Below are 453000 nucleotides of genomic sequence, written 5' to 3'. Positions count from 1 at the left end.
GGCAGTTCGTGGTAGCCCCGTCTACGGCCGTCCCACAATGTCGACACTCACATAGCAGTTCCTGGCTTCTGAGTAGCCCTCGAAGCCACCCCATCACGCCGACTCTCCCGTAACCCGGCGTCGGTGTGTGTCTGCATCCAAACGGTGTGGTGATACTCCGCCCGTCCGGGCGTACTCGTTCAAAATCGCTCCACACGCCCTACAGGAAATTTCCCCGCCCTCGACGAGAATTCCCCCTGTACATCGTGGACAGGTATGCGCAGTAATTTTGTTCCCAGTGTCTTCGTCGACGTTTCGGCCAGTGATGCTGTCTTGTTGATTCATGGGTTCAGCGAGACACATCGAAGATGTGCCCCGCACCCCACAGGGGCACAATATACACGCAGGCGAAGCGGCCAGCAATCCACACACTGGCTCACAACCGCCGTCTACGGCCGTGTGTGAACGAATCCGAGTGTGTAGACATATCGGGATGGCTGGCTTCGCTAAACTCGACATGAAGGTGTCATGAAGGGGTCATGAACTATTCGAACGGGAGAGTTTCAGGCGAACGACAACGAAGTAGCTGCGACACTGGCCTACGAATTGCAAAACGTGCGGGCCGTCGGACACACCATCATTGACTGCTCTCAGTGGCCTCGATGATGTCGATATCCATCAGTTGGTGGAGTGGTGGCTTGTCAAAATTGGCTGTATCACAGGTGACAAACGTCGCACCACACTCGCGTGCAGTTGCGGCGTGGAGAAGGTCAGCCAGAGCAAGGCTGCAATCTTGCTTGGCAAGCGAATTCTCCAAGAGAACCGCCTCGATTGCGACACTCTCGGTCAGCGGTAAGACACGTTGTATCCGTTGGGTAAGTGCATGTTGGTGCTGGTGGACCGCAGACTGTGAGGAGTAGTACCGGAGGTACTCAAACATCACCGTGGCCGGTATCACCCATGGTTCGGATGCATTGTCTTTTAGATAACCGATTACGTTGGTGTCCGGGTCCGGACGTGCGAATTTCGCGACGACACTGTTGTCTAGGCACAACATCGTCAGCGACGGCTGTTCTCTTCGAGCGACTCGGACAACTCCTCGTGTGTCTGTGTCATATGTTCTCCAATTCCCTCATCCGCGAACCCGGCCATCGCTTCAACGTCGTCCGGTGTCCGCGTCACCGCTAACCGGTCCAGTAGCTCGTCAAACGTCTCATCATCGCGTTTCACCGCCTCAAGCTTCTGCTTTGTCTCCTCAGAGATACGAATGGATGTGCTCATGCGAATACATTGTATGCAGGGCGTAGTAGATGTTACGCCTGTCTTCTGACTGGCCGATTCAACAGCTACGACTCAGCGCCCTCGACTCACCTGCCCTTCCTGCCGAGAAATATAGCCACGTTCTTCGATGTCATCTGCAGCCTCCCTGCAAAGCGACATAAGAACGAGCTCTGGCACACCCTGTGTCGCCTGTCTCACAAGCCATTGTTCAAGTCCTCTCTCTCTGCCCCATTAACCTCGCCATCCAAGTCCATCACTCACCCTCCGGCGTTTTGATGATGAGTTCCGAGCGGTCATCAGCCCACCGAGAAAGCATTGCTGTGAGATACTCCCGTGCCTCCCTCGGAGAGAACACCTCTCGATCACAGAGGTCTCCGACCACCCGTTTCAACGCTCGAAACTCACCTTGGGCGTACCCATCACCGACTGGCTCGCCGTTGTACCACCGCACGGTCCTGAGTGCGCCATTACCGATGGTCGGCTCTCCGGAGATTCGCTGGCAGTCATATTGTAACCCAAACCAGTGCGTGCGATAGGCTGTTACCTCGAAGTCACTATCAACGACGTACAGCGCCTCGTGATGCAGATAGTCCAGGTACTCCGTAAGCACTGATTCAAGCGAGATGGCAAGCGCCAGTGGATCGTGATCAATGTCTGTTGGAGCTACTCCAGACTCTCCAACTAATCGACTCACCGTTTCATCGTCGTACGATTCAATGAGCGCCTCGAAGAGGCGCTGGGCGTTCTCACTTGCTTCCTCGCCACCGAAGGGTGTCTCCCGAGTGACTTGACGTTTCAACCGGAGGTGCAATCCACCCCAGTGGGTGTAATGGATGTTGTACAGACTGTCGGGTCGTTCGTATGCAATGAGTGCTCTGTGTCCCATATCGAATCTGCGAGACTGGAATGCCCCGCACCCCTCAGGGGCGAAAATATACGCTGTGTTGTACCCAGACACCGCCACATTCGGCGTAGACGGCCACAGCGGATGTGTGTGAGTGTGCAAAGATTGTTCGGGTGTCGTCATGTCGGCGCTGATTTCGGACTCGAAAACACGGGAACTGATCGTCACGCTGGAGCCAACATTGGTGACTCCGGAGGTGGTCCACGACGAAATCAGGTCTTACGAAGACCTCATCGTGGAAAAGCCTGGGATGGAAAGAGACCGAGTACAGCAGTTTATCGAGCTGCTGTTTTCGTATATTGAGACGGTTCCAGCCAGTGCTTTCTATCAGCATATCGGCGAAGCAGAGGATAAACTGGGCGAAACCGACCCGGATGATGTGCTCTACCTAGCCTGTGCACTCGGGACTGAGGCCAGCATCTGGAGTGATGACAGAGACTTTGAAGACCAGGATCTTGTTCCTGTATTCACCACTAGTGACGTGATTGACTCCTTCGATACGCTCTGAAAGGCTCTACTCTGCACATACTCGAAAAAAGAAAGCCGCCCTTTGGCCTATTCGTCCGAGTCTTCAAGCACGGTCAGTTGTGACCGGCCAGTGAGTGCAACTGACACCTGTCCCTGATACCAGCTTTTTGCCACGCTTCGTATCCGCACACACTCGCCTTCTCGAACTTTCGGTTGGCTGGATTTTCGCCACACTGTGAACTTGACCGTGCCCGTCTCGTCCTCCAGCAAGCCCACTTGAGCTATTGCACTGTGTGATGGCTCCCACAGCGTGACTACTTCACCCTCTATGTCCACCGCTGAACGATCCACCTCACCAACCACCCCAATTGGAATCACCTGTCCGGGTGCTTTGCTGAGCACCTCGAAGATCGTCAGTACCGCTTCCATCATATCAACGCCCTCGACCACCCGCTGTGCCACCAACCGACTGATTGCCGCCCGTGACCACCCCGGTAGCTCGCCTGCTACCCGTGCCGCTTCACGATTCACCTCGCCCAACTGCGCCCGTTCTAATTGTGCTCTTGGGTCCTCCCTGTCCGGGTCTGCCCACGGATTCACGCTTCCTGCTCGCTTCGCAAATGCGTCTCGCCGTTCGGCACTCCCGCGTTGTGCCACCCTTCGAGTTCTTGCTTCTCGATCCGACTCCTGCCCTCTATCGTATCGCTGGTGAGTCCGCCTAATTTCTGCCTCTCTTGCCGCCAGGCGTTCCTCTGCTTCGAGTGTGAGTCCCGTGGTTTGTGCATCCGGGTGATTCGTATCCACCTTCGCCTGGATTTCTTGTCTGACCGAGGGTCGTCCCTCGAACGTGTCTGTGACGACGTCTGCCTCGAATTCCGTCTCGACCACGTCCGCTTGCACATCGAGATCGACTGTTTTAGCGCCCTGTTCTTCCGAAAACTTACCACTGTGTACGTTCTTACCGGATATTGGAGTTCCTACTCCGAAGGCGCTCACCGCGCCGACAACCGCGACTCCACTCGCGGTTTTTCATCACACAACTTCTAACAGAGACGTCACAACTGTGCGCCGCTCGCGCCTTCGTGAGCGCCCATAGGGCGCGAGCGGCGCACCCGTAGTCCAGAACAACCAGCGACGCGCGCCGAGTGGCCGGTGCGAGCGGCCAGGGGAGTTAGTCTGGTGGCGAGTGAAACGAGCCATCCGACTAACCCGCTGGCACCGAAGAGGTGAGCGATGCGGGGACCGACTGGAACGGAGGTCCCCGGTACACCGGCCAGAAGAGGCGAGCGGGGCGGGCCTGGCGTGTCCCGTTCAAACCACGCCTGAGAGCTCGCACAACCACCGTGGGTGGGAATGAAAGGGGCCGGCCGCTCCGGGAAGACGGCCGACGTAAGCACTGGAACGAACGTAGTGAGTGAAGCGCGCAGCGAGGCCCTCGACTGGAGCGGTCGGGGGCTTTCAAGAACTCTAACCGCCTGCAAGAACCACTACCTCGACACTCCATACTTACGAAGACCCACTCTACGCCCACCCGTCCTGCTCACAACAGTACTACGGCAAACAGAAAATAAATAAGCAGACTCAACCCGTCCTGAAGCGCAGTCGCAAGTGGGCCACTCCCAAGGGCAGGATCAACACCCACGACGATGAACCCAATCGGGATGAGCGATGCCAGTGCTGTCGCGACTGTACTCGAGACGAACAACGACAACCCGACGACCAGACCTATCGAGACTGACCCACCAATACCGACGGCTCCAATCCCACCAAGGATACCCAACACGCCCCCGACCACAACACCCACTCCCAACTCCCGTCTGAGATAGATCCCATACTCAACCTCACGCAGCGCAAACGCCCTGATCGCAATCGCTTCTGATTGTGTCCCCACGGAATCAGCAATGTAGGCAATGACGGGCAGGAAAAACGCGAGTGCAATCGTCTCACGCATCGTTGCTTCGAACTGACTCGAAACCACACTGAGGCACAACCCGGCCACCAGGCCAAACAGTAACCACGGAATCCGACTGACGACTGCATCACGAACACGCTCCGAAGCGATGTCGCCGATGGGCTCGCCAGTGTGGCGAACCCCTGCTTTGTGCAGCACGTCTTCGAGATGTTCCTGATGCATGGTGTCGATGATGGACTGGGCGGTGACGGCCCCGACGAATTATCCATCACCCTCGACAACTGGGAGTTCCGTTCGGTCTGTCTCAATAGCCATCAAAACGGCTTCTTCCCGGTCAGCAGTGGGATGCAATACTGCACTGGCTGGTTCCATCACAGCCCCAACAGACGTCGCGTTCATCGACTGCAGCAAGTCGGTGGTATCGAGATAGCCAACGAGTGTCCGTGCTTCGCCCACAGTCTCACAGACGTAGATCGTCGCCGTGCTGTCCCACGCCTTCCCACGCAGCTGTGCACGGACCGCAGACGGCGTCGCCTCGGGCTGGCAGGTGGGAACTGTCGTGGATGTTATTCCCCCGATTGTGGTTTCGTCCGTGGTGAGTGACATATGGGGTACTGACACACGCTGGTCGGATAACGGCGCTCACCGGGTACGAGTGCATCCGTATGAGTGCCCGTTGCTCCAAGAATCAACGCTCGTGATATTGCTCATTTTAGCACACACTCAGCCAACTGGGACTGGCCCCATCATTGAGAGCGCTCTGTCTAGTCTTGAATCTTCACACACGCCCCTAGAGCCCGCAAGAAGGGGGTTAGTGGGTATTGCGTAGCGTGTGTGAACGGACTGTTTCGACGTAGAGTGCTGAATCGCAGATTCGAGAGATTGCACAGAGAGCGCGTCTGGTGCGCGGATATGGCTGATTCACGGAGGCACATCTGGGTGTGAGATGGGAAATCTGCAGAGGAATAGATAGCCAACGCGAAAACCGCAAGACGGCGAGCGTGTGTGAGAGTGTGGGGCCACGATGTGACAAAGAGAGATGGTGTCGATGTCTCGGTATGCAGCCAGCGAATCAGCACACTGGAGGTCCAACGTACCTGTCTATGGGCGAATCCCCTCTTCGATGGCCCCCGCAGGGGACGGCGACGGTCTCTACACACACTTTTCGAATATTCGCTATACAACCCTTCTTGCGGCTGAATTCGACAGGTGTGAAAACTAGCCGAAACAGGGGACACTACCGAGAGGTCGAAAATACGCCTTTCTGCTAGTGGTGTCTACTGTGAGTAATCCCTCTCGGGCGGCCGCGCGATGACCTACGTCCCGGCGATCCGCCACCACCCGACCAACAAGGTCGCCATGACCGGCTACCAGGTCGAGGGGACGCCCGGCCGCTCGCTACTGGAGACCGGTAGCACCGAACTGGACGGCCGTGTGATGCCCGTCAGCGCCCAGGTCGAGCAGTACGACTTCTCGGCCCACGCCGACCGTGAAGGGCTCCTGTCGTTCCTGTCGTCCTACCGGGACACCCCAGTGATCGTCAACCACGACGACCGCTGTGGGGCCTTCGCCGAGGAACTCCGGGCGGACGGCTACGATGCGCAGGCGCCCGACCTCGGTGCCGTGATTCCCTGTTGAAACAGGAAACCCGTCACGGGCCAGTACCCCGACCCTGGCCCGTCCCGTGCAGTATCGACACCGAGTCCATCGGGCGTGTGGTTTTATACAGTACGGGACACTCAAATGACATGAGTGGGGACGACGATGATCCACAACGCCCGCCATCGCCGCGCCTCCCGTGGCACTGAACGGCAGACGAACCCTGGACGGGACAATGCCCACTGAAGTGGCGTCGGGCGCCGACTGCGACGTGCCGGTCGCACATCTCGCCGCCTTCGTCCTCGTGACCCTCGCCGTGAGTGGCGGGGTCGCTGCCGCGACGATCGTCGAGACGGTGTCGAGCGTGACGACGATCCCGATCATGCTTGCGCCCGCACTGCTGGCCATCGTTCTCCGGCAGATCCAGGGCTACTCCGTCCGGCGAACGGTCGTCGGGTCGCTCCGCGGGGCGACCGCCAGGTCGGTGGCGTTCGCGGTCGGCTTTCCAGTCGCCTTCATCGCGCTCGCTGCCGTTGTTGCGCTCTCGACGGGGCTCGGGACGTACAACCCGGGTGGCGGCGAATTCAGCTACGTCGGGCCAGTGGTCCTCTTCCCGGTGTTCTTGCTCTTCGCGGGGATCCTTAGCTACGGGGAGGAACTGGGCCGGCGGGGGTATCTCCTGCCGGCACTCACCGAGCGAGTCGGCCCGATCGTGGCCACCGTCATCGTGGGTATCGTCTGGGCGCTGTATCACTTCCCGGCGCTGTACTTCGGCGCACGGGCGACCGGTCTCGGCGACCCGGTGACGACCGCGGTCATCCAGATGGGGGCGGTGCTGGCCGTCGCCGCGTTCCCGTTCTCGTACGCCTATTACCTCTCGGAGGGGAGTGTCCTCCCACCGGTGGTACTCCACCTGACGTGGAACCTCCTCAACCCGTTCGTGCTCGGGAACGTCTATACGAACGTCGAGGGGTTCATCGCTGGACAGGTGATTTTGATCAGCGGCGAAGGGCTACTCGGACTGGCTATCGGCATCCCGACGCTTGCCGTGGTCGCGCTCCTCATCCGCCAGCGACGGTTCTTCGGGACAGCGCCCCGCCCCGAGGGGTAGTCCGTCCCCATCCCGAGTTCGCGACGGGCTCTCGGTCCGTTCTCGATACCTACCGGGACACCCCGGTGATCGTCAACTACGGCGACCGCTGTGAGGACTTCGCGACGGAACTGCGCGCGGACGGGTACGACGCGAGCGCGCCGTCCCTCGGCGACACGGTTTCCCTCTAGTCCCGCTCTTTGAGCCACTCGTCGAGCAGGTCACGGACCGCCGCGTCGCGGTTCTCGCGGTGGTCTTTGAACGCCTTCTCGTCGATCGCGTCCAGCAACTCCTCGTCGAGTTCGAGTTCGACCGCTTCCAGGTCGAGGTGCGCCTCGCTCATCGGGTTCGATGGGACGAGCCCGACCCGTTTATACTCTCGTCAGACGGGCGTCGGCCACCGGTGTGACGGGTCAGTGCAGCGTCCCGTCGCGGGCTTCGACATCGGCCGCAAAGAGGGCGTAGCCAACCTCGTCCACCCGGAACCCCGTTTCGGCGGCGATCTCACGGATCGGCTCGATCATCGTCACGTAATCCGCGGCGTCGAAGCTCTCCTTGCGCCCGTCGAGATAGTCCAGGCGGTCCAGCGAGGCCCACACGCGGGTGTCGACGACGGCGTGGCACTCGGGGTCCAGCGCGGTCACCACCGCCGAGGCCGTCGGTGCTTTGAACCCGGCGAGCCCGGAGAGGAGTTGGAGCTTCGAGAAGTCCCCGGCGACCGCGACGACGTTCTCGGTCACCTCCCGACAGCGGTCTTCGGGGTTTTTCTCGACGTGGTAGGCGCTGCGGGTCGAACTCGCGTAGGCGATGTCGTACAACTGCTGGCGGGTGAGATACCCCTGCTCGCGGTAGCTCTGGCCCACCTCATCGAGCCAGGCGGGGTCCAGTCCCTGCGTGTCGGCGTAGTCGGCAAGCGCCGACCGGACGTACTCCGTCAGGTCCATGGCCGACGGTCGGTGGCGCTCCCCGGTGAACGTTCCGTTCGGGCGAAACCCCTTCGTCGGACCCCGGCCAACCGCCGGCATGGACCGGACACACCTCGACTTCGATCGCTACTTCGAGGTCGTCATGGAGACCGACGAGGCACAGGTCGCCGAGATGACCGTCGACCCCGGACGGGCCGTCGGCGGGCCGGAGAACTACCACACCGACAGCGACCAGTGGCTGTTCGTCGTCTCGGGGACCGGCGTCGTCACGGTCGACGGCACGGACCAGCGCATCGAACCGGGTGACCTGCTGCGGATTGAGGCGGGCGAGCGCCACGGTATCGAGAACGACGGCGACGAGCCCCTGGAGACGCTGAACGTCTACACGCCCCCGCGATAGCCGCCGCCGTCGCTCGACACGGCTCGCCCGCGCCGACCGACAGGGGTGGTCCCGCCCGAGCGCGGACGGCACCGTTTTTTGTCGTCCGGGAGCTACCGCCGACGATGTCATCACTCCGGTCGCTGCTGGTGCCCCACGGGTACGACGCGGTCGCGGCGTGGGCCGTCACGCTCGGCCTGGTCGCCGCGGTCGGACAGTTCCTGGCGTCGGGTGAACCGGACTGGGCGGTGTTTACGGCCCTGCTGGTCGCCGTCGCCGTCGTCGTCCCGGCGGCGACGAGGGACCCAGCTATCACGATCCCGGCCGAACTGCTCGCCGTCGCCGCCCTTCCGGTGGCCGTCCGGGCGGCCGGCGCGCTCCCACAGGCGACGCCGTTCGTCGCCGCGGCCGCGCTCGCCTTGCTCGTCGCCGTCGTGCTGGACGCGTTCACCTCGCTCTCGATGACCCCGCGGTTCGGAGCCGTCTTCGTCGTCGTCACGACGATGGCCGCCGCCGGCGTGTGGGCGGTCGGGGCGTGGGCCGCCGACACGCTCGCCGGGACCGCCTTCGTCGCCGGCAAGACCGAACTGATGTGGGATCTGGTCGTCGCCACCGCGGTCGGCGTCGGCGCGGGGCTCGTCCTCGACGGCTACTTCCACGTCTCGGACCGGATCGACCGGCTCCGGGACGCCGTCGGCGGGGGCGTCGACACCGACGACACCGGCCGGGACCTCCCCGGCGAGTCGCGCCACCACACGGTGGCCGTCCGGGCGCTCCAACTGCTACTTGCCGCCATCGCCGCGGTCGCCGTACTCCGGGGCGAGACGACACTCGTGGTCAACAGCGCCGGGCCGCTGGCGATCACCTTCCTGCCCGCGCTGTTCCGCCGGGAGTACGACTACGCGATGGACACCGGCCTCGTCCTGTGGATCACGCTGGCGGCGACGCTACACGCCGTCGGCGCGTTCGGCCTCTACGAGGCGGTGGGGTGGTACGACAGCCTGGCCCACACGCTGTCGGCCAGCATCGTCGCCGGCGTCGGCTACGCCCTGGCCCGGAGCGTGGAGGGCCACACCCACGCGGTGACGTTCACCCCGGGGTTCCGGGCCGTCTTCGTCGTCCTGTTCGTGCTGGCGGTCGGCGTCGGCTGGGAGATCCTGGAGTTCGCAAGCAGCGGGCTCGCGACGCTGGTCGGCGGCGATGCGGTGCTGGCCCAGTACGGCACGACCGACATCGTCAACGACCTCGTGTTCAACACGGTCGGGGCCGTCCTCGTGGCCGTCTGGGCCAGTTCCCACTTCGAGGGCATCGCCGAGCGGCTGACCGGCAGCGTCGACGTGCTGGTCCGGGGCGGGGACTGAGCCGCCTAGGCGCTGTCACCCGGTCGTCGGCTACTCCACGCCGGCCCGTTCGTCCTCGGGGTCCTGGATGTCGCCGACGAGTTCCTCTAAGGTGTCGGTGACGGTGACGACGCCGACGACCTCGCCGCCCTCCATGACCAGAGCCAGTTCCTGTCGCTCGGCCTGGAACCGGTCGATGGCGTCGCTGACGGTCGTGTCGGCGGCCATCGTCATCGGTGGCGACGCGACCGCTTCGAGGTCGACGCCGTCGAGGAGGCCGGTGTCCTCGGCCAGGTCCTCGCGCTTTCGGACCAGCGCGGGGACGTAGACGATCCCCAGGAACTCCTCGAAGTCCTCGCCGATCAGCGGGAATCGCGTGTGGGGCGTCTCGGCCAGTTTCCGGGCGTTCGTCTCGTCGTCGTCGGCCGTCGACAGCGCGACGATCTCCTCGCGGGGGACCATCACGTCACGGATCTGCTGGTCGCCGACCTGAAACGCCGCCAGGATCTCTTCGCGCCGTTCCTCGGGGAGGTCGCCGCGTTCGAGGATGGAACTGAGTTCGGTCCGCAACTCCGCGCGGGACTCGAAGCTCTCGACTTCGGTTTCGAGCCAGGCGCCGGACATCTCGACGCCGAACAGTCCCAGCGTCCACTTGGCGACGGTGTCGCCGACGGAGATCAGCGGCGAGATGAGCTTCGCGAACCAGTACAGCGGGGCCGCGCCGTGCCGGCAGACGAACCGCGAGCGCTCGACGCCCAGGTAGGTCGGGGTCTGCTCGCCGTGGGTCAGGTGGACGAGGTTGATGATGACGAAGGCGATGGCCGCGCCGAGCCCGACGCCGGCCAGCCGGGAGCCCTCGAACAGCGGCGCGAAGATGGCCGCCAGCGCGGGCTCGGCGACGATCCCGACCGCGATCGAGGAGGCGGTGATCCCCACCTGACAGCTCGTCAGGTAGATCTCCAGATCGTTGGTCATCTCCCAGGCACGTTCCAGAGCCGCACTGCCGTCGACGAACTCGTCCTCGGTGAACTGGCGGGCACGGGTCAGCGCGAACTCGATGGCGACGAAGAAGCCGTTCGCGAGGATGAGTGCGATCCCGGCCAGTAGTCTGGCGGCGATCTCGACTGTCGGCATGGAGTGGGCGGCCGTGGCTGTTTGCATGGGCTGGGCGGCCGTACTCGACGGGCGGTGTAAAAACGTGGGGCTACGCGCTCACGTCGAACTCGACGCCGGTCAGCTCCTCGGAGACGCTCCACAGCTCCGCGGCGTCGTCCTCGTCCCGGGAGGCCTCGTTTGACTGCTGGAACTCCGGGGCACCGCGCATCCCCAGCAGGCCGTCTGGACCGACGTACTCGCCGCCGATGATCCCGTCGGCCGTCGCGGCGTACAGCATCGGCAACGCACCCTGCTTGGCGGACTGCCCCAGCAGTGCGTTGGCGACTTTCATCCCGGCCAGTCGGACGTTCGACCCCATCTCCTGTGGCCCCCGGAACTGGAGGTTCGTGTCCGCGTACCCCGGATGGCAGGCCACGCTGCGGACATCGTCGACGCCGTTGTCGTCGATCCGGTCCTGGAGTTCGTAGGCGAACAGGAGGTTCGCCAGTTTGCTCCGGCCGTAGGCCGCCCACCTCCCGTAGGAACGCTCGGACATGAGATCCGAGAAGTCCATCTCGCCCATCTCGTGAGCGCCGCTGGACTGGGTGACGACCCGCGCCTCGCCGTCGCTGGCCCGTAGCGCCGGCCAGAGGCGGGCGGTCAGGGCGAAGTGTCCGAGGTGGTTCACCCCCAGTTGCGTCTCGAAGCCGTCCTCGGTCTCCTGGCGGGGAATCGCCATCACGCCGGCGTTGTTACAGAGGATGTCGACGCCGCCGTACTCGTCCCGGACGCCCTCCGTGAACCCCGCGACGCTGGACAGCGACGCCAGATCACACTGCCGGACATCGAGGTCGGCGTCGGCGATCGACCGCCGGATCTCCGCGGCGGCGTCCTCGCCCCGGTCGACGCTCCGGCAGGCCATCACGACCGTCGCGCCCTTGCGGGCGAACGCTTTGGTTCCCTCGAAGCCGAGTCCACTGTTGGCGCCTGTCACCACGACGGTATCCCCGTCGAGCGACGGCATCTCCGCGACTGACCAGTCTCCCATCACCCCCGCTAGTGGCTCGACCTACAGAAGGGCATCGCCACTGCCTTTTCCCGTCGAGCCCCTACGGTCGCCCATGAGTGCCACCGCGATCACGGTCTACACGCGCGAGAACTGCGATCTCTGTGAGGAAGCCATCGACACGATCGAACGCGTGGCCGCGGAGACGGAGACGGCGGTCGATCTGGAACTGGTCGATGTTGACGAGGACCCCGAGCTACAGGACGAATACGGCGAGAAAGTCCCCCACGTCCTCGTCGACGGGTCGCCCGCGTTCACCTACGTCGTCCGGGAAGACGACCTGCGCGAGCGACTGGCCTGACGACGACGCTCACGCATCGCCGACGAGTCGCTGTCGCGCTTGCTCGGCCCGCGTCTCGGTCGCGTAGGTCAGCCTGAGTCGGCCGTCCCACTCGCCGTTCGCGATGTCGGTCGCCAGTTCCGGTGCGATGTCGTAGCGCCGGTCTGCCTCGGCGTGGACCAGTTCGAACTCGCCCGGCGACTCGGTGACGCCGGCCGACCGGAACGTCTCGGCTACGTCCCGACGGGCCGTGTCGGCGAGCGTGACGGTGAAGCCCGGCGCGTTCCGCCGGAGTTCGACGGGACCGACCGACTCGATAGCCGCGCCGGTAAACAGCACCTGCTCCGTCTCGGGGCCCTGCAGGCGGACGGTGAAGCGCTCGGTTGCCGCCGACGCGGGGGTGTCCTGCCCGTTCTCGGTTTCCGTGGAGCCGCCGGCCGACGGTGCCCCGTCCGAACCGACGACGTTACAGCCCGCGACGGCACTCGCGGCCGCCACGCCGGCGAGCCCGAGGACGCTCCGTCTATCGAGGGGCATATTTCTCGATGACAGACGGCGGGAAATATAGCTGTCCCCTTCCGATCAGGCTAGTCGGCGTTACCGACGCTCGTGACCCCGTTCGACGGCCGCTCCCAGTTCCCGCGTCGCCGTCTGTGGGTCCTCGGCGCCCGTGATGGCGGTGATGACGGCCACGCCGTCGGCCCCCGCCGCGGCCACGTCGGCGGCGTTGTCGGCGGTGATCCCGCCGATACCGACCACCGGGATGTCGACGGCCGTGGCGATCTCGGCGAGGCGGTCGGTGCCGATGGCGTACTCGTCGTCTTCGATGTCGTCCTTCGAGCCGGTGGCGTACACCGCCCCCACGCCCAGGTAGTCCGCGCCGGCCCGCTCGGCCTCGCGAGCGTCCTCGACGAACGAGACCGACCGGCCGACGACGGCGTCCTCGCCCAGCAGTCCGCGGGCGACCGGCACCGGCAGGTCCGAGTCGCCCAGGTGGACGCCGTCTGCGTCGACCGCCTGGGCGATGTCGACCCTGTCGTTGACGACGAAGGTGACGCCGGCCTCGCGGGTCAGCGTCCGGAGCCGTCGCCCCAGTTCGTAGCGCTCGCGGGCCGAACGGTCCTTCTCGCGCAGTTGGACGACGCCCACACCGCCCGCGATGGCTTCCTCGACGATCGCTGTCGTCGTTCGGCCCGCGGACAGTGACGCCTGTGTCACCAGATACACGCCCCAGTCGACCATGACAGAGTGTCGAAGCCGCCGCCTGCTGAGTCTTGCGTTCGCGGCTCAGTTCGCGACCGTGCCGTCGGTCTCGCCGCTCTCCCTCACTGCCGGGGACAGCCGCCAGCCCGCGACGCCCGCGGCGACCAGCAACAGCCCGCCCAGAACGAGCAGGTACGGCTCGGCGCCGAAGACGATCCGCCCGGCCGGGTCACCGATCGGGAGGACGCCCGTGTAGATGCCGCTTGCGGGGTCGCCGAGGTGGTGAAGGACCGCACGGATCGGATAGAACAGGACGATCCCACCGATCAGCGCCGGGATCGCGGCCGCCTGGCGCCACCGCGTCGCCAGCGCCGCCCCGACCAGCCCGACGCCGGACAGCCGTGCGAGCAGTCGCTCCTCGTGGTTGAGCGAGTGGAGCAAGCGGGGCTGCCCAGGGGACCGTCCCCATCTCGTGTCGATCGTGAACTCGTACATCGGTCTGGCGTGCAGTAACTCCGTGTGGATCCCGACGAGGACTGTCAGCAGACCCGCGGCGGCGAGTCCGACCGGGAGGAACCGGGCTCGGTCCATGACGTACGGTACGTTACACTCGGTCGACAAAAGTGTTGCACCCGGCCCGAACGTTCCTATACCGGCGGGGCCTACCTCCGGTATGGTCCTCGGACTCACCCTCTCGTTCGTGGTCGGCCTGCTCGTCGGCGGGCTGGCGATCCACGTCGGCGCGTCCCTGATCGTCGGATCGAGCAGCTACAGTAAGGCGCTGATAACCGCCGCTGTCGCCTGGTTCGCGTGGGCGGTCGTCTCGCTGTTCGTCGGCTGGCTCCCGCTTTTGGGTCCGGTCGTTGGCCTGCTCGTCTACGTCGGCGTCATCAACGTCCAGTACGACGCCGGGTGGCTGAAAGCGGGCGCCGTCGCGTTCGTGGCGTGGGTGACCTCGTTGCTCGCGCTGGCCCTGCTCCGGACGCTCTCGCTGGGCGTCGAGGTCGTCGGCGTCCCCGGTGTGTAAGGACAAATAATTACACCACTGGCGCCCTCTTGGCGTCCATGTGGAACTTCCGCGTCACGACGATCTGGGGTATCCCGATCAAGGTCAACATCTCGTTGCTGATCTTCCTGCCGGTGCTGGCCTGGCTCATCTCAAGCACCGCACAGATCGAGGTGTATGCGGCGATCGTCTCCGGGCTCTCCGGGACACAACTGGATCTGGCCCGGTTGCAGGCCGGTTCGACGCCGTGGCTCATCGGCGCAGCGGCCGCGGTGGGGCTGTTCGCCAGCGTCGCCCTCCACGAACTGGGCCACTCCTACGCCGCGATGCGGTACGGCCTGGAGACCGAATCGATCACACTGTGGATCCTCGGTGGCCTGGCCAGTTTCAAGACCATGCCCCGGGAGTGGAACCGCGAGTTCTGGATCGCCGTCGCCGGCCCGATCACGAGCATCCTCGTCGGCCTGGCCTGCTACGGCGCCCTGCTGGCCCTGCCGGCCAGCGCCACTGTGACGCTCTTCGTCGTCGGCTGGCTGGCGGTCACGAACGTCGTCCTGGCGGTGTTCAACATGCTCCCGGCGTTCCCGATGGACGGCGGGCGCGTCCTACGGGCCTTGCTCGCTCGCAACCGGCCCTACGCCTCGGCGACCCGGATCGCCGCCCGCATCGGTACCGGCTTCGCCGTCCTCTTCGCCGTCGTGGGCGTGCTCTCCTTCTCGCCGCTCTTGCTCCTGCTCGCGCTGTTCATCTACGGGGCCGCGACCGGCGAGTCCCGCACGGTCGCGCTGGCGGACCTGCTGGCGGGGCTCACTGTCGGCGACGTGGCCCGGCCGGCGACGGCGACCATCGAGGCCGACGCCCGCGTCGAGGAACTCGTCGACCGGATGTTCGCCGACCGCACGACCGAGTTCACCGTCACCGACGGTGGCGAAGTCGTCGGTGTCGTCACCGTCCGTGACTTCCGTGCGCTCTCGCAGGCCGAACGGCAGGCCGACACCGTCGCGGACCTGATGGAAACCGACCTCCCGCGGTTCGAGGAGACGATGGAAGCGTTCGACGCGCTCGTGGCCTTAGACACCGGCGGCGCCAGTGCCGCGCTCGTCGACGGCCCCTCCGGAACCCGCGTCGTCTCCCGGGAGGACTTCAGTTCGGCCATGGAGATGCGCCGGCTCGTCGGCGAGTCCGGGCCGTTCTGAGTCACCCCTCGATCTCGCGGGTGACCGCCACGGAGCCCGACAGCTCCCGGCCGGCCGGCGGACCCAGGGTGATCGACTCCTCGTCGAACCGCCGTTTCACGCGCCGTCGGAAGTCCGACTCAACGTCGGCGACATCGCCGCGTGCGGGGTCGTCGATCCAGAACTCGGCGCGGATCCTGACGTTGTCCGGCCCGAGTTCGACGATCCGGGTCGTCGGCGGAGGGTCCGCGATGACTCGATCGTGGTTCGTCGCCGCCTGCTGGAGTTCGAGCAACGCCTGCTCCGTGTCCTCGTCGTAGGCGACGACGGCCTCCTCCGTGACCCGGTAGCTGTCGCGGCCGAACGGCCGGGTCAGGGCGTTTGTCGTCAGTTCCGTGTTCGGGACGGTGACCGTCTCGTTGTTGGGCGTCCTGATCCGTGTCACGCGGAAGTCGACCGCCTCGACGTGACCCTCGCCACCGGGCCAGCCGATCCAGTCGCCGACGTTGAAGTCGGGATCGGCGACCAGGAAGAGCCCGCTGATCAGCGAGCCAAAGACCTCCTGGCCGGCCACGCCCAGCGTGAACGTCAGGGCCGCGACCAGGATCGCCGAGTCGGTGGTCAACAGGAACCCCGCCTGCCCGGCGGCGACGAGCCCGAGAAACACCGCAATGCCGACGGCGGCGACCTGGAGGTACGTCTCCGTCGCACTGACGAGCGTCGGGTTGTTACGGTTTCGGCTCCGGACGATCCGGACGACCAGCGGAACGACGACCAGCCGCGCGAGCAGCGTGACCGCGACCGTGACGGCGACGAACGTCGCCACGTCCGACACCAGTTGACTGTACGGTTCGACGGCGGACCAGTCCGGTGGGGTGAGTTGCCAGCGCACGTCCCAACCTCACTGCCGGTCGACAAAAACCCGCGTCCGGGCGGTCGGACCGACCGGCTCGCTCGCGTCGCCTCTGGGTGATAGGAACGTTTTTGTTCCCGTTGTGACGAGATACTGATATGCTGCCCTCCCTCCAGCTAGGCGTTCCAGGCGGTGCCGAAATCGTCATCCTCCTGTTGATCTTCGGGATACTACTGGTCGTCCCGTTGATCGTCTCCGCGTTGATCTACCGGGACGCGAACGATCGAAACAGCAGCCACGCGCTCGCGTGGGCGAGTGGCTCGTTCTTCGGGGCGTTCCTCGGTGGGTTCTTCGGCGGCGTCGTCGTCTGGGCCCTCTATCTCGTCGTTCGCGACGAGATCGGGCCCGCGGGGCCGTGAAAACCGGCGCCCGATCGCCGTCCGGATCACACTGATTCTGGGGCCGTCGTGGGCTACCGGCGCAACCCTCGGAGCCGGTCGGCGCCGCCGGCCACGACGGCGACGACACCGACCAGTGTCAGCCCGAGGTGGAGCTCCCCGAACCAGAACGGCGTCCAGGGGGCGACCGACTGCAGGCTCACGAGCAGCAGCGACAGCCCGGGCACGCCGCCACCGCCCGCCTCCTCGATGTCGCCGTCTGCGGTGTAGCGCTGTGCGCCCACGCGCTCGCCCTCGGGGAGCCGCTCGGCCTCGTAAGCGATTGGCGTGTCGTCGGGGGTCTGACGGCTCCAGACGACCGTCCCGTTGGGCGTCACCTCGAAGATGCGCTTGTTCAGCGTGTCGGTCACGAGCGTGTTGCCGTTCTCCAGGCGGTCGGCGTCACGGGGCCAGTGCAGCGGGACGCCGCCGGCCCGCGAGAGCGTCCAGGCGGGCTCCCACTCGCCGTCGACCTTGTGGAGTTCGACCACGCGGTCGTTGTCCGAGTCCGCGACGAGGACGGCGTCGGGACCGAGCCACTGGGGGTTGTGCTGGTGGTTCAACACCGCGGGGTCGCCACAGCGGATGTCGCCGTCGCCGTCGAAGTCTTTGAGCTGGGAGTCTCTGACCATACAGCTGTCGTCGCTGCCGCCGTCGTCCTCGTTGACGACCTCGACGACGCCTTCGCCGCGCTCGACGAGGACCAACTGGTTCGCGTTGCGCACGGAGACGAGGTAGTGTGTCTCGTTGACCGCGTCGACATCGTTGATGTGGAGCCAGTCACGCCTGGTCACGTCCGGGGGCGCGTCGTAGAACTCCGAGGCGTTCCACTGCCAGGTGATCGCCCCGTCCCGGACGGTGAAGATCCGCTCGTGTTCCATGTCCGAGAGGAGATACTCGCCCGAATCGAGCCGCTCGACATCGTGGGTCTCGCTGTTCGTGGCGTAGCGGACGGGGAAGGCGAACTCCTCGACGGTTGCGGGGCCGCCCTCCGCGTCGGGGTCGATGATCCGGTAGCCGGTCTTCGTACAGGGCGGGTCGTAGGGCGCACACCCCTCCTCGTACCCGGAGTGCATGAACCCAGCCATCACCCGGCCGTCCGGCAGTCGTGTCACGTCGAAGTAGCTGTCGGCGTCGTCGATTCGCCAGGTGATCTCGCTGCCGGTGAGCAGGTAGACGCTCCCGTCGGCGTGCCAGCCGGTGTCGCCTCCCTGGGAACCGACGAGTGTCTGCTGCTGTGAGCCGTCGCCGACGTTCGTGTCGGGGGCGGTCGCGGCGCCGACCGCGACCGTCCCGAGGACGAGGACGAGGCCGACGACGATCAGGGCGGTACTGCGTATGCCACGGTCCATCACGCCACTCTCCGCCGACGGCGAAAAAAAGCCTTCCGAGACCGACCGTCGGTAGCTACAAACCCCGTGGGAACACATCCAGGGACACATGCAGTCCGGGTTCGTCGAGTGGTTCGCCGATATCGTCGGCACAGACCCGCTCCTGGCGGGACTCGTCGGCGGCGTGGTCATCGCCACGTTGAACCTTCTGGGCGCGTCGCTGGTGTTGGTCTGGCGCAACCCCTCCCAGCAGGCGATGGATACGGCGCTTGGCGGTGCCGCCGGCGTGATGCTCGCTGCGGCGTTTACGAGTCTCATCATCCCGGGCATCGAGGAGTACTCCGCGGGGAACCCGGTCCCGACGCTGATCGGTGTCGGCCTGGGCGCGCTATTTCTCGACCAGGGCGATCGCCTCGTCCCGCACGCCCACTACCTCCTGACCGGGAGTCGTCGGACCGACGCCGCCGAACCGAGCGAGTCGGTCCCGGTCGTCGACGAGCGCCTGGCCGGCGTCGTCCTGTTCGTCCTCGCGATCACGCTCCACAACATGCCCGAAGGGTTGGCGGTCGGCGTCGGCTTCGGCGCCGCCGGCGGCGATCCGGCCAGACTCGGCAGCGCCCTCTCGCTGATGCTCGCCATCGGTATCCAGAACATCCCCGAGGGGCTGGCGGTGTCGGTCGCGGCGATCAACGCCGGCCTCGACCGGCGGGCCTACGCGGTCTTTGCCGGCGTTCGAGCGGGCGTCGTCGAGATTCCGCTGGCGGTGCTTGGTGCCGTCGCCGTCAGTTTCGTCGAACCGCTTCTCCCCTACGCGATGGGGTTTGCCGCCGGCGCGATGCTGTTTGTCATCTCCGACGAGATCATCCCCGAGACCCACACGAGCGGCCACGAGCGGGTGGCGACGCTCGGGCTGATGGTCGGCGTGATCGTGATGTTGTACCTCGATATCTCGCTGGCCGGCTGATACGCTGCGGTGTCAGCCGTCGTACGGCCAGTTGGGGTCTCTGGGCTGTCCGTCGGGCGCTTCGCAGTCCGCGACGGCCTCGGGCGTACACGCCCCGTGTTCGCGGAAGTTCTCGCGGGCGGTCGACAGCGAGACGTGGTTGGTGTCGCTGACGTACTCCTCATCGCTGAACTGCAACGGATCGTCGAGCCAGTGACAGACCGGACAGACCTCGTACGAGCCGGGCTGGCCCTCGGGGAGCGTCTTGTACCCACAACACGGGCAATAGCCCAGTTCGCGCGCGGCGGGGTTGCCGGGTGTGTCGGTCGACATGCGCCGTGGTATGTGTGGTCACACCAAAGAACTGTCGACCGTTCACTCCGCCTGTGCGTCCTCGACCTTGCCGGCGTATCGCTCCAGTTCCCCGGCCAGTTCACGGGCCTGTGCGGCCGAGAGGGTCACTTTGTCGGCGTGGGGCTCGACCGCGTCGAGGTCGGTGTTGTCCATCTCCAACTGGAGTTCGACGTGGTCGGGGTCTTTCCGCGGTGCCGTGACGTTCAACACCGCGAGCGCGTCCTCGTCGAAGCCGTGGCCCTCGACGGTACCGTCGAGCAGGTCGAAGGTCGTGTACGCGTTGACCTTCAGGATGCGGTCTACCATACCCTCCGTTCGGCCCTGGCTGGCAAAACCCCTGTGTTGGGCGGTCGTCGCCGGCCCCGTCACTCCGGTGGCTCGAACCCCACGAGGGCGGCGTCCTCGCGCGCTCGCTCGATGGCGGCGTCGAGATCGAACTCCCGGACGAGGTCGCCGTCCCGAACGAGCGGCTCCATGAGCGACTCGGCGTCCGCGGGGGCGTCCCGGTCGGCCAGCCCGACGTGGTGGCCGCCGTCGGGGGTGCGGTAGACGCTCTTCGTCCCGGTGAGCTTCCCGCGCTTTGCCGCCGGGTCGCCGTCGACCTCGACGATGTCCAGCGCGAAGTCCAGCGGCTCGGCGTTCGAGACGTAGCTGCCGACGCCGAAGCCGTCGGCCACGTCACGCAGGTCCCGCAGTTCCGCGGGACCGAGCCCACCGGAGACGAAGATGTCGACATCTTCGTGGCCGTAGGCGTCGAGCGTCCAGCGGACCTCCCTGACGATGTGTCGGAAGTCCCCGCGCCGGGAGCCGGTCGTATCCAGGCGTACCCCGTCTAACTCCTCGACGGCCTCGGCCGCCCGCAGCGCCTCGTCGACCTCGTCGCTGTAGGTGTCGGTCAGGGCGATGCGGGGCGTCTCCTCGGGGACGGCCTCGTCGAAGGCCTGCCAGGCGGCTTCCTGGTTCCCACGGCCGAAACAGATGAGTAGCGCGTGGGGCATCGTCCCGCCGGCCGCCCGACCGAGCACGTCGCCGGCCGCGACGTTGGAGAACCCGTCGAGCCCGCCCAGCAGCGCCGACCGCTCGACCATCGCCCCCAGCGACGGGTGGACGTGCCGAGATCCGAAAGACAGCACCGTCGAGTCGGGCGCGGCGTGTCTGGCCGCCAGCGCCCGGGTGGCGACGCCGGTCGGGTGCGAGAGGAAACCCAGCAGGGCGGTCTCCAGCCGGCAGAACTCCCGGTAGGATCCCTCGATGCGCATGACCGGACCGCCGTCGAACAGCTGTCCCTCCGGGAGCGCGTCGACATCGACCGCCCGATCGGCCAGCAGCCTGGCGGCGTCGGGAACCCCGGCGAGCAGGTCCCAGCGCCCCGTCGCGAACTGGCTGGCGGTCACCTCCGCGACCACGTCGGGGTTTCTGCCCGCGTGTTCGAGGGCCTCCATCGTCCGGTCGAAGTACGCGTCCGTCGCCCGTCCCGAGTGGATCGCCTCGGGAGAGACGATGTCGAAATCGTCCGTCATACCCCGCCTTCGGACGGACTCCGGAAAAAGAACCACGGTCGGGCCCGGAGAGCCCGCTATCGCTCGGCGGCCGTCGGGGCCACGTCGAGGGCGTCGACGAGCGCCTCGCTGAGTGTGCTCTTCCGGTGGTTCACCTGCAGGTGGACGTAGAGGTCCTGTTCTCCGTATTCGCCGCGATCACACAGGGGACACGTCGTTGTCGCGTCGGGACGGTCGGCGGCCGTGGGGTCGGACAGTGCGGACATCTACGCGTGACGTGACACCGAGTCTATAAGAACGTGTGTATGTGGGCTACTGACTGGTCTGCTGACATCATGTGTCTATTGAGACGCCTTCCCCGGACTCGTCGCCCGTCGATCGGTCGGCTCGGGGCAGGGTGAGGGTCACGACGGTGCCGCGTGGCTCGTTCTCGGCGAAGTCGAGCGAGCCACCGAGGTTCCGGAGGATCCAGCTGACCTCCCACAGCCCCAGTCCGCTCGTGTGTTCGAGCTGTGAGCGGTCGCGTTCGTCCTGGAGGAGCTCGGCCTCACGCTGTGGGATTCCGGGGCCGTCGTCGGCGATCCGCAGCGTGACGTACTCGCCGTCGTCGGTGGTCCCGGCGGTGATCTCGACGGTCGGGTCGGGGTCGTCGTTGTGGACGACGGCGTTCTCAAGCACGTTCCCGATGGCGACCGGAACCGCGTCGTTGACCCTGACCGGCGGGACCGCGCCCAGGTCGACGGTCACCGACACGTCGGGGTGGTCGTCGCGGAGCGCCTCGACCTGCTCGGCGACCATGGTCGACAGCGTCTCGGTGTAGGAGTCGTACTCGCCCGAGACGACCCGTTCGACCTCGCGGGTCTGCTCGCTGATCCGCTGGAGGTCGCTGATGGCCGTCTGTATCCGCTTGGCGAGCGACTCCCGGTCGCCGTCGAGGTCCGCTTCGAGCACCTCTGCGGTGCCGTAGGCGACATCCATCCGGTTGCGGATGTCGTGACGGAGCGTCCGGGAGAGGACCTGGAGCCGCTCCCGGCGCTGGTTCCGGTCGGTCACGTCGACGTAGTAGGCGTACTCCTCTTCGGGGTTGTCGTCGGCAGCCGGCGCGGTCACCCGGACGAACTCCCGCTGGCCGTAGTCGGTGTCGAGCGTGACCTCCATCTCTGTCCAGTCGAGGTCGCTGTCGCTGGTCTGTGGCGCGACCGACTGTTCGGTGCCGTCGACCCGTTCTGGCTCCTCGTCCGGCGGCCGCAGCGCCGCCCGGAGGTCCCGGCCGGCCAGTTCCGCCTCGGTGAACCCGAACACTTCCTCGAACGCCGGGTTCGCCATCTCCAGGCGGGGCTCCTCGTCCTCGAAGCGGACGGCGATCACCGGGTTCGGGACGTTCTCGAACAGCGCCGCGAACTTGTCGCGCTGGCGCTCGACCGCGCGACGCTGGTCGATCCGCTCGGCGTCGTACCGACCGAGTCCCAGCCCCGCAAGTAGCGTCAGCCCGCCCGCGGCGACCACGACCAGAAACGGCTTGAACTGTGACTGCAGCGACTGCGTCCCGACGACGACCGCCAACACGACGAGCGTCGCGGCGGCCGCGACCCCGAACCACCGCCCCATCTGCCGGACCTGGAGGTCGGTTGCGGCCCGCCACAGCCAGACGGCACTCCAGCACAGCGCCAGGCTGATCGACAGCGACAGCGAGTTCTCGACCAGCGTGGTCCACAGCGGGTCGCCCTGCCGGACCGCGTCGACGTAGATGTCACTCGCGCCCAGCGACGCGACGGCGAGGCCGCTCGCCCCGACGATCCCGCTGGTGCCGAGCCGACGTGTTCCTGTTTTCACGCCCTCAGCTCCCGACCCATGGTACTCGCTCCGGGGAGATGCATACACTCCGCTTCGAGGCGAGCCGATAAAAACCGCACTCCCATACAGTTTGGCCGTTCACCCGGCCGGCGCGTGGATCTCGCCCAGGTCCTCGACGGTCGGGCCGTTGACGATCCGGACGGTGTCGCCCCGGCGGACGACGTGGAACGCGTCGGCGAAGGGGCTGGACTCGGGGACGACGTAGACGTTCGCCCGGGGCTGGGTCGCGCCGTGTTCCTCGACCAGTGCGGCCCGGTAGGCCCGGGCGAACTCGCGGGCGTCCTCCTCCGTGTCCCAACTGCTGCGCCAGACGTAGCCGCCGTCCCCGTCACCGTCGCCGTCGTGGTACGGGACGACGGTGTCACCGCCCCAGCCGACCGAGGGGGCGCTGTCGTAGCTGTAGCGGTCGGCGTCGGTCTGGTTGTTGTGATACATCGTCGCGAAGATCGAGGCCTCGCCGACGGTATCGGCCACCGGGTCGTGGTCGAACCGCTGCCACTCGCCGTTCGAGCGGTCACGGACGGTGACGTTCACCGGGTCCTCGTCGGGGTAGGCCTCGGGGTGGAGCACCTGCTCGGAGCTGTCGGGGTACTCCGAGTAGACCGCGTTCACCGCCTCCCAGCCGCCCGCCTCCCGGCGCGCGTCGACGAAGCGCGGCCCTGTGGCGTAGGGCTGGATGATGACGGTGAACAGCCCCTCGTTGATACTGCTGCCACCGCCGCCACTGGACCCCTCGCGCTCGGGGCGGTCCATACAGTTCCAGCCGTCGCCACAGCGGCGCTCGTACAGCGCTTCGACGTAGTTGGCGTCGCCCTCGACGATGCCGTCCCGGGCCAGTTGGGTGTCCTGGGTCTCGGCCGACCCGTTCAGCCCGAACTGCTGGTCTTGCAGCGCGTGGACGAGTTCGTGGGCCAGGGTCCGCCGGTCGACCGCGGGCGTCTCGCTCGGGCTGACGACGACGATTTGGTCCCGGCTGGGCGAGTAGAAGCCCTGTACCGCCGTCGAGAGCGTGTCGTCGATGGCCTCGCTGCTCCCGCTGTCCTCGCCGATGAGCAACAGCGACTCCCAGACCTGGTCGTTCCAGGGGTCCCGGGGCGGGCCGGCACTGCTGCCGTTGCCGCTGCTGCGGTTCCGGTACTCGGCCCGGGAGATCACTTCGACCGGCACCGGCTCCTCGAACTCTAGCCCGCGAATCCGCTCGACCCGGGCCATCGTCCTGGCGGTGACCGCCTCCAGTTCGCTCTCGTTGAGGCCGTCGTCGGTCGTCACCGACACCGGATCGTCGTACCAGTAGCCGTCCTCCCAGCCGATCGCGTCCTGGCCGGTCGGCGTCTCGGGGTGGGACGGCCCGCCGATCGGTCCGGGGAGTGTCGGCGCGCTACAGCCCGCCAGCACGAGCGCCAGCGCCACGAGCAGCTCCCTACGCATCGTGGACCTCGTCGAGTTCGGCCGCGGTCGGCGCGTTCACGACGGTCACGGTCCGGCCGTCGACCCGGACCGCGACGGCGTCGGCGAAGGGGCTGTCCGCGGCGAGGACCCAGGTCCCCTCGGCCCGCTCGGTCCCGCCCCAGTGGGCCAGGGCGCCCTCCCAGGCGGTGGCGAACTCACGGGCGTCCCGGTCGGTGTCCCAGACCGTCTTCCAGACGTAGGCCGTCTCCGTCCCGTCGCTGTAGACGTGCATCCGACCGCCGGCCCACCCGTCGGTGGCCGGCAGGTCGTAGTTGTACGGGTCCGACGAGTCGACCGAGCCGTCGTCCTCGAAGTTGATCACGTCCTGTGGGGCGACGGCGCTCGACTCGTTGTAGTCGTCGGTCAGGGTGTAGGCCAGCGACGCGGCGATGGCCGAGGGACCGACGACGGCGTAGTCCGGACGGTCCCGGTCGGTGGAGGGACGGACCCGGTCCCAGTCCCCGGTGGTCCGGTCCGCGAGGTCGACCGGTTCGCGCTCCCAGTCGGGGTACTCGCTCGGGGCGATCACTTCGCGGGCGCCGTCGGGGCGGTCGTCGTAGGCGTCGTCGACCGCGGCCCACCCGCCACGGTCGCGCAGGTCGTTCACGAGGCCGGGACCGTCGCTGTAGGGGAAATACAGCATGAAGTTGATGCCGAAGTGGCGGTCCCCGCCGCCGCCACCGCCGCCACCGCCGCCGGCCAGACAGTCCCACTGCTCGCCACAGCGGGCGTCGTAGGCCTGTTCGACGGCCGTCGCGTCGCCCTCGATCAGGCCGTTTCGCCCCTGGACCCCGTCGCGGGTCCGCGCGTCGCTGGCCAGCCCGAACTGCTGGTCTTGCAGCGCGTGGACGAGTTCGTGGGCCAGCGTCAGTTCGTCGATCGTCGGCGTCTCGGAGTCGGTCACGAGGACGATCTCGTCGCGGCCGCCGCTGTAGAACCCGAGGACGCTCTCGCCGAGCGTGCTGTCCTGGACGGCGATCGACCCACGGTCCTCGCCGACCAACAGCAGCGCCTCGAACTTCGCGTTGTCGAACCGCCGGAGTGCCGGGCCAGGCGACCCGCCGCCGCTGCGGTTGCGGTACTCGGCCCGCGAGACGAGGCCGACCGGGACGGTGGTGTCGAACTCCAGGCGCCGGACGACCTCGACGCGGGCCATCGATCGGGCGACGACGGCCGCGCGCTCGCTCTCGTTGAGGCCGTCCTCGGTGGTCACCGGCAGCGACTCGTTGTGCCAGTAGCCGTTCTCCCAGCCCAGCCGGTCGGTCTGTGGGTCCGGTGGCGCGTCGCCGGCGACCACCGGCTGTGCCGTCGACTCGGTGTCGGTCGCCGGGGTGGCCGCGGCGTCCCCGCCGGTGCTCGCACTCGCGTCCAGACTATCGTGGCCACCGGTCGAACCGGGCGCCTGACAGCCAGTGAGGGCCAGTACCACACAGAGGGCGAGGACGGCGAGGCGTCGCATCTACCCGTCTAAGGGGGAGGGCGGTGAAAAGTGACACGCTACCACGACCACAACTGTTGGGAGGGAGGCGCCCCTACCGTCGCGTATGCAGTTCGATCCAGCCGACACGGCCCTGATCGTGGTCGACATGCAGAACGGCTTCTGTCACCCCGAGGGGAGCCTCTACGCCCCCGACAGCGAGGCCGCGATCGAGCCCGTGACCGACCTGATCGACCGGGCGGGCGCGGCCGGCGCCGCCGTGGTCCTGACCCGTGATGTCCACCCGCCCGAGCAGTTCGCTGACGCCCACTACTACGACGAGTTCGAGCGCTGGGGCGAACACGTCGTCGAAGGCTCCTGGGAGGCTGACCTCGTCGAAGCACTCGATCCCGAGGCCGCGGAGCTGGTCGTCGAGAAACACACCTACGACGCCTTCTACGAGACCCAACTGGAGGGGTGGCTCGACGCCCACGGGATCGACGACCTGGTGATCTGCGGGACGCTGGCGAACGTCTGCGTGCTACATACAGCTTCCAGCGCCGGCCTGCGGGACTTCCGGCCGGTGCTCGTCGAGGACGCAGTCGGCTTCATCGAGCAGGACCACCGGGAGTACGCCCTCGAACACGCCGACTGGCTGTTCGGCGAGGTCACCGACCGCGCCGCTGTCGGCTTCGAGTGATCACCGGTCCGGGCGGACGCCGAGCCCGATCCCGACCGCCGCACAGCCGAGCGCGACCAGGCCGCCGGCGAGCAGCGTCTGCTCGTAGCCGGCGCGACCCCCGCGACGGCGAACACCGCCGGCCCGACCGTCGCGCCCAGCGAGATGACGCTCGTCCGGACGCCGAAGACGCCGGCGCGGTAGCGGGCCGGCGCCAGACTCCCGATCAGCCCGTCGATCGACGGGAGCGTGAGGCCCTGGCCGGCGCCGACGACCAGTCCGGCGAGAGCGACGGTAAGCGGCGTCGGGGCCAGCGCGGTCCCGACAAGCCCGACACCGTAACAGGCGAAGCCGATGACGACGAGACGCTGTGGCGCGGCGAACTGGACGAGCCGGCCGTTGGCGGCGGCGACGACCGCCGTCGCGACGGCGCCGGCGCTCAGCACCGCGCCGATCCGGGCCGCCGGCAGGCCGAACGCGCCGGTCAGGCGGAACGGCACCGCCGTCAACAACCCGCCGAACAACAGGGCGTAGCCCGCGAAGGAGGCGCCAAAGAGGACCGCCACGTTCTCGGGGAGCGACCCGAGCGCGTTCCGGAGGTAGGCCAGTCCGCCCTCGCGCTCGCCCGTCGACGGCGGCTCGGCGAGGTGCCACCAGGCCAGCAGCGCCACGGGCACGCCGGCGGCGTACAGCCAGAACGGGCGCCGCCAGGCGCTCTCGCCGAGGACGCCACCGACCAGGGGGTACACCGCCGCGCCGACGGAGATGGCGGCGGCGTTGACCCCCAGCGCCGCGTTGCGCTGTGGCCCCTCGAAGGCGTCGCCGAGCAGGGTCACCGCGACGCTGAGGACGCCGCTGGCGCCGACCCCCTGGATCGCCCGGAGCACCAGGACGGCACCCAGCCGGTCCGCCGAGACGACGGCGACGCCACAGCCGGCGGTGACGAGCAGGCTCCCGACGAGGATCGGCCGGCGGCCGTACCGGTCGGCCAGCGCCCCGGCGACCGGCGCGAGGACGACGCCGGGCAGCGTGTAGACGGTGATGACCAGGCTCGCACGCCCGTCGGTGACGGCGAACTCCCGGCCGATGGCCGGCAGGAGCGGACTGACGAGCGTGACGCCGAGGACGGCGGTGAGCGTGCTCGCGAGCGCGAGCTGTAGCACCGACGACTCCCACGGAATCCGTCCCTGTCTCGCGGTCACAGCCGACTGTCCGACCCGGGCGGTATAGCTCCCACGGCTCGGGGCCGCCTGGAACGGGAGACTTACGGGCGTACCCGGCCGAGAGGGGCGTATGCTCATCCGTTCAGCCACGCTCCCCGACGGCAGCCAGCGCGATGTCCGGGTCAGCGGCGACTCGATCGCCGCGGTCGGCCGCGACCTCGAACCGGGCGACGACCGCGTCCTCGACGCTGCGGGGAAGCGCCTCTTCCCGGGCGCGATCGACGTACACGTCCACTTCCGGCAGCCGGGCTACCCGCACAAGGAGACCTGGGAGACAGGCTCCCGGGCCGCGGCGGCCGGCGGGGTCACCACGGTGGTCGACCAGCCAAACACCGACCCGCCGACGGTCGACGGGGCCGCCTTCGACCAGAAAGCGGAGTTCGCCGCCGACTCGCTGATCGACTGGGGGATCAACGGCGGCGTCACCGCCGACTGGGACCCCGACTCGCTGCTCGCCCGGCGCCTGTTCGCCCTTGGCGAGGTGTTCCTCGCGGACTCGACGGGCGACATGGGGATCGATACGGACCTGTTCGCCGAGGCCGTCGACGCCGCCACCGAGGCCGGCGTGCCCGTCACCGTCCACGCCGAGGACGCCACGAAGTTCAACGAGGACGCCCGGGCCCGCGACGACGCCGACGCCTGGAGCGCCTACCGGACCGCCGAGGCCGAGGCCGCCGCCGTCGAGCGGGCCTGTGCCATCGCACGCGACCGGGACGCCCGAATCCACATCGCCCACACGTCGACCCCGGAGGGCATCGACATCGCCAGCGAGGCCGGGATGACCACCGAGGTGACGCCCCATCACCTCCTGTTGTCCCGGAAAGACCTGGACGAACTCGGCACGCTCGGCCGGATGAACCCGCCGCTGCGCCGGGAGTCGCGCCGCCGGAAGGTGTACGAGCGGGTCGCCGACGGGACCGTCGACATGATCGCGACGGACCACGCGCCCCACACCCGCGCCGAGAAGGACGCGAGCATCTGGGACGCCCCGTCTGGCGTCCCCGGCGTCGAGACGATGCTCCCGCTCCTGCTGGCGGAGGCGCGCGATCCGGACACGCCGCTGTCCTACGAGCGAGTCCGTGACCTGACCGCGGCCACCCCCGCGGCGGTCTTCGACGTGCCACAGAAGGGCGCGATCGAACCCGGCCGGGACGCCGACCTCGTGCTCGTCGACACCACCGAGACGACCGAGATCGGTGGCGAGGCCCTCCAGACGGACTGTGGCTGGACGCCCTTCGAGGGGTTCGAGGGGATCTTCCCCGAGTGGACGATGGTCCGCGGGACGGTCGTCTACGACGCCGACGCCGCCGACCCGTTTGGTGCCCACGACGGCCAGAACGTCCGGGACGCCGACGGCGAACTGCTATAGGCCGCCCGAGCGGGGTGTACGAAAGGTTAGTGAAACTTCATATCGGCGCAGTTCGTACCCGCTGTATGCCACGCTGTGAGAACTGCGACAGGGAGTTCGCGCACACGGACGACCTCGACCACGAGGAGGCCAGCGAGTTCGAACTCGACGACAGCGACGACGGGCCGCCGCGCATCACGATCGGCACCGGGCTCCACGATGTCTGGCGCTGCAAGGGCTGTGGGAAAGTACTGGGCGTTCGCTGACTACCCCGCCCGCTCTAACCGCGTCACCGGAACCGACCAGACGAGCCCGAAGACGGCCCTGTAACAGACGATGCCGGTCCCGAACCCGACGAGCGCCGCGGCGGCGACCAGCGCGACGCTGCGCGGGACGACCACGACGAGGCTGGCGCCGAAGACGCCCAGTCCGAGCAGTGCCGCCAGCGCGACGACTTCGGGGTAGATTCCGGGGACCGAGTCGTGTTCGACGGCGTACAGCGACAGGACCGTCCCCACGAGAAAGAGTCCGGCAATCGTCATCGGGAACGGGCCGAGCAACTGCCCGCCGCCTTCCAAGAGTCCGACGACGAGGACGCCCAGGCCGGCCAGCCCGTCGGTCTTGAGAACCCGCCGTCGGGCCGCCGCCCTGTCGGTGTCGTCGGGGTCGTTCGACGCTGCCGGACGGTTCATACTGCACTACTCGGTAGGCCCCCTCATTAGTCTCGCCCCTGGGGACCACCGAACGGACCCCTCACTGCTCCGTTCCCGGTTCGAACTCCGTTCCACACTCGGGACAGCACACCTCGTCGTGGCGCAGCGCCGCCGAGTGTTCCTGGACCTCCCGCATCACCTCGGAGATGCGGTCTTCGGCTTCGAGTTCCTCCTCGACGGCCAGGTCGACGCCCTCGACCTCCAGCAGGAACTTCGCCACTTCGGTGGCCTCGTACATCACGTCGTCGAGCTCCTCGGCGGTGAAGAAGTCCGACATCGCGCCGTAGAGGAACGTCGCACCCGACTTCCGGACTTTCTCCTCGAAGGCCGCCCGCGCCTGGTTGACCGCCTGTGGCGTGTAGGTGTCGGTCATGAACGGGACGAGTTCGGGGAGGTTCTCGCCGATCTTGGTCATCTCGACGCCCGTCTCGGTCCGGAAGTCCGCACACAGGCGGGCGATGGCCCACTCGCGGGCGGTGACGTAGGTCCGGTCCCGGAGGAAGTCGTTGGCCCGGTCGTAGGTACCGCCCTCGATCTTCTTGAACCGGTCGTACTTCCGTACGTCGGGTGGGACCTCGGGGTCCGATACCTCGCTGTCGGCGTCCGTCGCCACCTCCGTGTCGTCTGCCGGTTCCGGCTCGGCTCCGTCCGGCGGTTCGCCCTCTGTCATAGACGACTCTGCGTGGCCGGGGCGAAAAAGCGTGTCGCCCGTGTCAGGTGGCTTTTTGGGCGGCGGCGGCGATGTGTGGATATGAAAGTACTGCTCGGCGTCGGCGGCAGCCAGCTGTCGTACCACGCGCTCGACGAGACGGTCCAGCGAGCGAACGAGACCGGCGACGACCTGACGATCGCTATCTTCGACAACGAGGAGGTCGACACGGACGCCGCTGCGATCGAACAGCGGGTCGAGGAGACGCTCGCCGAGGCGGGGTTCGAAGCGGAGATCCGCCACGTCGAGGGCGACTCGCCCGGCAGTTGGCTCGTCGGGACCGCCGAGAGCGAGGACTTCGACCGGATCGTCCTCGGGGGCGGCGAGCGCTCGACGCAAGGGAAGATCCAGCTGGGCTCGATCGTCGAGTTCGTCCTGTTGAACGCCCAGACCCCGGTCACGCTGGTTCGATGACGACCGAGTATCCCGACGAGCCGGCCGGCGAGTTCCCCGCACCGCCACGGACGGTCACGGACCGTGAGGACCGCGAGATCGACCTCCGCGCCGCCGACGAGGGCGACCGCGAGCAACTGGTCGAGATGTACCTCGACTTCGACCCGGCGGACCGCGCTCAGGGCATCCCCCCGATCAAGGAACACGCCATCGAGCGGTGGCTCGATACGATCCTCGACGAGGAGTGTGTCAACGTCGTCGCGCTCAACGACGGCGTCGCCGCCGGCCACGCGACGCTCGTCCCCGACAACGAGGGCGATTACGAACTCGCGATCTTCGTCCTCCAGGCGTTCCAGGGCAGCGGTATCGGGACGGTCCTCTTAGAGACGCTGCTTGGCCAGGGACAGACAGAGGGGATCGAGCACGTGTGGCTCACCGTCGAGCGCTGGAACGACCCCGCCATCGCGCTCTACCGGAAGATGGGGTTCGAGACCCAAAACGCCGAGAGCTTCGAGATCGAGATGGCGATTCGGCTGCTCTAGACGGAGAGGACCGGCTGGCTGGCGTACTCGATGACGTACAGGGCCGCGCGGCCGACCGCCTCCTGTTCGCCGTGCTCGCGCGGGACGACGATGAAATCCGCGCCGATGTCCTCCGAGACATCGAGGACGACACTCCCCGGTGTCTGCATGAGCCTGGTCTGTGAGAAGGCGGTCGCGGTCGAGGTTTCGAGCGAGCCGCCGGGGTGGTGCTCGTCGAACGACCGGCGGATCTCGTCGGTGAACTCGCGGTGTTCGCTGGCGACGGCGTCGGGGTCGACACGCTCGGTGTCGATGTCCCGGCGCAGTCGCTCGTCGAGGACGAACAGGAGGTGGAGGTCGGCGTCGTACCGCTCGGCGACGGCGACGGCGTACTCGGCCGCTCGCTCGGACCGGTCGCTGCCGTCGACCGGGACGAGCACGAGATCGATGTCCATCACGCTCTCCTGTGGACCGGTGGAGCCAAAAAGCCACCGAGGAAGGGGCGGATTTTTGGTCGTGCCCGCGGTACGACGGGGTATGTTCGACACGGTGGTCGTCGCGACGGACGGATCGGGCAGTGCCGAGCGGGCCGTCGAGGCCGCACTGGACCTGGCTGCGCGCTTCGACGCCACCGTCCACGGCCTGTACGTCGTCGACGAGTCCGAGGTCGAGGCCACCCCCGAGGAGGTCCGAGACGCCTTGGAACGGGCGCTGGCGACGACCGGCGGGCGCGCGCTGGCGTTCATCCGCGAAGCCGCGGCCGCCGAGAGCGACGAGGAACTGGTCACTGCGGTCCGGCAGGGGGACCCGGCGACCGAGATCTGCCAGTACGCGACCGAACACGACGCCGATGTCATCGCCACCGGGACCCGCGGCCGGCACGGCGAACACGGCTTTCTCCTGGGGAGTGTCGCCGAGGCCATCGTCCGCCGGGCTGAGATGCCGGTCCTGACGGTCCGGCAACTGGAGGGCGACGCCAACCCGGACCGGACCGAAGTGTGACCGCGGCCGGACCGCGGGGTTCATTGGCGGGGGGCCGCATGGACGCCCATGGACGATTGGCTCATCGACGACGACCGCCTCTCCGTAGCCCGCAAGTCTGTCCTCCCCGGTGAGGGGTTCTTCGTTCCCGACTCGTTCGAGGAGGAACAGGCCGAGGCCGAGGCCGCGGAGACGCTCGCCGGCGCCGGGGTCGTCGTCGTCGCCGACCCCGACGCCGACGGACTCGCCTGTACCGCTCTGATCCGTGAGGCCCACGGCGAGGGCGCACTGCTCCCCGCAGGCCCGCACGAACTCGACGAGGCACTGGCCTGGACCGCCGAGTACGCCGACCCCGACGCGACCGTCTACGTCTGTGACCTCTGTCCCGACAGCGAGGACGACCTGGCGGCTATCGCGGACCTGACCGCCCGCGCCGAGCGGGTCGTCTGGTTCGACCACCACCAGTGGGACGACGACCTGGGCGCGCTGGTCGACGACGCGGGCGTCGAGCGGACCGTCGGGGACAGCGAGGAGGTCTGTACCGCCGACGTGGCCCTGGCGGAACTCGACCACGACTTCGGCGAGCGCTGGGCGGACCTGGCGGCGGTCACCCGCGACCACGATCTCTGGATCCGCGAGGACGAGCGCAGCGACGACCTGGCCGACTTCTCGTACTGGTCGGACCCCGAGGAGTACATCGAGGCCATCCAGGCCCACGGCGCCGACCTCTCGCCGGAGGTCCAGGAGTTCCTCGCCGAGAAACGCATCGAGAAGGAGGCGCTCATCGAGAAGGCCGTCGACCGCGCCGAACTCCGCGAGGTCGGCGAGTGGACCGTCGGCGTCACCTACGGCCGCTGTTCGCAGAACGAGGTCGCCGAGGCGCTGCGCGAGCAGGGCGCCGACGCCGCCGTCGTCGTCAAACCCGCCGGCTCCGCCTCGATCCGCGGGACCGAGACCTTCGAGCGCGCCCACGAGGTCGCCGCCCAGGTCAACGGCGGCGGCCACCCCAAGGCCGCCGGCTGCAAGCCCGACATCTACGACGACATGATGGACTACGCCCACCACTGGACGACCCACGGGGCGGTGGCGAAACAGGCGATCGTGGACGCGTTCAAGCGGCTACCTGAGGAGGACGACGAAGGCATCGATACCGACCGGTAGTTACCGCCAGTGGTGGGCCGTCCCCGGTCGACAACGCTGATACGTCCGGCGGCGGTACACCCGGGCAGTTCCATGGCCGGCGCCCTCCCCCCGTGGCTTCCCGACCGTTCGACCGCGACCGCCGAACTCGCTCGGGCCGCCCTCGTCGCCGTGACGCTCGCGGTCCTCGGCGAGTCGATCCGATTCGCTGCCGCCGCCGGACTCGGCTTCCTGGGACTCAAACTGCTGACCGACGTGACCGAGGCGATCGTCGGCGACTACGCCGACAACGCACTGTTGGGCCTGTTCGTCCTAGCGGCGACTGCCTACGCGGTCACGCTGACGACGCCGCTCTGGCTGCCGCTCGTCGGGGCGCTCCTGGGGGGATGGCTCCTGCTCGACGGCGTCCAGCATCTCCGCCACGGCGTCTCCCGGGCCGAGGTCGGCACCGCGACCGACCACGACGGGGGCCTCCTCACAGGGTTCGTCCGGGCGCTGCTCGCGCGGCTGCTCGAACCGCTTCGGCTCTGACTATCCGTCGACGACCCACTTGTCGCTGTAGCGCTCGCCACAGGCACACACCGCGTAGGCGTGGACGACATCGCCCTCGGCGTAGAGGCCGCCGACCTCCTCGTTCTGTTCCTCGGCGAACGCGAAGACGAACTTCGTCGTGTGGTTCTGTTCGGGTTCCTCGTCGGCGACCGGACAGGTCGCGCCGGTCAGGTCGTCGTGGATGTCGCCCTCGGTGCCCATCGCCGCCTGTGCCAGTCCCATCGGATCGATGCCGGTCGCGGACTTGAACGCGCTGCGGCCGTCGTCACCGGGCAACACGAGGACGTGGCCGTCCTCGACGCGCTCGGCGTACTCCGCCAGCGCGCCGGGGTTCGACACCGCGTCCTCGTGGAGAAAGAAGAGTACGTCCTCGGGCCGCTCGCCGGCGAGAAACTCGGTCCGTTTGCTCATGGGGGTCCGGAGTCGTCCGCGGGACAAAAGCCCCCCGCTCCCGGTCGCCGATCCCCTCTAGCTTTTTGCTACCGGTTATCGAACCATCACGTATGGTGACACACCACCCACAGAAAGGGGTCGAACTGTACCGCGAGGACGAGGCGTTCGTCGTGCTCGTCGACCTGCCCGGGTTCGACCGCGAGGATGTCGAGCTCCGGTGGCGCGACCGCCGTCTCCACGTCGAGGCGATCCACCGGGAGCCGGGGGAGCGCACGAAGGTGTTCCACCGCTCGCTGGGGCTCCCGCGACCGGTCCGGGACGACGAGATCACGGCGACGCTCGCCGACGGCGTGCTCGAAGTCCGGCTTCCGATCGCGGACCGCGAGCGGGACGGCCGGCGGATCGACATCGGCTGATCGGCCACACAGTTTTCAGCCGGCCGTCCGAGACACCGACCATGCCCGAGTACGCCGACGCCGTGACCGACCTCGTCCACGAACCGACTCAGACCGACAGCCCGGGACTCGACCTGACCGTCACCGAGGTGTACGACGTGATCGAGCCGGGTCGTGTCGACTTCGGCGGCGGCGAACTGGAGCCCGCCGGCCTGACGCCGCACGACCGCCACAAGCGAAACCCCGACGACGACTACGAGTGGTGGCAACTCCGGGAAGGACAGTACCTGATCGAGTACAACGAGTCCCTGGTCGACGGCGTGACGGCTACGCTCCAGCCTCGGACTGAGATCGTCGAACGCGGCGGGAGCCACCCCACGTTGCAGGTCGGGTCGCTCCCCCGGGTACCGCTGTCGGTCGGCGGCGCTGGCCTCCTGCTGAAAGAGAACGCCCGCGTGAGTACGGTCGTCGATGTCGAGAAGGGGGACTAGTCGTCGGCGACGACGCTGTCGGTGCTGATCCGACTGTCCGAGGCCGACGGTCCGTCGTCGCTGGCTCCCGAGAGCTCGTCGGCCGCGCGGTAGAGCTCGTCCGCGACGCGCTTTTGATTCTCGCCGAGCCGGCGCGTCGACTCCTCTAAGTCCTGTACTGCCCGGTTGAGGCTCGACAGTTCGCGGCTCCAGGAGTCCATCGATCCGCTGAGTGTCGCCATGCTGTTCTCGAAGTCGCTTCGTTCGTCGTCGGGGCCGCCGGCGCGAGTCGTCGTCATCGTACATATACGAATGCGCCTCACGCGCCTCGCTTCACCACCTAACGAGTTAGGTTATTGGCTGGGCCGTCGGTGTGTCGCCCTCTCACAGGCCCGGACGACGCTTCGATGCGCTTTTGAAGCGCGATTGATTTGACTCCGGTATGGCTGAATTCACTGTCGCCGTCTCCGACCCAGAGAGCGGCCACACGTACCAGATCGACGTGGACGGACAGGACGCGAACCGGTTCATCGGCCGCGAACTCGGCGAAGAAGTCGACGGCGCCGCCGTCGGCCTCGACGGCTACTCGCTGGAACTGACCGGCGGCTCGGACACGGCCGGGCGACCGATGCGCTCGGACGTTCGAGGTGCCGCGACCAAGACCATCCTCTCGGACGGCGGCGTCGGCTTCGAGCCGACCACCGAGGGCGAGCGCAAGCGCATCACCGTCCGCGGCCGCGAGGTCAGCGACGAGACCCGACAGATCAACGCACAGATCGTCGCCCGCGGCAGCGAGGATGTCGACGCGCTGCTGGGCGACGAGTAACGAGTGTCCGATCGGATCCCCAGCGATCACGACGCCGTCGAGACACACCGCGTCTCCGTCGAGTCGATCGGCCGGACCGACCGGCCCCGCGTCCCGCTGCCGGACGCGGTCGACCTCCGCGAGGGAGACGTAGTCGGACTCGCGCTCGACGGCGACCGGTACTACGCCCTGGTCGAGACGACCTTCGAGGGGGACCTCGTCGTCACGCGGGCCGGTGACAACCGCCGGGTCGCCCGCGAGGGCGACGGCACGAACCGCCTCGCCGAGTGGATCGCCGACGGGACCGTCTCCTACGGCGGCAGCGCCCACTTCGACGTGGTGACTGCCGGCGAGGAGTACGGCCTGCGGACGCCCGGGCGACGCACCGTCTACACCGTCACCGGCGGCCCGGACGACTCGCTGTCGGACATCGCCAGCGATCTCGACGGCTGAACCCGACCTGTGGAGTGTCTCCCGATTCTCCAGAATGATACTCGCGCGTAACGCTCAATATCCGTCCGGTCGTTACTTCCGACATCGACTGACATGTCGGAATCAGTGATCGCGGACTTCGTCGCCAAATTCAACTCCGAGGTCGCCAGCCGGGGCGACCCGATCCGGGGGCGGGTGGTCCTCTCGCAGAAGCGCCTCGTCCTGGCGGCCAGCGAGAACGACAAGCTGACGATCTCGCTGGACTCGATCTTCGACATCGCGATCGGCCAGGTGCCACCGGACCTGGGGAACTTCTTCGACTCGACGGTGACCGTCGCGTTCGAGCGCAACGGCAAGCGACTCGTCGCCGCGATCGAGGCCGACAACGACAAGATCGAGAAGTTCGGCACCGTCCTGTTCAAGGCGATCGTCAACGGCACCGAGACGACGGTCAAAGAACGGGCCCGGGTCGGCGGGCGCGTCTCCGACGAGCCGTTCCGTTCGGCGCGGCTGTTCTTGACCCCCGGCACTGTCGAGTTCCGTCGGGACGGGGAGACCTTCGCCGTCGATCTGGAGACGGTGACGGACTTCGACCGGACCAGCCGCGAGATCAACGGCTCCTCGCGGCCGGTACTGGTCGTCCGGCACATGCAGGACGGGCAGGCGATCACCACGCTCGCGGCGATCCCCTCGGCCCGGAAGATGTCGATCCTCGGGCGATACCTCCGCCGGGAGTACTCCGAACTCATGGAGGAACTCCAGAAGGTCGAACTCACCAGAGACAAGAAGGAGGTGCTGGTCGCGATGTACTCGACGGGCGACATGGGCGGGATGCCCCTCGCCAGCATCCTCGGGAAGGACTCCTCGCAGGTGTCGATGGTGCTGCAAGACCTGGACAGCGACGGGCTCGTCCAGGACGGCGACGACGGGCCGACGCTCACGCCCAAGGGCAAGGTGGTCGCCAGCCGCCACCTCGAAGACGTGAACGCCTGAAAACGTGGTGCGCGCCCCGGTCGGGGCCGATCAGTCGTCTGTCGTTACACTCGTGGCCGAGTCGGCGCCACACTCCGGACACTGGAACCAGTACGAGTCCGCCTCGGCGTCGGACCGGAAGCGGTGGCCGCAGTCGTCGCACTCGTACTGTGGCTGTTCCCCTGTGAGACCGACCGTCTCCTTGACTGACTCGAGTACGGACATCGTTGCACCCACACGTTGCCGAGGACCGCTGTTATAAGTACAGCCGACGCTTCAGCCCACGAAACTGCCGATCTCGCCGTCCGTAGTTTGCTCCCGCTCGCCCACGCGAAATCTGCCCGTAACCGGCGCCGAACGCGACGGCCCGAGAGCCCTGTCGGCCGTTTCAGCCCGTGAAGCCGCGCGCGGAGACGGCTCAGAACCACGAGAGGGCGTCGGCACTCGTCGGGGGAACATTCAGGACCGCTCGTTGCGCTCGTCCCAGGCGTCGGCCTCCCGGTCGACGAACTCCCGGCGCAGTTCGAGGTTCACCGCGAAGCCGGCGCCGTCCAGTTCCAGACAGACCCGTTCGAGGTTGGTCTCGTAGACCTTGTAGTGGTTCCCGTCCTCGTCGACGCGGGTGGCCTCGGTCAGGAGGTCGTACTCCTGACACACATCGACCCGCCGGTAGATCGTCGGCTCGGAGGCGTCAAGTCCGTCGGCCAACTGCTGGACGGACACCGGTTCGAGGTTCGCCGCCGCCAGCACGCGCCGGACCGCCTCGCTGCCCAGCACGTCGAAGATCGTCTCCGGGTCCCAGTCTCTGTCCACGGTGGAGGCACACAGGGCCAGCCACAAAAGCGCGTGGCCGGTCACTCCCGGCGAGCGCGCTCGATCCGGCGATCCAGTGGCGGGTGGACGGCCAGCACACCGGCGAGTCGGCCCGCGTGGGTCGTGACGACGCCCCGCCGGGCCAGCGTTTCGAGCGCGTCGGCCAGTCCCGGACCGAACCCCGGGCGACCGCGTCGGCGTCCGCCGTCCACTCTGTCCGCCGGAGGACGGCAAGCGCGACCAGGCCGTAGGGAACGGCGAGCGCGAGCGCCGGGCCGACCAGTCCGGGCGCGAACTCCGCGACGGCCAGTAGCGGGGTAACTGCCCCCGCGAGCAGGCCGTACCGCAGCGTGACGTGGTGGTGGCGGTGGTGGCCGACCTCGTGGGCGACGACGCCCCGGAGTTGTGCCGCGTCGAGCCTGTCGAACAGCGCCGCCGTGACGAAGACGTACCGCGGACCGGGCGCGACGCCGGCCGCCACCGCGGTGCCGACGTGGCTCCAGTCGTCGACGATCAACAGGCCGATGCCCTCGGGGAGCGCCGGCGCGACGGCCCCGCGTTCTGTCTCGGTCGGTCGTCGCGTCCGGAGCGAGAACGCCAGCCAGGCCGGCGTGGCGACGGTCGCGAGGCCGCCGGCGACGACGGCCGTCCCGACGCGGACCCAGCCGCCGGGGAGCAACGCCACGAGCGCGACGGCCGAGAGGGCCAGCCGAAGCCGGCGACGCCACGCTCCAGTTCGAACCGCAGCGCGGCCCGGTAGGTGAGCGGGAGGCGGCCGACGCGTCGCTGGACCGACAGCGTCGCCAGCCGCGCCCCCACGAGCGCCGGCACCAGGGGGACGACGAGCGCCAGTGCCGTCCCGGCGACCGCCACGGCCGGCCGACCGAGCCACGGGACCGGCCCGACGAGTCCCGCCTCGATGCCCGCCGGCACGTCCAGCCACAGCGCGACGGCGGCCCCGCTTCCCCAGCCCAGCGCCGCGGCTGCGCGGCGCTGTCGACGCAGGGCTGTCGCTCCCGTGGTTCCCTCGTCGCCCGGGTCGGCGGGGTCCCGGAAGCGGACCACGAGCGGGGCCAGCAGCGCGGTCAGGACGGGCAGCAGCGCGGCGACGGCGTCCACGTTCGGCGTCTCGGCCGGCCGGGACATAGGCCTTGCCGGCGGCCATAGAAACGCCTTTGCCGTCGCGGTCCCGCCCTGTGGACGTGTCACGCCGAGCCGACAGTGAGCCGACGGTCGCGGTCGCGGAGGTGTTGCCGGAGTTCGCCGACGCCTTCCCCTTCGAGCGGTTCAACGAGATGCAGTCGGCGGCGCTGCCGGCCCTGCTGAACCACGACGACAACGTGGTCGTCAGCGCGCCCACCGCCAGCGGCAAGACCGCGCTCGCCGAGATCGCGATCTGTCGGACCCTCGCCGCGGGCGGGACCGCTCTCTTCCTGGCCCCGCTGCGCGCGCTCACCAACGAGAAAGAGAGCGAGTGGGAACGGTTCGAGGACCTGGGGTACTCGGTGTACGTCGTCACCGGCGAGCGGGACCTCAATCCCCGCCGGGCCGAGCGGGCCGACGTGCTGGTGATGACCCCCGAGAAGGCCGACTCGGCGACCCGGAAACACGACTCCCGGCGCTACCAGTTCATCACCGACGTGGACTGCTGTGTCATCGACGAGGTCCACCTGCTGGACTCGGACCGCCGCGGCGCCGTCCTGGAGGTGACCGTCTCGCGGCTCCGGCGGCTCTGTAGCCCCCGCGTGGTCGCGCTGTCGGCGACGATGTCGAACATCGACGACGTGGCCGACTGGCTCGACGCGGGCGAGGCGACGACCTTCGCCTTCGGCGACGACTACCGGCCGGTGCCGCTGAACGCCGACGTGAAGACCTACACCCACGGCGAGAACGCCTTCGCCGACAAGTACCGGCGGCTCTACCGGGCGCTCGACCTGGCCGAGCCACACATCCGCGAGGAGGGCCAGGCGCTCGTGTTCGTCTCCTCGCGCCAGGACACCGTCCAGGCCGCAAAGAAGGCCCGCGACGAACTCACCGAGCGGGACATCCCGATGGGTGCACGGGGGGACTACGACTTCCACAACGACGCCGCCGACCTCTCGAACGACACCCTGCGCCAGTCGGTGCTCGACGGCGTCGGCTTCCACCACGCCGGGCTGGCCCGCGAGGACAAGAACCGCGTCGAGGAGTGGTTCAAGCAGGGGAAGATCCAGCTGCTGTTCTCGACTTCGACGCTTGCCTGGGGCGTGAACCTCCCGGCCCGCTGTGTCGTCATCCGGGACACCAAGCTCCACGACCCCCTGGAGGGCGAGGTCGACATGAGCCCGCTCGACATCCTCCAGATGCTCGGCCGGGCGGGCCGGCCGGGCTACGACGACCGCGGGTACGCCTGGGTCGTCTGTGATCGCTCGGACGCCGACAAGTACCGGCGCCTGCTCCGGGACGGCAAGGAGATCGAGTCACGACTGGCGGCGGAACTGGACGCCCACCTCAACGCCGAGATCGCGCTGGGAACGATCCGGGATGTCGACGACGTGATGGACTGGCTCTCGACGACCTTTTACTACGCCCGCGCCCAGTCCGCGCCCGACGAGTACGCCGCCGGCAGCGACCTCCGCGAGCGGGTCAGCACCACGCTCTCGGACCTCGTGGCGGACGGCTTCGTCGAGCAGGACGGTCTCTCGGTCGAACCGACCCGGCTGGGACAGTTGGCCTCGAAGTTCTACCTCCGGCTCTCGACCGCGCGGCGCTTCGCCGATCTGGCCGAGCGCTGCGAGGCACAGGCCGGCTCCGGCGGGGACCCGATCGACGCCGACGACGTGCTCCGGGCGGTCGCCGGGTCAACGGAGTTCGACAGCGTCAGCGCCCGCTCGGACGAGGAAGACGCCGTCAACGCGGTGCTTGGCTCGACTGCCGAGGACCTCGCCGCCGGCCAGCGGAAGGTCCTCGCGATCCTCCGGTCGGGGATGACCGGGACGACCCCCTCGGAACTGAAGAGCGACGCCTGGGTGATCCGCCAGAACGCGCTGCGCCTGCTGGCGGCGCTGCGGGCGTTCCTGGACGCGCTCGCCCCCGGTCGGTTCGCGAACCTCGCCTGCCGGGTCGAGGCCCGCGTCGAGAACGGCATCAGCGGGGACGCGGTCGGCCTGACCGCCATCGACGGCGTCGGGCAGGGTCGCGCCCGTTCACTGGCTGCCGAGGGGTTGCGGACACCCGCAGACGTGGTCGAGGCGGGCGTCGACGGCGTGGCGGCGGCGGGTGTCTCGGCCGGCGTCGCCGAGCAGGTCGTCGCCAACGCCCGCGAGTTGCCCGCCGTCACGGTCGAGTGGGGGCCTTCCCCGAAGAGATCGCCGCCGGCGACCGGGCGATGCGGGAGGTCACCGTCGCCAACGACGGCGGCGACGCACGCGCGGCCCTGCGTGTGACGGTCAACGGCCGCGAGATGACGGCCAAACCCTCCTACCTCGGCGAGGCGACGCTGCCCGTCGCCGTCTTCGGCGCCGACGCGGACGAACTGCGCTTCACCGTCGAGGTCGCCTTCCCCGACCTCCCGCTCGCGCCGATCACCGACAACCGGACCGTCACCGTCCGGTAACCTGTCCTCGGCTCCCGTTCGGAGACGACGGCGACAGCGAGCCGGATAAAACATCTGAAAACGTCTGTGGCTGTCTTGGCCGGTACTCGCCTCGCGTTGAAACGGGATGAAACAACGGTGGTGAGCGTACACTCACTCGAACTGGCGAGAAGCGTCGACCGCTTATATTGGGGTGTGGACGGATGGGCTGAGTGAGGAGGAATCCGATGTCCAGCGTGTCCCCCCACGGCTCCCCAGCAGACCGCGCCCCCGACACCAGTGCCATCAGATCCATGACCGTCCGTCCGGTCCGCTTTCTGGCGTTCTGGACGGGCGTGCTCGCACCCCTGGCCTACCCCCCACTGCTGTTGGGCCAGGTCGACGGACATTCGGTCCTCCTCGCAGGTGTCGTGCTCGCCAACGTGGTTGGCCTCCTCCTTGGCCGGCGCTACGGCGACACCGCCTGAGCCTGCCGCTCCCCAACCAACCCACCGCTCACCGACGCCGTTTCGATCCGCGTGTGTCCGCCCCCGACACACGCTCCCTGTTCTACTCCCCCAGGAGCACCGCACGCAGCTCGGCCGCGTCGCCGGCCACGTGATCGACCATCGAGAGGTCCGTCTCGTCGCCGTCCCCGCGGAACCCGACCGTGGTCATCCCGGCGCCGACGGCCGCCCGCGCGCCCGCGGTCGAGTCCTCGACCGCCCAGCTCTCGCTCGGATCGACCCCCAGCTCGGTCGCCCCCCGCTCGTAGATGTCCGGCTCGGGCTTTCCCGGCCCGTCGATCTCTTCGGCGCTGACCGAGGTGTCGAACTGCCCGAGCAGGTCGAACCGCTCGTCGATCAACTCGATCCAGTCCCGGGGTGCCGAGGTCGTCAGCGCAAGCGCGACGCCGGCCTCGCGCAGTTCGGACAGGAGATCGTGTGCGCCGGGCAGGAGCGTCGCGTGTTCGCCGTAGATCCGCTCACCGGCCTCCTCGAACAGCCCTTCGAACTCCTCGCGGGAGATCACAACGTCGTACTCCGCCGCGAGATCGGGGTACACTTCCCTGAAGTTGCGGCCGGTGATGTCCGAGACCGGGATGTCGTCGTCCGGCGCTGCCGTCGGGAGGATGTGGTCGCGCTCGATGCTGACCCAGTGGTCTTCGGACTGGACGAGCACGCCGTCCATGTCGAAACAGACCGCGGGCGGTGTGACTGTCATTGTCTCTGGTCCGCACCCCGGGGGTTTCTCTGTTGTGGCTCGGCCGAGGGTTTAGGTACCGGGACGGGACCAGGCCGGGCCATGCACGACGGAACGCGTGTGATGGCCGGCCAGTGTACGACCGTCTTCGAGGGCTCGCGCGAGCGCGAACAGCGTGGCGACGTGCTGGTGGTGGTCAAACCCGACAACACCGTCCTCGTCCACGACGCCGGGGGGTACCAGCCGGTCGCCTGGCTCACCAGGGCCGAGAGCGTCGCCGTCGAGGACGGTACGGTCACCGCCCGGGACGGCGACGAACTCCTCCGTGTGGTCGCCCACGAGGAACACGGCAGCGCCCGGTTCCCGGCCTCGGACGCCGGCGTCCCGGTCGCGGACTGTCCGGACTGTGCCGGCACGCTCGTCAGGACCCGTGGAACTGTCGCCTGCACCGCGTGTTCGCGCAGCCACGGGGTCCCCAGCGACGCCGCGGTCACCGACGGCCGCTGTAGCGACTGCGGGCTGCCGACGATCCGTGTCGAACGCGGCGACGCCTTCGAGGTGTGTCTCGACCGGAACTGCGAGTCCATCGACGACCGGGTGACCGAGGCCTTCGACCGCCGGTGGGACTGTCCGGACTGCGGGAGCGACCTTCGCATCCTCCGGCGGGGCGGCCTGCTCGCGGGCTGTGAGGACTACCCGGACTGTGACACCGGCTTCTCGGTCCCCAGTGGCCTGATCGTCGACACCTGTGACTGCGGGCTCCCGGTGTTCGAGACGGCCGGCGGAGTGCGCTGTCTCGATAGCACGTGTCGGGCGGGGGGCGGGTGAGCACAGCGGGCGAAGCCGCAGGGGCTTTGCCACGGCGGCCGTCACTCCGGGTATGGAGCTGACGCTATCGGACGGCCTCGTCCGGGCCGGCCAGCGCGCCCGCGAGCGGTTCTACGACGCCAGCGGCTACGGCCGCGTCGAGAACGGCGGCGATCTCGCGCTCGCGCCGGTCGAGGCGGCTCACCTGTTGTACCGGGGCGACATCGACAGCGTCGACGGGATGGATGTCCGGTCGCTGCTGGCCTCCGCCGCGGTGTCGGAAGTCGCCTTCTTCGTCTACAAGGACCTGCGGGACCGTGGATTCTACCTCACGCCCGCACGCGAGGGCTGGGTCGACGACCCCGAGGGGATCGACTTCGTCGTCTACCCCCGCGGGAAGGGTCCCTGGGACGACGCCGTCGAGTACCGCGTCCGGGTCGTCGGCGAGCGCGACACCGTCCCCGCGACCGACCTGGGCGACTGCGTGCTGGCTGTCGTCGACGAGGAGAGCGAGATCACGTATCTGGAGACCGACAGCCAGGATGTCGGCGGGACGAGTGCGGCCGCCGTCCCGGCCGTCGCGGGCGACCTGCTGGCCGAGCGGGTGCTGTGCTGGGAGCCCCCGTCGGCGCTGTACGAACGGGCCTTCTACGGCCAGCGCCTCGACGACGACGGCGCGGTCCAACTCTCGCTGGTCGAGGCGGCGTATCTCGCTCACGAAGGGACACTCTCCGTCGACGGCGGCGCGGACGCCGTCGTCGAACGCGGGCGCGAGGTCGAGGGCGAGCGGTTCGACCGGCGGCTGACGGTGTACTCGACTCTCCGGGACGCCGGCGTCGTCCCCAAGACCGGGTTCAAGTTCGGCGCCGACTTCCGCACCTACGCCGATGTCGACTCCGTCGACGACCTGGGCCACTCCGAACTACTCGTTCGGGTGTTGCCCGCGGACCACCGGTTCGAACCCCGCGACCTGGCGCTGGACGTTCGGCTGGCCCACGGCGTGCGCAAGCGGATGGTGTTCGCGCTGGTCGGCGACGAGGTCGAGTGGTTATCGGTCGCGCGGCTGACGCCCTGACGTGGACCCGGAAGGCATAAGACCGTGTTCGCGCATGACACCGGTATGGTGTCCACTTCCGTCGACGGCTGGCGCTGGCGTCACCGGGAAGTGGACAGTCTCGCGGTCCCCGTCCGGTGGGCGTAACCCGCCGGCGAGGCCGGCGATGCTCCCTCCGCTTTCTCGGCCGCGGTTTCGAGCGCACACTGACCCGACACACGACACATGAGGCGAGATTCACACACCGGCGACGAACCGACCGACGAACAGCCCCCGACAGCGGGACCCGACTCGAACGAGAGGCTTCGTGCCGACGGAGGCACCGACGCCGCCGGCGCCGACGACGTGCGCCTCGATCCCTGGGGCTCCTCGACCATCGCGGACTACCGCAAACTGTTCGAGCAGTTCGGGATCGAGGAGTTCGACGAGGTGTTGCCGGCGGTCCCGAACCCCCACTACCTGATGCGTCGTGGCGTCATCTTCGGCCACCGGGACTACCGCCCGGTCGCCGACGCCATGCGCGAGGGCGAGCCGTTCGCGGCCCTCTCGGGCTTCATGCCGACCGGCGACCCCCACATCGGCCACAAGATGGTGTTCGACGAGATCATCTGGCACCAACAGCAGGGCGGGGACGCCTACGGCCTCATCGCCGACCTCGAAGCTCACGCCGCCCGCGGGCTGACCTGGGAGGAGATCGACGAACACGCCCGCAGCTACGTCCTCTCCTTGCTCGCGCTGGGATTCGACCCGGAGGAAGGTGAACTGTACCGTCAGTCCGAGAACCGCCAGTTGCAGGACCTGGCGTTCGAACTCGGCGCCGAGGCCAACGCCTCCGAACTCCAGGCCATCTACGACTTCGACGGCGAGACGAACATCTCCTACATGCAGTCGGTCGTCACCCAGATGGCCGACATCCTCTACCCGCAACTGGAGGAACCGAAACCGACGGTCATCCCCGTCGGCCCGGACCAGGACCCCCACATGCGTCTGGCGCGGGACCTGGCCGCGCGGATGCGCTACTTCGGCGTCACGGAGGCGTTCGCGAGTTTCGAGGCCCGACCCGCCGAGCGCCCCCTGCTCCGGCAGGCCTACGACGCCCGCGCGGAGTACGCCGAGGACTCGGACCGACCCAGGTGCGTCGAGGCCGCCGACTGGCTCCGCGAGACCGAACCCGCGCCGGCCGAGGCCCGCGAGTCGGCCGTCGAGAAATTGGACAACGCCGGGAAGGAACCGCTGCGCCCGCGGACCCGGATCTACGACCGCAACGCGACCGACGAGGCCTTCGAGGCCCTGATCGAGGCCGTCTCCGGCGAGAAACGGGTCTACGACGAGCACATCGACGCCTTCGACCTGGACCGGACCGCCGCCGAGGAACTGGCCCGCGAGGTCGAACTCGACAACGGCGGCTACGGCTTCGTCGCGCCGTCGTCGATCTACCACCGCTTCATGACCGGCCTGACCGGCGGGAAGATGTCCTCCTCGATCCCGGCCTCCCACATCTCCCTGCTGGACGACCCGGAGGACGGCTACGACAAGGTCAAATCGGCGACGACGGGTGGCCGTTCGACCGCCGAGGAACAGCGCGAGAAGGGCGGGAAGGCCGACGAATGTCCGGTGTACGAGCTGTACGCCTATCTGCTGGCCGGCGAGGACGACGAGTTCGCCGAGGAGGTCTACGAGGAGTGTGTCGGCGGCGAACGGCTCTGTGGCGGCTGTAAGGAACAGGCTGCCGAACTGATGGAACAGTTCCTCGAAGACCACCAGGAGAAACGCGCGGAGTGGGAAGCCCGACTCGACGAACTCGACATCGAGTTCGACTCGGACCGCAAGCGCGCCTGAGAGCGGCGCTGGATGGGGTCACAACCCTTTTCTTTGCCCGTCACAATCGCTCCCATATGGCACCCGAATCCCACCGCGCCGGCGCCGTTCGCCAGCCACCTCGCCGTCCGGGGTTCGGCTTCTTCTTCGCCGCCTGACGGGTGGCGGAGTTCGGGGCTGCTTGATCGCACGCCCGGACGAAACCACCCGAGGAACGCGCGCCTCGCGTGAAGTGAGAACCGTTAACTGAGCGACCCGCGGTTATCCCCACAAGACCGAGACACCCGTATGAAACGACCACAGGCACAGGTGGCCGTCCTGCAGGCCGCCGACGCACAGGAGGACCGACGAATCGACGACGTGGCCGAGGCGGCCGACCTGCAACCGCAGGCGGCCACACGCGCCGCGTTCGAACTGGAGGCCGACGGCCTGGTCGCCGTGAGCGAGGAGACCGTCGCCCACTACGAACTGACCGAGGAGGGCGACCGCTACGTCCGCGAGAGCCTGCCCGAACAGGACCTCTACGCGGCCGCGATCGACGCCGGCGCCGACGAGGGGCCCGTCCAGATGGGACAGGTCATCGGCGCCTCGGGGCTGGAGGGCGGCGCCGTCGACATCGCACTGTCGAACTACGCCCGCAAGGGGTACGGCCAGATCGATAGCGGCGAGATCACCGCCGACGCCGATGTCTCGCCGGGCAAGGACCCCGAGATGTACGCGCTGGAGGCCGTCGCCGACGGTCGCGTCGCCGACGCCGACGACGACGCGCTGGATCAACTGGAACGGCGCGGTCTCGTGACGGTCACCGAGGAGACGATCCGCTCGGTTCGGTTGACCGACGACGGCGTCACCGCCCTGATGGAGGGCGTCGAGGTCGCCGAGACGGTCGACCAGCTCACCCCCGAACTGCTCACGAGCGGCGAGTGGGAGGAGGTGGAGTTCACCGAGTACAACGTCGCGGCCGACGCCGACGACGTTCCCCACGGCAAGGAACACATCCTCCGCCAGACCGCAAACCGCGTGAAAGACACGCTGGTCGGCATGGGCTTTCAGGAGATGGAAGGCCCGCACGTCGACGCGCAGTTCTGGATCAACGACTGCCTGTTCATGCCCCAGGACCACCCCGCCCGGACCCACTGGGACCAGTTCGCGCTGGAACGGCCCGACGAGATCCACGAACTGCCCGAAGACCTGGTCGAGCGGGTCCGTTCGGCCCACAAGGAAGGTGTCGGCCCCGACGGCGAGGGGTACCACTCTCCCTGGGAGGAAGACGTTGCCCGCGGACTGGATCTGCGGGGCCACACCACCTCGCTGTCGATGCGCTATCTCTCGGGCCACGAGGTCGGGGAACTGGAGCCGCCCGAGCGGTACTTCAGCGTCGAGAAGGTGTACCGGAACGACACGCTCGACCCGACCCACCTGCTCGAGTTCTTCCAGATCGAGGGGTGGGTCATGGCCGAGGACCTCTCCGTGCGGGACCTGATGGGGACGTTCACGGAGTTCTACGAGCAGTTCGGCATCACCGACCTGGAGTTCAAACCCCACTACAACCCCTACACCGAACCGAGCTTCGAACTGTTCGGGACCCACCCCGAGACCGGCGAGATCGTCGAGGTCGGCAACTCCGGGATCTTCCGGGACGAGGTGCTCGAACCGCTGGGCGTCGACTGCGACGTGATGGCGTGGGGACTCTCGCTGGAACGACTACTGATGCTCATCTACGGCTTCGAAGACATCCGGGACGTTCACGGGACGCTGTGTGATCTCGAACTGCTCCGCGAGACGGAGGTGATGCACTGATGCCCGTCGTCGATGTCGACCCCGACGAACTGCGACACCTGACCGGCCACGAGGAGAAAGACGACGACGAACTGCGCTCGGACCTGTTCGACCTGGGCCTGGAGTTCGAGGGCCTGACCGAGGACGAGGAGTTCCAACTGGAGTTCGCCCCCGACCGTCTCGACCGCCTCTCGGTCGAGGGCGTCGCCCGCTCGTTGCGGTACCACTACGGCGACGACCGCGGCGTCTACGTCCCCTCGACCAACAGCGCCGAGTGGACGATCGAGGTCGAGGACCAGCCCGCAGGACGGCCCTACGTCACCGGCGCCGTCGTCCGCGGCCTGGACATGGGCGAGGACGCCCTGGAGTCGCTGATCCAGGTCCAGGAGAAGCTCCACGCGACGATGGGGCGCAAGCGCGCGAAAGGCGCCATCGGCGTCCACGACCTGACGATGCTCAAAGGCGCGGCCGCCACCGAGGGCACGGGCAAGTCTATCACCTACACGAGCGTCGACCCCGACGAGGCGACGTTCGTCCCGCTCGATGCCGACCAGGAGATGACGCCCAACGAGGTCATCGCGGACCACGAGACGGGCCAGACATACGGCGATCTGGTGGCCGACTTCGACCGCGTGCCCGCGATCTACGACTCCATCGGGCTGTTCTCGTTCCCGCCGGTCATCAACGGCCGCCGGACCGAGGTCAGCGAGAACTCCCGGGACCTGTTCATCGAGATGACTGGGACCGACCAGTGGACGATCGACCACATGCTGAACATCGTCTGTTACGCGCTGGAGGCCCGCGGCGGGACCGTCGAGCGCGTCGCCGTCGAGTACGGCGCGGACGCTCCCGGCGAGTACGCCGGCCACACGCTGGAGCGACCGGACTTCGATACCCGGACGAAGACGGTCACGCACGCCCGCATCGAGAGCATCCTCGGTGTCTCCTTAGAAGAGCGCGAGGTGATCGACTACGCCGAGCGGGCTGGCCTGGACGCCCAAGAGACCCGCGACGACGGCGAACTGGCTTACGAGGTCGAGATTCCACCCTACCGCGTCGACGTGCTTCACCCGCTGGACCTGATCGACGACATCGGGCGGGCGCTTGGCTTCAACAGCCTCGAACCCACGTATCCCGACGTGTCGACGGTCGGCGGCCGCCACGACCGCTCCCGGCTGGAAGACGCTGCCCGGGACGCGCTCGTCGGCCTGGGCTTCGAGGACCTGCTGAACTTCCACATGACCAACGAGGAAGAGAACTTCGAGCGGATGGGGCTGGCCCCGGAGGGGGCAGCCGAAAATGCGAGCGGTGATAACCGCGAGCAGCACGTCGCCCCGGACGACGACTGTCTCGGCGCTGCCGACCCGGTCACGATCCAGGAGCCCTACAGCGAGGACTACACCATCCTCCGGACGTGGGCGCTGCCGTCGCTCATGATGGTCCTAGAGAACAATACCCACCGGCGCTACCCCCAGGACCTCGCGGAGATCGGGCTGGCCGCCCACGTCGACGACGACGTGAACACGGGCGCCGCCGAACGCCACACGGTCGCTGGCGTCCTCGCGCGCACGGACGCCTCCTACGAGGACGCGAAGGCCCGTCTGCAGGCGCTGGCCGACTCGTTCGACGCCGAGCTTTCGACGCCGCCGACCAGCCACCCGTCGTTCATCGCCGGTCGGGCCGCCGAGGTCGTTCTCGACGGTGAGGCCGCCGGCGTGATCGGCGAACTCCACCCGAAAGTGCTCGTCGAACACGACCTGGAACTGCCGGTGGCAGCCTTCGAGTTCCGACTGGACGCACTGGAGTAAGCCCGCGAGCGGCCCGACCAGCGCCCTCTCATTCCTCGCCGGGATAGACGTACGCTACGTCGCCTGGGTGGTCGGTCTCGTCGACCTCGACGACGACGGTCGAGGACAGTTTGTTGAACAGCCGGAGCCCCTCCTTCTCGAAGGCGAGCCAGCCGACGAGACAGTCGATCGGTAACAGGAACGCCTTCCCGAAACTCTCGACCGCGGCCGTCCCGTAGTCGATCTCGTCACCGCGTTCGTCCGTGACGGCGATGTCCATGACGAGTTTGCCGGCCGACTGGCCCCCCGATCCCTCGAGCGCCGTCCAGTAGAGGAACAGCGCGATGCCGTTCAGTCCCGCGACGGGCGACGCGGCGAGGCTCCCGGTCAACAGCGAGACGACACTGGCGAGTTCACCTATGACGGCGATAGCGGCGCCCACGACGATGACATCGACGAGCCAGGCGAGAAATCTGTCCGTCCACGACGCGATGTAGAGGGTGCGAGTTTCTGTGTCCATGCCACAGGGGACACCCGCCTCGTGTTTTACTGTTCGGCGTTACAGGTCTGCCCCGACCGCGTCCTCGACGCTGTCGAATCCGTCCTCGTCGAGCAGTTCCAGCAGTCCCTCGTTGATCTCGCGCGCGACGGACGGGCCACGGTAGACGAGGCCGGTGTACAACTGCACGAGCGAGGCGCCGGCGCGGATCTTCCGGTAGGCTCCTTCGGCCGTCGAGACACCGCCGACGCCGATCACGGGGACATCGACGCGCTCGGCGACGAACCGGACCATCCGGGTCGACTCGCCCTCGATGGGCTTGCCAGAGAGCCCGCCCTGCTCGCTCGCGTTGGGCGATCGGAGGCTCGCCGGCCGGTCGGTCGTGGTGTTGGTCGCGACGACACCGTCAAGCCCCAGTTCGGTGACCAGATCGAGTGCGTCCTCGACGGCCGGCTCCGGGAGGTCCGGCGAGAGCTTCACGAGCAGGGGACCGGCGCCGGCGTCCTGGAGTTCGCCGAGGATCGCCGCCATCGCGTCGCGGTTCTGGAGCTCCTCGAAGCCCTCGGAGTTGGGACAGGAGACGTTGACGACGAAGAAGTCGCCGCCGTCGGCGACCCGCTCGTACGTGTAGCGGTAGTCGGCCGGGGCCTCCGTTGTTCCGACGTGTTCGCTCTTGGCGATGTTGACGCCGACCGGAAACGGCGCGTCGGTCCGGGCCAGCCGCTCGCCGATCACGTCGGCACCGTCGTTGTTCAGCCCCATCCGGTTGATGATCCCCTCGTCTTCCCGGAGGCGGAACATCCTGGGGCGGGCGTTCCCGGTCTGTGGCTCGGCCGTGACCCCGCCGACCTCGGCGAAGCCAAAGCCAAGCGCGGCAAGCACAGCAGGCACCGTGGCGTTCTTGTCGAACCCCGCAGCGACACCGACCGGGTTGTCGAAGGTCTCACCGAACGCCTTGACCCGGAGCCGCGGGTCGGTCACGGTGTAGTAGCGTGCCAGCAGCTTCGTGAGCGGCGTGCCGTCGACAGCCTCCAGCAGTCGGTGGACGCCCGTGTTGGCCGTCTCTGCCGGGAGCGAGAACAACGCCGGTTTGGCGATATCGTACAGTCTCATTGGGGGTGTGTTACTACCGTCTCGGAACGATCGATCCGCGACGGTGTGTCAGAAATCGTGTTCAACGTCTTCGGGGTCTGCCTTCTGAATGATGATCTTGTTGTCGCGCACGCGTACGAACACTTCGTCGCCGATCTCCATTCCGGCGACTGCGAGTTCGTCCTCGTGGATGTTGATGTGAACGTTGTGGTATTCGCCGTCTTCGTCTTTGGCGCCACTCGGACTGAGCTTCTTCTTTCGCACCATCGCGCTATCCTATTCCGTGCATCACCGCAGGATGCACTTAAGTCTACCGTGCGGCCGCCGCCACGTCGCCGATCGGCCGCCGTAGCGCGACGATTTCGCCGGACTGGACGGTCCCGCCACGGACCAGTATATAAAACCACCGCGGTAGGGAGGCGGAATACGGGGGTATATTTATGTTCTGCCATGTGCTGAATTGACATGGAGTGGCGAAATCATGGCACGTGACAGTGACAAGCGCAACTTCGCGCTGCGCGAGGACGGTGACGAATCGAGCGTCTTCTCAGGCGGAACACCCCGACAGGCTGCACTGAAGGCTGCCCGTCGGCTCGACCCGGCCGACAGCGAGGCGTCGGCCGACCGCCAGGAGATTCGACTACGGGAGAAAGGAACGCACAAGGTCCACATCTACGAGGCCTGGGCGTGGCGGGAGGAGGCTCCGGACGACAAGCCCGATTGGATGCCCGGTAACATCACGAAGGGTAACGTCTCCAAGCAGGGCGTCGATCACCTCGACGATATCTGACGCCAGGACGACCGGCTTTTTCCGGCCTGTCCCGTCGCTTACCGTCCTCGTAGGTTTCCCCCTCGCAATCCGTCTCTCCGTGCGCGTGTCTCGATACAGCGGCCCATGGAATCGCATGACGTAGCGGGTGTAGTTCGACGGGGTTAAGTGTGACACCGTCCTCGGAAGAAATACGAAGGCGGCGCGGGGCACTGCCCCGACGCCCCCAGCCTCCATCCGATGCCCTTAAGTGTAACAGGGTGTTCGGAATGGATGCACACGACGCTCGGTCGGACGCGACAGGTTCCGACCGACCCGGGCCGAGGCGATGCGGTTCGCCGAACAAACTCGAAGCCTTTATGAAGGCTTCGAGCGAACATACAGGTCCGGAGTAAATGAGGATTCCACCCCTGCGGTCCGCCGTCAAGATGGGATCTGATGTTAGCCCTGATAGTTCGGTGACACTCGGTCGTCGAGTGTCCTCGAACACCCTTCGATAGCGACCACACCCTTTATGGGTGTGATCCCGCCTAACCCCCCGGCCTCGTGCCGGGATACATTCCGGTTGATCCTGCCGGAGGCCATTGCTATCGGAGTCCGACTTAGCCATGCTAGTTGCGCGGGTTTAGCCCCGCAGCATATAGCTCAGTAACACGTGGCCAAACTACCCTATGGACAGGAATAACCTCGGGAAACTGAGGCTAATACCTGATACAGCTCTCATGCTGGAGTTGCAGAGAGCTGGAAACGCTCCGGCGCCATAGGATGTGGCTGCGGCCGATTAGGTAGATGGTGGGGTAACGGCCCACCATGCCTATAATCGGTACGGGTCATGAGAGTGAGAGCCCGGAGACGGTATCTGAGACAAGATACCGGGCCCTACGGGGCGCAGCAGGCGCGAAACCTTTACACTGCACGACAGTGCGATAAGGGGACTCCGAGTGCGAGGGCATATAGCCCTCGCTTTTCTGTACCGTAGGGTGGTACAGGAACAAGGACTGGGCAAGACCGGTGCCAGCCGCCGCGGTAATACCGGCAGTCCGAGTGATGGCCGATATTATTGGGCCTAAAGCGTCCGTAGCCGGCCGGACAAGTCCGTTGGGAAATCGACGCGCTCAACGCGTCGGCGTCCAGCGGAAACTGTCCGGCTTGGGGCCAGAAGATCTGAGGGGTACGTCCGGGGTAGGAGTGAAATCCCGTAATCCTGGACGGACCACCGGTGGCGAAAGCGCCTCAGAAAGATGGACCCGACGGTGAGGGACGAAAGCTAGGGTCTCGAACCGGATTAGATACCCGGGTAGTCCTAGCCGTAAACAATGCTCACTAGGTGTGACGCAGGCTACGAGCCTGCGTTGTGCCCTAGGGAAGCCGAGAAGTGAGCCGCCTGGGAAGTACGTCCGCAAGGATGAAACTTAAAGGAATTGGCGGGGGAGCACTACAACCGGAGGAGCCTGCGGTTTAATTGGACTCAACGCCGGACATCTCACCGGCCCCGACAGTAGTAATGACGGTCAGGTTGACGACTTTACCCGACGCTACTGAGAGGAGGTGCATGGCCGCCGTCAGCTCGTACCGTGAGGCGTCCTGTTAAGTCAGGCAACGAGCGAGACCCGCACTTCTAGTTGCCAGCAACACCCTTGTGGTGGTTGGGTACACTAGGAGGACTGCCGCTGCTAAAGCGGAGGAAGGAACGGGCAACGGTAGGTCAGTATGCCCCGAATGGGCCGGGCAACACGCGGGCTACAATGGCCGGGACAATGTGATGCCACGCCGAGAGGCGGAGCTAATCACCTAAACCTGGTCGTAGTTCGGATTGCGGGCTGAAACTCGCCCGCATGAAGCTGGATTCGGTAGTAATCGCGTGTCATAAGCGCGCGGTGAATACGTCCCTGCTCCTTGCACACACCGCCCGTCAAAGCACCCGAGTGAGGTCCGGATGAGGCCACCATGCGGTGGTCGAATCTGGGCTTCGCAAGGGGGCTTAAGTCGTAACAAGGTAGCCGTAGGGGAATCTGCGGCTGGATCACCTCCTACTGACCGGGACTGGGGCTTTGCCCCAGCCCACCTTTCACGGGTTGTTCGAGGTCGTCGGCGACCGAGCACCTAAGAACTATCAGGGCTAACGACTGCAGCACCTGTCGGGCCCATAGCTCAGCGGCAGAGCACCGCCTTTGCAAGGCGGACGCCCTGGGTTCAAATCCCAGTGGGTCCATACGACGTGCCGGGTTCGAACCGTGCCCCTTAAGTGTGGGACGGCGCTCGAATCTGGTACGACGACTGATGCACCAATCCGGGTCAAACCGCGATTGGGAAGGGTCGATTCGCCTACCATCTCCACCTTGGGGGCGAGTATGAAACCGTGTGTACGTGCGATCCAGGCGTCCACTGGACTCGTTCAGTTCTAACTAACGAGTCACAACGACGTTGGCTACTATGCCAGCTGATGGATAGCTCGGCTCGAGAGCTGAAGAAGGACGTGCCAAGCTGCGATAAGCCTGAGGGAGCCGCACGGAGGCGAAGAACTCAGGATCTCCGAATGAGAATCTCCTCGCAATTGCCACGCGCAATGAGGAACCCCGAGAACTGAAACATCTCAGTATCGGGAGGAACAAAAAACGCAACGTGATGTCGTCAGTAACCGCGAGTGAACGCGATACAGCCCAAACCGAAGCCCTCACGGGCAATGTGGTGTGTGGGCCAACTCTCAGCATCCGACCATCTCACAGAAGTCCCTTGGAACAGGGCGTGATACAGGGTGACAACCCCGTACGTGAGATCAGTACGATGTGCGTTGGTTCCAGAGTAGCGGGGGTTGGAAATCCCTCGCGAATCTCGCAGGCATCGACTGCGAAGGCTAAACACTCCTCGAGACCGATAGCGGACAAGTAGTGTGAACGAACGCTGCAAAGTATCCTCCGAAGGGAGGTGAAATAGAGCTTGAACCCAGTTGGCGATCGAGCGATGGGGCATACAAGGTCCTGTCCAGAATGACCGCGGGGCGACCCGCCAGTAAGACGGACAGGAAGCCGATGTTCCATCGTACGTTTTGAAAAACGAGCCAGGGAGTGTGTCTGTATGGCGAGTCTAACCGGAGTATCCGGGGAGGCACAGGGAAACCGACATGGCCGCAGCTTACGCGAGGGCCGCCGTCTTCAAGGGCGGGGAGCCACACGGACACGACCCGAATCCGGACGATCTACGCATGGACAAGGTGAAGCGTGCCGAAAGGCACGTGGAAGCCTGTTAGAGTTGGTGTCCTACAATACCCTCTCGTGATCTATGTGTAGGGGTGAAAGGCCCATCGAGTCCGGCAACAGCTGGTTCCAATCGAAACATGTCGAAGCATGACCTTCACCGAGGTAGTCGGTGGGGTAGAGCGACCGATTGGCGTGCTCCACTCCGAGAGGAGTGGACGCGCCTGTCAAACTCCAAACCCACCGACGCCGTCGACGTGAGGATTCCGGTGCGCGGGGTAAGCCTGTGTACCAGGAGGGGAACAACCCAGAGATAGGTTAAGGTCCCCAAGTGTGGATTAAGTGTAATCCTCTGAAGGTGGTCTCGAGCCCTAGACAGCCGGGAGGTGAGCTTAGAAGCAGCTACCCTCTAAGAAAAGCGTAACAGCTTACCGGCCGAGGTTTGAGGCGCCCAAAATGATCGGGACTCAAATCCACCACCGAGACCTGTCCGTGCCTCTTACGAGGCAATCGAGTAGATTGGCGCTCTCATTGGATGGAAGCAGGGGTGAGAACTCCTGTGGACCGATGAGTGACGAAAATCCTGGCCATAGTAGCAGCGATAGTCGGGTGTGAACCCCGACGGCCTAATGGATAAGGGTTCCTCAGCACTGCTGATCAGCTGAGGGTTAGCCGGTCCTAAGTCATCCCGTAACTCGACGATGACAAAATGGGAAACGGGTTAATATTCCCGTGCCACCACACAGTGAAACCGACGCCCTGGGGTCGACCACGCCGGGCTTTCGCCCGGTCGAACCGTCCAACTCCGTGGAAGCCGTAACGGCACGAAGCGGACGAACGGCGGGATAGGGCAACGTGGTTCAACCTGGGGCCCGTGAAAAGGGAGTGTGGTGTCCGTACCGAGAACCGACACAGGTGTCCATGGCGGCGAAAGCCAAGGCCTGTCGGGATCAACCGACGTTAGGGAATTCGGCAAGTTAGTCCCGTAAGTTCGCGATAAGGGATACCTGCTCGGGAAACGAGCAGGTCGCAGTGACTCGGAAGCTCGGACTGTCTAGTAACAACATAGGTGACCGCAAATGCGCAAGCACTCGTACGGTCACTGAATCCTGCCCAGTGCGGGTATCTGAACACCTCGTACAAGAGGACGAAGGACCCGTCAACGGCGGGGGTAACTATGACCCTCTTAAGGTAGCGTAGTACCTTGCCGCATCAGTAGCGGCTTGCATGAATGGATTAACCAGAGCTTCACTGTCCCAACGTTGGGCCCGGTGAACTGTACATTCCAGTGCGGAGTCTGGAGACACCCAGGGGGAAGCGAAGACCCTATGGAGCTTTACTGCAGGCTGTCGCTGGGACGTGGTCGCCGATGTGCAGCATAGGTAGGAGACACTACACAGGTACTTGCGCTTAGCAAGCCACCGAGTCAACAGTGAAATACTACCCGTCGGTGACTGCGACCCTCACTCCGGGAGGAGGACACCGGTAGCCGGGCAGTTTGACTGGGGCGGTACGCGCTCGAAAAGATATCGAGCGCGCCCTAAGATCATCTCAGCCGGGACAGAGACCCGGCGAAGAGTGCAAGAGCAAAAGATGATTTGACAGTGTTCTTCCCAACGAGGAACGCTGACGCGAAAGCGTGGTCTAGCGAACCAATTAGCCTGCTTGATGCGGGCAATTGATGACAGAAAAGCTACCCTAGGGATAACAGAGTCGTCACTCGCAAGAGCACATATCGACCGAGTGGCTTGCTACCTCGATGTCGGTTCCCTCCATCCTGCCCGTGCAGAAGCGGGCAAGGGTGAGGTTGTTCGCCTATTAAAGGAGGTCGTGAGCTGGGTTTAGACCGTCGTGAGACAGGTCGGCTGCTATCTACTGGGTGTGTTATGGTGTCTGACAGGAACGATCGTATAGTACGAGAGGAACTACGATTGGTGGCCACTGGTGTACCGGTTGTTCGAGAGAGCACTGCCGGGCAGCCACGCCACACGGGGTAAGAGCTGAACGCATCTAAGCTCGAAACCCACCTGGAAAAGAGACACCGCCGAGAGTCCTCGTAGAAGACGAGGTAAATAGACTCGGGGTGTGCGCGTCGAGGTAACGAGACGTTGAGCCCGCGAGCACTAACCACTCGAAGCCATAATCATACGCACTGTGACTCAGAAGTCACCAACAATCGTTGGTAGACTGAACGAGTCCAGGCGCAAACTGGATCGCACGTACGAAAATCAGACCGACCGAGACAGGTAATTTCACGGTTCGACTCCGTGACTCGGCGTTAGGCGGCCATAGCGGCGGGGTTGCCTCCCGTACCCATCCCGAACACGGAAGATAAGCCCGCCAGCGTTCCGGGGAGTACTGGAGTGCGCGAGCCTCTGGGAAACGCGGTTCGCCGCCACCATTCATACCTTCATTCAGCCCTTCGAAGAGCGTCACCGCTCTTCGAGGGGCTTTTCGTCGTTCAGGAGTGGCAACACTCCCCCGATCCTCGACGCGCAGCGCGCCCGCGACCTCGCCGGTCGCACCATACTGAGCGAATCCGCTAGCCTTAAGCGGCGGACTCCAGTAGTACGGGTTGCGCCAAGGTGGCAGAGTCTGGCCTAACGCAGCGGCCTGCAGAGCCGCCCATCGCCGGTTCAAATCCGGCCCTTGGCTCTCACACGTTTCCCTAAAGCCCAAGACGGCTATGTCTTGGCACCGCTTTCTTTTGACAGCGGCATATCGGAAATACGATAAAATGTCTCGACCGAATACTCTCGTCCCGGCTAAGAACGGTACCGTCATCGACGATTTTCAAGCGCGTCGAGCGCACGTCTGAACTGCTCCTCGTTGACCGGTGGTTCGGACATCGCCTGTGCTTCGAGTGCGCCGGCGTATTGTTCGAATTCGCCGTCGCTTGGGTCGGCCGCGAGCACGCAGTCGACGTACCCATCGAGGGCAGACCGCAACGCCTTCGCGTAGTGGTCGTATGCGGCGTCGATGCGGGCGTGGTTGTCGTCAATTCCCTCGAACAGTGCACGGTAGACGGTTGCGGCCGCCCGGTAGCGCTTACGCTCACGGTACTGCTCGGCCAACTCGAAGAAGTGCGAGAAGTCGATTGCGTCCGTGACCACTGGATAGTTCGCCGTGTGCTGGTCGAACAACCCCTCGATTTCATTACGGTACGCTTCGACCGACTTGCCCCCGTCACCGAATCGTGCGAGGAACTGCTCACGCAGGTCCGGGTTTTCGGCGAGTGCATCGCGCACGAATGCACGTAGGTCGTCAGACGAGAGATCTCCGATCACTCGGTCGACACGCTCGCTCTCGTCTTGGGGCGGATCGGCGGCGATGTCTAGCAGCACCGCGACGACATGTTTGCATTCGCCCGCTCCTTCGTAGGGACACGTACACCGCGCATCGATGGAGCCCTCGCCCAAGTTGACAGTCACATCGTACAGACTCGACCCTCGAACTGCGGCTGTAATCACGTCGTCAAACCGTCCGATTCGTTGAATGCGTCCTTCGTCGCGGTAGTCCAGCCCGCGTTCGAACACCGCGTCAGTACAGATCTCCCGAATTTTCGCGTTGTCGAGATTCATGGCCATGGAACAGTCGCCTGCTCTTGTCCGTTCCCGGTTCTATTCGTCTAGTAGTTCGGTGACGCTCTGGACCGGAGCGTAGTATCCGCGCTCGTTCCGCCAGGTTTCGAGCCACTCGTCTGCAGTTTCGCTGTCGATGTGGTCGCGTTTGATGCCGAGGACGAGGTGGCCGATTGATCCGGTGACCGGAACGTCCAGTTCGGACGCAAGACGGCGTGCTGCAAGATCGTCAGTGGCGACGGTCCCGTCGTGTTCGACGGCTCCCCGCAGTGCTTCCGTTTCTCCTGGATCGAGTCGTTCACGAAGTTTTACTCCGCTCGTTTCGGGTGGCGTGTCACTGACTGGCAGTCCTTCGTCGAACGCCTCGACAGCGCTGGTCAGATACTCGTGGCCGAAATCGGCTCCTTGTTCGATCTCGTCACGGACTGCGGGTGCCACGACTGGCGCTTCGAGTATGTCGACGAGAAATTCGATCGAGTTCGTACTGGCGTAATTACTGATGACTGTTGCGTCGAGGAAAACAGGTTGCGGGTATCCGCCCGGCATCTATTCGTCAAGGTCGAGTGCAACGTCGATCTCCTGCCGGAGCTGGTCGTCAGTGCGCGGTCCATAGATGGACGTGAAGCCAGCATCCTCCAGCACTTCTTCGAACTCCCACCGGGACAGTCCGGCCGCTTTTGCAGCACGTCCCAGCGAGATATCGCCGAGAACGTACCGGCCCACCGCGGTCGCCAGCTCGTCCGGGGGCTCACTACTGGAGGAGGCCATCGTACCTAACCATCGGGTCCACGGACCTAATAATCTATCGTGGGATGGGGGATTCATCGACTCGACGGGTCACCGTCCCCGTAGCAGTCGAAGACGGAAACGCTGATTTACTCGTCATCTGGGGTAACTTGGAGACAATTCACTTTGTGTGGCCGCTCATCATATTTAAAACACTGTCTTAATTCGGGCCCTTGGCTCTTTGGTCCGAGCAACGTGAGGACGGCAAGCCAGTCGGCCGTGATTTGAAGGCCGATCGCACGCGACGAGTTCCAGAGAGTACGTCTTCCGCCGGGCAAACCTGGGGGGTCGTTTCTCGGGGCGCCCGGAAGCCGATCACTGGCCGGTCACGTTGACTCGGTGGGTCGCGACGTGGAGGTACTCCAGTCGCGAGACCTCGGTCGACAGCGGGAGCGATTCGCCTTCGAGCGCTTTGTCGAAGTGGATCGAGCCGTACTGACCGAGCGTCAGGTCGCCGGTGATAACCGCACCGTAGATGTCACCCTGCATGGCGTAGGTGGTGCCGCTGCCGGTCGGACCGGCGGGCGTGTAGATGATGCCGTCGAACGTCACGCCGGGGCCAGTCACGACAGTGTGTGTGTCTTTCGGGCCGAGTATCTGGAGCCGCCGGGATGCCTGATCGGGGATGTGGACCCGCGAGGACTTCCCGACGAAGACATCCGCACTGGTCGAACCGAGGCCCGTCGGCGAGACGGTCCGTTCGGTGTCGCCTTCGACGAGGAGGCGGACACGCCCGTTTCCTTTGACCGTGATGTTCCCACCGGACGATCCCCGCTTCCGAACAGCGACCCAGTCCTTGACGGCGATAACGACGTTCCCGGCCGTGGTGTTCACCACGAGCGTCTCGCCGTCGACATCGAGCGTGTCGACGTAGTATCGTCCGGGGCCGAGTTCCCCGGAACCGGTGAGCCTGTCGTTGGTGATGAGGGGGGTTTCGTCGTTGTCGTTGGTCGCCTCGATCGTCGCGACCTGTTGATAGACGTACCCGTCGATGGGATCGATCGACGCGATACCGTTGATCTGTTCGGTCGACCCGGTCACGGTGCCGCCGTTGGTGTATCCGGTCGTCCAGGAGACGTTGCCGTCGATCGATGCGGCGCTGCTCTCCACGCCGACGTACCCGCCCGAACGGACATCGGCACTGATGTCGGCGTTCCCGGTGAGATTTACGTCTCCGGCTGCTTCGACGGTGCCGTCGGAACTCCGTGAAACCGCGTACCTCCCTCGCGACGAGTTGTAGCTGTCGACGTACGCACCGGTCCCGGCCAGTTCCAGTTTGCCCGGGCCGGACGTGGCGATGACGCCGTTCCGAGGGGTGATGACTTCCGGAAGTGCCAGGAAGGTCGCTGTCACCGCCTCGTCGGGATGGTCGTAGCGGACGCGGGCGTCGGTCTCGCGCTCGAAGTACTGCCCCCAGGCGTCGTAGTACCGGCTCCGGACGGTGACGACGACCTTCGCGTCACCGAGCCGGTTTTCGAAGCCGGCCGAGGCGTTCGGGAACGAACGAAGCGGTGGGCCGCCGTCGGTGACGGTGACCTCGCTGTGGACGTGTTCGGTCGATCGGAGCTGGACGATCGGTAACGTCAGCGTCGTCCCGGTGTAGTGAAACTCCGGGCGGGCGATCGGCACGGAGCCGTCACCGTCACGTCGCCAGACGCCGCCGCCCTGGTAGGCAACTTCGGTCCGACCGTCTTCGTAGACGACGGCCCCGAGCGAGCGGTTGGCGATCTCGGTGGTCGTCCCGGTGATGATGTCGACGTGTTCGATACGGAGGGACCCCCGATCCGCGTGTGCGCCGAGGCGGCCGCCGGTTCCGGTGAGTCCGAGGTCGAGGCGTCGGGCCGTCGCCGCACCCAGGGCGACGCTGCTGGCGGCCGAGTCGAGGCTCGTGAGCGACTGCTCGGCCTGTGCGATCCCGACCGCCCGCTCGCTGTCCTGCAGCGGCCCACTCCCGAACGCGACGACGACTGTCGTGCCCAGCACTACCAGCACGAGCAGCAAGACGACGGCGACGACTTCGGAGACGCCACGCTGGCCGGGACCGTTGAACCGGGTGATCGCGACGATGTCTGGTGGTGCCATTGGGACGAGTGATCGTCAGGCTTCGAGGGTCCCGAGTATCGCCGACTGATCGGTGTCGGGTGACTCGTAGACGATGCGGACGACCTCGCCGTCGGAGACGCCCGTAGCGGCGACCCAGCGATCACCGCTCGTGAGTTCGCTGTCCGCGAGCGCGCTCCCGGGGGGGATTGTCGAGGCGCTGCCGGTCGTCGTCACCGAGACGCGTTCGATCGCGATACTGTCACCGCCGTCGTGGGCCACGGTCACGTTGTCCCCGTCGGTGACGGACACCGAGAGGCTGGCCTGTGGCATCGTGGCGCTGCGGGTCTGGCCCAGGCCGAGGACGGCGCTCGCGATGACTGTCGCGAGGATGACGGTCACGGCGACCATGAGGATGACGCCGATGACCGGGCTGACCGCGTCGTCGTCCGTGAACAGGTTGGTTGCGTTCATAGTTGACTATCCCAACGGCCACGAGTGTCCCACCGCGACCACCCGACCCGCTGGTGTTGTGGAACACACTCCCCGAGAGCGACATTGTTATCCGTCTCCTGAATCCCCCGCCCGTGGCGAGAATCGACGGACTCGGTGTGATCGATCGGTGGGGCGACTGTGAGGACGGTTCCGACGGCCGGACGGTGTCTCGGACCGGAAGAGAGTCACTACCCGACCGGTCGATCCGGGGCGACCACGGGCCGGAGCCGTCGCGACTGGGGTAAGCCTGGGGGTAACAATACCGGTGCCGCGACAGTGATTCACTCGTCCGCGGTCGCGACGGCCGGTGACAGGACCGCCGACACCAGCGAACCATGACCAGGAGTCTGCCAACTGGAATCGACGTGCTCGACCGGAAGCTGAACGGCGGCATCCCGCCCGGGCGGGTCGTCGCCCTCTCGGCGTCGCCGACGAGCCAGTCCGAACTGTTCCTCTACGAGGTCGCGTCGGTCCAGGAGACCGTCTACGCGACGACCGAGCGCTCGGTCGAAGCGGTCGAGGAGACGTTGGCGGGGCTCGGGACGGAACGACGGACTGTCGAGGTTCGTGGCGTCGGCGACGATCCGTTGACGACGCTGCGGCGATTGCTCGACGATGTCGACGACCGGACGGCGTTCGTCGTCGACCCGGTCTTGCCGCTCGAACGGCAGTCCGGACCGGCGGCGTATCGCGCGTTCCTCAACGACCTGACCGATCGGATGATCGAGACCGGAAGCATCGCCGTCCTCCACTGCCTGGACCGTCGGACCCTCCCCGAGAACCGTGACACGACGGAGTACATGGCCGACATCGTCTTCGACCTCTCGACGGAGCTCCGGGGCGACTCCCTGGAGAACCGGTTGCTCGTTCCGAAGTTCCGGGGCGGGCGCGCGCTCGAAGAGACGATCAAACTCAACCTGGCGGCCGATGTCACGATCGACATCAGCCGCAAGATCGCCTGAGCGGTCGCCCCACATCCGTGTTCCGATCCCCCTGTTAGCGACTGTCTTCCGTCTGCACGCCCCGGTTTCGGCGTGGTTCAGGCGGTGCGTTACAATGGTCGGATCTCCACAGAGAGATAGACGATGCGACCGAACAGACGGGCAGTGGTGACCGGTCGTCGTGGGGGCGACCGGCACTGCAGACCGGTGTGGTGTGGAGCACGCACACAGCAAGCGGCCACCGCGGGCAGGACAGTTTCGGCACCGCTCGTTCCTCCCGGGGACGAGCGCCGGCCGGTCCTGTTTGGGAGGGAACACCGATGAGTGAACGGACGGCCTCGCCGCCCTCCGAGCAGGACCTCGACGGTCCCCGGGACGCCGTTACCGTCGGCGAGTACACCTGGGCCGACTACCGGGCCGAGTACGGCGACGCGAGCGACGCCGAGTCGGAATCGACCGCCGGCGGGTTTTTCGACCGGTCCGGGCCGTCCGGCACGGCCGCGCCCGCGGCGACACTCGGGTTCGATCCGGCCGATATCGGGGCCGTCATCGCCGAGGCGACCCGTCGCGGGGAGCGGGCGGCGGCGCTCGTCGACCAGCGAAGCGTCACCGTCACCCCGGAGCTCGACGAGGACGCGTTCTTCCGGACCGAGGCGGGCGAGCCGACCCTCGTCGACCGCTACGACCTGGAGAAGACGGTCCCGATGGCGAAAAAGCGCCACTTCACCGAGGTCGAGCGCTACTGGGTCGACAAGCCCTACGCGTTCGTCGTCATCTTCCACTCACAGCGGGAAAACGAGAAGAAGTACTACGTCGTCGACCCCTACCTCAACGACATCGAAACACGCCTCGTCGAGTACCTCGCCGGGAAGCTCCGGACGGCGATCACGTACTCCGACGAGGACATCGTCGTCGAGGGGATGGACGCCGACCGACGAGCGGTCATCGAGACGAAGGTCTCGCAGTTCATCGACCGGTACAACCTCCGGGAGAGCGACAGCGGGGGGCTGATCGCCAGGCTCAGACGGTCGCTGACCCGGAGCGAGGACGCCGTCGGCGCGGACGACACCGCCGGCGGGACGACGCGCCCGGAACCGGCCGTCATCGCCGAGGACGCCGGCACGCTCTCGGAGTCACAGATCGAGACGCTGCTGTACGAACTCAAGCGTGACTTCGTCGGCTACGAGCGCGTCGACCCGATCAAACACGACATCAACGTCGAGGACATCTCCTGTGACGGCTACGACGCGCCGGTGTTCGTCTACCACACCGACTACGAGCAACTGATCACGAACGTCTCTCACGGCACCGACGAACTGGACGACTTCGTGGTCAAACTCGCCCAGCGGTCGGGCAAGGGGATCTCGAAGCGCCAGCCCCAGGTCGATACGACGCTGCCGGACGGCTCGCGCGCCCAGTTGACGCTGGGGCGGGAAGTCTCGGACCACGGGACGAACTACACCATCCGGCAGTTCAAGGACATCCCGTTTACCCCGGTCGATCTGATCAACTGGCACACCTTCAGCCTGGACGAGATGGCGTTCCTCTGGCTCTGTATCGAGAACAACAAGAGCCTCGTGTTCGCCGGGGGGACCGCCTCGGGCAAGACGACGAGTCTGAACGCCGTCTCGCTGTTCATCCCGTCGAACTCCAAGATCGTCTCGATCGAGGACACCCGCGAGGTGGAACTCCCCCAGCGCAACTGGGTCGCCAGTGTCACGCGTCCCTCCTTTACCCAGGACGGAACCGGCGACATCAGCGAGTTCGAACTGCTGGAGGCCGCACTGCGCCAGCGCCCCGACTACATCGTGATGGGCGAGGTGCGGGGCGAGGAGGGTCGGACCCTCTTCCAGGTGATGTCGACGGGCCACACCACCTACACCACGTTCCACGCCGACTCGGTCGGCGAGGTAATAAAACGGTTCACGACCGACCCGATCAACGTCTCGAAGACGCTGTTTACGGCGCTGGATCTCGTCTCGGTCCAGACCCAGACCCGCATCCGCGGGCGCAAGGTCCGCCGGAACAAGACCCTGACCGAGATCACCGACTACGACTCCGAGAACGACGAGATCAGCGTCCAGGACGTGTTCCAGTGGGAACCGGAATCCGACACGTTCCGCGAGTTGGGTCCGTCGTCGAAACTCGACGAGATCGCCTTCGACCGGGGCTGGTCCGACCAGCGCCTGGAGACGGAGCTGTTCAAGCGCCGGACGATCCTCGCGTACCTCATCCACAACGGACTCAACGACTACGCGCAGGTCGCTGCGACGGTCCAGGCGTTCATCAAGGACCCCGAGACGGTGTTGACGCTGGTCGCCAACGGCCAGCTGAAAGCCTCCCTGGAGAACCTCAAGTCGATGGAGAGCGTCGTCATCGATGTCGACGAGCACAAAGAAGAGAGCGTCCCGCGGCCCGAACCGACCGACGCGGTCCGGGAGGAGACCGAGCGGATCCTCGATCGGGCGGCAGAGACGCTGCTCGCGGAGTACCGCGGGACCCAGCCCGACAGTCTCGTCTCGACGCTCGCGTCGGTCGGCCGGGACGGCGAACTGATCGTCGCACCGACCGACGGCGAGCGGGCGATCGGAGCGCTGGGGGCCGACGCCGACGGTGCGGCGACCGACGGCGGCAGGACCCGGATCGAAGGGGGAGAGGATGAGTCTCGGGACGAGTGAGGGGGCGGTAGCCGGCTACCGACGCCACTCCGAGCAGCTCCGGGACCTGTTCTACCCCCTCTACGACTGGCTGTTCAGCGAAGACAGCGCGTTCGTCGTCGACCTGGACGAGACGCTCTCTGCGGCCCGGATCAACGTCGCTGTCGACCTGTATCTCACCGGGACGTTGGCGCTTGGGGTCGCCGTCGGGGTCGCCCTCTGGCTATGTGGCAGCGTCGCCACGCTCGTGGTCGTCGAACTCGGCCTCGTCGATGTCGGGACGGTGCTCGGGGTCCGGCTCCCGAACGAGACAGTCCAGTCCTGGCTGGCGGCGCTGCGGGTGCCGCTGCTGGTCCTGTTCAGCGGTTTCGGCTTCGGCCTCCTCGGGCTGGTGTCGGTGTTCTGTACGGCCGTGGCCTACCCCTACTCGCTGGCCGCACAGCGCCGGCGGGAGATCGACATGCTGCTCTCCGATGCCGTCTCGTACATGTACGCGCTGTCGGTCGGCGGGATGAGCCAACTGGAGATCCTGGAGGCGATGGCCGAGGCCGAGGACACCTACGGCGAGGTGGCCCGCGAGTTCCGGACCATCATGCAGGAGACGACGTACTTCGATACGGACTACCGGACCGCGATCCGGAACCGGTCGGTCGAGACGCCAAGCGACGACTTCGGGCAGTTCCTCACCGACATGCTCTCGATCATCAACAGCGGCGGGAGCATGAACGACTTCCTCGAAGACAAGAAGGACCTCCACTTCCGGACGACCAAGGAGGAACAACAGCGAACCCTGGAGACGCTGGAACTGTTCGGTGAGATGTACATCACGCTGTCGCTGTTCCCGCTGTTGCTCGTCATCATCCTGGTCATCATGCAACTGATGGGCCAGAGCAACGCGGTGATGCTGTTCGGGACGGTCTACCTGCTCATCCCGCTGACGGGCGTGGGCTTTCTCGTCCTGGTCTCGACGGTGAAACAGGACGCCGTCGGCAGCGGCTACCTCGAACCCGACCGCGGCTCGACCTGGGTCGAGAACGACTCCGCGACGCCGCTCAAACTGGGGCTGATCCGGAAGTTCACCGGGCGCTACCGCGTCTTCGATCGGATCAAACACCACCAGGAGATCCACGAGACGGTGAAGCTGCTCTCGGGGCCACACCACTTCTTCCGGGAGAACCCGGTGTACACGCTGTGGGTGACGGGGCCGGTCGCGCTGGCGTATCTCGGGTTCGCGATCCTGACCGGCATGGTCCCGGTGACCTGGGCCGGGATGGTCGACCAGCCGGTGTGGTCGACGGTCAACTACGCCTACGTCCCGCTGTTCGTGACCTGCCTCCCGCTCGCCGTGTTCCGGGAGTGGAACGTCCGCTCCCGCCGGGCGGTGTTGACGAACCTCTCGGAGAACCTGCGGAAACTCGCCAGCGCGAACGCGACCGGACTGACGCTCACCGAATCGATCCGGATGGTCGCGGAGACCTCGTCGGACCGGCTTGCGGCGGAGTTTGGCACCATCTACGCCAAGAGCCGCTACGGGATGGACCTGACCGACTCGCTGATCGTCTTCAACAACAAGTACCACATTCCCCGGCTGGCACGGACGGTCACGCTCGTCTCGAAGGCCTACGAAACCTCCAACGAGATCTCGACGGTCCTCTCGACGGCGGCACAGGCAACCGAGGCCCAGGACGACATCGCTCGCGAGCGCAAGTCCCGCTCCCGGATGCAGGTGGCGGTCATCCTGATGACGTTCCTGACGCTGCTTGGCGTGATGGCGATCCTCAAGACCCAGTTCATCGATGTCATGGCGAAGCTCACCGAACAGACCGGGGGCGCGGCCAGTCAGACCGGCTTCGGCGGCGCGATCGACCTGGGCGAACTCTCACTGCTGTTCTTCCACGCCGTGACCATCCAGGCGATCCTCTCGGGGCTGATCTGTGGGTACATCCGGGACGCGAGTGTCCTCTCGGGGGTCAAGTACGTCGTCGGGCTGTTGAGTCTCGCACTCACCGTCTGGGTGATGGTGGGATGATCGACAGGGGGCGTGGCCAGACGATGCTCGATTTCGCCGTCGCCGTCGGGCTGTTCCTGCTGACCGTCGCGTTCGTCGTGGCGTTCGTCCCGCAGGTGACCGCGCCGTACCAGGAGCAAGCCCACCCCGCGGTCGCCCAGCGAGTCGCCGGTGGTGTCGCGGACAACCTCCTGGCGGGCGACGCACCGTCCGTCCTCGACGAGGACTGCACGGTGGCGTTTTTCGCACAGAGCGGGGCCGCCGGCTGTCCGTTCGACACGACGGCGCCGCTGACCGAGCAGGTCGGGGTCGGTCCGCGGCACCGGCTCAACCTCTCGCTCCAGCGCAACGTCTCCGGGGACGCCACGCTGGAGGTCCTCTGTGGGAACGGTGGGGCCGTCGGCCCGTGTGGCACCGATCCGCTTCGGGTCGGGCCGGCACCGCCGGCGGACCGCTCGCTCACGACGACCCGACGGGCGGTCGCGGTCGGCGGGACGGACGCGGTGCTGGAGGTGACGGTCTGGTGACGACGCCGCGTGCTCAGGCGTTCACGCTGGAGGCGGTCATCGCGTCCCTGATCGTCCTCGGGGGGCTCCTGTTTACCTTTCAGGTCGCCGGCGTCACCGCGCTCGGGACGAGTACGGCCAGCCCGCAGGTCAGCACGCAGCTCTCGGGTGTCGCCACCGGAACGCTCGACGCCGCGGCCGCCAACGGGACGATATCGCCGACGCTTCGGTACTGGGGTGACGCCCCAAGCGGGTTCCACGGCGCGGCCGCTATCGAGGGCTACTACGTCGCTGCGGCGCCCCCGACGGCCTTCGGTGCGTTGCTGGAGCGCCGGCTCGGCGACCGGAACGCCGCGTACAACGTCGGGATCGCCTACGTCGACGCCGACGGGGTGATCCGGGAACGCCCGCTGGTCCGGTCGGGGACACCGACCGACGACGCCGTCCGAGCCGCGGTGACGGTCACGCTCTACGACGACGACCCGCTCCTGTTTGCCAACGGGACGGCGACCGACGACACGCTCGGGAACACGTCGTTCTACGCGCCCGACGCTTCGCCGTCGAGTCACGTCTACAACGTCGTCCGCGTGGAGGTGGTCGCGTGGCGCGTGTAGCCGACCGCGGCCAGCTCCTCCTGGCGGCCGCGTTCGGGCTGGCGATCGTCCTCGTCGCGCTCGCGCTGGTAGTCAACTCTGTCGTCTACACGGGGACGCTGGCGACCACCGACGGGGTCGGGAGCGACGAGCGGGCGGCGACGCGGTACCACCACGGCGCAGTCACGGGGACACGCGGCCTCATCGCGACGGTGAACGACCGGTCCCACGCGTCCCACGCCACGCTCACCCGCAACCTCAGTACCGGGGTGACACAGTGGGACGCGCTGGCCGGGAAACAGTACGCGCTGGAGGGCGCGGCGACGAACGCGACCCTGTCCGCGACGACCAACGAAACCCGGATCGGACAGGACGATCCGACCCGGGCGCTGACCGACCGGAGCGGCGCGGCCAACTGGACGGTCGCCGCGTCGGTCCCGGCGATCTACCGACAGCGCTACACCGTCTCCCGGAGCAGCCTCACGGCCGTCCCTCCCGGAACCGACTGTCGGGCGACCGGGGACTGTTTCGCGGTCGTCGTCGACAACGGCACCGACACCTGGCGGCTGTTCGCCGCGACCTCGCCGAGCGGGACCGACATCGCGGTGGAGATCGTCGACCCGAACGGCGCGACGACGACCTGTTCGGTCGCCGCGTCGACGGCGACGATCGACCTCACGAACGGGACGCTCGCGGGCACCGCCTGCCCGGCGCTCGATGTCACGGCCGCGCTCGACGGTCCCTACACGATCACCCACCGCCGTGGCGACCGCGCCCGTGGAAGCTACCGTCTCGTCGTCGAAGGGATCGTCCCCGCGGGCACCGCCTTCGACAACGACGACGCGCCGTACGCCCGGCCCGGCGTCGCCGCGGTGACCGTCCGGGTCCGGTACCGGACCGCCGATCTGACGTACGAGACCGACACGCGCGTGCTCCGGGGTGGGCTCGATGGCTGACCGGGGCGTCTCGACGGCGCTGAACTACGTGTTGGCGCTCGCCGTCGTCGCGCTCCTGGTCAGCGGTCTGTTCGTCGGGATGAGCGGCTTCGCCGAGGAGCGCCGCGATGGGGCCGTCCGGACGGAGCTCTCGGTGGTCGGCAACCGACTCGCGACGGAACTCGGGACGGCCGAACGGCTGGCGCTGACCGGCGACGCCCGCACCGTCCGAGTGGGCGTCGCCCTCCCCGCCCGGGTCTCCGGGACCGACTACGCCGTCGCCATCTCCCGGACCGCGCCCGAACAGTACGTGCTCGTCCTCCGCGCCCCGGCGGCCGACGTGTCGGCGACCGTCCGACTGCGGAGCCGGGTCCGAGTCCGTCCGACTACCGTCGGCGGTGGTGACCTCCGCGTCGTCTACGACGGCGCGACCGACCGCCTGGAGGTGACCGATGGCTGACCGCGGCCAGAGCGAGGCCGTCGGCTTCGCGACGGTGTTCGGGATCGTCCTCCTGACGCTGACGGTCGTCGCGGCCGGCGGCGTGGCCGGACTGGAAGACGTTCGGTCCCACCAGCAGCTGTCGAACACGCAGCGCTCGTTCGCGGTCCTGGCGGACAACGCCGACGCCGTCGCCGCGGGCGCACCCAGTCGGGCGACACAGATGCGACTCGGCGGCGGGACGCTCGCGATCGGCGACACCGTCGAGATCGCCGTCTCGGGGACGGCCGTGGGCAACGCCAGCCGAAGCTTCAGCCACACCGAGACGTACGAGCCGCTGGTCTACAGTCTCGGGGACAGCCAGGTCGGCTACTCCAGCGGCGCGCTCGTCCGCGCCGAGCGTGACGGGGCCGTCCTCTTTCGGGAGCCGGCGTTCGTCCTGACCAACGAGACCGTGCTGTTGCCGTTGCTCTCGACGACCCACACCGACCGGACGGCGGTCGGTGGCTCGTCCACCCTTGTCCGGACCGTCCGAACCGACCGCGAACTCGTTCGGGCGAACCGGTCCACCTACGACGTGACTGTCTCGGTGACCTCGCCACGCGCCGCGGCGTGGGAAGACTGGCTGGCGGACCGTACCGCGACGACGTGCTCACGAACCGGTTCGACCGTGACCTGCACGCTCCGCACCCAGCGACTGTTCGTCTCGGTCGATCACGTCGCCGTCTCGTTCGGGTAGCTACTCGATTTCAAGCGAGCCGCTGTCGCCGTCGCCACCGTCCTCGTCCCACTCCAGTTCGAACTCGACGCTCAGTTCGCCGGGGCCGTCGACCGGTCCCTCTCGTTCGGCTTTGACCTCGAAGGTCGGACTGGCCGGCGGATCCATCGTCACTTCCTCGCCGCCGGCTCGGAGCGTTATGCTCTCGCCCGCGTCGAGGTTGTCCGCGACGGTCCGCAGGAGGGTGGCGATCTCCGACCGCGACTGGCTCCGCTCGGATTTGAACAGCACTTCCTCTGGCATATGGCAACTGATACGTCGGGGTTCGGGATAAACCCACCCGTCGGGCGTCGTTCGCGCTCAGCCCAGCAGATCGAGGTCGTCGGCGACGCGGTCGACGAGGTGATCGAGCACGTCGGGATCGACCTGTGCAACGGACTCGCCGTCGTGGAACTGCTCGTTGTGGCTCCGGACGGACTCCTCGACATCCTCGAACGCGATCCGGGTTCGGGTGTTGCACTCCGCACAGATGACCGGAATCTCCGGCAGGTCGTCCTCAGTCGCCATTTACGCACTCTTCGGGAAGGAGTCGCAAATAATGACTGGTTCCCGGCCGTGGCGGGCACGCGCGCCCGCCGTCGGGGACGCGGGCCGACGAGACGGCGTCGGCCGGTCTCTGCGGGGTCGACGGGCAACAGAAAAGTAATCGTTAAACGGCACGCAGTCTCACCGTCCGAACATGCAACGACGAGCCGCGGCGGCATACTTCGTGTTCTTCCTCGTCGTCAGTGTCGCGGCGTACGCGTACATTGGCGTCGCGGAGAGCCAGCGGCCGGAGGTGGCACTCGATGCAGAGGCCGAACTGACAAACGGCAGTACGTTCACTGCCGGCGAGACGACCTACTCCGCCTCGAACATCCACATGTCCGGTGGCGGCGGTGGCGGCCACGGCGGTGGCGGCGGATCGATGGTCGCCGACCTCGCGTGGACGAACCAATCGAACAGGTACACAGCGACGTTAGAGAACGGGTCGACGACGACCTACCAGAACGAGTCGTACCTCGTCCTGACGGACAACGAATCCGGGACGGTCACGCTGCGCGAGGCGTTCAACGTCACGCAACTGCTCAGTGAGGACCCCGCAGTCGAGGACAGCCTGGCGACCCAGAACGGCACCAACTACGTCGTCTATCGGAACAACAGCACGCTCCGCCCGCTGGCGGAGTGGCTGCCGGAACCCGACACCGCCGAGTTCCAGACCGGCGACACCTACCCCTACACGACCGACAGCGGGACCCAGCAGACGACCGTCGCGACCGTCGAATCCGGCACGGCGACCCTCGAGTGGATCGCTCCCGAGGACCGCTCGGTCGAACTCAGCGAAGGCGGCAACGTCACGCTTGACGACGGGCGGTACTTCGCACACTTCCCGGATCAGAGCACGGTTCAGTTAGTGCCGATCGACCAGTACGACGCCTACGAGGAGGACCTCGCACGGCAGGACTACTTCCACGAGCGCACGAACGGCCTCTGGGGCATCTCGATCCTCTCGGGTATCGGGGCCGTGCTCGTCCTCGGAATGGCCTACCTCCCGGTCCGGGGCTGATCCGACGGCCGCGACTGCCTCGGTATCGACCCGCAGAAACGCCGCTATTCTTCGACGGCGAAGCTCACGTAGAGGATTCCGGCACCGATGCCGGCCATCAGGAGCGCGCCGACGATCTGGACGATCGCGACGAGCAGCGTCTGTGCCGTCGCCCACGGTGCGCCGATGATCGTCCCGAGCGCGGCGAGGACGAGAAAGGCACCCACCGCGGCGCCGAGTGGCTTGAGCGGGCTGTCGAAGGTATCCTGAAGCGCGTTCATGTTCTGGTACTGGACAGTGTGGGTCCTAAATGGTCCGGTCTCGGTTCGGCCGTCGGTCGGGGCGGTCGACTGTTCCGTTCGTCGCCGAAGCGGGCCGGAGAGAGTTGCACCGGAGCCAGCCGTGTTCGCTTCGCTGCGCGTGCCGTCCAGGGTTCACCTCTCTCCATAGCGCACTTGCTGCTCGCGGCAAAATGCCACGGGCCGGGAGGGAGTTGAACCACGGAAAGACGACGGTCTCGCTCCGCTCGACCCGACGACTTTCCTGTTTCAACTCCTTCCTGCCGGTTCGCTCACCGATTCCTGGTGCTCATCGGTTCGCTGCACGGGCCGGGAGGGAGTTGAACCCCCGACCATCTGGTTAAAAGCCAGACGCTCTGCCTAACTGAGCTACCGGCCCTCGAACCAACCTGGGGGGAGCGTCGGCTAAGGGCTTACGGTCCGCCGTCGAGCAGTGACTCGATCGCCTCGCTTGCGAGGGCGCCCGGATCGGTCGCGTCGAGGGCGGCCTGTCGCCGGAGTTTGCAGTACGCGTCGACATCGATGTCGACGGTCATCTGCCCGAGCGCGTATCCCTCGGCGGCGAGCGCGTCGGCGACGGACGCGCCCTCGTTGACCGTGCTGGCGACCGTCCGGATCTGACGCACGGTCAGGTCGTGGTCGAGCGCGGCCCAGGCAAGCAGCAGGCGGGCCTCGCCGGAGACTCGCGCGATGTGTTTCGCCGCCGTCGGCGCGATCTTCCCTTTCGCGACCTGGACGCGGACCGACCGCGGGAGGTCGTGGACCCGGGACCACTTCCGGATGAACGAGACCGTCGCGCCGTCGCCCGCGCGCTCGGCGGCGGCCTTGTACGACCCCTCGCCACGGACAAGCGCCGCACAGGCGGCGGCGCCACGGAGGATGTAGACGTTGTCGGCGGCACCGGCGGTGTTCTGTGCGAACCGCCCGACGACATCGGCCGCGAGTTCGAGGCTCTCCGGGTCGTCGGGATCGAACTCGACGGCCTCGTGGGCGTGTTGACCGGTGAACTGCGGGTCGCCGCGGATGACTGGCTTCCCGACGGGAGACTCCCGGTCTGTCGACGGTTGATCGGACCGCTCTGGCATCGTCCTCCAGTTCGGCCCGGGGCCACAAAAGTATCTCGTAGGGGTCAGTCGTCGCCGGCTGCCGCTTCGCGCTGTTCGCTCATGTGCTCCCAGATCTCGGTGCACCCGCATCCGTCCTCGACATCGTCGAGGTGGTCAGTCGTCGGTTCTTCGACTTCTCGCTCGGCGTCGGCCTCGTCGGTCGTTTGGTTTGCGTTCGTCATCGTTGTGAGCGGGCGATGACCGGTCGGGCCATCCACCCGTGTCGCTATCGACGTATAGAACAGCCACTCTCATAAACCCGCTCTCCCCTGTAATCCCTTCCCTGGCTGCGGTCTGGGGGCAAAAATATCCGCTTCCTCCGACGGCACACCCGTCCCGGTAGTGCATGTGGTCGATCCACACGTACCGACAGACGGGACGGGGATCGATCCGATGCCGGTGAAACTTGCGAACGCCGATGCCCTCAGGTACGACCCCGATCTAATGAGATGTAATGACGACCGACGTTCACCAGCTCGACGACGGGGCCTGGATCTCGGTGAACGACTCCCGGGAAGTGAACGTCTCGGACCTGTGGCTGCTGGCGGAAAGTGACTTCTGTGGGTGTGAGACGACCGATTTCCTCGCCGAGGGGTTCGTGAAAGTCGGCGTCGACCACCCGAACATCGAGGCTCGGATCGCCGGACAGTGTATCGCGTGTGGCGCGAGCGGCGTCACGGACTGGCTCGTCGTCGGCCGCGTCGTCGATCCCGATTCGGGCGAGTTCTACGGTGTCGTCCACGATAGCGTGCATTTCCCGGCGAAACACACCCGAAATGCCCGCGAGCGAGAATAAGCAATAAGATCCTGTTTCACCGAGTGGGGGAGACGGTTGACGGCAAGACGGGGCGTATAAGGCTGGCACTCTAGGACGGTACACAACCAGCCATGCCGAGCAAGGTAGAGAACTGGAAGGACGAGATCTACGGTAACGAGATCCGCGAGCACCTCATGGAGTTCGCGGAGGAAGGGTGGGAGGCCATCCCGGAAGACGAACACGACGCGTGGTTCGAGCGGTTCAAGTGGTGGGGGCTGTACCACCAGCGCTCGGGCCAGGAGTCGTATTTCATGATGCGTATCGGGACACCGAACGGCGTCATCGAACCCGGACAACTGGAGGTCATCGGCGAGATCGCCCGCGACTACGCGACCGGGCCGGCCGACAACCCCGAGTTCGGCGAGGCCTACTGTGACTGGACGACCCGGCAGTCGATCCAGCTGCACTGGATCAAACTGGAGGACATCCCGGAGATCTTCGAGAAGCTCGAAGCCGTCGGGCTCTCGACTCAGCAGGCCTGTGGTGACTCCTGGCGCAACATCGTCGGCTGTCCCGTCGCCGGCAAGGACAAACACGAACACATCGACGCCTGGCCGGTCGCCGAGGACCTCCACGAGACGTTCAAGGGCAACGACGACTACGCCAACCTCCCGCGCAAGTGGAAGGTCGCCGTCACCGGCTGTGACGAGGGCTGTGGCCAGGGCGACATCAACGACCTCGCCTTCGAGCCCGCCGAGAAAGACGGCGAGATCGGGTTCAACGTCCGCGTCGGCGGTGGCCTCTCCCGGAAGGAGCCCCGCCTCGCGCGTGGACTCGACGTGTGGGTTCCCCCGGAACAGGCCGCCGATGTCGCCCACGGGATGTCCGCGCTGTTCCGCGAACACGGCGACCGCGAGGACCGCTTCAACGCCCGCATCAAGTTCCTCGTCGACGAGTGGGGGCCCGAGAAGATGCGCCAGGTCCTCCAGGACGACTTCGTCGACTTCGAACTGGAGACCGCCGGCGAGGACATGCGCGACCAGTACACCTACAACTCCGGCGGCAACGAGGGCCACGACGACCACGTCGGCGTCCACGAGCAGGACGACGGCAACTACTACGTCGGCCTGAACGTCCTGGTCGGCCGGATGGGCGCACAGGACACGATCGAACTGGCCGAACTCGCCGACGAGTACGGCTCCGGCGAGGTCCGCCTGACCCAGCGCCAGAACGTCATCATCATGGACGTGCCCGAGGAGAACCTCGACGACCTCACGAGCGAGGCGCTGCTCTCGGACTACTCGCCCGAGCCCTCGCCGTTCATGCGTGGCTCGATCGCCTGTACGGGCACGGAGTACTGCTCGCTGTCGATCGTCGAGACGAAGAACCGCCAGGTCCGCTACGCGCGCTGGCTGCGCGACAACGTCGAACTGCCCGCGGACCACGAGGACTTCCACATCCACCTCTCGGGCTGTACCGCCTCCTGTGCCCAGCCACAGATCGCCGATGTCTCCCTGCGGGGCATGAAGACCCGCAAGGACGGCGAACCGGTCGAAGCCCTGGACATCGGCCTGGGCGGCGGCCTCGGCGAGGACCCGCGCTTTGCTGACTGGGTGGAGATGCGCGTCCCCGCCGACGAGGTGCCCGGTGCGATCCAGAACCTCGTGAGCAACTTCAAAGACCTGCGCGAGGACGGCGAGACGTTCCGTGACTTCGTGGAGGCCCGCGACGAGGACACTCTCGCGGATCTGGTCGAACCCGAGGAGACCGACTACCACGACCCGTACATGCACAACACGAAGACGACGTGGTACCCATACGCCGAGGACGATGAAATGGACGCCTCGCCCGCGCCGACCGACGGCCAGGGCGAGCCGCTCCCCTCCGACGACTGAGGACTCGCCGCTCGGCAGTTCGATTTTTGCGCCTGCCTCGGCTTTCCGGCCGTGACGGGAGACGGCACAAGACCCATCAGTGACGCGCCGGCAGGCGGAGACGTGCGCCACATCCCCGACCCCGACGCCGGCGGCCCCGGCCTTCGGCCGGTCGTTGCTGTGGCCCTCGGTATCGCCCTCCTGACGGTGGCCGTCGCTGTCGTCGTGACTGGCGGTGGCTCCGTCGCCGACGAGTCGAACGTCTCTGTCACCGCGACCGCGACGCCGGTCGAGACTCTCCCGGCGAACGCGACGGTCCACCGCCACGCGTCCTTCGAACTCGCCACGCCGGTCCACCGGGCGGTCACCCGGGCCGGCGAGCACAACGCCGAAGCCAGCACGACGGCCACCGTCGAGGATATCGAGACCGTCCGACTCCCCGAGGACGCCGACCGAACCACCTACTACGTCCGCTCGGACCGCTCGACCGACCCCGACGAAGAGCTGTTTCAGGTGACCGTCGAGCGGACTGGCTCGTAACACAGCGAAACCGACGTTTGGTGTACAGTCGGCCGGGAGCGCGCTCCGTCGCGCGACCTGGGGAAGGGCAGGGCTTGCTCACGAGTCCGGCGAGCGAAGCGAGCCGGTTCACGCGAATCGCGCCGCGATTCGCGCCTTTTTCGCCCACGTTTTTGCAAGCGGGGGTCGCTCCGCGACCCCCGCAGCAAAAAGGTGGTTGGTAAGCGTTATTGGCCGCTGTCGGCTAGGGACTCTTGGCAGAGGGAGGCCGGCCCCCGTGTCGCGAGACATGAGGAAAGTCCCCCCACCGTCCAGCAGGTGACCGGGCGCAAGCCCGGGGCGGGAGACCGTCGGCACTGGAACAGCAACGACACGTCGTCGCCGGACCGATGAGGTGTGCGAATCCCGAACGACAGCGGGGTCCTGCCCCACTGGAAGCGAGGGAGAGGTAACCCACCGAGGGCCAACGTTGGCCGCCGGACGGCGCCCGACGCCGGCGACGGACCGATGGAACGGCGAATCCTCACCGGTGCAAGGCCGCGTCGACAGGTAGCTGGACACCGCGGAGACGCTGGACGCGGCCGCTGAGCCGAATGCCGGCCCGAACAGAAGGGGGCTTACTCCCCTCAGCCGACTTTCATAACCGACTAATACGCACGACCGCAGTAGTGGAACGATGAACAGCGCAGTCGCGAGTGCGGTCCTGGCGCTCGTCGTCCTGACGGCCGGCTGTAGCGGTGTGGGCGACCTCCAGCAGTCGGGGCTGGTCGGCGACGCCGAGCACCCCCTCGCCGGGGAGACGGTCACCGTCGTCGTCGACGGGACACCGCGCGAGCGGGCGGTGACCGCCGCTGCGGCCCAGTACTGGAACGGGGCCGGCCAGCAGTACGTCGAGTTCAACGTCACACTCGACGTGGTCGCGGGCGACGGGAGCGAGCGGGACCCCGACGTGGTCGTCACGTACACGGAGTCGGTGACCGACTGCGGTGACGACGAGTTCTCGGCCGGGTGCGCCCCGCGGCCCAACGCGTCGACGGGACTCGAACGGCCCGCGGACATCGAGGTCCAGCGCGGCCTCTCGAACGAGTCGACGCTGCTGGTCGCGAAACACGAGTTCGGCCACCTGCTCGGGCTCCGCCACGACGACGAGCCCCAGTCGGTGATGTACCACGAACGCGACCTCTGGACCCGGGACCGACCGAACGCCAGCGAGCGCGCGCTCCCCTGGGACGACCCCGCACTCACCGTCGCCGTCCGGAACGGCTCGCTACCGGCCGAGGACCGCGTCGCCTACCGGCAAGAGGTCCAGTACGCGCTCGCGTACTTCGACGAGGGGGCCGACGGGGCGGTCCCTTCGAACCTCTCGCTCCAGTTCGTGGCGGACCCGTCGGCGGCCGACATCGTCGTCACGCCGGTCACGGACTCCGCGTGCCGGGACACGCGGGGATCGTGTTCGACGGTTCAGGGAACCGATCCCGACGAGGACGGCGCCATCGAGACGTACAGACGCGTCGAGATCGAGACACAGGGTGTCGATACTGACGCGGTCAGCTGGCACGTAGCCCGGCAGCTCGCACAGGCGGTCGGCGTCGCTGGCGACGAATTGCCCGCCGCACTGACGACCCGCGATCCCGAACAGCGCCGCGGACAGTGGCACGGGTAGGTCGATGGGTACAAGCCGTCGCCGCGTCCAGCTACCCGTATGAACGCCGACGACCTCGTCGAAGCAGTCCGTGACGACCAACAGACAGAGCTCTCGCGGCTGGGCTCCTCGAAGATGCTGTACGCCGACACCCGCGGTGAGATGGAGCCCGAGACGGTCACCGCCGCCGCCGCCGCCCGCGAACAGGCCGCCCACGAGACGTTCGACGCGTGGAGCGAGGACGCCGACGCTCCGTCGGTGTTCGCCGACGCCGCGGCCGGCGCCGCGGACCGACTCGAGGCGACCGACGCCGAGCCCGCCGACCGCGAGTTCGCCGTCTACGGCGTCCTCGCCGACTTCGACGGGACCGTCGAGCGACTCGGCGGACTCCTCGGCTGGACACTCGTCGACAAGAAGGTCAAGGAACAGCTCACCGGCTTCTTCACGGGGCAAGCCGACCCACAGACCGCCAGCACCTACCGGAGCGCCGGCAGCGATATCGAGGCGTTGCGCGCCGACGCCGGCGACGCCCTGGAGACGGTCTGTGAGAGCGACGCCGACTGGGACGCCGCCGAGACGGCTGCGATCGCGGTCGTCGAAGCGGCCTACGAGGAGTACTTCGAGACGCTTGAAGAACTGGGCGTCAACCCGAAGCCGGTCTGCTAAGCACACGCTAACTATCTGCCGTCGGTCCGACACTCGGACCATGCCCAAACACCACTACCGGTGTCACATCTGTGGCCGGGACTTCGACGGCTTCGAGGGACTGCGAACGCACACCGAGCGGCGACACGCCGACGGCAACGAGAAGTGGTGGCTGGTCGTCGAGGACCCCGACGACCTGCCGTTCGACGTACAGGAGCCCTAGTCCTCGGTGGCCGGCGACTCGCGGTTCCCGGGGCCACTGGGGAAGTAGAACTCCCGGTCGTCGCCGGTCTTGAACCGGCTCAACACGTCCCCGAGCGGGACGGCGTAGCGTCGGAGCGTGTCGGCCTGCTGGGTCACCTCGGTGAGTTCTGCAGCCTGTTCCTCGGCGGCGCCGGCGACCGTCTCGGCCTCGGCGGTCGTCTGCTCGCTGACCGACGACACCTCCGAGACCGTCGTCGCTACCTCGCGGAGACTCTCCAGTGGCGCCTCGAACGCCAGTTCGTCGTGGCGCTCGCTCTCGGCTTCGAGCCGCTGTGCCACGTCGTCGATCTCCTCGGAGATCGCCTGGAGTTGCTCCTGCTGGCGGTTGGCGTCGATCGAGACCGTCTGGATCGACTCGGCGATCTGTTCGGAGGCGTCCTGGAGGCTGTGAGCGCTGGCCTCGACGGTCTTGCCGGTCTCGGCCACCTCGTCGGCAAAGCGGGTCAACTGGCCGGTCGTCTTCTCCAGTTCGTTGATCATCTCGTTGAAGCCGCCGGCGATCCGGTCCATGGCGTCGTTCTCGCCGTTCTGTTCGAGTCGGACGGTGAGATCGCCCTCGGCACACCGAGCCAGCGTCTCGGAGTACTCGTCGGCGCGTTCCTGGAGGTAGTCGTTCATCGCGACGGCTTCCGCCCGGGAGACTTCGGCCTTCTTGCGGGCCTGCTCGGCCTCGTCGATCTGGGCTTTCAGGGACGACCGCATCTCGTCGAAGGCACCGGTGAGCCGGCCGATCTCGTCGGCTCGGGTGCGTCGCAGCGTGATATCCAGGTCGCCGGCTCTCATCCGCTCGGCCTTCTCGGTGAGTTCCGTCAGCGCGGTGCTGGTCCGCCGGCCGAACAGCAGTGTCGCCGACCCGAGGACGAGTAGCGGGACGAGGATCAGCCCGGCGATGGTCGTGGCGAGCTGGTCACGCAGGGCGTAGGCGTTCGCCTTCGGAACGTGGGTGACGACCGTCCAGTCGGTCCCCTCGACGGGCGCGTACCCCAGGACCGAGTCGGACCGCTGTCGGAACCCGGCGGTGTCGCTTCCCAGCGCCTGTTCGGGGACCGTCACGTCGTCGTGGGCCTGGCCGTAGACGAGCGACCCGAAGCCGTTGTGGACCGTCGTGAACGCGCCGTCGGTCGTCTGGTGGAAGCCCCCACGTACCGACAGCGCCGCCTCCACGACGACGACGTGTTCGGTGTTCCGCGGTGGCGCGCTGATGAACGCGACCACAGTCTCGTTGGTCGACGACTCGTAGGGCGTGTCTCCGACGACGACGTTCGAGATCGTGTCTGTCTCGTTGTCGATATCACCGCTCCGGGTCGCCCACGGCACCCCGCGGGCTCGCAGGTTCGTCCCCTCGGTCCCCGGGGTCGTACTCGCCATCACGGTCGCGTTACTGATCTTCACGTAGTGGATGGCGACGATATCCGAGCGTGCGTTTTGCAGACGGTTCAGCAGGTAGCTCCCGACTTCGTCTCTGTCGCCGCGCTGGAACGGTGCGGCCTCCGAGACCGTCCGCGTCTGATGTCGAAGCCCGTCGACCCACCCTTCGAGGCCGTCCGCCTGGAGCTGTGCAGTCGAGGCGGTCTGCTGTTGGACCTGTCGGTCGAGTGTTCCGGTCGCGCTCGTCGCGAAGAACGCCCCGACGCCCGCTGTCACCACCATCGCGACGACGACGAGCGCCACGTATTTGCGGACGAACCGACGGCGGATGACCGTCGGTAAGAGTCCGGTGCTGCCGCCGTCGTTATCTGTTTGTGACATGTGAAAACCGTCCGCAGTCTCGGTGATAAATCCCGTTCGTATATACGATGTATAGATTATCAGCCGCGCACATAGCGGTATATACCGGTCCGTGTCGTCGAGCCAACCACGCCGCTCAAGTCTGTCGGGCCCGACACTCGGGTAATGAGCGACGCCGGAGGCCCCCTCTCGATCGACCGGCCCGACGTAGACCGCCAGTTCAGCGTCGACGCACCCTTCGACCCCGCCGGCGATCAGCCCGAGGCCATCGAACAACTGGCCGAGGGGTTCCAGCAGGGGATGGACAAACAGACCCTGCTGGGTGTCACGGGATCGGGGAAGACGAACACCGTCTCCTGGCTGATCGAGGAGATCCAGAAACCGACGCTGGTCATCGCCCACAACAAGACGCTGGCAGCGCAACTGTACGAGGAGTTCCGGAACCTCTTCCCGGACAACGCCGTCGAGTACTTCGTCAGCTACTACGACTACTACCAACCGGAAGCGTACGTCGAGCAGACGGACACGTTCATCGACAAGGACGCCTCGATCAACGACGAGATCGATCGCCTGCGCCACTCGGCGACCCGGTCGCTGCTGACCCGGGACGACGTGATCGTCGTCGCGAGTGTCTCGGCCATCTACGGGCTGGGTGACCCGCGCAACTACGTCGACATGTCCCTCTCGCTTTCGGTCGGTCAGCGGATCGACCGCGACGAGGTGCTGGCCCGGCTGGTGGACCTGAACTACGAGCGCAACGACGTGGACTTCACGCAGGGGACCTTCCGCGTGCGCGGGGACACCCTCGAAATCTACCCGATGTACGGCCGCTACGCCGTCCGCGTGGAGTTCTGGGGCGACGAGATCGATCGGATGCTGAAGGTCGATCCGCTGGAAGGGGAGGTCGTGAGCGAGGACCCCGCGGCCCTGCTCCACCCGGCCGAACACTACTCGATCCCCGAACAGCGCCTCGAACGAGCCATCGAGGAGATCCGGGAACTGCTCGACGACCGTATCCGTTACTTCGAGCGCCAGGGCGACCACGTCGCCGCCCAGCGCATCGAGGAGCGGACCACCTTCGACATCGAGATGATGGAGGAGACCGGTTACTGCTCGGGGATCGAGAACTACTCGGTCCACCTCTCGGACCGGGAGAGCGGGGAGGCGCCCTACACACTGCTGGACTACTTCCCCGAAGAGTTCCTCACGGTGGTCGACGAGTCTCACCAGACGCTCCCGCAGATCCGCGGGCAGTTCGCGGGCGACAAATCGCGCAAGGAGAGCCTCGTCGAGAACGGCTTCCGCTTGCCGACGGCCTTCGACAACCGGCCGCTGACCTTCGAGGAGTTCGAGGACAAGACCGACCGGACGCTGTACGTCTCGGCGACGCCCGGCGACTACGAGCGCGAGGAGAGCGCACGGATCGTCGAACAGATCGTCCGCCCGACCCACCTGGTCGACCCGAAAGTGGAGGTCGCCGACGCCAGCGGCCAGGTCGAGGACCTGTTAGACCGGATCGACGAGCGGACCGACCGCGACGAGCGGGTGCTCGTGACGACCCTGACCAAACGGATGGCCGAGGACCTCACGGAGTATCTGGAGGAGGCCGGCGTTGACGTGGCCTACATGCACGACGAGACCGACACCCTCGAACGCCACGAACTCATCCGCTCGCTGCGCCTGGGTGAGATCGACGTACTCGTCGGGATCAACCTCCTCCGTGAAGGCCTGGACATCCCCGAGGTATCGCTCGTGGCGATCCTGGACGCCGACCAGGAGGGATTCTTGCGCTCGGAGACGACGCTCGTCCAGACGATGGGGCGGGCGGCCCGCAACGTCAACGGCGAGGTGGTGCTGTACGCAGACGACACCAGTTCGGCGATGGCCTCGGCGATCGAGGAGACCCAGCGTCGCCGGGGGATCCAACAGGAGTACAACCGGGAGCACGGCTTCGAACCGACGACCATCGAGAAGGAGATCGGCGAGACGAACCTCCCGGGCAGCGAGACCGACACCAGCGACGTGGCCGGCGACGGCCCCGAGGACGCCGAAGCGGCCGCCCGGCAGGTCGACCGCCTCGAAGAACGCATGGAGGAGGCCGCGAACAACCTGGAGTTCGAACTGGCCGCCGACATCCGGGACCGGATCCGCGAACTCCGCGAGGAGTTCGACCTGGCCGGCGGCGAGGACGACGACGGCGGCGTGCCGGCGCCCGGCCCCGAGTTCTGAGCGGGGGTATCGACAGCCGAATCCGGGGAACTGTTTTCCGCGTCCGTGACAATTTCCGTCCAAGTCACGCTTCCCGTGACACTCCCATGGACCTCGACGTGACACGCCGCCTCTCGCCCGCCGGACTCGTCGTCGCAGCGCTTGGCTTCCTCCTGACACGCTTTACCGTCACGCTGGCCGTCGCGGACGATCCGATGCAGTTCGTTCTGGCCGGCGTCGGCCCGCTGGTCCTCGGCCTCGGGCTGTCGGCGTTCGGGATCGCGCTGACGGTCGGCGAGTTCGACCGGTCGTTCGTCCGCTCGGTCGCTCTGTGGTGTCTCGCCGGGACCGCCGGGATGTTCGTCCTCGTCGCTTTGACCCTCGTAGGCAACAGTGGAATGGCCGCGATGGCGTCGACCCAGTCACAGACGTACCTCTCGAACTTCCTCATCGGCGGGAGCGTCGGCGGCGCGCTGACGGGTGTCTACGCCGGGCGGGTGACCCGCCAGCAACGGGACCTCCAGCAACAGGCCGCCAGACTGGACATGGTCAACCGCATCCTCCGTGACCGGGTGTTGAACGCGCTGACGGTCATCCGTGGTCGATCGGAGGTCGCACGGGGTCGTGAGGACGTGCCCGCCGACCAGACGCTCGGGGTCATCAGCGACCGCTCGGACGCGGTCCAGACGACCGTCGAGAACATGAAACACATCACCCGGAACGGCCAGTCGACGGGAGCGCTGGACCCAGTTGCGGTCGGCCCCGTAGTCGAGCGCGCCGTCCAGAGCGTCGAGCGCGAGTACCCGGCCGCGGAGTACGACTGTTCGCTCGACGCCGGCGCCGACATCTCCGTCCTGGCCAATTCGATGCTCTCGGCTGTCGTCGAACACCTCGTCGAAAACGCTGTGGTCTACAGCGACGCGGCGACGCCCCGCGTCTCGGTGTCGCTGTCGGCCACCGACCGGACAGTTCGACTCGCCGTGGCCGACAACGGTCCCGGGCTTCCCGAGCGCCAGCGGGACCTGCTCGAACGCGGCGCAGTCGGCCAGTACGAGGACCGCTCGACCGGGTTCGGCCTCGATCTAGTCCGCCTGCTCGTCGACAGTTACGGCGGGACGACGGACGCGACTGTCACGGAGGAGGGAACCACCGTCGAGATCACGCTCCCGCGGGTGACCGACAGCGACGAGCGCCCCGCTCTCGGCGACGAGACGGTGTACGGGATCCCGTCCCGCCGGATCGTCGTCGCGGTCGCCGCGTCGCTGTCGGCAGGCGCCGTGATGGCGGTCCCGCTGCAGGTTCTCGCCGGGAGCGTCCCCGTCATCGGCGCGCTGTACGGCGTCGAGAACCTCTGGATCGGGTGGATCACCCACGGGTTCCACAGCGTCGTCTTCGGGCTCGTCTACGCGGCGCTCGTGGTGGGCATCCCGTCCTCGTACGGCGGCCGAACCCGGTACGTCGGGGTCGCGGTCGTCTGGTCGGTGCTGTTGTGGCTCGTGGCGGCCGGCCTCGTGATGCCGCTGTGGCTCTCGGCGCTCGGGATCGAGACGCAGTTCCCGAACCTCACGCTCGCGTCGCTCGTCGGCCACTTACTCTGGGGGCTCTCGCTCTCCGGGTTCTACTGGTTCGGGACACAGCGGCTCATGGCGTCGGGCTGATCACCAGTCCAGTGAGCCGCCGCTCTGGTACTCGGTGACCTGTGTCTCGAAGAAGTTCTTCTCCTTGTTGAGGTCGACGGCCTCGCTCATCCAGGGGAACGGGTTGTCCGTCCCGTAGCTGGGATCGAGGTCGAGCTGTCCCAGCCGGCGGTCGGCGATGTACTCGACGTACTCGGCGAACTGGGCCGGGCTCATTCCCAGTACGTCCTCGGGACAGGCCTCCCTGGCGTAGAGCTGTTCGAGGTCGACGGCCCGTTCGATCAGGTCCCGGACCTCGCGGTCGAACTCGTCGGTCCAGGCGTCGGGGTGTTCCCGCCGGATCGCATCGATCAGGTCGACGCCGAAGCCGACGTGCAGCGACTCGTCACGCATGATGTACTCGAACTGCTGGCCGATGCCGACCATCTTCCCCTGGCGTTTCAACGCGAGCATCATCGCGAAGCCGGCGTAGAAGAAGATCCCCTCCATGATGACGTAAAAGCCCACCAGATCCCGCAGGAGGGCACGAACGTCGGCGGTAGTCTCCAGCCGGAAGGAGTCGTCGTCCAGGCGCTTCGTGAGGTCGACGACGAACTCGTCTTTCTCGGCGATCGAGGGGACTCGATCGTACATGCCATAGAGGTACTCGGGCTCGAACCCCAGCGAGTCACAGCAGTAGATGAACGTGTCCGTGTGGATCGCCTCCTCGTAGGCCTGGCGCAGGAGGTACTGGCGACACTCGGGTGCGGTGACGTACTCGTACAGCGCCAGGACGATGTTGTTCGCGGTCAGGGACTCGGCCGTCGAGAAGAACCCGAGGTTCCACTCCACGAGCTGTTTCTCGGCGTCGGTCAGTGTGCCGTCGGACCACTGGGTGATGTCGTCCTGCATCGGGATCTCGCTCGGCACCCAGTTGTTGGCGACACCGTCCTCGTAGTACTGACGCGCCCAGTCGTAGTCGATCGGCAGTATCTTGTTCGGATCGTGCTCGGTGTCGTGGTTCAGGAGTGGCATCTGTGTAGTGGTGTCGCTGTCGTCACTGGCAGGCGTCACAGGTCGGGTCCTCGACACGGGCGAGATCGTCGCTCTCGCTCGCCCCGGTCGAGCCCGTCTCGCGGTGCTGTGTCCGCCCGTACTCGCGCATGTCGATGGTCGACTTCTCGATCTGGGAGGCCCCCAGCGTGCGGAGGTAGTAGGTCGTCTTCAGCCCCAGTTCCCAGGCGGTCGTGTAGACTTCGTCCAGTAGCGAGCCGTCCGTGCTGGGGAAGAAGACGTTGTGCGAGACCGACTGGTCGATCCACTGGCCCCGGTGGGCCGTCAGCCGAAGCTGGTGGCGCGGGTCGATTTCGAAGGCGCTCCGGTACAGCTCGCGGGTCTCCTCGGGGATCGCGTCGATATCCTGGATGGCGCCGTCCTCGACTTTGACGCGGTCGCGTAGCTCCTCGTCCCACAGCCCCGCCTCACGGAGGTCGGCGACGAGGCGGTCGTTGACGACGGTGAAGTCCCCGCTCATGTTCGACTTCACGTAGAGGTTCGAGTAGATCGGCTCGATAGAGGGGGTCGTGCCGTTGATCGTCGAGATCGTCGCCGTCGGCGCGACCGCCATCGTGTTGGAGTTGCGCATCCCGTGGGTCTCGACGTGGTCGCGGACGCGGTCCCAGTCCAGGGTCTCCGAACGGTCCGTCGGAATCTCCCGACCGCGCTCTGCTTCCAGCAGGTCGACGGTGTCGTGCGGGAGGAGTCCCCGGTCCCATTTGCTGCCCTCGTAGGTCTCGTAGGGCTCGCGTTCTTTCGCCAGCCGTGAGCTGTTCAAGATTGCGTGGTAGGAGACGAACTCCTGCCACCGGTTGGCGGCCTCGACGGCGTCCTCGGTGGCCATCGGCGTCCCCACCTCCATGAGCGCCTCGTGAAAGCCCATCACGCCGAGCCCGACCGGCCGATGACGCATGTTCGAGTACTCGGCTTCCTCGGTCGGGTAGAAACACAGGTCGACGACGTTGTCGAGCATCCGCATCGCCGTCTCGATGGTCTCGGCGAGTCGCTCGCGGTCGAGCCTCGCGGTCGATTCCGACCGCTCGGTCTCCGTGGAACTCCGTTCCGCGCTCTCCCCGTCTTCGACGTGGGTCGCGAGGTTGACGCTGCCGAGGTTGCAGACGGCGTGTTCCTCCTGGCTCGTGTTCAGCGTGATCTCCGTACAGAGGTTCGAGGAGTGGACGGTCCCGACGTGGTCCTGTGGCGAGCGGACGTTACAGGGGTCTTTGAACGTCAGCCAGGGGTGGCCGGTCTCGAAGAGGCGTGTCAGCGTCTGGCGCCACAGTTCGGTGGCGTCGACCCGCTCGTACTGACGCAGTTCCCCCGCATCGGCCTGGGCCTCGTAGGCCTCGTAGCGCTCCGCGAACGCCTGGCCGTAGGTGTCGTGGAGGTCGGGCACCTCGTCGGGGCTGAACAGCGTCCACTGCTCGTCGTTCGCGACCCGCTCCATGAACAGATCCGGGATCCAGGCGGCGGTGTTCATATCGTGGGTTCGGCGGCGCTCGTCGCCGGTGTTTCGCCGCAGATCGATGAAATCCGGGAAATCGAGGTGCCAGCAGGCCAGGTACGCACACGCGGCCCCGCGGCGCTTCCCCGAGCGGTTGATCGCGGCGGTCACGTCGTTCGAGATTTTCAGAAACGGCACCGTCCCGGTGGACTCGACGCCCGTCGACCGGATGAGCGACCCCGCCGCCCGGAGGTTCGTCCAGTCGTTGCCCAGGCCGCCGCTCCACTTCGAGAGCTGTGCGTGGTGTTTGTACGCCTCGAAGATACCCTCGAGATCGTCCTCGACGGTCGTCAGGTAACACGAGGAGAGTTGTGGGTGGGTCGTCCCGCTGTGAAACAGCGTCGGTGAGGAGGGCGTAAACTCCAGCTTCGAGAGGACGGCGTAGAACTCCTCGGCACGACGCTGGGGGTTGTCTTCCTCCAGCGCGAGTCCCATCGCGACGCGCATCCAGAACGCCTGTGGCAGTTCCAGCGGTTCGTCGTCGGTGGTCGTCAGGAAGTACCGCTGGGCCAGCGTCTCCATGGCCATGTACTCGAACTGCCCGTCCCGGTCGGGGACCAGCGTCTCCGCCAGCGCGTCGAGGTCGAACCGCTCTGTCATCCGTTCGTCGAGGAGATCTATCTCGACGCCCCGCCGGATGTTCTCGACGAAGGTCTCCCGATAAGCGTCGGCGAGTTCTCCACCCTGCAGGTCCTCGCCGATGACGGTCTCGTAGTAGCGCTGTCTGAACACACGTGCGGCGATCCGTTTGTACTCCGGAGCGCGTTCGATCCGTGCGGTCAGCGACTGGAGGACGGCTTCGTAGATCTCCTCGCGGCCGGCGCCGGCGTAGAGGTTCCGCTCGATCTCCGATCGGAGTGTCTCGATCGTCTCGTCGGTCAGTACGGCTTCGCTGTCGGTCCGTGCCCGGTCGAGGATCGATCGGACACGGTCGGTCGTCGTCGATTGCGTACTCATGGTCTGTGGCTGGCGACAGCCGTGGCTGGCCGTGGTCGTCACTGGGACCCGCTCGTGGCCTCGAACCGCCGGATATCGCCGTACCCTGCGCTGTTCGACGCGACTGTAATAAAACTACCCCAACTAACTTTGTATAGGACAAACGAGTTTGTATTGGGCGGCCGAGAGTGATCTGGTGTCGGGGAGGTCCGGGGACCACAACCTCGGAGGGCGAAAATGATGTGTGCCTTCTATTCAAGAATATCTTGAGAATATAAATTCAACTTACCGGGGTCTATTTATTTGTCCACTTACATTTGTGCTCTCGTCGGTGTTGAGCATCCACTCCATCCCGCCGCAGAATCTCAGGCATCCGAGACAGATACGGCTCACGGAGAGCCCAGTGTTTCCGAGCGAGGTGTACCCTATTGTTAGATGTCTCCGTTTCGGATGTCCGCTATGCGCTGTCGATCGTAGAGCCGCTCATCACGGGCGAATTCATCGGGGAATAGCTGCTTTGCGGCGCGCTCAGTCTTCGAGAGGTTGATAATCGGCCCCTGATACATTCCACCCGCCGGGTAGACATCGCCATTCTGGACCGCCGTGAGCTGGCTTGCCGTGTTATGGTCCTGTAAGAACGCAAGATACGTTTCCCGGAAATCCGAGTGCGTCCACTGTTTGTCGGTGTAGAACATCAATATCTCCGGGTCGATCTCTAGAAGCGGTTCGTAGTCGATGGAGCCGCGATCCGACGTGAAACTCTTGATGTTCGAGCCCTCAAAAGCGTCGCTCACCCCGAGGTCGTGCCAGTGTTTGTATGCCGTCGTGTCACCGAGTCGGTACGGATAAAACTTCTCCGGCTCGGTTGAGGCCGGGGACAGGAGCCCGATTGCTGGACGCTCGCTCTTGGGTGGCAGTCGGTCCTGTATCTCTGTAACGGTCTCGTCGTGTAGCGTTCGGAGTGCCTCGAAGCGGTCCGTTCGCTGGAACACCTCGGCGACCTTCTCGGTCGCCTCGTATAGCGAGTAGTACGGGTAGCTCTCGTGCCAGGAGTAGGTTGAGAAACTCGTGTTCCCGCAGAACGGCGCGACCCGCTCGCTCATCTCGTCAACATCCGAACGCTCCCAGTTTGGAATGAGGTTTATCATGTAGTTCGGATCGATGAAGTGGATCCCCGCATCGATTTCAAGGAAGAGTTCCTTCGAGATGCCGTCCTGCCAGAGAGAGACCATATCCTCTTTGCTCGTTGAGAGGCCGGGGATATCCTCGTAGTGCCACGTTCGGTACTCGCCGGTGAGAACGACGGCGCTTGGTTTGTCCATCCCGAGGGCCACACCCATGTCGGCCCAACTCGCGTTCTCAGCGACCCACGTTTTCGGAACCGCGTCGAACGACACCTCGCCCACCGGCTCAATCGTCACCGAGTAGGAGCTATCTTCGGTCGTCGTAGTCTCCGTCGCTGTCTTCGTTGGTGTCTCTGTTGAGCTGGCCGTTCCAGAGCCACCGTCGCTGTCACCAGTACAGCCGGCGAGCAGCCCACCGCCGACGACTGCCCCGCCGTACTTGATGTAATCACGCCGCGTCGGTGCCTTGTGTTCGCTGGATTCGTCCGCCATACGTTTTAGGCCAGCCTAAATATAGAAAACAGTTACGAAGTTTAGGCCAACCGAATCCCTCAGCAGGGGGCTTCGCAGAGTGGACAATCGGACGCTATCCGGGAACGCGAGCCCGCAGTGCGGACACTCCCGTCGTCGAGCAAGGTCATTACCTCAACCACGTTGCCGCTCTCATCTCGGACCGACTTGACCATACCGACTCACGCTGGAGCTGACCCGGACTGCTCATCAGCCTGACCCCGCTGTCCTCGTCGGTCAGGAATATTAAATGGGGAGTAGTGAGTTCCTCGAAGACCTTCGGTCGCGTGGGCTACGTTTTGGACCGCCCGTAGTGCACGCTTACGGGCCTCAGCATCAGCCGCACCGAACCAGTCGAATCACACCACTATTTCCCTCATGCGTGCCTTAGCGAAGGAGATAGATCAAGTGGCCTGGTGGCTGGTCTGGTTTTCTCATCGGAGCAGCTGGTATGTGAGTCGCTTGCACGACTAGTCGCTTCAATCCAGTGGTTCTTCGCTGGCCTGCGAAACCCCTACTGAGCACTCCTTCGACGAACGTGGATGGTTCAGACGAGACCGTGGCCACTTCCATCCCGCCGATACAAGCGAGAATCGATGTCGGAGACGTTGGACCCGCTTTCGGATCGTGCCTGCCGGATGACCCACGCGTACAAGACCGGAATTGAGCTCAGCGAAACAATACGGGATGGGGCGTGTCTCCGGGCGGCTGTGAGTGAAGCCACTCTCTACACAGAGCATCTTGAAGACGGCTATCCGGAGTGGCACCCTGCACCCGATTCGTTTCGGGGGATGCTCCGGCTGTTCATCTATCGGGAGATGACGGACGACAGTTACCGGACCCTCGAAACGTACCAGGAACTCGCTGAACCGTTCGGGTTAGATCACGTTCCCGACGAGGCAGTGCTCTCTCGTACGTGGTGGAACCGATTCGACGAAGGGGGCCGAGAGTACGTGACCGTCGCGGCGCATTTCGTCGTCAAGGAGATTCATGATCACGGTCCCGCAGTCCCCGCGGTGCGCCCGAAAGAGGAGGTCACCGACTCGAACTCGGAGTCGACCGACGACGATGAGCAGGACGAGTCTGGGAGCAATGAGTTCTCAGACGAGCAGATTCGCCGGACGACACGCCTCGCACGGGACCACGCCTTCGACGGATTCGACTCTGGCCGAGCGCAGAACGCCTCCTACGAAGATACGCAGTTCTTCGAGCTCCAGACGTTCATGGGAATGGTCGGCTGTGGTACCGCGCAGGGTGCTGTACGGTTTCAGTTCAGACAGGGTAAGGAGTACGGTCCGCATGGAGACACGCATCTGCGGGCAGTCAAGCAATTCGAGCCAGAAGCGCTGATCGAGGGCTTCGATAAGGCGAGTGACCGGTTGCTCTCGGCTATCGCCTCGGAGGCATCGTTTCAGCGTCCGGTCACTGCAGCAATCGACATCACGACGATCCCGTACTACGGCGACCTAGAGGGAATGTCGATGGTCAGTGGGATGCAGGGCGAGGAAGAACGGGCATTCAAATTTGCGACGCTCTCGATTGTCGGCGAGAACATCCCACTGGTGCTCGCTGTGGAGCCAATTCGGGAGAGTTCAGCGTGGGATAGGAATCCGCCGAATCAGGTTCACCGTGTCGTCCGGCGACTCGTGACACGAGCGAAAGAATACGTCCCTGTAGAGACCGTGCTGTGTGACCGCGAGTTCGATTCCAAGAACGTCTACCAGACGCTCTCGAATCTCGGCGTAAACTATCTCATCCCGAAGCGGATCAACAGCACTGAGCGCAAGGTCATCGAGACGATGGATGCCGATGGGCAAGGCGTGGCGGTTGAATCGGCGTCCGTTCATCTCGAATCGGGCAGTCACTCGATGCAGTTCCTCTACGTCCCGTCGACAAATGGTGAGGGAACGACTGTCTTCGCAACGAATCTCCGCGTCGGCCCAGAGGAAGCCGAGTCGTTCTGTCGGCGGTACAGCCGCCGCTGGCAGATCGAGAACGAGTACAAGTCGATCAAGAACGATTTCCTCGCGAAGACCTCATCGAAGGACTACAGAGTGAGATTGTTCTACTTCGTGTTCGCGGTCTTGCTCTACAACATTTGGCGACTCACGGACTTCCTGCTGAAAGCGGGTGTTGACGGCGAGATGGACTATGCCCATGTGTTGACTGCGGGTGAGTGTGTGGAACTGATCGCCTCGGCGTTAATCCCGCCCGACTGACCGGTCGCTTCCCTGCCGGGTTCGCCACCTGAGAGTGGCAACGCTATCCAGCAACGCCAGAATCCTGCAGATTTTGGACGTTCTCTTGGCAGTTTGAACCATGACAGTTCAAAATTGGTTCTCTATTGGTGAATAGAACACGAATCGACGGCGACTGGGCCCAAAACTGGCCTATCCTCCGAAACTGTGCAGGGACGCCGCGACGGATTTGATATCGCGGCATACAATTTATCGATGATTTGGGCGCAGTTTCTCTCGATCGACGACGATCGGGCCGAAACGGCCTCTAATCGTCGATCTCGCCGCTATCGCCGTCCATGCCTGCGAGTGGCCCTCCCTCATGCCCAAACGCTTCTGTGGCTGGCAGTCGAGCGGCCGACATGGTCGCCGACGGTACCGTCGCTGTCGACGGGAGCACGATCCACTATCTCGAAGCGGGCGACGACGCCGCGCAGACGGTCGTCCTGCTTCACGGGGGCATCATCGACGCTGCAGGGGTCACCTGGCCGCCGGTCATCGACCGGCTCGCTACCGACTATCACGTCGTCGCGCCGGACCTGCTGGGGTACGGCGAGAGCGACGTCCCACCCGGCCCGTACTCGATCGGGCGACACGCGACGGTCGTCGGTGACTTTCTCGACGAACTCGGCTTGGACGGCGTCACGCTCGTCGGCCACTCCATGGGCGGGGGCGTCGCCATCCAACTCGCGCTCGATCGGCCCTCCCTCGTCGAGACGCTCGTGCCGATCGACGCCTACGGCCTCGGTACCGACCTGCCGAACGGCCGCCTCTCGTATCTCCTCGCACAGGTTCAGGTGTTCAACCGGGTCGCTATCGCACTGTTCCGGCACAGTAGGCGGTTCACCAGGGCCAGCCTCGACGGTATCGTCCACGACCTCGACGCGCTGCCGGCCGACGCCGTCGACGCGGTCTACGAGGAGGTACAGCGGCCGACGGCCGGCGCGGCCTTCCGGCGCTTCCGCGAGGCAGAGGTCACCAGTTCGGGCTACCGGACGACCTTCCTCGACCGGTTCGAGGAGGTGGCGGTTCCGGTCAGGCTCGCCCACGGCGTACACGACGACCTGTTCCCCCTCGCGTGGGCACAGCGGGCGGCCGACCGGATCCCCGACGCGTCGCTGTGCGTGTTCGAGGACTGTGCTCACTGGGCCCCACGTGAGAATCCAGATGCCGTCGCCGAGCACGTTCTATCCGCCGTCGACGGACAGTAGCGCCTTCGTTCGCGCCGTCTACCGGCGAGTCGGGTATCCCGCGATCGCCAGGTGATAAACCGATAACGGATATACAGAACCCGTTTCCGCCCCATTGATGGTGTCGGGCGACGTCGTCACTCACCGGACCCAACGGAGTCAGTGTCGAGGACGAAGAGCGGGTCGCGTCGAGAGGCGTACTCCCCTTCCTCGACGTGGTCGAACATCTCGACGTCTCTCACCACTGCTTGCCCGTCGAACAACCGCTGGAGGTACGTCCGGTAGAGCCGTACGCTGCGGCTGGGGTCGATCGGGCGCTGCGCTGGAACGTACATGTCCCCCGGCGGTTCGTAGAACAACCGACTCGTCCGCTGTGCGACGTGTTTCAGCATCCGGGTTGCTGGCTCGACACCGTACGCACGGAGCCAGTGGTGCTGGACAGTCAACAGCAACGTGAGGTCCGTCGCCGGGAGGTCGTCAACCGTCTCGGGTGTCACCCGATGGTGTCGAAATCGTACGTTCTCGTCGTCACCGAATGTCGCCTCCGCGCGTTCGTACCGGGCTTCGGTCGCCTCCACTCCGGTCGCTTCGAGCCCGCATTCGGCGACGGCCTTCGTGAAGTACCCTTCCGCACAGCCGATATCGAGCGCGGTGCGATGCTGACTCTCGACGTACTGTTCGAGGAACGCCCACCGGGCTTCGTTGTCGACCCGGAGTGGACAGTAGGGGTCTGTGGAGTGGCGGTCGTCGCACATCAGTGTCGAACTGCGTCGAGACGGTTGTTCATCTCCGCTTCGATGCTGGCCGCGAGTTCGTCTGTCGGTTCGTCCGTCGACGCGGCGATCTTGTCGACGAAGCCCACCGTGCCGAGGTATCGGACCGCGTCGTAGATCTCCCGTCGGTCGTCGAGTCCGGGTGGCAGTGATCCGGAACGGCGTCGGTAGCCGTCGTGGAGTGCGCTCACCAGTCGTTCGTCGTCGATTCCGCGCGATTCGAGTAACTGGTCCCGTGCTCTGTGAAGCTCTCGTGCCGGGTCGCCGACGTGTGCGAGTTCCCAGTCGACGAAGCCGATTGCCGCTCGGCTCCGGAAGATGTTCGGCATCGCTGGGTCCCCGTGAACCAGTACCGCCGGTGCGCGGTCGAGTCGTTCGCTGTGTGCCTCGACGACATCGATTACCGCGTCGAAATACTGCTCGAATCGGTTCGCGGAGGCTATCTCTCTGGTCATCTCTATCCGGTCGACGAGAACGTCGCTCCAGGCCCCGGTGTCGAGGACGAGTCCGTCGGCGTCACCCGCAACGATGTGGCCGTGGCGGTCGAACTGTCGGTCGTTGACCGTCGCCAGCGCCGCGCCGATCTGCTCCAGCGCCCGCCGCCGTTCTGGTCGCTCCAACTGGTCCCACTGTGGTGCAAGTCCCTGTTGGCTCATCGGTGCCGTCACGAGATACGGGTGGGGGGCGCTGTCTGCACTCGCGACCACCGGCGGGACCGTCACGTCGCAGTGTCTCCGGACGTAGTCGAGGACGGCGCGCTCCCGGGCGACCCGCGACCCGTCACCGTCGGCCGCGAGTTTCAGGAACACCTGCTCACCGTCGGCAAACATCACACGCACGGTCTCGTTCAGGTCGTTCCAGGACGGCCCCGCCTGTGTCACTGTCTCGACCTCCCGTGTCGGAAACGCGTCGGCCAGGGCTGCATCGACTGTCATCGGCTCTCCTCCCTCCCGGCAGCGTGTGCCCTGCCGGGACACGGTCGGCGCTGGTCTGTGTTCGCTACGACGATAGCTATCGACTGTTGGTGTAGATGTGTCTCGAGCATCCATAGTATTGGATCCCACGTGTGCCTGGACGTACCGAGACGGGCGTCTCTCTGACCACGTAGTCGGTGACGCGGTCCGCGGACTGTTCCGAGATGTCTCTACGAAGAGCGTGGCTGGGGACCGGATCCCGTCTCGAGTGCCCGCCAGCGCGAGCAGACCGCCTTGTCCGCTCACACCGTACGGTCGTCGGCTAAGTGAGCATCCAGCGGACAATTCGTCGGACCCGGCACAAATAGCTTGATATATATCCGAACACCAACCGTGGCACGGTGTCTGCGTGAGCAGTCGCCCGAATCCCCGCCGTGGCCGACTAGTCGTCTGCCGGCGATGTCACAGTCGGCGTCGTCACGCTCGTCGCCGCTTCCTCGGTGGTCCACTCGAGGTCGCCGTCGTAGTGGAACGCGCGGTGCTCCTGCTCGGGGTCGACGACCGTCAGCGAGAGCCAGCCGTTGTCCAGTAGCTCTGCGACCTCGTCGTTCTCCGCGAGGATGTCGGTCACGCGCTCGACGGGCGCGTGGATCACGGTCGAGAGGCGAAGGGGCTGGTGGTACGGTTCGTCGTCGGCGGCGTGGACCGACTGCAGCGGGAGGCCGGTCAGCAGGTCACCGCCGTTGCCCTGATAGACGCCGACGTTCCCGACCGGGTTCTGCGTGACCTTCGAGCCGCTCCCGTAGACGGCCGGATCGACCGTCGAAAAGTAGTACTGGGTGTTGATCCACTGGGTGACGACCATCGGGCCGGCCATGATCGCTTCGAGGTCGTCGCCGGCGGGGTCGGTCGCCCAGTCGTAGGAGTGGAGGAACGAGCGGCCGTCGAGATCCAGGTTCTCGGTGAGGGCACGGGGACCGATCACGAACCCGGCGTTGCCGGCCAGTCCCCACTCCGGGCGAGTCTCGGCCCAGTCGGCGGCGCGGCGCTCGGTCTCGCGGACGCTGTCGTCCGCGTCGGTCCGCTCTGCGGTCGCCGTCGACTGTGCGGTGTCGAGGTCCGCTTCGAGCTGTTCGAGGTCGGCTGCGTGGCTCTCGGGGACCGACCCGTCGTACAGCGTCACCTCGTCGGTGGTCGTGTTGTGCTCGCCGGCGACGAAGACGGTGTCCTCGGGGATGTCGAACCCGCGCTCGCGGAGGTCGGCCTTGACGGCCCCGTCGTTGCAGATGGCCGCCAGCACGCGGGAGCTCGGACCGCCGGGGTTGCCGGCACAGGCGCCACAGTCCAGACTCGACTCGAAGGGGTTGTTCGCGGTCTCGCTGGCGTGGCCGGCGAAGACCACGACGCGGGCGAACTGCTCCCAGCCCATCAGGTCGAACGCCGTCTCGGCGTACTCGACTTTCTCCTCGTGGGTGAGCCCCTCGCGGAGCGCCGCGACCGCGTCCGGGTTGTAGTCGACCGTCGGCGCACAGAACTCGTGGTCTTCTGGCGCGTCGTCCACAGTGTCGATGGCGTCGGCGACGCGAGCGGGCAGGAGCGTCCGGGCCGCCAGCGCGGCCCCGTAGCCCGCCCCGGCGCTCTCGACGAAACTGAACGCCGTCGCGGCGTTGGACTTCAGTTTCTTGAGGACCTTCTGGCCGGCGCCGACGGTGTGTTGCTGGTGGTCGTGTGCGTGCTGTTTCGCGTCTTCGCCCGTGCTCGGCCGGTCCGCGATACGGTGCTCTGCGTCGGCGATCGGCGGGCAGGCGTCGACGGCCACGTCGGCGTCGTACCCCTCGTAGCGCATCGGCACGCCGAAGAAGCCGGCGTAGCCGTGGGTCTCGTAGTCGCCCGTCGCCTCGATGTGGCGGCGGACGACCTCCGAGCGCGTGTCGATACAGAAGACGAACTGGGCGTCCGGACGGCCGTCGTCGGAGTCCCGGGCGGCGCTCTCGTCGGCGACAGCCTCGACCAGTTCGCCGCGGTAGGTCCCCTCCCAGGCGCTCAGCCACGCCTCGGCTATCGCGATCGTGTCGTCGTCGTCGGTGGCGTCGTCCTCGGTCGGCGGTTCCAGCGGCGCGTCGAACGCCTCGACCAGCGCCAGGCGGGCGGCGAGATAGCCCGCGAGCGTGATCGGGTACGACGACTGCCACTCGCCGCCGTCGGCCGCGCGCTGCTTGACGTAGCCGGTCCAGCCGGGGAGCGCGGTCAGGTGGTACTCGAACAGGTCCTCCCACTCGCCCGGCGGGATCGTCCCCAGCAGGTGGTGGAGCGCGTCGATCGGCTCGTCGGGGAGAGCCGCGATGGTGTCGGTCTCCGGAATCTCGCCGTCGTGCTGTGCGGCCGCGTGGAAGGCGGCGAAGAACCCCTGTTCACGGTCGGGCATCGGCCACGTCGCCTGACCCTCGTCGAGGAAGGCGGCGAGCCACTTCGTCAGTACGGCGTCGACGCGGTCGGTCGGCGTCTCCTCGGCGGTCTCGGCGTCGTCCGACGGTGCCTCACGCATGCGGTCGAGCGTGGCCTCCGGATCGGTTTCACAGCCGTGTTCGGCCAGCGCGTCGGTCAGGAGTTCCGTGTCGATCCGGCCGTCCGCCAACGCCGCCTCGAACACGTCGGGGTCGGGGTAGCCGTCGCCGCCGAAGCGGTCGGCCCCCTTCCGGACGGCTTCGGGGAACGGTTCGTCCTCGAACCCCGCCAGGGGGTTGGCGGTCACGAACGAGTGAAGCGGCCACGCACGGCCGACGGGGGCTGCTGCACGCTCGATACTCTCACGAATCGCTGGGTCAGTACTCATTGTAGTCCTCCGTGTCGGTCAGCAGGGTACCGGCTGCGGGCTGTGCGGCGTTGACGAGCGCGACGTACAGGCGCGTGCTGCGCTCGTAGACACCGGTGTCGACGGCGACGTACGCCAGCGCGAACGCGGCGGCGAGGACGCCGTGGACGGCGGTCAGTTCGGTCGGGGGCGATCCGAGCGGAAGCGGTGCCAGGACGGCCGTGACGGCGGTGTACGCCCCGGCGTAGACGGTGATCCCGGCCAGGAAGACCAGCGGGGCGACGACGTACCGGACCGTCGTCGGGAGCCCGCGGTGGCCGACGGCGGTCCGGGTCGCGTGCAGGGTCGTCAGCGAGACCAGGCCGGCCAGCAGGAGGCCGGTGTCGAAGCTCGTCCCTTTCCCGGTGAGGACCGCGAACAGCGCGCCGCCGGCGACGGCGGTCACGGCGGTCACGATCAGGCCGACGGCGCTGGGGTCGGCCGCCGTCCCCGTCTTCGCGGGCGCGGTCTGCTCGACCTGCTCGCCCGAGGAGAGGAACTGGTAGGCCTTGTAGAACCCGTGCAGGATCAGGTGCGTGATCGCGGCGCCGAAAAAGCCCAGGCCGGCCTGGAGGAGCATAAAGCCCATCTGGCCCACCGTCGAGCAGCCCAGTTTCCGCTTGATATCCGTCTGGACGGTCTTCAGGAGTTTCCCGAGTAACGCGCTCGTGGCGCCGACGACCGCGATCCCGAGCATGACGGTCGGGTCGAGCGTGACGACGGGCGCGAACCGGACCAGCAGGACGCCGCCGGCGTTGACGAACCCGGCGTGCATCAGCGCCGACGCGGGCGTCGGTGCGGTCATCGACGAGAGGAGCCAGGAGTGAAACGGGACCAGTGCCGACTGGATCATCGCCGCACCCACCAGCGCCACCACCGCGACGACCCAGGGGACCGTCGGGACGGTGTCGACGGCGGTCACGATCTCCGAGACGGCCGTCTCGCCCGTCGCCCAGGACAGCACGCCCAGCGCGACCGCCAGCAAAGCGGTGCTGGCGAGGAAGTACCGGCGGGCGAGCGTCGCCGCGGCCTGTGCCTGTGGCCAGCCGTCGACGTAGCCGATGAGCGACGCCATCGCCAGCCCCATCGCCAGCCAGGCGACCCCGAACAGGGCGACGTGGTCGGCGGCGACGAGCACCATCACCGCGAGCGTGAAGCCGAAGACACGGGTGAAAAACCGCGTCAGGTCCTTGCTCCCGGCCATGTAGCGCCGGGAGTAGCTGTGGACGATACCGCTGAAGAAGGTCACGACGACCCACAGCAACACCGTCAGTCCGTCGACGGCGACCACGCCACCGAACTCCCAGGCGCCGCCGGTCCCGAGGGCCGCGGCTAGGACGCCCAGACTCGCCACCCACATGAGCCAGACGGCTCGGGTGAGCGCTCGGGGCGTGACCGGCGTCGATTCCGTCGGTTCCGGGAGTTGTCCAATCGTCGTCGAGTGGTCGTGTTCTGTCATCGTTGGCTGTGGTCGACAGCGACCTGCCCGGAGCCGGCGGCCCCGGGGACCGGTCCTGGTCGACTTCACTCGTATTGACGAACAGACTGTGCATTAAAGATTTCTATTCGATCAATCTGTTCGAAGAAACTGGTATTATAGAACATTATGTTTTTGCAGGCGATGTTGGGTCGGCGTGTGCTCGCGGCTGGCGACAGCCGTCGCTCGTGGTCTCACTGTCGTCGTCCGCGCAGCGGGACCTGGTCAGGGGTGGCCGACACGCGTTCACAGACTGCTCGCACAGCAGCGAACGAAGAACGGATCGGTACCGTTCGGGGGGCTAGACGTGGTTGTGGCGGCGACCGTCTCGCCGATCGCTGTCTCCGACGCCGCTACTGTCGTCACTCGGGCCCGAACTCGCCGAACGGTTTGGTCTCGTGGCTCCGGACGAGCACCTCGTCGGCGACGGTCAGGCCCATGTTCAACAACTCCTGTGCGACCGGGGTGATGTCGCTGTCGGACTCGCCCACGACGGTGATCAGGAGGTTCTGCTCGCCGGTGACCAGTTCCTGGACGGAGACGACGCCGTCGATCTCCAGGATCGCCGGGATGAGATCGCCGCGTTCGGGGATCGCCGCGGTACAGAACAGCAACATCCGCAGCGGGTAGCCCGACTTCTGGTAGTCGACATCGGCGCTGTACCCCTTGATCATCCCGTCGGATTCGAGCCGCTGGATCCGCTTGCGGACGGTGCTGTCCGACGTTCCGGTCCGCTCGGCGATGTCCCCCGAAGACATGTTGCGTGCGTCTTCCTGGAGCGCGTGGAGGATCGCCCGGTCCACGTCGTCGATGGCTTCGTCTGCCATACCGTCCCGTCACACCCGCGCGGCAAAGGCCCTTGGGCTCGCGCGCGAAGCGGCGGCCAGACCTGTCCACGCCGGCTCGGTACGCCGGGCCTACCCGATCGCGGTTCGAGAAACAGATAGTTACTTGCTCACTGGGGTCATTGATACAGGCAGTACGCTCGGCCAGGTGGGGAAATGGCAGGGACACAGCGAACCAAGCAGGACGGCATCTCGACGACGAAGACGGTCAGCGCCGCCTCCGGCACCGCCAGGCGCGTCTCGCTCACGATTCAGTCGACGCGAGACGCCACCACGCTGGTTCGGCTCACCGACTCCGTCCCGTCGGGCCACTCTCTCGTCGACCCGGCTCACGGCCCGGAGCAGGCCGACCAGCCGACATACAGCGACGGACGGATCGTCGTCGAGCGGACGCTCCGCCCTGGTGAGACGGTAACTCTCGGCTACCTGCTCACGGGCGGCTCCGGGACCCTCCCCGACGCGACGATCGAGTGTGTCACGGAGTTCGACACCTCGCCGGAGCCGATCCGGGAGCCGGTCGTCCTGTGGGAGCGGGCCGACGGCTCGACGGTCCCGCTCGGGCTCTCGCTCCCGGACGCTAGCGGTGACGAGATCCCGCTCGTCCACCTCGACGGGGCCGTCACCGGTGCCCACGCGGCCCCGGCGATCGGGATCGTCCTCGCCGAGCACAACGAAGACGCCGTCTACCGGACGGTCATGCGGGCGAAACGCCGCGGCCACCCGGTCCTGTTGACCTACCCGCCCGCGCTGGCCGACGCGGAGCTCATCGACGCGGTCGGGTCGCTGGGCGTGACCGTCGTCGAGCCGCCCCGCGGCGACCCGACGGTCGCGGTGTTTCACCGCGCGCTCTCGACGGCTGCCAGAGAGCGCGGGCTCCCCGGGATCGTCCTCCAGACGCGTGACTGCCCGCGGATCGACTACGGACGGACACTGAACGCCCTCGACCGGGCCGACTTCGAGGTCGTCGCCATCCCGGAGGCCTGGAACGAGGCGGACACCGGGCCGTCGGTCGTCGTCGCGATCCCGGCCTACAACGCGGGCGGGAGCATCGGGCGCGTGGTCGAACAGGCCGCGGCGTTCGCCGACGAGGTGCTCGTCGTCGACGACGGGAGCACGGACGAGACTGGTGTCATCGCCCGCGAGGCCGGCGCGACCGTCGTCACCCACGAGCGAAACCGCGGCTACGGCGGCGCGCTCAAGACCGCGTTCGACGAGGCGGCGACGCGCGGCGTGGCACATCTCATCGTCATCGACGCCGACGGCCAACACGACCCGGCGGACATCCCGCTGTTGGTCGACACCCAGGAGCGGTCGGCCGCCGATATCGTGATCGGGAGTCGGTACGTCCCGGGCTCGAACACGCGGATCCCGTTCGTCCGATCGATCGGGCTGGCGGTCATCAACCACATGACCAACGTCAGTCTCGGCAATCTCCGCCCGAGCGGCTGGATTCGGGACACACAGAGCGGCTATCGGGCGTACAACCGCCGCGCGATCAGCTCCCTGGCCGAGGACGACACAATCGGCGAGAACATGGGCGCGAGCACCGACATCCTCTATCACGCCCACCGGAACCGCCTCAGCGTCACCGAAGTCCCGACGACGATCTACTACGATGTCGAACACGGCAGCACCCAGGGCTCGCTCAGCCACGGGCTCGATCTGGTGCGCAACATCGCCTGGACCATCGAGTACGGTCGACCGCTGCTCATCGTCGGGCTACCGGGCACCGTCAGCATGATCCTGGGGGTGGTCGTCACGAGCCTGCTGACGACGCAGTTCCTCCAGGGCGGACAGCTCGCGCCGGTCCCGCTCGCGACGGGCGTCCTGTTCGCGCTGGGCGGGCTGTTGCTCTGTTTCGCCGCCATCCTGATGCACGTGCTCAACGAGCATCCGACGTTCAAGCGGTTGCGGTCGTAGCCGGCGAGTTGAAGCGTCGTCGGCCCCGCGGTACCACTGTGCTCCCCTGGACCCACCTCGCGTTCGGTTACGTCCTCTTTCTGGGTGTCCTCCTCCTCTCTCGGCGTCCCGGCTCGCGCGCAGAACTGCTTGCGCTGCTGGCCGGGACGCAGGTGCCCGACGTGATCGACAAGCCACTGGCCTGGTGGGTGCAGCTCCTGCCGTCGGGCCGGTCGCTGGCTCACTCGCTGCTCTTTGCCGTCCCGGTCGTCCTGGCCGCGGCGGTCGTCGCCCGCCGATACGGCCGTCGAGAGCTGGGGCCTGCACTCGCCGTCGGCTACGCGAGTCACCTCCTGGGGGATACGTACGCCGCGCTGTGGTACTGGCGCACCGAGGAACTCACCTTCCTGTTGTGGCCGCTGCTCCCGCCGTACCCCTACGACGAGTTCACGGGCTTTCTCGACTTCGCGCTCCGGGCCGAAGTGACGACGAGCCTGCTGGTGCAGTCGGCCGTCGCCGGCGTCGGCCTCCTCGTCCTGCTCGCGCACTTCGCCCGGGTGCCGTGGTGGCCCCCGGAACGACGGGTCGGCTAGGCGCCGATTACTCGACGACGACGGTCCCGACCATCCCGGACTCGTGGGGGATACAGAAGTAGGGGTACTCCCCAGCCGTCTCGAAGGTGTGCGTGTACGTCTCGTCGGGGCCGACACTGCCGACGGGGTAGTCCTGTCTCGCCGCCGACTCGCTGTCGAACTCGCCGGAGGCGAAGTAGTCGGCGCCCGCTGGCAGGTCGTCCTCGTAGGCGGTGACGCTGTGAGCGACCGACCCGACCGTCTCCCAGACCACCGTGTCGCCGACGCTGATCTCGACCGTCTCCGGGACGAACTTGAGCGAGTCGGTCATCTCGACGAGGGTCTCGCTCGGTCCGACCGTCGGCGTCGGAGTCGGCGTCTCGGTCGCGGTCGATCCCGACTCCGAACAGCCCGCGAGGCCGACCGCAGCGGCCCCCACCACCTTCAGCAGCGTCCGTCGTTGCATACCTCCCTGTCGACCTCGGGCGGATTAAGGCTGTCTCCACCGGTACGGTCGGCTTACCGTCCCGGCACCGCTCACTCGCCGAACTGTGCCAGCGCCCTCCGGGCGCTGCCGCGGAGCGACGGTGAGAGCACGACGACGCCGAGATAGACGACTCCGCCAAGCGCCACCAGACCCAGCAGGCGGGGCAGCGTCGTCGCCGGCACGACCGTCCCGACGAGCAGGAGCGTCCCCGCCATCGCGCCGGCGGCGCCGACACACCACCCCAGATCACGGGCGGCGAACTCGACGGGGACGATCCGCCGGAGGAACCACCAGAGCGCGGCGGTGTTGACAGCCATCGCCAGGCCGGTCGCCGCGGCGCCGCCGACCAGCCCGTAGCGGGGCACGAGCACGAGGTTCAGGACGACGTTCAGGGTCAGGGAGAGGACCGTCGCGCCGGCGCCGATGTCGGGCCGGTCGACCGCCCGGACCGCCGCGTCGAGGACGATGTTGACCGCGGCGACGACCTTCTCGCCCATCAGGACGACGAACGCGGCCGCCGCGAGGACGTACTCCGGACCGAACACCAGTCCCAGCAGTTCCTCGGAGAGGAGCGCGACGCCGGCGAAAGAGGGGACGACCAGAAACAGCGCGGCCGTCGTCCCGTTGCGCAGTGTCGTCCTGATCGCGTCGACCTCGCCGCTCGCGTTCCAGGCGCTCAACTGGGCGAAGACGGTGTTCGCGACGACGCCGCCGACCACCGCCGTCATCAGGGTCACGCGCCAGGCCAACTCGTAGCCGGCGACGTGGGCCGACGAGAGGAAGAAGCCGATGACGAGCAGGTCCATCGTGTTGTAGATGTGCCCGCCCAGCCCCCAGATGCCGTTGAACTTCGCGTAGTCGACGAGGGACGCGACGTGTTCTCGGGCGGGGACGGCGGGCTGGATCGAGACGCGCGTCGCGCCGGCCACCAGGAGGACGACGTAGCCCGCGACGACGCCGTACAGCAAGGCCCACACGCCGAGGCCGAACTGCAAGAGGACGACGGCGACGACGACGTAGGTGACCAACCGCAGGAAGTACAACACGGCCGTCTCGTCGGCCCGGAGTTCCGCACGGAGGACGTGGACGGTAAGCGTCGACAGTTCGTACAGCAGCGTCGTCACGACCAGCAAGAGTGCAACGTCCGCGCCGACGTAGCCGTTGATCACGTCCCGGAACAGGACGACGACCACGCCGAGGACGCCGATGAGCCCGACTTTCAGCAGGATCGCGGCACCGAGGATCTGGCGCGGAGCGGTCCCCTCGCTGATGCGCTTCTCGACGGCGCCCCGGATCCCGAAGTCGCCGAACGTCGCCAGCGTGCTCAGGACGGCCTCGAAGAGGAAGAACACGCCCAGCCGCGCCGCCCCGAGTTCGGTCGCGAAGTAGACGGTGCTCAGGAAGCCGACGACGGTGCCGAACAGTTCGATCCCCAGCAAGAGCCCGCCGGCCCGCGCGAAGTTCAGCCGTCTCGGAACCGCGGTCCGGGAGGACGGTCGAACGGGGTCGGTCCCGCGGCGCTTCTCCTCCATCGTCGCGGCTACGCCCCGCCGGTCGCGTCGTCACTCCCGGGCCAGTACATACCACGTAGTCGGTGATTACCGACTTAAACGTACGGATCGGTGTCCCGTCAGGGTTCGGCGACGGTCACCTGGAGGTGGACCTGCCGGTCGGGGGCGCCCGTCGGCTCGCGGTCGAAGTACACCGCGTAGGTCAGCCGCAGGTCGCCCGACAGCGTCGGTGTCACCGTGTGTTCGACGCGGGCGGTCCCGTCCGCGGGGTCGGTGAACGTGAGCCGCTGGAGTTCCGTCTCCTCGCGGACTGTCACCGTCCCGTCGGCGACGGCGACGCGCTGGAGCGTGACGACGGCGATGACCGGCGTCGCGCTGTCGGTGCCGCTCTCGGCGCCGAGGACGAGCGCCGCCGGTTCACCGCGGGTGAGTCGCCCAGGGTACTCCTCGGCTGCCGGCCCGTCCGAACCGGGTGTCAGGAGGTACGCCTCCGACGGCGAGCGGTCGGCCGCGGGGAGTCCGGAGACGGCGGCGACAGCGAGCGCGAGCGAGAGACAGACCGCCACGGACAGCACGATGTCGACGGGCTGTTCCCCGACCGCTCGCCGGCCCCGCTCGCGGGCCGCGTCGAACGAGACGCCGGCGGGCGACTCGACCCGCCTCCGACGGACGACCGCCAGCACGAGCGCCCCCAGTGTCACGACCGTGACACCGCCGAGCACCGGGATCGTGGCGAAGCCGAAGACGCTGAAATCGAGCAGGAAGCCCACCGCAAGGACCACCCCGACGCTCGCGCCGAAGCCGAGGACGAGCCGTCCGAGTCCCGACAGTTGCGGTCCGCCGTCGGTCCCGACGCGCTCGGGGAACAGCGCGGAGACGACGGCGTAGCCCGGCCCGACGAGCAGGAACGGGACCACGAGCGCCGGCCGGAGCAGACTCTCGCGCAATGCGGGGACTAGCACGACCACGTCGACGAGCGCCAGCCAGCCCCCGACCGCGAGGAGGTCGGCGTGGCGGAGTCCCCGCTGCATGCCCCCACGTTGCCCCGGCGCCGATGAAAACCCTATCGGTGGCTCCAACAGCAGTACTAAGTCGGTCCGTGGCCTCCTGTCGCACGAATGAGTCTCGTGGACGGCGCGGACGACGGCGGCCGAGGGCAGCCGGCACCAGCGGCGTGGTCCGATGCGTAGAGCCGCGCGCGGGGACCGACTCCTCCGGCGACCGTCGGTCCCGACGGTGCTGTTGCTCGCGGTCGGCCTGCTGGGGCTCGCGGTCAGCTTCGAGGCGCTTGCGGTCCCGGTCGTCCCGACCGAGGGGACGCTCGGGTTGCTGACGGCGCTCTCGGGCACGCTGGTCGTCGGCGGCGTCGCCAACCACGTCCTCGTCACCGGCCGCGACCTGCCGCTCGCGGTGACGGAAAGCGTCGCCGCCGCCGCCGGGACGACCGTCGAGTCGCTCGTCACAGGGCAGGACCTCGACGACAGGCGCGTCTACCTCCCGGGGACCGACGACCGGGGGTCGCGCCTGGTCGTCCCGGCCACCGGGGAGGAGGGCGGCGCGGTCACGGCCGCTCGACACGCGGTCGAGGGCGAGACGGCGGCGGTCGTCGTCACCCCGACGGCCGCCGACCTGGTCACGCGGTTCCGCGAGCGGCGGACCGACGCCGCGGCGACCGAGCCGGCACACCACCTCGACGCGCTCTGTGACGGCCTCACGGCGGTGTACGACCTCGCCGGCGGCGCGAGCGCGACGGTCGACGGCCGGCACGCGACGGTCGCGGTCCGGGCCTGCCCGCTGGGCGAGCCCCGTCGGATCGACCATCTGGTCTCGTCGTTCCTCGGGACCGGGCTCGCCGACGCGCTCGACCGCCCGGTCGAGGTGACAGACGTGCGCCCCGACGACGGGCAACGGGCGTACTCGTTCACGGTCGCGCTCCGCTGGCCGGCCGGCGAGCGCAGCCAGTAGTCACAGCCCGCGGGCGAACAGCTCCGTCGCGGTCGTCCACACTTCCACGGCCACCAGCCCGACGAAGACGGCGAACCCGGCGAGCAACAGGACCCGGACGCCACGCTGCCAGGGCGGACTCGCGTGCAGCGCCGTCGTCCGCTGGACCGCGACGAGCCCCCCGAGCAGCGTCAGGACGAACCAGTGTGCCCCGGTGAGCGCGCCGACGGCGGCGAGCGCGACCACGACCGCCAGCGACCACCCGACTGTCAGGCGAACGAGGCGACGCTGGCGGCGAGTCGGCATGGGTGCTCTCGGACGGCGGCCGGCAAAAACGTGACGCCAGTACTGTTTTGCTCACCGGGTGCCTGCGTGCTGACATGGTGAGGAACGACGCCGCCGAGCGCCGACCGGTCGCCGACCCGGGCTCCCGCGACCGTCTGTGTCGCCGCGACCGTTCGGGACGGCACGGACGCCGATGACCGGCGCCGATCGGGTCGCCCTGTTCGGTGGGTTCGTGGTCGTGCTGACAGTCGCCGGACTGGGCGGCGCGCTCGCGCTGGGCGTCCTGGACACGGCGCCGGCGATCCGGGCCGGCTACGCCGTCGTCGGGACGCTGCTCGCGCTGGGCGTCTACGCGGTGACTCGCGGTGACGCGACGCCGGACGGGGAGCCGCCGGTCACGGCCGGCCAGACGGCCAAAATCCTGCTCGTCCTCGGGGGACTGGCCGTCGCAGCGACCGCCTGGACCGGCGATCGACTGGTGCCGCTTTTGGGGCTGCTCCCGGCCGGCTACCTCCTGGTGGCGACGCAGGTGCGCCACGACGGGGCGCCGGCGCCGACGCTCGCGGCGACGGTCGTCCTGTTTGCGGTCCCGCCGATCACGAAGGCGCTGACGACCGGGTTCTACTTCGGCGGGACCGACACGTTCGCCCACGTCGACAGCCTCAACCGGCTGTTCGCGGCCGGCTACACGACGGTGTTGCCCCACGGCTACGACTTCTTCCCGGGCTTTCACCTCTTCGTCGGCGCCGCCTCGCTGCTGGGCGGGCTCTCGCCGTACGACGCCATCGTCGCGGCCGGCATCGGCGTCTCGGCACTGCTGGTCCCGACGATGTACCTCGTCGCGACCCGCCTGTTCGCGGACGGCCGCGTCGCCCTCGGCGTGGCGCTCGCCGTCACCGCCGTCGAGTGGGTCGGCTACCACACCGTCTACTTCTTCCCGCAGACGCTCGCGGTGGTCCTGCTGGGCGTCGGGTTCTACGTGACGACATCGCTCTCGACGGCGGGGACGACCCGGCGCTACCGCCAGTACGGCGCCTACGCGCTCGGCCTCGTGGTCGTGCTCGTGTTCGTCCACCACCTGACCTACGTCGTCGCGCTCGCGCCCGTCGGTGCCGTGGCGGCCGCGACCTACGCGGCGCCGGCGCTGGCCGGCCGCGCCGGCGGCACACTCGGGGCGCTCTCCACGGCCCGCGACCGCCTCCGGTTTCGCTGGAGTTTCCCAGTCGTCGTCGGGGCCACCGCGGTGGTGAGCTACCTCGTCTTCTCCGGGAGCATCATCGTCTACGGTATCTTCGGACTGGCGTTCAACATCGGCCGCGAGGTCGCCGGCAGCGGCGCGTTCTCGACGTTCTTCTACGGCGTCGCGGTCCCGGTCGACACCGCCGCCCGCGCGCTCTCGTGGTTCGCTCGGCCGACCGGGATCTACTACAGCGTCTTCGGCGCCGTCGCCCTGGTCGGCCTCTACGAGGCGCTCGCGTCCGGCCGCCGGTACGCCGACCGCGCGCCGCTGCTTGCCGTCGCGGTCGGGACCGTCCCGCTGTTTCTCCCGCTGCCGGTCCAGATCCCGCAGGTCGAACGGATCACCGTCGTCGTCGTGCTGTTCGCCGTGTTCCCGCTGGGCATCGGGATCGCCAGAGCGCTCGGGTCCGGCGGCACCCGCGCGGGCCGGATCGGCGTCGTCGTCGGGCTCCTCCTAGTCGCGACGCTGGGGACGACGGGCGCGCTCACGACGCTGACGGCCGACGACGTGCGGGTGGTCGACGTTCCCGACCGGGACGTTCAGACCGCCATGTCCGACCGGGAGTACGCCGCGACGGTCCGGACCGCGACGTTCCTCGACCGGTACGGCACCCAGCCGGCGGCGGCCGACCAGATCACCGACCGGGCGTTCGCGTCCGCTCCCATCGCCGACAGCGACCGGCTCGTCAGACAGCGCCAGGGCCTCCGGGCGGGCCCGACGGGGCTGTCGGCACCGACGGGCTACGTCGTGGTCCGCGAGGGCTGGACGGACTCCGTCGTCCCGGTCGCGTCGGGGCGCGGGCTGCTCTCGAACGAGGTCGCCTTCTTCACGGTCTCGGACGACCGATACCGGACGGGGACCGCCCGCCACAGCGTCGTCTACTCGGCCGGCGAGACGCGCGTCCTCTACGATGGGGAGCGCTACGAGGGCCTGTTCGGCGACGGGGGTGAGGCCCAGTGAGCGACGCCGACCGCCACACGGAAGACGACCGGCTCCGGGTCGCGGTCGCCTGTTCGGGCCTGCAGCTCCCGGCCTGGCAGGCCCGGGCGATCCGGGCGCTTCGCGGGGTCGAGTCTGTCACGTTGACGATGGTCGTCGACGAGTCGCCGGCGACCGGGCGGGCCGAACCGATCCACCTCGATCCGGGCCGGCGGCTGGCCGCGGTCCCAGAGGCCACGACCGCGCCGCCGTGGCCGGTGTGGGACGGCTGGCAGCGGCTCACTCCGAGCCCCGGCGCCAGCACGGTCCTCGATCTGACCGACGAACTGGCCGGCATCGAGCGGCTCCCGGTCCAGGGCCGTGACGCCGACGGGACCGTCGCGCTCGGCGAGCGTGGACGGGCGGCGCTCGCCGACGCCGACATCGACGTACTGGTCCGCCTCGGCGGCCTCGGGCTCGGCGACGAGGCCGTCCTGTCGACGCCGACCTACGGCGTCTGGGAGTTCCGCTACGGGGGCGACGGCCAGGGCGGGAGCTGGCCGCCCTGCGTCGACGAACTCCGGGCCGGCGAGACAGTCACACACGCGGCGCTCTGGCGGGTGACAGGCCCCGATAGCGGCGTTCCGCTGCGCCGCGGGGCGTTCCCGACGACGGCGTACTCCTGGCCGGCGACCGTCGACCGGCTGTTCATGGGCAGCGCCCGCTGGCCCGCCGCCGTCGCCGTCGACATCGCCAGCGGCGAGGCGGGCTACCTGGACGGCGAGCCGGTCCAGATCGACCGGGAAGCCGGCCGTGAACCGGGCGTCGGCGGCGTCGCTCGACTGGCGTTCGCCCAGGCCCGTGCCGGCTGGGACCTCCTGACCAGCGGGAGCGGCGTCTGGAGCATCGGCGTCACCGACTCGCCGATCGAGGCGGTCGTCGCCGATCCGGCGGGCACCGACTTCGAGTGGTTCCCGCTCCCGGACAGCCGCCGGTTCGTCGCCGACCCGTTCCCCGTCCGGATCGACGGCGAGCCGTACCTCCTGTTCGAGGAGTTCCCCTTCGACACCGCGAAAGGCGTCATCTCGGCGCTCAGCCTCGACGACGACCTCTCGTTCGACAACACCGAGGTCGTCCTCGAACAGCCCTTCCACCTCTCGTACCCCTACGCGTTCGTCCACGACGGGTCGACCTACGTCACCCCGGAGATGGCCGAGGGCAACGAGATCAGGCTCTACGAACTCCACGGGCCGACAGAGTGGGACCACGTCGAGACGCTCGTCCCCGACGTGATGGGGATCGACCCGACCGTGGTCCGCCACGACGGGCGCTGGTGGCTGTTCTTCACGCTGCTTGACGACCTGCCGGAGACGAACCTCCACGTCTACCACGCCCCGACGCTGCGCGGCGAGTGGGTGCCCCACGCCAACAACCCCGTCAAGACCGACGTGCGCTCGGTCCGGCCCGCGGGCACGCCCTGGACCGAGGACGGCACCCTCTACCGACCCGGCCAGTACTGCGCCGGCGGCTACGGGAAACGCGTCGTCGTCAACCGCGTCGACCGGCTGACCCCGACGGCGTTCGAGGAGACGGTCGTCGGCGAACTCGCGCCCGGCGACGACGACCCCTACGCCGGCGGCCGGCACACCCTGGCGGCAAACGAGGATGTCACCGTCATCGACGGCTACCACCCCGTCGTCGACACCTACCACACGCTCCGTCGCGCCCGGATCGTCCTCCGTGGGCTCTCGAACCGCCTGCCGCGGTTCCCGTAGCGTCCCGGAGGCTCGGCCACGAACGACCCCGCCTGGGTGTGGGACCCCCTACTGTGCGTGTGAACTCACAGCCCACGCACGGAGAGCACCCCGCTCCCGAACCCGACGAGCGCGAGTCCCACGACGGCGAAGAGCCCGCCGAACACTCCGGGAATCGCGAGCGCCACCAGCGGCGTGGTCCGTTTGACGAGGAAGCCGCTGGACGGCTCGCTGGGCGGGTAGTACGCCGTCACGGTCGCGTTCTCGGGGTAGTCGGCGAGGAACGACTCGGCCGCGGACCGGTTGCCCGCTCGCAGGTTCGTCCCGGCCTCGGCGGTCCCCGGCGGCGTGACGTGCCCGCTCTCGTAGGTCGTCCCGCCGACCGAGTAGCGGAACGTGACCCGGACCGACCAGTAGGGGTCGGGCGACTCCTCGCGGTCCATGCCGCCGCCGAGTTCGCGCGTCGCGTTCGTCGAGAGCACCGTCGCGTCGACCGGTTCCGCGCTGGCGACGTACTGGTTCGTCTGGAGTTCGTTGGCGATCGGGAGGCCGCCAAAGCCGATCCCGGCCAGGAGAAAGACGAGTCCGGCGACGCTCACGACCACCCGGAGGACAGCTCTCATTGCCGGCAATGGACACGGAAGTGACTGTAAAGCTGTTCCCGGGGCCTGTCAGGGCAGGTACCTCGCCACCACGCTGCGGAGCAGATACGCGACCGTGAACGGATGTGGCGAGAGCCGCAGCGCCCGGACGTAGTAGTCGATCGCCCGATCGTAGTCGCCCGCCTCGTGGCAGTAGACGCCGGCCTGGGTGAACAACTGGACGTAGTAGGGGTCGACGTAGGGCTGTGCCTCCGGGACCCGCTGGCTCACCAGGTAGGTGAACCGCTTGTCGGCCGCGACGTAGTCGGCGACCGGGATCTCGGTCGCGGTCACGCTCCGGTCGTGGTGGCGGCGCGTGTAGAGGTCCGGACAGAGGCAGACGCCGGCCTCGGTGGCGGCTTCGAGGATGAAAAGCAGGTCTTCGCCCCGCTGGAGCCCCTCCTCGAAGGTCGTCGACACCTGGTCGGTGTCGAGCAGGATCGACGGCGTGAGCGCGGCCATGTCGCCGAGCAACACCCGGTAGACGAAGTCGTCCATCGACATCGGCTCCCCCTCCACGCAGATGCCCGCACCGGTCGCCGCCATCCGATCGAGTTGCCGCGTGAGCTTCGCCGGCTTCCAGAGGTCGTCGGCGTCGAGGAAGGCGACGTACCGGGTGTCGGCCCGCTCCAGGCCGCGGTTGCGCGCCCACGCCGGGCCGCGGTGGTCGGTGTCCTCGACGACGATGCACTCGGTCGGGACCGACTGGGCGGCGACGCTCTCGCGGGCCTCGGCCAGCATCGATTCGGGGGTGAACTCCGGGCCGTAGGGGATGACCACCGAGACGGTCGGCCAGTCGGCGTCGTCCGGCACGGCCGGTCACCCGCCCCCCGCGGCACCGGCCCGTTTCAGCCGATGTCGCGCGCCCGTGACCGTCCACCAGGCCAGGCGGACCCAGTTTTTCGGCGCCGCGAGCGCGTCCAGTTGCAGGTACGCCAGCCCGTCGCGGAACCGCCCGTTCTGGAAGAACACGGCGACGATGTGGAGTTCGTGGACCCGCCGGATCCGCGTGCCCTCGGCCTCGAACTCGCGGATGCGGTCGGCGTGGCGCGCGAGAAAGCGCCGCTTGTTCCGGACGAGTTCCTCGGGCGAGGGGTCGCCGCCCGAGGAGGGGACGACGACGAGGGCCTCGTCGACGTGGGCGATCTTCCCGTGGTCGAGCAACTGCAGGACCAGATCCCAGTCCTCGTGGTCGACCAGTTCCTCGTCGAACCCGTCGGTCGCACGCAGCGCTTCGCGCTCGACTAAGAGCGTCGACCCCGGTCCCATGAGGACGTTGACGGTGAGGATCTCCCGGGCCAGTTCGCGCCCGCCTTCGAGCGCCCGGGGTGTGGCGAACACTTCCCGGGAGAGCCAGTCGACCAGCCGTCCGAGAGCCGACGGCTTGGGGGTCAGAAACTCACAGTAGACGCCGATCCACTCCGGCGGGCGACGCGACAGTTCGGCGAGCTGTCGGTCGAGTTTCCCCGGGAGCCAGCGGTCGTCCGAGTCCAGGAAGGCGACGTACTCGCCGCGGGCCGCCTCGATCCCGGTGTTGCGGGCCGCGCTCCGGCCGCGGTTTCGCTCGTGGGCGAGATAGCGGACCCGCTCGTCGTCGATGCCGGTCACGACCGCCGCGGTGTCGTCCGTGCTCCCGTCGTCGACGACGACCACCTCGATGTCGGTGACCGTCTGTGCGAGCGCGCTCTCGACCGCGCGCCCGACCGTGTCGGCGCGGTTGTACGTCGGGACGACGACGCTGACCCGAGGGCGATCCGCCCCGGTCATCGGCCCCGGCACACGGTCATCGCAGCACCTCTTTGTGGATGTCGGTGACCTGCCTGGCGTGGTGTTGCCAGGTCCACTGTTCGTCGAGCAACCGCTGGAGTGCGGCCTCGCCCATCTCGCTCAGGCGCTCGGGATCGTCGGCCAGGCGGTCGATGGCGCGGGCGAGCGTCACCGGGTCTTTCGGCGGGACGAGTTCGCCGGCCACGCCGTCCTCGACCATTTCCGGGATACCGCCGACGGTCGTCGCGAGCGACGGTGTCTTCGCGGCCATCGCCTCGTAGATGACCGTCGGGCGCGCCTCCGTCCAGCTCGGGTGGACGAGCAGGTCGGCCGCGACCTGCCAGCGCCGCAGCGCGACCGGGTCGAGCCGCCAGAACGAGTGAGCCGGGTGGGTGAGCTCGCCAAGCTGGTCCAGCAGCCACCACCGCATGTCGCCCTCGTGGCCGACGGTGACCAGGTAGATGTCGTCCCTGTCGAGTCGTTTCATCGCCTCGATCAGGTCGCTGAGTCCCTTCTGCTCGTAGTAGGCGCCGACGAACAGCAACAGCGTGGTGTCGTCGTCGATGCCGAGTTCGTAGCGGATCTGCTCGCGGCGGTCGGTCGGGAACTTCCGCGGGTCCTCGCCGATGGGCACCGTCTTGATCTTCGAGGGCGAGGTGAGGGTGCGCGCGATGTCGTTCAACTCGTCGCTGACGGTCAACACCTTCGACGCGTAGTTGATGGTCTCGCGGACGTGGGCCTTGGCCTCGTCGGTGAAGTTCTCGTAGTTCTTCAGTTCGGAGGCGTGGCTCGTCACCACGAGCGGGATGTCGTGGCGCCGGCAGTAGGGCAACATCCCGTAGCCGTCGAGGTAGATGTCGCAGGTGTGGACCACGTCGTGTGGCGTCTCGAAGGTCCGCTCGACGTACCGGGGGATCCGTTTCTGCATCGACCGCCCGGAGTAGTGGTAGAACCGGTTTTTCGGCATCGCGTACAGGAACCGGGGGTAGTGGACGCGGTAGGTCCCCCACCGCTCGGTCTGTGGGATGTCGCCGTACTCGGAGTAGGGGCCGACCGGCGGGGCGAAGGGGGTCGGCGACACCACGTCGATCTCGGCGGCCGTCCGGTTGATCGCGTCCAGCGAGCGGTGGTTGAACGGCGTCCGCACCTGGAAGACGTGGCTCTGGTGGTGCGCCGAGGACACCATCGCCCGGTAGTGCACGTCGTTCGCTGCCTCGTAGGTCGGTACCGACGAGAGGTCGGTCATCGGCGTCCCCCCGTGGTCTCGACGAGGTCCCGCAGCATCTCGGCGAGTCGCTCGCCGAGGACCCGTCGGTCGTAGTGTTGCTCGACGTGTTCCCGGGCCTGCCGGCCCAGTCGCTCGCGGCGGTCGGGATCGGCGAGCAGTTCGTCGAACGCCGCCGCCAGCGCCTCCGGGGAGTTCTCGACCGCCAGGCCCCCTTCCGAGGCTTCGATGAGATCGCCGAACGCCCCCATGTCGGTCCCGACGACGGGGAGGCCACTGGCCATGTACTCGTAGGTCTTCAGCGGGACGGCGTAGCGCAGGCCCGGCGTGTCCTTCAGCGGCGCGACGCCGATCGCGGCCGACGCCAGGAGTTCCGGCACCGCGTCGCGCTCGACCGGGCCGTGGATCTCGACGCGGTCCTCGACGCCGAGTTCGGCGACGAGCCGTTCCAGCCGCGGCCTGGTGTCCCCGTCGCCGACCAGTTTCAGCGTCGCGTCGTGGTCGAGCAGCGCCATCGCCCGGACGCACGCCTCCAGGTCCTGGGCGTGGCCGAAGATACCCGTGTAGACGATCGTCCGGCCGTCGTCGCCGCTCCCTCGGTTCGGATCGAACCGAGTGACATCGACGGCGTTGGGCGCGACGAGGAACCGCTGTGCGATGGCGGGGCCGTGGGCGCGTTCCAGCAGGCTACTCATCTCGTCGGTCGTCGTGAGGATGCGGTCGGCCCGGAGCAACAACAGGTGTTCGTAGCGCCGGCTGAGCCGCGTCGAGAGGCTCGACTCGCGGATGAACCCCAGCCCCGCCGCGGCGTCGATCCAGAGGTCGCCCACGTCGACGACCAGCGGTTTGCGGGTGAGTTCCCCGAACACGAGCCCGGGAATCCCGGTAAAGACCGGCGGCGTAGTACAGACGACGGCGTCGAACCGCCGGCGGTGATACAACAGCCACAGCGTCGCGTGCAGCGCGAACAGGAAGTAGTACGCGAGCCGTTCGAGCGGGTTCGGGTCGATCCGGCTCGGTTGCCAGGCCCACAGCCGGTGGACATCGATCTCGCCGTCGCTCGTCCGGTCGTGTCGCCGCCAGCTCCGTGGGTACGTCTCCGGCGGGTACGACAGCGGCGGTGCGACCACGCTCACCGCCACCCCCTCCTGTGCGAGTTGACGTGCGGTGTCGCCGACGCGGGAGGCGTTGCCACCCATCTCCGGCGGGTACTGTTGGCTGACGACTGCGACCCGGACGGGGTCGCTGGCGTCCCCGGCGCGTGCGCTGTGTCTTCGGGAACCGACTGACATCTATCTGGATACTAGATGCGCCACAGAACGCATAGCCTTTCCGGCGCGCTCAGAGACCGGTCCCGGCGTCACCCAGCGCTCTGAGGCCGCCGACGCCGTCCGCGTCGTGGGTGACCGTGACATCCTCCGCCGTCCCGAGGTAGAACGACGGGCGCGCCGGATCGCCCGGTGCGGCCAGTTCGACGACGGTGCGGGTGAGCGCCGGCGACTCGCCGGCGGGGTCGTACGGGCCGAGGAACTTCTGTGCCGGGTCGGTACCCCCGAACTCGTCGGCGCCGATCCGGTAGGCGAACGCGGCGGTCCCCGTGACGTGTTTGAGCGTCCCGACGTGGGCCGGGCGGCCGCCGGCCAGGTCGACGATGGCCGGCGGGACCGTCTCGGCCTCGTGGGGTTCCCAGTGGACGTGATCGACCCGGAGGTTGGCGTCGCCGGTCTGGCGGACGGCGGTCCCGGCGGTCCCGCCCATCGTGAGGTACTCGATCCGCTGGCTGCCGCCGCGGGTGAACAGCACCGTCGAGTCGGTCCCGCTGTGGCCCGACCGGGGGTAGACGGCGACGGTGCCGAACCAGTTGGCGGGGCCGTAGTAGGAGCCAAAGTCCAAGAGGCCGTCCTCGGCGCCGGCGTCGCACTCGTAGACGGTCAGCTGTCGGTGCCGGCACTGGAACGGACCGACGTTCTGGTCGACCCGGTAGACGGCGTTGTTCCAGCCCCACAGCAGGAGGTGGCCGACGATCAACTCCTGTGTGTCGCCCTCGCGGTGGTGGAGAGCGACGCCGGAGTCGGTGTCGAGCCCCGGCCCGTTGAGCGCGAACTGGTCCAACAGCACGCGGTCCAGCCCCTCCGGGTCGGCAAAGACCAGGCCGTCGGTGTCGGGCGTCGTGATGTCGACCTCGGAGACATCCGGGCCGAACCCGACGATGGCGGTGTTCGAGCGGAGTCTGATCGGCCCCTCGTCCCGGACCCGCCCCGGCGGGAGACAGACCGTTCCGCCGGCCTCGCCGAGCGTTCCGACGGCGTCGCCGACCGGGGTCGTCGTCTCGGCGGGGTCGACGAGGGTCGGTTCCTCGGCGTCGGCCGCGAGGACGACTACCGTCCCGGAGAGCAGCGCCGTCGTGATGTCGTCACTCCTCCCACCGAGCCCGACACAGCCAGCCACCGCGGTGAGCCCAACCATACCGGCGCCGAGCAGGTAGTCCCGCCGCGAGACGCCAGGGCCGTCGTCTCCGGCCGGATCGCGAGTCATAGCACCCCTTGTGCGGCGGTCGACATATCCTCACCGGCCCCGATTGGGAGGGGGACGCCGGCCAACAACGCCGCTCAGAACCCGGTTCCGGCGGTTCCGAGCGCACGGAAGCCGCCGGTGCTGCCCTCGCCGTGGGTGACGGTCACGTCGTCGGGAGAACCCTGGTACAGCGACGGCGCCGCGGGGTCGACCGGGTGTGCGAGGTTGACGATGTTCTGGCCGAGTCCGGCCTCCTGACCCAGTTCGATGTACGGCCCCAGTACCTTCCGGTCGGGGCTGTTCCCGAGGTAGGCGTCGTACCCCAGTTCGTAGACGTAGTCCGGCGTCCCGGTGACGTGTTTGACCGTGTCGATCGCGGCCGTCCCGTGCCCTCGCAGGCGGATGATGGCGGGCGACTCCGCGACCTGGCCGACCGGTTCGTAGTGGACGTTGCCGAACTCGATGACGCTGTCCCAGGTCTGGTCGATGGCGTAGCCCGTCGACCCGCCCATCGTCAGGTAGTCGACGCTCTGTGTCCCGCCCCGGGAGAAGAACACCGTCGAGTTCTGCCCGCTCGAATCCGGGATCGGGTAGACGGCGACGGTGCCGAACCAGTTGGCCGGGCCGTAGTACGACCGGAACTCGAGGAGGCCGTCCTCGGCGCCGGCGTCACAGTCGTAGACGATCAGTTGCTCGTGGCGACACTGGAACGGGCCGACGCCCTGGTCGACGCGATAGATCGAGTTGTTCCAGCCCCAGAACAGGAGTCGCCCGACGCGGAGGTTCATCGTGTCCCGGTTGGTGTGGTGCATGGCGACGCCGGTCGGATCGGTGCCGCCGGGACCGTTCAGCGCGAACTCGCTGAGTTTCACATCGGGCGTCCCACTGTCGCGGTCGAACAGGATGCCGTCGGCCGTCTGCTCGGTGATGTCGAGTTCGGTCACCTCGACGCCGAACCCGGTCATCGTCGTGTTCTCGTAGGGCCGGATGTTCCCCGGCGTCGAGATCCGACCCGGCGGGAGGCGGATCTCGCCCCCGTCGTTGGCGCCCAGGAGGTCGTAGGCGTCCTGGACCGGCGTGTTCGTCTCCGACGGCGTGATGACCTGTGGCGCCGAGAGGGTCCGGGCCAGGACGACGATGTTCCCGGCGACGAGTTCCGCCCCGATGTCGGTACCGCCCGAGCCGCCGCTCGCGGCGCCGATAGTGCCGAGTTGGACCCAGCTTCCGCCGTCGCCGATGTAGACGGCGCCGGTGTCGGTCGCGAGGAACTTCGCGCCGGACTTGGCGACGTAGTTCGAGCGGTTGGCGTCGGTGTCGCGGATCTCGACATCCGTGTCGATGCGTTCGAAGTTCCTGTTCAACGGTTCGTGCCAGTCCAGCGTCCCCGCCGGCGGCGTCTCGTACTGATGGTTGTCTGTCATTGGTCTGGATCGATCCCGCCGTAACCGTAGCGTCCGTAGCCACGCTCACCGAACTCGTCGTTCGGGATCGGGGTGGGAGTCGCCGTCTCGGTGGGAGTGGGTGTTGATGTGGGTGTCGGCGTCGCAGTCGCCGTCTCGGTGGGCGTTGGCGTCGGCGTGGCCGTCTCAGTGGGCGTTGGTGTCGGCGTCGGGGTCAGTGTGGGCGTCGGGGTCGGCGTGGGTGCCGCGTTCTCGCCGTCGACGACCGCCTCCACCTGGGTGGGGGTCAGGGCCACGTCGTACACCCGCACGTCGTCGACGCGGCCGTCCATGGCGTAGTAGGAGGTGTAGCCGTTGTCCCCGCGGCCGATCGACAGCGAGCGCGAGTCGTGGACGACCGACCCAGCCTGGCTGGCGTCGCGGCCCACTTCCTCGCCGTCGAGGTACAGGACGAGGTCGGTTCCGTCCCAGGTGAGACAGAGGTGGTGCCACTGGCCGTCGTGGGTGGCGTAGCCCCAGGGGTTGACCGTGGCCTGCCCGCTCTCGACGAGGACGGCCGCCCGAAGACTGTTGCTCGTCTGTACGTCGAGGCTGTATCCGGGGTTCCCGAAGCGCGGGACGCCCTTCTGGAGGACGGTCTGGCTCGACTGCCCGCTCGTGGTCCGATACCACCCGGCGACGGAGAGTTCAGCCGGGCGCAGCGCCGCGTCGTCGGCCACCTCGACGGAGTCGCCGTCGCCGGCACCGAACTCGATCGCCGACGCGCCGACCCGCCCGGACACGGCCAGATCGGGCGTCCCACGGACCTGGCCGTCGTTGCCGCCCACGTCGTCGGCGACGACAGCCCCATCGGTCTCCTCGAAGCGCCAGTGAGCCACCGGCGACGGGAGCGTCGAGGTCGGTGTCGGAGTCGGGGTTGGCGTGGGTGTGGGTGTTGGAGTCGGCGTTGGTGTTGGTGTGGGTGTCGCAGTCGGCGTGGGTGTCGGGGTCGGCGTCGGCGTGGGTGTCGGGGTCGGCGTCGGCGTGGGTGTCGGGGTCGGCGTTGGTGTTGGTGTCGCAGTCGGCGTGGGTGTGGGTGTTGGAGTAGGTGTCGGCGTTGGCGTGGGTGTCGCCGTCGGCGTCTCCGATACGCCCTCGTACAACCCTTCGACTTCGGCGGCCGCGAGCGCCCGCTCGTACACCCGTACGTCGTCGATGCGGCCGTCCATAGCGTAGGAGGAGGTGTAGCCGTTGTCCCCGCGACCGATGAACAGCGACCGCTCGGAGCCGACGACGGCGCCCGACTGGGAACTGTCCTGGGCGACCGCCGCGCCGTCGAGGTAACAACGGAGCGTCTCCCCGTCCCAGGTGAGACAGACGTGGTGCCACTGGTCGTCGTGGGTGGCGTAGCCCCAGGGATTGACCGCGGCCTGTCCGCTCTCGACGCCGACGTGGGCGCGGATGCTGTTGTCCGTCTGGACCTCGATTGCGTAGCCGGTGTCGCCAAAGCGCGCGTCGGCCTTCTGGACGATCGTCTGGCCCGTCTTCCCGCTCGTGGTCCGGTACCATCCGGCGACGGAGAGTTCGGTCGGGCGAAGCGTCGCGGCGTCGGCCACCTCGACGTAGTCGCCGTCACCGGGGCCGAACGAGTAGGCCGTCGAGCCGTAGACGCCCGCGACGCCCTGGACCGGCGTCCCCCGGAGCGCGCCGTCGTTGCCGCCGACGGCGTCGGTCGCCGTCGATCCCGTCCCATCGAGCGGCCAGTATCCGACCAGACCGTCGTCGGGACCGACCAGCGACGGCAGCGACGGGGCGACCACGGCGCCGGTCGCCGTCACTGGCACCGCCAGCGGGACACCACCGTAGCCCAGTCGTGCCGTGGTCGGCCCCTCGGTACTCAGACAGCCCGCGACCGACGGCAGCGCCGCTGCACTCAGACCTGTCAGTTTGAGTATCTTTCTCCGTGACAGCTCCGTATGTTCCGCCTCGTCGTCGTCTGGTGGGGGTTCTCCTCCCATCGTCGCCACGTTTGCTAGCGGCAAATATGACCCTTTCTACCAGGTTCGTATCACGTAGAACCGGAATTAACTGCCTGTTGTACTACGAATGTCGACACTTTCGCCGGATCCAACCGTCGCTCAGGGTTCGGATTCCGGTCAGAATCGGAGTAACGGACGCTTACTCGACGGTAACGCTCTTCGCGAGATTACGCGGTTTGTCGATCGGACGCTCCTTGACGTTCGCGACGTGGTAGGCGAACAACTGGAGGTAGACGTTCGCGACGAGCGGTTCCAGGACGCCGAGCGCGGGCACCGGGAACCCGACCTCGAACTCCTCGACGCCGGCCGCCTCCGAGACCAGCGCGATGACCGGCGCGCCGCGGGACTGGACCTCCTTGACGTTGTTGTGGGTCTCCTCGGGCCGGGCGCCGTCGGTGACGACCGCCAGCACCGGCGTCCCCTCGGTGACCAGCGCCAGCGGCCCGTGCTTGAGTTCGCCCGCGGGGAACCCCTCGGCGTGGTCGTAGGAGATCTCCTTGAGTTTGAGCGCCCCCTCCAGCGCGACCGGACAGCCCATCCGCCGGCCGATGAAGAAGAACGCGTCCCCGCCCGCGTACGCTTCGGCTAGCTCGATCACCGCGCTCTCCCTGTCGAGGACCTGCTGGACCGCGCCCGGGAGCGCCTCGACGTGTTCCAGCAGCGTCCGGGCCTGCGAGGGGTCGAGTTCGCCGCGCGCGTCCGCCACCGCGACCGAAAGCAGCGCGAGGGTCACGACCTGTGAAGCGAACGTCTTGGTCGCCGCGACGCCGATCTCGGGGCCGGCCTGGATGTACAGCGCGTCGTCGCACTCGCGGGCGATGGTGCTCCCGACGGTGTTGGTCACGCCAAGCGTCCGGATGCCGGTCCGGTCGGCCATCCGCAGCGCCCGGAGCGTGTCCGCGGTCTCCCCGCTCTGGCTCACGCCGACGACGAGCGTCCGCCCGGGTGTCCGGCCGCGCCCGACGGTGTACTCGCTGGCGACCTCGACGGTCACTCGCACGTCCGCGAGCAGTTCGAGGAGCTGTTTCCCGTACAGACAGGCGTGATAGGAGGTCCCACAGGCGACCAACTGGATCTCGTCGAGGCCCGAGAGGAACGCCGGAGACAGCGACAGATCGAGGTCGACGCTGCCTTCGACCGGGTCGAGGCGGCCGGCGATAGCCTGCCGGAGCGCCTGTGGCTGCTCGTGGATCTCCTTGAGCATGTAGTGGGCGTAGCCGCCCTTCTCGGCGGCGTCGGCGTCCCACTGGATCGTCTGGGTGGGCCGTTCGACGACAGCGCCGTCGTTCCAGACGGTGACTTCGGTGCCGGTCAACAGCGCCACGTCGCCGTCTTCGAGATACGACACCTCGCGGGTGTGTTCAAGCAGCGGCGTCACGTCGCTGGCGATGAAGGTCCCGTCGCCGCCGTGACCGACGACCAGGGGGCTGTTCTGTCGGGCCGCCACGATGCCGTCGTAGCCGGCCGCGACGACGCCCAGCGCGTAGCTGCCCTCGATGCGGTCGAGGACCGCGGCGACCGCCGCCCGGAGGTCGTCGGTCGTCGCCAGTTGCTCCTCGACGAGGTGGGCGACGACCTCGGTGTCGGTCTCGCTGCGGAACGTGTGCTCGGACAGCTCCGTCCGGAGGTCGTCGTAGTTCCCGATGATCCCGTTGTGGACGACGGCGACCCGCCCCGAACAGTCGGTGTGGGGGTGGGCGTTCGCGTCCGTCGGTTTCCCGTGGGTGCTCCAGCGGGTGTGTCCGATCCCGCAGGTCTGGTCGCTGTCTTCGGGCAGTGCCAGGTCACCGATCAGGCCCGTCCGTTTGAACACCGCGAGGTCGTCGTCGACGAGAGCGATCCCCGCCGAGTCGTACCCGCGGTACTCCAGGTTCTGCAGGCCCGACACGAGCCGTGGCTGTGCGACCGCCTCGCCGATGTAGCCGATGATTCCACACATTGTTACCCTCTCCGAACCGTCTCGCCCGATCCGATCTCACCGCGCAGTACCGTCCCCGAGTCCGCGGTCGCGTCGCGGCCGACGACCGTCCCCGGCGCGACGGTCACGCCGCCCCGGAGACGCGCCCGGTCGGCGAACAGCCCGCCGAACTCCACGTCGTCGTAGACCGCGTCCGTCGCCACCACCCGGGCCGGCCCGCCCTCGACGGTGACGTTGGGGCCGATCTCGACGGACTCGCCGACGATGCAGTCGTGCAGGACCGCGCCGTCGCCGATCCGCGCCCCGGCCATGACGATGCAGTTCGCCAGCGTCGCGTTCGCGCCGACCCGGACGTTCCGGCCCAGGGCCGTCCCGGGCAACAGCGACGCGTTCGGCCCGACGGCGACCGTCCCGTCCAGGGCGACATCGTCCGCGACGGCCGCCGTCCCGTCGACGCCCTCGGGGGGCTGTTCGGTCGCCCGCTCGTGGAGGAGTTGGGCGTTCGTCGCCAGCAGGTCCCACGGGTGGGTCACGTCGCGCCATGGCCCCCGGTGGACCACCGCCGAGAGCGCGCCGTCGTCGGCGAGCCGCTGGAGCATCGTCGCCATCCCGAACTCCCGCGTCTCGCGCGGTTCCGCGGCGTCGATGGCCGCGAAGACGGCCTCGTCGAAGACGTAGGCCCCCGCGTTGACCAGGAACGGCGGCTCCTCCGTCGGTGTCGCCGAGACGCTCCGGACCCGTTCCCCGTCGACATCGACGGCGCCGTACTCGGTCGGCCGGTCCGACTGGACGACGGCGATGGTCGACTGTGCGGTCGCCTCGTACCGATCGACGAGCCGCGCCACCAGTTCGGGGTCGACGAGCTGATCGCCGTGGAGCGTCACGAACGGACCATCGACCCTCTCGGCGACCTGCGAGAGCGCGTGTGCGGCCCCGAGCTGGTGGTCCTGGACGACGTAGCTGATCGGGACGCCCCAGCCGTCACCGTCGCCGAAGTGGTTCTGGATCCGCTCCCGGCAGTGGCCGACGACGAGGACGACCTCCCCGGCACCGGCGTCGATCGCCGCATCGAGGACGGACTCCAAGATCGGTCGGTTCCCCACCGGGACCATCGGTTTCGGCCGCCCGTCGGTCAACGGGCCGAGCCTTCGGCCCTCCCCTGCGGCGAGAATCACTGTCTGCACGGCTGTTTCCTCCCGGTAATCATGCGTTACCTGACGACTCCGGAGGGCAAATAGATTCCTGCGCGCCGGGGAGGGAAGTAGGGGACGACAAACCGTTTAACTACCGTCCCGCCGTCCAGGGCCTATGGACGATGCAGACGATAATCTATCCTTTCCCGGGGGTACACGCTCCCGGCGTTCGTTTCTGGCGTCGCTGGCTGTCGCCGGCGCGGGGGCCCTCGCCGGCTGTTCGTTCGACCGGCGCAACCGCGTCGACCCGGGCGACGAGACGCCGACCGACCCCCACCGCGACGCCGACGGCCCCGCCGACGACCGTCGACGAGCCGGACCCGTACTTCGAGCCCGGGCCGACAGTGGCCGTCGAGACGGTCGCGACCGGCCTCGTCTCCCCGAGTTCGATGGCGACCGCCGACGACGGCACCGACCGCCGGTTCATCGTCGACCAGATCGGCCGGATCTACGTCCACGGCCCCGACGGTCTGGACCCGGAGCCGTTTCTGGACCTGACCGACCGGCTCGTCGCCGTCGGGCAGAACCTCCCGAACTGGGTCGCCTACGACGAACGCGGGCTGCTCGGGCTGGCCTTTCACCCCGAGTTCGCACAGAACCGCCGGTTCTACGTCCGCTACAGCGCGCCGCCCGACGACGACGAACTCGACCACCGCGAACGGCTCTCGGAGTTCACCGCGACCGCGGACGGTACGCGGGCCGACCCCGAAAGCGAGCGCGTGCTGCTCGACCTGCCGTGGTACCGCCCGCTCCACCAGGCCGGGACCATCGAGTTCGGTCCCGACGGCTACCTCTACGCGGCGCTTGGCGACGGGCTGAACCCGTTCAACGGCCAGGACATCACGGACAACTTCAAGGGGAGCATCCTCCGGCTCGATGTCGACAGCCGGACCGACGGCAAGCCGTACGGGATCCCGGCGGACAACCCCCTCGTCGGGAGCGAGGGGCTCGACGAACACTACGCCTGGGGGTTGCGCAACCCCTGGAAGATGGCCTTCAGCGGCGACCGCCTGATCGTCGGCGATGTCGGCCAGGCGACCTGGGAGGAGGTCAACGTCATCGAGCGGGGCGGCAACTACGGCTGGCCGCTCAAGGAGGGGTTTCACTGCCACGACCCACAGGTCGGGACCAGCGACGAGGGCGAGTGTGTCGTCCAGTCCGACCGCGGCGAACCGCTCGTCGACCCGGTGCTCGAATTTCCGCACTTCACCGAGGCCGGCGACGCCGTCGGCTTCGCCGTCATCGGCGGCCACGTCCACACCGGGCCGATCGACGCGATCCGGGACGAGTACCTCTTTGGCGTCTTCACACGTTCCTTTACCGATCCAGCCGGGCGGTTGCTCGTCGCGACCCCACAGGAGTCGGGTCGCTGGCCGGTCCGGGAGGTCCAGTTCGCCGACCGCGACACGCTGGGGATACAGATCCTCTCGCTCGGCGTCGACGGCGACGAGAGCTACGTGCTGGGGACGACAGCGGCGCTGTCCGAGGGGCCGCTCTCACAGCAGCAGGGCGTCGTCTACCGGCTGACGCCGGCCTGACTACACCAGCCCGACCGACTCGTACCAGTCGACGGTCTCGGTGAGGGCGGCCTGCCAGGAGCGCTGGCGGACCGGCGCCCGCTCGGTGAGGGCCGAGCGGACCGTCCCGAAGTCCCCCCGTTCGAGGAACCCCTCCCCGGGAACCGGCGAGACGCCGACGCGATAGAGCGCGTCGAGCGTCGGCTTGACGACCCAGCGCGTGACGCCGAAGGGGACGTTCACGACCCGACACTGACCCGGCGCGTGGCGAGCGATCGTCCCGAGCACCTGCCCGGTCGTGAGGTTCGGCCCCGTCACGAGGTGGCGCCCGTCGGCGCCCGTCGAGAGGCAGTGCTCGATCGTGCGGACCACGTCGTCGACGTGGACGATGTTGTACTTGTCGTGGGTGTACAGCGGCGGGACCAGCACCCGGTTGGACGCGATCGGGCGCACCAGGTCGTAGCGGGCCAGCCGGTAGTCCAGGGGCCCGAGGATGTAGGTCGGATACAGCACCGAGACATCGAACGGGTGATCCCGCCGGAACAGCAGTTCCTCGGCGGCGACCTTCGACTGCTGGTACGTCGAGTTCGGGTCGCTTGGCACCTCCGGGTGGGCGCCGATCGTGCTGAGGAAGACGATCCGATCGACGCCGTGGTCGGCCGCCGCCGCGACCAGTCGCTCGGTTCCGCCGACGTTGGTCGCGTCCATCTCGGACTCGGCGTAGGTCGCGGCCGCGAGGTGGACGACGGCGTCGGGGTCGGTCGCCGCCACCGCCAGCGAGTCGTCGGTGAGGCTCCCCTCGACGACGGTCACGCCGTCGGGAAGCCGGGCGGTCGAGGCGCCGGGCCTGACGAGCGCGGCCACGTCCTCGGCTGCCATCGCGTGCAGGAGGTTCAGGCCGATGAAGCCGGTCGCGCCGGTGACGAGCACCGTCATCGCTGCACCCCTGCCTGCTCGTAGGCCGCGTCGAGGATCTCGGCGATTTCGACCCCCCGGTCGACCGGGGCGGCCGTGTCGGTGTCGCCGGCGGCGGCGTGGTCCGCGAAGTCGTGGATGCGGGCGGTGTGTGGCGCCTCGGTCCCGGCCGGGTAGAGGTCGGCGACGCCGATGTCGACGATCGGGAGTTCCCCGTGTTCGAACTCCAGGGGGCGGCCGTGGATGTCGCCCGACAGCCGATCGGGCGTGATCTCCAGCCACCCCTCGGTGCCGACGACGAGGAACCGCGAGACGCCGTCGGTCTGTGTCCAGGTCGCCGAGAACTCGGCGGGGACGCCCGAAAACGACAGCGATAGCCGGGCGGCGTCCTCGACCGGGCGGTCCCGGAGGTGGCGGACGCTGGCGTCGGTCACGGTCGGCGCGTCCTCGAACAGTTCCAGGACCACGTCGAGCGTGTGGGGGAACAGATCGCGAGCGACGCCGCCGCCGGAGACAGACGGGTCGTAGTACCAGCCCTGTCCGGGCGCCGCGGAGTGGTTGGCGACCGACACCTCGACGAGATCGCCAAGCAGCGCGTTCGAGAGGATCGTCAGCGCCCGCTGATAGTTCGCGTAGTAGCGGTTGAGATAGCCCACCTGCGTGACGACGCCGCGTTCGTGGGCGGCGTCGCGCATCCGGCGGGCGCTCTCGGCGTCCGTCGTCAGCGGCTTCTCACAGAGGACGTGACAGCCGGCCTCGACGGCCGACAGGAAGATCGGCTCGTGGGTCGCCGGCGGCGTACAGATCGAGACCACGTCCAGGTCCGTCTCGGCCAGCATCGTCGTCACGTCCGGGTAGCTCGGCAGAGAGAACTCCTCGCCGACCGCACTCCGGCGTTCCTCGTCCCGCTCGGCGACGGCGACCACCCGGGTCCGCGGGTGGCTCTCGAAGGCAGGGATGTGGTAGTCGGTCGCCATCCAGCCGGCGCCGACCACCCCGACAGCCAGTGTCGTCATGGTGGCTCTCTCGGCGGGCGCGGGGATAAACCCACGGTAGGGCCGGCCTATCACGCCGCGTTCGGGGGCGTACAGTTACGAGTGCCGGGCGTGAAGGTCCGGCGATGACCGATCTCACGACCTCGGCCCATCGGTCGATCACCGAGGTGAAACAGGGGGAGTGGAACGCGATCGTCGCCCAGCAGTCCCGCACCGGCAGCGTCTTCGAGCGCTACGAGTGGCTGCTGGCGACCGAGCGGGCGACCGGATGGACCGGCCACCACGTCCAGGTTCGCAAGAACGGCACGCTCGTGGGTGTCCATCCCGCGTTCGTCCGGCCGCTGCCGGGGACACCGGTTCGCTTTCTCGGGCCGGCCGTCCCCGGCTCGAACGGCGCGCTCGTCGCCACCGACGAGGCGGCCGTCTTCGGGGCGATCGCCGACGAGATGGCCGCCGCGACCGGCGGCCGGACGATCGGCCACCTGCTCAAGCCCGCCTCCCCAGAGTCACTCCGGTACGCCACACGGCTCCAGGCCCGGGGGTACGTCCCGTCGGTCCGTGACTGCCAGTTCGAACTCGACATCGACCGGGCGTGGGACGCCGTCGCCGCCGACCTGAGCCAGAAGAAGCGCCGGAACCTCCGGAAGGCCGACGAGATGGGCGTCACGGCGACGGAAGTCCCGGTCACCGAGACGGCGCTCCGGTCGTTCGCCCACGCGCACGACACCCACATGGACCGCATCGACGGGGACGGGACCTCCCGGGCGTTCCTCCAGGCGCTCCTGACGACGATCGGCGACCGGATCAAACTGTTCTCGGCGCGCGTCGACGGCGAGTCGGCCGGCGAGTTGCTCGCGGTCGTCGGGCACGAACGCGACTGCCTCTATCTGCTCTTTCCGGCCTACGACCCCGAGATGTTCCGGTATTACCCCTCGGAAGTCCTCTACCGCGGGGCGGTCCAGTGGGGGATCGACCGGGGATTGACCACCTGCAACTACGGCGATACCACGCCGGATTTCGACGACGGGACCTACGCGTTCAAGTCGGCGTTCGGCGGCGAACCGGTGGCGACGGTCCGCTGGGAGCGGATCGGCTCGCGGGCCGGTCGGCTCCTCTCGGTTCTGGGCGGCGAGGGGATCGTCGACCGGGTCCGGCGGCCGCTGGCGCGACTCACCGGCCGCTGAGGCGGTGAGTCGCGGGCGAACCCCCACTCGCCACCGTTTTCACCTGCGGGGACCAAACGGTGTCAATGAGTTCGGTCCCGCCACACTGCCGCGTCGATCCGACGCTCCCGGTCGCTGCCGGTGACTACTTCGCCACGGAGCGGGACACGATCGAGGCGTACCTGGAGTTGGTGCCCGCGAGTCTCGACAACGCCGGCGACGCCGCAGTGGGGCCGATCGAGGCGCTCCCCTGGCTGTACGTCGCCGACCTCACCGGGTGGCGCGGGGCGACGCTCGCCCGCCTGCTGGCGACGGAGCGGAACTGTCCCTGCTATCAGCTCTCCGCGATGGCTCGGGACGCGGTCCCGACGCTGTGGGAGGTGCTCCGGGAGAGTGCGGACGGGCCGGTCGTCGTCCACCTCGAACTCCGCGGTGACACCGGTCCGGTGCCGGGAACGCTCCGGGAGGCACTCCGGCGGGGCTTCCGCCAGCCCGAACGGCAGGTCCCGGACGGGCGCGATCCAGTCGACGGTGAGGCGGCCAACGCCGTCGTCGTGTTCACCGACACCCAGCCCTCGAAACGCCTCGCATCGCCGCTCCCGGCCGCGACGACCCCACACACCGGTGCCGTCCTCTCGTATGCCCCCCGGCCGAGTATGCTCCCCGAACAGCCCGACGGGACCACCTTCCTCGCCGACCCGCCCGCGATCCACGAGCGGGAGGCGAAACTGGAGTCGTTCCTGTTCGCGACGATCCCGGACACCCCCGACAGCGAGCAGTTCGTCGGCGCCGCCGTCGACGCGCTGTCGATCACCCACTCGGTGATCGGCAAACGCGAACTGCTGTTCGATGTCTCGCCGCGGCTCGCGCTGAAATACGGCGCGCAACTCGACGCGCTCCCGCTCTCGGTGGCGCTCGATCGGCTCCGGGCGGACATCCTCGGGCAGGTCCCACAGAGTCCCGGCAGCACCGAACTCCGGGAGACGCTCGCCGATCTGCTCCGGGAGTAGCTACCGGTAGCGTGATGGGGGATCGCTCGTCCACCGCGGCGTCGACTCCCGAGTGGCCCGTTCGCGGAGCCGCTCGATCCGGTCGTCGACCGGCGGATGGGTCGACAGCAGTTGTGACAGCGGGTTCTCGTCGTCGCCGTGGACGTACAGCGGCGTCAGCGGCCCCAGCTCCGGTGTCGCGGCCCGTTCGATCTTCCGGAGCGCGCGAGCCAGCGCCAGCGGGTTCCCGGTCACCTCGACGGCTCGGTCGTCGGCGGCCCACTCGCGACGCCGGGAGTAGGCCAGGACGAGCAGGGTCACCGCGACCCCCAGCAGGCCGACGAGATACAGCGCGCTCCGCTGTGTCCGGGCGAACCACGAACGGGACCACTCGTCCGGGGTTCCCCTGAGGAGCGCCACCGCCCGGGCGACCCCGCCGGTCAGCAGAACGAGGGGCAACACGGCGAGACTCACCAGCCCGACGAGGGTATGGGTGAGGCTGTAGGCGAGTGTCTGGACGAGCGCGTCACGGCTCTCCAGGTGCGCGAGTTCGTGTGCGAGCAGCGCTTCCAGTTCGTCCCCGGACAGATACCCGAAGAGCCGGCGGTCGACGACGATCGCCGCACCCGGGCCGCCGACGGCGAAGGCGTTTGGCACCGGTAACCGCGCGATCAACAGCTGTGGCCGCTGTACGTCCATCACCGAGAGCAACCGCTCCAGCCGCTGGTAGGTCCCCGGTGCGCGCGAGGGGGGTAACTCGACGGCGTCGAGCGAGCGTTTGAGCTGTGCCGTCCCGGCCCAGTAGCTCACCAGTCCGAACAGGAACGCGGTCCCGACGACGGTGGCCGCCGTGACCGCCGGCGACGGGCGCACCCGCCAGAGCGCGACGAGCAGCCGGTAGCCCACCCAGGCGGTCAGGAGACAGGCGACGAGCGACGAGAGACCCAGACCCACCAGTAGCGCGCGACGGCCGACTCCCATACCGAGTGTTCGCCCCCGACCGTCGAAACCGCTTCGATCGGGGTGACCGACAGCGCAGGCCAGTCGCTGTCCCGCGACCGGCGCCCCGGGAACAGTCGCCTGGACACCACGACCACCGATGGTTTAGGCCATGCGAAAAGTAACAGGAAACTGTCTATCGAAGAGTTAGTGCCACCTAAAACACCTCTATAGTGTCTATTTCGCTCGCTTTTAGGCACTCCTAATCAATCAGTTTTATTATATTTCGGCACTACTCGTCGAGTGCAATGAGCGCAGAAGGTCTCGAACGACAGACGCGGAACTATCTCAGTAACAACGTGCCACAGATCCAGCAACACGGCGGCTCCTTCGAAGTGCGCGATGTCGACGAAGCGGCCGGGACGGCCACCGTCGCCATCGGCGGGGCCTGCTCGGGCTGTGGCATCGCCCCGATGACGATGAAAGCGATCGAACAGCGGCTCCCGGAGAGCGTCGACGGGCTGGACGATGTCGAGGTCGTCCGCGCCGGCGGGCCACGCGCCGCCGTGATGCCGTCGAAGACCGACGAGATGGAAGGGATGGACGAGTACGAGGACTACAGCCCGCCGTTCTGATGCGGGGCGACGCGACTGCCCGGTTCAGGATCGGCCGCGTCTCCGCGGCGCTCACTCACCGTCGCCGAGGTCGTCGCCCAGGAGTGCAGTCGCCAACTGCTCGCTCACCGTCGAACTGACATCGCTGGCGAGACGCATCGCTTCTCGCTCGTGTTCCGCCAGCTCCAACGCATCGCGGAAGAACCACGACAGCGTCACGTACGTCTCGTGGAGTTGGGCGGCCTGCTCCCAGCCTGCCTCGGTGAGTGTTGCCCCCTCGTACGGTTCGTAGCTGACGAGCCCGCGCTCGGCCAGCCGCTGGAACGTCTCCGATGTCGTCGCGCTGGACCGATCGAGCAGTTCCGCGACGGTCCCGGACGAGATCGGCGGTTCCGCTCGGTGTTGTGCGATGTAGAGCGCGAGCAGGTACTGCGAGGCCTGTGTCATCGATGGTACGTCGGCGGCGGTGTCCCGGCGCTATCCATGGTTTTAGGCCTGCCTAATAGAATAAAACAGTTCCGGATTTTAGGCAGACCGAAAAGAACAGGAACACACCCACGCGCTGCCCGCCACACGCAGGCCGTCCAATCGGATTTCGTATCGCGGTCACTGGTTTATGACTGTGGCCGGGGTCGAACAGCGAACTCCTACAGACCGGCGGCAGCACGCTGTCCCGACTCGAATCAACCCACAGCCGGTACGGTCGATACGCGAGTACCGGGTTCCCAGCGGCGAGTCAGGGACCGACGCTTCCCGGACGTGTCGTGACTGCGCGCACGCTCTCCAGTCATCGTGGAGCGGGGCGACTCGCAGCGATGACCCCCCGGTCCACACACCAGGGGTCGGCAGTACCGTCCCGGCGACGTACCGGAACAGGCGTGGTATTAACCCGCACAGACGATCTCGACCGATCCCGTTCCGACGGCTGAACCGATTCGGCAGCGCGCCCCGCGGCAGACGGCGATCCTGGTCGGGTGTTTCCCGGGCCGAGGGGCAGACTGCCGGAGGGGCCTGCCCGTACACAGCGGCTATCCGCTCGTCGCGGTCGTCGCTGGCAGTCACCGCCTGCGTTCACAATCGTGTGTCCGACCGCCCCAGCCGGTGGTATATCCCTATCCGCTATATCGAATCAGTTCAGCCGCGTCCGGAGTGTCTCGGCCGTCTGTTCGCCGACGCCGTCGACCGTCCGGAGTTCGGCCAGCGAGGCCGAGCGGACGCCGTCGACGCTGCCAAAGCGCCGGAGCAGCCGCTTTCGAGTCGCTGGACCGACGCCCGGCACGTCGTCGAGCGCCGTCGACACGTCGTCCCGGACCGTCTGGTGGTACTGGACCGCAAAGCGGTGGGCCTCGTCCCGGACCCGCTGGAGCAGGTGGAGATGCGGCGCGTCGTCGGGCCAGTCGTGGACGCCGTCGGGCGTGACGACCAGTTCCTCGTCTTTGGCGAGTGCGACCGCCGGCACGTCCCAGCCGACTTCGGCCAGGGCGTCGCGGGCGGCGCCCAACTGTCCGTCGCCGCCGTCGATCAGCAGTAGGTCCGGGTCGGGCCGGTCGTCCCGGCCCTCGACGGCCCGCGTTGCCCGCCAGCGGACGAGTTCGCGCATGTTGGCGTAGTCGTCGTTTCGCTCGCTGAGTTTCTTCCGGCGGTAGTCGGCCTTCTCGGGACTCTCGCCCACGAAGGTAACGTTCGACCCGACGACCGCACGACCCTGAGCGTGGCTCACGTCGAACCCCTCGATGCGCTCGGGCCGGGCGATCCCGAGCGCGTCGGCGAGCGCGCCGAGTTCGTCGTCGGCACCGCCGCGACGGCGGGCGTTCTTGAGCGCGAGGTCGACCAGCGTCGCCTCGCGGCCGGCACCCGGGACCCGGAGGTCGACGCCCTCCTCGGCCAGCCACGCTTCGATGTCGGCGTCGGCCGGGTCCTCGGCACAGAGGATCGCGTCCGGGAACTCCCGCTCGGCGTAGTACTGCGGGATGAACGCCCGGTAGACGGCGTCGGGTCCCTCGCCGTCGGGCACGTCGAGCGTGTGCCGGTCCCGCTCGACGAGTTTCCCGCCGTCGGCGTGGAGCCGGGCGACGATCGCGGTGTCGCCTTCGAAGGCAGCACCGAGCACGTCGGTCGCCGCGTGGGCGGTAGTGTCGCTGACGGCGGTGTCGCTCTCCCCGACGAGTGCCTCGACGGCGTCGAGTTTGTCACGGAGGTTCGCCGCCCGCTCGAACGCCTGGTCGGCGGCCGCTTCCTCCATCTCGCGCCGCAGCGGATCGGTGAGGGCGCCGGTCTCGCCCTCGAAGAACCGTCGAACGCTCTCGACATCGCCGGCGTACTCCGCCGCGGTGATCTCGCCGGTACACGGCGCCGTACAGATCCCCATCTCGTAGTCCAGACAGGGACGGTCCCGATCCCGGTACTTGTGGTCGGAACAGCCCCGCAATCCGTAGGTCTCACGCAGGGCCTTCACGACGACCTCGACGCGGCCCTTGTCGGTGAACGGGCCGTAGACGGTTGCCCCCTCGGCCGGGTCACGGGTCACCTCGATCCGCGGGACCGCGTGGTCGGTCAACTGGACCAGGGGGTAGGACTTGTCGTCTTTCAGCCGGACGTTGTACGGCGGCCGGTGGCGCTTGATGAGGTTGGCCTCCAGGAGAAGCGCCTGTGTCTCGGTGTCGGTCACCGAGAAGTCGATCGTCCGGGCGCGCTCGACCATCGCCCCGATGCGGTCGCTGCGCGGGTCGGCGTACGACCGGACCCGCTCGCGCAGGTCGACGGCCTTCCCGACGTAGAGGACCCGGCCGTCGCCGTTCTCGAACTGGTAGACACCGGGCTCTCCGGGGAGGTCACCGGCACGCGCCCGGACTGCGGCAGTGTCCATCGACGGCCGGTTAGCGCCGCGTGGAGTTGAACGTCACGCCGGCGAGTCGTCGGGTGGGGTCTCGAAGTCGATATCGGTCGGTGCGTCACCGGGTGCGAGTGCGGCCCGCAACCGATCGAGTGCCCGGTCGTCGTCCGGCGCCGTCAGTTCGATGTCGTCGCCGCCGGCGACAGTGAGGACGAGCAGTCGCTCCCGGCTCCAGGCGTAGACGCCCAGGACGACGGCGGCGAACGCGAGCGCCAGCCCGCCGAACAGCTGGAGGAGTTCGTCAAGTTGCGCGAGCAGCGTCAGCATCGACTGGAGCAGTCCAAGCATCCCGCCCATGCCGAGCTGGCCCGCCGCGCCGGCGCTGTCCAGCGAGACGCCGCCGATCAGTTCGTCGAGGCTGACGAGCTGGCCCGCCGCGATCAGAACGACCCCGGCCACCAGCGCCTTCAGACCCCGTTCGAGGAACGCCCAGGTCCCGCCCGTCGTCAGGTCGACGCCTTCGACGTTTGGCCGGTCGACCGTCCGGTAGTTCGGTCCCTCCCGATCGGGGGTGAAAGCGAGGACCCGGTGGGTCGTGACGACCACGCCGCCGTCGCCGACGGCGACCTCGGCCTCGACGGTCTCGCCGTCGAACAGGAGGTCGTCCGCGCGGTCCAGCCAGCGCATACAGACGGTATCGCGGGCATCCGATTTCAACCCTCGGCCTGTCCGCAGACACCCACAACGGCTAACACGATACCGCCCCTGAGTTCGAACGATGCGAACTGATCCCCGCTGTCCCCACTGCAACGAGAAGGTCAGCGCCACGGCCTCCTGGTGTATGCACTGCGGACAGGACTTCGACGAGCCCAGGGAGGCGGGTAGTGGCGAACTCACGGAGGCGCTGGCACGCGGGGACGGGAACGCCATCGCCGATCAACTCGTCGCCAGCGAGTACGGGCCGGGCGCCGTCGGCGTGGCGATCGCCGCGGTGGCGCTGGTCACGCTTCCGATCGTCTCCCCGCCGGGACTGACGTTCTTCTATCTCGCGGCCGTCGTCGCGATCGGCTACCTGAGCGCCCAGCGACCGACCGTCGCCGACGCGCTCGCCCGCGGCGCGCAACTGCTCGCGCTCGCACCGTTCCTGCTGTGGCTGCTCTCGGCGCTGTTGTACGCGGTCCCGCCGATCACCGCCCTGCTCGGGCCGATCGTCTACGCCGCGCTCGTGCTCCTCGTCGTGCGCCGGATCGACCCCTCGCTGGCCGGGTGACGCGGCGGTATCAAAACTACCATGCCACCCGGTTACGAAGGGCCGCCTAACAGATGGTTACACAGCGAGAGAAACAGGAGTACACCGACGACTACCCCGAGAAGACACTGTACCTCCCGGGCCCGACCGAGGTCCGCGAGGACGTGATCGAGGCGATGGCCCAGCCGATGTTCGGCCACCGGATGGACCGGATGACCGACCTCTACACCACGATCGTCGAGGACACCAAGGAGTTCCTGGGCACCGACAACGAGGTCGTCATCCTCACCGCCTCGGGCACCGAGTTCTGGGAGGCGACGACGCTGAACCTCGTCGAGGACGACATGCTCGTGGCGACCTCCGGCGCGTTCAGCGAGCGCCAGGCCAACGTTGCCGACCGGCTGGGCAAGGATGTCGACCGCGTCGAGTACGACTGGGGCCAGGCCGTCAAGCCCGCCGACATCCGGGACGCGCTGGAGGCGAAAGACGACGGCTACGACGCCGTCGGCGTCGTGATGAACGAGACCTCGACCGGCGTGCGAAACCCCGTCGAGGAGATCGGCGACCTCATGGCCGACTACCCCGACACCTACTTCGTCGTCGACGCGATCTCCTGTCTGGGCGGCGATCAGATCGACATCGAGGCCCACAACATCGACGCGCTGTTTACCTCGACCCAGAAGGCCTTCGCGATGCCGCCGGGTCTTGCGGTCTGTACCGTCAGCGACGCCGCATACGAGCGCGAACTCGACAAGGACTCCGCGTCGTGGTACGGCGGCTTCCAGCGCTGCCTGGACTACTACGACCGGAAGGGCCAGACCCACTCCACGCCCGCCATCCCGATCATGCTCGCCTACCGTAAACAGATGAAACACATGCTCGACGAGGGCCACGACGCCCGCGACCAGCGCCATCGAGAGATGGCCGAGTACACCCGCGACTGGGCCCGCGAGCACTTCGGCCTCTTCCCGGAGGAGGGCTACGAGTCCCAGACCGTGACCTGCGTCGAGAACACGCAGGGGATCGACGTGGCCGCGACGGTCGAACAGGTCTCCGAGGAGTACGACATGGTCTTCTCCAGTGGCTACGGCGACCTCAGCGAGGAGTCGTTCCGGATCGGACACATGGGCGAACACACCGTCGAGAGCATCGAGGAGCTCACCGACGCGATCGAGGACATCGCGGACCTGTAACGACGGGCGATCTCTTTCCGGTTTCCCGTACACTAGCACCGCGTGTCCGCACCACTCGCGTAACAAATTTGTTACGTCTAACTATTTTGGGAAGGCTTTTCGGCGGGTCCCCCGACCACCGATGCGTGTACACCGGCATCGTCGAAGCCACGGGCACGATTCGTAGCACCGACCGGACCGACGACGGACTGACGCTGCGCGTCGACGCGCCCTTCGAGCGGAGTGTCGGCGACAGCCTCGCCGTCGACGGCGTCTGTCTCACCGTCGCGGACCACGACGGCGGCCGCCTCGTCGCCGACTGCTCGACGGAGACTGTCGCACGGACGACCGTCGACCGCCGGCGCCCCGGTGACACCGTCAACCTCGAACGCCCGCTGGCGGCCGACGGCCGCTTCGACGGCCACGTCGTCAAGGGCACCGTCGACACGACGACGCGACTGGCGGCGATCCGCGAGGACGGCGACACCCACGAGTACGTCTTCGAGCGTCCAGAGACGCCCTACGTCGTCGAGAAGGGCGCGGTGGCACTCGACGGCGTGAGTCTCACCGTGACCGCGATCGACGGCGGGACGTTCAGCGTCGCGACGGTCCCGGAGACCCGCCGGGTGACGACACTCTCGGAGTACGCGCCCGGCGACCGCGCCAACGTCGAGTACGACGTGCTGGCGAAGTACGCCCGGGGACCGGCCGTCGAGGCCTGACCGGCCGAGCGCGACCCTATCACAGCGGCTTAGTAGCCGGCCCCCGGAACGCAGTCAAATGGCAGCCGTCTCCGAGGACGACCTGGCGGACAACCCCTACGTCGAGGACCCGCCGACCGAGTTCGATCCGGTCGCGGACCTCGACGCGGACAGCGCCCGCGAGCAGGCCCGGGAGCTGCGCGAGGCCATCCGGTATCACGACTACCGCTACTACGTCGAGAACGACCCCCTGATCGGCGACCGGACCTACGACGCGCTGTTCGCCCGGTTGCAGGATCTGGAAGGAGCGTTCGACCTCGACACGACTGGCAGCCCCACCCAGCGGGTCGGCGGGACGCCGCTCGACGAACTCGGCGAGGTCGACCACGTCGCGCCGATGCGGTCGATCGACCAGAGCGGCGAGGCCGACGCGGTCCGAGAGTTCGACCGCCGCGTCCGGGACCGACTCGCCGACGCCGACTACGAGGGCGACCTCCGGTACTTCTGTGAACCGAAGTTCGACGGCCTCTCGGTGGAGATCGTCTACGAGGACGGCCGCTACCAGCGGGCCGCGACCCGCGGCGACGGCCAGGTCGGCGAGGACGTGACCGAGAACGTCCGCACCATCGCCAGCGTCCCCCAGCGACTCCGGGGGGACTACCCCGACTTCCTGGCCGTCCGGGGCGAGGTGTACATCCCCCGCGAGGCGTTTACGGCGTTCAACCGCGAGCGCGTCGAGGCCGGCGAGGACCCCTTCGCGAACCCGCGCAACGCCGCTGCCGGCACCCTCCGGCAACTCGACCCGAGCGTCACCGCCCGGCGGCCCCTCTCGATCTTCTTCTTCGGCGTGCTGGACGCCTCCGTCGACTTCGAGAGCCACAGCGACATCCACGAGCGACTGCCCGAGTGGGGCCTGCGGGTCTCTGACAGACTCCGGCCCGTCGCGGACATCGAGGGCGCGATCGACTACCGGGACGACCAACTGGCCGCCCGGGACGACCTGGACTACGAGATCGACGGCGTCGTCATCAAGGTCGACGACATGGACGCCTGTGACCTGCTCGGGACGACCGCGCGGGCGCCCCGGTGGGCCTTCGCCTACAAGTTCCCCGCCCGCAAGGGCGAGACGACGCTCCGGGACGTGGTCGTCCAGGTCGGTCGCACCGGCCGGCTCACCCCGGTCGCCCTGCTCGACCCGGTCGAAGTCGGCGGCGTCACGGTCTCGCGGGCCTCGCTGCACAACCCCTCGCTGGTCGCGGAACTCGGTGTCGCCGTCGGCGACCGCGTCCGGATCAAACGCGCCGGCGACGTGATCCCCGAAGTCGTCGAGGTCGTCGAGTCCGACGGTGACGGCCACTTCGCGTTCCCCGAGACCTGCCCCGTCTGTGACAGCGTCGTCGAGCGCGACGGGCCGATGGCGTTCTGTACCGGCGGGCTCTCCTGTCCCGCCCAGCGCGAACGCGCGGTCGAGCACTACGCCAGCCGCGGCGCCTTGGACATCGAGGGGCTGGGCGAGAAGGCGGTCGCGCAACTGCTGGACGCGGGGTTCGTCACCGATCCGGCCGACCTCTACGACCTCTCCGCCGAGGACCTGACCGAACTGGACGGGTGGGGCGAGACGAGCGCCCGGAACCTGATCGAGGCGGTCGAGGGGACACGGGAGCCGCCGCTCGCGGACTTCCTGGTCGCGCTCGGGATTCCCGAGGTCGGCGGTGTGACGGCGCGGAACCTCGCCACGGAGTTTGGCAGCTTCGACGCCATCCGAACGGCCGCGGACGAGGGCGACCGCGAGGCGTTCGAGGCGGTCCCAGATGTCGGCCCGGTCGTCGCCGACGCCATCGTCGAGTTCTTCCGCGGCGAGGGCAACCGGGACGTGCTCGACCGGCTGCTGGATCACGTCGACCCACAGGACGCCGCGGCGACCGGCGGCGAGGAACTCGCCGGGCTCACGTTCGTGTTCACGGGCTCGCTGGAGGAGTACACCCGCAGCGACGCCCAGGAACTCGTCGAGCGCCACGGCGGGTCGGCGACGGGCAGCGTCTCGGGCAACACGGACTACCTGGTGGTCGGCGCGAACCCGGGCCAGCGAAAACGAGAGGACGCGGCCGACAACGACGTGAGAGAGCTGGACGAGGCAGCGTTCGAGACGCTGCTCGCCGAGCGCGGTGTCCTATAGGTCGGCGCGGGCGAACAGCCCGTAGCCGATCGCGACGGGGACGACACACCACAGCAGCAGGACCGCGACCGCCATGGGGTCCGAGAGGTACCACGGCACCGACTCCGACAGCGTCTGTGCGGCGGCCTGCTGGCGGATGAGACTCGATCGGCCGCCCAGCAGACTCCCGAACATCGACGCCCTGGCCTGGGCGACGGTGGTCTCCGAACTTGCGAGCGACTGGAGCAGCGTCTGGTAGGCCTGGGTCGGGTTCAACAGCTTGACGAACAGTTCGAGCTTCAGCGTCAGCGCCTGCTCGAGCCCGGTCCGGTCACGGAGGAGTCCGCCGATCCCGCGGGAGACGGAGTTCCACAGCGCGAAGAGATACACCCAGATCCCGCCGGCGGCGATGAGCGACCGCCGTGTGGTCGATGTCGCGGCCGACGCTCCGAGGGTGAAACCGACGAAGGACAGCGCGAGCAGCAGCGTCAGGCCGATGAGGACCGCGACGGTCCGTGCCTGGAACCCCGACTCCGCCTCGGGCAGGACCACGAGCACCTGGAGGAGCAGGGTCCCGACCAGCGGCGCGCCGAGGACAAAAAAGCGGCCGAACAGCTTGCCGACGACGACATCGCGGCGGGTGTACGGCAGCGAGAGGAGGATCTTCAGCGAGCCCCGCTGTCGCTCGCCCGAGATCGCGGCGTAGGTCAACGCGATCGCCGAGATCGGGACGATGACAGACAGCAGCCGGACCGCGATCCCCTGGACGAGCGCGGTCACCGCCGTCGCCGCCTGCCCGCCCAGGTCGGTGTACAGCGTCACGATCAGCGGGAGGACGAACAGCGCGAGATACAGCCCGGTCAGCAACAGCAGCGAGCGGGTCCGGACCGTGTCCGAGAACTCCTTCTTGACGATCGGATACCAGTCGAGCCCGTGGAGCCGGTCGTCGGCGCCCGCGAGGAGGTCGAGGACGAACTGCCCGGCGGTGTCTGCCTGTCGGTCGCTCATGCCTCGGCCTCCGTGGCCTCGTCGGCCTCGTCCCGACTGGTGTAGGCCGCGAACACGTCGTCGAGCGACGCCTCCTCGGTGTCGAAGTTCTCGACGGCGATGCCGGCTTCTTCGAGAGTGTTGAGGACGGTCATCTTCTCGCTCTCGTCGCAGGTGACTCTGATCCCGTTGCCGTCCGCGGTGACGCCGGTCCCGATGCCGGCGTTCTGGACGGTCGTGACCGCCGCGTCGACATCGGCGCCGTCGGCGAACGTCACTTCGAGTGTGGTGTCGCCCGCGGCCGCCTCGCGGAGCCCTTCGACGGTGTCTTTCGCGATGAGTTCGCCGTCCTGGAGGATGCCGACGGTGTCACAGATCGCCTCGACCTGTCCGAGGATGTGACTGGAGAAGAAGACGGTCGCGCCCCGCTCGTTCTCCTCGCGGATGATCTCGCGCATCAGCCGTGCGCCGTTGGGGTCTAGCCCGCTCGTGGGCTCGTCGAGGATGAGCAGCTCCGGCTCGCCGACCAGCGCCATCGCGAGGACGAGCCGCTGTTGCATCCCCTTGGAGTAGCCGCCAGCCTTGCGATCGATGGCGTCGGGGATACCGACACGCTCGGCCAGCGCGGCCGGCTCTACGTCGGCGTCTTTGGACTCGATCACGAACTTCAGGTGTTGGCGGCCGGTGAGCCGGCCGTACACGTCGAACCCTTCCGGGAGGACGCCGGTCCGGTCCCGGATGCGCTTTGACTCCTCGTGGGCGTCCCGGCCGAGCACCGTCGCGGACCCCTCCGTCGGGCGGATGAAGTCCAGGAGGACGTTGATCGCGGTCGACTTCCCGGCGCCGTTGGGACCGAGGAAGCCGAATATCTCGCCTTCCTCGACGGTGAGGTCGACCCCGTTCAGGGCGGTCACGGAGCCAAACTCCTTCCTGACTCCGTCCAGTTCTATCGCTGTCATACGCCCGGCTTGTGCCGGCCTCGGGTATAGTCTTTCGTATGACGACCCGCGGGCTACACTTCCTCGTCGGGGTCGTGTTGTTCGGCCATCCGGCTGGCTTCGGTCGCGTACCGCTCGCGCGTCTCGTCGTCGTCGAGGGTCTCCAGTCGGTCGGCGTCGGCGTCGATCGCGGCCGTGACGCGCTTTTTCATGAGGAGGTTCGTCGAGAACTGCTGCTGGAGGAACCGCTCGCCGTCCGGCGTCGCGTAGACGAGAGTGACCATCCGCTCGTCGCCGTAGCTGGAGCGTTCGACCAGCCAGCACCGGACCGTCTCGTCGGCTGTCATTGCCGTCCGTTGTGTCCGGGGGCGTTTGTATCCACCGAGACGAGGGGTCGCCAGCGGGGTCCCCGACAGCAGACTTATGCTGCCGGCGGCGTCAGGTAGGGCCACTCTATCGCTGCCGACATGTCCGGAGACGACGCCACCGCCACCGAGGGCGGGTACGCGCGCGAGTACTCCCGAGTGGTCCTGGTCGGGGTCTGTGCCGTCGCGATCGTCCTGGCGACGGCCGTCCTGCCGCTTCTGGCACCGGCCGGCGACAGCCCCGCCGAGTCGCTGGTCCCGCTGCCGCCCGAGGGCCAGCGCGGCCCCGGTCCCGACGCCGGCCTCGGCGCGAGCGGCGACCTCGGCGCGCTGAACCCGGGCACCTCGACGACCGTCGGCGGGGTCGACACCGCCGAGAACCCCTTCCAGTCCCGGGACACCGACGTTCACTTCACCGCACAGAGCACCGACGCCGCGTACTGGCGGACCGGCGCCTACGAGACCTACACCGGGTCCGGCTGGGAGACCGACACCGACCTCGCTCCCTACGACGGCCCGATCCCTCCCGGCGTCGGTTCGGGCACCGGCACCGAGGTGCGCTACGCGGTCACGCTGGAACGGTCGGCGTCGTCGCTCCCGACGGTCTGGCGGCCCCGGACCGTCTCTCGGGAGGGACTGATGGTGACCGACGCCGGAGCGATCCGGGCCGACGGGTCGCTCCCGGCCGGCACCGCCTACCAGGGGAGCAGCGTCCGACCGGCCCGGGAGCCGGCGGTGTTGCGGACCAGCGGGCGCGACTACCCGGCGGCCGTCGAGGAGCGCTACACCGCCCTCCCGCCCGGGACGCGCCAGCGACTCGGGCCGTTTACCGACGACCTGACGGCCGGCAGCGACTCCCCCTACGAGACGGCGACGACGATCGAGCGGTGGCTGGAGACCGAGAAGGCGTACTCGCTGAACGTCAGCGACGAACCCGACGAGCGCGTCGCCTCGCAGTTCGTCTTCGAGATGGAGGCGGGCTACTGCGAGTACTTCGCGACCGCGATGACGGCGATGCTGCGCAGTCAGGGGGTCCCCGCCCGCTACGTCGTCGGCTACTCGACGGGCGAGCGGACCGGCGAGGGGACCTACACCGTCCGCGGGCTGAACGCCCACGCCTGGGTCGAGGTGTACTTCCCCGACCGGGGGTGGGTTCGCTTCGACCCGACGCCGGGACGGGAACGCCTGGCTGCCGAGCAGGCCGCGATGGCCGCGGCGGGCGAGGACTACCGGGCCAGCGAGCGCGGGAGCCCCGGCGAACAGTTCGGCGTCGGCGCCGAAGGGCCGTCCATCGGGACCGTCCAGCCCCAGACGCCGCTCCCCGAGGACACCCCGTCGGACGAGGGCGATCCGGAGCCCACCGAGGCCGAGGAGCGCGACGATCCGACCGACACCACGGAGGGCGTCTCCGTCCGCCTCAACCGCACTGCGACGCCGGGCGCGCCGGTGCTGGTGACGGTGACCCGGGACGGCAGCCCGGTCGAAAACGCGACGGTCACGTTCAACGGGAGGGCCGTCGGCCGGACCGACGCCCAGGGAGCCGTCGTCGGCCGGGTCCCCTACGACGCGACGCTCGATGTCGGCGTGTCGGTCCCGTCGGACCGTCAGTCGGCGGTCGTACCTACGGTTCCCGCCGTCGGAGGCGGCCCGAGCGACCGGTTCTACGCGGTCGGCGGTCCGCCAGCCCAACAGACGGCCAACGAGACGTTCAACGTCTCGACGGCGGCGACGGTCACCGTCTCCGGCGAGGCGGTCACCGGCGCCACCGTGACCGTCGTCGCGAGCGTCGAGGACGTGCCGGTCCGGGACGGGACGGTGACGGTCGACGGCCGGCGCGTGGGGACGACCGGCGCGAGCGGCCGGGCGACCGTGACGCTGCCGACCGAACCAGGCGACGTGACCGTCGCCGTCCGCCGGGACGCCGTCGGCGGCAACGAGACGCTGTCGCTGGCGCCGCTGGTCGTCTCGGCGGACCCGACGCTCCCGCTCGCGCTCCCCGGGACCGGTCTGACCGTGACCGCGACGCTCGACGGCGATCCGGTGGCGGACGCACCAGTGGTTCAGGACGGCACCCGTGTCGGCCGAACTGGCGTCGACGGCACGGCGACGGTCCGGCTCCCGGTCGCGGCCGGCACGGACCTGACCGTCTCCCGGTACGGCCAGCGCGAGCGGGTCACCGTGGACGGCTCGGCCGAAATCTCGCGGCCGTCGTCCTCGCGGCGGCGCTCTGTGTCGGCGGCGTCGCGGTCGGTGTTCGGCGCAGCGGGCTGACGCCCGGCGCGGTGCGTCGCTGGCTCGACGCGGCGGTCCAGGCCGCCGTCGGTGCGCTGATCGCGCTGGCGGCGTCGCTCGACCGATCGCTCGCACGGCTCTCGGCCGCGTTGCGTGCCCTGATCGCCCGCGAGACGACCGTCACCGAACTGCTGGCCCGGCTCCGCCGGTGGATCGAGCGCGCGGGGACCGCCGAGCGCGCGACCGCTGGGACGGCGTCGACACCGGGGGACGGCGCCGACCCGCCGGCGGCACAGGTCACGATCCGCGAGGCCTGGCGACGCTTCCTGACGCACGTCTCGCTCCCGCGGTACTGGACACACTCGCCGGGCGACATCGCGGCCCACGCCGTCGCCGAGGACGGCCTCCCGCCCGAGGCCGTCCGGACGCTCCGGGACGCCTTCCGCGCGGTCGAGTACGGCGACCGCGGGGCCGACGAGCGGGTCGCGGCCGTCCAGGCGGCCATCGAGGCGATCGAGGCGGCAGCCGACGGGGAGGGCGAGGCCTGATGCGCTGGCGACCCGTCGCGCTCGGGACCGTCGGGCTGCTGGCGACGGCGCTCGCGACCGCCATCGTCTTCGCGCCGGGGGCGCTGGGGATCGACGGCCTGCTCGGGACGCTCGACGCCGTCCCGCCGGCCGCGCTGCTCTCGCTGCTTGGGGTCGCCGTCCTCCTCGTCGGGGCGGTCGCGGCCTGGCCCACCGCCGGTAGCGCCGAGCAGGGGACGACCGGCTACGCGACCGCGATCGAGAGCCCGCCGGAGGCGGCGACCGTCTCCCCGGACTCGCTGGTCGGGGCCGGCTCGACGCGGCCGTCGGCAACGCGATCGAGGGTGACGACGCGGCGATGCGGACTGTCGTCGAGCGGCTCAGCGAGGTAGCGACGACGGCACACGCCCGAGCGGCCGACGGCGAGCGATCGGCCGCCCGCGAGGCGGTCCGTTCCGGGACCTGGACCGACGACCGGATCGCGGCCGCCGTGCTGTCACCCGAGACGCCGTTCCCGGTCGGCGCCCGCCTCCGGCTGTGGCTCGACCCCGAGCGCGAGCGCGAGCGCCGCCTCGACCGAGCCGTCGCCGCCGTCGAGCGACGGGCAACGGAGGGTCGCTGAGATGCGCCGGCGCGTCCACCGCTGGGCCGGCGGGCTGGCCGGCGCGCTCGTCCTCGTCGGGCTGGCGCTGCTCTCGGGCGAGCCGCTCCTCCTGGCGGCGACGGCGATCCCGCTCGCCTACGTCTGCTACGGCGCGCTCTCCAGGGTTCCCGAACCGGTGTCGCTCGGGGCCACGCGCTCCGTCGACGACCGCCCGCTCCCCGGAGCTGGCGGCCGTCGAACTGACCGTCGAGAACACCGGCGAGCGGACGCTGACCGACGTTCGCCTCGTCGACGGCGTTCCGGACGAACTGGCGGTCGTCGACGGGTCGCCCCGGTGTTGCACGGCGCTTCGCCCCGGCGAGACGGTGACCGTCGGCTACACGGTCCGCGCCAAGCGGGGCACACACGCCTTCGCCGACGCCGACGCCCGGGTCCGGCCGCTGGCCGCCAGCGAGGTCGTCACGACCGAGGTCGCCGTCGCCGGCGACACGTCCCTGACCTGTGCCAACGCCGTCGAATCGGGGCCGCTCACCGACGCGACGCTCCCGTTCGCGGGGACACACTCGACCGACAGCGGCGGCAGCGGGCTGGCGTTTCACTCGACGCGGCAGTACCAGTACGGCGACCCGGCCGGCCGGATCGACTGGCGCCGCTACGCCAAGACCACCGACCTGACGACCGTCGACTACCGCGAGCAGCGCGCGGTCAGGACGGTACTGCTCGTCGACGCCCGGCCTCCCGCCCGGGCGACGCCGGACCCCGCCTTCCCGACCGGCGCCGAACTGTCGGCCTACGCCGCCCAGCGGCTGCTGGGGACGCTCTCGCAGGCGGGGGCCGTCACCAGCGTCGCCGCCGTCGGGCTCACGGACGCCGACGTTCCCGGCGGGGTCGATCCCGACGGACTGGTGTGGGTCGACGACAGCGGCAGACACGCCGGCGACCGGGCGGCGCGGGTCGTCGACGGGGTGGGTCGGGCCGCGACGCGCCGGCCGGGCGACAGCGACGATGGGCCGGTGGCGAGCAAACGCACCGAGGCCGACGGCGGTCGGAACGCGATTCGTGCGGTGCTCGCGCGTCTCCCGGCGACGGCCCAGGTCGTCGTCGTCTCCCCGGCGACCGACGAGTGGGCGCACTCGCTGCTGACGGAACTGACCCGGCGGGACTACCCGACGACGCTGGTCAGCCCGGACGTGACGCGCCGTGACTCGCTGGGGGCGTCGGTCCTCGCGCTCGAACGGGCCCAGGGACTGCGCCGGATCGAACACCTCGGAACGGCAGTCGTCGACTGGGACCTGGACCGGCCGCTCGACGCGGCGCTTCGGACGGCAGTGACGGAGGTGTTCGGCGAGTGACCGGCCCGCCGGCGAGGCTGCCGCGGACGAGCCTCGGCGTGGTTCTCGGGCTGACGGCGGTGCTTGTCACCCGTTTGCTCGGGACGGTTCCGGTCGGCCGCCAGGCGGCGGTCGGTGTCCCGGCGGCCGTCGGGCTGGCGGTCGCGCTCGCCCTCGTCGGCGGACAGCGCCGGAGCGCGAGCCGAACGCTGCTCGCGAGCCTCCTGGCGGTCCCGATCGCGGCCGGGGCCGGCGTGGCCTTCGTGTGGACGCTTTCGGCGCTCGTGGTCGCTTCCTTCCCCGTCGCCGGCCCCGCGCTGGCGCGACCGATCCTGGTCGACATCGGGGCGACGGTGCTGGTCGTCGGCGGCTGTCTCCTCGCCGTCTTCGGCGCCGCGGCGGCGACCGCCGGAGCCGTCGACACCGCCCGTGTCGGGCGCTACGCCGGGGTCGTCGCCCGGACCGCGCTGCCCGTGACCGTCGTCGCGGCCGTCGCCCTGGTAATCCCCGTCGCTGGCGTCCTCTCCGCCGACGGCTCGCCGTCGCTCGTAGGCGTCGTCGCCGGGCCGCTGCTGACCCCGACCCCCGGGCGGACCCATCTCGGCGTGTTCCTGTCTCTGGTCGCCGTGACCGCGTGGCTCGGTTCGCGTGCCGTCGGCGCGCTCCCGCTGGCGGAACTCGCGTCGGCGACACCGGAGGGACCGGACATCCGGGCGGCCCTCGGGCGGACCCGCCAGGGCCTGGGAGCGCTCGCACTCCTGGCGCTGCTGGCGGCGCTCGCCGCCGGACTGATCGAACTGCTCGCCGGCCAGTCGGCGATCAGCGAGACGGTCCCGGCGCTCTACGACCTCGCCGTCGCCGTCTCGGGGTCGCCGGCCCTCAGGCTGGCGCTGTGGTGGACGACGCTCGCCGCGCTCGCGGTCGTCCTCGCGGTGTGGCTGCTCCGCCGGACGGTCCGGCGTGCGCCCGGTCGTGTGGGACTCGTGCTGGCGCCGTACGTCGGTGGCGTCGGGCTGACGGCGGCGGCGCTCGTGGCCGGCGGCCCGGTCGTCAGCAGCGGGGCGGCGCTCGTCCGGGCCGAGGCGCCGGCGTTCCTGGCCGGCGCCGTGGACGCCCTCGTCTCGGCTCCGATCGAGTTCTACGGGCCGCGTACCGTCGCGGTGGGGCTCACGGCCGCGTCGCTGCTCGCGCTCGTCGGGGTGACGGGCGCGCTCTGGACCGTCCTGTTCGTCGGCTACGTCGGCGACCGGGGGAGCGAGGCGGCGCTCGCCGGGGCGGGGCTGTTCGTCGCGACGGGAGCCGCGGGGACGCTGTCGGCGTCGCCGGCGCTGGTCCTCGGGGGATCGTCGCCGCCGTCGTCGTCTGGGACGCCGGCGCGTTCGGGGCGACGCTCGGCCGCGAACTCGGGGCGGCCGTCGGCACCCGTCGGACCGAACTGCTCCACGTCGGCGGGACCGTCGCCGTCGGGAGCGTCGGTGCCGGTGTCGCCGCGGCGCTCGCCGGGGGTGCCGGTGGCGCGTTGTCGGTCCCGCCAGGGACCGCGCTCGCCGCGCTCGTCGTCTGTGTCCTGGCCGTCCTGGCGCTGGTCGCCGCCCTCCGGTAGTCAGGGGTCGACGGCAGGCACGTCGACCCGGCCGAGCACGTCCCGGACGACGGCTGCGGGATCGGTCCCGCGCACGTCGGCGTCGGCGGTCAGGACCAGTCGGTGAGCGAACACCTGCTCGACGACCCCGCGGATGTCGTCCGGGACGACGTAGTCGCGTCCGTCGATCACCGCCCGCGCCCTGGCGGCCTCGAACAGCCGCTGGATTCCACGGGGCGAGACGCCAACGTCGACCCGGTCGTCGTCGCGGGTCTCCCGGCCCAGTTCCACGACGTAGTCCCGGAGCGCCCCGTCGACGGCGACCGTCTCGGCGGCCGCCTGGAGCGCGGGGACCTGGCGGTGATCGACGATATCGGCGACGCTCGGGGCCTGTTCGGTCCGGTCGGCCCGGCGGTCGATCAGGTCACGCTCGCCGGCGAAGTCGGGATACCCCATCTCGGTCTTGACGACGAAGCGGTCCCGCTGGGCCTCGGGCAGCCCGAAGGTCCCCTCGTGTTCGACGGGGTTCTGGGTCGCGATGACGAAGAACGGCTCCGGCAGCGGGTGGGTCTGGCCGTCGACGGTCACCTGGCGCTCGCCCATCGCCTCCAGCAGCGCCGCCTGGGTCTTGGGCGGCGCGCGGTTGATCTCGTCGGCGAGCACCACGTTCCCGAAGATCGGGCCGGGCTGGAAGTCGAACTCGCCGCTCGCCTCGTCGTAGACGTTCGAGCCGGTCACGTCCGCGGGCAGCAGGTCCGGCGTGAACTGGATGCGCGAAAAGGAGAGGTCCAGCACGGTCGCAAAGGAGCGCGCGGTCAGCGTCTTGCCGGTCCCGGGCACGTCCTCGAGCAGGACGTGCCCTCTCGCGAGGATCCCAGTCAGCACCGTCTCCAGAAACGACTCGTCGGCCACCACCGCGCTCCCGACCGCGTCGAGGATCCGCTGGCAGGCGACACCGGCGCTCTCGTGGTCCATATCCTGCCCTCGTGGGCCAGCGACAAATACGCTGGTTGTGGTGCGTTCACACGGGGAGAGTATTGCCGTAACTCGTGGTTATAGATGTTTGGAGATATATGCATACTGCACATGACCGACCAGTACGCGTTCGGGACACGCTGTGTGCACGCCGGGCAGGAGGAGCCCGACCCGGCGACGGGCGCGTGTGCTCCCCCGATCTACCAGACCTCCTCGTACGTCTTCGAGGACGCCGAGACGGCGGCCGACCGGTACGCCCTCGAAGACGACGGCAACGTCTACTCCCGCTTCGACAACCCGACAGTGCGGATGCTCGAACACCGGCTTGCTTCCCTGGAGAACGGCGTCGACGCCGTCGCCACCGGGTCGGGGATGGCCGCCCTGGACGCCGGGACGCTCGTGCTCGCGTCGGCCGGCGACAACGTCGTCTCCTCCTCTTCGATCTACGGCGGCACCCACAGCTATCTCACGAGTACCGCCAGCCGGCGGGGGATCGAGGCCCGCTTCGTCGACACGCTCGACCCCGACGCCTACGCCGCGGCCATCGACGACGACACCGCCTACGTCCACGTCGAGGCCATCGGCAACCCCTCGCTTGTGGTCCCGCCCCTCGAAGCGATCGCCGACGTGGCCCACGACCACGGCGTCCCGCTGTTCGTCGACAACACCTTCGGCACGCCGGCGCTGTGTAACCCGCTGGACCACGGTGCGGACATCGTCTGGGAGTCGACGACGAAGTGGATCCACGGCTCGGGCTCGACCGTCGGCGGCGTCCTCGTCGACGGCGGTTCGTTCCCCTGGGGCGACTACCCCGAGAAGTTCCCCGAGATGGGCGCCCAGAACCCCGCCTTCGACACGAACTTCGCCGAGCGGTTCGGGGACAGAGCGTTCGCGATGGCCGCCCGCCAGCGAGGCCTGCGCTCGCTGGGCGACGGCCAGAAACCGTTCGACGCCTGGGCAACGCTCCAGGGGACGGAGACGCTGGCCCTGCGGATGGAGCGCCACTGCGAGAACGCCCTGACCGTCGCCCGACACCTCCAGGACCACCCCGAAGTCTCCTGGGTCACCTACCCCGGCCTCGAATCCCACGAGACCCACGACCTCGCGACCGAGTACCTCTCGGGCGGGTTCGGCGGCGTCGTCACGTTCGGCCTCGACGGCGGCTACGACGCCGGCCGGCAGTTCTGCGAGCGCACAGATCTGGCGAAGTTCCTGGCCAACATCGGCGACGCGAAGACGCTCGTGATCCACCCCGCATCGACGACCCACGCCCAGCTCTCGGCGGCCGAACAGCGCGAGAGCGGCGTCCGGCCGGACCTGGTTCGGATGAGCGTCGGTATCGAGGACCCGGCCGACGTGATCGCCGACATCGACAGCGCCATCGAGGAGGTGCGCTGAGATGCCCGTCGACCACGAGACCGTCTCGCTGGGGGCCTTCGAGTTCCAGTGTGGGGAGACGATCCCCGATCTGGAACTGGCCTACGAGACCTACGGCGAGTTCGAGGGCGACAACGCCGTCCTGGTCTGTCACGCGCTGACCGGCAGCGCCCACGTCGCCTCACAGGGCCGCTTCGAGGACAGCGACCAGGCCTACGCCTGGTGGGACGACATCGTCGGGCCGGGCAAGGCCATCGACACCACCGAGTACTTCGTCGTCTGTGTCAACGTTCCAGGGTCGTGTTACGGCTCCAGCGGCCCGCCGAGTACGAATCCCGAGACGGGCGACCCGTACGGCCCGGAGTTCCCGCCCGTGACGGTCGCCGACTGGACGGAGGCCCAGCGCGCGCTGCTGGACGAACTCGGGATTCCCCACCTCTACGCGGTCGTCGGCGGCAGCGTCGGCGGCATGAACGTCCTGGAGTGGGCCAAACGCCACCCCGACCACGTCGAGAAACTCGTGCCCATCGCCGCCGCCGGTCGGCTGGACCCCCAGTGTCTCGCGCTCGACGGCATCGCCCGCCGGGCGATCACCACCGACCCGAACTGGAACGGGGGGAACTACTACGATGGGGACCACCCCGACGAGGGGCTGGCCCTGGCCCGCGAGATCGGTCACGTCATGTACTTCTCGAAATCCAGCATGGAGCGGCGCTTCGGCCGCCGGGCGGCCACCCGGGAGGCCGAGCGGGCCTTCCCGGTCGACCCCGCCGGGCGTTTCTTCCCGTACCGTGACGTGGAGTCGTATCTCGACTACAACGCCTCGAAGTTCGTCGAGCGGTTCGACGCCAACAGCTACCTCTACCTGACGCGGGCGATGGACAACTACGACCTGGCCAGTGGCTTCGAATCGGACGCCGACGCGCTCGCGGCTTTCGACGGGTCGGCGCTCGTGATGTCCTTTACCGGGGACTGGCACTTCACGACCCAGCAGTCCGAGGCCCTGGCCGACGCGCTGCGGGAGACCGACACCGACGTGGCCCACCACGTCGTCGACTCCGACTACGGCCACGACGCCTTCCTGGTCGAACCGGACAGCGTCGGCCCGCCGCTGGCGGACTTCCTCGATTCGGGGATCGAGGGCAACGCCGTCTCGGACACCGTCGAGGTCGAGACCGAGGAGTCCGACTTCGCGCCGGTCCACAACAGCCTCTTCTCGCGCTAAGCGACTCCTCGACCACGTGGATTCAAGCGACGCCCCCTCCTGTCTCGGGGCAGAACCGATGGTGGCGGGCACACTGGGCGTCGGGTTCGCCGTCCTGGCGGCGGTCGCACTCGCAGCACAGAGCCTCGCTGTCCGCGTGAGCACGCGGACCCGATCCCTGACCGACCTCGTCGCGGGTGTCTTCGCGGTCAACCTTCTCGTCTTGCTCCCGGTCACGGCCGTCGTCTACGGCCCGCCGTACGGACTGACGGCGCGCTCGGTGGTCGCGTTCGCCGTCGGCGGGCTCCTGGGCTCGCTGCTGGCCAGAGTCGCGCTGTTCGTCGGCATCCAGCGACTGGGTGCGAGTCGCGCCGAGCCGCTGAAGTCGACGTTCCCGCTCGTCGCGGTCCTCGGTGCCGTCCTGCTGTTGGACGAACCGCTCACGACGACGCTCGCGGTCGGCGTCGTCCTCCTGGTCGGCGGCGCGGTGGCGGTGTCGTGGGACACTCGGGCCAGCCCCCTCACTCCCGCGGGGCGACGCGCGTGGGTCGATATCGGCTTCCCGCTGGCGGCGGCGCTGTTGCTCGGACTCGATCCGGTGTTCACGAGGACGGGGCTGGCCGAGGGGACGCCCGCACTCGTCGGCGTGACCGTACGGGTCGTCGCCGCGGCGTCGGGGTTCGGGCTGTATCTCCTGGTCCGCAGACTCCGGGAGCGTCGCCCGTGGCCGGCACGACCCGACCGGTGGACGCTGGTGACGGCGCTCGCGAACACCGCCTACCTCGGGACCTACCTCGCGGCACTGGACAGGGCGCCCGTCTCGGTGGTCGCGCCGGTCCTGGGCGCGAGTCCGTTACTCGTCGTCGTCGGCTCGGCCCTGTTCCTGGGGCGCGAGGAACGGGTGACCGCACGGCTCGTCGGGGCCGTCGTCGTCCTCGTCGCCGGCGTCGTGCTGGTCGTCGGGGGCTGAGATTCCGGTAGCCGCCTCCATCGGCAGCCGTGTACGTCGCCGATCACGTAGATCGTCTCGTAGGCGTCCGCCGGTATCCGTCTGTGCTGTGCCTCGACGCCGGGGGAGAATCTGGGTGGTCGCATCTCCTGCCCTCGTCTCGCTTTCCCGGCCGCTGCTAAGTAGCGCTTACTAGGAGCGCTATAGCGCCCTATTGTGCCACGCGGTTCCCGGTGACACACCGACGCTCGACTACGAACCGCCGTCAGGCTGTGGGTCGGCACTCGCTCCCCGCGGTCGCGTGTCCGCGTGCTCGTGGAACGCGATCCGCGCGCCGCCGACCCGGCTCTCCCCGACCGTGATCTCCCAGCCGTGGGCCGACGCGATGTCCCGCACGATCGCGAGTCCGAGTCCGACGCCGTTGGTCCCGCTCGTGTGACGGTACGAGAAGACATCCTCCACGTCGTCCGTCTGAAACCCGGGGCCGTCGTCGGCGACGTAGAACCCGCCGTCTTCCAGCGTCCCGACCCAGACCACGGCGTCGATGGTCCCGTGGTCGACCGCGTTGTCGAACAGGTTCTCGAGGACCGTCCGCAAGCGAGCCCTGTTCGCCGTGACCGTGATCGGACCGAGCGTGACGATCGAGGCCGAGGACGGAGCGACCTCCCGGAACACGCCGACGGCGAACTCGTCGAGCCTGATGGGTTCGGTCGCCCCTCCCAGCGTGTCGTTCCGGACGAGATCGAGCAGGTTCTCCGTCAGCCGGTCCATCCGATCGACGGCCCGGCGGGCCGTCGCCAGATGCTCTTGATCGCTCTCCCGGCCCTCGATGAAGTCGAACTGGCCGGAGATGATCGTCAGCGGGTTCCGGAACTCGTGGGCGATCATGCCGCTGAGGCGGTCGAGCCGCTCGTTTTTCTGTTGCAGACGCCGCTTACGTGTCCGCAGTTTCTGGACCGTCTCGACGCGGTCGACGGCCGTCTCCAGGTTGGCCCGGAACACCCGGACGAGTTCGATGTCGCTCTCGCTGATCGCCTGCGAGGTCGGCGACCCGAGCGTCAACACGTACCGGTCGCCGACGGGGACGACGATCATGCTCCCGCCGCCGTCGCGGGAGACGGCGTCCTGGATCGTCTCCACCTCCTGATAGACCAGGATCTCGTCGTCTGTCAGGGCCTCCCACTGGACCGATTCGCTGCGGTCGTACGTCGGCCTGTCACCGGCGCTCTCGACCAGGGCCGGCGACGCGGCGACCGGGTGGAGCACGTCGCGCTCGGGGTCGTACATCCGAACGGTGTTGTACGGGAACTCCAGCAACTCGACGGCGGCGGCCGTCGCCGTCTCGAACACCGCCTGTCGGGAGTCGCTCTCCATCATCTCCCGGGTGACATCGTGGAGACCACGGAGCTTCAGCGCGGTGTCGGATTCGACGCCGGATGCGGACTCGCCCATGTGTGTACAGAGACGAAATCAGTGGTTTGAATCCTTCTATGTCCGGTACGTACGTCTATTGCGAATCCGGGCCCGAACAGGGGACGCCGCAGGCGTGTGGAACGTGGCGGCCGGACTGTGGAACGTGGCGGCCGGACGATCGTCGTCCGCGCGCGCGAGCGAGGCTTATCCGTGTTCGACCCCAATAGTAGACATGAACGACAGGGATGCGGGCCAGAACCGACAGACCGACTACGTACGCATCGATGTCGGCGTCCTGATCGTCGGTGCGGGGGCCGCTGGCGCCCGGACGGCGATCGAACTCGCCGAGGCCGGCGTCGAGGACGTGCTGGTGCTTGGCAAGCGCGGTCACGGCGACGCCCACACGACGTGGGCCCGTGGCGGCATCAACGGCGCGCTCGGCACCCACGACCCCGAGGACGACTGGACGATCCACGCGGCCGACACGCTGAAAGAGGGGCACTTCCTCAACGATCCCGAGAAGGTCGAGGCCGTCACCCGACAGATGCCCGACCGGTTGCGGGAACTCGACGAGTGGGGGATGGCCTTCTCCCGGACCGAGGACGGCGAGATCGACCAGCGGTACTTCGGCGCCCAGTCGTTCCGGCGGACGGCTTTCGCCGGCGACCACACCGGGGAGTCGATGCTCGACACGCTCGTCGAGCGCGCCCGGGAACTCGAAATCCCCTACCGCGAGAACGTGATGATCACGAAACTCGTCTCGGACGGCTGGACCTGTTACGGCGCCCTCGGATTCGACATGGATACCGGCGAGTTTCTGCTGTTCGACGCCGACCACGTCGTCCTCGCGGCCGGTGGGTACGCGTCGATCTACGACCGCCACACTTCCCGCGACGACGAGAACAACGGCGACGGCCCGGCGCTGGCCTACGACGCCGGAGCGACGCTGCTCGACATGGAGTTCGTCCAGTTCCACCCGACCGGGATGGCCGTCGACGAAGCCGACCCCGACTGGGCGCCCTGGAGCGGCCGCCTCGTCACGGAAGCGGTCCGCGGTGAGGGCGGGCGACTCTACAACGCCGACGGCGAGCGGTTCATGGAGCGGTACTCGCCAGACCAGATGGAACTCGACGCGCGGGATGTCGTCGCCCGTGCGATCGCGACCGAGATCGACGCCGGCCGCGGCACCGAAAACGGCGGCGTCTACCTGGACATCTCCCACCGGGAGAGCGAGTTCATCCGCGAGCGGCTCCCCCGGATGTCCGAGCGCTTCGCGGCGCTGGGCGTCGACATGGCCGACGGGCCCGTCGAGGTCGCGCCGACGGCCCACTACGGCATGGGTGGGGTCGAGGTCGACGACGACGGCCAGACCGATGTCGAGAACCTCTACGCGATCGGCGAGACGATGGCTGGGGTCCACGGCGCGAACCGACTGGGCGGCAACTCCCTGGCCGAGACCGTCGCCTACGGCGTCGTCGCCGGGAGTCACCTCGCGGCGCGCTCCGACGGGGCGGGAGCGATCCCCGAGTCCCTCGTCGGGAGCGTCGTCGAGCCCCACTTCGCCGGGCTGGCGGCGACCGCCGACACCGACGGCGAGACCGAGATCCGGGACCTCGTGACCGAACTCCAGCACGTCATGTGGGACCACGCGGGGATCCTGCGTGACGAGGCTGGACTCCGTTCGGGACTGGACGCAGTCGCGGACATCCGCCGCCGTGCGGACGACGCGGCCGTGGGACCGCCAAGCAGCGAGTCCTTCGAGTTCGCCGTCGACCTCGGGTTCATGCTGACCGCGGCAGAGGCGGTCCTCCGGGGGGCGCTCGAACGCACGGAGTCCCGCGGGGCACACTACCGGACCGACCACGAGGAGCGTGACCCCGACTGGCAGTGCAACATCAGGCTGGAACGGGCCGATCTCGGGCGGATGCGGTCCGAAACGGTCCCCATCGGGTCCCCCAGCGAGGCCGTCCAGGCGGCGCTGGACGCCGGCTACGAACTGGACTACCACCAGCTGGAGTAACCATACCGCGTTTCGGGATCGGTTCCGACTGCCACCTGTCTTTATCACCTCTCGATGTCAACTGACGAGTATGTCAGACATGTCAACGAGTGCCGACGCAGACGAGGTCGCGTTCGGCCAGACGGTGTACGACGACGAGGGGACCGCGCTGGGGACGATCCGCGGGTTCGACGAACACGGCTTCTACGTCACGGCCGACGAGGGGATCGAGGCACTCTCCAGCGAGCACATCGCCACCGGCTCGGCCGGCGAGGCCGAACTGATGTGGCGCTGCTGGGAGTGTGGCGAGATGGGCAAGATCGACGAACTCCCCGAGTCCTGTCCGGCCTGTGACGCGCCCAAAGAGGAGATCTACTACTGGCAGGAGGACTGACCGCGACGGTCGGTGTGGTCACCGGACAACTCAGGCGCTCTCGCGGACGAGCCGGTCGACGACCGCGGGCGCGAGCCCCGCCACGGCGGCCTGGTCTCTCGACTCCGGGAGCGCGAACCGGACGGTGGTCCGGGTCCGCCGCTCGACGATGGCACGGCCGTCCTCGTCGAGGACTACGGCGTGTGTGACGGCGTCGCCGGGGAGTCGCGCGAGCGCGTCGATCGTCTCCAGCGTGGCCGGGGCCGTCCCCTGGGTCCGGTCGGTCCCGGCGGTCACGCCCGGGTTCGCGGCCAGTCGCTCCAGTGCAGTCTGCTGGTCGCCCGCGAGCGTGTCCCGCCGGCCGAGTTCGATGTCGACGGCGACGGCCTCGGGCGAGCCGGGCGCGTGATCCAGCGCCGTCGCGAACACGTCCATCCCCGCCGGTTCGTCGGGGTCGGTCAGTTCGAGCCGGTACCGCTGTGCCGTCTCCGGCCAGGTCAGTTCCGCGTCCGCGTCGACCCCGCCGCGGTCCCAGGCCTCGACGATCGCGTCGGCGAGTCGGTCGACGCCGACCTCGTCGATGGCCTCGGCCACGCGGGCGGCCTCGCGGTCGTCGTCATCGTCCATACCGTTCGTTCGGCGCGGGCAGCGAAGTGGCTGGCGGTCCCGGGCGAGTCACACCTGTTTTGTCCCGGCCGCCCCTCCCGTCGGTATGGATATCGTCGTCGTCGGTGCGGGGAGCCTCGGCAGCCTGCTGGGCGGGCTGCTCGCCCGCGAACACGACGTGGTGCTGGTCGGGCGCGAGCCACACGTCGGGGCCGTCTCGGACGGCGGACTGGCGGTCACGGGGCTCGAACAGTTCCGGGTTCACCCGACCGCTCGGACCGACCTCCCGGCCGGCGGCGACCTCGCCGTCGTCGCGGTCAAAGCCTACGACACGGCCGCCGTGGCGGCTGATCTGGCCGACTGCGCGTTCGACGCCTGTCTCTCGGTCCAGAACGGACTGGGCAACGAGGCGATCCTCGCCGACGCCGTCGACTGTCCGGTCCTGGCCGGGACCTGCACGTACGGTGCCCGGCTGGCCTCTCCCGGAACCGTCGAGTTCACCGGTCGCGGCGAACTGACGCTGGGGGCACCGGCCGGCGGCCACAGCGCGGTCGCCGACGACGTTGCCGGGGCGTTCCGGGCGGCCGGCGTCGAGTCGACGGCCGCCGAGGACATGCCGACACGGCTCTGGGAGAAACTCGCGGTCAACGCCGCCATCAACGCGACGACCGCGCTGGCCCGCGTCGAGAACGGCGCGCTGGCCCGCCAACCCGGGGACGGCCTCGCCGACGGTGCCGCTCGGGAGACCGCCCGCGTCGCCCGCGAGCAGGGTGTCGACCTCCCGACCGACCGCGCGCTGTCGCTGACCGAGCAGGTGATCCGGGACACCGCCGCCAACCGGTCGTCGATGCGTCAGGACATCGAGGCCGGCCAGCGGACGGAGGTCGACGCGATCAACGGGGCCGTTGTCGACCGCGCCCGGGAGCCGGTGCCGGTCAACGAGACGCTGGCGCGGCTGGTCCGGACCTGGGAGCGAGCGCGGGACTTGCGTTAGTTACGCTTGATGACGTACAGCGCCGCCCCGCCGCCCAGGACCAGCGCGAACACGTAGCTGGCGACCCGGTAGAGGATGGCGATGGCGGTCGCACCGACGGGATCGATCGGCGTCAGCGTGTAGACGAGCAGCCCCAGCGCCGCCTCGACGGCGCCGGACCCGCCCGGCGAGGGCACCAGCCCGGCGAGCGTCGAGGCGGGGACGATGAAGAAGACGAGCACCAGCGGGATCGACTCCCCGACGGCCATCGCGGCGGCGTACAGCGGCAGCGCGAAGAAGACCCAGCCCACGTAGGAGAAGGAGAGCGCTTTGACGAGCGCCCGCCGGTCGCGGGCGATGCGCTGGAACGCCGTCTCGGTCTCGTGGAGGCGCTCGCGCAGCCCGTCGAGCGTCACGAAGCGGGTCCGGCGGGCGACCGGCGCCGCGAGCCTGAGTAACCCGCGTCTGAGCGCCCCGCGGAAGCGCCAGCCGACGGCGGCGACGAGCGGGACGCCAACCGAGAGGACGACCAGCCCGCCGGCCAGCGGTTCGATCGCCGGCGGGAGCTGTGCCTGATACAGCAGAGCGGCGAAGCCGACGCCCGCGAACGTGACGAACGGGAAGAGGTTGAGCAGGTCCGCAGTGACCACACTCGCCAGGCTGTCCTGGTAGCTGGCCTCGGTGTCCCGCGAGAGGACGTAGGCGATGAACGGTTCGCCGCCGGCCTGGCCCAGCGGCGTGACGTAGTTGGCGAAGGTCGCGGCGTAGTAGGTGACCACGAGCCGCGAGAACCGCTCCTCGATCCCGGCGACGGCGAGGACGATCTGCCAGGCTTTCCCCCAGGCGACCAGACACAGCGCGGTCGAGAGACAGCCGACGGCCAGCCAGCCCCACTCCGAGCCACGCAGGCGCGCCTGTACCTCGGCGGTCCCGACGAAATCCACCAGGAAGTAGAGGACGATCGCCGCGACACCGAAACCCAGCAGGATCTGGGCGACGGTGCGCCGGTCGGCGAACTCCAGGGGGGCGTCGTTTGCTCCGCTCACGGTCGCGTCAGTCGATGTACCCCAGATCCTGGAGTCGGTCTTTGGTGTCGTCGTCCATCTCGTCTAACACGTCGCCGTCGGCGCCGTCGGCCTCGTCGGGCCAGTCGGCGTCGACCTCGTCGACGAACGCCCACAGCGCGTCCCGCAGGGCGTCGATCGCGGGGTCGTCCGCGTCGGCGACGTTGTCGGTCTCGCCGGGATCGGTGTCGACGTGGTAGGCCTCGTCGGGGACCCGCGTGCAGTGGATGAACTTGTCCTCGGGAGTGCGTGCGGCGCCCATCCGGGAGTAAAACCGGGATTGCTCGTCCAGTTCGATCCCCGCGGCGCTCGCCTTCCCCTCCAGCTGGCGCAGCTCCACGACGGGCTGGTGGTACTCGACGAAGCCCACGTCGCCCCGGTCGGTGCCGCCCACGTCGTCGGCAAAGTCGCGGTACTCAGCCGAGAGGAGCGACCGGGCGGTGTCGAGTGACTTCCCCCGCCCCGTCGCCCCGGCGGCGTCCAGCACGGTGTGATAGAGGTCGACGAGTTCGACCGTGGTCTCCGCGTCACGCTCGGGATCGATGTCGGGGTGTTTCACCAGCAGCGGGACGTTCACGAGCGGGTCGTAGATGCCGAACTCGTGGCCGTACAGGTCGTGCTCCCCGTGGAGTTCGCCGTGGTCGGCACAGACGACGACGGTGGTGTCCTCCCACTGGCCGGTCTCCTTGAGATGCGAGAAGAGCCGATCCAGTTGGTCGTCGATGTGGGCCAGTTCGGCGTCGTACAGGCCCCTGATCGCCGCCCACTCCTCGTCGTCGATGTCGCGGGCGCCGCAGTTGTACTCCTTGGAGTTCTGGCAGACTTCGGTGGAGTCGACGCCCGGCGCGAACTCCTCGGCGTACTCCTCGGGCGGGTGGTAGGGCAGGTGGGCGTCCATCAGGTTGATGAACGCGAAGAAGTCCTCAGAGTCGTCGACGAAGTCGATCGTCTTGTCGATGACCTGTGGGGTCTTGGTGTCGCCGCCACCGCCCTCCGCGAGGTGTTCGTGGATCTTGTTGCCGATCTGGACCATCCGGTCGGCGACCGACCGGAGGGTGTCGTTGTCGTTCATCGTCTTCCAGACGCTCGCCAGCGGCCCCGAGAGCAGTTCACTGGGCATGATCTGGAAGAAGTTGTCGTGGTCGCCGAAGCCGGCGGTCAGGTTGGTGTAGCTCGTGATCCAGGCGTTCGAGGAGTAACAGGCGGTGTCGTAGCCGGCGGCCGACAGCGACTCGGCCAGCGTGGTCGCGCCCTCTAGGTAGGGGTCCTCCTGGGTCGCCCCGTGTTCGCTGGGGTAGAGGCCCGTGAACAGCGAGGCGTGGACCGGCAGGGTCCAGGGCGCCGGTGCGACGGCGTTGTCGAAGACGGCGGCCTCCTCGGCGAACTCGGCGAGGTGGGGCGTGGTCTCCAGTTCGGGGTCGTAGACGGACAGGCGGTCCTTCCGGACCGTGTCCAGGACGACGAACAGCACGTTCGACCCGTCGGCGTCGGTCATGGGCGTACCAACTTCGCCGCGAGGTTAAAACACCGTGCTTTCGATTCCAGCGCCGGCGACCGGATCTCCGGTCGTCTCAGGCCCGCTCGAAGGCTATCGTCGTCGTCCCTGGCCGGGCGGTGAGTTCGAGGAGTCCGGTGTCGTCCGCCGCGCTCGCGTCGGAGTGGGTCCAGCCCTCCGGCACCGCCAGCAGGATGTCCTGTGGAGTCTCGACAGCCAGCGAGAGCGTCAGCCGGCCGCCCGCGTCGTCGGCGTCCCAGCTCACTCGCTCCACGCGGTCCCCGAGGCCGGCGAGGTGGTCGGTCCCCAGCAGGTGCGGGCGATCCTGGGCCGGCGCGACGTGGACGAGCAGACAGCCGTGGGCCGATATCGTCCGCTCGACGGTGCCGCCGGCTGCGACCGGTTCGCCCTCCAAGGCGTCCCAGCCGCGTTCCTCGGCGGCGAGTGACAGCGAGCGGGTCGCCGGTTCGTCGCGCCAGTTGAACAGCGCGACCGCCCGGCCGGCGTCGGCGGGCCGCTCACACTCGATACGCTCGGGGAACTCCACTCCCCCGACGCCGGCGACGGTCCCGTCCTCGACCGGCGGGAGCGACCGCTCCAGCAACTCCCGTCCGCCCGCACCGATCTCGCTGATCTTGTCGCTGAAGACGTTCGAGCCGCCGGTGAGCGCGACGATTGCGGCGAACGTCTCCCGTTCGGCCATCGAGAGCTCCGTCGTCTCCCGGACCAGTTGGCAGTCCGGATCGTTGACCCACCACCGGCGGTGGAGGTAGTCCCGGTTGAGGACGTTCCGGATGGCGTTCTCGTGGGCCGGTTCGCTGGCGGACTCGCCCTCGCGGACCCAGTACTCGGCGGTGTCGGGGCCGACCCGCATCGCGTCGACGAAGCCGACGCTCTGACCCTGCGGTGCGCCACAGCCCAGGATGTACGTCCCGTCGCCGACGGCCTCCCGGATCGCTGCCAGCCCCCGTCTGTACGCCTCCGCACGGGTCACGTCGGCGAATCGCTCGCCGGGCAGCGCCCCGGCGTAGAGGAAGTCGAGTTTGAGGTACTCGAAGCCCCACTCCTCGGTGATCGTCCGGAAGGTCTCCCGGAGCCACCGCTGGACGCCGGGGTGGGTCAGATCCAGGCCGTACATCTCGCCGTGGCGCTCGCCCGCCGAGACGAACGCCCCGTCGCCGTCGGTCAGCAGCCACTCGGGGTGCTCGTCGACGAGTGCGGCGTCCTCCTGGACGAAGAAGGGCGCGAGCCACAGGCCCGGCGTGTGGCCGGCGTCGTCGATGTCCGCGACCAGCGCGGTCATGTCCTCGAACCCCTCGGCCAGCGTCCGCCAGTCACCGAAGGCGGTCTGGTAGCCGTCGTCGAGCTGGACGATCTCGGCCGGGAGCCCCCAGTCGTCGAGGGCGGCGCGGTTCGTCCGCACGTCCGCGGCGGTGACCTCGGTGAAGTAGTGGTACCACGAGCACCAGCCGGTCGGCACCCACTCGCCGACGCGGGCGTCCATCCGCGCGCCGGTCCGCTCGGCGATCGCGGCCAGCGCCTCGTCGACCGGGTGGGTCGCGTCGATCCGGAGGGGCGCGCTCCGCACCGTCTCGCCCGGCGCCAGGTCGACGCCGTCGCCCGGACAGACCGCCGACAGCGACTCCACGCCGTCGCCGTGTTCGTAGTCGAAGCGGGTGACGAACTCGGCGTGGTCGAGGAAGCCGGCGGTCAGGGTCGTGTCGTCCTCGGCCAGTCCGATCTGGCAGTGACTCGTCGTCGTCGGTGCGGCCACGTCGGTCATCATCGGAACGTCGACCGGTTCGACGGCGGGGAACGCCTCGCCGACGGGGAGCGCCGCGGTCGGCGTCCAGGACTGGTAGCCGTGGCGGTACACCTGCGTCTCGGGGCCGAAGGCCAGGTCGTCGGCAGCGAGCGGACAGAGCCGACCGACCGGCCTGGGTTCGTCGGCCGTGTTCGTCACCGACACCGAGACGTGGACGCCGCCGTCGGCCGTGGTGAGCCACACCGTCGTCTCCGCGGTGGCGCCGTCGTAGCGGACTCGGATCCCGTTTTCGTCACTGGCGACGTGGTAGCTGTCGGTCGCCGGCAGGCGCTCGGCGCCGAGTTCGGCCAGGACGGTGCCACTCGCGAGTGTCTCCCCTCCGTGTCGTACCGCGAGGCGTGCCGCCTCGGGCGCGAACCCGACGGCCGTCTCGCCCGCGTCGAGTCGGACCATACGGCATCTGCCCGGCCCGATCGTAATAGCTGTTTGGTGGGGCCTTGGTGAGAATTATTTATTGATACTGATATAAGGTCGTTCGACGAAATCCGACCGGCTCGTTCACCGATAAAAAACGGTCTGCTCCAGTTCGTGCTGGTATCGACCTCAGACTTCACCGAAGAATGTACATAGTAGAGCTAAGGACCGGTCCTAGCCGGCCGTTCATTCCTGGTAAACTGCTAGACTCACATTCACATTTTATCGGCAACATTTGGCACAAATACGGATTAGAACAGGTCGACAGAGATACTATTCGCGCTGCTGACAACAAGGCCGGTAACGTCCTCTTCGAGGCGCTTCCCGCTCATCCGGTTTGCCGGCCCGGTGACCGACACCGCGCCGACCGACCGCCCGTCGTCGGTCGTGAGCGGGGCGGCGACGCTTCTGGTCCCGTCGGCCCGTTCCTCGCGGTCGAAGGCGACGCTCTGCTCGCGGACGGTCCGGAGTTCGTCGAGCAGTGCCGTCTCGTCGGGTGCGGAACGGCCGCTGCCCGCCGGATACTCCGCCTCGGCCAGCAGCGTCCTGATCTCGTCTTCGGGACGGTGTGCCAGTATCGCTCGGCCCGCGGCGTCGGCCGGTAACGGTCGACGGATCCCCTCGCGGATGGCGGTTTCGCCCTCGTCGTCGCCCGCTACCAGCACGTACGTCGCCGTGTCGTGTTCCTCGACGACGAGGGCCGCGACCTCGCCGCTGGAGCGCGCGAGGCGGGCGACTTCTGCCCGCGCGGCCTGGTACACCGGCATCGTCTCTCGCGCCCGCGCGGCGAGATCCAGAAACCGCGATCCGACGCGGTACTGGCGGCCCTCGCGGACGACGTACTCCAACTGCTGGAGCGTCTGGAGGTGGTTGTGGACCGCGCCTTTCGAGAGATCGAGTTCCCGTGCGAGTTCGGTCACGCCCGCTTCACCCCGGTCGAGTAACGCCTCGACGACCCGCAGCGTCGTCGCAGTGGCCTGCACCGGATACGACTCGTCCATAGTCGGCTATCGGCACCCAGATGTATATATCGTTCGTGAGCAGTGAACAGACTTTGAGCGGCGGCCGAAACGCCCGCCGCGAGACGAGCCAGAAAACCACTGTTTCAGGGTCGCTACGCACGGATACTTCTTTACTGCCTTTGCTCCCGGGCCAGAGGATGTTCACTTTCGGTGAACAACAGTAAAACTCAGAAAAATTACCTAACGGCTGAATTTTCCACCTCGAATTTGGAGAAAACGCAATACGGGAGCGGTACTATCGGCTCATCCGACAATTGGCAAAACCATTAAATAATGGACTATCATGTATTGGGATAGCGCCGATGACTGACTCCAACCGACGACTCGACCGACGACGCATCTTGCAACTGAGCGCGGCAGGCCTCGCGGGCCTGGCCGGCTGTGGAACCGGTAGCCAGCCAGCCACTGACAGCAGTGGCTCGGACGGCGGCAGTGGCGGCAGCGGCAGCAGCGACGGCGGGAGCGGTGGCAGCTCGACCGAGACATCCGCCGACGGGAGTTCCGGCTCGCAGATGGCCTCCTCGGTGACGGCCTGGAGCTGGGACGTTGCGGCCAAATCGCTCGATCTCATCGACGACCCCTACGAGGAAGCCAACGGCGGGGATGTCACCGTCGAGCAGTTCGGCCGCTCGAACATGAAAGACAAGTTCAAATCGCGCATCCTCTCCGGGTCGGGCGCACCGGCTATCGCCACGATGGAGAGCGTCGACGCGGCCGCCTGGGTCGATACGGGCGGTCTGCGCGACATCGGCCCGTGGATCGAGGACGCCGGGGTCAAGGACGGCTTCGTCTCCGGGAAGTGGGGCCCGCTCACGAAAGACGGCGCCACGTACGCGCTCCCGTGGGACCTCGGTCCGGTCGGGATGTTCTACCGCAACGATGTCGCCGACGAACACGGGCTCGACCTCGAAAGCGTCGAGACCTGGGATCAGTTCATCACTGAGGGCGAGAAACTCCCCGACGGCACCGCGCTGATGAACCTCCCGCCGAACGACTACGACGGCATCTGGCGGATGATGTTCCGCCAGCTGGGCGGGCTTCCGTTCACCGACAGCGGCGCCGTGAACATCCACTCCGAGAAGTCCCTGCAGGTCGCCCGCCAGATGAAGCGGGCCCACGACGCCGGTATCACTTCCAGTGTCGCCTCCTGGTCCAGCGAGTGGTTCAACCGCTTCGCCGAGGGCTCCATCGCCGGACTGTACGGCGGTGCCTGGATCGAAGGGACGCTGAAAGCCGAGATCGGCGACACCTCCGGTAAGTGGCGCGTCATGAAGCCGCCGGCCTACGAGTCCGGCGGCAACCGCGCGACCAACTGGGGCGGCTCGAACCTCGTCATCGCCGACCAGGTCAGCGACGCCAAGGCCCGCCGTGCCTTCGACTACATGCAGTACGCGCTGGCAAACGAGGAGATGCAGCTCAAGATGTACAGGGAATACGGGCTCTTCCCGGCGTACAAGCCGGCCTACGAGTCGGACGCCTTCGACCAGGGTTCGGAGTTCCTGGGCGGGCAGGCCGCCGGCCGGATGTTCGCCGAGATCGCGCCGAACATCCCGAGCTACACGTACACGACCGACACGCCCGAGATCACGAAGGCGATCAACAGCGAGTTCAAGAAGATGATCTCCGGCGACCTCTCGCCGAAGGAGGCCGTCGACAGCGCGGCCAATCAGGTCGCCGAGCGCACGGGCCGGGAGCTCGCGTAACTCCGCCGTTCTTTATCTCTCATGTCGACCAGCTCCTCAAACCCGGTTAGAGACAAGCTCACTGCGGTCCGCGAGTGGGCCGGCCAGGCCGTCGCACCGATCTGGCGGGCGTTCATCGACGCCGTCCGCCCGGCCCGACAGGCCCAGATCCGGGCGACCCGGTCGGTCGGCGCCCGGCTCCCGTTCTCGGTGAGCGCACCGTATCTCTTCCTGGCGCCGTTTTTCGTCCTGTTCAGCTCGTTCCTGGCCTTTCCGATCCTCTATACGCTGTATCTCTCCTTTCACACCTACCAGGGGATCGGCAACGCCACGCTGTTCTGGATCAACGTCGGTCCGATCCAGTTTGAGCTGACACGCATCGCCCAACTGGAGTACGTCGGGCTCCAGAACTACCAGCGGCTGCTCGGTGACGCGCTGTTCCAGAACGCGCTGGCGAACACGACCTTCATCCTGCTCGTGCAGGTGCCGCTGATGATCGTCCTCGGGCTGGCGCTCGCGCTGGCGCTGAACGCCTCCTGGATGCGGTTCAAGGGGCTGTTCCGGACGACCATCGCCCTGCCGGTCGCCGCGAACCTCGTCGCGTACGCGACGGTGTTCCTGTTGCTGTTACAGGACAACGGCCTGGTCAACACCGTCTTCCAGATGCTCGGGCTCCCGACGGTCCCGTGGCTCAGCGGCGGGACGGAACTGATCCCCGGCCCGCTCAAGTCGGTGCTGGGGACCGGGTTCTGGCCGCGCATCTCGCTCGTCGGCGCCGTCACCTGGCGCTGGACCGGCTACAACATGATCATCCTGCTGGCGGGGCTCCAGAGCGTCCCCCAGCAGCTGTACGAGGCCGCCGAGATCGACGGCGCGAGCCGCTGGGAGAAGTTCCGCTACGTCACGCTCCCGCAACTGCGCCCGGTCCTGTTGTTCGTGGTCGTCACCTCGACCATCGGGACCTTCCGGCTGTTCTCCGAGCCGCTGATCATCTCGGAAGGGGGCGCGTCGCTGTCGGCGACCCGGACCCTCGTGGTCTACATCTACAACATCGCGTTCCAGCAGTTCCAGCTCGGGTACGCGAGCGCGATGACGGTCGTGCTGGTCGGCATCGTCGCGGTCCTCTCGATCGTCCAGCTCCGGATCGGAGGTGAGTCGGATGCGTAAGCAGACCCGCGACGAGGCGATCTGGCGGTTCCTTGGCTACACCTTCGTCCTGCTCGTGACACTGCTGATGGTGGTCCCGATCTACTGGATCATCGTCGCCTCGACGCTGCCCGAACAGGCGTTTCTCTCGGCGGGGACAGACATCCAGCTGTTCCCCGGGTCGAACTTCTTCGCGAACCTGGAGGCGTTGCAGGCCCGCGAGAGCGTCGACTTCATCCAGAGCATCTGGAACTCCGTGTTCATCGCCATCGTCTACACGCTGTTGTCGCTCGTGCTGTGTTCGATGGGCGGGTTCGCCTTCGCCAAGTACGAGTTCCGGTTCAAGGAACCGATCTTCTACGCGATCCTGGCGACGCTGACCCTGCCCATCCAGTTGCTGGTCATCCCCCTCTTCTTGCTGATCTCGCAGATGGGGCTGACCAACTCCTACTGGGCGATCATCCTGCCGTGGGCGGCCAACCCGCTGGGCATCTTCCTGATGCGCCAGAACATGAAACAGATCCCCGACGCCCTGCTGGAGTCGGCCCGCATCGACGGCGCGACCGAGTTCCAGCTGTACTACCGCATCGCACTCCCGACCATGAAGTCGTCGCTGGCGGCGCTCGCCATCGTCCTGTTCCTGTTCCAGTGGAACCTCTTCCTGTTCCCGCTGGTCGTGTTGAACCAGGGCAAGTACACCATCCCAGTGGCGATCAACGAACTGGTCGGCGCTCAGCGTGTCTACTACGACCAGATCATGGTCGCGGCAGCGCTCAGCATCATCCCGCTGTTCCTGGTGTTCCTCTTCTTGCAGCGACACTTCGTCAGCGGGATCCTCGCAGGTTCGGTCAAGGAGTAACCCATGGCACAGATAAATCTCGACACAGTACGAAAGGAGTTCGCCGACGACGGCCGCACTATCGTCGCGGTCAACGACCTCGATCTGACCATCAGGGACGGGGAGTTCCTCGTCCTGGTCGGTCCCTCGGGGTGTGGCAAGACGACGACGCTGCGCAGCGTCGCCGGACTCGAAGAGGTAACGGCAGGCACCATCACCTTCGACGACGAGGAGGTCACCGACCTCCGCGCCCGTGACCGGGACGTAGCGATGGTGTTCCAGAACTACGCGCTGTACCCCCACATGAACGTGCGGCGCAACATCGGCTTCGGGCTGCGGCTCTCGACGGACATGTCCTCCCAGGAGATCGACCGCCGCGTCGACGATGTCGCGGAGATGCTCGGTATCGAGGAGCTCCTGGGGAAAAAGCCCAAAGCGCTCTCGGGCGGTCAGCAACAGCGCGTCGCGCTGGGGCGGGCCATCGTCCGGGACCCCGAAGTGTTCCTGATGGACGAACCGCTCTCGAACCTGGACGCGAAACTCCGGGCTCAGATGCGGACGGAACTCCAGGAACTGCAACACGAACTCGACGTGACTACCGTCTACGTCACCCACGACCAGACGGAGGCGATGGCGATGGGCGACCGTATCGCCATCATGAACGACGGGGAACTCCAGCAGGTCGGGACCGCCGAGGAGGTCTACCGCAGCCCCACGAACGAGTTCGTCGCCAACTTCATCGGCTCGCCGTCGATCAACCTGCTGACCGCGACCGTCGAGGGCGACCTGCTGAAAGGAACAGGCGGGTTCAGCTACCGGCTCGACGATCCGGCGCCGGTCGAGGGGTACGATCGCGTCCGCGTGGGCATCCGTCCGGAGGACATGACCCTCGTCGAGGACGGGATCGCCGCCTCGGTGACCGTCGTCGAACCGATGGGTAACGAGAACTTCTGTTACATGGAGCTGGGCGAGGTCGACCTGACCGCCCGCATCGACTCCAGTCTCCGCCCGAGCCCGGACGAAACCGTCGAGTTCGGGTTCGAGGAGACCGCGCTGTACCTGTTCGACCCCGAGACCGGCGAAGCGCTAAAGACGATGACCGACGAGACTGACGTTGCTATCGAGGACTACGTCACACGACCCGAATAACATGATTATCACTGACTACGATCTCTACGAAGTGCCGCCACGATGGCTGTTCCTGCGACTCGAGACGAGCGACGGCACCGCCGGCTGGGGCGAACCAGTCGTCGAGGGCCGCGCCCGCACCGTCCGAACGGCCGTCGAAGAACTGCTCGACACCTACCTGCTTGGCAAGGACCCAATGCGAATCGAGGACCACTGGCAGACGATGTACCGCGGCGGGTTCTACCGCGGCGGACCGGTGTTGATGTCCGCGATCGCCGGCATCGACCAGGCGCTGTGGGACATCAAGGGCAAACACCACGACATGCCCGTCTACGAACTGCTGGGCGGGAAGGCCCGCGACCGGATGCGGGTCTACCAGTGGGTCGGGGGCGACCGCCCCGAGGGCGTCGCCGACGCCGCCCGCGAGAAGGTCGACGAGGGCTTTACCGCCCTGAAGATGAACGCGACCGCGGAACTGCGCCGGGTCGACTCCCCGTCGGCCGTCCAGGCGGCCGAGGACCGCCTCGCCGCAGTCCGGGAAGCAGTCGGCGACGAGATCGACATCGGCGTCGACTTCCACGGCCGGGTCTCGAAATCCATGGCCAAGCGCCTCGCGAAGGCCCTGGAACCGTACGACCCGATGTTCATCGAGGAGCCGGTCCTGCCCGAACACAACGACGCGCTCCCGCAACTGGCGAGTCACACCACCAATCCCATCGCCACCGGCGAGCGGATGTTCTCCCGGTGGGACTTCAAGGAGGTCTTCGAGGACGGCTGTGTCGACGTGATCCAGCCCGACCTCTCACACGCCGGGGGGATCACCGAGGTCAAGAAGATCGCCTCCATGGCCGAGGCCTACGACGTGGCGATGGCCCCCCACTGTCCGCTGGGCCCGATCGCGCTCGCGGCCTGTCTCCAGGTCGACGCCTGCTCGCCCAACGCGCTCATCCAGGAACAGAGCCTGGACATCCACTACAACGAGACCAGCGACGTGCTGGACTACCTGAAAGACCCCTCGGTGTTCCAGTACCACGACGGCTACGTCGACCTACCGGAAGGACCGGGACTCGGTATCGACATCGACCACAGCTACGTCCGGATGCAGGCCGGCGAGGTCGACTGGCACAACCCGGTCTGGCGCCACGACGACGGGAGCGTCGCGGAGTGGTGAGATGAATCGCTTTGCCGACGACGTGGCCATCGTCACGGGATCGACCAGAGGGATCGGTACCGGCGTCGCCGAACGACTCGCCGAAGAGGGCGCCAGCGTCGTCGTCTCCGGCCGTTCGGAAGACGACGGCCGGGAAACCGTCGAATCGATCCGCGAGGCCGGCGGTACCGCCCACTTCGTCCGGGCGGACATGCGCGACCCGGCCGACATCGAGACGCTGGTCGAGGCGACCGTCGCGGAGTTCGGGGGCCTCGATGTCCTGGTCAACAACGCCGGCGTCGAGACCTACACCGGCGCGGACGAGGCGACCGTCGAGGACTGGTCGTTCGTCGTCGAGACGGACTTCCGGGCGTTCTGGCTGGCCGCGAAACACGCCTACGAGCACATGGAGACGGGCGCCATCGTCAACATGTCCTCGAACCACTCGATGGCGACCACACCGGAGATATTCCCGTACAACGCCGTCAAGGCCGGCATCAACGGGATGACGCGGGCGATGGCCGTCGACTTCGGACCACAGGTCCGGGTCAACACCGTCGCCCCGGGCTGGGTCGAGGTCGACCGGACGACCGGCGACATGAGCGAGGAGCGCCGCCGGGAACTGGAGGGCATCCACCCGACCGGCCGGCTCGGCACGCCCGCGGACGTGGCCGGCGCGGTGGCGTTCGTCGCCAGCGACGACGCCGGCTTCGTCACCGGGAGCACCATCACCGTCGACGGCGGCCGCACGGCCGTCCTGCAGGACGACTTCCTGCCCGACTACCGGGAGGAACGATGACCGTCGGCGTCTGTTACTTCCCCGAGCACTGGCCCCACGAGCGCTGGGAACGGGACATCGAGCAGATGGCCGAGGCGGGGATCGAGTACGTCCGCATGGCCGAGTTCTCCTGGTCACGCATCGAACCCGAACCGGGCGAGATCGACCTCTCGTGGCTCGACGAGGCCGTCTCGCTGATCGGCGAGCACGGGATGGAGGCGGTGCTGTGTACGCCGACGGCGACACCGCCGAAGTGGCTCGTCGACCAGCGCCCCTCGATCCTGCAGGAAGAACCCGACGAGACGGTCCGCCACTACGGGAGCCGCCGGCACTACTGTTTCAACTCGCCGGCCTACCGCGAGGAGACCCGCCGGATCGTCTCGACGATGGCCGAGCACTTCGCCGACGACCCCCACGTCGCCGGCTGGCAGACCGACAACGAGTACGGCTGTCACGAGACGATCCGCTGTTGGTGTGACGACTGCGCGACCGCGTTCCGCGAGTGGCTCCGCGAGCGCTACGGCGACATCGACGCGCTCAACGAGGCCTGGGGGACGAGCTTCTGGAGCCAGACGCTCCGGTCGTTCGAGGAGGTCGACCCGCCGCGACACACCGCCGCCGAACACCACCCGTCGCGGCTGCTGGACTACTACCGCTTCAGCGCCGACAGCGCCGTCGACTACAACGCGCTCCACGCGGACCTGCTGCGCGAGGCAAACGACGACTGGTTCGTCGCCCACAACTTCATGGGCGATTTCGACTCCTGTGACGCCTTCCGCTTTGCCGACGACCTGGACCTGTTCACGTGGGACTCCTATCCCACCGGATTCGCCCAGGACCGCCGGCCCGGCGCGGCCAGCCCGGACGAACTCCGGGCCGGCGACCCCGACCAGGTCGGGATGAACCACGACCTGTATCGCGGGGCCAAACAGCAGCCCTTCTGGGTGATGGAACAACAGCCGGGAGACGTGAACTGGCCGCCCTACGCCCCCCAGCCCGGCGAGGGCGCGATGCGGCTGTGGGCCCACCACGCGGTCGCCCACGGCGCCGACGCCGTGCTGTACTTCCGGTGGCGCCGCTGCCGGGAAGGGCAAGAGCAGTACCATGCCGGCCTGCGCAAACAGGACGGCTCGCCCGACCGGGGGTACCACGACGCCGACCAGGCGGCCACCGAACTGGCCGAACTGGACCTCGATCCGGTCGACGCCGACGTGGCGCTCCTCCACGAGTACGACAACCTCTGGGCGACGAGCATCCAGCCCCACGCCCCCGACTGGGAGTACTGGACCCACATGCGCCAGTACTACGCCGCGCTGCGGGCCCGGTCGGTCCAGGCCGACGTGGTCCATCCAGACCGGGATCTCTCGGGGTACGACGCCATCGTCGCGCCCGCGCTGCACCTCGTCGACGACGATCTCGCCGCGAAACTGGAGGGCGCGGTCGAAGACGGCACGGAACTACTGTTGACGGTCCGATCGGGCGCCAAAGACCGCGCGAACAAGCTCCCGGACGCTCCCGCGCCCGGGCCGCTCACCGATCTCGTGGGGGCGACCGTCGACCAGCACGAGTCGGTCCCCGAGCAACTGGACCGCCGAGTCACCTACGACGGTGACCCCTACGAGTTCCGCACCTTCGCCGAGTGGCTCGACGCCGACGACGCCACCGTCGCAGGGAGCCACGTCGGCGGCGTCGGCGACGGCCGCGGGGCGATCACCGAACACGAGTTCGGCGCGGGCCACGCCGCCTACTGTGGCGTCTGGCCCGAGGCGGACCTCGCGGACGCCGTCGTGACGGACCTGCTCGACCGGGCCGGCGTGGCCTACTCCGAGCGGTTCCCGACCGGCGTTCGGGCCGCCCAGCGCGACGGTTACACCTGGGTGACGAACTTCACGAGCGATCCCGTCTCGGTGACGCTCCCCGAGGACGCACGTCCGGTGGTCGGCGACGACACCGTCGACGCCTTCGGCGCGACCGTCTACGAGGGCGAAGCGGCGGCCCTCTCGGTCGACGAGTAGCGGTCGGTCTGCCCGCGAACTGTCTCACTAGTCTCGGATCACTGCGGTTGCTGTCGGCCGGGAGCGAGTACCGCGACGACAGTCGCGGTCGAGCGACAATGGGGAAGGGCAGGGCTTTCACGAGCGCATCCCGCGAGCGAAGCGAGTCGGGTTCACCGAACTCGCGCCGTCGGCGCGAGTTCGGCCGTTTTCCCCAGGTTTTTGCAAGCGGGGTTCGCTCCGCGAACCCCCCGCAGTAAAAAGTGGTTTCAGAAGGGCGCTTCGGGACCTTCGTCGTCGTCGGTCACGTCGCCGCCGCGCGACTCGCCGGGGAACGAGGGGCTCATGCCGCCGCTGCCGCCGGCCATGCCCTCCTGCTGTTCCATCCCGGTCCGGGCGACGACCTCGCTGATCTCGGGGATCTCCTTGGTCATGCGGGTCTTGATCGCCTGAATCGTCATCGGGGAGATGCCACAGCCCGAGCAGGCCCCGCCCAGGCGGATCGTGACGCTGCCTTCCTCGCGGTCGATCTCCTCGATCGCGGCGCTCCCGCCGTGCATCTGGATCTGTGGGAAGTTCCGGCGCAGGAAGTTCGTGATACGCTCGCGCAGGTCGTCCCCGTCCTCGGTCTCCGTGCTCATAGTGGCTCTAGGTCCGGCCCCGGGAGGCTTAGACCTTTGGACTGACGGGTTCGGTTGTCGGTCCCGAGAGCGCGCATACGGCTGCCAACGGACAGAGAGCCCCGATCGCTCGATCCGGCCCGTTTCAGTCCCGCCCGTGTTGTCGTTGGGAGGCATACGGGACGGCTGTAACCGGGGCCACCCCAGCGGTGGCGCCAGCCAGCGCGTTTCACTCCGCGTCGAACTCGAAGACCGACTGGAGTTCGCGCTCGATGGTCTCGACGTACTCCTGGAGAATCTTCTCGGCCTTCTCGTCGTCGACGAGGACCGCCGTCAGGCGGTCCAGCGGGTCCTCGGGCAGGTCGATACGGAACTCCTGGTCGCCCTCGTAGAACGGCTCGGACTCGTTCAGGATCTGCTGGTCGATGGCGTGGATGAGCTCCGAGTCGTACGCGTCGTTCATGCGCTCGAAGGCCTGCTTGTACGCCTTCTGGAGTTCGGGGAAGTAGTTCGCGTACTTGTCTTCGAACTGGTCGGGATCGAAGGTTGCCATTGCCGACGGGTTCGAGACCGGCGCCTAAAGATGGCCCGGACTCACGATCGCTCCTCGTCGATGTCTTCGGGACCCGGTGCCAGCGAGACCGGCACCTCGACGCGGTTCTCGGGGAAGGCAAGCAGGAAGAGCGCGGCGCCGACGACCGCGGTCACGAGGACGCTCGCGGCGATGAGGACCGCCACGTCGATCCCGAGCGCGCCGACACCGCTCCCCGTCGTCGCGACGACCAGTCCGAGCACCAGCAGGATGAACCCTGCGCCGAAGACGAAGCCCGCGCCAAAGAGCAGCCGTCCCTTGTCGTCGATCGGGTCCGTGTCCATGCACGGGACTACGTGGGACGGATCATAAGTCCGGGGCCCGCTCGCCGCGCTATCCCAACTGCTCGGCGACGATCTCGTCAGCGGCGTCGACGAACGCCTGTTCCTCGCCGGCGGGGACCGTCGCGCCGGCGGCGATGTCGTGACCGCCGCCGTCGCCGCCGACCGACTGGGACGCCTCCTTCATCACGACCGAGAGGTCGACGCCGCGGCCGACCAGTGGACCGGTCGCCCGCGCGGAGACCTTCGTCTCGCCGTCGGCGTCGGCGAAGGCGATGATCGGCTTGTCCGAGTCGACGCCGTCGGTCCCCAGGGCCATCCCGGCGACGATGCCGACGATGGTCTCGCGGATGGCGTCGCCGGCGTCGAAGTACTGGACGTGGTCGGCCTGGTCGACGCCGCGCTCTTTGACCAGGTTCAGCCCCTCCGAGAGGTTCCGGCGGTGGTTCGCGAGCAGTTTCCGCGCCCGTTCCAGCGGCGCGCCGCGCTCGCCCAGACAGACGGCCAGGCCCACGTCGGCCCGCTCGTAGCGGGCGGTGGCGTTCAACAGCGTCGAGAACTCGCTGGCGTCCCGGAGCTCGGTCCCCACGGGTTCGGCGGTCAGCGTGTAGGTCGTCCCCACGAGCGAGTCGATCTTGTCCGCCGGGACCCCGCGTTTGACCGCCCGCTGGACCAGCGCGCTCGCGACGGTCTGGCGTTCCTCGTCCGAGAGGTCGGCCCAGGTGCGCCACTCGCCCCCCGATTTCAGGTCCAGGCCCAGGGCTTCGAGAAAGCGGGTCGCGCCGGCCTCGTTGTTGGAGATCCCGGGGATCGGCACCTCTGTCGCGTATTCGAGCAGTTTCGGTAGCGGCCGGGTCTGCTTGCCGTACAGCGAGAGGTCGGTCCCCTCCGCGAGCACGCCGGCCTCGATGCCCTCCTCGACGAGAGCCGCGTTGGTGCCGACGAGTTCGCCGCCGACCGCCTGCATGTCGCCGACGGCGCCGACGACGGCCAGCGCGGCCAGGTCGCGGTTGTCGCCGCCGTCCGGTTCGAGTGCCCGGGCGAGGACGTACGCCGCACCGGCGCCGGACAGTTCCGACGCGCCGTTGATCCCCTCCAGCAGCGGATTGAGGTGGCACTCGAAGTCGGCGTAGCCGTCGGTGTCGACGACGGCGTCGGGGTGACAGTCCTCGGGCGCCGCGGGCTGGTGGTGGTCGGCGATCACGGCCGAAAAGTCCCCGGCGGCGACGTGTTCGGAAATGGCGTCGAGTTGGCCGGAGCCGAAGTCGGTAAAGAGGACAGTGTCGTACTCGCGGGCGGCGATCGTCGCGATCTCCGTGTCGTCGAGTTGCTTCTTGAACACCGTCTCGACCGGGATCCCGGCCCGCTCTAGGGCGGTCGTCGCGATCGCGGCGCTGGTGAGGCCGTCGGCGTCGATGTGCGAGGCCAGCAACACGCCGTCGGCGGCCCGCAGGCGGTCGGCACAGGCCCGTGCGCGCTCGCCGAGTTCGGGGACGGGACCGGTCGTCATCGACTGGGCGTAGGTGCGCCCCGGGTTAAAAACGTTCACTCGGGGGCGACGATACGGTTATGCCGCCGACGAGCGTACTGTGAAGTGTCAATGAAAACAAAGCTATGCGGAGCGTTCGACCGGGAGGGCGGCCGATGGGACTGATCGATCGGTTCCTCTTTTTCGTCCGGTCGAAGCTCAACGCGCTGTTGAACCGTGCTGGCGACCCGAGCGCGGAGCTGGACTACTCCTACGAGCAACTGCGGGACCAACTCCAGGACGTGACTCGTGGCATCGCCGACGTGACGACCCAGAAGAAGCGTCTGGAGATCCACCGGCGGCGGCTCCGGGAGAACGTCGAGAAGTACGACGGCCAGGCTCGCGATGCAATGCGCCAGGAGCGCGAGGATCTCGCTCGGCGCGCGCTGGCGAAGAAACAGGCCCACGTCTCACAGATCGCCGATCTGACCGAACAGATCGACGAACTCCAGGGGACACAGGACCGACTGGTCGGCAAGCGCGCGGAGCTGTCGAGCCAGATCGAGCAGTTCCGGACGGAAAAAGAGACGGTCAAGGCGCGCTACGAGGCTGCCGAAGCGTCGGCCCGCGTCTCGGAGGCGTTCACTGGCGTCGGCGACACGATGGCCGACGTGAGCCGCTCGATTGAGCGCGCGACCGAGCGCACCGAACGCATGGAGGCCCGCGCCGCCGCGCTGGAGGAACTGGAGGAGACCGGGCAACTGGAGTCGGTGCTCAGCGAGGGCGACGACATCGACCGCGAACTCGACCGGCTCTCGAACGAACGGGCCGTCGACTACGAACTGGAGACCCTGCGGGCGGAACTGGGCGGCGAGGCCGAACCCGCCGACGCGGAGGCGGCCGACTGATCAGCGGGTCTGTCTCACGACGACGGCGATGGCTGCGGTACCGGCCAGAGCGACTACGGCGAGCAACAGCCAGCCGGCCCGGTAGGACGTGGTGTCGGCCAGCCAGCCGAAGGCGGGCGGCGCGAGCAGCGCGCCGGCGTTGAGCGCGGTCTGGCCGCCGGCGGTCGCCGCGCCGACCTCCTCTGTCGGGACCAGCGCGGTCATGCAGGCGTAGTACAGCCCGGTGAAGCCGAGGATCGTCGCACCGACGAGCGAGACCACCGCGAGTGCCGTCGGCCGCGACAGTCCCGGGGCCGCAAGCACCGCCAACAGCCCGACGCCCAGCAGCGCCTGGCCCAGCAACACCGTCGCGTTCGCCCGCGCCCCGCCACCGAGTCGGTCGGCGAGCCAGCCGGCGACGACGCGGCCGGCGCTGCCGGTCACCTGCATCGCGGCGAATCCCAGCCCTGCCAGAGCCACCGAGACGCCGACCGCCTCGGTCAGATACAGCGTCGTGTAGCCGACGGTCGTGAACAGCGCGGCCCCGAGGAAGAACCCGCCGGCCGAGAGCGCGACGTAGGCCCGGTTTCGCCGGAGTCCCCGGACATCGGGCAGGCGCCACTCGCCCCCGGGGGTCCCCCGGTAGCCGACGGCGAACGCGGCGGCGACGACCAGCGCGGCGGCGCCGACCGCCAGGAACCCGCCGTTCCAGGGGCCGACCGTCGGCGCGACGCTGACCACGAGCACGGCTGCGAGCCCGCTGCCGGCGGTGACACCGACCTGTTTGAGCCCCATCGCCCGTCCTCTGGTCCCCTCCGGAACCGCGGTGACGATGGCGCGGTTCGTCGCGGGCATCGCCGTCGCGTAGGCCGCTCCCAGACAGCCAGCCGCGAGCGCGAGTCCGACGACGCCGCCGGCGAGGCCGACACCGACGACGCTCGCGGCAAGCGCGATCAGCCCGCCGATCAGGACCGGCCGTTCGCCGGCGCCGTCGACGGCCGCGCCCACCGGGAACAGCGCGAGCGTGTAGCCAAGCGTCGCCGCGGTGACGACGACGCCGACGAGAAACGGCGAGAGCCCCAGATACTCGCGGAACAGCGTGGTGCCGGCGAACAGCGCGTAGAAACAGGTGCTGGCGACGACCTGCCAGCCGGTGACCAGCGCGACGTGGACCGCCGTTCGCGGACTCTCGGACACGTGGAAACCCACGTTAGCCAGGGCCGTACCTGAACGTTTCGAGTCCGGTCCCTCGTGCCGGTTCTCACTCCGCGAGCGGGAGTCGTCCCAGCCGGGACTCGGCCAGCGAACAGATGCCCTGGCCCAGTGCCTTCCCGCCGCGGGCGAGGTGATACGCCTCCTCGACGCCGGCGGCGTCGGCGAGCGGGACCAGCCGTGCCGTCGTCCCGTCGGGGCCGATCACGATGTCCAGGGCGGCCTGGGGGAACGAACAGACAGCCGGCGAGAGCAGTTCCGCGACGCCGCCGTGGCGCGCCACCGTGGGGACGTGGTGATGGGCGCTGACGACCAGTTCGACACCGTGGCGGCGACACACCGACCGGACGGCCTCGCGGTCCCGCGCCTGGAAGTTCGTCCACGGCGGGCCGTCGTGTTCGGGCAGCGCCGCCAGTGGGTGGTGTGTGACGAGAATCGGGAGGGCGGCGTCGGCCGCCCGGTCGGCCAGCCACTCCCGCTGGGCCGGACCGACGGCGCCGCCCCAGGTGTCCCGGAGGCGCCCGCCCGGGTCGCTCGCGCTGTTGACGGCAAGCAGCGTCACGGGGCCGACCTCCCTGGCGGCCGGCAGTGAGCCGTAGCGTTCCTCGAAGGCCGCGACCGCCGGCGTGTCGTGGCCGTCGAAGGTCTTGGGCACGTCGTGGTTGCCGGGGACGACCAACGGGTCGGCGGGTGTCTCCCCGAGCAGTTCGTCGACGGTGTCGAACTCGTCCGGGCGGCCGTCGGCGGTGAGGTCGCCCGCCAGGACGACGGCGTCGGCGCCGCGGCGGTCGGCGCCGGCAAGCGCCGTCCGCAGCCGGTCGACTGTCCGGTGGTAACACTTCCAGGTCCCGCGTTCGCTCGCGGTGACGTGGGGGTCCGCGACGACGGTGAGCCGGACGGACTCGTCGGTGGCCGGCCGGTCCAACCGGGCGAGCGCCGGCCCGGCCGTCACGCCGGCTCCTCCTCGATGACGTGGACCCGTTCGGGGTCCAGCGCCAGCGACACCTCCTCGCCGGCCTGTGGCGTGACCGTCCCGTCGAGGTTCAGCGTCACCTCGCTGCCGTCGGGGAGCGTCGCGACCGTCCGGACGTGTTCGCCCAGGTAGAACGTGTTCTGGACCGTCGCCGTGATCGACCCCTCGCCGACCGCGAACGCCTCCGGCCGGGCGACGACGGTCACGCTTCCCTCGGCGCCGGTGCGGTTCTCGATGTCGGTAAAGCCAACGTCGACGGTCCCGTTCCGGGCGGTGGCGGGGAGCCGGTTCGACGTGCCGACGAACTCCGCGACGAAGGGTGTCTCGGGCTCCTGGTACACCGACCGCGGCGGGCCGACCTGCTCGACGTGGCCGTCGTTCATCACCGCGATGCGGTCACACATCACCATCGCCTCCTCCTGGTCGTGGGTGACGTAGATGGCCGTCACGTCCAGGTCGTCCAGCAGAGCGCCCATCTCCTCTTGCAGGCGGGTCTTGAGCTTCGCGTCGAGGCCGGTCATCGGTTCGTCGAGCAGGAGGACGCGGGGCTCGATCGCCAGCGCACGAGCGAGTCCCACCCGCTGTTGTTGCCCGCCCGAGAGCGTCTGTGGGTCCCGGTCGGCCAGTTCGTCGATGCCGAGCAAGGAGAGCACCTCGTGGGCGCGTTCCGCTCGCTCGTCGGCCGGCAGCGACCGCATCTTCAGGCCGAACTCGACGTTCTCCCGGACGGTCATGTTGTTGAACAGGGCATAGGACTGGAAGACAAGCCCCACGTCCCGCTGTTCGGGCGGGACGTTCGTCACCGCCTCGCCGTCGAAGCGGACCGCGCCGTCGGTGGGCGTCTCGAACCCCGCGACGGTCCGCAGGGTCGTGGTCTTCCCACAGCCCGACGGGCCGACGAGCCCGACTGTCTCTCCCGGTTCGACGGTCAGCGAGACCCCGTCGACGGCGGTCGTTTCCCCGAACTCCTTCGTGACTGTATCGAGTTTGATCTGTTCTGCCATCAGCGGACACCTCCGATCGAGAAGCCCCGTTCCCCGGTCGACCGCAACAGCGCCGTCACGACGACGACGATGAGGAAGTAGATCGAGATGGCGGCGGCGGCCCGCAGGAACGGGTTGTTCGAGATGTTCTCGAACAGGAACAGCGAGAACGGCTTCGGCCCGCGCGAGTAGACGATATACGAGAAGTTGAACTCCGCGGCCGCGAGCGTCCAGCAGACGATCGCTCCCGAGAGGATCCCCTGTTTCGCGTTCGGGACGACCACCGTCAGGAAGGTCCGCGGCCAAGAGGCCCCCAGCGATCGGGCGCTCTCTTCGATCTGGCGCAGATCCATCGACTCGAACGACGACTGGACCGCGAGCACCATGTACGGCGCCTTCAGCAGCGAGTAGCCGATCATCAGCGCGACGGCGCTGGGGAAGTTCGGATAGGTCCGCAGGAACGCGATCCCGAGGATGATCCCCGGCACGACCGGCAACACGGCGAAGGTATTCAGCCAGCTCTGCCCGTAGAAGTCGTAGCGGGTCACGGCGTAGGCGATCGGGACCCCCACGAGGAGGTTGATGAAGACACCGCCCAGCGCCAGCGCCATGCTGAGACTCAGCGTCTCGGGCAGCGGGATCGTCGCGCCGATGATAGGGATCGTCGTCGACCCGCCCAGCCCGCGGCTCGCACCGAGCGTCGAGGACAGCCCGAGCGCCTGCTTCCAGTTATCCAGCGTGACGAACCCGCTCGGGAGGACGCCGGTCCACTCGCCGGCGAAAGAGGCGACGAACGTGAACACGACCGGACCGATCAGGAAGACGACGGTCACCAGGATCAGGGCGGTGATGACCCGCCGGCCGACGGCCGCCGAGAGCCGGCCGAACCGACCCGGATCGCGGGCGGGGACCGAGCGTCCGGTTCCCGTATTCGAGTCCGCGGTGTCGCCGGCGTCGGCACCGGGTGTGCTCATCCGGCCACCTCCGCGCTCGTCAGGCGCAGGCTCAGGAAGGTAAAGAGGACGGTGAAGACGAAAAACACCGTCGCCAGCGCTGACGCCATCTGGAGGTCGAAGCCGACGCTGATCTCCTGGCTGAACCGGAAGGTGACCACCGACAGCGCCTTCAACACGAGGACGGTGCCGAAGATGGCCAGTGCCGTCCGGAAGGTGAGGATGAGCGCGCCGACGATGCCCGGGCGGATCTGTGGCAGCGTGACGTAGCGGAACGTCTGCCAGGGGGTCGCCCCCAGCGATCTGGCCGCCTCCTCGGCGTCGGTGTTGACCTCGGCGTAGCTCCCGCGAAGGAGGAACGTCGCCCGCGGGATCATCGAGTAGAGATAACCAAAGAAGAGGCCGGTGATCGCCAGCAGGGTCCCCGAGGGCTGGCCGGTCAGGGCGACGGCGTTCGGGCCGGCGCCGGTGAAGACGGTCAGGACGTTCGTCAGGAGGCCGGTCTTGCCGAACCAGACGATCATCATGAACGCGGCGACGATACCCGGCAGGCTGATCGGGAACGAGATGAGGGTCACGAGTAGTCCCTCCCGGGGCAGGTCGTACTTCTCTAACCCGTGTGCGATGGCGACGCCGATCACGACGCTTGCGAGGGTCGTGGCCGCGCCGAACCACAGCGAGTTCCAGATGACCTCGCCGTACACCGGGTTGGCGTCGATCCCGGCACCGGGAACCGCGGCCAGGATCGAGGTGAACAGCCGCTCGTAGGCCGCGAGCGTGAGCCCCTCGATGGCGAAGTTCGACGCCGAGGTGCTCATCCGCACCATCGTCGCCAGCGGGACGAACGCGCCGAACGTCGCAAGCACGAGGAAGGGGGCCGCCAGTGCGGCGATGCGCCGACGACTCCGGTCGCGCTCGGTCGTCGGCGCGAGGAGGCTGGCGAGGCCGGTCCGGAACCGTCCCAGCGGCGCCGACTCGTCTCGGGTCGCCATCAGTACCCCGTCAGGCCGACGCCCTGCCCGATCTCGTTGATGATGCCCTCCTGGTTCTCGACGAGTTGCTGGTAGTCGACCTGGAACTGCGCCTCCTCGTAGGCCGACTGTGCGGGGAACTCCTCGGGCATCTCCAGTTCCGGCGCCCGGATCGGCCGGACGTAGGCGTCGAGGAACTTCCGCTGGCCCTCCAGCGAGAGCACGTAGTCCATGAACAGTTTACACGCCTCGGGGTTCGGTGCGCCCTTGAGCATCCCGTAGCCGTACGGTTGGTTGAACGCCCCCTTCTCCCCGTTGGGGCCGGTCAGCAGCGAGACGCCGACCTTCTCCTCGGCGATGGAGTCGGCGTTGTACTTCAGGTCGAGGCCGGTGTAGTCGTACTCGACGAAGGTCGTGATCTCGCCCTTGCTGAACTTCTGTTCGACGTTGCCGGCGAACACCGCCCCCTTCTCTTTCATCTCGGAGTAGTAGTCGACGACCGGTTGCACGTCGTCGAGACTCCCCCCGTATGCGTTGTTGATCGAGAGCGCGCCGGCCAGCCCGACCGCGGCGTTTGGCGGCTGGAACTGGGTGTTCGCGGCGATCTCCTCTCGCTTGAGGTCGTCCCAGGTCTCGGGCGGTTCGATGCCTTCCTCCTCGTAGATGTCCTTCCGGTAGGTGACCGTCGTGGTCATCCGCCGGGTGGCGGTCATGTGGCCGTTGTCGGTCTTGAGCTTCTCGGGGACCTTCTCCCAGCCGTTCGGTTTGTACGCCTGGGTGAGCCCGTCCTGCATCGCCAGGATACCGTAGGTGTAGCCGCCGTTGTACGCCGAGTGAGTCGGGTCCTGGGCGTGTGAACGCAGGTCCGACAGCGCCTCGCCGGAGGATCGCTGGTCGTCGTTCAGCGGGAGGCCGTACTGCTCCTCGAAGTCGCTCATCAGCGCACCCCAGTTCGACCAGCCGGTCTGGACGGCGTAGACGAACAGCTTCTCGGGGAACGAACTCGGCGAGACCGTCGTCTGGTAGTCGCCGTGGCCGACCTCGTAGGAGGTCCCGCCGGAGCCACCCGAGCTCCCGCCGGAGGAGCCACCGCTCCCTTCCGAACCGCTCCCACCGGAACACCCCGCGAGTCCGGTCGCGATTGCTGCACCTGACGCCTGGAGGAGTCGCCGACGTGAATACTCCATACGAGTGGACTCTTCCGTGAGACTGGAAAGGCAGTTTATATTTGTATTCTGTACTGATATTCCGGGATGGTTCCGGAACGTAGCGCTCGATACGTCTATTGAGAAGCGTGCGCCGCGAGCACAGCAGGCTCACTCGTGGTGGGTCGGGGCCGCGTCCTCGACGACCGCACAGGCAAGCGCCTCGAAGTCGGCACGGTCGGGCACCACGTCGACGGTGATCCCGTGCGCTCGGGCCGTCTCGCGGGTCGGCTCGCCGATGACGCCGACCGTCGCCGCGTCGAGCCCCTCGATCGCGGCCGCGCGGACGCCCCGTTCGTCGGCCGCCGCCAGGAAGTGCTCGACGGTCAGCGAGGAGGTAAACAGCGCCGCGTCGAGGTCACCGGCGGCGGCCAGTTCGGTCGACTCGCCGGCGCTTTCGGGGCGGACCAGCCGGTACAGCACCGTCTCGTGGACGTACGCGCCGGCCGCTTCGAGGCCGTCGGTCAGGACCGCCGAGCCGTGGTCCGAGCGGGCCACCTCGACGCGGGCGCCGTCGACGGCGTCCCCGAGGGAGTCGACCAGCCCGGCCGAGGAGAACTCCGCGGGGACGTGGTCGACGGCGTAGCCCTCGGCCCGGAGTGCCGCGGCGGTCGCGTCGCCGATGGCACACACCGTCGCCCCGTCGGGGTCCCAGTCGGCCGCCGCGGCCAGTTCGGCGCCGGTCTTGCTCGTCAGGACGACGTAGTCGGCGTCCGAGCGGGGGGCCGCGTCGGTTGGTTCGACGGCGAGCATCGGGTCCGGCACCGGGTCCGCGCCCAACGACTCGACGAGTTCGACGGCCTCCTCGGTCCGCTCGTCGTCGGGTCGGAAGAACGCAACGCGCAGCCGCGGGGCCTCCCGCATCAGTCGCCCTCCAGGAACTCGACGACCTGCTCGCGCTGGCCGGCCACGTCGCCGATGACGGTGATCGCCGGCGGTTCGATCCCCTCGCTGTCCCGGACCTCGACGATGGTTTCGAGGGTGCCCGTGGCGACCCGCTGGTCGGGCCAGGTCGCCCGCTCGATCAGGGCGACTGGCGTCTCGGGGGCCATCCCCGCCTCGCGCAGCGCGGCGGTGTACTCCGGGAGCTTGCCGACGCCCATCAGGACGACGATGGTGCCGCCGGTGTCGGCGAGCGCCGCCCAGTCGACGGCGGACTCGTCTTTCGTGGGGTCCTCGTGGCCCGTGACGAACGACACCGACGAGGTGTGATCCCGGTGGGTGACCGGGATGCCGGCGACGGCCGGCCCGGCGACGGCGCTCGTGATCCCCGGGACGATCTCGACGGGGACCCCCTCGTTCGCCAGGTGGACCATCTCCTCGCCGCCGCGGCCAAAGACCGTCGGATCGCCGCCCTTGAGCCGGACGACGGTCTTGCCCTCGCGCGCGAGTTCGACCATCCGAGCGTTCGTGTACTCCTGTGGCGTCCACTCCCCGCCGGCGCGTTTCCCCACGTCCTCGCGTTTCTCCTCGGGGATCATCCCCAGGATCTCCGGGCCGGGGAGCTTGTCGTGGAGGACCACGTCGGCCGCCTCCAGCAGCCGTTTGGCCTTGACCGTCAGCAGGTCCGGGTCCCCCGGGCCGGAGCCGACCAGATACACCTTTCCCACGCTGTCGTCGCTCACGCGTCCTCACCCTCCCGCGCGGTCGCGGCGTCGTCGTCGGCCGCGCCGGCGTCGCGTTTCGCCGCCGCGATGAGGTCGTCGGCGCCCCGGTCGGCGAGTTCGGCCGCTAGCTCCCGTGCAGCGGAGATGTGAGACTGTGCGGGCAGGTCCCGGGAGACCGTGATCTCCTCGTCGCCGTCTCGGGAGAGCACCCGGACGGTCGTGTGGACGACCGCGCCCTCCAGTCGCGCGTAGACGCCGATGGGTGCGACACAGCCCCCGCCCAGTTCCGCCAGGATCGTCCGTTCGACGGTGGTCTCGGCGCGGGTCTGTGGGTCGTCGAGCCGATCCTTGATCGTCCGAGCCAGATCGCCGTCGACGGCGGTCACCGCCAGCGCGCCCTGGCCCGGCGCCGGGACGAACCGGTCGGTGTCGAGCGTGACCGTCTCGACGTGGTGGGCCAGACCCGCCCGCTCGATGCCGGCCGCGGCGAGGACGATCGCGTCGAACTCCGTGTCGGGCTCGCGTTCCATCGCCCGGCGCTGGAGCTCCGAGAGGCCGTTGAACCACGCCTCGACATCCTCGTCGTAGGGGAACTCGTAGTCGCTGTCGTCCTCACCGGCGTGTTCCTTGCGCTCCTGTTCGGCCTCGTGGCGTTCCTGGTGTTCGTGCTGGAGCGTCGGCGCCAGCAGCTTCTCGATGCGGGTGTCGACGTTGCCCCGGAGCGGCTCGACGGTCAGGTCCGCACGCTCGGCCAGCAACTGCGCCCGCCGCCGCAGGCTGGACGTGCCGACGGTCGCACCCTCCGGGAGGTCGTCGAGTGTGTCTCCCGCGGGCGTCACGAGCACGTCGCCCGCCGGCCCGCGTTCGGGGACGGCGGCGACGACCAGCTGCTCTGGCCGCTCGGTCGGCATGTCCTTCATCGAGTGGACGGCCGCGTCCAGTTCCCCGGCCAGGACCTTCTCGTCTAAGCTCCGGACGAACGCGCCGGTCTTGCCCAGCCGGTGGATGAGTTCGTCGCGGATCTGGTCGCCCGTCGTCTCGACTTCGACCAACTCGACCCCGAGGCGGCGGCTCGACAGCCGGTCCCGGACCGACGCGGCCTGTCGGAGCGCCAGGTCCGACCCCCGTGTCGCCAGTTTGAGCGTCTCCGTAGTCATGCCCGAATCTTCGACGGGCCCGGGTGAAAAGCACATCACTTCCGGTCCCCGGCTGTCGGGCCAAGACGGTCGGCCGATGTAGCTGTGACCGATACGCGGCGAGTTTGGTGACAGAAAACTCGTATATCGAAGTAGAATGGACGAAATATACTTATAAACTGTGATGTGGGGATTTATACGACAGATAAAAATTTGAAAAACTGGATACGATACTAGAAAACGGAGTACACGACTATAAAATCCTTATCCACTCCCGAAAGTAGCTCTGACTATCCGAACCGACGGGTTCGGACTGCTAGACTCGCCATTCCTAACACTCGTACGCTCGTTACAGTGTGCCGTCGTAGCCGATCGGTGTCTGTGGCTCCCCAGCCTGTCGCCGGGTCGGACCGGGCCGGCGGCTCCGTTTCGTGATAAAGAACGACGTTCCCGCGTGGGTGTCCGGCGATCACTGGTGTCCCGGTCCGGTCGAGGGCGGACGAGCCGAGAACATAACAGTAGTACAGCTGTTAGTGGATCGGGCGTCGGTGACCGGTGGCAGCCGTGACACGGCGACGCGACGCCGTCTCGGCGGGCACTGACGGCGATCCGGGGCCGTTCGGCGACACGAAACGGTAGCGACGGCGTGTGGAGCGATCACACGAACCGTGGCTTCGGGTCATGTGTGTAGTTCGAGCGTTTCGTCACACAAAAGAATCAAGTACGGCCACGAGCACGCTAGGCTATGACACACGACGCGAAAAACCCGATCCAATCCGATCTCACGCTGGTGACGATCCTGGAGGCCATCGAGGAACTGGGGGGCGGGCGGATCGGTCGTATCACCGAGACGACGGGACTCACGAAGAGTACGGTCCACAACCACCTCAGCACGCTCCGCCAGGAGGGATACGTCGTCAAGGACGGCGAGGACTACCACCTGGGGCTTCGGTTCCTCCAGTTGGGCGAGTCGGCGCGCAACTACGGGCCGCTGTTCGCGTTCGCCCGATCCGAGGTCGACGCTATCGCCGCCGAAACCGGTGAACTCGCTAACCTCGCGACCCGGGAGAACGGACGGGGCGTCTATCTCTACCGCACGCAGGGCGAGACGGAAGTCCAGTTCTCGACCGACGCTGGCGAACGCCACGACCTTCACTGTTCGGCCACCGGGAAGGCGATGCTGGCGTTTGCGCCTCAGGCGGTCGTCGACGAAGTCGTACGTACGCACGGACTGGACCCCTACACTGAACACACGATCACGTCCCGCGAGGAACTCGAATCGGACCTCTCCTCGGTCCGGGAAGAGCAACTGGCACTCGACCTCGAAGAGTACGAGAAGGGCCTGCGCTGTATCGCCTCGCCGATCCTGAACGACGACGACCACGCCCTCGGGGCGGTCAGCCTCTCTGGCCCGGCGATGAAGTTCACGGGCGAGTACTTCCACGAGGACCTCGCGGAAGCGGTCAAGAGCGCGGCCAACGTCATCAGCCTCAACATCTCCCGGGCCGAGGACACGTCGTACTGACGTTTCGCGTCACGAAACGGACTGCCGGCTCGTCCCGGGAAAACATTTATAATAATTGTATACATCGTCTCTCGTGTATGGCGCACCAGTCCGACAGTCTCGCCGAACGCAGCGACCAGGCGCGACAGAACCCCCTCGCCGATCAGCTCGCCGACGTGCCGGTCATCGACATGGACGTTCACACGTCCTTCCGGCACGAGGCGATCCAGCGCGACATGCTGGACCACCTCGACGACCCGTATCGCCAGGAAGTGGAGTACTACCTCCAGCCAGACACCTCGTCGTACGACGGGCTCTACCCGACGGACAACTACAACCGGGATCTCAACGGGAAGCTACCGACCGAGTTGATGCAGGTGACCGATCCGCAGGAGGACATCGACGATGTCCTCTCGAACGAGTTCCACGTGGACTACCCCATCGTCAACATGCTCCCGGAACTCAACATGGTCCGCCAGACGGACAAGGCGGTCGCGTTCAACCGCGCCGCGAACAACGTCCTCATCGAGCGGTTCCTCGACGGGCAGGAGAACTTCCGCGGACTGGCGTCGGTCGTCCCGCACGATCCGGCGGCCTCCGCCGAAGAGATCGACCGTGTCGCGAAGGAAGACCAGATCTGTGGCGTGTTCCTCAACTCGACGGGCGTGAAGACGCCCCTCGGTGACCAGCGCTACGACCCGATCTACCGGGCCGCCGAGGACAACGACCTGCCGGTCGTCTACCACGGCGCGGCCGCTCCCGGACTGGCGCTCGACTTCCCGATCATCCAGCACGAGATGCAGACGTACATGGCGAACCACGCGCTGGGGCACGTCTACTCGCAGATGCTGACCCTCACGAGCCTCTTCGAGAACGGGACGCCGGCGAAGTTCCCCGACCTGGAGTTCGTCTTCCAGGAGGCCGGCATCGCCTGGCTCTCGCTCATCTTCCGGCTCAACCGGGAGTACAAGCAGCGCCGGAGCGAGGTCCCGCTGCTGGAGAAGACCCCGGAACAGTACGTCCGCGACCAGTTCTACTTCGCCACCCAGCCCCTCGACGAGCCCGACGACTCGACGATGATGAAACAGCTCATCGAGATGTGGGGACCGGACGTGCTCATGTTCGCGACGGACCACCCCCACTTCGACATCGACAACACCGAGGCCCTGCTGAAGTATCTGGGTGACTTCACCGAGGAGGAACGGAACAAGGTGTTGTACAAGAACTCCGCGGACGTGTTCGACATCGACGTGGAAGCATGAGCACCGAGACCACCGACCTGGGGCTCGACGACGACGAACACGTCGTCGCGCGCACCGACGAACTCACCGAGGGGGAACGCCTCATCGCCCTCCTCGACGGCAAGGAGATCGGCGTGTTCAACATCGGTGGCGAACTCCACGCCTACCCGAACTGGTGTGCCCACCAGGGGGGCCCGCTCTGTGAGGGGATGCTCAGCGGTACCGTCGAAGGCGAGTTCGACCGCGACGAACTGGAGACGGAACTGGAGTGGTCCCGCGAGGGCGAAGTCCTGAGCTGTCCCTGGCACGGCTGGGAGTTCGACGCGACCACCGGCGAGTGTCTCGTCGACGACGGCTGTCGGCTTCGGTCGATCCCCGTCCGTGCCGAGGCCGGCCACGTCGTCGTCACGCTGTAGGCGTATCGTTCGACAACCGACCGATCCAAGACACCACCATGACAGACTCAGACATCGTTTCGGAGTTCGAAGACCTGTACACGCCGGCGATCGCCGACGTGCTCCACGAGTACGGCTACGAGGAACAGACGATCGACCCACAGATCACCCCGCTCGAAGACGGCATGAGCATCCTCGGGACGGCCTTCCCCATCGTCGGGCGGCCCAACCGGAGCGTCGACGCCGACGAGGTGCTCGAACGCTTCCTCGAAATGCACGAGGATGTCCCCGAGGGCGGCGTGATGATCTACGACACCAACGACACGACATCGGCCCACCTGGGCGAACTGGAGGTCACCTCGCTCCAGCCCGAAGGCGTCGCCGGGGCCGTCATCGACGGCGGCGTCCGTGACACCAGCGTCATCCGCGAGCGCGGGTTCCCGGTGTTCAACCGGTACACGTCGCCGGTCGACTGTATCTTCCGCTGGGAGCTCCTCGACTGGAACACCGAGGCCGTCGTCGGCGGCGTCCGCGTGAGTCCGGGCGACGTGGTCGTCGGCGACGGGGACGGCGTCGTCGTCGTCCCCGAGGAAGTCGCGGCCGATGTCGCCGCCGACGCCCACGAGATGGCGTCCTCGGAGGACGCGGTCCGTTCCGCGCTCGAAGACGGCGTCGAGGCTACCGAGGCCTACGAGCAACACGGGACGTTCTGAACTCCCCAGGAGACAGACGAACGGAAAACGTGTGTTCGACCGCGGTCAGCGGTTCGCGTAGACCGTCTTCGTCGTCGTGTAGAACTCCAGGCCGGCGTCGCCCTGTTCTCTGTACAGTTCGTTCGAGGAGCCTTTCATCCCGCCGAAGGGGACGTGTAGCTCCAGCCCGGTCGTCTTCTCGTTGATCTTCACGACACCGGACTCGACCTGGTCGACGAAGGTGTTGATCTCCTCGGCGTCCTCGCTGACGATGCTGGCCGAGAGGCCGTAGTCGGTGTCGTTGGCGACCGCGACCGCTTCCTCGAAGTCACCGACTTCGATGACGCTCAACACCGGCCCGAACACCTCCTCCTGGGCGATCCGCATCTCCGAGACCACGTCCGAGAAGACGGTCGGCTCGACGAAGTGCCCGCTCTCGTGGACGCCCCCGTCGAGGGTCTCCCCGCCGGTTTCCAGGGTCGCGCCTTCGGCCCGTGCCACGTCGACGTACTCCTGGGTGACTTCCAGTTCCGACTCGCTGACGTGTGGCCCCATGTCCGGGTCCGCCCGGCCGGGACCGATGTCGAGGGTCTCCGCGTACTCGACCATCCGATCGAGGAACTCGTCGTGGACAGCCTCGTGGACGATGGCCCGCGAGGTGGCCGTACAGGACTGGCCGGTCGTGCCGAAGGCGCCGACGCCGACGATGTCGACCGCCTCGTCGAGGTCGGCACTGGGCATCACGACGGTCGGGTTCTTCCCGCCCATCTCCAGTTGGACGCGCTTCTGGTCGGCGGCGGCGTCCTGATAGACTACGTCGCCGGTCGACGCGCTCCCGGTAAAGGAGATCGCGTCGATGTCCTCGTGGGCCGCCAGGACGCCCCCGATGGTGCTTCCCGAACCGGTCACGAAGTTGACGACCCCGTCCGGGAGGCCGGCTTCGTCGAGACACTCGACGAGTTTCTTCGCGCTGAGGGGCGCCTGTGAGGCCGGTTTGAGCACCGCGGTGTTGCCGGTCGCCAGCGCCGGCGCGAGCTTCCAGGCCGGGATGGCGCTGGGGTAGTTCCAGGGGGTGATGAGCCCGGCGACGCCGACCGGTTCGGTCTTTGCGCGGATCTCCGCCCCGGCCGAACTCGCGGGTTTGATCGACCCGCCGTGGTCGCGGGCCTTCTCGGCGTAGTAGAACAGGATGTCGATCGACCGCTGGACTTCGCCGCTGGCCTCGCTGTGGGTCTTGCCCTCCTCGGCGACGAGCGTCTCGACCAGTTCCGCCTTGCGCTCGCTGGCGATCGATCCGGCCTTCCGGAGGATCTGTCCCCGCTCGGGGCCGGGTGTGTCCGCCCACGCCTGTTGTGCGTCCGCTGCGGCCTCGACCGCCCACTTCGCGTCGTTCTCCGTCGAGTACTGGAGCTGTCCCACGACTTCCGTCTCCGCGGCCGGGTTCGTGACGGCGAACGTCTCGCCGGACTCCGATGCGACCCACTCGCCGTTACAGTAGTTGTTGTGCTCGGTCGGCATGCACGGCGAACCTCGGAATCCACCGTGTTAATGGTTTGGGCTCCCCCGCGGCAGTCTCGGCCGAACCCTGCATATTGGGGAAAGTTATTTATACTATCACTGCAATCGTACAGAATGAATCATGCACAAAAGCAGGCGGTCATTCCTTCGAGCAGCAGGCGCACTGGGTATCGCAGGCACGGCGGGCTGTTCCGGACTCGTCGGTGGGAGCGGTGGCGGCGGCGGCTCGATCACGATCGGCTCGAAACGGTTCGCAGAACAGGAGATTCTGGGGCACATGTCTATCGCGGCCCTGGAGGAAAACACCGACCTGACGGTAAACGACGAGACGGGGCTGGGCGGCACCTCACAGAACGTCAACGCGCTCAAGAACGACGAGATCGACAGCTACTGGACCTACACCGGGACCCTCTGGCACCAGATCCTGGGCGAGGAGGAGATCATCGCGGACCCCCAGCAGATCTACGAGCAGGCGGAGGCGGGCGCGGAGGAACAGTGGGGGCTCACACTGACCGAACCCTCGGAGGCAAACGCCACCTGGACGATCATCGCCCGCCCCGACTGGGCGAACGAGCACGGGATCGAGGCGATCAGCGACTTCGCGTCGTTCGTCAACGAGGGCAACACCGACATCACGTTCGTCTCATACACCGAGTACGCCGAGCGGGAGGACGGCCTGCCGGCGCTGCTCGACGACTACGACATCGAGCAGTCGGCCTGGGACGCCGTCGACCTGAAGAAGGTCGGCTACGGCGGGCTGAACTACCAGATCCTCAACGACGAACAGGCCGTCGCGACCTCCGGGTGGCAGACACAGCCACAGATCTTCGAGTACGACCTGCGAATCCTGGACGACGACCGGAACCACTTCTCGAACTACGACATCGTTCCGATCATCTCCCAGGAGCAACTCGACGCCAACCCGGCGATCGAGGAGACGTTCGACGAGATCGCGCCGACGGTCACCACCCAGAAGATGCAGGAGATGAACCTGAAAGTCAGCGTCGAGGACAGGGAACCCGCGAACGTCGCCAGGGAACACCTGTCCTCGGAAGGCCTGATCTAGGACGATGACAGCCGACTCACCCGGACTCGTTCTCGACGCCGTCCTGCCGGCGGTGTTCGCCGGCCCGCTGGCGGAGTACCAGACGTTTCTCTCGCGGTACGCCGGGGAACTGCTCGTCCTCGTGTTCGAGCACGTCGACATCGTCGCGCTCTCGATCCTGCTCGCCATCCCCATCGGTGTCTCGCTGGGCGTGTTGATCACGTTCAACGACACCGCGGCGACGGTGGTCCTCTGGCTGGCCGGCGTCTCGATGACGGTCCCCAGTATCGCGCTGTTTGGCCTGCTCATCCCCGTGTTCGGCATCGGGGAACCGCCGGTGATCGTCTCCCTCGTCGTCTACTCCCAGTTGCCGCTGGTCCGGAACACCTACGTGGGACTCAACGGCGTCGACGAGGCGGCGCTCCAGTCCGGGCGCGGACTCGGGATGACCCGGCTCGAACGGCTGCGACAGGTCCAGGTCCCGATGGCACTGCCGGTCATCATGACGGGCCTGCGCAACGCCATCGTCATCATCATCGGCGTGGCGGCCATCGGCGCCTTCGTCGGCGCGGGCGGCCTGGGCGACTTCATCTTCCAGGGGATCCGCGAGCGCAACGTCCCGATGATCGTCGTCACGACGCTCGTGCTCGTGGTGTTAACGCTGGCGTTCGACTATCTCTTTGCGATCAGCGAGCAGCTGTTCCGGCTGCGCAACGGCGAACAGATCGACCAAGCACGACCCACGCAAGCACTCTGGAAGGTACTCTCATGAACGACCCAGTCATCGAGTTCGAGAACGCGGCGAAGACGTACGGCGACACGGTGGCCCTCGACGGGGTGAGCTTCACCGTCGAGGAAGGCACCACGACGGTCCTCGTCGGTCCGTCCGGCTGTGGCAAGACGACGACGATGAAACTCGTCAACCGCCTCGAAGACGCGACCAGCGGGACCGTCCGGTTCGAGGGCGACGACGTACAGACCGTCGACAAGATCGATCTCCGGCGCAACATCGGCTACGTCATCCAGGACATCGGGCTGTTCGACCACATGACCGTCGGCGAGAACGTCGGGACCGTTCCGCGGCTGCTCGACTGGGACGAGGACCGCATCGCGGAGCGCGTCGACGAACTGCTTTCGCTGATGGACCTCCCGCCCGACCAGTACCGCGGCGACTACCCCCGGGAGCTCTCGGGCGGCCAGCGCCAGCGCGTGGGTGTGGCCCGGGCGCTGGCGGCCGATCCCGACGTGATGTTGATGGACGAACCCTTCGGCGCGCTCGACCCCATCACGCGGGAGAACCTCCAGAACGAGTTCCTGGAGATCCAGGACGAGATCAACACGACGATCCTCTTTGTCACCCACGACATCGACGAGGCGCTGAAGATGGGCGACAAGATCGCCATCTACGATGTCGGCGAGGTCGTCCAGTACGACACTCCCGAGAACATCCTCGAGGACCCCGCAAACGAGTTCGTCCGGGACTTCATCGGCCAGAACCGCGGGCTGAAGAAGCTCCAGGTCCTCGATGTCGGGTGGGTCATGGACACGACGCACTCCGTGACCGGGACCGCGGCCGCCGACCTCGACGGGACCGGGAGTACGCCCGACGGGATCGCGACGAACGAGACCGGCCAGCCGGTGACCGTGGAGCCGGACCAGAGCACGGACACGGCGCTGTCGCTGCTCGTCGAGTCCGACGGCGACTGGCTGCCGGTCGTCGAGGACGGCACCGTCGTCGGGACCCTCGACCTCGACCAGATCAACGCCGAGACATCGCCGTCGAAGGAGGTCCTGTATGAGTAATCTGCTCGTGGCCGCCTTCGAGTACCTCGTGAACAACTTCGACGGCTTCCTGACGCTGTTGCGCGAACACGTCGTCCTCGTGCTCGTCGCACAGGTGGCGGCCATTATCGTCGCGGTCACCGCCGGCGTCCTCGCGACCCGGAACGACCGGATCAAGACGTGGGTCCTCTCGGGCGGGAACGTCTCACAGACCATCCCGCCGCTGGCGGTCATCGCGCTCGTCTTCCCCTTCGTCGGGATCGGGTTCAACTCCGCGCTGGTCGCCATGTGGGTGTACGCGTTGCTGCCGATCATCACCAACACCATCGCCGGGATCGAGGAAGTCGAGGAGAGCACTATCCGCTCGGCCGAGGGGATGGGGATGACCGAGCGGGAGATCCTCTGGGACATCCAGCTTCCGCTGGCGGTGCCCGTCATCTTCGCCGGCATCCGGACCAGCACTGTGATGAACGTCGGGACGGCCTACCTGGCCATCTTCATCGGCGCGGGCGGCCTGGGCGACTGGGTCGTCACCGGCATCCAACTGTTCAACAACCCGCAGATCCTCGCCGGCGCGATCCCCGGCGCGATACTGGCGATCTCGCTGGATACGGTCCTGGGCGCCGTCGAACGGACGCTCGACACGCAGACCGCGACGGCCGCCGAGGCCTGATCGCTGCTCGTTCTCGTCACTTGCCGACGCAGACGCTCGTTCTCGCCGCCGCTACTGTCGTCCCAGCCACCAGAGCGGGCCGGCAGTGAGCGCGAAACACGCGAGGAGGCTCGCGAACGCCGCCGGATACCCGACTCGTGCCGCCGCCGTCCCGACGTACGCCGGACCGAGGCTGCCGACGGCGAAGTAGACGGCCCGGATCGCTCCCAGATCCCCGCCCATCGTCTCCTCGGCGAGGACCGCAGCCAGGTAGACGTACATGGCCGGCCAGATCGTCGTCAGCCCGATGGCGAAGGCGAACAGCCCGACGCCGACGCCGACGAGCGAGTCGGCCACGACGAGGGTCGTCAGTCCGACGGCCCCGCATCCGGCCGCACCGACACCGATCCAGAGGGGCGAGGCCCGGTCGCTGAGGGCGCCCGCGACCGGCGTCGTCACCATCCCGACGACGAACACCGCGGCGAAGGCGGCCGTCGCTTCCAGAGCGGTGAACGACTTGTCCGCTTGGAGGTACGCCGGGAGGAAACTCGCGCTCCCCTGCCACAGAAACATCGAGACCGACAGCACGAGCACGACCGCGTACGTTCGGCGCGACTGGAACAGCCGCCCACAGACCGCTCGGAGGTCGAGCCCGACTGTCGATACGGTGTAGTCGTGGCGGTTCAGGCGGTGGGTTCCGACGGCGACGACCGCCAGCAACACACCGACCGGCAGGAAGGCGTCGCGCCATGTCACCGAGCCGACGACGACGGCCGCCAGCACCGCCGAGAGCGCACTCCCGAGGTTGACGGCGGCGTCCCGGATGCCCAGTGCACGGCCGCGGTGGTCCTCGAAGAGGTCACGCAGGAGGACGAACCCCGCGGGCTCGAACAGCCCGTAGCCGGCGCCGACGAGGCCGAGGCCGGCGACGAACAGGGGGAACAGCGTCGCCGCCGACAGCAGGACGAAGCCGGCGATCATCACTGCCTGGCTGACCAACAGGACGATTCCGGCCGAGAGCCGGTCCGCGTACCGCCCGCCGGGGTACTGCGCGACGGCGTTGCACCCCCACATGAACGAGACGGACACGCCCGCCTCGGCCGAGGTGATCTGGAAGTAGTCGATGATCTCCGGGAGCATCGGCGCGACGACGAGCAGCCCCGAGAGGGAGATCACGATACCGATCGCGTGCACGTTCAACTGTCTGCCACTGTGGTCGCGGAACGTCTCTATCATGGGTGGAACTGGGTCGACCTGCCGACGGCTGGTGGGCCGCCGGAGAACGCGTGCCGTCGGTGACCGGCTCAGTCCGAGGCGTACCGGGGGACGTGTCCACACTCGGGACAGGCGCCACACCGGGACGGCTCGACCTGGCTGTCACACTCGCGACAGGCGTGTCGGTACACACGAAAGCGTCGTCGGGGACGGCTGATAAAACTGCCGGGGGGTCACTCGGCGGCCGCGGTCACGAGGCGCTCGAACGCCGCGGCGGTGATGTCGAAGACGGTGTTGGCGTCGACATCCCGTCGTCGGTGGACCGTCTCGACCGGCTCGCCGTCGACTCTGATCTCCCAGCGGCTCACCTTCGAGGGCGAGGGGTCGATGAACCGGATCTGGCAGTCGTACCGGGATTCGAGTTCCGAGACTGTCTCGTGGACGTAGGTCCCGTCGTCGAAGCGGGGCGCGTCGTACCCCGGAAGCTCCAGTTCCCCGCGGATCTCGACGTTCTCGTCCCACCAGGGCGGCACGTCGTCCGGTGTCTGTTCGCTGTCGTCTCCCATATCGCCACGTCGAGCGGCCAGCACAATGAACGTTGGCCTACTGCGAGAGCAGGACGACGGCGACGACCGCCAGTCCGAGGCCGGTCAACTCGACGCCGGTCAGCGTCTCGTCGAGGAAGAGGATCGCGAGCACCGTCGTCACGAGCAGGTACATCCCGCTGACGCTGGTGGCGATGGCCGCCGACCCGGTGTCGAGTGCCGCGTAGTAGGCAAGCGTCCCACACCCCAGGAACAGCCCGCTCAGCACGGCGTAGCCGGCGCCGCCGGCGGACCCGACGAGCGAGGCGTCCGTCAGCAGTAAGTAGCCGCCGACCGCGACCAGCCCGGCGACGTACGTGATCGCGACGGCCTGGCCGACGGGGATCCGCTGGGTCGCGAACTTCGCCAGCAGCGCCCAGCCCGCGTAGAGGAACATCGCCGCGACAGCGAACAGCAGCGACTGGTCAGTGACCACGGCGGGCCTCCCGGTGCTGTGGACGGTCGATCGGCTGGCTGGCGGTGCTCGTGACTCGCCTCCGGTTCATACTCCGTGATCGCCGTCCCGACTGTTAAATCTATGCCGGACAGCCGTGTGCCGGCTCGAAACGAAGCCTTATGTGGGATTGTACATGTACGTTCGGGCAAGATCCATGGGAGAAAACGACAGAGCGGTCCCGGGCCGCGTTCGAGGGGGGAGGGTAGTGGCCGCTTCGGGTTCCGGGGCGATCACGCACGGAACCGACGGGCTGTGGGCCGGGAGCGACCATGAGTAGCCGCTGGCCGGGACCGCTGGCGGCGGCCCGCGAGGAGGTCGAACCGTCGGTGTTCCTCGGCGGCGCCGTGCTGACTGTCGTCGCAATCGGGCTCGTGGCGGCGTGGCCGGCGGCGGCCGCCGAGCAGTTGACGGCCTGGAACACGTGGCTCTGGGGCAAACTGAGCTGGCTCTATCTCTGGGCGATGTTCCTGGCGGTCGTGTTCTGCGTGTGGCTCCTGATCGGGCCCTGGGGCGACATCAGGTTCGGCGGCCCCGACGACGACCCCGACTTCTCGTACCCGTCGGTCCTGGCGATGCTGTTCTCGGCCGGGCTCTCGACCGGGCTGGTGTTCTACGGCCCCGCGGAGGCACTGTTTCACTACCGGTCGGGCATCCCGTTCTTCGAGTCCGGTGCCCGGAGTGCGGCGACGGTTCCCGACGCGATCCAGTATACGCTGCTCCACTGGGGGATCTCGCCGTGGTCGGCGTATCTCGTCTTCGGCATCACCATCGGTTACTACGTCCACCGGGCGGACGCGCCGATCAAGCCTTCGACGGTGTTCGCGCCCTTCGTCGGCGTCGAGAACCTCGATCGCTGGTGGATGAAGCCGGTCGACATCCTCATGGTCGTCGTCTCCGTCGGCGGGGTCGCCGTCTCGCTGGGGTTCGTCGTCACGCAGTTTCTCGCGGGACTGTCGTACAACTACGGCGTGACCGTCGGCGACCTGGGGACGCTGCTCGTCACAGTTGGCCTGACGGTCGGGTTCACGTTTTCGGCCGCGCTGGGCGTGAAACGCGGTATCCGGCGGCTCTCGACGCTCAACATGTACCTGTTCGGGACCTTGCTCGCCGTGCTGTTCGCCTTCGGGCCGACGGCCTATCTGCTCTCGGTGGGAACCGAGGCGTTTGGCGGCTACGCCGGCGAGTTCGTCTCGATGAGCCTGTTCACCAACGCCGGCGGCGACGGCGCCTGGGTCGGTCGCTGGACCGTCTTCTACTGGGCCTGGTGGTTCTCTTTCGCCCCCATGATCGGGATCTTCATCGCCCGGATCTGCCGGGGTCGGACGGTCCGACAGATCGCGTTCGCCGGCCTCGTGGGGACATCGGCGGCGTCGTTCCCCTGGTTCGTGGTCACCGGTGGCTCGTCGCTGTGGGCCCAGGAGACCGGTCGTCTCGACCTCCTCGGGGTCGTCGCCGAGCGCGGGATCGCCGTGGTCGGGTTCCCGCTGTTCGAGGCGCTGGTCCCGCTGGGTGGGGTGTTCTCTGCCGTCTATCTCCTGTTGGTCATGACCTTCCTCGTGACCACCGTCGACTCGACGACGCTGAGCCTCGCGATGTTCACGACCGGCGGCGACCCCCACCCGTCGACGGCCAACCGCGTCGTCTGGGGGACCCTCGTGGGCCTGCTCACGTCGCTGTTGCTGAGTACCGGCGGGATCGCCGCGCTACAGGACCTGGTTGTCCTGCTGGGACTGCCCGTCGCGCTCGTCCTCGTCCTGTGTCTCGTCGGCCTGGTCTGTGAACTGGAGCAGACACGGCCGGTCCTGCTGACCGAACGGGGCGACGACGACTCCCGGACCGTCGCGGACGCCGTCGCCGACCGCAGTCCGTTCGCCCGCCGGGGCGACGACTGACGCAGGGGCTTCGGGGTCGCGCACGCACACGCGACACCCACCAATTTTAAGTTGATGCATCGGATTGGTTAGAGACGAGTCATGAGTCAACAGACCGTGGTACTCGGCGGTTCCGGAGCGATGACATCGGGTTGTGTCTACGACCTCCACAAGACGAGCGACTTCGACGAGATCGTCGTCGCCGACGCAGACGAGGAGAACGCGCGCCGGCTGATCGAACTACTGGACGACGACCGCTTCCGGTTCGAACCGGTCGACGCGACGGACGCGGACGACATCGCCCGCGTCCTTGACGGCGCGGACTACGTCGTCAACGGCCTCCCCTATCAGTTCGAGGAGAACGTCCTCGACGCGATGGAGGAAGTCGGCGACCTCACCGGGGTCGACCTGAACGCCTTCGACTTCGACGACGTGCTCTCGCGGTCGGAGTCGTTCGCCGAGGCGGGCAACTCGCTGTGGTTCGCCAACGGCGGCCTCGTCAGCACGATCGCGCTCGGGATGGCCGCCTGTCAGACGCTCGACGATGTCGGCGATGTCAACTTCTACTGGGGCATGTGGCGGTTGCTCACACAGACGACGCCCGGGCTGACCGACACCGTCACGTACGAACACGATCCGAACGTCGACGAGCGGGCCAAGTGGGTCGACGGCGAAGTCGTCGACGACCTCCCGGCGTTCAGCCAGCAACGCGAGTTCGAGTTCCCCGAACCGATCGGCGAGGAGTCGACCTACGTGATCTCCCACCCCGAACCGATCACGTTCCCGAAGGCACCCATCGCACAGGAGAAGGATGTCGACACGATCATCACGCGCGGTGCCTGGCACGACGAGTGGAAGCGCTACGAGCGGACGCTGCACGCCGCCGGTGCCTTCGACTCCGACGGTGTCGAGGCCGAAGACACCACGGTCGACCCGGTCGAGGTCATGCAGACACAGGTCAAAGCCGACGGGCAGGCCCGCGAGTCCGAGTGGCAAGCGCCGGCGGACCTCTCGCCGGAGACCGACTGGACGCCCCAGACTATCCTCTCGGCCGAGGTGACCGGCAGCGTCGACGGCAGCGACGAGCGGACCGTCCTGCATTTCACTCAGCCGTTCCCGTTCTTCGACGGGAACGACATCACGCTGATGCGCGAGTACGGCTGTTATGTCGGTGTCCCGCTGTCGGTCACGCTGCAGTTGATGGCCGAGGGGAGCGTCGACGAGGACGGCATCTTCATCACGGAGACGAGCGGTCTCGACGCCGACCGATACTTCGAGGAGATGGAGTCCCGTGGCTTCGAACTCCGCGAGGAACAGACTCCCCAGCCCTCGACCCCACCCACGCAGGACTGACAGGCTCGCTTCGCCGCCGGCCAGTGGCGACACCGTCGACCGATCCGACGTTCGCTCGCTCCGAACAACAATCCCGGATATAGTCTTTGAATAGCGTGTTTTATAATCAATGGACTACCAAGTAAACAGAAATGGTGGTTGTAGAACGCTAAAACAAGAATTATACTCTCTATAGCGTCGATAGTGGTAGAAAATGTCCCTATATGCTATAGTATAGGTCCGCTTCTATACCGATACTGCGGACGAAGCTGAGAAACGTCCGCATAATGACCAAAACTGTTCGAATATACCCCCAGTACAGCAGCGTTTCGCTGCAGACTGACTAGATATGAGTGCAAAATCAGACATTCGATATTAAAATGGCGCCGATACGATCAGCGAAGGAGGAGATAGCGACATCGCCCTGTTCCTGCGCGGCCGAGTCCGGACCCCGCTCGGTTACCCCGACCGAGCGGGCGGGAGTCGGCCCCCACGCTCGGGAAGTCACGACTCCTATATTGGTCTCAATAGATGTCGGACCACGGTTTCAAAATCGATTATAAAATTTCTCGGGCGATTTCGAGCGGTTTCGAACGGTCTGTAATCGGCCGAAAAACGTGGTGAAACGAACCGGAAACCGGTGAACGAAACTGAATCGAAGCCCACGGTCTGCCCTTTATATGGGGTTGCCAGTACATGGTGGAGATACGTGACCCAGTCATGTCCACTGCTGACCCCTCCATCCCACGCCCGCCCGCTGTCGCATCGAGCCTGCAAGCACTCCTGACGACGATCGTCGGGGCCGTCGTCTCCGTCTTCCGCGGCGTCGCCTTCTGGGCGACGATCCCACTGCCGTTGGTCATCGCGGGCACGCTCGCGACCAACGTGGTCGCGACCGAGCCCTTCCTGGTCGGTGGCCTCGTCGTCCTGAACGTCCTGTGTGCCGCCCTGGGCCACAACTACTCCCCGAACGCATGAGCCTCTGTCCCCCCGCCCACGAATCCACGCACCGCCGCGAGAAGACCGGACTGTTCTGTCCGGCCTGTCCCCACGAGAGCCCGCTCGACGGCGACTGGATCGCTGACGACTCCGCCGCCGGCGAACGGTTGCTCTGCCCCCGCTGTGGCACTGTCGTGGTCGACCAGCCCGGCGTCTGACCCCCTGACTGGGTTTTCTCCGGCCGCCCGGAGGAACGGATACTTTACCCTTCGGACACGTTCTCCCGCCAATGAGCGACGCAGACGGCGGTCCGAAACAGGTCTCGGACCCCGCCTACCACAGCGAGAACCACACGGCGGCACAGACCTGCGGCTGGACGAAAAACGCCATGCGGGGCGAGGGGAAGTGTTACAAGTACATCTTCTACGGCATCGAGTCCCACCGCTGTATCCAGATGACGCCCGTGGTGAAGTGCAACGAGCGCTGTGTGTTCTGCTGGCGGGACCACGCCGGCCACGCGTACGAACTGGGCGACGTGGAGTGGGACGACCCGGCGGCGGTCGCCGAGGCCTCGATCGACCTCCAGCGGAAACTGCTCTCGGGCTTTGGCGGCAACGACGAGGTGCCCCGTGAGGTGTTCGAGCAGGCGATGGAGCCGCGCCACGTCGCCATCTCGCTGGACGGCGAGCCGACACTGTACCCGTATCTGGACGAACTCATCGAGGAGTTCCACGCGCGGGACATCACCACGTTCCTCGTTTCGAACGGGACCAACCCGGAGATGCTGGCCCGCTGTGATCCCACCCAGCTGTACGTCTCCGTCGACGCACCGGACCGCCAGACCTTCGACTCGACGGTCAAAGCCGTCGAAGACGACGCCTGGGACTCGCTGATCGAGACGCTCGACGTACTGGCCGAGAAAGACGACACACGGACGGTCATCCGGACGACGCTCGTCAAGGGCCACAACATGCACCACCCCGAGTGGTACGCGGCGATGTGTGACCGGGCCGACGCCGACTTCGTCGAACTGAAAGCCTACATGCACGTCGGCCACTCGCGCGGCCGCCTGGACCGGGACTCGATGCCCGAACACGGTGAGGTGCTCGACTTTACCGAACAGGTCGGCGAGTACCTCCCCCACGACGTGATCAAGGAGGTCGGGGAGTCCCGCGTCGCGATGCTCGCTCGCGAACAGGAGACCTGGGTCCCGAAACTGGAGAAGGGGAGCGAGTTCTGGGAGCAGGACGCGCTAGTGGAGTACTGAGGACAGCGAACGGAGTGAGCAGCCGCTTTTTCGCCACCGAAAGACTCGCTGTGCTCGTCTTTCGAGCACTCGTTCGCTACGCTCACGAGAACCACGTTTTTCAACGAGCGGTGACCGAACGGAGTGAGGTCACCCGAGGCAAAAAAAGGTGGGCGAAGACGACGCGGATGCCGGCGCCACGGAACCGGTGTTCCGGGACGGACAGGTCGTCCGTGTCGTCTGGACACAGCCCGATACTGGCGAGGCGACCGTCTTGGTCGAGCGGACGTTTAGCTATTGAGGGCGAGGGTTCGGTCCAGCGCCCGTCGATGCCGCTCCTCGTGGGGAGCGCCAGGAGGTGGGCGAGAGTCTACAGGTCGGGCGGCAGACGCTCTCTGTGCTCCACAGTGGATTCGGTACCAGGGTAGCGGTCAGGAGGTACTGTTTTGCGCATACGTCGGATGGACCCAGACCGAGGTGTACACCCAGCGACCACCTGCCCTGTGGTAGTATCCACGCCGGTCGTAACCGGCCTGTCTGAGCTGCTGTGCAGGCACTGTTCGATCGGCGTACTGGGTGACGATCACGGGGACGGTGCCGGCCGAGGCCCGGTCCGAAAGCTCACTCCGGTCGCGTTCACACGAGATGGCGACGTCGTCCGTTCGGAAATACCAGCCCAGCGGGAGACTGTTGTACCACCTGATGCAGTGATATCTGTGCGGGAACGCCGAACTGTCCCACGTCGATTGGTCTGCCTCCACGAAGGCGCGCCGATCGTCGTACTCCGTTTCACCGTAGTAGAAGAGCACGTCCGGGCCGGATTCGTGGAACTGGGCGATCCTGTTGATCGTCTCGACGTGTTCGGTAAGGCCGTTATCGGGCTGAGCATACTGTACCAGCGGGTTCTCGTCGGCTGTCTCGTTCACGTAGACGTTCGAGACGGCGATGCTTCCGACGAGTACGGCGACGAGGAGGACCGTCATTATCGACAAAGCGACATTGATCCCGTCACCGCTTTCCAGAGCCTGGGCGCCCCAGTGACAGATAGTTACAGCACCGACTGCTGCGGGTACTGCCAGCGGGACCACGACGTGAACTGCCAGCCACGGTGCCGCGATATCGGTCCCGATCGGATAGCCCACGATCGACACAGCACCGCAATAGAAGGTGAACGGGACGAGATGGCGTGCCTGGCCGGTTCCGAGTCGATCGCGGCCGTATCCCAGGACAGCGAACCCGAGCACCGCAGGTGCCGTCAGACCGAGCGCCTTCAGCAGGACCGCGTAATCTCCCCGGGAGGCCTCGACTGCAGCTGCAAGCGCAGCGAGGGGCCCGCCGTGCTCGGTCGATGACTTCGTGCTTGCAGGGTCGAACCATGCAGTGTACTCCCCGACAGTGTGGACTGTCGTATCGTGGATCATCGGCCAGAGCGCGTCCGGTGACGTCACGCCACGCCAGAACGGGATCGGCTGGCGGGAGATCGCTGCTGCCGAGTAGTGCAGTCCTAGGGCGTCGCCACGCGGGGCGTACATGAACACGAGGACGGCACAGAAGACGAGTGCGGCTCCGAGACCGTGGCTGGTGTAGGAACCGATTGTGCGGAGCGGCCGGGGGCGACGCTGCCAGGCCGATCTGAGTGTACGCACGGCGCCGGTCGAGAGGTCGTGGATCCGGGTCCGGACTCGTCCGCCGACGACTGTCGGGGATGGCCTGGAGAGCAAGAACCGAATGGCCGAGCGGTACCCTTTCGGGACGAGCAACCGCTTCCCGATCATGAGACCGGTAGCGCCCAGCCAGGTCAGGAGGTACACCAGCGCGTTCTCCTTCGAGGCGAACCCGAGCGCACCGAAGAACCCGCTCAGATAGAGGTAGCGAACCTGTCGCGTGTCGACGAAGCGGACAAGCGACCCGAACGTCGTGAACATGAACGCCGCGACGAGGACGTCCGATCGCATGAACCGCGAGTAGTACAGCAACACGGGATTGATCGCTAGCAGGGTAGCGAGCACCAGTACCTCGAGCCGTCGGAGATGTGCCCGGAACAACAACGCCGTCAACGGGAGGAATCCGCCGACGAGCGCGACGAACACGCGCATCGTCGTGTCGGTCGCGCCGAAGACTGCGAAGAGCCAGCTGTCGACGTGCTGTATCAGGGGACCGTGGACAATCCGTCGGTGGAAGAACCCGCCGTTCTCGGCGAGATGATAGGCCCAGTAGGCGACGCGGGCTTCGTCGAAATGTGCGGCTCGTGACCCCAGGCCGACGAGTCGCAGTCCCAGTGCGAGGAGGGAAATACTGGCGACGACGCTGTGTACCGACCGCTCGGCCGTACCGAGCCACTCGGTGGCGGTTTCACGCCAGGCACTGAGGACCGTCAGGGCGTGGCTGGTGGAGGACATACCCCTGTCTGGTCTTGGGAGTACGGAAGCAACTGTGATTACTCGATTCTGTGTTTAATTCTCCGGAAAGCACTTAGGGCCGGTCACCGTGTCTGGGCTGACGTACGGCAACTCCAGCGTCCTCCGGTCGGATTCGGGCCAGGACACCGGTGTCCCAGAACCGATGGCGGGCATGAACGCTGTCGACTGCTGGAAGTTACGGGGGGAGTCCATCGGACGAGTTCCGATCTAGCTTCCGGATGGGCAAAAACGACTGTGAAAAATAATGTAGGCCCTGCTTCACAGGCATACGTCTCCCAGAGGACGGCACTGCCCGTGGTCGACACGCCTACGAGAACCCGACCTATTCAAACCCCGCACACCTTCGGGAGAACATTCACGGTTGAGCACCACGAACGGACGACTGCGTCGGTCGAGCCGACAAACTCTCTGCCGGTTCTTCACCGTTCCACATGTGTGACGTATCTCACGTTCGGTATGCTTATCCGCCGGCGGGCCGAACGTCGGCGTATGGCTGAATCTACGGGACAGACCGTCGGGCAGGACGCTCTGGCGACGCTGAAGGTGCTGGCGCTGGACGGGGCACTGGAGGGGCCGACGAAGGTCTCCTGTGCGGCGCTGGCCGAGCGCCTGGACGCCTCGAACCAGACGGCGTCCCGTCGGTTACAGGGACTGGAGGACGCCGGGCTCGTCGAGCGAACTATCGCCAGCGACGGCCAGGACGTTCGGATCACCGACGCCGGCGCCCGCCGGCTCCAGTCCGAGTACGCCGACTACCGTCAGATATTCGAGAACGATGCCAGCGTCGACCTCACCGGGAGGGTCACCTCCGGGATGGGCGAGGGGCGCCACTACATCACCTTGCCGGGCTACATGGAGCAGTTCATCGATCGCCTGGGGTACGAACCGTTCGCGGGGACACTCAACGTCGAACTCGTCGAGGACAGCGTCCGCAAGCGGGCCCGACTGAGCGGCGTCGAACCCGTCACGATCGAGGGCTGGGAGGACGACGAGCGGACCTACGGGCCGGCCTACTGCTATCCGGCGTCCATCGAGAGCGGCGACGGCGAGTACGAACCCGCCCACATCATCGCGCCCGAACGGACCCACCACGGCGAGGAGCAACTGGAGGTCATCGCCCCGGAGAAACTGCGTGACGTGCTCGGGCTGGCAGACGGCGACGAGGTGATCGCGCATGTCTCGGAGTGAGACCGACACCGCCGACACGGACAACGTGACCGACGCGGTCGCCGCCTTCGGTCGGGGCGAACCGGTGTTGATCCACGACGCCGCCGACCGCGAGGGCGAGACCGACCTCGTCTACCCGGCCGGCGCCGTCACCCCCGAAGCGGTCGCCCGCATGCGCAACGACGCCGGCGGGCTGGTCTGTGTGGCCCTCTCGGACGCCGTGGCCGACCGCCTCGAGCTACCGTTCATGCAGGAGGCCCTCGACCACCCGACCTCGGCCGACCACGACCTGGCCTACGACGAACGGTCGTCGTTCTCGCTGACGGTCAATCATCGCGACACCTTCACGGGGATCACCGACGAGGACCGCTCGCTGACGATCCGGGAACTGGCCGCCGTGGCCGCCGAGCCCGACCCGGGGGCGTTCGCCGAGCGGTTCCGTGCGCCGGGCCACGTCCACCTCCTGCGGGCCGCACCGGGACTGCTGGCCGACCGGCTGGGACACACGGAACTGGGCATCGCGCTGGCGGCGGCTGCCGACCAGCCCCCGGCGGTCGTCGTCTGTGAGATGCTCGACGACGAAACCGGCGCGGCGCTCCCGCCGGCGGCCGCGCGGGCCTACGCCGACCGCGAGGGCCTGACCTACGTCGAGGGCGCGAGTCTGGTCGACCACCTGGGGTGAGCCACACCGCGGCCGAGCACGGGGCGTGTGACACCGACACGTGAACCGGCAACACTCTTAACCGGGGCCGCCTTTGCACTGGATATGACGCGCGACGAGACACTTGTGAACAGCGCTTGTGGCGACCGACGGGACCCGGCGACGGAGTGGGACCGATGAGCGATCGACCCGAGATGTTCGAGGGGGTCGACACCATCTGGATGGACGGCGAGTTCGTGGACTTCGAGGACGCACAGGTCCACGTGCTCACCCACGCCCTCCACTACGGGACGGGCGTCTTCGAGGGCGTGCGGTGTTACGACACCGACCACGGCCCGGCGATCTTCCGCTGGGAGGAACACCTCGACCGGCTCTACGACTCCGGACGGGTGTACGACATCGACATCCCGTTCGACCGCGAGGAACTGACCGAAGCCACCGAGGAGCTCATCCGCCGGGAGGACCTGGACTCGTGTTACATCCGGCCGGTCGCCTTCTACGGCTACGGCCCGCTGGGACTCAACCCCGAGAAGTCGCCGGTCAAGACCGCCATCGGCGTCTGGCCGTGGGGGGCGTACCTCGGCGAGGAAGCCCTCGAAGAGGGCGTCGACGTGGCCATCTCCTCGTGGCGCAAGTACGCCTCCAGCCAGATCCCGACCAACGCCAAGACCACCGGCACCTACGTCAACAGCGTCCTGGCCTCCCAGGAGGCAAAGCGCAACGGCTACACCGAGGCCATCGTCCTGAACAAGGAGGGCAACGTCGCCGAGGGACCGGGCGAGAACATCTTCCTCGTGCGGGACGGCGAGATCTACACGACCGGGCTGGCCGAGTCGATCCTCGACGGCATCACCCGCCAGACGGCGATCACGCTCGCCGAGGAGATGGGCTACACCGTCCACGACGAGGCCACCATTTCGCGGGGCGAACTGTACACCGCCGACGAACTGTTCTTCACCGGCACGGCCGCGGAGGTCACGCCGATCCGCAGCGTCGACGACAACGTCATCGGCGAGGGGACGAAAGGCCCGGTCACCGACGAGATCCAGACGGCCTTCTTCGATCTGGTGGAGTCGGGCGACCGCGAAGAGTGGTTCCGGTACGTGTAGCGACGGCTTCGATCTGCGGTGTTCGCGTCGTACACGCCGAGTACACACCAGCTACGCGCCACCGTGTGGCAACAGTTATGACAACACCCGCGAAAGTGGCAAATAGTGCCCGTTCTCGGGCACGGGAGTACGGCTATGTCGACAGCACTCCAGGCGAACAAGGAACTCGTACGGCGCGCGAACGACGGGCTCAATGCCCAGGATCCGGAGGCCTTCCGTGAGCACCACGCGGCTGAGCTGGTCCTCCACGACGGCGGTGACGTGATCCACGGGGTCGAGGCGGCGCTCCAGCGAGAACGGGCCATCTGGGCGGCGTTCCCGGATCTCCACCACACACTGACCGACCTCGTCGCGGAGGGCGACACCGTCGCCTACCGGTTCACGGCTACCGGGACCCACGAGGGCCCCTTCCAGGGAATCGAGGCGACCGGCCGCCCGGTCGATATCACGGGACAGGGGCTGGTCCGGGTCGAGGACGGGGTGCTCGCGGCGGTCTGGCTGAACTACGACAGGCTCGGGATGCTCCGACAACTCGGGACCGTCGACCGACCGGTCGAGTGAGCCGACCCGCCGTCAGTCGTCCTCGGTGAGCATCGTGATCGCGGTCTCCTCCTGCTCGTGTGTGTCGCCGAAGCCGGCGCTGAGGATGCGAGTCAGGGCGTCCTCGACGCGCTCGTCGGTCGCCTCGTAGTCGGCGGGATCGACCTCGATGACGAACCCGGTCGTGATGTTGGGTGCGGTCGGCAAGAACAGCACTTCACGGCCGTCTTCGGTCGTCTTCCCGGTCTTGAACGCCGTCATCCGCATCCCGTCCCACACTTCGAGCTTCACCGGTTTCTGGAGTTCCTCCGTGCCGCCGACTGCCGTCTCGATAGCCATCTTCGAGGCGTTGTACACCACCCGCAGCCCCGGCACCTGATTCATCACGTCGTCGAGTGCGGCTTCCAGGATGTCCCCGACTGCGGTTCGCATCAGGTACCCCGTCGAGAAGACGATGAGGATGAAGATGACGAGCGCGGTCATCACCCGGGCCAGTTCGACGGCGCGTGCGTCGTTCGCGATCCCCGGCCCCATCCCGAGCGACAGCAGGAGCTCCGAGTCGATGGCCGGGATGACCGCCGCGGACGCGAGGATCCCGTAGAGATAGAGGATGACGTACGTCGTCACCAGGAAGGGCAAGAGGACGATGAGTCCGCTCGCGAAGTCACGCTTCCACGACGAGGACGAGACCATACGTCTACCAGTGGTCCCCGGAATATCAGCCCTTCCCTTTTTGTTCCATCCGCTGGGAGGCCGTTGAGAACCAGCCCGCAGCGGGGCTCAGCTTCCGGCGACGGCCCGCAACGCGAACAGCGCGTTCTCCTTTCGTTCCAGCACCCGCCGCCAGAAATACGACGGCCACCGGGAGCCGTAGGGGACGTACTGCCAGACATCGACCGAGTCGGCCAGTTCGAACTGGTCGTCGGTCCGGACGCCCATCAGCATCTGAATCTCGTAGGGCGTTCCGTGTCTCGTATGCAGGTCCGCGGCCAGGGTCAACATCCGCGGGTCGTGGCTCCCGACGGCGATACCGTCGTCGAAGTGCTCGAACATGTACCGCAGACACGCCTCGTAGGCCTCGTTGACGGCGGTGCGGCCCTGGTGGGCGATGTCTTTCGGTGGGTCGTAGGCCCCCTTGACGAGTCTGACCTTCCCGGGTACGTCCGCCAGCCGTTCGAGGTCCTCGCGGGTCCGCCGGAGGTTCGCCTGGACACAGACCCCGACGCCACCGCCCAGTTCGGTGGCGTGGTGTTCGAAGGCGTCCAGCGTGGCGTCGGTCGTCGTGTGGTCCTCCATGTCGATCCAGACGAAGACGCCAGCCGCCTCGGCCGCCGTGACGACCCGCGCGAGGTTCGCCCGGAAGACGCCCTCGTCGACGAACAGGCCCAGCTGTGACGGCTTCACGGAGACACACGCTCGCAGGTCGCTGTCCCCGATGTCGGCGACGAGCCGTTCGTAGGCCTCGGCGTCGGCCGTGGCTCGCCCTCTGGTGTGGTAGTGCTCGCCGAGCCTGTTACAGATGGCGCCGACCTGGCCCTGGTTGAGCTGCCGGGCGTGTTCCAGCACCTCGGCGTCGGTCTCCCCGGCGATAAAGCGGTTCGCGACTGGCGGAAGCATGGGTAAATATTGCCGCCCACTCGGCATGAACGTTTTCCCTGGCCGACATACTCGCCGTCGGGCGGCCGAGCCGCCCTCACAGCAGTTAAGAACGGGGCGCGAGAGCGGCCCGACATGGACCTCGTGGGAGTCGTCGTGACGGCGCTGTGGGTGATGGGGCCGGCGTACATCCCGAACAACGCGGCCGTCCTGGCCGGCGGCGGCCGTCCGATCGACGGCGGCCGGACGCTTGGCGGGAGCCGACTACTGGGCGACGGCAAGACCTGGCGAGGCACCGCCGTCGGGACCCTGGCCGGGACGGGCCTGGCGCTGGTGCTGAACGCGCTCGCGACCACCGTGGGGGCCGCGCTGGGGTACTCGCTCCCGACCTTCCCCCTCGTGGCCGGCTTCGGCCTGGCGCTGGGCGCGATGCTCGGCGACATCGGCGCCTCGTTCGTCAAACGCCGCAGCGGGCGCGAACGCGGCGCTGCCTTCCCGGGCCTGGACCAACTGGACTTCGTCGTCGGCGCCCTGCTGGTCGCACTCGTCGTCGCGCCGGGGTGGTTCCTGGCGACGTTCACGCGGCCGGTGCTGGTGGCGATCGTCGTGGTCACGCCACTCTTGCACGTCGTGACCAACGGGATCGCGTATCTGCTCGGCGTGAAAAACGAGCCGTGGTGAGCGATCACTGATCGACCACGGTCGGCGTCTCGGTCGCCGTCGACGCTGGCGACCCCGTCTCGGTGTCGACGGAGACGGTGTGTTCGACCGACTCCATCCCGTCAGGACCGGGGTACTGCAGCGTGAGCGTCCCGCCGCCGTCGTTCTCGAAGTACAGCAGGACCTTTCCGGGCCGGCCGCTGTAACGCTCGGACTCGCCGGCCGGGACCCCGAACGAGACGATGTCGCCGCCGCTGAACCCCTCGAACGAGAGACGACCGAGGAACTGCCCGTCCCGGCCGCCGTCGTTGCGGACCGTCAGTTCGACGACCCGCTGGCCCTCGTGCAGGCGACTCTCGAACGACGTGACGCGGAACGCGGGCGTCTCGGCGAGCGCGGTCCGGACCGCCCCGGGAAGTCCCCACTCGACGACGGTCGATCCGGCCGTCCGACGGACTGCGGCCGTCTCGTGGGCGCCCACGGGGAACGGAACGCCGAACGACCCCTGGGTCGTGGTCGCCTGCCCGGAACTCTCTTGGACCCGCTCCCCGTCGACGACGGCGGCGAGTTCCCCGTCGAGTTCGGCCGCTGGGCTCCCGTCGACGGTCACGTCGACGACGACGAACTGGCCCACGTCGGTCGTCAGCGGAAGGACGTGCATCCCCGAAAACGGTATCGCGAGCCTGACACGCGGGTTCGCGACGGTGACGCTGGTGCCGTCGATCGTGACATGTTCGCCGATCCCGACACGCTCTCGGTCGGCGGTCGTCGTCGGCGTGGGTGTCGACCCGTCGTCGGTCGATGCGGGGGTCGTCTCGTCGGTCGGCGGGGTGGAGGGCCCGCGACCCGGTGACTGCACACAGCCACCGAGGGAACCGAGGGTCGTCCCGAACAGGGCGAGATAGCTACGTCGGTTCACGGCCGTCGGGTCGTCTTTCGGACGGAAAGTGTCTTGTGGACCACAGGATCGTCGCGCGGTCGATCGCCTCCGATTCGGGCGGTCGCTGGGAGATGGGAAGGTTCGTTAGCGTCCACGCCGAACCGCCGGCCATGGAGCAACGCAAGCCGCCGGCGACAGAGGAGGGCTGGTACGTCCTGCACGACTGTCGCAGTATCGACTGGGACGCCTGGCGCGAGGCCCCCCAGCGGGTCCGTGACCGGGCGCTCTCGGAGGGGATCGACTTCCTGTCGGCCTACGAGGCCGTCGAGGACAGCGAAGCGGGCCAGACGGCCGTCTACACGGTGCTTGGCCACAAGGCAGACATCATGATCCTCCACCTGCGGCCGACGATGGGCGATCTCGACGCCGCGGAGCGGCACTTCGAACAGACGGAGTTCGCCGCCTTCACCGAACAGGAGTTCTCCTACGTCTCGGTCACGGAGGCGTCGGGCTACACCGAGAAGTCCCGCGAGTACTTCGAGGGGGAAGTCGACGACGACTCCGGGCTGGCACAGTACATCCAGGCTCGCCTCCACCCCGACGTGCCCGACGAGGAGTTCGTCTGTTTCTACCCGATGAGCAAACGCCGCCAGCCAGACCAGAACTGGTACGACACCAGCTTCGAGGAGCGGGCCGCCCACATCAAGCGCCACGGCGACATCGGTCGCGGGTACGGCGGCGACGTGAACCAGATGATCTGTGGCTCGATCGGCTTCGACGACTGGGAGTGGGGGATCACCCTCTGGAGCGAGGAAATGACAAGCATCAAGGAACTCCTGACCGAGATGCGGTTCGACCCCTCGACCTCCCAGTTCGCGGAGTTTGGCCCCTTCTACGTCGGCCGGAAGTTCGCCCCCGGGGACCTGCCCGCGGTGCTTGCCGGCCAGCGCGTCCCGACTGATACGGACACCACGGGTGGTGTCCCTGAGGCCCACGCCGGACAGACGGAGACCGACGCCCACGCCGACCACGGTGCGGGTGCCCACGCGGACGACGGCGGGACGGCCGGCGACACCGAAGGCCACAGCGGCGCACACCCCGGGAGCGCCGGCGAGGGCGACCATCCCCACGGCGAGACGGGCGACGACGCCGACCGCCCGGCGAGCGAGCACGGGGAGCACCCGACTGACGACGGAGACGACGGCGACGATTCCGGCGGCGGCCGACCGGATGTCTCGGGCGACTACGAGGTCGTCGACGACGCCGTCCAGCGCGTCGGCCGACTCGGACTCCACGAGGGCGAGACCTACGACGCCGGGGACTTCGCGCTGCTCTTCCATTCGAGCGCGGACGCCGAGGACATCGTCGACGATGTCGAGGACCTCGCGGAGAGTTTCGACCACTACGACCGCCACGTCACCACGACGGTGCGGGCCCAGAGCGGCCAGACGTTCGTCGTGAGCATCTGGACCGCCGAGGAAGCCGCCGAGACCGCCGCGGGATTCCTCAGCGACCTCGACGGCATCGAACAGCAGTTCGGCGGCCAGCTCGGCGAGGGCGTCGACGACACCGACGACCAGGCCGCGGCGTCCTCGGAATCCATCCGGGAGCAACTCGACGAGGCGGGCGTCTACGCCGGCCAGCCACACGGCGAAGACGTGTACGCCCTGGTCGTCTACTCGGCGGCCGACCCCGAGGACCTGGCGGCCGAGGTCGCGGACCTGCGGGGCGCCTTCGACCGCTACGACACCCACGTCCGGACCTCGATCTACCGGGACACCGACTCGGGAACCACCGCCGTCGCCTCGCTGTGGGACACCGAGGACGCCGCCCAGACCGCGAGCGGCTACCTGACCGACCTCCCCGATGTCGTCCGCCGGCAGGGCGAGAGCGACGGCTTCGGGACGATGGGGATGTTCTACACGGTCAAGCCAGAGTACCGCGAGGAGTTCGTCGAGAAGTTCGACACCGTCGGCGGCCTGCTCGCGGAGATGGAGGGCCACCGGGAGACGGCGCTGCTGGCGAACTACGACGACGAGAACGACATGTTCATCGCGAGCCAGTGGGACAGCAAGGAGGACGCGATGACGTTCTTCCGCTCCGAGGAGTTCTCCGAGACCGTCGACTGGGGACGGGACGTGCTGGCGGATCGACCGCGACACGTGTTCCTGGCGTAGTCACCGAGCTGTCACGTCCGTTATCGGTGGTGATAATGGGTCCACAAGCGTATAGCGGCCAGCGACGGAGGAGGAAACGATGGCTGGTGTCGTTGCGGCGAGCACGCTCATCCTGGCGCTCCTGGGGATCGCCGCAGTCGCCAGTTTCGGGTTCGCATGGTACTCCGGGCGGCGCTCTGACCACCCGGTGTCGGACCCCTTCGCACGGCTGTTGTTCACGGACGGGTGCTGGGCGCTGTTCACGCTCGCCGAAGGACTCGATCTGTTCGGGCTCCCGGCGGCCGTGTGGGGCGCGCTCGTCACGTTGTCGGCCGCGCTGTCGGCCAGTTTCTTCTTCCTGTTCGTCGTCGAGTACACGGGCGACAGCGATCGAGTACCGACCCGCCTCAGGCAACTGATCGTGGCTCAGGGTCCGATCTACACCGTTCTGTACCTGCTCAATCCGGGCGGGATCGTCGTCCCCGAGCGGCGGGAGGCTACCTACGGTGTGTTTCGGGTGGTCGTCGAGGAACTCGGTGTCGTCGCGCGCGCCGAACTGGTGATCGTCTACGCACTCCTCGGCGTCTCCTTCCTGTTACTCGGCCGCCTGCTCTTTACCGCACGGAACCTCTACCGCAAACAGACTGCTATCGTCTTTACCGTCACGCTGGCGATCACGGTCGCCAACGCCGGCTTCTACGCCGGGATCGCTATTCGGCCCGGGATCGACCTGACGCCACTGTTTTTCGTCGTCCAGGCCGTCGGAATCGGTATCGCGCTGTACCGCTACGACTTCCTCGACGTGACGCCGATGGCGGCCGACACGCTGTTCGAGGAACTGGTCGACCCGGTGTACGTCGTCGACCATCGGGGCCGGCTCGTCGACTGGAACGAGGCCGCGGGGGCGTATCTGCCGCCGGACCCTCGTCGCCCGTCGCTCGCCGATGTCGACATCGACGGCCTGCAACAGGTCGTTGCGTCGCCCGACGGGGGAGTGGACGCCGGCGACGGAGCGGCACCGATCACCACGGAAGTGACGACCCAACGGCGGGACGACGGACGGCTGGTCTCGGTGACCTACGACGTTCGCGCCACCCCGATCACCGACCGGTACGACATCGCCCGGGGACACGTCATCGCCATGCGGGACGTGACCGAGCGGGAGGCCCGTCAACAGGCGCTCGAAACGCAAAACGAGCGGCTTGAGGAGTTCACCGGCATCGTGAGCCACGACCTGCGGAACCCGCTGCAGGTGATCGACGGCAAGGTGGAACTGGCCCGCCGGACGGGCGAGCTCTCGCACCTCGACGACGCCAGTGACGCGATCACGCGCATGGAGACGATGCTCGAAGAGCTGTTACACCTCGCGCGGGAGGGCCAGACCATCGACGAGAAGGAGTCGGTCGACCTCGCGACGGTCTGCCGGGCGGCCTGGGCGGCGGTGGGAACCGAGACGGCGACGTTGACCATCGAGACCGACGAGACGGTGGTCGCCGACGAGACCCGACTGCGACAGGTGTTCGAGAACCTCTTTCGCAACGCCATCGAGCACGGCGGTGCGGACGTAGCAGTGACCGTCGGGGCCTTCGACGGCGGGTTCTACGTGGCCGACGACGGTCCGGGCATCTCCGACACCGAGCGCGGCGACGTGTTCGAGTTGGGAGTGACGACCGAGAGCGACGGCACCGGCTTCGGGCTGGCGATCGTCGAGCGGATCGTCCAGGCCCACGGCTGGTCGATCGAGTACGCCGACAGCGAGGGCGGCGGCGCCCGGTTCGAGGTGACGGAGCTCTACCCCTCGCCGCTCTCGGAACCGTAACGCTGTGCCGTCCCGCTCCCGACCCGGACGGCCAGGAGCGCCCACTCCTCGCCACCGTCGGTCCCGTCCTCACCGGCGTCTGTTCCACCGTCGGTCGTCCCCTCGCCGCCACGGTACTTCCGATCGAGCGCCGCTTCGATCGTCGCTACCTGTCGCTCGTCGTCGACGATTCGGGCCGTCCCAAGCAGCTGTGCGGCCCAGTCGACGCCGGACTCGTCGGCCCGCTCGATCGAGAGCGCCACGCGGGGGTTCTGTCTGACGTTCCGGAGTTTCTTCCCGCCGGTGAGAAGCCACACCTGCGGGGACTCCGTGACCGCTCGGTCGCTGACCGCACGGTAGGTCTCGCTGTTCTCGTAGACGTACCACACCGGCGCGACGTGGGGCCGGTCGTCGACGCTGGTCGCGAGGTGTGCGCTCAGCGGTGCGTCGGCGATCAGTGACTCGACCTCCTCGGAGAGTGACATAGTCGACGTAGGCGCGGCAGGGGGATAACTGCTGACCGGGGCAGGGCCGTGCCGCCGACGGTCGGCTCACTCGACGGGCCGGCCCGGTCGAGTATCGTCCGCGTACGGCCGTGCCAGCAACCGAAGCCGACGGTAGTCGGCGGTCCAGGACTCGCCGTCGAACAGCCGCGGTCGCAGCCGGTCCTCGACGGTATCCAGCACCGTCTCGCGTTCCGTCGGGTCGACACCGGCGAAAAACTCGTCGCCGAACATCCCGATCCAGTTACGCAGCCCCGCCTCGCCGTCGTCCAGCTCCGTCGGCCGGTCGAACAACCGGACGAGGCGCAGTTCCAGCCCGTGGGACTCGACGCGTGGCGCGTACGCGCCGACGCTGGGGAAGTACCAGGGATGGGAGCGTTCGTAGCCGCGGTCGGCCAACGCCGATTCGAGCGCGTCGGTGATCGCGGCGACGTTCCCGTGGCCGCCGAACTCGGCGACGAACCGACCGTCGGGGGACAGCGCGTCGGCGACGGTCGACAGCACGGCGTCGTGATCCGGGCCGGGAATCCAGTGGAGCGCGGCGTTGGAGAACACGGCGTCGAAGGGGCGGTCGGGGTCGTACTCGCGGATGTCGGCCTGCCGGAACGTGCAGTCGGGGTGGGCCGCCCGGGCCTGTTCGACCATCTCCGGCGCGGCGTCGATCCCGACCACCTCGGCCCCGCGGTCGGCGATCGCCGCCGTCAGGTGGCCGGTGCCACAGCCGATATCGAGGATCCGCTCGCCGGGTTCTGGGGCGAGCAGCTCCAGCAGGTCCCGGCCGTACTGGGCGACGAAGGCGTGGTCCCGGTCGTACTCCGTGGCGTCCCAGTCGTTCCCATCTGTCATGAATCGTACCACAGCGTCGGGCCGGAAAACTGCACTGCCAGTGCGACACGTCGTGACACACTTTCGCCGGCCGTTCGTGACTGAACGTTTGTTATATTTACTCGATTAATTCCACGTGTAGTAAAGATGTAGAAGACTCATACCGCTGTAGACGGAACAGTGGAACAATCGATGAGAGGGTCTGTCGAACGAGACGACGCACCCGGAAATCCCTTCGGGCCACAGTGTGAGCGCGGCGAGTGCGAACTCTGTGGCGAGACGAAACAGTGTACGTCGCGGTTCGGGCTGTTCACCTGCACGGGCTGTCAGGAGACGCTCCTCCCGCGACCCAGTATCCTCTGATCGCGGCCAGCGGACCGCTACTCGTCGTCTTCCGTCGTCGTCCGGTCGATGTCCTTCTCGCCGAAGTAGATCTCGGCGCCGTCCTGTGCGACCTTCTCGGCGAGCACCGCACACTTGATCCGCATGGGCGAGATGTCGACGCCCAGCATGTCGACGATGTCGTCCCGGTCCATCGCCTGTAACTCCTCGACGGCCATCCCCTGGAGTTGCTCGGTGAGCATCGACGCCGACGCCTGGGAGATGGCACAGCCGTCACCCCGGAACGCGACGTGTTCGATGGTCTGTTCGTCCTCGCTCAGGACCACGTCCATCCGAATCTCGTCGCCACACATCGGGTTCTCGCCGACGTGTGTGAACGTCGGGTCGTCGATCTCCCCGTAGTTGCGCGGACTCTTGTAGTGGTCCAGAATCTGCTGTCGGTACATGTCGGAGCCGCCGATACCCATAATTGCTCCACAGTAGGGTTGTCCCGCAGAAAAGCCTTCCCACCTGCCTTCTTCTCGCTCGGGTGCGCTCCGCTCGCCGGCTGCTCTCAGGCAGACCCTGCCCTTCCCCGGGTCGCGGCACGGAGGCCGCTCTCGGCCCACCGCCCCGCGCCGCTCCGCGACTGCTCCGCACCGCACTCCTTTCGCACCGCACTCCTTTCGCACCGCCGCGACCGCTCCGCAACGCTCAGATGTCGTCGTACGGGCCGCGCTTGGCCTCGGCGAGACGCTCGAACTGCTCGGCCGAGAGGTCGACGGTCGCGGCGCCGAGGTTCTCCTCCAGTTGGTCGACGGTCCGGGCGCCCAGCAGCGGGACGGCAACGCTGTCGTGGTGCATGAGCCAGGCGATCGAGACCTGTGCGGGCGTGGCGTCGACCTCCTCTGCGACGGCCTGGACCGCGTCGACGACGGCGAAGTTCTCCTCCGTGAGGTAGGCGTCTTTCCACTCCTCGCTGCGGCCCGCGGAGGCGTCGGCGGCGCGGTCCTCGCGGTCGTACTTGCCGGTCAGCACGCCCTGCCCCAGTGGACTCCAGGGACAGACGCCCAGGCCGTAGTGGTCGCACATGTCGAGGTAGTCGCCCTCGACCTCGCGGTTGACGAGGTTGTAGCGGGGCTGAGAGATCGTAAACGGCTCTAAGCCCTCGCGTTCGGCGAGTTCGTTGGCCTGGGCGACCCGCCAGGCGTTGGGCTGGAACGTCGAGGCGCCCAGATAGTTGACCTTCCCGTCGTCGACCAGGCCCGTCAGGGTGTGCATCAGCTCCCGGGCGGGCGTGTCCTCGTCCCAGCGGTGGATGTACAGCACGTCGAGGTACTCCGTCCCCAGACGATCGAGCATCAGGTCGATGTTGCGCCGGATGTGCTTCCGACCGAGGCCGCGGCCGTTGGGGTCGTCCTCGCGTGTCGGCCAGTAGATCTTCGAGGCCAGGACGTACTCCTCGCGGTCGCGTTCGGCCAACCAGTCGCCGATCCAGCGTTCGCTGTCGCCGCCGCCGTACACGTCGGCGGTGTCGATGAAGCGGCCCCCGGCGGCCTCGTAGGCGTCCAGCAGTTCGTGGGCCCGCTGCTCGTCGATCTCGACTGTCCCGTCCTCGGTCTCGCGACCGAACCGCCACGTCCCGAGGGACAGTTCGCTGACCGACAGGCCAGTCTCGCCGAGTCGGACGTATTCGAGGTCCATACCCGCGGTTGGACCGACCGGGACATGAATGCTCTCCATGGCGACTCCGCCGTGGCCTCGGCTACGGGTTCCGCTCGGCCGCGACCACCGCCGATCCCGCTCGCGTCGGCAGTCGGCCCGCCGGCCACGACAGCATGGCTCCTGGCCCGAATAGGCTGCGCGAGTCTCGATGCCTCGACCCGCCCTATGCGAACAACTGCTGCGCCTGGCGAGACGCCCGCTACGCGAACAACTGCCGCGCGTCGTCGACGGCTTCGACCAGTTTGTCGATCTCCTCGCGGGTGTTGTAGATGTAGAACGAGGCACGCGCGGACGCAGCCACGCCGAGTGTGTCGTGGAGCGGTTGCGTACAGTGGTCGCCGGCCCGGATCGCGACCGCCGAGTCGTTGAGGATCGACGAGAGGTCGTGGGCGTGGACGGTGTCGAGGTTGAACGAGACCAGCCCGCCCCGTTCGTGGCCCGCCGGCGGACCGTACACCTCCACGTCCTCCTGTTCGGTCAGCCGTTCCATGGCGTAGTCGGCCAGGCGCTGCTCGTGGCGCTCGATCCGCTCCATCCCGATGTCGTCGAGGTAGTCACAGGCCGCCGCCAGCGCGATGCCCTGACAGATGACCGGCGTGCCGGCCTCGAACTTCCAGGGGAGGTCGTTCCACTTCGAGTCCTCGAAGGTGACCTTCTTGATCATCATGCCGCCGTAGAGGTACGGCTCCATCTCCTCCAGGAGGTGTTTCTTGCCGTAGAGGACGCCGATCCCGGTCGGCCCACACATCTTGTGGCCCGAGAACGCGAAGAAGTCGGCGTCGATAGCCTCGACATCGACCGGGCGGTTGGGGACCGACTGGGCGCCGTCGACGAAGATGTACGCGCCGTGGTCGTGAGCGATGTCCGCGAGCTGCGAGACGGGGTTGACGGTCCCCAGCGTGTTCGAGACGTGGACGACGCTGACCATCGCCGTGTCGTCGGTGATGAGTTCCCGGGCGTGGTCCATATCGAGCGTGCCGTCCTCGGCGGTGCGGATGTATCGACACGTCGCCCCGGTCTTCTTGGCGATCTGTTGCCACGTGACAAGGGAGGCGTGGTGTTCCATCTCCGTGAGGACGATCTCGTCCTCGGGACCGAGTTCGTTCAGGCCCCAGGCGTAGGCCACCACGTTCATGCTCTCGGTGGTGTTCTTCGTGAAGACGATCTCCTCGCGCTCGCCGGAGGCGCCGATGAACTCGGCGACGCGGTCGTGAGCGTCCTCGTAGGCGATGCTGGCTTCCTGGCTCAACTGGTGGAGCCCGCGGTGGACGTTGGCGTTCGTCGTCCGGTAGTAGTCCGCGATCGTCTCGACGATCGGTTCGGGGGTCTGTGTCGTCGCCGCGTTGTCGAGATAGACGACCTGCTGCCCGCCGAACTCCCGCTGGAGGATGGGGAAGTCCTCACGGATGCTCGCCACGTCGAGCAGTTCGGATTCGGAGTGTCCCATTACCAGTACGTGGGGCTCGACGGGCAACTTTCCTTCGGTTCACCTAAAAGAACGGACCGCGCTCGCGATGCCGGGACTCGCCTACATCCAGAGCAGTTGCGCGTGCAGCGTCCCGTCCAGATCGAGGACGTTCTCCTCGTCGACGAAGCCGTGTTCGATCGCTACGTCGACGGCCGTCTCGCCGACGATGTTGGCGACGCTACACCGTGCGAGGCTCTGGACGACTTCCTCCTCGCTCGCCGGTTCGCCGTCGTAGAACTCCTCGTCGACCGTCAGCGAGACGGGGCCGTCCTCGAACGTCTCGCCCATGATGTCTGGATCACAGACCGAGACGAGCACCCCCTCGTCGGTGTCGCGTTCGTTGAGGAGCATCTATTCGAGCAACTGCTGTTCGGCGTCCTCGCGCATCTCTTCGACCTCGTCTGCGAGTTCTTCGGCTTCCTCGTACTCGCCGAGTTCCTCCAGCGCGCGGGCTTTCTCTTCGAGGATGTCGGCGTTCCGAAAGCCCAGTCGGATCGCGTTGTCGAAGGCCTCGACGGCGTCTTCGGCCAGGCCACGCTCCAGCAGGAAGAACCCGCGGTTGTACCACCCTTCGGCGAAGCGGGTGTCGATCTCGACGGCGCGCTCGGCGTGTTCCAAGGCCTGCTCGGAGCGGCCCGACTCCCACAGCGCGTACGCGAGGTTCGTCTCGGCGGTGGCGGCGTGGTCGGACTCCCCGTCGATGTTGAGCGCCTCCTTGTACGCGCCGATGGCGGCGTCCCACTCCTCCAGTTCGGCGTGAGCGGCGCCCTTGTTCGTCCAGGCCTCCTGTTCGATGCGGTCCTCGTCGGCGTACTGGGCGACCCGCTCGAACGTCTCGGCGGCCTGTTCGTGGCGGTTGATCTGCATGTACTCCAGGCCTACGTCCAGCAGCTGCTCGGTGTCGATCTGGTCGGCCGGGATGTTGCGCCGGTCGAGCATGTCCGTGACGACCCGGGAGTCGACGGGGTCGACCTTGTCCGGGTCCACCTCGAACTCGGGCGGTTCGAGGTCGAAGGCCTCGTAGGGGTCGTCGAACCCCTGGCCCTCGGAGAACTGGTGGTCGTCGCGCTCGCGGTCTGTCATACACCGGAATTGGCGGTCAGGCTGGTTAAGGCCTGCGTCACGCGGTCACCGCTCCGAGTCTCCGTCGTCCGGCGTCGCCGTGGACGCGGAGTCCGGGACGGAGACGAGACTGCCGGCGAGATACAGGAGCGCGGTGATCGCGAGGCCGAGTCCGACCGGGGCGGCCGTCGACCCGGCCAGTGCAGCGATCGCGACGCCGACGGCGACCACGAGGACGGCGGTACAGCGCCGGATCGTCCGCCGGAGCGCGGTGAGATCGTCCATACGACCGGCGTACACCGACGGGACAGTTCAGCCTGGTGGTCGCTCGTGGGCTGTCCGCGCCGGGTTCGACCGCCAGGAGAGCCAAGTAGGACACGTGCGTATCCGGGCGCATGAAACGGCTGTTCGTCAGCGTCGACCTCGACGGGCTCGCGGACGCGGTCCGGGCGGTACAGGACCGTTTCGAGGGCGCCAGCGGTCTCCGGTTTACCGACCCCGAGCAGGCCCACGTGACGCTGAAGTTCCTCGGAGACACGGAGTCGGACCGGATCGACGAGCTGCTCGCGGAACTGGAAGCGGCGGTCGACGACGCCGGCGTCGCCCCGTTCGAGGCCCGCTTTGGCGGCCTGGGCGTGTTCCCCTCGATGGAGTACGTCAGCGTCGTCTGGTTCGGGGTCCGCGAGGGCGCCGGCGCCGCCGAGTTGACGGCGCTACACGAGGCGATCGAGGGCCGGACCGTCGCCATGGGGTTCGAGCCCGAGGACCACGAGTTCACCCCCCACGTCACGCTCGCCCGGATGGACCACGCCGGCGGGAAAGCCCTCGTCCAGGAGGTCGTCCGCTCGACTGACCCCGATGTCGGAAGCCTCGCCGTCGACGAGATCAGGCTGACCGAGAGCGTGCTCGGCCCGGACGGACCGACGTACAGAAATATCGAGTCGATATCACTTCCGTGACCATACCGTCGGCTCTAGGCGGGCCGAAAAGATCAGATTCGTGATAAGTGTTATACCGCCGACCCGCCTAGCGACGGCATGGTCGCACTGGAGAACGTCGCGTTCGTCTTCGTCGCGGGCCTGCTGACGGCGCTGGCGACCGGCCTCGGAGCGATCCCGTTCTTCCTGGTCGACGACTTCTCCGACCGGTGGAACGTGACCCTGTGGGGGCTGGCGTCGGGGATCATGGTCGCGGCCTCGCTCTTCGGTCTGGTTCGGGAGGGGTTGGCCTACGGGTCGCCGGTGCTGTTGGTGCCGGGGCTGCTGACCGGCGTCGCCCTCGTTGTCGTCAGCCACGAGGTCCTGGAGGGGTTCGATCACGGACCCAAGAAGTTCGAGCAGGCCGACTTCAAGAAACTCCTGCTCATCCTGGGGATCCTGACGGTCCACAGTTTTCCCGAGGGCGTCGCCGTCGGCGTCTCCTTCGCCGAACTTGGGCTCGACGGCGCGGTCGCTGGCGAGTCGCTGTTGATCGTCGGCACCGCCGTTCCGCTGTTGGCCGTCTTCATGACCGTCGCCATCTCCATCCACAACGTCCCCGAGGGAACCGCTATCGCCATCCCGCTGCGGTCGCTGGGAGTCAGCGAGTGGAAGATGGTCTGGTGGGCCGTCTTCTCGTCGCTGCCCCAGCCAGTCGGCGCCGTCATCGCCTACTACTTCGTGACGCTGGCCAAGGAGTTTCTCCCCTTCGGGTTCGGCTTTGCCGCCGGCGCGATGGTGTATCTCGTCGCGACGGAGTTCGTCCCCGAGGCACTGGAACTGGGTGACGGACTGCCCGGCGGCGGCAAACGGGAACTGTTCGCCGGCGCGACGACGGGCGTCCTGGCGATGGTGCCCCTGGCGTTCGTCTAGAGGATCGACCGCTGCTTGATGACCTGGAGGTCGACGAACGCCGTCAGCTCCTCGCCGAACTCCTCGACGCGGGTCTCCATCCGGTAGTTCGAGTGGTCGACGGCGAAAAACGAGGGTCCGTCGACATCCAGGGGTTCCCGCGCACGGTCCTCCGTCGACGCCTCGTACACTTCGCCGTCCTGTCTCGGCAGCGCCGTCTGGCTGAACGACCGGTCGCCACGGGGCGTCTCGGGCGGGTCGCGGCCCTTGATGTAGCTGTCGTACATCTCGAACTGCTCCTCGTCGGCGAAGAAGTAGATATCGAACGGCCTGTCGGCCCTGACGGTGTACTCTATCGCGCCGCCGGTGTCGGAGACATCCGGAAGCTGCTTCGTCCACGCGTCTTTCGGATCGACCGAGATGTCCTGTTGGATGCTCAGGACGACTTCGCCGCTGCCGAGACAGCCACTCCCCAGCGCTGTGATCCCCGCCCCCACCGTTTGTAACACCCGCCGTCGCTTCATGTTCGGTACTGTGAAACTCTGGTACTTAGTTGCATCCGCGCGATTATAGCCGCTGATAACTCCCGGCGACGCCGCCCGGGAAAAGGAAGGAATTTAAGCACCCGTCTGGAAGGGACAGGACACCATGAGCAAGAAGTCGAAGGCCAAGAAGAAGCGCCTGGCCAAACTCGACAACCAGAACAGCCGCGTCCCCGCGTGGGTCATGCTCAAGACCGACCGCGAGGTCCAGCGAAACCCCAAGCGACGCCACTGGCGGCGTAACGACACGGACGAATAATGAGCGCCAGTGACTTCGAGGAGCGTGTCGTCACGATCCCGCTCCGCGACGCGAAGCAAGACCCGAAACACGAGCGCGCCGACAAGGCGATGAAGCTCATCCGGGCTCACCTCGCCCGACACTTCTCGGTCGACGAGAGCGCCGTGCGTATCGACCCCTCGATCAACGAGACGACCTGGGCGCGCGGCCGGCGCAAGCCGCCGAGCAAGATCCGCGTCCGCGCCGCCCGCTTCGAGGAGGACGGCGAGGCGGTCGTCGAAGCCGAAACGGCCGAATAACGTTGCTCCGCGCGGCGTTCTCCGGGTCGTCGTACGTCGGTGTCTTCGCCCGTGCGACCGACGACTGTGTGCTGGTCCGCCCGGACGTAGAGGAGTCGCTGGCCGAGGACCTCGGCGAGGAACTGGACGCCCCCGTCGTCCCGACGACGGTCGGTGGCTCGGGCACCGTCGGTGCCCTGGCGACGGGCAACTCCAACGGCCTGCTGGTCTCCGCCCGCGCTCGCGAGACCGAGATCGAGCGCATCCGCGAGACCGTCGACCGCCCGGTGACGAAACTTCCCGGCCGGATCAACGCCGCCGGCAACGTCGTCTGCTGTAACGACTCCGGCGCGTACGTCCACCCGGACCTCTCGCGAGAGGCCGTCCAGGCGATCCAGGACGGCCTCGACGTTCCGGTCGAGCGGGGTGTCATCGCCGGGGTCAACACCGTCGGGACCGCCGCCGTCGCCACCAATCGGGGCGTGCTCTGTCACCCGAAGGCCACCGACGGCGAACTCGACGCCCTGGAGGAGATCCTGGACGTACCGGCCGACATCGGGACCGTCAACTACGGCGGTCCGCTGGTCGGGTCGGGCCTGGTCGCCAACGACCACGGCTACGTCTGTGGCACCGACACCTCCGGGCCGGAACTGGGCCGTATCGACGCGGCGCTCGGCTATCTCTAGAACCCACTTTTTCCAGCACGGGGTTTCCTCGCGCCGCGGAGCGGCGCTGCGGGAACCCCGTACTGCAAAAACTTGGGGAAAAACGGCCGGACGCTCACTGCGTTCGCGTCCGGTGAACCGCCTCGCTTCGCTCGGCGGATGCTCACCGCAGCCGAACTTAGTCCGGCCTGCCCTCCCCGTCCTCGCTCGGGCGCGACTGCCGTCGCGCCACTCGCTCCCGGCCCGGCGGCTGTTCGATTCAGCGTGAGAGAATGCAGAAAACCCCGACCGCCCACCGCCCGCAGCGTTACTCGGGAACCTGCGCGATGGTCGTGATCGCGCGCGGACTGCCCGGCCGCGACTGTTGGATGTGGTGTTCGAACGCCTCGAAGCCGGCTTCCTCGAACATCCGGTCGGCTTCGTCCTCGTCGTAGAACAGCATGATCGCGTCGGCCATCTTCTGGAACACCGTCGAGTTGGGGTAGTCCGGGCCGACGATCAGGACCGTGCCGCCGGGTTTGGCGATGCGGCGACACTCCTCTAAGGCGTCGACGGGGTTGGGCCAGTACTCGATCGAGCCCGAGGACCAGACCACGTCGAAGCTATCGGTTTTGAAGGGGAGTCGTTCGGCGTCGCCCAGGTGAAAGCGGACGTTGCCGTGCTTGCCGAACTTCTGGTAGGCTTTCGAGAGCTGGTGGGGGCTCTGGTCGAGGCCGTAGATGGTGTCGACTTTCTGGAGCAGCCCCTCCGTGGCGAAGCCGGTGCCACAGCCGATGTCGAGCACCCGGTCGTCGGGCTGGATGTCCAGCATCTCGATGGCCTCGTCGCGCATGCGCTCGTCCCAGATGAAGGGGTTGATCTGGTCGTACACCTTCGAGAGGTACTTGTAGAACGTCCGCGCACGGGCTTTGTTCTCGAGGACTCCCATTGGTCCTACCTTGGCGTTTGGCAGGCATAATTCCCCGGATTCTCCGTCCGGATCACCGTACGAACTTCGCAACTACCAAATAGGCGCTCAAGCAACAGTCGGACGATTAGAGAATGCCACGGCCAGAAGTTCTCGACAGGATAAAGGAGGCCGAGCAGGAGGCCGACGACATCGTCGCCGAGGCCGAAGCGGACCGTGAACAGCGCATCGAGGCGGCGCGCGCCGAGGCCGAGGAGATCCGCGAACAGGCCCACGAGGAGGCCGACGCGGCGGCCGAGGAACGCCTCGAAGAGGCCCGGGAGGAGATCGAGGCCGAGCGCGAGCAACTCATCGAGGAGGGAGAGAGCGCTCGCGAGAACCTCGAACAGGCGGCCCAGGCACAGACAGACGAGGTGGTCGACCACGTGATCGACCTGTTCGAGGAGGCGGTACATGCTCAGACCTGAGCGGATGTGCCGCGTCTCGGTGACAGGATCGAAACGCGTCATGGAGGACACCATCGAGGCCGTCCACGGGCTCGACATCCTCCACGTCACCGAGTACGACGGCGCCTGGGACGGGTTCGAACCCGGCGACCCGGTCGATGGAGCCGACGAGGCGTCGGACAAACTCGTCACCGTCCGGTCGCTGGAGTCGATCCTCGATGTTGACGCCGAGGACGCCGGCCCGACCCAACTGGTCACCGACGAGGCGCTCGAAGAGGACCTCGAAGAGATCCGGACACAGGTCAACGACCTCGACGACCGGCGCGGCGACATCGAGGACGACCTGCGCGACGTTCGCGAGCGCATCGACACGATGGAACCGTTCGTCACGCTGGGCATCGATCTGGACCTGCTTCGGGGCTACGACTCGCTGTCGGTCGCGGTCGGCACCGGCGACGCCGACGAGGTCAAGGTCGCGCTCGCCGACAGCGACGATGTCGATACGTTCAAAGTGTTCGACGAGGAGGATGTCGTCGCAGTGTTCGCGCGCTGTGACGAGGGCGAACTCCAGGACGCCCTGGTCGGCGCGACGTTCTCGGGGCTCGCTGTCCCGGACGGGGACGGCGACCCCTCGTCGTACCTCGAAGAGCTACGCCACGAGGAGCAGCAACTCGAATCGAAGCTCTCGACGGTCGAGGACGAACTCGACGACCTTCGACTCGACTACGCCGGTTTCCTGCTGGCCGCAGAAGAGAAGCTCTCGATCGAGGTCCAGAAGGCCGAAGCGCCCCTGACCTTCGCGACGACGGAGAACGCCTTCGTCGCCGAGGGCTGGATCCCCGACGACGAGTACGAGGCCTTCGAGACCCAGGTCATGTCGACCGTCGGCGAGGCCATCGCCATCGAGAAACTCGAAGTCGCCGAGTACGACAGCGACGGACACGCCCACTCCCACGAGGAGGTCGAAGAGGGCGGCGGTGGCGGCGAAGTCGGCTCCGATGTCGACACCGGCGTCACCGCAGAGAGCGAGGAAGACCAGCGCGAACCCAGCGAGGCCGTCGCCGACGGCGGGATGGTCAGTGCGGCTGCAGCGCGCTCCGACGGCGGCGTCGTCACGATGGGCGACGAGGACCCGCCGGTCATCCAGGACAACCCGGGCGCGGTCAAGCCCTTCGAGTCGCTCGTCGAGGTCGTCAACCGCCCGAAATACGGCGAGTTCGACCCGACGGTCGTGTTCTTCCTCACCTTCCCGGCGTTCTACGGGTTCATGATCGGGGACCTGGGCTACGGGATTCTGTACACGCTGGCCGGCTACGCCCTGTACACGCAGGTCGACAGTGACGTGCTCAAGAGCCTCGGCGGCGTCGCGATGTGGGCCGGTGGGTTCACCGCGCTCTTTGGCGTGCTGTACGGCGAGTTCTTCGGCCTGCACCAACTCGGTGAGATCGTCTGGGGCGGTAATCCGCCGATCCGAAAGGGTCTCCAGCCTGTATACAGCGACTACGCCATCGCGTGGCTGACGATCAGCCTGTTGGCCGGGATGGTCCACCTCGCTGTCGGCTGGACGTTCGACTTCGTCGAGAACCTGAGCCACGGCCTCTGGGACGCGATCACGGAGAGCGGCTCCTGGCTGCTGATGCTCTTTGGCCTGTGGGCCTGGGTGTTCTCCGGCGCGATGGGTGCGGCACCGAATTTCCTCTACACCGCAGAGGAGGGTATCTTCGCGGGCCACCCGTTCGCACTCGGATTCGCCGGACTCCCGGCGATCAACCTGTTCAGTGTCGCGGGCTTCCCCATCTCGGCGTGGCTGGTCGTGTTCTTCGCAGGGCTCGTCCTGTTGGCGCTGGCCGATCCGATTGAGGTCGTCGAATTCCTGAACGTCTTCGTGAACGTGTTGTCGTACACCCGGCTGGCTGCGGTGCTGCTGGCCAAGGCAGGAATGGCCTTCGTGGTCAACCTCCTGTTCTTCGGCGTGTACGTCGACAGTAAGGGCGGCTGGCACTTCGGTATCGGCGGGATGCCGACGATCCCCGAAGGCTCTGAATCCGTGATGTACCACGGGTACGAGGTAACCGAGATCATGTTCGGCGGCCTGATGCACTCGGGCATCGCCGGCGTCGTCGGTGGCCTCCTCGTCCTCGTCCTCGGGCACATCCTCGTGCTGGTGCTTGGCGTCACGAGCGCCGGACTACAGGGTGTCCGTCTCGAATACGTCGAGTTCTTCGGCAAGTTCTTCGAGGGCGGCGGCAAGAAGTACACTCCCTTCGGCTACGACCGCCAGTACACGACCGACGACTGAGACGACCGGAACCGGTCCGAACGCCCTGGCATCGGGGCGCCACTCTTCGCGCACTTCTCGGAGACCGATTCGATATCTTTACCCGCTTTGCGGGCTATGAATTGCCTTCAAAGGTCACTAGTCTTGGGCACTGTCGAGATAGTCGGCTGGTACCAGCTCACATTCTCCCCGGCGAGAGGGGCTAAACCGTCAGAACAGCGTCTTGGCGAACCGTTTTGGGAAGCTTTATGAACTCGGTACGGTCACATACGCCTGTTCGGACACGAAACCCCAGAGAGGACTTCAACAACATGATCGAAACCATCGCACCCCTTGTCACCGCTGTACTGCAGCAAAGTTCTGAGGCCGCATACGCAATCCCACCGGGCGCTGCCGCAGCCCTCGCCGTCGGGCTCGCCGCACTCGGTTCGGGATACGCGGAACGTGGTATCGGTGCAGCGGCGGTCGGCGCAATCGCTGAGGACGACAGCATGTTCGGTCGTGGCCTGATCCTGACGGTCCTGCCCGAGACACTGGTCATCCTCGCGCTGGTCGTCGTCTTCATCCTCGGTTAATCACACCACCCCCTTTTCCAACAATGAGCCTTGATACAGTCGTAGAGGACATCCGAGACGAGGCCCGCGCGCGTGCAGAAGAGATTCGCGCAGAGGCCGACGAGCGTGCCGAGGAGATCGTCTCCGAGGCCGAGGCCGACGCCGAGCGGATCCACGAGGAACGCGAGGCCGAGGTCGAACGCGAGATCTCACAGGAACGCGAACAGCGGCTCTCCTCGGCGAAGCTCGAAGCCAAGCAGGCGCGCCTCAACGCCCGACGTGACGTGCTCGAAGACGTTCACGAGGATGTCGAGGCCGCACTCGCCGACCTCGGCGGCGACCGCCGCGAGGAGCTGACCACCGAGCTACTGGAGGCGGCCGTCGCGGAGTTCGACGGCGACGATTCGCTGCTCGTGTACGGTCGAGCGAGCGATCAGGACCTCCTCGAGGATATCCTCACAGACTACGATGCAACGTTCGCCGGGGAGCGTGACTGCCTCGGCGGAGTGGTAGTCGAGAGCGACAGTTCCCGGGTCCGTGTGAACAACACGTTCGACTCCCTGCTGGAGACGGTCTGGGAGGACAACCTCAAGGAAATCAGCGATCGACTCTTCGAAGCACAATGAGCAGTCGAACGACGGCAAAGCGCGATCGAAGCAGCAACTACGAGTACGTCATCGCTCGTGTTCGCTCCCGTCGGTCGGTGCTGTTCGACGACGACGACTACCGGAAACTCGTTCGGATGGGGACGGGCGAGATCGCCCGCTTCATGGAGGAGACCGAGTACGAGACCGAGATGAACGCGCTCGGCTCCCGGTACAGCGGCGTCGACCTGATCGAGTACGCGCTCAACCGCAACCTCGCGAAGCACTTCGACGACCTGTTGGAGTGGTCCGAGGGAGCGCTGTACGATTACATCGCCCGCTACCTGCGGAAGTTCGACGTGTGGAACGTCAAGACGGTCGTCCGCGGGCTCTACTCCGACGCCGAGCGCACCGAGGTCGAGGACGACCTCATCCGCGCCGGCGAGTTCGACGACGACCTGGTCGACCAGTTGCTCAACGCCACTTCCATCGAGGAGGTCGTCGAACTGCTCGACGGCACCATCTTCGGCGAGCCACTGGCCGAGGCGTACACGGTCTACGAGGAGACCGACGTGCTGGTGCCACTGGAGAACGCCGCCGACCGCGCGTTCTACGAGACGCTGCTGTCGGGGCTGCCGTCGAACCCCGAGATCGACAGCCCGACCGGGCTGTACGTCGAGTTCCTCCAGACGGAAGTCGACTTCCGGAACCTCCGGAACGCGCTCCGGCTGGCCCGCAGTGGCGCCGACATCGAGGCCGCCGAGTACTACATCGAGGGCGGGAAGCTCTTCGACGAGGGGACGATCGCCCAGCTGTCGACGAACTTCGACCAGCTGGTCGCGACGGTCCGTGAGAGCACCTACGGTGACGACCTCGATCAGGCCCTCTCGGCGCTGGAAGACGCCGAGAACCTCATCGACTTCGAGCGCGCGCTCGACATGGCGCTCCAGGAGTACGCCGACCGGCTCTCGAACCGCTACCCGCTGTCGGTGTGTCCGGTGTTGTCCTACATCCTCGCCAAGGAGCGCGAGGTCGACAACATCCGTGCCATCGCACGCGGCCGGGAGGCCGGCCTCGGCCCCGACGAGATCGAACAGGAACTGGTGATCCTATGAGCCAGGAGATAGCTGTCATCGGCAGCCCGGAGTTCACGACGGGCTTCCGACTGGCGGGCGTCCGCAAGTTCGCGGACGTTCCGACCGAGGACAAAGACGAGAAGCTCGACGACGCCGTCGAGGAGATGCTCACCGACGACGATGTCGGGATCGTCGTGATGCACGACGACGACATGGACCATCTCTCTCGTGGCGTCCGGAAGGACGCCGAGACGAGCGTCGAACCCGTCGTCGTGACGCTGGGCAGCGGCACCGGCGGTGGCGGGCTGCGTGAGCAGATCAAGCGAGCCATCGGTATCGACCTGATGGACGAGGACTAACAATGAGTCAAGCAACAGAAGCAGACGTCCGCGAGGACGGCATCATCGAAAGCGTCTCCGGACCGGTCGTAACGGCTCGGGACCTCGACGCCCGGATGAACGACGTCGTCTACGTCGGTTCGGAAGGGCTGATGGGCGAGGTCATCGAGATCGAAGGCAACATCACCACCATCCAGGTGTACGAGGAGACCTCCGGCGTCTCCCCGGGCGAACCCGTCGAAGGGACGGGCTCGCCCCTCTCGGTGGACCTCGGGCCGGGCATGCTCGACGCCATCTACGACGGTGTCCAGCGCCCGCTCGACGTTCTCGAAGAGAAGATGAACTCGGCGTATCTCGACCGCGGGGTCGACGCGCCGGGGATCGACCTGGAGAAGACCTGGGAGTTCGAGCCCGAAGTCTCGGCCGGCGACGAGGTCGAGTCCGGCGACATCGTCGGGACCGTCCCGGAGACCCCCAGCATCGACCACAAAGTGATGGTTCCGCCCGACTCCGAGGGCGGCGAGGTCGTCTCGGCCGAGTCCGGCAACTTCACCGTCGAGGAGACGGTGGTGGAACTGGATTCGGGCGAGGAGATCCAGATGCGCCAGGAGTGGCCGGTCCGCAGTCAGCGCCCGGCCGAGGAGAAAGAGACCCCGACGGAACCGCTCATCTCGGGCCAGCGCGTGCTCGACGGCCTGTTCCCGATCGCGAAAGGCGGGACGGCTGCCATTCCCGGACCCTTTGGCTCGGGCAAGACGGTCACGCAGCACCAGCTCGCCAAGTGGGCCGACGCTGACATCGTCGTCTACGTCGGCTGTGGCGAGCGTGGCAACGAGATGACCGAAGTGATCGAGGACTTCCCGGAGCTGGAAGACCCCATCACGGGCAACGCCCTGATGGACCGGACCTGCCTCATCGCGAACACGTCGAACATGCCCGTCGCGGCGCGTGAGTCCTGTGTGTACACGGGAATCACCATCGCGGAGTACTTCCGCGACATGGGATACGACGTGGCACTGATGGCCGACTCCACCTCGCGGTGGGCCGAGGCCATGCGGGAGATCTCCTCGCGCCTGGAGGAGATGCCCGGCGAAGAGGGGTACCCCGCGTACCTCTCGGCGCGCCTGAGCGAGTTCTACGAGCGTGCGGGCTACTTCCAGAACATCAACGACACCGAGGGCTCGGTTTCCGTCATCGGCGCGGTCTCGCCCCCGGGCGGTGACTTCTCGGAGCCGGTGACCCAGAACACGCTGCGTATCGTCAAGACGTTCTGGGCGCTGGACGCCGACCTCGCGGAACGACGGCACTTCCCCTCTATCAACTGGAACGAGTCCTACTCCCTGTACCGGGACCAGCTCGACCCGTGGTTCGTCGAGAACGTCCGGGACGACTGGCCCGAGACGCGCCAGTGGGCGATCGACACGCTGGACGAGGAGGCCGAACTCCAGGAGATCGTCCAGCTCGTCGGGAAGGACGCGCTGCCCGAAGACCAGCAGCTCACCCTGGAGATCGCCCGCTACCTGCGCGAGGCGTGGCTCCAGCAGAACGCGTTCCACCCGACCGACACCTACTGTGAGCCCGAGAAGACGTACCGAATCATGAACGCGATCAAGACGTACAACGACGCGGCCTTCGAGGCGCTCGATGCCGGTGTCCCCGTCGAGGAGATCACCGACATCGAGAGCGCGCCCCGGCTCAACCGCATCGGGGTCCAGGAGGACTACAACGAGTACGTCGACGACCTGGAAGACGACATCACGTCCGAACTCCGGGAGCTGTACTAACAATGAAAGAGTACCAGACTATCACAGAGATCAGTGGCCCGCTGGTGTTCGTCGAGACCGACGAACCGGTCGGCTACGACGAGATCGTCGAGATCGAGATCGGCGACGGCGAGACCCGCCGTGGCCAGGTGCTCGAATCGGCGAGCGACTACGTCGCCATCCAGGTGTTCGAAGGCACCGAGGGGATCGACCGCGACGCGTCGGTCCGCTTCCTCGGCGAGACGATGAAGATGCCCGTCACCGAGGACCTCCTCGGACGGGTGCTCGACGGGACCGGCCAGCCGATCGACGGCGGCCCCGAGATCGTCCCGGACGAGCGCCAGGACATCGTCGGCGCGGCGATCAACCCCTACTCGCGCGAGTACCCCGAGGAGTTCATCCAGACGGGCGTTTCGGCGATCGACGGGATGAACACGCTCGTTCGCGGCCAGAAACTGCCGATCTTCTCGGCCTCGGGCCTGCCCCACAACGATCTGGCACTCCAGATCGCCCGGCAGGCGACCGTGCCCGAAGAGGAGGAAGGCGACGACGACGAGGGGTCGGAGTTCGCAGTGATCTTCGGCGCCATGGGGATCACGGCCGAGGAGGCAAACGAGTTCATGGACGACTTCGAGCGCACCGGCGCGCTGGAACGCTCGGTCGTCTTCATGAACCTCGCGGACGACCCGGCCGTCGAGCGGACGATCACGCCGCGGCTGGCGCTGACGACCGCCGAGTATCTGGCCTTCGAGAAGGACTACCACGTCCTGGTCATCCTGACGGACATGACCAACTACTGTGAGGCGCTGCGCGAGATCGGCGCCGCACGTGAGGAGGTCCCGGGCCGCCGTGGCTACCCCGGATACATGTACACCGACCTCGCACAGCTCTACGAGCGGGCCGGCCGCATCGAGGGCCGTGCCGGCTCGGTGACCCAGATCCCGATCCTGACGATGCCCGGCGACGACGACACCCACCCGATCCCGGACCTGACGGGATACATCACCGAGGGCCAGATCTACATCGATCGGGACCTCAACAGCCAGGGCGTCCAGCCGCCGATCAACGTCCTGCCGAGCCTCTCGCGGCTGATGGACGACGGGATCGGCGAGGGCCTGACCCGCGCCGACCACGCCGACGTGAAAGACCAGATCTTCGCCGCCTACGCGGAGGGTGAGGACCTGCGCGACCTCGTGAACATCGTCGGCCGCGAGGCGCTGTCGGAACTGGACAACAAGTACCTGGACTTCGCGGACCGCTTCGAGGACGAGTTCGTCGACCAGGGCTTCGACACCGACCGCGACATCGACGAGACGCTCGAACTCGGCTGGGACCTGCTCTCGATGCTCCCGAAGGATGCCTTGAACCGCATCGACGAGGAGCTCATCGAGGAGCACTACCGCGAGGACGAGTCCGCAGAAGCTGTCGAAGCCGAAGCCTGAACCGGCTGCCCGACATTCCTCTCTGTTTTCCTTCACTTACCCACGCTGGGAGAGCGCATACCAAACTGTTTGGGTATATGTAACTTTGCTTGTCCAGCCGAAAGCCTAGGTGCACTATGCCACAACCAGGCTCGGAATCGATATGGCTCTGGCTCGGTACAGCCGGAATGTTCCTCGGGATGGTGTACTTCATCGCCCGAGGATGGGGAGAGACAGACGAACGACGACAGAAGTTCTACATCGCCACGATACTGATAACGGCGATCGCCTTCGTGAACTACCTCGCGATGGCGCTTGGCTTCGGGTTGACGATCATCGAGTTACCGAACGACCCGGAGGCGCCCATCTACTGGGCGCGGTACACTGACTGGCTGTTCACGACACCGCTGTTGCTGTACGACCTTGGGCTGTTGGCCGGGGCCGACCGCAACACGATCGCGTCGCTGGTCAGCCTCGACGTGCTGATGATCGGGACCGGCGTCGTCGCGACGCTGTCGGCGGGCAGCGGCGTGCTCGCGCCAGGTGCCGAGCGGCTGGTCTGGTGGGGTATCAGCACGGCCTTCCTGCTGGTCCTGCTGTACTTCCTGTTCAGTTCGCTGTCCGGCCGGGTCAGCGACTTACCCAGTGACACACAGAGTACGTTCAAGACGTTGCGGAACCTCGTCACCGTGGTCTGGCTCGTCTACCCGGTCTGGTGGCTCATCGGGACCGAAGGGCTCGGTCTCGTAGGCATCTTCCCGGAGACGGCCGGCTTCATGGTGATCGACCTGGTCGCGAAGGTCGGCTTCGGGTTCATCCTGCTGCGCAGCCACAGCGTCCTCGACGGCGCTGCACAGGCGACCGGTGCCGCGACGCCGGCCGACGACTGACCCAGCACAGGGGGAGCGACCCCGTGACGACCGCGGTCTGATTTTTTTTGCGTGCGTGTCAAGGAGCCCGGGAACGACTGAAAACGATTAACTGCCTCGGCCCGAAACGGACCGGTAATGGCTAAGGACGTCAAGCCCACGCGCAAGAACTTGATGCAGATCGAGGACCGCATCGAGCTCTCGGAGCGTGGCCACGACACGCTGGAGAAGAAGCGTGACGGGCTCATCATGGAGTTCATGGACATCCTGGATCAGGCACAGGACGTTCGGGACGATCTGGACGACTCCTACGACCGCGCACAGCACGCGATCGACATGGCCCGCGCGATGGAGGGTGACGTCGCCGTCCGCGGGGCCGCGGCCGCGCTCAAGGAACACCCCGAACTGACGACCCAGTCGAAGAACATCATGGGCGTAGTCGTCCCCCAGATCGAATCCAGCAAGGTCCAGAAGTCCCTCGACGAGCGGGGCTACGGCGTGATGGGCACCTCTGCCCGGATCGACGAGGCCGCCGACGCCTACGAGGAACTGCTGGAGAACATCATCCTCGCTGCAGAGGTCGAGACGGCGATGAAAAAGATGCTCGAAGAGATCGAGACCACGAAGCGCCGCGTCAACGCCCTGGAGTTCAAGCTCCTGCCCGACCTCCACGACAACAAGGAGTACATCGAGCAGAAACTCGAAGAACAGGAGCGTGAGGAGATCTTCCGCATGAAGAAGATCAAGGCCAAGAAGGAAGAAGAGGAGGCCGAACTCGAAGCGGCAGAGGAAGAAGACGAGGAACTCGAAGCGGTCACCGCCGACGACTGATACGCCTGTTTCTGTCGCAGTCTTCTTATCACGGGCACGCACAGCACCGGTATGTCCTGTCCCGAGTGTGGCGGCGAGCAGCTCTCGATCCCGGTCCCCGCGGAGCTCCGGGAGTACCTCCGTGGGGACGCACCGGGCGTCGCCGTCTGTCGTACCTGCCTGGCGATGCGCCCGACCGACGACCCGCCCGCCGAGACACCCGATCTGACGACGCTTTCCGACGCCATCCCGTCGAACCCGGAAGCGGCGCTGCCCGTCGTCTTGCTCGTCGGGTTGCTGGACTCGCTCGCGGTCAATCGCGCCGAGATCACGGCCTTGCTCGAACGCGCCGAGCGGGCGGGTACCGACCCGCTGCTGGTGGTCGATCGGCTGGCCGACAGCTTCGGGGCCGACGCACACGTCGACCTGGCGAGTCGGCGGCGACAGCTCGAACAGTTGCTCTGAGAGGAAAGCCGCGCCCGCTTAGACGCCCGTCGAGTACCGCAGGAGGCCGGCGACGCCGCCGAAGGCGGTCAACAGCTGTTCGCCCTTCTCGAAGTCCGTCGAGACGAACACCGTCTCGCTCCCGCGCTGGTCGGCCAGTTCCATCAGGTGGTCGATGGCGTCCTCGCGCTCTGCGTCCGCGGCGTCGACCGTGGCCGAACAGCGAGTGCAGTCGTGGGCCTCGGTGTCGGCGTTGCTGTTGACGAGTTCGTACTCGTCGTGGCCGTTCTCGCAGGTGTAGGTGACCACATCCTTCCGGAGGTCCTCGGAGATGAGCAACTGATCGACGGCGCCCATGTTGAGGTTCTGGCGGGTCTGGTCGAAGCCGTAGGTCGCCTTGTCGCCGTCGTGGAGTTGCTTGAAAAACTCCTCCATGACCTGCTTGTCCTGGAGGATCTCGTGTTGGGCGAGCACCTCGTCGGCGGCGTCGACGAGGTCGTACAGCCCGGACTCGTCGGTGTAGGCCACGTCGAACTTGCCCAGGACCATGTCCTGCAGTTCGTGGTGGAGGTAGTCGCCGTCGAGGAACTCGTCTTTCGTCGGTGAGGGGCCGCCGACGAGCACGCCGTCCATCTCGTGACGGTCGTCGACCATCAGGTCGTTGGCCATGCCCGCGACCTCCTGGTAGAAGTTGTCGATCGCTTCCAGCCGGAGGCGGGCGAACCGCTGTGCGGACTGGCCACCTTTCCGCTGTTTGCCCGGGACCAGCGAGGAGGCGGACTTGACGGGTTCGACCCGCTTGCCCTTGAGCCAACCGACGTTTGCTTCGCGCCGGTCGAGCACGATGAGGCCGAACAGACCCTTGTCGGCCAGCATCTCCTCCAGCGGTTCGGTGAGAAACTCCGAGTCACAGTGATAGCGGAACGACTGGATCGGGTCCGGCGGCGATTCGAGGACCTTCGTCACCATGTCGGTCCGGCCGCCGCCCTGATCGATGGCGCCCGAGAACAGCACCATCCCGTTGTCGGGCGCGGTGTCGTAGTAGCGGAGGCGGTCTTTGATCGAGGTCAGCGCGTCCTGGACAGCCGTCCGGGTGTCCTTGGACTTGATGTTCGACGCCTCGGAGTGTTCCTGGGTGACGTGGGCGACGACATCGCTGAGGAGCTTGTCTTCGGGGACGTAGATAGAGACGAGTTGTGTGCCTGATCCCCGGTAGTCCTTGAGCTCCTCGATCACCTTCCGGAACTCGTATTTCTGTTTGTCCGACTGCTCCTGTTCCTGCTCGCTCATTACTACGTGTTGGCCGAGGTGGTGTAAGAACCTGTTGACAGCGAGAGGCCGACCGAAGGGAGGGGGCTCGGTACGCCGAACGGCGACCCTCGAAGTGACACAGGGCGCAGGGCGGCCCGCGGCACTCTGCCGGGCGATTTCGGGCCGACGGATACGTGGAGTGCCCCCCGGCAGACGGTGCCCTGGTACTCGGCCACACGACAGCCGGTTTTATATGACTGTCATTCTTGTGGACAAGCAACCAGATTATGTCGGGGTACGTGTGTACGGTTGCGGGCGGGAAGGGAGGCGTCGGGAAGACGACGACAGCGGTCAACGTCGGCTCGTCCCTGCAGGAGATGGGGTACGATGTCGCCGTCGTAGACGCGGACCTCGGGATGGCGAACCTCGGCGCGATGCTTTCTGTCGAACCGGAGCGGAGTCTCCACGAGATTCTCGCCGGCGACGGCGCGGTGAGCGAGGCACTGACCGACGCCCCCGGCGGACTGACGGTCATCCCCGGCGAGCAGTCACTGGAGGCGTTCGCCGACGCCGACCCGGCGAAACTCCGGAAGGTCATCAAGACGCTGCGAAACGCCTACGACGTGGTGCTGATCGACACCGGCGCGGGGCTGAGCCACGAGGTGGCCGTACCGCTGGGCCTCGCCGACGGGATCGTGCTGGTGACGACGCCGGACAACGTGGCCGTCGGCGACACCGTCAAGACCGCCGAACTGGCCGACCGCATCGACGGGAAGGTCATCGGGGCGATCATCAACCGCGTGACCCGCCACACCGACGTGGCGGCGATCACCGAGCAGTTCGACTTCCCGCTGCTCGCGGTGATCCCCGACGACCCGCAGGCGACGACGGAGGAGCCGCTCACGCTCAACGCCCCGGACAGCCCGGCCGCCGACGCGTTCCAGCGACTGACGACCGCCCTGGAGGGGCTGTGGTTCCACGACCAGACCGTCCAAGAGGATGTCGACACGATCGTCGACGACGACTGGTTCGCCGACGGCGAGGAGAGCGCGGACGCCGAAGACGACGACTCCGGCGGCGGCGTGTTCGGGCTGTTCAACTGATCGCGGCGGATCGTTTTCGCCCGCTCACATCGAGGTCGGCGCCTCGACACCGACCGCGTCGAGCGCGTTCGAGACGGTCGTCCGCGCGGCGGCGACGAGTGCGAGCCGAGCGGCGCGTGTCTCCGGATCGGCGTCCAGGACGGGACACTCCCGGTAGAAGGCGTTGAACGTCTCCGCGATGTCCCGGGTGTAGGTGGCGACGGTGTGGGGCTGGAGGTCGTCGGCCGCTTCTTCGATGACCGCCGGGAACCGGGCGATGACCCGCAACAGGTCCCGTTCCTCTGGTTCGGTCAGGGCGTCGAAGTCGGGGTCCGAAGGGACCGTCTCGGCCTCGTCGAGGATGCCACAGCAGCGCGCGTGGACGTACTGGACGTACGGAGCCGACTGGGCCTCGAAGTCCAGCGCGCGGTCCCACTCGAAGGTGATGCCTTTCGTGGGCTGTTTCGAGACGATGTCGTACCGGACCGCACCGATCCCGACCTGATGGGCGATGCGCTCGATGTCGTCCGCGTCGAGGTCGCCACGACTCCGATCGTCGAGGCGGTCCTCGACCTCCTGGCGGGCGCGGTCGATCGCCTCGTCCAGCAGGTCGTCCAGATCGATCCCGGTCCCCTCGCGGGTGCTCATCCCGCCTTCGGGGAGGTTCACCCAGGAGTAAAACACCTGCCGGAGCTGGTCGGTGTCGTTGCCCAGCAGTTCCAGGGCGGCCGAGAGCTGGTCGGCCTGGAGCTTGTGGTCCTCGCCAAGCACCGTCACCGCGCGGTCGTAGGTGTCGAACTTCCACTCGTGGTGAGCCAGATCGCGTGTCGTGTACAGCGAGGTGCCGTCCGAGCGGAGGAAGACGAGGTTCTTCTCGAAGTCGTGCAGATCGAGCTGCCAGGCGTCGTCCTCGTAGACCGCACAGTCGAGGTCCTGGAGGCGGTCGACCAGTTCGTCCGTCGAGCCGTCCCGCATGAACCGCGTCTCCTTGACGAACTCGTCGAACTCCGCGGGGAGCCGTTCGAGGGTCGCCTGCATCCCCCCGAGGACGGTGTCGACGACTTCGGCGACTCGCTCGTATGTCGCTTCGTCGCCTTCCTCCAGACCCTGGAGGATCGCCTGGATCTCGGTCTCGGCTTCCTCGACGGCGTCGGGCTCCTCGTCTTCGAGGTAGCTGTTGCCCTTCCGGTAGTAGCGGACCATCTCGTACTCCGGGGAGTCCCGTTCCGGTTCGGGCAGGTCGCTCTCGTCGAAGGTCTCGTAGGCCCAGGTGAACACGGCGATCTGGCGGCCAGCGTCGTTGACGTAGTAGTGTCGATCAACGTCGTAGCCGGCGTAGTCGAGCACGCGAGCGACCGCGTCGCCGATGATCGGGTTCCGGGCGCGGCCGACGTGGACCGGGCCGGTCGGGTTCGCCGAGGTGTGTTCGACGACGACGCTCGTCTCCCGGTCGGGGAGCCGTCCGTAGCCGTCCTCGACGGCGGCCGAGAGCGTCTCGGCGAAGTACGCCTCGCTGGGGCGGAAGTTGACGTACGGTCCCTGTGTCGTCACCTCGCTGACGTAGGTCAGTTCCGAGGCGTCGATCGCCGCCGCGATGTCGGCGGCGACTGCCGGCGGCGGTGCGCCGACCTCCCCGGCCAGGCGGAAGGCCACGCTCGACGCCACCACGGCGTCGACATCCGCCGGTGGCTCCTCGATCCCGAGGTCGTCGGTCGGGAGGTCAAGATCGGTGAGCGCGGCCGCCAGCGCGTCGGCGGCTTCCGCGCGTAGCTGCAGGAACATACGCCCGGCTTTCGCGGCGGGGAGTAAATGGGTAACGAAAGGCGTCGTCAGGCGAACAGCCGCGGCCCGAAGATCATCAACAGGAGGCCGCCGATCATCGACAGCGTGATCGTGACGGTGACGGCCGTCGTGAGCTGTCGCCGGTCGGGAACCGGGAGCCGGGAGACGAACGACTCCGTAGTCGTCCGGAGGATGTGGCCGCCGTCCAGCGGGAACGTCGGGACGCAGTTGAACTGGCCGATGACGACGTTGATCCAGCCGGTCCAGAACAGGGCGTTGGCCAGCAGGAACACCGGCGTGGCCCCCAGCGCGCCCAGTGGCCCCTCGACGGTGTAGAAGTTCGTCGCGATGCCGGTGAAGCCGGCGAAGTTGTAACCGAAGCCGCCGGCGACCCCGATAAACGGCAGGATGATCGCGCCGAAGACCCGCTGGGTGAACGAGAAGTCCCGGACGGCGTCGGGGTTCTCGGGCGAGCCACCGAGGAACTCCAGGAACGTCGCGGCGGGGTACTCGTCGATCCCGAAGTCGTTCGTCGTCACGCCGCTGATGCCCGACAGGGGGGTGACGCCGAGGCGGGGGTCACCGTCCTCGCCGAGCGTGACCAGATACGTCTGGCGCTGGCCGTCGACGTAGCCGACGACTTCGACCGTCTGGCCCGGTGACGCATCGTTCAGGGCGGCTCCCAGCGTGCTCGCGTCGTGTGTCCGTTGACCGTCGACCGACGTGACGATCACGGCGTCACGCGCCGGGCCGCTTGCGTTGTCCAGCGGGCCGTCAGGTTGGACCAGCACGTAGGCACCGATCGGCATCGTCACCGACCGACCCTCGGCGGTCGACAGCGTCGCGACCGTCGTGTTGCGGACCGCCCGCTCGAAGGCCACGCTCGTCGAGACGTTCGTCCCGTTGACCGCGGTGATCGTCTCGCCCGTCGAGACCGGTGCCGACTGGACGGCGCTGTCGACGACGACCGCCCGATCGACTGTCACCGACTCGCCGCTCTTAAGCCCGACCGCGACGGAACTGGCCTCGACCTCCGTCAGCACCGCGTCGAGTTCCGCACCGTTCGCGACCGGCTGTCCTTCGACGGCGGTGATCACGTCGCCCGAGCCGATCCCCGCCTCCGCGGCAGGTGTCTCCTCCAGCGTGCCACCGACCGGGACGCCGTCGACGACGGCGATGGCTCCGGAGATCGGCCCGAACAACAGGAGCAACGCGACCAGTGCCAGCGCGAAGTTGTTCGTGACGCCGGCGGCGAACATCCGCGTCTGGACCCCTCTGTCCGCGTGGACCAGTTCGTCCTCGTCGGGCTGGACGAACGCGCCGACCGGGACGAGCGTGAACAGTGCCAGCCCCATCGACTCGATGCCGATGTTCTCGACGCGACAGAACAGGCCGTGGCCGCCCTCGTGGACGATCAGTCCCAGCACGAGGCCGAGGACGATCTCGGGTGCGACCGACAGCGGGAGGAAGTCGTTGACGCCGGGGATCGCCAGCGCGTTCCGTGGCTCGTTGAGCGCGGAGGGCTGTGGGTTCACGATCGCCTGGTAGGCCCCGAAGACGACCATCGCGAACGAGCCGACCATCACGACCAGCGCCATCCCGACGCCGAGGTTCCCCCAGGCCCGCCAGAACCGTTTCGGGCGTGCCAGCCAGTCCAGGACCGCTTTCCCTTTCTGGGTGTGGATCGTCGTGATCGGCCCGCTGAATCGGATGTACTCGGGGATCACCCCGCGAGCCCGCAGCGCCATCGCCAGCAGGGTGTAGACGACGACGCCGGCGAGCACCCACGTCAGCGTGCTTACCATGTACCACAGACCTGGGTCCAGCGACGCAAGAGGGTTGCCCTTTGGCACCCACTCTTTACTTCGTCGGGTTTCCTTGCGGCGCTTCGCACCGCTGTGGAACCCCTCGCAAAAACGTCCTCAGAAACCGTCAATTTGGGTTTGTTGAAACCCTCAACCGGTGATAGGTTTCAGCAGTCCTGCTGAACACAACGCGCACAGTCAGCAGATGGTGAGGAGTGAGCGCGCGCGGAGGATTACATCGAGTGGGACGAGTTCGTCCTCTATTCAGGGGCCGAAGTACGAGCAGTTGCCTCCTCGAAGGCGTCTGCGACGGCGACGGCTCCTTCGGCGAATTGTCTGAGTTCGTCACCGTCCCGTATGAACGCCATCGTCTCGACGTACACGGTCGTCTCGTCTTTCGGGATGTCCTTTAGGATAACGTCCCCTACTCCAACCCCGAACATGGAACGCCCGTCTACCCCCTCGGTCAACCTGGCGGCCACGCCGGACGCGTCCCCGACGGTAACAATCTGGAGGTCTCGAATCGCGCGTAATGCCCTCCCCGCCAGTCCCTCGGAGACGGCTTCCACGGCCGCCTGTGGGGTCCCCATCAGCATGAGACCGTCCTCGGCGACGGTGAAGACCCCCTCCGCGTCGGAGGCGTTCTCGGTCGTGTCGCCGATTCCGAGCATTCCGGACCCCCCGGCGCTGCCGCCCCCTCCGCTGGCGGGGGAGACGATTACGCCTCCGTCTGCGGCACCGGACAGTTCCACCTCTACGATCGTGTACGTGACTCGATGGCGACTGCCCTTATTGCTGAGTGACTTGTGCCTCCCCTCGTTGCCTTGTATCTCACGGCGCGTCTCGTATCGGGCAGTGACGGGCCGGCCGTTGACACTCCCCGTCAGTTCCAGTGCGCCATCGGACGAGCCGTCTCCTACTGGGTTGAGCCCCGCCTGCCGGCCCGCCGCTTCCCACTGATTGGCCTCGTGTCGTCGCTGGAGGAAGCGGAGAACGAGCAACCCGGCAATAGCGACTCCGATAGCGGCGATGAGTGCCCCAGTCGATTCACCCGGGAAGTCCGAGATGGTCAGCTAGAGCTCGGTGTAGCCCAGGAGAATGGAGAACCACGCCCCGAATACGAGTGCCACCCATGCGACCGCGACTACTCTGTAAAACGCTTTCCAGTTCATGATTAATCACCAAAATTTGGCCCCAATAATTTAAATCGTTTGTTATGTCCACTCTGTATTCAGCAGCCTCTTCCGCTCGGAATCACGGACAGTCGCACTCCTCGTGTGAAATAGCGGGGTTTCGCTCCACGTTGTGAACGATGCACTTGATAACGAGTTCGCGGAACTGCTTCCACCAGAGGCGTGACCGGACGAATGTACCGAATCTCTGTTTGATCGCCGCGTTGACTGTCTCGTTCATCTTCCGCCTGTGGTAGAGATCACTGTCCAACCGTGCATTCCACGCTTTGTGGAGCGGTGTGAACTCACGATGCTTGATGAGTGGTCGAACATCATGGGCACGGGCGAGCCACCGGAGTTTCTGGTCGTCGTATCCCTTGTCACCGGTCGACACCGCGATGGACTGTCCGTTCCGTTTCACTACCTGTGGCGCAATCTGGGTATCGTGCTTCCGCGTTGTCGTCACGTGAATATCGAGAACGGCGTCGGTCGCCGTATCGACCGATAGCGGTGTCTTCAACTGCTGGATAGTGAGGTTTGGCCGTTTCGTGTAGGACGTTTACGCCTCGCGGCGCAACCGCTCGACGACGAACTCCTGGTCGAGTTTGGCGATGAACGTGCCCAGTTGCGGACCTTCGGTGTCGTCGAACAGCAGGCGGTAGCCGGCGGCGAAGAAGTCGCCGACGGGCACGTCGTGGCGTTTGGCCGTCTCGTAGATCTCGCCCTGGATCGTCTCGCCGTCGTGGCCTTCGGCGACGAAGTCGGCCAAGTCGTCAAGCGCCGCCTCGGTGGCCGCGTCGAAGTCGTGGTCCGGGATCTCGGTCCGTTTGAGTTCGTAGTCGAAGGCGTTGCCTGTCCGACGCGCCCAGTTGCGTGCCCGTTCGACGCGGGCCAGGGCGCCCTCGACGGCCCAGTCGGGGGCGTCCTCGGGGATGTGGCCCTCCCGTCGGGCGATCTCCTCGCGAAGGTCGACATCGTCGGTCATCCCCAGCACCGCGGCGAAGGTGTAGGGGATACGGACCCGCTCGGGGTCGGGGTCGGGAACGACCATCGGGTACGCGCGGTCGGCGACCGCCTGTTCGTCCTCGTCGCGGGCGTCGCGCTCGCCGAAGTACAGCGCTTCGAACCGGTCGAAGTCGTCGACGAGCTGGTCGACGTGCTCGACGGAGAAGTCCCGCTGCTTGCGCGGGGTCTTGACGAAGAAGTACTTGAACACCTCGGGCTCCAGAATCTCCAGCACCTCGTCGACGGTGATGACGTTGCCCGACGACGAGGAGAGCGGTTCGCCGTCGAGCGTGAACCACTCGTACACCATCGGCACCGGGGGCTGGATGTCCAGCACGTTCTCGGCGATGTCCTCGCCGGAGGGCCAGGACCCCTCCGCGTGGTCCTTGCCGAACGGCTCGAAGTCCACGCCCAGGATCTCCCACTGGGCGGGCCACTCGAAGCGCCAGGGGAGTTTCCCCTCCCGGAGCGTCGTCGTTCCTTCGTGCCCGCAGCCCTCGATGGTCTGGTCGCCGGCCTCGACATCCGTACAGACGTAGCTGACCTCGCCGGCGTCGAGGTCCACGTCCGTGACCCCCTCGGTGAGTCTCCCACAGTCGGAACACTGCGGGAGAAAGGGGACGTAGTCGTCGTCGACCTTGTTCTGGTACTCCGCGAGCACCTCGCGGGCGCGGTCGGCGCGTTCGAGCACGCGACGGGTGACGGCCTCGAACTCGCCGTCTTCGTACAGTTCGGTGTTCGAGACGAACTCGACATCGACGCCGACCAGTTCGGCGCTCTTCTTCAGGAGGTTCGTGAAGTGGGCGCCGTAGGAGTCACAGCAGCCGAACGGATCGGGGATGTCGGTGTAGGGTTTCCCGAGGTTCCGCCCGAGTGCGCCCGCGTCGACCTCGCCCAGGCCGACGACGTTCCACTCCAGGTCGGCGAGCTGGCGGGGCACCTTCCGCAGGCGATCCTTGTCGTCGGCGGTGAACACCTGCCGGACCTCGTGGCCGCGGTCCCGGAGTGCCTCGGCGACGAAGTAGCCCCGCATGATCTCGTTGAAGTGACCGATGTGAGGGACGCCGGAGGGAGAGACGCCGCCCTTGATGACGATCGGGTCCTCGGGGTCCCGGGCCTCGATCGCGTCCGCGACCGCGTCGGCCCAGAACGCTCGCTCGCCGCCGCTGCCGACTGCGTATGGGTCTTCGGCCATCTCAGCCCTCCGGGAGTACTTCGGTGCCGTCGAAGTCGTCGTCACGCACCGCACGCACGACGCGCTCCGGATCGGTGCCGTCGAGCACGACTGCCGGGATGCCCGACCGCTGGATCACCTTCGCGGCCAGCAGGTCGACCGGGGCGTTGCTCCCGGCGTCCATCTCCATCTCCGCGATGACACCGACCAACTCGTCCGCGGTGATCTCGTCGAAGCGGGTCGCCTCGGGGTCCTCGTTCGGGTCGGCGTCGTAGACGCCGGGCACGGAGGTCGCATACACCAACAGGTCGGCGTCGACGTACTCGGCGAAGGCCGCGGCGACGGCGTCGGTGGTCTGTGCCGCGACGATCCCACCCAGGACTGGGATGTCTCCACGCCGGATCGCCTCGCGGCCGGCTTCGTAACTTTCGGCGGGGGTCGATGCGGCCCGGTCGTCCAGCGCGGCGATGAGCAACCGACCGTTCAACCGCGTGACGGCGATGCCGAGTTGGTCGAGCTCGATCTCGTTGGCGCCGAGATCGCGTGCGGCGCCGATGTACCGCCTGGCGGTCGGGCCGCCGCCCACGACGGCTCCGAGTGTGTGTCCCTGTTCGTCGAGCGACTGGAGCGCCTCGGCGTACGCAGCGACCCGGCCGGAGTCGAGATCCGGGGCCAGGACGCTCCCGCCGACGGAGACGACGACGTTCATTGCCCCGGCGTAGCCACGAGGCGCTATTAAGGGTTGTCAAGCCGCGTCGACCGCCCGCTGGAACGGTGGTGATGCCCGACAGTCATTCCCCGCCGTCAGCTGATAACCGGCAAGGATCGCACCTTTTTACCCGTCCAACGGAGCGAACTCCGGGTGATATCTCCCGGTGATTACACGGTCTTCTGATTTCGGTAAGACGATCTCAGATCTGGTTATAAAATATCTAACGCCCTGTAAAACAATCGTAAAATGTGCCTTTCACACGTTTTTTGCTAAATGGAACCGAATCGACGCGAAGCTTCCTTCCTTTATATACTCCCGGCAGCACAAGCGTTGAGCGAGGTCACACACATGAGCGCTACCCTATCGCCCTCCAACGAGGAAGAGCCCTCCAAAGAAGAGCGCCTCAAATCCTTCCTCGCCGAGAAGGCAGCAGACGGTGAGATGTACTTCAAGAGCAAATTCATCGCAGAGGAGGTCGGTCTCTCACCCAAGGAGATCGGCGCACTGATGGTGAAGCTCAAAGACAGCGCATCCGAACTGCAAGTCGAGAAGTGGTCGTACACGAGCGCGACGACGTGGCGCGTCGAGCCAGCGTGAGCACGTCCGTCGCCCAGGCCCGCTAACCGATCGCACCCGCTCTGAACAGATTCTTTCCTGCCCCCTCCGGGGCGGACAACCGAACGATCCCGCCGGACCGTGAACGCGGAGTATTAGTGTCCGGCCGCGCTACTCCGGACCGATGAGTCGGTCCGACGAGCGCCCGCCACCGCCCGAAGCACTGGCTGGCGTCTTCCAGATCTGGTCGGTCGAGCGCGACGGTGAGACGGTCCGATACGTCGGTGACCCGCTCGTCCCGCCGGATAGCGTCGTCGACGAGCTACGGACGGCGTTCGGCCAGCGGGGCTACGATCTGCGGCTCGAACGACGATCGACTGCCGAGACGCCCCGCACCGAGGCGACGCGTGTCCCGACCACGGGCGGACAGGCTTACGTCCTCGTCGCCGAACCGGCGACCGACACGCGGTCGATCCCCTGGCTGAACGTCGTCCTCCTGCTCGCGACCGTCGCGTCGACGCTGTACGTCGGCGCGACACAGTGGTACTACATTCCGGTGGCCGACGAGCCGTTGCGGCTGTTCGAGGCCTGGCCCTTCGTCGTCGCGATGCTGGGCGTCCTGGGGATCCACGAACTCGGCCACTACGCCGCCGCGCGGTACCACGGTGTCGACGTGACACTCCCGTATTTCATCCCGTTTCCCTCGCTGCTGGGCACGATGGGCGCGGTCATCAACATCCGCGGACGGATCCCGAGCCGCCGCGCGCTGTTCGACATCGGCGTCGCGGGGCCGCTCGCCGGGCTGGTGGCGACGACTGTCGTCACCGTCGTCGGCCTGACACTGGACCCGATCACGGTCCCGCAGGCGGTGCTCGAAAGCGACGCCGGCTACACGATCGACTTCCACGACCCGCTGCTGTTACAGGGGCTCGACGCGCTCGTCGCTGCCGCCGGCCTGCGGACGACCGTCGGTCCCGGCGAGTCGCTCCACCCCATCGTCTTCGCCGGCTGGGCGGGGATGTTCTTCACCTTCCTGAACCTCCTGCCGGTGGGACAGCTCGACGGGGGCCACATCGTCCGGGCCATCGTCGGCCAGCGCCAGGAGACCGTCGCCGCGGCCGTCCCGGGCGGGCTGTTCGCGTTGGCGGGGTTCCTGTATCTCACCCGCGATCCGCCGCCGATCGGCTTTGGCGTGTGGGCGCTGTGGGTGTTCTGGGGGCTCCTGTCGCTTGGCTTTGCCTACGCCGGGCCGGCGCGCCCGACCGTCGACGACCCCCTGGACTGGCGTCGGACCGCGCTAGGCGTGGGGACGTTCGTCCTCGGGCTGGCGTGTTTCACGCCCGTTCCGTTCGAGATCGCGGCGGCCGCCTGAACCAGTGAAACCGAACGAGCGCCGTCGGTAAACGATTTCCGGCCACGAAACCCGTTCTTTCTGACTGGTCGCGATCGTAAAATCCGGCCTTTCTCCGTGAAACGAGTGAAGTCACGCGAAGCGACTGGAAGGGTCGATCGGTTATATACCCCGAGCGCAGAAACGGCCGTGTACAGATGCGCCCCCGCCCATCACACACGACTCCTCCCGAAGCGGACGGCGACCTGAGCTACGACGAGCGCGCCGACGCCGCCGCCGAAGCGGTCCGGCAGGTCTCGACGACGCTCGCCGCGCTCCACGATCAGTGCGAGTAGCCCCGATCGGGGAGTGACTCCCCGTCGAGAGTCACCCCGCCGGCCGTCGTCGTCCCGATCCGCGCCAGCGGACACGGGACGGCCTCGCGTGCGGCCGACAGTTTCGCCTCCGGGACCGTACAGACCAACTCGAAGTCCTCGCCGAAGAACACGCCCAGTTCCAGCCGCTCCTGGTCGTCGGCCGCGACTGAATCGACGGCCCCGTCGATCGGGAGCGGCGACTCGACCGTGACGCCACAGCCGCTGGCTTCACAGAGCTGGTGGAGCGACCGGGCCAGCCCGTCGCTGGAGTCCATCATCGCGGTCGCGTACGGTGCGAGCGCCGTCCCCGCACGCACCCGCGGTTCGAATCTGAACAGCTCGTTGGCCCGCTCGGTTTCGCCCGCCTCGAACAGTTCGAGCGCGGCCCCCGAGCGACCGAGTGTCCCCGTGACACAGACGGCCTCGCCGGGACTGGCGCCCGACCGTCTGACCGGGTCGTCCGTCCGGCCCAGTGCCGTCGTCGCCGTCGTGAACTCCGCGTGGCCGTCCAGGTCCCCGCCGACGTACTCGGCGCCGACGGCGTCACAGACATCGCTTGCACCGTCGACGAACGCGAGCAGGGCCGACTCCTCGAAGGCGGGCGCGCCGTAGACGGCCACCGCAGCGGTCGCGTCGGCGCCCATCGCCGCCACGTCCGACAGCGAGGCGCCGACTGCTCGCCACCCCGCCGTGTAGCGGGTCGTTCCGTCGGGGAAGTCCGTGGTCTCGTGGAGCATGTCGGTCGTCAGCACCTGGCCGTCGACGACCGCACAGTCGTCGCCGGCGGCCGGCAGGCGCTCGCCGAGCAGTCCGAGTGCAGCCCGCTCGTCCATACCCCGATGTCGGCGCGGGGGTGGAAAACGGTCCCGGTCACTGTCGGTGGGTTCAAGCCTCGGACGCCCAACGGCACCGATATGGACGACAGCCGGTGGGCGACGGTGCTGGGGTTTGCCGGCGCGCTGGCCGTCCTCGGGGCGCTGGTCTGGCTCGTCGGCATCGACGAGACGGTCGACGCGCTCACCCGCGCTGATCCGGCCGGACTGGCCCTCGTGCTCGGGATCGCCGTCCTCTGGCTCACGGCCTGGGGACTGGCGCTGTGGACCGTCCTGCACGCGCTCGCGGTCCCGATCCCGGCCCACACGGCCGTCCTCGTGTTCGCCGGCGCCATCTTCTCGAACAACGTCACGCCGTTCGGGCAGGCCGGCGGGGAGCCGCTGAGTGCTTTATTGATCTCGACGGCCGCCGATAGCGAGTACGAGACCGGGCTGGCCGCCATCGCCAGTGTCGACACGATCCACTTCGTCCCGTCGCTCTTCTACGCCGTCGTCGGGTTCACGTTCGTCGCGGCCGGCGCGGTCCGGCTCGGGCGGAACCTCATGTTCGCCGCCATCGCGGTCGCCGTGTTGACGATCGGACTCCCCGTCGCCGCGTACCTCGGGTGGCGCTACCGGTACGAGCTCGAAGCGACGGTCGTCCGCCTGTTCACACCGCTGTTGCGGTTTCTCGGCCGAGTGGTGCCGGGTCGGTCCGTGCCCACTACCGCCGGCATCGAGCGCCGTATCGAGAGCTTCTTCGCGGCGATCGACCGGGTCGCGGCCGACCGCTGGACGCTCGTCCGGACGCTCGGGTTCTCGGCGCTGGGGTGGGCCTGCCTGGTCGCCTCGCTGTGGACCTCGCTGTACGCCGTCGGTGTCACCGTTCCGGTGGCGTCGGTGCTGCTGGTCGTCCCGGTCGGTTCGATCGCCAGCATCGCGCCGCTGCCCGGCGGGTCGGGCGCGATAGAGACCGTTTTAGTGACGCTGCTGGTCTCGACGACGCCGGCGACGCTGGTGCTTGCGACTTCGGCGGTGTTGATCCACCGGGGTGCTACGTACTGGCTCCCCACGCTAGTCGGGGCCGGCGTGGCGACGGCGCTGGGCGCCGACCGCGCGACGGCACGCGGGTGAGAGCGGTTCACGTCCCGGCGGCGCGAACGATGCGCTTAAATGACGGCAACGGGAATCATGGCCCAATGACGACACTCTACGACGCTCCGCCCGAGGAACTCATCGAGGCGCTCACTGAGAAACTCGCCGACGAGGACGACATCGAACAGCCCGACTGGGCCGTCGTCGCCAAGACCGGCGTCGACCGCGAACTCCCGCCCGAGCAGGACGACTTCTGGCAGCGACGCGCGGCCAGCCTGCTCCGGAAGGTCGCCGTCGACGGGCCGGTCGGCGTCAACAGCCTCCGCAGCGAGTACGGCAGTTCGAAACAGGGCACCACCCGCTACCGGGTCCGCCCCAAGCAGAAGTCCAAGGGCTCGGGCAACGTCATCCGGACCGCCCTCCAGCAGCTCGAAGACGCCGGCTACGTCGAGACCAGCGAGGCCGACGGCCGCCGGATCACCGGCGAAGGCCGCAGCCTCCTCGACGACACCGCCGGCGAGGTCCTCGAAGACCTCGACCGCCCGGAACTGGAACGGTACGCCTAGGACGGCTCTTCTCTCTGGCTTTCGCGCCGGTTCGGCTGTCGCCGACGGATCGCCAGTGTTCGCTCCGAAATGATTTTCCGCCCGACGCCAGTAGTTCCGTGTACTCATGAGTGGCGACCCGAACGAGGAGGAACTCGACGAACTCCGCAAGAAGAAGATGGAACAGCTCAAAGAACAGCAGGAGGGCGAGGACGCAGAGGCCCAGCAGGCCGCTCAGCAACAGGCCGACGCCCAGAAGAAGGCCATCCTCCGACAGCACCTCTCGGACGGCGCCCGCAAGCGGCTCAACACCGTCAAGATGTCCAAACCCGACGTGGGCGAGCAGATCGAACAGCAGGTCGTCGCGCTGGCCCAGAGCGGCCGCATCCAGGGCCAGATCGACGAGGAGAAGATGAAACAGCTCCTCCAGGAGCTGACCCCCGACTCCAAGAGCTTCGACATCAAGCGCCGGTAGATGCGCTGTGGACTGTGTTACAGCGCGGGGAAGGACTCGACGCTCGCGGCGCTGGTGCTCGACCCCTTCTACGACGTGACGCTGGTCAGTGGCACCTTCGGCGTCGTCGACCCCGACCCGGCCCGCGAGGCGGCCGACGCCGTCGGCTTCGCTCACCGGACCGTCGACCTCGACAGGGCGGTCGCCGAGGCGGCCGTCGAACGGATGTCCGCCGACGGCTTCCCGCGGAACGCGATCCAGCAGGTCCACGAACACGCCGTCGAGACGGTCGCCGAGCGGGCCGACGCTCTCGATATCGACGCCGTCGCCGACGGTACCCGCCGTGACGACCGGGTGCCGACGATCGACCGACCGCTCGCCCAGAGCGTAGAGGACCGCTTCGGCGTCGACTACCTCGCACCGCTCGCGGGGATCGGCCGGGGCGCCATCGACGCGATGGCCGAACGGGAACTCGTGGTCGAGACTGGCCCCAGCGAGCGGATTCCGAAGGCCGACTACGAGGTCGAACTCCGGGCGCTGCTGGCCGACGAGTACGGCCAGGCGGCCGTCGACGAGGTGTTTCCCGAGCACACGCAGTCGCGGGTGCGTGGGTTGGCGGAGTAGCAGGACAGTACCCGGCCTCGTCGCCGGCGTGAACGGACAGGTTCAAGCGCGCCCTCGCTGTACGCGCCGGTATGTACGACCGGGTCAAGGGCTTTCGTGACTTCTACCCCGAGGAGATGCAGGCACGCCGCTGGGCGATGGACACCATCGAGGACGTGGCCGCCCGCTACGGGTTCCGTGAGATCGGGACGCCGGCGCTCGAAGCGACCGAGATGTACGTCGACAAGAGCGGCGAGGAGATCGTCGAGGAGCTGTACAGCTTCGAGGACAAGGGCGGGCGCGACGTGGCGCTGACCCCGGAGCTGACCCCATCGGTCGCCCGGATGGTCGTCGCCAAACAGCAGGCACTCTCGAAGCCGATCAAGTGGGTCTCGACGCGGCCGTTCTGGCGCTACGAGCAGGTCCAGCAGGGCCGGTTCCGGGAGTTCTACCAGACCAACGTCGACATCTTCGGCTCGTCTGACCCCGCGGCCGACGCCGAGGTTCTGGCCGTCGCCGTCGACATGCTCACCGACCTGGGCCTCTCGGCCGAGGACTTCGAGATCCGCGTCTCCCACCGCGACATCCTCTCTGGTCTGCTGGAGAGTTTCGACGCCGATGTGGACACCCGGGAGGCGATCCGGGCCGTCGACAAGCGCGCGAAGGTCGACCGCGACGAGTACCTCGATGCGCTGTACGAGACGGGGCTGAGCTACGACCAGGCAGAGACCTTCGACGAGTTGCTCCAGACCGGCGAGGACGACCTAGCCGACCTGGCCGACCGGACCGACGCCGTCGCCGAGGCCACGGAGAACCTCCGGGCGGTCCTTTCGGCGACCGAGGACTTCGGCGTCCGTGAGTACCTGACGCTGTCGCTGTCGACCGCCCGCGGGCTGGACTACTACACCGGCGTCGTCTTCGAGTGTTTCGACTCCACGGGGTCGGTCTCCCGGGCGGTCTTCGGCGGCGGGCGCTACGACGACCTCATCGAGGGCTTCGGCGGCCAGCCCACGCCCGCGGTCGGCTTCGCGCCCGGCCACGCCACCCTCCAGTTGCTGTGTGAGCGGGCCGGCGTCTGGCCCGAGGAGGCGCTGTCGACGGACTACTACGTCCTCCAGGTCGGCGACACCCGCGCGACCGCGGCCCGGATCGCCCGGGACCTCCGCGACCTGGGCCACGTCGTCGAGAGCGACGTGGCGAGTCGCTCCTTTGGCGCACAGATGGGCTACGCCGACGACATCAACGCCGAGACGGTCGTCATCGTCGGCGAGCAGGACCTCGAAAACGACGAGGTGACGATAAAGGAGATGGACGAAGGCGAGCAGGTCGCCGTCCCGGTCGACGCGTTCCCCGGCGGGCACGACCGCCCGACCTACGCGGATTTCGCCGAGTGACACCCCTACCGTAGTTTTTTGCCCGTGCCGACTCGCCCTGCGAGTATGCTGCCCACTCTCCGCAAAAAGAAGCTCATGGGCGTCGTCGGCACGCTCTCCTTTGGCCTGTCGGCGCTGTTTGCCGTCCTCAATCTCGGCACGCTCGTCCCGGCGACGTTCGTCCTCGGGACCTTCGTGCTCCTGCCGCTGATCGGGATTCTCGGTGAGGACTTCCCGCTCGTCGAGCCCGAACCGCCCGAGTCCGAGGCTGGCGAGAACCAGGCTACGGGGGCGCCCGGCGCCGACGAGCAGACGGCCACGTCCGGCCAGTCACCGGTCGAACAGCTCCGGGAGCGGTACGCTCGCGGCGAGATCGGCGAAGACGAGTTCGAGCGCCGACTCGAACGGTTGCTCGAAACCGAACAGGTCGACACGCGCCACGAACGGACCGGCGACCGCGAGTTCGAGATCGAGTGACTACAGCGACCGCTCCATCTCGTACTCGGCGCGGTCCCGGGTCGTCGTCTCGAAGCCCACGGAGTCGTACAGCCGCATGGCGATGTGGTTGGTCCGCTCGACGGCGAGCCAGACGCTCCCGATGTCCTGCTGTTGGCCGTAACCGAGCAGGACCCGGATGAGTCGTGAGCCGATCCCGACCGACTGGTAGGCCGGGTGGACGAAGATCGCCAGTTCCGAGGTCCCGTCGTAGGGGACCAACACGGCGTGGCCCACCGCCCGATCGTCGTGCCAGACGACGACGTTGTGCCCCTCCGCCAGCAGGCCCTCGATCCACTCGCGGATCTCGTCCTCGTGGCGGGGCGGCAACCCCTGGGCACGGGAGTCGGCGTCGAAGTCGGCGTACATCGCCACGAGGGGGTCGGCGTCCCCGTCGTAGGCGTCGATCTCCACCGCCCGGCCGGCCCGGTCGGTGAACGCGACGGGTGGACGCGGGAACTCGGGGGGGGGTCGTCGGCTGGGGACATCCACGCCCACCTTGGGGACTCATCGTCCTAAGTGTGGGGTGTCCGTTCCCGGCGCGTGCGAACCTTTATGCGACATCGCCGGACTGATTGAACCAACTGGCATGTCAGTACAGGGGGGGTGTCCGGTGACGATCCCGGTCGATCATCTGCGAGCGGCGGGGCTGGGCACGCAGGTCGAACTGCTGTCGACGGCGGTCGCGGAGTACCTCGACGACGACAAGACCCTCGACCGGGTCGACTCCAACGTCGCCATCGTCTCGGACCCGTTCGCTGGGCGGACCGCACTCCTCGAATACGCCGAGGAGTTGCTCGGCGAGCAGGCCCGGCGGGTGACCCTCTCGGAGGTGGTGACCGGTGAGGAACCGCTCCCCGAGATTCCGACCGACAGGGCGCTTCTGCTGGCGGACTGTCACTACCTCTACCGCCGCTGTGTCGGCGGGTTCGACGTGCTCGACGAGTTCCTCGAACGGCTGGCGATGACCAACCAACTCGTCGTGACGACGTGGAACCGCTACTCCTGGCGGTACCTCGCCGCGGTTCGGCGTGTCGATCAGTCCTTTCCCCTGGAGATCCGCCTGCCGCCGATGGACGCCGAGCAGATCGAGGCCGTCGTCCGGGCACACGTCGGGGACTCGCTCCCGACGTTCGTCGAGACCGGAGCCGCCGGCCGGATCAAGACCGTCGACGTGGGCCGGTACCCGGTCGATCTGTGGGGCGACCGGACCGTCCGGCTCCCCTACGTCCGCCCGAACCCGGCCTGGGTCGCCTCCTGGTGGAGCGACGAGGACACCCAGCTTCAGGCGGTCGTCTACGAGAAACTCCGCCGGGTCTCACACGGCAACCCGGGCATCGCCACCTCGCTGTGGGATCGGAGCGTCCGCGAGACCGAGGACGGTCGCGAGATCGCGCCCCGCTACGTCAGGGACCCGGTCGCGGACTGTACCGGCCTGGCCGACGAGACGGCGTATCTCCTCTGGCACGTCGTGGCGATGGAGGGGCTCGACCGGGACCGACTGGCGTCGATGCTCGACCGCGAGCGCATCGACACCGCGGTCCAGACGCTGGCAAACATGGGCGTCGTCGACGTTGCGGGCCGGGAGATCTCGCTTCGCCCGGTCGGGCTCCACCCGGCGGTCGCGGAACTCACACGGAGGCAACTGCTGTGGTGAACCCGCTCCAGGTCGGTACCGGCGGGGAGGCGGTCCCGCCGGTGGCGATCGAGGCCGGGACGGTGCTCAACGCCCTCGTCGTCATGGTCGTCGCCTACGTCGTCGCCCGCGGGCTGAGTTTCGTGTTGACGACGGTCGCCGACCGACTGGAACATCACCGCTTTCGCGTGACGCTGTTGATCCCGCTCCTGAAGTTCCTCGTCTACGGCGGGGCGCTGTATCTCGTCGTCCGCATCCTCTTCGAGCTCACGTCCACGCAACTGGTCGCCATCTCCGGGCTGCTGGGCGCGGCGATCGGCCTGGGACTGAAGGACCTGCTCGCGGACCTGGTCGGCGGGGTCATCCTCGTCCTCGAACAGCCCTACCAGGTCGGGGACAAGGTCGGCTTAGGCGATCACTACGGCGAGATCACCGACATCGGCCTGCGGTCGACCTCGCTCGTCACGCCCAACGACACGCTCGTGGTCGTCCCGAACTTCGTCTTCCTGAACCAGTCGATATCGAACGCCAACGACGGCGAGACGGCGATGCTCGCGGTCGTCGAGTTCTACATCGGGGTCGACGCCGACGTGGGCCGCGCCCACGAGATCGTCGAGGAGGCGCTGGTCACCTCGCCGTACGTCTACGTCACCGAGACCCACCCCGCCACCGTCGTCGTCGAGGACGACCTCTACTACCGGACGATCACGGGGAAAGCGTACGTCAACGACCTCCGCAACGAGTTCGCGTTCAAGTCCGACGTGACCGAGCGGGTACTGGCGGCGTTTGCCGAGGCCGGCATCGAGTCCCCGCGGGCGCCCGCCGGCGGGATCGACGAGCGCCCGCCGGAGTGAGTCCCGAGGACTCCAAGTAGCCGGGCCGCGAACCCCCGGCGATGCGCGCCTACCGGATCGCCTACGACGGCCGGCCGTTCCACGGCTTCCAGCGCCAGCCCGACGTGGGCACCGTCGCGGACGAACTCCTGGCCGCACTCGACCGACTCGGGGTGACCGACGGCGCGGTTCCGGAAGGGTACGCGGCGGCCGGGCGCACGGACGCTGGCGTCTCGGCACTCGCCCAGACCGTCGCCTTCGGGGCACCCGACTGGCTCTCGCCGGCCGCGTTCAACAGTGAACTCCCCGCGAGCGTACGGGCCTGGGCGAGCGCGAGCGTCCCCGAGACGTTCCACGCGACTCACGACGCCGCTCGGCGCCGCTACACCTACCACCTCCACGCGCCGGCGGTCGACGACAAGCGGGCGCGGACGGCCCTTTCTGCACTGACCGGCGAGCACGACTTCCACAACCTCACGCCGGACGAGACGGGCACGGTCAGAGACCTCTCGATGGAGCTTCACCGTGACGGCGAGTTTCTCGTGGTGGGACTGACCGCCGACGGGTTCTGCCGCCAACTCGTCCGTCGGGTCGTCGGCCTCGTCGCCGAGATCGCGCGCGGTCAGCGGGAGCCGTCGGCCGTCGACCGAGTGCTGGCGCCCGAGCCGCTGGACGGACCGGAAGGCGTCGCTCCGGCGCCCGCACAGCCGCTCGTGCTGACGGGCGTGGACTACCCCGGTGTCGAGTTCACGACGGACGCCGACGCGCTCGAAAGTGCCCGCAAGGTGTTCGGGGACCTGCGCGCCCAGCGGGCCGCCGGCACCCGCGTCGCCGGCACGGTTCTGGACGGACTGGAGTAGCCCATAAAGGCTTACTTCGGGGCCGTCCCTACGCCGTGGCATGAGTTCGGTGCCCGCGCGCAGCGATATCGACGAGGAGTACAAGTGGGAACTGGCGTCCCTCTACGCCGACGACGAGGCGTGGGAGGCCGCCTTCGAGACGGCCGAGGAGTTGGTCGAGGACCTGGCCGCCTACGAGGGGCGGGCGACCGACGACGCCGCGACGCTCCGGGAGACCCTCGAAACGTACGAGGAACTGATGCGGAGCGTCTCGAACGTGGCCGCCTACGCCCGGATGCGCCGGGACGAGGACACGACCGACGACACCTACCAGGCCCTGACCGCCCGGTCGCAGTCGCTGTCCTCGGACGCGAGTTCCGCCGCCTCGTTCCTCGAACCCGAACTGCAGTCCCTGGAGTGGGCCGAGATCGAGGCGATGATCGAGGCCGAACCGGCGCTTTCCGACTACGAACACTACTTCGACGACGTTCACCGGATGAAAGAACACACCCGGTCGGCCGAGGTCGAGACCCTCCTGGCCGAACTGGGCGAGGTGACCGGCGCCCCCGGCGAGGTGTACAACATGCTCGCCAACGCCGACATGGAGTTCCCGACCGTCGAAGACCCCGACGGCGACGCCCAGCCGATCACGCTCAACAACTTCACGACGCTCCAGAAACACCCCGACCGGGCGTTCCGCCAGCGGGTGTACGAGGCCTTCTACGACGAGTGGGAGACGGTGCGCAACGCCGTCGGTGCGGCGTACAAGAACGCCGTCAAGACCGACGTGAAACTCGCCCAGGCCCGGGACTACGACACCGCCCGCGAGGCCGCGCTCGACGGCCCGAACGTCCCCGTCGAGGTGTACGACACGCTCGTCGACACTGTCCACGAGAACCTCGACACCCTCCACCACCACGCCGATCTGAAACGGGAGGCAATCGGTGCGGACGAACTCCGGATGTGGGACATCTACACGCCGCTCGTCCAGGGGGAGTCCCCCGAAATCGAGTACGAACAGGCCTGTGAGTACGTCACCGAGGCCGTCGCGCCGCTGGGCGAGGACTACCAGTCCCGACTGGCCGAGGGGCTGGACTCGCGCTGGGTCGATGTCTACGAGACCAAACACAAACAGTCCGGGGCTTACTCCGGGGGCACCTACGACTCACAGCCGTTCATCCTGATGAACTACCAGGACGACGTGGAGTCGATGTACACGCTGGCGCACGAACTGGGTCACTCGCTGCACTCGGAGTACACGAGCGAGGAACAGCCCTACGTCTACTCGGGCTACGAGATCTTCGTCGCCGAGGTCGCCAGTACGGTCAACGAGACGCTGCTCACGCACCACCTTCTGGAGACTGTCGAGGACGCCACCCTGCGCCGACACGTCCTCAACGAGTACCTCGAACGGTTCCGGTCGACCCTCTATCGGCAGACGATGTTCGCGGAGTTCGAACACCGGACTCACGAGATGGCCGAGGCCGGCCAGCCCCTGACGCCCGACCGGCTCGACGACCTCTACGCGGAGCTGAAAGGCGACTACTACGAGCCGGCGGTGCTCGACGACCGGATCGCCCGCGAGTGGATGCGGATTCCCCACTTCTACCGGGCCTTCTACGTCTACCAGTACGCGACCGGTATCTCGGCGGCGGTCGCGCTCGTCGACACCATCCTCTCGGAGGGCGAACCCGCCGCACAGCGGTACGTCGACTTCCTGCAAAGCGGCTCCCGACAGTACCCGCTGGAACTGCTGCGTGACGCCGGCGTCGACATGGCGAGTCCCGAGCCGGTGCAGTCGGCACTCGATACGTACGGCGAGTACCTCGACGAGTTCGAACAGCTCCTGTAGGACGGCCACGGGGTCTCACAGAGTACGCACCGGCTAGTAGCCTATCGACGCTTCAGTAGCTCAGAAACGAGCACAAGCGCCGCAAAGACGATTGCGAAGCTCATTACTCCGACTCCGAAACGGTAGTACGGGTTCGTAAAATCGGGATTGTTGAGGAGCAGAAAGAGGCTAACGCTGGAGCCCAGCAGTACAATCATCGTAGACTGAATACTCGGATTATACCGGTCTGCAAGCGACTTGCGGACATTCTTGGACATGTCAGAATAGTAGCTGCTAGACTGTATATCGCTTGGGGTCAATGAAATCCGGTAGGTTCGCAGGCGTATCGCTCGGACAGCTCGACCAGATCTTGACGAAACAGGTCGTGCAGACGTTCCTACGACACGGTGTTACCGAGTCAACTCTCTTCGACGGCGATCCGCACGGTGTCGCCGTCCTGGAGGGTGTAGCCGGGCGAGACGGTGTCGCCGTTGACGGTCACGCTGATCGCGTAGCCGTCGGCCTCGGTGTAATTGGTCCCCTGGAACCGGACCGAGGAGTCGGTGACGCCGATCCCGAGCGACTCCATCCCGTAGCCAAGCGTCACGCCGGTCGCGTGGGCGTGCCAGCGGCCGTCACCCTCGAAGTGGAACCGGTCGTCCTGAAGCTGGTACTGGTCCTGTGTGAAGTCGACGCGGTCGCCCAGGACGTTCATCTGGATCGTCCCGTGGTAGTGAGCGCTGCCGGCCGCGCCGACCTCGCCGCCGCCACCGCCACCGATCGAGAGGACCAGGACCCCACCCAGGAGCGCGACGATCCCGATCGCGACGCCGGCGACGGCGAGTTGCCCCGTCGGGAGCCCGCCGTCGTCCTCCCCTCCCACTCGACGCCTGTCGATCGGGCCGAGTTCGTCCTGGTGTACGTTTTCCAGGTGCGAGAGGTAGTCGTCCTCGTCGTTGAACGACGTTCCGCAGTAGTCACACTCAGGCACCGTCGGTCACCTCTGCCCGTGTTGAGCGGTGGCACGTCTCGGAACCGTTCAGGTCGGCGACCGACGGCATTCCGTGGCGGGTTCGCATGTGCTCCCGGCTAGTAGTCCTGCGTATATTAATGCCGTGTGCGACCGCGACCGCATCTCAGTCCGTGAGCGACCCAAAGGCCCTTTGTATAGCAGCGACGTAGTACCCGGTATCCAAATGTCGCGTAGTCCTTCGCTTCCGGAACGACCACGGCTGGACCTCGACCCCGATATGACACCCGACGAGCGGTTGGCGGCGCTCAGGGAACACTTCGTCGACATTGTCCGCGTCAACGAACAGCTCACCGAACAGCTCGAAAGCGCCCGGAGCCGACAGCACGATCTGACGGGTCAGGTCGATCAGCTCGAACGGGAAAACGAGACGCTCAAGACCTCCTCGCTGTACATCGCCACCGCCGAGGAGATGCTCGACGACGGCGTCGTCGTCAAGCAACACGGCAACAACCAGGAAGTCCTGACGGAAGTCGCCCCGTCGATCCGCGAGGGTCTGGACGCCGGCGACCGCGTCGCGATCAACGACTCGTTCTCGGTCAAGCAGGTCCTCGAACCGGAGACCGACGCCCGCGCACAGGCGATGCAGGTCGACGGCTCGCCGGACGTGACCTACGACGACATCGGCGGCCTCGAAGAACAGATCCGCGAGGTCCGGGAAGCCGTCGAGGAACCGCTGGTCAACGCCGAGCAGTTCCGCGAGGTCGGGATCGAACCGCCAAGCGGCGTCCTGCTACACGGCCCGCCCGGCACCGGGAAGACGATGCTCGCCAAAGCCGTCGCTAACGAGACCGACGCCACGTTCATCAAGATGGCCGGCTCCGAACTCGTCCGGAAGTTCATCGGCGAGGGCGCCCGCCTGGTGCGTGACCTGTTCGAACTCGCCAGCGAGCGCCAGCCCGCGATCATCTTCATCGACGAGATCGACGCTATCGCGGCCAAACGTACGGAGTCGAAGACCTCCGGGGACGCAGAGGTCCAGCGGACGATGATGCAACTGCTCTCGGAGATGGACGGGTTCGACGACCGCGGCGAGATCCGGATCATCGCGGCGACCAACCGCTTCGACATGCTCGACCGGGCGATCCTCCGGCCCGGCCGGTTCGACCGCCTCATCGAAGTCCCGAACCCGGACCACGAGGGCCGCAGCCGCATCCTGGAGATCCACACCGAGGAGATGAACCTGGCCGACGGTGTCGATCTGGGCGCGTTCGCCCACGAGACCGACGGCCTCTCCGGTGCGGAACTGGCCTCGCTCGCGACGGAAGCCGGGATGTTCGCCATCCGGGAGGGCCGGACGACCGTCGAACAGTCCGACTTCCACGAGGCGCTGGCGAAGATCGACACCGACGAGGAGACGGGCAGCGGGCCGGTCGCGTTCGCCTGACCACCTTTTACTGCGTCGGGTTCGCGTTGCCCCTTTCCAGCCCGCGAAGCGCTATCGAACGTGGGGAAAACGGCCGGACAGGCCTGCCCGTCCCCGGGAAGTGGCACGGAGGCCACTTCCGGCCGATCGCATCGCTGTCGCCTCTGGCCGTCCATCGGACCGTCCCGTCCCCGCGCGATTTAAGCCACGCCGTCCGGTAGCGGGCGGCATGGACGAGACGGGACGGAGCCGGCGGGCGTTCCTCGCGGGCGTGGGAACGGCCGTCGTCGGATCGCTCGCGGGCTGTCAGGGGTCTTTCGACCCGCTGGCCTCGACCGCGCTGGACGAGCACGCCTCGACGCAGTTCCGCCAGGGGCTGTTGAACCAGGGGTACCGCGACGTGTCGCTTCCGGGGGCCGTCGAGAAGACCTGGGAACTGCCGACCAACCGCGGCGACCACACCGCGGCGAAGGGGAGCCCGGTGCTGGACCCGGCGGGTAACGTCGTCCTCGCGGACGACACCGGCCGGCTCCGCTCGATAACGCCCGACGGCGAGGTCCGGTGGGCGACGACGTTCACGGCGGCCAGTCGCGGGAGCCACGGGACGCCGGCCATCGCCAACGGCACCGCCTACATCGGTGCCTACGACGGCGCGGTGTCGGCCATCGACATAGAGACCGGCCGCCGGAAGTGGCGAACGAGCCTGGGGGACGCGATCGGCGCCAGCCCCACCTACTACAACGGGACGCTGTACGTCGCGGTCGAGCACGCGGCCCCCAGCGGCAGCGTCGCGGCGGTCGACGCCGCGACCGGCGACGTACAGTGGCGGGACTCCCGACCGACCAACCACCCTCACTCGACGGTGACGATCGACCGCGAGCGGGGACGACTCCTCTTTGGCTCGAACGACGGCCACTGCTACGCCTGGACGTTTCCCGGGCTGGAGCGGGCCTGGACGTACGACACGGGCGCGGAGATCAAGGCCCCGATCGCCGTCGCCGACGGCGTGGCCGTCGTCCCCTCGTGGTCCGCGACCGTGACGGGCGTCGATGTCACCGACGGCAGCGAGGTCTGGACGTTCGAGACCGACGAGGACGTGATGTGCGCCCCGGCGGTCCACGACGGCACCGTCTTCGTCGGGAGCCACGACGAACACCTCTACGCGATCGACCTCCAGAGTGGGGAACAGCAGTGGGAACTCGACGCCGGCGGCTGGCTCATCGGCAGCGCCGTCGCCACGCGCGAGCACGTCCTCGTGGGCTCCTACGACACGACCCTCTACGCCGTCGAGCGAGCGACCGGCGACGTGGCGTGGACGGTCGGCAACCGCGGGCACGTCACGAGCGCGCCGCTGGTGACCGACTCGGCGGTCTACTACGCCGAGCGGGCGGTCGACGGCGAGGCCGACCGGCCCGGGATGTGTTACAAACTCACGGCGACGGGCTGAAGCGAAACCCCTTACCGCCAGGCCCGTCGAGAGTCGGCTATGAGTACCATCCGGGTCGTGTGGGGGACCGCGACGGGCCCGACGGCGCTCTCGTCGTACGACGCCGCCCTCGCCGAGGCGGGCGTCCACAACTACAACCTCGTGACGCTCTCGTCGGTCATCCCGGCGGGACCGGCCATCGAGGTCGTCGGGGAGGCCCCGACGCTCGGTCCGCCGGGCGAGGCCCTGGAGGTCGTCCAGTCGGCGGCGACGGCCGCCCCCGGCGAGCGCGTCGCGGCGGGTGTCGGCTGGGCACGCACCGCCGACGGCCCGGGCATCTTCTACGAGGTCGACGGCGAGGACCCCGACGCGGTCCGCGCGGAGATCCGCGAGGGCCTGGCGGCCGGGCGGGACCTGCGAGAGTGGGAGTTCGTCGAGGAGGAGGTCGTCGTCCGTTCGGTCGAGCCAGACGAGACACACGCCAGCACGGTCGTCCTCGCCACCTACGGCGAGAGCCGGCCAGTCGTGTGAGAGTCAGGGGGTTTTTACTACCCCGCCTCCTACCTGTGCAGGAACGTCCATGTATGGCAACACGCCGTTCGGTGGGGACACCGAGACGGTGACGCTCACGTCCGAACAGCGCCACCAGCTGCGCAGGGACCTCGCCAACGTCGCCGCCCGAACACGCGAACTACTGCCCGGTGAGTTCGTCGTCGGCTCCGAGATCAGCAACGGGCAGGCCGGCCCGCGAGCGCGCATCGCCGTCCAGCCGCCGGTCGGATCGGTCGTCAGTGCCGATTACACGCCGGACAACGCCGAGGAGATCGCGATCAGCGACACCGAACGCGACGAACTCGCACGCGGGATCGCCGCCTCCGCCGCGCTCCAGGTCAAGCAGGTGATGAACGGGGACGACACCCCGACGGCACAGTAGCTCAGGCGGCGCCGGAGTCGACCGGCGGGTTGTAAAACAGCGCGTACCCGATCGAACCACTGGCCGGCAGGCTGCCGGCGGCCAGTGCGGCGACGATACTGAGCGAGGAGACGACCGCACCCACTCCGGCCAGGAGCATCGAGAGCGCAATACTGGCCAGAACGATGTCGGCGGTCGAGACGGAGGGGGCACCCGGCATCGTACCTGAAGCATCGTCCGCCCGCTAATTAAATATTATTACTCGATCCCGCCAGCCGTGCGATCGGAGTCGGCGGTCAGGTCCGCGGCGAGTTCCCTGGCCTGCTCGACGAGCGCGTCGTCGCCGCTGGACTGGTGTTCGGCCAGGAGATCGCGGAGCCGCGCGAGCGATTCGGGGTCGTGCTGGGCGTCGTCGAACCGCCTGACGATGCCGGCCGTCCCGCGAAACCCATCGTCGTCGGCCGGGAGCAACGCCATGTGGTCCGCACAGCGAATCTCGTTGCCGTCGGCGTCTTCGAGCGTTCGCTCGAACGTCGCCGACTCGTGGTCGGGGTCGTCACGCAGTCGGTCGATCCGCTCGCGCGCCTTCTGTCTGCTCTGTTCGCCCATCACCAACGAGATGTGCCGGCCGACCAGCCGTTCGGGCCGGTAGCCGGTCAGCTCGACGGTGTTTGCGGCGAAGAGGACCGTCCCCTCGGGATCGACCGCGTAGACCAGATCGTCGACGGCCTCGACGACGGTTCGGTACCACTCCAGTTCACGGTTCGTCCGGTACTGCTCGACGGCCTGGTTGATCCGGTTGGCCAGCAGCGTGTACTGGTCGCCGCTGACCCGTTTCTGGACGTAGTCGGTGACGCCGGCTGAGATCGCGGCGCTCGCGATCTCCTCGGAGCCTTTCGCGGTGAAGAGGATGAACGGGAGGTCCCCGTGTTCGGCCCGGACGGCCTCCAGCAGGTCGAGGCCCGTTCGGTCGGGCATGTCGTAGTCGCTGACGACACAGTCGACCGGCTCGGCGGCGAGCTGTTCCTCGGCGGCGTCGGCGCTCTCGACGATGGCTGTCCGGTAACGGTCGTCGACCGTTTCGAGCCGTTGTGCCGTCAACTCGGCGAAGTCCCGCTCGTCGTCGACACAGAGCAGCCGGATCGGTCCGCCGCCGACGGCACTCATACGTTCACTATCTACACTCTGATACAAAGAGCCACCGGCGGCTCACTTGCCCCAGAACGGCTCCTGCTCGCGACGCTTCTCTAAGTACATCGACAGCGCCTCGCGCTCGTCGACCGAGATGTCCTCCCGCAGTTCCTGTTCGAGGATCTTCGCGTGTTTCTCCGGGAGTTCGACCCACAGATCGTCGCCCTCCTCGACCTGCCGACCGACCGTCGGCCCGTCGATGGAGACGGCCATCCGCTCGCCGGTGCGGGCCTCGTCGACATCCTCGCCCTCGTCCTGGATCGTCTTGAGCCGGCCGACACGCTTGGGATCGCCCCCCTCCCAGCGGACGACGTTGACGTTCCGGCGGAGCAGCCCGGAGAGGACCTCGACGCCGACGACGGCCGGGTCCGACTGTCGGAAGGTGTGGTCTTTGAGGATCCGGAACTTCGCCGGTCGGGTGATGTTCTCGAGGATCTGTTCCTGCTGGGCCTCCTCGATGGCGGTGACGTGGTCGTCGTACTCCTCGATGAGCTGGTAGATCACGTCGTTCTCGAACAGTTCGACATCCTCCTGTTCGGCCAGGTCGCGGGCGTCGTCGAGTACCTCGACGGAGAAAGCCAGGATCGCCCGGTGGGTCGGCTCGTTGGCCGTCTCGGCGACCCTGATGTCCCGCGGCGCGACCGCACCGACCTCCGCGCGCATGATCGGGATCTCCTCCTCTTCGAGCGTGCTGGAGATGGCCTCCAGCGACCCCAGCGTGTCGGCCTTGACGACGACGCCTTCCTCCTGGGTCGTCACCTCGATGCCGGCCAGTTCGGCCTCGACCTCCGCGATGACCTCGCTGCGGTCACGGTCGCGGATCACCCGGATGGGCGCGCCGGCCATCGCGCCGTCGAGGTCGGGCGCTGCGATCTTCACGCCGTCGGCGGCCGCGACCGCGTCGACCTGCTCGAACTTCTGTTCGGTGCGGATCTCTTCGAGGGGCCGCGGCCGGAGCAGCGCGCGCACGTCCGTGACGATCGGTCCCTGGAGCCCGCCGACGACGATGGTGTCGTCGGCCCGGATCGTCCCGTCGTAGATGATGGCGTCGAGCGTCGTCCCGAACCCCTGGGTGTCTTTCACTTCGAGGACGGTCCCGACGCCCGGGCCGGCGGCGTCGATCGCCATCTCGTCTTTCATGTACCGCTGGGAGAGGCCCATCATCACCGTCAGCAGGTCCGGGACGCCCTCGCCGGTCTCGGCCGAGACGGGGACGACCCCGATGTTGGCCTGGAAGTCCTGGACCCGCCAGTACATGTCCGCCGAGAAGCCGTTGTCCGAGAGTTCGCCGATGATCTCGTAGAGGTTCTCGTTCAGGTCCGACTGGACTCGCTCGGACTGGGTCTCCATTGTCTGTTGGACCGGCGCGTTCTCGTTCGGTCGCCACCCGGGGACGGTGTCGATCTTGTTCGCGGCCACGATGAAGGGGGTCTGGGTCCGCTTGAGGATGTCGATGGCCTCCAGGGTCTGTGGCTGGAACCCGTCGTTTACGTCGACGACGAGGATGGCGATGTCGGCCAGGGCGCCGCCACGCGAACGGAGCGTCGAGAACGAGTGGTGCCCGGGCGTGTCGATAAACAGCAGGCCCGGGAGGTCGAAGTCCGTCGGGTCGACCAGTTCGCCGGCGATCTCCGAGATCACGGAGAGGGGAACGGCGGTCGCACCGATGTGCTGGGTGATCGCGCCGGACTCGCCGGCGGCCACGGCCGAGCCGCGGACCCGGTCGAGCAGGCTCGTCTTCCCGTGGTCGACGTGGCCGAGGACGGCCACGATGGGTGTTCTGAGGGTGTCGGCGTCCGTCTCTGGGGGGGCGTCCGTGTCAGACATAGATGGCTCCAGAAGTTGGCAGAACCCAGTCGGCCACGCCAGTTAAGTTCACCGTCATCCGCTCGCCGGTCCGATACGGGGCCGGAGCCCGCTCTTTCCCCGCGCTCGGGCTCACTCCGTGACGGTGAACGAGCCGACCATCCCGACGCTCTGGTGGGGCTCGCAGTGGTAGCCGTACTCGCCCGGCACCTCGAAGGTGTGGTCGTAGACGTAGCCGGTCCGGTAGGTCTGGCTGTCGCCGCCGGGCGTGCCGGTCCACTCGCTGTCCCCGGGAATCCCGCCCTCGTCGGGTCTGACGTTGTGGAAGTCGCCCTCCCAGCGCCACTGGACGGTCGCGCCGACCGGGACGGTGAACGTCTCGGGCGCGAAGACGAACCCGTCGGGGGCGACGGCGACGACCTGCTCGGGGTCGACCGCCGGCGTCGCCGTCTTGGTCGCTGTCGGTGTCGCCGTCGGGGTCGGCGTCTCCGTGGCCGTCGGGGTCGGCGTGGGTGTTGCCGTCTCCGTCTCGGTCGCTGTCGCGGTGTCGGTCGGCGTGTCCGTCGCTGTCGGCGTCGCGTCGCCGCCACTGCCGCCGTCACCGCCACAGCCTGCCAGGCTCCCGGTGACGCCGGCTGCCAGTGCCGCGAGGACCCGCCGTCTGGTTCGATCCATGTGTCGACTCGGGAAGCGACCCGGATAAGTGACGTGCCGCGTCAGACATCCCCGTGGCGTTTATGTAACCCCACCCGGAACATGGGGGTATGCCAGAGATACTCGCGGAGAACCTCTCCGGAAAGGACGTGATGGGTACTGACGGCGCCGAACTGGGCAGCCTCTACAACATCACGATGGACCTCGCGTCGGGGTCGCTCGAACACCTCATCATCGACCCCGCCGAGACCGTTCGCGACAGCGAGTTCGAGTACAGTGACCAAGGCCGTCTGCTCGTCCCCGTCGAACGCGTGAAGGCCGTGAAAGACCACATGATCGTCCAACGGTAGATGTACGTTCTCGATTCGTCCGCTTTCATCAACGAGTATCACACAGACGAACGGATAGCCGCAGTACCCGAGGTCCGCGAGGAACTCGAAGACGAGGCCGCATACCGGTTCGACGCGCTCGAAGGTTCGGGGATGCACCTCCACATCCCGGAGGAGAACACGGTCGAGCGGATCAGACGCGCCGCCGGTGAGACTGGCGACCTCGACGAGCTCTCGGGCACCGACATCCAGCTCGTCGCCGCCGCGTTCGAACTGGACGGGACCTTAGTCACCGACGACTACGCGATGCAGAACGTCGCCGAGAAACTCGACGTGACCGTCGAAGTGATCGCCCGCGAGGGGATCAGCGAGCGCCGCGACTGGCTGTTCCAGTGTGCCGGCTGTGGCCGGGAGTTCGAGGAGAACCACGACCGCTGTCCGGTGTGTGGCAGTTCGCTCTCGCGGAAGAACCCCGCCTGAGCTACGCCGGCGTGTTCTCGATGTCGTCCAGCCCGGACTCGATGAGCTGCTGGATCACTTCTTCCGACGTTATGCCGTAGCGACGCGCCAGCGTCTCGATCACCCGGGACTGGTCGTCGTCACACACGACCGTGTACCGGGTTGGCATGCCACCACGTTGCTCGTCCGAGCGGATAAACACCCGTCAGACAGCCGTCATGCGGGGAGCTGTGCGCCGGTCGTCGCCAGATAGTACTGGAGCGCGAACAGTCCGGCGTTCCAGAGGCCGTGCGTGACCGCAGGGACGACGATGTTCTCGGTGTACTCGTAGATCACGCCGAGTACGAGCCCCAGCGAGCCGGCGACGAGGATGTACGTCCAGGCGCTGCCGGAACTGATCGCGAAGTAGTGGCCCAGCCCGAACAGGCCGCTGGCGACGATCAGCCCCGGTACGACGCCAAACGAGCGCCGGAACAGTCCCTGGACGACCCCGCGAAAGACGAGTTCCTCGCCCGGCCCGACCAGGAAGAGGGCGACGGGGATCATGTAGAGGAACAACTGGGGGTTTTGCTGGCCCTGCGTGATGATGCTGTTCTGGCCGGTCGTGATCTCCGTGCCGAAGAGCGCCTCGGCCAGCGCCGACAGCGCCTCGACGACGACGCCCATCAGGAGCGCGGCGACGAGGATGCCGACGACACCGACCAGCGCCCACCCGGCGTCCGAGAGGGCCGGCGTCCGGTAGTGGACGATCTCTGACTCCCGACGGAGCCAGAGATACCCCGCGGAGGCGGCCAGGAAGCCGACGAACGAGAGGCCCTGGACGCTCGCGTTCAACAGCGGGTTCCCCTGGAGGGCTTCGACGGACTGGACGCCCACGGCGCTCATCCCGACCTGACCGAGCAGCGATGCGAGGACGAACGCGGCTGCGACGACCGCGAGCGCGCGGACGGAGCTCACGAGGATCGTCTCGCCGTCTGCGATCTCGACGTACGGACGCGATGGTGCCATCAGCTGATACCCACGCTACGCAACGGACGTAAAAGACCCCACCGGTTGTCCAGGTGGCACGTCGGCCGCCCGGGCGTGGCCGGGGGCGTCAGTCGACGACGTAGTTCGTCCGCTCGTCGACGACCCGTGTCTCCTCGGTGGACTCGCCCTGGATCAGCGCCCGCGTGGCCCGCTTACCCCACTCGACGGCGGGCTGGGTGAACGTCTCCACCTCGGCCAGTTCGCCCATCAGCACACAGGCGGCCTCCATCGCGTACAGCAGTTCGCCGACGCCCTGTGGGTCCAGCCGGTCGATCTCGACCTCGATGGCCGGCCGGTCGGCCGCCGGCAGACTCGCCACCGTCGCGTCGTACTCGGCGTCGATGAGTTCGCCCAGGCCGACGCCGTCGAGATACGACAGCGCCTCGTGGTCGGCCGACGGGATCGACAGTTCGGGCCGCTCGCCGGGGCGGACGAAGGTGACGACCTTGTCCGCGGGGCCGGCCCGATAGAGCTGGAGCTGGGAGTGCTGGTCGGTCGCGCCAAGCGCTCGCACCGGCGTCTGGCCCTGGCCGTCTTTCCCCAGGCTCTCGGCGAACAGCTGGGCGATCCACTCGGCGAACGACTCCAAGCGCTCGGCGTAGGGCATCACGGCGTTGACCGCGGCTCCCTCCTGTTCGAGTTCGTGGAGGACGGCGCCGTAGGCGTACGCCGGCGTGTCCCGGAGCGAGGGCCCCAGGTCGTCGGCGACCGCGGCCGCGCCGTCGACGACCCCCTCGATGTCGACGCCGAGGATCGCGGGCGGCACCAGCCCGACGGCCGACAGCGCCGAGAACCGGCCCGGGACGCCCTCGGGGACCGGCAGCGTCGGCAGGTCCTCGGCGTCGGCCAGTTCCCGCAGCGGCCCCTCCTCGCCGGTCGTCACCACGGTCAGCTCCGTCCAGTCGACGCCCGCGTCCTCGTAGGCTTCCCGCACGACGAGGAAGTTCGCCAGCGTCTCGGCGGTGGTCCCCGACCGCGAGACGACGTTGATCGCCGTCTCGGCGAGCGGGAGGTCCGACAGCGTCCGCTCGACGTGCTCGGGGTCGACGTTGTCCAGGACGACGTGGCGCTCTGGCTCGTCGGCCAGTGCCGACGTGATCGTCCGCGCGCCCAGGGCCGACCCGCCGATGCCGACCGTGAGGACGTACTCGGCGTCCGCGACCGGTTCGACCGCCGCCCGGATCTCGGCGGGGTCGGTCCGCTCGGGGAGGTTCAGCGAGGCGTAGCCGAACTCGTCGTCGGCCCGTCCCGCGGCGATGCGTTCGTGTGCCGCTCGAACCCGGTCGTCCAGGTCGTCGAGTGCGTCCTCGTCGACCCCGGGGTCTGCGACCGACGCCAGGGCTGCTCCGATATCGACGTGCATACGTGGCCGGTCGGCACCCGGCCACATAACTGGTCGCCCGCTCGTCCCGACACGGCGGCGCTCGAAACACGGCGTTTAACCACGTGCTGTCCCTACGACAGGCAATGACAGCCGCCGCCGACGAACCGGAGTCGTACAACGGGCTTCCCGGCGCCTTTCCCTACGCCTTCCGTGCCAGCGACTCGCTGCTGTTCAAACTGTACGTCGGGATCGCACTCCTGTTGACCCTGGGTATCGCGCTCGTGTTCGTCTTCGGCATCGTCGTCCTCCTGGGAGCGAGTTCGTCGGTCAGGGGCGGGACGTTCACGTTCTCGCGGGCCTTTTTCCTGTTTGTCGGCGTGCTCGTCGTCGCGCCGCTGCTGGCGCCGGTGTTGCTCGTCGCCCGCCGCCACCGTCGGACGGGGTCCTCGACGGCCTACGACCGGGGGATGGGTCTGGCAGCCCTGACCTTCGTCGCCTCGCTGTACGTCGGCCTCGTCGTCTCGGTGCCGCCGGCGCTCCAGGAACCGACCGAAAGCGTCGTCGTCGCCACGCTGTACGAGCTCCCACAGTTGGCCGGTCTGGCGCCGCCGCTCTTGGCGGTCGGTCTGTTGTACGCCGTCCATCGGCTGTTGCGGTGAGTTCCCGAGCGCTGTCGAAACCCGAAAGAGCCCTGGCCGGCTACCCGGGGGTATGACAGCGACCGACGGCACGTTTCTGGTGACACACGCCGACGAGGAGTCGGCGACGCTGCGGGACGTGACCAACGCACAGGTGTTCACGCTCTCGGAGAACCCCGGGCTGGAAGCCGGCGAGGTCGTCGAGGGGGTCCTCGAACCCGAACCGCCCATGGAAGTGACCTACGAGGTCGCTTCCGTGCGCGAGCAGCGGACCATCCCGGTCGAGCGGGTCGCCCTCGAACCGACCGCACAGGCGAAAGACCTGGCCGCCGACCAGCCCGTCGGCGAACTGACGACCCGTGAGCGGGCCGGCGAGGGCGAGTTGCACGTTCTGACCGTCGAGGACGACCAGACCGAGACGGCCGCAGACGAGGTTGTCGAGGACGAGGCGACCGTCTCGCGGGCCGCCCGGCTGGGCGTCGATCGGGTCGAGATCAGGACCGCGAGCGGTGTGGTCAGCGTCCGGTACCTCCCCGATTGAGGGGCCACAGACCAGCACCGATAAAGGAAGGCTTATTCGGGCACGTCTCACACCGTCGCCCATGGTCGCGTTCGAGGTCCCTGAAGTCGACTACACCCAGTACTCGAACCGTCAGCTCGTGGCGGTTCCGCTGGTCGTACTGGGCCTGGCCCTGCTGGTCGTCGCCGGCTGGTGGGCCATGACCGGGTCGCCAGTGACGCCCGGGATCGACTTCACGGGCGGGTCGGAACTGACAGTCGAGTCGTCATCGTCTTTCACACAGCAAGAAGCCTCGCAGATCTTCGACGAACCGGTCGTCTCCGTCCAGGCGATCCAGCAGGGTGACAACCGCTACGTCGTCACCTTCGACTCGTCGGATATCGACGGGATCAGGGCGACAGCGGAGGCAAACGGCGACCTGACGATCCTCCGCAGCGGGTCGACCTCGCCCGTCTTCGGCTCGGAGAACCAGCGCCTGGCCGTCATCGGGGTCGGGGTCGCCTTCCTCGGGATGAGCCTGCTCGCGTTCGCGCTGTTCCGGACCTTCGTCCCGAGTATCGCCATCGTCATCTCGGCGTTCTCGGACATCATGATCCCCATCGCCATCATGAATCTGGTGGGGATCAAACTCTCGCTGGGGACCGTCGCCGCGCTCCTGATGCTGATCGGGTATAGCGTCGACTCGGACATCCTGTTGAACAACCACGTCCTCCGGCGGTCGGGCGGCTTCTACGAGTCGACCTACCGGGCGATGCAGACCGGTGTGACGATGACAGTGACCTCCATCGCCGCGATGGCCGTCATGGCCGTCACCGCCACCGTCTTCGGCATCGACCTGATGGCCTCTATCGGGATCGTCCTCGTGCTGGGGCTGACTGCCGACCTGATGAACACCTACATGCTCAACGTCACGCTGCTTCGCTGGTACAAGTACGAGGGGGTCAACCGATGAGCGCCCTCCGGGAGAACTGGCGGATCGTCGTCCTCGTCGTGTTGTTGCTCGGCGCGTCGCTCGCGCTGTTCGTCCCCAGCGTTCCGGCTGGTGACACGGCGAACAACGCCACCAGCGACGCACCGACGACGCTGCAGTACGGCATCCAGCTCAGCGGGGGGACCCGGATTCGGGCGCCCATCGTCGGGCAGACGGCCGAAGGCGTCGACGTGACTCCCAACGAGTCGACCCAACTCGCACAGAACGTCGCGAACGAACTCGGGCTCGACCCCATCGATGTCGAGGTCAGAGCGCCGACCACGCAGGGTGAGAGCGGGACCGTCGAGATCTTCACCGACAACGTCAGCCAGGCGGAGTTCCGCGCGGCGCTTGAGGCCGAGGGCTACCAGGCCGACACGATCCGCGACGGCGTCACCCGTGAGACGCGCCAGCAGATGGTGACGAGCGTCCAGGACAAGATCCGGACCTCGGCGCTCTCCGGCGGTTCTGTCCAGACGGTCAGCGCGCCGGGTGGCGGACAGTTCATCAGCATCACGGCGCCGGGCCGTGACCGCGAGGACCTCGTTCGCATCCTCGAAGAGCGTGGTGTCGTCCGGATGTACGCCGTCTATCCGTCCGACAACGGGACGTACGTCCGCGATCAGGTGCTCGCACAGGACGAGTTCGCCGGCGTGGCCTCCGAGAACTCCCAGCGCGAGGGGCCGATCGCGCGGGTCACCGTCGAGGAAGCCGCGGCCGAGCGGTTCAGCCAGCAGATGGTCGCGGCCGGCTTCGACCAGCGCCGGTCCTGTACGAACTACAACCACAGCGACATCCAGCAGACCCAGGGGCGGTGTCTGGTCGCGACGCTGAACGGCGAGCCGTTCTACGCCCGTGGTGTCGCACCGGGGCTGGCACAGTCGTTCCGCGACAACACGTTCCAGAACGACCCGGTGTTCATCCTGCCGGCCGACAGCATGGACATGGCCCGCGAGATCGAACTGAACCTGAAGGCGGGTCGGCTGCCGGCCCCGCTCGACTTCGAGAACTCCCAGAGCATCTCGCTCGACCCCGCGCTGGCCCAGCAGTTCCAGCAGAACTCGCTGATCACCGGATTGCTCGCGGTGCTCGCGGTGAGCTTCGTCGTCTACGCCCGCTACGGCCGCGCTGAGGTGGCCGCACCGATGGTCGTGACGGCCCTCTCCGAGGTGTACCTGTTGCTCGGGTTCGTCGCGTTCGTCCAGTATCCGCTCAACCTCTCACATCTGGCCGGGTTCATCGCGGTCATCGGGACGGGGGTGGACGACCTCATCATCATCGCCGACGAGATCCTCCAGCAGGGCAACGTCGAGACGGGCCGGGTGTTCCAGAGCCGGTTCCGGAAGGCGTTCTGGGTCATCGGCGCGGCGGCGGCGACGACCATCGTCGCGATGAGCCCGCTGATGGTGCTGTCGCTGGGCGACCTCTCCGGGTTCGCCATCATCACCATCGTCGGCGTCCTGCTGGGTGTGCTCATCACGCGACCGGCCTACGGTGACATCCTCCGGAGCTTCGTGCTCGACGAGGACTGACGCCGTTTTTCGACGCCGTTCTCCGCTCGCCGGACGAGACGTGATGGTCGAGTAACAGATATGTCGTGTGCGGGGTAGTACCAAATTTCATTAGAATGATTTATTATCCCTGCCGTCCTATCTTCACTTCCCCACGAACGCGGGGACACACTGGACGACGCGTCTCAGACCGCCCGATCAGGACGGAACGGGATGCGTTGGGGGCAACAACCAAGCAGCCCGTAACAGGGTTCCGAGGTTAACGCTCTGAAGGAGAACCGCCACAGCCCAAGACCGGTCCCGCCGGCAGGATCGGTGGCAAAGCCAAGTACCGGACGCCGCGCAAGTGGCGCTCGGGAATCCAGCACGCTGGCAAAAGCTGGTGCAAGCCCAGCTAAAGTCCGCAAGGACAAGGCCGGTGGAAGCCCGGCTAAACGCTGGCACGTGTGCTGGAAGAGCCACAGGGGCTGTCGAAAACATCTCCCGTCCAGGTCCAAGCCACGTTCGTGGATTTTCCGATCTCACTCTCCCAGCGACGGCTCGGCGCTCAGAACTCCCCCAGCGTCGACTGCGCTGCGGCCGCGAGCACGTCTTCGCAGGTCGACCACGACGACCGCGCACACGCGGGCAGGCTGTCGTGGTCGTCGACGTACGACGCGAGAAACGCCCTCGTCGTCGGGTCGCTCGGGTAGCCCGAGCCCACGTCGCCGTACTCGGCCGCCAGCGCGGCCACGTGTGCGTCCCGTTCGACCTTCGCGATAATCGACGCAGCCCCCACCAGCGGGTCCGTCTCGTCGGCGCCGTGTTCGGCCACGACGGTGAGGTCGGCCGCGACCCGGTCGGCGACGCGGCGGCCGAACCGCTCGGCGTCGGTGTCGCCCGCGTCGACACGGCCCGAGAGGCCGTCCCGGGCGACCGCCGAGAGCGCGTCGGCGTGGGCGCCGACGGTCAGCGTGTTCATATCGGTCTCGGGGTCGTCGATACGCTCGACAGGAACCTCGGCGACGCCGACGGCGGCCCGCCCGCGGATCGTCGCCGCCAGTTCCTCACGGCGTACCGGCGCGATGTCCTTCGAGTCACCTACGTCGTCGGGTAACGTCCCGGGATCCGCCCGGACCGCCGCCGCGAACATCGATCCCAGCACCGGCCCCTTGCCGGCTTCGTCGACGCCGAATGGCATGGCGGCTCGTCTCCGGCCGAGTGCAAAACCGTTGTGATTTCGCTACTCTCGGACTCGTCACGTCCCCGGAACCGCTTCCGTGCCCGTCACTCCCGGACGAACTCTTCGGTGAGGAACGGCTCGTCCTCGCCTTCCACGTCGACGACATCGAGCGCGGTGACGACCGCCTCGACGCCGAGCAGGCCCGACAGGCTGGGCGTGGTCCGGCCCTCGTCGCTGGAGACCAGTTCCTTCACGTAGAGCCCGCCCTCGCCGTGGATGCGGATGTCGGCGTGGCGGTCGTCGACCGACTCGCCGCTGGCGGCGTACACCTCGCGGGTTCGGGTCAGGTCGGCCCGGCGGTGAGACACTCGCTGGGGCGTCTCCTGCTCGATGGTCGCCCCCGCCAGTTCGTCGAGTGCGGCCTGGAGCGCCTCGTCGGTCACTTCCTCGCTGAACTCCACGTCCATCCGGTAGGTCTTCGAAGCGTCCAGTTCCTTGACGCGCTCGACCATCTCGTAGGTCGCCAGGTGGAGGGCCTCGACCTCGACTTTCCCGTCGGCGAAGGCGTTGATGTCGGCTTCGAGCTGGTCGATATCGACGTTGCGGATCCGCGGCGCCTCGACTTCGATGACGAACGGGCGGCCCGAATCGAGCATCAGGGCGTCGACATCCTCGCGGCCGGCACCGTGGAAGGTTCCGCTCTCGCCGTCCATCGCGTCGACGACGACCGGGGCGGTCAGTTGCTCGACGCTCTCGTCGTAGCGGTAGCCGGTGCCGTCACAGCCGTCACAGGGCTGGCCCTGCCAGCGGCCGGTGCCGTTGCAGTCGTTGCAGGGCCACTTCGTCTGGGGGATGTCCCGCTCCAGTTTGCGATAGCGGCCGTAGACGAACGCGGAGTTGACCTGTACGTCGACCTCGTCGGTCGCCAGGTCGATCGTGAACTGCACGTCCGGGCGCCCGAACTCGACTTCGGCACCGGTCTCCCGACCGATGCGCTTGCCGACCTCGCGGTTGAACTCCGTCTTCAGCGCCTCGCCCGCGTCGGCGTCCATCCCCAGGTCCTCCCGCAGGAGCGCGTCGTTTTCCTCCAGCAGCGGCGGGACGCGCGTCCCGACCTGGTAGGTGTCGAACTCGTAGCCGCGCGCGGCGGTGACGGCCTGCTCGACCCACCAGTCGATCCGGGCTGTCTCGTCCTCACAGACCCAGCAGTCGTCGCTGGCTTCGAAGGGTTCGTCGGCGTCGAGCGCGAGCGTTACCCGCAGCGAGCGGCCGCGTTCGGCGTTCGAGAGGCCGAAACTCCGGTCGGCGAACAGGCGGCCCAGACAGTGGTCACACAGGGGACCGGCGTCGACGGCCGCCCGGGCGTCCTCCAGTACGGTCATTGTCGGGGTGTGGCGGCCGGCCCGTAACTGCGTTTCGACCGGCCGCCAGGGGTCCGGACGGCTAAACGGGCCCGACAGCCCGGAGTCGGGTCCCGTCGCGGGTCAGGGAATCTTGACGTAGTGAGCGCCCGCGGCCTGCCGGCTGACCAGTTCACTCACGCCGCTCGGGACCAACTCGACGCCCGCCGGGACGGCGTCGTGAGGGATCTCTCGGGCGTCGAGACACGTGGTTCCCAGCGTCACCGTGACGCCGGACCCCAGCAGTTCGACGAGCCAGTCGTACTCGGGCGACGCGGGCGTCGCCAGGCGGACGCCGTCCCTGTGGAGCAGGAGGGCGACATCCGCCAGATCGAGGGCGTCGTTGTCCCGGAGGACGGTCGCACAGCGCAGCGCGTGCCGGCGGTCGGCTTCGGCGTCACTCGTGAGATGGATCACCGCGTCCATGGCGACTTATTGGTGAGGTAACAAGAAGTGTGTTACTCACCGACCGCCGTCGGTCGACAGTTCGCCGGCACCGGAGTCCGGCGCGTGCCCGAAGGCGTCCGCGGTTCCGGAGACGGACATCGAGATGTCCCGCTTGGGATACGGAATCTCGATGCCGTCGGCCTGGAACCGCCGGTAGATGGCGCTGTTGAGGTTGTGGGTCGCCCGCGCCGTCAGGGCGGGGTTCGACACCCAACAGAGCAACTCGAAGTTCAGCGCGGAGTCGCCGAACTCACGGAACCGGACGCGAGGGCTGGGTCGGTCCTGGACCAGCCCTTCGGTCTCGGCCAGTTCCAGCAGCAGTGCCTCCAGGTCGTCGATGTCGGTCCCGTAGGCGACGCCGATCGGCACACGGATACGGCGTTTACGTTTCGGCGTCGACTCGTTGACGATGGCGGCGCTGTTGAGCGTCGCGTTCGGCACCGTCACGAGGATGTCGTCGCGGGTCCGGACGACCGTCGAGCGTACCGAGATGTCCTCGACGCGGCCCCGCTCGCCGCTCTCTAAGACGACGTAGTCGCCCACGCGGTAGGTGCCGTCGAGATACAGCGACAGCGAGCCGAAGAAGTTCGCTAGCGTGTCCCGAGCGGCCAGGCCGACGATGATCCCGACGATGCCGGCCGAAGCCAGCAGCGGCGTGATGTCGATGTTCCAGAGGACGAGCAACAGGAAGACCCCCACGACGGAGACGACGGCGCTCCAGACGTTCTGGAGGATCGGCACCATCTGCCGGTCGACGTACTTGCTGTCCGGGACCGCCGTCGAGACGCGCCGACCCAGGTGGATCAGCGTCACCATCCAGACGAGGATGATCGCAGAGAGCGTCCCCGCTTCGAGGGGGACCGCGATCCCCGGGGAGATGTCGTAGAAGTCCGTCGCGACGTACGCCCCGACCAGGCCGAGCGAGACGTACAGGGCCGTATGCAGGCTCCGCAGGACGATATCGTCGACATCGCCGTCGATCCGGGTAGTGACCTGCCGGACGAATCGATCGCCGAGCGTGTGGACGAGCGCGGCCAGCGCGAGGAAACCGACGAAGATGACCGCGATGCCCTGCCAGGCTGGGAGCCCGGCGAGTAGTTCCACGACGGGACGGTCCAGTTGCATGCCAGGTGTACGCGACTGGTGTATAAATACTGCGCCCGTCGACCCGACGGAACCGAACGGATTTTGTCACCGGACGTACCCTGGATGGATGTGAACCCGATCCTGGTCGCAGTCGTGCTCGGCCTCCTGCAGGGGATTCTGGAGTGGATTCCGGTCTCTAGCGAGGGCGGCGTCGCCATCGCGTCGACTGTCCTCACCGGCGTCGACCCCGACGCCGGGACCAGGCTGGCGCTGTTTCTCCACGCCGGGACGGCCGTCGCCGCAGTCGGCTACTACCGCGGCGAGATCCGAGAGCTGGCCGGCGATGCACGGTCGCTCTCGCGACGGCCCTTCGCCGACGAGACGGCGGACCTGTCGTTCCTCGCGCTGGCGACGCTGGCGACGGCCGTGACCGGACTGCCCGCGTACGTGGTGCTCGACGCCGCGGTGTCGGGGCTCGAAGGCGGACTGTTCCTGGCGCTGATCGGTGGCCTGCTCGTCCTGACGGGACTGCTCCAGCGGTTCGCCGTCGCGGCGTCGCTGGGCGAGCGCGACCGGCCGGACTGGCTCGACGCCCTGCTCGTCGGGGGACTCCAGGGACTGGCGATCCTGCCGGGCGTCTCCCGGTCGGGGACGACCGTCAGCGCGCTGTTGCTCCGCGGGCACGAGGGTGAGTCCTCGCTCCGACTCTCCTTCCTGCTGTCGATCCCCGCCTCGCTGGCCGCGAACGGACTCGTCCTCGTCACCGACGGCGTCCCGGCGATCGACCCCGCGAGCGCGGTCGTCGCGCTCGCGGTCAGCGCCGTCGTCGGCTATCTCACCGTCGACGCCCTGGTCCGGCTGGTCCGGCGCGTCCCGTTCTGGAGTGTCTGCTTCCTGTTCGGGGGGCTGGGACTGGCCGGCGGCCTCGCCGTCGCGCTGTGACCCCCGGTTTTTTCAGCCAGCGGACACGATCTTCGCGACGATGAGTGATCTGGACCCCGCCGATATCGCCCCCCTCTGGACGTGGAAGGTGACGGCTGCGAGCGCGTTCGCCGCCGCGCTCTCGACCGCTGTCCTCCCGGACGCCCTCGACTGGTTCGTGTTCTCCCTCGTGGGTATCGCAGCCGTCGGCGTCGTCTACCTCCTCTACAGGTGGGGAAAGTACCGCGAGACGGATGGCGGCGACAGCGACCGCCGGGAGAAGGAGATGCGGGCCGAGGCGGGCGGTTACGGCGGGAACGGCGGCGGCTGAGGTGACCGTCCGGGGTCCGGTGTGGAACTTATATACCGTTCGGCGTCAATTCTCTGGCGACAGCGGGCATGAGTGGTGACGAACGAAAGGTAGTCGACACGTCCGGCGATTTCCGCTACGCCGTCCAGGACGGACAGGCGGTGGACGGGCAGTGGCAATCGTGCCGGATCGTCGCCACCAACAAGCGACTCGTGCTGGCGACCAACGACAACCGCCAGGCGATCGCACACTCGAAGATCGAGGTCCCCGACGACCCCGAGGCGCTGATCCCCGAGGACGTGGGTGGCTCGGTCACGCCGCTTCGCGTCGGCGACAACGTCCTCCTCGTCGACGCCGGGATCGACGACTTCGAGACCGAATACTGCCGAGCGACGCTCCAGGGCGAAGTCATCCTCGCCCGCGACCCGGCGGTCGTCGGCGGCGTCGTCCAGGACGACACCGACTGGAGCAAGGCCCGGTTCGCGCTCGACGACGACGAGGTCCGCCTGCAGTTTCCCGGCGGCGGTTCGACGGCGTTCGACATCGAGGACGTGGGGACCATCGAGCGCAGCCAGAGCACCGTCATGGGCCAGTCCCGGCGAGTCATCGAGGTCGAACACACCGACGAGCAGGACCGGAGCGTCGAGACGCACTTCTCGGGGATGCCCCACCACACGAACGCGCTGGCGGCGCTTTTCACCCGGGTCGTCGAGGCCCGCGAGGACGACTACGAACTCTCCGAAATGGAGAGCCAGGTGTTGATGGCGCTGTACTCGGGTGTCTCGCCGTTCGAGATGTCCGATTTCGTCGGCATCAGCCCCGACGAGGTCGAGGAGATCTACCAGCGACTGCTGGAGATGGGTGCCGTCGACGAGGTCCGAACCCGGACCGAGGTCGCGCTCAACGCCCAGGGCCGGAATATGGCGAGTGAAGCGATGAGTGGGGAGTAGGGCGGCGCTGAGCGTAGCGAAGGGCCGCCAACAGCGAACGGCGACGAAAGGAGCCGTGAGCAGCGCAGTTCCGAGTGCAACGAGGAACCACGAACCGCGCAGCGGCGAACGAAGTGAGCCGCGAGCACGACGGCGCTGAGCGGAGCGAAGGGTCGCCAACGACGAGGACTCGAAGAAACGGAGCGGCGACTGCGACGTGGCCGACCGCTACGACTCGTCGCCCTGGACGATTTCGAGCGACCAGAAGAACCCGTAGTAAGCGACGACGCCGCCGGCCAGCGCGAGGTAGTACACCCACTGGGGGGCGCCAAGGAGCACGTCGAAGACGACCGTGACGACGGTCACCCAGGTCAGGGCGAACACGAAGTCGACGACCATGCCGGAGCGGTGCTCCTGGACGTGCTCGCCGATGGTTTCGAGCAGCCCTTTGCCGGATGCCATCGGCACGGTCAGGCCTCCGTCTCCTCGTGTTCGTCGACGACCAGTACGGGCACGTGGGTCGACCGGAGGACGCGCTCGGTGACGCTGCCAAGCAGCGCGCGGCGGACGCCCGACCGGCCGTGACTACCCATCACGACGAGGTCGATGTCGTTGTTGTCGGCGTAGCCGGCGATGACATCGTGGGGCGTCCCCACGCGGACCTCCTCGCGGACCTCGACATCGCGGTCGGCGGCGGCAGCGACGACGGCGTCGGTCGCCTCGTCGGCCTTCTCTTTCAGTTCGGTCATCTCGCCGAAGTTGCCCTGTCTGATGCGGTCGACCTGTTCGGTACCCAGGCCGAAGTTCACGGCGTTGACATCGACCACGTACAGCGCGTGGAGCTGGGCGCCGTACTTCGCGGCCAGTTCGACCGCGTGGTCGACCGCGACGTTCGCCGTGTCGCTTCCGTCCGTCGGGATGAGGATGTGCTCGTACATTGTTAGTCGTCCGCGGGCGTCTCGCCGCCGCTGTTGGAGACGATCTCTTCTGCGGTCTGTTGCTGGCCCATCGGCTCGGGGCTGTGACACTGCCGGACCATCTTCTTCGTTTCCAGCGGTGGCTCGGGGGTCACCAGCGAGACGGCGATGGTGACGAGGAACACGAGCGGCGTCCCGACCAGTGCCGCGCCGATCGGTGGGACGTACTGCGCGTAGATCGGGACGATCGCCTGTCCAGGGCCGCCGGCGATGTCGGCGAGGAAGCCGACGTAGGCCGGCAGGACGCTGTTGACGACCGAGCCGATCCACAGGAGCAGCCCGGTCGTCATGCCGGCCAGCGCGCCCTGTCGGTTCGTGTTCTCCCACCACAGACCGAGGAAGAACATCGGGAACAGCACGGTGCCGGCAAGCGAGAAGGCGTAGGCGACCAGTTCGCCGATCAGCGCCGGCGGGTTGAAGGCGGTGACCGTGACGAGCGCGCCGACGACGACGATGGTCGCCCGGCCGATGAGGACCTGTTGGCGCTGGGTCGCGTCGGGGTTGATGAGTTCGGAGTAGATGTCGTGGGCGACCGCCGAGGAGGCCGTGATGAACAGCCCCGCGGTGGTCGCGATGGCCGCGGCCATCCCGCCGGCGGCGACGAGGCCGACGAACCACGTCGGGAGGTTGGCGAACTGCGCCGCGAGGACGACGATCACGTCACCCTCGGCGCCGGACATCGCCTGCTCGCCGTTGTACACCGCGTCGGGCGAGATGTTGTTGACCACTGCGAACAGGTCGACGCCGAACGCCGCCATCGCGGGCGCCGCCCAGTACAGCAGCATGATGAAGAACAGCCCGGAGACGGTCGACCAGCGGGCCGTCCGCTCGTTCTGGACGGTGTAGAACCGCACCAGGACGTGGGGCAGTCCGCAGGTCCCGAAGATCAGCGAGAACGCGGTCGCGACCCACAGGTAGTACGAACTCGCCTGGAACGGCTCGGAGAACTGTCGCGAGAGTTCGCTGAACAGCGCGCCGTACTCGATCTGCGGGAGGATCGTCGAGTACCCCTGCGAGAAGCCGACGGCGTAGACGCCGGCCAGGAACGCGACGATGAGGATGACGTACTGGACGGCCATGTTCTTCGTCGCGCCCAGCATGCCCGAGAGCGCGAGGTAACCGACCGTGATCGTCATCATCACGACGATCATCGGGATGATGTCGAGCCCGAAGACGTACTGGCCGACCAGGCCCATCCCGCGGGCCTGACCGACGGAGTAGACGTACGCGATCAAGAGCGTCGTGAACGCGGCGAGCGCGCGGGCCATCGGCGAGTTGAACCGGTCGGCGACGAAGTCCGGCGCGGTGTACTTCCCGAACCGGCGCATCTGTGCGGCCAGGAAGATGAGCAGGACGAAGTAGCCGGTAGTCCAGCCGACGATGAACGCGAGTCCGTAGAAGCCCGAGAGGGCGACCAGGCCGGCCAGCCCGAGATACGACGCCGCTGACATCCAGTTGGCGCCGATCGCCATCCCGTTCTCGATGTTCCCGATGCCCCGGCCGGCGACCCACATCCCCTCGGTGTCGGCCACCTTGAACACGTAGCCGATGACGAGGAACGAGGCCATCATCAGGAAGACGATGATCGCCGGCAGGAGCTTGAAGGAGATGTCGAGCGCCTCCGCCTGCAACGGGATCACTGCTCGACACCCCCGTCGGTCGCCGTCGCGTCGCCCGCGTCGCCCCCGGCGTCACCGCCGGCCTCGGGCGTGGTGTGGTCGATGCCGTACTTCTCGTCCAGGGCGTCCCGCTTCCGGGCGTAGACCGCAGCCAGGATCAGCGCCCCCGTCGGCGCGCCGAAGGCCACGAGGAAGTAGTGCAACGGGAACCCGAGTAGCGGCATCGTCTGGGTCATCGGGCCGGGCGCGACAGCCGTGAGGGTGACCGGTCCGAAGACGATCAGCGCCCAGATGACGAAACTCGTCCAGACCACCCGGAGGTGGTCACGCATGAACGCCGTGCTGGGCTTGAGGAGGTTCACCTCCTCGTTCAGGTAGTCGGTCTGTTGGTGTGCCTGTGCTGGCGAGGCAGTGCCGCCGTCGGTCTCGACTCTATCGTGTGTGTCGTTATCTGTCATAGGTTGGCGAGGTTGTGTCCGCTGTCCGTGTCTGCTGTGTGCCTGTCTGAGAGGTGGCCGCGGGGCGCTCAGTCCCCGCGAACCTTCGCCTCGATGTCGCTGACTACGTCGGGGTTGCGCAGGGTACTGGTGTCGCCCAGTTCCTCCCCGTTCGCGATGTCCTCCAAGAGCCGCCGCATGATCTTCCCGGACCGAGTCTTCGGGAGTTCAGGCGTGAAGATGACCTGCTCGGGCCGGGCGATCGGGCCGATCGCGTCCTCGACCGCCTCGATGATCTGCTCTCTGAGATCCTCGTCCTCGTCGGCACCGTCCTCGGTGATGACGTAGGCGTAGACGGCCTCGCCCTTGATCTCGTGGTTGCCACCGACGACGGCGGCCTCGGCGACCCCCTCGACGCCGACGATGGCGCTCTCGATCTCCATCGTCCCGAGGCGGTGCCCCGAGACGTTCAACACGTCGTCGACCCGACCGAGGACGGTGATGTAGCCGTCCTGGTCGATCTTGGCCCCGTCCTCGGGGAAGTACACCCAGTCGGCCGGGTCGTCGCTGTCTACGTCTGAGTACTCCCGCCAGTACTCGTCGATAAACCGCTCGTCGTTGTTGTACAGCGTCCGGAGCATGCCGGGCCAGGGTTTGTTGACCACGAGGTAGCCGGCCTGGCCGGCCTCGACCGGACTCCCGCTCACGTCGACGATGTCGGCGCTGACTCCCGGCAGGGGCGGGCCGGCAGAGCCGGGTTTCATCTCGCCGACGCCGGGCAGCGTCGTCAGCATCATCCCGCCGGTCTCGGTCTGCCACCAGGTGTCGACCACCGGGCAGGACTCGTCGCCGATGTGCTTGTAGTACCACTTCCAGGCCCGGGGGTTGATCGGCTCGCCGACCGTGCCCAGCAGGCGCAGGCTGGAGAGGTCGTGGCTGTCGGGGTACTCCTGGCCCCACTTCATGAACGCCCGGATCGCCGTCGGCGCCGTGTACAACTGGGTCGCCTCGTAGTCCTCGATGATCTGCCAGAGGCGGTCGTTGTCGGGGTAGTCGGGCGTCCCCTCGTACATCATCGTCGTCGTCCCGAGTGCGAGCGGGCCGTAGACGATGTAGGAGTGGCCGGTGATCCAGCCGATGTCGGCCGAACAGAAGTAGGTGTCCTCGGGCTTGATATCGAGCACCGACTGGCTCGTCCAGGCGGCATACGAGAGGTAGCCACCGGTGGTGTGTTTGACCCCCTTTGGCTCGCCGGTCGTCCCGGAGGTGTACATCAGGAACAGCATGTCCTCGGCGTCCCGGGACACCGGCTCGACACTCTCGCCTTCGTGGGCAGCAGCGAGTTCGTCGAAGGCGACCTGGTTGTCGGCGTAGTCGTGGCCGAAGCCGTCGCCGTCAAGCAGCCGTTCGGCGACGGCGACCGTCTCGACATCGTGGTCGACGCCCGCCAGGCCCTCGTTTGCCTTCTCCAGGTGGTCGAGCGGGTCGCCGCGTCGGTAGTAGCCGTCACACGTCACGAGGTACTCGGAGTCGGCGGCGTTCATGCGGGTGGCGAGTGCGTCCGCCGAGAAGCCCGCGAACACGACCGAGTGGGGCGCCCCGATGCGGGCACAGGCCAGCATCGCGATGGGGAGCTGGGGGATCATCGGCATGTACATCGTGACGACATCGTCCTCGCTGACCCCCTGCTCGCGCAGCGCCGCCGCGAACTCGTTGACCTCGCGGTGGAGTTCCGCGTAGGTGTAGGTGACGTTGTCCTCTTCGACGGGTTCGCCGACCCACTCGATAGCGGCCTCGTCGCCGCGTTCGTCGAGATGACGGTCCAGGCAGTTCGCCGAGGCGTTCAGCGAGCCGTCTGTGAACCACTCGTAGAACGGCGGGTTCGAGTCGTCGAGTACCTGGTCGTACGACTCGTCCCAGTCGAGCAAGTCGGCGGCCTGTTCCCAGCACTCGGGCCAGTTCTCCTCGAACTCCTCGTAGATACCCTCGTCGGAAACGTTCGCCTGCTCGACGAACTCGGCCGGCGGTTCGAAGACCTCCTGTTCTTCGAGCCGCGCCTCCAGTTGCACGTCTTCATCTGACATGGTCTATCACGAACAATACCCAGGTGGCTAATAAACGGGGTAGCTAATTGTGCTAACGCGCTGTCCGGTTCAGTCCGATCCCTCGACGGGCGCTTCGGCGAAGAAAGCGGTCAGCACCTTTTGTTGGGCCCGTCTGAGGTGGTTGTGCAGCGTCGGCGAGGAGACATCCAGCGAGTCGGCCAGTTCCTCGGCCGTCGAGCCGCGGGGCCACTCGAAGTAGCCGCTGTGAAACGCCGCCCGCAGGACCGTCTCCTGGCGGTCGGTCAGCCGGTCGGCGAGTCGGTCGCGAAAGCCCGTCTCGCTCTCGACGGGCCGTTCTGTCTCGCGTTTGGCGGAAAGCGCCGTCTCCGGATACGAGGCGACGACGGCGTCGACGATCGGACGCACGTCGGTGTCACCGGGCAGTTCGGTGACCAGCGTCGCGGTCCCGTCGGTGACTGTCAGGTCCCGGACCCGACCGCCGCGTTCGACCAGCGCGAGCGCGGGCGCGTCGGTGACGACGACTTCCAGCAGGGCGCCGTCGCCGTAGTCTTCGATCAGCCGCGCGTCCGCCACGTCGGCGTCGTCGGTCAGCTGCGAGAGGACCGGGCCGGCCGAGGCCCCCTCGACGGTGAGGTAGTACAGCAGCGACCCGCCGCCGACGGGCACCAGTCCCGAGAGCTCGACCGTGCAGTCAAGCGCCTGCGACAGCCCGACGGTCACCGCGTGCTCGTCCGTACACTCGAAGGTCAGCTCCGTCACCGTATCCGCCAACAGGAGCCGCTTTCGCTCGACGGCTGCCAGTCCGTTGCCGATCTGTGTCCCGAGCGCCCCGAGCAGGTCCCGGGTGGCGTCGTCGACGGACTCGGTCCCGACGGCAAGCACCCCGTCGACGGTGTCGCCCCGGACGATCGGTACCGCGACGAACCCGCCGTCCTCGACGACACGCACCGCACGGCTATCGAGCGTGTCGGCCAACGCCGTCCGGTAGCCCTGGAGCTGTGCAGCCGCCGTCTCCGGTGCCGTACCGGCCGTCGCCTGGTGTGTGAGTCCGTCACCCGTCCGTTCGGCCACCCACGCGAACCCGACCCCTTCGGCCTCGGTCAGCCGGTCACAGACCGTCTGTTCGACCTCCACGCCCGTCCCGGCACCGACGAGCGTCTCGCCGATGTCGGCGCTGGCGGCGATCAGCCGGCGGAGCCGCTGGGGGGCTTCTTCCTGTGTCGTCCCGTCGAGTGCCGTCAGTACTGTCCCCCGGTCGGGCTCGGCCAACAGCGGCTTCAGCCGGTCGAGGCGCTCCCAGCCACCCAGCCAGCAGACGATCTGCGGGGGGACACCGTCGGCGAGCAGCGACGCGGCGAACCGCCAGCGCAGGTCCCGCGAGGACACGTCCGCCAGTTCGGGATCGTCCTCGCCCGCGCGGGCGGAGACCTCGCCGACCAGCATCTGGAGTCGGCGCGAGGAGACATCGAACAGCGGTTCGTCCGGCGCGCGGTCGTTCGACCGGGCGTACTTCCGCACGTCGTGTTCCACGTCGCTCGGGAGGTAGGCTTCCCGTGTGACACCGTCGCCGTCCCGGACCGCGAGGAAGTACGCGTCGCCGTGTGGCCGGATATCGTCGGTCCGAAGCCGCCCCATCTCCGCCGGCCGGAGCCCGACTTCGGCGCCCAGCCGCACCACGAGGTCGGCCCGGTACGTCTCGGCCGCTCGACGGAGCCGCCGATAGCCGCGCTGGCCGAGCACGTCCGGATCGTCGGTCATCTGTTTCGGAAGTTCACGAACGAGCGAAATAAGTCTGGCGGCAGTTACCGAACGTCTTCGGCACGACTTCTGAATCAGACGGCTACACTCTACAGTCCTCTCTCCGCTCTGTTTCGGATTCTATCGGCATCGCGAAACTGCTACCGGTTCGAGGTGGTCGTCCGCAGTTCCCCGAGAATCGCCGGGTTCCGCAGCGCGCTGATGTCGCCCAGTTCCTCGTCGTTGGCGATCGCGGTCAGGAGCCGCCGCATCACCTTCCCCGAGCGGGTCTTCGGAAGGTCCGGCGTGAAGACGATCTCTCTGGGCGTGGCCATCTCGCCGATCGCGTCGGCGACGGCGACCTCGATCTCCTCGCGCAGGCGCTCCTCGGACCGACCGCGCTCGGGCGAGACGTAGGCGTAGATCGCCGTCCCCGTCGTCGGGTGGTCGGCGCCGACGACCGCGGCCTCGGCGACGCCCTCGACGCCGGCGATCGTCGACTCCAGTTCCATCGTCGAGAAACGCCGCCCGGCGACGTTGATCGCGTCGTCGACCCGCCCGAGGAAGGTCAGGTAGCCGTCGGCGTCCTCGACGACGCCGTCCTCGGGGTAGTAGCGCCACTCGTCGCCGCGGGTGGCCGCCTCACCCCAGCGCTCGCCGGTCAGCAGCGATTTGGGCATCCCCGGCCAGGGTCGGGTGACGACCAGTTCGCCGGCGGTCCCCTGTTCGACCGACTGGCCCGCGGGGTCGACGACGGCCGTCTCGACCCCGGGCAGGGGTTTGCCCGCCGACCCGGGTTTCATCTCGTCGACGCCGGGCAGCGTCGAGACGAGGATCGCGCCGGTCTCGGTCTGCCACCAGGTGTCCACGACGGGACAGTCACCGCCGCCGATGTGCTCGCGGTACCACTCCCAGGCGCGCCGGTCGATGGGTTCGCCGACCGTGCCCAGCAGGCGCAGGCTGGAGAGGTCGTGCTCGGCGGGGTACTCCTCGCCCCACTTCATGAACGCCCGGATCGCCGTCGGCGCGGTGTAGAACACGTCGACGGCGTAACGGTCGATCAGCTCCCACAGCCGGTCTTTCTCGGGGTGGTCGGGCGTGCCGTTGTACAGTACCGTCGTCGTCCCGAGTGCGAGCGGGCCGTAGACGATGTAGGAGTGGCCGGTGATCCAGCCGATGTCGGCCGAACACCAGTAGGTGTCGTCGGGCTTGATGTCCAGCACGGACTGGCTGGTCCAGGCGACGTGGGCGAGATACCCTCCAGTGGTGTGATCGACGGCCTTCGGCTCGCCGGTCGTCCCGGAGGTGTAGATCCGGAAGAGGGGGTCTTCGGCCGCCCGCGACACCGGTTCGACCTCGGTGCCGCGGTGGGCGTCCAACAGCCCGTCGTAGTCGTAGTACCCCGACCCGAGGTGTACGTCGAGGCCGAGCCGGTCGACGACGACCACCTCGACCGACTGATCGACGGCGATCCGGGCGTTGTCGGCCTTGTTCTTCTGGGCGACGGCGCTGCCCCGACGGTAGTAGCCGTCACAGGTGACGAGAAACTGCGAGCCGGTCCGCTCCATCCGCTCGGCGAGCGCGTCCGCCGAGAAGCCCGCGAAGACGACGTTGTGGCGCACGCCCAGGCGGGCACAGGCAAGCATTGCCACCGGGAGTTCCGGCACCATCGGGAGGTACACCGTGACCACGTCGTCCTGGTCGAGGCCCTGCTCGCGCAGCGCCGCCGCGAAGGCGTTGACCTCGCGGGACAGCTCCCGGTAGGTGTAGCTGCGGGACTCGCCCAGATGCCCCTCCCAGATGAGCGCCAACTGGTTCTTGCGCTCGGGGAGGTGCCGATCGATGCAGTTGTACGAGGCGTTGAGCCGCCCGCCGGGGAACCACTCGAAGGGCGGCTCCTCGCCGCCGCGGAAGACGGTGTCGTACTCGCGGTCCCACTCCAGCAGGTCGGCGGCCTGTTCCCAGCAGTCCGGCCATTCGTCCGCGAAGCGTTCGGAGATCGACGGGTCCTGGACGTTGGCCTGCTCGGTGAACCACGACGGCGGGTCCAGGGCTGGCCGTTCGGAGAGGGCCGTGTCCCGGCCCGACCCCTCGCCCGGTGTCATCGGTGTATCCTTCGTCCCGCTGGGGAAAAACGTTCCTTCTAGCTATATGTGTCCCGGCAATCGTTGTCTCAGCGCCGTCCGTCTGCAACGATAGCGCATTGTGACGGCCCGTGTGTGCATTCAGGGTCGCTAGCTGCACGATCATGGGGTAAACTGTCGACGAACACGGTCGCGACTCGGTCGACACCGAACTGTCGTTTCGGACGCCGTCTGAGACACCGGCAGCACGACCACCCACCGTCGTGCGATATCAACTGATTTACCGCCGACGGGAGAACCCCGACGGGATGTCACGCCCTGACATCGGTCCGCAGTCGTTCGACGGCGGGCCGCTGATCCCTGTCGTAACGTACGTGTTGACGATCGCTGTCCTCTCCGCGCTCGCGCTGGTCTCCACGGGCGGGTCGCCGCCGCCGCTTCTCGGAATCGGCTGGGGCGTCTTCCTCGTCGCCCTCGCGGTCGGTGCCTTCCGCGTCGAGGGGATCGACCCGCGGTCGGTCGTCCCGTCCGGCCGCTCGTTCGGCGTCGCCTTCGCCGCCGTCGCCGCGTTCTGGGCGCTCTACAACGCCGTCTCGTACGGGCTCGCGCTCGGCGGCGTCCCCGGGTTCTCTGCCGGTGCGTCGCGGGTCGTGGCCCACCCGCTCCTGTATCTCGCGGCGTTCGGAAGCTCGCTGCTGTTCACCGCGATCCCGGAGGAACTCCTCTTCCGGGGGTACCTCCAGGGGAGCGTCGCCTCCCTGGTCGGCGAGCGGGGTCGCCGGGCGACCGCCGTCGGGATCGGCGTCGCGGCCGTACTGTTCGCGCTCTTTCACCTCCCGCGGTGGTTCCTCATGTCCGGCCACGGCGTCGGAACTGATCTGGCCGTCCGACTGCTCGGACTGCTCGCGGCCGGGCTCGCCTACGGGCTCGTCTACGCGCTCAGCGGGAACCTCTGGCTGGTGGCGCTGTTCCACGCGACGATGAACCAGCGCCCCCTCCTGGCGACCGTCCACACCGAGGGGCTGATCCACGTCCTGCTGCCGTTCGCCGAGTACGCTGCCTTCGTCGCGGCCGCGTTCGCGCTCTGTCGACTCACCGGAACCGAGGGGCCGCTGGTCGGTCGCCCCGGCCTGTCGCCCTCGTCGTCCGACGACTGAGCACGGACGACCCCGGCCGCCCTGCACTTTCACCGGGGTCGACCCGATTGTCGCAGGCGATACTGGCGGCGGAACTTATATTCTCGGCTGTCGATAACAGGGGGACGAGGCAGTTACGGGGATGAGCAACACCGAAAAGAAGATCGCCGACACGCAGGGGAAGTACCTGCTCGCGGTGTCACAGGGCCAGCGCCTGACCGACGCCGAGTGGCAGAACTGTCGGATCATCCTCACGACCGAACGCATCGCCCTGCTGGCCGACGGCAAGCGCCAGATCGCGCTCGACGACATCGACCGGATCGCCGACCGGTTCGACGTCAACCAGCAGAGCGCCGGCGTCTCCGAGTACGTCGGCTTCCACGTCGGCGAGGACGTGATCCTCGTCTCGGCGTCGAACCACGCCGAGTTCGAGACCGACTTCTACCGGGCGAGCCTGAACGGCGCGGTCATCCGCGTCCAGCACCCGGCGCTGAAAGGCGGTGTCGTCCAGAACGCCGAGTGGACGAAAGGCCGGCTGAAAGTCAACGACGACGCCCTCCGGGTCGCGATGGCCGACGGCCAGGCGGTCACGATCGATCGGGCCGACATCGGCGATCTGGCCGTCGAGGACAAGGACATCGGCGGCGAGGAACGGGCGGTCATCGAGGTCGAACACTCCGAGGAGGGGATCAGCGTCGAGACCCACCTCGCCGGCGACGAGTTCCACGCGACCGTCCTACAGGTCATGTTAGAGGAGAGCGCGGAGCAAAACCGCGCCGACCTGGACCTGTCCTCGACGGAGAAACGGGTCATCATGGCGCTCCACTCCGGCGTCTCCCCGTTCGACATCCCGAACTTCGTCGGCATCGATGTCGAGAAGACCGAGGCGATATTCGACCGGCTCATCGAACTCGACGTGATCAGCGTCGTCCGCGAACGGACCGAGGTGAACCTGACGACCAAAGGGCGGCGGGTCGCCGGCGAGCGGATGGGGGAACAGTAGCGAGAGCCCGAACGGAGGGCGGTCTCGGAAACGCCCAGCGGTGACCGCGGGGAACCGCGAGCAGTAGCGAGACGCCGAGCAGTGAGGCCGGCGATCCCGAGACAGTCGGGCGGCGCTGCCGCCGAAGACGCGGCGAGGCGTCTCGGAAAGCCGTATCGGGGAGCACAGCGACCCTCCAGCGAGGGGCGCGACCGACGCCGTTCCGGCGGTCGACGTGGCTCACCGCTCAGCGCGCCTCGATCCGCTGGAGGGTCTCACGGGCGGTGTCGAGCGCGGTCGGGACGGCTTCGGTCCGTCTGACCACGTCCGTCTCCTGGTCGTACCGGACCAGTTCTGCGGCTTCGAGGCGAGGCACGTGCCGGTGATAGAGTGACATGTAGACGCGTTTGATCCGCTCGCCGGTGAGTTCGCGCACGTCTTTGCCCCGCTCCGTCTCGGCGACGAGTTCTGCGAGGTCCGGGAGCGAGAGTGTGAGGTGGCGTTCGAGATGGTACAGTGTGAGGCGCCGTCGCTCGCTCGATATCGCCGTGAATATCTCATCTACCTTGCACATCGGGGGTGACTCTTCCCGCCCAATTTATCAACGTTTCGTGTAGGTCGAAGCTAGCCGACACGGTAGCCGCCCCGTAGACCGGATAAGGCCAGGTTATCGACCGTCCGCTGTAGCTCTACCCATGCGGCCGACGGGATCCGACCAGTCGCCGCGGTCCCCTCTGTCAGTGGCTATCAGAGCCGTCACCTGACGGGGCTGACTTCGTGGAGACACCCCTCGACACGGGGACAATCGACTGATCGACCGACGTGGCGAGCCATTGTCCGGCTGTGACGCTCGACTGCCGGCACAGCGGGACCGGGCCGATACCCACCTGTCGACGGCGCGGCGTGGGTTTCGCCGTGTCGCGGTGTACCGATCGCCCGGTTCCGGGTCCGCCCGCAGCCTGATGTCCATGCGAACCCAACACAAGGCATGACAGAGCGGGACCTTCCCTCCGAATCCCGGTCGGGCAACGTCGTCTGGCGGCTGTACACCGAGTACGGCCGGGACGGACGGCGGTACGCCGCCCTCGGAACCGTCGCGACGCTGGTCGGCAGGGCGCTGAGCCTGGTTCCGGCGCTGGTGATCGGGATTGCAGTCGACGCCGTCTTCCTGTCCGAGCGGCCGTACGTGTTGCCGTTCGTCCCCGGGGAGTTCGTCCCCGATCGGCCGGTCGGTCAGCTCTACTTCTCCATCACGGTGCTGCTGGTCGCGACGGTGGGCGGTGCGGTCGCCTCGTGGGTCGAGGACTGGGGCTGGAGCGTCTTCGCACAGCGCGTCCAGCGAACCATCCGGGTCGACGCCTACGACGCCCTCCAGGGCCAGGAACTCGCCTACTTCACGCGGCGACGGACGGGTGATCTCATGAGCGTGCTCAACAACGATGTCAACGCCCTGGAGACGTTTCTTGAGGACGGGCTGAGTGCGACGGTGTGGATCCTCGCCACCGTCGGTGGGATCGGTGCCATCCTCGTCGGACTGAACCCCACGCTGACTGTGATCACGCTGTTGCCGATTCCGGTGCTGGCAGCGTTCACGCTCGCGTTCACTCGGATCATCGAGCCGCGCTATCTCGGCGTCCGGGAACAGATCGGCGACCTGAACGCCCGCCTCGAAAACAGCGTCAGCGGCATCGAAGTGGTCAAGACACAGGGCGCAGAGCGCTTCGAAACCGAGCGGGTCCGCCAAGCCTCGGACAGCTACCTCCGGGCGAGCCTGGCCGCGATCCGCGTGCGTATCACCTACTTTCCGGGGCTGACTGTCATCTCCGGCATCGGCTTTGCGCTCACGTTTCTGATCGGCGGCCTGTGGGTCCTCGGTGTGGCTCCGTTCGGGATCGCCGGGACGCTCACGCCAGGTTCGTTCGTGACGTTCGTCATCTACGCCCAGCAGTTCGTCTGGCCGATCATCCGACTCGGTGACGTGGTCGACGACTACGAGCGAGCGAAGACCGCAGGACTACGCGTCGACGAACTGCTGATGCGCGATCCCGTCGTCCGCGACCACCCCGACGCGACGGCCCTGACGGTGTCTGAGGGGGCCGTTACCTTCGAGGCTGTCACGTTCGCCTACGGCGACGAGCCCGTCCTCCAAGACATCGATATCGCCGTCGAGGGCGGCACGACCGTCGGCGTCGTCGGCCCGACCGGGGCCGGCAAGTCGACGCTGTTGAAACTGCTCCCGCGACTGTACGACGCCGAGACGGGCGCGGTTCGCATCGACGGGCAGGACGTTCGAGCGGTGACGCTCCGGAGCCTGCGCCGGTCGATCGGCTACGTCAGCCAGGAGCCGTTTCTCTTCTACGGGACAGTCGCCGAAAACATCCGGTACGGCACGTTCGACGCGACGGACGACGAGGTCGAACGGGCCGCTGACCGAGCACAGGCCGGCGAGTTCATCCGCAAGCTTCCGGACGGGTTCGACACGCTCGTGGGCGAACGCGGCGTGAAGCTCTCGGGCGGCCAGCGCCAGCGCCTGGCGATCGCCCGCACCATGCTCAAAGACCCCGAGATACTGATTCTGGACGAGGCCACCAGCGCGGTAGACACGGAGACCGAGGCGCTCATCCAGGCCAGCCTTCAGGAGTTCGCCGCCGACCGGACGACGTTCGTCATCGCGCACAGACTGTCGACGATCCGCAACGCCGCCCGCATCCTCGTGCTCGACGACGGGAGAATCGTCGAGGACGGGTCCCACGAGGAACTGCTCCGAGCGGACGAGCTGTACGCCAACCTCTGGCGGGTCCAGGTCGGCGACATCCAGTCACTCCCCCCTGAGTTCCTCGAACGAGCGCTGGAGCGACAGTCGGCGATCGTCCGCGACACCGACGATACGTAGGTGCGGGGGAGAACCGAAGACTGGGACCTTGCGATGAATTAGCTGTGCTCGTGATTCTGCTCTGTGGTGTCTTCCTGGTCTTCGAGGTCGAGAACCTCTGCCGCTACCTCTCTCACTCGCTGCTGATGATCGGCCGTCGTCCCGGCATTCCGTGCGGCGTCGAGTTGGCCATCGACGACAGCGTTCTGTTGGGGTCCCCACACTTCTGGTTGGTTCGATTCGATGTACTCCACCCAGCGCTTGATTCCCTCTATGCGTTCCTCCCGGTTCCGCTCGTGCTTCCGGTCGAGGTGTTCACGAACGTTTGAGTCGTTCATACTCGGATTCGACATCCAGTCGCGTTACCCATGTTTCGAGTTGCGGGGCACTAAGGCTTTTCTCGAAGAGTGCGTACAGGTGCACGGCGTCCTCAACGTCTTTCTGTGTCCCTAGGTGGAGCTTGTACGCGATCTGGAGTTCGAGTGGACTGATCGGAATCGTTGCTTCTCCTATCCGAGCCTGGATCGAGTTCGCCAGGGAAGCACGGTCGAACTCGTCGCGGACGAACTTAACTTCTATGTGAGGTGTGATCTCGTCGTCCGGGGCGACCCAGATGTTGTCGCCGTTTTCGAGCATCTCGTACATCGACGTGAGTGGCATTGCTGGCCCCAGAACTCATGATCAGTGAGTAGCGCGACGAGTCGATCGATGGTTGCTGTATCGACAGGCTCGATTAGCACGTCTACATCCTCTGTAGACCATGCCCGACCGGAGAGGATCGAGACGTACTCCGCGATATAGGTATGGTCGATACCAACCTGATCGAGAATATCAGAAAACTCGATTGCCAACGTGTCGAGCTTGTTCGGCTTGCGCTCGACCACGAGGGTGCCATCTCGCAGCGCGACTCCACTCATAACTGGTTCTTGTTGGGGTGTGGTATAAAGCAGTGATTATCGAATAACTGACTATCTGTGTACCAAAAATTCACATTCCTGGACGGGTATAGCGCCGGTGACGATTCAGATATCGAAGCCAACGGTAATCGGAGCCAAACGAAGTACCCCGAGTCGTACGGACGGACGATGACAGCGACAGAGAGAACGAACAGCCACAGCGCGAAAACCGCCCAGCCCAGAAGGTTGAAACAGGACGGCGCACACGGTGAGATATGCACATCGATACCGCGGTGATCCTCGCAGCGGGCGAGGGGACCCGGCTCCGGCCGCTGACGCGAAACCGGCCGAAACCGATGTTACCGGCGGCGAACCGGCCGATCCTCGAACACGTCTTCGACGCCTTGATCGAGGCGGGCATCGAGCGATTGGTCGTCGTCGTCGGGTTCAAACGCGACCGCGTGCAGGACCACTTCGGCCCGACCTACCGGGACGTTCCGATCACGTACGTCCTCCAGGAGAAGCAACTCGGGAGCGGCCACGCGCTGGCACAGGCACGCAGGGAGGTCGACGGCCCCCTACTGGTCCTCAACGGCGACCGACTCATCGACGCGGGGACGGTAGAGGCGGTCGATGCTTCCTTCGCCGAGACTGGCGATCCGAGCATCGCCGTCACCGAACGCCGGGACACCAGCCGCTATGGCGCCGTGGAACTGCGCGGCGGTGACATCGCGGATTTCGTCGAGAAACCACGCGACGACGGTTACCGGCTCATCAACGCCGGCGTGTACGCGTTCCCCGAGAGCATCTTCGAGGCGATCGAGGAGACACCACGGACCGCGGGCGAGTTGGGCATCACCGACACGATCGAGCGGTTAGTCGCCCACGAGCGGGTCCGCGGGGTCGAGGTCGACGGGATGTGGGTCGACGCCACCTACCCGTGGGACCTGCTGACCGTCGCGCGCGAGGTGCTCAACCGCGAACGAGTCATCGAGATCGCACGGGGCGAACACGTCTGGGTCGACACCGACGCACACGTTCACGACGAGGCTGTCCTCCAGGGACCGGTCGTCATCGGCCCGGACTGTGAGATCGGGGCGGGTGCCGTGATCGGCCCCGATACGGCCATCGGCGCAAACGTGACGATCGGTGCCAACGCGGTCGTCCAGCGGTCGGTGCTTGACGCCGACACGCGCGTAGGGCCGAGTTCGACCCTGCTCGATACCGTCACCGGACAGGACGTGGACCTGGGCGCCGACACCGTCGTCCCTGGCGGTTCCGCGGACGTACAGGTCGGGACGAGCGTCTTCGAGAACCAGCGACTCGGCGCGGTCATCGGTGACTGGACGACCGCGGCGGGCGATGTCAGTATCGCTCCCGGGACGCTCGTCGGCACGGACGTGACGTTGCACACGGGCGCGACGATCGACAGCAACGTCAGCGAGGGCGTGGAGGTGACCCGCTGATGTGCGGGATCATCGGCTGTGTCGGCCGCGGCGACGAGACGCTCGATACGCTCGTCCACGGCCTCTCGAAACTGGAGTACCGTGGGTACGACTCGGCCGGCGTCGCGCTGACGAGCGCGGACGAACCGGTCAGCATCTGCAAGAACGCCGGCGACATCGACGAACTCGAAGCGACCCTAGAGAGTGTCGACCTCTCGGGCGCGGTCGGCGTGGGCCACACCCGCTGGAGCACGCACGGCCCGCCGACGGACGCGAACGCCCACCCCCACCAGGACTGTCATGGCTCGGTCGCCGTCGTCCACAACGGCATCATCGAGAACTACCAGGACCTCCGGGACGAACTCGTCTCGGCGGGCCACACGTTCACTTCCGACACCGACACCGAAGTGATCCCCCACCTCATCGAGCGCGAACTCGAAGGCGGCGCCGACCCCGAAGCGGCCGTCCGGACGGCAATCGACAAACTCGAAGGCAGTTTCGCCGTCGCGGTGGTCGTCGCGGGGACGGAGACCGTCTTCGCCGCGCGTCACGACTCGCCGCTCGTCCTCGGTGTGACCGACGAGGCGACCTTCCTCGCCAGCGACGTGCCGGCGTTCCGCGATTTCACCGATCGGGTCGTCTACCTCGACGACGGCGAGTTCGCCCGCCTCGACGCCGACGGCTGGACGGTCACCGACAGCGAGGGCACCGTCGTCGAGAAGGATGTCGACACCGTCGACTGGGACCCCGAGGAGACCGGCAAGAGCGGCTACGACCACTACATGCTCAAGGAGATCCACGAGCAACCGCGGGCGCTCCGGCAGTGTCTCCGCGGCCGGGTCGACGAACTCTCCGGCAGCGTCGACATCGGCGACCTCGGTGATCTCTCGCCGACGGGCGTCCACTTCGTCGCCTGTGGTACCTCGTATCACGCAGCGCTGTACGGCGCCCAGTTGTTCCAGGAGGCCGGGATCCCGGCTCAGGCGTTCCTCGCCAGCGAGTACGCCACCGGCGTACCGCCCATCGGTGACGCCCTCGTCGTCGGCGTCACCCAGAGCGGCGAGACGGCGGACACCCTCTCGGCGCTGCGAGAGGCCCGCAAGCGCGGCGCGCGCACCCTGGCCGTGACCAACGTCGTCGGATCGACGGCGGCCCGTGAGTGCGACCACGCGCTGTACATCCGCGCCGGCCCCGAGATCGGCGTCGCCGCGAGCAAGACCTTCGCCTCGCAACTGGCCGCGCTGAACCTGCTCGCGCTCGGCACCACGTCGACCGCCGCCGATCGGCGTGTGATCGCCGCGCTCCGTGACCTGCCCGGCCAGGTCCAGGCGATCCTCGACAACTCCGCGGCCGAGGAAGTTGCCGAACTGTACCAGGACGCGAACGCCTACTTCTTCATCGGCCGGGGCCAGCAGTTCCCCGTCGCCTTGGAGGGCGCGCTGAAGATGAAAGAGATCACCTACAAACACGCCGAGGGGTTCGCCGCCGGCGAACTCAAACACGGGCCGCTCGCGCTGGTGACCGAGCAGACGCCCGTGTTCGCTGTCGTCACCGGCGACGACGAGCGTGCTCGCAAGACCGTGGGCAACATCAAGGAAGTCGAAGCCCGGGATGCGCCCGTCGTCGCCGTGACCGACGGCCAGAACGACGCCGCCCGCTACGCCGACGAGGTGCTGGAACTGCCCGAGACCCATCCGCGGGCCGCGGCCGTGCTGGCGAACATCCACCTCCAACTGGTGTCGTATCACACCGCTGCGTTGCTCGACCGGCCGATCGACAAGCCACGGAACCTCGCGAAGAGCGTGACCGTCGAGTGAACTAACTCGGCCTGCTTCGCTGTCGAACGTGTGTGGTGACGGTTTTCGTCTCCACTGATCCGGAAGACGCTGTAAGCGGCGGCTACCGGGCGGGTAGCGCGTTCATAAACAAATGAGCGACCGGTGTGGGTTCCGGTGGATTCACGATGTCGATTCTGCTCACCGGCGCCGACGGCTACCTCGGCTGGCCGACGGCGCTCCGGATCGCGACACGAACCGACGACCGGGTCGTCCTGGTGGACAACCTCGCGCGCCGCCGCTGGGTCGGCGACGTGGGCGCGACCAGTGCCACACCGGTCGCCAGCCCCGACCGCCGCCTCGACGCCGCCCGAGAGGTACACGACTGCTCGAATCTCTCCTTCGTCGAGGGTGACCTCGTCGAGAGGGGCTTCGTCGACGAACTCCTGGCTGTCCACGAACCCGAGGTCGTCGTCCACGCTGCCGCCCAGCCCTCCGCGCCGTACTCCCAGATCAACGGCGAGCGGGCCAACTACACCCAGCACAACAACATGCAGGCCACGCGGAACCTCCTGTGGGGCCTGAAAGAACACGACCTCACGGACACGCACTTCGTCGAGACGACGACGACCGGCGTCTACGGGGCACCCGAGTTCCCTATCCCCGAAGGTGGGGCGACGATGGAGAACCAGGGCGAAGCCGACGGCGTGCCGTTCCCAAACATGTCGGGGAGTTGGTACCACTCTACCAAGGGATTCGACGCTCAGAACCTCCGGCTGGCCCACGACCAGTTCGACATCCCCGTCTCGGACGTGCGGACCGCCATCGTCTACGGGACCGAGACTGCCGAGACGCGCGAAGACGACCGGCTGAAGACCCGATTCGACTTCGACTACTACTTCGGGACGGTCGCGCACCGCTTCTGTGCCCAGGCCGTCGCGGGCTACCCGGTCACCGTCTACGGGAAAGGAAAGCAGCGCAAGCCGTTCGTCTCGCTGGAGGACGCCATCGAGGGGCTCGCCCGCCTCGCGCTCGGCGACGCCGACGACCGGCCCGAGGGGCTGACCGTCTACAATCAGGTCACCCGCGCCATCAGTATCGTCGAAGTCGCGGAGACCATCGCCGACGTGGGGGGCGAGTTCGACCTCGACGTGGCCGTCGAGCACTTCGAGAACCCGCGTGACGAGGACGAGACACACAAGATGGAGATCGAGAACGACCGCTACGCCGACCTCATCGGCGGGCAGGACCAGACCTTCGAGGACGGCGTTCGTGACATCTTCGAGACGCTGACCCGGTACAGCGACACCATAGAGTCCTACGAAGACCGGTTCCTGCCAGGGGTCCTCGCCGACGGATGACGACCGACGTGCTGGTCACGGGCGGCTGTGGCTACATCGGGAGCGCCCTCGTCCCGCGACTGGTTGCCGACGACCGCGTCGGCGAAGTCGTCGTCCTCGACAACCTGGCCTCTGGCTCCCCGCGGGCGCTGCTTGGCGCTGTCGACGACTCCCTCACGGTCCGACACGGCGACGTGCGCGAGTACGGCGATGTCGAGAGCGCCACCCGCGGGATGGACACGGTGATCCACCTCGCGGCGATCACGGGCGCAGCGAGTACCCACGACCGCTGCGCGGAGACGGTCGCGGTCAACGAGGACGGCACCGAGAACGTCCTGACGGCCGCCGGGAAACTCGGCGTCGAGACCGTGGTCTTTGCCTCCTCCTGTAACGTCTACGGGCGAGCGACCAGCACGCACGTCGACGAGACGGTCACGCCCGACCCGATCAACCCCTACGCCGAGACCAAACGCGACGCCGAGACGCTGCTTGCGGAGTACTGCGAGGCATTCGGGATGGACGGTGTCGCCCTGCGACTGGCGACGAACTTCGGGTACGCGCCCGGGATCCGGTTCAATCTCGTGGTCAACGACTTCGTCTTCCGGGCGCTGACCGGCCGCCCGCTCACCGTCTACGGCGACGGCGACAACTGGCGGCCCTTCATCCACGTCGCCGACGCCGCACGCGCCTACAAACACGCAGCACTACACCCTGGCGACTGGTCCGAGCACGTCTACAACGTCGGGAGCACGGCCGAGAACTACCGGATCGCCGAGATCGCGGAAATCGTCGAGGAGGCGGTCGGCGCGGTCGAGATTACCTACCTCGAAGACGAACACCCCGGCCCGTCCTACCACGTCGACTTCGACCGACTGGATTCGACCGGTTTCCAGCCCCGCTGGACGCTTCGCGAGGGGGTTCGCGATCTCGCCGGGAGGTTCACCGATGGCCCGCACTGAGACGCCACGGATCGCCGTGACGGGCGCCGCCGGCTACATCGGGAGCCGCGTCCTCGTCGAACTCCAGGCCCGTCATCCCGACTGGGAGATCACCGCCATCGACAACTTCTACGAGGGGCGACTCGGTTCGGTCGGCGATGTCGGGATCGACCACGTCGACATCCGCGACCGTCGACGGCTGGAAGACGCCCTCTCGGGAGCGGTCGTCGTCCTCCACCTGGCTGCGATCTCGGGCGTCGACGACTGCGACGCCGACCCCGACCTGGCCTACGAGGTCAACGTCCAGGGGACCGACAACGTCGCCTGGTTCTGCCGGCAGACCGGCGCGGCGCTGGTCTTCCCGTTCTCGATGGCCGTCGTCGGCGACCCCGAGCAGTTCCCGATCACCGTCGATCATCCACGGGATCCGGTGAACTGGTACGGCCGGACGAAACTCGTCAGCGAGCGATCGATCGACGAGTTCGCCGCCGGCGCGTTCCCGGCCCACCAGTACATGATCTCGAACGTCTACGGCCGCCACGCGGTCGACGGAACCACGGTGTCGAAACCGACCGTCGTCAACTTCTTCGTCGACCGGGCACGCTCCGGCGAGCCACTGACGGTCTACGAACCCGGCAGCCAGTCGCGCAACTTCCTCCACGTCACGGATGTCGCCCGCGCCTACGTCCGGAGCGCCGAACGACTGCTCGCACAGCGGGCCGACGGCGTGACCGGCGTCGAGAAGTTCGAACTCGCGAGCGACGAGGACCCCAGTGTCGAGGCCGTCGCCCGGCTCGTCCAGGGAGCCGCAGTCGAGCGATTGGGGGTCGACGTTCCCGTCACGCTCGTGGAGAACCCGCGGGCCGACGACGAGACGCTGGTCGAGTCGTTCACTGTCGATACCAGTGCGGCTCGGGAACGGCTGGGCTGGGAGGCTGAGCGAACTGTCACGGACGCGGTCGAGGCGGCCTTCGAGTGAACTACCGGTTCGGCGTGCCGTCGTCCCCGGTGTCCGGGGTATCCGCGGCATCCGACCGGAGAAGGCTGATGGCGTCCGTCAGCACCTGATAGAGTTGCCGGATGACGATCTTCCCGTCGAACGAGAGTGACTGCTGGCGGATGTACTCGATATCGTACTGGAGTTTCCGTTCCGGGTCCGTTCCGGTGACGCCGTTGATCTGTGCCAGTCCGGTCAATCCCGGGCGGACGAACCACCTGTTTGGCCACTCCTCGACCGCCGATTCCATGTCCGCATCCAGCGACGGTCGTTCCGGGCGTGGCCCGACGACGGACATGTCACCCAGTAGGACCGACCAGAGCTGTGGAATCTCGTCGAGGTGGCTCGTCCGCAGCACCGTTCCCACCGGGGTGACACGCGGGTCGGTCCCGCCAGCGTCTTCCGCGGAGATCGTCGCTCCGGACTCGCTCTCGGCGTTCGGGACCATACTTCGGAACTTCGCGATGGTGAACGTCTTGCCGAACACCGCGGTCCGCTCTTGCCAGTAGAGGATCGGTCCGCCGTCTTCGAGTTTGATGGCGATGGCGATGACGGCGATTATCGGCGTGAGCACTACGAGACCCACACCGGCAAAGCAGATGTCGAACAGCCGTTTCAGGACCTGATCTTGTGGGTCCCACGGTTCGAGATCGATATCGACGAGCGGTTCGCCGTCTATCTCGTTGGTCAGGACGGGGTCGGCGTAGTCGCTGTGGATCTGTGCTTCCACACCGTTCTCGTGACAGACTGCCAGCGCACCGAACAGCTCCGAGCGATCTTCGCCAGCAAAGGAGAGGACGGCCGTGTCGGCGTTGTGTGAGAGCAACACCTCTTCGAGTCGCGAGAGGCCACCGAGTCGGGGGATGTCGACCGATGTCACGTGGCCACCGTCGATCATCCCGATCTCGCTGTCCTTGACGGCCTGCGGAGCGACGTACCCGACTACGTTCGCGTCCGCTGCACGACTGATTCGCGGGATTCGCTCCGCGGCGTTCCCGACGATCACGGTGCGCTCTTCGCCATCGACGGGCCGTCGGCGGATCGCGACGAAGTACGCTGGAAGTGTTGCCATGAGGACCGCCCCAGCCGTGATGAGGGTCAGCCTGGGGAGTTTGTACGTGTAGTCGAAGTACCCTATCGTTGCGAGTGCGAGGACGGCGATGGCCGTCCGACGAACCGCGAACAGCCAGGTGTCGAGCAGTCGGCGCGGCTGTGGCTTGTACAGCGGGGCGAACGCGACGGCGACGATGGTGGCCGTCGTCAGTGCTTCGAACGCGAATTCCTGCACTGTCGCCGATCGGATCGGTAGGTCGCCGACGAAGGGGACTAAAACTATGAGGTCCTGTATTACTGACTGGTAGGCGAGGGCTAGTGCTAGGACAGTGAACGTCACCGCTCCCAGCCCGCCGGCGAGGCGGTACCGCCAGCCACCGATCATTGAATGGGTATCATTAACGACGGAAAATAAGTCCACCGGGCTTGCTATCGTTGGTGAGAACAGCTCAGGGCCGCTGTATTACATCTCAACGGTGAGGTTTCCGACGAAGTTCGGCTGCTGACACCGCATTTTCACCCCCGCATGGGGTCCGGAGTCGGTATTCTGGCGCATACGGATCTGAGGCGACACGGTTTTTTTCACACATGTCGAAAGTAGACGTATGCGGATCCTCAGGGTCGCTCAGAAAGTATATCCGGAGTCAGTCGGCGGGGGGCAGTACCACGTGCATGCGATGAGCCGTGACCAGGCCAGCGCAGGTCACGACGTGACGGTGCTGACAACTACTTCGAGGCGAACATCCCGAATCAGAGAGCGGTCCGGCTACGAGGTCGTTGAGGTGCCCAAAGGGCTGTCTATCGCCAGCAACGATATTTCACCGTCGGTAGCACGGTATCTTCTACGCAGTTCCTCTGAGTTCGACCTGATCCACGCACACTCCCACCTGTATTTTTCGACAAACTTGGCCGCACTCACGCGAAGATTCGGCGACTCTCCGTTGGTGGTGACGAATCATGGGCTCTACTCGCAGTCCGTCTCGGAGTGGATATTTAGAACGTACCTGTACTCGATCGGACGCTGGACGTTTAATCAGGCGGATACAGTGTTCTGCTATTCGTCGGCTGAAAAGGAGCGGCTCAGGGATATCGGCGTCAAATCACCTATTGACGTCGTTCACAACGGCATCGACGTGTCCCGCTTTTCACCATCCGGGTCGGCCCGAGACGAAATCGGCAACCGGGATCTGACGCTGTTGTTTGTGGGGAGGCTCGTACAGGGAAAACGACCGGCCCTGGCAGTTGAGGCCCTCAGCGCGGCCCTTGAGAAATACTCTTCTCTCGATGCTGAACTGGCTGTTGTCGGAGATGGACCGGGTAGGGAAACTGTCCAGCGTGTTGCTAACAGAGAGGGGATTACCGAACGAGTCTCGCTCCACGGAGCGATTCCCTACGACGAGATGCCGGCTGTGTACCGAGCTGCAGACCTATTATTGCTACCGAGTCGGTCTGAAGGAGTCCCGCGGGCCGTTTTGGAGTCTCTCGCTTCGGCTGTCCCGGTCGTGACGAGTCCGTTGCCACAATTGCAGCAACTCTGTGCCGTCGGAGGACGTCAGCCTGATCAGGCAGAACCGAGAGGGTTCGCGGAGGCGATACGGGAGTTAGCAGACGATAATGTCCGGCATACTCTGGGGCGGTCCGGGCGCGAATACGTCTCGACACACCACGACTGGAATGAGACCGTCGAAACGACAACGAATCGCCTGCAAGGACTCGTCAAGGGAAGCTGACACGACTGTTTCGGGAGAAAACACTCAGTCTATGACACCCGACGCCCGGAGTCGTCCTTCCCATTGAGCGTAAACGTAGACGCTCCAGAGGAACTTTCCATGTTCGGCTTGTCCCTTACAGTGCTCGTCGTAGACTGTACGGACAGCACTTGTGTCAAGAACGGTGCTATCGATGCGTCCAAGAGTGTCCTGAAACTCGTCAGCCAACTCTGATTTAAACCACTCCCCGACTGGCATATCGAACCCTCGCTTGGGCCGGTCGGCGATCTCGTCGGGGATACGGTCGGCGAAGGCTTGTCTGAGAAGGCGCTTCCGAGAGAGCGCCGTCATTTTGTGTTGGCGCGGCAGCGACAGTGCGTACTTGACGATGTCGGTGGACAGAAACGGGACACGGACTTCCAGGGAGTTGTACATACTCGCAAGGTCCACTTTATGAAGAAGTTGTTCCGGGAGGGCGACCCGTGTGTCGATGGCCTGCATCTGCGTGAGTGAGTCGCGTCGGCCACTCGGGAGAGACGGAGTAACTCGATCGTTCCACTCTCTGATCGCCGTCCGGCCAGCATGAAGCGGATCAACTGTCGTCGCTGTCGCCGATTGCTCGTCAGTGATACGGAGCCACTCGAAGTGCCGGTCTACCGGATTCGTTGTCCCACTGCGCGTAAACTTGTCTGCTTTCCGGACAAACTCCCCGATACGGTCGCCTCGAGACCGCGGAGCACGCGATAGACTGTTTTCGATTAGGCTCCGAAGTGGCTTCGGTAGCGACCGGTAGTACGACGAATAGTACTCTCCGCGATATTTATCGTACCCGAGAAACAGTTCGTCCGCACCGTCTCCCGATAGCGTGACGGTCACATCCTGGCTCGACTTCTGGGACACTACGTGCGTTGGAATAAGAGACTGGTCAGCGAAGGGTTGCCCAAGTCGACCTACTACCGAGGGGACAGCGGCTTTGAGATCGGCCGGACTGACCGTGTACTCTGTATGATCCGTCGCGTGATAGTCTGCGACGATTTTAGCAGCAGCGGACTCGTCAAAACGCGCCTCGTCGAACCCGACTGTGTAGGTTTGTACAGGCTCTTCGCACAACTCCGCGAGCGTTCCGACGATGACAGTAGAATCGAGACCCCCACTGAGAAACGCTCCCAGCGGTACGTCGCTCATTAATCGGCCGCGAACTGATCTGTCAACCTTGTCACGCAACTCTACAGCTGCTCGTTCGAAAGATGGATTTCTGGCGGTGACCGACCAGTCGTAGTACGACATTCGTTCGTGACCGCTGTCGTCTACGATGTGCATTTCGCCCGGGGAGACCGCCCGAACGTTCCGAAATACGGTCCGTGGCGCAGGAACGAATCCAAGGGCGAAGTACTGCCCGATGGCTGTTCGGTCGAGCCCCCCGTGGTCGATACCTGCCTCAAGCAGTGCGGATAACTCCGATGCAAACCACGGCCTGGGGCCGGTGGTGACATACAGCGGCTTGATTCCTACCGGGTCGCGTGCGAGGACGAGACGCTCCGTCTTAGCGTCCCAGATTGCGAACGCGAACATCCCTTTCAACTTCGTTACCATCTCAAGACCGTACTCCTCGTATGCGTGGAGGATAACCTCGGTGTCAGCGTCGCTCCGGAATTCGTGCCGGTTCGATAACTCGTTTCGGACGGAGCGGTGATTGTATATCTCTCCGTTGAACACTACAATGACGTCGCCGCCCTCATTGGCCATAGGCTGTGTGCCCCCGGCCGGATCGACTATCGAGAGGCGACGGTGTGCCAAGCCAACGGGGCCTTCGCGAAAAACCCCCTCCTCGTCGGGCCCACGATGTTCGAGCGCCTCGCTCATGGCCTGGAGCAGATCGTATGGTGGTGGGGAAGTTGGGTCGAACCCACCTGCGATTCCACACATCTTTCGTCCTGTTTCTCAGGGCCCCGCGCGGGAGGGCCTCTGTTTCCCTGTGCAGGCACTGTAGATGGTAGCTATCTGCTCAACCATCTGTGGAACAGAGAATCGTGATTCAAGTCGTTCACGACCAGAGTCTCCCAGTTCGGCCCGGTACTCTGCATCGGACAGCAGTCTGTTGATCGTGTCGGCGAACGCGCCAGTGTCATCGGAATCGACTAGGACACCCGCAGTACCCTCACCAGTACCGATGACCTCCGGAATCGCGCTTGTGTCCGAGGCCACGACGGGGGTCCGTGCGGCCATCGCCTCAAGGAAGACGACACCAAATCCTTCCCAGCGAGACGGGAGCACGAAGACATCGAATGCATGCATCAATTCCGGTATGTCCTCTCGGAAGCCCGTGAAGATGATGTGGTCGTCGATACCGAGTTTGGTCGCAAGAGCCTTGAGTTGTTCTTCTTCCTCACCTCGGCCCACGACAGCTAACTTGGCCGTGGGATGTTCACCTACGACCTCCTGGAAGGATCGGAGTAGAATGCCGAGATTCTTCTGTTCCGTGAGTCGACCGATCGTTCCGACGAGAAACCCCTCCTCGGTGTCGAACTCTCGATGGATCTGTCGCCTGGCGGAGGCGGACACTTCGTCGAATCGCGTCGGGTCAAGGCCGTAATGGACAGTCTCTACCAGGCCCGGGTCTACTTGAGTTGTCTCCAGAAGATACTCCCGGACATAATCGGAGAGACAGATAACGCGGTCTACTGGCTTGAGGGCGAGTTCGTGAACCGTCTTGACCGGTTGGTCTGCCCAGAACGGGTGGTCGTTGTGTTTCGAGACGATAAACTCCGAGCCACAGGCGACTGCTGCCACCGAACCGTACACTGTCCCGTGGAAGAGATGGCCATGAACGATGTCGTACACGGCACCGCGAGCGTGTTTGACTAATCGTGCCAGCGCCGCAGGGTCCGCGTCGTGTCTCATGTTCACCGAGATGACGCTACAACCGGCCTCACGAAACTTACTAGTGAGTTCGTCATCGTCAGCACGAAGATATGCGACAGAGACGTCAATCCCACGGCTGGTCAGTCCTCTGCACAGCGACAGGAGATGGTTCTCGGCGCCTCCGACATTGATGCCCGTGATGACGTGCAAAACCTTCAGGCCCTCGTCGCACATAAAACGCCGGTACGTTTGGTTTATATATAAGTGTTCGCGGAGACGGACCGAGGATGGGGGTTCTCGAAGGAGTCGGACCACGTAAATCCGCGTATACTCTCCCCGCCCGGAAACATCAAAGAATACACCTATTCTAACGTCGAATTTTCATAACCGCTTCGCCTGGGACACCGCAACACATTCAGTGGCTGGTACTCGACTCTACTTGTCATGGCTGCTACGGGCACGAAACGACACCAAGTGATACGGGCAGCGTACCGTGCTTACCTCGCCGCTTGGATGACCGTTACCTCACGATTTCCTGTCGGGACGAACGTCTACAACCGCGACTGGGACGCGCTCTTGATTCTCGATACCTGTCGGGTTGATGCTCTGAGAGCGGTTGCCGACGAGTACGACTTCCTCGGCGATATCGGTGTTATTACCTCGGTCGGTAGCACTTCCCCGGAATGGATTGCCAATACTTTTCGTACAGAATTCGTCCGAGAGATCCGTGATACCGCATATGTCTCTGCCAACGCGTTCAGCAAGCGGGTCATAGAACAACGGAGGTTCCCCGCAGAGCGGATACCGGTCGCGTGGCAGGTCGTTCCTGCGGAGGAGTTTCTACTACTCGACCACGCCTGGGAGTATCAACCGGAGACTCGGTTCAAACACATGCTCCCGGAACACGTGACTGACCGAGCGATCACGGTTGGCCGCGACTACGACGCTGGAAGGCTTATTATTCACTATTCGCAACCTCACGCGCCGTATATCGCCGGACCACGTGAAGAGGGACGGCCCCTTCACCCACACGAGTCTGCGCCGTTTGAACAGTTACGATGCGGCGAGACGACGCGTCGTATTGTCTGGGACGCATATCTGGACAACCTCCGGATGGTTCTGGACTCCGTGGAACTCCTGTTGGAAAACCTTGAGGCCGAACGGGTAGCTATCAGTGCAGATCACGGCGAGGCCTTCGGAGAGTACGGTGTCTACGCCCACACTGCGGGCCAACTATCACCGTACGTCAAGCAAGTCCCTTGGGTGATCACGGAGGCGACAGACACCGGAAGTCACGCCCCCGAATTCCGGCCGGGTACGCCCCGACGAGAGGTTGAGACACAACTTAGAGACCTGGGATATATGCCGTAGCCGGACCCGTGAGAGGTTTTTTATACGTCAGTCGGTGATACCATACTGATGGAGATCCTCTTCGCGTCTGGTATCTTTCCACCACAGTCCGGAGGGCCGGCAACGTTTGTACCCGAAATCGCGACGGCTTTTACGAACCGCGGACACACGGTTTCGGTCGTCACGAACGGGAATCCAGCGCCGGAGACAGATGCGAAGTTCCCATTCGACGTCGTCCGGATACCGCTGAACGGTTGGGAAGGCGTTCGATTTTATAAACAGATTCGAACTCTGATCGGAGAAATCCGCCGCCGAGATCCCGATCTACTGTTCTCTAACGCCTTTGATTGGCAGTCCGCTATTGCTACCGAACTCACCGGTACCCCGTTCGTAGTCAAAGTTGTGGGTGACATGGCGTGGGAGAGGGCTACTGTCCGATACGATCTGCACGACGACATCGAGACATTCAACCATAACCGGTACAGCCCACGAATCGAAGCGATCCGTCTCCTCAGAACAGCCCAAACTCGTCTCGCTGACCGGGTTATCGTTCCGAGCGAATATCTCGCTGATCTGGTAGCTTCCTGGGGAATTCCACAAAGCCGAATCGTAACCGTGTACAACGCTATCGACCCGTCCATTGCACCGAAATCGGAGGACAGAGCCGACTTCCGGCTCATCACTGTCTGTCGGCTGGTGGACTGGAAAGGCGTCGAGGGACTGCTTGACGCCACGGCTAGACTCCGTGAGCAGTTTCCAGAAGCACAGTTGGATATCGTCGGTGATGGGCCTGCTCGTGGCCAGATAGCATCGTACGCGGAGCGAACGCTCCCGAGTGACGCCTACACGTTGCACGGCCGGTTGTCGCACGAGTCCGTCCTTGAGTTGGTCAGCCGGAGTCGCGTCTTCGCTCTCAACTCGACTTACGAGGGCCTTCCACACGTTGTCCTCGAAGCGATGGCCTGTGGAACGCCCACCGTTGTCTCCGACGCTGGTGGGAATGCAGAGGTCGTTATCGACGGCGAGACCGGGTACGTGGTCCCCCAGGGCGACGGTGAGGCCTTCGCGGACCGAATCGCCCGACTGCTCAGTGACGAGACTCGCTGGCAGTCGTTCAGCAACGCCGGCAGACGACGCTTGTCAAATGTCTTTGATCATGAACAGACTTGGGACCAGTACGAGGACACCTTGAGAAGGACAGTAACCGCGTCGGGAACCGAATCTGAACGGAGCATCGCACGGCTATAGGGATGAGTACTCGACTATTCGAACAGTGTGACCAGAAACTACCACGTATCCAGCACAAGTGGGGCAGCCACAAGATTTCGGCGGTACTCTCGGTATCGCTCGTGGTGGGTCTCACGTTCGTGACTCCGTTGTTGTACGCACTCTTCGATGTCCCACTCGTCGTCGGTGTCGTCATGGTCGGTGTAGGATACGGTGCGTCGTTGATCATACTTCGGGAGGTCACTCGCGGCGCGCTTCTGGCTGTAGTCGTCACTGCGACGTTCGGAGCTAATATCCCTCTCACCGACCGGGCGGTTTTCGGTGTGGTCGGCGACCTCGGGGCCGAGATTCACCTAGTGTACTTTCCGTTGGTGGTGATCACGGTCGCGACCGTGACACGCAACCGATTAAGAGAGGCTGGAATGCCGATGCCTGGAAAACTCCTGGGTGTATTTGTCCTGTGGATCCTGATCGCCGGGCTCGCGATCGATCCCGCTAGACCTGATGCTGTCGTGTTCGGCGCACTTTTTTATCTGTGTGCGCTAATATCGTTCGAAAAAGTCCGGCGGGTGGTCGCGAACGAACTGCTGTACGGACGATCGGTAATCATGACGCTCTGCCTGGCTGGGATCGGTCACACAATCATCGGTCTCGTCCAGTTCGTTACACAGAGCGGGTTCGGATACACGCAGCTAGGCGAGGGAAGTCCGGTCGTGACGGCGACGATTGGACTGGGACCAATGTCAGGACTCGCAATCGGCACGTACGTAAGCGGCTTCGCACGCTGGGAGTTGGGCACTGTTCTCGTACTTGTCGTGTGTGTGCTGGTCGGTTGGAGCTTACAAGCCCGGCGAAGTCGGGCGCTCGCTGCTGGCCTTGCAGCAGTACTCTGTGCGACTGTTGTCCGTCTCCAGGGATTCGACGCGAACCGTGGGGGGTTGCTGGTCGGTCTGGCGACGGTGGTGACGGTGGTACTGTACACAACGATTCGTCGTCAAGGACTTCCGATCTCGAACGGTCCATTGCGTCCCAGCTCCCTGTACGCGAAATTCGGTCGGCTTCTACTCTTCGTGGTGTTGGTCGCTATCACCCTGTATCCGTCGTCGGTGTCGGGCCAACAGCGGTCCGGGCCGGAACTCAGTGCTGGACGGGTTGAATCGCTCGTTGAGGCTCTCGGCGTAATATCGATACCCTTCTTCGATGCGTCGTCATTGCTACCGAGGTTAGAACAGACCGTTCAGGGACTCTTGATCGTTAGACCACACGTGCTAACCGGTATCGGTGCTGCCAACTGGAAGTACGTCCCGGAGGTAACGATGCGGTTACACAACGCGTATCTGACGCTCCTCGTCTGGACTGGTCTCGTTGGTGTTGTTCTGTACCTCTGCTCATTGTTACTGGCGCTTCGTCACGGGCGAGCGTTACTCCGTACCGTGGAAGACAAACTGTTATATGTCGGCCTGATAGCCGGTGTCGTGGGATTTTCTGCCAGTATCTTTTTCCGCCCATTCGATAGGTTGACACTTCTCGTACCGCTCTGGGTCGTGCTCGGTGTACTGGTTGGCGAGAGTCAGCGTATTGACCGTCTGTCGAATGGTTCGTGGGAACACGATGACTAATCGGAACGAACGCGGGCCGGACGAAAGGCAGTCGATATTGTACGTCGCTAACGCTCGCCTCCCCAGTCGGAAGGCACACACTCGTCAGATCGTACAGATGTGTGATGGGTTTTCACGTGCGGCAGCCGATATCGAATTAGTGGTCCCGAACCGGTGGCGGATTCCGGACGTAGAGACGGACTCACCCGAAGCATACTACGACACCGCATTCGAGTTCCGGTGGACAGCACTTCCCTGTCTCGACTTACTGTGGCTCGCACCTAGCCTCCCAGGAATAGTTCAGGCGCTGGCATTCTACATTGAGGTGATAACGTTCACCGTCGCCGCCGTTGTTTACACGCTCACGAGGAGGCCAGACGTCGTATACACACGTTCACTCCTCCTCGGAACAGTCGGTACTCTCCTTCTTCGATGTCCCGTCGTTCTAGAGGTTCATCGTGGTCCTCCCGGCGGAATCGTTGGACAAGTCGCCCAGCGTGGATTCAACCGGTTACATTACATCGTCGCCATCAGCGACGGGCTCCGCAGTGACTGGGATACTCGGACCGACACCCGAATCCTCGTAGCGCCAGACGCCGTTGATCCCGACCGGTTCGACATCGATAAAGTCAGAACGGACGTACGGACTGAGTTCTGTCTACCGACAGACCACCCTGTCATCACTTATGTTGGCAGTCTACAAGCGTGGAAAGGTGTCGATACGCTGATCGGGGCCGCACGGATGCTCACAGACGTCACTATCTGTATCGTTGGCGGCTGGGAGACACAACAAGCAGAGTTGCGGCGCCGTGCCGGCCCCATACCCAGCAACGTTCGTCTCGTGGGGCACGTTGAACCAGAGGTAGTCCCACGGCATCTTTACGCTAGTGATGTGTTAGTGATACCCAATACCGCGACTGATACACTGGCATCCCGTTACACTTCACCATTAAAACTGTTCGAGTACATGGCTGCCGAGCGCCCGATCGTCGCGTCTGACATCCCTGCAATCAGGGAGATTGTCGGTGAGCGAGAAGTGTATTTTGCTGCGCCAGACGATCCGGCGGCGCTCGCTCGGACAGTAGAGACTGTCCTCTCGGCGCCGGACGCCCCAGATCGCGCTCGTCAGGCGCGCGAGCGCGTCATCGAACTGCACACCTGGACACGACGCGCGGAGACGATCATGGCCGTACTCGATTCGTAGTTTCTCAACTGTCGATGTACCCGAGATCGGCGAGTTGCTCACGCATCGCCGGCGAGTACGTTCTGTCTGATTCTGTGGCTGTATCATCGGTATGGTCCTCCATCCACGTCTGGAGGGTGTTGCGCAATGCAGCGGCTGTTTCGGGTCGGTCAGCAGTCAGGTCACTCTTTTCGTCTGGGAGCGCGTACAGTCGCTCGTCGCCCCCCTCTTCGCGGACAAGACGAAATTCGTCGGTCCGGATCGAACTACACTCGCCCTCGTGGAACGGTCGCATCTCGTACTCCGGGTTATACGTTTGATACGGTTCGAGGTCGGTGCGGTGATGTTGACTGACTGCGAACGTTCTCTTATCTGTCTCCAGATTGATGCCTTGGACACCCTCGGTATCTGCCCCGATGGTCGCTAAGATTGTCCGGAGTACATCGGCGTGTTGGACAACGCTCGACGATCGGTCTGTGGGGAGTTTGAGGCCGGAGACGGCCAGCGGGACCCGGGTCAACTCGTCTCGGAGGACGAATTTATGTCCCATGAGCCCGTACTCGCCGAACAGTTCGCCGTGGTCGGCCGTCACGACAACAACAACCGGTCTGTCGGACATCGAGCGAACGTCGTTGAGCAAACTACCCACTTGTTGGTCTGTGTACCGTATCTCCGCGTCGTACATCGACCGAATCGCCGCCAACTCGCCGTCATCGAGTTCTGTCCCCGTTGCAATCAACCGCTCAACGTTCCTGTGGACATTCATCGATATCTCTCCCGCTGACCGTGGTGATTCCGCCAGGGAATCGGTGTAAGCGTCGATGTAGGAGAGTGGAGGATAGTACGGTCGGTGTGGTTCATTGTAATGGAGGTACGCGAAGACGGGGCTGCTCTCGAGAGTTTCCGATAGCCAATCCCTCGCGGCATGGTTCAGTAAGTATGGCGTCGCGTGTTTGTAGGGGTCACGTTGCAACCCGGCGGAATGTCGACGTATCGAGAGGGCGTAGCCGACGAGATGTCTCGGGCTAACCGTCCCCAGTAGCGTCGACGGGTGAATCCAGGAGAACTGGTCGAAACCCTGGTCGAGACCTGTTTCCGCGCTTACGTACCGGTTCGAGGAGAAGCCTCCGGTAGCATAGCCCACGTCTCGAAACCGCTGTGGGATCGTTTTGGTGCCTTCAGGGAGTCGTGAGCGTTCGTATCCGAGCCGGTGCCAGGTGGGGTACGTTCCGGTCAGAATAGACGCAGTGGAGGTGAGCGTGTACTTACCGTGTGCGAAACAAGACTGGAAGTAGCGTCCTTCTTCGGCGATCGAACGGACAGCGGGTGTCGTGTCCCGTCGGTAATCTTCCATTGACGTGTGGTCGGCCCGCACACTGTCGAGAGTAATCCAGATGACGTGGGGGCGACGCGACATGGTTCGTGGATAGGGTGACAACTGGTATATAATTGTCTCAACAGCGAATCACGACTGTACGTGCAGGGCCAAAATTATATTCACGGATCGGATACATGAACCGGATGAACAGATCAGTGCACGATTTAGTAGTGGGAGACCGATAATGATGCTGTCTCCTGCCGGAGGGCGACTGTGCACGTTCTGATGATGACCCAACGAGTGGATCCGGAACACGACGTTCTCGGGTTCACTGTCGACTGGATAACGGCACTTGCCGAGCACGTAGAGCGCCTCACTGTGTTGACCGCGTACGAAGGGTCACACGACCTTCCCGAGAACGTCTCGGTTCGAAGCTACGGGAAAGAACGTGGGTTCGCTAAACCCCGTCGTGTAATGGAGTTCCAGCGTCATTGCTTGGCGCTCCGGCGTGAGGGAATCGATTCCGTCTTCGCGCACATGATTCCACAGTACGTCCTTGCCTCCTGGCCGGTGCTGGGGAGGTCCTGTCGGTACGTGATGTGGTACGCACATGGTACGATCGGATGGGATACACGCATAGCACACAGGCTCATAGACGTTGTGGTAACCGCGACCCCACAGAGCTTCAGACTCCCGTCGGAGAAGGTGTTCACTGTCGGCCACGGGATTGATATGGAGCGGTTTACTCCAGGGACGGTCGACTCGGTCCGTGGGCGCCTTCTTAACGTCGGTCGTATAGCTCCGGTAAAGAACACGCACCGGCTCGTTGAAGCGGTCGGTATTCTCCGGGACCGGGGCCGGCCGGTCGAACTACGTCTCGTCGGAGGGCTCTCTCGTGCTGACAGAGCGTATCTCACAGAGGTCCGAACAACCATCGACGACCTGGGTCTCGGCGACCGCATCGAACTGGTCGAGTCAGTGCCACACGACCAGATAGTCGACGAGTATCGTCGTTCCGGCCTGTTTATCAGTGCGAGCCAGACCGGGAGTCTGGACAAAGTGGAGGTCGAATCCATGGCCTGCGGAACACCACCGATATGTTGTAACGACGCCTTCCTCGAACTCGTCACGGAGTCGTCACTGGAGAGCGACCAGCTGACGTTCCCGCCCGGCGACGTAGCAACGCTCGCCGATAGAGTTGAGGGGGTGCTCGATTTAGCCGAGAGAGAATACCACGGGATCGCGACCAATTGTCGGGAAGTGGTCGCGACTAACCACAGTGTCGACGCGCTGATGGAGACTGTTGCCGGCCATCTTCGTGGATCTGTTTGCGTGTGATCACTGTATACTGAGGAAGTCGACGTACGACTCCACCAGATCCTCACGCTCGAAGCGGTCGGCGAGCTGGCGTTGGGCTGCCTGTCCGAACGCTGTCGTAGCGCCCGCATCGGTCAGTACTGTCTGGACGTAAGCAGCAAGTTGGTCGACGTCCTCGGCGATAAACCCACTCTCGCCGTGGCTGATATTATCTTTCGCACCAGCGAACGGCGTCGCGACGGTCGGGAGTTCGTTGAGGCCTGCCTCGACGATCACGCGACTAGTTCCTTCGTAGTGCGAAGTGATGAGGAACACATCAGCGAGGTCGTACAGTGCTGACAGGGTCTCTCGATCAACCCATCCTGGCATACGAATAACGTCTCTCATACCCTGTTGCTCAAATCGTCGGCGGACGTCGCTGTGGAGCGGACCGTCACCGGTCAGGACGAACACAGGAGAGCTGTCCATGGAGGTATAGACTCGCTCGGCGACAGCCATCCACGTTGCAAAGTCCTTCTGTTCGACGAACCGTCCAGCGAACAGCACGACCGGTCTGTCGCCGAAGTCGAACTCTTCGCTGACTTCGGCCCGGCGTTCCGCGGTCGTCTCACCCACCAACGACTCGGTGTCGATACTGACCGGCGCGACGACGACCGGGATCTCCTCGTCCACGAGCCGCCGGATTTTGGTACGTTCGTGGAAGGTTCCGACGCGAATCGCATCCGACCGCGGCAAGCAAAAGCGTGCAATTCGATCGAATACCCGATGTTCCGGCGTTCGTTCTATCCACTCGGCGTTGTTGAGGAAGTCGATGTGGACCTGTGTGTGTAATCTCACACCGAACCTACGTTTCAGCAGCCATCCGATCAACCCCGTTGCGAATGGTGTCTGTGTCGTCACGACATCGTACTCCCTCGTTGAGAGTTCACGGGCAGCGAGACGGTAGGCATCGTAGAGATAGTGGTAACGCGATCGGGATCGGGTCGGAACGACGGACAACGCGCCATCGTGAATCTCTGTTTCTACCCTTCTGTCGGTCTTGACGACAACTGTGTACTCTTCCAAACGCTCGGCGTACGCCTGCTGTCGCTGTCTGGGTTCGCCGTCGTCGGTGAGAATCGAATTATCGAGACTCAGCGACAGTACTCGCATAATAGCACCGTCGGGACCAGCATAACTAAGGGTGTCGTCGGCGCTCTCCTCGCAGCTACGTACCGAGACCGTCCGAAACACCAAAACCGCAACCAGGAGACTATCGAACGAACAATCATGAAAGCGAGTCCGCGGGTGAACTGGGTGACGCGTCACGTGGACGGGGATAGGATTCTAGACGTGGGATTCGTCGGTGAATACGAGGAGAGTCTCGTTCATCGGAATATTCAACGGAACAATCCGTCGGCGTCCGTCGTTGGAGTAGATATAAAAGAAGATTTGCACGAGCGGACTGACAGCACGAAGTCGGTCAGGGGAGACGCCGAGCGTCTACCGTTTACTAATCGATCGTTCGATACAGTCGTCTTCGCTGAGGTGGTCGAACATCTCGTCGATCCTGTTCCCGTACTTCGGGAGCTTCGCCGTATCCTCGTCCCAGGCGGACGGTTAGTACTCACAACCCCGAATCCAATGGGATTGTACCGATACCTCCGATGGTACCTGTTCGATGCGTCGCTCGATGCTGATCGCTTCCTTGGAGCCGATGATCACGTCCAGTTCATCGACCCTTTCTCGCTCCAATCGCTGCTGCGGGCGCTAGGTTACCGCACTACCGAAACTACATTCCGTAACGTCTCGGTACCGAAACTCCCGACGCTGCCGGACTGGAGCGTGTTGACTCGGTTCCCGATCGTTCGTGGGGGTTCTTACACCTGCCTGATCGCGGTTCGTGACGACGAGAGCGACGTATAAAACGATAAATGCGCCAACAGCCATTACTAAACGATGGCAACTACTGTCTCCCTCGTCGCCGGCGGGGCGGGTTTTCTCGGGAGTCACCTGTGTGAGTCGCTATTAGATGCCGGCAATGAGGTCGTGTGTGTCGACAACTTCGGGAGTGGGAGACGGACGAACATCTCGCACTTAGTGGACGACCACCGATTCCAGAGTATCGAAGCCGACATCCGCGACGCGGTTACATTACCCCCAGCAGAGGAGGTCTACCACCTAGCCTCACGAGCGTCACCTGCCGATTTTACTGACTTCCCGGTCGATATCGCTCTCACTAACACACGAGGGACGCGGAATCTTCTGGACTACGCTGTCGCGACGGACGCACGTATGGTTTATGCGAGTACGAGCGAGGTCTACGGTGACCCGGAAGTCTCACCACAACCTGAGACGTACAATGGCAATGTCAATATCCGCGGCCCGCGTGGCTGCTACGACGAATCGAAGCGGTTCGGCGAAACGCTGACAGTTGCGTACCGAGACGAGTACGATGTAGACATTCGAACCGCCCGTATCTTCAATACCTACGGGCCACGGATGCGACCCGATGACGGACGGGTCATCCCAACGTTCGTCTCGCAGGCACTCCACGACGAGGATTTGACTGTCTACGGTGATGGTTCACAGACACGAAGTTTCTGCTATGTCACGGACCTGGTCAACGGGTTGCGGAGCCTGATGGAGACTGACGGGTTGGCCGGCGAGGTCATCAACTTGGGCCGTGAAAACGAACGGACCATCCACTCACTCGCGGACATGGTCATAGATATGTGTGATGCAAACAGTACGGTGGTCTACGAGAAACTTCCGGAAGACGACCCCTTACAGCGACGCCCGGATACACGGAAAGCCGCCGACCTGCTCTCCTGGCAGGCAGACACCACGCTCCAGTCGGGGCTTGAATTGACCATCGAGAGCTTTCGCGGGGACCTGTTCGCGGAATGAACAGCCGCTACGTCCGGTATCCAAGTGCGTCGAGTCGGTCCGTGACCGTCCTTTCGTCGACCGACACAGTATTGACCGGTGGGTCGGCAACTATCTCGCGTCGTTCACCGTTAGTATAAACCAACCACGGTACCGTGACCAATTCGTCGACGTAGATACCGTGTGGGTGGCCCCACATACGGACCGGAATCGGCCACACCCGCTCGCCAAGAAGATGACCGTGGTCAGCCGTTACCACCGTCTTCCCATCGACTGTCTTCAGGAGTTTTTCCACCGCCGGAAGCGCCACTTCCACGTTTCGATAGTACGACTCCCGAAGCGCGTCCGGATCGACATCTAACCGACCGTCAGTGTAGGCTCGATACGGGTTGGCGTCGGTCTCGAGTGTCTCGTCTGCCGGGTTCATGAACGGGATGTGTGGCTGTGTGTAGTGGACGATGAGTCGCTTCTTCGGGAACCGACGTGCCGTCTGTATAGCGTACTCTGTGGTTCTCTCCGGCGGGACACAGTGACGGCCGTCGGACGCCCACCAGTAGTTATCGTCGTCCTGCCAAAGGTTTACGACCGCGTGCAGACTGAACTCGGAAGGGTTGGCGACACGATGAAGTTGTGGCGTAGCGGTGACATACACTACGTCAGTCAAATCCCGATCGAGGAAGTTCCCTCGCAGGAACTCGACAGTCATGGATCCCCTAGACTCCCTTGCCTCCAGTCTCCCAGGGAGGTCGTACCTCTCAAGCGCCTCGTGCCGACACGCATCAAGGATGACCAACGTATCCCACCCCTCCTCGAAAACGTCGACCCCAGCCGGGTTCATCGACCGACGGTAAAGCCGCGTGTGGTACGCCCGATTCGCTCTTTCGATCCACTTTCGGGCCCACTTCCTAGCCGACCCCGCTCGAATCATCGTCTCAGACGAGATTCGTGTTTCCGGGTCATAGGTAACCTAACGCGTCTAGATTCTCTGTGATGTCGTTCCCGTCGATGGTCGATTCGTCGAAGGCTTCGAACTCTGGGCTATGGGTCCCTGTATCCTCTGCGGTGGTTTCAGTCCATGGAACACGTTTGACTCTCGGGTGGGGAACTCCGTATGGATGCTTGTAAATGCCGAATTCGCCCAGCGCCTCCCCGTGATCGGCAGTCAGAGCGACGTTGTCAGCGTCGATGTTTCGGATGAGCGTACGAACGTGGTCCAATCCGAGTCTGAGATTGTCGAGATACGCTTCCCACACCGCGTCGATTGTCGTTTCGCCATCACGGAGTGCCGTCGGGAACGTATGTGCCTGGTGCGGCCCCAACTCCGTCTCCGGGTCGACGCCACCGATGAAGGGGTAGTGTGGGACAGTGTAATGGACCACGAGACGATCGAAATCGTGTTCGCGGCCAACAGCGATCGCCCGGTCAGTGACGATGTGTGGTACCTGGGTCGTCTCTGGGTGATATCTGGTCTCGGGCTCTCGAACAGGGTAGAGCCAGACGTTCTCGATGCGACCGAATGCCGACTCCGGAACCGTCCGCCATTCAGGCCAACCGCGGTACAGGTGCCGATAACTTTCCTTGACTAACTCGAAGTCCGCACCGTCGATATCGATATCTGTGTGCTGACGAGCGGTGTCGACTGTATCGTACGTCTGAATTCGCTCGGTGAAAATCCGATAGGTCCAGGCTGAAGGGGAGATGTAGGCAGTCTCGGCTATCTCCTGACGGTATCGCTCGGTGAACGTCTTGAGCAACCATTCACCGGTAAAACTGCCAACAGATGTAGTCGATTCTACCTCTCCGATAAAATCATACTCCGGAGCCACTGTTCGCAGGGCATCGACACGGCACGAGTCGAGAACGATCAAGACATCCCAGTCGCGTTCGTAGACGTTCGTCCCTAGCGGATACCGGGAGGTAACCGTGTTCAGGAGTGGGAGATACATGTCATATCGGACATCCACGGGAAGACGCTGCGCCGTCCGGAAGACACTGTTGTAGAGACGGTCCCGCAACGAACAGTGGGAGAACACGCGGGTCGATACAGGTGCGAACTCAATAACCGTATCGGTCGGCTCAATCGTCACAGAACGAGTCAAAACAGTTTTTTTCGCCTCCACACGAGTATATGCCCATGCTAGAGGAGATACGGTACGTCACCGTCGCGGAGACGGTCAGCCGGCTCTCCTCATTCGTCGTGATTCCGCTGTTGACGCGTTCGCTTGCTCCCGCGACATTTGGAACGTACAAATCGATATTTCTCGCCGTCGCGGTGTTCCTCATAGTGAAAGGGTTCGTCAACGGTGGCCCCTTGCTTATCAAACATGTCCCTGAAATGGATGAAGAGGGGAGACGGACTCTCATCGCAGGGACGACTGTACTAGTGGCAGTGGCCGTTACGCTCGGGTTTTCTCTTTTGCTCGGAACCGCCATGACGATACTTTTTGGCCGCTATTTCGCAGGGCTGGAAGGGTTTTTCCTCACAAACCTCCCGATTATCGGGGCTGTATTCGCCCTCGTTCCTGCGTACAACCACGGCTTGAAGATCACCCGGGCTTGTGACGAGTTCCAGTTGTATTCGGCGGGTAAGTTACTGCGAGAGGCCTCTTTCACTCTCTCGATCGTCGTCCTGGTACTGACGGAAACGATAACTCTTGGAACGGCCCTTGTTGCATACTTCGTGACCACGGCCGTGGCTGTCGTGGTTCTGTACTGGTCTCTTCGTAGATACGTATTTGTCAGGCCCGACTTCGACGTTGTTTTCGAGTGTCTCAGACACACGTCCCTCCCGCTTGCACCAAATGTGGTAATAAAAAGAGCCACGTCACAAGTCCCCGACGCAGTGGTTTTGGCTGCTTTCGGGCCGTCGGTGTTTGCGGCGTGGGCAGTCGCTTTCACGTTCAATTCGCTGTTCTCGCTGATCAGTAAACCGCTGACACAGGTCCTCTGGCCCAAAATAAGCCAGCGGTACGCCGAAGACGCGCCGGTCGGCGAACTGTTGACACAGTACTACCGGGTGACCTCGTTCATTGTAGTGCCAGCTGTCGTCGGTGCGACTGTCCTCGGACCGGCTATCATCAGAGAGGTATTCGGCCCTGACTACCTCTATAGAAGCAGTGTGGTGGCGATTCTCGTCGCGACGTTTGGTCTACAGGTGATTGACTCGTTATCCAGCCCAATATTTGTTGGCTCTGACCAGGCACGATACACCACGTACGTCGAGTCGGGAAAAGCAGTAATCCAACTGGTGTTCGTTCTCATCGGTGCGTTCGTGTTCGGCTCGCTCGCAGTCATCGCGCTGGGCTATCTCCTGCGAATGGTTATCGGGTTGTGCGTGTCCCTCTGGTATCAGATACGGACGACTGATCTGCGACGGCCGAACCTGACAGCGGCCGGCCTGGTCCTCGCCGCTAACGTGGTGATGGGTGCCTCGGTATTTTCGATGGGTCAGTACGTAACGGGACCCGTCTCGCTTTTCACAGCCGTCGGTCTCGGCGTTCTAATTTACGCTGGTGCACTGTACGGGAGCGGGGCTCTGACCGAACAAGATATAAACCTTCTGCGGCAGTTCCTTAGAGTGTAAATGTGCCCGCAATAGCGGCACACCTTCGAGGAAACCTGAAATGAGCGACCGACCGACCGTCGTCTGTATCGTTCTGGACACCGTCCGTGCACAGAGCCTAACCTCCGCTTTTACCCCGACGATCGACGGTATCCTTGATCGAGCTGTTCGGTTTGAGCGCGCCGTGGCCCCTTCCCCCTGGACTGCGCCCTCCCACGCGGCGATGTTTACTGGGCTCACAACCGCTGAACACGGTGTAAACTGTGTGAACCAGCGCTTTGACCCTCCAGTCGAGCCGCTTCCAGCGCTTTTTCAGAACGCCGGGTACCACACCATCGGAGTTTCGAACAACCCCTACATCAGTCGCGAGTTCGGCTTCGATGTGGGGTTCGACGATTTCCACGACAATCCTCGATTCCTGTACGATGACGGGCTGGATTTGGGTACTATCGCGGAAGGTAGAGCCCTGAAGTACGCCGATACAGCTCGCCGAGTACTGACGCATGATAACCCGAAGAAATCAATTGCTAACGTCGGATACCATCTGCAGCAGCCAGCCGATAACGGCGCCGACCTGTCAGTTGAGCGGGCAACGCGCTCCGCAGGCGAATCGAACCCGGAGTTTCTGTTCGTCAATTTGATGGAGGCACACGCGGAGTATTGGCCGCCACAACCGTATCGTAGGAAGCACCTCGCAGGCGACATTACCGACAGTGCTGCGCGGGATGTCGAGCAGTTTCACTGGGCGTATCTACTCGGGGACGAGCAACCGACGGACGGGAAGTGCCAGATACTTCGGTCGCTGTACCGCGGCGCTATCGCCTATCTCGATAGTATCGTGACCCGCTTGCGCTCCGAGGTCTACACTGACGAAGAGTGGAAAAACACATTCCTGATTATTCTCGGTGACCATGGCGAGTCTTTTGGCGAACATGGGTACTTCAATCATATCGGGCACGTAACCCAACAGACTCTCCATGTACCACTTATCATCGCACCCCCTGATGGGTGGTGGCAGTCGAGGTCAGTCGAGACACCTGTCAGCCTGCGGTTGTTGTACGATATCTGTGAGGCGATTGCCGCGGGCGACGGACGAAGCGCCCTCGAACGAGGACTCGATTCGCAGGTTCCACCTGTGGCCGAGTACACAGGGTTGCAAAACGATATCGATCACCTGGCCGAGACGTACAACGTCCCGGAGTCCGAATTGGCTCGGTACGATCAAGCCAGACAGGCGACGATAGTCGGGAAGTACATCTATGTGAGAAACGGAAAGACGGCGGATGTGGTATATCGATGGGGTGACACGGACTCGACGTACACGCCGGAGTCAGTACCGGATGTAACTGCCAGGGCTCGAAAACGACTCGAAGACCGGCTCGGTCCGGTTGAGGGATACGACCTCGGAGAACGGTCCACAGTCGGCAGCGCGACCGAGAACCGTCTTGAGTATCTGGGCTACCGCTGAGAGCATGAAGACGGCGACACACACACCAGGAACACGGTGGCATACACATGGCTTGCTCGTCGGAGGACCCGTACCAGCACGTACAATAAACTGAAATCACATAATCGATGGACATTTGCGTACTCACTGATCGGTACCCCACGCACAATTCTCGGGGAGGTGCTGCTGTCATCGCCAGGCAATTGGCGAACGAATACGCCGCCCGGGGGCATGATGTACACGTAATCGCTTCATCCCAAGACACCGACTCGCCGGGCTCCGACGAGCCAGCCACCGTCCACACAGTCACAGCCCCGGAGCACACCCGGCTGCGTGCTTACTACGGATTATACAACCCGTATACTGTCGGCCAGGTCGGAAAATTACTGGACTCTATAGATCCGGATGTCGTGCACGCACACAACGTCCACGAGTTCCTCTCATATCACACACTGAAAATTTCGAAAGAGCGTGGGGTTCCAGTGGTGCTAACATTCCACGATACTATGAGTGTCGCGTACGGGAAGATGTCGGGGTTCGCAACGGCCGACCACGACCCAGGTGAAATGGTTCCCGAGTCGGATTACCGACTCGGGGTCACCGACCGAATTCGGCAGGCAAAGCTCGGATACTTCCCGCTTCGGACGCCACTCAACCGTCGATACATCAATAGATACACCGATGCCAGAGTCGCCGTCAGCGGGACACTCAATCGAGCGCTAAGAGCCAACGGCATTGAGGGCGGGGAGGTAATCCACAACGGTGTCGACGTGGATACGTTCGCTGGAGGTGATGGAGAGGCCCTCCGTGAGAAACTCGGGTTGAGTGGCACACGGATTGTTCTGCACGCCGGACGTGTGGGGAGAATGAAGGGAAGCGTAGCGCTGGCTAGAGCGGTTTCGGAGGTAGCATCGAACGTCGGTAGCACGGCGCTGGTCGTAACTGGTGGGACGGAGGTCGACTGGATTAGACGAGCAAACGGTGTGGACGGAGAACTGATACACGAAACCGGATGGCTCACCCGCGAGACATTGATAGATGCGTTTCATATGGCTGATGTGGTCGCGACCCCATCGATGTATCTCGACCCGTTCCCCACTGTAAACATCGAGGCTATGGCTGCCGGAACTTCAGTTCTCACCTCTTGCTTCAGCGGCGGCCGTGAGGCCGTCGTCGATGGCGTGACGGGAGTCGTCACGAATCCGCTCGATCAGAACCGATTCGACGCGGATCTTCAGATGTTGTTGGCCGAGACGAATCGACTCCCGGCGTTCGGAGCACGAGCGAGAGAGTGTGCTGTTGACCGGTTTTCGCTCGCAGACGTGGTTGACGAGTACCTCCGCAGGATGCGGGTGTTGACGGGCTGACAACGGAGTCAGAGCCATACGACACCGGTCCCAAATACGTATTCCCCTCCGAGGCGTGGTGCCCCGTGAACGATCTCTGTGGTTTCGTATTCTCTGCTCACCTCTTCCCAGAAGCGTGATACGCCCTCGTTGTACTGCGTGTCATGGATAGCCAGTACCCCTCCGTCCGAAACCAAGGGCTCGTACATCTCGAAGTGACGTCTTACTCCTGTGTACGACTTGTCCGCGTCAATAAATACAAAGTCGACACTTTCGACGTGATCCGTGACGGCTGTCCGTGTCGCCTGAGCGTGGGCGTCTCCTCTAATACAAACCATCCGCTCGTCAACGAACGAGGTGAGAAACGTCGGATTGACCGATGGGCCGGGGTCGGCGTCAGCCGGAAGACTGACCGAGACAGCGGTTGAGAGCGTATCGAACTCCCGGCACCAGGTGTACAGCGTCCCGCCACGTGCGGTCCCGACTTCCAGTATACGCTCAGGATTGTTCGCCCTGACCAGCTCGACCACCGCAGCGAGTTCCCTGCGACTCTGCATCGGTCTGATACTGTGTTGCTTCCCGACCCCCACGAAGTCGAACGCAGTCTGGATGGAATCGAGAGGGGCCTTCTCTCGTCGTCGCCGACGGTGGAGTAGCCAGACAGAGAGGCGGGTCGAGAGGCGCTCGCCCAAGACGATGCCGAGTAGATATCCGACCAGTACTTTGCCCATCAAGCCGATCTCGTCCCTGTCGAAGTCCGCTTTCCTGAACGGGAGAACATGACCGAACAGGAAGCTCCGCCCCAGACCAGCTATACGAACCGCGAGGGTCTTTGGGCCGTCTTCTCGGAGGATGGCGAGCGCACGAGAGACGAGCGAGTCAGACATACGAATAGTCAATATACCGGAGACAAAGCATCTATCGGAAGTATATATAACCGAAACGGACATGAACGCGGACACCATATCGAGTTCGCGAACTTCCCCATGGACATCGTAGCCCTCACACCGGGCCTCGGAACCACCTCGGGGTGGAAAACGTTCTCAAAGGCGGTTCTGGAGCGACTTCAAACGACTGACCACGTCACGCTCGTGGACGATTTACCCAGCCCGCTCGCCATGCAGTCGTCCCCAACGGCAGTGCTCAAGGCTACTCAACGGGTTCGGGCGCTTGCGAAGGATGCAGACATCGTCTACTCATTCATCGCGTACCCCTACTCACTGGTCGCTTATTTGGCGACCCGGTGGATAGAGACCCCGTACGTGGTCTCTTGTCATGGGACATACGCTGTGCGGCCATTGCACACAAAACACCGCGTTCTCGCAACTCGAGCGCTCTGGTGCGCCGACCGATTGTTCCCGGTTTCCGAGTTCACAGCGGCCCAGATCTGCGAGACCCTGGGACAGTTGGAAACGATCACTGTTGTCCCGAACGGTGTCGACCAATCACCGAACCGGGCCGCCCCATTCGATATCGATGCCCAGGTGCTGTTGACTGTCGGGAGTATAAAACCACGTAAGGGACACCATCGGGTCATCGAATCGCTCGAACGCGTCGTCAGAACGGTTCCGGATGTCGAGTACCACGTGGTTGGCGGCGGTATTGACGGTCAGTACCAACGACAGGTCGAAGGAATCTCCCGTAATCTTGACGTGGCTGACCGTGTCTACTTCGAGGGGCGAGTATCCGAGATGGAGCTAGCCAAGTGGTTCGAGACGGCTGACGCGTTCGTCATGCTCCCACAATATGTCGACCACAGTTTCGAGGGGTTCGGTATCGTCTATCTGGAAGCTAATCAGTATGGTGTTCCCTCGGTGGGCCTGACCGGTACTGCCGCGGCCGAAGCCGTCGCACACGACCAATCTGGGTTACTCGTTGAGGATTCTCCATCTTCCGTCGGCGCAGCCCTCCAGAAGATACTGACAAACAATCGACTTCATTCTCGGCTCTCTTCGGGGGCTCAGTCGTGGGCCGCGGCACATACTTGGGACCGGACCGTCTCGACGATACGGGACGAGATGGTATCTGTCGTCAACGAGTAGTGCAATTCCTCACACACGTGCTGTTTGCCAGGGTAACGGCCAATAGAGAGAGGCGGGAATCTGTAATCCAGATGAGCGATGGGGTGATCGGATGTCGGGGTCCACAGGAAACGGGGCTCCGAATCTCGTGGGTGCCTCGTCAACGGCGTCCAGTACGGCAGGTGACTGTCCTCAGGAGTTCCGAACCAGCGGCTCGTACCACTCGCGGTTCTCCTGGTACCAGTCGATGAACTTCGAGACGCCCTCCCGGATCGTGTGGGAGGCTTCGTAGCCCAGCAGTTCGCTCGCACGCTCCGTGCTCGCGTGGGTGTGCTCGGCGTCGGCGTCGTGGCGCTCCTCGTAGACCAGCTCCAGCTCGGGCGCCAGCTGGTCGCGGATCTCTTCGGCCAGCGTCTTGATCTCGATGTTGTCCGTCGAGCCGATGTTGATCGCCTGGCCGTCGGCGGCATCCTCCTGCAGCAGGGTGACGTTCGCCTCCAGCACGTCCTCGATGAAGGTGAAGTCCCGGGTCTGTGTCCCGTCGCCGTAGATGATCGGCGGCTCGTCGTTCATACACCGGGAGACGAAGTTCGAGATGGCCATGTTCGGGCGCATCCGAGGGCCGTAGACGGTGAAATAGCGCAGTGCGACCGCGGGGAAGCCGTACACCTCGCTGTAGGAACAGGCGTAGCGCTCGGCGGCGAGTTTCGAGGCACCGTAGGGCGAGACCGGCGTCGTCGGGTGTTCCTCGTCGTAGGGGAGGTACTGCGGGACGCCGTACACCGACGAGGAGGAGGCCATGACGAACCGCTCGATGCCCTCGTCACGACAAGCGTCGAGCAGGTTCAGCGTGCCGTCGACGTTGACCTCGTCGTACTTCCGGGGGTTCTCGACGCTCGGGCGGACGCCGGCCTGGGCCGCCTGGTGATAGACGTAATCGGCGTCGGCGACGAGGTCGGTCACGAGGTCGGCGTCGCGAACGTCGCCCTCGACGAACTCGTAGCTGCCGTCGCTGGCGTCGGCCGCTTCCCGGCCTGCCTGGATGTTGTGAGACTTGATGTCCAGATCGTAGAACGGGTCCTTGTTGTCGAGGACGACGACATCGTGGCCGTCGCCCGCGAAGCGCTCGGCGAGGTGGCCGCCGATGAAACCCGCACCGCCAGTCACGAGGATTCTCATTATCAGAAACGGCTCGGGGAGACGACAAAAATCCGTCGGGTCCGTCCCTACTCGCTGACTGCGATGTTCTCGGCGGCGAGTTCCGGATCGACCTCGCCCTGGAGTCGTTCCTCGGCCTGGTCGCGGTCCTCGGGGTAGCCGATGTCGTTGCGCCAGCCGTCCATGCGGATGGCGTCGATGGTCCGGCCCGAGTGCAACAGGAGGTCGACGGCGTCGCTGATCTCGTACTCGCCGCGATTGGAGGGCTGGACGAGATGGCAGGCGTGGAAGATGGCCGGCGTGAACGTGTAGAAGCCGGTCATGACGAGGTTCGACGGCGGGTCCTCGGGTTTCTCGACGACCTCGGTGATCTCGCCGTACTTGTTGGTGTCACAGACGCCGTAGCGAGAGGCTTCCTCCCAGGGGACTTCCTCGACGAGGAAGGCCGCGTCGGCGCGTTCTTCTTGCTGTCGGTTGACGACATCGTGGAGGTTCGCCTCGAAGATGTTGTCCCCCAGCATCAGCATGAAGTCTTCGTCGATCTCGTCCTCCACAGTGAGGAGGGCGTGGGCCAGCCCCTTCTGCTCGCGCTGGTGGGTGTAGGTGATCGGGACGCCCTCGTACTCGTCCTCGAAATGGTTGATGATGACCTGTTTCTTGTAGCCGACGACGACGAGCAACTCGTCGGCGCCGAGGTCGATGAGCTTCTCGAAACAGTGTGCGAGGATCGGTTTGCCGGCGACCTCGACCATCCCCTTGGGTTTGTCTTCTGTGAGTGGGCGCAGTCGGGTGCCTTCGCCAGCGGCGAGTACGACAGCCTTCATACATTTATATGGTTCGGCCCCCAGTAAAACTCTTGTCGCCTTCACCGATTCGACAAGGCTCGCGTCGCACCGCTGGTCTGCTGCCTGCACCACCGGCTGATGGCCCACAGACCTGGGGCGCCGTCGAGGGTCCACAACAGCGTCGTTGCGACAAAGAAATAGTACGCTGATCGGATGTCCGGGATCGTTCAGATATATAAATACAGGTGGTTCCATCCCCACATATCCAACCTTGGAGAAACGCACCGCTAGAAGAGGATGATCTGAGAAACTGAGCACATAGATAGGGGTCGACGCAGGCGTCACGTACGCGGACGCTACGTGCCGCGGCGAAGACGCCGTCTGTGGGTTCCTCAGGCGATTTCGGCCGAACACCCATGACGCTCACATGCGAACCTCACTGAAACCTGATCACTCACAAGGATACGAAAACCCATAGACGGAACCATCCTTGGACGCTCTCGTTCTGCAACTGGTATGGTTTCTGGTTTGTTTTCAGACGCTGTGATATTCAGGGTGTACTTCGAATCTCGTCCGTTAGCACCGTTGTTGGCCCGCTCTGGGTAGTTCACGCTTGTTCACCTCGGTGGCGCCACGCGCACTTCCCCGTGGGACAGGCCTGTTCTAGTCACTCTCTCCTGTCTCTGCATCCCTCCAAGCGGGGCGGTTTTCCAAGGTTGGTCTCAGCGATCACTCCGAGCAATTCATCCACCCGTTTTGACTTCTAACTATCTCTTTTCCCAACAGGTATTCCCATTCTCGGTCGTGATTAGCGAGTATTTGAGTACCCACCCCGGAAAAATCCATGTCGCCAAGTGACGTGTTGCATCGACTGACCCAGTTCTCTAGACGGAGCCAGCCGAGTGCCTCGGGGCTTGCCCTCGTGGTGGCTTGCCCTGCTTGCGGGGATGAGACACTCTGGATCATGAACACTACCGGCGCGTATTGTGACGCCGAATCTGACCCTTTTCGGTCACTCAGTCCGACTCGGTTTTTGCCTCCGCGACCATATCCCGCACCTGCTCGACAGTGAACATCCCCGTACACCCGTCTGTCTCGATTCGGAACTGATCCGCCGGCGTGCTCTCAGCATACGTCTTCTCGACGCGGGGATTCCCATCCAAAGGATCGTTCAACGCACCTAACACTCTGTGGGCCTCTGCGTGAGACATCGTGATCCAGAGTGCCTCATCCGGATCACAGGCAGCCATCTTATCGAAGTCCTCGGGGACCGCTCGTCGGAGGTCGTGATTGACCCGCTCTGCTTCGAGTGTAATCCGAATCCGCCCCTCCTCGTCCAACCCGACGACATCGATTCGATGTCGATCGTACGCACTCGCCTCTTCTTCTAAGTCCTCACTATTGCCGCCCATTGCACTCGACGCAGACACGACCGTACTCTCTCGCTCGTCGAGTTCGAAATACGGGACGACCTCGACGACCGGTGATTCCTCGTTTTCCTGATAGTGCATCAGGAGATATTGCCTGCCCACTTCCACGGCAAGGACGTGCTGGCTCGTCTCATCTAAGTCGCCCTTTCCGTGACCGTAATCGACACCCTTGCGATAGTGCTCACCAATCAGGGTTCGACCCGATGGCGTCACCGAATACAAACGATGTGGTCGATCTGTATCGTGTTTGAGTAGCTCCGCATCGATTAGATCCGTCACAGCCTCACTCCCGATATCGAGGTACTCTTGGAGGCGAATCATGCTGTCGTACAGCAGGTCATACTCCAGCGGGTCATATCGGAGTTGCTGGGCGTTGTACACTGCCTGGACGAACATGAGTTGTCTCTCGGTGAACTCGGTTACCTCCCGTTCGTCCGGTGTCAGCTTCAGGTTCACCTCACAGATCGGGACATCATCCGTATCGAGTTCTTCGAGGACGGCACAGCACTCGATGGCCCGATGCATTCCCGACCTATCCGGGTCATAGCGACTCTCACACTCCGTACAAAAGAGCGCATGCACGTCACCGTCGTATCGAACCGTCTCCGGTAGTCGATTCGTATAGGGCAGCGCGCTATCGACGCGTTCTGGGCCGGCCGATTCGTCGTCCGAACGCTCGACTGTGTTCGGTTCGGCCAGCCCCAGTCCGACAGTGGTTTCGATGCGCTCTGTGAGCGCTGTGGTGGCTTCCTCGAAACCCGAACGGCGTGGTGCCGTTCTTGCTGCGGGATGGCCGCTCGGTGGCGTGAGAGAGCGGGCCAGAAACGGCTGGGGTTCGTCTTCATCGAACGCCGCAGGTAGCGAGACCAACCACTCCCCACGGCGGAGTGCACGGAGCCGATTCCCGACATCGCGCGCGGTCATCTCGTCAGTGGCCAGGCGCTTCGCCAGCCGTTCGTCGACAGCGACGTTGCCCGTCACGATCGTCGAGACGTTGTTCAACACCTCCTGATAGGCTCGCTCGCTTTGCTCACGGAGCTGGGAGGGAAACTGCATGGCGAGCGTGACCGAACATTCGAAACTCCGTGACTGAGAGAGGAGTTCCGAGAGTAGTGAGGAATCTGCAATGCTCGCAGCCTCTTCGAGGTAGCAATTAACCAGTGGGAGGTCTGCGTTCTCTCGATCGGCTTCACTCTCAGCTTGTTCTTTCGCTCGGCGTTTCAGTGCCGACCAGAGGTTCGAGATAATCAACAGCGTGAGCGCTTGCTGGGACTCACTTCGTAACCCACCCGTATCGAAGATGATCACGACATCCTCATCCAAATAGTCGAAGAGGTCGAACTGTGGCTCCTCGCTGTCTTCGCCCCGTTCGGGAACGTGATTGAAGATACGAGCCAGACGGGGATTGACCGGAATCTTCTCGATTCGGTTTGCGACCCCCTGCATAATCTCGTCGAAGGTCCGGGCTCGATTGGCCACGACGCCGGCCAGCATCCGCTCTAAGTCCTCATCCGAGACTGGCGGTGCGCTGTTGCGGTCGTGCATCTCCTGAACCGCGCTGTGAAAGTCACGGTGGCTAAAGGCCTCCTCGCCACTGACTGGATCGAACATCGCTTTGAGCATGTAGCGGATGATATCGGGCGAGCGAACGGCCTGCTCGAAGCCTTCTCGACCCATCAGTGCCACGAGTATCTCGATATAGTGCTCGACGCGGTCCTCGACCGCCGCTGTCCGCGTAATGCCCGAATCGAGTTCATCACGGATATCGAAAAACGAAAACGCTGGCAGGATATCGGCACAATCGAAGTACAGCACGTTCTCTAGGCTCCCGTAGCGCTCGTAGTGCGCTTGCATATACTCTTGGGGCATTCCATCGCCTTTCGAGTCGATCAGGATGTCAGCGCCGTCTGTGGCCTCGTGGTTATCCAGCACTGCAGTGTTGAGACTCGTTGACTTCCCGGAGCCGGTCTTTCCGAACCACGCGAGGTGCAGTGACTGAAGATCCGGTGGAAGTGAAATGTGCTCTGGCTCGGGTGTATTGTCCTGCGTGAGTGGATGGCCGATTGGCAGCCCCTGCGTTCGATAGTGTGTGAGTTGGTTCTCTGGTGGGTGGCCCATGGGCTGGCGCTCGCCCGGCGTGGCAGTGAGTGAACGCCGTCCTGACGCCGTGAGGGCAGCGCCATCTACCAGACAGAAACTTCCCACCTCACTCGCATCGGCGACGAGCAGCGGCGAGGATGGATTCGACCACGGCAACGTTCTCAAGAGCCCCCCGTTTCGGGTGTTCTCACGGAAATCCGCGGCTTCGATATCCTTGTGAATGTCGAGTGCGGCCTCCCCAGTCAGAACCCGTCCAGCCAACTCGTAGGTCGTCCGGTTCAGGTGGGTGAATGCTGTTGCGAGATCACGAGTAACGGCAGTCGGTGATGCGCTCGTGGTTTCGCCTGGAGCTTCGGTTCCCACGACTGCTCGACAGTTGATCTCGAAGGAATGTCGCGGATCCCGCTCTGTGAGTTCCCTGAGGCGCTGTTCGTCCGAGGCCGTGAGATGGTCGACACCCTCCTCAGGCGGGCCAAATATTGCATTTGTGAGCGTCCCACCGAGTGTATCCGTCCCCTCTTCGAGAGCGAGCCGGCGTGTCTCAAGTTCGGGTGACCAGTCCGGTTTTGCTCGGATGAGCGTCTGAAAGACCACGGGGTAGGGACTGTTCGCAATCGTTTCTGTGACACTCGTCAGTGGGAGGTGTGTCTGCTCGCTTTCGTAGAAGTGAGCAACAGGCGTGAGACAGGTTTGCCAGTCACGACGATGTGACGTGTGGCGTTCGTATTCGATGGCAGCAGGTGCTTCGCTGGGGGCTGTCTCGGCCGATTGGCTTGCACTCTCCCCCGAGAGCAGGTGTGCCCTGGATAGTTGGACCCGTTCGAACGCATAGGCAGTCGGAAAGAGTCCTCTGAGAGCGCCTTCGAGTGCCTCAAGCGTGTCAGACGGGACGGATCGGACGTAGTATGAGAGTTCGTCCTGATTCCCAACCAGTAGCCATTCGAGCGTCGGTGGCTCGTCGGATTGGAAGAGACCACCGAGGAAACCAGTCGAGTCCGTCGGACTGTCGAGACGATGGAGGCGACGCACATGCGTCTCGACGTTGTCCGGATCAAGTGGGGTCGTTGCTGGCTGGATTCGAATATAGGTATCTGTCGAGTCTGCAGGAACAGGCAGTGTCTCTGAAGGTGGTGGAGTCTGCGTCATTAGTACTGAATACGCTCCAGTTGCTGAACGGAACTATAACGCTTCTCGAACGCAGTTCTCACCTAGCAGTTGCTATCCATTCACAGCACTTCTGTGTCTGTTTCCAAGGTTAGTGTGAGAGCTTCTACTGCCAACATTTGGCGGGTAGCGCTATTATTGGAGATCGTCGGTTATTGGTATCTTCCGTTAAGTTTTGCACTTAGGACAACCTCGAAAGCCCTCGGATCGCTCGCGGTCGCTGGACGCCATCTCCTCGCTTCGCTGGCGTCACGCGCGGCTTGTTGAGGACAACGAACTGGCGGATGTTCTCCATGAGCGGACGAAGACTTCTCGGACATCGTTGGGGCGTAGACTGTGTCCCTGATGAAGAGCCCATCAAAGGAACTCGACTCCCTCCCAAAGTGGATTACTGCCGTGCGTGATCGGAAGGAGCTGGCTGTTGAAGAATTAGAGTAGTTGCAGTACGGTTGATCTTTTGTGATTCCTGGGACCCACGCAACCGAAGCGTACAGAGACACCCCACCGTTTCCGCTAAAGCGCTGATATGTTCTGGACGTGTTGGAAGGGGTGTGAGTCGTTCAGCGTAGGTGGGGATATGCAATTGCTTGTTCAGAAGAAACAGTGGGGCGTGTCTGGTTCAGCTGAGAGACTCACATTCTGACAGGCTCTTGCAGTTGTGCTGAGCACATACGCATAGTCAGCACGCTGGAATCACCGAATTGTCGGCCGCCAAATAGAGTTCGACCCCATAGAGCAACGGCAGAAGACGCGATCCCGAAGACTCGTCTCTGACATCTGATTTATCGTTCGAGGCGTGGTAGAGAGTGGTATGGATGATATTCAATCGGCTCCCGAAACTGAGTTCGACGGCGTGTCTCCGGAAGAAGCGTTCGCGATCCTGGGAGACGAGACGCGGCTGAATATCCTCCGGGTCTTGTGGCAGGCAGGGGCGCTCCACGAATACGACGACATCGACGACAGCGCGTCAACGATGTCGTTCTCCGAGTTGCGACGACGCGTCAACGTTGGCGACAACGGTCGGTTCAATTACCACCTCTCGAAGCTCGTCCCGCACTTCGTGCGGAAGACAGGCGAGGGCTACCGACTGAGTGGTGGTGGAAAGAAACTCGCGCGAACCGTCGTAACGGTTGCAGGGGAACACGACGCCGAGATCTCCGGGGAGGTAAATTCGAACTGTCCGGTCTGTGGCGGAGCAATACGGGCGACATACGAGGACCAATGGCTTCGATTCTCCTGCACTGAATGCGCCGGACTGTTCGGCGACGCTGCTCCGCGAGGAACACTCCTGAACGCGCCGTTTCCGGCACCGGGACTGGCCGGTCGGACGCCCGACCAGGCGCTCAGGACGGAACTCTACCTCTGCATGTCGGATCTGGCGCACATGATGCAAGGTGTGTGTCCCGAGTGTGCAAGTCCCGTCAGAGGAACGCTGTCAGTGTGTGCCGATCACGAGGTGACTGACGACCAGCCCTGCCGAAGCTGTAGAACTCCGTTCGCCGCCTGGGGCGAACTACGCTGTGATACCTGTCGATTCGCCAAACGGCTCCCGGTCGAACTGTGTGTCACCAGTCTAGCGCCCGTGATCGGTTACCTGTACGAGCGAGGACTCAACGTGTTCAGCCCCTCACTCGAAGGCCTTTTCGACCTCGTCCAGACGCAGGTGACCATCGCCGCCACCGAGTCTCCGCTCGAGGTAGCCACGACTATCGGGAGCGGGGACGACTCACTCACGATTACACTCGACGAACACCTTTCTGTCGTCGATATCTCTCAGTAGCTCCACGCCACCCTGACAGCGACAGGACCAGTGCGGAACCCCACGAGACGTAGTATATGCTATCTCTCTGAGTGAAATATCATTCTCCGAACACTCAAGCACTAATATGCCGTCTGTAGGGCTGAACATGCCGAATCAAACAGAGCTGAAAAAAGTCAGTCTCGATGACCTCGAACTCGTCAGAGCGAACCAATCCGGATCGGAGATGGACGTGCGGGTGAACTTCCCGTTCTCCCCGTCGTTCCCTGCCGCGAGTGGGCTCGAACTCGAGGGTGGACACAACGTCGTCTACTTCGAACTCGACCCCGGGCAGAAACTGGAGACGCACGTCGATAGCCCCGAGGAGATCGTCGTCTGTCTCCACGGTGCCGAAGTCGACGTGTGGGTCGACGAGACGACGGGAATGATCGAGGCGGGCGATCTGATAGTGGTTCCGCCGATGGCCCCACACGGCTTCCAAAACGGGGGCGCGGAGACAGCCCGGTTCGTGGGCTTCTTCTCCGACCGCACAACCGTCACAGAGTTCGAGGAACCAGTTGACCCGCTCGGCGTCGCGGTCCTGAGGACGTGACCATGGCGACACGATCGACGCCTCGTGGCGACCGCGTGCTGTCCGCCGTCGACCCGGAAGCGACTGCCAGGGCGTACGTGGATATGTGGAACGACAGAGAGTACGCAGCGATTCCACAGCTGGTCGCAGACACGTTCGTGATGTACGACCCTGCAGCACCAGCGAAAGGGGTTGCCGGGCCGAAAGGAGAGGTCCACGGACGGGACGGGCTCCGACAGTTCATGGAGGTGATATCCACGGCGTTCCCGGACTTCGAAATTACCGTTCTCGATATGGTTAGTGGCGAGGACATCGTTATGTACGAGGTTCGACTGACGATGACCCACGACGGACCACTCGGTGGTCTGCCCCCGACTGGCCGAGAGGTTCAGATTCGCGGTGTGTCGATACTTCATCTCGACGCGGGAATCATCCGCGAACACAGGTTCCACACAAATATGAACGAAGTGGCGCCACAGCTCGGACTGACGTTCCCACAACTACTCGGTCAACTCCCGAAGCTCCTGATCGGAAAAGTTCGATTATCTATCTCCTAATAACCGGGAGACGTACTCTCTGTATCTCGTACGCTGGTACTGATAGACACTGCATAGTTCGGAAGGGCGCTACTGCAAACTGGGAATATATCATCTCAACCGACGCCGCTCTCAGCCACAGACCACATACTGATGTTCAACGATTCCGCCCTCGCGACGCGTGGTATCGAGCAATCGGAGCGATTGTTGGTCGTACTCTCCCGCGAAGAGTGGAACCCCCCCTCCTAAGAGAACTGGCACGAGCGATAGCCGAAGTGCATCAATCTCCTGTTCGTGGAAGAACGCTTCTGCAAGTTGTGCGCCTCCGACGAGCCAGATATGCCCATACTGTTCTTTGAGGTGTGTCGAGACATCTGCGACGGGCTGGTCAACGAACTCGACAGCGTCAGTCGCAGGTGAGAGGTCCCGATGCGTGAACACGTACGTTGGTTTGTCATCGTACGGCCACTCACCGAAGGTCAGTACTTGTTCATACGTCGTTGCGCCCATCACGAGACAGTCGACACTCTCGAAGAACGCAGTGAACTCTTCGATATCGTCCTCACTCGCTGCCTCTTCGAACTCCGAAAGCCACGCAACACCCCCATCCTCGTCGGCGATATAGCCGTCCACGCTCGCTGCGATGTAGAGGGTGATCTTCCCAGCGCTCATACGAGACTCTCGGTCGACGGAGTAGAAATACCTCTGTACTGCAGAGAGCGTGTACGTTAGGCGTGGTTGGCAGGTTGTTTCGAGGTCGTATAACCCGCTGCCCTTGAGAGAGCAGAGTGGTACTTAGATCCACACAACTTGAAAGCCCGCGCTCGTTCGACTCCCGCGACTCGCCGCTCCAGGAGGTACTTGCGTCGCCGGGGTTCGTCGAACGGCCTCGCCCGTTCAGTCCACCAGGTGGGCGGTTGGTCCTATGCATGGCCCGTCCCGCCCGCCCGGCCAGACACCCGCACCACGACCAGCGAACGCGTTCGCTGGTCGTTCCTCGCTCGCCCTTTCGGGACGCCAGCATCAAGCGCAGTTTCGGTCTTCGTCCCTCAGACCAGAAACCGACTTGAAGCTGGACACTCGGGCGGGCTGGCCGGTCGCGCGTCACTGGTTGTCTCTACTCGAAGGGGCGCGCTGTCCGCGCCCTGTCGGGCGCGTGAAGGCGCGGACAGCGCGCGAGGAGGTTGTCGGAGTGTGATGATAGTCACGACTGGGAAGTCGTGAAAGTGGAAGACGCTGGATGGGCGCCTTCAAGGAACTACAATGAGTATAGAGAATTCGATTCGATATGAAGTTTCGCACGATGAACAGACGGTCGCAGATGAGGCGGTTACCGAGGAGGTCCCGGAACTGCAGCGGTCGGTTGCCCAGGAGATACAGGCGAAGGTCGATACGAATCACTTCGAGGTGGCTGGACGAGGACTGACTCTAGAGGCCGAAGAGCGAATGGCAGCACGCGAGGCGGAGATCGGACGAACCAGAAGCCGGTGGGACCACAGACAGGATTCAGACCGGGAGGCCCGGACGAGAGATGTCGCCGAGCGCAGAAACGAGGCACGTCGACGGCGATTCTCGAAGCGAGCGGCGAGCGTGGACCCATGGGCGGAGCCAGATCGGGTGGACCCACGGACCGGAATGACTCGGAAGGAACTGGCGAGCGTGAACAAGCAGGCGAGGCGGATCCAAGAACGGGTCCAAACGGGAACGACGACGGCCGCACTCTCGAAGAGGCTCGCACGACGGATGGCAGAGGGGGCAGATATCGTGGATGCGTCGGTCTCGGTGACCGAAGCAGAGTGGCTCGCGCCAGGGACGGTCGTGCCAATCGAGATAATCGGGAACGCAAATCGAAGTGAGGTGGACATTGCTGGTCGAGTGACGGTGCTCTGGGAGTCGAGCAGTCCGGCTATCTCTCAGGTGGGTCTGATAGAGGATGGGACGTCGATCACGAAGTTCACTGTCTGGCGAGCGAGCGACCAACCCGTAGTCAAAGAAGGCGAGCGCGTCAGGTTCCGGGCTGTAGCCAAGAGCTGGTACGAGGGACGCGTCTCGGTTGCACTGACGGGCTGGAGCAGGGTGGAGTTCCCAGAGCGCGAAGAGCGGTTGTAGAGGCAGACAGGCGGTCTTTTTATTGCACGCCAGCCCCTCCCCAGCCGTCGTCCTCACTCCGTTCAGACGCCCCTCGCGCGTTCTCGACGCTACGAGCGTTGACTCATTGCTACGTGAACTCCCTGAGTACGTGTACTCTGTGAATGTTCTATGAAACTGAACACTACGCATACCTACTCAACGGCTGTTTCAACGGAAGAAAAGTCGAGTCAAGAGGGTTTCAACAGAGCCGACTCATCCGAAGGTGGAGTGTGAATCGAATGTGGCGGTGTCTGGGTGATTCATCTCGCGTATATTTTCGCCCCCCCGAGGGGTGCGGGGCGTCATCCACGTCTCGCAGATTCGATATGGGACACAGAGCACTCATTGCATACGAACGACCTGACAGCCTGTATAACATCCACTACACCCACTGGGGTGGATTGCATCTCCGAGTAAAAGTCCAGATCACCAAAGAGACGCCTTTCGGTGGCGAGGAAGCAAGTAAGAACGCCCAACGACTCTTTGCGGCACTCATTGAATCGTACGACGATGAAACGGTGAGTCGATTAGTTGAGAATTCCGGGGTAGCTCCAACAGATATCGATCACGACCCACTGACGCTTGCCATCTCACTTGAAGCAGTGCTTACGGAGTATCTGGATTATCTACATCATGAGGCGTTCTACATCGTTGACAGTGATTTCGAGGTGACGGCCTATCGGACACACTGGTTTTGGTTACAATACGACTGCCAGCGAATCTCCGGGGAGCCGACTGTGGGCAATGGCGCACTCAGGACCGTGCGGTGGTACAACGGCGAGCCAGTCGGTGATGGGTACGCCCAGGGAGAATTTCGAGCGTTGAAACGGGTTGCAGGGGATCTCTGTGATCGAGAGCTGTTCTCGCCAAGGGAAGCACGGGAGTATCTTTCCGAGATGCTTTCTCGGTGGGCCGATGACCGCTCGGAGCTTATCATCAAAACGCCGGAGGATGAGTGATGGACTCAGATGGCGAGGTGGGTGAGGTAGAGAGATCGCTTGAGCGATGGCTCGCGAGACAGGCTACGCGGGGTCTCCCGGAGCTCGTTCTTGTTTCGCTCCTCAGGGAGGCTGCTAATGATCTCGAGGACCGTGGCTATGTCTCTCGACGGGGAGGGCGGGTGATGCAAGAGCACTGACTCGTTACTGTTGAATCGGTCAGTATATTGTATCGTATTGATAGAGCAGACTGACTGTACCAGAGGTTGCGAACGGGTATATGAAAGACTGATATCAAAGCAGAAACAGTCGCCAGCTGGCACAGGTCGTTCAGATAGGTATGAAACCCGCTCAGTTGAAACCGTGGCAGTAGAGGCCGAAAGCTCATGTTGTCTCTACGTAATATTCTACTAGTGCATTGGTTTCAGAAAGCACGGTATGTCGTTGCGGTATGTGTCATCGTCTTCACCGGACTCAGCTTGGCTACCGAAGTTGGCCAGGTACCGATCCAAGCCCTTGCCTCTCGGTATCTTCTGTTAGCAGCGATGCTGGGTCTACTAGGTCTCGTTTTTTGGTTCGATAACCGATATTAGAGTGGCTCCACAGTACAGCCCGTATGAGGTTCATGAAACTATCTCTCCGCTCACTTCGCAGACCCACTGAACCGCTGGTTCGTCCCGACCGTTCTGAAATCAGTAAGAACTGTGCTTTGGTCCCGTCGCTTCGCGTCGAATCTGATTCTCAAGCACGCTCTTCCCAACGCCAACCATCGGACAGCTGTGGCACTGATACAGTTTTACCTGCGCCGCATCAACGCCGATTTCTCGATGCCTGAAACAAAAACCGAGATCGAGCCCCAGACTTACGACTGGCGAGAGTGGGTCAACGAGTATATTACCGAATCTAAGCGTATCTGACTGTTCGTCGGAAGAACGTCTTATTCAAACATTTGCGTGGGTTCGGAGCCACAACAGTTGAGCGGAAACACGGGATCATGATCGATTTGTCAGAGTATGAGCTTGATATGTATCCGCATGAATCGAAGGTATTCTACGCCGAAAAACACGAAGACCTCTGGATAGAATTTGTCGAGCAAGCGGTCGAACGAGCTGGCTTCCCAGAATTGGTCGATACTATGGGGATATCTAAAGCGGAGTTCGCAGAGAAAATCCGGCAACTGGACTAGTAGACTGCGTTAGTCTTGAACGGTAGCGACTAATCGGCCCGTTTCCTCGGCCTCCTCGCTACGCGACATCCCATATGTCGCAAGCGCCTCATCAACCGCCTCATCAATACTCATAGCTCATTCAATCTTAGCTGTGTGATTGTATAGACTCTTGCTTCACCCTGCGCGCGTGGCATAGGGAGGTGAAAGATGTTCCTGATTATCCCCACATGCCCGACCGAGCAGACCAACAAGAATGATCCGAGAGACATTCGTCACAGCATGCGACTGGCGACGACTGGAACAATAGGTTAGCAATAGTATCAGAGAGGAACGGCCGCGGCTGGTTTGATTCGCCGAAAGACAATCCTGATGATAGCTGAGCGCCGCACTTTCAGTGGGCTCCAGAACAGCGCAAGACCACGGGGCCAGCGCGGTCAGAGCAAGTATTATCGGAGGGAAATACGCTAAATCAAATATGTCCAGGAAGTTCAGTCGTGGACTCGCCGTTGCTGACGGGAGCCTCGACATGTTCCGGGCGAATCCCCGTCTTGCGGCCCTCCCACTGTGCAGCCTCCTGCTCGTCGGGAGTGGATTCGCGGTCGCCGCTGGGATTGCCCTCCACTGCGGTCTGGCTGCATCGCTGCTCACAAACGACTTTCTGCAGTACACCGCCCTGTTCGTCAGTATCGCGCTCACCTCGAGCCTCGGGACGTTCGTCAACGCTGCCGTGGCTCACTGTGCCTTCCGGTACTTCGACGGTGGCGTCCCGACGGTCGAGGAGAGACTGCGAGCGGCCTGGGAGGCGCGCCGTGCTATCGCTGTCTAGGCGCTCACCTCCGCGACGCTAGGTACCGTTCTGTACATCCTCGACGAGAAATTCGGCTTCCTTGGAAGCGTAGCCCGCCTCGTCTTTGACCTCGCGTGGTTGCTGTTGACCTTCTTTGTCGTGCCCGTAATCATCGTCGAGGACACGACGGACATCCGGTTGATCCTTCAACAGAGCGGTGCCACGTTCAAACAGACGTGGGGCGAGAGTGTCACCGCTTCTCTCAGTGTCTCTCTGGTCACGCTGCCGGTCGTACTCGTCGGTGTCACCTGTCTCGCCAGTGCTTATATTACCCTCACCGGCCCGACTGCGTGGCTCCTAGGTAGTATCGGCCTGCTCGCTGTCGTCACCGGAATCGTCGCGAGCCAGGTGCTCGGGATGGTTGCTCGCGTTGCCCTCTATGAATACGCGACTAAAGACCACCGTGTGGGTCCGTTCGAACGGCGCGATCCGTGCGAAATATTCCCTGAGACCTCGTGACGGATTTAGCGGAACTATTCTGATCCCGTCCCCACCAAAACAGTCCTGGAAACTGCAGTCGTATCGACATCCACGATTGTGTCCTCGCGTGTCTACACGGCCGGTGAGACTGGCGCTCAGACAGTCAGTATCGAGTTCCTCATCAAGCATCTCAACGCTGTGAGCCACATTCCCGAGTCGACGTTTCGAGTCATCATCTAAGCCCCTGACGCTGGCCACCAATAGAATGTTGACACCGCCAGCGGAGATCGATAATCGGAATGCGCTTTTGCCAATAGGAAGTTCGATACCTGCCCCGCATCCCGCGTTTAACCAACAATCTGGGTGATAGCGCCCGGGCGTTGGTTAACACCTCGGCAGCAGATGCTGACTCAGGCAAAAATGTCCAGACTTATTGAGACGTGAGCTGGAGGAGGCGCTGATCAGTTTCCCACGCTACTGCGAGGCTCAACACCACTGCCAATACGCTAACCCAGTCAAACGGAGAATGGTGTGAAAGCGAGAGCGGGATACCGACTGCGAAGAGTGCCCAGCGTATCGTTGCCCGTTTCTCTCCGGACCGGCAGTGAGAAACGATAGACGGTACAAGGAGAACCCCGCTGACTAGACCACCTAACAGGGGTGTCTGAATAGTCCTCCCACCGACCGAGAATGTTGGAAATTGATCGACAACTAACACTCCGACCGCGATGAGGAGCATGAACACTGTGGGACCCAAGAGATCGGACCTGCTCAGGTGCACGGACAACTGACCATAGAACGGCACATCAGATAGATATTTGTCCAGGCCACCTTACGGGCTACTACAATGGGTTTCCCAGTCAGTGGTGACTCTCCCATCATACCGTCTTCCCTCGAAAAATAGGCTGTTACCAGTCAGTGAGCGGGGTGACTTCTCCGTTCAGAGACCAAAGTGCGCGTCGCGCTCCACGACGGTGTATCCCTGAGCCATAATCGCAGCATCGCGGTATCGTTTTGCAAGTAATTGCTGTGGCAGGCGTCGGAGGCCGAAACGCCGATTAGACGCATATTCGACATCAATGGTCGTGTGTTCATCGGCGTCACTGATTCTCGCGGTGTAGGTCGCCCAGGGTTTGTCGTTCACCAGTATTTCCAGTTCGACTTGCTGGCCTCCGTTTGGAGTCGTAACTGTTCGAGTATGGACCGATGGTTCGGCAGAGCGCAAGCCCAAGAGATATGATGTCGGGTATATTGGTATCCCGGCTTCGATGGTAACCTCGTCAGCGACTCCCCACTGAAGTGCAAGTACTGGAGGCGTCGGCCCGGAAAATGCGTTGACGACAGCTTCAAGCTCCGTATCGGTCTGTAGGCGGACTGTCCCCTTGGACTGTAGTATCGGTGCACGTGCGATGACGACCAATACTGCGGCGACGACGACTGCGGGGAGCAGTGACGTCGTCACATATGTCAAGAGGGACAGCGACACCACGATGACGATTACGAGTCCGAAGAGAAGCCGTTCGCGTCTGAGGTATCGTTTGGCAACGCGAAGAGCGTCTTCTGGCTGTTCGATAGTGGTGGAGGGCATCGTAGAGACCACAATCCGCTGATGTGATAGCTCTGTTGGAAATCCCTGGATGATTCATGGGCTGCGTTCCCGATGAACCACTGTCATTGCCAAGAGGAGGAAAGTATGTGCTCTGTATTCAGCACAGCATCGATACACTGCCAGAGGTGTAGACCCTCAATAGAGCCATCAACAACTACGAGCGGACGATTTACTATATACCACCTTGGTGGACGAATTTCTCCGTCAGACAATTTCCGTCTTACCTAAGCCGTTGACGTATCAAGTTGTCATCGTGTCCCTGAACATTGGTTCCTCCATAACTGGTGGAGTTCGTCGTGTCGTGAATAGAAACGGAGCAGTTCTCGCCCTCGTGTACGTGCTACTCGGAGTTACCTGGCAGGTGGCCTTTTACAGTGCGTTCGTCACGTGGCTGTAAGGAACACCTGTCTCCGCGACAGATGTAGCGCTTCCAGCGGTCAATGTCCCGCTGGCGGCGTCTGCAATCGTTGCGGTCGTCGCACTGCTGGGGCTACAAGTAGCGGCTATCTTTTCGCTCCGAACGTTCGTGGGTGGGCATCCCCGTTCAATCCCGTCAGAATACTACCCCCGCAATATCGCTATCGTACTGGCCAATTCGGTGGTCGGGAGTTGCGTCTATGGGCTTCTCGTGTTCCTCGGGTCACTACTCCTCATTATCCCTGGTATCATCGCGTACGTGGCGTTCCTATTCACGCTGGTATATATTGCCGTTGAAGACGAGAATTTCATCGCTTCTCTCGGTGATAGCTGGACGCTGACGCGTGGGAACTGGCACCCCTTGTTCGGACTTCTGCTGATCATCATCGTCGGGTTAGGCCTCGTTTCGACGATTTTGTCGGTGCTGGCCTCGTTTATCGTTAATGCGCTTGCAGGACCGGCGATAAGCACGCTCGTATCTGGCGTGATTACGGTGCCGTTCTCCCTGTTCGTCCTCGGAGTAACAGCAGAGGCGTTCGTTCAGTTGCGTGGTAGCGATACCGCCGTCTGAGCCGTAAGTAGGGCTCCGCAGCTCTAAAATTGTGTAATTTCCGCGGAGCGTCTCGTATAGTCGCGGTTGCTCAGACGCTACTGAGGGTGTTGGCCGAACCACCGTGACCGCGTCGTTCAGCTAGCCACCCACCGAACCATCCGGCAAGGCCACCGAACACCGCCACAGCTGCCATGATAACGACACCGAGTGCGAGCACCATGGCGATACTGACGACACCGAACCACAGTGGATTCGAGATCGTCGGGATTGTCAGGAGCAGCTCGCCTACCACCAAGAGCGACGGCAAACCGCCGATGAGTGCTGCTCGAACTCCGGTGGCGGTACTGTTCCCGCCACGGCGCTTGACGAGGTAGCCCGCAAGCGCGCTCCCGATCAAGAACATTTCGAGCGTCATGTTTTCCGGGGACTGCCAAGCCTCGAACGCGGTAAACGGGAGGGCGAGCAACCCACCGAGCAGGGCGTACTTCCACGTCTTCGAGATGTCGAGTTGGAGGGACATCAGTTAATGATTCGATGTTGATGATATTAAACCATCGCTTTACTGAGAAGAGGGCTACTGCTGGCGCATCATTTCACTATCTACAAAGCTATGCTCTCCCGAAAAATCACTCTAAAGCCCCTCACGAGACAGATGCTATTCGGTACGAGATGCGTTCATCAGACGACTCTGCAGGTCATATGTCGCTACTACCGTGACTTGACTGATAATTCGAATTGAAATCGGGTATATAATTCTTGGGGGAGGGGTTCCGGCTCAGATGGTTTTTCTGTCATTATTCTGATTAGCCTCGCAAGTGCGGAGTGCATGAGCCCTGACGGACTCGGGGCCCCATTGGCCGCTGTGGTGCTGGGGTCGCTATTGCTCCTATTTGGTGTGACCACTGCGACAGTGGTTTCCGACCAGGCGGCACCGGCAGATGGACAGCCCCCTACGAATACAGTCACCGAACCACCAGTCACCGCTCACGACGACGGAAGCGGATGTCACTACCGATGAGAGTGACAGCGAGGACATCACCGCTACCGACCTCTTGTTACGGTTCCAGAACCGGACTGATAGATTCGACACGTTCGTGATGACTGTCGAGACGAACAGTACGATGGACGGAAATCAGACATACTCCGCTGAGCGAACCGTCTGGGTCGACACAGACACCTACTTCCCCGAAAAAGTTCACACGGCCGTCCACTCCGAGAACTACAGCTTTGAGGCCACACAGGACTACCGGAACGTGAGTCTGAACGAGTCCCTCTCTGACGACCGATTTGACATTGACGTTCGGTGGGCATCTCTATGGAGCGTCTCGCCCACGCGGGCTTGGGTAAATCGTCGGTGGCTGTCGTCGCACTCGCCAGTCAGCCGCTGACCGACTTGCTCGGAGCTTCTCGGGATAGCCGGCGCTACGGGCGGTGAGCCCGTCAATATCTATGTGAAAGTGAAATGCCGGCTCGGCGCAACACTGCGCCAGCGGGGCCGGCGACGGATTCAGGGCGACACGAAGGGTGTGGAGCCTTTGGAGGGAGCGACTCCACCGTAACAACCGGGGGCAATCGAGTTGGGAAACGGTGACGGAGGGTCGGGGGCGCCGTCACCGCTACCGCATCTGGACTGTCGACCCGGGTGGACATATAAAGTGGAGCCGATTTTCCGGACCAGAAAATCGGACCTGTACTGGTCGCTAGACCTCCGCTGGCAGGTCGACCGGCCCACAATATCGAGGAACTGGAGTTTCCGTTTACTCGGCTCAGTTTTGGCCTCACACGGCCCGCTATATTACGAGACCGTATCAGCAACGTGAGCCCGACTCCCGGTTCACCTGCGTACCAAACAGCATTACTGTCGCACTACCGTTGTCAGCGACGAACACTGCAGGTTCGGATGGACGGTGACCCGCGCCACAGACTGGTCGGCCGACCAACGAGGGAAGTTAGAGGTCCGCCGTCTCGAACCGCTGATAGCCAAGTACCATCGGGAGAACACACCACGCGAGTAGGACCACCAGTCCCATCCACCAGTCGACGTAGACGGGACCACCGAGGTATCTAGCGGCCTTGTTGATATCGAAACCGACGTTCAGGAGTCGGTAGTACGCTTCTGTCGGCGTCGAAAGTCGAAACAGAAGCGCCCAGTCGGGCATATCGGCAAATACGCCCACATCGAAGCGATGGAGGACGAGCATGGTGAGCGAGTGGAAACTGTTCCAGAACGGCACCAAGAGGACGTACCCGCCGAACGCACCGAGCGTAATCCAGCGGTCAACGGTCGTCGAGAGGGACAGGCCGACGGCCAATCCGACGAACGCGACACCGTAGAGCGCGGTCACCAGCAGGAACCACGGGTAGTACAGTGCCCCCTCGGTCCCATAGCGGATGGCGCCGACCGCTCCCGCAAGCGCTATCGAGACGAGCGTCGGCACGAGCAGTACGAGCACACGACCGACCATCGTTCCGACAACGAGGTCTTTGCGGGACTGTGGTGCCGACAGCACCAGAAAGAGACTCCCGTTCGTCCGCTCGTGGATGATCGACTTGTACCCCAGGAGGAGGCCGAGCAACGGAAGACACACCGCAGTCACTCTCGCCAGTCCAACTGTGAAGGCCGCGAAAGTCGACTCACCGAGATACGTGTGAACGAGGGCGTAGCCGACGAACAGCACGATCGAGAGGGCACTGAACAGCCAGATGCCGGTCGACCGCTTCGCCTCGTAGATGTCCTTTCTGGCGATGTTCCGCCAGCTCATGCGATATCCCTCCGGGCGAAGCTGGCATAGGCCAGCCCCAGCGGTCCGACGCTCCACAGCAGGAGGATAATCAGCGCCAGCCACTCGCTGAGGTACCAGGGTCCGCCGCTAGCGCCCGTCGGAACTACGAAACCCGAGACAGCCCGCTGAAACGCGTGGCCCGGCTCGAGTCCGATGGCGAACTGCACCACGGCAGGGAGCGGCCCGTCGATGATGCCGGCGCTCTGTAGTCCGAGTCTGAGTGCCGTCTCGACTGCGTCCCAGACAATGGCGAACAGAAATACCAGCGTGAACGCGAGCACCAGTGCCCGCCGCCTGGTGCTGACGACGAGCGAGGTTGCGAGGCCGAGCCCGCACCAGATCGAGGTAAAAACGACCGTCAGTAGGACGAAGATGAGGAATCGCTCCGCGACGAGTTCACCGAACGGATAGACGACGAGGGCACCGGCGCCAGCTAACGCCACAAGCAGCGCCCCGACCAACAAGCCAGCGCGGCCGAGGAACTTCCCGAGGACGACATCCCGTCGGCTGTTTGGCAGCGAGAGGGAGAGACGCAACGCCCCGGATTCGCGCTCGGTGACGACGGCCCCGTAGCCGAGCAATACGCCGACAAACGGGAGAAGTGTCGTGAGTGTCCCGGCGACGAACCCACCGAATCGGGCTGTCGTTATCGGGTCAGTACCCGCGATTGGATAGATATATGCCGCCAGGAGTATGGCCAGTATCGGTAATCCAAGAAGGACTTTGCTCGACCGCGTCCCGGCCGTCAGCACCCCGTCCTGTCGAGCGATTGTCCGCCAGGTCATCGCTGTTTGGCCCCGGTGTACTCGATGAACATGTCCTCAAGCGAGGCCTCGTCGGTCCGGAAGTTCACCACATCGACGCCTGCGTCCCGGAGTTCGACGAGGATGTCCATCTTCGCGTCGTTTACACAGGTGGCCTCGATGGTCTGGCTGTCAGTCGTGATAGCCGTCTCGACACCTGGGATGGCCCTGATAGCGTCCAGTGTTCCGTCCGTGAGTTCGTCGACGGTGATGACGAGTTTGGTCCCGCCACCGAGAGACTCGCGGAGCCCGTCGATGGTGTCGACAGCGACGAGTTCACCGTCCTGTAAGATACCGACGCGGTCACAGACCGCCTCGACCTGTTCGAGGATATGACTCGAGAAGAATATTGTCGCGCCCCGATCGTTCTCCTCGCGGAGTATCTCGCGCATCTTCGCGGCGCCGTTCGGGTCGAGTCCGGTACTCGGTTCGTCGAGTATCAGCAAGTCGGGCTCGCCGACGAGCGCCATCCCCAACACGAGTCGTTGAGCCATCCCCTTCGAGTAGTCTGAAGCTAGGCGGTCGGCGTCATCACGGATACCGACGCGGTCGAGAATCTCGATAGTGTCCCCGTCGACATCCTTCGAACGCATCGCGTAATCGATGTGCTGGCGCCCGGTGAGTCGTTCGAAGACGGAGTAGCCTTCAGGGAGGACACCGACACGCTCGCGGGCCGCGACCCCCTCACGCTGACAATTGTGCCCGAAGATACTCACATCGCCCTCCGACGGCGTCACGAAGTCGAGCAACGTGTTGATGAACGTCGACTTCCCAGCACCGTTCGGTCCGAGAAAGCCGAAGGCCTCCCCCTCTTCGACGGTGAGGTCGACCCGGTCGATGGCTACTTCAGTTCGATATCGCTTCGACACCTCGGTCGCATCTATCGCAACCATAGTCGATCAAAACAGCGAGATATCCATAATGCGTGACACAGATTTTCCGGCCCAGAGAATCGTACCTCGACAGATATGTCACCTGGCGACCCCACCGTTCCCGTACGCCGCTCACCTGTCGATATATAGCGAATAGAGTAGGCTCCCGAGGCCACACAGTTCGACCAGTCGAGTCGTCACCGGGAGATAAAACGAATACAGCCGCGGTCCCAGCTGGAGTGGCTGACTGAGGGCGGTCAGCACGAGCGAGAGGGTGAACGGGACAAACGTGAGCAGTGCGAGGCCGACGGCGAGATAGAGCATCCGCCGGCTCTCGTTCCGACGGGCGCCTCGATACGCTTGAAAGACGATGAACGCGCTCGTCGTAATCGCGATGAGTGTCAGGGCGAGCAAGATGAGATACTCGACCGCCCCTCGTTGGACGCCCGACTGCAAGAGTACACCCCACATTAGATACCATCCCACATTTCGGTGAAGCGATCGGCCACGTCGATCTCCTGTTTCTCTTCGAGTTCGACGCTGAGGGTGCCGTCTTCCAGTTCGACCGCGAGCCGGCGGAGCCGCGCTTCGTAGACACTATAGTGGTGTCCGTCTTCGGCTATTTCAGTTCGTTCTTCCAGCAGTCCGCTCTCGACGAGTCGTTCCGCACGTCGATAGACTGTCGGCAACGACGCGTCACATCTCTCGCTCAGTGTTTTCGCGGACATCGGTTGTTCACTCGTGGCAGTGAGGATATCCCGGGCGTACGGGTCGTCGAGGAGTGCCAACACCTCGACTGTCGGACAGTCCTCACTCACGTCTCTCGCTACACAAGCAATGGAATAAAAGCGTCCGCTTCTTTTCAGGCCCGGAAAATCAACCTCCTGGTTTCTGCTATCCTGTCTGAAACACGTCCGTCTCCGCGATGTATAGGTGTCAACACCTTTTCCGAAGCCGACACATCGTTTGAATTATCATGGGGCCAACCGGCTGTATGACTGTGTCCCTCCAACTCCGAACTGTCATCTCAGACAGTATTCCACGAATCGCATCACGAAACGGCGCCCTTTTACTGTCTGCGCTGTTGGTCGGGACTGTTCTACAGACAGGCTTCACACAGTTAGTCGCGACGACGTATCTACCCCTGACACCTACTGCTCCCACTAATTCCCCGACCGCCGTTCCGTCGGGCGGCCAGATGTCGCCGCTGCTCGCACTCCCCGCGGGACTCCTGGCTGGCTTGACCGGAGGACTCCTGACGGTCCCGGTTCGGGTCGTCACACACCGAACACTGGTAAGCGAGGAGACCACCCGTATCCCCGAGGAGTATATTTTCCATCGGCTCGGTATGGCGACGGTCCTCAGCGTGGTCGCCAACTGGGTCGTCGCACTGGCCATCGTAGTCATTGCACTCATAGGGTTAGCTGTCGGTTTTGTCTGTCTCTCTCTCGTCGTTGGCACGCATCTGTTTACTGCAACCCCGTCTCTGACCGACGGTGCTATCATTGCCGGTGTGGCTGTACTGTCGCTGTTGCCAAGCGCCGTCGTCGGCGTCGGCCTCGTGTTCACCGGGCAGGAGATCGCCGTCAGGGACAAAGGAGTTCTCGATGCCATCCGGGGTAGTTGGGCGCTCACGGCAGGTGCCCGTGGGCGGCTGTTTCTGCTTGCAGCTGTCCCTGTCGTCGTTCAGATCCCGCTCTCGTTTGCGCTCTTCACAGCACTCCCGCGACTGCCAGCCAACGTACTCACGACGATCGAAAGTACTGCCATCTCCTTCTTACTCATAGCGATCATGGCCCGAGCATACAAGCAACGAATCCACGCCACCGGGGCTTCGTTTCGGACCGGCCCGCTTTCGGAGTGAGTTTTCCGGAGTGGCCTCCCGCTCAGCCCGTGGGCAGAATCCGGCCACTCGTCAACCACCCGAGGGCTCCGGTTACCTCTCTGAGCCGATGCTGTCCAGAGTCCGTCTTTCGATTGCCACTCGAAGATTACCGTCTCGAAAATACACCCACCCGACGGTGAACGAAAGCGCAACGCCAAAGCGGAGAGCGGTAAGCAGGGTCGAATTCCAGAACCCTCCGGATGTCACACCAATTCGAAGCAGTGCTGGGAAAGAAGTCCCCGCTGAGAGTTGTGAGCTGACCTGAAACAAGAAGCCGTTCGAGAGGTTGTATGCGAGATGGATACCGACAGGAAAGGCGATGTGGCCCGTGAGGACGTATGCAGTCGCCCACGCAAGACCGAAAAGCGTCGCCGAGAATATCAATTGGATGCTTCGCCCTTCGGTTCCACCACCGCCGGCAAAGATGACGTGGCTGAACCCGAACACCACTGAACTCATACCGATCGCACCGGCGAGCTCTAACTGCCGTGCGTCAAGCCGTGCGCTCAGTCCGTCGGCGAAATTCTGAATCATGACGCTCCGGAAGAGTACTTCCTCGTAGAGGACGTTCGAGACTTGGCCAAAGACAATAGCGACGACGGCCAATCCCGTTGACCCACCTGCGACGCCGGCAAACACCGTCGTAACGGCCCCGTATCCCAAGGCGACGCCGACGGCTATCGGAACGCCCGACATGAGGACCCCACCGGCCAGTCCGACTCCCAGGTCGGTCGCCCACCGTCGACTACGAGCGATGCCATACGCCGAGAGCGGACGATGATCAAGCCGCGTTGCAACAGCCAAGACGGTGCCGGCGGCGAGCAACATGATGACACCGACTGCAAACTGATCCATCCAGGCGGAATATGGAACCTGAGACTGCGTAACCAAGGCCCGTAATGCGACTATCGAGACAAGGATGACGAGAACGGCGAGAGCGAACGGTACAAACGCCCGCCACGTGGCGCGAACTCGAGTATCGTCGGAACCGTACAGTAAACGGCGGACATGTACAGATACAAGTCCCATGTTTCAACGTTCCTTTGAGAACCGCTTATCAGGGAGGGGAGATTTTCTGGGTCAGAAAATATGTGTTTTAGAGGTAAATATTGGAACTAAATTCATAATCAAATTAGGATAGGGATATCCTGATACCATAGATATTTACTGTTTGTGAGCGACTTTTCCACAACGTTCCAATGGTTCAGCCACCTCGCCGAATTGCGGTTTCCGTTGCTATCGTTGGCTGTGTTATTGGACTGACAGCGTATCATACTGGGGGGGCTGTGTGTCTCGCACACTATACTGTGTGTACGCCGGCCAATGATTCCGTGGCTCCGACATTCTTTCTTCCAGCAGTTGCCATTTCTGGCTATGTACTCTTTCGTATCTCCAATGCCTTCTGATTAGACGGCGGTGGTGAATCACCAGACGTAGCTTGATTTCACTGTTTTAGAGATTGCTTGATGTTGTGAACCGCACACATCAGGACGAGTTCACGAAATTCACCGTACCAGGTTCGTGCACGCACGGCGTCACCGAGCGTGCGCTTGATCGTGGAGAAGACGGTCTCACACATCGCTCTCTGGCGGTATCGAGGCCCATCGATCCGCGCGTTGTGCGCGTGATCGATGGGCCGGAACTCACGATGTTTGATCAGCGGTCTCACGCCTTCTTCACGGAGTTTATCGCGTAAATCCATCCAGTCGTAGCCTTTGTCAGCAGCGAGGCTGGCGAGGTCGCCCGCGTTGCGGAGGGCGACCTGCCAGCCAAGCTGTGTGTCGTGGCGTTTCTCGGTCGTACAATGAACGTCCAGAATGGCTTGGCTTTCTGTGTCGACGAGAGCAGTTGCTTTGAGTGTCTGAACCCGGTAATTCGTCCGGCGACAGTAGTGCTTGCTAGCGTTTTCGCGGTCGAAGAATGTCGCGTCTATCGCGGCGTGACCGCTCGGCTCGTGCAGTTGCGCCGACAGGCGCAGCAGCACTCGCCAGAGTGCTGTCTTGATTCTGTCAAACCACTTGATTAGCGTCGAGTGGTCGGGGAGATCGGCCGTGTCGAGTCCGATCTCCCCGAGTATTTGTGGCATCTCGCTCAGCAAATCAAGTGCTTCTCGGTAGGATTTTTCCAGGTAAACCCGCAGACAGTGCAGCGACACCACCGCATACTCGGCGAAGCCGCCACCCCTTCGGGGGCGGCGACTTCGCCTCGCTCACCAACAGCATTTTTAGCTAACTGAACGACTTTGCTCGTGAAGCGGGAGATCTTCGACATAGAGCATCGGCGGTTTCCCGCTTCAACTTCCTAGTTCTAACGGTCGAAGTCGCCGTCGTCCAGCGATTCACCAGAGCCAAGTGGACTGGACAGAATACCGTGATCGATGTGTTATCTCGGATTTCGACGACGATCAACCGGTTAAGTCCGCAGAGGTGTGGGTCTATTACGGCTCGGGGCCGGGTACAGCATACGTCGACGACGTGTCGCTGAAGCGGGTGCGATACCTGGCCGATCCGGATCAGGATACCGACGATACCCGCACCTGACCGGTATCTGCAAACGGGCAGTATTGGAGGAAGCGAGTGGACTGGTGGACAATAAAAGGGCAATAGCGCTATTCTACTTCGGAGAGAATCTTCGAATAAAGCTCATCAGAAATCCAAAATCCAGCCTCACGAAGGGCATCCAGTTCCTGCTGTAGGTCCAGATCATCTTCGTTGGCCGCCCGAAGGAGGATACCGATGACACCAGTCACGCTCAAGTCGTGTCTACGGGCGACTTGACGGCCATCCTTCTCATCAAGAAGGAGGAGGTCAGCATCCTGCTCAATGGCATAGCAGATCGCCGCTGTTTCACCGAGGTCCAGGTCACGGAAAATCTCAGTGAACAGGTCAGATCGCTCCACGTCGACCACCGTGAGGAACTCTGTATCGTGGAGGTCTCGGAGCGCGTCTAGCCCTGCGTCTCCGTTGGTGAGTTCGTCCCAGACCTGAGTCGGGATTGTGAGACTGGAAAACTGTGATGTGAGCAAGTCAAGTCGATCAATGAGTGCAAGATTGAGAAGCGGTGAGGTGTCCGAGACGACAACCTCGCTATTCGGCATAGTCGAGGTCTTCAGCGAGTTCGGTTTCGGTGTAGTGACGCGGAATTTCGCGCTCACCAAGCAGTGCTTGGAACTCTCGGGTAGAGAGCTCTGCGAGAGCGCGAGCCTTCCCGAACGAAAGAACATCGCGAGCATACAGCGAGACGGCTAATTCTTCTTTCATAGCTTGTGACCGCTCATGTTCAGGTAGTCGTAATGCCTCGTACACCTCCTCGTCAATTTCGATTGTAGCCATGTGTACCTGTTTGATGACACGAGTATTGAGTGTTTGGCCGCTGGACTCTTGTCCTACCGACCGGTAATCGTCGGGGACCAAGGTGTAGCTATCTGAGCTGGCCCAAGAGCTTGGCCAGGTGTCCCTGGCTGCTGGCGTCGGCCTGGACCTGCTCGTGGTCTGTGATCTCGATGTCGATCTCACAGGGACAGATCAGGGGCTGTCCGCCACAGGCGGGGCATTCTTCGTAGTCACAGAGGTGATGATGGTACTCGCCTTGCTCGACGCCACAGGCGGGACAGGAGCGGCTGTTCCACGCCTCGGGGTCAGTCGTCGCGACGAAGCGCTCGAGTTCCTGGCGGACGTCGGCTTTCGAGAGACGGCCTCGACCGCCGGAGAGGACCTCCGTTTCGAGTGTGGTGACCTGCTGCTCGTAGGTTAGGAACTGTGCTTCCTCGCCCCATGGGATCGGATCGTAGCTCGCTCCGTCAATCTGGTAGCGCTTGCCGATGCAGGCCGTCGACGGGTACGGACGCTCGCAGTCCGGACAGACCATCTTACCGACCTCCTCGCTGCTGGCCCTCGAAGACCTCGCCGGTTGCCTGTGCCTCCTGGTGTTCGGCGTCGATGTCGACGTCGTCGGTGGTGTGTTCTGGCGGCTGTTCGTCGACGGCTTGGTGCTCAGTGCTCATATCGGGAAACCCCTCACCGTCCAGGGGTGCAGAAAATCGCCGTTAGTTGCAGCTGGGTTGTCGCCGACGTCGGCAACGTATTTGAGTGTTGCAAAATACAGTCCAATTACATTCGAATGGCCGTACTGGACGACCTCTCTGGATTCGAGTTCGAGGACTTGATGGAAGATGTGTTCCGCAACCTCGGTTACGAGAACGTCCGGCAGGCCGAGCGGACAGCCGACGAGGGGCGGGATGTCCTGATGGAAGAGGTCGTCGACGGAACACGGCGGGCGATCGTCGTCGAGTGCAAACACACGGGTACGGTCGGTCGGCCGGTCGTCCAGAAGCTCCACTCGGCGATCGCGACGTTCGACTTCGATGGTCCGAAGCGAGGGATGGTGGTGACGACCGGCCGGTTCACGAGCCCTGCCGAAGAGTACGCAGACCGACTCCAGCGGAACGACGATCCATATCCCATCGAACTGATCGACGGCGAGGACCTTCGGGAGATCGCCGACGAGATCGGGCTCGACCTCTACAACGGCCGCATCGAGATCCTCTGTGACGAGACACTGCGGCCGCACGACCCGGCCACAGATGTCGACGCACCGGTTCAGGAGGCGTTTCGCGACATCGAGAACATCGAGGCTGCGGACATCCCGAGGCCCCACGCGCAGGTGACGTTCCGCCCAGTAGTTGTGATCACCGCCGACACCGACGCCGTCTTCGAAACCTCCGTCGGCGTCATCCACCGAATCAACGACCGTACAGGGTTCGTCGTCCACGCCGAACGTGGGCACCCACAGGTCGCCGACGAAACGGTCGCGACGCTGGTCACCGAGAACCTCCATGCGACGGTTGATCTTGATGTCGACCAGTTCGGGGCGACATTCGACGACGTCGAGGAACGCCGCTTCGGCCAGACCCAGACGGAGTACAAGGAGTGGGCCGTCGACCGGCTCCAGGACTATCACACGACGACGGTGACCTACACCGGCGATAACAACGTCACGTACGAGAAGACCTGCGAACCGAATCGCTCGGACATCTCCGTCCAGTCGATCGAACCGGTGTACCTCCCCGAGGTTCGACAGACAACCGACCTCGAAGAGTACACCTATTCCTATGAGTACTACGCCGCGGGCCCGTCCAGAGTGACTGAAGAGGACGGCATCCATCGGTGCGTCCACTGTGACACGAGGGGCGTCGACGAGACGTACACGTACTGTCCGAACTGCGGGGCGATCGCCTGCGACAGCCACAGCAAGACCGAACGGCTCGAAGGGGAGCCGATCTGTACGGGCTGTGCGGTGACCGAACGGTTCGCGCTGAAGACGAAGTACTTCTACGACGAACAGAACCTCGAGGCGTTCCGCAAGGAGTACGCCGCCATGCCGATTCACGAGAAGGCCATGGAGAACAAGTGGCTAGCCAGCGGTAGCGTGGTCGCGACGCTGCTCCTCATCGGTCTCCTCGTGATTGGCGGCATCATCTAACCTGATGCGGCCTCCACTTGTTGTAGGCGCAGCTGGTAGGACACAGGCTGGGTGTGAGGACGTACGCTATCGTCCGTCTCGACGCAGACCCCGGTACGTCATCGCGGATGTCGATCCGACAACGTTCCTGAGTGACTCCTACGACGTGGCGATCGCACGACTGGAGATTCGCTTCTGGTATCCCGCCGGCGTCGACCACGAATACTACTGCATCAATTGGGTGGAGCCGGACCGAAGCCTGATGCTCGGTTTCCACCAGGACGCTGACCATCCGGAGCTCGGGGCCTGTCATATCCGACTCAATTACGAAGACACGCCCGTCAACCGGCATGAGGCGACGTTTCTCGACGCGCACCCACTCTCCGTCCTCGATACCCGTCTGCAGCAACTTCCGGCGGCGCTAGAGGCGATTCGCTGGGAGACTGGCACGCCCTCGATTCCCACCTGGCCGGTCTAGATAGCCAGATATCGCCCAGCGATGCGTAACTAGACCCCAATTACACGCGCTCGAAGCCCTCAAGCCGGCCATGCGTGAACGTCACTCGATATTTCAGCAGTGACTCCATCTCGTCGGACGAATGCGTGATCACGAACCGCCCATGGAAGTCATCGCGTTCTGTCCACCCCTCGTGGACTCGCTTTCTGGCGCCGACGAGATAGCGGAAATCGCCGGGTTCGATATCATCTCGACTGGCAAAGGGGCGATCGTCTGGGGGGACTGACTCGGCGTGCCACTCCTCTTCGAGCAGTCGCCCATCAGCGGTGATCCGGAAGGTCGTCATGCTGGGTCGAACAATCCCCTTCGTCTGCCAGTCGATCGTCTCGGCAGGCGCGACTCCATCCGGGTACTCGGGGAGGTGGACATCGTCGTGCAGTATGACCGTATCGAAGAGTCCCATCTGTGTTACCTCCACTTGGAGAGCCAGGGAACCGGTGGCACCACAAATGCGGGGTACCAGAACCGTTTGCGGAACGACGTAGTTGGTTCCAGGAGTATATCGCACAGCACTTGCATTCAGAGTATCGGCGGTGTGCTATATGATGACAGGACAGGGTATGCGCAGCGTGTAGTTGGCTCAACCGAACCACCCTGTCCGGAGAAACAATTACTCAGTAGCGCACCGTCAGTACAACGTACGTATGGAGCAAGAGCCAGTCTTTCAGGAGGTACAGCGATTTCGCCAGCCGTGGCTCTGGGCGTTGCTCGGGGGCGCGGCTTTGTTGCTGCTCGTATTAGGCCCAATTTCCTGGGCCGGCCTCGTAATCCTCATCCTGGCCGCTGGCCTGATCTACAGTCTCCGTCTCCAGACCGAAGTGAGAGCCGACGGCATCTATATCGAGATGTGGCCGCTACACCGGTCGTTCCGTCGTATTTCGTGGGCAGAAATCGAGTCGTATGAGTCTACGGAGTACAGCCCAATCGGTGAGTTCGGGGGCTGGGGCATTCGGTGGGTCCCCGGGAAGACCGCATACAACGTCAGCGGTAATCGTGGCGTCTGGATCGAGCGGACGGATGGACGTACGATGATGATTGGCTCTCAACGCCCGGAAGAGTTTGTCAGGGCCATCGAGGAGATATCCCCAGCCCTTCGTGGAGATAACTAACCGTGAGTCAGCTTCGAAACGCTGTAAGAATCTATCAATAGATACTGGGCCTTCCACGCTGAGACCCAGTTTCTAGTAATAGATGTGTTGGACCACCAGCAAATCAACTACGACTGGCCGTCTGGATTCTCTCCCATACAGCCTATAGTAGCCATTGAAAATCAATGCCCCGTTCGCACGGCCGTAGTGCGATTGGTGTGTATATCGTTCCAATTGTTACTATACTCTCCACATTTAAATATACTCGAAGCAGTATCGATGCCAAAAACACATTTTCAATTTCATTTCCGCCGATATTTGACGATATTTCTAATTTATAATATCATATCATCACTTTTCCTTCTATATTTGGCTTTTTCAAATTGTTTTGGAAATTTGGGTATCAACGTGTACTAAGACAGGACAGATATTAGATTCTTGTTCGAAAATAGACCGATGATTTACTCTTACTCACCTATATCGTCGGTCTGACTACCAAAATTAGCGAGTTCCGGATGGTCGGACTAAGAGGTCCGGTCGACCTCGGCTTGAAGATGATGTCGAAGCACATCGAGCGTGTGCGGGTAACTCGGATACAAAAGAGGAGTGTTTTATCCGTGTAGGTGTGTAGTGTTACGACGAGCCATGGATTCAGTATCGCGTCTATCGACGTCGGCAGAGCGTGACTGGCAGACAGTCTCGGAAGGCGGTCCGGTCCGAATCGCGATGATCGGTCTCGGCTGGTGGACGAAACAACAGGCCATTCCAGCCGTGGAAGCGTCCGACCTCTGTGAAACGACCGTACTCGTCAGTAGCAGCGCGGAGAAAGCCTCGTCGTGCGCGTCGCGCTCCGAGACGATAGCGCGTGGGATCTCCTACGACGAGTTCCACGACGGAGTCGCCGCCGACGCGTACGACGCGGTGTACGTGGTCACCCCGAACGCGCTCCATCTCCCGTTCGTGGAGACGGCTGCAGAGCTGGGCAAGGCAGTCCTCTGTGAGAAACCCATAGAGTCGACACTCGACCGAGCCGAGCGGCTGGTGGCAGCCTGTGACGACGCCGACGTGCCGCTGATGGTCGCATATCGGATGCAGACAGAACCGGCGGTGCGTCGGATGCGTGAGCTCGTACAGGCCGAGCGTATCGGGGATCCCGTGCAGGTCCACGGACACATGTCCCAGCAGCTGCTCGACCTCATCCCGAACCCCGACCAGTGGCGGTTAGATCCCGAGCTCTCCGGTGGGGCGACAGCCATCGACATCGGCATGTATCCGCTGAATACCACTCGGTTCGTACTCGACGACGACCCCACTGCGGTCTCGGCGACGGTCCGCGCCGACGACGAACTATTCGAAGCGGTCGGGGACCAACACGCGTCGTTCACGCTCGAATTCCCAACAGGTGTCACGGCTGTCTGCACGGTGAGTAACGGTGCAGCCAGTGCCAGCCATCTGGAGGTGATCGGTACCGACGGGTCGATCAGGCTCGACCCCGCGTTCGCTCCCTGGGCACAGCGCGAACTCCGCGTTTCGAACAGCGAGAGCACGGCGAGCTACGCGTTCGAGCAGGTCGACCAGATGACAGAGGAGTTCGACTACTTCGCCGACCGAGTCCTCTCGGGCGGAGCGATCCTGCCGGACGGCGAACACGCACTCGTCGACATGGCGGTCGCCGAAGCGATATACGAGTCGGGAGACGTCGGAAGACGACTCGAACTGTAGGGGTCACGGGATACGGTCAGTCATCGGAGTCCGTTTTCCGTACCGACGAGTCTCGGTACGTTTATACTGTGTGACGTTGATCGGTACCCATGCGAATCACCGGTATAGAGAGTATTAACTACGACGACGAGTCTGCGCTGACGAACACCGAACGGGACATCGATATCACGACCATCCGTCTGCATACGGACGAGGGAGTCGTGGGACTCGGTGAGACATTCCCCATCGCTGAGATGGAGACGGCAGCGCTCCACGGCCCCATAGCGGACCAGATCCTCGGCCGTGACCCGCGAAACATCGAAGCCATCCGCGACGATCTCCTGACGTACTTCAATTACTACGGACACGCAGGAGCGGAGTTCCGGGCGATGAGTGGTCTCGATATCGCGCTGTGGGACATCAAGGGAAAGCTAGCCGGCGAGCCGATCTATCAGCTACTCGGTGGCGCCTCACGTGAGGAGATCCCGGCCTACAATACCTGCTACGACCTCGAATACGACTTCATGGACGAACCCGCGGCCCTCGCGGAATCGCTGCTCGATCAGGGGATCACGTCGATGAAGATCTGGCCGTTCGACGAGTTCGCGGACGAGACGCGCGGTCAGCGGATCGACAGTGGGGACCTCGATGCGGGCCTCGAACCCCTCCGTCAGATTCGGGCGGCAGTCGGTGACGCTATCGACATCGCAGTCGAGTTCCACGGACTATGGTCGCTGACACCGGCGAAGCGGATGGTCGACGCCGTCGCCGAGTACGATCCGATCTGGGTCGAGGACGTCATCCGGAAGGGGAATATCGACGCGTATCGGCGCCTGGGGCGTGAGACGGACGTCCCCCTCTGTGTCAGCGAGCGACTCGTCGGTCAGTACGAGTTCGCACAGGCCATCGATACGGGGGCGATCGATGTCGTGATGCCCGACCTGTGCTGGACCGGGGGACTCAGTGCCGGTGTCGCCATCGCGAAGATGGCGGAGGCCGCACACCTCCCCGTCGCCCCGCACAATTCGGGTGGGCCAGTGATCCACTTCGCGAACGCACACCTCTCGGCGACGATTCCGAATCTGTACGTGATGGAGTCGATCCGAGATCGGTACGACGGATGGCACCAGAATCTGGTGAGCGATCCCCTCCCGGTCAGGGACGGCACGCTCCCGCTTCCGGAAGGGCCAGGGCTCGGCACCGAGTTCGAAGACGAGTTGCTCGACCGGCCAGACGTGACCGTCGAACGCACGACGCTATAGTACACGGCCGTCAGGTTCTATCGACTGCCATGACGGGAGGCTCGTTTTCGTGCTGAACTGTCCCGCAACACCGATGGCGAACGGCGTGAGCTCCTCAGTGCCACGGGAGTGGGTCGGGTCGGTCACCGACTGCGTCAGCGCCGAACGTGCCCGCTGTGACGGTCGCGGTAACTTCCTCGCCTGGTCCGAGTATCTTCATGCTCCCGTTCTCGCGTTGTGCATCCGGGATGGATCCCGCTGGATGGGCAGTCGTCGGTTCGAGCCCGATATTGTAGTTCCGCCCGAAGTACGGCGAGACCTCGGCACCGCCGAAGGCCTGCCAGTACCAGAGACACTCGAACGGGTCGGTGGGAAACGAAACCCCGAACCCGAGATCGATCTCGGGGTTCGTCACGGCGTACCATCCCGCCGAGAGGTCCGTCGCGTAGATCTGGTCGTGGATCGTCGCATCACGTGGCGGGAACCGGCTGAGATCGGCCGTCCCTCCGTCTGTACCGGGCGCCGTTGGCCACGTGAACTTCGCGCCGGGTTCGAGTCGGTGGTGCTCGAAGGTGGGGTTCGACGGGTAGGAGGGGTCGACGTAACAGCTACTGTCGGGGAGTGAAATGCTCGCCGGTGGACCCACCAGCGGCGGACCGAGAGCGATGTGTTGTTGCCAGATGTATTCGAGGGGCACATCAGCGGTGTTCACCAGCCTGTCTCGGAACTCGACCGTCGACTCGCCCGCACGTAACTCGATCTCCCGATGTATCTCGAACGGGTACCGTACCAACTCGGTAGAGAGCCTGAGCCGAGCACGGTTCGCCGTGTGAGCGAGGACTTCGGTGTCCCAGGCGAGGAGTGCACTCTCCCCGTGGAGCGGATACTGGGTGCCACTGACCGAACCGCCCCAGCCAGCGAGTGGCGCGTTGATCTGCCACCCGCCGGGATACTGGGTCTCCCACGGTGTATCGTCGGTCGCGGACAGGCGTGGACTGTCCGGTACCTGCCAGTCGTGTGGCGAGCGCCACAGGACATCGACGTCTGTTCGCTTGTCGCGGAACTCGATGATATCGCCACCCTTGCCGTCCAAGATAAACAGACGGAGGTTCTCGTTCTCGAGAAGCGTCGCATCGACACCTTTGAACTGGTAGTCGCCGGAGAGGCGTACGTTCTGCCGAGCAGATCCCATGAAATCACTCTTGTCGTGGTGGGTCAAAGCAATTTGGGTCGGCGGGAAATCGCCCTCTCAGCGCGTCGAAATGTTGGCGTTGAGCGGTTCGAGCGGGCCGAAGACGGTCATTTGAGGTGGTCGATCAGTTTCGGGTACCCCTCGGCTCGCTTCCGTGCGAAGCCGACGTTCGATTCGTCGACGATCTCGGTCCCGGTGATGAAATCACGCATCGGCTCACCGCGGTCTAGCCACCGGTAGGCCAGACTCAGCGGCACGAATCCCTGTGCAGGGAAGTTCTGGCCGATGGTGAACGTGATGCTACCGTTCTGAATGCCGTTCAGTACGTCGCTCACGTAGTCGAACCCGCCGACGATCATCTCGCTGCTGCTCAGGTTCTCGTTCTCGACCAGTCGTCCGCCCGCTGTTGGTCCCCAGAACCCGGAGCCGAGGATGATGTTGATGTCCGGATTCGACCGGTACTTCGTGTCGACCCGGTTGATCGCCTGGGAGACGTCAGTGCTCACGTCGAGTAGTTCGAGGACTTCGACGTTGTCGTGCTGACTCAGAGCGTTCCTGATACCGTCGTTTCGCGCCTTGAGCGCAGGGTGGCCCGGGACACCGGTCGTCGGGAGGACGACGTAGGAGTCGTCGTCGAGGAGTTCCTCTGCCTTTTCGTACGCGGTGACACCAGTCGCGTTCCCGGCAGGATAGTGTTCCTGGCCGATATAGGGGAGCGGATATCCGAATTCGGACACCATGGTTTTGTAGTCCCACTCGCTCACAGTGGTGTTCCACTGTGTGACGGCAACGCCCTTGTCGACAGCCTTCTTAACCGGGTCGAGGTACGAATTCGCATCAAGGACAGTCGTGGCCATCACGTCGCCCTTGCTGAGCGTGTCGGCTTTGGTGTTCATGATCTCGACCTGCCTGGATTGGTTGTTGCCAGTGGGGCCGACGAACTCACCTGTCCAACCGAACCGGTTCATCGCGTCGTTCATCATCGCGATCGCCGGCTGGAACACCTGGTTCGTCGCGTTGTGGGTGACGAACGCTACTTCGCGCTCGGGATCCGGTGGGTTCGCGAAGTCGATCTCGTCCGCAGTCGGTGGTGGTGTCAGCGGGACGCGCTGGAAGTCCGGCAGTGCGGCGCCCGAACCGCTGGACTGACTCGAAGCGTTTCCCGACTCCGTCACGGAGTTGCTGTCGGTCGTGACGTCTTCCGTCTCGGAATCACTCTCTCGGAGCGACGAACAGCCTGCCAGGCCTGTGAGACCGCCGACCATCCCGACACTCGCCATCTGTTTCATCAACTTCCGACGCGAAACACCGAGTTCGATCGAGACGACGCTGTCATCTCCGCCAATGCTATCTTTTGGCATACGTCTCTAGGAGAGAGATAATAGTATATATAATTATTGTTTTTGCCCAATTTTGAAGGTAGTCACGGCCGTGGTCTTCTACAACTGGGGCGGGAACCACCCAAAGCGCTTATCAGTCTTCGCCGAGTCACTTCGGTCGATGGTGACAAACACTAGCTCGAAAAGCGAGCCACAGGAAGCGGTCGGCGCCGGCAAGGGCAGTCCGTCGCTGATCAGACTGGACGGGATCTCCAAGCGATACGAGGGCGTGCAGGCGTTATCGGATATCTCGTTCAGTATCGACGAGAACGAGATTCTGGCTCTCGTCGGTGACAACGGTGCCGGCAAATCGACATTGGTCAAAATCCTGGCTGGCGTCATCTCACAGACGGCTGGCGACCTGTACGTACGGACGGACGGTTCGATGCGAATCCGTTCGATGGACGACCCGAAAGACGCACGCTCCGTGGGAATCGAGACGGTGTTCCAGGATCTGGGCCTCTCGATGAAACACGACGTCGCGACGAACATCTACATGGGTCGTGAACCCAGAAAGGCGGGCGTCCGCGGGCGAGTCTTCCGAAACATCGATCGGGAACAGATGAACGAGGGTGCACTGGAAGCGCTGAACGAACTCGGGTTCCAGATCGACCCGTATGCCCCCGTGAGTGAGTTGTCTGGCGGCCAACAGCAGGCCGTCGCGGTCGCTCGTGCACTGATCTCCGATCCTCGGATCGTGCTGCTCGACGAACCCACTGCGGAGGTTTCGGTCGAAGGCCGAAAGAAGATCCTCGACCTTATCACGGAACTGAAAGATCGAGGCCGAACGGTACTGTTCATCACACACAACCTCGAGGAGGTGTTCGAAGTCGCCGACCGTATCGCCGTGCTCCGGAACGGTGAACTGGTCTCCATCGAGGACAACGACGCGACGATCGATCGCGAACGACTGGTCGGTTTGATGACTGGTGCGATCAATCCCGAGTGATCGACCGGTTCTCTCCCTGACGGCTTCTCGAAACGAGTACTGATCGCGATTCTCTCCAGGCCGAGTTTTCAGAGCGGTCGCACCTTCTCACGGGATGGACACTGGCTATAGTAACAATTCACACACCGATCGCACTGCTGTCGTGCGATCGAGTGTGGATTGATTTTCAATGGCTACTATAGTTACCGACCATCATGATTCTGGCAATTATTAACCAATAGTAAATAAGCTTTTTCGAGTCCCCTTCCGGTCGAATTCTCGGTCCTGGGACGCGTCGTCGGAACGCCATAACTCATGTACGTCTGTTATTGGAATCTCCTGGGTCGGGACCGAGAGAATGTGGAGTACGGTCGACAGTGGGCCCCCATTTTCTAATAGTTAATCAACAGAGTTCTCCGACCAGTGAGCGTTTTCGACATGGGTGTTCGATCGCGGGAGCTGTGAGACAGTGATGAACCACAATTTCCCAGTGTCGTACGGGGGTAGTAGCGATGTAGATCGAGGCCAGAGGCGAAGGCTTTAAATATCCCTTCAGAATAATCATCTGGTATTCATGGGAGCGGAAACCACAGTACAAGATGTCGAACGGAAACAGAGCACACTCCACTCGATTCTGGGGCGACGGGAGTTCGGCGTCACGCTCGCGGTGCTCGGCCTCGCCGTCGTCGGAATTCTACTGAGAGCGGACGTGTTCCTGACGGTCAGTAACATCAGTGGGATCATCCGGAACGCGGCCGTGGTCGGCATCATCGGCTACGGGATGACCATCCTCGTGAGCGCCGGTGATTTCGATCTCTCCGTCGGATCGATGATGGCGCTCTCGGCTGGCCTCACGGCGACGATGTTGATCGGTGGCTTCCCAGTCGAACTGGTGTTCGTCCTCATATTCCTGTTCGCGGTCATCTACGGGTTACTCCAGGGAATTCTGGTCACGAAGATGGGTATCCCGTCGCTGATACTGACCATCGGGACGTTGACGCTCCTCCGCGGTGTCCATCTGATCGTCACCGACGGACAGACACAGAGCCTCTCGGATAGCGAGATGCCTGCCCTCCTGAACGCGATGGGTGGGACTATCAGCGTGCCACAGCCGCTCGGCCAGTTCCCGCTCCAGATCGTGTGGTTACTCGGATTGCTGGGGCTGTTCCACTACCTCCTGTTCCACACGCCCTTCGGGTACCGGGCGCTCGTGACGGGCGGCGACGAGGAGTCGGCGCGGTACACCGGGATCAACACTGACCAGGTGAAGATCGCTGGATTCGCGATCGTCTCCGTGCTCGCAGCGTTCGCTGGCCTCAGCCAGCTGGCGTTCACCAACAGCGTCTCGCCGCTAACCGGGGACGGCGTCGCGCTGGTCGTGATCGCCGCTGTCGTCATCGGTGGCACCGACATCTTCGGTGGCGAAGGAAGTATCGTCGGGACATTGCTCGGCGCACTCGTCTTTGCGCTCATCCAGAACGTCCTGGTGCTGGCGGGTCTCGGTGCACAACTGTTCTCGGTCTTTACCGGTGTGTTCGTCATCCTGGCCGTCGCCTTCGACGAGTTGGCCCAGCGAACGCGGTACGAGAAGGTCCAGACGCTGTTCACTGATCCGCTGCGCAACGTCGCGACACAGCCGTTCAGCTTCTTCGAGAGCGTCGACGAAGACGTGCGCGGAATCACCGCGCCGCTCGTGTTCCTCTCGTGCATCTGCCTGACGATGACGGTGTTCACACTGGCAGGCGTGCTGCTCTCCATCGTCGGCGCCATCGGGTTCGAGTTCTCGGTGTTCATTATCTCGGGCGGTGTCGGTGCACTGGCGACCGTTCCGCTGTTCGTCTTCGGCGCCGTCGCCGGACTGACGTTCCTCTTCGTCGTGTTCCTCCACGCAGTGACCACCCTCGCTGGGAGTCGAGCGACCATCGACAAGTCGATTCAGGCCGTCTCCTACTCGTTTGCGCCGGTGGTCCTAGGCGTTGTTCCGCTCCTGTTGCTCGGGTACGGGTTTCTCCCCCTGGTCGTACTGATCACCGCGGCTCCACCCGTCCTCGCGATGGTGTATCTGTTGGCCCGGGCAGTCAGAAACTTGCACAAGTTGGATACGAAGACAGCCGCAACCGCAGCAGTAGCCTCGACGGCCGCTCTGCTCGCCTTCCTTGGGTATCTCGGTTCACTCGCCTGAGCAGCACGCCGTTCCGGCCACGGACGGCCACCAAGTATGGAATCGAGACTGGACGGTAGAAATAGTTATATATCGTTTTGAGTAACACAGTAGTAGAATGCCCAAGATTGTCGACTATCAGCTGTACCAGGTGCCACCGAGATGGCTCTTTCTGAAGCTCGAGTGCGACGATGGGACCGTCGGGTGGGGGGAACCGATCGTCGAGGGCCGGGCCGAGACGGTCGAGAGTGCCGTCAGCGAACTCGTCGATACGTACGTCCTCAACGAGGACCCGCTGCCGACAGAGGACCACTGGCAGGTACTGTACCGAGGTGGGTTCTACCGGGGCGGGCCGATCCTGATGAGTGCAATCGCGGGTATCGATCAGGCCCTCTGGGACATCAAGGGCAAGCAGGCGGGGCAGCCGGTCCATCAACTGCTCGGCGGCCCCGTTCGAGACAGAGTCCGAATCTACCAGTGGATCGGTGGCGAAAGTCCAGCAGAGATCGCCGACAGCGCGAGAGAGAAAGTAGAACAGGGGCATACAGCACTCAAACTCACACCCGCTGGGTCGTTCGAACCGGTGACTGCACCCGGGGCCATCGACGAGTTCGTCAAACGTGTCGGCGCCGTCCGTGACGCAGTGGGGCGCGACGTCGACATCGGGGTCGACCTCCACGGACGGGCGACCAAGGCGACTGCGAAACGCCTCGTCTCACGGCTGGAAGAGCTAGAGCCAATGTTCGTCGAAGAGCCACTGCTACCGGAACACAGCGACGCGCTCTCGGAAGTCGCCCACGCGACTTCGATCCCCATCGCGACAGGGGAACGCCTGTTCTCTCGGTGGGATTTCAAGAGTCTGCTCGAAGCGGGATTCGTCGATATACTGCAGCCAGACCTCTCACACGCTGGCGGGATAACCGAGGTCAAGAAGATAGCAGCGATGGCTGAAGCGTACGATGTCGCCCTTGCGCCACACTGCCCGCTCGGGCCAATTGCGCTTGCCTCGTCCCTGCAGATCGCCGGCTGTGTTTCGAACGTATTGATCCAGGAACAGTCGATGGACATCCAGTACAATACCGAAGGTGGACTTCTGTCGTACGTGGAAGACCCGACAGTCTTCGAGCAAGCCGATGGCTTCATGTCGATTCCGACGGCCCCAGGGCTGGGGATCGAAATCGACGAGCAGGCCATCGAACAGCGTACCGAGGACGATATCGACTGGCACAATCCGGTCTGGCGATATTCGGACGGGAGTGTCGCGGAGTGGTGACTCCCTGTGTCACATCTCGCTTTGGGCCAATGCGAAGCATGCTTTGACGGATAGTCGAGTAATGAGAGCTTCTGTCGCTATGTACAGACATAATTAGCGGCTCAGAAGAGAATTTGTGAGTCTTTACCACCCGAGTTAGATATTTAGTTCAGAGAGGGGAATACGAAGCCGATTTGAATGATACTCTCGCAAAATCTCCACAGTATTACTCAATTTGAGTTTTCTTTTGGAGGAGAGGGTAGTCTACCGGTTTTTTTAATGCTCTTGTCTGTGTGTCTCTCTGTGTCGGTTTCGAGAGCGATAGCCATTTCAATCGGTGCCAGCAATCTGCACTATGCAGAGTCGTGACGAGTATCCGATAAAGGCTGTCTCCACGACGTTCGAGATACTCGAGAGCCTCCATCGGAGCGGACCGATGGACCTGACGGAACTCGCCGACCGGTGCGACCTGTCGAAGCCGGGCGTGTTCAAACACCTCAAGACGCTCCGGTTACTCGGCTACGTCCACAAACAGGACAACGTCTACGATTTGACCCATCGGTTCCTGGGAGTGAGTCTGGACAGACGGAGTCGAGAGCCGCTGTACACTGTTGCGACGAGCGTCGCCGATCGGTTGACGAGTGCCAACGAGTGCGTGACCTCTCTCGTGTTCCGGGAGGGAACGGACGTCGTCTTCCTCCACCAATCAGCCCGGGACGAGGACGAGACGACACCCGTTCGAGAGGGGGAGTACCGCACACTGGCGAAGTCCGTGGGTGGACTGGCGATACTGGAGGCCTTCGAGCGAGCAGAGGGACCAGATGCGCCCGCAGTCGAGGGGGAACACGAACTAGAGATGGCCACCCCGGACATCAACATCATGAACGGCCGGGTGGTCTCGTTCGATCGCGACCAGCTCTACGATGGGTGGCACACGGTCGCGACAAGCATCAAGGACACGGGGGACGAGCCGATCGCTGCCATCGAGACGTCCTACACCGCCGACGAGGCGTCGGCATTCGATCTCGAGATCAACATGGCTGGACAGCTCACGAAAGCAGCAGATACGATCGAGGAGCGACTGCACGCCAGGCAAGACTGAATCGGCTCTGCACTTGGCACTTCCCGGTTCTGCAGGAACAGTAGTGGGCGGCGTGAGATTATTATACTCCGGGATGCAGTCACTAGCGATGACGACGGTCACAGGGTTCGACCTGTACTCTCTGCCCCCCCGGTGGCTGTTTTTACGGATCGAGACAGCGGACGGTATCGTCGGCTGGGGAGAACCGATATTGGAAGGCCGGACAGCAACAGTCGAGTCGGTCGTCTGTGAACTGATGGAGACGTACGTCGTCGGCCGAGACTCGGACGACATCGAGGACATCTGGGAGACGCTCTACAGGGGCGGCTATTACCGGGGCGGCCCCATCCTGATGAGCGCACTGGCTGGCATCGACCAGGCACTGTGGGACATCAAGGGCAAGCGGTACGAACTCCCCGTCTACGAGTTTCTCGGCGGGTCTGTCCGGTCGAAGATCCGCGCGTATCAGTGGATCGGCGCCGACGACGTCGGCGCACTGCGGCGACAGGCGAAGACAGCCGTAGACGACGGGTACACCGCGTTGAAGATATTCGGAGTCGGGCGCTCGGAGCAGGTCGTCTCCCCGGAGGACATCTCCAACTCCGTCGGTCGAGTCCAGACCGTCAGGGAGGCTGTCGGTGACGATATTGATGTCGGCGTGGATTTCCACGGCCGGACGTCACGGGGCGTGGCAACGGTTCTTCTCAAGGAACTCGAGGAATACGACCCGATGTTCGTCGAAGAGCCCATCGTGCCGAAACACGCGGATCTGTATCCGAAACTGGCCAGAGAGACGTCCGTGCCGATAGCTGTCGGCGAGCGACTCTATTCACGCTGGGACTTCAAACCGCATTTTCAGCCCGACGGCGTCGACATCGTCCAGCCCGATATCTCGCATGCTGGAGGAATCTCCGAGTGCAAACGGATCGCCGATACGGCCGCGACATACGACATGGGAACGGTACTCACCTGTTCGGTCGGTCCGATCGCACTCGCTGCGTGTCTACAGATATGTGCGAGTACACGGGCTGCATTCCTCCAACCCGCCAACCGACACCGAAACATCGACACTTATATAACAAATTCTGACGTTTTGGATGTAGAAAACGGATATTTGGGGATACCCTCCGATAGTGGTCTCGGAATAGACGTTGATATCGAGGAAGTAGAGGAGAAGTCGAGCTTTTCTAGCACTTGGAACACACCGGTTTGGAGGCATAGCGACGGTTCTGTTTCCGAATGGTGACGGAGCGCTTCCGGGTGGACCGACCAACACACGGTATACTGCCGAGCATGTTGACAGTGTGCAGGCGTGTGATTCAGGGCCCAGGAGTAACGAGTCAGTTTTCGGTGGATAGCATCTCACTCCCCCGTGTACCACTGCTGCTATAGCCGAATCGGTCGCCACGAACGAGCGAGTACAGTGGCCGAGCCCCTGCACCTCGAGTCCTCGATGAACGGGCTTTTCACCGACGACAGGTTACAGTGCGCTGGTGGCCATGACGAACCGCTACCCCCGCTGAGCCCTTTGTGATGATAGGGCTGTGTTGAATCGCCATAAGGCGCTGGAATTCACTGTTTGACGGCACGCTTGATGTTATAAACGACACACATCAGAGCGATATCTCGGAACTCACGGAACCAGGAACGCACTCGCACGGCGAAGCCGAGCGAGCGCTTCACAGCCGAATTGACGGTCTCGGTCATAGAGCGCTGATTGTAGCGTTGTTTGTCGATTCTGGCGTTGTGAGCGTGGTCGTAGGGAGCGAAGATGCGGTGCTTGATGAGCGGTCTGATGCTGAGTTCACGGAGCGCTTGCTTGTCGTACCCTTTGTCGGCCGCCAGAGACCGCAGATCGCCCGCGTTCCGGCGGGCGATCTGCTCAGCGAGGTCTGCATCGCTTCCTTCCCGAGTCGTTGAGCAGTGTACGTCAAGGATTGCCTGCGTCTCTGTGTCGACGAGTTTCGTAACTTTCAGCTTCTGTACGCGGTAGCTTGTTCGCTGGCAGTAGTGGCGACTCGCTGCTGAGCGTTCGTAGAACGCTGCGTCGATTGCAGCGTGTTTCGAGGGGTCGTGTAGCTGCGCCGACTGGCGCAGCAACACTCGACAGGCGCTCATGCTAATCCGGTCGAACGCCTTACACAACGTGGATGGAGAGGGGAGGTCGGCCGCGTTGAGGCCGATCTCCCCGGTTATTTGTGGCATCTCCTTGAGCAGGTCGATCGTCATCCGGTAGGACGCATCGAGGTAAATCCGCAGACAATGTAGGGACACGAGCGCATAGTCGGCGAATCCGCCGCCACCTTCCGGGGCGGCGGATTCGTCTCCATCACCGGTAACAACTTGAGCAATCGGCACAATCTCACCAGTGAAGCGGGAGATTTGTGTCATGGACAACCGAATCGTCCCGCTTCAACTCCTTTGATTTAGCGACCTATCCCGATGCCGTCTAGTGATTCAACACAGCCCGATTACGGCAAAAGCGATGATGAACTCAGAGACTACGTCACTGAGTGCGCCGGCGAAGAGCGCCTCTAAAGCGTTCACAACCCCTTGTAGAATCCCTAATACAATGAGTGTCCGAACGCCGAAACGATGCCTGCCAGGGCGCCGCGGACCGGTGCCGGCTCATTAGGTAGCATCACACGCCAAACGACAGTCGAGACACAGACGGCGATGAGCGGGACGGGGAAATCCGAAACGTAGACGAACAGACTTCGGGAGAGCACTCCCTGAGAGCTGAATCTCTCGCCTAAGACCAAGTTATTAAACAAAAAAAGACCAAGTAGCGCCGCACCACCGGCCAGGATGCCCGCACCGACATCCCGTCGAGACACTCCAAGATAATCGGTCAGATTCCGCGGCATGAAAATATATTTTCACAGATAGGTATAGTTCTATCCACACGATCCCGGATTTTAGCCACTCATCGTCCAATCGTTGAATTTCTCAACTGAGTGACCGATGAAATTTGTCTATCTTACAGGGATTTCGAAAAGATGCGAGAATTGGTTCCCGTGCTGACTGTATCCTCTGTATCGATCTGGACGCTACTGACAGGGACCGGGTAGCTCGTTGAGGCTGTGCTGAATAGAGGGCACAAATGTGGCACAAGACGATACCAATCTTTGGGACAGAGGCTCTGTTGAAAACCTCAGAGAGTTACAGGTTCGCCCGGTAACCAAACCGGATGGAAGCCCTCCCGAAGTCACGGTTACTCCGGTTCGTCGAGCAAGCGATGCACTTGGCTCGGCGAGCTGTCGCTCGTTACTCATCAAAATTCTCGAAACGGCGGTACACACTTCATCAACACATCGTCCTGCTCTGTCTCAAGGTTAGAAAGAATACGACGTACCGGATGCTTCTGGACGAACTTATTGAGATGCCTCGGATTCGGAGCGCCATCGAACTTGAGGAACTCCCTTCTCCTTCGACGTTGTGTAAGGCATTCAATCGGCTTGATATGGCTGTCTGGCGCGTCCTGCTCAACCTCTCGGTCACACTTCTCCCGACCAACGGCGTCGTCGGGATTGATGCCTCCGGGTTCGACCGGAGTCACGCCTCGAAACACTACACGAAGCGAACGAAGTTGACGATTCAGCAGTTGAAAGTCACGCTCCTCGTAGACACGAGGTCGAACGCAATCATCGACTTACACGTGACGACGACCCGAAAACACGACTCGCAAATTGCGCCGTCGCTCATCAAGCGAAATACCGGTGAAGTAGCAGTTCTCCTTGGCGACAAGGGATACGACGACCAGAAGGTTCGCGCGTTAGCCAATGAAATTGGTGTTCGACCGCTTATCAAGCACCGCGAGTTTTCGTCGCTTCACAAGGCGTGGAACTCTCGGTTGGACGCCGACCTCTACGGCCAACGTAGTCAGAACGAGACTGTGAACTCTCGTCTTAAACGGAAATATGGCGCATTCGTCCGCTCACGACGCTGGTGGAAACAGTTCCGTGAACTCGTTGTCGGCTGTCTCACTCACAACATCGACAAGGCACTCTGAATGTTAGATATAAGTAGTCTTTCAATCGGTGCCCTGTGACAACAGATTGGGCTTTATCCCGTTTACCAGCATTACAATCGCCGCCAAGAACTGCAATCCGGCTACGACAACATACCCTCTTTCGAACCCGAAAATCGCCGGAAGAGAACCATCCAGTCCGACATATAGAACGAAGATTGCAGAGCAAAGGATGATCGGCACGGCTATCAGTACCACGATTCTCGATACTGTCCTGAAGAGCATACTAATATGCACCGTCGGCAGGACAGGTAGATTTTCCGACCGACCTGAGACACTCGCAGTTCTAACTAACGGTTGTGTCAGCGGGGAAAATGTCGAATCAATAGGATTTCAACAGAGCCGAACGACTCAATACCTGTCAGTACCGACGTGACCGATACAAGGAGTGAGTTCAACAACCTGAAACTGTGTATTGATTAGTGGGTCACTGCAAGGCCCAGTACCACAGAGAACCAATCAAAGCGTGGCACAGTCCAAAGGCTGCAAAAAGTAGATTATTACTCAAAACACCGAGTCCCACCTGTATGAGACCGAATACAATCATCAATGGGAGCAGCTTCTGGGCACGTTCCTGTTGCACACACCGTCTTCAATCTGTAATGATATGACACATATGGTTCTCTCTCTGTCTCCTAAAGCAGGTTCCACATAACGATTACCTCGTGATCGACTTGAACTGTGTATTCGACAGAGCCGTGTCTCACTACGTTGTCTCTGTGAGACAACTGCCTCTGATATAAATAGAGGGAATTTTTCAGGCTCTGAAACTGTGCTGGTAGGCGTTTTAATGCTGGGTCGTAGTTTTCCGTAATGAAGTTGGCAGCGGAGAGCCTTGGGAAGCAGTACCGTGAAAACACATGGGGTATCCGTGATGTGACGATTGAGATGGAAGAGGGAATTCACGGTCTCCTTGGTCCGAATGGCGCTGGAAAATCGACTTTGATGAAGATTCTCACGACAGTTATGAAGCCGTCCACTGGGAAGGTACACTGGAACGGGACGGACATCATAAATTCTCCCGCCGCGGTGCGTTCAGAATTGGGATATCTGCCGCAAGATTTTGGGGTCTATCCGGACCTGACTGCGGAGGAGTTCCTTGAGTACATTGCCGCACTCCGCGGACTCAACTCGGAAGCGGCCAGCGCCCGTATCGAAGAGATGCTCGCCCTGACAAACCTTCAATGGGCTCGCGATGATAAGTTAAAATCGTTCTCCGGTGGAATGCGACAGCGCGTCGGTATCGCACAGGCCCTGGTAAATGACCCTAACCTGCTCGTCGTTGACGAACCGACGGTTGGTCTCGACCCAGAAGAGCGCGTTCGCTTCCGGAACGTGCTCTCGAATACAGCCAACGACCGAATTGTTATCCTTTCGACTCATATCGTGCCGGACGTAGAGGCGACTGCGAATCGCGTTGCGTTACTGGACCGGGGGCACCTTGTCACGCATACCAGGCCGGAAGACCTCGTCCAACGAGTCAGTGGCAAGGTCTATGAGTGTACCATATCCCGCTCCGCGCTTGGCCGACTCAGCGAGGACTACCAAGTTTGTAGTACAGTCCAGCGGTCGGATGGAATAAAAGTCAGAGTAATAGGGAACAGCCAACCAGCAGACGACGCAAAGCCTGTCGAACCGACACTCGAGGACGCTTACCTCGATACAATTGATAAGGACGGCATCTAAAATGAGGAATATATATCACGTCGCCAAAGCTGATTTCGTCCAGCGTGTTAGCTCTCGACGACTCTTTGCTCTCCTCGCAGTCCTGATATATTGTGGCTATCTGGTGAATGTAGGCGAAATAGAATTGGTGTATCAACATGAGGTCCCCACAGGTCAATTCAACAATTACTATGGCGAACCGACAGCGGCGTTTATTGGTGCGAAAGCTGCCATCACGGGGACTTTTTTCCTGTTATTTGGTGGGTTCTATCTTCTGAAGAACTCGCTCTCTCGGGACCGGCGATATAACGTTGATCAGTTAGTGGCTAGCACGCCTACCTCAGACTGGGAGTATCTGACCGGCAAGTGGGTCAGCGACCTCGCACTTTCGACTGTGGTTATCAGCGCACTCGGGGGAGCCACGCTCATCAACCATGCAATCCATGGCATCGGCCCGACAAACCCGTTTGACTTGCTCTTTCCTCTGTTCGTTTTAGGCGTTCCATTCGGGGGATTGATAGGTGCGCTCTCACTTCTGGTTGAGACAACAGAGCGATTCGACGGGACACTCGGGAATATTCTGTATTTTGTTCTTGCGATGGTTATAATCAGTCAAGCAAGAGTAGAAGGCGTACTTCCGGAAGCCATCCCGCTCTCTATAAAGCTGCTAGATCTAACGGGTTTAGTAGCAACGTATGATGCGATGAGCGATGCACTCCGTAGTGTCGCACCTGCATATACCGGAGGGACAGCCTCGTTCGGACAAATATATAGTGGCACCACCGAAACATATCGCTGGACTGGTGGCGGCTGGCCAGTATGGCTTTACATGCAACGGTTTGGGCTTGTCCTCGCCAGTCTCGGACTCGTTCGTGTTGCCGCAGTTTCGTTCACTCGATTCAAGAATAGCGCTGGTGACAGCGAGACCAGCCAACTGTGGAGAATAATTAGTGTCCTCCCGCTTGTCGGTGAAAGCACCACTGCCTCAGTAGAGGACCCACCGACAGCTGATGAGATGTCACTAACTTCTGTAACTGAACGAGATGCAGGCGGTTTCGTTCGAATCGTCGGTGCTGAACTCCGGCTTGCGGTACGCGGCCAGCGCTGGTGGTGGTACGTTGGAGTGGTCGGCTTTCTACTCCTGGGTGTAGTCAATATTTCTCCGCATATTCTTCGAGAGATTTTCCTTCCACTGGCGTTCGTATGGCCGATTTTCGTCTGGTCTGACCTCGGCGTTCGCGCAGCACGCAATCGGGTTATTCCGCTCATTATGTCGTCTAGACGGCCGTTGGGCCAGGTACTAGCGGAATGGATGGCTGGTGTCCTCGTAGCGTCGATCGTTGGACTGGGTGTCACCGCTAGTCTTGTCTCTGCTGGTCATTTCGATATCATCCTCGGCTTCCTTGGAGCCGTGATTTTCATCCCGTCTCTCGCAGTAGCGGCGGGGATTTGGAGTCAATCATCCAGACTCTTCGAGATAGTATACCTCGTTTTATGGTACATCGGTCCATTGAATGGCGTGCCACCACTAGATTTCCTCGGTGTGAATCCGACTTCAGTCAGCAGCAATATCCCACTGCTGTTTGCTGGATTCGGCATCATGGCATTGGCCTCTGCCATCTATCGACGTCGTCGGGAGGTCCGGTAGCAGCAATGAGCGATTCGTCTCGCCGCATTTCGGTACCAGATATAAACCGAAGAGCGTTCCTGTCGACGGCAGTTGTCAGCGCGAGTGCATTCTCGGGGTGTCAATCGATGCTCCGGTCATCGAATTCGGATTCGGCCCTGTCAGACGTTCCTACGGGGGAGTGGACCCAGTATGGTGCCAACGGGTCAAATACGTTCGCGCCGAACGTCTCCGCGCCGTTGCGAGGGGATATAGCATGGACGTCGGAAGATTATACCCGCTGGCAGCCCGCGGTGTCCCATGGAGCAGTATACAGAACGAACTTCGACCCCAGCAACGAGGGCAGCGCGATTGTAGTTGATGCACAGAACGGCACCGAACAGTGGCGAACCACTCTCGACGCCAGCGGGGAGACGGGACTATCATCGTTGACGACCGATGCATCGTAGCGTACGACACAGAACTCGTCGCGCTCGATTCCCGAACCGGCGAGCGAATCTGGACGGAAACGACACACGGCTACGAACAACTCGTCGCAGACGACGTCACCGAGACAGTGCTGGTCGCTTCTGAGAACGGCATCGAAGCGTTCGGGGCAACCGGCGGGGAGAAACGCTGGGAAACCGACGCAGTAAACCAAGTCTTCCGTGCGCCAGCAGTGCGCGACGCGCGCGTGTTCGCTGAGTCTCGGAAGCGTAGAAGGAGCGCCGTCTCTCGTCGCCTTCTCGATGGTTGACGGCTCGGAGCGCTGGCGGAGTGAAACTCGCATCCACATCCGAATCCGCTGCGCCCGTTGCGACCCAGGAGGGAGTGTTCGTCTCCAGCGACCGTACGCTCGCTGTCCATGACAGGGAAACTGGCGATCGGCGACACGAATTCGGTCCGTTCAGTGAGCTCAATAACACGTCCTCTCGGACGGTTGCCGTCGGCGATGGTACCGTATTCGTTACCAGCGCATCCAGCACCGTTGCGATCGACAGGGGAACTGGAACGAAACGATGGCGCCGCGATATTTCAGCGTCCTACCCTTCCGGGGTAGGTATCTGTGTTGGGAGCGAAACGGTCGTGTTCCCGGTCAGCGATCCCGAATACGCTCTCGGAAAGGAGACAATCAGTGCGTTCGTTCGTGAGTCAGGCGAGTTGCGCTGGCACTATTCCTTTGAGCTAGGCTTCGACCACCATGTGACGTTACCACCGGTGCTTGTCAACGAAGCTGTATTCTTCACAGCCACCCATATTGATGATCTCAGAATCCTCGGCGACCTGCCTGAATAAGAATAAATGGATTCCAGTGCGGTCCAGGTCCGGACAACATGTCGTTCGCTCTCGCTAAGTCGACGACGGCCGCATGTAGATACACGTCTCTTGCTGACAGATGATCCGTGATACGATATAAAGAAAAAGAACGCAGTCGGGCGTGGGCATGGCCCGCCAAACTGGAGTTGGGTTCGACCCTAACGATGATGGGGTGCGCGGGCAATCGCAGGGAGAGAGTGGCTCAAGCGGGGACCGGAACCCATCAGAATGGTCCGCAACTCAGCGTCACAAATCTTCAGGACCCCACACACAGCGAGAGGGTCGTCAACGGCAACGCCCGAAGCTAATAAGGTTACATGCACGCGCTGAGCTATGCAGCACCTGAACGACGAGCACTTGACTAGAATCCTGAGTGGATTGACGCTCGGAAGACAGATGTGGGCCGGCTTTCGAACGTGATGTAGGAACGGTTGGGAGAGATGTACGCTCCCAAGACAGTATACTCGCGGACTCGGTCAGAAATACCTAACCACTGCTGAGATACGACTGCCAATCTGGACTGCGAGAGTGCATTTATATATTTTCTGGTCCCTTTCCCCCGGGGACAATTTGTTGGCGCTATTATGCCGGTACCGTCGCAAGTGCTGAGTGCATGAGCCCTGAAAGACTCAAGACCCCACTGGCGGCGGTGCTGATGGGGTCGCTCCTGCTGCTGGCTGGCGTGACCGCCACTACGGCGGTCTCCCACCAAGCAGCCCCGGCAGCTGCACAGCCCTCTATGGATACAACCGCCGACACACCAGATGCGGCCGACGACGGCGAGGCGGGCGCCAACACGGCGACAAATGACTCCGAAAATATCACGACGGCCGATCTCGTGTCACGGTTCCAGAACCGGACTGACAGACTCGATACGCTCGTGATGACCGTCGAGACGAATAGCACGATGAACGGAAACCAGACGTACTCGTCCGAGCGAACCGTCTGGGTCGACTACGAGCACGACCGAATGCGGACTGAACGCACGTCTGAGTACGCGCAGTCAGCGACATCTAACGAGTTCATCAGCGTTCGCAACGAGAGCGGTGTGGTGTCGTACAGCGTCGAGGATAATACGGTCCATCGCTACAACTCCTCGTTCAGCGACCGACCGGCCGATGTCACCGGCCTCTCGAGCATCGTCAACAACAGTGAAGCCACATTCGAGGGACGCGAGCGACTCGACGGCGAAGAGACATACCGGCTCTCGCTCAAACCAGATCTCGATGCCATGGCTGCCACCGGCGAGGTCACCGTCACTCTCTGGCTCGACACGGACAGCTACTTCCTCGAGAAGGCTCATATGGTAGCCAACTCCGAGAACCACACGGTCGAGACCACACAGGACTACCGGAACGTGAGTCTGAACGAGTCGCTATCTGACGAGCGGTTCACCATCGACATCCCGGACGACGCCGAGGAGCCGGGCCACTCAGGGTTCGAGATGACGGATTACGAGTCGCTGTCTGCACTGCGGTCGAATGCGACGCAGGACGTTCCATCCCCGGACCTGCCGGACGAGTACAGCTTTGACCACGGCTATATCGTCGAAAACGATGGGAACACCTCGCTCAGTCTTAAGTATACGACTGACGCGAACGAGACCATACGGGTCGGTCACAAGTCTACCAGCGGGTTCAACTACAGTGAGAGCGACCGGTTCGAGACCGTCGAAGTCGGGAATCAGACCGGCTGGTACACCGAGTTCGACAACGGTGATTCCACTACCGTGATGCTCGCCTGGCACCATGACAACAGCGAGTACACGGTCTCAGGGACAGTGAACGAGTCTGAAGTGATCGATATCGCCGAATCCATCGGCGACGAGTAGGCGCCCGATACGGCGGTCGCTCCGACCGCCAGTTGCAGCCCTCGTCATCGCTCCCTGACGCTTCTCTCTGCGGTACGACTTCAGACCAGTTACTGCGGCCCGTTCGGGACTGTCCCGAAGCACAAGCAGGAGACCACTGGCCTTCCGACTGTGCCGCAGTTGTGACACGATTCTCTCATCCCGCACGATACAGTTTCGTATCAATCGCTGGATGACGCTCGTCAGGAGTCCCGAGCGCCCGTTCATCTTTGAGTACACTGGATGAACGGGCCGTGCATCTCGACGCTCATCGCCGGTACGCGCGAACAGTTTCTCTCACTACGCACCCTCTGCTGTCGAACCGGTACCGCCACTGTCTGCAGCGACTATCGTCGATGTCGAGTTAGCGCTGGGGGATGGCGACCTCCTCTTCCCCCGCAGAAGTGTGCCAGTCATTCGAACTACCCTGGAGTTAGTCCGTGAATCTAACAACGACCGTTTTAATAATTCCAGCCGAGTTCGTCTCCCGATGCCCCCCATAATTGTCGTCATCGGCGTTGCCGCCCTGATGATGGTCGTACTCGCTCACGGCTACCGCACGCTCACCGCTTTGTCAGTCCTCCGCTCGCTTCCGTCGGCCGGCACCGACACGCCCCCGTTTATCGAGGACGAGACGGTGACAGTCACGGGCAAACTGGTGGTCGAAACCCCGGTCAGGACGGCTGAAGCAGCCGTTGAGGGCGCCAATAGAGCTGTCGGTGCCTACCTGTGGCGTGCCCGCTTTCCCGATAACACCAACAGCAACCTCACTATCGAGGACTGGGGCTGGGAGCACCAGCGGTGGCACACCTTCGCCTCCGGTATCGAGTGGGGTCGATTCAGTGTCGCTGTCGACGGTCAGAACATCCGCATCGACCCGACCTGGCTCCGCGAGGCGACCGAAACCGAGTCATTGGAAAATCTAGAGATAGGCGGCATCACGAAGCCCGATCGGTTTTCGGTCTATCTCTGGGACTCGTGGTACACCTTTCTGCGCGACAGCACGGAGCATCGCTCGTTCAAGCGGTTCGCCGGTCACGTGCAGCGCCATAACGACGGAGTCGACCTGGATCGCTATCTACTAGAGACGCGCCCGCTGCTGGAGGGAACTACGGTTAACGTTAGCGGCAAAGTCCAGTTCGAGCGGGGCGATCCGGTTTTGCGCGGGAGCAACGAGTCGCCGCTGCTGCTCTCAGACGGTGGGTTCAACGGACACCGGCGCTGGCTCCGACGACGAGCCTTGCGAAAGGGCACTCTTATAACGGGGTTGCTCGTCGTCGCTGTCGGGCTCTGGTTCGGGTGGTACCTTCCCCTTGGGGGACTGATTGTCGGCTGGATTATCTACGGTGCATACCGCTTCACCCAGGACGTGGACATCTTCCTGAAGTGGATTCGAAGGTAACGAGTTGGCTCTCTCGGGGAAGGACTCACCGCGACTGGACGTACGACACGGGAGCAAGCGGGTACAGCCTTGCAGTGCTCGCAAATACGGAGCGAGTCTTGGAGACGGACGCTTTCGCCCGTCGCGTACGCCGTTCTCGTCGCCGTTGGGCTTGGTGTATCTATGTGCCTCATAGGGACGTTCCACAGCGAATCGATACTTTTCGACGCGGTCGTGGTGGGTTTCTGTATATTTCCGTCCACTACGGGGTCAATACCGCACAGAAGGAAGCGTGACGGATAGACCCGTTTTCAGCCGCCCACGCTGGTAGCAACCGAGCCAGCGGCCCCCTCCTAGCGTGTCGCTCTACTGGGGCGTCACGGCATAAAAAACGTCACGATGTCTATCAGTATCTGTTTGGTCCGCTCTGTGACCCTCTGAGAACCGTCAATTCGATAGATAAGTGCAACGACTAGGTATGTCGAGAGCGAGACGACGACAACAGCGACAGCGGGTTCGCTGTCGACTCCCCGAACAGCCCACGTGACCGCCCCAGCGGCGAGAGCGAATATTAGCGGCCCGATTCGACGGTGGCCAAGGTACTTGCCGACGAGTTTCATCTGACGGATAGTCTAAGTGAGTCGTTATTAACGTTATCTTCCTCGGGGCTGAAGTCGGTCGAGAACACCGCCTGAGAGAGCGATGAAGGTCATTACACAGGCCGAGTCCGCGTAGGGCAGTGGGTTTGCAGGGGCTATTGTACTGTTCCGTGTCGGACATCCTCTGGTAATCGCTTATCTTCGAACCACGGCTAGATGTACCTGGGATCGACATGTCCGGAATATATCAGACGCTGTTTGCTGCACGAATTGGGTGTATCCATCCACGGCTCACCTGTTTGCTTTCAACATTTCCCGAAATCATCTATTTGAACGCGACCGCGGACGTGACCGAATATATTGTGTTTGACCGACCGAAATATTATCTGACTGGGTATGATATTCAGGGCATGGGCCGTAGTCTCTTTCGCTCACACTATGCCAATGGAGAACCTGCGTGGATTGATTGGACCGTCCTTGTGGTTCTCCTAGTTGTCGCCCTCTTGACATTTATCGCAGGCGGAAAAACGGCCATTGTTGCTGTTTCGGTGATGGGGGCTGTCGGATTCGGTGTGTTTCTCACTGCCTCTGAGTTGGGTTATTTACGGTAGTGTTTAGTGAAGCGTGAAAGGTGATGCCGCCGGATTTCTTGATGCGTGCGCCAGAAATCTGCAGCCTCAGTGGGAGTCCCTGACCGGCGAGTGGTTCAGTAACCTCGCGCTTTCGGTCGTGGTGATCAGCACACTCGGTGGAGCACGCTCCTCAATCCTGCAATCCATGGAATCGGTCCAACAGAACCGTTTTGATTTACTGTTCTCTCTGTTCGTTCCGGGCGTCCCACTTGGGAGACTGACAGGTGCGCTCTCACTTCCGATTGAGACAACAGGGCGATTCGACGGGACACTCGGAACTATTCTGTACGTCATCGTTGTGATGGTTGTCATAAGTCAGGCGAGAGAGGAAAGCGTACTTCCGAAGATCATTCGGCTTCCCACAAAGCCACTATATCTGATAGGTTTAGTAGCGACGTATGATGCGCTGAGTGATGTACTCCGTAGTGCCGCACCCGGGTACACCAGAGGGGTGGCCTGGCTCGGCCAAGTATATTGTGGCACCGCTGACACATATCACGGGACTGGCGGCGGTTGGCCGCTGTAACTATGCAACGGCTTGGGCTTGTCCTCGCCAGTCTCGGACTCGTTCGTATTGGCGCAATTTCGTTCACTCGGTTCAAGAGTAGTACCGACGACGGCGAGAACAGCCTAATTCGGAGGATTATCGGTCGACTTCCGTCTATCCGTGAGGGGACCAAGACCCCGTAGCGAGCCCATCGACGGGCAGTGAGACGTCACCGACATCTGTAACTGACCGAGACGCAGGCGGTTTCGTTTGACCCGTCGTCGCTGCACTCCGACTCGCGCTACGTGGTTGACGATGGTGGTGGTATGTTGGCGTCGTCAGCTTCCTGCTTCTGGGGGGAGTGCACGCGCTGGCGGCCCGTGGGTCCCGACGGGACAGCGTGTATGACGAACTTCGACTCGTTGGGCTTGACTCTCGAACCGGCGAGCGAATCCGGACAGAGACGACGAACGGGTACGAACAACTCTCTGACGGTGGATCAATCCGACTGTGTCTCTGCGGTAGAGATCGTCGATATCGCCTCCTGAGAAGGTGCGTAGGCAAACTCAACCGTGGTATCGGTACGATCTACGGTCACGAATCCGTTCCCGACTTGCCAACCGATGTCATCGCTTCTCGCTCGTTGGTCGTAGGTGGCGACGATGGCGTCGGTTATCTCCCGTGCAGTCTGCGTATCGGCCCAGCTAGTGGTCCAGTGTGTGGCGATGCGATTGTTTTCACTGATGTACGTCGTCATGTAGTCACCACGCCACTCGCGGAGGAGGTCGTGTCTGAACGCGTGTTCGATGCCGGTTTCGGTTGTCAGGTCCGGGTCGGTTGCCGCATCGGCATCTGTCGGGTCGGCGATATCATGTGCCCGAAGTTTGAGGTAAAGTGCATTCACACCAAGTTGGCCTATCGCCGACCGTTCCCAGTTCTCGCTGCGTGATGGATGGGGAGAGAGTTGTGACAGAGTGAACCCACCGTTGTAGTGTATGTCTGGAAACATAATTTCGACAGCCGTCTCCGGTGGTGTTCGAGTTTTTTCCCATAGCAGGTCCCATCCACCTCGCTGAAGCGTCTCGTGTGCGAACGCCGATCCATTGATATACGGAAGGCGGCCCGGAATCAGCCAGAGAGGGACGTCCGCGATACGAAGAGCCGACTCGCGGACGGTACACGGATGGAATGTCTCTTCCGAACAGGCAGTTCGGTAACGGCCCTCAACGTATTCCGCTGTTCCCTCAACGACACCCTGTCGGGCAGCCAGTGCGTCGGGGATATCCGGCAGTGACGCAACCGTCGTCGCGTCGTGTTGGATGGCGTGGACGAGTTCGTGTGCCAGAAACGGGTCACTCGGGAAAGACGCAGTCGAGAATTCGGGAACTCCCGCTACGTCATCAAACACAGTGTCAGGTAGTTCCGCAGGGTCTGCTATTGCCAGTGTCCGCCGTGACTCATCGTAGTAACCCAGTGCACCCGGTATCTCAATATCCGCTGGCGGATTAACATTTGATCGAGGGGCACCAAAAGCGATACCGGTATACTCAGCGGGTAGATGCGGCCTGGACAAACCTGGCGAGAAGTTTTCGACGTGTATTGGTTGTGACAATGACTCCCCCAGTATCGATGTTGCCCGGGTGAGTGCGCGACGACAGCGGGTCCGGGTTTCATCACCGATTTCGTTAGCAAACGAGAGGGGCACGGACTCCCCATCGTCTCCAGTCTGACGGGAGTCTGTGTAGGTCGCGTCTGTTGTCCCGGTTCTATTCGAAGTCGGTCTGGCGTTGTCGGTCAGATCACCACAACCGGCTATCGCGGTTGCACCAGTCGCTAGTATAGTAAGGAGGGCTCGGCGGCGCATGCGGTCGTAAGGTCTGACCGCTCTGTGATTAATTTCTTGATTGCTCGGCCGTGGTGAATCGCTAAGTGTCGCTTGATTCTATAGTTTCAAAGATCACTCGATGTCGTGAACGACATACAGCAGGACGAATTCCAGAAATACACGGTATCGAGAAGAACTTCGGTTAGAGCGGCTGTTGTGGGCACAAAAACCATGGATACGGCAACTCTCCAGTCTCACATTTCGTGCTTAACTAACCACGGCCGATGGTACTGGATTGGCGTTTGTTTGGTCCGTCACAATCAGACGTTGACGTGCCAACGAGTTCGCTAAACGACGCTCCGGAATATCAGAAGGCCGCCGACGCCCCCCAGAAGTCCGAGAAATACATTCTCCGTTCGCCACACCACAAGGAGGACGATAGCGGCGGCACTCCACTCCGCCGGTCCAGAGGTGGCTAATTCTGGTCCAAGAATGGACAGTACTATGCCTCCGGGAAGCATTTGGAGCCCCGCTTCTACCCGCTGTGAAATGTTGACGCGGCCGAGTAGCCACAACCCACCCGCTTTCGTGACGTACGTCGCGACGCTCATTCCAGCGATCACAGCGATAATAAATGGGTCCAACTGCGGATTAGTCATCGAATCGGATCACCTCCACGAGAAAGCCAGCGAGTCCGCCGAGAAGGATGTACCAGCGTCCCGGCAGAACCTGCGCACTGAGAACAGCGATAGCCAAAGCCGTTCCCCACGGGAGGATACTCGATTGTCCCTCCCAGAGTTCGACGGCGATAGCGACGAAGACGGCAGTCAGAACGAAATCGAGTCCATACTTGGTTGGGTCTCCGATAGCGCCACCCGCGACAGCACCGATAACCGTCGCGAGGACCCAGAATAACCAGATAGTGAGTCCACTACCGAGTAGATACGCACCCTTCTGTTCCCCGGACTTGAGCTGTCCTATAGTCAGTGCCCAATTCTCATCGGCCGTGAAAAAGACGCTCACGTAGGCTTCGAGGGGAGACAGTTGCTTGAACCACGGTCGGAGTGCCGCTCCCATGAGTACGTAACGAAGGTTGACGATAGCCGTCGTTCCGATAATCGTACTCACTGGGAGAGGGGTTTCCCATAGGTTGATAGCGATCAGCTGTGCTGCTCCTGCGAGAACAGTTGCGCTCATGAGCCCGGACTCGACGATACTCAATCCCGCCTGTCGAGCAAGGACTCCGAAGACGATACCGTAGCCAGCCACGCCGAGGGCGACAGGGATACATTCGACAAACCCGGCCCGAATACCCGCAAAGGAGAACTGCACGGTCGAGTCCGTCTCAGCCGTGGAAGACAATCGACTCGCGGCATCAGTTCCCATGGTGTGTACTCCTGCCGAGGTTCCGGTCGGTGGTCGAAACGATCACGCCCGAGTAATCCTGCGGACGAGATAGTAAGGATTTGGAGAAATCGATTTCTTCTGACTACGTCCTACTGTCTCACGAGAGGTTCCTGATCGCTTAAGACGCTCCGGACGAGTTTCTCGCCACGTCGGGTCAGGGTATACTTTCCCTCGGACGATCGAACGAGTCCCTCCAACTGCCGGAGATGGTAATTGAACCTCCCTTTATCCCTGACTGACGTCGCTTCTCGAAGTTCGTTATACAAGACTGGCCGTGTTTGGTCGTGAAGGTGGATGAGAATCGTGAGACGAGTCGCGTGTGACAGAACGTCAAAAACGTCGGTCGCTTCCCTGATCTCGGAGGTATCCGAGAAGCTAGTCGATTGTGCCCCTTCTCCGTCGGACCCAGTCCAGAGCCAACCTGGTATTGCCATTGTCGAAGGTGTATATTGCCGAGTATAAAACCCTGAACCATGGTCGTTGTTGTAGGTGTACTCCGGTTTGTCACATCTGTCAGTGAATTCAGTTTCAGAGTGAGTAATCGGATGACTGGGAAGCCGCCTCGCAGCTGAACACCTGTTCTCGGTCGCTAATCCGCAAGGGTCCGAGCGTCGTGTTAGCCGGTCTCGACGGATACTGTTCCCAATGTTGGGACGGTGGACGCTGATGCGACCTACAACGAAATCAAGTTCACTGTCAGTTTTGTTCAACTCCTGAATACGGGGTTCTCGAACGGGAGACGGTCTCACCCCTGGAATACCGTATGGAACACGTGAGCGTTATCGGAGAGTGTGGCGATTTATCACTCCCGGCTACAACTGGAGTGCTGTGCCTGCCTACGAACGGTCTTCCCCTCCGGCGTTGTATACCATAGATGAATACGATGATGTCGTCGGGTGGTTAGCCCATCCACAAGAAGACGGTCAACGTGCGAGCCACGCGATTTCGACCGACGAAGGCGTCTGGATCGTCGATCCAATAGATGTCCCCGGCGTCGACGAACTCTTAGCCGATCTCGGGCCGGTGGCTGGTGTCGCAGTCCTCTCTGACTACCACGCTCGAGACGCCGACACGATCGCCAAGCGGTACGACGTTCCTGTCCACGTCCCGCACTGGCTCGGCCGGGTCCCCGACCGCCTCGATACACCAGTCAAACGTACTGATAGTCAGATCGCCGAGAGCGGTATCCGCGTCGAGCGGTGTACGTCCCTCCCGGGCTGGACGGAAACGATCGCTTGGCACGAACCGACATCTACGTTCTACTTTCCCGACATTTTGGGAACTGCTCCGGGGTATACTGTCGGTACCGAGGAGGTAGGGGTCTTTCTCACTCACCGGTTAGTCCCGCCACAAGAGCTCCTTGAGGGGCGAACTCCCGATCGACTTCTGTTCGGCCACGGTCCGGGGATTCACACTGATGCCGCCGCCATCTTGGAGGATTCGATCACGGGTGCGAGACGTCGCTTCCCACGGGCCTTACTACGACAGGGCCCGACCGCAGCGCGGCTCGTGATTGCCGCAGTCCGGGAGTGACCAACCCTTCACGCCGTCTGCCCATCCCGTAATTCTAATTCCCTCCGGGAGAAGTAAAAATCCCGTTGATTGTGGGACCAGTGGCGACAATATTGGATTTGTCACGGAGAGAGATGGGACGACCGCGAGTCGTATCGCAACTCCTGAACGGCAGACTCAGTGGACCCACGACGGGCGTAAAACCAGCCTGTGACGAGCGCGTAGCCGACGAGGAACACCGGACCGACGACAGTCGGATCCATCGGAGAGAACGTACGCGACACCCAATAACCCACCCATGACAGTCGTCATGAAAAGAGCATACTAGAGCGAGTCGGCAGCGGGGATTGCTCCGAACGTGCCGTGAAGCACGCCATAGACGGTGGAACTGCTCACCCAGGCACCGAGAAACGCCGCCCACCGCGGGAGTTTACGAGAAAAAAGCCCCGTAGCGTCATTCACGAGGCAAAGCCCCTGAAAATAATTTCCTCCCAGAGGCTGACGAACAGCTACCCAACGCCGGCGACAAGCATCCCGAACATAAAGAAGTCAGCGGTGCCTGCTGCAACGCCGACTACGACGACCAGCGACGACTGACTCCGGCCGAGAGCGAACGCACCCCCGACAAGGACGATACCCAACGGTGTCCCTGCGAAACGTCGACAGCCCAGCCAAGCGAGATATCGAACCCGTAGTCTGTGACGTCTCGCTTGTCGATAGGCCGAGCTACCACAACTGTCGTGCCAACGATAGCAACGACGGCAGTAGAGTGTCCGACCACCGGTCGGAAAAGGGCGGGATGGAGAGCAGTTACACCAGAACGGCACCGGTGAGTGCGCCACCAACGGTCAACGTGAGGGCGATCAAGATGCGCCACGTGGCCGAAGGCGACCATCGGCACTTCTATACAGTATTCGGCCCCCTGGAGTCCGTTCTGTGAGCTTCATATGTCGTATTCAGATTATCATCAGTGCCACTGATATTCCGTCGCACAGTTTCGGGCTGTTAAAACCGGGTGGCTGTTTAACTAACGCCGGTATCCTCATCTCTCACTTCGGTGTTCCCGACGGCAACGTAGTCAGCGGTCTACCTCGCCATACCGCTCGTCTCGTGCTGAATGACGGTCGCAGTAGATCCGCCCCTCAACGTACTATCTTTCGACGAGCACCGTCGAGCATCTGTGACCTGCTTCGCTCGGTAGACGCGTGAACAGCGTTCGGAAGCCGACGTGAGGGGTTCTCTACGCGACCCCGCGCGTGGCCCAACGCAGCAATTCGACCCGTAATCAGACGGTTGATTCGACCGTATCGAGGCCGTCTGGACCGGGGTGGGAGGCTTGGTGACGATACGCTGAATCTGAACTGCAGCTGAAATGCGAGCAGCAGTTCCTTAGGACAGGTCCACGCCGCCTTGGGTCGTGTCGGCCGACGTTGGCCCGCTGTCCAACTCTTGCCCATCAGCTTTGATTTGCTGGTACGCACGCGTCACGACGGCGATACCGAATACCGTCGTAACGGCGCTCGTGACCATGCCGACTACGAGAGCTGCAAGCGGGCTCAGGAAGAAGAGCACCGTCGCCGGACTGTTCGCAATCAGACTGACCACGAACAGTAGCGCTCCGAGCACAAACAGCCCGAGGCGTTCACCGCGTGTCATCGCCCAACTGTCTCGGAGGGCGTCGACGAAATTCTTGTTCTGCAGTGCGATTTCCTGCCTGGCGAAGAAAAACGAGAGTGCGATAAACACGCCGGGAACGACCAGCAAGACGAGTCCGATGTACGTGAGGACTGTGGCGATAATGCCGCCGGCAACCCCATTCAGCACCGCAAACGGGAGTCCATCTCGAATTGAGTCGGCGGCCGGTGACAGGGTCTCGTCGGGAGCGAACATCCGGATACCGACGATGCGGAGCGCTTCAGCGATGAACACGGTGATCAGTGTCAAGATGGACACCACGGATAGCGGGAGTGACACTGCTAACGCCGCCTCACCCGTTCCAAAGCTAGCTGGACCAAGTTGCGCCGACTGGACCGGAAACTCCTGTAGATATTGCTGTACCGCCAGCGAGGCTGATTGTGAGAGAACTGTGTTTACCGCGCTAAATACGAGAAAGATACCCATTAACAGCAGACCGTTTGGTGATACTGTCCGTTCGAAACCGTCTCTGAATGCACTACCAATCTGGAGGGACATTGCATCCGCAGGTAAGACCAGCAGCGGCATAGTATACTGAAGTGTATTTCCCCGTTGGTAAGTTTGCGTAAGATATATGTATCTGTTCTCGGTGCAATCTTTTGATATACGCCCGCCATTCGTCCCAGCAACGAAGATACGGCTCCGACTCCATCGATTTATGTTGGCTCAATAGGCTGGCCAGAGAAGGATTTACGGCCAGTCATCCGGCTATGCGCCCCGATGGTCGTGCATGCATTTGAGAAGCGGTTCGACCTCGTCGAATGCATACAATCTCTCTAACGGGTTTCTCTTTCAGGCCAGTTCGCAGCTCTCGGCGGGGACATCGTTCCCGGCACTGCTCCGGATCGGCGCGACAGCAGGTAGGTTCTGGAGTTCGAGCACGCTTACCTTGCTCCGCTTTGCCGTCACGCTCGCGTTCGTCCTGGGGTGGGTGTATCTTCGGGACGGCCGTCTGCACGCGAGAGTCTAAGGGGCTCCCTCAATGGTACCGGCACAGAAAAAATAAATAACCCGAGTGGCCGACCGAGGAACCGCCCTCAGCCGCTCGGACCGCTTCGGAAAGCTCACACAGGGACTAGCAAAGAGTTCACGACTTCAGTCGTGAGTCACTCACTCGGAGAGCGGGCCGGTCCGGAACGACCCGTCGGTGGCATGGACACGTTGCTCGTACGCACGAGCCATGATCGATAGCACGATGAAGGATACGACAGTGCTTTCGAGTATCGTGAGGATGTTGGCCGGCAGTTCCGGGAGCGCCGTGGCGACGGCAAACGAGAGCGGAATCTGAATCACAGCCGGAACCCCTGCAAGGAGGAATAACCGTCCACGAACGCCCCTAGTGAGCTCCCAGCTCCCTCGGATAGAGTCGAGCACACCCTTGTCCCTGACGGCAATTTCCTGTCCGGTAAACAGAAGCGAGACGCCAAAGAAGGCACTTGGTAGTAGCGACAGGGCAGCGATACCGCCGATGAGGGCTTTGTATGCCAGTGGGGAAATCGTAGTGATAAGTTGTTCGTTAACGACGAGAACGAAGAAAATCGAGCCGACAGACAACTCTGCGAGTGCGACGATCACGATGACGAATGTGACTATCCAGTCGGAGACAACGACTGAACCGTCGGAACCGCTCGGAACACGGGTCGTCGATGAGGTGACCTTTGACGAACAAAACAACACAGCACAGATTCGGTTAGCCAACTCGACCTCTGCGGACACTGTGTCAGTTAAGGCGCTGAACAGTTCGGATGTCACGTCCACGGCACAGGCCAGCACCGATAGGGTACTCGAACTGAACCTCAGCCAGGCTGGCGACGAAATACTCGTCAACGCGACAGTCGACGGGGAGACGACGACTGTCCACCGCGAGCAATATCCTCCCGCTCAGCGCGTAGTCGAATCGGTCACCTTCGAGCAATCATCTGACAGCACGGAAGTGGACTCCGCGACAGTCACGTTCACCGGGAATCAGACAGGCGACAGAATCGTAGTGCGTTCAACTGTTAGAGGTGTTGAAAACACGATAAATACCGTCGAGACCGCTGCCTACGCCGCCGTCAGTATCAACCCCGAGGGCGATGAGGTAGTCGTCACGATATTCGATGACGGAGAGGCAACAGTCGTCCATCGAGAACGGTATTATCCAGAGTGATCTGCCCGACGGGCCCGATTTTCTAGCTCAGAAAATCAGCTCCGTTTTATTTCTCCTCCCGGGTCGGTAATCCAGACGCGGCAGCGAGGGTGGCGCTCCTGACCTGCTGTCGCAGCTGTCCATTCCAATGACCGATTCCCTGGAGGGTTGATGTCGTGGGGCCGTCCCAACGGTTCCACCATCTTCCATGGTCTTCCACGCTGTCTGAGATGGTCATTGGCTCCCCTGGCACGGGCGCACCCCACCCTGCCGCTTTTTTATCGACAAAAGTGTGACAGTACAATGGCCGTGGACCACTACAAGAGTACGCCGTCGCTCCACTGGGGATTGTAAAGCTGGCCGCCGTGTGAACACCCCGAGGACCCCGCGCCGTAGGCATCGCACAGATCGTTGCCGTCTAAGAGAGCGACACGCCCTCGGACGACCGGAGGCTTCGCTTCTGATGACAGCCGGAGTAGTCCAGTTCTCTGCACTGTTGATTGTTGAACCTGAATGTCGCTACCGAGAGAACTGCTCCGGTGCCCAAACGAACCAGTGGAACTATCGAGCCCGAGTGGTCACCCGCCACGAACTCCGGGTGTCGGTTAGGGAACATACCGCCATAGATGTCGGCAACCGTGTCGCCGAGACACTGGCGGTGACGTGACAACACCAGCAGACTATCGCGCCGTCCAGAGAGATTGGCCCACTAACACCGCGCCAGAGGACTGGAGTGTCTCTGCCGCCATCAGCTGGGCAGTACACTCTTCCGGGTGAGTGCCGCGAGACGGGTCCCGGCGACAACGTGCCGTGGCGCTCTCAGCATAAGCGACAACCATGTTTGCGTGCCGGGTCCGGCAATCCCTGACGGCTGCTCTCGCCGCAGTCAGCGTCATAAAAATGGCTAGTTGACGACGCGCTACGGATGCAGGCAGCGACTGGCTGCCGCTGCGCTGTCACTCACAGGTGATGGCCTTGGCAGTATCGGTCGCCTCGGACTCAGTCAAAGAGCCCGAAAGAGTGTACCGGCTGTCACCACAGTCCCAGGCGAGCATCGACACCGTTGTGTCGTTGCTGTTGAACTCGCTGTACCACCCGGTTCGGTCACCGAACTCAACGGCGTCGAACCGCTCGCTTTCGCTGTAGTTGAAGTCGGTCGTAGAGTGCTGGGAGACACTCAGCGTCTCGTTTGCTCCGTTCGTGTACCGGAGTATGACCGACGTTTCGTCACCGTCCTCGACTAGGTGTCCGCGGTCGAAGCTGTAGGGCTCTGGCAGTTCAGGCGACGGAACGTCTTGCGTCGTGTTGTTTCGGAGGGCGGGTAGCGACTCGTAGCTTGTCGCATCGACTTCGACGCTGTCTGAGTCCTCAGCATTGACCTCAACGCTGTCGGGGCCCTCGGCGTCGGCTGGGATATCGATGGTGAACCGGTCGTCAGAGAGTTGCTCGTCTACGCTCATACGCTGGTACTCCTGCGTGACGTTGATGCTGAACTCGCTGGACTCGGCGACCATGTGAATCTGTTTCGGGAGGGACGTCTCCGTGTCGAACCACACGGTGATGTCAACCGAGCCCGGAATGGTCATTTCACTCGTGTCCGGTTCGAAGGAGAGCCGGTACGTCTCATCACCGTCGAGACGTTCCTGCCCCTCGAACGTGGTCTCGTTCTCGTCGACCAGACGGAGCAGATTGGATATTCCATTTTGCGTGCGGTTGAACGAGAAGTCGTACCGGTTGACCGAGTTGTCCTCGACGTTGTAGGTCACCGAGCCGCTTTCGTTGCGGACAGTAATTAGCTCGCTGGACCCGGTGTCACGCTCAATACGGGTACGCTCATTCTCGAAATCAACCCAGACGGTCTGCGACGAGTTGAACGTCTCGTTGCCGGTCGTGCTAGTCGTCTCAGCGGCCATCACGACCGCGTCAGCGCCGAGTGATCGCACGAGATCTACGTTTCTGGTGCTGCAGACGCCGGTGACCTTGGCGCCGACGTTGGTGGCGAGCTGGACGGCGAACGTCCCGATGCCACCCGAGGCACCGTTGATGAGGATAGACTGACCGGGCTGGAGATTGGCCACGTCTTGGAGGAACAGCATCGCTGTGAGGCCGTTGTCGGCGACGGCGGCGGCCTCTGCGTCGCTCACCCCCGTCGGTGTCAGTTCGAGCGTACTATCCTCGGGGACACAGACGTACTCGGCGTGAGTGCCAGACTCGGGCGCAGTCGTACCGAATACCCGGTCGCCGACGGCGAAGTGGGTGACGTCCCTGCCGACGGCCGCAATCTCTCCGGCGAAGGCGTCACCCGGAATGGCTGTGGGTCGTCGAAGGCCGCTGAAGAAGCGGACAAGGAACGGTCGGCCTTCGCGCATCGCCGAGTTGGCCGGGCCAACGGTAGACGCGCGGACGCGGATTAGGACCTCATCGGGTACCGGGGTGGGTTTCGACGCCGTGGTGAGTCGGAGGACTTCCGGGCCGCCGTACTCTGTGGCCGCGACGGCTTTCATTCTCGTTTCGGTCCTGACCGATTGTTCGGTGGCGGTCGTCGGCATTTGGGTGGACTAGTAGGGCGGCGAGTAGCGTAAGCTGAGTGCTAATTGAAGTGACTGTTTTTTAACCCACTTAACAGAAGTGCACGCGAGAATACGAGGATAATCCGGAAAATAACCGCGCTTTCCGTCGAACGCCCACAACTACTCCAGGTCTGGAGCTACACGTAGGGTATACGCGTTTGGCTCCACACAGTAATTAGCACTGAAGAGGAATACTACAAGAATGAAACGAGAGCCAACGACCCTATGTCGCTTTGGCGCGTGGGGCCAAATCTGCGCAATTACTCTTGCAGTGATTTCCTGGTCTTCCGAAATGACAGATGGGTTCCTGGCAGCAGGTGTCGGATACCTTCTTGTGACGATGATAGGAATCATCGGTATTGCAAGAACAGAATCGGCTATGGCCGGTCCGATTGTGTATCCATTCTTGGTTCCTGGGTTTGTCCCCCTCTATTATTTTGGAACACGGCGAACAGATAGGTGACTGGGTCTTTCACTTGAAATTCCCAGCTCACTACTGCATATAAACTGATATACCCTGCCTGGGGCTACATCCTCGCATATGCCCTCCCCATTCCAAAGCCCTGCCGTCCGCTACGGACTCAGTATCATCAACGCCGCGATTATTGCAGTCATCGCGCTTGCCCTGCTCGAGGGTACGATACGGTGGGTTGCGCTTGGCATCGCCGTCCTTGAAGTTGTGGTGACTCCACAGATCCTGAAACGGGCGGTCTGAAACAGCGTCTGCATAATGCCTCTCAACACCCTCGAGGACCGCATTCGTCCAGCAGCACTTCTAGTCATGCTGGTAATCGTCGGCGCAGCCACGTACTTCGAATTTATCTACTACGGTCCGCCGTCACTGTATACAGTCGTCCTCTGGATAATTGTGGTTCCGATGTTGCTCGTAGCGACCGTGAAGGGTATTCGAAGTCACCCACTCTACCAGCCACTCATGTACGGTGGCATGATTGCAATCGGTGCGCTCCAGTATCTCGATGGTGACTGGTTCATCCTCGCTGGACTATTCGTCATTGCTGGGATTGCAGGAGTGGCCGCAGAGATCCGCACACGAATGAACACCACGTCAGAAACCGGGTGAAAGAAGCGTGAAAAGACGCGAGCGAGTCTCACCGCTGACCAGTTCACCTGTTGGTGCAATCAGTCTCACAGGGGCGAATCTCCTTCCTCTCGTCGGTGTCCTCCTCTGGGAGTGGAGCCTCTGGTCCTTGTTGGTCATCTACTGGGCTGAAGCGTTCAGTGCAGTCGTCTTGGCCGCACTCAAGATTCTGTTTGCCGAGCGTGGCTCGCCGAGTGTGGCCGGTCAGATGGAGCCATTACGCGAACTCAGAGAGAAGCGGGGTGGCTGGGTAATTCGGGGCTCGTGGCCACCGGTCTATCCACGAAACATCCCGTTTGCGCTCTCACTGGTCGGAGGCTGGTTCGTTACGGTCTTTCCAGTAAGTATTGCGTATTGGCTGTCAGTAGACGCCCCGCCGGTGCTCACACTCAATCTTCTCTGTGGCCTCGGAACGCTCGTGGTTGCGCAGGGAGTTGACTTCGTCGCCGAGTACATCCATCGAGAGCGGTATACCGACGTCTCCGCCCGAGAGATAATGCGAACCCCTGCACAGCTCACGGCCCTATTGTTGCCGCTCGCGTTGTTTGCAACTGACGGCGGTCGGACGGGCGGGCTGGTGATTCTCGTCGGCGTGGTTCTTGGGAAATCTTCTGCGTCGCTATACCGATTCTACGTCGAACATATCGGGACACCAGTGCTTGGAACCGGTGACTGGTTCGAGGCCGAGGAGAATTTGAGCGAGCCACCGCCAGAAATTGAACTTCCTGACGATGCTGTCCAGGCGCGAGTCAGCGTCAGTGCGAAGTCAGTGTTGCTGGGGAGTCTCTGGGCAATCGCCTACGGCTTCGCGAACCGTCTAGGGCTTGGGTCACTCGTCGTCACGGGATTCGCGACCATCGCTCGAGACCCGGTGTGGATGGCTATCGGGCTCGTTGGAGTCGGTGTCATCGTGGCCACACGGGTACTCAGCTACTTCTTCCGGTACGGGACAATTGAGTACCAGCGCCGAGGCAATCATCTCGTTGCATACGACAAGCTGCTTGCGGCACCACAGTGGTGTTTGACAGTCGATTCCTCGACGACGTTCTCGGTGAAAAACGCAATCGCTGACCGCTTGCTCGACACGGGGACACTGACGATATCCAGTGGGGGTGAGCAAGAGGATGTGCAGATAGGTCCAGTCGCAGACATCGACCGTGTCGTCGAGACGCTCGGGCTCCCTGTCGAAGAAACGGCACGACCGGACCGCGACCCTGTAGTGATAGGTGCCGCGAGTGTTCTGATGTTGTGTTTCGCGGCTGTGCCCGCAGGGCTGTTTTTCAGCTCCCAGATTACCGACGCGATGGCAGGTGCGATTACCGTCGTGTTCGCTCCCTTCTTCCTACTCCCAGTCGGTGTGCTCCTCTGGGCGGCACTCTCGCGAATATGAGACCCTGGTTTTTCTATCAAATGCTCTGGGTCTCGCTTGGAGGAGAAACCGGCCCTCCGGACTTTCGAAGCGAGCGGTAACGACTTCGTTGTCAAGACTGGAATACCGGTCTACAGTCTCTGTGAGCATCACCTCCTTCCCTACTTCGGGACGGCTACCGTTGCGTACCGGCCGGATGGTGACGTTGTCGGCCTTTCAAAATCATCCCGGTATGTTCGCTGGCAGTCTCGTCAGCTCACGATGCAGGAGCAGTTGACACAAGACATTGTGCATGGTCTCAGCGACGAAGTCGGTGCAGAGGCTGTTCTCGTGGAGATCTCAGCCACACATCTCTGTGAAGCGATGCGCGGTGTCGAAACGCAGACTGAAACCGTGACGAGAGCGGTGGCCGGTGAGCCAACTGAAGAGGAACGGCAGCGTTTCAATGAGGCGAGCAATCAATATGCCACAAGAATCACGAGCGGTCGTACTTGCATCGGGTGGAATGGACAGCGCCACTGCTGCGGCAGTAGCGAAGAAAGCTGGCAAGGATTTGCACATGCTGCACACGTCCTATGGCCAGCGGACAGAGGCGAAAGAGTTGGAGTGTGCAAAAGCGCAGGCTGACTATTTTGAGGCGACGGACTTCCTGCACCTCACTACGGACCACCTCTCGAAAATCGGCGAGTCGAGTCTGACCGATAATGATGTCGAGGTTGAAGACGCCGATTTGGAAAGTGAGGAGGTGCCAAGTTCGTATGTCCCGTTCCGGAATTCGAATCTGCTCTCGATGGCAGTCTCCTATGCTGAAGCGAATGAGTGTGGTTCAGTGTACATTGGAGCGCACTCAGAGGACTTCTCGGGGTATCCCGACTGTCGACCACAATTCTTCGAGGCGTTCCAGCAAGTGGTTGATGTGGGGACGAAAGACGAGACTGACATTTCGATTGAAGCACCGTTTACTAACTGGTCGAAAACCGATATTGCTGAACGCGGTCTCGAACTCGGTGTCCCGTATGAGCACTCTTGGAGTTGCTATCGGGATGAAGCACCAGCCTGTGGTACCTGTGATGCATGCGCGTTCCGTCTACAGGCGTTTCAGCGAATTGGTGAGATGGATCCAATCGACTATACGGAGCGACCCGATTACGTCACTCAGGCTTAGATAGACTCTGGTCCCAAGACGCTATTAGCGCCTATTTTATGCGAGCCAGAAGAGCGAGGCTCGAAAATGAAACAGACACTCATACTGAGAGATAGCGACGGTGATGAGCGAGAAATCACTGAAAAGCAACATCCTGAGTGGGGACAACTTGGCGACCCATGCCCAGAATGTGGGACAACGGAATATCGGCACTTCACAGCAGAAGGAGGCCGGTACGGAATGCAACAAGGTGCAGTAGTTCGCCGTAGTGATTATTGGGGAACTGAACGTTCACTGATGACCCAGTGCCTGTCATGCAAACTGGTGCTTTACCGACACCCAGCATTCAGTCTCCTGTATGATGCAACAGAGGAGTAGCATGTAGCAGAATGGTGCTATTCAATATATGAACCAGAAGATGGGTTCTGTCTATTCAAGCAACCACTACAGCATCCTGCGACAATGGTCGTGATTCTCCTCCTATAGCGAATCAGTACATAGCCGAATCACTCAGTACAGCGTTGTCTCTATAGCGTTGTTTGAGGAACCAACACTCCTATATCGTTGGCCACAAAACCAACATAGTACCGGATGGAACCAACGGCCGACGATCTCGATGGATACGACAACGCTACAGTGTACGAAGATGGGACCGTCATTCGCGTGTCGATCCGGCGGACGGACGACGATGCCTATCCATCGGGATGGCGATACACGCTTCACTACGGAGCGCTGACCGCCGGTTCCGAGACACTCGACGACGGGACGATCCGTCGCTACGATAACTCACACGAGGATACGAAAGGCCACGAATTACACGTCGCTCCCGACCCGGAACCCGAGTTCGTCGAGTTCCCTGGCATCGAGGACCTTTACGAACGGTTCTGGGACGAGATTCCGAAGCCAAGATTCGGTCCATCCGACGACAACGGTGATACCAATGACTGAACAGAACGTACTCGTGGTCACGGTCGACGACGAGACCAATCCGTACGAAGAAGGCCTTGAAGCAGTCCAGACACTCAAAGAGGGGAAACACCTCGACCGGCCAGCCACTGTCCGGTTCCCGAATGAGAGCCAGCTGACCGACGTGTTCAACGAGCGGACGTACACGCTCTTGCGCGTTATCAGAGATGAAGAACCCGAAAGCATTCGCGAGACAGCGCGACTGGTCGGCCGTGACAAAAAGAACGTCCACGAAGAACTGACGACACTCGAAGCGCTGGGCGTCATCCGCTTCCAGACTGTCGGGCAGGCAAAGAAGCCAGTGTTCCCCTACGATGATCTCGTCGTCTCGCCGCTTGCTCACGACCCCGGAGACGGGGCCACTGCCGCTCCCTGAGATTTGTGTTCTCCCGGGCATCTGAAATACGCCCATTTACCCCATTCGCGCCTACAAATGAGCCGCCGGATAGGAATCAGAAGCTATCCGAAACTGTCTCGTTCCCGGTATTGTGGAACAGAATATGCCAAGGGAAGTCTGGTCGTGACTATCGCCGGAATCACGCAGTCGGGTCAGTAGTACCAACCGATAGCCGGTCTGCAGGTCACGCCGTCTCGTCGACCCATCGGCAAAACTCGTGAAACTCCTCGGCGCCGCACTGGTCGGCAATATCTTGGAGCGTCCCAGTGGGAATGGGATCGGCTTTCGGAACCGTCACGGTCCGAATCTCGCCAGTGTCGGGATTCTCATACCGAAGTGTTGTGTGACTTCCCTTTCCGCCGACCGGGACATAGCCGTGTTTGGTCAGTGTCTTCAGCACCTCGTCAGAGGAGAACGTCGTCCGAACCACACTATTCCCACGGCGGCGGGCCGGCCTCGCCAATCTCGACGTCGATACCCTGCTCCCGGAGATACGCCTCGGGATCGTCGATGGGGTCGCCCTCGCCGCGGTGTGAATCTAGTGCGTCGGCGAGCTGTCGAAGCGCCTCCGCCTCAGTGTCGCCGAACGACGCAACGCCCGACTCCAGGTGTCGGGCCGTCACCCGGCCGTCGTCCTCCTCGACGAACTCGACACCGTCAGGGGCGGATACAGTTGCCATATGTGTTCATACGCGCCAATCGGCCTAAGTGTTCGGGACGTGGTGTCACTTCAGAAACTCATCAGCCGAGTATAGCGCTCGGGCGTGAGGGAACGAACTGATTCTGCTTGACTGGTCGTGATTATCCCAGCATGCAGGTAGATTCTCGGGGAGTCTGAATACTAATCACTGCCACCAAGCTACCAGCAGTCAGAGAGGTGTCCACCGCCCCCTATCCGGGGTTTCAGTACACCACTGCACTAACAGTAGATACGGAAGACAATGTCTGAGCGTTGTTCGGCTACGGATATCTTTCGACTGCTCGCTGATGACACTCGGGTCGATATTCTTCGAGCTATCGCCGTCGCCCAGTTCGAACTTGACGGGGGTCGGGACGGGGGCTGCTGAACTCGCGTTTTCTGAGATTTACGACCACGTAGATGTGGAAAATACATCGAAGCTGTCGTACCATCTCGGCGAACTCACCGGGACGTATCTACGCAAAACCGACGATGGGTATTCACTGTCCCACGCTGGTGAGCGGATTGTCCGATTCATACTGTCCGAGAATTATGAGCAACCCGATTCGTTCGGCCCTGAACCGGTCGATAGAACCTGTGTCTTCTGTGGCGAGGCGGCATCGGAAGCGAGACTCTCACATCAGTTTTTCCGTATCGACTGTACGGCTTGTGAGCAACAGGTGACGGGACAACCGATTACGCCAGCACAGGTGCGGACGCGGGACGGAAAGTCGCTCGTATAGAGCGTCAAGTTACGCAGTGCGGAGACCGCAAGGCAAATCCGGCGGGAGATGTGTCCAGAGTGTGGTGCACAGCTGTCTGCCAAGGTAGTCGCGGTACCCGAAAGTCCGTTGCCCGATGCGGATTCGTTCGTGGTGATGAGTACTTGTGAGGAGTGCCTCCGAGAGTACAACAGCCCGTTGACCTACAGTGTCGTCTATCATCCGGCATCGATCTCCTTCCATCGGGAGCGTGGAGTCGATGTGATGACGCGGGGTATCTGGGAGTTCCACAGAAACGTCTACGAGGGCCGGTGGACATCAGAACAGACGGCCTCTGATCCCAATGAGTACGAAGTCGTATTGCGCCACGGAGACGACGCAGTTCGACTCTATCTCGATTCGACTGCAACAGTAGAGCGGACGGTGCGCGTGCGAGGCGAGAGCGGTGAGTTTCGACGTGCCTGACAATATTATTACGAAAGCGGCGTTGAGCAGACAGTCGTGTTCGGCGAGCGGTTCTCCAGATATCGGTGGTAATCGAGTAGTGTTGGGCCTTTCTGCTCAACTCGGATTTTGTAGCAGATCCGACTATTTATCAAACATTCAATAATTTCATCCGTGTCGCTAGTCCGACCCATACTCGCGGTCAGCGGAGGTTCACCCATGGAATCAAGCAATCCCCACGACCCGGCGGGCGGGCAGCATCGAACACACAGCGAATACACCGACCAATTGCAGTCGGCCCGGCAACACTCGAAGACGTCCGAGGAAATCGCCGAAGCGTACGCAGATGTGGCTGACAAACTCGCTCGGTGGCAGGAACTCGACCGGCTCTTCGCCGGTCGGTATCGTCACACCCAGTTCGAACAAGCTAACGGCCGAGTGCTCGATGTCGCCTGTGGCACCGGGCGGAACTTCCGCTATCTCGAGTCGGCGGTCGAGGTCGTCGGCATCGACATCAGCAACGCTATGCTCACCCACGCTCGCGACGAACTCGATAGACTCGGACTGGACGGGACTGTCCAGCAGATGGACACCCAGGCACTCAAACTCCCCGACGACAGCTTCGATACCGTCATCTCGTCGTTTTCGACGTGTACGTTCCCGGACCCAATTGCGGCGCTCCACGAGATGGAACGAGTCTGTACCCCAGAGGGCGAGATACTACTGCTCGAACATAGCCGCAGCGACGTTGCGCCGCTGGCTTGGCTCCAGGACCGGCGTGCAGAGTCCCACTACGAGAAGAACGGTTGCCGACTGAACCACGAGCCACGTGCGACCGTCGAGGCGGCCGGCCTCACGGTCGAAAACGCCTCGACGGCGTTTTTCGGTCTCGTCACTGCTATCGATGCGACGCTTCGGTGACCTCCAATGAGTACGTATCCAACAGCGGACTGGGTGATGAATCGCTGCGACCATGGCTACCCAGACAGATGACGTGGCCCAACTGCTCCACGACAGACGACGGCACCGATGGAACCACGAGACGGTCGTTCCTCGCCGGTCTCGGGCTCCTCGGCTTCGGAACGGTAGCCGGCCGGACAAGAGCCACGACCACCGCCCAGAGCACTATTTCGCAAACACAGGCAGGCGACAGCCTATCCACGGACCGGGATGAACTCGAAGCAGTCGTCGACGATGTGATGGCCAAGCGAATCGGGACCACGACGCCGGGAGCCGCTGTCGCCATCGTCTCCGGAGACAGACCCGTTCTGACCAAAGGATACGGCGCTGCTGACGTCGACGCAGACGTTCCGGTTCGGGCTGACGAGACGGTGTTCCGGGTCGGTTCGGTCGGGAAGCTCGCCACCTACACTGCTGTCATGCAGGGTGTCGAACGTGGCGTTCTCGATCTCGATGCTGACGTCAACAGCTATCTCGGCGACTCCGCTGTCACGGTCCCAGACACCTACGACGAGCCAGTGACGCTCCGGTACCTCGGTACGCACACCGCAGGGTTCGAGTCGACGCTCGACCCCGACATCGTCGCCGACCCAGCCGCGGTCGACTCGCTGGGAACCGTACTGTCCGAGCAGCAGCGCTCGCGTATCTGTCCGCCCGGAGAACTCGTCGGCTACTCGAACTACGGCGCAGCGCTCGCCGGACATGTGGTCGCCCAGGCCCACGAGACGACCTTCGAGGAGTACGTGCAGTCCGAACTCTTCGGCCCGCTCGGGATGACCCACAGCACGTTCGCCCAGCCCATCCCCGATGACCAGCCCGGCAACCTCGCTACACCGCACGTCCGTGACGATGGAGCGTTTACGCCTGCGGACGACGTGTACATCAACATGCGTCCTGCGGGCTCGCTGAGTGCAACGGCAACGGACATGGCGTCGTTCATCAGCGCACACCTCGGGAACGGCGCAGTCGGGGATGTGCGGATACTCGACGCAGAGACAGCCGAGACGATGCACAGTCGCCACCATGTGCGCCACCCCGCAGTCACGAATTGGCGGTACGGCTTCCACGAGTACGGGAATCCGGATGCCAACTGTATCGCCCACTCGGGCGCGACCATCAACTTCACGAGCTACCTCCTGCTCGCACCGGACCACGACGTCGGGGTTTTCGTCGCCTACAACAGTAACCCGAGTGACGGGCCGAAGGCTGTCGTCGACGAAATCGTCGCGGAGTACGACCTGCAGCCGGAACCCGCGACGCCAACACCGACGTCGAGACCGGGAAGCCCGGAGCGCGCAGAAACCGTCGCTGGCGAGTACAGCCTCTCGTCGCTCCCACAGAGCGGCCCGCTGCAGGTCGCCGATCGACTTGCGCACCTGACCGTCGAACCCGCAACTGACGGTCGCCTGCAAACGAGAACCCTCGAAGGAGACACCAGAAAATGGGTCGAGACCGAGCCGTACGTGTACGAGGAGGTCGGTGGGCAGGATGTCCTCGCATTCGAGCTTACCGATGGCGACGTGGACGTGCTGAATATGAGTAGCGAACCGACTGGCGTCTATCAGCCGGTGCCGTTTCAGGAACGCCAGCTCGTCACCGGGGCTGTCCTCGGGACGGCAGTATCTGGCTTTGGACTCTCGCTTGTCGGCTGGGCCGGCCAGAGTGCCTGGCGTCGGCTGACGCAGAATGTCACCCAGGATACCCAACGCATGGAGAACGAAGCATGACTGATACGGAGCTATCTCAGCACCGGAGTGAACAGGCACAAGATAGCTACAGCGGGCTCACCCACGGCGTCAATCGTCGACTGACCAGTCCCGCCTGGCTGGCCCGTGCTACAGCCGTTGTATTGTGTGCGCTTTCTATCGGGTTCGTCGGGCTCTTCACGGTCGTTCTGGAGACCGGTGGGGACCTCACGCTCATTACCCGACCACTCCAAATGCGACTCGCGCTCGTTCTCCCGTATCTCATAGCGGGATGTGCACTCGGGACGACTGTCGGTGCACTGCTGGGGTGGCGGTATCGCTACTGGTCACTGCGTGTACGTATTCATCAGACTGTACTGGCGATACTAGGCCTCGGGTTCAGTTGGCAGCTCTCGACCCTCGGATTTCTCGTCGTGTAAGTGCTACCCGACCGTATCAAAGTTTCAGATGGATTCTGGTCGGTACGGTCAGTAAAACGGTAGCCGAGGTGGACTACAAGATTAGTTGCAGTGTGAACCCGCTACTGGCTATCTATTGAGGAACGCATCGGCTTCCGCTGCGATTCGTTCCGGTGCTTCACCTGGCCCGCTGTGGCTGACACCGTCGAATTCGACCAAGCGGCTGTGTGGCAACGCCTTGTGGACGTTGCGAGCGCTCTCGCGGAGGAAATCCGGTCCGTTCGTCCCCGTCAGCACGAGCACGGGCCCCGTGACATCGAGCGTGTCCGGAAGCTGGTACTGTTCGACGGCACGATTCATCCGGACAACCTCTTCGGCGAGTTCCACACAGCCGGGCCAGACCGGCCACTCGGCCAACCAGCCATCAAGGTTGTCGATTCCATCGGGGTGCAGGACCTGTTCGACGTATCGTTTCACAGCTTCTTCTCGTTCGCCCTCGTCGAGGAGTTTCGCCATTCGGTCGGCGAGATTCGCCTGCTGCCGGTAGCCCTCTGGGAGCACAGCCGGTTCGTACGCGATAACTGCATCGACGGCTGCCTCGGTTGCCGCTTCGACTGCCGTCAGCGCACCGAACGAGTGACCGAAGAGAATTGGATCACCGTCGATGGCGTCGACGAGGCTGCGGACGTACTGGACCTCTCGGTGCAGTACATCCTCGGCACTCGTCTCCTCTGGGTCGTCGAGGCACGTGCCAAAGCCCGGCCGCTGTGGAATCACGGCGGCGTACTCTTCGAAATGTGGCACGACTGGCTGCCAGTACTGCCGCGGAGCCATTCCGCCGTGAAGGCAGATCAGTGGTTGTCCGTCGCCGTGTCGTTCGTAAGCTATCTCCGAGCTATCTATGGAATTGGTCGTCGCCATACACTGTTTCGTTCCTGGCCGACGTGGCTAAGCCATGCTCTCAGCCATTGGGCCATTTATACGTGCGTAGACGACAAGGGGAGCGCCCCTCACCGTCACGCTGGAGCCGATCGTGGGAAGAGCGGAGCGGCTGAAAGGCATGGAACCCGCTGAACGTCCCAATTCGGCTATCTTTTCGACACCCCCATTACAATCGGTCGAAAGAACGACACATGGGACTCGTCGCTGAGTTCGAGATCGATTGCGAGGCGTTACCGCTTGCTGGCGTGGCGGCAGCCGTTCCCGACGCGACACTTGTCCTCAACATGCAGTTCAACCACGGGAACCGGCCTCTGTTTCTCGTCACGGTCCAGGGCGGGTCACAGACGGCCGTCGAGAAGGCCCTCACGGACGCGTACGACGTGGGGGAGTGGACACTCATCGGTCAGGCCGGAGACACCAGCCGGTATCAGGTGCTCCCGGCGTTCGGTCTGGAGGAACAACTCGGTGAGCATCTCGACGATCTCGATGGTCTCGAAGCCCTCGCTACTGCCGACGCTATCATCGAACGGATAGCCGTAGTCCCAGGGGGATGGCGACAGACCGGTTGGTTCGCCAGCCGGGACGCGTTCAGCAAGTTCTCCTCGTTCTGGCAGCAAAACGCCGGTTTCCGGTTACATCGGCTCACCAGAGATGGCGAGTCAGAACCATCGGGTGATGGGCTCACCGACCGGCAACACGAGGCACTCCGAATCGCGTACGAGCGAGGCTATTTCGATATCCCGCGTCAGGCCTCCTTGGAAGATGTGGCCGAGGAACTGGGTATCACTCCCTCCTCAGTTTCTGAACGACTGCGGCGAGCGCAGACCCAGCTCATCGAGGAAACGGTCGCGACGACGTGGCCGCCCCTCCCGAACTGACGGGAGCGACTCACCTCGCCGGGAGGGACTTAAAGGGCCCCACTAATTGGAGCATCGCCTACCGGACTCCGTCGTGGTGTGGTAGGTGCCTATGGCATTGCAACAGGCACCACACCGATCCGATACCGAGACGGACTCCTCGAAGCGTCACACTGCTATCGGCGCCGAGGATGTCCACGTAACGTACGATGATGGCACCGAAGCCGTACAGGGCGTCTCGCTCGACGTCGAAGACGGCGAGTTCTTCGGCTTTCTGGGCCCGAACGGGGCCGGCAAGACCACGACTATCAAGACCCTCGTCACGCTGTTGCACCCGACCGAGGGATCGGTCCGAATCAACGGCTACGACACGAAGACGCAACCACAGGCTGTGCGCGAATCCATCGGCTACATGGCTCAGGAAACGAGTATCGACTTCGAACTCACACCGCGGGAGAACCTGCGCGTCGCCTGTCGGATGTACGGCGTTCCCAGCGAAGACCGCGAGGGGCGAATCGAGGAACTGCTTGACCTCGTCGACTTGCAAGATGTTGCAGACAAGCGAGCAGAGACGTTCTCGGGCGGTATGCAGAAGCGCCTCGATACCGCGACTGTCCTCGTCCATCGCCCACCCGTGGTGTTCCTCGACGAGCCCACAACCGGTCTCGACCCAGAAGCACGGCTCCGGGTCTGGAACTACTTCGAGAAGATCAACGACCGCGGCACGACGGTGTTTCTGACAACGCAGTATCTCGAAGAGGCGAACGAACTGTGTGACCGCCTCGCTATCCTTCAGGATGGCCAAATCACTCATACGGGGACCCCAGACGAACTCAAATCAGCCATCGGGACCGAGACGGTCACGCTAACACTGCAAGACCCCTCCGAGGCAAACCAACGCCGTGCGATGGATACCGTCCGTCGTCTCAGTACTCTCGACGCCGTGGCTATCGAACGGACCGCCGACGGCCTGACCATCGAAGCGGACAACGTTCGGTCGGTCACGAGCGACCTGTTCACCGAGCTGGCCGCGGCGACCATCACCATCACTGATTTCGACATCCAATCGCCGACGCTCGACGATGTCTTTCTCACGCTGGCTGGTGAGGACGACGTCGGGGCGAACGGCGCCGCAAGTGACGCGGTCCGTGCCCAGGAGGCGAGTCGATGAGCTCCGTTACCGACAGTCCGGGCAGCGTCGACAGTGACTCGGCACAGCGGGCGTCGGGGAACAGCGCCGTAACCGACGCACGAATCAGCTTCAAGCGGTGGCTCGTCAAGACCTCGCGCAATCCCTTCGTGACCTTTTCTTCTCTGGTCCAGCCGATTATCTTCTTCGTCCTGATGGCCGAAGTCCTCGGTGCAATCGCCGGCGGCGCCGTGAGCCAGTCGGTACAGAGCGGCGTCTCGTACGTGACGTATCTCACGCCGGCGATAATCATCCAGTCGGCGCTGGCTGCCGCTGCTGTCTCCGGTATCGGACTGGTCGACGATATGGAGACGGGGATGTTCGATAAGACCCTGCTTTCCCCGATGCATCGAAGCGCGATGTTTCTCGGCAAAATGCTGTCGGAGGTGGTCCGAATCACCGTTCAGACAGGAATCATCCTCGGCCTCGGATACCTGATGTTGGTTCTCAAACCGGGCGCATCGCCGGAGCAGTATCTCCAGACCGGTCCGGTTGGTATCCTCGCTATGTTCGCCGTGACGGTGATATTCGGCGGCGTCTTCATGGCCTACTCCAATATTATCGCGCTCGTCACCCGCGACCGGGAAGCCACGGTGATGATTGCAAACCTCCTGACGTTCCCGCTACTGTTCATTTCCAGTGCGTTTGTCCCACTCGAACTGCTTCCAAACTGGATTCAAGCAGTCGCCGTCGCTAATCCGATCACCTACGGCGTCGACGGCATCCGAGCGCTCATGCTCGGCCAGGACGTGCTGTCGGTCTTCGAGGTGACGGCGTTCACCGCGCTCTGGAACACGGTCATTCCGGCTGTCGCTGTGCTTCTCGGGTTCAACGTCGCTCTGGGCGGCGTTGCCGTTTCGCTCCTCAAGCGAGCCTCAAAGTCGGAAGTCCAGTAACAAGTCCTTTCTAACACTTCTCTATTTAGTATAGGCTATAAATGACAGAAATTTTCTCAAATACCGAGACTATCTTTGATTGCCGAGTCAATTTTCACCATGTCTGATGACGGGACAGATCCAATGTTCTTTTTCACATGTTCGTCGATGTCGACAACCCGGATTTGACTTAGATCTGCCACTGAACCGTGATCGAGGGCAGTATCCGAAGCCAGTACTTCCACCTCGAACGGGTACGTGTCGCCGGACGTGTACTGCTTTGTGAATGGAGCGATGATGGTTGTCGGTGAGTACTGATTCCCAACATCGTTCTGGATGACAACACAGGGCCGGCTCTTTCCTTGCTGCTCACTCCCTTTTGTGGGGTTCAGTTCGACGATGACAATGTCGCCGCGGCGTACCTGCACACTTGACTCCAGAGTTCACTCGCTCCAACCGGGTGCGTCACCGAGATGTCCGGTTGCTTCTGAAGACGCCTCTTCCATTTCTTCAGCCAGCTCACGAGACCGCTCGGCTCTCTTTCGATATCCTTCAGCAAGCCGTTCCTCATCTGTGGGCGGTTTGATTATGATCTCGTCATTCACTTCGACGAACTCGACTTCGTCACCGCCCTCGATGCCACGACGGTCCCGCAGTTCCTTCGGAATCGTCACCTGCCCCCGATCTCCGACTTTCCGTTTGTGTTCGGACATATGTATTCATACTTTTTTCATACTGGTATAGATGTCGGTGGCACATTCAATTTGCACAAGTACTGATCGGCTGATTCGTCCCAGTAGCTCTGAAAACAGCGCTGCTCTCTGACAGCCTGTGACAGCGCCCTCAAGCAGTACAGCAGCGGGATTTTCTGCCCCCAAGGGAAGTGCGGGGTCGTGCCCGAGAGCGCGATCTGACACAGAACGATGTCGACGATACAGAGCAACCTCCCCGACCAGGAGCACAGCCAGCAGACCACTACCTTCGACGATTCGGACAGCCGTGCCGACGACATGCGTGATCGCCTCAACGGGTGGGTCGAGGACCTCGCTGACCTCACTGACGAGGCCCAGGCCAGCGAGCAGTTCCAGCGCTGGCTGGACGTCCAGTCGAAGTTCCATGACTACTCGGCGCGGAACACGCTGCTGATCAAGATGCAATGTCCCGAGGCGACCCGCGTCGCGGGGTACAACACCTGGAAAAACGAGTTCGACCGCTACGTCCAGGAAGGCGAGTCAGCCATCTGGATCTGGGCACCCATCATCACAAACAAGTGTCCCGGCTGCGGGAACTCGCCGTCGTATCACGAGAACACTGACTGTGAGTACGACGAGACCGACCCCGACGAGTGGTCCCGCGGACTGGTTGGATTCCGACCAGCCAGCGTCTTCGACATCTCCCAGACCGAGGGCAAGCCACTGCCCGAACTGGAGACCGAGACCTACGGCGACCCGGCAGGACTCGTCGAGGACCTCCTGGCTGCGACCGACGAGATCGGCATCGACGCCCAGCTCGTCGACTCCGACGAGTGGGATCACGGAGCCGCAAAGGGCGTCTGTTCGCGCCGGAGCGTGACGACGACCAATCCCGTGGTCGAGGTGAAGCACCAGGACAACCGAGCGGCAGTCGCGAGCGTGCTCATCCACGAGTTCGCACACGCCCAGCTCCACTTCGACGTTGGGGACGACACGGTGCGGGACAAGCGTGAGGTCGAGGCCGAGGCCGTCGCCTACATCGTCAGTCGACACTTCGGGCTGGACCCCGACAACTCGGCGTTCTATCTCGCGGCCTGGGATGGGGAGGCAGCCGAAACGCTACGGAACCGGCTGGACCGGATCTCCTCGACGGCAGCGGATCTCATCGACGCTGTCGGGGAGAATTAAGACAGAGTACCGATCCTCACATCAAGCAATCGACTCCACAACGAACCGCCTGCCTTCAATATCTTCTAACATGGCTCCCCAGCCACCGATATTAAATGTCCCTTCGGCAGTCTCCATTTCGATGGATGCTTCTTCAGTAAACGTAGCAAGTGCTGGTCCGTTTTCTCCGGGAGTATACGTGATATCGACGACGGTGCCTGTGAGTCGTTTCTCCACTCCTTCAGTCTGGAGTTGTCCATGTACCGTGAGTATGATCTTCTTCCCAGTATCGAACGCTGTGTAGATATCTCTGATGCATTCTCGGATATTGGTGTAAACCCGCGGCGTTCCAGTTTCACGCCCCGAATAGATCGTCGGCCACGGCTCCCAGAACGCCGTCTGGAAATACCAATCCACCATATGAGAAAGGGAATAGTCGTTGATGAGAAGTCCATACCGTTGTGCCGGGTGAACCGATTCGGCGGGCGTGAAGCAAGCTGATAGACGATCGACCAATACCAAGAATGGAGTCGGAAGCCGGCGGTGTCTCACTTCGGTCACAACACCTTCGAAATCGAAGTCTGGTGGTTCCTCGACACCGGTGATAGTCGCCTTGATGACCACACCACGGTCGTGTGCGCTGACCAGTGCCGATTTGAGCGTTTGGTATTGGTCTGGTGTTAGTGCAGTCTGAATCTCGTTTTTCGCATCCTCGATCTTCTCTGCGGCCCGGTCGAAGACGGAGTCGGCGGGTCGAATAACGCTCACTTGGTGGTTTTCGACTGTCGGCTCTTCCCATCGATCCTCAAGTTCCGACCCTGCATCGGCGACTGTTTCGGCGTATGCATCGAGTTTTTCGATGATCTCGGCAGGGTCTCGAGCGCGTGCGCGCAGGCTGTCCTCTTCGTAGGTCTCGACGTACCCACTCCCTTCGAGATTCCGGAGCACATCGTAGATGCGAGCTTGTGGCACACCACTGGCGTTGGCGATCTCCGTCGCCGATGCGCTCCCTAACTCGAGTACGGTAATATAAGCCTCGGCTTCGTACTGCGTGAGACCGACGTCTTCGAGCGTCGATCGGAGCGTCTCCGTGTCCATCGCCTAATGTTGGTTGACGCCGTGATTAAATTGTGACGCCTTCTGGGAGGGATTCAGTCTCAACTGCGCGGTTGAAGATTGTCGTCCCCGAGTCCGTCTCGAAGGCGTGGATCCGGTCGTGCGGGAACCGGAGGCGTACATCCTGTCCCAGGGAGATGTTGTAGGACCCGTCGACAGAGGCAACCATCTCGGTTCCGCCGACACGGACGTGCAGGAGGTTTTCCCGGCCCATCGGTTCGACAACCTCGACAGTAGCAGGAACAGTAGCTGGTCCCGAGGAACTCGCTAGTTCGATATCTTCCGGCCGGATTCCCAGTGTGACTGACGATACAGGACCGATTTTCTCGGTCTGCTGGTCGGTGAATCCGTATTCGATTCCATCGCCAGTTCCGATACTGTTTGCAGTATCGTATGTCAGGTCCAGGAAATTCATACTGGGGGAGCCGATAAATCCTGCGACGAACCGATTGGCTGGTTCGTGGTAACACTCTAGCGGTGTCCCCAGTTGTTGGAGCTGCCCGTCGTTGAGGACGGCAATACGATCTCCCATTGTCATCGCTTCGGTCTGGTCGTGAGTCACGTAGACTGTGGCGACACCGAGCTGCTCGTGGAGTTGTTGAAGCTCCGTTCGCATTTCCGTGCGGAGCTTGGCATCGAGGTTCGAGAGGGGCTCGTCCATCAGGAATACCTGCGGCTCGCGGACGATGGCCCGCCCCAGCGCGACGCGTTGTTTTTGTCCGCCCGAGAGCGCGCCGGGTCGGCGTTCGAGCAGTTCTGAGATACTCAGCATCTCGGCAGTCTCGGAGACTCGACTATCGATCTCGGCGTCTTCGAGTTCCGTCGTCATCTCCAGCCCGAAGCGCATATTCTCCTGGACAGTCTTGTGCGGGTACAACGCGTAGTTTTGGAACACCATCGCGATGTTCCGGTCTTTGGGCTTCTTGTCGTTGACGACCGTCCCACCGACACTGATCTCACCGTCGCTGATCTCTTCGAGACCGGCGAGCAGTCGGAGTGTGGTCGATTTTCCACAGCCCGATGGGCCAACTAATACGAGGAATTCGCCCTCTCGAACGGAGATATCGAGGTCGTCGACGGCGACGACATCACCGTCGTCGGAGTCGAACACTTTTGTGACGCCGTCGTACTCGACGGCCGGTAGTTGTCGCTGTTCAGCACTCGCCATGTTCTATCATGACTGTCATACCGAGGCGCCATAATAGTTACTACTGGAGTAGTGAGGGCTGTTCAAGGGCTGAAACCGACCAACCACGGTATGAAATCCGAGGACAGATACAGAAACCACTGCACTGTCCAGGATACTCCGAGCCATAGCAGTCCCCAGGGTGCGGAGACGACGACCGGCCGGACAGGCCAGCGTGCCCCAACGTGTGTCATCTCACGAGGATAGACGTAATCCGTCACGAAGTGCAGTGCCATTCCGAGCGTGACGAAGTGTATCGCAGTCGCAGCAAGCGGCGAAAGCAGGCTGACGGACTCCAGACCAGCAAACATGACTGCTGGCAACAGGAACGTATGGAGTGCCCACGAGCGGTGGACATGTTCGCGGAGCGCATCCAGTTCCGGGAGGACTGTCCCAGCGACCAATGGCACAGCGAACAAAGGATGGTGTCCGATGATGACAGCAAGAAATGCGACTGGAACTGCGCTGGCCACGTGAATCTCGCGTCGTGTCATCCTTTCTCCCCAACTCGGAGTTGTCCCTGGTAGGCGCGGACGACTCTGAGCGCTCCGTCACCGGTGGTTTCCTCGTACGTAACCACTTCGAGGACACCCAACAAACCGGGCAGCAGGACCACGACAGCCACGCCCAGCCCGGAACAGAGCAGGAGTAGCAGTGCCGCGAACAGGACGTGCAACACAGTAAACGACGGTGTTTCGACGAGCAAGAGACCGCTGTCCCACAGCGCTTGTTTGGGGACTGTAGCCCCCGTTCTAACGACGAGTGATGCCGCCCTGAAGACACCAACGAGTGTTACGACGGTCGCGTAGAGCCCGACGATGGTTCCGATGAGTAGCGTCCCACTCTGGTTGGCGATAGCGAGGCTGGCGTACCAGCCTGTCGAGACGGCCACTGCGAGCAGCGGCAGACCGAGAACGAACCCAAGTCGAAACTGGTCGACAAATGTTGTTTTGAACCGGCTGAGACGATCTCGTTCGGTGATTTTTCCCCCTGCTGCTTCGCCTGTCACGCCAGCCGTCTGCGCCGCGACGAGCGCGAGGATAGCTGGCCCAACGGTGACAATCGGGAGGGCCGCAACGGAGAAGACCAGACTTAGTACGACGACGCTAGTCAGGTCCGAATACGCTACTCTCCCGAATGCAGCCAACGTCCCTGTCGGGTCCAGTCTGGGCCGGTCAGTCATAGCGTCATACTCAGTCGCTCAGTGGCGGATTTCTCGTGGTGGTTCGACGGGGGTACCCTGGATCGCCTGCAGACACGCCAGGGGCGCAGCGGCTGCCCAAGCCTGTGGTTCACAGGCTTCACCGTACGTGACCGGAACGTCGGTTTCGCTCCGTTCGAAGCCGGCAAATAACTCAGGCAGTCTGTCGTTTCCACGAGCCTGAGCGGCCTCCAGTAGCCCCTCGGCGACTTGGCTGGCAGCGTCCTGGCGTCCATAGCGGGCCATCCCGAGGGCAACGATCGAGTTGTCGTGGGGCCAGACACTCCCCAGGTGGTAACTCTGCGGGTTATACGCATCGTGGCTCGCTGACAGTGTCCTGATTCCCCACCCAGTGAACATCTCAGGTGCGAGTAGTCGGTCGACCACCGCGTCCGCTCGGGTCTCCGGAACGATGCCGCTCCAGAGACAGTGGCCTGGGTTCGTGGTGATCGACGGGACTGCGTCACCGCCTTCCTCGACTGCTACCGCGTAGAACTCCTCGTCTGAGAGCCAGAAGGCCTCGTCGAAGCGCTGCTTAGTGCGTTCGGCTTCCTTTTCGAGTGTCGCTGCGAACTGCCGTTCCCCCATCTCACTGGCCAGTTCTGCGCCCCGCCGCTTCGCATCGTACTCGTAGCCTTGGACCTCCGCGACGGCAAGGGAACCGCTGGGGTAGCTCCCGTCAGGGTAAACAATCCCGTCACCGCTGTCTTTCCAGCCCTGATGGCGCAGTTGACCGGACCCCTGACTGTCGAGTCCGTATGCCAGCAGTCCCCCATCAGTGCGTTTTGCATGGTCGTCAAGCCACTCTAGCGCACGCTGCACGTTGGGCCAGAGTTCAGCCAAGAATTCGTCGTCCCCGGTGCGTCGCCACGTTTCGTGGACCAAGACAACGAACAGCGGCGTCGCGTCAACGGTTCCATAGTACGGACGGTGCGGGACGAGTTCGCGGGCGGTCAACTCACCGCAGCGGATCTCGTGGAGTATCTTGCCCGGTTCCGCGTCCCGCTCCGCGTCGTACGTGTCAGCCTGATGTGCACCCAGATAGCGACAGGTTCCTTTCGCGAGCCCTGTGTCGACTCCGAGTGATTGGAAGGCAGCGATGATCGAATCACGACCGAACGCCGTCGCGAACCAGGGCACTCCGGCAGCCAGTATTGGCCCGTGTTCAGTCGGTAGCTGGAGTTCGAGTAGATTCTCGTGGCTCTCTCGGAGCACCGACGTCCAGGAGCCACTGTGTTCGGGAATCGGCTTTGCCTCTGTCCAGTCCTCCGCTCGGTCTCGGACGGTCTTTCGAGCAACCTGTAGCTGTTGCGCCGCCGGTGCCGGACCATCGACTGTCACCGCTACCGGTACAGTTCTGGACTCTCCGGGAGCGAGTGTGAGATCGGCTTCGATAGTTGCGTCAACCCGGTTGGCTCTGGAATTCACGTCGATCGCGATATCCGCTACGTGAGCCAGCGTAATCGAGACAGACCGCGAGAAGGCTGCGTCACTGGGGGCATACCGAAAGGTGAGTCCCGTCTCGTGTCGGTCAACGTCGATCGTTCGGTCGAGATCAGCGACCATTCCACGGACCTCGAAGAGATCGTCGAACCGGGATCCCAGACGCAGGGTGAGCGATGTCTTGACCGGACTCCCGGACAGGTTCGAGATAGTGAGATCCTCGAAGAGACCGTCAGCAACGAACTGCCGACGGCTGACGTGAAGCTTCCGGGAACCGGTCTCGAGCGGCGTTCCGAGGTGTAACAACCGCTCACCTGGGCGGACATCTACCACTTCGAGCGACTCCAGGTCCTCGTCTACCGAGAGCGCGTAGTCGTCCAGATGCCGAACATCTCGATAGTAGAAGCCGTCGTGGTCTCTGGTCGGCCGGCCCTCCGAGTCTGTTACCAGAAAGGTCGAGCCCATGATTACTGTGCTATCGGCCTTCATCGTACTCCGCTTTGCGTAGGTGGGGTAATAAAGGCAGGGTATGTTACTACTGGAGTAGTGAAAATAGGGAAAGTATTATATATCCTTGGTTATTCGTTCTGCACGAACATACATGTCAGACCGTGCCAACGGGAACTCGGTTTCCCGCCGGCGGTTCGTTCAGAGTGCAAGTATCGCGGGACTCACAGCCGCTTTCGCTGGTTGTCTCGGCGGCAGTGATGGTGGAAGTGGGCAGAACACAGCGGATGGGTCCGGTGGCAGTGGTGGTGACTCCACCACCACGACGGGAGACCAGACCGCGACGCCGATGAACGCAGATATCACCCTCTCTGGGTGGGCTGCGAACAACGAAGAGTCCGCGTTAGTCAAGGAACTCGTGGCCAGTTTCGAGGAGACCCACAGCGCGATCTCGGTGGATTACAACCCGATCCAGTCGAAGTACAAACAGAAGATCAAGACACAACTGGGGGCAGGCAACGCGCCCGACGCGTTCTACGTCGACTCGTCGTACTTCCCATCGTTCGCGTCGGCCAATGTGTTGCTCTCCATGGACGAACTCGAAGCGTCCGAGGAGTACAACACTGACGACTTCTTCCAGCCGTTGCTGGAAGCGTTCCGGTTCGACGGGACGCTGTACGGGGTCCCGAAGGACTTCTCGACGCTTGGGCTGTTCCACAACACTGCAATGCTCGAAGAGGCCAGTGTCGAACCGCCAGAGACGTGGTCTGATCTGGAGGACGTACTCTCGGCACTCAAAGACAACGTCTCGAACGAGAATTTCAAGGCACCGATGATCGAGTTTGCGAATGCTCGATCCTGGTGGGCGTTCCTCTTCCAGAACGGCGGACAGGTCCTCTCGGACGACGGCAGCGAGGTCGTGTTTGCGAGTGACGCGGGCGTCGAGGCCCTCGAGTATCTCGTTGGGCTCAGGGAAGACGGTCTGCTGGCGCTCCCGACCGATCTCGGTTCGGGCTGGCACGGCGCTGCGCTCGCGAGCCAAGAAGTCGCAACCGCCGTGTTGGGCCCGTGGGGCCTTCCGTTCCTGGAAGGATACGAGGATAATCCGGATATCAACGACCAAGTCGACGTTGCACATCTTCCGATCCCGAGCGATGGACAGAAAGCGACTATCGCTTACACGGTCTCCTACAGCGCCTCTGCGAAGACCGACAGTCCTGCGGCAGCGCGTGAGCTGATCCGTAGTCTCACCGGCGACGAAGGGATGTCACAGTGGGCACGCAAAGGACTCGCCCTCTCCGCTCGGCAGTCCCACTCCGAACTGGAATACTACCAGAACCACCCGCGCCGGAAGACCTTACTCGATGCCGGCGAGTGGTCGCAACCATTCTCATTTGGGCCGAACAGCGAGTCGATCGTCAATCGTGTGCGTCCACAGCTAGAAGCGGCGATGCTGGGCGAGAAGTCGCCGTCCGACGCGCTCGAAACGGCACAGACCAAGATCAACAGCGAGGTCCTCTGAGATAGCAATGGCCACCGAGAGCCAGCGATCGGTCACGGACGCCATCACACGGGTCCGACACGCCCTGACGAAGCTCAAGCGGTCCGTTGGAATCACTGAGGACCAGAACAATCTGATGGGGGCCGCCTTCGTCGCACCCAACATCATCGTGTTCTCGGCGTTTCTGCTGGGCCCTGTGCTCTACGCCTTCTATATCTCCTTCCAGGAGTGGAGTATTCTGGCTGGCTCGGGCCAATGGGTCGGACTCACGAACTACGTGACGGTACTGCAACCGCTTCCCGTTTCCATCGAGAACGGCGGACTGAGTTGGAACCCGGAGGTGTTCACCGATCCCGCGACGAGCCTGTGGTGGTATTCGTTGAAAAATACCTTCGTCTACGCCATCGGGACCGTGCCGTTGCAGATCTTCGGCGGACTCGCGGTTGCACTGATGCTCGACAAGCGTGTCCGGTTCAAGAAAACCTACCGCGCCGCGTACTTCATGCCCGTGATGCTCTCGGGGGCCGCCTCGGCCGTGATGTGGCGATGGTTCCTCGCAGGTGACGGTGTGATCAACGGACTCCTGCCGACGTTCCTCGAACACAACTGGGCTGGCGACCCCGGGACCGCACTGGGTGGCGTGATGCTAATGGCTATCTGGGGCGGCATTGGCTCGAACATGATCTTCTTCCTCGCGGGGTTGCAGAACATACCCGAGGAACTGTACGAGGCTGCCCGTATCGATGGGGCGAGCCGCTGGCACCGATTCCGCCACGTCACGTGGCCGAACCTCGGGAACACGAACTTCTTCGTCTTCGTGATGGCAATCATCTCGGCCTTCCAAGTGTTCGGCATCGCGCTGGTGTTCTCTGAGGGTGGACCGGTGTACTCGACGACAACGTCTGTCCTGCTCATCTACCAGCGTGCCTTCGAGGAAGGTGCGTTCGGTGAAGGGGCCGCAATGGCGTTCGTCCTCTTCCTGATTATCTTCACCTTCAGCTACTACCAGTACCGTTACCGTGATCAAGCGGAGGTCGATTACTGATGGCCCGCTCAGACTACGAGTATCCGGGGTACGATCGGACGGGCGTCGGTTACTGGTCGAAGACGACACTGCTCTACGCAGCTGTCACAGCTGGGGCTCTCTGGATGACCCTGCCGTTCTGGTGGACACTCACCACGTCGCTCTCCGCGACTCCGACAGCTTCAGCTGTGTCGTTCATCCCTGCGGCACCGACGCTCGAGAACTTCGTCACCTTGTGGGAACGACCCGATATTCCACTCGTCCGGTGGTTCATCAATACAGTCATCTTTGCCGGCGCAGTGACCACGTTCAACCTGATCTTCGACTCGCTGGCAGGCTATTCCCTGGCGAAAATCAACTTCTGGGGGCGCGACAAGCTGTTCCTGGGGTTCATCTCCACGATGATGATTCCAGCGATGGTGACGCTGATCCCCGTGTACCTGATCCTCACCCAGCTCGGGTGGATCAACACGTACCAAGGACTCATTGCCCCGCTCGTAGCCAACCCGCTGGGAATCTTCCTGTTGCGCCAGCACTTCAAGTCGCTTCCCTCCGCACTAGGAGACGCGGCCAAGATTGACGGGTGCAACGAGTTCCAGACCTTCTACAAGATCTATCTCCCGCTTGCGAAACCCGCACTGGCAACACTTGGTATCTTCACGTTCATGGGCGCCTGGAACAACTTCCAGTGGCCCCTGATCATCGCTAACGACACGAATATGTACACGCTTCCTGTGGCGCTATTCGCCGTCAGAAACCAGTACTTCGCTGAGTGGGGACTGATGATGGCTGCGGCGCTGATTATCGTCGCTCCGGTCATCGTGGCCTTCCTCGCCGCACAGAACTACTTCATCCGTGGCATGAGTCTGTCCGGGATGAAAGGCTGATTGTCACGCGAATACGTCACTCTCTTTCTCAACCCACTGAATATTACGGTCGGCGAGGGCTTCGGCTCCAATCCGTCTGGACGGTTCGATATTGTCTGGACGGAGCGGGACTGCTACAATTTCCATTACACCGAACCAGATGGCATCGACTTTCGCTTCGATCGCTATCCGGAGCCGAACTTCCAAGAGAAACACTTCCACGAACCTCCGGATGCGAACACGAGCGTTCCCTCGTGTATCGAAGTCGAAGCGGTCGAAGTTGTCACGCGAGCGGTGTTGAAATGCTGGCGAACAGCACTAGAACGTGACGACCCCGCACTTGCCAACACCCGCTTGAATCCACCATAGCCCATCTCTCTGCTAATCCTTTGGGAGGGAGCGACACTCCCTGCTCGCCTCGTCGTGATTTTATCTCGCGCCCTGACGGGTGCGGGCGCTCGTCTGTAGGTGCCCGAAGAACCAATGCATCCTCTAGAACAACTCGAATTCAGCAAGCGAGTCGCAAAGCGAGCGCAGTACGAAGCACTTGATCTCTCCATCTGTGGAACCGATATTCTGGTTCGCAACGAGAGTCACGCTACCCCCGAGGACCACCAGTACGCTGTCTCCATCGACGATGGTATTCCAGTTTCGTGTACGTGCCCGGCAGATACCCGATTTGACGGGGCGTGCAAACATCGAGTGGCTGTCGCGATTCGACGACCGCTGCTCGATACCCTCCAGCGGGTGAAACGGGGCGAGCCACCGATTGCGGCCGATGGTGGTTGCTCGCGGTTACAGGCCGATAGAGACAACATCGCAGACACCACTGACGTACTGATTGGCTCGTCTCCTGATCGTCTTGACCGGACTAGTGAGGAGTGTACAGAGTGCCGTACTGACTTCCCGTGCTGGGAGTGTTACCGGACCGGGAGAGCCGACTTCGAGTAGCGATCTTAGTGTAGTTGGTAAGTACATAGTACGCAATCTTTACAAATACACAGTTTTCTGGTAACGTTAGCAAAACATACGCAAAACTTATTACCCGACTCCCAACTGATTTTGATAGACGCAGAGGGTCACCCGTGCTTCGGGTACGGGGTTAGCGAAATATCGATTCTTGCGTCGCTGACAGATATGTCTGCAAACACCTCGTCGGCCACTAGGCCGACAGACGGACGACGTAGTCGCATCGCTCGGATCGCGCCGGTAATTGGTCGCTTCGGACTTTCCGTTGGGCTGCTCTCGCTTCTCGCGGTCGAACCAGCCCTGGCTCAATCTATCGGTCAGAGCTTTTGTACCACGGATATGGCAACGACGATACAGAACCTGTTTACCGTCATCCAATTCGGTGGGCCACTCATTGGCGGGACACTCGCTCTCGGGGCCGCAGTTGTCACGCCGGCTGTCCGACGGGCTGATCTGAAAAAAGAGCTCAAAGAAATCCGAAACCAGGGTATTATCTGGGGGATTATCGTCGCACCCCTCGCGACCGCTATCGTTCAGTTCCTCCTGAATACGGTCGTCTCTGGAGGAAGCAGTTGCGCGTTCTAAGGACGACTGGACGCGTTGGACTCCTCGCAATTGCAGTGGTTGCAGTCGTGATCGGCACAACCGGCCAGAGTGTTGCCCACCCTCCGAAAGAGCCCGATCATGGGCTCAACGAAAGTACATTCCGGCCGCTCTGGGCCGGGGACGAAGACAGGACAACGCTACGCAATATCAACGAGAGCCAGCCACAAGAATTGCTCACAGATGGTACGGATCTCCCATTAGATCGTCCTCCACGGGCGGTCGAGACGTGGAACACTGGCGAGCACGGCGAGATCCCACAGACTGGCACAGATGCCGCGAGTCACCCACAAGGCGCGACACTTTCCGACGGGACGTATCTACGGGATCTCGGTATCTCGATGCTTGCAGTCCAACCTTCCACCAGGGTCCACCTCTCAGAACGTGAGCAACCACTGTATATCGCGCCAAATGGAGTGGTTCACGGCGTCTTAGATTATCGTATTTCTGTCCCGGAGACGAACTCGTCTGCTCCGCAGGCGAGCCAGTGGGCAGTTCAGTCACACGAGGTCGAGTCAACTCGATTGCTCCTCGACGGTGAGGTCCTCGACGAAACGGCGGGGACGAACACACCGACACTCAGCTACAGCAACCTCACAGCCAACAGTGACCAGTATCGCAATCTCACGCTCGAAGCGACGGTTTCTGTGGCACTCGAAGAGACAGACGAAGCCAGAAATGAGAGCGCTACCAGTACCCGACACGAAGAAACACTCACCGTCCGGCAAACTACACGCGTTCGCGTCTACGAACTGACCGTCTCTGGATTCGAAACGGAGTATCCTGATGGCGATTTGGGCCTGGTTACGTACAAGAGCTATCCGTGGTACGGACTTTCGCTTCCGGATGGTGATGTTCGTGGCGTCTGGCGATTCTACAGCGCTCGCACTCCATCGTGGGATTCCCTCACCACGTATCGTGCTGGTGGGTCGAACATGACTCATTCGCCCGTCCATCCGCTTCAGGTCCACGCCTACCCCATCGAAACCGGACCGACACCGTGGCCACGAGTCACGACATCGCTGCTCGAAGTCTACGGTGAGGCGTACGATGCGCCTGCGCTCCCGGAAGCCGTCGCCTTAGACGCAATCGAAGGGGGCTACACAGGTAGTTTCGGTATCGCTACGCGAGTCGAGACGACGAATCACGATCTGCACCAGATTCGTGCAATAGGGCTCGTCCGTGGAACGAGTCTTCCACTCAACCCTGAGCAGTTCGAAGCTATCCCACTCACTGAAAGTAACCTCACACTCGCAGTCGTCGGCCGGACCGATGAGACAATTACTGTCCACGCTCACCTCAGCGACGCTGCGACGGGCGCTCCGATCGAGACTGCCGCCAGAGAGGGACATCTCCTCATCGCAGGCGAGCGAGTCAACACGAACGAGAGTGGCGTCGCCTCGGTGACCGTCTCTCGCTCTCAGGATGCCGTTTCAGCACGGTACGTGCCCGGGGACTGGTGGCGAAACATTCCGGGCTACACCGGTGACACTGCGGTCGTTCACACCGGTGGCACGGTGCTCCAGTACGTGGACGCGCTCTTTTGGGGCTTCGTCCCAATTGGCGTCCTCCTATTCGGTGGCTACCTCATCAGCCGCGTGACGAGCTGGAACTTCTGGCCACCATGGAGAGGACTCTGATGTCGCCACGATATTCCCGGCGTGCGTTCCTTGCTGGGGTTACTGGGAGTTCACTCGCTCTGGCTGGGTGTGCATCTCGTGATGTCGGCGAGCCCACGAGCCCGTCCTTCGAGTCGGTTGTTTCGGATGTTACCGTTGGCTCACGAGATCTCGTTGTCGAGCTATCCAGTGATGACGTAACTGAGGCGGTTCTCATTGGACCTGATGGGACTGCCTTCGATAGTCAACCCGTAGAAGCGGGCGTTAGAACGGTTCGGTTCCAGATTATTGAGTTCGAACCAGGATTCAATACCTCGTCTCACTACACCCCGGGACTGTATGAACTCGTTGTCGTTATTGATGGAACCGAACTGAAAAAGGAACTGTCGATCATTCCAGATATTCGGCTTACTGGTGTTCGGCAATACAGAGAATATGATTCGCCAGCTGACTTGGCACGGATCGTTTTTACAGTCGATAACAATGGAACAGGACCGACGTGGATCTACGATGCTACCTTCGAAGATGCACCAAATTATACTGCTAACGATGACCCGATAGATAACGCTTCTATTCCCTATGTAGACTTGCTGAGCTCGAAAGATAAATTCATTGTAGGCCCGGGTGAAAATCAGAGCTACCTCAACAACTCAAAGCCGCTAGCGTTCCCAGAGGTGGGGCATAGCTGTGAGCGACAACCGCGGCCGTTCAGAATGCAGATCGGCATCGCAGACGGTTCTACCATAGAAACCGTTCTAACCCCGACATGCGGGGGAGAAAAAATATCACTGGATCTCGTTGATCGGGTTGTCTACTCCCGAACCGAGATTGAGTGGGAGCAGTCTGAGAGGAATTCATAATGTCATCGCTCGGTGACATCATTGTCGATTCTATAGACGAGATCATCCGTGTTCTCGTTAATCCTATCTCCAGGTTTGTCAGTCGGTACTCCGAGGATCTTCTCGATCTTATCGTCCAGACTCCCAACCCAGATTCAGTGTTCACCCGTCCCACGAACGGCGGGTGGCCTGCTCTCTACGATTTCTACTGGGAAACGATGGTACCGCTGTCACTGTTACTGTGGGGGCTCATGATCGGGCTCATCATCTTTCTCGAATCCACGAGTTACCTCTTCAGCCACTACCACCGAACGAAGCTCAAGAAACGGGCCTTCTCTGGCTTGCTGGGCATTCTCTCGTGGTGGTGGATCGCGAGCTTGTCGCTCCGGTTCATCGACGGCCTCAGTGGGTTTCTGCTCCCGTCGCTATCGAATATCTCGCTGTTCGATACGCTCTCGATCAGTGCTATCGGGACGCTCGGTCTAGCACTCTCGCTTACAGTCGACTTGACTCTCTTCTTGATTCTGGCGCTGGTCTATCTGACCCGCCAAGTCGTTCTCTATCTCTTCGTGCTGCTGATGCCGTTGCTCATCGTATTCTGGGTTCCGGGCGTTGGACCGTTCTCGCTTGCCTCGCAGTTCATGAAACGGCTTGCTGGGTTCTACGTCCCGTTCTTGTTCATGACCGTACCCGTCGCATTGCTCCTCCGAGTGGGGCAGTTACTGGGTTCGTCGGCGACACTCTCGATGGACGGCGTCGGCCAGTGGCTTCTGGCCATTCTCACGCCACTCGTCGCGGTTATTTCGCCGTTTGTCCTGTTCTGGCAAGCAGGGGCGCTGTTCTTCATGGCCGATAGTGCAGCCAGGCACACTTCTCGTGACCACGGCAAAGCACGTATTGCAAAGGCCCGCACTGCCGGTGCAACGACGCAGACGGGCACGCAAAATTTCAGCCGTGGCTTGCAGGGAAAGCCTGCTGTCCGGCCGGATGGCCAGGTCGTCCTCGGCTCTGGGAACTCCCGTGCACACGCTGTGGGGACACGGCTCAATGCTACTGCGACATCGCTACAGTCCCGAATCTCTACAAAGACGACTCACTCTGAGAACGTCCAGCAGACGACGGAAACACGCACATCCGACTCTCGGAACAACCAGTTCGAGACACTCAGAGATCGAGGCACTTCGTCTGAGAGCGGGCCACGTCACGACGAGCGTACTGACAGTACCGACGGCCCATCTTCTGCCGATCCCGACGACGACCGACCGCGATACATCAATTAGACAGATGAGTAACCAACCTGCAAAACGAATCCCGAAATCGCTGGGCACAGACGCGAAACTGATCGGCTCGTACACCCTGACAGACGCGGCGGTCGCGCTCTTTCCGGGTGTCGTCGTTGTCCTCCTCACGCAGACGATACTCCCTGCCTCACTCAGTGTCAGTGGGTATCGCGTGCAGGCACTGACGCTGCCCCTTGCTGCTCTTGCGATCGGCGTGGGTGTCCTCTTTGTCTATCTGACGCCATCATACACGACTAGCCTCGATTGGGTCATGCTGATGGCCCGATTCAAGTCCATGAACGCGCACGAGGGTCACGAGGCTGCGAAAGCGCAGACACATATCGAGACGATCTATCCGGACAGGGGCGTCCTTGAACGAACGGATGGGGCCTTTATCGCGCTCGTACAGGTGCTCCCCCCACCGATGGGGCTGGCGACTGACGACGAATGGAAACAGAAGGCAACGGCGTTTCAGGAGTTCTTAAATACGACTGTCACGTTCCCATTGCAGATCTTCTCGACGACACAGGCCTTTCCCGTCGAGACGTATCTGGACCACTACCGAGACCGTCGAAGCGATCCGGACGCCAAAGCCAATCCACAGCTACAGGCGCTCATCGACAATTACATCGACTGGTACGAGCGCGATCTCGCCGCCCGACAGATGACCATTCGGGATCACTACATCGTCGTCTCCGTGGCGCCCCAAGAGGTCCGTTTCGAACGCGAAAGCGTCCTGAACAAACTCGTCGGCGTTCCGGTACTCGAGACGTTCGTGCAGACGTGGAACGCGCCGCCGATCGAAGACCAGCGCGCGGCGATGTTCGAGACACTCGAAGAACGTGTTCGTCGCGTCGAAGCCGGTATCCGAGAGATCGATGACTGTCAGGCCAGTCGCGTCGATGCCGGCGAGGCGACGACACTCATCGGTGAGTTCTGGGCCGGGCACGAACTCGAATACGGAGATATGTCTCAGGCGCTTCGCACAGGTCCTCTCGTCGGAGGGGCCCGATGACTCTCGATTTCCTCCCGTTTCTCGGGACCGACTCCTCCGAAGAGCCGGAAGACGTAGTCGATTCGTCGGAAGCGGACTCTGGAACTGGCATGGCTGTCGAATACGACCCGAGCGATAGCCCACTCATGGAACAGTCGGCGAGCCAACAATCCCTTCTCGGGCCCGACTCCATCGAACGCGGGTCGACGGCGATCGGAACTGGCGACAGGTGGGCACGCACGCTCTGGATAGCCGAGTTCCCGGATGCGCCGATCGATGGCATCTTCGAGACGCTGTACTCGACAGCCGAAACCCGTGAGACGGATATCTCGATGCACATCGATCCGCGCGATACCGAGTCCACGCTCGACTCACTGGAAAATCGTATCGAGGATCTGGAGGCCGATGTCGAATACCTCGCCGAGAAACGTCGTGCCGGTGCCCGTGGCATCCAGAAAGATCTCACCGACCACCAGGAGCTCTACGACGTTCTCAGGAACACCTCGATGAAAGCCTTCGATGTCTCGATGTACCTCACGGTTCGCGGTGAGACCAAAGAGACACTGGATATCGACAGTGTTGCGAATACGGCTCGTCGAGGCCCGGCGAATCTGACACCAGTCACGCCACGGTTTGCGCAACTGGATGCACTCACGGCGAACAGTCCGGTCGGTGTCGACACGCTCAACAGCCAACTGGACACAAAGACGCCGATGTTGAGCGCCGCAGTCGGGGCCATGTTCCCCTTCGTTGCCGGCGCACTCGCCGAACCCGGTATCGAGTACGGAACCTACGCGCTCAACGAGAGCCCGCTCATCCTTGACCGATTCACCCGGGAGACGGGCTACTGTGCGATGGTCATCGGGAAGCTCGGCGCCGGGAAGTCGTTCTCGACGAAACTCCAGTTGGTTCGGCGAGCGATGTACGACGAGGATTCGATGATCGTAATGCTCGACCCGCTGGAGGGCTTTTCAGGTGTGAACGACGCGCTTGGTGGTGAGCGTGTCACCGTCGGTGGTTCACGTGGTTTCAACCCGCTTGAGCTGCAGCCGACGCCTGGTGACATTCTCGATTCCGTCCCGGACCTGGATCCGTGGTCTGAGCAAATCTCGTGGGTGCTCACCTTTTTCGAGACGTTCTTCGAAAACGTCGCGAGCAGTCCACTCGAAGACCGGAAACAGACGCTTCGACGGGCTGTCCAGGAGGCATACGAGCGTCAGGGCATCACGAAAGACCCAGCGACGCACGCCAACCCCTCGCCGACGATTCGAGCCGTGATTGCGGTCCTTGAGGACATGCTGGACGAGCCTGGTGCGTTCGGGTACATCACTGCTGGTGAGCAAGAGCGGGTCAAGAGCGACGTTCAATCGCTGCTCATCGACCTTCGGCCGTCGTTCCGCGAGGGTGGAGATTTAGCGAATCTCGCCGAGCCAACGCAGTTCGACTTCACGAACGACGTGATCTACCTCGACCTCCACCAGGAGGAAGGCACCCGCGGGCAGACTGAGACGAGTCTCATGATGCAGGTGCTGTTCAACGCGGTGTACGAGCGCGCAAAACAGACTGAGAAGCGTGTCGTGTTCGTCATCGACGAAGCGCATTACCTCATGGGCGACTCGACTTCGCTTGGCTTCCTGGAGACGGCCGTTCGCCACAGTCGACACTACGATCTGTCCTTACAGTTCATCTCGCAGACTGGGGGTGAGTTCTCTCTGACACCCGAAGCACGGACGATTGCGAATCTCTGCTCGATGAAACTCATTCATCGGGTGGACGAAGCAGCCGAGGAGCTGGCCGAGTGGTTCGGGCTGAGCGAGCGAGAAGTGAACTGGGTTCGTTCGGCGAAGGCCGGAAACGACGATGACGGGTACTCTGAGGCGTTACTCGGGGTTGATGAAGAGGGCTGGTTCCCACTGCGGGTCCGGGCAAGTGAATATGAGGTATCTGTTCTAGATGGTGATGGACCTGAGGAGTCTGTGAACACGGCGAACCAGGGTGCAGTGACTCGGATTGAGACCTCTTCCGTGGAGACAGACGGCGGTCATCAGTAGTTGCTACAGAAGCCATTGAAAATCAATGCACACCCGACCGCACGACAACTGTGCGGTCGGTGTGTAAATTGTTTCAATTGTTACCATAGTAGTGTCTCTGAAACGGAAGCACCTGGCTTTGGTCAACCGTCTTCGAAGAGATTACGCCGGGCTTGACCGCGAGTTGATAACTGACGGGTTATCCCGCGCTACTCTCCAGCGACTAGTTCGGTTGGAGGTACGAGACCATCGAAATCCGGCGGATCTTGACGCTCCTCATCGCCTGCTTTCAGTTCGGAGCGCGGTTCCTTCATACACGAGAGATGGTTTTGTAACGGAATAAATACTTGTCTCACTCGCCTCGGGATGAAACTGAGTCACGGTTTTGCGGACCAACCAATACAACGAACGGGACGCTCACGGTGACCGCCCCGCATTGGGAGGGTCCTCCCTCCGGTCGTCCCATGCGGCCGCTCCACTCGGTCACGGCCTTGTGGCGGCTGTGCAGGTAGCCGATTGGTATCGGAGTATCATCCGAATGTCCACGGCTCGTCACTCACTGATGTCTGACCCATCTAGCGCCGTCACAACATCTCCAACGGTGAAGAGTCGGAGGTCATCGCGTTCTGCAGCAGCCGCTTCGACTGACGATGTGAACCCACTACGCGAGAACAGCGCATATTTCTCAGTACGGTCTCCGCCAGAGTCGGGCGTCCACCTGAGTTCTGCAGTGTGGCTCTCAAGTTTCGAGAGTGCATCGTATCCCAGCGGTGATTGTTGGAACTTACACTCACCAACAATCAGCGTCTCGGAAGTGGTAAGACCAACAACGTCTATCTCGTGGTCATCATACCACCATTGCCCAGTCTGTGTAATAGTATGCTCTGGGTAGAGGGCGCGCAGTGCCGAACAAGAAAGCTCTTCAAACGATCGACTAACAAAATCTGGCAACTCAGGTTCGATTAGTGTTTCATACGCATCGGCACCGAGTTCGTCATATTGCGCTCCGGTGCCGTAGACAAAGTGGAACCAAAAGCGGAAGAACGGGTCCCGGATACGATACCGACTCCGCTTACTCCGTTCTTTTTGCTCTGTGATCGGAACGTGCTGAGTAACCAAACGGAGCCGAGACAACCGATTGAGATACTTTGAGAGCTGGTTGTATGCGATACCAGTCGTCCCCGCAATTTCGCTCCGGCTTGTGCTCCCACCTGCAATTGCCTCAAGAATCGAGAAGTACCGCGTCGGTTCTCTGAGTTCCATACGGAGGACGTAGTCTGGTTCGTCATGGAGCGTCCCGTGTCGGGAGAGGATTGTCTCCTGAACGTTTTCCCCGAGTGAGGCCCCAGGTAAGACCTCCTCAAGATAGTATGGAACACCACCGAAGACACCCCATGTAAGGACTTGTTCAGCCGCAGTATAGGCGTCATCGAAAAATTCCATCGCAGCTGCAAACGGGAGCTGTCTGATATCTAACTTGAGCGACGAGCGGCCATACAGTGGACTATTGCCAAGTAGCGCAGCCTCTTCCATCATACTGATTGACGACCCGACAAGCACGAACGTCGCAGCAGACTCATCGAGTTCGTGATCGAACATCGCTTGTAACACGGACGGAAGACTCTCGTCTTGTTCAACGAGATATGGAAATTCGTCGAGAACGATAATCGCATCCTCTTCAGCGAGGTACCCCAGAACGTCCTCCCAGTCCTCTCTAATTCGTTTCACGCCCGGATATGTGTCAGAAGCCGCGTCGATGAACTGCTGGAGCTGCAGGTCTGTGGTTTTCTGTTTCGCCTGATACACCACGGCGTTATCATATTCTTCGAGAGATTGTTTGACCAGCGCTGTTTTCCCAAGTCGACGTCGTCCGAATATCACGGCGAGTTCAGCTACCTCGGACTCATATAGAGAATCCAGCCGAGAGAGTTCTTCTGCTCGATTTACGAACTCTACCATGATTTGTCTATACTCTTGTAGATTATAATACTTTCTAGAATCGTACTTTGGAGTATGATACTCTAAAGTATTTTCTATACTCGTAACTCTCGAACCGTCGACGCTGTTCGGACTGTTCCTCCTGCACTTGGGAGACAATCTGGCAGAGAGACAGGATACCCACGGCGACCGCCTCGCATTGGGAGGGTCCTCCCTGCGGTCGTCCTATGCGGCCGCTCCGCTCGGTCGCGGCCTTATGGCGTCTGTGCAGGCAGCCGACTGGCGTCGGATGGCAGTCTCCCTCGTTGACGGGTAGGTCCAATCCGGGAAGTAGCGTAGGATGACCGGGGGTGACTGGAAACAGCCAATATATTTTTGCTGTGGAAAGAAATATGTATTCCAATTCCGTTGGTAGACGTATGGCAGACGACACCCGTCGCGACGGCCCGCCCCCATTTGATAGGCCGTTCGAAGGCGAAGACACAAAGCAGCGGGTATACGGGGCGGTGCTGCACGCCCGAGAACCGATGACAGCCGCGGAGATCGCCGAGCAAGCGGACTGTTCGGCGGAGTCTGCTCGGACACACCTGTCTTTTTACGCTGACCTCGGCATTGTCATCCAACACGAGGGCCGGCCAGCTAGGTATGAGCGCAACGACGATTACTTCGAATGGCGGCGGGTGAACGAACTGGCACGAGCGAACAGCACTGAGGAGTTACAGACTCGCGTCTCAGCGCTGACTAGCCAGATTGAGGACTACCGCGATCGGTACGGTTCTGACTCGCCCGCCGAGGTCAATGTCCTCGAGTTCGATGCGGAGCGTGTCGACGACGTGTACGTGGAACTCGGTGACTGGGCTACCGCCATCGAAGAGCGTCGCCTTCACGAGCGCGCCCGACGAAAGGTCGCCGGATCGACGGCCCCATCACATAGCTGATGATGGTGCCAGTGGACGACGGCGCGAGTCCCGCGCCGATAGATCGCTCTGTGTTAGCGCGGCTACGCTCCCGATTTGCTGGGAGTCGTATGTTCGAATCGGCCCAAATCGTCGAGGAAGGGAAACTGTCCCTCCATGCCGAACTGTCCGATGCCTACTTCGCTGGGAGTGCATCCGCACGCTTCGAGATTCGCTGGTACCGCAACGACGATTTCAATATTCACTACCAAGAGACGCGACAAGATAGCGTGTGGGAGTGTCGATGGGATCGCCATCCAAACGTCCACAACTCGCGAGATCACTTCCATCCGCCGCCGGCTGCCAGCCGTACCGACGCAGTGGATGCCCAGTGGCCAGCCGACCATCGTGACATGGGCCAACTCGTCTTTGACCGAATCGAGGAACGCATCGATACGCTGTGGGACCAGCAATAGTACTACAACAGGCGACCGCCGGCGCTGCTGGAGCTGTGACCGCTCTGCATTGCGAGGGTCCTCCCTACGGTCGTCCTATGCGACCGCTCCGCTCGGTCGCGGCCTTCTGCCGGTTGTGCAGGCAGCTGACTAGCGTCGGACGACACGTTGATGACAGAGGGGTAATCCTGTTTGGGGAGGATTCACCGGCGGGACACTTTTCCCACTCGTGTTTTCAGGACGACCGTTAGCTCTCAAAGCTCTCCAAATGCAGATACCTCCGATGGGATACACCAGTTAGTCTTTGCGCGCCATACAGCGGAGAGTTCTGGGGGAGCAATCTGTCACACCCGTTGTGACGCGGGAATCATTTCCTCGGGCGCTGCGTTCGTTACATCCGTTCTACGAACTCTGAAACACAGGATTTCCTCCCTATACCTGCAGCTAGTGAACGCCCGTATTCGTGCGGACGAGGGCTGTCTACGGCGTCGGTGAATGCTTAGGTGTGCGCTTGGTAGCTGATTGCTTCCCTCGTCACAGGGCTTGGGCAGGTTCTCCTGTCACAACGGGCGTGACGCCCCCAGTGGTCGTTTTTCGGTCAGTCCCATCCAATAGGTCGAGACCAACGTAACGCTTTTCGCGAAGCCCCTCAGCCGTGTCTATACCCATCTCGATGATTTGGGTTGGCTCCTGTCTCCGTCCCACCTGGCGGGTCTTTTCGCGGAGGTCACGTCCGCCGAGTTCGAGAAGGTTCTCCCACACACGGGCAACAGTCTGGCGGTGGGGTGTTCGTCCGAGGTGAGCAGTCAACGCTGTTGTCATGTCATCTTTGGTCATGAACACGCCGCTCCCGTCACTGCGTTTGGTGGCGAACTCCGGCCAGCGTTTGGCGACGGCAATCGCTCGGTAGGTGTTCTGGCGGTTCGACTGCTCGACGAACATCTCCTTGAGTTTCGATTGACGGCAGTTCGCGAAGAAGTCCAGTGGGGAAGAGCTTGGTTCGACGCCGTGTGGGAGCGCTTCGGCGTCCTCCTGGTGATCGGCGTTGGCTTCTAGTTGCTGGGCCTTCGCGATGGCGCTTGTTGCAACGTCGTGGGTACGTTTGTGTTTGTCTTCCACGCTTTCGAGGTGAGATGCGTTGGTTTCCGCTTTCGCGCTCGCCGTGGTGGCGATATCGTGGGTCCGGTCTTGGGTGGCTTCGAGTTCGTCGAAGCGGTCTTGGAGTCGAGTGTTTTCTTCGAGGAGGTGTTCTAAGAGCGTGAGCAGTACTGGGTCGGTGTCTCGGTCGGCGAGAGTCGAGAGGAGGCCGTCGGTGTCTTTGGGCGTGCCCTGACCGATATCCAGACCGAGTTCGTTGGCAAGTGCTCTGTCGCGGTCGTCGGGGCTGTCGGTTCCCGGGTTGTGAGTGTTCACAGGTCCGCACTTGGAATCGAACCAAGCGAGCCGACCACGGTACGGACAGTGACGAGAGCTGTCGCTCACCAGACGAGCAGCAGTGCTCCTCGGGCAGGCGAACCGGTCAGTGGGTCAGTTCAGGGGATTACTGCGTGGCTTCTGAGTGGTGTCTGTGTCTCCTTGGGGGCTCAGGCTCAGGATCGAGATGGATGTCAGTATCCTGCGAGTGGCAGTGGCTCGTGGTCGGAACTCTCTGGACCGGTCGTGGGGAGGTTTCAAGACTCCCCGGAACATTTGCTTGCATGCGGCTGTGAGGCCAACGCGACGCCCGTGTCCTTAGCACGGCGTCGCACTCGGTTTTCAGAGTGACACCCAAGGAGCGACGCGTCGGCTTGCTCTGATAGTCAATGGCGGAACTACTTAATGGTTTGCAGAATATAATGCAAATATGTTCGATAAAGGCCAAAGAAGTGATTCGTCCAACAGCTTCGTCAACTCCGGAGATAATTTGCCCATCCGTGGCAACGGTTCTAATATGGGTAAAGAGGAGCGGAAGCGGATGGTTCTGGGGCTCCTCGTAGAGTCGGGTCTGGAACTCCCGCCTGCTGTAATATTCGACAACCTCAAACGACGCGGTGCAACCTTTGAGCGGCGTAGTGTAGATAATTATCTGCAGGAACTACGCGAAGAGGGACTAGTTGAGCGAACTGACGAGAGTAAAGGATACAACATCGCGACTGAGAAAGGCCGGGACCGGTACTACGGAACCAACTAATCCTCATTTTGCAAAGTATCCCGCAATCCCTAAGTACTCACAGATAGTTCCTACTACATAGGGACATGCGCACTGTTGGTCGATTTCTACTGGTAAAGTGAAATCGCCCCGGTGTTAGAGCACCGAGGCGCGTGGTCCTAACTGAGACCAATGGTAACTAGGAAAGCAACCCCACAAGAACGTATCGCACGCGATTTACTCACCCAGCGCCCACATTTCGTCGGTATTGATGGCGCCGATGCAGCGCATTACTGGGATGGCTACGAGCAAGCAGTGGTCGTTATCCAAGACAACGAGGTAGCGAAAGTCGAACTCGCAGCAACGCCGTTCCAGATGCTTTCGGAGTGGACAGACTACACGCAGGACGAACGTGGCTGGTCGGTTGGGCCACACGTGGGCGGATCCATCGTCGACGATCTGGTGAACACGCTGGAGGCAAGCGCATGAGCGGGCTGTCTGTCGCCGACGCCAACGGCTTTGTCTACGAGCCTGTCCGAGGTCCCAAACGGAAAATCGAATTCAGAGAGCGGGCGGACGAGGGCTTCGAGCGCATCGAAGCGGTGTGGACTGGCTGTAACTGGCGGGTGACCGGTCGAGAAGTCGTGTTGACGATGCGGCGAATCTGAGTAGTAGTGTAGCGTATGCTGCTGTACTGTAGCCGCAATAGCTGTTCCAAGCGAGCTGTATCACTGCTGACTCTGTGTTAGTGTCTCTACAGCAAGTTTTGGATCAACTTCGCCCCGTAGTGTCTCCTCAGTTTTGCTGCGGTCGTCGGGATCGTCGATGTCGTTACGCCAGCCGTCCACGCTGATGGCGTCGATAGTCCGGCCGCAGTAGGTCGACCGCGTTCAAAACCTCCTATTTATTGCGGTTGGAGGGCTGGACGAGGTGACAGCCGTTGAAGATCGCCAGCATGAACGTGTAGAAGCCGGCGATCACTACGCTTGAGCGGCTTCTCAACAGTTAGCAGCGCGTGCGTTAGCTCCTCCTCGCGCTGACGGATAAGCTGGTCGGGATACCATCAAACTCGTCCTCCAAGTGGTTGATGATGATCTGCTTTTTGTAGCCGACGACGAGCAATCTGTCGGCACCGAGGTGATGAGCCTCTCGAAGGCTATGATCGGCTTTCCAGCAATTTTGATAATGCTCTTTAGTTCACCTTCTGGGAGCGGGCACAGCCGTTTACCATCGCCAGTGGCAAGTACGACAGCTTCCACGTTCTCAGAGGTATTTATCCGGAAATAAAGTTAGTATCTCTGTACACTCTCGTGTCGGCCACCCCATCCACTACTCAGCAAACCCCTGTAAACGGTTGTGACCACTATGCACGAGCCGCCGAGCCCCTTCTAGACCGGGTCGGCCATCGACGTACCAACGAATCGCTGCCAGACAGACTAGCAGTAGTTCGAACAGAACGTACGGGCCAAGTACAAGCGTAGCAAAGTGTGCGGAGAATGTCTGTGCAGTCTCCACTGGTGGCATTGTAAACAGAGGCCACAGCAGGTACGAGAGTGACTGGATCTCGCCTTCGATGACTGCATACAGTCCGTCAGAGAGAGTGTGCGAAAGATACCCCACAACAAAGGCGACACCCAGTTCCGCCCTACCGTACCGACGGGCCAACAGACCCAGAAGGAATGAGACTATAACAAATGTCAACAGTGAGTGTGCAAGGGTCCGCCCACCTGGGAGGATGCCCAACGTCCAGCCCAGTGGCTTATCGACGAGATCAGGGAACTGCGTCCCAACAGCGAGTGCGAGACCCGGCGCAGCGACTACCCGCCGGCCAGTAGCCTGACAGCCCAGTGAATAGAGCAGGTAGCCGACTGCAGCGTGTCCCCAGGGCCACATAACTGTTAGCGAGACGACTGTACAGATACCTATTTCGATGCGAGTCGACGAGCCCGTTCAGGTTGATCCAGCTGTCGTCTTGTGGTTCTCGGCCGATAGAATGGGACTCGGATGGATTTATACCTCTGTAACTGGTTTGCCGAATCATGACAGATGTACGCGAGGCAACAGAGTCGCTCCTCGCGGACTCCCCGGAACTGGAAGATGCCCTCCAAGCGGTTCTGGACGCGGACACCGACGGCCCCTTCGAGTTCGAGGATATCCCGCTGGACTCTGGTCAGTTCGGCGAGGTGGTCTCACGTGGTATCGTCGAAGAGACTGACGGCGGTTACCGGCTGGCTGACCGTGAGGCTGTCCGGCTGGCGCTGGATGCGGGCCCCAATGACGCCGCGCCCGAGGACGACACCGGACCCGCGGAAAAAACGGCCGGTCTTGAGGTCGGGACTGTGACTAGCTGGCTCTCCCACCGATCCGTTGATCGGCGGAGTGTTGGGTTGCTAGCCGGCGCGCTCTTGATCGTGGCTCTCACGCGAGTCGTCCTCATGTGGGGATCGGTATTCCGCAACGGCGACATCGTCCTCGCGGGCAACGATCCATACCTGTACCGCTACTGGGGCGAACAGCTTCTCGCGAGCGGGCTCGGACTGTTTGACCTGGGGTCGCTTAACCAGGTATCGGGTCGTATCTCTGGCCACGATACGCTCTATATCCTCACCGTCTGGTGGACCAGTGCGCTACTGGGTGGCGATGCGACTGCAGTCGGGCTCACTCTCGCCTGGCTCCCCGTGCTTGCGGGCGTGGTTACCGCGCTGTTAGTATATCTCATCGCTGTCCGACTGACCGAGGACCGCCGAATCGGTTTGGCAGCAATTCTACTGCTTGCGTTTACGCCGACCCATGCTTACCGGACTGCACTGGGTTTCGGCGATCATCACGCATTCGACTACGTTTGGGTTGGGCTGACAGCATTGGCGCTCGTGGCGCTGGCCGGCCAGCGAGTTGACCGCGAGACGGTGCTTCCCGATTCACCGGGCAAGTGGATCCCGGTTGTCGGCCTCGGTGTTGGCATCGCAGCTCAGGCCCATGCCTGGCGTGGTGGCCCACTGTTGAGCATCCCGGTCGGGCTATATCTGGCTGCTCGCGTCGCTTTGGATGTCCATGACGGCCGGTCCCCGATCAATGGTAATGGGCCGGTCTTACTGGGCGTCACGCTCGGCGCACTTCTGGCTGCTCTCCCACATTTACTGTTTGGCTGGGCTCCGGTCTACCGGGCGTTCGCGCCTGCACTGTTGTTCACCGGCTGCGTGGCCGTCGTTGTGCTCGGTGTCGCGGCCGAGCGTGCGGGCCTCTCGGCGTGGGTCTTGACCGTCGGTGAGGCCCTGGCTGGACTGATCGGATTCTTCGTTGCACTTGCCGTACTCCCAGCGTTCGGCAGCGCGTTTGACCAGCTAATGTCGTACGTTTCTCGGACAGGCCAATCCGAAATCGCTGAGACCTATTCGATCTTCAGTGGCGAATTAGGGAGTATTGTTGCACCGATTCTACTGTTCGGGTTCGTCTTCTTCCTGGCAATCCCGTACCTGGTCTGGGGAACTCGGACTGCGGTCAGCCGGTCCCAGCCAGACTGGCTTGCTACGGCGACGTTCGGCTGGTTTTTCCTTTTATTGGCGGTCGTCCAGTCCCGGTTTGCCGGCCAGCTCTCATTGTTTACCGCGGTGTTCGGTGGGGTTGGATTCCTCCACTTGGCGACGGTCATTGACGCGACTGAACGGCCCGCTGTGCTCGGTGGCCCCACGAGTAGTGATGGCGGGCGTCCACAGGGCCCCGACGATGAACCGGCACTCCGGGCGGTGTCACTCCCAAGCGCGAACACACTCGGGGTGCTGACTGTTTTATTCTTGTTGATATCTGGGCTGGGGGTTGTTCAGGCTGGAATCAAGCAGTCACAGATCGCTGTTGACGACTCAACCTATGAGACGGCCGCTTGGATCGGGGAGCATGATAGTGTGCGTGAGGTGTCATACCCTGAGAATTATGTGCTGAGCAATTGGGGCCGAAACCGAGTATATAATTACTTTGTTAACGGAGAATCCGAGAGTTATGGCTTTGCACGCCAGAACTACGCCGAACTGATGCGCGCTCAGGAACCGAGTGAAATTAGGAACATTGAAAATGTTCTTGACGAACACGGTACCGGGTACGTCGTGACCACTTCTTCGGCGGGACCGCCAACGGCGGTACAGTCACGGCTCCATACCAACCTTGGAAGTCGTGGTGAGGGCGTGCCGGGGCTGGGACGGTACCGCCCTGTCCACATCGGTGATGGTGGCTCGCCGAAGGTGTTCGCGTACGTTTCTGGGGCACGCATCACCGGAGTTGCTGGCGCTAACCAGACGCTCTCCATCGTGACAAATTCGACTGTCGAAAACCGGTCCGTTACCTACCGTCGTGAGGTAACGACAAACCGTTACGGTGAGTACGGAGTAACTGTACCGTATCGCGGCGACTACCAGATCGGTGGGCAGGAACTCACTGTGTCGGGCACGGAGGTCACACAGGGGCAATTCAGCGGCCCCTATCACTCACACTGGGCGTTTGATGAGGGGAGTGGATCAGTAACTGAGGACGCACTCACTGATGCAACGGGTGAGATTGAGGGAGCTTCGTGGATTGATGGGGTACGTGGATCGGCATTGTCGTTCGATAGAGGAAATAGTTCTGTTGTCGTTGAGAGTCCAAATCATGGTTCCTTGTCAACCGCCTCGTTTACTGTTGGACTCTGGGTACGGGGAGACGTCGCGTCAACCCAACAGCCTTTCCCGCACGTGCTGACACAAGAGGGTGAAAACACACAGGGATATGGAGTTTGGGCACAAAAAGAAACAAACCGCTTCGGTGTCGCGGTTGCCGACCAATCAGGCAACCGTGTAAGAAACTTCGGAATAGAACAGACATCGTTCGACAACTGGACTCATATCGCGTTCACTGTCGACCGGTCGAATAACGAACTTCGCCTCTATCGTAATGGAACGCTTGTATCGACGCGAAATATTTCTGATCTCGGCCGTGTTCCAGATGGTGGCCCACTCGTCGTCGGGGGTCGAGCTAATGGCCGCTACGCCACAGGCCAAGTCGATAGCGTGCGTCTGTACCGAACCCCACTTAACGAGAGTGAGGTAACAGGACTCGTCATGAAATAAGCTACGACTTCGCGTCCTATCTCCAACCTTTTCGGGAAACCGATATCAAAACTGACTTTAAACCGACTGAATCTTGGTCTGACATGGCTGGACCTTGGGGACTGCGACTCAGAAACTGCTTTTTATCCGGTGAAAGTAATGATGAATAGGAACACAAAACTGGCCCTGATTGTGTACTCCTTGCTGTACGCCGTTTCGGCACTCGTCGGATTCCAGCATGGGAGCAGTGTTCCAACTGTAACACTGTATCTACTGCTTGGAACTCTCTTCGTTTTCCCGACCGCACTAGTCCTTCGACACAATACACCCATAAGTATCAACGTTGCACTGCTGATCGCAACACCTCTATTGCCTGCGCTTCTCGTCGTTGATCCATTGGAGGTCGGATTCTACGGCTATGACCCGTACCGTACATTACAAACGACGGTTGAGTTCCGAGAGCACGGACCTCTATGGATTGCCGGTAAAAGAGCGTCTTGGCCGGCTTTCTACGCTCTCGTTTGGATTATCAAATTCTTAACTGGTGGTGAAATATCTTCATTCGGCCGATTTCTCCCCTTGTTTACGCTGATTGTCCCGACCATGCTCTACGCGTTTGCACGCAAGTTGATTGATGATGACTCTGCTTTCCTCGTTGCCATGGGGCTCGTTGGTGTTCGGACTCTATTCACTTTTGAAATCAAATTTATTGACGAATCGCTGGCCTTCGTCCTCTTTTTCGCGTTACTCTTGTCGCTACGATTGATAGCTAGTGATGGACGCCCTGCGAAATACCTCTGCTACCTCTTCGCTACTGCGACGGTCCTGGCTCACCATTATATCGGATTTCTCACGGTATTTTTACTTGTCCTCTGGGATCTCACAGACTCTGACAAATTACAAACAGTTATGAAACAGAAGAAAATCCCCTTCTCGGGGATTACTGCCCTTTCAGGTGGATTGTTTGTAGGTATGTTTCTTGTTATTGCCCCCCAGTTTTTGCTTCGTCTAATTTCCACGGTTGATCTCCCATCTTTTGGCGGTGAGAGTGCACCGGAACCCAGTGATAGTACGGCAACACCGACGCCAACAGCAGAGTCACCGTCCACACCGACTTCTGATGGGACTAAAACCCCTCGCTCAGCAGATCCAACTCCGACAGCAGAATCAGCCCCGTCCACGTCCACGCCGAAAGGAACCCGAGGAACTCCCTCGACTTCGCCTGTCGACACTCCAATGACAGAATCATCGGGGGAATCTGATAATGATCTCGTGTCACATCCGGCCATTCAGTACCTCCGAAACCACTGGCGGTTCCTCCCTTCGAATCTGCTTCTCCTCTCCGTTTTGGGGAGCGTCGTTATTGGACTTCGTTCCCTGTCGGCCGGACGAGACCGTTGGCAAGTCGTGACCGGTTCGTTCGGTGCCGTTATGGCACTCGGCTATGGAATCTCTGTAGTCTTCGGACCGATAGTACCGCTTGACCCTTCCAGATATCTCGTCTATATGGTTCCGACGCTATTGGTGGCTCTTGGATTCACGCTTACCCGTAAAGAGACTTTCAGCCGTGGCAGACTGGTGCTTGCGGTGATTGTTGTGTTGGTAGCATTGACCCAACTCATACTGGTTTCCCCTGATGTGCTGTACACTGATGCGACGGAACCAACCTTAGAAGAAGAGCATTTTACCGAGTCCCAGTTTGCAGCGAGTGACTGGGTAGCAAAGTATGGAGATGGAAAAGTTGTCGGGGAGGAGACTGGCGTCTGGCTCAAGAATGGTATATATAGACTGGCATATGGATCAGACTACGATTGCCGGACTCTCCAGTCTTCTCGACCCGATGCTGAAATAAAAACCTCACAACTAGATAATAGCGTGCTCTACGACAACGGCGTTGTTCGCCTGTCTCGGTGTACCCCGCCGGAGTAAATTTCCATCAGATACTGGATCTTTCCGACAAACTTAGCAGAGAGCTATTTGTTTGGAGTTAGGGGGGACTATCCGGTGTAGAGGGTTTCGAGATTGCTAACGTGTGTCTCGATGGTCCGCTGCCTTGCCCACCTGAGGACTGCTGCCCGCATATCTGGTCCGTGATCGAGTATCTGTTCTATCGCTTCGACGAATCCGCTGGTAGACTTCGGCTCAAACGTGTAGCCGCGTTTCCCATCTGCGACAAGCTCCGGAATTCCACCGATGTCACTGCCGACAACGGGGAGCCCAGCCGCGAAACTTTCGTAAATCGTTAATGGTGAATTTTCCATCCAAATTGATGGAACGACCGAAGCAGTTGATTCTTGCCTGAGGCGGGTGAGTTCTGCCTCGGAGACGAACCCGTGATACACCACGTTGTCCAGTTCGGATGCCCGACGTTCGGTTACATTGGCATAGGGCCCATCTCCACAAATATGAGTGGTTACGTTGGGAAGTTGTTCTACAGCCGCAAAGAGCGTATCGAGACCTTTTGACTCCTTTTGTGCACCGACATAGAGGAGAGCTGGATCATCAGGCACACTCTGTGGACGGTCAACAACGGATTCCACGCCTAGTTGGACACGCTCACAGTGTGAGTCATTGAAAAACCCATGTCGACGATGTACATCAATGACGTGTTGGCTAGGGCCGGTAACTACGTCTGGATCCCCAAGTCTTTTACGTTTCTGCCGAGCGAGGAGGCGACAGGGAGCTGGCGGGTCTTCACAGACGATTCGTTCTTCGTCAGGGGCGGTTAGTTTTCGTAGGAGGTTGCTCTTTGGGCAGATCAGGCTGTAATCGTGGAGTGTATGGATGTGACGGACGTCCCAATTGGCGATCACGCTCCCGATTGATGGTGAGATACCTACGAGGTTATTGGTGTGGACGACATCCGGTTCAATCTGATCTAGCACTTTTTCGACCGCATGCCTACTGTGCGGATTGATGGCATCAATCCCGTGCCAGAGACCTTTGCTTACCGGATTTCTGCCTGTTCCTTCACCGCGATGCGAGAGGTTTGCCGGATAGAACCGCCACACATCGAGTCCTGCCTCTGTAGTTCGACTCGGTGATAGCGACTCTCGACCGCTATACGGTCTCGTCGTGAGTACTGAAATCTTGTGACCACGTTCCTGAAGTGCCGTACCAGTCCTGTAAACGTAGTTCCGCGCGCCACTTGCAGAGTCAGTATCAAACTGAGCGTTTACTAATAGAACGTTCATAGACTGGCATTTCGATTGTGCGATAGTATCTGATATTTAACCATCGGTTATTCCTGTACCGCAGTTCGATACACGTCTATGACTTCGCGTGCGATATTCTCCCATTGGTAACGACTACGATTCATAATAATATTTTCTCGACATTCTCGCCTCCGTGTTTCATCTGTGAGTAGTTCTGTAATTCCGTCTGCCACTGCGCGCGACCCGTTTTCAGTAACGATTCCACTCTTATCTGCTCGTACCAGACGGCCAACATCACCGACATCGGTCGCGACTATCGGTACCCCGAAAGCATATGCGATCATTGCGACACCACTGAAACTGGCATCATAATATGGCAGAACAGTCACTGTTGCACGTGAAAAAAACGTCCCGACTTCTTCATTTGGTATAAACCGATTATGCAACTCGATCCGGTCGTCATCTTCAAGCTTTTTAATGGTCCGTTCAATACGATTTGTGTCGACAGTCCGGGCATTTGAGGGGCTGCCGGCGATGAGTGCAGTTATTTCTGGAACGAATTCTTCGACCCGATCTAATATCTCTGGGATTCTGTCGTATCCCTTGTTTGGCCTGATATTACCGAAAAACAACACGGTGTCATCTTCTGTCTGTGCACTCTCGTAGTCGTACTCTGTAAAGTGATCAAACAGTCCATGTGGAACAATCGAGATTCGGTCTGTCGGGTACCATAGCCCAGACGCCTGTTTCCGGCAGGCCTGCCCGTGTACGATAATCTGATCCAGAAGGTGGCTAGCGACTGCGTTCACCCGCCCTCCGAGGTCCATGTTTCTTGGTCCAACTTGCATTCCGCTGTGAGAAATTGGGTCGTGTATCGTTCCGACCATCGGCGTTTTTAGCGTGGCAAGAAGCGGAAGAAGGGTCACCGACCGGAGTGGCGTGAGGAATGGGAAGTGGATTACATCCGGGGAAATTTCTCGCACAAGCCTGAATTGCTCGGAAAGGCCTTGAATTCCGGTCGTGAATGAACGGATCCCGGACTTCAGCTCCGTCTGGTACGGGTGAGTCCTGACTTCATCATGAAATAGTTCCTGAATGTCTGTACTGTCAGGGCAGACGACATGGACTTCCACAAGGCCAGCAAGACCGTTTGCGAGTTTAACGGGGTAATCACTGGTGGCTCCCCTTGTGCTGAACGTAAATATGAGAACTTTAGTTTGGCCATCTCTCACCGGAATCACCTCCTTTTTCACATGTAGCCGAGCGAGCGCAAGTTTTCTTCTAAATTGATCTCAGTGTTTTCAACACCAATTTCTGGCTCACTTGTATTTTTGTCGCTTGCTTTGACTTCTGTAATCGGCACACGCCGAAGATATGGATTGAATGAGCCACTCGTGTGACCCCATCGTCCCCACTCTCCAAAACACTCTCCATGGTCTGCCGAAATTAGGGTCCTCTCCGCTTCAAAATTGTTCAATAGGCGGCCAACGGCATCAAGCCCTGACCGAAGTTCAGTAAGGTATTTATTCCAAACTGTGTGCTTATCTCCAGTCCTTCTCACATATTCCCAAGGGTATTGTTCCGATTGGGACAATTCTGCTGCCCCACGTTTGGCTGCTGCAGCAGAGAACGGATAATGTGGTTCGATAATGTGAGCTATGACACGGTCAAACTCATCTCTTCGACCGACATCAATCACTATATCCACCACAGTTTCAGCGTCCGCTTGGGGCTGCTGAGAGTAACCCGATCGCCCCTCTCCATATCGCCAAGCTGGTATGTGTCTCCCAAGCGAACTGTTGTCAACAGTTCCCCAGTTGGTCGGCGCCGAAGAAGCCCGAAATCTCATCTCTGGCCGATATCCGTCATCAAGAATCCGCATCGGCCATCCATTTGCAGAAACAAGAGCGGTATCGGAAATCTCATTTTTATATCTCTCTATAAACGTAGCAGCAGTCCACTCGAGTGTAGATGTGCCAACTGAAATGGTTTCTCCAATCTCATCCTCGTTTAAATATGAGTACTCACTTGCGACTGACCGCAGAGCGTCCGGCCGGCACGTGTCAAGGATAATAAGTAGGTCCCAATCTTTTTTGAAAAAATTCTCACCCAGCGGAAAACTTGATGACAATGTCAGTGTTGTTCCCTTTATAATTGGGGTGGTGAGATATTTCACGGCCTCGATCGGGTTATTTACACCCTTGCGGATTTTTTCTTCGAGTGACTCCGCTCCCATCTCTGCTAAGTTAACAAGACCAATGTCCAATTGAATCTTTCTGTCCGGCGGTCGGGTTCTCTTTACAACGTAAGATGTTTACAAACCACCCATATCGCCAATCCATCTATACATATAAATTCTCAACCAATTTCTTATCCTTTTCATCCACTCCTAGTGCATATAATATGATAAGGTATGCACACACACCAACAATACCTCCTACAAAAGCACGAATCATGCCGATATCAAGGCCAACCAATAACAACAATCTTTCTAACAGAATCATCACTCCCCCGCAGACCAAACCTGCAAACAATGGCTTTAAAAAGGCACCTGAGTACGGAACCAATCGTTCAAACCACCACACCTCGAATACCTTGATAAAATTAAATACTGTGACTGAGGCCGCAGTGGCAGCAGCAGCACCGATCACACCGAATTCTGCGATTAATATGAAATTGAGAGCTACGTTTGAAAGCCCAAGAATGACATTATTGGCTGTCACCAAGCGTTCATGATCTGTCATCATTAGTAGGTATCCACATGGCCCAGCACCCGCATCTGATAGACGACGAATTAACAGCACAGCAAGTACGAACTGCGCAGTGACGAACTCGCTTCCTAATACTGACAAAAGGGGTGCCCGGAACACAACCAACCCGACGGCGATTGGAAGCGTAGCGGTTAGTGCCCACCGTGTCACGGTTTTATACAGCGAGTCCAACTCCTCTTTCTGTCCTTGATCAAACAATCGCGATGCCCGCGCTGGGAATATCTGATTGATGCCGGAGAGCGGGAGAGCCGCTGCGGTCGTCATCAGAGCAGCAGCACGATACTGCCCAACTGCAGCACTACCAAGGCCAAGAAACCCGACCATTATCAGATCAACATTGTTGACTAGGTACGAGCCGGCCGAATTGACTGTCAATGGTAACGAATACGAAAAAAAGCGGGAAATACGTTCACGAGACGCTTCCGGACGTGGTCGGAGTTCAGTCCTTGATAGAAATAACGACAGGGCGGCAGCAGACAATAGAATTGTAGAGACCAGCAGTGCGGTAGCAATCCCCTCAACGGCCAAACCAAGCACGACAGAGACCATTGCGGCGACTAACCGGGAGACTGGTAACAATCCTTCTGAGATGCCTAACTGGTACGTAGGTCGCTCAAGTGCCCGGAAACTGCTTTGAACGATTTTCGTGAGTGCTCTGAACGGAAGAACGAACGCCATCACACGGAGGACGGTAATGAAGGAATCGTTCGCAATGGTGTATGAGGAAATGACCGGTGCGGTCACGTAGAGAATAACCCCAGACCCGACCCCTGCGAGAATAACCGAAAGGCCAGCGAGACCGAGCGTATTTTCCCGCTCATCTGGATTGTCATCCGGTAAGAAACGTAATAGTGCTTTGTCAGCACCAAGATCCGCGATGTTAAGTATCGTCATCATGACCGTGTCGGCATATGTGATAATCCCGTAGCCGATCGGGCCAAGGTAGTTCGTTAGTATCGCATTGAACACGAACCCGAGAAGCTGACTCGTGATCCGACCGATGGTGAATATTGACGCACCCCGTGCGGTGGACTGTAGTGCTGACTCGACTTCGTCGCTCATTACTCCGTGTACCCGAGGTTGTGGAGTCGATTCTGCACTATATCTTCATTGACCTCGCTATTCCCTTCCGGAGGTTCGGCAACCACCTTTCGCCGGTCTTCCGAGTCACAGACCAGCCATGGAACATCAATCAGTTCCGGAGTGTAGAGTCCGCGTGGATGGCCCCAGTCGGAGACTGGAATTGGGCGTGACCGGTCCCCTACCATGTTTCCGTGATCGGATGTGACAACTGTTTTTCCGTCAAGCTCTTTCACTAGTGTTTCGAGTGACGGAACGAGATGTCGGAGATTTCTATTGTAGGGCTTCCAGACCTCTTCTGGTGAGAGTGACAACTTCCCTGTGCGAAGTTGCTCCCAGAACTGCGCTTCGTCGCCCTCCTTTGGGTCTGGAATCTGCTTATCGAACTTGGTTTTGGAGCCGATGAACGGGAAGTGCGGCTGGAGAAAGTGGACAAGGAGTCGCTTATTGGGGTATTCCTCTCTCACCCGACGTGCCTCTCTGACCATCGTTTCCGGGAGGACAGTTGAGTTCTCTTCATCCCACTCATGCCACGCATCTACTACGGCATGAAACTGGAAGTCGTAGTTGGCTTCGATACGCCGGTACATCGGGTTTCCGGTGAGATAGACGACATCGGTTGCATCACGACCGTTGAAATTACCTGCCAAAAACTGCGCTGTCATCGATCCTTTGGACTTTTTTCGAGATAGAATGCCCGGAAGGTCAACGTGCTCAACGAACATATCGTATCGGCAGGCGTCCATCAGCAATAGGTTATCCCAGTCCGCAGAGAGTATATCCACTCCGTCTCTGTAATATTCATTTCCATGCTTCCAGCGGAGGTATGAGAGGTTAGCGTTCCGCAAAAAGAGTTTGCTACGGTGGTATACTCTGTTTATAAAACTGATTTCGGACATTCAATCGTATGCGAATGAGCCACCGGTGAATAAAAGTATGTTTGTATCGACCTGGTTCAGAGCCAACAACACAGACACACAAGCAGTAGGCTTATAATAGTCCACTGCATTCGGTGAGCATAATTACCGTCGTATCATTGTATCAAGAGTGATGAAAAAGTCCGTAAATATCATTATCTTCTTCCACTCGGTGAAATAATATGCCTTCCGTTGCAATAGTTGTCCTTGATACTCTCCGTCAAGACTATTTCGAGGAGCACTTCAACTGGCTTCCAGGTACCCGATTTGAGCAATGCCTCACGACTTCGAACTGGACGATTCCGACCCACGCCAGTCTGTTCACCGGCCGGTACGCTTCCGAGGTTGGGACATACGCACGGTCAACCGACCTCGGCAACGACTATCCGACTCTCGGAGGAGTGACGACCAACCATACGTCGCGGTTCTACTCGGCGAACCCACAGATGGGCTATTTTGAGGGGTGGACCGAGCCGTACGACGACGTGATGTCCCCATGGGAGATTAAACAACCAGATTCAACACACCTCGTAGACTGGGACCAGTTCGCGGTCACTTGCGACGAAACTGGACCGAAGCGGTATTTCGAGGCGTTGAAGACTGCGATCCAACACAATGGCCCGACGCTCCAGTCGCTGAAGAAGGGCTACGAGGCGTCTATGCTTGACAGGACCGACTCGGACGACTCCGGTGCGCGTGCAATCCGTGACCAGCTCCGTAGGAGCTCCTTCGATGATGAGGAGTTTATTTTCGTCAACCTCATGGAAGCACATTCGCCGTACACGCCGCCTACGGAGTACCAAACCATTGATGAGACGGTCGATCCGGTGTTCGTGGACAGGTGGGCTGACGACCCACCAGATAAACAGGTCGCCCAGCAGGCGTACGACGACGCAGTGCGGTATCTTTCCGATGTTTATGAAGAGATATTCACCGAACTAGCCGACGCAGTCGACTATGTCGTTACGGTTGCAGATCATGGCGAACTCCTCGGTGATCACGGCCACTGGAACCACGTTCACGGTCTGTTTCCTGAACTAACTCACGTTCCGCTCGTGATCTCGGGTGCTGACGTTCCAGAAGAGAACACGGAGATGGTCGTAAGCTTGCTTGATGTTCATCGGACGGCTGCCGAGTTGCTTGGAGTCGCAAATCGTACTGACGGACGAGGAAGATCACTGTTGTCGCCACTTGACCCAGAACCACAATTCACCGAGTTCCATGGACTTCCGCAGTGGATCGAAGCACAGTTGGAGAACTACGGCGTTTCGGATCAGTACGACACCTATGACGAACCGCTGTACGGCGTCTGGCATCTTGAAGACGGATACGGATACCAGTCCGTCGAACGACCTACCCAGAGTATCGATTTTCAAGCCCACCAGAAGCTGATAGAAGATTTCTGTGGGACCGTTCCTACGCAACTGGAACGCACCGGAACCGATGTCAACGATGCAGTGCGAGAACAACTCGAGGACTTGGGATATGCTTAGTTTCTGAAACTAACGGGGGGCATAGGGATTTCAAGCCTGTGTCACGGTCTGCCGGTGGCACCGGAGGTCAGTGCAAATTCCTACATGAGCGAGCCAGTGTAACAGTCGTTGGCTTGGCTTCGTGTGGTAAAAACCACGTCTCCTCGTTCTTCATCCGATGCGGCTGATGCACATTTGCCAGGGATCGTTTGGATCCGACGATTGTTATGTTCGGTCCGTAACTTTCGTTTCGAGTCTTTTTTGTTAAGAGAGTTGATGGCTTCATTCATGAATGATCGTACCATTCGGTTGGTCCTCGTAGGCATTCTCATCGTTTCGTTTTTCCCAGTTGCCAATGCGGCTCTCACAGCCGAAAGTGCGGTTCAGTCCACGGAGTCATCAGTACCGCCCAATCAGACGCTGCTCGTCTCGACACAAGGTGCTTCAGTCGAATTCGGTGCGGGCATATTTTCGTTCAACCGATCGTCTGATCGAATTATCTGGAAATGGACCGACTGTCCGAACAAGTGTTTCGACGTCGATCCACTTGGTGATGGCGAGACACTGTTTGTCTCGAAAACAGGCGAAAAGAAACCGTTCCAGATCAACGGAAGCGACTCGTACAATTGGAAAGCGACACACCTGAACAGGTCGACTGGAGAAATCTACAGACAGTTCAGCGTTCCACCGGAGACGCACGATATCGACTATCTGGGCGACGGGCGATACATTGTCGCTAACAAGATACTACACGATAGTGCCGAGCAAGCGTGGCTTCGAGAAGCGAAACGTCAGGGTTGGATCAACGAATCAAGAGAGACCCACTCGCATCTCGTATACATTTATAACGCCACGAGCGACGAAATCGTCTGGGAATATCGGTTCGTAGACCACTTTCCTAAGAACGCCGGCGACGGCTACGCTAACGACTATACTCATTTGAATGATGTTGATGTTGTGGATAACGGTTCGGCCGTGCTACTGAGTCCACGCGAGTTCGATCGCGTGGTGTTGATCGACAAGGAGACTAAAGAGACACGCTGGACGCTCGGTGCTGAAGACGAGTACTCGACCCTTCATGAGCAACACAATCCCGTACTCCTGTCGAACTCTCCTCCGACAGTCCTTGTTGCTGACAGTGGTAACGATCGTATCGTTGAGTATACCCGGAGAAACGGGTCGTGGAAGCAGACGTGGATATATAAAAATGAGTTACGATGGCCGCGCGACGCTGACCGACTTCCGAGTGGGAATACCTTGATCGTGGACACCGGCAACGACCGAGTGATCGAAGTGACTCCAGACGGCGAAATAGTCAATACCACTGAAATAGCGCAAGCGCCTTACGACGCAGAGATCGCTGGCTTAGGTGACGAGCCACAGGGCCCACCGATGTACGAAATCCGCGGTTCTGACACTAATACGAGTACTGAGCAGGTTTCGTCGGTTGAAAGCCTACAGCGTGTGTGGCTTGATTATCATTTTACTGCAAGTTGGATACTTCCGACATGGGTTGATCCCATAGCCTTCGGATCCATGCATTTCAGCATACTGTCATTTGGGGGGCTTATCATCATGCGGATTAGACACTATCTGGAGAAGTAGCGTTCTATACAGATAATTTACACTGTAGCACGGAAATAAGATATACTGATATGCGTTGGTGTTTATTGCCGCGACTCCTCTTTGAGAACCGAATACAGGTCTTTAGCGGCGTGTTTCCAGGTTAGTGATTGAACGCGCTGACGTGCTGCCGTGGTATTCTTCATTGCCGCCGGGTTCCTCGTAGCCCATAGAAGCGCGGACCCAATGTCTGCCCTGTCTTTCGGATCAACGTACCGTGCCGCGTTGCCGAGAACATCTGGAATTGCGCCGGTTCGGGACGTAACCACGGGTGTCTTACACGCCGCCGCCTCCAGCGGCGGCAGCCCAAATCCCTCGTAGAACGAGGGGTATGCGAACACGTCAGCCTCATCGTAGAGAAACTTCAGTTCTTCTTGTGAAACGAACCCCGTCATATGTACGTCGTCTGTCTCTCTGATTTCAAACGAGTCGAACAGTTCCTTGTTCCGTGGGCCTGTCAGGACGAGCTCGTGATTAAAGTCGTCGCTAACACGCCGATACGCTTCTACGAGTCCGGAGACGTTCTTCCGGGGGTTCAACGCTCCGACGTAGAGTACGAACTGATCCGGAACCTCAATAGGTTCGCCGGGCTTATCGCTGAGAAAGCGCTTGTTGATACCATTGTGGACGACATTGACTCTAGCCGGATCAACGCCCAACTGCTCTACGATCTCGTCCCGCGAAAACGCCGAGACCGTCACGATACGATCTGACACATCGGCGACGCGTGGAACAGTCGTTTTTCGGTACAGACCATGTACCGACGACGACCAGTCGTGCATCGCACCAACGTCGTGGATATATGTGACAACCGGGTAGGGGGTCCTGTGAAGCGGTGCGTTGGCATTGGGACAGAACAGAATGTCGATGTCGTGTCGGCGGGCGAGAAGCGGGAGTACCGTTCGCTCCCACCCGACTCCGAAGAACTGTGACCGCGAGAGATACCCCTTGCTTTCGACATCCGTGCCGAACTCGTCCGAGAGCGCCTGGTGGCCGAACAGGGTCGTCTCAACGTCAGGACGCCGAATAAGTTCCTGCGTGAGACACTTCGCGGTCTGCACTGCGCCGCCCGGCTCGTCGGTCACGAACGCCCGTCCGTTAATTCCAACGTGCATTCGTTCTCCTATTCACCGCCAACCCTTGATATCGCACTCTTCAGCCCAACTCATTCCTTGTACCCCAGCGCTTCCAGCCGGTCTGACACCGCTTCGGTTTCGCTCGCATCGGCTGTCGCGTCCCCGAAGTCGATGCGGTCGCGGCTGTATTCCCGCAGTACGGTCAGCAGATCACGGTCTCCGTCGCTCGTGTCTTCCGATCGTATCTCCCCGGTCGAAAGTTCGCGTTCGAGGAAACACTCGCCGTCCCGGTCGCGGACAGCGAACCGCCTGAGACCGTCGTCGTCCCCCTCTCCACGAGCCTGTGAAAACACTGTCCGATCTGACCAACCTTCTACCGAACCGACGAGTTCCCCAAATGGCTCGCCGTTGAGACCACTGGCGTCGAAACCCAGTGCGTCCAGTATTGTCGGCACCAGATCAGCCGTACTCGCGGGAATCGACGGTGACCCCGCCTCGACTGCCTCCCCAAGCACGAGCAACGGCACGCGCGTCAACTCCTCGTGGAGGTAGCGCGGATGTTCGTAGTAGCCGTGTTCGCCAAAGGCATCGCCGTGATCCGCCGAGACCAGAACGAGCGTCTCATCCCACAGGTTCCGCTCTCGTAAGCCGTTTATGAACCGGCGAATCTGGTCGTCCACGTAGGCAATTTCGCCGTCGTACAGGTCAATCAGCGCCTGTTGTTCGTCGGCGGTAATCGAATCGGGATCGTCGATGGCTCGCTTATACAGCCGCTGTGCGTCTCGGTCACTCAGCTGTGGATCGCCGAACCGACTGCGGTACGGTTCTGGTGGCTCGTACGGACCGTGTACGTCCATGTAGTGGCTCCAGAGGAAGAACCGGTTTGAATCCCGGCTGTCTAGCCAGTCGAACGCCCGTTCGTTGATCCGATCTGCACGTGCGTAGTGGCGGTTCCGGAGTTTGTCGAGGGCGCGTTGGGCCAACGCGAGAAGTTTGTGCTGGCCGAGGTGGAGATCGTCATCGAAGACATCGAAGTCCCGATCGAATCCGTAGGCACGCGAAACGAAGGGGTTTGAGTGGAAGCCGGCTGTAGCGATACCAGTATCTGCCAGCCGACTCGCTACTGTATCAGCAGAGAGGAGATATTGCTCGTCGACAGCCTCGTCGGGATCGCGCCCGGTCAGCATCGCCGGCACTGCCTCCCGCGTGTGGGAACTCTGGCTGTAAGCACGCTGGAATCGAAGGCCCTCCTTGGCGAGTGTATCCAACGCGGGCGAGGTCTCCCGCCCGTAGCTATAACAGGAGAGATGGTCCGCCCTGAGAGCGTCGACAGTTAGTAGTACGACGTTCCTGTAGCCGTCCATTATTCGGTATCACCCAGCCCTCGGAGTTAGATGCTTCGGGTTCTCATGACAGCGACACCGAAACACAATTACCCTATGCCGGTCCGTATTCCGACAGTGCGTATCGCGTTCGTCTCCAACGTCGTCTACCCGTACGTCACTGGCGGGGCCGAGAAACGAATCTACGAGATCGGTCGCCGTCTCGCGCGTGAGGGTCACGACGTGACGGTTTACGGTCGCCACTACTGGGACGGTCCACGAGAGACGACACTGGAAGGTATGACACTCAGAGCGGTCAGCGACAGACGTGATCTCTACACTGACGATCGCCGGTCAATCCCAGAGGCGATCGAATTCGCCATCGACACTCTCCGCCCACTCCGACGGAACCACGACGAACATGACGCCTTTGTCGCATCCACCTTTCCGTACTTTCCGGTCTTCTCTGCCGCCCTCGCTCGCCTGCGAACCGACACACCGCTGATTACGACGTGGCACGAGGTATGGCTCGACTACTGGAACGACTATCTGGGGCGTCTCGCTTTCGGCGGAAAGACAGTAGAACGACTCACGGCGGCTGTCCCCCAGCATCCTATCGCTGTCTCCGAGAACACGGCCGACAGACTCGCGCGTATCGGCCCAAGCCGTAAGAGTATCTCAGTCGTCCCCAATGGGATCGACTACGACTTCGTCCGGGGCGTCGATCCGGCAGAACCTGGGTATGACGTGTTGTTCGTCGGCCGGCTGATTGAGGACAAGCGGGTTAACCTCCTTTTACGGGCGTTCGATAGAGTTGCTCCGGAGTACGATCTCACCCTCGGCGTAATCGGCGACGGCCCGGAGGCCGACCGCTTGACTCGACTCGCGCAAAGCCTCGACGCGAGCGACCGGATCGACTTCCTCGGCTTTGTCGAGGACCACGACGACGTGCTGGCACAGATGCAGGCTGCGAGAGTTTTCGCCTCACCGTCAACCAGAGAGGGGTTCGGTATCACGGCCGTCGAAGCGATGGCTGCCGGATGTACGGTTGTCGCGGCTGATCACCCCGAATCGGCAGTTGACGAGGTCATTGGCGACGCAGGCCTCTTAGTTGATCCCACCACAGAGGGCGTCCGTGCGGGACTCGAACGTGCGCTCTCAGGCTACCAACCGGCGACCGAGCCAGTGGACCGGGCACGGAGATTCGATTGGGATACGGTTGCTAAGGAAGCACTTGACCGGTACGGCGATGCAATCGATGGCTAACAAAAAATCAAGATTTCGACACGATACTTGCGAAGAACGACCCGAACACTGTTTGGATACCCAGGACGATCATCGTGAATGCGACGATATCGGCCGATACCAGCGGGAGATCAGTGAAGCCGCTCTCGAACCACTGCCAGATCAGGTACGTCGCTATCCCTGACCCGAGCAGGAACAGCGCCGCACCCAAAGTCGCACCCCGCTCCAGCGTGAAGTGCTCACGGACCCAGTTCGTGATCGGGTCATCCGGGCGACGGATGGGGTTCGAGATAGATCCCGCCAGCAGCCCGAAACTTCCGACATGGTAGCCAAGGATCGTCAGCAGACTCCCGGCGATTAGCGAGTGGATGCCAAAGGGTTGGCCCAGAATCGCGGTCCCGGTGTATGCAAGCGCCATGATCGACACGCCCAACACACCCATGACCAACCCAGGGATAGAGAACAAGTATCCAGGCGCGTTGACGAGCATGAACTTCACGTGGCGCCAGCCATCTTGGAAGCTGTCAAGTTTCGCCTCGCCCTCTCGGGGGTGGTACGTGATCGGTTCTTCCTTGATCACGAGGTCCTTAGCACCGGCATCCATAATCATCTCACTAGCGAACTCCATCCCGTCAGTATCCAGTTCGAGGGTATCTATGGCCTCCCGGGTGAACACCCGAAAGCCCGAGTGAGCATCCGAGACGCCAGCGTCGTAGAAGACGTTCAGGAACTTCGTCAACAGTGGGTTACCGATGTACTGGTGCAGCGAGGGCATCGCACCTGGCCTGATCGTTCCGTCAAGTCGACTTCCCATGGCGATGTCTGCTCCCTCGTCACGGACAAGCGCGAGAAGCTTTGGTAGCTCCTCGAAGTCGTAGGTCGTGTCGGCATCGCCCATGACAAGGTACTCTCCGCGTGTATGCCGGAACGCGTAGCGGTATGCGTACCCGTAGCCAGGCTTGTCGGGTTCGACGACGATCGCCCCCATCTCACGAGCTATCTCGGGGGTTCTGTCATCGGAGGCGTCACTGATGATGACCTCGCCAGTCAGTCCGAGTTCCGAGAGCGCGTTCCGAGCGCGACTGATACATTCGGCGATGCCCTCCTCTTCGTTCATGGTGGGCATTACGAAGCTCACCGTCGGTGTAATATCCGACTCCGGCCCCACCAGTACCTCGTCGGATTGTACCGACACATCCGCCGACGCCTGTGATGATCTAGTATCTAATGACATATGGGTCCCCGCTGGAGTTATTCAGTACGCATACTCTGCGTGCCGTACGGCAAGAAAGTTGTCTTTATATTCTCACCACTTACTGCCATCGCTTCAGCTTTTTGGCCCTCCGGGGTAGAGGTAACGTTGACCCAGAGATGGAGCTCACGGTAGGGAGCTTCGCTCTCGTTGACAGCGGCTGCCTGGCCTCGGTAGAGCCGGAATTGAAGACGCAATCGGTCTCCGACCAGCTCTTCGGGAGTGATCGTCCGGCGCACCTGGACAGTCTCGTTGGGAGCGAGCTGCCGGGAGAACTGATCGAGTTTCCTACGGTCGACAACTGTTACTTGGTCTCCCTCGACGGTGGCACGCTGGAGTTCGGCGACGACGGTATACCGGACTGTGTCAGCTTCGCTGTTTCCAATGCCGACGACCAGCGATTGTCGTTGCCCGTGAGTCATGTTCGTTGGATATCCCTCGGCAACGAGTTCGCCAGATTCGTTCTCGGGTAACAGGTAAAACTCGGTGAACGATTCACCGGGGACCGGGGATGTAGTGGCGTAGACAACGCTTCCGGCTGCGAGACAGACACTGAGAACGAGGACGATGTTGATCACTAGCTCGACTTGATCATCCGGTTCCCGAAGATCTACCATACTCTCTCTGAGGAGCGTGAGTGGCTTCGGATCGAACTGCTGTTCGGGGGCGAGGCGCGACCGGCGTACAGATGCCAGTCCCGCAAACCCGACAGTTACGGCAGTGAGTGCAACCAGAATCGGGATCAAACGGAGGCCCCAAGGCGTGAAGTTGAGTCCCAATCCGACAAGCGGGACGAGTGCGATCGAACTTCCG

General features: G+C 64.0%; 435 protein-coding genes, 3 tRNA genes, 3 rRNA genes, 1 other RNA gene and 13 pseudogenes (1 of these 455 only partly in view). 243 read left to right on the top strand and 212 right to left on the bottom strand.

The window, feature by feature from the left end:
- Positions 1-616 precede the first annotated feature (616 nt).
- From P1L40_RS23500 to P1L40_RS08165, 3 genes are all read right to left on the bottom strand, one after another.
- A complete protein-coding gene (locus P1L40_RS23500) occupies positions 617-1036 on the bottom strand; it encodes a PIN domain-containing protein (protein ID WP_419181195.1) in 420 nt (139 codons plus the stop codon).
- A 2-nt stretch (positions 1037-1038) separates the two neighbouring features.
- Positions 1039-1260 (bottom strand): DUF7557 family protein, encoded by a 222-nt coding sequence (locus P1L40_RS08170; protein WP_284010828.1) that lies wholly within the window; start codon positions 1258-1260, stop codon positions 1039-1041.
- A 253-nt stretch (positions 1261-1513) separates the two neighbouring features.
- Positions 1514-2146: a DUF6735 family protein gene (locus P1L40_RS08165; protein ID WP_284010827.1), complete on the bottom strand. Its 633-nt coding sequence runs from the start codon at positions 2144-2146 to the stop codon at positions 1514-1516.
- Between the two features lie 139 nt (positions 2147-2285).
- Here P1L40_RS08165 and P1L40_RS08160 point away from each other — a divergent pair, with 139 nt between their 5' ends.
- Positions 2286-2672 (top strand): PIN domain-containing protein, encoded by a 387-nt coding sequence (locus P1L40_RS08160; RefSeq protein WP_284010826.1) that lies wholly within the window; start codon positions 2286-2288, stop codon positions 2670-2672.
- Between the two features lie 47 nt (positions 2673-2719).
- Here the strand turns inward: P1L40_RS08160 and P1L40_RS08155 are convergent, their stop codons facing one another.
- The 3 genes from P1L40_RS08155 to P1L40_RS08145 form a co-directional block, all read right to left on the bottom strand.
- Positions 2720-3601, bottom strand: coding sequence for a DNA-binding protein (locus tag P1L40_RS08155; RefSeq protein ID WP_379775836.1), 882 nt, complete (start codon positions 3599-3601; stop codon positions 2720-2722).
- Positions 3602-4172: 571 nt separating this feature from the next.
- Positions 4173-4766, bottom strand: a complete 594-nt coding sequence (locus P1L40_RS08150) for a magnesium transporter (RefSeq protein ID WP_284010824.1) — start codon at positions 4764-4766, stop codon at positions 4173-4175.
- A 39-nt stretch (positions 4767-4805) separates the two neighbouring features.
- Positions 4806-5150 (bottom strand): CBS domain-containing protein, encoded by a 345-nt coding sequence (locus P1L40_RS08145; RefSeq protein ID WP_284010823.1) that lies wholly within the window; start codon positions 5148-5150, stop codon positions 4806-4808.
- A gap of 687 nt (positions 5151-5837) precedes the next feature.
- On the opposite strand from P1L40_RS08145, the pseudogene P1L40_RS08140 reads away from it, so the two are divergent.
- From P1L40_RS08140 to P1L40_RS08130, 3 genes and pseudogenes are all read left to right on the top strand, one after another.
- A pseudogene (locus P1L40_RS08140) lies at positions 5838-6182 on the top strand (MBL fold metallo-hydrolase RNA specificity domain-containing protein); the annotation flags it as partial.
- A 196-nt stretch (positions 6183-6378) separates the two neighbouring features.
- The gene (locus P1L40_RS08135) at positions 6379-7254 is read left to right on the top strand and encodes a CPBP family intramembrane glutamic endopeptidase (protein ID WP_284010822.1); all 876 of its coding nucleotides are present in this window, start codon (positions 6379-6381) and stop codon (positions 7252-7254) included.
- A gap of 41 nt (positions 7255-7295) precedes the next feature.
- Positions 7296-7424, top strand: a pseudogene (locus P1L40_RS08130) (MBL fold metallo-hydrolase); the annotation flags it as partial.
- Here the strand turns inward: P1L40_RS08130 and P1L40_RS08125 are convergent.
- Both P1L40_RS08125 and P1L40_RS08120 read right to left on the bottom strand, forming a co-directional pair.
- The gene (locus tag P1L40_RS08125; RefSeq protein WP_284010821.1) at positions 7421-7576 is read right to left on the bottom strand and encodes a ribbon-helix-helix protein, CopG family; all 156 of its coding nucleotides are present in this window, start codon (positions 7574-7576) and stop codon (positions 7421-7423) included. The pseudogene P1L40_RS08130 and the gene P1L40_RS08125 overlap by 4 nt on opposite strands.
- Positions 7577-7646: 70 nt before the next feature.
- Positions 7647-8177, bottom strand: coding sequence for a hypothetical protein (locus P1L40_RS08120; RefSeq protein ID WP_284010820.1), 531 nt, complete (start codon positions 8175-8177; stop codon positions 7647-7649).
- A gap of 79 nt (positions 8178-8256) precedes the next feature.
- On the opposite strand from P1L40_RS08120, the gene P1L40_RS08115 reads away from it, so the two are divergent.
- Complete coding sequence (locus P1L40_RS08115) at positions 8257-8559, top strand: cupin domain-containing protein (RefSeq protein ID WP_284010819.1); 303 nt, start codon at positions 8257-8259, stop codon at positions 8557-8559.
- Between the two features lie 104 nt (positions 8560-8663).
- Positions 8664-9899: a DUF2238 domain-containing protein gene (locus tag P1L40_RS08110; protein ID WP_284010818.1), complete on the top strand. Its 1236-nt coding sequence runs from the start codon at positions 8664-8666 to the stop codon at positions 9897-9899.
- A gap of 30 nt (positions 9900-9929) precedes the next feature.
- On the opposite strand, the gene P1L40_RS08105 is transcribed toward P1L40_RS08110, so the two are convergent.
- Together P1L40_RS08105 and P1L40_RS08100 are read right to left on the bottom strand one after the other, a co-directional pair.
- A complete protein-coding gene (locus P1L40_RS08105) occupies positions 9930-11012 on the bottom strand; it encodes a CNNM domain-containing protein (protein WP_284011050.1) in 1083 nt (360 codons plus the stop codon).
- A gap of 70 nt (positions 11013-11082) precedes the next feature.
- Positions 11083-12021, bottom strand: a complete 939-nt coding sequence (locus P1L40_RS08100) for an oxidoreductase (protein WP_284010817.1) — start codon at positions 12019-12021, stop codon at positions 11083-11085.
- 73 nt (positions 12022-12094) lie between these two features.
- Between P1L40_RS08100 and P1L40_RS08095 the strand changes: the two genes are divergently transcribed.
- Positions 12095-12340: a glutaredoxin family protein gene (locus P1L40_RS08095; protein WP_284010816.1), complete on the top strand. Its 246-nt coding sequence runs from the start codon at positions 12095-12097 to the stop codon at positions 12338-12340.
- A 9-nt stretch (positions 12341-12349) separates the two neighbouring features.
- Here the strand turns inward: P1L40_RS08095 and P1L40_RS08090 are convergent, their stop codons facing one another.
- Genes P1L40_RS08090 through P1L40_RS08080 form a run of 3 tightly spaced genes read right to left on the bottom strand, consistent with a single transcriptional unit; the run spans position 12350 to position 14113 of the window.
- Positions 12350-12856, bottom strand: coding sequence for a hypothetical protein (locus P1L40_RS08090; protein WP_284010815.1), 507 nt, complete (start codon positions 12854-12856; stop codon positions 12350-12352).
- A 60-nt stretch (positions 12857-12916) separates the two neighbouring features.
- The gene (thiE, locus tag P1L40_RS08085) at positions 12917-13561 is read right to left on the bottom strand and encodes a thiamine phosphate synthase (protein ID WP_284010814.1); all 645 of its coding nucleotides are present in this window, start codon (positions 13559-13561) and stop codon (positions 12917-12919) included.
- A 45-nt stretch (positions 13562-13606) separates the two neighbouring features.
- Positions 13607-14113 (bottom strand): hypothetical protein, encoded by a 507-nt coding sequence (locus tag P1L40_RS08080; RefSeq protein ID WP_284010813.1) that lies wholly within the window; start codon positions 14111-14113, stop codon positions 13607-13609.
- A gap of 82 nt (positions 14114-14195) precedes the next feature.
- Here P1L40_RS08080 and P1L40_RS08075 point away from each other — a divergent pair, with 82 nt between their 5' ends.
- Both P1L40_RS08075 and P1L40_RS08070 read left to right on the top strand, forming a co-directional pair.
- The gene (locus P1L40_RS08075) at positions 14196-14549 is read left to right on the top strand and encodes a hypothetical protein (protein ID WP_284010812.1); all 354 of its coding nucleotides are present in this window, start codon (positions 14196-14198) and stop codon (positions 14547-14549) included.
- Between the two features lie 38 nt (positions 14550-14587).
- Positions 14588-15724: a site-2 protease family protein gene (locus P1L40_RS08070; protein ID WP_284010811.1), complete on the top strand. Its 1137-nt coding sequence runs from the start codon at positions 14588-14590 to the stop codon at positions 15722-15724.
- 1 nt (position 15725) lies between these two features.
- Here the strand turns inward: P1L40_RS08070 and P1L40_RS08065 are convergent, their stop codons facing one another.
- A complete protein-coding gene (locus P1L40_RS08065; protein WP_284010810.1) occupies positions 15726-16595 on the bottom strand; it encodes a mechanosensitive ion channel family protein in 870 nt (289 codons plus the stop codon).
- 119 nt (positions 16596-16714) lie between these two features.
- Between P1L40_RS08065 and P1L40_RS08060 the strand changes: the two genes are divergently transcribed.
- Positions 16715-16975, top strand: a complete 261-nt coding sequence (locus P1L40_RS08060; RefSeq protein WP_284010809.1) for a hypothetical protein — start codon at positions 16715-16717, stop codon at positions 16973-16975.
- Between the two features lie 53 nt (positions 16976-17028).
- On the opposite strand, the gene P1L40_RS08055 is transcribed toward P1L40_RS08060, so the two are convergent.
- Positions 17029-18345 carry an aryl-sulfate sulfotransferase gene (locus P1L40_RS08055; protein WP_284010808.1) on the bottom strand — a complete coding sequence of 439 codons (1317 nt, stop codon included), beginning with the start codon at positions 18343-18345 and terminating at the stop codon, positions 17029-17031.
- Positions 18346-18433: 88 nt separating this feature from the next.
- Between P1L40_RS08055 and P1L40_RS08050 the strand changes: the two genes are divergently transcribed.
- Positions 18434-19288, top strand: a complete 855-nt coding sequence (locus P1L40_RS08050) for a ZIP family metal transporter (RefSeq protein WP_284010807.1) — start codon at positions 18434-18436, stop codon at positions 19286-19288.
- 12 nt (positions 19289-19300) lie between these two features.
- On the opposite strand, the gene P1L40_RS08045 is transcribed toward P1L40_RS08050, so the two are convergent.
- From P1L40_RS08045 to P1L40_RS08015, 7 genes are all read right to left on the bottom strand, one after another.
- Entirely contained in the window at positions 19301-19600 is a 300-nt protein-coding gene (locus tag P1L40_RS08045; protein WP_284010806.1) for a CPCC family cysteine-rich protein, read from the bottom strand.
- A gap of 42 nt (positions 19601-19642) precedes the next feature.
- The gene (locus P1L40_RS08040; protein ID WP_284010805.1) at positions 19643-19927 is read right to left on the bottom strand and encodes a DUF6360 family protein; all 285 of its coding nucleotides are present in this window, start codon (positions 19925-19927) and stop codon (positions 19643-19645) included.
- A 59-nt stretch (positions 19928-19986) separates the two neighbouring features.
- Positions 19987-21141, bottom strand: coding sequence for a nicotinate phosphoribosyltransferase (locus tag P1L40_RS08035; protein ID WP_284010804.1), 1155 nt, complete (start codon positions 21139-21141; stop codon positions 19987-19989).
- A 56-nt stretch (positions 21142-21197) separates the two neighbouring features.
- The gene (locus P1L40_RS08030; protein ID WP_284010803.1) at positions 21198-21386 is read right to left on the bottom strand and encodes a hypothetical protein; all 189 of its coding nucleotides are present in this window, start codon (positions 21384-21386) and stop codon (positions 21198-21200) included.
- Between the two features lie 67 nt (positions 21387-21453).
- The gene (locus tag P1L40_RS08025) at positions 21454-22953 is read right to left on the bottom strand and encodes a sensor histidine kinase (RefSeq protein WP_284010802.1); all 1500 of its coding nucleotides are present in this window, start codon (positions 22951-22953) and stop codon (positions 21454-21456) included.
- 99 nt (positions 22954-23052) lie between these two features.
- The gene (locus tag P1L40_RS08020) at positions 23053-24402 is read right to left on the bottom strand and encodes an Hvo_1808 family surface protein (protein WP_284010801.1); all 1350 of its coding nucleotides are present in this window, start codon (positions 24400-24402) and stop codon (positions 23053-23055) included.
- Positions 24395-25882, bottom strand: a complete 1488-nt coding sequence (locus P1L40_RS08015; protein WP_284010800.1) for an Hvo_1808 family surface protein — start codon at positions 25880-25882, stop codon at positions 24395-24397. Before P1L40_RS08015 ends, P1L40_RS08020 begins: the two co-directional genes overlap by 8 nt.
- An 85-nt stretch (positions 25883-25967) precedes the next feature.
- Between P1L40_RS08015 and P1L40_RS08010 the strand changes: the two genes are divergently transcribed.
- Complete coding sequence (locus P1L40_RS08010; protein WP_284010799.1) at positions 25968-26540, top strand: cysteine hydrolase family protein; 573 nt, start codon at positions 25968-25970, stop codon at positions 26538-26540.
- A 179-nt stretch (positions 26541-26719) separates the two neighbouring features.
- Here P1L40_RS08010 and P1L40_RS08005 read toward each other — a convergent pair.
- Positions 26720-27820, bottom strand: a pseudogene (locus P1L40_RS08005) (MFS transporter); the annotation flags it as partial.
- On the opposite strand from P1L40_RS08005, the gene P1L40_RS08000 reads away from it, so the two are divergent.
- Together P1L40_RS08000 and P1L40_RS07995 are read left to right on the top strand one after the other, a co-directional pair.
- Positions 27813-29111 carry a dihydroorotase gene (locus tag P1L40_RS08000; RefSeq protein WP_284010798.1) on the top strand — a complete coding sequence of 433 codons (1299 nt, stop codon included), beginning with the start codon at positions 27813-27815 and terminating at the stop codon, positions 29109-29111. The pseudogene P1L40_RS08005 and the gene P1L40_RS08000 sit on opposite strands and share 8 nt — an antisense overlap.
- Positions 29112-29176: 65 nt before the next feature.
- Entirely contained in the window at positions 29177-29356 is a 180-nt protein-coding gene (locus P1L40_RS07995; protein WP_284010797.1) for a hypothetical protein, read from the top strand.
- Here the strand turns inward: P1L40_RS07995 and P1L40_RS07990 are convergent, their stop codons facing one another.
- Complete coding sequence (locus P1L40_RS07990; protein WP_284010796.1) at positions 29357-29782, bottom strand: hypothetical protein; 426 nt, start codon at positions 29780-29782, stop codon at positions 29357-29359.
- Between the two features lie 61 nt (positions 29783-29843).
- Positions 29844-30473, bottom strand: coding sequence for a DUF5806 family protein (locus tag P1L40_RS07985; protein WP_284010795.1), 630 nt, complete (start codon positions 30471-30473; stop codon positions 29844-29846).
- 81 nt (positions 30474-30554) lie between these two features.
- On the opposite strand from P1L40_RS07985, the gene P1L40_RS07980 reads away from it, so the two are divergent.
- Positions 30555-30926, top strand: coding sequence for a universal stress protein (locus tag P1L40_RS07980; RefSeq protein WP_284010794.1), 372 nt, complete (start codon positions 30555-30557; stop codon positions 30924-30926).
- On the top strand, positions 30923-31447 hold the full coding sequence (locus tag P1L40_RS07975; protein WP_284010793.1) for a GNAT family N-acetyltransferase: 525 nt from the start codon (positions 30923-30925) through the stop codon (positions 31445-31447). The genes P1L40_RS07980 and P1L40_RS07975 overlap by 4 nt, the downstream gene beginning before the upstream one ends.
- Here P1L40_RS07975 and P1L40_RS07970 read toward each other — a convergent pair.
- Positions 31444-31881 carry a universal stress protein gene (locus P1L40_RS07970; protein WP_284010792.1) on the bottom strand — a complete coding sequence of 146 codons (438 nt, stop codon included), beginning with the start codon at positions 31879-31881 and terminating at the stop codon, positions 31444-31446. The genes P1L40_RS07975 and P1L40_RS07970 overlap by 4 nt on opposite strands.
- A gap of 82 nt (positions 31882-31963) precedes the next feature.
- Here P1L40_RS07970 and P1L40_RS07965 point away from each other — a divergent pair, with 82 nt between their 5' ends.
- The 3 genes from P1L40_RS07965 to P1L40_RS07955 all read left to right on the top strand — a co-directional run bounded on the left by P1L40_RS07965 (position 31964) and on the right by P1L40_RS07955 (position 34078).
- On the top strand, positions 31964-32428 hold the full coding sequence (locus P1L40_RS07965) for a universal stress protein (protein ID WP_284010791.1): 465 nt from the start codon (positions 31964-31966) through the stop codon (positions 32426-32428).
- A gap of 48 nt (positions 32429-32476) precedes the next feature.
- Positions 32477-33568, top strand: a complete 1092-nt coding sequence (locus tag P1L40_RS07960; RefSeq protein WP_284010790.1) for a DHH family phosphoesterase — start codon at positions 32477-32479, stop codon at positions 33566-33568.
- A gap of 72 nt (positions 33569-33640) precedes the next feature.
- The gene (locus P1L40_RS07955; RefSeq protein ID WP_284010789.1) at positions 33641-34078 is read left to right on the top strand and encodes a hypothetical protein; all 438 of its coding nucleotides are present in this window, start codon (positions 33641-33643) and stop codon (positions 34076-34078) included.
- Here P1L40_RS07955 and P1L40_RS07950 read toward each other — a convergent pair whose 3' ends face one another.
- The gene (locus tag P1L40_RS07950; RefSeq protein WP_284010788.1) at positions 34079-34510 is read right to left on the bottom strand and encodes a DUF5807 family protein; all 432 of its coding nucleotides are present in this window, start codon (positions 34508-34510) and stop codon (positions 34079-34081) included.
- Positions 34511-34602: 92 nt separating this feature from the next.
- On the opposite strand from P1L40_RS07950, the gene P1L40_RS07945 reads away from it, so the two are divergent.
- On the top strand, positions 34603-34908 hold the full coding sequence (locus P1L40_RS07945; RefSeq protein WP_284010787.1) for an Hsp20/alpha crystallin family protein: 306 nt from the start codon (positions 34603-34605) through the stop codon (positions 34906-34908).
- Between the two features lie 41 nt (positions 34909-34949).
- Positions 34950-35378: a dCTP deaminase/dUTPase family protein gene (locus tag P1L40_RS07940; protein ID WP_284010786.1), complete on the top strand. Its 429-nt coding sequence runs from the start codon at positions 34950-34952 to the stop codon at positions 35376-35378.
- On the opposite strand, the gene P1L40_RS07935 is transcribed toward P1L40_RS07940, so the two are convergent.
- Positions 35375-35656 carry a hypothetical protein gene (locus P1L40_RS07935; protein ID WP_284010785.1) on the bottom strand — a complete coding sequence of 94 codons (282 nt, stop codon included), beginning with the start codon at positions 35654-35656 and terminating at the stop codon, positions 35375-35377. The two genes, P1L40_RS07940 and P1L40_RS07935, sit on opposite strands and share 4 nt — an antisense overlap.
- A 143-nt stretch (positions 35657-35799) precedes the next feature.
- Here P1L40_RS07935 and P1L40_RS07930 point away from each other — a divergent pair, with 143 nt between their 5' ends.
- The 3 genes from P1L40_RS07930 to P1L40_RS07920 all read left to right on the top strand — a co-directional run bounded on the left by P1L40_RS07930 (position 35800) and on the right by P1L40_RS07920 (position 37587).
- Positions 35800-36183 carry a 30S ribosomal protein S6e gene (locus P1L40_RS07930; RefSeq protein WP_284010784.1) on the top strand — a complete coding sequence of 128 codons (384 nt, stop codon included), beginning with the start codon at positions 35800-35802 and terminating at the stop codon, positions 36181-36183.
- 3 nt (positions 36184-36186) lie between these two features.
- Positions 36187-36615, top strand: a complete 429-nt coding sequence (locus tag P1L40_RS07925; RefSeq protein WP_284010783.1) for a DUF7112 family protein — start codon at positions 36187-36189, stop codon at positions 36613-36615.
- A gap of 93 nt (positions 36616-36708) precedes the next feature.
- On the top strand, positions 36709-37587 hold the full coding sequence (locus P1L40_RS07920; protein WP_284010782.1) for a CheF family chemotaxis protein: 879 nt from the start codon (positions 36709-36711) through the stop codon (positions 37585-37587).
- A 30-nt stretch (positions 37588-37617) separates the two neighbouring features.
- Here P1L40_RS07920 and P1L40_RS07915 read toward each other — a convergent pair whose 3' ends face one another.
- The 4 genes and pseudogenes from P1L40_RS07915 to P1L40_RS07900 all read right to left on the bottom strand — a co-directional run bounded on the left by P1L40_RS07915 (position 37618) and on the right by P1L40_RS07900 (position 39498).
- Positions 37618-37791 (bottom strand): hypothetical protein, encoded by a 174-nt coding sequence (locus P1L40_RS07915; RefSeq protein WP_284010781.1) that lies wholly within the window; start codon positions 37789-37791, stop codon positions 37618-37620.
- Positions 37792-38025: 234 nt separating this feature from the next.
- Complete coding sequence (locus P1L40_RS07910) at positions 38026-38379, bottom strand: ArsR/SmtB family transcription factor (protein ID WP_284010780.1); 354 nt, start codon at positions 38377-38379, stop codon at positions 38026-38028.
- Positions 38380-38626: 247 nt separating this feature from the next.
- Positions 38627-38860, bottom strand: a pseudogene (locus tag P1L40_RS07905) (M48 family metalloprotease); the annotation flags it as partial.
- Positions 38861-38892: 32 nt separating this feature from the next.
- Complete coding sequence (locus P1L40_RS07900) at positions 38893-39498, bottom strand: hypothetical protein (RefSeq protein ID WP_284010779.1); 606 nt, start codon at positions 39496-39498, stop codon at positions 38893-38895.
- Between the two features lie 83 nt (positions 39499-39581).
- Between P1L40_RS07900 and P1L40_RS07895 the strand changes: the two are divergent.
- Both P1L40_RS07895 and P1L40_RS07890 read left to right on the top strand, forming a co-directional pair.
- A pseudogene (locus tag P1L40_RS07895) lies at positions 39582-41974 on the top strand (DEAD/DEAH box helicase).
- 206 nt (positions 41975-42180) lie between these two features.
- A complete protein-coding gene (locus tag P1L40_RS07890; RefSeq protein ID WP_284010778.1) occupies positions 42181-42420 on the top strand; it encodes a DUF8028 family protein in 240 nt (79 codons plus the stop codon).
- Between the two features lie 82 nt (positions 42421-42502).
- On the opposite strand, the gene P1L40_RS07885 is transcribed toward P1L40_RS07890, so the two are convergent.
- A complete protein-coding gene (locus P1L40_RS07885) occupies positions 42503-43156 on the bottom strand; it encodes an HAD family hydrolase (RefSeq protein WP_284010777.1) in 654 nt (217 codons plus the stop codon).
- 81 nt (positions 43157-43237) lie between these two features.
- Between P1L40_RS07885 and P1L40_RS07880 the strand changes: the two genes are divergently transcribed.
- The 5 genes from P1L40_RS07880 to pheT all read left to right on the top strand — a co-directional run bounded on the left by P1L40_RS07880 (position 43238) and on the right by pheT (position 50401).
- Complete coding sequence (locus P1L40_RS07880; RefSeq protein WP_284010776.1) at positions 43238-43963, top strand: PDDEXK family nuclease; 726 nt, start codon at positions 43238-43240, stop codon at positions 43961-43963.
- 52 nt (positions 43964-44015) lie between these two features.
- Positions 44016-45017 carry a tRNA-intron lyase gene (gene endA / locus P1L40_RS07875; protein WP_284010775.1) on the top strand — a complete coding sequence of 334 codons (1002 nt, stop codon included), beginning with the start codon at positions 44016-44018 and terminating at the stop codon, positions 45015-45017.
- 204 nt (positions 45018-45221) lie between these two features.
- Positions 45222-46835 carry a tryptophan--tRNA ligase gene (locus P1L40_RS07870; RefSeq protein ID WP_284010774.1) on the top strand — a complete coding sequence of 538 codons (1614 nt, stop codon included), beginning with the start codon at positions 45222-45224 and terminating at the stop codon, positions 46833-46835.
- A gap of 267 nt (positions 46836-47102) precedes the next feature.
- Complete coding sequence (pheS, locus tag P1L40_RS07865; RefSeq protein ID WP_284010773.1) at positions 47103-48614, top strand: phenylalanine--tRNA ligase subunit alpha; 1512 nt, start codon at positions 47103-47105, stop codon at positions 48612-48614.
- The gene (gene pheT, locus P1L40_RS07860; protein ID WP_284010772.1) at positions 48614-50401 is read left to right on the top strand and encodes a phenylalanine--tRNA ligase subunit beta; all 1788 of its coding nucleotides are present in this window, start codon (positions 48614-48616) and stop codon (positions 50399-50401) included. Before pheS ends, pheT begins: the two co-directional genes overlap by 1 nt.
- A gap of 28 nt (positions 50402-50429) precedes the next feature.
- Here the strand turns inward: pheT and P1L40_RS07855 are convergent, their stop codons facing one another.
- Genes P1L40_RS07855 through P1L40_RS07845 form a run of 3 tightly spaced genes read right to left on the bottom strand, consistent with a single transcriptional unit; the run spans position 50430 to position 52238 of the window.
- Positions 50430-50900, bottom strand: coding sequence for an RDD family protein (locus tag P1L40_RS07855; protein WP_284010771.1), 471 nt, complete (start codon positions 50898-50900; stop codon positions 50430-50432).
- Between the two features lie 39 nt (positions 50901-50939).
- Complete coding sequence (locus tag P1L40_RS07850) at positions 50940-51992, bottom strand: quinone-dependent dihydroorotate dehydrogenase (protein ID WP_284010770.1); 1053 nt, start codon at positions 51990-51992, stop codon at positions 50940-50942.
- Between the two features lie 48 nt (positions 51993-52040).
- Complete coding sequence (locus tag P1L40_RS07845; protein ID WP_276179174.1) at positions 52041-52238, bottom strand: hypothetical protein; 198 nt, start codon at positions 52236-52238, stop codon at positions 52041-52043.
- Positions 52239-52452: 214 nt separating this feature from the next.
- Between P1L40_RS07845 and P1L40_RS07840 the strand changes: the two genes are divergently transcribed.
- The 6 genes from P1L40_RS07840 to P1L40_RS07815 all read left to right on the top strand — a co-directional run bounded on the left by P1L40_RS07840 (position 52453) and on the right by P1L40_RS07815 (position 58589).
- Complete coding sequence (locus P1L40_RS07840; RefSeq protein ID WP_284010769.1) at positions 52453-52761, top strand: non-histone chromosomal MC1 family protein; 309 nt, start codon at positions 52453-52455, stop codon at positions 52759-52761.
- A gap of 537 nt (positions 52762-53298) precedes the next feature.
- Positions 53299-54772 (top strand): 16S ribosomal RNA (locus P1L40_RS07835).
- A gap of 108 nt (positions 54773-54880) precedes the next feature.
- Positions 54881-54952: transfer RNA gene (locus P1L40_RS07830), tRNA-Ala, on the top strand.
- A gap of 207 nt (positions 54953-55159) precedes the next feature.
- Positions 55160-58080: ribosomal RNA gene (locus tag P1L40_RS07825) — 23S ribosomal RNA — on the top strand.
- Positions 58081-58212: 132 nt separating this feature from the next.
- Positions 58213-58335: ribosomal RNA gene (gene rrf, locus P1L40_RS07820) — 5S ribosomal RNA — on the top strand.
- Together the 16S, 23S and 5S rRNA genes with 2 tRNA genes alongside form the textbook arrangement of a ribosomal RNA operon.
- A gap of 178 nt (positions 58336-58513) precedes the next feature.
- Positions 58514-58589 (top strand) — tRNA-Cys (locus P1L40_RS07815).
- A gap of 125 nt (positions 58590-58714) precedes the next feature.
- Here the strand turns inward: P1L40_RS07815 and P1L40_RS07810 are convergent.
- The 5 genes from P1L40_RS07810 to P1L40_RS07790 all read right to left on the bottom strand — a co-directional run bounded on the left by P1L40_RS07810 (position 58715) and on the right by P1L40_RS07790 (position 62815).
- On the bottom strand, positions 58715-59515 hold the full coding sequence (locus P1L40_RS07810) for an SWIM zinc finger family protein (protein ID WP_419181194.1): 801 nt from the start codon (positions 59513-59515) through the stop codon (positions 58715-58717).
- A 39-nt stretch (positions 59516-59554) separates the two neighbouring features.
- Positions 59555-60061, bottom strand: coding sequence for a PIN domain-containing protein (locus P1L40_RS07805; RefSeq protein ID WP_465260788.1), 507 nt, complete (start codon positions 60059-60061; stop codon positions 59555-59557).
- Positions 60062-60283 carry a UPF0175 family protein gene (locus P1L40_RS07800; RefSeq protein ID WP_284010766.1) on the bottom strand — a complete coding sequence of 74 codons (222 nt, stop codon included), beginning with the start codon at positions 60281-60283 and terminating at the stop codon, positions 60062-60064.
- A 333-nt stretch (positions 60284-60616) separates the two neighbouring features.
- Complete coding sequence (locus tag P1L40_RS07795) at positions 60617-62383, bottom strand: DUF7289 family protein (RefSeq protein WP_284010765.1); 1767 nt, start codon at positions 62381-62383, stop codon at positions 60617-60619.
- Positions 62384-62398: 15 nt separating this feature from the next.
- Positions 62399-62815, bottom strand: a complete 417-nt coding sequence (locus P1L40_RS07790) for a type IV pilin domain-containing protein (protein ID WP_284010764.1) — start codon at positions 62813-62815, stop codon at positions 62399-62401.
- Positions 62816-62928: 113 nt separating this feature from the next.
- Here P1L40_RS07790 and P1L40_RS07785 point away from each other — a divergent pair, with 113 nt between their 5' ends.
- The 9 genes from P1L40_RS07785 to P1L40_RS07745 all read left to right on the top strand — a co-directional run bounded on the left by P1L40_RS07785 (position 62929) and on the right by P1L40_RS07745 (position 71654).
- Positions 62929-63081, top strand: coding sequence for a hypothetical protein (locus tag P1L40_RS07785; RefSeq protein ID WP_284010763.1), 153 nt, complete (start codon positions 62929-62931; stop codon positions 63079-63081).
- A gap of 90 nt (positions 63082-63171) precedes the next feature.
- Complete coding sequence (locus P1L40_RS07780) at positions 63172-63798, top strand: DUF7125 family protein (RefSeq protein WP_284010762.1); 627 nt, start codon at positions 63172-63174, stop codon at positions 63796-63798.
- A 299-nt stretch (positions 63799-64097) separates the two neighbouring features.
- Positions 64098-66455, top strand: a complete 2358-nt coding sequence (locus P1L40_RS07775; RefSeq protein ID WP_284010761.1) for a type II/IV secretion system ATPase subunit — start codon at positions 64098-64100, stop codon at positions 66453-66455.
- A complete protein-coding gene (locus P1L40_RS07770; RefSeq protein WP_284010760.1) occupies positions 66436-68463 on the top strand; it encodes a type II secretion system F family protein in 2028 nt (675 codons plus the stop codon). The genes P1L40_RS07775 and P1L40_RS07770 overlap by 20 nt, the downstream gene beginning before the upstream one ends.
- Complete coding sequence (locus P1L40_RS07765; RefSeq protein ID WP_284010759.1) at positions 68460-68969, top strand: DUF7287 family protein; 510 nt, start codon at positions 68460-68462, stop codon at positions 68967-68969. The genes P1L40_RS07770 and P1L40_RS07765 overlap by 4 nt, the downstream gene beginning before the upstream one ends.
- On the top strand, positions 68966-69562 hold the full coding sequence (locus P1L40_RS07760; protein ID WP_284010758.1) for a DUF7288 family protein: 597 nt from the start codon (positions 68966-68968) through the stop codon (positions 69560-69562). The genes P1L40_RS07765 and P1L40_RS07760 overlap by 4 nt, the downstream gene beginning before the upstream one ends.
- On the top strand, positions 69550-70497 hold the full coding sequence (locus P1L40_RS07755) for a DUF7261 family protein (RefSeq protein ID WP_284010757.1): 948 nt from the start codon (positions 69550-69552) through the stop codon (positions 70495-70497). Before P1L40_RS07760 ends, P1L40_RS07755 begins: the two co-directional genes overlap by 13 nt.
- Positions 70490-70936, top strand: coding sequence for a DUF7266 family protein (locus tag P1L40_RS07750; RefSeq protein ID WP_284010756.1), 447 nt, complete (start codon positions 70490-70492; stop codon positions 70934-70936). Before P1L40_RS07755 ends, P1L40_RS07750 begins: the two co-directional genes overlap by 8 nt.
- On the top strand, positions 70929-71654 hold the full coding sequence (locus P1L40_RS07745; protein WP_284010755.1) for a DUF7289 family protein: 726 nt from the start codon (positions 70929-70931) through the stop codon (positions 71652-71654). Before P1L40_RS07750 ends, P1L40_RS07745 begins: the two co-directional genes overlap by 8 nt.
- Here the strand turns inward: P1L40_RS07745 and P1L40_RS07740 are convergent, their stop codons facing one another.
- Together P1L40_RS07740 and P1L40_RS07735 are read right to left on the bottom strand one after the other, a co-directional pair.
- Positions 71655-71936 carry an amphi-Trp domain-containing protein gene (locus tag P1L40_RS07740; protein ID WP_284010754.1) on the bottom strand — a complete coding sequence of 94 codons (282 nt, stop codon included), beginning with the start codon at positions 71934-71936 and terminating at the stop codon, positions 71655-71657.
- Between the two features lie 57 nt (positions 71937-71993).
- Positions 71994-72200 (bottom strand): DUF8149 family protein, encoded by a 207-nt coding sequence (locus tag P1L40_RS07735; protein WP_284010753.1) that lies wholly within the window; start codon positions 72198-72200, stop codon positions 71994-71996.
- A 172-nt stretch (positions 72201-72372) separates the two neighbouring features.
- Between P1L40_RS07735 and P1L40_RS07730 the strand changes: the two genes are divergently transcribed.
- Complete coding sequence (locus tag P1L40_RS07730; RefSeq protein WP_284010752.1) at positions 72373-73239, top strand: hypothetical protein; 867 nt, start codon at positions 72373-72375, stop codon at positions 73237-73239.
- Between the two features lie 44 nt (positions 73240-73283).
- On the opposite strand, the gene P1L40_RS07725 is transcribed toward P1L40_RS07730, so the two are convergent.
- The 4 genes from P1L40_RS07725 to P1L40_RS07710 form a co-directional block, all read right to left on the bottom strand.
- The gene (locus P1L40_RS07725; protein ID WP_284010751.1) at positions 73284-73499 is read right to left on the bottom strand and encodes a DUF8123 family protein; all 216 of its coding nucleotides are present in this window, start codon (positions 73497-73499) and stop codon (positions 73284-73286) included.
- A 323-nt stretch (positions 73500-73822) separates the two neighbouring features.
- A tRNA-Lys gene (locus P1L40_RS07720) sits at positions 73823-73896 on the bottom strand.
- A gap of 34 nt (positions 73897-73930) precedes the next feature.
- Positions 73931-74602: a DUF7119 family protein gene (locus P1L40_RS07715; RefSeq protein WP_284010750.1), complete on the bottom strand. Its 672-nt coding sequence runs from the start codon at positions 74600-74602 to the stop codon at positions 73931-73933.
- Positions 74603-74646: 44 nt separating this feature from the next.
- Positions 74647-74805: a hypothetical protein gene (locus tag P1L40_RS07710; RefSeq protein WP_284010749.1), complete on the bottom strand. Its 159-nt coding sequence runs from the start codon at positions 74803-74805 to the stop codon at positions 74647-74649.
- A gap of 272 nt (positions 74806-75077) precedes the next feature.
- On the opposite strand from P1L40_RS07710, the gene P1L40_RS07705 reads away from it, so the two are divergent.
- The 7 genes from P1L40_RS07705 (at position 75078) to P1L40_RS07675 (ending at position 80283) form a co-directional block, all read left to right on the top strand.
- Positions 75078-75419 carry a DUF8134 family protein gene (locus P1L40_RS07705; protein WP_284010748.1) on the top strand — a complete coding sequence of 114 codons (342 nt, stop codon included), beginning with the start codon at positions 75078-75080 and terminating at the stop codon, positions 75417-75419.
- A 92-nt stretch (positions 75420-75511) separates the two neighbouring features.
- Positions 75512-77275: a nitrite/sulfite reductase gene (locus P1L40_RS07700; protein ID WP_284010747.1), complete on the top strand. Its 1764-nt coding sequence runs from the start codon at positions 75512-75514 to the stop codon at positions 77273-77275.
- Between the two features lie 102 nt (positions 77276-77377).
- Complete coding sequence (locus P1L40_RS07695) at positions 77378-77794, top strand: hypothetical protein (RefSeq protein WP_284010746.1); 417 nt, start codon at positions 77378-77380, stop codon at positions 77792-77794.
- A gap of 235 nt (positions 77795-78029) precedes the next feature.
- An RNA gene (gene rnpB, locus P1L40_RS07690) (RNase P RNA component) lies at positions 78030-78405 on the top strand.
- A gap of 44 nt (positions 78406-78449) precedes the next feature.
- The gene (locus P1L40_RS07685; protein ID WP_284010745.1) at positions 78450-79436 is read left to right on the top strand and encodes a matrixin family metalloprotease; all 987 of its coding nucleotides are present in this window, start codon (positions 78450-78452) and stop codon (positions 79434-79436) included.
- Between the two features lie 39 nt (positions 79437-79475).
- Positions 79476-80081 (top strand): rubrerythrin family protein, encoded by a 606-nt coding sequence (locus P1L40_RS07680; RefSeq protein WP_284010744.1) that lies wholly within the window; start codon positions 79476-79478, stop codon positions 80079-80081.
- Between the two features lie 40 nt (positions 80082-80121).
- Positions 80122-80283 carry a C2H2-type zinc finger protein gene (locus tag P1L40_RS07675; RefSeq protein WP_284010743.1) on the top strand — a complete coding sequence of 54 codons (162 nt, stop codon included), beginning with the start codon at positions 80122-80124 and terminating at the stop codon, positions 80281-80283.
- On the opposite strand, the gene P1L40_RS07670 is transcribed toward P1L40_RS07675, so the two are convergent.
- Positions 80280-82073: a methyl-accepting chemotaxis protein gene (locus P1L40_RS07670; RefSeq protein WP_284010742.1), complete on the bottom strand. Its 1794-nt coding sequence runs from the start codon at positions 82071-82073 to the stop codon at positions 80280-80282. The genes P1L40_RS07675 and P1L40_RS07670 overlap by 4 nt on opposite strands.
- A 144-nt stretch (positions 82074-82217) precedes the next feature.
- Between P1L40_RS07670 and uvrB the strand changes: the two genes are divergently transcribed.
- The gene (uvrB, locus tag P1L40_RS07665; protein ID WP_284010741.1) at positions 82218-84281 is read left to right on the top strand and encodes an excinuclease ABC subunit UvrB; all 2064 of its coding nucleotides are present in this window, start codon (positions 82218-82220) and stop codon (positions 84279-84281) included.
- 86 nt (positions 84282-84367) lie between these two features.
- Positions 84368-85918 carry a sensor histidine kinase gene (locus P1L40_RS07660; RefSeq protein ID WP_284010740.1) on the top strand — a complete coding sequence of 517 codons (1551 nt, stop codon included), beginning with the start codon at positions 84368-84370 and terminating at the stop codon, positions 85916-85918.
- Here P1L40_RS07660 and P1L40_RS07655 read toward each other — a convergent pair whose 3' ends face one another.
- The 3 genes from P1L40_RS07655 to P1L40_RS07645 form a co-directional block, all read right to left on the bottom strand.
- Positions 85919-86911 carry a ribonucleotide-diphosphate reductase subunit beta gene (locus tag P1L40_RS07655; RefSeq protein ID WP_284011116.1) on the bottom strand — a complete coding sequence of 331 codons (993 nt, stop codon included), beginning with the start codon at positions 86909-86911 and terminating at the stop codon, positions 85919-85921.
- A 22-nt stretch (positions 86912-86933) separates the two neighbouring features.
- Entirely contained in the window at positions 86934-89393 is a 2460-nt protein-coding gene (locus P1L40_RS07650; RefSeq protein ID WP_284010739.1) for a ribonucleoside-diphosphate reductase subunit alpha, read from the bottom strand.
- 410 nt (positions 89394-89803) lie between these two features.
- A complete protein-coding gene (locus P1L40_RS07645) occupies positions 89804-90988 on the bottom strand; it encodes an ABC transporter substrate-binding protein (protein WP_284010738.1) in 1185 nt (394 codons plus the stop codon).
- A 614-nt stretch (positions 90989-91602) separates the two neighbouring features.
- Between P1L40_RS07645 and P1L40_RS07640 the strand changes: the two genes are divergently transcribed.
- Both P1L40_RS07640 and P1L40_RS07635 read left to right on the top strand, forming a co-directional pair.
- Positions 91603-93225 (top strand): transposase, encoded by a 1623-nt coding sequence (locus tag P1L40_RS07640; RefSeq protein ID WP_419181193.1) that lies wholly within the window; start codon positions 91603-91605, stop codon positions 93223-93225.
- A gap of 380 nt (positions 93226-93605) precedes the next feature.
- On the top strand, positions 93606-94454 hold the full coding sequence (locus P1L40_RS07635; RefSeq protein ID WP_284010736.1) for an alpha/beta fold hydrolase: 849 nt from the start codon (positions 93606-93608) through the stop codon (positions 94452-94454).
- Between the two features lie 116 nt (positions 94455-94570).
- Here P1L40_RS07635 and P1L40_RS07630 read toward each other — a convergent pair whose 3' ends face one another.
- The 5 genes from P1L40_RS07630 to P1L40_RS07610 all read right to left on the bottom strand — a co-directional run bounded on the left by P1L40_RS07630 (position 94571) and on the right by P1L40_RS07610 (position 101275).
- Positions 94571-95188 (bottom strand): class I SAM-dependent methyltransferase, encoded by a 618-nt coding sequence (locus P1L40_RS07630; RefSeq protein WP_284010735.1) that lies wholly within the window; start codon positions 95186-95188, stop codon positions 94571-94573.
- Positions 95188-96141, bottom strand: a complete 954-nt coding sequence (locus P1L40_RS07625) for a phosphotransferase family protein (protein WP_284010734.1) — start codon at positions 96139-96141, stop codon at positions 95188-95190. Before P1L40_RS07625 ends, P1L40_RS07630 begins: the two co-directional genes overlap by 1 nt.
- Before the next feature lie 421 nt (positions 96142-96562).
- The gene (locus tag P1L40_RS07620) at positions 96563-98953 is read right to left on the bottom strand and encodes a DUF2309 domain-containing protein (RefSeq protein WP_284010733.1); all 2391 of its coding nucleotides are present in this window, start codon (positions 98951-98953) and stop codon (positions 96563-96565) included.
- Entirely contained in the window at positions 98943-100430 is a 1488-nt protein-coding gene (locus P1L40_RS07615; RefSeq protein WP_284010732.1) for a proton-conducting transporter transmembrane domain-containing protein, read from the bottom strand. The genes P1L40_RS07620 and P1L40_RS07615 overlap by 11 nt, the downstream gene beginning before the upstream one ends.
- A gap of 380 nt (positions 100431-100810) precedes the next feature.
- Complete coding sequence (locus P1L40_RS07610; RefSeq protein WP_284010731.1) at positions 100811-101275, bottom strand: Lrp/AsnC family transcriptional regulator; 465 nt, start codon at positions 101273-101275, stop codon at positions 100811-100813.
- A 174-nt stretch (positions 101276-101449) separates the two neighbouring features.
- Between P1L40_RS07610 and P1L40_RS07605 the strand changes: the two genes are divergently transcribed.
- Complete coding sequence (locus P1L40_RS07605) at positions 101450-103213, top strand: glycosyltransferase family 2 protein (protein WP_284010730.1); 1764 nt, start codon at positions 101450-101452, stop codon at positions 103211-103213.
- Between the two features lie 38 nt (positions 103214-103251).
- Positions 103252-103785, top strand: coding sequence for a metal-dependent hydrolase (locus tag P1L40_RS07600; protein WP_284010729.1), 534 nt, complete (start codon positions 103252-103254; stop codon positions 103783-103785).
- 7 nt (positions 103786-103792) lie between these two features.
- Here the strand turns inward: P1L40_RS07600 and P1L40_RS07595 are convergent, their stop codons facing one another.
- The 3 genes from P1L40_RS07595 to P1L40_RS07585 all read right to left on the bottom strand — a co-directional run bounded on the left by P1L40_RS07595 (position 103793) and on the right by P1L40_RS07585 (position 106793).
- Positions 103793-104230 carry a cupredoxin domain-containing protein gene (locus P1L40_RS07595; RefSeq protein ID WP_284010728.1) on the bottom strand — a complete coding sequence of 146 codons (438 nt, stop codon included), beginning with the start codon at positions 104228-104230 and terminating at the stop codon, positions 103793-103795.
- Positions 104231-104301: 71 nt separating this feature from the next.
- Positions 104302-105783, bottom strand: a complete 1482-nt coding sequence (locus tag P1L40_RS07590) for a lipopolysaccharide biosynthesis protein (protein ID WP_284010727.1) — start codon at positions 105781-105783, stop codon at positions 104302-104304.
- 98 nt (positions 105784-105881) lie between these two features.
- Positions 105882-106793 (bottom strand): DUF1616 domain-containing protein, encoded by a 912-nt coding sequence (locus P1L40_RS07585; RefSeq protein ID WP_284010726.1) that lies wholly within the window; start codon positions 106791-106793, stop codon positions 105882-105884.
- A 151-nt stretch (positions 106794-106944) separates the two neighbouring features.
- Between P1L40_RS07585 and P1L40_RS07580 the strand changes: the two genes are divergently transcribed.
- Positions 106945-107727, top strand: coding sequence for a DUF7982 domain-containing protein (locus tag P1L40_RS07580; RefSeq protein ID WP_284010725.1), 783 nt, complete (start codon positions 106945-106947; stop codon positions 107725-107727).
- On the opposite strand, the gene P1L40_RS07575 is transcribed toward P1L40_RS07580, so the two are convergent.
- Positions 107728-108012, bottom strand: coding sequence for a DUF8044 family membrane protein (locus P1L40_RS07575; RefSeq protein ID WP_284010724.1), 285 nt, complete (start codon positions 108010-108012; stop codon positions 107728-107730).
- 172 nt (positions 108013-108184) lie between these two features.
- Here P1L40_RS07575 and P1L40_RS07570 point away from each other — a divergent pair, with 172 nt between their 5' ends.
- Both P1L40_RS07570 and P1L40_RS07565 read left to right on the top strand, forming a co-directional pair.
- A complete protein-coding gene (locus tag P1L40_RS07570; protein WP_284010723.1) occupies positions 108185-110191 on the top strand; it encodes a hypothetical protein in 2007 nt (668 codons plus the stop codon).
- Positions 110188-111924 (top strand): glucosamine inositolphosphorylceramide transferase family protein, encoded by a 1737-nt coding sequence (locus P1L40_RS07565; protein ID WP_284010722.1) that lies wholly within the window; start codon positions 110188-110190, stop codon positions 111922-111924. The genes P1L40_RS07570 and P1L40_RS07565 overlap by 4 nt, the downstream gene beginning before the upstream one ends.
- 65 nt (positions 111925-111989) lie before the next feature.
- Here the strand turns inward: P1L40_RS07565 and P1L40_RS07560 are convergent, their stop codons facing one another.
- The 11 genes from P1L40_RS07560 to P1L40_RS07510 all read right to left on the bottom strand — a co-directional run bounded on the left by P1L40_RS07560 (position 111990) and on the right by P1L40_RS07510 (position 125006).
- Positions 111990-112526 carry a DUF3592 domain-containing protein gene (locus tag P1L40_RS07560; protein ID WP_284010721.1) on the bottom strand — a complete coding sequence of 179 codons (537 nt, stop codon included), beginning with the start codon at positions 112524-112526 and terminating at the stop codon, positions 111990-111992.
- Between the two features lie 48 nt (positions 112527-112574).
- Positions 112575-113357 (bottom strand): glycosyltransferase, encoded by a 783-nt coding sequence (locus P1L40_RS07555; protein WP_284010720.1) that lies wholly within the window; start codon positions 113355-113357, stop codon positions 112575-112577.
- Positions 113358-113363: 6 nt separating this feature from the next.
- Positions 113364-114311 (bottom strand): glycosyltransferase family 2 protein, encoded by a 948-nt coding sequence (locus tag P1L40_RS07550; RefSeq protein WP_284010719.1) that lies wholly within the window; start codon positions 114309-114311, stop codon positions 113364-113366.
- Positions 114312-114327: 16 nt separating this feature from the next.
- Positions 114328-115557 (bottom strand): glycosyltransferase family 4 protein, encoded by a 1230-nt coding sequence (locus tag P1L40_RS07545; RefSeq protein WP_284010718.1) that lies wholly within the window; start codon positions 115555-115557, stop codon positions 114328-114330.
- The gene (locus tag P1L40_RS07540) at positions 115554-116828 is read right to left on the bottom strand and encodes a glycosyltransferase family 4 protein (protein WP_284010717.1); all 1275 of its coding nucleotides are present in this window, start codon (positions 116826-116828) and stop codon (positions 115554-115556) included. Before P1L40_RS07540 ends, P1L40_RS07545 begins: the two co-directional genes overlap by 4 nt.
- A 49-nt stretch (positions 116829-116877) precedes the next feature.
- Entirely contained in the window at positions 116878-118071 is a 1194-nt protein-coding gene (locus P1L40_RS07535; RefSeq protein WP_284010716.1) for a hypothetical protein, read from the bottom strand.
- Between the two features lie 74 nt (positions 118072-118145).
- Positions 118146-119471 carry a hypothetical protein gene (locus tag P1L40_RS07530; protein ID WP_284010715.1) on the bottom strand — a complete coding sequence of 442 codons (1326 nt, stop codon included), beginning with the start codon at positions 119469-119471 and terminating at the stop codon, positions 118146-118148.
- Positions 119468-121447, bottom strand: coding sequence for a LamG domain-containing protein (locus P1L40_RS07525; protein WP_284010714.1), 1980 nt, complete (start codon positions 121445-121447; stop codon positions 119468-119470). Before P1L40_RS07525 ends, P1L40_RS07530 begins: the two co-directional genes overlap by 4 nt.
- A gap of 160 nt (positions 121448-121607) precedes the next feature.
- On the bottom strand, positions 121608-123407 hold the full coding sequence (glmS, locus tag P1L40_RS07520; protein ID WP_284010713.1) for a glutamine--fructose-6-phosphate transaminase (isomerizing): 1800 nt from the start codon (positions 123405-123407) through the stop codon (positions 121608-121610).
- 2 nt (positions 123408-123409) lie between these two features.
- Complete coding sequence (locus P1L40_RS07515) at positions 123410-124570, bottom strand: sugar phosphate nucleotidyltransferase (protein WP_284010712.1); 1161 nt, start codon at positions 124568-124570, stop codon at positions 123410-123412.
- A 145-nt stretch (positions 124571-124715) separates the two neighbouring features.
- Positions 124716-125006, bottom strand: coding sequence for a hypothetical protein (locus P1L40_RS07510; RefSeq protein ID WP_284010711.1), 291 nt, complete (start codon positions 125004-125006; stop codon positions 124716-124718).
- On the opposite strand from P1L40_RS07510, the gene P1L40_RS07505 reads away from it, so the two are divergent.
- Positions 124969-126117, top strand: coding sequence for a PQQ-dependent sugar dehydrogenase (locus P1L40_RS07505; protein WP_284010710.1), 1149 nt, complete (start codon positions 124969-124971; stop codon positions 126115-126117). The two genes, P1L40_RS07510 and P1L40_RS07505, sit on opposite strands and share 38 nt — an antisense overlap.
- Here the strand turns inward: P1L40_RS07505 and P1L40_RS07500 are convergent, their stop codons facing one another.
- Positions 126118-127032: an NAD-dependent epimerase/dehydratase family protein gene (locus P1L40_RS07500; protein WP_284010709.1), complete on the bottom strand. Its 915-nt coding sequence runs from the start codon at positions 127030-127032 to the stop codon at positions 126118-126120.
- The gene (locus P1L40_RS07495) at positions 127029-128027 is read right to left on the bottom strand and encodes a Gfo/Idh/MocA family protein (RefSeq protein WP_284010708.1); all 999 of its coding nucleotides are present in this window, start codon (positions 128025-128027) and stop codon (positions 127029-127031) included. The genes P1L40_RS07500 and P1L40_RS07495 overlap by 4 nt, the downstream gene beginning before the upstream one ends.
- 104 nt (positions 128028-128131) lie before the next feature.
- On the opposite strand from P1L40_RS07495, the gene P1L40_RS07490 reads away from it, so the two are divergent.
- Both P1L40_RS07490 and P1L40_RS07485 read left to right on the top strand, forming a co-directional pair.
- The gene (locus P1L40_RS07490) at positions 128132-129190 is read left to right on the top strand and encodes a lipid II:glycine glycyltransferase FemX (protein WP_284010707.1); all 1059 of its coding nucleotides are present in this window, start codon (positions 128132-128134) and stop codon (positions 129188-129190) included.
- A 65-nt stretch (positions 129191-129255) separates the two neighbouring features.
- Positions 129256-130179: a hypothetical protein gene (locus tag P1L40_RS07485; RefSeq protein WP_284010706.1), complete on the top strand. Its 924-nt coding sequence runs from the start codon at positions 129256-129258 to the stop codon at positions 130177-130179.
- Here the strand turns inward: P1L40_RS07485 and P1L40_RS07480 are convergent, their stop codons facing one another.
- Complete coding sequence (locus P1L40_RS07480; RefSeq protein ID WP_284010705.1) at positions 130180-131139, bottom strand: M48 family metallopeptidase; 960 nt, start codon at positions 131137-131139, stop codon at positions 130180-130182.
- A gap of 266 nt (positions 131140-131405) precedes the next feature.
- On the opposite strand from P1L40_RS07480, the gene P1L40_RS07475 reads away from it, so the two are divergent.
- Positions 131406-131732 (top strand): NifU family protein, encoded by a 327-nt coding sequence (locus tag P1L40_RS07475; RefSeq protein ID WP_284010704.1) that lies wholly within the window; start codon positions 131406-131408, stop codon positions 131730-131732.
- 51 nt (positions 131733-131783) lie between these two features.
- Here P1L40_RS07475 and P1L40_RS07470 read toward each other — a convergent pair whose 3' ends face one another.
- From P1L40_RS07470 to P1L40_RS07460, 3 genes are all read right to left on the bottom strand, one after another.
- Positions 131784-132158, bottom strand: a complete 375-nt coding sequence (locus tag P1L40_RS07470) for a metal-dependent transcriptional regulator (RefSeq protein ID WP_284010703.1) — start codon at positions 132156-132158, stop codon at positions 131784-131786.
- A gap of 682 nt (positions 132159-132840) precedes the next feature.
- Positions 132841-134577, bottom strand: a complete 1737-nt coding sequence (locus P1L40_RS07465) for an excinuclease ABC subunit C (RefSeq protein WP_284010702.1) — start codon at positions 134575-134577, stop codon at positions 132841-132843.
- Between the two features lie 33 nt (positions 134578-134610).
- Entirely contained in the window at positions 134611-135231 is a 621-nt protein-coding gene (locus P1L40_RS07460) for a hypothetical protein (RefSeq protein ID WP_284010701.1), read from the bottom strand.
- 91 nt (positions 135232-135322) lie between these two features.
- Here P1L40_RS07460 and P1L40_RS07455 point away from each other — a divergent pair, with 91 nt between their 5' ends.
- The 4 genes from P1L40_RS07455 (at position 135323) to ligA (ending at position 139842) form a co-directional block, all read left to right on the top strand.
- Complete coding sequence (locus P1L40_RS07455; RefSeq protein WP_284010700.1) at positions 135323-135814, top strand: zinc ribbon domain-containing protein; 492 nt, start codon at positions 135323-135325, stop codon at positions 135812-135814.
- 53 nt (positions 135815-135867) lie between these two features.
- A complete protein-coding gene (locus P1L40_RS07450) occupies positions 135868-136986 on the top strand; it encodes a pyridoxal-phosphate-dependent aminotransferase family protein (RefSeq protein WP_284010699.1) in 1119 nt (372 codons plus the stop codon).
- A 125-nt stretch (positions 136987-137111) separates the two neighbouring features.
- Positions 137112-137687 carry a riboflavin synthase gene (locus tag P1L40_RS07445; RefSeq protein WP_284010698.1) on the top strand — a complete coding sequence of 192 codons (576 nt, stop codon included), beginning with the start codon at positions 137112-137114 and terminating at the stop codon, positions 137685-137687.
- A 58-nt stretch (positions 137688-137745) separates the two neighbouring features.
- Positions 137746-139842 carry an NAD-dependent DNA ligase LigA gene (ligA, locus tag P1L40_RS07440; protein ID WP_284010697.1) on the top strand — a complete coding sequence of 699 codons (2097 nt, stop codon included), beginning with the start codon at positions 137746-137748 and terminating at the stop codon, positions 139840-139842.
- Here the strand turns inward: ligA and P1L40_RS07435 are convergent.
- From P1L40_RS07435 to P1L40_RS07425, 3 genes are read right to left on the bottom strand one after another with little or no spacing between them, the layout of a single operon-like run.
- Positions 139837-140829, bottom strand: a complete 993-nt coding sequence (locus P1L40_RS07435) for an ABC transporter permease subunit (RefSeq protein WP_284010696.1) — start codon at positions 140827-140829, stop codon at positions 139837-139839. The genes ligA and P1L40_RS07435 overlap by 6 nt on opposite strands.
- On the bottom strand, positions 140826-141767 hold the full coding sequence (locus P1L40_RS07430) for an ABC transporter ATP-binding protein (RefSeq protein ID WP_284010695.1): 942 nt from the start codon (positions 141765-141767) through the stop codon (positions 140826-140828). The genes P1L40_RS07435 and P1L40_RS07430 overlap by 4 nt, the downstream gene beginning before the upstream one ends.
- A gap of 53 nt (positions 141768-141820) precedes the next feature.
- Positions 141821-142093, bottom strand: a complete 273-nt coding sequence (locus P1L40_RS07425; RefSeq protein ID WP_284010694.1) for a DUF7967 family protein — start codon at positions 142091-142093, stop codon at positions 141821-141823.
- 120 nt (positions 142094-142213) lie between these two features.
- On the opposite strand from P1L40_RS07425, the gene P1L40_RS07420 reads away from it, so the two are divergent.
- From P1L40_RS07420 to P1L40_RS07395, 6 genes are all read left to right on the top strand, one after another.
- The gene (locus P1L40_RS07420) at positions 142214-144382 is read left to right on the top strand and encodes a transglutaminase TgpA family protein (protein WP_284010693.1); all 2169 of its coding nucleotides are present in this window, start codon (positions 142214-142216) and stop codon (positions 144380-144382) included.
- Between the two features lie 11 nt (positions 144383-144393).
- Positions 144394-144891 (top strand): DUF4129 domain-containing protein, encoded by a 498-nt coding sequence (locus P1L40_RS07415; RefSeq protein WP_284010692.1) that lies wholly within the window; start codon positions 144394-144396, stop codon positions 144889-144891.
- The gene (locus P1L40_RS07410) at positions 144891-145262 is read left to right on the top strand and encodes a hypothetical protein (RefSeq protein ID WP_284010691.1); all 372 of its coding nucleotides are present in this window, start codon (positions 144891-144893) and stop codon (positions 145260-145262) included. Before P1L40_RS07415 ends, P1L40_RS07410 begins: the two co-directional genes overlap by 1 nt.
- A complete protein-coding gene (locus P1L40_RS07405; protein WP_284010690.1) occupies positions 145229-145492 on the top strand; it encodes a DUF7269 family protein in 264 nt (87 codons plus the stop codon). Before P1L40_RS07410 ends, P1L40_RS07405 begins: the two co-directional genes overlap by 34 nt.
- Complete coding sequence (locus P1L40_RS07400) at positions 145408-146826, top strand: DUF58 domain-containing protein (protein ID WP_284010689.1); 1419 nt, start codon at positions 145408-145410, stop codon at positions 146824-146826. Before P1L40_RS07405 ends, P1L40_RS07400 begins: the two co-directional genes overlap by 85 nt.
- Positions 146827-147070: 244 nt before the next feature.
- Positions 147071-148408, top strand: coding sequence for a DUF7519 family protein (locus P1L40_RS07395; protein ID WP_419181208.1), 1338 nt, complete (start codon positions 147071-147073; stop codon positions 148406-148408).
- Here the strand turns inward: P1L40_RS07395 and P1L40_RS07390 are convergent, their stop codons facing one another.
- Positions 148409-149362, bottom strand: coding sequence for an AAA family ATPase (locus tag P1L40_RS07390; RefSeq protein WP_284010687.1), 954 nt, complete (start codon positions 149360-149362; stop codon positions 148409-148411). It lies immediately after the preceding gene.
- 111 nt (positions 149363-149473) lie between these two features.
- Here P1L40_RS07390 and P1L40_RS07385 point away from each other — a divergent pair, with 111 nt between their 5' ends.
- Genes P1L40_RS07385 through P1L40_RS07375 form a run of 3 tightly spaced genes read left to right on the top strand, consistent with a single transcriptional unit; the run spans position 149474 to position 152913 of the window.
- The gene (locus tag P1L40_RS07385) at positions 149474-150760 is read left to right on the top strand and encodes an O-acetylhomoserine aminocarboxypropyltransferase/cysteine synthase family protein (RefSeq protein WP_284010686.1); all 1287 of its coding nucleotides are present in this window, start codon (positions 149474-149476) and stop codon (positions 150758-150760) included.
- 1 nt (position 150761) lies between these two features.
- Entirely contained in the window at positions 150762-151964 is a 1203-nt protein-coding gene (gene metX, locus P1L40_RS07380) for a homoserine O-acetyltransferase MetX (RefSeq protein ID WP_284010685.1), read from the top strand.
- 16 nt (positions 151965-151980) lie between these two features.
- The gene (locus P1L40_RS07375; protein WP_284010684.1) at positions 151981-152913 is read left to right on the top strand and encodes an EamA family transporter; all 933 of its coding nucleotides are present in this window, start codon (positions 151981-151983) and stop codon (positions 152911-152913) included.
- A gap of 231 nt (positions 152914-153144) precedes the next feature.
- Here the strand turns inward: P1L40_RS07375 and P1L40_RS07370 are convergent, their stop codons facing one another.
- Entirely contained in the window at positions 153145-154344 is a 1200-nt protein-coding gene (locus tag P1L40_RS07370; RefSeq protein ID WP_284010683.1) for a sensor histidine kinase, read from the bottom strand.
- Positions 154345-154537: 193 nt separating this feature from the next.
- On the opposite strand from P1L40_RS07370, the gene P1L40_RS07365 reads away from it, so the two are divergent.
- Together P1L40_RS07365 and P1L40_RS07360 are read left to right on the top strand one after the other, a co-directional pair.
- Positions 154538-156325 (top strand): L-aspartate oxidase, encoded by a 1788-nt coding sequence (locus tag P1L40_RS07365; protein WP_284010682.1) that lies wholly within the window; start codon positions 154538-154540, stop codon positions 156323-156325.
- A gap of 70 nt (positions 156326-156395) precedes the next feature.
- On the top strand, positions 156396-156698 hold the full coding sequence (locus P1L40_RS07360) for a DUF7130 family rubredoxin-like protein (protein ID WP_284010681.1): 303 nt from the start codon (positions 156396-156398) through the stop codon (positions 156696-156698).
- 30 nt (positions 156699-156728) lie between these two features.
- Here P1L40_RS07360 and P1L40_RS07355 read toward each other — a convergent pair whose 3' ends face one another.
- Positions 156729-157304 (bottom strand): hypothetical protein, encoded by a 576-nt coding sequence (locus P1L40_RS07355; protein ID WP_284010680.1) that lies wholly within the window; start codon positions 157302-157304, stop codon positions 156729-156731.
- A gap of 85 nt (positions 157305-157389) precedes the next feature.
- Between P1L40_RS07355 and P1L40_RS07350 the strand changes: the two genes are divergently transcribed.
- A complete protein-coding gene (locus P1L40_RS07350; RefSeq protein ID WP_284010679.1) occupies positions 157390-158277 on the top strand; it encodes a ketopantoate reductase family protein in 888 nt (295 codons plus the stop codon).
- Here P1L40_RS07350 and P1L40_RS07345 read toward each other — a convergent pair.
- The 4 genes from P1L40_RS07345 to P1L40_RS07330 all read right to left on the bottom strand — a co-directional run bounded on the left by P1L40_RS07345 (position 158274) and on the right by P1L40_RS07330 (position 164055).
- Entirely contained in the window at positions 158274-159302 is a 1029-nt protein-coding gene (locus tag P1L40_RS07345; protein ID WP_284010678.1) for a lysylphosphatidylglycerol synthase transmembrane domain-containing protein, read from the bottom strand. The two genes, P1L40_RS07350 and P1L40_RS07345, sit on opposite strands and share 4 nt — an antisense overlap.
- Before the next feature lie 7 nt (positions 159303-159309).
- Positions 159310-160815 (bottom strand): sulfatase family protein, encoded by a 1506-nt coding sequence (locus P1L40_RS07340; RefSeq protein WP_284010677.1) that lies wholly within the window; start codon positions 160813-160815, stop codon positions 159310-159312.
- A gap of 76 nt (positions 160816-160891) precedes the next feature.
- Positions 160892-163033, bottom strand: coding sequence for a glycoside hydrolase family 36 protein (locus P1L40_RS07335; protein WP_284010676.1), 2142 nt, complete (start codon positions 163031-163033; stop codon positions 160892-160894).
- Positions 163034-163305: 272 nt separating this feature from the next.
- On the bottom strand, positions 163306-164055 hold the full coding sequence (locus P1L40_RS07330; RefSeq protein WP_284010675.1) for an IclR family transcriptional regulator: 750 nt from the start codon (positions 164053-164055) through the stop codon (positions 163306-163308).
- A gap of 323 nt (positions 164056-164378) precedes the next feature.
- Here P1L40_RS07330 and P1L40_RS07325 point away from each other — a divergent pair, with 323 nt between their 5' ends.
- From P1L40_RS07325 to P1L40_RS07295, 7 genes are read left to right on the top strand one after another with little or no spacing between them, the layout of a single operon-like run.
- A complete protein-coding gene (locus P1L40_RS07325; RefSeq protein ID WP_284010674.1) occupies positions 164379-165779 on the top strand; it encodes an extracellular solute-binding protein in 1401 nt (466 codons plus the stop codon).
- 21 nt (positions 165780-165800) lie between these two features.
- Positions 165801-166925, top strand: a complete 1125-nt coding sequence (locus tag P1L40_RS07320; protein ID WP_284010673.1) for a carbohydrate ABC transporter permease — start codon at positions 165801-165803, stop codon at positions 166923-166925.
- Complete coding sequence (locus tag P1L40_RS07315) at positions 166918-167763, top strand: carbohydrate ABC transporter permease (protein ID WP_053967679.1); 846 nt, start codon at positions 166918-166920, stop codon at positions 167761-167763. Before P1L40_RS07320 ends, P1L40_RS07315 begins: the two co-directional genes overlap by 8 nt.
- 3 nt (positions 167764-167766) lie before the next feature.
- Complete coding sequence (locus P1L40_RS07310; RefSeq protein WP_284010672.1) at positions 167767-168891, top strand: ABC transporter ATP-binding protein; 1125 nt, start codon at positions 167767-167769, stop codon at positions 168889-168891.
- A gap of 1 nt (position 168892) precedes the next feature.
- Positions 168893-170041: a galactonate dehydratase gene (gene dgoD, locus P1L40_RS07305; protein WP_284010671.1), complete on the top strand. Its 1149-nt coding sequence runs from the start codon at positions 168893-168895 to the stop codon at positions 170039-170041.
- Between the two features lies 1 nt (position 170042).
- Entirely contained in the window at positions 170043-170819 is a 777-nt protein-coding gene (locus P1L40_RS07300; RefSeq protein WP_284010670.1) for an SDR family NAD(P)-dependent oxidoreductase, read from the top strand.
- Positions 170816-172813, top strand: coding sequence for a beta-galactosidase (locus P1L40_RS07295; RefSeq protein WP_284010669.1), 1998 nt, complete (start codon positions 170816-170818; stop codon positions 172811-172813). The genes P1L40_RS07300 and P1L40_RS07295 overlap by 4 nt, the downstream gene beginning before the upstream one ends.
- 248 nt (positions 172814-173061) lie before the next feature.
- On the opposite strand, the gene P1L40_RS07290 is transcribed toward P1L40_RS07295, so the two are convergent.
- From P1L40_RS07290 to P1L40_RS07275, 4 genes are all read right to left on the bottom strand, one after another.
- The gene (locus P1L40_RS07290; RefSeq protein WP_284010668.1) at positions 173062-173433 is read right to left on the bottom strand and encodes a NifU family protein; all 372 of its coding nucleotides are present in this window, start codon (positions 173431-173433) and stop codon (positions 173062-173064) included.
- A gap of 208 nt (positions 173434-173641) precedes the next feature.
- Positions 173642-173965 (bottom strand): DUF5783 family protein, encoded by a 324-nt coding sequence (locus P1L40_RS07285; protein ID WP_284010667.1) that lies wholly within the window; start codon positions 173963-173965, stop codon positions 173642-173644.
- A 41-nt stretch (positions 173966-174006) separates the two neighbouring features.
- Positions 174007-174288, bottom strand: a complete 282-nt coding sequence (locus P1L40_RS07280; RefSeq protein ID WP_284010666.1) for a hypothetical protein — start codon at positions 174286-174288, stop codon at positions 174007-174009.
- 49 nt (positions 174289-174337) lie between these two features.
- Positions 174338-175795: a RecJ family nuclease gene (locus P1L40_RS07275; RefSeq protein ID WP_284010665.1), complete on the bottom strand. Its 1458-nt coding sequence runs from the start codon at positions 175793-175795 to the stop codon at positions 174338-174340.
- A gap of 134 nt (positions 175796-175929) precedes the next feature.
- Between P1L40_RS07275 and P1L40_RS07270 the strand changes: the two genes are divergently transcribed.
- On the top strand, positions 175930-176661 hold the full coding sequence (locus P1L40_RS07270) for a PspA/IM30 family protein (RefSeq protein ID WP_284010664.1): 732 nt from the start codon (positions 175930-175932) through the stop codon (positions 176659-176661).
- On the opposite strand, the gene P1L40_RS07265 is transcribed toward P1L40_RS07270, so the two are convergent.
- The 9 genes from P1L40_RS07265 to hemC all read right to left on the bottom strand — a co-directional run bounded on the left by P1L40_RS07265 (position 176662) and on the right by hemC (position 185701).
- Positions 176662-177837: an MFS transporter gene (locus P1L40_RS07265; protein ID WP_284010663.1), complete on the bottom strand. Its 1176-nt coding sequence runs from the start codon at positions 177835-177837 to the stop codon at positions 176662-176664.
- 64 nt (positions 177838-177901) lie between these two features.
- Positions 177902-178804, bottom strand: a complete 903-nt coding sequence (locus tag P1L40_RS07260; protein ID WP_284010662.1) for a metallophosphoesterase family protein — start codon at positions 178802-178804, stop codon at positions 177902-177904.
- Positions 178801-179829, bottom strand: a complete 1029-nt coding sequence (locus P1L40_RS07255) for an ABC transporter ATP-binding protein (protein ID WP_284010661.1) — start codon at positions 179827-179829, stop codon at positions 178801-178803. Before P1L40_RS07255 ends, P1L40_RS07260 begins: the two co-directional genes overlap by 4 nt.
- A complete protein-coding gene (locus tag P1L40_RS07250; RefSeq protein ID WP_284010660.1) occupies positions 179829-180782 on the bottom strand; it encodes an ABC transporter permease in 954 nt (317 codons plus the stop codon). The genes P1L40_RS07255 and P1L40_RS07250 overlap by 1 nt, the downstream gene beginning before the upstream one ends.
- Positions 180779-181753 (bottom strand): ABC transporter permease, encoded by a 975-nt coding sequence (locus tag P1L40_RS07245; RefSeq protein WP_284010659.1) that lies wholly within the window; start codon positions 181751-181753, stop codon positions 180779-180781. The genes P1L40_RS07250 and P1L40_RS07245 overlap by 4 nt, the downstream gene beginning before the upstream one ends.
- Positions 181753-182919 carry an extracellular solute-binding protein gene (locus P1L40_RS07240; RefSeq protein ID WP_284010658.1) on the bottom strand — a complete coding sequence of 389 codons (1167 nt, stop codon included), beginning with the start codon at positions 182917-182919 and terminating at the stop codon, positions 181753-181755. The genes P1L40_RS07245 and P1L40_RS07240 overlap by 1 nt, the downstream gene beginning before the upstream one ends.
- 129 nt (positions 182920-183048) lie before the next feature.
- Entirely contained in the window at positions 183049-183801 is a 753-nt protein-coding gene (locus P1L40_RS07235; RefSeq protein ID WP_284010657.1) for a uroporphyrinogen-III synthase, read from the bottom strand.
- Complete coding sequence (cobA, locus tag P1L40_RS07230; protein WP_284010656.1) at positions 183801-184562, bottom strand: uroporphyrinogen-III C-methyltransferase; 762 nt, start codon at positions 184560-184562, stop codon at positions 183801-183803. Before cobA ends, P1L40_RS07235 begins: the two co-directional genes overlap by 1 nt.
- A complete protein-coding gene (gene hemC, locus P1L40_RS07225; protein WP_284010655.1) occupies positions 184559-185701 on the bottom strand; it encodes a hydroxymethylbilane synthase in 1143 nt (380 codons plus the stop codon). The genes cobA and hemC overlap by 4 nt, the downstream gene beginning before the upstream one ends.
- A 724-nt stretch (positions 185702-186425) precedes the next feature.
- Here hemC and P1L40_RS07220 point away from each other — a divergent pair.
- The 4 genes from P1L40_RS07220 to P1L40_RS07205 all read left to right on the top strand — a co-directional run bounded on the left by P1L40_RS07220 (position 186426) and on the right by P1L40_RS07205 (position 189533).
- Positions 186426-187205: an IclR family transcriptional regulator gene (locus tag P1L40_RS07220; protein ID WP_284010654.1), complete on the top strand. Its 780-nt coding sequence runs from the start codon at positions 186426-186428 to the stop codon at positions 187203-187205.
- A gap of 77 nt (positions 187206-187282) precedes the next feature.
- Positions 187283-188446 (top strand): amidohydrolase family protein, encoded by a 1164-nt coding sequence (locus tag P1L40_RS07215; RefSeq protein WP_284010653.1) that lies wholly within the window; start codon positions 187283-187285, stop codon positions 188444-188446.
- The gene (locus tag P1L40_RS07210; protein ID WP_284010652.1) at positions 188443-188841 is read left to right on the top strand and encodes a Rieske (2Fe-2S) protein; all 399 of its coding nucleotides are present in this window, start codon (positions 188443-188445) and stop codon (positions 188839-188841) included. The genes P1L40_RS07215 and P1L40_RS07210 overlap by 4 nt, the downstream gene beginning before the upstream one ends.
- 38 nt (positions 188842-188879) lie before the next feature.
- Positions 188880-189533 carry an RraA family protein gene (locus P1L40_RS07205; RefSeq protein WP_284010651.1) on the top strand — a complete coding sequence of 218 codons (654 nt, stop codon included), beginning with the start codon at positions 188880-188882 and terminating at the stop codon, positions 189531-189533.
- Between the two features lie 45 nt (positions 189534-189578).
- Here the strand turns inward: P1L40_RS07205 and xacF are convergent, their stop codons facing one another.
- The gene (gene xacF / locus P1L40_RS07200) at positions 189579-191030 is read right to left on the bottom strand and encodes a 2,5-dioxovalerate dehydrogenase (protein WP_284010650.1); all 1452 of its coding nucleotides are present in this window, start codon (positions 191028-191030) and stop codon (positions 189579-189581) included.
- Between the two features lie 121 nt (positions 191031-191151).
- On the opposite strand from xacF, the gene P1L40_RS07195 reads away from it, so the two are divergent.
- From P1L40_RS07195 to P1L40_RS07180, 4 genes are read left to right on the top strand one after another with little or no spacing between them, the layout of a single operon-like run.
- Positions 191152-192096 (top strand): glycine betaine ABC transporter substrate-binding protein, encoded by a 945-nt coding sequence (locus P1L40_RS07195; RefSeq protein ID WP_284010649.1) that lies wholly within the window; start codon positions 191152-191154, stop codon positions 192094-192096.
- 4 nt (positions 192097-192100) lie between these two features.
- Complete coding sequence (locus P1L40_RS07190; protein WP_284010648.1) at positions 192101-192847, top strand: ABC transporter permease; 747 nt, start codon at positions 192101-192103, stop codon at positions 192845-192847.
- Positions 192844-193878: an ABC transporter ATP-binding protein gene (locus tag P1L40_RS07185; RefSeq protein WP_284010647.1), complete on the top strand. Its 1035-nt coding sequence runs from the start codon at positions 192844-192846 to the stop codon at positions 193876-193878. Before P1L40_RS07190 ends, P1L40_RS07185 begins: the two co-directional genes overlap by 4 nt.
- Positions 193871-194530, top strand: a complete 660-nt coding sequence (locus P1L40_RS07180) for an ABC transporter permease (RefSeq protein ID WP_284010646.1) — start codon at positions 193871-193873, stop codon at positions 194528-194530. The genes P1L40_RS07185 and P1L40_RS07180 overlap by 8 nt, the downstream gene beginning before the upstream one ends.
- 51 nt (positions 194531-194581) lie before the next feature.
- Here P1L40_RS07180 and P1L40_RS07175 read toward each other — a convergent pair whose 3' ends face one another.
- The 3 genes from P1L40_RS07175 to P1L40_RS07165 form a co-directional block, all read right to left on the bottom strand.
- Complete coding sequence (locus tag P1L40_RS07175) at positions 194582-195745, bottom strand: MFS transporter (protein WP_284010645.1); 1164 nt, start codon at positions 195743-195745, stop codon at positions 194582-194584.
- A 212-nt stretch (positions 195746-195957) separates the two neighbouring features.
- Positions 195958-196290, bottom strand: a complete 333-nt coding sequence (locus P1L40_RS07170) for a hypothetical protein (RefSeq protein ID WP_284010644.1) — start codon at positions 196288-196290, stop codon at positions 195958-195960.
- Between the two features lie 37 nt (positions 196291-196327).
- Positions 196328-196744: an EamA family transporter gene (locus P1L40_RS07165; protein WP_284010643.1), complete on the bottom strand. Its 417-nt coding sequence runs from the start codon at positions 196742-196744 to the stop codon at positions 196328-196330.
- 290 nt (positions 196745-197034) lie between these two features.
- Between P1L40_RS07165 and P1L40_RS07160 the strand changes: the two genes are divergently transcribed.
- The 6 genes from P1L40_RS07160 to P1L40_RS07135 all read left to right on the top strand — a co-directional run bounded on the left by P1L40_RS07160 (position 197035) and on the right by P1L40_RS07135 (position 202454).
- Complete coding sequence (locus tag P1L40_RS07160; protein ID WP_284010642.1) at positions 197035-198657, top strand: BCCT family transporter; 1623 nt, start codon at positions 197035-197037, stop codon at positions 198655-198657.
- Positions 198658-198738: 81 nt separating this feature from the next.
- On the top strand, positions 198739-199989 hold the full coding sequence (locus tag P1L40_RS07155; protein WP_284010641.1) for a saccharopine dehydrogenase family protein: 1251 nt from the start codon (positions 198739-198741) through the stop codon (positions 199987-199989).
- A gap of 699 nt (positions 199990-200688) precedes the next feature.
- The gene (locus tag P1L40_RS07150) at positions 200689-200946 is read left to right on the top strand and encodes a DUF8028 family protein (RefSeq protein WP_284010640.1); all 258 of its coding nucleotides are present in this window, start codon (positions 200689-200691) and stop codon (positions 200944-200946) included.
- Complete coding sequence (locus tag P1L40_RS07145; protein ID WP_284010639.1) at positions 200943-201125, top strand: DUF8106 domain-containing protein; 183 nt, start codon at positions 200943-200945, stop codon at positions 201123-201125. The genes P1L40_RS07150 and P1L40_RS07145 overlap by 4 nt, the downstream gene beginning before the upstream one ends.
- Positions 201126-201196: 71 nt before the next feature.
- Complete coding sequence (gene twy1 / locus P1L40_RS07140) at positions 201197-202174, top strand: 4-demethylwyosine synthase TYW1 (RefSeq protein WP_284010638.1); 978 nt, start codon at positions 201197-201199, stop codon at positions 202172-202174.
- 148 nt (positions 202175-202322) lie between these two features.
- Positions 202323-202454 (top strand): hypothetical protein, encoded by a 132-nt coding sequence (locus tag P1L40_RS07135; protein ID WP_284010637.1) that lies wholly within the window; start codon positions 202323-202325, stop codon positions 202452-202454.
- A 130-nt stretch (positions 202455-202584) separates the two neighbouring features.
- Here P1L40_RS07135 and P1L40_RS07130 read toward each other — a convergent pair whose 3' ends face one another.
- Positions 202585-204552 carry a flippase activity-associated protein Agl23 gene (locus tag P1L40_RS07130; protein ID WP_284010636.1) on the bottom strand — a complete coding sequence of 656 codons (1968 nt, stop codon included), beginning with the start codon at positions 204550-204552 and terminating at the stop codon, positions 202585-202587.
- A 510-nt stretch (positions 204553-205062) separates the two neighbouring features.
- On the opposite strand from P1L40_RS07130, the gene P1L40_RS07125 reads away from it, so the two are divergent.
- The 4 genes from P1L40_RS07125 (at position 205063) to P1L40_RS07110 (ending at position 208071) form a co-directional block, all read left to right on the top strand.
- Entirely contained in the window at positions 205063-205761 is a 699-nt protein-coding gene (locus P1L40_RS07125) for a CTP-dependent riboflavin kinase (RefSeq protein ID WP_284010635.1), read from the top strand.
- Complete coding sequence (gene ribB / locus P1L40_RS07120) at positions 205748-206422, top strand: 3,4-dihydroxy-2-butanone-4-phosphate synthase (RefSeq protein WP_284010634.1); 675 nt, start codon at positions 205748-205750, stop codon at positions 206420-206422. Before P1L40_RS07125 ends, ribB begins: the two co-directional genes overlap by 14 nt.
- A 155-nt stretch (positions 206423-206577) precedes the next feature.
- Complete coding sequence (locus tag P1L40_RS07115; RefSeq protein WP_284010633.1) at positions 206578-207510, top strand: branched-chain amino acid transaminase; 933 nt, start codon at positions 206578-206580, stop codon at positions 207508-207510.
- Positions 207511-207645: 135 nt separating this feature from the next.
- Positions 207646-208071, top strand: coding sequence for an ester cyclase (locus P1L40_RS07110; protein WP_284010632.1), 426 nt, complete (start codon positions 207646-207648; stop codon positions 208069-208071).
- Positions 208072-208083: 12 nt separating this feature from the next.
- Here the strand turns inward: P1L40_RS07110 and P1L40_RS07105 are convergent, their stop codons facing one another.
- Positions 208084-208743, bottom strand: coding sequence for a DUF502 domain-containing protein (locus P1L40_RS07105; protein ID WP_284010631.1), 660 nt, complete (start codon positions 208741-208743; stop codon positions 208084-208086).
- An 87-nt stretch (positions 208744-208830) separates the two neighbouring features.
- The gene (locus tag P1L40_RS07100) at positions 208831-209667 is read right to left on the bottom strand and encodes a proline dehydrogenase family protein (RefSeq protein WP_284010630.1); all 837 of its coding nucleotides are present in this window, start codon (positions 209665-209667) and stop codon (positions 208831-208833) included.
- 114 nt (positions 209668-209781) lie between these two features.
- On the opposite strand from P1L40_RS07100, the gene P1L40_RS07095 reads away from it, so the two are divergent.
- Entirely contained in the window at positions 209782-210327 is a 546-nt protein-coding gene (locus P1L40_RS07095; protein ID WP_284010629.1) for a CDP-2,3-bis-(O-geranylgeranyl)-sn-glycerol synthase, read from the top strand.
- A 4-nt stretch (positions 210328-210331) separates the two neighbouring features.
- Here P1L40_RS07095 and P1L40_RS07090 read toward each other — a convergent pair whose 3' ends face one another.
- Positions 210332-211225 carry a hypothetical protein gene (locus P1L40_RS07090; RefSeq protein ID WP_284010628.1) on the bottom strand — a complete coding sequence of 298 codons (894 nt, stop codon included), beginning with the start codon at positions 211223-211225 and terminating at the stop codon, positions 210332-210334.
- 131 nt (positions 211226-211356) lie between these two features.
- Here P1L40_RS07090 and P1L40_RS07085 point away from each other — a divergent pair, with 131 nt between their 5' ends.
- Both P1L40_RS07085 and P1L40_RS07080 read left to right on the top strand, forming a co-directional pair.
- Positions 211357-213363: a heme-binding protein gene (locus P1L40_RS07085; protein WP_284011115.1), complete on the top strand. Its 2007-nt coding sequence runs from the start codon at positions 211357-211359 to the stop codon at positions 213361-213363.
- Positions 213364-213442: 79 nt separating this feature from the next.
- Positions 213443-215161 carry a sensor histidine kinase gene (locus P1L40_RS07080; RefSeq protein WP_284010627.1) on the top strand — a complete coding sequence of 573 codons (1719 nt, stop codon included), beginning with the start codon at positions 213443-213445 and terminating at the stop codon, positions 215159-215161.
- On the opposite strand, the gene P1L40_RS07075 is transcribed toward P1L40_RS07080, so the two are convergent.
- Together P1L40_RS07075 and P1L40_RS07070 are read right to left on the bottom strand one after the other, a co-directional pair.
- Complete coding sequence (locus P1L40_RS07075; RefSeq protein ID WP_284010626.1) at positions 215134-215625, bottom strand: pyridoxamine 5'-phosphate oxidase family protein; 492 nt, start codon at positions 215623-215625, stop codon at positions 215134-215136. The genes P1L40_RS07080 and P1L40_RS07075 overlap by 28 nt on opposite strands.
- Before the next feature lie 66 nt (positions 215626-215691).
- On the bottom strand, positions 215692-216489 hold the full coding sequence (locus P1L40_RS07070; RefSeq protein WP_284010625.1) for a methyltransferase domain-containing protein: 798 nt from the start codon (positions 216487-216489) through the stop codon (positions 215692-215694).
- Positions 216490-216660: 171 nt separating this feature from the next.
- On the opposite strand from P1L40_RS07070, the gene P1L40_RS07065 reads away from it, so the two are divergent.
- Positions 216661-216831, top strand: a complete 171-nt coding sequence (locus tag P1L40_RS07065) for a hypothetical protein (RefSeq protein WP_284010624.1) — start codon at positions 216661-216663, stop codon at positions 216829-216831.
- 17 nt (positions 216832-216848) lie between these two features.
- On the opposite strand, the gene sufU is transcribed toward P1L40_RS07065, so the two are convergent.
- From sufU to P1L40_RS07035, 6 genes are all read right to left on the bottom strand, one after another.
- On the bottom strand, positions 216849-217277 hold the full coding sequence (sufU, locus tag P1L40_RS07060; protein WP_284010623.1) for a Fe-S cluster assembly sulfur transfer protein SufU: 429 nt from the start codon (positions 217275-217277) through the stop codon (positions 216849-216851).
- 226 nt (positions 217278-217503) lie between these two features.
- On the bottom strand, positions 217504-218493 hold the full coding sequence (locus P1L40_RS07055; protein WP_284010622.1) for an aldo/keto reductase: 990 nt from the start codon (positions 218491-218493) through the stop codon (positions 217504-217506).
- A gap of 220 nt (positions 218494-218713) precedes the next feature.
- Positions 218714-219961, bottom strand: a complete 1248-nt coding sequence (locus P1L40_RS07050) for an aminotransferase class V-fold PLP-dependent enzyme (RefSeq protein WP_284010621.1) — start codon at positions 219959-219961, stop codon at positions 218714-218716.
- Positions 219962-220042: 81 nt separating this feature from the next.
- Positions 220043-220333, bottom strand: coding sequence for a DUF424 domain-containing protein (locus P1L40_RS07045; RefSeq protein ID WP_284010620.1), 291 nt, complete (start codon positions 220331-220333; stop codon positions 220043-220045).
- Complete coding sequence (locus tag P1L40_RS07040) at positions 220334-221065, bottom strand: tetratricopeptide repeat protein (RefSeq protein ID WP_284010619.1); 732 nt, start codon at positions 221063-221065, stop codon at positions 220334-220336.
- 45 nt (positions 221066-221110) lie between these two features.
- On the bottom strand, positions 221111-221329 hold the full coding sequence (locus tag P1L40_RS07035; RefSeq protein WP_284010618.1) for a hypothetical protein: 219 nt from the start codon (positions 221327-221329) through the stop codon (positions 221111-221113).
- Positions 221330-221439: 110 nt separating this feature from the next.
- Between P1L40_RS07035 and thpR the strand changes: the two genes are divergently transcribed.
- Together thpR and P1L40_RS07025 are read left to right on the top strand one after the other, a co-directional pair.
- Positions 221440-222003 (top strand): RNA 2',3'-cyclic phosphodiesterase, encoded by a 564-nt coding sequence (thpR, locus tag P1L40_RS07030; protein WP_284010617.1) that lies wholly within the window; start codon positions 221440-221442, stop codon positions 222001-222003.
- Between the two features lie 78 nt (positions 222004-222081).
- Positions 222082-222894, top strand: a complete 813-nt coding sequence (locus P1L40_RS07025; RefSeq protein ID WP_284010616.1) for a ZIP family metal transporter — start codon at positions 222082-222084, stop codon at positions 222892-222894.
- On the opposite strand, the gene P1L40_RS07020 is transcribed toward P1L40_RS07025, so the two are convergent.
- Entirely contained in the window at positions 222891-223397 is a 507-nt protein-coding gene (locus P1L40_RS07020; protein WP_284010615.1) for a hypothetical protein, read from the bottom strand. The two genes, P1L40_RS07025 and P1L40_RS07020, sit on opposite strands and share 4 nt — an antisense overlap.
- A gap of 124 nt (positions 223398-223521) precedes the next feature.
- Between P1L40_RS07020 and P1L40_RS07015 the strand changes: the two genes are divergently transcribed.
- The 3 genes from P1L40_RS07015 to P1L40_RS07005 are packed head-to-tail and all read left to right on the top strand — an operon-like array spanning position 223522 to position 224617.
- Complete coding sequence (locus P1L40_RS07015) at positions 223522-223674, top strand: 50S ribosomal protein L39e (RefSeq protein WP_135303897.1); 153 nt, start codon at positions 223522-223524, stop codon at positions 223672-223674.
- Positions 223674-223952, top strand: a complete 279-nt coding sequence (locus P1L40_RS07010; protein WP_284010614.1) for a 50S ribosomal protein L31e — start codon at positions 223674-223676, stop codon at positions 223950-223952. Before P1L40_RS07015 ends, P1L40_RS07010 begins: the two co-directional genes overlap by 1 nt.
- A gap of 2 nt (positions 223953-223954) precedes the next feature.
- A complete protein-coding gene (locus P1L40_RS07005; protein ID WP_284010613.1) occupies positions 223955-224617 on the top strand; it encodes a translation initiation factor IF-6 in 663 nt (220 codons plus the stop codon).
- 286 nt (positions 224618-224903) lie between these two features.
- On the opposite strand, the gene P1L40_RS07000 is transcribed toward P1L40_RS07005, so the two are convergent.
- Complete coding sequence (locus tag P1L40_RS07000) at positions 224904-225524, bottom strand: methyltransferase domain-containing protein (protein WP_284010612.1); 621 nt, start codon at positions 225522-225524, stop codon at positions 224904-224906.
- Positions 225525-225637: 113 nt separating this feature from the next.
- Here P1L40_RS07000 and ahaH point away from each other — a divergent pair, with 113 nt between their 5' ends.
- The 11 genes from ahaH (at position 225638) to P1L40_RS06945 (ending at position 236107) form a co-directional block, all read left to right on the top strand.
- Complete coding sequence (gene ahaH / locus P1L40_RS06995; RefSeq protein WP_284010611.1) at positions 225638-225970, top strand: ATP synthase archaeal subunit H; 333 nt, start codon at positions 225638-225640, stop codon at positions 225968-225970.
- Complete coding sequence (locus tag P1L40_RS06990; protein ID WP_284010610.1) at positions 225957-228248, top strand: V-type ATP synthase subunit I; 2292 nt, start codon at positions 225957-225959, stop codon at positions 228246-228248. Before ahaH ends, P1L40_RS06990 begins: the two co-directional genes overlap by 14 nt.
- A 290-nt stretch (positions 228249-228538) precedes the next feature.
- Positions 228539-228802, top strand: coding sequence for a F0F1 ATP synthase subunit C (locus P1L40_RS06985; protein ID WP_284010609.1), 264 nt, complete (start codon positions 228539-228541; stop codon positions 228800-228802).
- 23 nt (positions 228803-228825) lie between these two features.
- Positions 228826-229407 (top strand): V-type ATP synthase subunit E, encoded by a 582-nt coding sequence (locus P1L40_RS06980; RefSeq protein WP_284010608.1) that lies wholly within the window; start codon positions 228826-228828, stop codon positions 229405-229407.
- Entirely contained in the window at positions 229404-230480 is a 1077-nt protein-coding gene (locus P1L40_RS06975; protein ID WP_284010607.1) for a V-type ATP synthase subunit C, read from the top strand. The genes P1L40_RS06980 and P1L40_RS06975 overlap by 4 nt, the downstream gene beginning before the upstream one ends.
- On the top strand, positions 230477-230800 hold the full coding sequence (locus P1L40_RS06970; RefSeq protein WP_284010606.1) for a V-type ATP synthase subunit F: 324 nt from the start codon (positions 230477-230479) through the stop codon (positions 230798-230800). Before P1L40_RS06975 ends, P1L40_RS06970 begins: the two co-directional genes overlap by 4 nt.
- A 2-nt stretch (positions 230801-230802) precedes the next feature.
- Positions 230803-232563 (top strand): ATP synthase subunit A, encoded by a 1761-nt coding sequence (locus P1L40_RS06965; RefSeq protein ID WP_284010605.1) that lies wholly within the window; start codon positions 230803-230805, stop codon positions 232561-232563.
- A gap of 2 nt (positions 232564-232565) precedes the next feature.
- On the top strand, positions 232566-233984 hold the full coding sequence (locus tag P1L40_RS06960) for an ATP synthase subunit B (RefSeq protein ID WP_284010604.1): 1419 nt from the start codon (positions 232566-232568) through the stop codon (positions 233982-233984).
- A gap of 116 nt (positions 233985-234100) precedes the next feature.
- The gene (locus P1L40_RS06955) at positions 234101-234853 is read left to right on the top strand and encodes a bacteriorhodopsin (protein WP_284010603.1); all 753 of its coding nucleotides are present in this window, start codon (positions 234101-234103) and stop codon (positions 234851-234853) included.
- Positions 234854-234970: 117 nt separating this feature from the next.
- A complete protein-coding gene (locus tag P1L40_RS06950; protein WP_284010602.1) occupies positions 234971-235663 on the top strand; it encodes a V-type ATP synthase subunit D in 693 nt (230 codons plus the stop codon).
- Positions 235664-235714: 51 nt separating this feature from the next.
- A complete protein-coding gene (locus P1L40_RS06945; RefSeq protein ID WP_284010601.1) occupies positions 235715-236107 on the top strand; it encodes a DUF6276 family protein in 393 nt (130 codons plus the stop codon).
- An 18-nt stretch (positions 236108-236125) separates the two neighbouring features.
- On the opposite strand, the gene prf1 is transcribed toward P1L40_RS06945, so the two are convergent.
- Entirely contained in the window at positions 236126-237376 is a 1251-nt protein-coding gene (prf1, locus tag P1L40_RS06940; RefSeq protein WP_284010600.1) for a peptide chain release factor aRF-1, read from the bottom strand.
- A gap of 248 nt (positions 237377-237624) precedes the next feature.
- Here prf1 and P1L40_RS06935 point away from each other — a divergent pair, with 248 nt between their 5' ends.
- On the top strand, positions 237625-238440 hold the full coding sequence (locus P1L40_RS06935; RefSeq protein WP_284010599.1) for a MinD/ParA family ATP-binding protein: 816 nt from the start codon (positions 237625-237627) through the stop codon (positions 238438-238440).
- A 24-nt stretch (positions 238441-238464) separates the two neighbouring features.
- Here P1L40_RS06935 and argS read toward each other — a convergent pair whose 3' ends face one another.
- The 6 genes and pseudogenes from argS to pyrH form a co-directional block, all read right to left on the bottom strand.
- Positions 238465-240201, bottom strand: a complete 1737-nt coding sequence (argS, locus tag P1L40_RS06930) for an arginine--tRNA ligase (protein WP_284010598.1) — start codon at positions 240199-240201, stop codon at positions 238465-238467.
- A 47-nt stretch (positions 240202-240248) separates the two neighbouring features.
- Entirely contained in the window at positions 240249-242006 is a 1758-nt protein-coding gene (locus P1L40_RS06925) for a site-2 protease family protein (protein WP_284010597.1), read from the bottom strand.
- A gap of 260 nt (positions 242007-242266) precedes the next feature.
- Positions 242267-242677, bottom strand: coding sequence for a hypothetical protein (locus P1L40_RS06920; protein WP_284010596.1), 411 nt, complete (start codon positions 242675-242677; stop codon positions 242267-242269).
- 583 nt (positions 242678-243260) lie between these two features.
- A pseudogene (locus tag P1L40_RS06915) lies at positions 243261-243731 on the bottom strand (transposase); the annotation flags it as partial.
- Positions 243732-243737: 6 nt separating this feature from the next.
- Positions 243738-245378, bottom strand: a complete 1641-nt coding sequence (gene lysS / locus P1L40_RS06910) for a lysine--tRNA ligase (protein ID WP_284010595.1) — start codon at positions 245376-245378, stop codon at positions 243738-243740.
- Between the two features lies 1 nt (position 245379).
- Positions 245380-246066 carry a UMP kinase gene (gene pyrH / locus P1L40_RS06905; RefSeq protein ID WP_284010594.1) on the bottom strand — a complete coding sequence of 229 codons (687 nt, stop codon included), beginning with the start codon at positions 246064-246066 and terminating at the stop codon, positions 245380-245382.
- Positions 246067-246417: 351 nt separating this feature from the next.
- Here pyrH and P1L40_RS06900 point away from each other — a divergent pair, with 351 nt between their 5' ends.
- The 3 genes from P1L40_RS06900 to P1L40_RS06890 all read left to right on the top strand — a co-directional run bounded on the left by P1L40_RS06900 (position 246418) and on the right by P1L40_RS06890 (position 248310).
- Positions 246418-246666 carry a DUF7123 family protein gene (locus P1L40_RS06900; RefSeq protein ID WP_284010593.1) on the top strand — a complete coding sequence of 83 codons (249 nt, stop codon included), beginning with the start codon at positions 246418-246420 and terminating at the stop codon, positions 246664-246666.
- A 142-nt stretch (positions 246667-246808) separates the two neighbouring features.
- Positions 246809-247996, top strand: coding sequence for a site-2 protease family protein (locus tag P1L40_RS06895; RefSeq protein WP_284010592.1), 1188 nt, complete (start codon positions 246809-246811; stop codon positions 247994-247996).
- Between the two features lie 176 nt (positions 247997-248172).
- Entirely contained in the window at positions 248173-248310 is a 138-nt protein-coding gene (locus tag P1L40_RS06890) for a hypothetical protein (protein WP_284010591.1), read from the top strand.
- Here P1L40_RS06890 and thiL read toward each other — a convergent pair.
- Positions 248298-249164, bottom strand: a complete 867-nt coding sequence (gene thiL, locus P1L40_RS06885; protein ID WP_284010590.1) for a thiamine-phosphate kinase — start codon at positions 249162-249164, stop codon at positions 248298-248300. The two genes, P1L40_RS06890 and thiL, sit on opposite strands and share 13 nt — an antisense overlap.
- A gap of 81 nt (positions 249165-249245) precedes the next feature.
- Here thiL and P1L40_RS06880 point away from each other — a divergent pair, with 81 nt between their 5' ends.
- From P1L40_RS06880 to P1L40_RS06855, 6 genes are all read left to right on the top strand, one after another.
- Positions 249246-250277, top strand: coding sequence for a lysylphosphatidylglycerol synthase transmembrane domain-containing protein (locus P1L40_RS06880; RefSeq protein ID WP_284010589.1), 1032 nt, complete (start codon positions 249246-249248; stop codon positions 250275-250277).
- Positions 250278-250342: 65 nt separating this feature from the next.
- Positions 250343-250804 (top strand): 30S ribosomal protein S19e, encoded by a 462-nt coding sequence (locus P1L40_RS06875; protein ID WP_284010588.1) that lies wholly within the window; start codon positions 250343-250345, stop codon positions 250802-250804.
- Between the two features lie 106 nt (positions 250805-250910).
- A complete protein-coding gene (locus P1L40_RS06870) occupies positions 250911-251258 on the top strand; it encodes a DNA-binding protein (RefSeq protein WP_284010587.1) in 348 nt (115 codons plus the stop codon).
- Positions 251259-251861: a DUF7411 family protein gene (locus P1L40_RS06865; protein ID WP_284010586.1), complete on the top strand. Its 603-nt coding sequence runs from the start codon at positions 251259-251261 to the stop codon at positions 251859-251861. It begins immediately after the preceding gene.
- A gap of 71 nt (positions 251862-251932) precedes the next feature.
- Positions 251933-253234, top strand: coding sequence for a histidine--tRNA ligase (gene hisS, locus P1L40_RS06860; RefSeq protein ID WP_284010585.1), 1302 nt, complete (start codon positions 251933-251935; stop codon positions 253232-253234).
- A 45-nt stretch (positions 253235-253279) separates the two neighbouring features.
- Entirely contained in the window at positions 253280-253690 is a 411-nt protein-coding gene (locus P1L40_RS06855) for an SHOCT domain-containing protein (RefSeq protein ID WP_284010584.1), read from the top strand.
- Here the strand turns inward: P1L40_RS06855 and P1L40_RS06850 are convergent, their stop codons facing one another.
- Positions 253691-254206 carry a GNAT family N-acetyltransferase gene (locus P1L40_RS06850; protein ID WP_284010583.1) on the bottom strand — a complete coding sequence of 172 codons (516 nt, stop codon included), beginning with the start codon at positions 254204-254206 and terminating at the stop codon, positions 253691-253693. It lies immediately after the preceding gene.
- Positions 254207-254297: 91 nt separating this feature from the next.
- Between P1L40_RS06850 and P1L40_RS06845 the strand changes: the two genes are divergently transcribed.
- Genes P1L40_RS06845 through pepF form a run of 4 tightly spaced genes read left to right on the top strand, consistent with a single transcriptional unit; the run spans position 254298 to position 258868 of the window.
- The gene (locus P1L40_RS06845) at positions 254298-255365 is read left to right on the top strand and encodes a hypothetical protein (protein WP_284010582.1); all 1068 of its coding nucleotides are present in this window, start codon (positions 254298-254300) and stop codon (positions 255363-255365) included.
- Positions 255359-256198 (top strand): mechanosensitive ion channel family protein, encoded by an 840-nt coding sequence (locus P1L40_RS06840; RefSeq protein ID WP_284010581.1) that lies wholly within the window; start codon positions 255359-255361, stop codon positions 256196-256198. The genes P1L40_RS06845 and P1L40_RS06840 overlap by 7 nt, the downstream gene beginning before the upstream one ends.
- Positions 256199-256239: 41 nt before the next feature.
- The gene (gene truA / locus P1L40_RS06835; protein ID WP_284010580.1) at positions 256240-257037 is read left to right on the top strand and encodes a tRNA pseudouridine(38-40) synthase TruA; all 798 of its coding nucleotides are present in this window, start codon (positions 256240-256242) and stop codon (positions 257035-257037) included.
- 40 nt (positions 257038-257077) lie between these two features.
- Positions 257078-258868, top strand: coding sequence for an oligoendopeptidase F (pepF, locus tag P1L40_RS06830; RefSeq protein WP_284010579.1), 1791 nt, complete (start codon positions 257078-257080; stop codon positions 258866-258868).
- 41 nt (positions 258869-258909) lie between these two features.
- On the opposite strand, the gene P1L40_RS06825 is transcribed toward pepF, so the two are convergent.
- Both P1L40_RS06825 and P1L40_RS06820 read right to left on the bottom strand, forming a co-directional pair.
- Positions 258910-259125, bottom strand: coding sequence for a hypothetical protein (locus tag P1L40_RS06825; RefSeq protein ID WP_284010578.1), 216 nt, complete (start codon positions 259123-259125; stop codon positions 258910-258912).
- 140 nt (positions 259126-259265) lie between these two features.
- A complete protein-coding gene (locus tag P1L40_RS06820) occupies positions 259266-259838 on the bottom strand; it encodes a hypothetical protein (RefSeq protein ID WP_284010577.1) in 573 nt (190 codons plus the stop codon).
- A gap of 205 nt (positions 259839-260043) precedes the next feature.
- Between P1L40_RS06820 and pan2 the strand changes: the two genes are divergently transcribed.
- The 4 genes from pan2 to P1L40_RS06800 all read left to right on the top strand — a co-directional run bounded on the left by pan2 (position 260044) and on the right by P1L40_RS06800 (position 263603).
- Positions 260044-261264 (top strand): proteasome-activating nucleotidase Pan2, encoded by a 1221-nt coding sequence (gene pan2 / locus P1L40_RS06815; RefSeq protein ID WP_284010576.1) that lies wholly within the window; start codon positions 260044-260046, stop codon positions 261262-261264.
- Between the two features lie 208 nt (positions 261265-261472).
- Positions 261473-262690 (top strand): outer membrane protein assembly factor BamB family protein, encoded by a 1218-nt coding sequence (locus P1L40_RS06810; RefSeq protein ID WP_284010575.1) that lies wholly within the window; start codon positions 261473-261475, stop codon positions 262688-262690.
- A gap of 39 nt (positions 262691-262729) precedes the next feature.
- The gene (locus P1L40_RS06805; RefSeq protein WP_284010574.1) at positions 262730-263200 is read left to right on the top strand and encodes a pyruvoyl-dependent arginine decarboxylase; all 471 of its coding nucleotides are present in this window, start codon (positions 262730-262732) and stop codon (positions 263198-263200) included.
- A 49-nt stretch (positions 263201-263249) separates the two neighbouring features.
- Positions 263250-263603, top strand: coding sequence for a DUF5811 family protein (locus P1L40_RS06800; protein ID WP_284010573.1), 354 nt, complete (start codon positions 263250-263252; stop codon positions 263601-263603).
- Between the two features lies 1 nt (position 263604).
- On the opposite strand, the gene P1L40_RS06795 is transcribed toward P1L40_RS06800, so the two are convergent.
- From P1L40_RS06795 to P1L40_RS06780, 4 genes are all read right to left on the bottom strand, one after another.
- Complete coding sequence (locus P1L40_RS06795) at positions 263605-263802, bottom strand: DUF8015 family protein (protein WP_284010572.1); 198 nt, start codon at positions 263800-263802, stop codon at positions 263605-263607.
- 38 nt (positions 263803-263840) lie between these two features.
- The gene (locus P1L40_RS06790) at positions 263841-264749 is read right to left on the bottom strand and encodes a response regulator (protein WP_284010571.1); all 909 of its coding nucleotides are present in this window, start codon (positions 264747-264749) and stop codon (positions 263841-263843) included.
- Between the two features lie 42 nt (positions 264750-264791).
- Positions 264792-266600 carry a translation initiation factor IF-2 gene (gene infB, locus P1L40_RS06785; RefSeq protein WP_284010570.1) on the bottom strand — a complete coding sequence of 603 codons (1809 nt, stop codon included), beginning with the start codon at positions 266598-266600 and terminating at the stop codon, positions 264792-264794.
- Positions 266601-266711: 111 nt separating this feature from the next.
- Entirely contained in the window at positions 266712-267254 is a 543-nt protein-coding gene (locus P1L40_RS06780; RefSeq protein WP_284010569.1) for a plastocyanin/azurin family copper-binding protein, read from the bottom strand.
- A gap of 89 nt (positions 267255-267343) precedes the next feature.
- On the opposite strand from P1L40_RS06780, the gene P1L40_RS06775 reads away from it, so the two are divergent.
- A complete protein-coding gene (locus P1L40_RS06775; protein ID WP_284010568.1) occupies positions 267344-267583 on the top strand; it encodes a PRC-barrel domain-containing protein in 240 nt (79 codons plus the stop codon).
- A complete protein-coding gene (locus P1L40_RS06770) occupies positions 267584-268042 on the top strand; it encodes an NOB1 family endonuclease (protein ID WP_284010567.1) in 459 nt (152 codons plus the stop codon).
- A 1-nt stretch (position 268043) separates the two neighbouring features.
- Here P1L40_RS06770 and P1L40_RS06765 read toward each other — a convergent pair whose 3' ends face one another.
- The 3 genes from P1L40_RS06765 to P1L40_RS06755 all read right to left on the bottom strand — a co-directional run bounded on the left by P1L40_RS06765 (position 268044) and on the right by P1L40_RS06755 (position 270413).
- Positions 268044-268190, bottom strand: a complete 147-nt coding sequence (locus P1L40_RS06765; protein WP_284010566.1) for a CopG family transcriptional regulator — start codon at positions 268188-268190, stop codon at positions 268044-268046.
- Between the two features lie 47 nt (positions 268191-268237).
- Positions 268238-269029: a CPBP family intramembrane glutamic endopeptidase gene (locus tag P1L40_RS06760; protein WP_284010565.1), complete on the bottom strand. Its 792-nt coding sequence runs from the start codon at positions 269027-269029 to the stop codon at positions 268238-268240.
- An 88-nt stretch (positions 269030-269117) separates the two neighbouring features.
- Positions 269118-270413, bottom strand: coding sequence for a glucose-6-phosphate isomerase (locus P1L40_RS06755; RefSeq protein WP_284010564.1), 1296 nt, complete (start codon positions 270411-270413; stop codon positions 269118-269120).
- A 104-nt stretch (positions 270414-270517) separates the two neighbouring features.
- Here P1L40_RS06755 and P1L40_RS06750 point away from each other — a divergent pair, with 104 nt between their 5' ends.
- From P1L40_RS06750 to P1L40_RS06735, 4 genes are all read left to right on the top strand, one after another.
- On the top strand, positions 270518-271033 hold the full coding sequence (locus P1L40_RS06750; RefSeq protein ID WP_284010563.1) for a DUF8056 family protein: 516 nt from the start codon (positions 270518-270520) through the stop codon (positions 271031-271033).
- A gap of 52 nt (positions 271034-271085) precedes the next feature.
- Entirely contained in the window at positions 271086-271553 is a 468-nt protein-coding gene (locus P1L40_RS06745; RefSeq protein ID WP_284010562.1) for a DUF5812 family protein, read from the top strand.
- Positions 271554-271614: 61 nt separating this feature from the next.
- Complete coding sequence (gene secF, locus P1L40_RS06740) at positions 271615-272484, top strand: protein translocase subunit SecF (RefSeq protein ID WP_284010561.1); 870 nt, start codon at positions 271615-271617, stop codon at positions 272482-272484.
- On the top strand, positions 272481-274034 hold the full coding sequence (locus tag P1L40_RS06735) for a preprotein translocase subunit SecD (protein ID WP_284010560.1): 1554 nt from the start codon (positions 272481-272483) through the stop codon (positions 274032-274034). The genes secF and P1L40_RS06735 overlap by 4 nt, the downstream gene beginning before the upstream one ends.
- Positions 274035-274560: 526 nt before the next feature.
- On the opposite strand, the gene rnhB is transcribed toward P1L40_RS06735, so the two are convergent.
- From rnhB to P1L40_RS06715, 4 genes are all read right to left on the bottom strand, one after another.
- The gene (gene rnhB, locus P1L40_RS06730; RefSeq protein WP_284010559.1) at positions 274561-275193 is read right to left on the bottom strand and encodes a ribonuclease HII; all 633 of its coding nucleotides are present in this window, start codon (positions 275191-275193) and stop codon (positions 274561-274563) included.
- Positions 275194-275279: 86 nt separating this feature from the next.
- On the bottom strand, positions 275280-276557 hold the full coding sequence (locus P1L40_RS06725; RefSeq protein WP_284010558.1) for a tRNA pseudouridine(54/55) synthase Pus10: 1278 nt from the start codon (positions 276555-276557) through the stop codon (positions 275280-275282).
- A 102-nt stretch (positions 276558-276659) separates the two neighbouring features.
- A complete protein-coding gene (locus P1L40_RS06720) occupies positions 276660-277001 on the bottom strand; it encodes a DsrE family protein (RefSeq protein ID WP_284010557.1) in 342 nt (113 codons plus the stop codon).
- A gap of 36 nt (positions 277002-277037) precedes the next feature.
- Positions 277038-278147 carry a mechanosensitive ion channel family protein gene (locus P1L40_RS06715; RefSeq protein WP_284010556.1) on the bottom strand — a complete coding sequence of 370 codons (1110 nt, stop codon included), beginning with the start codon at positions 278145-278147 and terminating at the stop codon, positions 277038-277040.
- 90 nt (positions 278148-278237) lie between these two features.
- Between P1L40_RS06715 and P1L40_RS06710 the strand changes: the two genes are divergently transcribed.
- The 3 genes from P1L40_RS06710 (at position 278238) to P1L40_RS06700 (ending at position 280289) form a co-directional block, all read left to right on the top strand.
- Entirely contained in the window at positions 278238-279050 is an 813-nt protein-coding gene (locus tag P1L40_RS06710) for an undecaprenyl-diphosphate phosphatase (protein WP_284010555.1), read from the top strand.
- Between the two features lie 40 nt (positions 279051-279090).
- Positions 279091-279360, top strand: coding sequence for a hypothetical protein (locus tag P1L40_RS06705; RefSeq protein WP_284010554.1), 270 nt, complete (start codon positions 279091-279093; stop codon positions 279358-279360).
- A gap of 68 nt (positions 279361-279428) precedes the next feature.
- The gene (locus tag P1L40_RS06700; protein WP_284010553.1) at positions 279429-280289 is read left to right on the top strand and encodes a CheF family chemotaxis protein; all 861 of its coding nucleotides are present in this window, start codon (positions 279429-279431) and stop codon (positions 280287-280289) included.
- Between the two features lie 207 nt (positions 280290-280496).
- Here P1L40_RS06700 and P1L40_RS06695 read toward each other — a convergent pair whose 3' ends face one another.
- The 7 genes from P1L40_RS06695 to acs (P1L40_RS06665) all read right to left on the bottom strand — a co-directional run bounded on the left by P1L40_RS06695 (position 280497) and on the right by acs (P1L40_RS06665) (position 289209).
- Positions 280497-280730 (bottom strand): DUF8119 family protein, encoded by a 234-nt coding sequence (locus P1L40_RS06695; protein ID WP_284010552.1) that lies wholly within the window; start codon positions 280728-280730, stop codon positions 280497-280499.
- Positions 280731-280738: 8 nt separating this feature from the next.
- Positions 280739-281206 (bottom strand): universal stress protein, encoded by a 468-nt coding sequence (locus P1L40_RS06690; RefSeq protein WP_284010551.1) that lies wholly within the window; start codon positions 281204-281206, stop codon positions 280739-280741.
- 2 nt (positions 281207-281208) lie between these two features.
- Positions 281209-282816, bottom strand: a complete 1608-nt coding sequence (locus P1L40_RS06685; RefSeq protein ID WP_284011114.1) for a VC_2705 family sodium/solute symporter — start codon at positions 282814-282816, stop codon at positions 281209-281211.
- A gap of 65 nt (positions 282817-282881) precedes the next feature.
- Complete coding sequence (locus P1L40_RS06680; protein WP_284010550.1) at positions 282882-283322, bottom strand: DUF4212 domain-containing protein; 441 nt, start codon at positions 283320-283322, stop codon at positions 282882-282884.
- Between the two features lie 68 nt (positions 283323-283390).
- A complete protein-coding gene (gene acs, locus P1L40_RS06675; protein ID WP_284010549.1) occupies positions 283391-285385 on the bottom strand; it encodes an acetate--CoA ligase in 1995 nt (664 codons plus the stop codon).
- 69 nt (positions 285386-285454) lie between these two features.
- A complete protein-coding gene (locus P1L40_RS06670) occupies positions 285455-287125 on the bottom strand; it encodes a bacterio-opsin activator domain-containing protein (protein WP_284010548.1) in 1671 nt (556 codons plus the stop codon).
- A 140-nt stretch (positions 287126-287265) separates the two neighbouring features.
- Entirely contained in the window at positions 287266-289209 is a 1944-nt protein-coding gene (acs, locus tag P1L40_RS06665; RefSeq protein ID WP_284010547.1) for an acetate--CoA ligase, read from the bottom strand.
- A gap of 287 nt (positions 289210-289496) precedes the next feature.
- On the opposite strand from acs (P1L40_RS06665), the gene P1L40_RS06660 reads away from it, so the two are divergent.
- Positions 289497-290345, top strand: a complete 849-nt coding sequence (locus P1L40_RS06660; protein ID WP_284010546.1) for a CPBP family glutamic-type intramembrane protease — start codon at positions 289497-289499, stop codon at positions 290343-290345.
- Between the two features lie 121 nt (positions 290346-290466).
- Entirely contained in the window at positions 290467-291327 is an 861-nt protein-coding gene (locus tag P1L40_RS06655; protein WP_284010545.1) for a CheF family chemotaxis protein, read from the top strand.
- A 226-nt stretch (positions 291328-291553) separates the two neighbouring features.
- On the opposite strand, the gene P1L40_RS06650 is transcribed toward P1L40_RS06655, so the two are convergent.
- Positions 291554-291880, bottom strand: a complete 327-nt coding sequence (locus P1L40_RS06650) for a DUF7344 domain-containing protein (protein WP_284010544.1) — start codon at positions 291878-291880, stop codon at positions 291554-291556.
- Between the two features lie 414 nt (positions 291881-292294).
- On the opposite strand from P1L40_RS06650, the gene P1L40_RS06645 reads away from it, so the two are divergent.
- On the top strand, positions 292295-294199 hold the full coding sequence (locus tag P1L40_RS06645; RefSeq protein ID WP_284010543.1) for an ABC transporter ATP-binding protein: 1905 nt from the start codon (positions 292295-292297) through the stop codon (positions 294197-294199).
- Between the two features lie 38 nt (positions 294200-294237).
- Here the strand turns inward: P1L40_RS06645 and P1L40_RS06640 are convergent, their stop codons facing one another.
- Together P1L40_RS06640 and P1L40_RS06635 are read right to left on the bottom strand one after the other, a co-directional pair.
- Positions 294238-294516 carry a DUF8150 family protein gene (locus P1L40_RS06640; RefSeq protein ID WP_284010542.1) on the bottom strand — a complete coding sequence of 93 codons (279 nt, stop codon included), beginning with the start codon at positions 294514-294516 and terminating at the stop codon, positions 294238-294240.
- Positions 294494-294823, bottom strand: a complete 330-nt coding sequence (locus tag P1L40_RS06635; RefSeq protein WP_284010541.1) for a hypothetical protein — start codon at positions 294821-294823, stop codon at positions 294494-294496. The genes P1L40_RS06640 and P1L40_RS06635 overlap by 23 nt, the downstream gene beginning before the upstream one ends.
- A gap of 526 nt (positions 294824-295349) precedes the next feature.
- On the opposite strand from P1L40_RS06635, the gene glmU reads away from it, so the two are divergent.
- The 5 genes from glmU (at position 295350) to P1L40_RS06610 (ending at position 301551) form a co-directional block, all read left to right on the top strand.
- A complete protein-coding gene (gene glmU, locus P1L40_RS06630) occupies positions 295350-296540 on the top strand; it encodes a bifunctional sugar-1-phosphate nucleotidylyltransferase/acetyltransferase (protein WP_284010540.1) in 1191 nt (396 codons plus the stop codon).
- Entirely contained in the window at positions 296540-298336 is a 1797-nt protein-coding gene (glmS, locus tag P1L40_RS06625; RefSeq protein ID WP_284010539.1) for a glutamine--fructose-6-phosphate transaminase (isomerizing), read from the top strand. The genes glmU and glmS (P1L40_RS06625) overlap by 1 nt, the downstream gene beginning before the upstream one ends.
- A gap of 146 nt (positions 298337-298482) precedes the next feature.
- A complete protein-coding gene (locus P1L40_RS06620) occupies positions 298483-299655 on the top strand; it encodes an NAD-dependent epimerase/dehydratase family protein (RefSeq protein WP_284010538.1) in 1173 nt (390 codons plus the stop codon).
- Positions 299652-300593, top strand: coding sequence for an NAD-dependent epimerase/dehydratase family protein (locus tag P1L40_RS06615; protein WP_284010537.1), 942 nt, complete (start codon positions 299652-299654; stop codon positions 300591-300593). Before P1L40_RS06620 ends, P1L40_RS06615 begins: the two co-directional genes overlap by 4 nt.
- A complete protein-coding gene (locus tag P1L40_RS06610; RefSeq protein WP_284010536.1) occupies positions 300580-301551 on the top strand; it encodes an NAD-dependent epimerase/dehydratase family protein in 972 nt (323 codons plus the stop codon). The genes P1L40_RS06615 and P1L40_RS06610 overlap by 14 nt, the downstream gene beginning before the upstream one ends.
- Before the next feature lies 1 nt (position 301552).
- Here the strand turns inward: P1L40_RS06610 and P1L40_RS06605 are convergent, their stop codons facing one another.
- Complete coding sequence (locus tag P1L40_RS06605) at positions 301553-303007, bottom strand: sugar transferase (protein WP_284010535.1); 1455 nt, start codon at positions 303005-303007, stop codon at positions 301553-301555.
- A 220-nt stretch (positions 303008-303227) separates the two neighbouring features.
- On the opposite strand from P1L40_RS06605, the gene P1L40_RS06600 reads away from it, so the two are divergent.
- Positions 303228-304352, top strand: a complete 1125-nt coding sequence (locus P1L40_RS06600) for a glycosyltransferase family 4 protein (RefSeq protein ID WP_284010534.1) — start codon at positions 303228-303230, stop codon at positions 304350-304352.
- A gap of 24 nt (positions 304353-304376) precedes the next feature.
- Here the strand turns inward: P1L40_RS06600 and asnB are convergent, their stop codons facing one another.
- Both asnB and P1L40_RS06590 read right to left on the bottom strand, forming a co-directional pair.
- Positions 304377-306194, bottom strand: coding sequence for an asparagine synthase (glutamine-hydrolyzing) (asnB, locus tag P1L40_RS06595; protein ID WP_284010533.1), 1818 nt, complete (start codon positions 306192-306194; stop codon positions 304377-304379).
- 78 nt (positions 306195-306272) lie between these two features.
- Positions 306273-307427: a glycosyltransferase gene (locus P1L40_RS06590; RefSeq protein WP_284010532.1), complete on the bottom strand. Its 1155-nt coding sequence runs from the start codon at positions 307425-307427 to the stop codon at positions 306273-306275.
- Between the two features lie 210 nt (positions 307428-307637).
- Here P1L40_RS06590 and P1L40_RS06585 point away from each other — a divergent pair, with 210 nt between their 5' ends.
- The 4 genes from P1L40_RS06585 (at position 307638) to P1L40_RS06570 (ending at position 312572) form a co-directional block, all read left to right on the top strand.
- A complete protein-coding gene (locus tag P1L40_RS06585; RefSeq protein WP_284010531.1) occupies positions 307638-308564 on the top strand; it encodes an alkaline phosphatase family protein in 927 nt (308 codons plus the stop codon).
- A 48-nt stretch (positions 308565-308612) separates the two neighbouring features.
- The gene (locus tag P1L40_RS06580; protein ID WP_284010530.1) at positions 308613-309791 is read left to right on the top strand and encodes a glycosyltransferase family 4 protein; all 1179 of its coding nucleotides are present in this window, start codon (positions 308613-308615) and stop codon (positions 309789-309791) included.
- A gap of 104 nt (positions 309792-309895) precedes the next feature.
- A complete protein-coding gene (locus P1L40_RS06575; RefSeq protein WP_284010529.1) occupies positions 309896-311389 on the top strand; it encodes a hypothetical protein in 1494 nt (497 codons plus the stop codon).
- A 139-nt stretch (positions 311390-311528) separates the two neighbouring features.
- Positions 311529-312572 carry a glycosyltransferase family 4 protein gene (locus P1L40_RS06570; RefSeq protein WP_284010528.1) on the top strand — a complete coding sequence of 348 codons (1044 nt, stop codon included), beginning with the start codon at positions 311529-311531 and terminating at the stop codon, positions 312570-312572.
- A 4-nt stretch (positions 312573-312576) separates the two neighbouring features.
- On the opposite strand, the gene P1L40_RS06565 is transcribed toward P1L40_RS06570, so the two are convergent.
- On the bottom strand, positions 312577-313905 hold the full coding sequence (locus P1L40_RS06565) for a sulfatase family protein (protein WP_284010527.1): 1329 nt from the start codon (positions 313903-313905) through the stop codon (positions 312577-312579).
- Between the two features lie 237 nt (positions 313906-314142).
- Here P1L40_RS06565 and P1L40_RS06560 point away from each other — a divergent pair, with 237 nt between their 5' ends.
- The gene (locus P1L40_RS06560; protein WP_284010526.1) at positions 314143-315207 is read left to right on the top strand and encodes a glycosyltransferase family 4 protein; all 1065 of its coding nucleotides are present in this window, start codon (positions 314143-314145) and stop codon (positions 315205-315207) included.
- Here the strand turns inward: P1L40_RS06560 and P1L40_RS06555 are convergent, their stop codons facing one another.
- Positions 315208-316338, bottom strand: a complete 1131-nt coding sequence (locus tag P1L40_RS06555; protein WP_284010525.1) for a glycosyltransferase family 4 protein — start codon at positions 316336-316338, stop codon at positions 315208-315210. It lies immediately after the preceding gene.
- Positions 316339-316455: 117 nt separating this feature from the next.
- On the opposite strand from P1L40_RS06555, the gene P1L40_RS06550 reads away from it, so the two are divergent.
- Together P1L40_RS06550 and P1L40_RS06545 are read left to right on the top strand one after the other, a co-directional pair.
- Positions 316456-317091 carry a class I SAM-dependent methyltransferase gene (locus tag P1L40_RS06550; protein ID WP_284010524.1) on the top strand — a complete coding sequence of 212 codons (636 nt, stop codon included), beginning with the start codon at positions 316456-316458 and terminating at the stop codon, positions 317089-317091.
- 33 nt (positions 317092-317124) lie between these two features.
- Entirely contained in the window at positions 317125-318075 is a 951-nt protein-coding gene (locus tag P1L40_RS06545) for an NAD-dependent epimerase/dehydratase family protein (RefSeq protein WP_284010523.1), read from the top strand.
- A 7-nt stretch (positions 318076-318082) separates the two neighbouring features.
- Here the strand turns inward: P1L40_RS06545 and P1L40_RS06540 are convergent, their stop codons facing one another.
- Together P1L40_RS06540 and P1L40_RS06535 are read right to left on the bottom strand one after the other, a co-directional pair.
- Positions 318083-318892: an alkaline phosphatase family protein gene (locus P1L40_RS06540; RefSeq protein WP_284010522.1), complete on the bottom strand. Its 810-nt coding sequence runs from the start codon at positions 318890-318892 to the stop codon at positions 318083-318085.
- Between the two features lie 118 nt (positions 318893-319010).
- On the bottom strand, positions 319011-320141 hold the full coding sequence (locus P1L40_RS06535) for an alkaline phosphatase family protein (protein WP_284010521.1): 1131 nt from the start codon (positions 320139-320141) through the stop codon (positions 319011-319013).
- A 47-nt stretch (positions 320142-320188) separates the two neighbouring features.
- Between P1L40_RS06535 and P1L40_RS06530 the strand changes: the two genes are divergently transcribed.
- The 3 genes from P1L40_RS06530 (at position 320189) to P1L40_RS06520 (ending at position 324430) form a co-directional block, all read left to right on the top strand.
- Positions 320189-321637, top strand: coding sequence for a lipopolysaccharide biosynthesis protein (locus P1L40_RS06530; protein WP_284010520.1), 1449 nt, complete (start codon positions 320189-320191; stop codon positions 321635-321637).
- Positions 321638-321677: 40 nt separating this feature from the next.
- Positions 321678-323084, top strand: coding sequence for a sulfatase-like hydrolase/transferase (locus tag P1L40_RS06525; protein ID WP_284010519.1), 1407 nt, complete (start codon positions 321678-321680; stop codon positions 323082-323084).
- A gap of 182 nt (positions 323085-323266) precedes the next feature.
- The gene (locus P1L40_RS06520) at positions 323267-324430 is read left to right on the top strand and encodes a glycosyltransferase family 4 protein (RefSeq protein ID WP_284010518.1); all 1164 of its coding nucleotides are present in this window, start codon (positions 323267-323269) and stop codon (positions 324428-324430) included.
- An 8-nt stretch (positions 324431-324438) separates the two neighbouring features.
- Here the strand turns inward: P1L40_RS06520 and P1L40_RS06515 are convergent, their stop codons facing one another.
- A complete protein-coding gene (locus P1L40_RS06515; protein ID WP_284010517.1) occupies positions 324439-325296 on the bottom strand; it encodes a CmcI family methyltransferase in 858 nt (285 codons plus the stop codon).
- Positions 325297-325395: 99 nt separating this feature from the next.
- On the opposite strand from P1L40_RS06515, the gene P1L40_RS06510 reads away from it, so the two are divergent.
- On the top strand, positions 325396-326451 hold the full coding sequence (locus P1L40_RS06510; RefSeq protein WP_284010516.1) for a glycosyltransferase family 4 protein: 1056 nt from the start codon (positions 325396-325398) through the stop codon (positions 326449-326451).
- Positions 326452-326622: 171 nt separating this feature from the next.
- Here P1L40_RS06510 and P1L40_RS06505 read toward each other — a convergent pair whose 3' ends face one another.
- The 3 genes from P1L40_RS06505 to P1L40_RS06495 form a co-directional block, all read right to left on the bottom strand.
- Entirely contained in the window at positions 326623-327609 is a 987-nt protein-coding gene (locus P1L40_RS06505) for an SDR family oxidoreductase (RefSeq protein WP_284010515.1), read from the bottom strand.
- 47 nt (positions 327610-327656) lie between these two features.
- A complete protein-coding gene (gene aglF / locus P1L40_RS06500) occupies positions 327657-328412 on the bottom strand; it encodes a UTP--glucose-1-phosphate uridylyltransferase AglF (RefSeq protein ID WP_284010514.1) in 756 nt (251 codons plus the stop codon).
- Between the two features lie 977 nt (positions 328413-329389).
- Positions 329390-333049 carry a TraM recognition domain-containing protein gene (locus P1L40_RS06495; protein WP_284010513.1) on the bottom strand — a complete coding sequence of 1220 codons (3660 nt, stop codon included), beginning with the start codon at positions 333047-333049 and terminating at the stop codon, positions 329390-329392.
- A gap of 829 nt (positions 333050-333878) precedes the next feature.
- Between P1L40_RS06495 and P1L40_RS06490 the strand changes: the two genes are divergently transcribed.
- The 3 genes from P1L40_RS06490 to P1L40_RS06480 all read left to right on the top strand — a co-directional run bounded on the left by P1L40_RS06490 (position 333879) and on the right by P1L40_RS06480 (position 335954).
- Entirely contained in the window at positions 333879-334847 is a 969-nt protein-coding gene (locus P1L40_RS06490; protein WP_284010512.1) for a winged helix-turn-helix domain-containing protein, read from the top strand.
- Positions 334848-334974: 127 nt separating this feature from the next.
- A complete protein-coding gene (locus P1L40_RS06485) occupies positions 334975-335418 on the top strand; it encodes a cupin domain-containing protein (protein ID WP_284010511.1) in 444 nt (147 codons plus the stop codon).
- Positions 335419-335420: 2 nt separating this feature from the next.
- A complete protein-coding gene (locus P1L40_RS06480; protein WP_284010510.1) occupies positions 335421-335954 on the top strand; it encodes an ester cyclase in 534 nt (177 codons plus the stop codon).
- Between the two features lie 111 nt (positions 335955-336065).
- Here P1L40_RS06480 and P1L40_RS06475 read toward each other — a convergent pair whose 3' ends face one another.
- Complete coding sequence (locus P1L40_RS06475; RefSeq protein ID WP_284010509.1) at positions 336066-336605, bottom strand: dihydrofolate reductase family protein; 540 nt, start codon at positions 336603-336605, stop codon at positions 336066-336068.
- Positions 336606-337196: 591 nt separating this feature from the next.
- Here P1L40_RS06475 and P1L40_RS06470 point away from each other — a divergent pair.
- From P1L40_RS06470 to P1L40_RS06445, 5 genes and pseudogenes are all read left to right on the top strand, one after another.
- Positions 337197-338042 (top strand): DNA-binding protein, encoded by an 846-nt coding sequence (locus P1L40_RS06470; protein ID WP_284010508.1) that lies wholly within the window; start codon positions 337197-337199, stop codon positions 338040-338042.
- 347 nt (positions 338043-338389) lie between these two features.
- Complete coding sequence (locus tag P1L40_RS06465; protein ID WP_284010507.1) at positions 338390-339022, top strand: DUF6735 family protein; 633 nt, start codon at positions 338390-338392, stop codon at positions 339020-339022.
- A 683-nt stretch (positions 339023-339705) separates the two neighbouring features.
- A pseudogene (locus P1L40_RS23720) lies at positions 339706-340187 on the top strand (DUF8172 family protein).
- A gap of 457 nt (positions 340188-340644) precedes the next feature.
- Positions 340645-340995 carry a hypothetical protein gene (locus P1L40_RS06450; protein WP_284010504.1) on the top strand — a complete coding sequence of 117 codons (351 nt, stop codon included), beginning with the start codon at positions 340645-340647 and terminating at the stop codon, positions 340993-340995.
- Between the two features lie 30 nt (positions 340996-341025).
- A complete protein-coding gene (locus P1L40_RS06445) occupies positions 341026-341475 on the top strand; it encodes a DUF6159 family protein (protein ID WP_336402191.1) in 450 nt (149 codons plus the stop codon).
- 901 nt (positions 341476-342376) lie between these two features.
- Here the strand turns inward: P1L40_RS06445 and P1L40_RS06440 are convergent.
- Complete coding sequence (locus tag P1L40_RS06440; protein ID WP_284010503.1) at positions 342377-343024, bottom strand: hypothetical protein; 648 nt, start codon at positions 343022-343024, stop codon at positions 342377-342379.
- A gap of 469 nt (positions 343025-343493) precedes the next feature.
- Here P1L40_RS06440 and P1L40_RS06435 point away from each other — a divergent pair, with 469 nt between their 5' ends.
- Positions 343494-344033 carry a DUF7847 domain-containing protein gene (locus P1L40_RS06435; RefSeq protein ID WP_473092374.1) on the top strand — a complete coding sequence of 180 codons (540 nt, stop codon included), beginning with the start codon at positions 343494-343496 and terminating at the stop codon, positions 344031-344033.
- A 70-nt stretch (positions 344034-344103) separates the two neighbouring features.
- Here P1L40_RS06435 and P1L40_RS06430 read toward each other — a convergent pair whose 3' ends face one another.
- Complete coding sequence (locus P1L40_RS06430) at positions 344104-344535, bottom strand: DUF5518 domain-containing protein (protein WP_284010501.1); 432 nt, start codon at positions 344533-344535, stop codon at positions 344104-344106.
- 418 nt (positions 344536-344953) lie between these two features.
- On the opposite strand from P1L40_RS06430, the gene P1L40_RS06425 reads away from it, so the two are divergent.
- On the top strand, positions 344954-345403 hold the full coding sequence (locus P1L40_RS06425; protein WP_284010500.1) for a hypothetical protein: 450 nt from the start codon (positions 344954-344956) through the stop codon (positions 345401-345403).
- Positions 345404-345964: 561 nt separating this feature from the next.
- On the opposite strand, the gene P1L40_RS06420 is transcribed toward P1L40_RS06425, so the two are convergent.
- From P1L40_RS06420 to P1L40_RS06400, 5 genes are all read right to left on the bottom strand, one after another.
- Positions 345965-346777: an ABC transporter permease subunit gene (locus P1L40_RS06420; protein ID WP_284010499.1), complete on the bottom strand. Its 813-nt coding sequence runs from the start codon at positions 346775-346777 to the stop codon at positions 345965-345967.
- Positions 346774-347583, bottom strand: a complete 810-nt coding sequence (locus P1L40_RS06415; RefSeq protein ID WP_284010498.1) for an ABC transporter permease subunit — start codon at positions 347581-347583, stop codon at positions 346774-346776. Before P1L40_RS06415 ends, P1L40_RS06420 begins: the two co-directional genes overlap by 4 nt.
- Positions 347580-348494 carry an ABC transporter ATP-binding protein gene (locus tag P1L40_RS06410; RefSeq protein WP_284010497.1) on the bottom strand — a complete coding sequence of 305 codons (915 nt, stop codon included), beginning with the start codon at positions 348492-348494 and terminating at the stop codon, positions 347580-347582. Before P1L40_RS06410 ends, P1L40_RS06415 begins: the two co-directional genes overlap by 4 nt.
- 111 nt (positions 348495-348605) lie before the next feature.
- Positions 348606-348944, bottom strand: a complete 339-nt coding sequence (locus P1L40_RS06405; RefSeq protein WP_284010496.1) for a DUF7521 family protein — start codon at positions 348942-348944, stop codon at positions 348606-348608.
- A complete protein-coding gene (locus P1L40_RS06400; RefSeq protein ID WP_284010495.1) occupies positions 348944-349291 on the bottom strand; it encodes a helix-turn-helix domain-containing protein in 348 nt (115 codons plus the stop codon). Before P1L40_RS06400 ends, P1L40_RS06405 begins: the two co-directional genes overlap by 1 nt.
- A 158-nt stretch (positions 349292-349449) precedes the next feature.
- On the opposite strand from P1L40_RS06400, the gene P1L40_RS06395 reads away from it, so the two are divergent.
- A complete protein-coding gene (locus P1L40_RS06395) occupies positions 349450-350337 on the top strand; it encodes a DUF7847 domain-containing protein (protein ID WP_465260786.1) in 888 nt (295 codons plus the stop codon).
- A 72-nt stretch (positions 350338-350409) separates the two neighbouring features.
- On the opposite strand, the gene P1L40_RS06390 is transcribed toward P1L40_RS06395, so the two are convergent.
- The 6 genes and pseudogenes from P1L40_RS06390 to P1L40_RS06365 form a co-directional block, all read right to left on the bottom strand.
- Entirely contained in the window at positions 350410-351213 is an 804-nt protein-coding gene (locus P1L40_RS06390; protein ID WP_284010493.1) for a CPBP family intramembrane glutamic endopeptidase, read from the bottom strand.
- A gap of 589 nt (positions 351214-351802) precedes the next feature.
- A pseudogene (locus tag P1L40_RS06385) lies at positions 351803-352629 on the bottom strand (IS5 family transposase).
- A gap of 337 nt (positions 352630-352966) precedes the next feature.
- Positions 352967-353455 carry a PIN domain-containing protein gene (locus P1L40_RS06380; protein ID WP_284010492.1) on the bottom strand — a complete coding sequence of 163 codons (489 nt, stop codon included), beginning with the start codon at positions 353453-353455 and terminating at the stop codon, positions 352967-352969.
- Positions 353445-353690, bottom strand: coding sequence for a UPF0175 family protein (locus P1L40_RS06375; RefSeq protein ID WP_284010491.1), 246 nt, complete (start codon positions 353688-353690; stop codon positions 353445-353447). Before P1L40_RS06375 ends, P1L40_RS06380 begins: the two co-directional genes overlap by 11 nt.
- Before the next feature lie 88 nt (positions 353691-353778).
- Positions 353779-354225, bottom strand: coding sequence for a hypothetical protein (locus tag P1L40_RS06370; RefSeq protein ID WP_284010490.1), 447 nt, complete (start codon positions 354223-354225; stop codon positions 353779-353781).
- A gap of 1 nt (position 354226) precedes the next feature.
- Positions 354227-354361 carry a hypothetical protein gene (locus P1L40_RS06365; protein WP_284010489.1) on the bottom strand — a complete coding sequence of 45 codons (135 nt, stop codon included), beginning with the start codon at positions 354359-354361 and terminating at the stop codon, positions 354227-354229.
- A 116-nt stretch (positions 354362-354477) separates the two neighbouring features.
- Between P1L40_RS06365 and P1L40_RS06360 the strand changes: the two genes are divergently transcribed.
- Together P1L40_RS06360 and P1L40_RS06355 are read left to right on the top strand one after the other, a co-directional pair.
- Positions 354478-355839 carry a restriction endonuclease gene (locus tag P1L40_RS06360; RefSeq protein ID WP_284010488.1) on the top strand — a complete coding sequence of 454 codons (1362 nt, stop codon included), beginning with the start codon at positions 354478-354480 and terminating at the stop codon, positions 355837-355839.
- A 43-nt stretch (positions 355840-355882) separates the two neighbouring features.
- Positions 355883-356296: pseudogene (locus tag P1L40_RS06355) on the top strand (hypothetical protein); the annotation flags it as partial.
- A 40-nt stretch (positions 356297-356336) separates the two neighbouring features.
- On the opposite strand, the gene P1L40_RS06350 reads toward P1L40_RS06355, so the two are convergent.
- Complete coding sequence (locus P1L40_RS06350) at positions 356337-356738, bottom strand: hypothetical protein (protein ID WP_284010486.1); 402 nt, start codon at positions 356736-356738, stop codon at positions 356337-356339.
- A 241-nt stretch (positions 356739-356979) separates the two neighbouring features.
- On the opposite strand from P1L40_RS06350, the gene P1L40_RS06345 reads away from it, so the two are divergent.
- The 3 genes from P1L40_RS06345 (at position 356980) to P1L40_RS06335 (ending at position 360386) form a co-directional block, all read left to right on the top strand.
- Positions 356980-357444, top strand: a complete 465-nt coding sequence (locus tag P1L40_RS06345) for a hypothetical protein (protein WP_284010485.1) — start codon at positions 356980-356982, stop codon at positions 357442-357444.
- Positions 357445-358149: 705 nt separating this feature from the next.
- The gene (gfo6, locus tag P1L40_RS06340; protein WP_284010484.1) at positions 358150-359145 is read left to right on the top strand and encodes a D-xylose 1-dehydrogenase Gfo6; all 996 of its coding nucleotides are present in this window, start codon (positions 358150-358152) and stop codon (positions 359143-359145) included.
- 89 nt (positions 359146-359234) lie between these two features.
- The gene (locus P1L40_RS06335) at positions 359235-360386 is read left to right on the top strand and encodes a mandelate racemase/muconate lactonizing enzyme family protein (protein ID WP_284010483.1); all 1152 of its coding nucleotides are present in this window, start codon (positions 359235-359237) and stop codon (positions 360384-360386) included.
- Between the two features lie 94 nt (positions 360387-360480).
- Here P1L40_RS06335 and P1L40_RS06330 read toward each other — a convergent pair whose 3' ends face one another.
- Positions 360481-361557 carry a DUF4432 family protein gene (locus P1L40_RS06330; RefSeq protein WP_284010482.1) on the bottom strand — a complete coding sequence of 359 codons (1077 nt, stop codon included), beginning with the start codon at positions 361555-361557 and terminating at the stop codon, positions 360481-360483.
- Between the two features lie 107 nt (positions 361558-361664).
- Positions 361665-362918, bottom strand: coding sequence for a substrate-binding domain-containing protein (locus P1L40_RS06325; protein WP_284010481.1), 1254 nt, complete (start codon positions 362916-362918; stop codon positions 361665-361667).
- 139 nt (positions 362919-363057) lie between these two features.
- Here P1L40_RS06325 and P1L40_RS06320 point away from each other — a divergent pair, with 139 nt between their 5' ends.
- The 5 genes from P1L40_RS06320 to dgoD (P1L40_RS06300) all read left to right on the top strand — a co-directional run bounded on the left by P1L40_RS06320 (position 363058) and on the right by dgoD (P1L40_RS06300) (position 369604).
- Entirely contained in the window at positions 363058-363885 is an 828-nt protein-coding gene (locus P1L40_RS06320) for an ATP-binding cassette domain-containing protein (protein WP_284010480.1), read from the top strand.
- A 553-nt stretch (positions 363886-364438) separates the two neighbouring features.
- Positions 364439-366046, top strand: coding sequence for an ABC transporter permease (locus tag P1L40_RS06315; RefSeq protein WP_284010479.1), 1608 nt, complete (start codon positions 364439-364441; stop codon positions 366044-366046).
- A 97-nt stretch (positions 366047-366143) separates the two neighbouring features.
- Positions 366144-367298 (top strand): galactonate dehydratase, encoded by a 1155-nt coding sequence (dgoD, locus tag P1L40_RS06310; RefSeq protein ID WP_284010478.1) that lies wholly within the window; start codon positions 366144-366146, stop codon positions 367296-367298.
- Positions 367299-367632: 334 nt separating this feature from the next.
- A complete protein-coding gene (locus P1L40_RS06305) occupies positions 367633-368379 on the top strand; it encodes an IclR family transcriptional regulator (RefSeq protein ID WP_284010477.1) in 747 nt (248 codons plus the stop codon).
- Between the two features lie 88 nt (positions 368380-368467).
- Complete coding sequence (gene dgoD / locus P1L40_RS06300; RefSeq protein WP_284010476.1) at positions 368468-369604, top strand: galactonate dehydratase; 1137 nt, start codon at positions 368468-368470, stop codon at positions 369602-369604.
- Positions 369605-369930: 326 nt separating this feature from the next.
- On the opposite strand, the gene P1L40_RS06295 is transcribed toward dgoD (P1L40_RS06300), so the two are convergent.
- Positions 369931-370749: an IS5 family transposase gene (locus P1L40_RS06295; RefSeq protein ID WP_284010475.1), complete on the bottom strand. Its 819-nt coding sequence runs from the start codon at positions 370747-370749 to the stop codon at positions 369931-369933.
- 799 nt (positions 370750-371548) lie between these two features.
- Between P1L40_RS06295 and P1L40_RS06290 the strand changes: the two genes are divergently transcribed.
- Positions 371549-372370, top strand: coding sequence for an IS5 family transposase (locus tag P1L40_RS06290; protein ID WP_284010474.1), 822 nt, complete (start codon positions 371549-371551; stop codon positions 372368-372370).
- A gap of 21 nt (positions 372371-372391) precedes the next feature.
- On the opposite strand, the gene P1L40_RS06285 is transcribed toward P1L40_RS06290, so the two are convergent.
- Positions 372392-372613, bottom strand: a complete 222-nt coding sequence (locus tag P1L40_RS06285) for a hypothetical protein (protein WP_284010473.1) — start codon at positions 372611-372613, stop codon at positions 372392-372394.
- A gap of 588 nt (positions 372614-373201) precedes the next feature.
- Between P1L40_RS06285 and P1L40_RS06280 the strand changes: the two genes are divergently transcribed.
- The 6 genes from P1L40_RS06280 (at position 373202) to P1L40_RS06255 (ending at position 380227) form a co-directional block, all read left to right on the top strand.
- The gene (locus P1L40_RS06280) at positions 373202-374074 is read left to right on the top strand and encodes an ABC transporter ATP-binding protein (RefSeq protein ID WP_284010472.1); all 873 of its coding nucleotides are present in this window, start codon (positions 373202-373204) and stop codon (positions 374072-374074) included.
- 1 nt (position 374075) lies between these two features.
- The gene (locus P1L40_RS06275; protein WP_284010471.1) at positions 374076-375701 is read left to right on the top strand and encodes a carbon-nitrogen hydrolase family protein; all 1626 of its coding nucleotides are present in this window, start codon (positions 374076-374078) and stop codon (positions 375699-375701) included.
- Between the two features lie 361 nt (positions 375702-376062).
- Complete coding sequence (locus P1L40_RS06270; RefSeq protein WP_284010470.1) at positions 376063-376416, top strand: outer membrane protein assembly factor BamB family protein; 354 nt, start codon at positions 376063-376065, stop codon at positions 376414-376416.
- A 20-nt stretch (positions 376417-376436) separates the two neighbouring features.
- Positions 376437-376955 (top strand): outer membrane protein assembly factor BamB family protein, encoded by a 519-nt coding sequence (locus tag P1L40_RS06265; RefSeq protein ID WP_284010469.1) that lies wholly within the window; start codon positions 376437-376439, stop codon positions 376953-376955.
- 634 nt (positions 376956-377589) lie between these two features.
- Positions 377590-378807 (top strand): DUF4367 domain-containing protein, encoded by a 1218-nt coding sequence (locus tag P1L40_RS06260; RefSeq protein ID WP_284010468.1) that lies wholly within the window; start codon positions 377590-377592, stop codon positions 378805-378807.
- Positions 378808-379315: 508 nt separating this feature from the next.
- Complete coding sequence (locus P1L40_RS06255; protein ID WP_284010467.1) at positions 379316-380227, top strand: hypothetical protein; 912 nt, start codon at positions 379316-379318, stop codon at positions 380225-380227.
- Positions 380228-380583: 356 nt separating this feature from the next.
- Here P1L40_RS06255 and P1L40_RS06250 read toward each other — a convergent pair whose 3' ends face one another.
- The 5 genes from P1L40_RS06250 to P1L40_RS23495 form a co-directional block, all read right to left on the bottom strand.
- A complete protein-coding gene (locus tag P1L40_RS06250) occupies positions 380584-380826 on the bottom strand; it encodes a hypothetical protein (RefSeq protein WP_284010466.1) in 243 nt (80 codons plus the stop codon).
- A 1597-nt stretch (positions 380827-382423) separates the two neighbouring features.
- Positions 382424-383332 carry a hypothetical protein gene (locus P1L40_RS06245; protein WP_284010465.1) on the bottom strand — a complete coding sequence of 303 codons (909 nt, stop codon included), beginning with the start codon at positions 383330-383332 and terminating at the stop codon, positions 382424-382426.
- 764 nt (positions 383333-384096) lie between these two features.
- The gene (locus P1L40_RS06240; protein ID WP_284010464.1) at positions 384097-384408 is read right to left on the bottom strand and encodes an AzlD family protein; all 312 of its coding nucleotides are present in this window, start codon (positions 384406-384408) and stop codon (positions 384097-384099) included.
- Positions 384401-385135: an AzlC family ABC transporter permease gene (locus P1L40_RS06235; protein ID WP_284010463.1), complete on the bottom strand. Its 735-nt coding sequence runs from the start codon at positions 385133-385135 to the stop codon at positions 384401-384403. Before P1L40_RS06235 ends, P1L40_RS06240 begins: the two co-directional genes overlap by 8 nt.
- 110 nt (positions 385136-385245) lie before the next feature.
- Positions 385246-385590, bottom strand: coding sequence for an ArsR/SmtB family transcription factor (locus P1L40_RS23495; RefSeq protein ID WP_419181192.1), 345 nt, complete (start codon positions 385588-385590; stop codon positions 385246-385248).
- Between the two features lie 394 nt (positions 385591-385984).
- Here P1L40_RS23495 and P1L40_RS06230 point away from each other — a divergent pair, with 394 nt between their 5' ends.
- Together P1L40_RS06230 and P1L40_RS06225 are read left to right on the top strand one after the other, a co-directional pair.
- A complete protein-coding gene (locus P1L40_RS06230) occupies positions 385985-386689 on the top strand; it encodes a hypothetical protein (protein WP_284010462.1) in 705 nt (234 codons plus the stop codon).
- Positions 386690-387031: 342 nt separating this feature from the next.
- A complete protein-coding gene (locus P1L40_RS06225; protein ID WP_284010461.1) occupies positions 387032-387265 on the top strand; it encodes a hypothetical protein in 234 nt (77 codons plus the stop codon).
- Between the two features lie 792 nt (positions 387266-388057).
- Here P1L40_RS06225 and P1L40_RS06220 read toward each other — a convergent pair.
- Both P1L40_RS06220 and P1L40_RS06215 read right to left on the bottom strand, forming a co-directional pair.
- Entirely contained in the window at positions 388058-388891 is an 834-nt protein-coding gene (locus tag P1L40_RS06220; RefSeq protein ID WP_284010460.1) for a DUF7847 domain-containing protein, read from the bottom strand.
- Between the two features lie 582 nt (positions 388892-389473).
- The gene (locus P1L40_RS06215) at positions 389474-389938 is read right to left on the bottom strand and encodes a DUF7847 domain-containing protein (protein ID WP_284010459.1); all 465 of its coding nucleotides are present in this window, start codon (positions 389936-389938) and stop codon (positions 389474-389476) included.
- A gap of 1 nt (position 389939) precedes the next feature.
- On the opposite strand from P1L40_RS06215, the gene P1L40_RS06210 reads away from it, so the two are divergent.
- Positions 389940-390512 (top strand): hypothetical protein, encoded by a 573-nt coding sequence (locus tag P1L40_RS06210; protein WP_284010458.1) that lies wholly within the window; start codon positions 389940-389942, stop codon positions 390510-390512.
- A 935-nt stretch (positions 390513-391447) separates the two neighbouring features.
- Here the strand turns inward: P1L40_RS06210 and P1L40_RS06205 are convergent.
- The gene (locus P1L40_RS06205; RefSeq protein ID WP_284010457.1) at positions 391448-393040 is read right to left on the bottom strand and encodes an alcohol dehydrogenase catalytic domain-containing protein; all 1593 of its coding nucleotides are present in this window, start codon (positions 393038-393040) and stop codon (positions 391448-391450) included.
- Positions 393041-393602: 562 nt separating this feature from the next.
- Here P1L40_RS06205 and P1L40_RS06200 point away from each other — a divergent pair.
- The 7 genes and pseudogenes from P1L40_RS06200 (at position 393603) to P1L40_RS06170 (ending at position 398015) form a co-directional block, all read left to right on the top strand.
- A complete protein-coding gene (locus P1L40_RS06200) occupies positions 393603-393776 on the top strand; it encodes a hypothetical protein (RefSeq protein ID WP_284010456.1) in 174 nt (57 codons plus the stop codon).
- 15 nt (positions 393777-393791) lie between these two features.
- Positions 393792-394142, top strand: a complete 351-nt coding sequence (locus P1L40_RS06195) for a hypothetical protein (RefSeq protein WP_284010455.1) — start codon at positions 393792-393794, stop codon at positions 394140-394142.
- Between the two features lie 7 nt (positions 394143-394149).
- A complete protein-coding gene (locus P1L40_RS06190) occupies positions 394150-395550 on the top strand; it encodes a DUF6498-containing protein (RefSeq protein WP_284010454.1) in 1401 nt (466 codons plus the stop codon).
- 36 nt (positions 395551-395586) lie between these two features.
- Positions 395587-395910 (top strand): annotated as a pseudogene (locus tag P1L40_RS06185) (GTP cyclohydrolase I); the annotation flags it as partial.
- Positions 395911-395992: 82 nt separating this feature from the next.
- Positions 395993-396694: a 7-cyano-7-deazaguanine synthase QueC gene (gene queC / locus P1L40_RS06180; RefSeq protein ID WP_284010453.1), complete on the top strand. Its 702-nt coding sequence runs from the start codon at positions 395993-395995 to the stop codon at positions 396692-396694.
- Positions 396695-397264: 570 nt separating this feature from the next.
- On the top strand, positions 397265-397621 hold the full coding sequence (locus P1L40_RS06175; RefSeq protein ID WP_284010452.1) for a toxin-antitoxin system TumE family protein: 357 nt from the start codon (positions 397265-397267) through the stop codon (positions 397619-397621).
- A 13-nt stretch (positions 397622-397634) separates the two neighbouring features.
- Positions 397635-398015: an HVO_A0114 family putative DNA-binding protein gene (locus tag P1L40_RS06170; protein WP_284010451.1), complete on the top strand. Its 381-nt coding sequence runs from the start codon at positions 397635-397637 to the stop codon at positions 398013-398015.
- 205 nt (positions 398016-398220) lie between these two features.
- Here P1L40_RS06170 and P1L40_RS06165 read toward each other — a convergent pair whose 3' ends face one another.
- Complete coding sequence (locus P1L40_RS06165; RefSeq protein ID WP_284010450.1) at positions 398221-398466, bottom strand: type II toxin-antitoxin system HicA family toxin; 246 nt, start codon at positions 398464-398466, stop codon at positions 398221-398223.
- Between the two features lies 1 nt (position 398467).
- Positions 398468-398716, bottom strand: a complete 249-nt coding sequence (locus P1L40_RS06160) for a type II toxin-antitoxin system HicB family antitoxin (protein ID WP_284010449.1) — start codon at positions 398714-398716, stop codon at positions 398468-398470.
- Between the two features lie 307 nt (positions 398717-399023).
- Between P1L40_RS06160 and P1L40_RS23490 the strand changes: the two are divergent.
- The 4 genes and pseudogenes from P1L40_RS23490 to P1L40_RS06140 all read left to right on the top strand — a co-directional run bounded on the left by P1L40_RS23490 (position 399024) and on the right by P1L40_RS06140 (position 402966).
- Positions 399024-399902 (top strand): annotated as a pseudogene (locus P1L40_RS23490) (DUF7351 domain-containing protein).
- Positions 399903-400100: 198 nt separating this feature from the next.
- Positions 400101-400802 carry a class I SAM-dependent methyltransferase gene (locus P1L40_RS06150; RefSeq protein WP_284010447.1) on the top strand — a complete coding sequence of 234 codons (702 nt, stop codon included), beginning with the start codon at positions 400101-400103 and terminating at the stop codon, positions 400800-400802.
- 278 nt (positions 400803-401080) lie between these two features.
- Positions 401081-402568, top strand: a complete 1488-nt coding sequence (locus tag P1L40_RS06145; RefSeq protein ID WP_284010446.1) for a serine hydrolase domain-containing protein — start codon at positions 401081-401083, stop codon at positions 402566-402568.
- Positions 402565-402966 carry a hypothetical protein gene (locus P1L40_RS06140; protein ID WP_284010445.1) on the top strand — a complete coding sequence of 134 codons (402 nt, stop codon included), beginning with the start codon at positions 402565-402567 and terminating at the stop codon, positions 402964-402966. Before P1L40_RS06145 ends, P1L40_RS06140 begins: the two co-directional genes overlap by 4 nt.
- A 108-nt stretch (positions 402967-403074) precedes the next feature.
- Here the strand turns inward: P1L40_RS06140 and P1L40_RS06135 are convergent, their stop codons facing one another.
- Complete coding sequence (locus tag P1L40_RS06135) at positions 403075-403866, bottom strand: alpha/beta fold hydrolase (RefSeq protein ID WP_284010444.1); 792 nt, start codon at positions 403864-403866, stop codon at positions 403075-403077.
- A 212-nt stretch (positions 403867-404078) separates the two neighbouring features.
- Between P1L40_RS06135 and P1L40_RS06130 the strand changes: the two genes are divergently transcribed.
- The 3 genes from P1L40_RS06130 to P1L40_RS06120 all read left to right on the top strand — a co-directional run bounded on the left by P1L40_RS06130 (position 404079) and on the right by P1L40_RS06120 (position 406829).
- Positions 404079-404765, top strand: coding sequence for a helix-turn-helix domain-containing protein (locus tag P1L40_RS06130; protein WP_284010443.1), 687 nt, complete (start codon positions 404079-404081; stop codon positions 404763-404765).
- A 91-nt stretch (positions 404766-404856) separates the two neighbouring features.
- A complete protein-coding gene (locus P1L40_RS06125; RefSeq protein WP_284010442.1) occupies positions 404857-405915 on the top strand; it encodes an ABC transporter ATP-binding protein in 1059 nt (352 codons plus the stop codon).
- Positions 405912-406829: an ABC transporter permease gene (locus P1L40_RS06120; RefSeq protein WP_284010441.1), complete on the top strand. Its 918-nt coding sequence runs from the start codon at positions 405912-405914 to the stop codon at positions 406827-406829. Before P1L40_RS06125 ends, P1L40_RS06120 begins: the two co-directional genes overlap by 4 nt.
- Before the next feature lie 56 nt (positions 406830-406885).
- Here P1L40_RS06120 and P1L40_RS06115 read toward each other — a convergent pair whose 3' ends face one another.
- Together P1L40_RS06115 and P1L40_RS06110 are read right to left on the bottom strand one after the other, a co-directional pair.
- The gene (locus tag P1L40_RS06115; protein WP_284010440.1) at positions 406886-407236 is read right to left on the bottom strand and encodes a type II toxin-antitoxin system PemK/MazF family toxin; all 351 of its coding nucleotides are present in this window, start codon (positions 407234-407236) and stop codon (positions 406886-406888) included.
- Positions 407237-407251: 15 nt separating this feature from the next.
- The gene (locus tag P1L40_RS06110) at positions 407252-407521 is read right to left on the bottom strand and encodes an AbrB/MazE/SpoVT family DNA-binding domain-containing protein (protein ID WP_284010439.1); all 270 of its coding nucleotides are present in this window, start codon (positions 407519-407521) and stop codon (positions 407252-407254) included.
- A 210-nt stretch (positions 407522-407731) separates the two neighbouring features.
- Between P1L40_RS06110 and P1L40_RS06105 the strand changes: the two genes are divergently transcribed.
- Entirely contained in the window at positions 407732-408688 is a 957-nt protein-coding gene (locus P1L40_RS06105; protein ID WP_284010438.1) for an ArdC-like ssDNA-binding domain-containing protein, read from the top strand.
- A 21-nt stretch (positions 408689-408709) separates the two neighbouring features.
- On the opposite strand, the gene P1L40_RS06100 is transcribed toward P1L40_RS06105, so the two are convergent.
- From P1L40_RS06100 to P1L40_RS06080, 5 genes are all read right to left on the bottom strand, one after another.
- Positions 408710-409765 (bottom strand): TrmB family transcriptional regulator, encoded by a 1056-nt coding sequence (locus P1L40_RS06100; RefSeq protein ID WP_284010437.1) that lies wholly within the window; start codon positions 409763-409765, stop codon positions 408710-408712.
- 25 nt (positions 409766-409790) lie between these two features.
- The gene (locus tag P1L40_RS06095; protein WP_284010436.1) at positions 409791-410951 is read right to left on the bottom strand and encodes an ABC transporter ATP-binding protein; all 1161 of its coding nucleotides are present in this window, start codon (positions 410949-410951) and stop codon (positions 409791-409793) included.
- A 62-nt stretch (positions 410952-411013) separates the two neighbouring features.
- Positions 411014-411463, bottom strand: a complete 450-nt coding sequence (locus P1L40_RS06090; protein ID WP_284010435.1) for a hypothetical protein — start codon at positions 411461-411463, stop codon at positions 411014-411016.
- A complete protein-coding gene (locus tag P1L40_RS06085; RefSeq protein WP_284010434.1) occupies positions 411460-412152 on the bottom strand; it encodes a DUF624 domain-containing protein in 693 nt (230 codons plus the stop codon). The genes P1L40_RS06090 and P1L40_RS06085 overlap by 4 nt, the downstream gene beginning before the upstream one ends.
- An 18-nt stretch (positions 412153-412170) precedes the next feature.
- Entirely contained in the window at positions 412171-414078 is a 1908-nt protein-coding gene (locus P1L40_RS06080) for an amylo-alpha-1,6-glucosidase (protein ID WP_284011112.1), read from the bottom strand.
- A gap of 331 nt (positions 414079-414409) precedes the next feature.
- Between P1L40_RS06080 and P1L40_RS06075 the strand changes: the two genes are divergently transcribed.
- The 11 genes from P1L40_RS06075 to P1L40_RS06030 all read left to right on the top strand — a co-directional run bounded on the left by P1L40_RS06075 (position 414410) and on the right by P1L40_RS06030 (position 425806).
- Positions 414410-415582 carry an ABC transporter substrate-binding protein gene (locus tag P1L40_RS06075; protein WP_284010433.1) on the top strand — a complete coding sequence of 391 codons (1173 nt, stop codon included), beginning with the start codon at positions 414410-414412 and terminating at the stop codon, positions 415580-415582.
- Between the two features lie 7 nt (positions 415583-415589).
- Positions 415590-416606 (top strand): carbohydrate ABC transporter permease, encoded by a 1017-nt coding sequence (locus P1L40_RS06070; protein ID WP_284010432.1) that lies wholly within the window; start codon positions 415590-415592, stop codon positions 416604-416606.
- Positions 416606-417472: a carbohydrate ABC transporter permease gene (locus P1L40_RS06065; RefSeq protein ID WP_284010431.1), complete on the top strand. Its 867-nt coding sequence runs from the start codon at positions 416606-416608 to the stop codon at positions 417470-417472. The genes P1L40_RS06070 and P1L40_RS06065 overlap by 1 nt, the downstream gene beginning before the upstream one ends.
- Positions 417473-417820 carry a toxin-antitoxin system TumE family protein gene (locus P1L40_RS23715; RefSeq protein ID WP_473092372.1) on the top strand — a complete coding sequence of 116 codons (348 nt, stop codon included), beginning with the start codon at positions 417473-417475 and terminating at the stop codon, positions 417818-417820.
- 114 nt (positions 417821-417934) lie between these two features.
- Positions 417935-418402 carry an SWIM zinc finger family protein gene (locus tag P1L40_RS06060; RefSeq protein WP_284011111.1) on the top strand — a complete coding sequence of 156 codons (468 nt, stop codon included), beginning with the start codon at positions 417935-417937 and terminating at the stop codon, positions 418400-418402.
- Positions 418403-418759: 357 nt separating this feature from the next.
- Positions 418760-419005: a hypothetical protein gene (locus P1L40_RS06055; RefSeq protein WP_284010430.1), complete on the top strand. Its 246-nt coding sequence runs from the start codon at positions 418760-418762 to the stop codon at positions 419003-419005.
- Between the two features lie 35 nt (positions 419006-419040).
- Positions 419041-420663 carry a DUF8186 domain-containing protein gene (locus P1L40_RS06050; RefSeq protein WP_465260784.1) on the top strand — a complete coding sequence of 541 codons (1623 nt, stop codon included), beginning with the start codon at positions 419041-419043 and terminating at the stop codon, positions 420661-420663.
- Entirely contained in the window at positions 420648-421502 is an 855-nt protein-coding gene (locus tag P1L40_RS06045; RefSeq protein WP_284010428.1) for a hypothetical protein, read from the top strand. Before P1L40_RS06050 ends, P1L40_RS06045 begins: the two co-directional genes overlap by 16 nt.
- On the top strand, positions 421502-422761 hold the full coding sequence (locus P1L40_RS06040) for a TrbL/VirB6 family protein (RefSeq protein ID WP_284010427.1): 1260 nt from the start codon (positions 421502-421504) through the stop codon (positions 422759-422761). Before P1L40_RS06045 ends, P1L40_RS06040 begins: the two co-directional genes overlap by 1 nt.
- A 4-nt stretch (positions 422762-422765) precedes the next feature.
- The gene (locus tag P1L40_RS06035; protein WP_284010426.1) at positions 422766-423776 is read left to right on the top strand and encodes a TraC-like domain-containing protein; all 1011 of its coding nucleotides are present in this window, start codon (positions 422766-422768) and stop codon (positions 423774-423776) included.
- On the top strand, positions 423773-425806 hold the full coding sequence (locus tag P1L40_RS06030; RefSeq protein ID WP_284010425.1) for a VirB4 family type IV secretion system protein: 2034 nt from the start codon (positions 423773-423775) through the stop codon (positions 425804-425806). Before P1L40_RS06035 ends, P1L40_RS06030 begins: the two co-directional genes overlap by 4 nt.
- Positions 425807-426337: 531 nt before the next feature.
- Here P1L40_RS06030 and P1L40_RS06025 read toward each other — a convergent pair.
- On the bottom strand, positions 426338-427744 hold the full coding sequence (locus P1L40_RS06025) for an ATP-binding protein (protein ID WP_284010424.1): 1407 nt from the start codon (positions 427742-427744) through the stop codon (positions 426338-426340).
- A 398-nt stretch (positions 427745-428142) separates the two neighbouring features.
- Here P1L40_RS06025 and P1L40_RS06020 point away from each other — a divergent pair, with 398 nt between their 5' ends.
- Positions 428143-428661: a DUF7342 family protein gene (locus P1L40_RS06020; protein WP_284010423.1), complete on the top strand. Its 519-nt coding sequence runs from the start codon at positions 428143-428145 to the stop codon at positions 428659-428661.
- An 89-nt stretch (positions 428662-428750) separates the two neighbouring features.
- A complete protein-coding gene (locus P1L40_RS06015; RefSeq protein WP_284010422.1) occupies positions 428751-429095 on the top strand; it encodes a toxin-antitoxin system TumE family protein in 345 nt (114 codons plus the stop codon).
- A 513-nt stretch (positions 429096-429608) separates the two neighbouring features.
- Here P1L40_RS06015 and P1L40_RS06010 read toward each other — a convergent pair.
- Positions 429609-430487, bottom strand: coding sequence for a hypothetical protein (locus tag P1L40_RS06010; RefSeq protein ID WP_284010421.1), 879 nt, complete (start codon positions 430485-430487; stop codon positions 429609-429611).
- Positions 430488-431004: 517 nt separating this feature from the next.
- Here P1L40_RS06010 and P1L40_RS06005 point away from each other — a divergent pair.
- The 3 genes from P1L40_RS06005 to P1L40_RS05995 all read left to right on the top strand — a co-directional run bounded on the left by P1L40_RS06005 (position 431005) and on the right by P1L40_RS05995 (position 431870).
- A complete protein-coding gene (locus P1L40_RS06005; RefSeq protein WP_220620901.1) occupies positions 431005-431244 on the top strand; it encodes a hypothetical protein in 240 nt (79 codons plus the stop codon).
- Between the two features lie 150 nt (positions 431245-431394).
- Positions 431395-431691 (top strand): hypothetical protein, encoded by a 297-nt coding sequence (locus P1L40_RS06000; RefSeq protein WP_284010420.1) that lies wholly within the window; start codon positions 431395-431397, stop codon positions 431689-431691.
- Complete coding sequence (locus tag P1L40_RS05995) at positions 431688-431870, top strand: hypothetical protein (protein WP_284010419.1); 183 nt, start codon at positions 431688-431690, stop codon at positions 431868-431870. The genes P1L40_RS06000 and P1L40_RS05995 overlap by 4 nt, the downstream gene beginning before the upstream one ends.
- A gap of 60 nt (positions 431871-431930) precedes the next feature.
- Here P1L40_RS05995 and P1L40_RS05990 read toward each other — a convergent pair.
- Together P1L40_RS05990 and P1L40_RS05985 are read right to left on the bottom strand one after the other, a co-directional pair.
- Positions 431931-432461, bottom strand: a pseudogene (locus P1L40_RS05990) (sugar phosphate nucleotidyltransferase).
- Between the two features lie 70 nt (positions 432462-432531).
- On the bottom strand, positions 432532-433095 hold the full coding sequence (locus P1L40_RS05985; protein WP_284010418.1) for a metal-dependent hydrolase: 564 nt from the start codon (positions 433093-433095) through the stop codon (positions 432532-432534).
- Between the two features lie 146 nt (positions 433096-433241).
- Here P1L40_RS05985 and P1L40_RS05980 point away from each other — a divergent pair, with 146 nt between their 5' ends.
- Both P1L40_RS05980 and P1L40_RS05975 read left to right on the top strand, forming a co-directional pair.
- Positions 433242-436295 carry a LamG-like jellyroll fold domain-containing protein gene (locus P1L40_RS05980; RefSeq protein ID WP_284010417.1) on the top strand — a complete coding sequence of 1018 codons (3054 nt, stop codon included), beginning with the start codon at positions 433242-433244 and terminating at the stop codon, positions 436293-436295.
- A gap of 141 nt (positions 436296-436436) precedes the next feature.
- Positions 436437-438203, top strand: coding sequence for a hypothetical protein (locus tag P1L40_RS05975; RefSeq protein WP_284010416.1), 1767 nt, complete (start codon positions 436437-436439; stop codon positions 438201-438203).
- 68 nt (positions 438204-438271) lie between these two features.
- On the opposite strand, the gene P1L40_RS05970 is transcribed toward P1L40_RS05975, so the two are convergent.
- The 6 genes and pseudogenes from P1L40_RS05970 to P1L40_RS05950 all read right to left on the bottom strand — a co-directional run bounded on the left by P1L40_RS05970 (position 438272) and on the right by P1L40_RS05950 (position 444179).
- Positions 438272-438784, bottom strand: a complete 513-nt coding sequence (locus tag P1L40_RS05970) for a glycosyltransferase family 4 protein (RefSeq protein ID WP_284010415.1) — start codon at positions 438782-438784, stop codon at positions 438272-438274.
- Between the two features lie 87 nt (positions 438785-438871).
- Positions 438872-439468, bottom strand: a pseudogene (locus P1L40_RS23485) (glycosyltransferase); the annotation flags it as partial.
- A gap of 47 nt (positions 439469-439515) precedes the next feature.
- Entirely contained in the window at positions 439516-440682 is a 1167-nt protein-coding gene (locus P1L40_RS05965) for a glycosyltransferase family 4 protein (RefSeq protein WP_284010414.1), read from the bottom strand.
- Positions 440679-441665 carry a hypothetical protein gene (locus tag P1L40_RS05960; RefSeq protein ID WP_284010413.1) on the bottom strand — a complete coding sequence of 329 codons (987 nt, stop codon included), beginning with the start codon at positions 441663-441665 and terminating at the stop codon, positions 440679-440681. Before P1L40_RS05960 ends, P1L40_RS05965 begins: the two co-directional genes overlap by 4 nt.
- Before the next feature lie 106 nt (positions 441666-441771).
- Positions 441772-443262, bottom strand: coding sequence for an oligosaccharide flippase family protein (locus P1L40_RS05955; RefSeq protein WP_284010412.1), 1491 nt, complete (start codon positions 443260-443262; stop codon positions 441772-441774).
- Positions 443262-444179, bottom strand: a complete 918-nt coding sequence (locus P1L40_RS05950) for a hypothetical protein (RefSeq protein WP_284010411.1) — start codon at positions 444177-444179, stop codon at positions 443262-443264. Before P1L40_RS05950 ends, P1L40_RS05955 begins: the two co-directional genes overlap by 1 nt.
- Before the next feature lie 200 nt (positions 444180-444379).
- Between P1L40_RS05950 and P1L40_RS05945 the strand changes: the two genes are divergently transcribed.
- Together P1L40_RS05945 and P1L40_RS05940 are read left to right on the top strand one after the other, a co-directional pair.
- The gene (locus P1L40_RS05945; protein ID WP_284010410.1) at positions 444380-445690 is read left to right on the top strand and encodes a sulfatase-like hydrolase/transferase; all 1311 of its coding nucleotides are present in this window, start codon (positions 444380-444382) and stop codon (positions 445688-445690) included.
- 267 nt (positions 445691-445957) lie between these two features.
- Positions 445958-447274: an aryl-sulfate sulfotransferase gene (locus P1L40_RS05940; RefSeq protein WP_284010409.1), complete on the top strand. Its 1317-nt coding sequence runs from the start codon at positions 445958-445960 to the stop codon at positions 447272-447274.
- Between the two features lie 62 nt (positions 447275-447336).
- Here the strand turns inward: P1L40_RS05940 and P1L40_RS05935 are convergent, their stop codons facing one another.
- Together P1L40_RS05935 and P1L40_RS05930 are read right to left on the bottom strand one after the other, a co-directional pair.
- Positions 447337-448377 (bottom strand): glycosyltransferase family 4 protein, encoded by a 1041-nt coding sequence (locus P1L40_RS05935; protein ID WP_284010408.1) that lies wholly within the window; start codon positions 448375-448377, stop codon positions 447337-447339.
- 80 nt (positions 448378-448457) lie between these two features.
- Positions 448458-449732, bottom strand: coding sequence for a sulfatase (locus P1L40_RS05930; protein WP_284010407.1), 1275 nt, complete (start codon positions 449730-449732; stop codon positions 448458-448460).
- 96 nt (positions 449733-449828) lie between these two features.
- On the opposite strand from P1L40_RS05930, the gene P1L40_RS05925 reads away from it, so the two are divergent.
- A complete protein-coding gene (locus P1L40_RS05925; protein ID WP_284010406.1) occupies positions 449829-450956 on the top strand; it encodes a glycosyltransferase family 4 protein in 1128 nt (375 codons plus the stop codon).
- A 7-nt stretch (positions 450957-450963) separates the two neighbouring features.
- Here P1L40_RS05925 and P1L40_RS05920 read toward each other — a convergent pair whose 3' ends face one another.
- Positions 450964-452052 carry a glycosyltransferase family 2 protein gene (locus P1L40_RS05920; protein WP_284010405.1) on the bottom strand — a complete coding sequence of 363 codons (1089 nt, stop codon included), beginning with the start codon at positions 452050-452052 and terminating at the stop codon, positions 450964-450966.
- 134 nt (positions 452053-452186) lie between these two features.
- Positions 452187-453000, bottom strand: partial view of a DUF1616 domain-containing protein gene (locus tag P1L40_RS05915; protein WP_284010404.1) — the 3' portion only. 296 nt of this gene lie beyond the right edge of the window; only the last 814 of its 1110 coding nucleotides appear in the window; its start codon lies off the right edge, out of view; the stop codon is at positions 452187-452189.

It is taken from the genome of Haloarcula pelagica, assembly GCF_030127105.1.
In the GTDB taxonomy this organism is placed as follows: Archaea; Halobacteriota; Halobacteria; order Halobacteriales; family Haloarculaceae; genus Haloarcula; species Haloarcula pelagica.
Note: the sequence above shows the minus strand (reverse complement) of the source record. Positions and strands in the feature narration are given on the sequence as shown.

Excerpts from the sequence above, each read along its gene's own strand:
- P1L40_RS07805 (WP_465260788.1), bottom strand. The coding sequence starts at position 60,061 with ATGCCGGGCGGATACCCGCAACCTGTTTTCCTCGACGCAACAGTCATC.
- P1L40_RS07750 (WP_284010756.1), top strand. The coding sequence starts at position 70,490 with ATGGCTGACCGGGGCGTCTCGACGGCGCTGAACTACGTGTTGGCGCTC.
- P1L40_RS06095 (WP_284010436.1), bottom strand. The coding sequence starts at position 410,951 with ATGGCGAGTGCTGAACAGCGACAACTACCGGCCGTCGAGTACGACGGC.
- P1L40_RS05920 (WP_284010405.1), bottom strand. The coding sequence starts at position 452,052 with ATGAACGAAGAGGAGGGCATCGCCGAATGTATCAGTCGCGCTCGGAAC.
- uvrB (WP_284010741.1), top strand. The coding sequence starts at position 82,218 with ATGAGCGACGCCGGAGGCCCCCTCTCGATCGACCGGCCCGACGTAGAC.
- P1L40_RS06125 (WP_284010442.1), top strand. The coding sequence starts at position 404,857 with ATGGCATTGCAACAGGCACCACACCGATCCGATACCGAGACGGACTCC.
- P1L40_RS06670 (WP_284010548.1), bottom strand. The coding sequence starts at position 287,125 with ATGACCGACGATCCGGACGTGCTCGGCCAGCGCGGCTATCGGCGGCTC.
- P1L40_RS06325 (WP_284010481.1), bottom strand. The coding sequence starts at position 362,918 with ATGCCAAAAGATAGCATTGGCGGAGATGACAGCGTCGTCTCGATCGAA.
- P1L40_RS08120 (WP_284010820.1), bottom strand. The coding sequence starts at position 8,177 with ATGGACCTGACGGAGTACGTCCGGTCGGCGCTTGCCGACTACGCCGAC.
- P1L40_RS07285 (WP_284010667.1), bottom strand. The coding sequence starts at position 173,965 with ATGGCAACCTTCGATCCCGACCAGTTCGAAGACAAGTACGCGAACTAC.
- P1L40_RS07330 (WP_284010675.1), bottom strand. The coding sequence starts at position 164,055 with ATGGACGAGTCGTATCCGGTGCAGGCCACTGCGACGACGCTGCGGGTC.
- P1L40_RS08090 (WP_284010815.1), bottom strand. The coding sequence starts at position 12,856 with ATGCCCCTCGATAGACGGAGCGTCCTCGGGCTCGCCGGCGTGGCGGCC.
- P1L40_RS07545 (WP_284010718.1), bottom strand. The coding sequence starts at position 115,557 with ATGACCGACCTCTCGTCGGTACCGACCTACGAGGCAGCGAACGACGTG.
- P1L40_RS06260 (WP_284010468.1), top strand. The coding sequence starts at position 377,590 with ATGAGCCCTGAAAGACTCAAGACCCCACTGGCGGCGGTGCTGATGGGG.
- P1L40_RS07745 (WP_284010755.1), top strand. The coding sequence starts at position 70,929 with ATGGCTGACCGCGGCCAGAGCGAGGCCGTCGGCTTCGCGACGGTGTTC.
- glmS (WP_284010539.1), top strand. The coding sequence starts at position 296,540 with ATGTGCGGGATCATCGGCTGTGTCGGCCGCGGCGACGAGACGCTCGAT.
- P1L40_RS08100 (WP_284010817.1), bottom strand. The coding sequence starts at position 12,021 with ATGGGAGACTGGTCAGTCGCGGAGATGCCGTCGCTCGACGGGGATACC.
- P1L40_RS06195 (WP_284010455.1), top strand. The coding sequence starts at position 393,792 with ATGCCTCTCAACACCCTCGAGGACCGCATTCGTCCAGCAGCACTTCTA.
- P1L40_RS06900 (WP_284010593.1), top strand. The coding sequence starts at position 246,418 with ATGAGCGCTACCCTATCGCCCTCCAACGAGGAAGAGCCCTCCAAAGAA.
- P1L40_RS07645 (WP_284010738.1), bottom strand. The coding sequence starts at position 90,988 with ATGGCGGACGAATCCAGCGAACACAAGGCACCGACGCGGCGTGATTAC.
- P1L40_RS07080 (WP_284010627.1), top strand. The coding sequence starts at position 213,443 with ATGGCTGGTGTCGTTGCGGCGAGCACGCTCATCCTGGCGCTCCTGGGG.
- P1L40_RS06495 (WP_284010513.1), bottom strand. The coding sequence starts at position 333,049 with ATGACGCAGACTCCACCACCTTCAGAGACACTGCCTGTTCCTGCAGAC.
- P1L40_RS06990 (WP_284010610.1), top strand. The coding sequence starts at position 225,957 with ATGCTCAGACCTGAGCGGATGTGCCGCGTCTCGGTGACAGGATCGAAA.
- P1L40_RS07975 (WP_284010793.1), top strand. The coding sequence starts at position 30,923 with ATGACGACCGAGTATCCCGACGAGCCGGCCGGCGAGTTCCCCGCACCG.
- P1L40_RS08040 (WP_284010805.1), bottom strand. The coding sequence starts at position 19,927 with ATGGTAGACCGCATCCTGAAGGTCAACGCGTACACGACCTTCGACCTG.
- P1L40_RS08075 (WP_284010812.1), top strand. The coding sequence starts at position 14,196 with ATGGTCCTCGGACTCACCCTCTCGTTCGTGGTCGGCCTGCTCGTCGGC.
- P1L40_RS06505 (WP_284010515.1), bottom strand. The coding sequence starts at position 327,609 with ATGAGAATCCTCGTGACTGGCGGTGCGGGTTTCATCGGCGGCCACCTC.
- P1L40_RS08105 (WP_284011050.1), bottom strand. The coding sequence starts at position 11,012 with ATGCCGACAGTCGAGATCGCCGCCAGACTACTGGCCGGGATCGCACTC.
- hemC (WP_284010655.1), bottom strand. The coding sequence starts at position 185,701 with ATGACTACGGAGACGCTCAAACTGGCGACACGGGGGTCGGACCTGGCG.
- P1L40_RS06745 (WP_284010562.1), top strand. The coding sequence starts at position 271,086 with ATGACAGCGACCGACGGCACGTTTCTGGTGACACACGCCGACGAGGAG.
- P1L40_RS07275 (WP_284010665.1), bottom strand. The coding sequence starts at position 175,795 with ATGACGACCGGTCCCGTCCCCGAACTCGGCGAGCGCGCACGGGCCTGT.
- P1L40_RS06895 (WP_284010592.1), top strand. The coding sequence starts at position 246,809 with ATGAGTCGGTCCGACGAGCGCCCGCCACCGCCCGAAGCACTGGCTGGC.
- P1L40_RS06765 (WP_284010566.1), bottom strand. The coding sequence starts at position 268,190 with ATGCCAACCCGGTACACGGTCGTGTGTGACGACGACCAGTCCCGGGTG.
- P1L40_RS06790 (WP_284010571.1), bottom strand. The coding sequence starts at position 264,749 with ATGAGTGCCGTCGGCGGCGGACCGATCCGGCTGCTCTGTGTCGACGAC.
- P1L40_RS07675 (WP_284010743.1), top strand. The coding sequence starts at position 80,122 with ATGCCCAAACACCACTACCGGTGTCACATCTGTGGCCGGGACTTCGAC.
- secF (WP_284010561.1), top strand. The coding sequence starts at position 271,615 with ATGGTCGCGTTCGAGGTCCCTGAAGTCGACTACACCCAGTACTCGAAC.
- P1L40_RS06080 (WP_284011112.1), bottom strand. The coding sequence starts at position 414,078 with ATGGGCTCGACCTTTCTGGTAACAGACTCGGAGGGCCGGCCGACCAGA.
- P1L40_RS07775 (WP_284010761.1), top strand. The coding sequence starts at position 64,098 with ATGAGTGAACGGACGGCCTCGCCGCCCTCCGAGCAGGACCTCGACGGT.
- P1L40_RS07660 (WP_284010740.1), top strand. The coding sequence starts at position 84,368 with ATGGACCTCGACGTGACACGCCGCCTCTCGCCCGCCGGACTCGTCGTC.
- twy1 (WP_284010638.1), top strand. The coding sequence starts at position 201,197 with ATGAGCGACGCAGACGGCGGTCCGAAACAGGTCTCGGACCCCGCCTAC.
- P1L40_RS06720 (WP_284010557.1), bottom strand. The coding sequence starts at position 277,001 with ATGGACGCGGTGATCCATCTCACGAGTGACGCCGAAGCCGACCGCCGG.
- P1L40_RS06770 (WP_284010567.1), top strand. The coding sequence starts at position 267,584 with ATGTACGTTCTCGATTCGTCCGCTTTCATCAACGAGTATCACACAGAC.
- P1L40_RS07075 (WP_284010626.1), bottom strand. The coding sequence starts at position 215,625 with ATGTCACTCTCCGAGGAGGTCGAGTCACTGATCGCCGACGCACCGCTG.
- P1L40_RS06750 (WP_284010563.1), top strand. The coding sequence starts at position 270,518 with ATGACAGCCGCCGCCGACGAACCGGAGTCGTACAACGGGCTTCCCGGC.
- P1L40_RS06335 (WP_284010483.1), top strand. The coding sequence starts at position 359,235 with ATGCGAATCACCGGTATAGAGAGTATTAACTACGACGACGAGTCTGCG.
- P1L40_RS06350 (WP_284010486.1), bottom strand. The coding sequence starts at position 356,738 with ATGGGACTCTTCGATACGGTCATACTGCACGACGATGTCCACCTCCCC.
- P1L40_RS06025 (WP_284010424.1), bottom strand. The coding sequence starts at position 427,744 with ATGGTAGAGTTCGTAAATCGAGCAGAAGAACTCTCTCGGCTGGATTCT.
- P1L40_RS08000 (WP_284010798.1), top strand. The coding sequence starts at position 27,813 with ATGCTCATCCGTTCAGCCACGCTCCCCGACGGCAGCCAGCGCGATGTC.
- P1L40_RS07390 (WP_284010687.1), bottom strand. The coding sequence starts at position 149,362 with ATGGACCACGAGAGCGCCGGTGTCGCCTGCCAGCGGATCCTCGACGCG.
- P1L40_RS07220 (WP_284010654.1), top strand. The coding sequence starts at position 186,426 with ATGACACACGACGCGAAAAACCCGATCCAATCCGATCTCACGCTGGTG.
- P1L40_RS05980 (WP_284010417.1), top strand. The coding sequence starts at position 433,242 with ATGACAGATGTACGCGAGGCAACAGAGTCGCTCCTCGCGGACTCCCCG.
- P1L40_RS06935 (WP_284010599.1), top strand. The coding sequence starts at position 237,625 with ATGTCGGGGTACGTGTGTACGGTTGCGGGCGGGAAGGGAGGCGTCGGG.
- P1L40_RS07335 (WP_284010676.1), bottom strand. The coding sequence starts at position 163,033 with ATGGTCCGACTCGACGCGGGCGAGACGGCCGTCGGGTTCGCGCCCGAG.
- P1L40_RS07715 (WP_284010750.1), bottom strand. The coding sequence starts at position 74,602 with ATGCCAGAGCGGTCCGATCAACCGTCGACAGACCGGGAGTCTCCCGTC.
- P1L40_RS06075 (WP_284010433.1), top strand. The coding sequence starts at position 414,410 with ATGAACGCAGATATCACCCTCTCTGGGTGGGCTGCGAACAACGAAGAG.
- P1L40_RS06015 (WP_284010422.1), top strand. The coding sequence starts at position 428,751 with ATGTTCGAATCGGCCCAAATCGTCGAGGAAGGGAAACTGTCCCTCCAT.
- P1L40_RS07640 (WP_419181193.1), top strand. The coding sequence starts at position 91,603 with ATGTCGGAGACGTTGGACCCGCTTTCGGATCGTGCCTGCCGGATGACC.
- P1L40_RS06070 (WP_284010432.1), top strand. The coding sequence starts at position 415,590 with ATGGCCACCGAGAGCCAGCGATCGGTCACGGACGCCATCACACGGGTC.
- P1L40_RS06650 (WP_284010544.1), bottom strand. The coding sequence starts at position 291,880 with ATGTGCAAGGTAGATGAGATATTCACGGCGATATCGAGCGAGCGACGG.
- P1L40_RS06295 (WP_284010475.1), bottom strand. The coding sequence starts at position 370,749 with ATGACACAAATCTCCCGCTTCACTGGTGAGATTGTGCCGATTGCTCAA.
- P1L40_RS07980 (WP_284010794.1), top strand. The coding sequence starts at position 30,555 with ATGAAAGTACTGCTCGGCGTCGGCGGCAGCCAGCTGTCGTACCACGCG.
- pan2 (WP_284010576.1), top strand. The coding sequence starts at position 260,044 with ATGTCGCGTAGTCCTTCGCTTCCGGAACGACCACGGCTGGACCTCGAC.
- P1L40_RS06365 (WP_284010489.1), bottom strand. The coding sequence starts at position 354,361 with ATGAGCACTGAGCACCAAGCCGTCGACGAACAGCCGCCAGAACACACC.
- P1L40_RS07935 (WP_284010785.1), bottom strand. The coding sequence starts at position 35,656 with ATGACGACGACTCGCGCCGGCGGCCCCGACGACGAACGAAGCGACTTC.
- P1L40_RS06290 (WP_284010474.1), top strand. The coding sequence starts at position 371,549 with ATGGAAGCCCTCCCGAAGTCACGGTTACTCCGGTTCGTCGAGCAAGCG.
- P1L40_RS06655 (WP_284010545.1), top strand. The coding sequence starts at position 290,467 with ATGAGCAACACCGAAAAGAAGATCGCCGACACGCAGGGGAAGTACCTG.
- P1L40_RS06320 (WP_284010480.1), top strand. The coding sequence starts at position 363,058 with ATGGTGACAAACACTAGCTCGAAAAGCGAGCCACAGGAAGCGGTCGGC.
- P1L40_RS07355 (WP_284010680.1), bottom strand. The coding sequence starts at position 157,304 with ATGGACGATGACGACGACCGCGAGGCCGCCCGCGTGGCCGAGGCCATC.
- ligA (WP_284010697.1), top strand. The coding sequence starts at position 137,746 with ATGGCAGCCGTCTCCGAGGACGACCTGGCGGACAACCCCTACGTCGAG.
- P1L40_RS07880 (WP_284010776.1), top strand. The coding sequence starts at position 43,238 with ATGCACGACGGAACGCGTGTGATGGCCGGCCAGTGTACGACCGTCTTC.
- P1L40_RS07245 (WP_284010659.1), bottom strand. The coding sequence starts at position 181,753 with ATGGCGACCCGAGACGAGTCGGCGCCGCTGGGACGGTTCCGGACCGGC.
- P1L40_RS07290 (WP_284010668.1), bottom strand. The coding sequence starts at position 173,433 with ATGAGCACGGAGACCGAGGACGGGGACGACCTGCGCGAGCGTATCACG.
- P1L40_RS07810 (WP_419181194.1), bottom strand. The coding sequence starts at position 59,515 with ATGAATCTCGACAACGCGAAAATTCGGGAGATCTGTACTGACGCGGTG.
- P1L40_RS07685 (WP_284010745.1), top strand. The coding sequence starts at position 78,450 with ATGAACAGCGCAGTCGCGAGTGCGGTCCTGGCGCTCGTCGTCCTGACG.
- P1L40_RS06980 (WP_284010608.1), top strand. The coding sequence starts at position 228,826 with ATGAGCCTTGATACAGTCGTAGAGGACATCCGAGACGAGGCCCGCGCG.
- P1L40_RS06485 (WP_284010511.1), top strand. The coding sequence starts at position 334,975 with ATGCCGAATCAAACAGAGCTGAAAAAAGTCAGTCTCGATGACCTCGAA.
- P1L40_RS06040 (WP_284010427.1), top strand. The coding sequence starts at position 421,502 with ATGTCATCGCTCGGTGACATCATTGTCGATTCTATAGACGAGATCATC.
- P1L40_RS08015 (WP_284010800.1), bottom strand. The coding sequence starts at position 25,882 with ATGCGACGCCTCGCCGTCCTCGCCCTCTGTGTGGTACTGGCCCTCACT.
- P1L40_RS07150 (WP_284010640.1), top strand. The coding sequence starts at position 200,689 with ATGTCCACTGCTGACCCCTCCATCCCACGCCCGCCCGCTGTCGCATCG.
- dgoD (WP_284010478.1), top strand. The coding sequence starts at position 366,144 with ATGCCCAAGATTGTCGACTATCAGCTGTACCAGGTGCCACCGAGATGG.
- P1L40_RS06085 (WP_284010434.1), bottom strand. The coding sequence starts at position 412,152 with ATGACTGACCGGCCCAGACTGGACCCGACAGGGACGTTGGCTGCATTC.
- P1L40_RS07505 (WP_284010710.1), top strand. The coding sequence starts at position 124,969 with ATGGCGACCGCCGACGACGGCACCGACCGCCGGTTCATCGTCGACCAG.
- acs (WP_284010549.1), bottom strand. The coding sequence starts at position 285,385 with ATGTCAGATGAAGACGTGCAACTGGAGGCGCGGCTCGAAGAACAGGAG.
- endA (WP_284010775.1), top strand. The coding sequence starts at position 44,016 with ATGGAGCTGACGCTATCGGACGGCCTCGTCCGGGCCGGCCAGCGCGCC.
- P1L40_RS07950 (WP_284010788.1), bottom strand. The coding sequence starts at position 34,510 with ATGAGCAAACGGACCGAGTTTCTCGCCGGCGAGCGGCCCGAGGACGTA.
- P1L40_RS07320 (WP_284010673.1), top strand. The coding sequence starts at position 165,801 with ATGTCGACCAGCTCCTCAAACCCGGTTAGAGACAAGCTCACTGCGGTC.
- P1L40_RS06280 (WP_284010472.1), top strand. The coding sequence starts at position 373,202 with ATGAAGTTGGCAGCGGAGAGCCTTGGGAAGCAGTACCGTGAAAACACA.
- P1L40_RS07615 (WP_284010732.1), bottom strand. The coding sequence starts at position 100,430 with ATGACAGAACACGACCACTCGACGACGATTGGACAACTCCCGGAACCG.
- P1L40_RS07385 (WP_284010686.1), top strand. The coding sequence starts at position 149,474 with ATGACCGACCAGTACGCGTTCGGGACACGCTGTGTGCACGCCGGGCAG.
- P1L40_RS07540 (WP_284010717.1), bottom strand. The coding sequence starts at position 116,828 with ATGTCAGTCGGTTCCCGAAGACACAGCGCACGCGCCGGGGACGCCAGC.
- P1L40_RS05950 (WP_284010411.1), bottom strand. The coding sequence starts at position 444,179 with ATGTCCGAAATCAGTTTTATAAACAGAGTATACCACCGTAGCAAACTC.
- P1L40_RS07370 (WP_284010683.1), bottom strand. The coding sequence starts at position 154,344 with ATGGGCGAGTCCGCATCCGGCGTCGAATCCGACACCGCGCTGAAGCTC.
- hisS (WP_284010585.1), top strand. The coding sequence starts at position 251,933 with ATGTACGACCGGGTCAAGGGCTTTCGTGACTTCTACCCCGAGGAGATG.
- P1L40_RS07045 (WP_284010620.1), bottom strand. The coding sequence starts at position 220,333 with ATGCTCCTCAACGAACGCGACACCGACGAGGGGGTGCTCGTCTCGGTC.
- P1L40_RS07625 (WP_284010734.1), bottom strand. The coding sequence starts at position 96,141 with ATGACAGTCGATGCAGCCCTGGCCGACGCGTTTCCGACACGGGAGGTC.
- P1L40_RS06045 (WP_284010428.1), top strand. The coding sequence starts at position 420,648 with ATGGAGAGGACTCTGATGTCGCCACGATATTCCCGGCGTGCGTTCCTT.
- P1L40_RS07450 (WP_284010699.1), top strand. The coding sequence starts at position 135,868 with ATGGTTACACAGCGAGAGAAACAGGAGTACACCGACGACTACCCCGAG.
- P1L40_RS07985 (WP_284010795.1), bottom strand. The coding sequence starts at position 30,473 with ATGACAGAGGGCGAACCGCCGGACGGAGCCGAGCCGGAACCGGCAGAC.
- P1L40_RS08135 (WP_284010822.1), top strand. The coding sequence starts at position 6,379 with ATGCCCACTGAAGTGGCGTCGGGCGCCGACTGCGACGTGCCGGTCGCA.
- P1L40_RS06360 (WP_284010488.1), top strand. The coding sequence starts at position 354,478 with ATGGCCGTACTGGACGACCTCTCTGGATTCGAGTTCGAGGACTTGATG.
- P1L40_RS23495 (WP_419181192.1), bottom strand. The coding sequence starts at position 385,590 with ATGGCAATACCAGGTTGGCTCTGGACTGGGTCCGACGGAGAAGGGGCA.
- P1L40_RS07480 (WP_284010705.1), bottom strand. The coding sequence starts at position 131,139 with ATGGGAGTCGGCCGTCGCGCGCTACTGGTGGGTCTGGGTCTCTCGTCG.
- P1L40_RS08145 (WP_284010823.1), bottom strand. The coding sequence starts at position 5,150 with ATGTCACTCACCACGGACGAAACCACAATCGGGGGAATAACATCCACG.
- P1L40_RS06175 (WP_284010452.1), top strand. The coding sequence starts at position 397,265 with ATGGAACCAACGGCCGACGATCTCGATGGATACGACAACGCTACAGTG.
- P1L40_RS06565 (WP_284010527.1), bottom strand. The coding sequence starts at position 313,905 with ATGGAAGATTACCGACGGGACACGACACCCGCTGTCCGTTCGATCGCC.
- P1L40_RS07575 (WP_284010724.1), bottom strand. The coding sequence starts at position 108,012 with ATGCCGACTCGCCGCCAGCGTCGCCTCGTTCGCCTGACAGTCGGGTGG.
- P1L40_RS06465 (WP_284010507.1), top strand. The coding sequence starts at position 338,390 with ATGGGACACAGAGCACTCATTGCATACGAACGACCTGACAGCCTGTAT.
- P1L40_RS06695 (WP_284010552.1), bottom strand. The coding sequence starts at position 280,730 with ATGGCATCCGGCAAAGGGCTGCTCGAAACCATCGGCGAGCACGTCCAG.
- P1L40_RS07250 (WP_284010660.1), bottom strand. The coding sequence starts at position 180,782 with ATGAGCACACCCGGTGCCGACGCCGGCGACACCGCGGACTCGAATACG.
- P1L40_RS06805 (WP_284010574.1), top strand. The coding sequence starts at position 262,730 with ATGAGTACCATCCGGGTCGTGTGGGGGACCGCGACGGGCCCGACGGCG.
- P1L40_RS06480 (WP_284010510.1), top strand. The coding sequence starts at position 335,421 with ATGGCGACACGATCGACGCCTCGTGGCGACCGCGTGCTGTCCGCCGTC.
- P1L40_RS08070 (WP_284010811.1), top strand. The coding sequence starts at position 14,588 with ATGTGGAACTTCCGCGTCACGACGATCTGGGGTATCCCGATCAAGGTC.
- P1L40_RS07190 (WP_284010648.1), top strand. The coding sequence starts at position 192,101 with ATGACAGCCGACTCACCCGGACTCGTTCTCGACGCCGTCCTGCCGGCG.
- P1L40_RS06735 (WP_284010560.1), top strand. The coding sequence starts at position 272,481 with ATGAGCGCCCTCCGGGAGAACTGGCGGATCGTCGTCCTCGTCGTGTTG.
- P1L40_RS06145 (WP_284010446.1), top strand. The coding sequence starts at position 401,081 with ATGGCCAAGCGAATCGGGACCACGACGCCGGGAGCCGCTGTCGCCATC.
- pyrH (WP_284010594.1), bottom strand. The coding sequence starts at position 246,066 with ATGAACGTCGTCGTCTCCGTCGGCGGGAGCGTCCTGGCCCCGGATCTC.
- P1L40_RS07310 (WP_284010672.1), top strand. The coding sequence starts at position 167,767 with ATGGCACAGATAAATCTCGACACAGTACGAAAGGAGTTCGCCGACGAC.
- asnB (WP_284010533.1), bottom strand. The coding sequence starts at position 306,194 with ATGAGCGAGGCGCTCGAACATCGTGGGCCCGACGAGGAGGGGGTTTTT.
- P1L40_RS06555 (WP_284010525.1), bottom strand. The coding sequence starts at position 316,338 with ATGCGAGTACTGTCGCTGAGTCTCGATAATTCGATTCTCACCGACGAC.
- P1L40_RS08060 (WP_284010809.1), top strand. The coding sequence starts at position 16,715 with ATGCTGCCCTCCCTCCAGCTAGGCGTTCCAGGCGGTGCCGAAATCGTC.
- P1L40_RS06100 (WP_284010437.1), bottom strand. The coding sequence starts at position 409,765 with ATGGACACGGAGACGCTCCGATCGACGCTCGAAGACGTCGGTCTCACG.
- P1L40_RS07525 (WP_284010714.1), bottom strand. The coding sequence starts at position 121,447 with ATGGGAGGAGAACCCCCACCAGACGACGACGAGGCGGAACATACGGAG.
- P1L40_RS06545 (WP_284010523.1), top strand. The coding sequence starts at position 317,125 with ATGGCAACTACTGTCTCCCTCGTCGCCGGCGGGGCGGGTTTTCTCGGG.
- P1L40_RS07535 (WP_284010716.1), bottom strand. The coding sequence starts at position 118,071 with ATGACTCGCGATCCGGCCGGAGACGACGGCCCTGGCGTCTCGCGGCGG.
- P1L40_RS06250 (WP_284010466.1), bottom strand. The coding sequence starts at position 380,826 with ATGAAACTCGTCGGCAAGTACCTTGGCCACCGTCGAATCGGGCCGCTA.
- P1L40_RS06090 (WP_284010435.1), bottom strand. The coding sequence starts at position 411,463 with ATGACACGACGCGAGATTCACGTGGCCAGCGCAGTTCCAGTCGCATTT.
- P1L40_RS07585 (WP_284010726.1), bottom strand. The coding sequence starts at position 106,793 with ATGCAGCGGGGACTCCGCCACGCCGACCTCCTCGCGGTCGGGGGCTGG.
- P1L40_RS08115 (WP_284010819.1), top strand. The coding sequence starts at position 8,257 with ATGGACCGGACACACCTCGACTTCGATCGCTACTTCGAGGTCGTCATG.
- lysS (WP_284010595.1), bottom strand. The coding sequence starts at position 245,378 with ATGGCCGAAGACCCATACGCAGTCGGCAGCGGCGGCGAGCGAGCGTTC.
- P1L40_RS06110 (WP_284010439.1), bottom strand. The coding sequence starts at position 407,521 with ATGTCCGAACACAAACGGAAAGTCGGAGATCGGGGGCAGGTGACGATT.
- P1L40_RS07420 (WP_284010693.1), top strand. The coding sequence starts at position 142,214 with ATGTCCGGAGACGACGCCACCGCCACCGAGGGCGGGTACGCGCGCGAG.
- P1L40_RS07930 (WP_284010784.1), top strand. The coding sequence starts at position 35,800 with ATGGCTGAATTCACTGTCGCCGTCTCCGACCCAGAGAGCGGCCACACG.
- P1L40_RS06330 (WP_284010482.1), bottom strand. The coding sequence starts at position 361,557 with ATGGGATCTGCTCGGCAGAACGTACGCCTCTCCGGCGACTACCAGTTC.
- P1L40_RS06680 (WP_284010550.1), bottom strand. The coding sequence starts at position 283,322 with ATGACAGATAACGACACACACGATAGAGTCGAGACCGACGGCGGCACT.
- P1L40_RS07105 (WP_284010631.1), bottom strand. The coding sequence starts at position 208,743 with ATGGTCTCGTCCTCGTCGTGGAAGCGTGACTTCGCGAGCGGACTCATC.
- P1L40_RS06800 (WP_284010573.1), top strand. The coding sequence starts at position 263,250 with ATGTATGGCAACACGCCGTTCGGTGGGGACACCGAGACGGTGACGCTC.
- P1L40_RS07500 (WP_284010709.1), bottom strand. The coding sequence starts at position 127,032 with ATGACGGTGCTCGTCACCGGCGCGACCGGCTTCATCGGCCTGAACCTC.
- P1L40_RS07765 (WP_284010759.1), top strand. The coding sequence starts at position 68,460 with ATGATCGACAGGGGGCGTGGCCAGACGATGCTCGATTTCGCCGTCGCC.
- P1L40_RS06635 (WP_284010541.1), bottom strand. The coding sequence starts at position 294,823 with ATGTACGAGATGCTCGAAAACGGCGACAACATCTGGGTCGCCCCGGAC.
- P1L40_RS07115 (WP_284010633.1), top strand. The coding sequence starts at position 206,578 with ATGAGCGATCGACCCGAGATGTTCGAGGGGGTCGACACCATCTGGATG.
- P1L40_RS06715 (WP_284010556.1), bottom strand. The coding sequence starts at position 278,147 with ATGCAACTGGACCGTCCCGTCGTGGAACTACTCGCCGGGCTCCCAGCC.
- P1L40_RS06375 (WP_284010491.1), bottom strand. The coding sequence starts at position 353,690 with ATGGCTACAATCGAAATTGACGAGGAGGTGTACGAGGCATTACGACTA.
- P1L40_RS06030 (WP_284010425.1), top strand. The coding sequence starts at position 423,773 with ATGACTCTCGATTTCCTCCCGTTTCTCGGGACCGACTCCTCCGAAGAG.
- P1L40_RS06285 (WP_284010473.1), bottom strand. The coding sequence starts at position 372,613 with ATGCTCTTCAGGACAGTATCGAGAATCGTGGTACTGATAGCCGTGCCG.
- xacF (WP_284010650.1), bottom strand. The coding sequence starts at position 191,030 with ATGCCGACCGAGCACAACAACTACTGTAACGGCGAGTGGGTCGCATCG.
- P1L40_RS08160 (WP_284010826.1), top strand. The coding sequence starts at position 2,286 with ATGTCGGCGCTGATTTCGGACTCGAAAACACGGGAACTGATCGTCACG.
- P1L40_RS06370 (WP_284010490.1), bottom strand. The coding sequence starts at position 354,225 with ATGGTCTGTCCGGACTGCGAGCGTCCGTACCCGTCGACGGCCTGCATC.
- P1L40_RS07915 (WP_284010781.1), bottom strand. The coding sequence starts at position 37,791 with ATGTCCGTACTCGAGTCAGTCAAGGAGACGGTCGGTCTCACAGGGGAA.
- P1L40_RS07890 (WP_284010778.1), top strand. The coding sequence starts at position 42,181 with ATGTCCAGCGTGTCCCCCCACGGCTCCCCAGCAGACCGCGCCCCCGAC.
- P1L40_RS07425 (WP_284010694.1), bottom strand. The coding sequence starts at position 142,093 with ATGACAGCCGACGAGACGGTCCGGTGCTGGCTGGTCGAACGCTCCAGC.
- P1L40_RS07560 (WP_284010721.1), bottom strand. The coding sequence starts at position 112,526 with ATGAGAGCTGTCCTCCGGGTGGTCGTGAGCGTCGCCGGACTCGTCTTT.
- P1L40_RS06140 (WP_284010445.1), top strand. The coding sequence starts at position 402,565 with ATGACTGATACGGAGCTATCTCAGCACCGGAGTGAACAGGCACAAGAT.
- P1L40_RS06925 (WP_284010597.1), bottom strand. The coding sequence starts at position 242,006 with ATGGTAAGCACGCTGACGTGGGTGCTCGCCGGCGTCGTCGTCTACACC.
- P1L40_RS06305 (WP_284010477.1), top strand. The coding sequence starts at position 367,633 with ATGCAGAGTCGTGACGAGTATCCGATAAAGGCTGTCTCCACGACGTTC.
- P1L40_RS07325 (WP_284010674.1), top strand. The coding sequence starts at position 164,379 with ATGACTGACTCCAACCGACGACTCGACCGACGACGCATCTTGCAACTG.
- P1L40_RS08150 (WP_284010824.1), bottom strand. The coding sequence starts at position 4,766 with ATGCATCAGGAACATCTCGAAGACGTGCTGCACAAAGCAGGGGTTCGC.
- P1L40_RS06020 (WP_284010423.1), top strand. The coding sequence starts at position 428,143 with ATGGCAGACGACACCCGTCGCGACGGCCCGCCCCCATTTGATAGGCCG.
- P1L40_RS07490 (WP_284010707.1), top strand. The coding sequence starts at position 128,132 with ATGACCGATCTCACGACCTCGGCCCATCGGTCGATCACCGAGGTGAAA.
- P1L40_RS06120 (WP_284010441.1), top strand. The coding sequence starts at position 405,912 with ATGAGCTCCGTTACCGACAGTCCGGGCAGCGTCGACAGTGACTCGGCA.
- P1L40_RS07495 (WP_284010708.1), bottom strand. The coding sequence starts at position 128,027 with ATGACGACACTGGCTGTCGGGGTGGTCGGCGCCGGCTGGATGGCGACC.
- P1L40_RS06620 (WP_284010538.1), top strand. The coding sequence starts at position 298,483 with ATGTCGATTCTGCTCACCGGCGCCGACGGCTACCTCGGCTGGCCGACG.
- P1L40_RS07700 (WP_284010747.1), top strand. The coding sequence starts at position 75,512 with ATGCCGAGCAAGGTAGAGAACTGGAAGGACGAGATCTACGGTAACGAG.
- P1L40_RS05945 (WP_284010410.1), top strand. The coding sequence starts at position 444,380 with ATGCCTTCCGTTGCAATAGTTGTCCTTGATACTCTCCGTCAAGACTAT.
- P1L40_RS07995 (WP_284010797.1), top strand. The coding sequence starts at position 29,177 with ATGCCACGCTGTGAGAACTGCGACAGGGAGTTCGCGCACACGGACGAC.
- P1L40_RS06005 (WP_220620901.1), top strand. The coding sequence starts at position 431,005 with ATGGGTAAAGAGGAGCGGAAGCGGATGGTTCTGGGGCTCCTCGTAGAG.
- P1L40_RS08080 (WP_284010813.1), bottom strand. The coding sequence starts at position 14,113 with ATGGACCGAGCCCGGTTCCTCCCGGTCGGACTCGCCGCCGCGGGTCTG.
- P1L40_RS05955 (WP_284010412.1), bottom strand. The coding sequence starts at position 443,262 with ATGAGCGACGAAGTCGAGTCAGCACTACAGTCCACCGCACGGGGTGCG.
- P1L40_RS06975 (WP_284010607.1), top strand. The coding sequence starts at position 229,404 with ATGAGCAGTCGAACGACGGCAAAGCGCGATCGAAGCAGCAACTACGAG.
- P1L40_RS07955 (WP_284010789.1), top strand. The coding sequence starts at position 33,641 with ATGGCCGGCGCCCTCCCCCCGTGGCTTCCCGACCGTTCGACCGCGACC.
- P1L40_RS07430 (WP_284010695.1), bottom strand. The coding sequence starts at position 141,767 with ATGACAGCGATAGAACTGGACGGAGTCAGGAAGGAGTTTGGCTCCGTG.
- P1L40_RS06610 (WP_284010536.1), top strand. The coding sequence starts at position 300,580 with ATGGCCCGCACTGAGACGCCACGGATCGCCGTGACGGGCGCCGCCGGC.
- ribB (WP_284010634.1), top strand. The coding sequence starts at position 205,748 with ATGTCTCGGAGTGAGACCGACACCGCCGACACGGACAACGTGACCGAC.
- P1L40_RS07960 (WP_284010790.1), top strand. The coding sequence starts at position 32,477 with ATGGACGATTGGCTCATCGACGACGACCGCCTCTCCGTAGCCCGCAAG.
- P1L40_RS06550 (WP_284010524.1), top strand. The coding sequence starts at position 316,456 with ATGAAAGCGAGTCCGCGGGTGAACTGGGTGACGCGTCACGTGGACGGG.
- P1L40_RS07010 (WP_284010614.1), top strand. The coding sequence starts at position 223,674 with ATGAGCGCCAGTGACTTCGAGGAGCGTGTCGTCACGATCCCGCTCCGC.
- P1L40_RS06035 (WP_284010426.1), top strand. The coding sequence starts at position 422,766 with ATGAGTAACCAACCTGCAAAACGAATCCCGAAATCGCTGGGCACAGAC.
- P1L40_RS06420 (WP_284010499.1), bottom strand. The coding sequence starts at position 346,777 with ATGAGCTGGCGGAACATCGCCAGAAAGGACATCTACGAGGCGAAGCGG.
- P1L40_RS07160 (WP_284010642.1), top strand. The coding sequence starts at position 197,035 with ATGAGTAGCCGCTGGCCGGGACCGCTGGCGGCGGCCCGCGAGGAGGTC.
- P1L40_RS06150 (WP_284010447.1), top strand. The coding sequence starts at position 400,101 with ATGGAATCAAGCAATCCCCACGACCCGGCGGGCGGGCAGCATCGAACA.
- P1L40_RS07610 (WP_284010731.1), bottom strand. The coding sequence starts at position 101,275 with ATGGCAGACGAAGCCATCGACGACGTGGACCGGGCGATCCTCCACGCG.
- P1L40_RS06475 (WP_284010509.1), bottom strand. The coding sequence starts at position 336,605 with ATGAGCGCTGGGAAGATCACCCTCTACATCGCAGCGAGCGTGGACGGC.
- P1L40_RS07315 (WP_053967679.1), top strand. The coding sequence starts at position 166,918 with ATGCGTAAGCAGACCCGCGACGAGGCGATCTGGCGGTTCCTTGGCTAC.
- P1L40_RS07680 (WP_284010744.1), top strand. The coding sequence starts at position 79,476 with ATGAACGCCGACGACCTCGTCGAAGCAGTCCGTGACGACCAACAGACA.
- P1L40_RS06425 (WP_284010500.1), top strand. The coding sequence starts at position 344,954 with ATGGACAGCCCCCTACGAATACAGTCACCGAACCACCAGTCACCGCTC.
- P1L40_RS06870 (WP_284010587.1), top strand. The coding sequence starts at position 250,911 with ATGAGTGGCGACCCGAACGAGGAGGAACTCGACGAACTCCGCAAGAAG.
- P1L40_RS08055 (WP_284010808.1), bottom strand. The coding sequence starts at position 18,345 with ATGGACCGTGGCATACGCAGTACCGCCCTGATCGTCGTCGGCCTCGTC.
- P1L40_RS07570 (WP_284010723.1), top strand. The coding sequence starts at position 108,185 with ATGACCGGCGCCGATCGGGTCGCCCTGTTCGGTGGGTTCGTGGTCGTG.
- P1L40_RS07670 (WP_284010742.1), bottom strand. The coding sequence starts at position 82,073 with ATGTCACAAACAGATAACGACGGCGGCAGCACCGGACTCTTACCGACG.
- P1L40_RS07870 (WP_284010774.1), top strand. The coding sequence starts at position 45,222 with ATGAGGCGAGATTCACACACCGGCGACGAACCGACCGACGAACAGCCC.
- thiL (WP_284010590.1), bottom strand. The coding sequence starts at position 249,164 with ATGGACGAGCGGGCTGCACTCGGACTGCTCGGCGAGCGCCTGCCGGCC.
- P1L40_RS08050 (WP_284010807.1), top strand. The coding sequence starts at position 18,434 with ATGCAGTCCGGGTTCGTCGAGTGGTTCGCCGATATCGTCGGCACAGAC.
- P1L40_RS06660 (WP_284010546.1), top strand. The coding sequence starts at position 289,497 with ATGTCACGCCCTGACATCGGTCCGCAGTCGTTCGACGGCGGGCCGCTG.
- P1L40_RS06450 (WP_284010504.1), top strand. The coding sequence starts at position 340,645 with ATGTCCAGGAAGTTCAGTCGTGGACTCGCCGTTGCTGACGGGAGCCTC.
- P1L40_RS06600 (WP_284010534.1), top strand. The coding sequence starts at position 303,228 with ATGCGGATCCTCAGGGTCGCTCAGAAAGTATATCCGGAGTCAGTCGGC.
- P1L40_RS07050 (WP_284010621.1), bottom strand. The coding sequence starts at position 219,961 with ATGGGACACTCCGAATCCGAACTGCTCGACGTGGCGAGCATCCGTGAG.
- P1L40_RS06410 (WP_284010497.1), bottom strand. The coding sequence starts at position 348,494 with ATGGTTGCGATAGATGCGACCGAGGTGTCGAAGCGATATCGAACTGAA.
- P1L40_RS08045 (WP_284010806.1), bottom strand. The coding sequence starts at position 19,600 with ATGTCGACCGACACACCCGGCAACCCCGCCGCGCGCGAACTGGGCTAT.
- P1L40_RS06255 (WP_284010467.1), top strand. The coding sequence starts at position 379,316 with ATGCCCCCCATAATTGTCGTCATCGGCGTTGCCGCCCTGATGATGGTC.
- P1L40_RS07465 (WP_284010702.1), bottom strand. The coding sequence starts at position 134,577 with ATGGACACTGCCGCAGTCCGGGCGCGTGCCGGTGACCTCCCCGGAGAG.
- P1L40_RS07630 (WP_284010735.1), bottom strand. The coding sequence starts at position 95,188 with ATGTGCGACGACCGCCACTCCACAGACCCCTACTGTCCACTCCGGGTC.
- P1L40_RS06705 (WP_284010554.1), top strand. The coding sequence starts at position 279,091 with ATGAGTGATCTGGACCCCGCCGATATCGCCCCCCTCTGGACGTGGAAG.
- P1L40_RS06825 (WP_284010578.1), bottom strand. The coding sequence starts at position 259,125 with ATGTCCAAGAATGTCCGCAAGTCGCTTGCAGACCGGTATAATCCGAGT.
- P1L40_RS06315 (WP_284010479.1), top strand. The coding sequence starts at position 364,439 with ATGGGAGCGGAAACCACAGTACAAGATGTCGAACGGAAACAGAGCACA.
- gfo6 (WP_284010484.1), top strand. The coding sequence starts at position 358,150 with ATGATCGGTCTCGGCTGGTGGACGAAACAACAGGCCATTCCAGCCGTG.
- P1L40_RS07000 (WP_284010612.1), bottom strand. The coding sequence starts at position 225,524 with ATGGGAGTCCTCGAGAACAAAGCCCGTGCGCGGACGTTCTACAAGTAC.
- P1L40_RS07510 (WP_284010711.1), bottom strand. The coding sequence starts at position 125,006 with ATGAACCGGCGGTCGGTGCCGTCGTCGGCGGTCGCCATCGAACTCGGG.
- thiE (WP_284010814.1), bottom strand. The coding sequence starts at position 13,561 with ATGGTCGACTGGGGCGTGTATCTGGTGACACAGGCGTCACTGTCCGCG.
- P1L40_RS07770 (WP_284010760.1), top strand. The coding sequence starts at position 66,436 with ATGAGTCTCGGGACGAGTGAGGGGGCGGTAGCCGGCTACCGACGCCAC.
- P1L40_RS06605 (WP_284010535.1), bottom strand. The coding sequence starts at position 303,007 with ATGATCGGTGGCTGGCGGTACCGCCTCGCCGGCGGGCTGGGAGCGGTG.
- P1L40_RS07705 (WP_284010748.1), top strand. The coding sequence starts at position 75,078 with ATGACGACCGACGTTCACCAGCTCGACGACGGGGCCTGGATCTCGGTG.
- P1L40_RS08165 (WP_284010827.1), bottom strand. The coding sequence starts at position 2,146 with ATGGGACACAGAGCACTCATTGCATACGAACGACCCGACAGTCTGTAC.
- P1L40_RS06945 (WP_284010601.1), top strand. The coding sequence starts at position 235,715 with ATGTCCTGTCCCGAGTGTGGCGGCGAGCAGCTCTCGATCCCGGTCCCC.
- P1L40_RS06760 (WP_284010565.1), bottom strand. The coding sequence starts at position 269,029 with ATGGCACCATCGCGTCCGTACGTCGAGATCGCAGACGGCGAGACGATC.
- P1L40_RS08125 (WP_284010821.1), bottom strand. The coding sequence starts at position 7,576 with ATGAGCGAGGCGCACCTCGACCTGGAAGCGGTCGAACTCGAACTCGAC.
- P1L40_RS06515 (WP_284010517.1), bottom strand. The coding sequence starts at position 325,296 with ATGTCTGACTCGCTCGTCTCTCGTGCGCTCGCCATCCTCCGAGAAGAC.
- P1L40_RS07235 (WP_284010657.1), bottom strand. The coding sequence starts at position 183,801 with ATGCGGGAGGCCCCGCGGCTGCGCGTTGCGTTCTTCCGACCCGACGAC.
- P1L40_RS05995 (WP_284010419.1), top strand. The coding sequence starts at position 431,688 with ATGAGCGGGCTGTCTGTCGCCGACGCCAACGGCTTTGTCTACGAGCCT.
- P1L40_RS06000 (WP_284010420.1), top strand. The coding sequence starts at position 431,395 with ATGGTAACTAGGAAAGCAACCCCACAAGAACGTATCGCACGCGATTTA.
- P1L40_RS08010 (WP_284010799.1), top strand. The coding sequence starts at position 25,968 with ATGCAGTTCGATCCAGCCGACACGGCCCTGATCGTGGTCGACATGCAG.
- P1L40_RS07360 (WP_284010681.1), top strand. The coding sequence starts at position 156,396 with ATGTCAGACATGTCAACGAGTGCCGACGCAGACGAGGTCGCGTTCGGC.
- P1L40_RS07605 (WP_284010730.1), top strand. The coding sequence starts at position 101,450 with ATGGCAGGGACACAGCGAACCAAGCAGGACGGCATCTCGACGACGAAG.
- P1L40_RS08030 (WP_284010803.1), bottom strand. The coding sequence starts at position 21,386 with ATGTCCGCACTGTCCGACCCCACGGCCGCCGACCGTCCCGACGCGACA.
- P1L40_RS06525 (WP_284010519.1), top strand. The coding sequence starts at position 321,678 with ATGAGCGACCGACCGACCGTCGTCTGTATCGTTCTGGACACCGTCCGT.
- P1L40_RS06690 (WP_284010551.1), bottom strand. The coding sequence starts at position 281,206 with ATGTACGAGCACATCCTCATCCCGACGGACGGAAGCGACACGGCGAAC.
- P1L40_RS07280 (WP_284010666.1), bottom strand. The coding sequence starts at position 174,288 with ATGGACACGGACCCGATCGACGACAAGGGACGGCTGCTCTTTGGCGCG.
- P1L40_RS07340 (WP_284010677.1), bottom strand. The coding sequence starts at position 160,815 with ATGACCGACGCCGACGGGTCGAACGTGCTGTTCGTCGTCCTGGACACG.
- P1L40_RS07195 (WP_284010649.1), top strand. The coding sequence starts at position 191,152 with ATGCACAAAAGCAGGCGGTCATTCCTTCGAGCAGCAGGCGCACTGGGT.
- P1L40_RS06205 (WP_284010457.1), bottom strand. The coding sequence starts at position 393,040 with ATGCCGACGACCGCCACCGAACAATCGGTCAGGACCGAAACGAGAATG.
- P1L40_RS07965 (WP_284010791.1), top strand. The coding sequence starts at position 31,964 with ATGTTCGACACGGTGGTCGTCGCGACGGACGGATCGGGCAGTGCCGAG.
- P1L40_RS06060 (WP_284011111.1), top strand. The coding sequence starts at position 417,935 with ATGCATCCTCTAGAACAACTCGAATTCAGCAAGCGAGTCGCAAAGCGA.
- pheS (WP_284010773.1), top strand. The coding sequence starts at position 47,103 with ATGAAACGACCACAGGCACAGGTGGCCGTCCTGCAGGCCGCCGACGCA.
- pepF (WP_284010579.1), top strand. The coding sequence starts at position 257,078 with ATGAGTTCGGTGCCCGCGCGCAGCGATATCGACGAGGAGTACAAGTGG.
- P1L40_RS07530 (WP_284010715.1), bottom strand. The coding sequence starts at position 119,471 with ATGACAGACAACCATCAGTACGAGACGCCGCCGGCGGGGACGCTGGAC.
- P1L40_RS06530 (WP_284010520.1), top strand. The coding sequence starts at position 320,189 with ATGCTAGAGGAGATACGGTACGTCACCGTCGCGGAGACGGTCAGCCGG.
- P1L40_RS08020 (WP_284010801.1), bottom strand. The coding sequence starts at position 24,402 with ATGCGTAGGGAGCTGCTCGTGGCGCTGGCGCTCGTGCTGGCGGGCTGT.
- P1L40_RS06220 (WP_284010460.1), bottom strand. The coding sequence starts at position 388,891 with ATGCCGCTGCTGGTCTTACCTGCGGATGCAATGTCCCTCCAGATTGGT.
- P1L40_RS06985 (WP_284010609.1), top strand. The coding sequence starts at position 228,539 with ATGATCGAAACCATCGCACCCCTTGTCACCGCTGTACTGCAGCAAAGT.
- P1L40_RS07100 (WP_284010630.1), bottom strand. The coding sequence starts at position 209,667 with ATGCTTCCGCCAGTCGCGAACCGCTTTATCGCCGGGGAGACCGACGCC.
- P1L40_RS06405 (WP_284010496.1), bottom strand. The coding sequence starts at position 348,944 with ATGTGGGGTGTACTCTTGCAGTCGGGCGTCCAACGAGGGGCGGTCGAG.
- dgoD (WP_284010476.1), top strand. The coding sequence starts at position 368,468 with ATGACGACGGTCACAGGGTTCGACCTGTACTCTCTGCCCCCCCGGTGG.
- P1L40_RS06540 (WP_284010522.1), bottom strand. The coding sequence starts at position 318,892 with ATGAACCCGGCTGGGGTCGACGTTTTCGAGGAGGGGTGGGATACGTTG.
- P1L40_RS07065 (WP_284010624.1), top strand. The coding sequence starts at position 216,661 with ATGAGAGGGTCTGTCGAACGAGACGACGCACCCGGAAATCCCTTCGGG.
- truA (WP_284010580.1), top strand. The coding sequence starts at position 256,240 with ATGCGCGCCTACCGGATCGCCTACGACGGCCGGCCGTTCCACGGCTTC.
- P1L40_RS06235 (WP_284010463.1), bottom strand. The coding sequence starts at position 385,135 with ATGGGAACTGATGCCGCGAGTCGATTGTCTTCCACGGCTGAGACGGAC.
- P1L40_RS07055 (WP_284010622.1), bottom strand. The coding sequence starts at position 218,493 with ATGGACCTCGAATACGTCCGACTCGGCGAGACTGGCCTGTCGGTCAGC.
- dgoD (WP_284010671.1), top strand. The coding sequence starts at position 168,893 with ATGATTATCACTGACTACGATCTCTACGAAGTGCCGCCACGATGGCTG.
- P1L40_RS05975 (WP_284010416.1), top strand. The coding sequence starts at position 436,437 with ATGAATAGGAACACAAAACTGGCCCTGATTGTGTACTCCTTGCTGTAC.
- glmS (WP_284010713.1), bottom strand. The coding sequence starts at position 123,407 with ATGTGTGGAATCATCGGCTACATCGGCGAGGCGGTCGCACAGCCACGG.
- P1L40_RS07170 (WP_284010644.1), bottom strand. The coding sequence starts at position 196,290 with ATGGGAGACGACAGCGAACAGACACCGGACGACGTGCCGCCCTGGTGG.
- P1L40_RS06160 (WP_284010449.1), bottom strand. The coding sequence starts at position 398,716 with ATGGCAACTGTATCCGCCCCTGACGGTGTCGAGTTCGTCGAGGAGGAC.
- P1L40_RS06845 (WP_284010582.1), top strand. The coding sequence starts at position 254,298 with ATGTCAGTACAGGGGGGGTGTCCGGTGACGATCCCGGTCGATCATCTG.
- P1L40_RS07885 (WP_284010777.1), bottom strand. The coding sequence starts at position 43,156 with ATGACAGTCACACCGCCCGCGGTCTGTTTCGACATGGACGGCGTGCTC.
- P1L40_RS06390 (WP_284010493.1), bottom strand. The coding sequence starts at position 351,213 with ATGGATCAGTTTGCAGTCGGTGTCATCATGTTGCTCGCCGCCGGCACC.
- acs (WP_284010547.1), bottom strand. The coding sequence starts at position 289,209 with ATGACACCGGGCGAGGGGTCGGGCCGGGACACGGCCCTCTCCGAACGG.
- P1L40_RS06430 (WP_284010501.1), bottom strand. The coding sequence starts at position 344,535 with ATGTCCCTCCAACTCGACATCTCGAAGACGTGGAAGTACGCCCTGCTC.
- P1L40_RS07215 (WP_284010653.1), top strand. The coding sequence starts at position 187,283 with ATGGCGCACCAGTCCGACAGTCTCGCCGAACGCAGCGACCAGGCGCGA.
- P1L40_RS07410 (WP_284010691.1), top strand. The coding sequence starts at position 144,891 with ATGCGCTGGCGACCCGTCGCGCTCGGGACCGTCGGGCTGCTGGCGACG.
- P1L40_RS07240 (WP_284010658.1), bottom strand. The coding sequence starts at position 182,919 with ATGGAGTATTCACGTCGGCGACTCCTCCAGGCGTCAGGTGCAGCAATC.
- P1L40_RS06240 (WP_284010464.1), bottom strand. The coding sequence starts at position 384,408 with ATGACTAATCCGCAGTTGGACCCATTTATTATCGCTGTGATCGCTGGA.
- P1L40_RS06955 (WP_284010603.1), top strand. The coding sequence starts at position 234,101 with ATGCCACAACCAGGCTCGGAATCGATATGGCTCTGGCTCGGTACAGCC.
- P1L40_RS06640 (WP_284010542.1), bottom strand. The coding sequence starts at position 294,516 with ATGAACGACTCAAACGTTCGTGAACACCTCGACCGGAAGCACGAGCGG.
- P1L40_RS07970 (WP_284010792.1), bottom strand. The coding sequence starts at position 31,881 with ATGGACATCGATCTCGTGCTCGTCCCGGTCGACGGCAGCGACCGGTCC.
- P1L40_RS07460 (WP_284010701.1), bottom strand. The coding sequence starts at position 135,231 with ATGCGCTGGCTGGACCGCGCGGACGACCTCCTGTTCGACGGCGAGACC.
- P1L40_RS07845 (WP_276179174.1), bottom strand. The coding sequence starts at position 52,238 with ATGGTGCGAAAGAAGAAGCTCAGTCCGAGTGGCGCCAAAGACGAAGAC.
- P1L40_RS07085 (WP_284011115.1), top strand. The coding sequence starts at position 211,357 with ATGGAGCAACGCAAGCCGCCGGCGACAGAGGAGGGCTGGTACGTCCTG.
- P1L40_RS07020 (WP_284010615.1), bottom strand. The coding sequence starts at position 223,397 with ATGAAGCGACGGCGGGTGTTACAAACGGTGGGGGCGGGGATCACAGCG.
- P1L40_RS07590 (WP_284010727.1), bottom strand. The coding sequence starts at position 105,783 with ATGGAGGAGAAGCGCCGCGGGACCGACCCCGTTCGACCGTCCTCCCGG.
- P1L40_RS08170 (WP_284010828.1), bottom strand. The coding sequence starts at position 1,260 with ATGAGCACATCCATTCGTATCTCTGAGGAGACAAAGCAGAAGCTTGAG.
- P1L40_RS05960 (WP_284010413.1), bottom strand. The coding sequence starts at position 441,665 with ATGGGAGCGGAGTCACTCGAAGAAAAAATCCGCAAGGGTGTAAATAAC.
- P1L40_RS07485 (WP_284010706.1), top strand. The coding sequence starts at position 129,256 with ATGAGTTCGGTCCCGCCACACTGCCGCGTCGATCCGACGCTCCCGGTC.
- thpR (WP_284010617.1), top strand. The coding sequence starts at position 221,440 with ATGAAACGGCTGTTCGTCAGCGTCGACCTCGACGGGCTCGCGGACGCG.
- P1L40_RS07040 (WP_284010619.1), bottom strand. The coding sequence starts at position 221,065 with ATGACAGACCGCGAGCGCGACGACCACCAGTTCTCCGAGGGCCAGGGG.
- P1L40_RS07595 (WP_284010728.1), bottom strand. The coding sequence starts at position 104,230 with ATGCAACGACGGACGCTGCTGAAGGTGGTGGGGGCCGCTGCGGTCGGC.
- P1L40_RS07795 (WP_284010765.1), bottom strand. The coding sequence starts at position 62,383 with ATGGCACCACCAGACATCGTCGCGATCACCCGGTTCAACGGTCCCGGC.
- P1L40_RS06135 (WP_284010444.1), bottom strand. The coding sequence starts at position 403,866 with ATGGCGACGACCAATTCCATAGATAGCTCGGAGATAGCTTACGAACGA.
- P1L40_RS07185 (WP_284010647.1), top strand. The coding sequence starts at position 192,844 with ATGAACGACCCAGTCATCGAGTTCGAGAACGCGGCGAAGACGTACGGC.
- P1L40_RS06105 (WP_284010438.1), top strand. The coding sequence starts at position 407,732 with ATGTCGACGATACAGAGCAACCTCCCCGACCAGGAGCACAGCCAGCAG.
- P1L40_RS06890 (WP_284010591.1), top strand. The coding sequence starts at position 248,173 with ATGCGCCCCCGCCCATCACACACGACTCCTCCCGAAGCGGACGGCGAC.
- P1L40_RS07710 (WP_284010749.1), bottom strand. The coding sequence starts at position 74,805 with ATGACGAACGCAAACCAAACGACCGACGAGGCCGACGCCGAGCGAGAA.
- P1L40_RS07210 (WP_284010652.1), top strand. The coding sequence starts at position 188,443 with ATGAGCACCGAGACCACCGACCTGGGGCTCGACGACGACGAACACGTC.
- P1L40_RS07270 (WP_284010664.1), top strand. The coding sequence starts at position 175,930 with ATGGGACTGATCGATCGGTTCCTCTTTTTCGTCCGGTCGAAGCTCAAC.
- pheT (WP_284010772.1), top strand. The coding sequence starts at position 48,614 with ATGCCCGTCGTCGATGTCGACCCCGACGAACTGCGACACCTGACCGGC.
- P1L40_RS07015 (WP_135303897.1), top strand. The coding sequence starts at position 223,522 with ATGAGCAAGAAGTCGAAGGCCAAGAAGAAGCGCCTGGCCAAACTCGAC.
- P1L40_RS06725 (WP_284010558.1), bottom strand. The coding sequence starts at position 276,557 with ATGACCGTACTGGAGGACGCCCGGGCGGCCGTCGACGCCGGTCCCCTG.
- P1L40_RS05985 (WP_284010418.1), bottom strand. The coding sequence starts at position 433,095 with ATGTGGCCCTGGGGACACGCTGCAGTCGGCTACCTGCTCTATTCACTG.
- P1L40_RS07205 (WP_284010651.1), top strand. The coding sequence starts at position 188,880 with ATGACAGACTCAGACATCGTTTCGGAGTTCGAAGACCTGTACACGCCG.
- P1L40_RS06855 (WP_284010584.1), top strand. The coding sequence starts at position 253,280 with ATGCTGCCCACTCTCCGCAAAAAGAAGCTCATGGGCGTCGTCGGCACG.
- P1L40_RS07405 (WP_284010690.1), top strand. The coding sequence starts at position 145,229 with ATGCGGACTGTCGTCGAGCGGCTCAGCGAGGTAGCGACGACGGCACAC.
- P1L40_RS06395 (WP_465260786.1), top strand. The coding sequence starts at position 349,450 with ATGGGGCCAACCGGCTGTATGACTGTGTCCCTCCAACTCCGAACTGTC.
- P1L40_RS06585 (WP_284010531.1), top strand. The coding sequence starts at position 307,638 with ATGGCTGCTACGGGCACGAAACGACACCAAGTGATACGGGCAGCGTAC.
- P1L40_RS06440 (WP_284010503.1), bottom strand. The coding sequence starts at position 343,024 with ATGCCCTCCACCACTATCGAACAGCCAGAAGACGCTCTTCGCGTTGCC.
- P1L40_RS06510 (WP_284010516.1), top strand. The coding sequence starts at position 325,396 with ATGGACATCGTAGCCCTCACACCGGGCCTCGGAACCACCTCGGGGTGG.
- P1L40_RS07295 (WP_284010669.1), top strand. The coding sequence starts at position 170,816 with ATGACCGTCGGCGTCTGTTACTTCCCCGAGCACTGGCCCCACGAGCGC.
- P1L40_RS07435 (WP_284010696.1), bottom strand. The coding sequence starts at position 140,829 with ATGAGCGACCGACAGGCAGACACCGCCGGGCAGTTCGTCCTCGACCTC.
- P1L40_RS07580 (WP_284010725.1), top strand. The coding sequence starts at position 106,945 with ATGCGTAGAGCCGCGCGCGGGGACCGACTCCTCCGGCGACCGTCGGTC.
- P1L40_RS06065 (WP_284010431.1), top strand. The coding sequence starts at position 416,606 with ATGGCCCGCTCAGACTACGAGTATCCGGGGTACGATCGGACGGGCGTC.
- P1L40_RS23500 (WP_419181195.1), bottom strand. The coding sequence starts at position 1,036 with ATGTTGTGCCTAGACAACAGTGTCGTCGCGAAATTCGCACGTCCGGAC.
- P1L40_RS06415 (WP_284010498.1), bottom strand. The coding sequence starts at position 347,583 with ATGACCTGGCGGACAATCGCTCGACAGGACGGGGTGCTGACGGCCGGG.
- P1L40_RS08110 (WP_284010818.1), top strand. The coding sequence starts at position 8,664 with ATGTCATCACTCCGGTCGCTGCTGGTGCCCCACGGGTACGACGCGGTC.
- P1L40_RS07070 (WP_284010625.1), bottom strand. The coding sequence starts at position 216,489 with ATGACAGATGGGAACGACTGGGACGCCACGGAGTACGACCGGGACCAC.
- P1L40_RS06950 (WP_284010602.1), top strand. The coding sequence starts at position 234,971 with ATGGCTAAGGACGTCAAGCCCACGCGCAAGAACTTGATGCAGATCGAG.
- P1L40_RS06590 (WP_284010532.1), bottom strand. The coding sequence starts at position 307,427 with ATGTGCGACGAGGGCCTGAAGGTTTTGCACGTCATCACGGGCATCAAT.
- P1L40_RS08095 (WP_284010816.1), top strand. The coding sequence starts at position 12,095 with ATGAGTGCCACCGCGATCACGGTCTACACGCGCGAGAACTGCGATCTC.
- P1L40_RS07365 (WP_284010682.1), top strand. The coding sequence starts at position 154,538 with ATGAACGACAGGGATGCGGGCCAGAACCGACAGACCGACTACGTACGC.
- P1L40_RS06865 (WP_284010586.1), top strand. The coding sequence starts at position 251,259 with ATGCGCTGTGGACTGTGTTACAGCGCGGGGAAGGACTCGACGCTCGCG.
- P1L40_RS06810 (WP_284010575.1), top strand. The coding sequence starts at position 261,473 with ATGGACGAGACGGGACGGAGCCGGCGGGCGTTCCTCGCGGGCGTGGGA.
- P1L40_RS07620 (WP_284010733.1), bottom strand. The coding sequence starts at position 98,953 with ATGAGTACTGACCCAGCGATTCGTGAGAGTATCGAGCGTGCAGCAGCC.
- P1L40_RS07855 (WP_284010771.1), bottom strand. The coding sequence starts at position 50,900 with ATGGACACAGAAACTCGCACCCTCTACATCGCGTCGTGGACGGACAGA.
- P1L40_RS06700 (WP_284010553.1), top strand. The coding sequence starts at position 279,429 with ATGAGTGGTGACGAACGAAAGGTAGTCGACACGTCCGGCGATTTCCGC.
- P1L40_RS06685 (WP_284011114.1), bottom strand. The coding sequence starts at position 282,816 with ATGATGGCCTCGTTCCTCGTCATCGGCTACGTGTTCAAGGTGGCCGAC.
- P1L40_RS07800 (WP_284010766.1), bottom strand. The coding sequence starts at position 60,283 with ATGGCCTCCTCCAGTAGTGAGCCCCCGGACGAGCTGGCGACCGCGGTG.
- P1L40_RS06580 (WP_284010530.1), top strand. The coding sequence starts at position 308,613 with ATGGAGATCCTCTTCGCGTCTGGTATCTTTCCACCACAGTCCGGAGGG.
- P1L40_RS06055 (WP_284010430.1), top strand. The coding sequence starts at position 418,760 with ATGGCAACGACGATACAGAACCTGTTTACCGTCATCCAATTCGGTGGG.
- P1L40_RS07725 (WP_284010751.1), bottom strand. The coding sequence starts at position 73,499 with ATGAACGCGCTTCAGGATACCTTCGACAGCCCGCTCAAGCCACTCGGC.
- P1L40_RS06970 (WP_284010606.1), top strand. The coding sequence starts at position 230,477 with ATGAGCCAGGAGATAGCTGTCATCGGCAGCCCGGAGTTCACGACGGGC.
- P1L40_RS07790 (WP_284010764.1), bottom strand. The coding sequence starts at position 62,815 with ATGAACGCAACCAACCTGTTCACGGACGACGACGCGGTCAGCCCGGTC.
- P1L40_RS07850 (WP_284010770.1), bottom strand. The coding sequence starts at position 51,992 with ATGAGACTGTACGATATCGCCAAACCGGCGTTGTTCTCGCTCCCGGCA.
- P1L40_RS07180 (WP_284010646.1), top strand. The coding sequence starts at position 193,871 with ATGAGTAATCTGCTCGTGGCCGCCTTCGAGTACCTCGTGAACAACTTC.
- P1L40_RS08035 (WP_284010804.1), bottom strand. The coding sequence starts at position 21,141 with ATGACGGACGATTTCGACATCGTCTCTCCCGAGGCGATCCACTCGGGA.
- aglF (WP_284010514.1), bottom strand. The coding sequence starts at position 328,412 with ATGAAGGCTGTCGTACTCGCCGCTGGCGAAGGCACCCGACTGCGCCCA.
- P1L40_RS07550 (WP_284010719.1), bottom strand. The coding sequence starts at position 114,311 with ATGACCGGGGCGGATCGCCCTCGGGTCAGCGTCGTCGTCCCGACGTAC.
- P1L40_RS06130 (WP_284010443.1), top strand. The coding sequence starts at position 404,079 with ATGGGACTCGTCGCTGAGTTCGAGATCGATTGCGAGGCGTTACCGCTT.
- P1L40_RS07475 (WP_284010704.1), top strand. The coding sequence starts at position 131,406 with ATGAGCGCAGAAGGTCTCGAACGACAGACGCGGAACTATCTCAGTAAC.
- P1L40_RS06490 (WP_284010512.1), top strand. The coding sequence starts at position 333,879 with ATGGATGATATTCAATCGGCTCCCGAAACTGAGTTCGACGGCGTGTCT.
- P1L40_RS06965 (WP_284010605.1), top strand. The coding sequence starts at position 230,803 with ATGAGTCAAGCAACAGAAGCAGACGTCCGCGAGGACGGCATCATCGAA.
- P1L40_RS07655 (WP_284011116.1), bottom strand. The coding sequence starts at position 86,911 with ATGCCACTCCTGAACCACGACACCGAGCACGATCCGAACAAGATACTG.
- P1L40_RS06880 (WP_284010589.1), top strand. The coding sequence starts at position 249,246 with ATGGACGACAGCCGGTGGGCGACGGTGCTGGGGTTTGCCGGCGCGCTG.
- P1L40_RS07990 (WP_284010796.1), bottom strand. The coding sequence starts at position 29,782 with ATGAACCGTCCGGCAGCGTCGAACGACCCCGACGACACCGACAGGGCG.
- P1L40_RS07635 (WP_284010736.1), top strand. The coding sequence starts at position 93,606 with ATGGTCGCCGACGGTACCGTCGCTGTCGACGGGAGCACGATCCACTAT.
- rnhB (WP_284010559.1), bottom strand. The coding sequence starts at position 275,193 with ATGCCATTCGGCGTCGACGAAGCCGGCAAGGGGCCGGTGCTGGGATCG.
- P1L40_RS06775 (WP_284010568.1), top strand. The coding sequence starts at position 267,344 with ATGCCAGAGATACTCGCGGAGAACCTCTCCGGAAAGGACGTGATGGGT.
- P1L40_RS07650 (WP_284010739.1), bottom strand. The coding sequence starts at position 89,393 with ATGAGTACGCAATCGACGACGACCGACCGTGTCCGATCGATCCTCGAC.
- P1L40_RS07155 (WP_284010641.1), top strand. The coding sequence starts at position 198,739 with ATGAGTCAACAGACCGTGGTACTCGGCGGTTCCGGAGCGATGACATCG.
- P1L40_RS06210 (WP_284010458.1), top strand. The coding sequence starts at position 389,940 with ATGACGAATGTGACTATCCAGTCGGAGACAACGACTGAACCGTCGGAA.
- glmU (WP_284010540.1), top strand. The coding sequence starts at position 295,350 with ATGCACATCGATACCGCGGTGATCCTCGCAGCGGGCGAGGGGACCCGG.
- metX (WP_284010685.1), top strand. The coding sequence starts at position 150,762 with ATGCCCGTCGACCACGAGACCGTCTCGCTGGGGGCCTTCGAGTTCCAG.
- infB (WP_284010570.1), bottom strand. The coding sequence starts at position 266,600 with ATGTCTGACACGGACGCCCCCCCAGAGACGGACGCCGACACCCTCAGA.
- queC (WP_284010453.1), top strand. The coding sequence starts at position 395,993 with ATGCCACAAGAATCACGAGCGGTCGTACTTGCATCGGGTGGAATGGAC.
- P1L40_RS07125 (WP_284010635.1), top strand. The coding sequence starts at position 205,063 with ATGGCTGAATCTACGGGACAGACCGTCGGGCAGGACGCTCTGGCGACG.
- P1L40_RS07130 (WP_284010636.1), bottom strand. The coding sequence starts at position 204,552 with ATGTCCTCCACCAGCCACGCCCTGACGGTCCTCAGTGCCTGGCGTGAA.
- P1L40_RS06200 (WP_284010456.1), top strand. The coding sequence starts at position 393,603 with ATGCCCTCCCCATTCCAAAGCCCTGCCGTCCGCTACGGACTCAGTATC.
- P1L40_RS07255 (WP_284010661.1), bottom strand. The coding sequence starts at position 179,829 with ATGGCAGAACAGATCAAACTCGATACAGTCACGAAGGAGTTCGGGGAA.
- P1L40_RS07730 (WP_284010752.1), top strand. The coding sequence starts at position 72,373 with ATGCAACGACGAGCCGCGGCGGCATACTTCGTGTTCTTCCTCGTCGTC.
- P1L40_RS07025 (WP_284010616.1), top strand. The coding sequence starts at position 222,082 with ATGGTCGCACTGGAGAACGTCGCGTTCGTCTTCGTCGCGGGCCTGCTG.
- P1L40_RS07920 (WP_284010782.1), top strand. The coding sequence starts at position 36,709 with ATGTCGGAATCAGTGATCGCGGACTTCGTCGCCAAATTCAACTCCGAG.
- P1L40_RS07350 (WP_284010679.1), top strand. The coding sequence starts at position 157,390 with ATGGATATCGTCGTCGTCGGTGCGGGGAGCCTCGGCAGCCTGCTGGGC.
- P1L40_RS06920 (WP_284010596.1), bottom strand. The coding sequence starts at position 242,677 with ATGCTCGGAATCGGCGACACGACCGAGAACGCCTCCGACGCGGAGGGG.
- P1L40_RS06645 (WP_284010543.1), top strand. The coding sequence starts at position 292,295 with ATGACAGAGCGGGACCTTCCCTCCGAATCCCGGTCGGGCAACGTCGTC.
- P1L40_RS05930 (WP_284010407.1), bottom strand. The coding sequence starts at position 449,732 with ATGGACGGCTACAGGAACGTCGTACTACTAACTGTCGACGCTCTCAGG.
- P1L40_RS06795 (WP_284010572.1), bottom strand. The coding sequence starts at position 263,802 with ATGCCGGGTGCCCCCTCCGTCTCGACCGCCGACATCGTTCTGGCCAGT.
- P1L40_RS06470 (WP_284010508.1), top strand. The coding sequence starts at position 337,197 with ATGAGTATAGAGAATTCGATTCGATATGAAGTTTCGCACGATGAACAG.
- P1L40_RS07780 (WP_284010762.1), top strand. The coding sequence starts at position 63,172 with ATGACCAGGAGTCTGCCAACTGGAATCGACGTGCTCGACCGGAAGCTG.
- P1L40_RS07095 (WP_284010629.1), top strand. The coding sequence starts at position 209,782 with ATGGACCTCGTGGGAGTCGTCGTGACGGCGCTGTGGGTGATGGGGCCG.
- P1L40_RS07470 (WP_284010703.1), bottom strand. The coding sequence starts at position 132,158 with ATGACACAGGCCTCGCAGTACCTGCTCGCGCTCTACATCGCACAACAC.
- P1L40_RS06875 (WP_284010588.1), top strand. The coding sequence starts at position 250,343 with ATGACGACACTCTACGACGCTCCGCCCGAGGAACTCATCGAGGCGCTC.
- P1L40_RS07740 (WP_284010754.1), bottom strand. The coding sequence starts at position 71,936 with ATGCCAGAGGAAGTGCTGTTCAAATCCGAGCGGAGCCAGTCGCGGTCG.
- sufU (WP_284010623.1), bottom strand. The coding sequence starts at position 217,277 with ATGGGTATCGGCGGCTCCGACATGTACCGACAGCAGATTCTGGACCAC.
- P1L40_RS06615 (WP_284010537.1), top strand. The coding sequence starts at position 299,652 with ATGACGACCGACGTGCTGGTCACGGGCGGCTGTGGCTACATCGGGAGC.
- P1L40_RS07840 (WP_284010769.1), top strand. The coding sequence starts at position 52,453 with ATGGCACGTGACAGTGACAAGCGCAACTTCGCGCTGCGCGAGGACGGT.
- P1L40_RS07110 (WP_284010632.1), top strand. The coding sequence starts at position 207,646 with ATGTCGACAGCACTCCAGGCGAACAAGGAACTCGTACGGCGCGCGAAC.
- P1L40_RS07735 (WP_284010753.1), bottom strand. The coding sequence starts at position 72,200 with ATGGCGACTGAGGACGACCTGCCGGAGATTCCGGTCATCTGTGCGGAG.
- P1L40_RS05940 (WP_284010409.1), top strand. The coding sequence starts at position 445,958 with ATGAATGATCGTACCATTCGGTTGGTCCTCGTAGGCATTCTCATCGTT.
- P1L40_RS06380 (WP_284010492.1), bottom strand. The coding sequence starts at position 353,455 with ATGCCGAATAGCGAGGTTGTCGTCTCGGACACCTCACCGCTTCTCAAT.
- prf1 (WP_284010600.1), bottom strand. The coding sequence starts at position 237,376 with ATGAGCGAGCAGGAACAGGAGCAGTCGGACAAACAGAAATACGAGTTC.
- P1L40_RS07945 (WP_284010787.1), top strand. The coding sequence starts at position 34,603 with ATGGTGACACACCACCCACAGAAAGGGGTCGAACTGTACCGCGAGGAC.
- ahaH (WP_284010611.1), top strand. The coding sequence starts at position 225,638 with ATGCCACGGCCAGAAGTTCTCGACAGGATAAAGGAGGCCGAGCAGGAG.
- P1L40_RS07300 (WP_284010670.1), top strand. The coding sequence starts at position 170,043 with ATGAATCGCTTTGCCGACGACGTGGCCATCGTCACGGGATCGACCAGA.
- P1L40_RS06345 (WP_284010485.1), top strand. The coding sequence starts at position 356,980 with ATGGAGCAAGAGCCAGTCTTTCAGGAGGTACAGCGATTTCGCCAGCCG.
- P1L40_RS07455 (WP_284010700.1), top strand. The coding sequence starts at position 135,323 with ATGCGAACTGATCCCCGCTGTCCCCACTGCAACGAGAAGGTCAGCGCC.
- P1L40_RS06755 (WP_284010564.1), bottom strand. The coding sequence starts at position 270,413 with ATGCACGTCGATATCGGAGCAGCCCTGGCGTCGGTCGCAGACCCCGGG.
- P1L40_RS07145 (WP_284010639.1), top strand. The coding sequence starts at position 200,943 with ATGAGCCTCTGTCCCCCCGCCCACGAATCCACGCACCGCCGCGAGAAG.
- P1L40_RS07940 (WP_284010786.1), top strand. The coding sequence starts at position 34,950 with ATGCCCGAGTACGCCGACGCCGTGACCGACCTCGTCCACGAACCGACT.
- P1L40_RS06780 (WP_284010569.1), bottom strand. The coding sequence starts at position 267,254 with ATGGATCGAACCAGACGGCGGGTCCTCGCGGCACTGGCAGCCGGCGTC.
- P1L40_RS07035 (WP_284010618.1), bottom strand. The coding sequence starts at position 221,329 with ATGGACGATCTCACCGCGCTCCGGCGGACGATCCGGCGCTGTACCGCC.
- P1L40_RS06275 (WP_284010471.1), top strand. The coding sequence starts at position 374,076 with ATGAGGAATATATATCACGTCGCCAAAGCTGATTTCGTCCAGCGTGTT.
- P1L40_RS06960 (WP_284010604.1), top strand. The coding sequence starts at position 232,566 with ATGAAAGAGTACCAGACTATCACAGAGATCAGTGGCCCGCTGGTGTTC.
- P1L40_RS07175 (WP_284010645.1), bottom strand. The coding sequence starts at position 195,745 with ATGATAGAGACGTTCCGCGACCACAGTGGCAGACAGTTGAACGTGCAC.
- argS (WP_284010598.1), bottom strand. The coding sequence starts at position 240,201 with ATGTTCCTGCAGCTACGCGCGGAAGCCGCCGACGCGCTGGCGGCCGCG.